Here is a 454,461-nt window from a genome sequence, read left to right as displayed (position 1 = left end):
GTGCTTGGGCAGGTCGGTCTGGGTGAGGTCGCCGGTGACCACCGCGGTGGAGCCGAAGCCCAGCCGGGTCAGGAACATCTTCATCTGCTCGATGGTGGTGTTCTGCGCCTCGTCCAGGATCACGAAGGCGTCGTTGAGGGTGCGCCCGCGCATGTAGGCCAGCGGTGCGATCTCGATGACGTTCTTCTCCAGCAGCTTGGCCACTTTCTCCACGCCGAGCATCTCGTACAGGGCGTCGTACAGCGGTCGCAGGTAGGGGTCGACCTTCTGCGTGAGGTCGCCGGGCAGGAAGCCGAGCTTCTCGCCGGCCTCCACCGCCGGGCGCACCAGCACCAGGCGCTGCACGCGCGATTCGTTCAGTGCATCCACCGCCATCGCCACGGCCAGGAAGGTCTTGCCGGTACCGGCCGGGCCGATGCCGAAGTTGATGTCGTGGGTGGCGATCTGGTGCAGGTAGCGCGCCTGGTTGCGGCCGCGGCCGCGCACGGTGCCGCGCTTCACCTTGACCGCCACGTCCTGGGCCTCGTAGGCGCGCTCGGCGACCTGTTCGACGTTGGCACGGCTCAGCAGCAGGTGGATGGCATGGCTGTCCAGGGGAGCGTCGGCGGCCTCCGCGTACAACGCCCTGAGCAGGCGCTCGGCCTCGTCGAGCGCGCGCTCGGGGCCGCTGACGCGGAACACGTTGCCGCGGTTGGCGATCTCCACGCCCAGCCGCAGTTCGACCTGGCGCAGGTTCTCGTTGAACGGGCCGGCGAGGTTGGCCAGCCGCGCGTTGTCGGCCGGTTCGAGAGTGAAGTCGTGGTGGGCGATGGCAGTCATGGAAGGAAAGGTGGTGCCGATGCGGTGGGTATCAATGCCGTGGGATGACGGGCCGGCATTGTCTCACTTCCCATGCGGGCGTCCGCGGGGCCGGCCATGGGCCGGCGCGGGACGTGGCGGTGCGGCCTGCACGTTTCCCTCATTGAAATTTAATTATCCATTGAATTAAATAAGCCGATGAAGCGACCCAACTCCAGGAAACCCACGGCCGGCCCCGGCACCACGACGAAGGCGCCGGCCGGTCCGGCGTCCCGCACGCCCCGCAGGCGCACACCGGGACGGCGCCCCGGCGCCGATGCCATCGACCTTCGCGAACGGTTGCTGGACGCCGCCCTGGCCTGCTTCGCCGCCCAGGGCATCGGCGCCACCTCGCTGCGCGACATCGCCCGCCGCGCCGGGGTGACGCCGGCGCTGGTCCACTACTACTACGGCGACAAGGGACAGCTGCAGCAGGCGGTGGTGGCCGAGCGGCTGTGGCCGGTGATGGCCCAGGTGCATGCCGGGGTGGGGGGGGCGGACAGCGACGTGGCCACCCTGGTGGCCGGTTTCGTTGCCGGGATCACGCGGGCGGTGGCGGCCCATCCGTGGTTGCCGACACTGTGGGTGCGGGAAATCCTCTGCGAGGGCGGTGCCCTGCGCAGCGTGATGATCGAACGGATCGGCCCGATGCTGCCGCACCTGCTGGTGGAGCGCTTCGCCGCCGCGCAGCGGGCCGGGCGGCTCAACCCGGACCTGGACCCGCGGTTGATGGTGGTGTCGCTGGTGGGGCTGACGATGTTCCCGCTGGCCAGCGCGCCGATCTGGCAGCAGCTGTTCGGTGCCGGGGACCTGGGAGCCGAGGCGGTGCAGCGGCACGCCCTGGCGTTGTTGACGCGTGGACTGGAGCTGGGACATGAATGACCGAGGCTGGGCCGGCGCGCTACTGCTGGCGACGCTGCTGGCGGGGTGCTCGTGGCAGGCGCCGCAGGCGCTGGGCACCCTGGAATGGGACCGGGTGACGGTGCCGGCGCCGGTATCCGAACGCATCGTGCGCATCGACGTGCGCGAAGGCCAGCAGGTCGCCGCCGGCGCGCCGTTGATGCAGCTCGAACCGGCCCAGGTGCGCTCGCAGCTGGAAGCGCTGCAGGCGCAGGAAGCGCAGCGCGACGCCGCGCTCCTGGAGCTGCGCCACGGGCCGCGTGCGGAGGACATCGCCCAGGCCCGCGCTGCGTTGGCCGCCGCGCAGGCGCAGGCGCAGGAGGCCAAGGCCTACCACGCACGGTTGCAGCCGCTGTCCGGGCAGCGGCTGGTGGCGGCCGCCGAGCTGGACCGTGCCCGGGCCGCCGCGCAGAGCGCGCAGGCGCAGGTGCGGCAGGCCACGGCGGCGCTGGACGAACTGCTGCATGGCAGCCGCAGCGAGCAGCTGGCGCAGGGCGAGGCCGCACTGGCGTCGGCCAGGGCCAGTGCGACGGTGCAGTCGGTGGTGCTGGACAAGCTGGCGCTGGTCGCACCGCGCGCCGGCCGCATCGACAGCCTTCCCTACAAACTCGGGGACCAGCCGGCCACCGGCGCGCCGCTGGCGGTCCTGCTGGTGGGCGAGGCGCCCTATGCGCGCGTCTACCTGCCGCAGGCGCTGCGCAACCGCGTGCAGGTGGGCGATGCGTTGCGGGTGCAGGTGCAGCCGGAGGGGCCGGTGTTCGACGGCCGCGTGCGGATGATCCGCAGCGAGCCGGTGTTCACCCCGTATTTCGCCTTGACCGGACAGGACGCCGAACGCCTGAGCTACCTGGCCGAGATCAGCCTCGGCAAGGAGGCGGCGACGCTGCCGGTGGGGGCGCCGGTGCAGGTGCTGGCCGATGCCGCGCACTGAGCCCGCCGCGGTGGAAGCCGACGACGTCGCGATCCGCGCGCGTGGCCTGAGCAAGCGCTTCGGCACGCTCACGGCGGTGGACGGCGTGGACCTGGAGGTGCCGCGCCGGCATGTCTATGGCTTCCTCGGCCCGAACGGCTCGGGCAAGTCCACCACCATCCGCATGCTGTGCGGCCTGCTCACCCCCAGCGCGGGGCGGATCGAGGTGCTCGGCCTGCGCATTCCCGAGCAGGCCGAGGCGCTGCGCAGCCGCATCGGCTACATGACCCAGAAGTTCTCGCTGTTCGACGACCTCAGCGTGCGCGAGAACCTGGAGTTCCTGGCCGCGGTGCACGACCTGCCCAAGGCGCAGGCGCGGCGGCGCATCGACGAGCTGGTCGAGCAATACCATTTCCAGGACCGGCAAAAGCAGCTGGCCGGCACCATGAGCGGCGGCCAGAAGCAGCGCCTGGCCCTGGCCGCGGCGGTGATCCATGAGCCCGAACTGCTGTTCCTGGACGAACCCACCAGCGCGGTGGACCCGGAATCGCGCCGCGATTTCTGGGAGAAGCTCTTCGAACTGGCCGATGCCGGCACCACGCTGCTGGTCTCCACGCACTACATGGACGAGGCCGAGCGCTGCCACCGCATCGCCATCCTCGACCGCGGCGTGCTGGTGGCCGACGGCACGCCGGCCGAACTCACCGCCCGGCTGGAGGGGCGCATGCTGGTGGTCGATGCCGACCGCCCGCGGCAGGCGGCAAGGGCGCTGTCGGCCTGTGCGGGCGTGGTCAGCGTGGCGCAGATCGGCAACAGCCTGCGCGTGCTGCTGGACGAGGGCGGGAACCCGACGTCGCTGGCCGATGCGCTGCGGGCGGCGGGCATCCCCGCGCGCATGCATCCGCAGGCGGCGAGCCTGGAGGACGTGTTCGTCGCCGCGACGCGCCGGAAGCCGGTGGCCGGCGGGGAGGGGGCATGAAGCTGCGCCGCCTGCTCGGGGTGATGGTCAAGGAGCTGCGGCAGATGCGGCGCGACCGCATCACCCTGGCGATGATCATCGGCATCCCGGTGATGCAGCTGCTGCTGTTCGGCTATGCGATCAACACCAACCTGCGCGACCTGTCCGCCGGCATCGCCGACCAGGCACGCACCTCGGCGTCGCGGGTGCTGGCGCGCGACATCGTGGCCACCGGCGTGGTCTCCCCGACGCTGGAGGCGGCCACGCCGCAGCAACTGGTGGACGCGATGCGGCGCGGCGAAATCAGCATCGGCATCGTGATCCCGCCCGACTACGAGCGGCGCCGCGCGGAGGGCCGCGAGGCGCTGCAGATCCTGGTCGACGGCAGCGACAACGCGGTGCAGAGCGCGGCGGCGCAGCTGGCGCGGATGCCGCTGGACAGTGCAGGCTCCGATCCGCTGGCAAGCGGTGCGATCACCCTGGTCAGCTTCTACAACCCGCAGCGCAGTTCGGCGACCAACATCGTGCCGGGGCTGGTGGGCGTGATCCTGACCATGACGATGGTGCTGTTCACTGCGGTGGCGATCGTGCGCGAACGCGAGCGCGGCAACATGGAGCTGCTGATCGCCACGCCGCTGAGCAGCGCCGAGCTGATGGTCGGCAAGGTCGTTCCCTACGTGGTTGTCGGCCTGGTGCAGACCGGCATGGTGCTGGCGCTGGGCGCCTGGCTGTTCCACGTGCCGCTGGGCGGCAGCCTGCTGGATGTCTTCCTCGCCGCCGGGCTGCTGATCGTCGCCAACCTGGCGCTGGGCCTGTTGGTCTCCACCGGTGCCCAGTCGCAGTTCCAGGCGATGCAGATGACGTTCTTCCTGTTCCTGCCCTCGATCCTGCTGTCCGGCTTCATGTTCCCGTTCGCCGGCATGCCGCGTGCGGTGCAGTGGCTGGCCGAGGTGCTGCCGTTGACGCATTTCCTGCGCCTGATCCGCGGGGTGATGCTGCGTGGCGCGAGCCTGTGGGAACTGTGGCCGGACGCGCTGGCGCTGCTGGCCTTCAGTGCGGTGATGATGGCCGGCGCGATCCTGCGGTTCCGCAAGCGGCTGGACTGACGGCGCGGCGCACGCTTCTCCACACCGGATGGCCGCGTGCCGGCCCTGTGCGGCCAGGCGTCCGGGGATGTGGCGGGGCTCTGTCCCAGGCCGTGCCGGCGTATCCACAGTGGCTGTGGATGACGGGTGCGCGGGCCTGTGGACAAGTCGCGGCAGCCCTTGCGCTGCAAGGCGCCGCGCCGGGTGGCCAGGAACTGGCCAGCGACGCCCCGCCGGAGCGGGCCTGGCAGGGCGCGGCTTACTCCCGCGTGGCGATGCGCCCGCGCAGCGAATTGGTCAGCGCCTCGGTGATCACCACGTCGACGAACTGGCCGATCATCCGCGGGTGCCCGGGGAAGTTCACCGAACGCATGTTCTCGGTCTTGCCGGTCAGTTCGTCCGGGTTCTTGCGCGAGGGGCCTTCGACCAGCACCGACTGCACGCTGCCCACCATCGCGCGCGAGATGCCCGCGGCATGCTCGTTGATGTGCGCCTGCAGCCGCGACAGCCGCGCGTGCTTTTCGGCCTCGCTGGTGGTGTCCTCCAGGTCGGCGGCGGGGGTGCCGGGGCGGCGCGAATAGATGAAGGAGAAGCTCTGGTCGAAACCGACATCCTCGATCAGCTTCATGGTCTTCTCGAAATCCGCCTCGGTCTCGCCGGGGAAGCCGACGATGAAGTCCGAACTGATCGCGATGTCCGGGCGCACCGCGCGCAGCTTGCGGATCTTGGCCTTGAATTCCAGCGCGGTGTAGCCGCGCTTCATCGCGCTGAGCACGCGGTCGCTGCCGGCCTGCACCGGCAGGTGCAGGTAGTTCGCCAGCTTGGGCACGTCGCGGTAGGCGTCCACCAGCGAGTCGGAGAACTCCAGCGGGTGCGAGGTGGTGAAGCGGATGCGGCCGATGCCGTCGATCTCGGCGAGGGTGCGGATCAGCAGGCCCAGGTCCGCATAGTGCTGTTCGCTCGGGTCAAGCCCCTCGCACGCACCGTCGCCATACGGGCCGCGGTAGGCGTTGACGTTCTGCCCGAGCAGGTTGATCTCGCGCACGCCCTGCGCGGCCAGCTGGGCGCATTCGACCACCACGTCCTCGAACGGGCGGCTGACCTCGGTGCCGCGGGTGTAGGGCACCACGCAGAACGAGCAGTACTTGGAACAGCCTTCCATGATCGAGACGAACGCCGAGGGGCCCTCGGCGCGCGGCTCGGGAAGGCGGTCGAACTTCTCGATCTCGGGGAAGCTGATGTCCACCTGCGGCCGGTTCTGCTCGCGGCGGGCGCGGATCAGCTCGGGCAGCCGGTGCAGGGTCTGCGGGCCGAACACCAGGTCCACGTAGGGCGCGCGCTTGACGATGGCCTCGCCCTCCTGCGAGGCGACGCAGCCGCCGACGCCGATGATGACGTCGCGGCCGCCGGCCTTGAGCGCCTTCCAGCGGCCGAGCTGGCTGAACACCTTTTCCTGCGCCTTCTCGCGGATCGAGCAGGTGTTGACCAGCACGACGTCCGCTTCGGCGGGGTCGTCGGTCAGCTCCAGGCCCTCGGCAGCCGCCAGCACGTCGGCCATCTTGGCCGAGTCGTACTCGTTCATCTGGCAACCGTGGGTCTTGATGTAGAGCTTGCCGCGGACCGCGCGGGAGCCGCCGGCGCGGTCCGGCGCCGGGTCGTGCCGGTGCGGGGCGGTGGGCAGGGCGACGAGCGGGGTCTCGCTCGTGGCGGGGGCAGGGCAGACGTCTGGCGTCCCGGTCATGGCGCTCAATCCATTCGGGTGGCGGGAGGAGGGCGGCAATTCTACCCGCACTTCCGGTGCCGTCCGCGCCGGCGGCCTGCCTGCCGGGCCGCCGGCCGGGCAGGGGCCGTGGCGGTGCCGGCTTGGCAAGCCCCGGTGAAGCTGGGACACTCGCGCCCATGAAGGGGAGACTGGGGACAATGGCGATCGTCATCGCTGCGCTGGCGGTTGCGCCGGCCAGCGCCGGCACCCTGTACAAGTGTGCCGGGGCGGACGGGGTCACCAGCTATGTCAGCAAGCGGGTGCCCGGTGCCCGCTGCAGCACCATCGCCTACAGCCGCGACGCCGGCCGGGCAGCACGGCCGGCGGTGGCGTCTGCGCCCGTGCCCGCCGTGGCGCCGGCAGCGGCGGTGCGGACCGCCGGCACCGCCGCGGCGCGGGCGGATACCCCGGCAGTGCCGCGCGCCGCCGCGCCGCGCGGCAGCAGCCGGCTGGTCAGCGGCCAGGTCTACTCCTACATGCAGGACGGGGTGCGCCACTACACCAGCGCGCGCCCGGCACAGGTCGCCAGCCTCGGCGCGGTCCGCACCATCCGCTACAGCTTCATCGAGCGCTGCTACGCCTGCGGTGCCGCCCCGGGGGTGGATTTCGGCAGCGTGCGCCTGAACACCACCGCCTTCCGCGAGGAGATCGCCGCGGCGGCGCGCGAGTTCGGCGTCGAAGAAGCGGTGGTGAGAGCGGTGATCCATGCCGAATCGGCCTACAACCCGTCCGCGCTCAGCCGTGCCGGTGCGCAGGGCCTGATGCAGCTGATGCCGCCCACCGCGGCGCGGTTCGGCGTCAGCGACGCCTACGATGCCGGGCAGAACATCCGCGGCGGCGTGCAGTACCTGTCGTGGCTGCTGCGCCGCTTCAAGGGCGACCTGACCCTGGCCGCGGCCGGGTACAACGCCGGCGAGGGCGCCGTGGACCGCCATGGCGGCGTTCCCCCCTACAGCGAAACCCGGTACTACGTGCGGCGCGTCGCGCAGCTGGCCGAGCGCTACCGCGGCGAACTGGGCTCGCGGCAGTAACGTTCCGGTCGTGCTGCGCTGTCGCGTGACAAACGTCATTGACTTGTGTTTCATCGCGTTGTGCGGCGGCTGATCGTTCAGCTAGACTCGCGAAAGTTCCATTCCGAGCGGTCGGGTTCCGCTGGCCGCAGGCAGCCGCAAGCCACCTAAACAATATCGGAGTGCCGAATGGCCAACGATGGGGTAAACGAGCCAGTCAATGCCGGGCGCCGGCGTTTCCTGACGGCGACCACGGCCGTGGTCGGAGCAGTCGGAGCAGGTTTCGCAGCGGTCCCTTTCATCAAGTCGTGGAACCCCAGCGCCCGTGCGCAGCTGGCCGGCGCGCCGGTCAATGCCGACATCAGCGCCCTGCAGGACGGGCAACGCCTGATCCTGGAGTGGCGTGGCCAGCCGATCTGGATCGTCAAGCGCTCCAAGGCCGTGCTCGACGCGCTGCCGACCCTGGACGGGCGCCTGCGCGATCCCAAGTCCGAGAACGCCGACCAGCAGCCGGACTACGTGCGCAAGGCCAACCCCGAGCTGCGCTCGATCAAGCCGGACATCTCGGTGCTGGTGGGCCTGTGCACCCACCTGGGCTGCTCGCCGGAAATGGCCGCCGAGATCAAGCCCGAGCCCTACGACACGGAATGGAAGGGCGGCTACTTCTGCCCCTGCCACAAATCGCGCTTCGACATGGCCGGCCGCGTCTTCCAGGGCGTGCCGGCGCCGACCAACCTGGTCGTGCCACCACACCACTACGCCGACGACAACACCATCGTCATCGGTGTCGATCCTGAGGGGGCGGCGTAATCATGGCTGACAACATCCTCGTGCGTGCCGCCAACGGCGTGATGGGCTGGGTCAACGACCGTGCACCGGCGCTGGTGCCGATGTACCGGAAGCACATGACCGAGTACTACGCGCCGAAGAACTTCAACATCTGGTACATCTTCGGCGTGCTGTCACTGGTGATCCTGGTCAACCAGATCGTCACCGGCATCTTCCTGACGATGCACTACAAGCCGAGCGCGGCCGAGGCCTTCGCCTCGGTCGAGTACATCATGCGCGACGTCGAGTGGGGCTGGCTGATCCGCTACATGCACAGCACCGGCGCCTCGCTGTTCTTCATCGTCGTCTACCTGCACATGTTCCGCGGTCTGATGTACGGCTCCTACCAGCGGCCGCGCGAGCTGGTGTGGATCCTGGGCATGCTGATCTACCTGGCGCTGATGGCCGAGGCTTTCATGGGCTACGTGCTGCCGTGGGGGCAGATGTCGTTCTGGGGGGCGAAGGTCATCATTTCGCTGTTTGGCGCCATCCCGGTGATCGGCGGCGGCCTCACCGAGTGGATCATGGGCGACTACCTGCCGTCCGATGCCACGCTCAACCGCTTCTTCGCGCTGCACGTGATCGCGGTGCCGCTGGTGCTGCTGCTGCTGGTGGTGCTGCACCTGGGGGCGCTGCACGAGGTCGGCTCCAACAACCCCGACGGCGTGGAGATCAAGAAGGGGCCGCGGGGCAACCGCTGGTCACCGAACGCGCCGGCCGACGGCGTTCCCTTCCACCCGTACTACACGGTCAAGGACAGTTTCTACGTGCTGGCGATGATGGTCATCGCGGCCTTCATCATCTTCTTCGTGCCGGCGCTGGGCGGCTGGTTCCTCGAGCACGACAACTTCACCGAGGCCAACCGCCTGGTCACCCCCGAGCACATCAAGCCGGTGTGGTACTACACGCCGTACTACGCGATGCTGCGGGTCGTGCCGGACAAGCTGGGCGGGGTGATGGTGATGTTCGGCGCGATCATGATCCTGTTCGCGCTGCCCTGGCTGGACCGCGCCCGGGTCAAGTCCTACCGCTACCGCGGAATGCTCTCCAAGGTGCTGCTGTTCGGCTTCGCTTTCAGCTTCGTGTACCTGGGCAAGATCGGTGCCGGTCCGGGAACCGACCCGGTGGAGACCATCGTCGGCCGGGTCCTGACCGCCTATTACTTCCTTTTCTTCCTGACCATGCCGGTGTGGACCCGCATGGACACGTCCAAGGCAGTGCCGGATCGGGTGACGACGCATGACTAAGAAATGGACCGCCGTGCTGGCGACGGCCGCTGCCGCCCTCCTGTCCGCCGCCACCGCGCTGGCCGCGTCCGGCGAGACGCTGCAGGCGGGCAACGACCTGGGCGACCAGGCCTCGCTGCAGCGGGGCGCGCAGGCCTACATGAACTACTGCTCGGGTTGCCACTCGCTGAAATACCTGCGCTATTCGCGCATGGCCGCCGACCTGGGGCTGAGCGAGGAGCAGGTGATGGAGAGCCTGAACTTCACCGGCGCCAAGATCGGCGAGCAGATCCAGGTGGCGATGACCAAGGAGCAGGGCGACAAATGGTTCGGCAAGATGCCGCCGGACCTGAGCCTGATCTCGCGGGTGCGCGGCAGCGACTGGATCTATACCTACCTCAAGTCGTTCTACATCGACCCGACGCGTCCGCTGGGCTGGAACAACAAGCTGTTCCCCAATGCCTCCATGCCCAATCCGCTGTGGGAGCTGCAGGGCCTGCAGCATGCCGAGCTGGGCGAACCCGACGTCGCCGGGGAGCGCCACCCGGAGCGCTTGAAGGTGGCCACGCCGGGGCGGGTGGCGCCGGCGGAGTTCGACCGGACGGTCCGCGACATCACCAATTTCCTGGAGTACGCCGGCGAGCCGGCGATCCTCAAGCGGCAGGCGATGGGACTGTGGGTGATGCTGTTCCTGGCGCTGCTGGCCTTCCTGGCCTACCTGCTCAAGAACGAGTACTGGAAGGACGTGGACTGACGGGGCCGGTCCCGGGCCGCTCCCGCGCCGGGAGCGGCGGGTACTTGGCATCGGCGCCGGCTGGCTGCACACTGAGAAAGGTGGCGACCGTGGGCGCTGGGCCCGCGGAGCCGTAAGGCTGGCGGATTCCAGCCGTTGGAGAGCCCTTGATGGCGGCGAGTGTGCGTATGCGAAATACCCTGACCTTGTTCTCGGCCAACGACGATGTCCTGTGTCACAGGGTACGGCTGGTCCTGGCCGCCAAGGGTGTCACCTACGATCTGGTGCCGGTCGATCCGCAGAATCCGCCGGAAGACCTGATCGACCTGAATCCCTACCACTCGGTGCCGACCCTGGTCGAGCGCGAGCTGGTGCTGTACGCCGCTTCGGTGGTCAGCGAGTACCTGGACGAGCGCTATCCGCACCCGCCGCTGATGCCGGTGGACCCGCTGTCGCGGGCGCGGTTGCGGCTGGCGATGCTGCGCATCGAGCACGACTGGGTGCCGCAGTTGCAGGCGGTCCAGCTGGGCAACAAGACCCAGGCCGAAGCCGCGCGCAAGCGCCTGAAGGAGCTGGTCGCGCAATCGGTGCCGCTGTTCAAGGCCTCCAAGTTCTTCCTCAATCCGGAAATGAGCCTGGCCGACTGCGCGATGGCGCCGATCATCTGGCGCCTGGAAGCGCTCGGCATTCCGCTGCCGAAGGACGGCAAGGCCATCGAGGATTACGGCAACCGCATCTTCCGCAATCCGGGTTTCATCCGCAGCCTCACCGACCAGGAAAAGAAGCTGCGCGACCTGCCGGTTTGAATGGACCCTGCTGTATGCAGACTTATCGATCGCCGCCCTCGGGCGGCGATCGCGCATCCCGGCCGCGTACACTTGCCGCATGAGTGAAGAATCTTTCCGGATGAGCAGCCACCGCCCGTATCTGCTGCGGGCGCTCGTGGAGTGGATCAACGACAACGGCATGACCCCGCACCTGATGGTCGATGCGGGCGTGCCGGGCGTGCAGGTGCCGGCCAGCGCGGTGAAGGACGAACGGGTGGTGTTGAACATCGCCGAGCGCGCGGTGATGCGGCTGCACATCGACAACGAGGCGGTGAGCTTCACCGCCCGTTTCTCGGGCGTGAGCTTCCCGGTGAACGTGCCGATCGCCGCGGTGCTGGCGGTCTATGCGCGGGAGACCGGGCAGGGCATGGCCCTGCCGGACGACATTCCGGGAACCGATGCGCCCGATCCGGGCAGCGACGACGATACGCCGCCACCCGATACGCCGCCGGAGCCGCCGCAGCCCACGGGCAAGCGTCCGTTCCTGCGCGTGGTGAAGTAGACCGTACCCGACCGCCGCCGCAAGGCGGCGGTCTGCGTTCGCGGTCCGGGGTTCCGGTCCGGGCGGCTAGCGGCTTTCGAGGTCTTCGGTGGCGTCGCTGCGTGGCTGCAGGTGGCTGACCCGGGCCTTGGCCGGCCCGGTGAACGCCGCCAGCTCCCTGCCGCGCAGGACGATGCGCCCGCTGTGGCGTTCGACGCCATCGTAGGAATAGTCGAAGCGGAAGGTGCGCTCGAAACCGAGCCAGCCGCTGGGGAGCCGGCACAGGCGCAGCCCGATGGCATGCACGCTCTGGTCCAGCCATTGCACGTCGGCGGCCTGGCAGGCGTTGCGGCCCAGTTCGGTGGCGCGTTCGGCAGCGGCCCGCGAGGTGTCCCACAGGACGTAGCCGATGGCGGCCAGGATCATCAGGATCAGCAGGGTAGGCATGCCCACACTCTAGGCGGCCGCGCGGTAAAGCGGAACCGGGCGAGCGGTGGTGGGCGGTGCAGGCAGGAGGCGGCCGCATGCGGCCGGGCTCAGTCCGTGCCGGTGGCCGGTTCCATGGGCGGCGACACCGGCGGCGGCTCCACCAGCTTCAGCAGGGCCGCCCAGTCCTGCCGGTTGAGGTCGCAGGCCGTTTCATTGGCCGGCGAACAGGACGGGGTCCACGGCAGGGCATCGGTGGGCGAGGCGGCGGCGGGTTCCAGCTGGCCGGTGCGGGTCAGGGGCAGCCGGCGCATGACCACGGCGTTGGCGACGTTGCCGCCGACCAGGTGCAGTGTGCGGTCGCCACCGGGGTTGGCGGCCACGACGATCTCGCAGTGCGACGTCCAGCGCTCGGCGCCGCCGCTGTCCAGGGCTTCCCGAAGGCCGGCGGGGCCGGCCGCCGCGCTGCGCCCGCGCAGGAAACAGAGCAGGTCGCCGGGTGCGGGCCTGTCCTGGAATGGATCGGCCAGCCGATACGGGCGGGCGGCGGCACCGTCGCGGTGCGCGGCGCGGATGTAGTCGATGTGGCGCGGGGAGCGGGTGAATCCGGGAATCCCGGCACGGGCCATGATCCAGGCGATGAAGGCCGCCGACCAGGGCGTATCGACCAGGAAGGCGCGGCAATCGTTATCGCCGGCACGGTCGCCGGGCGGGCGCTGGCAGCTGGTCGCGCCGGGGAGTGCTGCGACCACGGGCAGGAGGCCGCTGTCGCGCCAGTAGCCGGCCACCCGCTGCCAGGCGACGAGCCCGTCGTCGGCGAGCATGCCGGTTTCGGCCTCGGTGAGGGGCAGGTGGGCGATCCGGCCTTCGCGGTCGATGAACGCACGGTGCCACAGGCGGTGCTCGTTGCAGGTGGCGTGGACGAGGGCGCGCGCGGCCGCGCCGGTGCCATAGCGGGGAGGCAGGTCGCAGACTTCCGTGGCGGCGTCGGCCCCGGCGGGGACCAGGAGGGCGATGCAGAGCAGCAGACGACAGGCCACGGCGGGCTCCGCTGGGGGATGCCCGGAGCGTCGCAGGGGCGGGCGTGGCGGGGCCGTGAAATCAGCCCGGTGGCGGCCCCAGCTTCAACGACAGGTCGATGGCCTGCACGTGCTTGGTCAGGCCGCCGATGGAAATGCAGTCCACGCCGTCCTCGGCGATCGCGCGCAGTCCCTCCAGGGCCACGCTGCCGGAGACCTCCAGGGGAATGCGGCCGGCGGCGATGCGCACCGCTTCGCGGCGCATCGCCGGCGTGAAGTCGTCGATGAGGATGCGCTCGCAGCCGGCACCCAGGGCTTCTTCCAGCTGCGCCAGGTCCTCGACCTCGACCACCAGCGGCAGGCCGGGCTGGTGCGCGCGTGCGGCCCGCACCGCGGTCGTCATCGACCCGGCGGCGCGGATGTGGTTCTCCTTGAGCATCACCATGTCGAACAGGCCGGTACGGTGGTTGTCGCCGCCGCCGCAGCGCACCGCGTACTTCTGCGCCAGGCGCAGGCCGGGCAGGGTCTTGCGGGTGTCGAGGATGCGCGTACCGGTGCCGGCCACGGCGGCGACGTAGCGCGCGGTGGTGGTGGCGGTGGCGGACAGGGTCTGCAGGAAGTTCAGCGAGGTGCGTTCGGCGCTGACCAGGCTGCGGCTGCGGCCCTGCAGGGTGGCCAGCACGGTGCCGGCACGGACGTGCCCGCCCTCCGGTACCCGCCAGTCGATCCGCACCTGCGGGTCGAGCGCGCGATGGGTGGCGTCGAACCAGGGCCTGCCGGCGATCACCGCGTCCTGCTTGCACAGCAGGTAGGCGCTGTCGGCGGCATCGGGCAGCAGGGCTGCGGTGACGTCGCCGCTGCCGATGTCCTCGGCCAGGGCGCGGGCGACGTCGGCGTCGATCTGCGCCTGCGGCGGAGCGGACGGCGGCCGGGGCTGCATCACTTTCCCTGGAAACCGTCGATCTGCGCGGTGGCGATGGCTTCCTCGGCCAGCAGCACCGGAATGCCGTCCTCGACCCGGAATACCTGCGCGCGGTCACGGGTGACCAGCGCTTCGCGCAGCGGTTCGGCCTGGGCGACGCCGTCGGCACGGGTGATGCCGCCGGCGGCGATGGCGCGGTTCAGCGCGTCCAGCCCGGCACTGTCCAGCAGGGCCAGCGGCTGGCGGGTGTCGGGCGAAACGAGCAGGTCGAGCAGTTTGCGGTCCATCGGTTCGTGGTCTTGCGTGGAAGGCGGCTAGAATACGTCTTTGCAGCAGGTGACGGCCAATGACCCCCAATTCCTCCGCGCCGCTTGTCGGCATCGTGATGGGTTCCCGTTCCGACTGGGAGACCATGCAGCACGCCGCCCAGAAGCTCGATGCGCTGGGCGTTCCCTATGAAGTGAAGGTGGTGTCGGCGCACCGGACGCCGGACGTGCTGTTCACCTATGCCGAGGAGGCCGGTACGCGCGGACTGCGCGCGATCATCGCCGGCGCCGGGGGCGCGGCGCACCTGCCGGGCATGATCGCGGCCAAGACCGCGGTGCCGGTGCTCGGTGTCCCGGTGCAGTCCAAGGCGCTGAACGGCATGGACTCGCTGCTGTCGATCGTGCAGATGCCGGCCGGCGTGCCGGTGGCCACGTTCGCCATCGGCAATGCCGGCGCGTCCAATGCGGCACTGTTCGCCGCGGCGATGCTGGCACCGGCCGAAGCCGCCATCGGGCAGGCGCTGGACGCGTTCCGTGCGCGCCAGACCGCCGATGTGATGGCGACCGACGATCCCCGCAAATGAGCCGGGCAGTCATCGGGGCGGCGGTGTGCGGGAGCCGGCACGCATGACGACCGTCGGCATCCTGGGAGGTGGGCAGCTGGCCCGCATGATGGTGCTGGCCGGTGCCCCGCTGGGGCTGCGTTTCGTGGTGTTCGACCCGGCCGCCGACGCCTGTGCGGGGCCGCTGGCGCCGCTGCAGGTCGGCGCCTTCGACGATATGGACGCACTGGCCCGGTTCGCCGTCGGCGTGGACGTGGTCACCTTCGACTTCGAGAACGTGCCCGCCGCCAGTGCGCGCTGGCTGGCCGAGCGCCGCCCGGTGTTTCCGAACCCGGACGCGCTGGCCGTGGCCCAGGACCGGTTGAGCGAGAAGGCGCTGTTCCAGTCCCTGGACATCCCGCTGCCGCCGTTCGCCGACATCCGCAGCCGCGACGAGCTGGCGGCGAAGGCGGCCGAGTTCGGCATGCCCTGCATCCTCAAGACGCGCCGCCTGGGCTACGACGGCAAGGGCCAGTTCCGCATCCGCGACGAGGCCGACATCGATGCGGCCTGGCAGGCGCTGGGCGCGCAGGTCGAGAAGACCGGGCTGATCCTGGAAGGCTTCGTCGCCTTCGACCGCGAGCTCAGCGTGGTGGCGGTGCGAGGCCGCGATGGCGAGTTCCGCGCCTGGCCGCTGACCGGCAACTGGCATGTCGAGGGCGTGCTGTCGGCCAGCCTGGCGCCGGCCGCGGTCGCTCCGGCGCAGCAGGACGCGGCCATCGGCTACGCCCGGCGTGTCGCCGAGCGGCTCGATTATGTGGGGGTGTTCGCGCTGGAGCTGTTCTGCCGTGGCGAGGAGCTGCTGGCCAACGAGATGGCGCCGCGAGTGCACAACTCCGGGCACTGGACCGGCGACGGCGCGGAAACCTCGCAGTTCGAGAACCACCTGCGCGCGGTGCTGGGCCTGCCGCTCGGGGCGACGCATGCCCTGGGCCATGCCTGCATGCTCAACTGGATCGGCCGCATGCCCGATGCCGCCGCGGTCCTGGCCGAGCCGGCCGGCCACTGGCACGACTACGGCAAGCAGCCGCGCGAGGGTCGCAAGGTCGGGCACGCCAACCTGCGTGCGGACGACGCGCAGGCCCTGGCCGCCGCGCTGGAGCGGGTCGGGGTCGCACTGGACCGGCAGGCCCAGGTGGATCCGGTGGTGCACGCACTGCGGCGTTAAGCGGAAGCCGGCGGGCGGGCCGGGTCAGGGCCGCCCGGCCACGGGCGGCGGGGTCAGCGCAGCCGGGCGCTGACGAAATCCCAGTTCACCAGCTTCCAGAACGCCTGCAGGTAGCGCGCCCGGTCGTTCTGGTAGTCGGTGTAGTAGGCGTGTTCCCACAGGTTGCAGGCCAGCAGCGGCGTGCTGTCGCCGGTCAGCGGGGTGGCGGCGTTGCGGGTGGCGACGATGGCCAGGCGCCCGTCCGGATGCTGGACCAGCCAGGCCCAGCCGGAACCGAACACCGCCATCGCGGCGTGGTTGAACTCTTCGCGCAGCCTGGCCGTGTCGCCGAACTGCTGGGCGATGCGCTCGGCCAGCCGGCCATGGGGCTCGCCGCCGGCGCGCGGGTGCAGGCATTGCCAGTAGAACGCGTGGTTCCAGGCCTGGGCGGCGGCTTCGAACAGCGCGCCCTGGCTGTTGCGGACGATGTCCTCCAGGGGCGAGGCTTCCAGGTCGGTGCCGGTGGCGAGGGTGTTGACGGCCTCGACGCAGCGGCGCTGGTGGCCGTCATGGTGCAGGGCCACGGTCTCGGCCGAAAGGTGCGGATGCAGGGCGTCGCGGGCGTAAGGGAGGTCGGGCAGTTCTACCGGCATGGTCCGTTTCTTTTTGATCTGGGGCGCCGGGAGCCGTCTGGCTCGGCTTACAATCGGCAGCCACGGAAGAAGAGTCTATCCGACCGGGAAGGGCCGTTCTTTCGCAGCAGCAGGGAGAATTCCAATGGCGGTAATGGAGCAAATCCAGGCAGAGGTCGAACAGCACCCCCTCATCCTGTTCATGAAGGGCACGCCGCAGCACCCCATGTGCGGGTTCTCCAGCCGTGCCGTGCAGGCGCTGCTGGTGGCCGGAGCAGTCAACCTGCGCACGGTCAACGTGCTGGAGCTGCCCGAGGTGCGGGCCAATCTGCCGCGATATTCCAATTGGCCGACGTTCCCGCAGTTCTTCATGCACGGGGAGCTGATCGGCGGCTGCGACATCCTCCTCGAGCTGCTCGAGTCGGGCGAGCTCAAGCGTATCGTCGCCGAGGCCGGCCAGGCATGAGCGGGACGGGGGCCGGGCCGCGGGCCGGCGATGCGCGGTTGCAGGGCCGGGTGGTCCTGGTGGCCGGGGCGGCCGGTGGCCTCGGGGCGGCGGCCAGCCAGGCCTGTGCGGCCGCGGGCGCCACCGTGGTGCTGCTCGGGCGCAAGGTCGCCCGCTTGAACCGGATATACGACAGCGTGGCCCGGGCCGGTGCCGAACCGCTGCTCTATCCGCTGGACCTGGAAGGGGCCGCGCCGGACGACTACGCGGTCCTGGCGGAGCGGCTGGGGACGGAGGTCGGCCGGCTGGACGGCGTGCTGCACTGCGCGGCGGACTTCGCCGGGCTGACCCCGTTCGCGCTGGGGGATCCGGCGGCGTTCGCGCGTGCCCTGCACGTCAACCTCACGGCCCGTGCCTGGCTGACCCAGGCGTGCCTGCCGCTGCTGAAACAGCGCGAGGATGCCGCGGTGGTGTTCGCCCTGGACGATCCGCAACGGGTCGGGCAGGCCTACTGGGGCGGTTACGGCGTGGCCCAGTACGGGCTGCGCGGCCTGCTCGACAGCCTGCACAACGAATTGCGGAACACGCCGGTCCGGGTCAGCGGGCTGCAGCCCCGGCCGATGCGCACGGCGCTGCGGGCGCGTGCGTTCGCCCATGACATCGATCACGGCACGGTCGATCCCGGCCTGTGCGCCGACGCCTGCGTGCAGCTGCTGGCGGCCGAGGGTGCCCGTTGGCGGGGCCAGGTGAAGGTGCTGCGGGAATGACCATCCTTTCCGCCGCCCTGCTGCTGTTCCTGATCCTGGACCCGCTGGGCAACATCCCGGTATTCCTGAGTCTGCTCAAGCCGTTGCCGCCCCGCCGGCAACGGGTGGTGCTGGTGCGCGAGCTGCTGATCGCGCTGGCGGTGCTGATGGCGTTCCTGTGGGGCGGCAAGTACGCGCTGGAGCTGATGCACCTGCGCCAGGAATCGGTGGCGATCGCCGGCGGCATCGTGCTCTTCCTGATCGGCATCCGCATGATCTTCCCGCGGCCGGAGGGCCTGATGGGCGCGGTGCCCGATGGCGAGCCCTTCATCGTGCCGATGGCGATCCCGCTGGTAGCGGGGCCGTCGGGCATGGCGGCGGTCATGCTCATGGGCAGCAACGAGCCCGGCCGGCTCGGCGAGTGGAGCCTCGCGCTGCTGCTGGCCTGGGGAGGCACGGCATTGATCCTGATGTCGGCGACCCTGCTGTACAAGCTGCTGGGGAGCCGGGCACTGACCGCGCTGGAGCGCCTGATGGGCATGCTGCTGGTCGCGATTTCAGTGCAGATGCTGCTCGATGGCGTGGGGACGTATCTGGCGTCGGTAGGCTAAGTGGTTGATAAGGCTGGAGACGCCCGCGGGGACTGCAAGCGGGCTGTCTTATTGCGGTCATAAATTGTCGCTACCGTGTTAACCTTATCTTAACCGTTGCGGCCGAGGCTGCGGCGGAAGGGACCCAGATTCAAGCCGATCAGGCGCCCGGTGGCCCCGGGGCTGATGGATCGCGTTTTTCCCCAATCGCTAACTCGTCTCGAGGCTACCCATAATGAACCACCCTCGTATCCGGATGTCCAAGCTTGCCCTTGGTCTTGTCGCCGCGCTCGCGGCCGCGCCGGCATTCGCGCAGAGCACCTCCGCCGGCGTCGGCGGCCAGGTCACCAGCAACGCCGGCGCGCCGGTGGCCGGTGCCGAAGTCACCATCACCCACGTCGAGTCGGGCACGGTCAGCCGCGCCACCACCGATGCGGCGGGTCGCTACAACGCGCGCGGCCTGCGCGTAGGCGGTCCCTACTCCATCACCATCACCAAGCCGGGCGAGGGCACCAAGACCGAAGAGGGCGTGTACCTCAACCTGAACCAGGTGAACACGGTCAACGCGGCGCTCGCCGGCGACGTGACCACCCTGCAGGGCGTGGACGTGGTGGCCGCGATGGTCGGCTCGGACCTGTTCAGTGCCAACAAGATGGGCACCGGTTCGAACGTGACCCGTGAGCAGATGGACGCGCTGCCGTCGGCCAACCGCAACATCCAGGACTACATCCGCCTGGACCCGCGCATCTCGCAGGTCAGCAAGGCGGACGGCGCGATCTCGGCCGGTGGCCAGAACACCCGCTTCAACGCCATCCGCATCGACGGCATCGGCGCCGGCGACCCGTTCGGCCTGGAATCCAACAACCTGCCGACCGAGCGCCAGCCGGTGTCGATGGACGCCATCCAGGAAATCAACATCGACCTGGCCAACTACGACACCACCATCTATGGCGGTACCGGCGCGGTGATCAACGCCGTGACCAAGTCGGGCACCAATGAATTCCACGGCACCGTCTATGGCGCCTACCGCAACAAGGACGACATGGTCCGCCGCCGCTTGGAAGGCGACAAGGGCGACTTCAACGGCTTCGACGACGAGAAGACCTACGGTCTGACCTTCGGTGGCCCGATCGTCAAGGACAAGCTGTTCTTCTTCGCCAACTACGAGAAGTACGAGCGCTCGGCGCCGGGCGTGAGCGTGAGCGATTCGCCGTACGGCAAGGGCAGCATCACCGACGCCGACATCAGCGAGGTCCAGGGCATCATGTCCGGCCTCGGCTACAACATCGGCGGCCTGAATGCGCCGGCCAACAAGACCGAGATCGAGGAATACGCGGTCAAGCTGGACTGGAACATCAACGAGAACCACCGTGCCGCGCTGCGCTACAACAAGATGGAGCAGAGCGTCATGCGCTTCCCGGGCATGGGCACCGGCACGGTGTCGCTGAGCAGCCACTGGTACGCGCAGCCGAAGATCTACGAGACCTGGATGGGTGAACTGTTCTCCGACTGGTCGGACAACTTCTCCACCGAGTTCAAGGTGTCGCACAAGGACTACTCGGCCAACCGCGTGCCGAGCGTCAACCTGCCGCACATCCGCATCAACGGCTTCGGCGCCAGCAATTCCGCGCTGCTGTTCGGTACCGAGCAGAACACGCACGTCAACATCGTCGAATCCAAGGAGCTGAGCGCCTTCGGTGCCGGTACCTGGTACGTCGGCGACCACAGCGTGAAGTTCGGCTTCGACTATTCCGACAACGACCTGATGAACTTCTACGGTCGCAACCTCAACGGTGTCTACACCTTCGCCAACCTGCAGGACTTCCGCGACGGTACCCCGTCCCAGTACCAGCTGCGCGCGCCGCGGCCGGGCGGCAGCATCAACGACGTGCCCGCGTCCTTCAACCTGAAGAACACCGGCGTCTTCGTGCAGGACACCTGGGCGATCAACTACAACCTGAGCCTGATGTTCGGCGTGCGCGTGGACATGCCCGACTTCAGCGACCAGCGCCTGTACAACCCGCGCATCGAGCAGCTGTACGGCTACAACAACACCCGCCTGGTCGACGACAAGCTGGTGCAGCCGCGCGTTGGCTTTAACTACACCTTCGACAGCGATCGTCCGACCCAGCTGCGCGGCGGCATCGGCCTGTTCGGCGGCGCTGCCCCGAACGTGTGGCTGGCGGGCGCCTACCAGAACACCGGCCTGAACTACGTCGAATACGACCTGAAGGGCGGCGATGCCCCGGCGTTCGATCCGACGGTTCCGCCCTCCACCGCGGGCCTGACCCCGGGCGCCGCGCGTGCGAACGTGGACGTCATCGCGCCGGGCACCAAGCTGCCGTCGGTGTGGAAGACCAACCTGGCCTTTGACCACGAACTGCCGTGGTACGGGATCGTGGCATCCGCCGAGCTCCTGTACACCAAGGTCAATGACGCCCTGTATTTCGAGCGCCTGGACCTGATGGACCCGACCTACACGGGCACCATGGACGGCCGTGACAACTACTGGAATGCCGCGGGCCGCGACCCGGCCAATGCCGGCAAGTACGGCATGGAAGTGGGCAAGATCGGTGGCAGGACCTGCACCCCGGCCGAAACCGCGGCCGGCCAGTGCCCGGACGTGAAGGGCAACCGTCCCAGCGATATCGGTGACGTGATGCTGTTGCGCAACACCGACAAGGGCAGCAGCATGCAGGCCACCTTCGCCCTGAGCCGCCCGATGGGCGAGCACTGGGGCTGGTCGCTGGGCTACACCTACACCACCGCCAAGGAAGTCAGCCCGCTGACCAGTTCGCAGAACACCTCGAACTGGGGCAACACGCTGATCTACCAGGCCAACGAGAACGTCGACTACAACTCGCGCTATGCGATCAAGGACCGCGTGACCGGCACCCTGGAGTGGAAGCACAACTTCTTCGGTGACAACACCACCCGCGTGGGCCTGTTCTACGAAGGCCGTTCGGGCCGTCCGTACAGCTACATCTTCTACAACGACGTGAACGGCGACGGTGCCGCCACCAACGACCTGTTCTACGTGCCTTCCGGCTACGGCGACGTGCTGTGGACCGGTGGCGCGCAGATGGAGAAGGACTTCTTCGACTGGCTGGAGAAGACGCCGGAGCTGGCGGGCTACCAGGGTCAGGTGGTGCCGGCCAACGCCCACCGCGCCAAGTGGGTCAACAGCTTCGACGTGCGCATCAGCCAGGAACTGCCGGGCTTCTTCAAGGGCCACAAGACCGAGCTGGCGCTGGACATCATGAATGTCGGCAACCTGCTCAACAAGAAGTGGGGCCTGATCGACGACTACGGTTTCTACTCGACCCGCCGCGTCGCCAACTACGCGGGCATCGATCCGGCAACCGGCAAGTACATCTACAACTTCACCGGTTCCACCGACAACTCGCAGATCCAGGAGAACAACAACGACAAGGGCAACACCGCGGTGTCGCGCTGGTCGATGATGCTGAGCCTGAAGTACAAGTTCTGACGGTCTGACCGATCGGAGCTGGAAGGAGAGCGGCCGGGGCGACCCGGCCGTTTTCCTTTTCACGGGGGCGGCGCTACATTCGAGCGCCTGTGCAGACGGAAGCAACGATGGAAACGACCAAGAAACAAGGCGCGGCAAGGGCGCTGCCGGTGCAGGATGCGCGCATCTACCCGCGCGGGGGGCTGGACGTGCTGTCCCGGGCCGAGGTGGCGCGGCTTCGCGACGCCTCCACCGGCGGCATGCACGAGCTGCTGCGGCGGTGCGCGCTGGCCGTGCTCACCAGCGGCAGTGCGTCGGACGATCCGCGCGCGGCGCGCGACCTCTATCCGGATTTCGACATCCAGGTCACCCAGCAGGACCGCGGGGTGCGCATCGACCTGAGCAATGCGCCGGCGATGGCCTTCGTCGACGGCGAGATCATCCTCGGCATCGCCGAACTGCTGTTCTCGGTCGTCCGCGACCTGGCCTACATGGCCATCGAACTGGGGCCGGAATACGCCTCGGACCTGGAGTCATCGGAAGGCATCACCAACGCCGTGTTCGGCGTGCTGCGCAACGCCCGCATCCTGCAGCCCAGCGAGCCCAATCTGGTGGTGTGCTGGGGCGGCCACTCGATCTCGCGCGACGAATACCTGTACACCAAGCAGGTCGGCTACGAGCTGGGCCTGCGCGGGCTGGACATCTGCACCGGATGCGGCCCGGGGGCCATGAAGGGGCCGATGAAGGGCGCCACCATCGCCCATGCCAAACAGCGCCGGACCAGCAGCCGCTACATCGGCATCACCGAGCCGGGGATCATCGCCGCCGAATCGCCGAACCCGATCGTCAACCACCTGGTGATCATGCCGGACATCGAGAAGCGCCTGGAGGCGTTCGTGCGCATGGGCCACGGCATCATCGTGTTCCCGGGCGGGGTCGGGACGGCGGAGGAGATCCTGTACCTGCTCGGCATCCTGCTGCGCGAGGAGAACGCGGCGCTGCCGTTCCCGTTGATCCTCAGCGGTCCGGCGATCGCCGCCCCCTATTTCGAGCAGATCGACCATTTCATCCGCATGACCCTGGGCGAAGAGGCCGCCAGCCGCTACGAGATCATCATCGGCGATCCGGTGGCGGTGGCGCGGCGGATGATGCAGGGCATCAAGCGGGTCCGCGAGTACCGCCTGGCGCACAAGGATTCGTTCTTCTTCAACTGGTCGGTGGAGATCCCGCAGACCTACCAGCAGCCGTTCGTGCCGACCCACGAGGCGATGGCGGCGCTGGACCTGCACCACGGCCGGCCGGCACCGGAGCTGGCCGCCGACCTGCGCCGCGCGTTCTCGGGCATCGTCGCCGGCAACGTCAAGGAAGAGAGCATGCAGCGGATCGAACAGTCCGGGCCGTTCCGGATCCATGGCGACCCGGACATGATGCAGGCGCTGGACGCGCTGCTGCGGGCGTTCGTCGAGCAGCGCCGGATGAAGATCTCCGGCGAGTACCGGCCCTGCTACCAGGTGGTGACCTGAGGCGGCGGTGAGGCAGCCGGGGGCTCCGGCGGGGGCAGCGGCAGCCGCACGCTGACCCGGTACTGCCCCTGTACGGCCTGCGCGACCACGCTGCCACCGTGGGCCTGGACCCGTTCGCGGACGGCGCGCAGGCCCAGCCCATGGCCGCTGCGAGCGGGCGTGGCCGTGGGCACGGGCGGCAAGGCATTGCTGACGGTGACCGTCACCTCGGCCGCGGCGACCACGACGGCGATCCGCAGCAGGCAGCTGCCGGGGGTGCGCTCGACGCCGTGGTGGATGGCGTTCTCCACCAGCGGCTGGAGCGTCAGGGGCGGCATGGACAGAGCCGGAAGCGTTTCCGGAAGGTCCCATTCCAGGCGCATGCGCGCCCCGAACCGCAGTTGCTCGATCTCGGCGTAGCGGCGTGCGAGCTGCAGTTCCTCGTGCAGCCCGACAGGCCGCGGGCCGGCCAGGGCGGCCCGGAACAGTTCGGACAGGTCCAGCAGCAGCTGCTCGGCCTGCTCCGGCTGCTGGTGCACCAGGGCGGCGGCGGTGTTGAGGGTGTTGAACAGGAAGTGCGGGTGGATGCGCGCCTGCAGGGCGTCCAGTTCCGCCTGCTTGGCGGCCACCGCGAGGCGCTGCGCGCGCCAGTGGCTCTGGAAGATCAGCAGCGCCAGCAGCCCGGCCACCAGCGCCAGCGCCAGCGCCCGCGCGACGAACATGGCCCCGTCGGCAAGGCGCTGCTCGTGGCGGACGTCCAACAGCTGCCAGCAGAGCAGGGCCACGACCAGGGTGGTCAGCAGCATCAGGCCCAGGCAGGCCCAGGCCAGTGCCTGCGGCTGCAGCCGCTCCAGGGGCCGCCGCAGCACGTGCAGCACGCCGAGGGTGCCCAGCGTCACCCACTGGATGGCCAGCGACAGCAGGCCGAAGGCGACCAGCCGGTCGCCGCCGGCCTGCGGCGACAGCACCAGCAGCGCGGCGACCGCCTCGCCGACCAGCAGCGCGGCGATCAGCGCAGCGGGACGGAACAGCACGTCCAGCGGACGTTGCCGCGCGGAATCGGGCAGCGCAGGCGTGGACGCTGGCGGCAGCGTGCCGGGGTGGTTCGGCAGGGACATGCCGGGCAGGGTACGCGATCGCCGGCCGCCTGCGGGCGCGGCGGCGGTGCCTGGCCACTCCTCCCGGCAATCGCACCGTCCGTCGCCGGAGCGTGGACGCGGACCCGGCGCCTGCCTATGGTCTGATCCGGGAACCGGGGGAAGGTCATGCCTGCATCACAGCCAGCGTTCAAGCCCGCATCCGCGGAGCAGGGGTTCACCCTGGTCGAGCTGATGGTCACGATCGCGGTGCTGGCCATCATCGCCTCCATCGCCGTGCCTTCCATGCGCTCGCTGATCGCGGCCAACCGCATCAGCGCCACTGCCACCGAGCTGGTGACCGGGGTCCAGCTGGCGCGTTCGGAAGCCACCCGCCGCAACGCCCAGGTCACCCTCTGTCCCAGCGTCGACGGCCAGGCCTGTGCGAACCAGACCGACTGGAGCCGCTGGATCGTCACCGGCCGCGACAACAGCAGCGGCGAGGTCGAGGTGCTGCGCGCTTTCAGCGTGCCCGCGGGGATGCAGGTCGACGGGCCGGTCGGCGGCATCCGCTTCCGGGCGTCCGGCATGCCCGCCGCCCCCGCGTCGTTGACGGTGTGCCTGCCGGTCGAGCGTCCCGCGGACAACCAGCGTGTGATCAGCCTGCTGGCCGGCGGCGGTGTCAGTACCGAAAAACACAACGGAGCAGGAGCATGTCCATGAGTCCGCGGCCCCCCTCGGCGCCGTACGGCGCCCGCGCCCGCCAGCGAGGCGTCAGCCTGCTGGAGGTGATGATCTCCGTGCTGGTGCTGGCCATCGGCCTGCTCGGCATCGCGGCGATGCAGGCGCTCGCCCTGCGCGGCGGCCAGAGCTCGCTGGAAAGCAGCCAGGCGGTGATGCAGAGCATCTCCATCGTCGAGGCCATGCGGGCCAACCGTCCGGCGGCGGCCAGCTACGCCATCGCCATGACCTGCACGCCGGGCAGCGCCGGCAGCCTGGTGCAGAACGACCTGCGCAACTGGATCACCGACATCAAGGCCACCATGGGCGTGGCGGACGACACGACCAGCTGCGGCCAGGTGCAGGCGCTGGGCGGCGACAACTACCGCATCACCGTGCAGTGGGACGACCAGCGCGCCGGTGGCGCGAGCAACCGCCAGGTCGTGACCGAGGTGCGCCTGTGAACCGCCCGCGCCACGGTGTTCCCGGCCGCCGCGCCGGCGGCTTCACCCTGATCGAGCTGATGATCTCGCTGGCGCTGGGCCTGCTGGTGCTCGGCGCGGCCTTCGTGGTATTCCGCAGCAACCAGAACTCCTTCCGCGCCACGGAAGGGATCAACCGCATCCAGGAGAACGCCCGCGCCGCGTTCGAGCTGATCTCGCAGGACATCCGCGCGGCCGGTGGCTCGGTGTGCTCGTGGGATACCCACTATGCCGGCGACGCCGACAGCCAGGCGCTGTTGAACGGCTGGCTCAGCGGCAGCAACACCGAACTGACCATCATCTCCGGCTCCAGCAACGGTTACCGCCTGCAGGATGCGGGGTCGAGCTTCGTCGATTTCGATCCGGATTCGCTGGCCGACGCCACGACCGTGTTCAGTGCCGGCGACCGGGTGCTGCTGTGCAACCCGACCGGCAACTACGTGGTCACGGTCACAGGCGTGGGCGCCGGCCGCTTGAACTTCTCCGGGTTGCCGGCCGGCGTGGACCTCAAGGGCATCGCCGGCATCACCTCGGTGGCGGCTGCGCGCTACAGCAGCGCCCGCTGGTTCGTGGCGCGCAACCCGCGCGGTGGCAGCTCGCTGTTCGTGTCGCGTTCCGGCGGCAACAGCGAGGAGGTCGCCGAGGGCGTGGCCGGCATCACTTTCTTCTACCGCCAGAAGGACCAGGCCAGTTACGTCAATGCCCCGGCCGGCGACGTGGTGGCGATCCGTACCCAACTGCAGCTGACCGCCCAGGACGTGGACGGCCGCGCGCTGTCGCGCACGGTATCGAACGTGGTGAGCATCCGGAGGGCCGCACCATGAGCAACCGGGTTCCGTATCCGCGCCGCGTGCGCCGGGAATCCCAGCGTGGCATCACCCTGCTGGTGGTGTTGATCCTGCTGCTGGTCCTGTCGCTGCTGGGCATCGCCATCCTGCGCAGCTCGGCCATGCAGGAGCGCATGAGCGCCAACCTGCGCGACCGCAGCCTGGCATTCCAGGGCGCGGAGACCGCGCTGCTCTATGCGCAGGACCGCCTGCTCGAGGGGGGCTGGAACAACAAGGCGCCGTCCGCCGGCGACTGCAGCGCACAGGGCATCTGCCCGTCCGGTGCCGATCCTTCCTGGACATCGCTGCCGGAGGGCGGCAGCTACGATCCGCGGCTGGCGGCGCCCCCGCAGTACTGGGTGGAGTACCTGGGCAAGGTTCCCGCGGGCGCGACGTCGGGCGGGTGGGGAATGGAGGGAGGCAGCACCAATGCCGCCGCCATCGAGGCCGAGGCCGCCCTGTACCGGATCACTGCCCGCAGCCGTTCCGCAGGGCGGGCCGATGTGCAGTTGCAGGCCAACGTCATCTACAAGGTTCCGCTGCTGTGAACCAGGGCCGCGGGACGCCGTGTGGCGCTTATGACATGTCAGGACGCAGGATCATGAATACGACACACCCCCTTGGACACCGCCGTGGCCGCCCGGCCCGGCACTGGCATGCCGGGGCCCTGGGATTCCTCGCAGGCCTGCTGGCACTTCCGGTCGGCGCGGCGATCAGGCTGCCTGACGAGCCGCTGACCACGGCCAGCCGGGTGGCGCCGAACATCCTGTTCATCCTCGACGACTCGGGATCGATGGGCGACTGGAGGATGTACAACCCGCAGGTCGGCCTGTCCACCACCTATGGGCAGTACGCCTATCCGCGGAACACGCTCTGGTACAACCCGTTCAACACCTACCAGCCCTGGCTGAAGGCCGATGGCGGCCGCCTGACCGGGGGCACGTCCTACAACGCCGCGTTCATGCACCACGACGATCCCTCGTTGCCGATCGACCTGGGCAACACGAGGAGCTGCAACCGTTCCAACGACAACGGCACCAACCGCGAGGTCTGTGGCGGCGTGCAGACGTTCTACGTCCCCAAGGATCCGGACGAAAGCACCCCCGCGTACCTCGGCAGCCAGGCCAACTACTACCGTTACCAGATCATGGGCGACGGCAAGATCTACCGCAGCGAATGGCTTGGGCGCTCGGGATCGTCGCCGGCCTACAACAACGGCCCGGACCGTGTTGCAGGAGGCTGCACCACCACCGGCACCACGGTGACCTGGCGGGATTGCCGGCGGATGACGCCGACCGGCCGCAGCGAGGACGCGGAGCTGCGCAATTTCGCGACCTGGTTTTCCTATTACCGTACCCGCATGAAGGCGGCGAAGGCGGGCGCCAGCGAAGCCTTCGGCTCGCTGGACGGCAAGGTCCGCGTGGGATTCTGGACGCTGTACGCCACCGACCGCCAGGGACGGACCGGCATGAACATCCCGGTGGCCGACGGCAATGACGGACGTTTCGTGGACGTGGAGGGCAACGGTCCCAAGGCGCGCAGCGATTGGTACGCACGGCTGCAGTCGACCCAGAACTACAGTTCCACGCCGCTGCGCAGCGTACTGAACCGGGCCGGCACCTATTTCAGTAACCAGACCGCTTCCGGGCCTTATGGCCCGGAAGCGGGGGCCAACCAGTACAGCTGCCGCCAGAACTTCACGATCCTCAGCACCGATGGCGCCTGGAACGACGGTTCGCAGGGCGTCGGCGACGCCGACGGCAGCAACGGCCCGGTGATCACCGGGCCGGGCAACAAGAGTTACCAGTACATCGCCAAGGCCCCGTACCGGGATGGCTACTCCGATACGCTGGCCGACGTGGCGATGCACTACTGGAAGCGCGACCTGCGCCCGGACCTGGAGAACAACGTGCCGTCGTCGCAGGCCGACCCGGCGTTCTGGCAGCACATGGTGACCTTCGGCATCTCCATCGGCCTGAAGGGCGAGAAGGGCTGGGGCGGTGTCGGCGAGGTCCCGGCCAATGCCTCCTGGGAAAACCCGAACAACGACGCGCGCAAGATCGACGATCTCCTGCATGCGTCGCTGAACGGGCGTGGCGCGTTCTTCTCCGCGGCCGATCCGGCCGAATTCACGGCCGGGTTGAAGACCGCACTGGCCAGCATCTCCGAGCGCAGCAGCTCGTTCTCGAACGTGGCCAGCAACTCGGTCTCGCTGGATACCGGCACCCAGCTGTTCAGCGCCAGCTATGTCTCCGGCTCCTGGACCGGCAACCTGCAGTCGCGCGGGGCCACCGCGGCGACCACCTGGAGCGCGAGCCTGCCGGCCTGGGACACGCGCCGGATCTTCACCAGTAGCGCCGCGACGCCCGGCCAGGCCGGCACCTCCGGCGTGGTGTTCCCCACCAGCCAGCAGGTCGCCGCGCTGACCCGCGGGGGCGGGAGCAGCAACTACGAGGTCTCCGGCGCCGACAACGCGGCCTACCTGCGCGGAAGCGCGGCGCGGGAGGAGCGCAACGGTGTCGCGAACCTCCGCAACCGCACCTCGATGCTCGGCGATATCGTCAATTCGTCGCCGGCCTACGTGCCGGAGACCAACACGGTCTACGTCGGCGCCAACGACGGCATGCTGCATGCGTTCAATGCCGGCAACGGCAAGGAACTGTTCGCCTACGTGCCCAGTATCCTCAACTGGAACAACCTGTCCTCGTTGAGCCGCGGCGACTACGCCCACCGGTATTTCGTCGACGGACCGGTGGTGGTCAGCCGCCGCAACGTGACCCCCGGCAAGAACATCCTGGTCGGTGCGCTCGGCCGTGGCGGCAAGGGGCTCTATGCGCTGGACGTGACCAATCCGGGCTCGGTCGGCGCCGGCGGGCCCTTCAAGTGGGAGCGCAACACCGGCAACTTCATGGGCCAGGTGCTGGGCAAGCCGGTCCTGGCGAAGGTGCAGGGCGGCAATGCCGCGGTCGTCCTCGGCAATGGCGTCAACAGCACCAGCGGGCGGGCGGCGCTGATCGTGCTCAATCTGGAGACCGGCGCGGTGATCCGCGAGATCGATACCGGCGCCGGTTCGCCGGAACTGCCCAACGGGCTTTCCGCGCCGGTGGGCGTGTACGGCACCGATGGGCAGACGCTCGCGTATGTGTATGCGGGCGACCTGCAGGGCAATGTCTGGAAGTTCGACGTGTCCGCGGCGTCGCCGGGCAGCTGGAGCGCTACCCGGCTGTTCACCGCGGTCGGCCCCAACAACGAAGTGCAGCCCATCAGCGGCGGCCTGGCGGTGGCACGGCACCCGACCACCGGCAAGCGCTGGGTCCTGTTCGGCACCGGCCGCTACCTGACCGTGGAAGATGCCGACCCGTCCAACGCCGGTGTGCAGTCCATGTATGGCTTCATCGACGAAGGGCGGGTGGTCGCCAATACCGACCTGGTCCAGCGCGATTTCGATGTCACCGAGGCGTCGGTGGACGGGGTCCCGGTCCGCTCCTTCCAGTCCAAGGCGGCCCTGCCCACGGGCAAGAAGGGGTGGCGCGTGGATCTTCCCGGGCACGGCGAACGCATCGTGCAGGACGCGCAGATGGTGGCGAACATCCTGATCACCGCCAGCGCGATGCCCATCAGCACCGCCTGCGAGGCGGGTGGCACCGGCTACGTCAATGCGATCGACGCCTTCACCGGCACCAGTCCGGACACGTCGTTCTTCAACATCGGCGACGGCAAGGTGAGCGGGGGCGGCAGCAATCCCATCGGCTCGGTCAACCTCGGCAGCGGCATGCCGACCGTGCCGTCGCTGCTCGATGGCGCGATGGTGGTGGACGGCAGCAATGCGCCTTCCTATGCCCTCTGCGGTGACGAGGTCTGCGGCGACGGAACCGCCAAGACCCGGGGCGCGGCATGGGTGCGGGTATCCTGGCGGCAGATCATCGGGGATTGAGGGACATGATGAACAGCAAGCACACGCATGGCGGCTTCACCCTGATCGAACTGATGATCGTGGTGGTGATCCTGGGCGTCCTGGCGAGCATCGCCTTGCCCAGCTATTCCCGCCACGTACAGAAGACCCGGCGCGCGGCGGGCGCGGCCTGCGCGCTGGCGGTATCGCACCAGCTGGAGCGTTACTACACCACCCAGCTGAGCTACCAGGGGGCGCCGGATGCGGCGGCGCTCTCGGCGGTCTGCGACGCGGATGCCCGGCGTTTCTACACCATCGAGACGCAGGTCGCGGCGCGCAGCTACACCGTCAGCGCCAACCCCACCGGTGCACAGTCCGGCGACAGCTGCGGCACCCTGACCGTCGACCACCAGGGGGCTCGGACACCGGCTTCCGGCTGCTGGTAGGCCGGAAGCGTCGCCCCCATCGGGGCGACTGCATGCCGGGGCCGGGTGGGTGCCTGTGGAGGCGCCGCGCGGAGCCCGGTGGCGTGGAGCAGCGCGGGGCGCTGCCGCGTCCAACTGCCGTGTCCAGGTGGGTGAAGGGGGGCATTCCCGTGCATCTGCCGGCCTGCTGCATGCGGAATCGGGGGTGTGATGGCGGAACCGTTGGCCCGGTGCCTGCGGGAGGCTTGGAATGCTTGGACGGCGCCGGAAACCAAAAGGGCTTGCGATCACTCGCAAGCCCTTGGATTTTTTGCGCCCGAAGTTGGACTCGAACCAACGACCCCCTGATTAACAGTCAAGTGCTCTAACCGGCTGAGCTATTCGGGCGGGCCGCGCATTTTACGCAGCTGCCCGGAGGCGTGCAAGCCGCGGTGGCGGCTCGGGCCGGACTCATCCCGGGCAGGGCGCAGGCCTGGCCGGGCGTTCGCTGCGGGCGCGCCCGGCGTTGTTGACGATGATGCTGCCCAGCAGTTCGCCCTTGCGGTTGCAGATCGCGACCGTGAGGTTGCTGCCGGGGCTGCGGCCATCGGGGAGATAGCGTGCCTGCTTGCGGCCGGAGGAACCCACCAGCCGCAGGGGGTGGCGTGGCGGCGCATTCTCCGCGCGCACGATGTCGTCGGCCTGGTCCGGGCGGCGGTTGCCGTCGGGGTCCAGGAACAGCAGCCATCCGCCACTCCAGTCGCTGCTGTCGCCGCAGCGCACGCCATCCGTGGACGGGCACAGCACCGCGGGCGCGCCACGGGTGATGGCGGTCATGCGTGCCAGTGCGAGCCGGGTGAGCAGCATGTGGCCTGCGCTCACGGTGCGCTGGCGTTCGATCAGCGTGCCCAGGGCGGGCAGGGCGACCGCAGCGACGATCGACAGCAGCGCCAGGCAGAGCGCGGCCTCCACCAGGGTGACGCCGCCCGTGGCGGTGCGGCGGTGCATCGGGTGCGCGCAGGGAGTTCTTGGCATCGCTGCGTACCGGTTGCGGCAGGAGAGCCAGCGTCCTCCGCGCGGCGTCATCACGGAACCAGTATCCGTGCCGCCGTGCTGTAGGGAGGATGCTCAGGTAGTCGTCATCCGGCCGGTGGCTATACTGGGCGGTCGCCGTCATCCGCGCTGCCATGTCCGACCGTTTCCAGCTTGTATCGCCCTATTCGCCGGCGGGCGACCAGCCGGCCGCCATCGACAAGCTCGTCGCCAACTTCGAGGCCGGCATCGCCAAGCAGACCCTGCTGGGCGTGACCGGCTCCGGCAAGACCTACACGATCGCCAACGTCGTGCAGCAGGTCCAGCGGCCGACCCTGGTGATGGCGCCGAACAAGACCCTGGCCGCGCAGCTGTATGGGGAGTTCAAGGCCTTCTTCCCGCACAACGCGGTGGAGTACTTCGTCAGTTATTACGACTACTACCAGCCCGAGGCCTACGTGCCGGCATCGGACACCTTCATCGAGAAGGACAGCTCGATCAACGAGCACATCGAGCAGATGCGGCTGGCCGCGACCAAGACCCTGCTGTCGCGGCCCGATGCCATCGTGGTGGCGACGGTGTCGGCCATCTATGGCCTGGGGGCGCCTGAGGACTACCTGTCGCTGCGCCTGATCCTCTCCAAGGGCGAACGGATCGAGCAGCGCGACCTGATCAACCACCTGACCCAGCTGCAGTACACGCGCAACGAATACGAGCTGCAGCGCGGTACCTTCCGCGTGCGCGGCGAGGTGATCGACGTGTTCCCGGCGGAGCTGGACGGCGAGGCGGTGCGCATCGAGCTGTTCGACGGCGAGGTGGAGCAGCTGAGCATGTTCGACCCGCTCACCGGCGAAAGCCTGCGCCGCATGCAGCGCTACACGATCTATCCGAAGACCCACTACGCCACCACGCGCGAGCGGGTGCTGGTGGCCATCGAGACGATCAAGGTCGAGCTCAAGGAGCGTCTGGAGCACCTGTATGCGCAGAACAAGCTGGTGGAAGCGCAGCGCCTGGCGCAGCGTACCCAGTTCGACCTGGAGATGATGGCCGAGGTCGGCTACTGCAACGGCATCGAGAACTACTCGCGGCACCTCACCGGCAAGGCGCCCGGCGAGCCGCCCCCGACGCTGTTCGACTACCTGCCGGCCGACGCGCTGCTGGTCATCGACGAGTCGCACGTGACCATTCCGCAGATCGGTGCGATGTACAAGGGCGACCGTTCGCGGAAGGAGACCCTGGTCGAGTTCGGTTTCCGGCTGCCCTCGGCGCTCGACAATCGCCCGCTACGCTTCGAGGAGTGGGAGGCGCGCTCGCCGCGCAGCATCTATGTGTCGGCGACCCCGGGCCCCTACGAACTGCGCGAGTCCGGCGAGGAGATCACCGAGCTGGTGGTGCGCCCGACCGGCCTGATCGACCCGCAGGTGGAGATCCGTCCGGTCGGCACCCAGGTCGACGACCTGATGTCCGAGTGCAACGCGCGCATCAAGATGGGCGACCGGGTGCTGGTTACCACGCTCACCAAGCGCATGGCCGAGAACCTCACCGAGTACCTGGGCGAACACGGCATCCGCGTGCGCTACCTGCACTCGGACGTGGACACCGTCGAACGTGTCGAGATCATCCGCGATCTGCGCCTGGGCAGGTTCGACGTCCTGGTCGGCATCAACCTGCTGCGCGAGGGCCTGGACATGCCCGAGGTGTCGCTGGTGGCGATCCTCGACGCCGACAAGGAAGGCTTCCTGCGCTCCACCGGCTCGCTGATCCAGACCATCGGCCGTGCGGCCCGCAACGTGCGCGGCAAGGCCATCCTGTACGCCGACCGGATCACCCGCTCGATGCAGGCGGCGATCGAGGAGACCGACCGCCGCCGGCAGAAGCAGGTGGAGTACAACGAGGCGCACGGCATCACCCCCCGTTCGGTGGCGCGGCCCATCGTGGATATCCTGGAAGGCGCGCACGAAGAGGCGTCGAAGCCCAGCGGCAAGGGCAAGGGGCGCCGCCTGGCCGAGCCCGCGGCGGACTACCTGCCGCTCGAGCCGGCCCAGGCCGCGGCCCGGATCAAGGCGCTGGAACAGCAGATGTACCAGCATGCGCGCGACCTGGAGTTCGAGGACGCGGCCCGGGTACGCGACCAGATCCGCCAGCTCAAGGAAGCGAGCCTGGGCTGACCGGGGAGCGGATGGCGGGGGCGGGAACGGCCGCCGGCGCGGCCGGCCGCCGGGGATGAAGAATAGTCCCGCGTATCGCTTGCTCTTCCGGCATCGGGTGAACTAAGATACGCGCCCTCGCAGCGTACATGCCTGCGAACGGAACGGGCGGTTAGCTCAGCGGTAGAGCACTACCTTGACATGGTAGGGGTCACAGGTTCGAACCCTGTACCGCCCACCACTTGAAGCCTAGGCGTATCAGCGGCTTCAGTGGAATTCGCAGCGTCGGCAGCCGCATCGGCTGACCCTAGGCTGACCCCAGCGAACCAGTACGCTCGGGGGCTGGAGTCTTCAAGGCCTGTTGCACGCTTTCCCGATTCCTCGGGTGGGGTCTCATGCTGTGCCGCTCTTCCGGACGAATGGTGGGGTGTCCGGCAGATCCGCTCTCCCCGGGCAGGCATGCCGGGGTGCATGGGCCAACAGGTGTCTGACAGCGGGCGATCTTCGGTATCAAACCGGGCGATAGTGATAATCGCGCCGGGTGCGGCCCCTTGTCTGTTGGCGGTTGGATGCCCGAATTGCACTCGGGGTTGCCGTTGGAACGGACCTGAGCTGTGGTGGTGCCCATGCGGCGTGCGCGGACCAACTGCTTGTCCGTGGGTCGTGATGGCGTCGAACATTCGGGTGAGCCGGGCCCACCGGGTCAGGAACAGGGTGAAGTGGCGGCTGTCAGCCAGGGCGCTTGGGGGGGGGGCTCTGTTGTATCGGTGATGTCCTGGGCATTTTCGGCTTCTTGAATCTTCCTGGGTGCCAGGCTGATGCGATGCAGCGAGCGAGAGGCGGTGGGTGTCGTTAAGCTTGGTTCGCCTGGGCGATCAGGCCTACATGGAGAGCGGCATGAAACGATGGATCAAGGGCGCGGCTGCAGTCGCTATGTTTTCTCTGGCTTCGCTGGGGGGAATGGCCACGGCCGCACCGAACTGCACCTGGGACTGCATTGCGAAGCGTGATGCATGCATGACAAAGACCGGGGACCCGGAGGCGTGTATCGCGGCATTCAAGGCATGCATGGAGCGATGCAAGGCGCCATGACCCGCTGAGCAATACGTGTAGGGAGCCCCGCTTTGCGGGGCTTTCTTCTGGTTGCGCCTTGTGCCGGCAAGCGCTCTTCCCGGTGGAGGCCAGGGGCGTGGCCATCCCGGGGCTGGAAGGGCTCGGCAGGATGGGAATGTTTCTCGGGCGGGCGGGCGCAGTGGCCCCGGGACGGTGCGCCCGAAGCGCAGCCGCCGCGTTTGGTTTACCATCGCGGGCAGGACTTTCTTCTGGAAAAGGTGGCCCGCGGCAACGCCGGCCGAGCGTGCGACATGAGCACTACCACTTTCTGACGAGCGGATCCCGCCACGGCCCTGCAGCAGGCGCCTCCGTGGCGCTTTTTTATTGCCCACGTTCCCCCGGAAGCGCGCCATCGCGCCGCGTTCCGCGGCCCGCCATGACGGGCGGGCCCCCACCCAGGTGAAGCCATGATCAACATCACTCTCCCGGACGGCAGCGTCCGCCAGTTCGAAAACCCGGTCAGCGTCATGGACGTGGCCCAGTCCATCGGTGCCGGCCTGGCCAAGGCCACCATCGCCGGTGCGGTGGATGGCGTGCTGGTCGACGCCGGCGACCTGATCGAGCGCGACGCCGCGCTGCGCATCATCACCGCCAAGGACGAGGAGGGGGTCGAGATCATCCGCCATTCCTGCGCGCACCTGGTCGGCCATGCGGTCAAGCAGCTGTATCCGGACGTGAAGATGGTGATCGGCCCGGTCATCGCCGAGGGCTTCTACTACGACATCTACTCCGAGCGCCCGTTCACGCCGGAGGACATGGCGGCGATCGAGAAGCGCATGGGCGAGCTGATCGCGCAGGACTACGACGTCATCAAGAAGATGACGCCGCGCGCGGAGGTGGTGGAGATCTTCAGGGCGCGGGGCGAGGACTACAAGCTGCGGCTGATCGACGACATGGCCGACGACATCCAGGCCATGGGCATGTACTACCACCAGGAATACGTGGACATGTGCCGCGGCCCGCACGTGCCCAACACGCGCTTCCTCAAGGCGTTCCGGCTGACCCGCATTTCCGGTGCCTACTGGCGCGGCGATGCCAAGAACGAGCAGCTGCAGCGCATCTACGGCACCGCCTGGGCCGACAAGAAGCAGCTGGAGGCCTACATCAAGCGCATCGAGGAAGCCGAGATGCGCGACCACCGCCGGATCGGCAAGCAGCAGGAGCTGTTCCACCTCCAGGAAGAGGCGCCGGGGCTGGTCTTCTGGCATCCGAAGGGCTGGGCGCTGTGGCAGGTGGTGGAGCAGTACGTGCGCAGGGTCTACCGCCATAGCGGTTACGGCGAGGTGCGCTGCCCGCAGATCCTGGACGTGAGCCTGTGGAAGCGGTCGGGCCACTGGGACAACTACCAGGACAACATGTTCTTCACCGAGTCGGAGAAGCGTACCTACGCGGTCAAGCCGATGAACTGCCCGGGACATGTCCAGGTCTTCAACCAGGGCCTGCACAGCTACCGCGACCTGCCGATCCGCTACGGCGAGTTCGGCGCCTGCCACCGCAACGAGCCGTCGGGAGCGCTGCACGGCATCCTGCGGGTGCGCGGCTTCACCCAGGACGACGGCCACGTGTTCTGCACCGAGGAGCAGGTCGAGTCGGAGGTCCGTGCGTTCCATGCGCAGGCGCTGAAGGTGTATGGCGACTTCGGTTTCGAGGAGATCCAGATCAAGATCGCGCTGCGCCCGGAGTCGCGCCTGGGCGACGACGCCACCTGGGACAAGGCCGAGGCGGCGCTGCGCTCGGCGCTGTCCAGCTGCGGTGTGGAGTGGCAGGAGCTGCCCGGCGAGGGCGCGTTCTACGGTCCGAAGATCGAATACCACCTGAAGGACGCCATCGGCCGTACCTGGCAGCTGGGCACCATGCAGGTGGACTTCATGATGCCGGGCCGGCTGGGGGCCGAGTACGTCGACGAGAACAGCCAGAAGCGGCATCCGGTGATGCTGCACCGGGCCATCGTCGGCTCGATGGAGCGCTTCATCGGCATCCTGATCGAGCACCATGCCGGGGCGTTCCCGGTGTGGCTGGCGCCTGTCCAGGTCGTGGTGGCCAACATCACCGATGCGCAGGCTGAATACGTTCAGCAGGTTCGTCAAACCCTTGCGGAGCAAGGGTTCCGGGTCACGGCGGATTTGCGGAACGAGAAGATCGGCTATAAGATTCGTGAGCATACGCTGCAGCGTGTGCCGTACCTGCTGGTCGTCGGCGACCGCGAAAAGGACAATGGCGCGGTGGCGGTGCGCACCCGTTCGGGCGAGGATCTGGGCAGCATGTCGCTGCCGGCCTTCATCGAGCGCCTGCAGGCGGAACAGCAGCAGTAAGCAGTAAAGCATCCAGCCCCGGCCCCCCGGACCTTCCGTCGGGGCCGGTACGATTCCATCCGGAGATTGCAATATCAGTACCCCTGACACCAAGCAGAATCGCCGCAACCAGGAAATCCGCGTGCCGCGCGTCCGCGTGATCGGCAGCGACGGAGAAATGGTCGGCGTGATGACGCGCGACGAAGCGCTGTCGATGGCCGAGGACGAGGGCCTGGACCTGGTCGAGATCCAGCCGCAGGCCGACCCCCCGGTCTGCAAGATCATGGACTTCGGCAAGTTCAAGTTCGAAGCGCAGAAGAAGGCCAACGAGGCCAAGAAGAAGACCAAGCAGGTCGAGATCAAGGAAGTGAAGTTCCGTCCGGTCACGGACGAGGGCGACTACCAGATCAAGCTGCGCAAGATGCGCGGTTTCCTGGAGGATGGCGACAAGATCAAGGTCAACATCCGCTTCCGTGGCCGTGAGATGAGCCACCAGGAGCTGGGCCGCGAGATGGCCGGCCGGATCGAGGCCGATCTGGGCGAGGACATCGTGATCGAATCGCGCCCGCGGCTGGAAGGCCGCCAGATGGTCATGATGATCGCGCCGAAGAAGAAGTAGTCCGTCCGCGGCCCGCCCGCCGGTGCGAGGCGGGAGGGGCGCAGCTTCTCGCCTGTCCGCATTCATCCCGCTGCCCGCAGGGGCGGGCGGGGATTGCAAGCGCCCGCGCCGGCGCGCATAATGCGCGGCCCGGTTCTCCGGGTTGTGTTGTCTGAAACATCAGGACCTGCCTGCCTCCGTCGGGAGTACAGGCTTAGAACAGGCAAGGGCACGGATGGAAAGCGTGGCATCGGCCACCGCCCAGCCAGTAATCAAAAGAGACCATCAAGGACATAGCAATGCCCAAGATCAAGACCAACCGGGCGGCGGCCAAGCGTTTCCGCAAGACCGCGTCCGGCAAGTACAAGGCTGGCCACGCCAACCGTAGCCATATCCTCACCAAGAAGGCGACCAAGCGGAAGCGCAACCTGCGTCAGACGAACCACGTCCGCGCGGAAGACGCAGGCCGTCTGGACCGCATGCTGCCCTACCTCTGAGGAACTGAACCATGGCACGAGTCAAGCGTGGCGTGCAGGCGCGCCGCCGTCACAAGAAAATCATCAGCCAGGCGAAGGGCTACTACAACGCCCGCCGCAAGGTTTTCCGCGTCGCCAAGCAGGCGGTCATCAAGGCGCAGCAGTACGCCTACATCGGCCGCAAGCAGAAGAAGCGCAATTTCCGTTCGCTGTGGATCACCCGCATCAACGCGGCTGCCCGCATCAACGGCCTGAGCTACAGCCGTTTCATGAACGGCCTGCTCAAGGCGGGCATCAGCCTGGATCGCAAGGTGCTGGCGGACATCGCCGTGCACGACGCGGCGGGCTTTGCCGCACTGGCCGAGAAGGCCAAGGGCGCGCTGGCGGCATAAGCCCTTCATCCGCCGGCGCGGTTCACCTGCGGCGGCGGTGGATGGGACAATGCATGGGGAAGGGCGCAAGTCCTTCCCCATTTCTTTTGGGGCCGGCCCGGGCATTGCCGATGCCAGGGGCCGACCGGCGGTGTGGCGGGGGTCGGCCCGGCGCGGGCCGCATGCAGCGAACCGATCCGAGGTCCGTCGATCCATGAGTGACATCCAATCCCTGACCGCCCAGGCGCTGGCCGACGTGGCCGCGGCGCAGAGCCCGGAAGCGCTGGAGAGCCTGCGCGTGGCCCTGCTCGGCAAGAGCGGCAGCATCACCGCGCAGCTCAAGCAGCTGGGGACCCTGCCGCCGGCCGAGCGCAAGGCGGCAGGCGAGGCCATCAACCGCGCGCGCGACGACGTCTCCACCGCCCTGGGCGAGCGCAAGGCGCTGCTGGAAGCCGCGGCGCTGGACGCACGGCTGGCATCGGAGCGGATCGACGTCACCCTGCCGGGCCGCGAGGGCGAGCGCGGCGGCCTGCATCCGGTCACGCGCGCGCTGGAGCGCATCACCGGGATCTTCGCCCGCCTCGGCTACGAGCTTTCCGAGGGGCCGGAGATCGAGGACGACTGGCACAACTTCGAGGCGCTGAATTTCCCGCCGCACCACCCGGCGCGCGCCATGCACGACACCTTCTACTTCGGCGACGGCCGCCTGCTGCGCACGCACACCTCCGGGGTGCAGGTGCGCTACATGGACGGGCATGCGCCGCCGCTGCGCATGATCGCCGCCGGCAAGGTCTACCGCAGCGACAGCGATCAGACCCACTCGCCGATGTTCCACCAGGTGGAGGGGCTGCTGGTGGACGAGCATTCCACCTTCGCCGACCTCAAGGGCACGTTGTCCGAGTTCGTGCGCGCATTCTTCGAGCGCGATTTCGAGATGCGCTTCCGGCCGAGCTACTTCCCCTTCGTGGAACCCGGGGCGGAGGTGGACATCGCCTGGCAGCAGCCCGACGGCAGCACCCGCTGGCTGGAGGTGCTCGGTTGCGGCATGGTCCATCCGAACGTGCTGCGCAACTGCGGGGTGGACCCCGAGCGCTATACCGGTTTCGCGTTCGGCCTGGGGGTCGAGCGGTTCGCGATGCTGCGCTATGGCGTGAACGACCTGCGCGCGTTCTTCGACAACGACGTGCGTTTCCTGAAGCAGTTCGCCTGATCGAAGGCCGTAGTGCCGGGCCCTACCCGGCAGCCGTTGAGCGTTGACCCGCTTCAGGCGCCAGGCGCTGGGCACCCACAAGACACCGCAACGGGAGGCGCGCCTCCCTTCAAGGTAAAGACATGAAATTCTCCGAAAGCTGGCTGCGCAGCCATGTCCCGACCACCGCTTCGCGCGATGCGCTGAGTGCAGTGTTGACCGCCATCGGCCTGGAGGTCGAGGAGATCACCGCGCTGGGCGAGGGCCTGGACAACGTGGTGGTCGCGCGCATCGTCGAGGCGGTGCGCCACCCGGAGGCGGATCGCCTGCAGGTGTGCAAGGTCGATGCCGGCCAGGATGTGCTGCTGCAGATCGTCTGTGGTGCGCCGAACGCGCGCGTGGGCCTGGTCGCCCCGCTGGCGCTGGTCGGTGCGCAGATCGGCGAACTGAAGATCAAGCCGGCCAGGCTGCGTGGCGTGGAGTCCAACGGCATGCTCTGCTCGGCCAAGGAACTGGGCCTGGACAGCGATGCCTCCGGCCTGCTGGAGCTGCCGGACGGGGCGCCGGTCGGAACCCCGCTGGTCGACTACCTGGGCCTGCCGGATGCCAGCATCGAGATCAAGCTGACCCCGAACCGCGCCGACTGCTTCAGCGTGCGCGGCATCGCCTTCGACGTCGCCGCGGCCACCCGCAGCGAGGTCCAGCCCTTCGCTGCCGAGGCGGTGCCCGCGCAGGCGGGCCGCGAACTGGCGATCGCGCTGGACGCCGGTGCCGAGGCGCCGCGCTACCTGGGACGGGTGATCGAAGGCATCGATGCGGCGGCCACGACCCCGGTGTGGATGGCCGAGCGGCTGCGCCGCAGCGGCGTGCGCCCGGTCTCGCTGCTGGTGGACATCACCCAGTACGTGATGCTCGAACTGGGCCAGCCGATGCATGCCTATGACCTGGAGACGCTCAAGGGCGGCATCGGCGTGCGCCGTTCGCGTGCCGGCGAGGCGCTGAAGCTGCTCGACGGCCGCGATGCCACGCTGGACGACAGCTTCCTGGTGGTCACCGATGCCGACCGTCCGGTGGGCCTGGCCGGCCTGATGGGCGGCTTCGACACCCGTGTCACCGACGCCACCCGCAGTGTCTTCCTGGAGGCGGCACATTTCGCGCCGGCCGCGATCATGGGGCGCGGCCGCAAGCTCGGCCTGCATACCGATGCCGGCCACCGTTTCGAGCGCGGGGTGGACCCGCAGCTGCCGCGCACCGCCATCGAATACGCTACCCGGCTGGTGCTGGAGCTGGCCGGCGGCACCCCGGCGCCGGTCACCGAGGCGGTGCGTGAGGCCGACCTGCCGCAGCCGGCGACGATCGCGCTGCGTCGCGCGCGCATCACCCGGGTGCTCGGCATCACCATCGAGGATGCCGAGGTGGAGCGCATCCTGCGCGCGCTGGGCATGGCTGTGGAGGCGGCTGCCGAGGGCTGGCGGGTGACCGCACCGAGCCGCCGCTTCGACATCGCCATCGAAGAGGACCTGATCGAGGAGCTGGCGCGCATCCACGGCTACGAGCGGATCCCGACCACGCTGCCCGGTGGCGCCGCGCGCATCGCGATGCCGAGCGAGACCTGTCTCGACGACCTGAGCGTCCGCCGCCAGCTGGTGGCGCGCGACATGCTGGAAACCATCAATTACGCCTTCGTCGATGCGCAGCTGCTCGACCAGTGGGCACTGCACGATGGACGCGTGGCCCTGGCCAACCCGCTGTCGGCGGAACTGGCGGTGATGCGGCCGATGCTGCTGCCCGGACTGGTGGCGACCCTGGGGCGCAATGCCGCCCGCCAGGCGGGCCGTGTACGCCTGTTCGAGCTGGGCCGGGTGTTCGCGCAGGCGGCCGGCGGGCCCGGCCAGGCGCCGGAGGAAACCGTGCGCGTGGCCGCGGCCGTATGTGGCGATGCGGCCGCACTGCAATGGGGCGAAAAGGCCCGCAAGGTCGACTTCCACGACCTGAAGGGCGACCTGGAGTCGCTGGCCGCCGCGTCCGGCGCGCGGCTCGCCTTCCGCGCGGCCCCGCACCCGTTCGCGCATCCGGCGCGTTCGGCGGATGTCTGGCGCGATGACCGCCGTATCGGCTGGATCGGTCAACTGCATCCGCGGTTGGCGGCGGCGATGGAGATCGATGTCGACGTGGTGGCGTTCGAGCTGGACCTGGCGCCGCTGGTCCAGCGTGCGCTGCCGCGTGCCGCCAGGTTGTCGCGGTTCCCGGCGGTGCGCCGCGACCTGGCGGTGCTGGTGGCCGAGGCGGTCTCGTGGGAGGCGCTCTCGGCGAGCATCCGCGACGCGGCGGGGCCGTTGCTGCGCGAGGTCGCGCTGTTCGACCGCTATGTCGGACAGGGGGTCGAACCCGGTTTCAAGAGTCTGGCTATGGGCTTGATTTTGCAGGAGACCTCGCGCACTCTGACGGACCACGACGTGGACGCCGTGGTCACCTCCGTGGTGGCCGCCATCGAACGCGAACACGGCGCCAGGATCCGGAGTTGAGGCGGACGTAGCAGGGAACAGGCATGGCATTGACCAAGGCGGAGATGGCGGACCGGTTGTTCGACGAGGTCGGCTTGAACAAGCGCGAGGCCAAGGAGTTCGTCGACGCGTTTTTCGACGTGCTGCGCGATGCGCTGCAGCAGGGGCGGCAGGTGAAGCTGTCCGGTTTCGGCAATTTCGACCTGCGCCGCAAGAATCAGCGTCCGGGCCGCAACCCCAAGACCGGCGAAGAAATTCCGATTTCCGCCCGCACGGTGGTCACCTTCCGTCCGGGACAGAAGCTCAAGGAGCGGGTGGAGGCATATGCTGGATCCGGGCAGTAACCGCGAACTTCCGCCGATTCCGGCCAAGCGCTACTTCACCATCGGCGAGGTCAGCGAGCTGTGCGACGTCAAGCCGCACGTGCTGCGCTACTGGGAGACCGAGTTTCCCAGCCTCGAGCCGGCCAAGCGCCGTGGCAACCGCCGCTACTATCAGCGCCACGATGTGCTGATGGTGCGGCAGATCCGCGGCCTGCTGTACGAACAGGGCTACACCATCGGCGGTGCCCGGCTGCGCCTGGAAGGCGAGGGCGCCCGCCAGGAGTCCGCGCTGAGCAACCAGATCATCAAGCAGGTGCGCATGGAGCTGGAGGAAGTGCTGCAGCTGCTGCGGCGGTGAACACAAGCCGCGCAATCGCGCGTATAATCACCGGCTCGCCACCGCAGGGTGGCGACCAGCAGTCCATGATCGGGGCGTAGCGCAGCCTGGTAGCGCATCTGCCTGGGGGGCAGAGGGTCGTCGGTTCGAATCCGGCCGTCCCGACCACATACTGCTGAAGGAACAAGGGCTTGCGCTTCATGGCGCAGGCCCTTTTTCGTTGTGGTCACTACGTGTCCATTATCTGTCCGCGACCCCGGCACAGCACGACGCCGCTGGAGATGGTCTGCGAGGGTGCAGGCTGGTCGTCCTAAAGTCGGCCATGGAGCTGTCCGGGACAGGCGGGCTGCGTTGGCAGCCGTTTGGGCGGTCGGCAACCCGGCATGTCACCGTCGCGCGAGGCCGACTCCCCATACACGGGCACTTCGCGGCTCGCGGAAGCCGGGCGCCAGCATGAACGGCACGCGGGAATCGGCGGGTGCATCGGCCCTGTCCCTGCGGGGATCTTCCCCGGCCGGTGGTATGGAAGACCATGGAGTCGCCAAAGACATTCTTCCGCCGGGGGCCGCCGGCCGGGCCGTTCCCGCCCGCCGTGGGAGTGGCGACCCGAGCCGAGGGCAGGGGGACGCCGGCAGAGCCGGGCGCTGGCTGCGGTTGCCGGGTGGCCGCCGGGATATGGACTGAATAACGGATCATCGCGTCCTGCTTCTCAAGCCAGGCCTGCGCTGCCGGCGAGGAGTGGTTCCTGGAGGACGGTACATCCAGGGCCCTTGCGCGCGATGCGAGGTCGTCGCAGGCCGTGCCGGCATGACGGCGGCGGTTTCCACGGGGAATGCCGAGCGGATCCGGTCGCGCCGGCGCCGACCGTCCACGGGGGAGCACTGCGGGGCGGCGCCTGTCCGGGAAGGCGGGGAGGTCAGGTCCGTGCCAGGAGGCCGGCGATGGCCAGGGCGAGGAGCAGCAGCGACAGGGCGCCGAACAGCAGGGGCCGGGCACGCGGCACGGCGGCGGGAGGCGTTCCGCCGTCGCAGGCCGGGGTCCGTTGGATCAGGCCGGCGGGGAAGCCCTGGAGGGCCATGGCGCGGTCGCAGGCCTCCATGCAGGCGCCGCATTCGATGCAGGCGAGGTGGTCGCCGTTGCGGATGTCCAGGCCGATCGGGCAGGCGGTGGTGCAGGCCCCGCAGTCGATGCAGTCGCCCAGGTGCGCGTCGCTGAAGGAGGGGCGGGGGCCTGCGCTGGCCGGGTGTGCGGCCCGGAAGACATAGTCGCGCGCGGTCACCGGATCCAGCAGCCCGCGGTCGCGTTGCGCGACGCTGCCGCCACCGGCTGCCCGTGGGCCGCGCGGCTCGCCGCGGCGGGCAAGGTAGCGCACCGACGGCGTGCGGGCGTCGGTGAGCCACGGCCGCATGCGCCCGTAGGGGCACAGCTGGACGCAGACCTGTTCGTGCAGGAACAGGACGTTGGACCAGGTCGCCAGTGCGTAGAAGGCCACCCAGAAGGTTTCCCAGCCGCCCAGGGCGAACGGATGCAGGCGCGCGACCAGCGACGCGATCGGGGAGAAATAGCCCACGAACGTGATCCCGGTCCACAGCGCGCAGGCCGCCCACAGCAGTTGCTGCAGTGCTCCTTCCGCCGGGCTCTTGCGGGTGCGGCCGCCGGGCACCACGGAGCGCAGGGTGCGGTACAGGCGGGTGAGGACGGTCTGCGGGCAGGCATGGGCGCACCAGAGCCGCCCGTGGAGGCTGGTCACCAGGCACAGCAGGGCCAGCGCGGCCAGGGCGAGGCACAGCAATGGCAGGGCCGCGTCCATGCCCAGTGCCAGGCCGAAGAAGTGGATGCGGCGCGCCTCGATATCGAACAGCAGGACCGGCGCCTCCCGCCAGCGCAGCCAGGGGAGGCCGAAGAACAGCCCCAGCATGATCGCCGCGGCGATCCTGCGCGGCCAGGTGGGCCGCGCAGGGCCTGCGCAGGTGGACACCGCGTCCGCGGGCACTCGGCAGGCACTCATTCCAGCGACGATCCGTCGTCCGTGCCGGGCTGCAGCAACAGGGCGGTCACGGCGCAGGCGCTGAACGTGGCGAGCCAGGCCAGGAAGAAGCCGGCGCTGTAGCCGAAGGCGCGGGAGACGGCGTGGCCGGGAAAGCCGATCCGCTGCAGCGCCAGCGGATCGAACACGCTGAAGAACAGCGCCGAAACGACCATCGCGACGAAGAAGCTCGGCCACGCCACCGCGCCCAGGCGCTGCACGGCTGAGGGTCGGGAAGGCGAAGGACGGTCGGGATCGATCATGGCGGCTTCAGGGGACGGTTCCGGTGCGGGCGTACAATCGATGGCGGCCGCTTCGCCGAAGCGGCGATGGAGAGGCGCAGGCCAGCCGGTTGTCAGCCTAGGCAGACCGGTGGCGCGCAGCCTTGATCTGGATCAAGCCACGTCCGGCCGTGGCCCGCGCAACGCGGGTCCGCCGGGCGCGCATGGGAGTCTTGCAACGATGAACGAAGAACCCCTGCCGCAGCCGGCGGCGGATCTTTGCAGCGAGGAGGAGGTCGAGCGCCTGGTGCGGCACTTCTATGGCCGCGTGCGCGAGGACGCATTGCTGGGGCCGGTGTTCGAGGCGCATGTGCACGACTGGGAGGTGCACATGCAGCACCTGGTCGATTTCTGGTCGGCCCTGCTGCGCGGCACCCGCCGCTTCCGTGGTGCGCCCATGCAGAAGCACCTGGTGATCGACGAGCTGCGCGAAGCGCTGTTCGAGCGTTGGCTGCAGCTGTTCCGCCAGACCACCTCGGAGCTGGGCAACGTCCCGATGCAACGGCTGGCCGACGATGCCGCCGCGCGCATCGCCGGCAACTTCTGGCGGCGCTTCCAGATGTCGCGCTGGCCCAGCCTGCCGCTTCACCCCGGCAGCGGGTGAGGCGCCGCCGGGCGCCGGTGGATTTGATCTGGCTCAAGGCGGCTGCGCGCGGCCGCGGACATGCTGTGCGCATGGACACGCCTCCCCTCGCTTCCGACCGGCTGGGTTGGAGCTTCGACCCCGACCTCCTGCGCCGGCACGACCGGCCGGGGCCGCGCTACACCTCCTATCCCACCGCGCCGCATTTCCATGACGGCTACGGTGCCGCGCAGTTCCAGGCCGCGGTCGCACGCAGCAACGCCTCGGCGCGGCCCCTGTCGCTGTACGTGCATGTGCCCTATTGCACCAGTCCGTGCTTCTACTGCGGCTGCAACCGGGTCATCAGCCGCGATCACGGCAAGGGCGACGCCTATGTTGACCGGGTGCTGGCCGAGGCCCGGCGCGTGGCGCCGCTGTTCGCCGCCGGGCGCGAGGTGATCCAGCTGCATCTGGGCGGCGGTACGCCGAACTTCCTGTCCCCGGCGCAGCTTTCGCGGCTGGTCGACGGCCTGCGCCGGTGCTACCGCTTCAGCGAGGATGCGGCGCGCGACTTCTCCATCGAGCTCGATCCGCGCTCAGTATCGGCGGAGGACATCGCCGGGCTGGCGCGGATGGGCTTCAACCGCGCCAGCCTCGGCATACAGGATTTCGACCCGGCCGTGCAGCGGGCCATCAACCGCGTGCAGGGGGTGGAGGAGACCCTGGCGATCATCGCGGCCTGCCGGCGCAACGGCCTGCGTTCGGTCAACGTCGACCTGATCTACGGCCTCCCGAAGCAGACCCCCGAAGGCTTCGCGCGTACGCTCGAAACCGTGCTGGCGGTGCGCCCGGACCGGCTCGCGGTCTATGGCTACGCGCACCTGCCGAACCTGTTCAGGGCGCAGCGGCGGATCGCCGACGCCGACCTGCCCGACCCCGAGCGCAAGCTCGCGCTGCTGGGGCTGGCGGTGGAGCGGCTGTCGGCCGCCGGCTACCAGTACATCGGCCTGGACCATTTCGCCCTGCCGGAGGAGGACCTGTCGCGTGCACAGCGGGCCGGCGACCTGCACCGCAACTTCATGGGCTACACCACCCACGCCGACACCGACCTGCTGGGCCTGGGCGTCAGTGCGATCAGCAGGATCGACAACGGCTACAGCCAGAACCCGCGCGAGCTCAAGGACTGGGAGGCGCGGATCGATGCCGGCGACCTGCCGGTATGGCGGGGCCTGGAGCTGGATGCCGACGACCTGCTGCGCGCGGAGCTGATCCAGGAACTGATGTGCCATGGCCGTGTCGACGGCCGCGCACTGGCGGCGCGGCATGGGGTCGATTTCGAGCGCTACTTCGCCGCCGAGCTGGCCGCGCTGGCGCCCCTGCAGGCCGACGGGCTGGCGCACCGCAGCGGGAGCATGGTCGCCGCCACGCGCCGCGGAAGGCCGCTGCTGCGGCTGATCGCCATGTGCTTCGACCGCTACCTGCAGGCGCCGCAGCCGTCGATACGCTATTCAAGGGCGATCTGACGCCGGCCCGGACGTACGTGGCACGATTCACAAGCCGGCCCCGATCAGGCACCCTATCGCGATGCCCGGGTGGCGAAACTGGTAGACGCATCGGACTTAAAATCCGCCGGGGGCAACCCCATGCCGGTTCGATTCCGGCCCCGGGCACCATGATCCACGTAGCTTCGGCCGCATCTTGTTTCGAAAGGTCAGATGGCTAACCGGGTCCGACTTCACCCGGACCCGGTGAAATCCCGTATCAAGCCATCAGGGGGTCTGGCAAAGCGCCAATGCGTTCACTACCCACTGTCCGCCTACTTTCCCCGAGCTCGTTTCCTCGAATTGGGTGATCGTACCGCCCATGGTGCTGCAGGTGGCTTGAGCCCGGCTCCGGGCGTCGGCGTAGGCCGCTCCATGGGTTATTCCTACGCCGCTGACTGGGATCGGCTGAGTTGCGGCGAGAACTGCGCCGGAAGCCAGGACCGCTGCTGTTCCTACGACTCTGATCCATGTGTTGCGCATTCGGAACTCCTCACTGTTAGGTGGGGGATATGCATCAAACCACACATTCATGTCGCCGTCCCGGCGAGGGCGGCGAGGACAGCGGGATCATGTCCCTCCCACGATGAGTGTCCACGTAGTCTGACTGGCGTGTCATATCTCCTTGCAATCGGCAATCCGCTACGTCCCGCGGTCACTCCGGTCGCGCCGACATGATGCTGTGCTCCGCACCTGCAAGGCATCCTCTCGCGAGCATGAGGGTCTGGAACCAGCCATTCGTGGCTTCAGCGGAACGTCGAAGCGCGTGCAAGCCTTGATACACTGCTTCGGTGTCATGACCTGAAGGCGGACGGGGACAATGTCGGCCAGTCTCAGCCCCGGGCACCAGCATGCAACTTCGAGTGGATGGAATGAGCGCCGAGATTTCCGCAGCCAGTGCGCCGCGCATCGCCCTCATCGGCCTGGGCTATGTCGGCCTGCCGTTGGCGGTGGAGTTCGGCCGGACGCTGGATACCCTGGGCTACGACACCGACCCGGCGCGCGTGGCGGAGCTGCGCGAGGGCCACGACCGTACCCGCGAGCTGGGTGCCGACGAACTGGCCGCGGCCGGATGCCTGCGCTATGCCGGCGAGGTGGCGGAGCTGGCGCACTGCAATGTCTTCATCGTCACCGTGCCCACGCCCATCGATGCCTGGGAGCAGCCGGACCTCGAGCCGTTGCGGCGCGCCAGCCAGGCGATTGCCGGCGTGCTCAAGCGCGGTGATCTGGTGGTCTACGAATCCACGGTCTATCCGGGCACCACCGAAGAGGTCTGCGTGCCGCTGCTGGAGCAGGGGTCGGGCCTGCGCTTCAACCAGGATTTCTGGTGCGGCTACAGTCCGGAGCGGATCAATCCCGGCGACCGCCAGCGGCGCCTGCCCGACATCCGCAAGATCACCTCCGGCTCGACGCCCGCGGCGGCCGAGGTGGTGGACGCGCTGTACCGGCGGATCATCGCCGCCGGCACCTGGCGCGCACCGTCGCTGCGGGTGGCCGAGGCCGCCAAGGTGGTGGAGAACATCCAGCGCGATGTGAACATCGCGCTGGTCAACGAGCTGGCGCTGATCTTCGACCGGCTCGGCATCGATACGCTGGATGTGCTCGAGGCGGCCGGCACCAAGTGGAACTTCCTGCCGTTCCGGCCCGGCATGGTCGGCGGCCACTGCATCGGCGTGGACCCGTATTACCTGCTGCACAAGTCCGAGAGCGTGGGCTACCACCCGGACCTGATCCATACCGCGCGGCAGGTCAACAACCGCGTGGTCGCGCACGTGGCCGCGCGGGTGGAGGCGCTGCTGGCGGGCAAGGGCAAGCCGCTGCGCGGTGCGAAGGTGCTGGTGCTGGGCGTCACCTTCAAGGAGGACTGCCCCGACCTGCGCAACAGCCGTGCGCTGGACCTGGCGCAACGGCTGGCCGGGGAGGGCGCCGCGGTCGACGCGTTCGATCCGTGGGCCGATCCGGACGACGCCCGGCGCGAAGCGGGCGTGGCGCTGGTCGAGGCGCCGGTACCGGCACGCTACGACGCGGTGGTGCTGGCGGTGGCGCACCGCCAGTTCCGCAGCCTGGACGCGGCGCAGATACGCGCGCTCGGCACCGCGGACATGGTGGTCTACGACGTGAAGTCGGTGTGGCCACGCCAGGCGGTCGACGACCGCCTGTAGAATTCTTTACTCTCGGTCGCGAGGACGGCAATGCATCGTTATCTGGTCTATGTACTGGCACTGGCCCTGTTGCCGGTGTCGCTGGCGCTGGCCGAGCGCTGGCCCGCCTGGTACTGGGGCGTCGGCCTGTTCGGCGTGATGGCCCTGCTCGGCACGTGGGACGTGCTGCAGCGGCGCAGCGTGCTGCGGCGCAACTACCCGGTGCTGGCGCACTTCCGCTACGGCTTCGAGTCCATCGGTCCGGAAATCCGCCAGTACTTCGTGCAGAGCGACCTGGACGACGTGCCGTTCTCGCGCCAGCAGCGGCAGCTGATCTACCAACGTGCGCGCAACGTGATGGACGTGGTGCCGTTCGGTACCCTGCGCAGCACCTACGCGGTGGACTACGAGTGGATCAACCACTCGATGGCGCCGACCAGCATCGCCCATCATGATTTCCGCGTGGTGATCGGCCCGCATTGCGCACAGCCGTATTCGGCCAGCGTGTTCAACATCTCCGCGATGAGCTTCGGGTCGCTGTCGGCCAACGCCATCCGCGCGTTGAACCGGGGTGCGGAGATGGGGCGCTTCTACCACGACACCGGCGAAGGCTCGATCTCGCCCTACCACCGCGAACACAATGGCGACCTGGTGTGGGAGATCGGATCGGGCTATTTCGGCTGCCGCGACGAGCACGGCCGCTTCAGCGAGGAGCGTTTCATCGAGAACGCGCACCTGGAGCAGGTCAAGATGATCGAGATCAAGCTCTCGCAGGGCGCCAAGCCCGGCCACGGCGGCGTGCTGCCGGCGGCCAAGGTCAGCGCGGAGATCTCCGTCACCCGCGGCGTGCCGATGGGGGTGGACTGTGTGTCGCCGTCGCGGCACTCGGCGTTCTCCACGCCGGTGGAACTGCTGCGCTTCGTGGCGCGGCTGCGGGAGCTGTCCGGCGGCAAGCCGGTGGGCTTCAAGCTGGCCATCGGCCATCCCTGGGAATGGTTCGGGATCGCCAAGGCCATGCACGAGACCGGACTGCTGCCGGACTTCATCGTGGTCGACGGGGCCGAGGGCGGCACCGGCGCGTCGCCGGCCGAGTTCATCGACCATGTCGGCGTGCCGATGAACGAAGCGCTGATCCTGGTGCACAACACCCTGGTGGGGTTGAACCTGCGCGAGCGCATCCGCATCGGTGCGGCCGGCAAGGTGACCAGTGCATTCGACATCGCGCGCACCATCGCGCTGGGCGCCGACTGGTGCAATGCCGGACGTGGGTTCATGTTCGCGCTGGGCTGCATCCAGTCGCTGAGTTGCCACAACGACAAGTGCCCGACCGGCATCGCCACGCAGGACCCGAGCCGGTGGCGCCACCTGGACCCGACCGACAAGGCCGAGCGCGTGCGCAACTTCCACGAGAACACCCTGCGCGCGCTGCGCGACCTGCTGGGCGCAGCCGGCCTGGACGATCCGTCCGAGCTGGGACCCGAGCACATCCTGCGCCGGGTGTCGCCGAGCGAGATCCGTTCGATGGCGACGCTGTACCGCTACCTGGCACCGGGCGAGTTGCTGGACCGGGTGCCGGGCCACGCGGTGTTCCGCGAGTACTGGGCCGACGCCCGCAGCGATTCGTTCGACCCGCCGGGGCGCATCGCCGCGCTGCGTGGAAGCAAGCTGCGCTGATCCCGGCCCGCGTGCCTTCCCCTGCAGGGCGGGGCCACGTCCCGCCGGTACCTCACCGGCCGCGCCCCGCCGGGCGGTGCCCGGCGCTACGGAGCCCGGCCGTCCTGTAGGGCGGGGCCGTGCCCCGCCGGAGCGTCGCTGGCCGAGCCTTGCCCGGTGCCATGGTGTAGAGCGGGGCCATGCCCCGCTGGGACGTCGCAGGCAGCGCCATGCCGTATCCGCATCCACAGGGACGCGGTCAGCGCAGCCATTCGACCACGCCCTCGGCCGCGCGCAGCGCGCTGGCATAGCAGGCGGTGAGCAGGTAGCCGCCGGTCGGCGCTTCCCAGTCGAGCATCTCGCCGGCACAGAAGACCCCCGGCAGGGCATGCAGCATCAGCTTCGCGTCCAGGGCGTCCAGGCGCACGCCGCCCGCGGTGCTGATGGTTTCGGCCATCGGTCTTGGCCGCAGCAGGCGCAGCGGCAGGTGCTTGAGGGTACGCGCCACCGCGTCGGGGTCGTTGCCGGCGTCCTTGCCGAGAACCTCGAACACCAGCGCGGCCTTGGCAGCGTCGATGCCGGTGACGCGGCGCAGGTGTTCGCCGAAGCTGCGCCCGCGGCGCGGGCGCGACAGGTCGGCATGCAACCGCGCCGCGTCGCGGCCGGGCACCAGGTCCAGTTCCAGCAGCGCATGGCCGTCGCGGGCGATGGTCTCGCGCAGGTCGGCGGCGATGGCGTAGACCAGGCTGCCTTCGATGCCGTAGGCGCTGATCACGCACTCGCCCTGCAGGTGCCGCGGGGTGCCCTGCAGGTCGCGCCAGTGCGCGATCACCGGCTTGAGTGGGCGGCCGGCATGCTGCTGGCGCAGGTGCGCGCTCCAGTCGATGTCGAAACCGCAGTTGGCCGGCTGCAGGGGGGCGACGTCCACGCTGCGCGTGCGCAGCGTTTCCACCCACAGGCCGTCGGAACCGAGCTCCGGCCAGCTGCCGCCGCCCAGGGCCAGCACGGTGGCGTCGGCGGATACGCGGGTCTCGCCGTCGCCGGTCTGCATGCGCAGCGTGCCGTCGCCGCTCCAGCCCAGCCAGCGGTGCTGGACGTGGAAGCGCACGCCCTGTTCCTTCAGCCGCCGCACCCAGCCGCGCAGCAGCGGCGCGGCCTTGCGGTCCAGCGGGAATACACGCCCGGAGCTGCCGACATAGGTGTCCACGCCCAGGCCCCGTGCCCAGTGGCGCAGGGCATCGGCGTCGAAGCCGTCCAGCCATCCGGCCACCGTGGCTGCGCGTTCGCGGTAGCGGAGGTCGAACTGGGGACGCGGTTCGCCGTGGGTGAGGTTCAGGCCGCCCTTGCCCGCGATCAGGAACTTGCGCCCGGGCGAGCCCTTGGCCTCGTACAGGTCCACCGACAGGCCCGCCGCGCGCAGCCGCTCGGCGGCGAACAGCCCGGCGGGGCCACCGCCGACGACCGCGACACGCTTCTGTCCGGGGCCGGGTTCAGCGGGGCTGCACATCGAGCAGTTCGACATCGAACACCAGCGAGGAGCCGGCGGGGATCGGGCCGGTGCGGCGGTTGCCGTACCCGTGGTCGGGCGGGATCATCAAGGTGCGCTTGCCGCCCACCTTCATTCCGGCGACGCCCTCGTCCCAACCGCGGATGACCTGCTTCTCGCCGAGGTTGAAGCTGAACGGCTCGCCGCGGTCGAGCGAACTGTCGAATTTCCTGCCGTGCCTGTCGGTGGCACGCTCGTCGTAGAGCCAGCCGCTGTAGTGCACGGTGACCTTGCTGCCGGGAACGGCCTCGGCGCCGGTGCCGGTCACGCTGTCGATGCGCTCGAAGGTGGCGATGCTGCCTCCCGGCGGGGGGCCGGGCGGGGTGCAGCCGGCGGCGAGCAGGGACAGCAGCAGCGGGGCGAACAGGCGGCGCATGGTGGACTCCAGGTCGAGGGGCCCGCGGCGGTGCGGGCGGCAGGCGGGTAGCGGGAGCCGGCGAAGCGGAACCGCCGCGCACGAAGGGCGGCGGTCCTGCGCGGGCTCGCGCATGCGGTGCGCAAGGGTAGCGCATCGCCAGCGGGTATCATGGCGTGATGGCCAAGCTGCTGCTCAACCTGCGCAATGTCGGCGAGGACGAAAGCCGGGAGGTCGGCGAGCTGCTCGACCGCCATGGCATCGCCTGGTACCGCACCGAACCCAGTCCGTGGGGGATTTCCAGCGGCGGCCTCTGGCTGCGCGACCACGAGGAGCATCCGCGCGCGAAGGCGCTGATGGCCGACTACCAGGCCGGGCGTTCGCAGCGCATGCGCGCCGAGCGCGCGGCGGCGCTGCGCGACGGGACCGCGGAAACCTTCGGCTCGCTGCTGCGGCAGCGGCCGCTGTACGTGGTCGCGGTGCTGCTGGGCATGCTGGCGGCCGCGGCGCTGGTGCTGCTGCCTTTCATGCTGCTGCGCGGCTGAGCCGCGGCGACGGCGTAAAATGCCGGCATGATCGCCAACACCGCCGCCTACCACTTCACCCCGGTCTCCGATCCCGAGGCCTTGGCCGCGCGCCTGTATGCGCGCGCCGAAGCGCTGGCGCTGCGCGGCACGGTGCTGGTCGCGGACGAGGGCATCAACCTGTTCCTGGCCGGTGACCGCGACGGCATCGACGCCTTCTACGCCGAGCTGGAGGCGGACGCGCGCTTCGCCGGCATGCGGGTGAAGTACAGCCACAGCCGCAGGCAGCCGTTCGCGCGGCTCAAGGCCAAGGTCAAGCCGGAGATCATCAGTTTCCGCCGCGAAGCCGGCCAGCCGCTGGCGCACCCGCGGGCACCGGCGGTGGCCCCGGCCACGCTGCGGCGCTGGCTGCGTCAGGGCCATGACGACCGCGGCCGGCGCGTGGTGATGCTCGATACCCGCAACGTGCAGGAGTTCGAGCATGGCACCTTCGCCGGTGCCCTGACCCTGCCCATCGTCCGTTTCACCGATCTGCCGGCCGCGCTGGAACCGCACCGCGCGGCCCTGGCCGATGCCACCGTGGTCAGCTTCTGCACCGGGGGAATCCGTTGCGAGAAGGCCGCGCTGTGGATGCGCAACGACGGCATGGACAACGTGCTGCAGCTGGATGGCGGCATCCTGGGCTATTTCGAGGAGGTCGGCGGCGAGGGCTACGAAGGCCGCTGCTTCGTGTTCGACGAGCGGGTGGCGCTGGATCCCGAGCTGCGGCCGCTGGTGGACGACGGGGTGCCCTGAGCCGCTGCGCGGGCCGCCAGGGCGATCCTGCCGGAGCGCTGATGCAGGGGAAGGCCGGCAATGCCGCCGGGTGCCGCGTACCCGTGCTGGCGTGGCGGGAAGACCCGCCGGAAAACAGTGTCCGGCTCCTGGTGCCCGCGCCGGCATGGGAAACTGCCAGGCGTCCCCCATGTCCTGCCCATCCTCCGTTGGAAGCCGCCGCATGATTCCTCTTTCCGTCCTCGACCTCGCGCCGGTCTGCGAAGGCGCCACGCCGGGCCAGGCCTTCGCCCACATGCTCGGTCTGGCGCAGCATGCCGAGCGCTGCGGCTACCGCCGCTATTGGCTGGCCGAACACCACAACATGCCGGGCATCGCCAGCGCCGCGACCTCGGTGCTGATCGGCCATGTCGCCGGCGGCACGTCGACCATCCGGGTCGGAGCCGGCGGCATCATGCTGCCCAACCACTCGCCGCTGCAGGTGGCCGAGCAGTTCGGCACGCTGGCGTCGCTGTACCCGGGGCGGATCGACCTGGGCCTGGGACGCGCACCGGGCACGGACCAGGCCACGGCCCGCGCGCTGCGCCGCTATTTCGACAGCGCCGACCAGTTCCCGCAGGACGTGGGCGAGCTGCTGCACTACTTCGAGCCGGTGCAACCCGGGCAGGCGGTCCAGGCGGTGCCGGGCGGCGGGGTCGAGGTGCCGGTATGGCTGCTGGGCTCCAGCCTGTTCAGTGCGCGCCTGTCGGCCGCCTTGGGGCTGCCGTTCGCATTCGCATCGCACTTCGCGCCGGAGGCGATGGATGAAGCGCTGGCGCTGTACCGTCGCGATTTCCGGCCGTCCGCGCGGCTGCAGGCCCCGTGGGCGATGCTCGCGTTGAATGTCGTGGCCAGCGCATCGGAAGCCGAGTCGCGGCGCTTGTTCACCACCCAGCAGCAGAGCTTCGTCAACCTGCGGCGTGGCCGGCCGGGACGGATCCCGCCGCCGGTCGAGGACATCGAAGCGTTCTGGGAGCCGCATGAGAAAGCGGGGGTGGAACGGGCGCTGGCCTGCACCGTGCTGGGCGACCCGGCGCAGGTCGGCGAGGGCCTGGCGGCCTTCGCCGCGCGCCACCGCCCGGACGAGATGATGCTTACCGCCAACATCTTCGACCATGCCGCACGGCTGCGTTCGTTCGAGCTGGCGATGCAGGCCTGGCGGGCACGGCACTGAGGCTGTAAGCCCGCGGCAGTGCGGCCCATCCCGCCGAGCACGCGCGGGGGCCGACCCTGTAGAGCGGGGCCGTGCCCCGCTGGCGCTTCGCCGGGAATGCTTCCGCCGGGCATGGCCCGGCGCTACCGCGGGGGCCGACCCTGTAGAGCGGGGCCGTGCCCCGCTGGCGCTTTGCCGAGAATGCCTCCGCCGGGCATGGCCCGGCGCTACAGGCTGCCGCTCCAGCGCTGGAACAGGTCGACGGTGTGGCCGACCAGCTGCCCCGAGCCGACTCCGAAGAACAGCACGGCGGCGATGGCGGCAACCCAGTTGAACAGCATCAGCGCGCCGTCGCGTTCGATCAGCGCCAGGGCGAACAGCAGCAGCTGGAAGCCGAACAGGTAATTGGTGAAGGGGATCGGCAGCGACAGCAGGATGCCGACCAAGAGCAGCAGCAGGCCGGTGAAGGCGCGTGCCGGCAGTGGCGCCACCAGCAACTGCAGCCGGGGCTTGAGCATCCGGTCCAGGCGCCGCAGCGGCCGCTCGATGCGGCCCAGGAAGCGGTGCACGGTGCCGCGCTTCGGGCCGCGCCGGGCGATGAAGCCCGGCACCCAGGGGCGCGACAGGCCGGCCATCATCTGCAGGCCGATCAACAGCACCAGCGGCCCGCTGACGGCTCCGCCGATGCCGGGAATGGGGATGAACGAGGGCAGGATGGCGACGAACAGGAATACGCCGAACGCGCTTTCCTGCAGCCCCCGGAGGATCCCGCCCAGCGGCTGTTGTTCGCCCGGGTCACCCTGCTCGAACATCGCCAGCAGGGTACGGATGCCCTCGTTGCGGTAGGCGGGGGCCGCGCCGGGGACGTGCTCTCCGTCAGCCGGTGATGTCATCGGCGTCTTCTTCGGGCAGCCTGCGCAGCAGCAGCTTGTCGATGCGGGCGCCGTCCAGGTCGACGATCTCGATGCGCCAGCCGGCCCAGTCGAAATACTCGCCGGTGTGCGGAATGCGGCCGAAGAAGTGCATGCACATCCCGGCCAGGGTGTAGTAGTCGCCTTCCTCGGCGTCGGGCAGTTCCACGCCGCCCATCAATTCGCGCAGGTCGTCCACCGGCAGCGAACCGTCGATCAGCAGCGAGCCGTCCTCGCGGACCACCATCAGCGCATCCTCGTCGCTGTTCTCCGGTGCCTGCAGGCGGCCGACCACCGCGCCCATCAGGTCGCTGATCGTCACCAGGCCCTGGATCTCGCCGTACTCGTCGACCACCAGCGCCATCGACTGGTGCTCCTCGCGGAAGATCTCCAGCAGCTTCATCGCATGGGTGGACTCGGAGACGTAGAGCGTCTCGCGCAGGTTCTCGAACAGCGACCCGTCATCGCCCTCCAGGCGGCGGGTGACCAGCGACTTGACCTCGAGGATGCCGGCGATGTCCTGGTCGTTGCCGCGGTACACCGGGTAGCGCGAGAAGGCATGCTCGTGCATCGTTTCCAGGTTCTTCCCGGTGGCGGCGTTGGTGTCCAGCCAGGCGATGCGGTTGCGCGGCGTCATCAGGCTGTCGGCGGTGCGGTCGCCGAGGCGCATGACCCGGTTCATCATGTCGCGCTCGTGGATGTCGATCACCCCGGCTTCGTGGCTTTCGGCCACCAGCATGCGGATCTCCTCTTCGGTGACCGAGGCCGAATCGGTGTTGCCCAGGCCGAGCAGGCGCAGCACCAGCCGGGTGGTCCGCGAGAGCAGCCAGACGAAGGGGAAGGCCAGGGTGGCCAGCCAGCCCATCGGCACCGCGACCAGCCCGGCGATGTCCTCCGAGCGGGTCAGGGCCAGGCGCTTGGGCACCAGTTCGCCGAAGATCAGCGTGACGAAGGTGATCAGGGTCACCGCCAAGGCCTTGCCGAGCCAGTTGGCATAGGCGAAGCCGGGCATCAGCCCCTGGATCCAGGCGGCGATCGCCTCGCCCAGCGCTTCGCCGCCCAGGAAACCGGTCAGCACGCCGATCACGGTGATGCCGATCTGCACGGTGGACAGAAAGTTCTCGGGCTTCTCGGCCAGGGCCAGGGCGCGTTCGGCGCGGCTGCTCGACGCGGCCATCTGCTTGAGGCGGCTCTTGCGCGAGGTCATGACCGACATCTCGGACATGGCGAAGAAGCCGTTGAGCAGGATCAACGCGAAAACGATGAGGATCAGTTCAAACACGGGTCGCTCCCCGGGTCGGTGGCGGGGAGGGCGTGCGCTTGCGGCGGCAGCTCAGAGGCGTGCCCGGGCGCGGCGGCGGGGGATGAGGGTCGTCGTCCATAGGGTGCGCCAGCAAGGCGCCGGCGCATCTTAGCAAACTGCGGGCGGGGCCCGGCAAGCGCCCGTGCGGCGGCCGGTTCAGTGGCGCCGGCCGCGGCCGGCAGCGGCCAGGCATACCCGAGACGTCATCCAGCCGTCATAATCCGCCCCGGTGCCGTCCCTTCCGAGACGGCGAATAGGCGTTCCCATGTTTTCATTGCAGACCATTTTCGGCTCCGGCAAGCAGTTCTATACCTATCTCGACGAGGCTGCCCAGGCCGCCACCGACAGTGCCAAGGCGCTGCACGCGATGATGCGGGAAGCCGACCGGCAGCCGGCCCTGGATGCGTTCAAGCTGGCCCGTCTGCGTGAACGCGCCGCGTCGGACAAGATCAGCCAGGCACTGGTGGACAGCTTCATGACCCCGATCGAGCGCGAGGACATTGAGGCGCTGGGCTCGGCGCTGTACAAGATCCCCAAGCAGATCGAGAAGTTCGCCGACCGCTATTCGCTGGCGACCCAGCACCTGGCGCAGATCGATTTCGCCCCGCGCGCGGCGATGCTCGAGCAGGCCGCCGAGGTGGTGGTGGAGATGGTCAAGGACCTGCGGCACATGAACATCGACCGCATGACCGCGATGAACGAGAAGCTGCGCGCACTGGAGAACGAGGCCGACCGGCTGATGCTGGAGCTGTACCGGGAAATCTATTCCGGGCGCCTGGACAACCTGCAGATGTTCCTGCTCAAGGAGTTCTTCGAGATCCTGGAAAAGGCCATCGACCGCTGTCGCGAGGCGGGCGTGGTCGCCTACCAGATCGTGCTCAAGAACTCGTGATCGCCATGATGCGGATCCTCTGCGTTTCCGGCCCCCGGCGCCGCGGCCCGGCCGCCGGCCGTCCATCCCACTGCCGGGAGCTGCCGCGATGCTGACCCTGGTGCTCGTGGTAATCCTGGCGGCCCTGGTCTTCGAATTCATCAACGGCTTCCACGACACCGCCAACTCCATCGCCACCGTGGTGGCGACCAAGGTGCTCTCGCCCGGCTGGGCGGTGATGCTGGCGGCGGGCATGAACCTGCTCGGGGCACTGACCGGCACCGCGGTGGCGCTGACCATCGCCAACGGCCTGCTCAACACCGACGTGGTGGACGTCACCCCGCAGGTCATCCTGTGCGCGCTGCTGGGCGGCATCGTCTGGAACCTGATCACCTGGTGGAAGGGACTGCCGTCCTCGTCCTCGCACGCGCTCATCGGCGGCCTGTGCGGCGCCGGCCTGGCCGCCGCGCACAACGACTGGGACGCGCTGATCTGGTCCGAGCGGCTGGGCAGCTGGGCGCAGAACAAGGGCCTGCTGTGGAAGGTGTTCGTGCCGATGATCACCTCACCGATCGCCGGCTTCCTGCTCGGTATCGTGGTGATGTGCCTGCTGTGGGCGATCATCGCCGCCATGGCGCGTGCCGGCGGCGTGCTGCAGCGGCTGGCGCGCCCGCGCTGGGTCAACGCCTTCTTCGGCAAGGCGCAGATCGTGTCCGCGGCCTACATGGGCTTCGCCCACGGCCACAACGACGCGCAGAAGACCATGGGCATCATCGCCATGACCCTGATCGGCGCCGAAGCCACCGGCGCGCTGCAGGAACTGCCGGCGTGGCTGGGCTTCATGCACCCGGACGCGCATGCCGGCGACGGCATCGCGACCTGGATCGTGCTGACGTGCGCGGTGGTGATGGCCGCCGGTACCGCTTCGGGCGGCTGGAAGATCATCAAGACCCTGGGCCACAAGATGGTCAAGCTGCATCCGATCCACGGCTTCGCCGCGGAGACCAGCTCGGCCACCATCCTGACCCTGGCCGCGCACTTCGGCATGCCGGTGTCGACCACGCACAGCATCTCCACCGCGATCATGGGCGTGGGCTTCGCCAAGAACCCCAAGTCGCTGCGCATCGGCGTGATCGAGCGCATCGTCTGGGCCTGGATCCTCACCATCCCGGCCGCGGGGGGCTGCGCCTATTTCATCCTGCGGCTGTTCGAGGCCGTCGGCTGGAACTGAGCCGGGCGGCGCGCCGCCAGCGGAGGTGATACGGGCCCCGCCGGAAGCGATTCCGGCGGGGCTTTTCCATCCAGGGCCGGCGCCGCGGCGGCCGGCGCGCTTCAGTTGCGCTGGAACATCGCCTGCACGTCGCGGCGGAAGGCCGCCTGGCTGTCGGCGCGGCTGTAGAACATGTGGCCGCCCGGGTAGGAGCGCACCTGCACGCGCTGCGGATCGCTGCCCATGACCGGCATCTGGTCAACCGTCAGGATCGAGCCCATGAACGGGCAGGACAGGTCGTTCCAGCCATGCACGATCAGCACCTGCAGGTGCGGGTCGATGGCCACCGCCTGGCGCAGCTGGGTGACCGCGCCGGCGCGCAGGTCGCCGTTGCGGTCCCACAGGCGGTTCACCTCGTAGCTCAGGGCGTGGTAACGGGCGTCGACCTTCCAGCCGACCACGCGGGTGACGAAGTCGACCATCGCGGTGGTGGTCGGGGCGATGATGCTGTCCAGCAGCGGGTCGTTGGCGCGCTGCTCCGGATCGGTGGGGAAGGGGTCGAAGGCGGTGACGTTGGCGTCGTAGCGGCTGCCCAGCGTGCCCTTGTCGCGGAATACCTCGCGCAGGTAGGACTGGGTCTCCAGGCGGCCACCGGCACGGCGCACGAACTGCGGGTCCAGCCCGGTCAGCTCGGTCACCCGGCGCAGCATCGCCTCGGTCGCCTGCGGATCGCTGCGGCCCTTCATCAGCGCGGTGGCGTAGTCGCCACGGGTGTACTCGACCACCTCGCGCATCGCCGCATCGGTCAGCCGGCCCTGGCGTTCCAGGTGCGCCGCCGCGATCGAGGGCAGGGTCTGGATCCAGGCCATCGGCGAAACGTCGCTGTTGTCCTCCAGCGTCGGGCTCAGGTAGGGCGAGACCAGGATCAGCCCGTTCATCGCCACGCCCAGCCGGGTCTGCAGGTGGTGGGTGATGCGCGGGCCGCGGTAGCCGCCGTAGCTTTCCCCGGCCAGGTACTTGCGCGAGGTCATGCGCCGGTTCTTCAGCAGCCAGTCGTAGACGGCCCGCGAGAGGTACTCGATATCCGCGCCGGGCGTGAAGAAGTGCGCCTTCGCCTCCTCGTCGGGGAGGCGCGAGCGGCTGAAGCCGGTGCCTATCGGATCGATGAACACCAGGTCGGTGAAGTCCAGCCAGGTGCCGGGGTTGTCGCGCAGGGTGGCCGGTGCCGAGGCGCTGTCGCCCTCGCTGCCGAAGGCCACGACCTTCGGCCCCACCGCGCCGAGGTTCAGGTAGACCGAGGAGGCGCCGGGGCCGCCGTTGAGCGCGAAGGTGACCGGGCGGTCCTTGCCGGGCACCGTATAGGCGGTGAACACCACATCGCCGATGGCGGTGCCCCCGGCATCGCGCACCGGCAGCGAGCCGACGGTGGCGGTGTAGTCCAGGGTGCGGCCTTCCAGGCGCATGCTCTGGCGGACCGAGGCATCGGCCGGCAACGGCGCCGGCGTGGCGGGGGCGGCCCGGTCGCCGTCCGGCGACCCGGTGGCGGCCGCGGGGGCGGGCGAGGCGAACAGCAGGCCGGCGCCGAGCGCGGCCACATACAGCAGGTGTTTCATGCGGACAACCGTTGGATCAGGGGATTCCCGATCCTAGGGCGCCCGGGGGGCCGGCAAATGTGCCCAAAGCCATGCCGCGCCAGGCGGACCTGTCCGTTGCCGGGATGTCACTGCCGTCGCCACGGCAGGTGGCAATGCATCGCCGGGATCAGACTTCCAGCGACGCCAGATCGCCCTTGCGCTCCAGCCGCGCCAGGCGGGCCTGTCCGTTGCCGGAATGTCACTGCCGTCGCCACGGCAGGTGGCAATGAATCGCCAGGATCAGACTTCCAGCGACGCCAGATCGCCCTTGCGCTCCAGCCGCGCCAGGCGGGCCTGTCCGTTGCCGGAATGTCACTGCCGTCGCCACGGCAGGTGGCAATGAATCGCCGGGATCAGACTTCCAGCGACGCCAGGTCGCCCTTGCGCTCCAGCCAGCCCTTGCGATCCGGAGCCCGCTTCTTCGCCAGCAGCATGTCCATCAGCGACCGGGTCTGCTCGTCGTCGTCCACGGTCAGCTGCACCAGGCGGCGGGTGTCGGGGTGGATGGTGGATTCACGCAGCTGCTGCGGATTCATCTCGCCCAGACCCTTGAAGCGGGTGACGCTGAGCTGGCCGCGGATCTTCTCGCGCTCCACCTTTTCCAGCAGCGAGCGCCGCTCGTCTTCGTCCAGGGCATAGAACACCTGCTTGCCCACGTCCACGCGGAACAGCGGGGGCATCGCCACGAACACGTGGCCGGCGGCGACCAGGGCCGGAAAGTGCTTCAGGAACAGCGCGGCGAGCAGGGTGGCGATGTGCAGGCCGTCCGAGTCGGCGTCGGCCAGGATCACCACCTTGCCGTAGCGCAGCCCGGACAGGTCGTCCTTGCCCGGGTCGCAGCCGATGGCCACGGCCAGGTTGTGCACCTCCTCCGAGGCCAGCACGCTGCCGGAGGCCACTTCCCAGGTGTTGAGGATCTTGCCGCGCAGCGGCAGGATCGCCTGGAAGTCCTTGTCGCGGGCCTGCTTGGCGCTGCCGCCGGCGGAGTCGCCCTCCACCAGGAACAGTTCCGTGCGCGAGAGGTCCTGGCTGATGCAGTCGGCCAGCTTGCCGGGCAGCGCCGGCCCCTGGGTGACCTTCTTGCGGGTGACCAGCTTCTCGGTCTTCAGGCGCGCGCTGGCGCGCTCGATGGCCAGCTGGGCGATCCGCTCTCCCACCTCAACGTTCTGGTTGAGCACCAGGCTGAAAGCGTCGTGCGCCGCGCCCTCGACGAACCCGGCGGCCTGGCGCGAGGAAAGGCGTTCCTTGGTCTGGCCGCTGAACTGCGGGTCGGTCATCTTCAGTGACAGCACGAACGACACCCGGTCCCAGACATCCTCGGGCGCCAGCTTGACGCCGCGCGGCAGCAGGTTGCGGAAGTCGCAGAATTCGCGGAGCGCTTCGGTCAGGCCGGTGCGCAGGCCGTTGACGTGGGTGCCGTGCTGGGCGGTGGGGATCAGGTTGACGTAGCTTTCCTGCACCAGTTCGCCTTCGGGCAGCCAGGCCACGGCCCAGTCGACGATTTCCGTTTCCTTCTTCTGGCTGCCGGTGAACAGCTCGGCCGGCAGCATCTCGCGCTCGCCCAGTTCGGCCTTGAGGTAATCGCGCAGGCCATCCTCGTAGTGCCAGGTATCCACCTCGCCGCTGGCCTCGTCGGTCAGCTTGACGGTCAGGCCCGGGCACAGCACGGCCTTGGCGCGCAGCAGGTGGCGCAGTGCGCGCAGGTTGAACTTCGGCGTGTCAAAATAGGTGGGGTCCGGCCAGAAGCGCAGCCGGGTGCCGGTGTTCCGGCGGCCGACCGTACCGACCACTTCCAGCGGGCTGGCGCGGTTGCCGTCGCGGAAGGTGATGCGGTGCTCGCTGCCCTCGCGCTTGATGTGGATCTCCACCAGCGTGGACAGGGCATTGACCACCGACACGCCGACACCGTGCAGGCCGCCGGAGAAGGTGTAGTTGCGGTTGCTGAACTTGCCGCCGGCGTGCAGCCGGGTGAGGATCAGCTCCACGCCCGGGACCTGCTCTTCGGGGTGGATGTCCACCGGCATGCCGCGGCCATCGTCGGAGACCTCGCAGCTGCCGTCCCTGTACAGGGTCACCTCGACGCTGCGGGCATGGCCGGCCAGGGCCTCGTCCACCGAGTTGTCGATGACTTCCTGCGCCAGGTGGTTGGGGCGCGAGGTATCGGTATACATGCCCGGGCGGCGCTTGACCGGGTCCAGGCCGGAGAGTACTTCGATGTCGGCGGCGTTGTAGCGGGCGTTCATGTATCTCGATAAAGCGCGGTGCGACGGGCAAGTTTGCGGTCTGGCGGCGAAATTTGCACGCCGCATGTTCAGTGCGCGGAGGGGCGGCCGACGGTATCCTAGGGCGCGTCGTGGACGTACCTTGCCGTTCCCTCACGACCGGCAGAAACCGCGGAGGTTTTGAACATGAAATCGTCGAAATTGCTGATTCTGGCCCTGGTGGGCGCCGCCCTGGCGGTGCCGCTGGCGATGGCGCAGAGCGCCGCAGAAAAGGACCGGGCGGCGGCCGCCGCCCAGGCGGCCCCGGACCGGGCGTTGAGCGAGGCCGAGCAGAAGGCCAAGCGCCGCGCCGCCGCCGCCGCGCAGGAAAAGGCCAATGGCGCGCAGCCCGCGCCGCGCGAGGAGGAAGAGGAAGAAGAGGCGCGCAAGCGCCGCTGATCTCCGGCTTTCCGCCGTTCCATGGACGCCCCGGCGCTGGCCGGGGCGTCTTTTTTTGCCGTCCGTGGACCGCAGCCGCTCGTGGCAGGCCCGGCGCCGTGCGATTCCGCCGGCCGGGCGGCACGCCGCGCTTGGGTGTTCGCGCGACAACCTTTAAACTAGGGCTTTCCGGGAGGCAGTGAGCCATGACCCCCCTTATTTTCGTTACCGGCGGCGTGGTGTCCTCGCTTGGCAAGGGCATTGCCGCCGCGTCGCTGGCCTCCATCCTGGAGGCGCGTGGCCTGAAGGTCACGATGATGAAGCTGGATCCGTACATCAACGTCGATCCGGGCACCATGAGTCCCTTCCAGCACGGCGAGGTCTATGTCACCGACGACGGTGCCGAGACCGACCTGGACCTGGGCCACTACGAGCGCTTCGTCAACACCCGCCTGAGCCGCAAGAACTCGGTGACCACCGGGCGCATCTACGAGAACGTGATCCGCAAGGAGCGCCGCGGCGACTACCTGGGCGCGACCGTGCAGGTGATTCCGCACATCACCGACGAGATCCGCCGCTGCATCGATGAGGCCACCGAGGGCTTCGATGTGGCGCTGGTGGAGATCGGCGGCACCGTCGGCGACATCGAGTCGCTGCCGTTCCTGGAGGCGATCCGTCAGGTCCGTACCGAGCGCGGGCCAGAGAAGGCGCTGTTCATGCACCTGACACTGGTGCCCTTCATCGGCGCGGCCGGCGAACTGAAGACCAAGCCGACCCAGCACTCGGTCAAGGAGCTGCGCTCGATCGGCATCCAGCCGGACGTGCTGCTGTGCCGTTCCGACCAGGCGATCCCGGATTCGGAGCGTCGCAAGATCTCCCTGTTCACCAACGTGTCCGAGCGCGCGGTGATCAGCGTGCCCGACGTGGACGTGCTGTACCGGGTGCAGATGGGCCTGCACGCGCAGGGCCTGGACGACATCGTGGTCAACCAGCTCCGGCTGGCCGACAAGGCCGGCCCGGCCGACCTGTCCGAATGGGAGTCGGTGCTGGATGCGGCGCTCAATCCGCTGGACGAGGTGACCATCGCGGTGGTCGGCAAGTACGTGGACCACCAGGACGCCTACAAGTCGGTCGGCGAGGCGCTCAAGCACGGCGGCCTGCGCCAGCGCACCCGGGTCAACCTGCGCTGGCTGGAGGCGCAGGAGCTGGAGACCTCGGACCTGTCGGCACTGGACGGAGTCGATGGAATCCTGGTGCCCGGCGGTTTCGGCGACCGGGGCTTCGAGGGCAAGGTGCTGAGTTCGCGCTATGCCCGCGAGCACAAGCTGCCGTATTTCGGCATCTGCTACGGCATGCAGGCGGCGGTGGTGGACTACGCCCGCCATGTCGCCGGGCTGGAAGGCGCCAACAGCACCGAGAACGACCGCCAGACCCCCAATCCGGTGATCGGCCTGATCACCGAGTGGCGCACCGCCAGCGGCGAGATCGAGAAGCGCGACGAGAAGTCGGACCTGGGCGGCACCATGCGCCTGGGCCTGCAGGAGCAGCGCCTCAAGCCGGGCACGCTGGCCCGTGAGCTGTACGGCAAGGAAGTGGTGGCCGAGCGCCACCGCCACCGGTACGAATTCAACAACCGCTACCGCACCCAGCTGGAAGACGCCGGCCTGGTGTTCTCCGGCAAGTCGATGGACGACACGCTGGTGGAGGTGGTGGAGCTGCCGCGCGCGGTGCATCCGTGGTTCCTGGCCTGCCAGGCGCATCCGGAATTCCTGTCCACGCCGCGCGGCGGGCATCCGCTGTTCATCGGCTTCATCCGTGCCGCGCGCGAGAAGAAGGCCGGGGGAGCGCTGCTGAAGGAAGTGCGGGCCTGATGGCACGCCTTCTCCCGGGCGGGAGAAGGCGGAAGGTCTCCGCGGGCCTGGGGCCCGCGACTGCCCGGACGTCGGGTGCGCGAAGCGGGGAGGCGGTGGACGGCAGGCGGCGGGTACCGCGCCGTGATTGCCCGGGCGCCGCCGCCCCGGACCCTCATCCCAACCCTCTTTCCCCCCGGCCCCTGCGGCCGCCGGCGGGCGAGGGGATCAAAGCAAGAGGTGGTTGAATGAAGCTCTGTGGATTTGACGTAGGCCTGGACCAGCCGTTGTTCCTGATCGCCGGCCCGTGCGTGATCGAGTCGATGCAGCTGCAGCTGGATACCGCGGGAACATTGAAGGAGATCGCCGGCAGGCTGGGCATCAATTTCATCTTCAAGTCCAGCTTCGACAAGGCCAACCGCACGTCCGGCACCAGCTTCCGCGGCCCCGGCCTGGAAGAGGGCTTGAAGGTGCTGGCCGAGGTGAAGAAGCAGATCGGCGTGCCGGTGCTGACCGACGTGCATGAATACACGCCGATGGACGAGGTCGCCTCGGTCGTGGACGTGCTGCAGACCCCGGCCTTCCTGGTGCGCCAGACCGACTTCATCAAGAAGGTCTGTTCGGCCGGCAAGCCGGTGAACATCAAGAAGGGACAGTTCCTGTCGCCCTGGGACATGAAGCCGGTGGTGGAGAAGGCCCGCTCGACCGGCAACGACGCCATCATGGTCTGCGAGCGCGGCGCCAGCTTCGGGTACAACAACCTGGTCAGCGACATGCGCTCGCTGGCGGTGATGCGCGACACCGGCTGCCCGGTGGTCTTCGATGCCACCCATTCGGTGCAGCTGCCCGGCGGGCAGGGCAGCAGTTCCGGCGGCCAGCGCGAGTTCGTGCCGGTGCTGGCGCGCGCGGCGGTGGCGGCCGGCGTGGCCGGGCTGTTCGCCGAGACCCATCCCGATCCGTCCAAGGCGCTGTCCGACGGTCCCAATGCTTGGCCGCTGGGCAGGATGGAGGCGCTGCTGGAGACCCTGCTCGAGCTCGATGCGGTCACCAAGAAACACGGTTTCCCCGAAGCCACCGTTTGACCCGACACTGGCCCGCATCGCGCGGGCCAGTCTCGTTGCGGCGCCTGCGGCGCAGGCGCGGACGGCGGCGCGCCGCGACGGTCGCCGCTTCGTTTAAACTGCGGGCCGGTTTTGTTTCCCCATCGTCCAGACCCATCCAAGAGTACCCATCTGCAGACCATGACCACTATCGCCAAGATCCATGCCCGTGAAATCCTCGACAGCCGTGGCAATCCCACGCTGGAAGCCGAAGTCACCCTGGCCGACGGCTCGTTCGGTCGTGCCGCGGTGCCCTCGGGTGCCTCCACCGGCACCAAGGAAGCGGTGGAGCTGCGCGATGGCGACAAGACCCGGTACCTCGGCAAGGGCGTGCGTGATGCGGTGGCCAACGTCAACGGCGCCATCGCCAAGGCGCTGGCGGACTTCGATGCCGCCGACCAGGAGGGCCTGGACCGCCGCCTGTTCGACCTGGACGGCACCGAGAACAAGGGCCGCCTGGGCGCCAATGCGCTGCTGGGCGTGTCGATGGCCGCCGCGCATGCCGCCGCGGCCGCGAAGAAGCAGGCGTTGTGGCAGTACCTGGCCGGCAAGACCGGCGCGACGCCGTCGCTGCCGGTGCCGATGATGAACATCATCAACGGCGGTGCGCATGCCGACAACAACGTCGATTTCCAGGAGTTCATGGTGCTGCCGGTCGGCTTCGGCTCGTTCAGCGAGTCGCTGCGCGCCGGCACCGAGATCTTCCACGCGCTCAAGGCGGTGCTGAAGAGCCACGGCCTGAGCACCGCGGTCGGCGACGAGGGCGGCTTCGCGCCGGACTTCCGCAGCAACGTCGAAGCGCTGGACACCATCCTGGAAGCCATCGGCAAGGCCGGCTACACCGCCGGCGAGGACGTGCTGCTGGGCCTGGACGTGGCCTCCAGCGAGTTCTACGAGAACGGCAAGTACAACCTGGTCGGCGAGAACAAGCGCCTGACCTCCGAGCAGTTCGTCGACTTCCTGGCCGACTGGACCGCGCAGTATCCGATCATCACCATCGAGGACGGCCTGGCCGAGAACGACTGGGCCGGCTGGAAGCTGCTGACCGACCGTATCGGCGGCAAGGTGCAGCTGGTCGGCGACGACCTGTTCGTGACCAACCCGAAGATCTTCGCCGAAGGCATCGAGTCGGGCACCGCCAATGCGATCCTGATCAAGGTCAACCAGATCGGTACCCTGACCGAGACCCTGGAAGCCATCGCGATGGCCGACAAGGCGGGCTATGCGGCGGTCGTCTCGCACCGTTCGGGTGAAACCGAGGACACCACCATCGCCGACATCGCCGTGGCCACCACCGCCACCCAGATCAAGACCGGCTCGCTGTGCCGCAGCGACCGGGTGGCCAAGTACAACCAGTTGCTGCGCATCGAGGAAGCCCTCGGCGGCGACGCACGCTATGCCGGGCGCGATGCGTTCGTCTCGCTCAAGCGCTGACGGCGATGCGTGACTGGCGCTGGCTGCTGCTGGTGCTCGCGGTACTGCTGGCGCTGCTGCAGTACCGCTTCTGGTTCGGCCCGGGAAATTCGGGTGAAGTGATGATGCTCGAAGCCCAGGTCGCCAACCAGGAACGCGACAACGAGGGGCTGCAGCAGCGCAATGCTGCGCTGGCGGCCGAGGTCAAGGACCTGAAGGACGGCGAGGCCGCCATCGAAGAACGCGCGCGCAGCGAGCTGGGCATGATCAAGCCCGGCGAAAAGTTCTACCGCGTGGTGGAAAACGCGCCGGTGGCCGCCCCGGCGGCGGTCGCACCGGCCGCTGCCGGCGATTCCCCCGCCGCGGAGGCGGTGCCATGACTACCCGGGTGTGGGCGGTGGTGCCGGCGGCGGGTCGCGGTACCCGGTTCGGTGGGCCGGTGCCCAAGCAGTACCTGCTGGCTGCCGGCGAGCCCCTGCTGGCGCATACGCTGGAGGCGCTGCTGTCGCACCCCGGCGTGGCGGGGGTGATGGTGGTCATCGCCGAGAACGATGCCGACTGGCCCGGCTGGAACGCCCTTGCCGGCAAGCCGGTGGTGACCTGCAGCGGCGGCGACACCCGTGCGGCGTCGGTGCTGGCCGGCCTGCAGGCGCTGCCCGAGAGCGTGCGCGCCGACGACTTCGTGCTGGTGCACGATGCCGCGCGGCCGAACCTCCCGCCCGGCGACCTGGCGCGCCTGCTGGAGGTGGGACGGGCCGACCCGGTCGGCGCGATCTTGGCCGCACCGGTGCGCGACACGCTCAAGCGCGCCGGCGACGATGGCGGCATCGACCGCACCGAGCCGCGCGAACGGCTGTGGCGGGCCCTGACCCCGCAGCTGTTCCGGCGCCACCAGTTGACCCGCGCGCTGCTGGATGCCGCCGCGGCCGGGGTCGCGGTGACCGACGAGGCCATGGCGATGGAGCGGCAGGGCGCGCGGCCGTTGCTGGTGGAAGGCGACGAGCGCAATTTCAAGGTCACCACGCCCGCGGACCTGGCCCGTTTCGAATTCGAGCTGTCGCGGCGTGATGGCTGAATCCCTTCCGGCGACCGCAGGCCGGGTTTCTACCTGACGTATCCAATGCCATGAATGCTTCCGTTTCCTTCCCGCCTGTCCGTATCGGCCAGGGCTATGACGTCCATGCCTTCGGCGATGGCGACCACATCATGCTGGGCGGCGTGCGCGTGGCGCATGGCCGCGGCGTGCTGGCGCACAGTGACGGCGACGTGGTCCTGCACGCGCTGTGCGACGCGATGCTCGGCGCCCTGGCGCTGGGTGACATCGGCCAGCATTTCCCGCCCAGCGACGACCGCTGGAAAGGCGCGGACAGCAGCGATTTCGTACGCCACTGCAACGGCCTGCTGCGCGAGCGCGGGTGGCGGGTGGGCAATGCCGACCTCACCGTGATCTGCGAACGGCCCAAGGTCGGCCCGCATGCGGCGGCGATGCGCGGGACGGTGGCGGAACTGCTGGACACGCCGCTGGACCGCATCAGCATCAAGGCCACCACCAGCGAGAAGCTGGGCTTCATCGGCCGCGAGGAAGGCATCGCCGCGCAGGCGGTGGTGCTGCTGGTGGCGGTCTGACGGCACTCCTGGCGGCGCCATGCGCCGTCCCCGACGAACCGAATGGCGGGAAGGCGATCCGGCCGGCCCGCGGAACAACGACATGACCGACATTGCCCCCCTGCCGCGCGCCTTCGGCGACGCCGTGCTCAGCGCGTGCATGCGCCGTGCGCCGGAAGACTTCCAGGTCGACGAACTGCCGGCGTTCGAGGCCAGCGGCGAAGGCGAGCACCTGCTGCTGGACGTCCGCAAGCGCGGGCTCACCACGGTGGCCGTGGCCGGGCAACTCGCGCGCTGGGCCGGCGTGGCCGAAATGGGCGTCAGCTACGCCGGCCAGAAAGACCGGCATGCGGTGACCACCCAGCGGTACAGCGTGCACCTGCCCAAGCGGGTCGCCCCCGAGCCGGCACTGCTGGCGTCGGACGGTGTGCAGGTGCTGGCCTCGGCCTGGCACAACCGCAAGCTGCAGCGCGGCGCGCTGGCCGGCAACCGCTTCAGGCTGGTGCTGAGCGAGGTGGAGGGCGAGCGCGCGGCGATCGACGAGCGGGTACGGGCCATCGCCCTGCGCGGGCTGCCCAATTGGTTCGGGGAGCAGCGGTTCGGCCGCGATGGCGGCAACGTGGCGGCGGCGCTGGCGATGTTCGGTGGTCGCCGGATGCGCCGCGACCAGCGCTCCATGCTGCTGTCGGCGGCGCGTTCGGCACTGTTCAACCGGGTGCTGGCCGCCCGCGTGGCCGGTGGCGTGTGGGACACGGCGCTGGACGGCGAGGTGTGGATGCTCGACGGCAGCCGCTCGGTGTTCGGCCCCGAACCGATGAGCGACGCATTGGCCGAGCGCCTGGCGCGCTTCGACATCCATCCCAGTGGTCCCCTGTGGGGCGTGGGCGACCTGCGCAGCAGCGGTGCCGCCCTGGCGCTGGAGCAGGATGCGCTTGCCGACGCGCAGGCGTCGGCGCTGCGTGCCGGGCTGGAAGAGGCGGGGCTGAAGCAGGAGCGCCGCGCGCTGCGCCTGCGGCCGGCGCTGATGCAGCATGCCTGGCTGCAGGAGGACACGCTGGAGCTGACGTTCGCATTGCCGCCAGGCTGCTATGCCACCGCGGTGCTGCATGAACTCGGCACCGTGCGCGACGCGTCCCGCGACGCCTGAATCCAGCGGTACGCGAGCCTTCCGCGGCTCCGGGCCCGGGGAAGGGGCGCAGCCGCCTCCCGCGGAATACCGGCCGGCCCCGCCGAGGACTGCCGCCGCACCCGCGGCGCGGGCGGCCGCTGCAGGGCAGGGCGCCCGTCCCCCGGTACATGGATGGTGAGATGGCAGAACAGCGCCGGAGGGACCGTGGCCGCGTCCGGCAGGACGGGCCGCGGAGGGCGGAAGGGATGCCGGCTCAGCGCCGCGCCAGCAGCACCAGCACGGCGCCGGTACCGCCCTGGGCGGGCGGTGCGGAATGGAAGGCCAGCACGTCGTTGCGCTGGCGCAGCAGCCGGTCCACCAGGTTCTTCAGCACCGGTGCGCCGCCGTCGGACTGCAGCCCCTTGCCGTGGATGATGCGCACGCAGCCATGTTCGTGCGCGCGGGCATCGAGCAGGAAGTCGCGCAGCAGGCGCTCGGCCTGGAGCACGCTGGCGCCGTGCAGGTCCAGTTCGTCCTGCACCGAATACTGCCCGCGCTTGAGGCGCTGGAACAGGCGCGCGGGCAGCGTGTCGCGCCGATGGCTGGCGACGTCGCCCGCCTCCAGTGGCGTGTCCGTCCGCAGCAGCCGCGCGAATTCGCCCAGGGCCTGGGCCTCGTCCTGTTCGGCCATGCGCGCCCGCGGCCGGGGGCGCGGCCGCGCCGGGGCGGGGGCATCGACCTTGCGCAGCGGCGTCACCGCGCCGATGGCGGCGCGGAACAGGGCGCTGTCGTCTTCGTCTTCGGGAGGCGGCATGGGCATAGCGTAACGGCTGGGCGTCGGCGTGGCGCGAGGGGAAGGCCGGGGGCGCATTCCGGTATCATGCCGGATCGGGCCCTGGCGGCCGGCGCGCGCGCCGGTGGCGACAGGGCGGTGGATGGCGAGGCAGCGCGAGCGCCATCATGGATTCAGCGATTCAGGTCATCAATGCGCGTACTTGTAAGCAACGACGACGGCGTGGACGCCCCCGGCATCAAGATGCTCGCCGAGCAGCTGCGTGGTGCCGGTCACGAGGTCACGGTGGTGGCGCCGGACCGCGACCGTTCCGGCGCCAGCAACTCCCTCACCCTGGACCGTCCGGTGCGCATGCGCCGGATCGACCATTACACCTGCGCGGTGGCCGGCACGCCCACCGACTGCGTGCACCTGGCGTTGACCGGCATGCTGGAGCACGAGCCGGACATCGTGGTGTCGGGCATCAACAATGCGGCCAACCTGGGCGACGACGTGATCTATTCGGGGACGGTCTCGGCGGCGATGGAGGGCCGTTTCCTCGGCCTGCCGTCGGTGGCGGTGTCACTGGTGACCCGCCGCCACGAGGCGATGCATTTCCTCAGCGCCGCGCGCGCGGCCATCGAGATCGTCGCCCGGCTGAAGGCCGACCCGCTGCCGGCGGACACCATCCTCAACGTCAACGTGCCGGACCTGCCGTGGGAGGAGATCCGCGGCTTCGAGGTGACCCGGCTGGGCAACCGGCACCGTGCCGAGGGCTGCATCCCGGCCACCGACCCGCGCGGCAACACGGTCTACTGGATCGGCCCGGCCGGCTCCGAGCAGGATGCCGGGCCGGGGACCGACTTCCATGCGGTGCGCACCGGGCATATCTCGATCACCCCGATCCAGGTCGACCTGACCCGCTACGAGGCGCTGGAGAAGGTCGCCAGCTGGGTCGGCGGGCTGTCGGCCACGCTGGAGCGCCCGGCATGACGCCACGCCTGCGCCTTTCGCCGGAGGCGGTGGGTACCGGGATGACATCGCAGCGGGTGCGCGACCGCCTGGTCGAGCGCCTGCGCGAGGCCGGCATCGGCGACGAGCGCGTGCTCAACGCGGTGCGGGTCGTGCCCCGGCACCTGTTCATCGACGAAGCGCTGGCCTCGCGTGCCTACGAGGACACGGCGCTGCCGATCGGCCATGGCCAGACCATCTCCCAGCCGTGGGTGGTGGCGCGCATGACCGAAGCGGTGCTGCAGGTGGGCCCGAAGACGGTGCTGGAAGTGGGCACCGGCTCGGGGTACCAGGCGGCGATCCTGGCCGCGCTGGGCCTGGAGGTCTTCACGGTCGAGCGCATCGGCGACCTGTTGCGGCTGGCGCGCAAGCGCCTGCGCCAGCTGGGCATGAACGTGCGCAGCCGGCATGACGACGGGCGCATCGGCTGGGCCGAGCATGGCCCCTACGACGGCATCGTGGTCACCGCCGCCGCCCCGGCGCTGGTGGACGCATTGATCGAGCAGCTGGCGGTCGGCGGGCGGCTGGTCGCGCCGGTCGGTGGCCCGGGCGGCCAGGCGCTGCTGCAGCTGACGCGCGGCGCCGACGGCGGCATCGTGCAGGAGGAACTGGCGCCGGTCAGCTTCGTGCCGCTGTTGTCGGGCCTGCTGGATTGAGCGCACCGCACTGACCACGGGAACCCCGCGACGATGAAGATCTTCGGTCCGCTCTACGATCGCGCCCTGTACTGGGCCGGGCACGCGCGTGCGCCCACCTACCTGAGCGTGCTCAGTTTCATCGAGGCGATCATTTTCCCGATCATGCCCGAGGTGATGCTGATGCCGATGTGCGTGGCGCAGCCGCGCAGGGGCTGGTATTTCGCCACCCTCAGCCTTGCCGCCTCGATGGCCGGGGCGCTGGTGGGCTACGCGCTGGGGCACTATGCGTTCGAGGCGATCAAGCCGCTGCTCGCGGCGCTGGGCATGCTGCCGGCGATCGAGTCGGGCATCGCCACGCTGCAGGCGAAGATGGTGCAGTCCCCCTGGGCGGTGTTCACCTTCCTGGTGCTGGGCGGCTTCATGCCGATCCCGATGAAGGTCTTCACGTGGGCTTCGGGTATCGTCGGCGTGCCGCTGCCGCAGTATGTATTGAGCATGCTTGTCGGGCGCGGCAAGCGTGTCTATGTGTTGGCCGCGGTGATCCGCTTCGGTGGGGCTCGCGCCGCCGAGGCGCTGCGGCGCTGGATCGAACCGCTGGGCTGGATCGCGACCGCGCTGGTCCTCGGCCTGGTGGGCTGGCTGGTATGGAGGACGAAATTCGCATGAGTGCACAGGTGAGGTTCAAGAGTGCGTCCCGGAGCTCCGGCGGCGCGGCGGCGCTGCTGCTGGCGGCCCTGCTGGCCGGCTGCGGCACCGCCACGGTGGTCAAGCCGTCCGGCAGCGGTGCGTCCGGCGGCGGCACGACCCCGCGGACATCGGTTCCCAAGCCGGGCCAGACCGCGGTGGTGCGCCGTGGCGACACGTTGTACGCGCTGGCGCGCATCCACAACATCACCCCGGGTGACCTGGCGGCCTGGAACGGGCTGTCCAACCCGAACGCGATCTATCCCGGGCAGACGCTGCGGCTGTACCCGGGCGGCGCGACCGCCGCCACGCGGCCGGCCACCGGCGGCTCCACCGCCACGCGTCCGGCGACCCCGCCGGCGGCGGCCACTCCGCCTCCGGTCAACAGCGGCATCGGCTGGCGCTGGCCGGCCGACGGCAGCCTGGTCGGGCGCTTCGTCGCCGGCGAAACCACCAAGCAGGGGATCGACATCGCCGGCAACAGCGGCCAGGCGGTGCGCGCGGCAGGGCCGGGGGTGGTCGTGTACTCCGGTGCCGGCCTGGTCGGCTATGGCGAGCTGATCATCATCAAGCACAACGACCAGTGGCTGTCGGCCTATGGCCACAACCGCAAACGCCTGGTCAATGAAGGGCAGAGCGTGAAGACCGGTGACCAGATCGCGGAAATGGGCCGCACCGGTACGTCGCGCGACATGTTGCACTTCGAGATCCGCTACAACGGCAAGCCGGTGGACCCGCTGCAGTACCTGCCTGCGAGGTAGGTAGGCGCGGTCACGCATCGGGGTGCCGGTGCGCCGTGGAGACGCCGCCATGGGGCGTCCTGATCCAGGGCGATGCAATGATCGCCCGGGTACGGACCGGTGCCCGCTACCGGGTGCCGGGCGGGCGTCCTGGCGGGGTGCGTGCCCTCCGCGCTTTTTGCCGTCATGCGGTGGGCAGGGCCTGCCGCCGGCTGTCGACGTGCGCGGGTGGGCGGCGGTTGCCGGCAACCCGCCGCGGCCGGGGCGGCTCCCGGGGCCGATGGCGCCGGACGCCTGCACATGGGGCGGTCTTCACCGGTCCGGGCGGCCGTCCGCGGAGAGCGGAATGAATACGTGCTGCCGGTAGGCCGCCAAGGTGCGGGGTGGCCATGGGAGCGGGTGTAAGGTGCGGCGGACCCGCGCGGACCCGCCTGGCCGGATGTGCGGCCTCCGGGACGCGGGAGGGCGCCGCCGCGAACGGCCTCAGTGGCCGCCCGCGTCCACGATGAAGGCCGCGACCACGCGGCGGCTCTCGCTGGCCAGCACATTGAAGGTGCGGGCGGCCGACGCGTTGTTCATCACTTCGATGCCGATGCCGCGGGTCAGGCAGGCGGCCATGATCTCCGCCGGGGGAAACACCTGGTGCTCGCCGGTGCCCAGGAGGAAGACCGCCGGCTCCTGTTCCAGCACCCGTGCAAGGTCGCCGGCCGTGAGCTGCGCGGCGGCGGTCACGCTCCAGTCGTCCAGCAGCAGGTCCGGGGAGAGGATGAAGCTGCGGGTCAGCGTGTGCTCGTTGACCCGGGCATGCCGTCCGTCGGCCGAACGCAGGGTGTAGGCGTAGTCGGGCAGTTCGCGGCTCAGTTGCATCGTTTCTCCTCCGGGCGCTCAGGCGCGGGGCAGCACGATCTGGCGCTTTTCCTTGGCGGGGCGGTACAGCACGGCCACGTGGCCGATGCGCTGGACCAGCGCGCTGCCGCTGGCGCCGACCAGTTCGCCGACCATGGCCTCGCGGGCCTCGCGGTCCTCAGCGGCGACCTTCACCTTGATCAGCTCGTGGCGATCAAGCACCTCGTCCAGTTCCGCCAACAGGGCGGGGGTGACTCCCTTGCCTCCGATCTGCAGCAGCGCTTTCAGATCGTGCGCCATGCCGCGCAGGAATCGGTTCTGGGCGGGGGTGAGGACGATAGACATGCAGGGTTTACGGGTAGCCTAGGGGGTTCAGGGTATCATGCCCACCCCGCCCAGACCCCATTCCGATGTCCCGCAGCAAGAGCAGCCAGCGCTGGTTGAAAGAGCACTTTTCCGATCCGTTCGTGAAGAAAGCGCAGTCGGAAGGCATGCGTTCGCGCGCGGCCTACAAGCTGGAAGAACTGCTCGCGCGCGACCGCCTGCTCAAGCCCAACATGGTGGTCGTCGACCTGGGCGCGGCGCCCGGGGGGTGGTCGCAGCAGGTGCGGAGACAGCTGGGCGACAGCGGCCGGGTGCTGGCGCTGGACATCCTGGAGATGCCGCCACTGGCCGGCGTCGAGTTCCTTCACGGCGACTTCAGGGAAGAAGCCGTCCTATCCCGGTTCGAGGCCATGCTCGGGGATCGCCCGGTGGACCTTGTCCTGTCGGATATGGCCCCCAATAAGAGTGGCATGGACGCGGTGGACCAGCCGCGGATGATGCACCTGGCGGAGCTGGCGATGGAGTTCGCCGACACCCACCTCAAGCCCGGTGGGGCGTTCCTGATCAAGCTGTTCCAGGGCGTCGGCTTTGACGACTACGTGCGGGACATGCGCCGCCGGTACGACAAGGTCGTGATCCGCAAGCCTGAAGCCTCGCGCAAGCGCTCGCCCGAGGTCTATGCCCTGGGCCAGGGCAAGCGCAGCCAGATCAAGTAAGCTCGACCCCTACGAAATCGCAGCAGAAATCAGAGGAACACCGGAGCCGATGAGGATGAACGACCTGACCAAGAACCTCCTGCTATGGGTGGTTGTCGCCGTCGTGCTGATGGTGGTGTTCCAGAGCTTCGCGCCGCGTGGCGGGGCACCGGCCGCGGGCGACGCCAGCAACTACACCCAGTTCCTGCAGGATGTGGACGCCGGGCGGATCAAGTCGGTGGAGTACACCGACAAGACCACGCTCACCACCAACCACCTGCGGTTCCGGCGTGCGGACGGCTCCGATGGCGCCCTGTATGCGCCGGCCGACCCGCAGCTGCTCAACCAGCTGTACTCCAAGAACGTGGAAGTGGTGCGCCAGGAACCGGCCGGGCCGAGCTTCTGGGGCGTGATCCTGCAGTTCCTGCCGGTGCTGCTGCTGATCGGCTTCTGGATCTTCATGATGCGGCAGATGCAGAGCGGCGGCGGCGGGGCCAAGGGCGCGATGTCCTTCGGCAAGTCGCGTGCCAAGCTGCAGGGCGAGGACCAGATCAAGGTCACGTTCGCCGACGTCGCCGGCTGCGACGAGGCCAAGGAAGAAGTCGGCGAGCTGGTGGAGTTCCTGCGCGATCCGTCGCGGTTCACCAAGCTGGGCGGCAAGATCCCGCGCGGCGTGCTGATGGTCGGCCCGCCGGGCACCGGCAAGACCCTGCTGGCGCGCGCGATCGCCGGCGAGGCGAAGGTGCCGTTCTTCAGCATTTCCGGTTCCGACTTCGTGGAGATGTTCGTCGGCGTCGGCGCCAGCCGCGTGCGCGACATGTTCGAACAGGCCAAGAAGCACGCCCCCTGCATCATCTTCATCGACGAGATCGATGCCGTCGGCCGCCACCGCGGCTCGGGCATGGGTGGCGGCCACGACGAGCGCGAGCAGACCCTGAACCAGATGCTGGTGGAGATGGACGGCTTCGAGGGGGGCGAGGGCGTGATCGTGATCGCGGCCACCAACCGTCCCGACGTGCTCGACAAGGCGCTGCTGCGCCCGGGCCGCTTCGACCGCCAGGTCATGGTCGGCCTGCCCGATATCAAGGGCCGCGAGCAGATCCTGCGCGTGCACCTGCGCAAGGTGCCGGCCGCCGACGACGTGCGCCCGGAAGTGCTGGCGCGCGGTACGCCGGGCTTCTCCGGCGCCGACCTGGCCAACCTGGTCAACGAAGGCGCCCTGTTCGCCGCACGCCGCGGCAAGCAGGAAGTGGGCATGCAGGATTTCGAGGACGCCAAGGACAAGATCTACATGGGTCCGGAGCGCCGCAGCATGGTCATGCGCGAGGAGGAGCGCCGCAACACCGCCTACCACGAGTCCGGGCATGCGGTGGTCGCGATGTCGCTGCCCAAGGCCGACCCGGTGCACAAGGTCACGATCATGCCGCGCGGCTGGGCGCTGGGCCTGACCTGGCAGCTGCCCGAGCACGACCACATCAGCAAGTACAAGGACCGGATGCTGGAAGAACTGGCGATCCTGTTCGGTGGCCGGATCGCCGAGGAGATCTTCGTCGGCGAGATGTCCACGGGCGCATCCAACGACTTCGAGCGCGCGACCAAGCTGGCCCGCGGCATGGTCACCAAGTACGGCATGTCCGACGTGATGGGCACCATGGTCTATGCCGACGAGGAAGCCGGCTACGGCATGCACAGCAAGACCATTTCCGAGGCCACCCAGCAGAAGGTGGATGCGGAGATCCGCCGCATCCTGGACGAGCAGTACGCGGTCGCCTACAAGATCCTGGACCAGAAGCGCGACGTGGTCGAGGCGATGACCGCCGCGCTGCTGGAATGGGAGACCATCGACGCCGACCAGGTGAAGGACATCATGGAAGGCCGCCAGCCGTCGCCACCGGCCGGCTGGGTCGACAAGGGCAAGGGCGGTCCGTCGGACAGCGACCCGGGCGGCGACGCGCGCCCGGTGGCACCGATCAGCGATCCGGCCGGCCAGCACTGACCGGGCCGCGGACGCCGCAGACGCAACGGGCCGGGTTTTCCGGCCCGTACCGTTTCCACTCCTCCATGTTTCCCGCGCAGGGACCGTTCCGACCATGACCGAGCAGACGCCTCCCCCCAGCACCTCCACCCACCTGCCCGAGATGGTGATCGCCACCGTCGCCGGCGTGGCCTTCGGGATGAAGACCGGGCAGTACCTGGCCGGCATCTTCATCGGCATCGTGCTCGGCGTGCTGCTCAGCGCGCTGGGCAGCCGGATCCGGGCGCGGAGCCGGCGCTGATGTTCGACACTGCGCCGGTACTGGAGTGCGGCGGACGGCGGCTGCGGCTGGACCGGCCGCGGGTGATGGGCATCGTCAACGTCACCCCGGACTCGTTTTCCGATGGCGGCCTGCACCGCGACCCCGCGGCGGCCGTCGCCCACGCCCTGGCACTGGCGGCGCAGGGGGCGGACCTGCTCGATGTCGGCGGCGAATCCACCCGGCCCGGTGCCGCGCCGGTGCCGGTGCAGGAGGAGATCGACCGGGTGGTGCCGGTGATCGAAGCGCTGGTGGCCCGGCTGGAAATCCCGATCAGCGTCGATACCTGCAAGCCCGAGGTGATGCGCGCGGCGCTGGCCGCCGGGGCCGGCATGGTCAACGACGTGCAGGCCCTGCGCCAGCCGGGCGCGCTGGACGTGGTTGCCGATTCCGGGGCCGCGGTGGTGCTGATGCATGCGCTGGGCGGTCCGCACGACGCCGGCGTGGACTGGGACAGCGACGATGTCGCCGGTGACGTGCAACGCTTTCTCGCCGAGCGTCTCTTCGCCGCGGAGATGGCCGGCATCGCCCGCAACCGGCTGGTGGCCGATCCGGGGTATGGCTTCAACAAGAACAGTGCACAGAATTTCGCCCTGCTGGCGGCGCAGCCGCGGCTGCAGGCGCTGGGGGTGCCGCTGCTGGCCGGGCTGTCGCGCAAGCGCTGCATCGGCGAAGCCACCGGGCGTGACGTGGCCAGTGAACGGATGGCCGGCTCGGTGGCCGCCCACCTGCTGGCGGTGCAGCGCGGTGCGGCGATCGTGCGCGTGCACGATGTCGCCGCGACCGTGGATGCGCTCAAGGTGCTGGCCGCCCTGGACGCGGTGCCGGCGCCGCGCGCGGCCGCACCGGCGGCACCGCGCTGGCCGGACGAGGACTGAGCCCATGGCGCGGATGTTCCGGGCCGGCGGCTTCCGGCGGGCGTGTGCCGTGGGCGTGGCCTGATGCCGGCCGATACGCGGCCGCCGGCCCTGGCGTTGATGGGCCCGACGGCGTCGGGCAAGACCGCGGCGGCCATCGCGCTGGCGCTGCGGTACGGCGGCGAGATCGTCAGCGTCGATTCGGCACTGGTCTACCGCGGGCTGGAGATCGGTGCCGCCAAGCCCGACGCTGCCGAGCGCGCCGGCGTCCGCCATCACCTGCTGGACCTGCGCGACCCGTGGCAGCGCTATTCGGCTGCCGAATTCGCCGCCGATGCCGCGGCGGCCGTGCGCGGCATCCTCGCACGCGGCCGGCTGCCGATCCTGGCGGGCGGCACCGGCCTGTATTTCCGTGCCCTGCTGCAGGGCCTGTCGCCGATGCCGGAGGCCGATCCGGCGACCCGCGCGGAGATCGCCGCCGAGGCCGCGGCGGTGGGGTGGGCGGCGCTGCATGCGCAGCTGGCGCAGGTCGATCCGGCGGCGGCGCGGCGCATCCATGCCACCGATCCACAGCGCATCCAGCGGGCGCTGGAGGTCTACCGCCTCAGCGGCCGGCCGATCAGCGCGTGGCAGGCCGAGCCCGGCGTGGCGCGGCTGCCGCTGCGGGTGCTCAAGCTGGTGCTGGCCCCGGACGACCGCGCGCAGCTGCACGCACGCATCGCCCTGCGCTTCGAACGGATGCTCGAACAGGGCTTCCTCGACGAAGTGCGGCGGCTGCGCAGCCACCCGGCGATGGCCACGGTGGGCGCGCCGCTGGACCTGCCGGCGATCCGCGCGGTCGGCTACCGGCAGGCCTGGCAGTTCCTGGAGGGGCAGGGCGATGCCGCGGATTTCCGCGACCGGGCGATCTTCGCCACCCGCCAGCTGGCCAAGCGCCAGCTGACCTGGCTGCGCGGCGAACAGGACGCGCGCTGGTTCGATCCGGTGCGCGATCCGGCGCGCCTGCGCGACGCGGTTTCGCTGCATCTGGGGCGATGAAGCGGGCCCGGCCGGTGTACCATCGCTGTTCCGGGCGGGCAGGGGAAGCCGCGGATGCCCGGGCCCATAAGAACAATAACGAGGAGTTGACGATGTCCAAGGGGCAATCCTTGCAGGATCCGTTTCTGAACGCACTGCGCCGCGAGCGCGTGCCGGTCTCGGTCTACCTGGTCAACGGCATCAAGCTGCAGGGCACGATCGAGTCGTTCGACCAGTTCGTGGTGCTGCTGCGCAATACCGTCAGCCAGATGGTCTACAAGCACGCGATCTCCACCGTGGTGCCGGCGCGCAACGTGCGGGTCGGGCCGGGCGGCGGCTACGTGCAATCGTCCGAGAACAGTCAGGCAGGCGATGACGACAACGAGTAAGCAGGACGTGGCGCATGTTTGACCGCTCGAAAAAGGGCGAGCATGCGCTGTTGGTCCAGACGCACGCGGGGCGCCTGGAAGAGGATGTGCTGGAGGAGTTCACCGACCTGGCGCGCTCGGCCGGCGCCAGCATCGCGGCCACCGCCACCGCGCGCATCGACCGCCCGAACCCCTCCACCCTGATCGGCAGCGGCAAGCTGGACGAGGTCAAGGCCATGGCCGAGGCCTCCGGCGCCGATCTGGTGCTGGTCAACCATGCGCTGACGCCGATCCAGGAACGCAACCTGGAACGCTACCTGGAGCGGCGCGTGATCGACCGCACCGGGCTGATCCTGGACATCTTCGCCCAGCGTGCGCGCAGCCACGAAGGCAAGCTGCAGGTCGAGCTGGCGCAGCTGCGCCACCTGGCCACCCGGCTGGTGCGTGGCTGGACCCACCTGGAGCGCCAGCGCGGCGGCTCCATCGGGTTGCGCGGTCCGGGCGAGACCCAGCTGGAAACCGACCGGCGGCTGCTGCAGAAGCGGGTGGAGCAGTTGCAGAAGCGGCTGGAGAAGGTGGAGGTGCAGCGCACCCAGATGCGCCGCGCGCGGGTGCGCAGCGAACTGCCGCGGGTGGCGCTGGTGGGCTATACCAATGCCGGCAAGTCGACGCTGTTCAATGCGCTCACCGGCGCCGGTGCCTATGCCGCCGACCAGCTGTTCGCGACCCTGGATCCGACCGTGCGGCGCATCGCGCTGCCGGGCGGCAATGCGATGCTGGCCGATACCGTCGGTTTCGTGCGCGACCTGCCGCACGAACTGGTCGCGGCTTTCCGCTCCACCCTGAGCGAAGCGCGCGAAGCCGATCTGCTGCTGCACCTGGTCGATGCCGCCGATCCGCTGCGCGAGGAGCGGATCGCCCAGGTGGATGCGGTGCTGCACGAGGTGGGGGCGGGCGACCTGCCGCAGCTGCTGGTGTTCAACAAGATCGACCGCATCGAGGGCGCCGATATCCGCCACGATGCACAGGACGGCATTCCCGACGACGCGCGCCGTGAGCGGGTCTGGATCTCCGCCCGCGACGGCCGCGGCCTGGAGCTGCTGCAGGCGGTGCTCGGCAAGCGCCTGGGCCTGCAACATGTCATCGGGCGCGTGCGCCTGCCGCCGGAGGCCGGCCGCCTGCGCTCGCGTCTGCACCAGCTGGAAGTGGTCCGCGGCGAGCAGTCCGACGAAGACGGCTGGCTGATCGAGGTGGATATTCCCATCGCCGAGGCGGAACGCTTGGCGGCCGGTGCCGATGGCGGAGTGATCCGCGCATTGCTGCCGGAACGGACGCCGGAGTGGTGATTTCCCGCTGACGCCGATGGCGTGCGACGCAGGGCCCCATGAAGGGGGCGGTGGAGGCGTCGCGGCCGTGGTGATGGAGGCGGAGGACGGCTCCCTGGGGTCCCGGCCCAGGCACGGGGCCGCCGGAGCCGCCCGCAGGCGCGCGGGCCGCGGCCGGGCCGGATGCTGGCCTGCCTGTCTTGCCCGACCCGTTGCCGGATGCGCTCGACCCCGGCTTCCCGAATGCGGGGCACCCCCGCGGTGGGCGGCGACCGGGGCCGTTGCGCAGGGAGTGCCCGTGTCCAGTGCAGGCGCGGGAGCGGTGTGCCGGCGAGCGGTGCCTTGACGGCCCGGGGCCGTTAGAATCGCGGGCCGGGCGCCAGCCCATCGATGCGGCGACGCAGTGATGACGGGCGGCGCCTCAAGCTGGGAGGCCATGGTCATCGCCGCGTGTGTTGGAAGTCCGGATATCGTCATGAATGCCCTCCGCCCGCAGAACGCGCATCCGCCCGTTTCCCCTGTCCGGCGTTCCTCGATTCCGGGGCCGGTCCCGGGGTTGCCGGCACTCCCTGGATCCGCGGAGACCGGGAACGGAAACCTCGCGTGGCCGGGCCGACGGGGAACGCCATGACGGCCGCGGGCGGTGCCTCGCCTGTCCGCGGCGGCCTGCGCCTGGCCGGCGCGGGCCACCTGCTTCTCAGTACCGGCGTCTTCGTCATCGCCCTCTTCGGAGTGGGAGCGCTCTGGTTCCAGGCAGCCCCGCTGCTGCGTTGGCCGTTGCTGGCACTGTGGTGCGCGGCGAGCGTGGCCGGCATGCGTGCGCCATGGTCGCGCCGCGCGCGCGGCCTGGCCTGGGGGCCGTGGGTGATCGCCGTGCTGGCGTTGGCGGCCTGGTGGTCGACGCTGCGGCCTTCGCATGACCGCCTCTGGGCCGACGACGTCGCCCGGCTCCTGCAGGTGGAGAGCGATGGCCGCCACGTCGTGCTGCACAACGTGCGCAATTTCGACTGGCGCAGCGAGACCGACTACACCGCGCGCTGGGAGACCCGGGAGTACGACCTGGAGACGCTTGCCAGCGCCGACCTGATCCTCTCCTACTGGATGGGGCCGCACATCGCCCATACCCTGGTGTCGTTCGGTTTCGACGATGGCCGCCAGCTGGTGTTTTCGCTGGAGATCCGCAAGGAACGCCACGAGTCGTTCTCGGCGGTCGGCGGCTTTTTCAGGCAGTACGAAACCGTGCTGGTCGCCGCCGACGAGAACGACATCGTGCGCACCCGCACCAACGCCCGCGGCGAGGATGTCTACCTGTACCGGCTCGGTATCGGCCGGCCCGCGCTGCGGGCGATGTTCCTGGGCTACCTCGACGAAGCGGAGGCGCTGCGCGGGACGCCGCAGTTCTACAACACCCTGACCAGCAACTGCACGACCATCGTTTTCGATCTCGCGCGCACCATCGCGCCGGCGCTGCCGCTGGATTACCGGCTGCTGCTGTCCGGGCACCTGGCTGAGTACGCCGGGGAAGTGGGGGGGCTGGCGCCGGGCTACTCCTATGCCGAGCTGCAGCGCGCCGGCCGGATCACCGACCGTGCCCGGGCCTTCGAGGGCAGCGCGGACGGCTTCCCGCGGGCGATCCGCACCGGGGTGCCAGGCATCGACGGGGAGCGGACGCGATGACCGCCTGGCAACGCCTGCTGGCCGCGGCCACGCTTGCCCTGTCCCTGGGCGGCTGTGCGGTCCTGAGCCAGTTCGCGCCGGCGGTCGAGCTGGAATCGATGACGCCGGGCGAATACATCGCCCAGCAGCGTGGCGACCTGCTCACCACCGGCCGGCTCAGCGCCCTGACGCAGCAGACCATCCGCGTGGCCGGGCTGGAAACCGAGGGCTGCGCCGCGTCGCGGCTGGACTGCATCCGTGCAATGGAGGCCGCCACCGGCCTGGCCGACGAGCGCAGGCTGTCGGCCTTGTCCGAGCTGTGGCTGCAGCAGGCGATGCTGTCGGGCGAGGCCGCGACCGACGACGACGCGCGCCTGCAGGCCTGGATGGAGGCGGCCCGGCATGCCTATGCCTACCTGTTCTTCAGCGGACGGCCGCCGGAGCAGCGCGTGTTCGAGGACCGCCAGACCCAGGTCCGCGACTGGTACAACCAGGCCGTGCAGGAAGCGACCACGCTGCTGTTCGAGGGCGACCGCCCATGGGTGCCGGAGACATCGCCGGCGGAGACGGCGCCGCTCGGGCGCCTCCAGCGCGCGGGCTGGGTCTTCCGCATCGACCTGTCGAGCGTGCGCCTGCCGGAGGGCGTCACCGTGCCCGAGGAGCTGCTTTCGGCATCCTCGCTGTCGTTCAAGGGGCTGCACAACACCTGGCGGCGCAACGGCTTCGGAGCGGAGCTGGTGGCGGTGATGGGCGAGGACCCTGTCACCTCGGCAGCGCCCGCGGCGCCGGCCGGAGACGGCAAGCAGGCCAGGCACCGGCGCCCCGCCTGGAGCGAGATGCCGTCGCCCGGGATGACCGTGCTGTTCCACTTCCGCGGCCACGACCTGGCGGAGCTGCTCGCCCAGCAGGACGTCCGGGTCAGCGTGCATGACCCCTATGTACAGGACAGCATCGAGCTGCACGGCTACCGGGTGCCGCTGGCCGCCAACTTCACGGCCGGGTACGGGCTGTGGCTGGCGCGCTCGGGGTTCAACCGGCAATCGCTGCGCACCCTGTTCGGCCGTGGCCGGAGCATCGACCGCCCGCACCTGTACATGATGCAGCCGTACGATCCCGAGCGCCGGATCATCCTGATGCTGCACGGGCTGGCCAGCAGCCCGGAAGCCTGGGTCAACGTCGCCAACGAGATCCAGGGCGATGACGAACTGCGGCGCAATTTCCAGATCTGGCAGGTCTACTACCCGACCAACATGCCGGTCGTCGTCAACCATTTCGCGATCCGCCGGCTGGTCGCGCGCACGCTGGCGAACTTCGATCCCGACGGCCGCGCGCCGGCCTCCCGCGACATGGTGCTGGTCGGGCACAGCATGGGCGGCGTCATCGGCCGCCTGATGGTGTCATCGGCGGACGAACAGCTGTGGACATGGGCCGACGAGGCCTATCCGGCCGAGATGCGGCGACTGGAAAGATTCCGGCCGCGGCTGGATCCGGTGCTGCGGTTCGAGCCGATGCCGCAGATCGAACGCGCGGTGTTCATCGCCACGCCGCACCGCGGGACGGCGGTGGCCGGCAACCGGCTCGGACGCTGGATTTCGCGGCTGGTGCGGCTGCCGCTGACCCTGCTGGAGAACTTCGCGGAGATCCTGCAGGTCATGCCCGAAGCATTGGCCGAACAGGACACGACAACCTCCAGGCCGCTGCCCAACAGCATCGACAACCTCGATGCCAACGATCCGTTCGTCCGCGTGGCCGCCGATCTGCCGATGTCGCCCGCAGTGCGCTACCACTCGATCATCGCGCAGCTGGACGCCTCGCAGCCGCTGGACCGCTCCGATGACGGCCTGGTGCCGTACCGCAGCGCGCACCTGGCCGGCGCGGTGTCGGAGAAGGTGATCGTCTCGGGCCACAGCGTGCAGGAAACCGCGCCGGCGATCCTCGAACTGCGGCGGATTCTCCACCAGGACCTGGAGGCGATGGGCGGACGCGCGCCGCAAGGGGCCGACTGAGTCCGGCTGCCGCAGGCCGTGCGGCACGGGCATGGGCGGTCCGGACCGGCGGACGCGTCGCCACGCGCTGCGATGCCGCCGCGCCGGAACCCGCGTTACGTCAAGCGCGCGAGCAGCTGCCCGAGCCGCACCGGGCTTTCGGCCTTCAGTGCCGGATCGAATGCCGCCACCCCCGGCGGCAGCAGCACGATCACGGTGGAGCCGTAGTTGAAACGCGCCGCGCCGCAGCGTCGGCAGGGCGCCGTGGTGGCGGGCGCGTCGCCACGCGCCGCGATGCCGCCGCGCCGGAGCCGGCGTTACGTCAAGCGCGCGAGCAGTTGCCCGAGCCGCACGGGGCTTTCGGCCTTCAGTGCCGGATCGAATGCCGCCACCCCCGGCGGCAGCAGCACGATCACGGTGGAGCCGTAGTTGAAGCGCGCCATCTCCGCGAACCGCTCCAGCGTGATCCCCTTGCCGCGCCAGTCCTTGCGGGTGATGCGGTCGCCATAGGCGGGAATTTCCTCGCCGCTCCAGACGGTTTCCACGCCGCTGACCAGCAGTGCGCCGACCATCACCTGCACCATCGGGCCGAAGTCGGTGTCGAAGTGGCAGACCAGGCGCTCGTTGCGGGCGAACAGCCGCGGTACGTTGGCCACCGCGTCGGGGCCGACGCTGAACAGCCGTCCGGGCACGTGCACGGTCTCGCGCAGGGTGCCGGTCCAGGCCATGTGCACGCGGTGGTAGTCGCGCGGGGAGAGGTAGACCGTGGCGAACAGCCCGTTGGCGAATGCGGCGGCATCGGCGGCGTCGCCAAGCAGCTCGGCGGCGGTGAACGACTGCCCCTTGGCCTGGAAGATGCGGCCGTCCTCGATCGGTCCGAGCTGGCTGATGCGGCCGTCGGCGGGCATCAGCAGGCTGCGCGGATCGGCATCGGCACGACGGGCCCCGGGTTTCAGTGCGCGGGTGAAGAAGGCGTTGAAGCTGGGGTAGCTGCGCGGATCCGGGTCGGCCGCTTCGGCCAGGTCGACGTCGAAACGGCGGGTCACCGTGTCGATCAGCCAGCGCGAGATCCGCGGGTTGCGGGAATACGCCAGCGACCGCGCCATCGACGACAGCAGGCGGTGCGGCAGTACATGGGTGAGGGCGGTGAGCAGGCTCATGGGGCGGACGTGCCGGTCAGCTTTTCCAGGTCGAGGGCGATCTGGCGGGGGTCGAAGGGGGGACGCATCAGGCCGGCCAGGCGGACGTCGGGATCGAGCACGGCGATGCTGGCCGAGTGGTCCATGCTGTAGTCGTCCGGATTCTTGTCGAAGTTCCGGCCGGGCGCCTTCTGGAACACCAGCCCCAGCGCGGTGGCGAAGCGTTCCAGCGACGGCACGTCGGCGGTGGCCGCCAGCGTGTCCTTGTGGAAGGCATGGGCGTATTCGCCCAGCCGCACGGGGGTGTCGCGCTCCGGGTCCACGGACACGAACACCACGCGCGGGCGCAGGCTCTCGGGGATCTTTTCCCACTGCTTCTGGGCCAGGGCGAGGTCCGCCAGGGTGGTCGGGCAGACATCCGGGCAGGAGGTGAAGCCGAGGAACACCAGGGTCCAGTGGCCGCGCAGTTCGCCGGGAATCAGGCGGGTGCCGTCGGACTGGCTGAGGCTGAAGTCGGGCAGCGGGCGCGGGGTGGGGTAGCGCAGGATCGACCCGGTCGGGTGGGCATCGTCGCGGCCGGGCCCGAAGACCTTCTGCGCCAGCAACAGGCCCAGCCCGGCCGCCAGGGCGATGGCCAGGATGATGCCGGTGGTGCGGTTGAACATGGACCGTGTCTCCGTGCGGATGAGGGCGGTTCCGGGCCCTGCGGGTGCGGCGGCCTGTGGCCGGCGGGCGCCGGTTGTACTTGTGGCGGTGTCCTGCGTCGCGGCCGGCATCGGCGCGGCCGCCGCAGTTTCGGCTGCAACCGGGCAGTCAATATACCGGGTGCGCGCCTATAATCGCAGACCACCAATGCCCCTCGTATTGCCATGACAGCCCAGGCGGCCGCCGAACTCCACACGATCATCGACCTGATCCGCTACGGCGCGAGCCGTTTCAATGCCGCGGGCCTGACCTTCGGCCACAGTTACGACAACGCGCTGGACGAAGCCACCAGCCTGGTGCTGCATGCCCTGCACCTGCCGCCCGACCTGGGCCCGGCCTATGGCCAGGCGCGGGTGCTGGCGGACGAGAAGCAGCAGATCCTGGCGCTGTTCCAGCGGCGCATCGACGAGCGGGTGCCGGCGGCCTACCTGAACGGCGAAGCGTGGTTCGCGGGCCTGAACTTCAAGAGCGACGCGCGCGCCCTGGTGCCGCGTTCGCCGATCGCCGAACTGATCCTGGAAGGATTCGAGCCGTGGCTGGCCGGGCGCGAGGTCAGCCGCGCGCTGGACCTGTGCACCGGGTCGGGCTGCATCGCCATCGCGATGGGCCACTACTACCCGAACTGGCAGGTCGACGGCAGCGACATCAACGACGCGGCGCTGTCGCTGGCGGCCGAGAACAAGCAGCGCCTGCTCGCGCACAACGTCGAGCTGCTCAGGAGCGACCTGTTCGACGGCCTGCAGGGGCGGGTCTACGACCTGATCGTGACCAATCCGCCGTACGTCACCAACGCGGAGACCGACGCGCTGCCGCGCGAGTACGCGCACGAGCCGGAGCTGGCCCTGCGCGCCGGCGACGACGGCCTGGACCTGGTGCTGAAGATCCTGCGCGACGCGCCGGACCACCTGAGCGAGGCCGGGCTGCTGATCTGCGAGGTGGGCGATTCGGAGCAGCATGTCGTCCGCCTGCTGCCGGAGCTGGACCTGGCGTGGATCGAGTTCAAGGTCGGGCAGATGGGCATCTTCGCGGTGGAAGCGGCCGAGCTGCGCGCCCACCATGCCCGCATCGCCGGACTGGCGGCGCAGCGATGAGCGCCAACTCCTTCGGCAAGCTGCTGACCGTCACCACCTTCGGCGAATCGCACGGGCCGGCCATCGGCTGCGTGGTCGACGGCTGCCCGCCCGGGCTGGCGCTCGCCGCCGACGAATTCGCCCACGACCTGCAGCGCCGCGCCACCGGCAAGAGCCGGCACACGTCGGCCCGGCGCGAGGCCGACGAGGTCGAGATCCTGTCCGGGGTGTACGAAGGCCGCACCACCGGTACGCCGATCGCGCTGCTGATCCGCAACATCGACCAGCGCAGCAAGGACTACAGCGCCATCGCCGCGCAGTTCCGCCCCGGCCATGCCGACTACAGCTACTGGCAGAAGTACGGCATCCGCGACCCGCGCGGTGGCGGCCGTTCCTCGGCGCGCGAGACCACCATGCGCGTGGCCGCCGGCGTGATCGCCAAGAAGTGGCTGCGCGAGCGCCACGGCGTGAGCGTGCGCGGCTGGCTGTCGCAGCTGGGCGGGATCACCCCGCGGGGATTCGACTGGAGCGCGGTCGAGGCCAACCCGTTCTTCTGGCCCGACGCCGCGCAGGTCCCCGAGCTGGAGGCCTACATGGACGCGCTGCGCAAGTCCGGCGATTCGGTGGGCGCGCGCGTGCACGTGGTCGCCGACGGCGTGCCGCCGGGCTGGGGCGAACCGATCTACGGCAAGCTCGACGGCGAGATCGCCGCCGCGCTGATGAGCATCAATGCGGTCAAGGGCGTGGAGATCGGCGACGGCTTCGCCAGCGCCGCGCAGAAGGGCACCGAGCACCGCGACCTGATCACTCCCGACGGGTTCCAGTCCAACCACGCCGGCGGCATCCTCGGCGGCATCGCCACCGGGCAGCAGATCGTCGCCTCGATGGTGCTCAAGCCGACCTCCAGCCTGCGCCTGCCGGGGGCGACGGTGGATGTGGACGGCCAGCCGGTCGACGTCATCACCACCGGCCGCCACGACCCCTGCGTCGGCATCCGCGCCACCCCCATCGCCGAGGCGATGCTGGCGCTGGTGCTGATGGACCAGGCGCTGCGCCACCGCGCCCAGTGCGGCGACGTCGGCGACGTCGCTCCGCGCGTCCCCGGGCGCCTCGATGGCTGAACGGCGGCCCCGCGTCTGGGTGTCACAGCCGCTGTTCGACGACACCGTCGCGCAGCTGGCGGCCCATTGCGAGGTGGTGTCCACGCCTGTCGTCACCGTGCACGAGCCGGCAGCCGTGGCGGCGAACCTGGCCGGCGTCGATGCCGCGCTGGTGACGCTCAACGAACGCATCGGCGCCGCCGAGATCGCCGCCGCGACGGCGCTGAAGGTCGTCGCCAACGTCGGCGTCGGCTACAACAACCTGGACATCGCCGCGCTGAGCGCCGCCGGCATCGTCGCCACCAACACCCCCGACGTACTGACCGAGACCACCGCCGACCTGGGGTTCGCGCTGCTGATGGCGGCCGCGCGGCGGATCGTCGAATCCGACCGTTGGCTGCGCGAAGGCCACTGGGACCAGTGGTCGTTCACCACCATGCTCGGCAGCGACCTGCACGGCAGCACCCTGGGCATCCTCGGCATGGGCCGCATCGGCCAGGCCATCGCCCGCCGCGGCCACCACGGCTTCGGCATGAAGGTGCTGTACCACAACCGCTCGCGGCTGCCCGCGGCGGCCGAGCAGGCGGTCGGCGCGCACTATGCCGGCTTCGAGGCGCTGCTGGCCGGCGCCGACCACCTGGTGCTGGTGCTGCCGTACACGGCGCAGAACCACCACCTCATCGATGCCGCGGCGCTGGCCAGGATGAAGCCCACCGCCACGCTGGTGAACATCGCCCGCGGCGGCCTCGTCGACGAGCTGGCCCTGGCCGACGCGCTGGCGCAGGGCCGCCTGGCCGCGGCAGCGCTCGACGTCTACGAGAACGAACCGGACGTGCGCCCGGAACTGCGCGTGCTGCGCAACATCGTGCTGACCCCGCACATCGGCAGCGCCTCGCTGGCCACCCGCCGGGCGATGGTGCAGGTGGCGGTGGACAACCTGCTGGCCGGCCTGGGCCTGGGCCCGGATGCCGGCCGTCCGGCCAATGCGCTCAACGCCATCGACACCGGCATCCCGGCCATTGCCGGCATTGCCGGCGGCATGACCGGCATCGGGAAACGATAGGGAACCTCCGACGCTTGTCTGCGCGAGGTTCCCCGAATCCGGCCCGGCGCGTGTTCCCCTTCTCCCTCTTCCTTTCCGAGTGCATTCCATGAGCAACCCAGCCCGTCGTTTCCACGTAGCCATCGTCGGTGCCACCGGCGCCGTCGGCCAGACCATGCTGTCCATCCTCGCCGAGCGGGACTTCCCGGTCGGCACCCTGACCCTGCTGGCTTCCGAGCGCTCGGCCGGACAGGCGTTCGACTACAAGGACGGCAAGGTCACGGTCCAGGACCTGGCCACGTTCGATCCGGCCGGGGTCGAGATCGCGCTGTTCGCGGCCGGGGGCGGCATTTCCAAGGAGTACGCGCCGAAGTTCGCCGCCGCGGGCGCGGTGGTGATCGACAACTCGTCCTCCTTCCGTTACGACGACGATGTGCCGCTGGTGGTGGCCGAGGTCAATCCGGACGCGGCCAGGCAGCGCCCGCGCGGCATCATCGCCAACCCCAACTGCTCGACCATGCAGCTGATGCCGGTGCTGGCGCCGATCCACCGTGAATACGGCGTCGAGCGCGTCAACATCGCCACCTACCAGTCGGTCTCGGGAGCGGGCCAGTCGGGCATGGAGGAGCTGGGCAAGCAGACCGCGCAGCTGCTCGGCTTCCAGGAGATCGACCCGGCCAAGTTCCCGGTGCAGATCGCCTTCAACCTGATCCCGCACATCGACGAGTTCCTCGACAACGGCTTCACCAAGGAGGAGATGAAGCTGGTCTGGGAAACCCGCAAGATCCTCGGCGACGACAGCATCCAGGTGAATCCCACCGCGGTGCGGGTGCCGGTGTTCTATGGCCACTCCGAGGCGGTCAACGTCGAGACCAGGGACAAGATCAGCGTCGATCAGGCGCGCGCGCTGCTGGCCGCCGCGCCCGGCGTGGAGGTGGTCGACGAGCGCCGGGCGGGGGGATACCCGACGCCGGTCACCCACGCCTCGGGCACGGATCCCGTCTACGTGGGCCGCATCCGCGAGGACCTCTCGCATCCACGCGGGCTGAACCTGTGGGTGGTGGCCGACAACATCCGCAAGGGCGCCGCCCTGAACGCGGTACAGATCGCCGAACTGGTCGCCAACGGCGGCTGAAACCGGCCCGCCCGGATGCCGTGCCGGGTGCCGGCATCCGGGCGGCGGTATTCGGAACCCGGCTCTGCCGGTATATTTGCGGCCATGAAACCAAGGGGCGGGAGCGCCATGCGCGCGATACAAGGCGTGTTCGTCTGCGTGCTGATGCTGTGCAGCAGCGCAGCGCTGGCGTTGGGCCTGGGCAACATCCGGGTGCTGTCGCGGCCGGGTGAGCCGTTGCTGGCGGAGATCCCGGTGATCGCCAGCGACCCGGGCGAGCTGGAGGCCGCCCGGGTCGGCCTGGCGTCGGCGGAGACCTTCGAGCGGGTAGGGCTGTCGCGCCCCGAGGGGCTGGTCAGCGCGCTGCAGTTCCAGTTCGCGCAGGACGCCCAGGGGCGCGCCGTGGTGCGGGTGACCTCGGCGGCGCCGGTGCAGGCGCCGGCCCTGAGCTTCCTGATCGAGGTCGACTGGGGCCAGGGGCGCCTGGTCCGCGAGTATTCGGCGTTGATCGCCACCCCCGACACCGCCACCGCGGTCGCCGAGCCGCTGGTCGAGGCGCCGCAGGCCGCCCCGTCCGACATGATCGTGCGCGAGGCGCCGCCGGCGCCGGCCCCTGCGGGCGCGGCCCCGGTGCCGGTCAAGGAACCTGCGCAGGCCGTGGCCACCCCGGCCGCGCCGCGTCCCGGCGATGCCCGGCCGGCGTCCGCCGGCGGCGATGTGCTGGCACCGGTGCAGCGCGGGCAGGCGCTGTCGCAGATCGCGCTGGGGCTGGCGCGTGAGCGCGGTGCGACCCTGGACCAGACGATGGTGGCGCTGCTGCGCGCGAACCCGGAAGCGTTCATCCGCGGCAACGTCAACCTGCTCCGCGAAGGCGCGGTGCTGCGGGTGCCGGACAGCGATGCATTGCAGGACACCGACGCGGCGGCGGCGCGGGCGATCGTGCGCGAGCATGTGGCGCAGTGGCGCCAGGCGCGGGCGGCGGTGCCGCAGCCGGCCATCGCCGGCAACGTGGAAAAGGCGGCGGGGACGGCGCCGGCCACGGCCGGCGGCGCACGCCTGGAGATCGCGACGGCCGTCCCCGACGGCCAGCGCACGGCAGGTACGACAACCGGGCTCGATGCCGGTGGCGAGGGTGACATGGCGGCGAACGACCAACTGCGGCAGGCCAGGGAAGACCTGGCCACGCGCGATGCGGAACTGCAGGAGCTGCGCGAGCGCGTCGCCGACCTGGAAAAGCTGCAGCAACAGCAGCAATCGCTGATCGCGATGAAGGACAGCGACCTGGCGGCGGCGCAGCAGCGTCTTGCCGAGGCCGGCAAGCAGCCGTCCGCAGGTGCGCCGTGGATGTGGCTGGGCCTGGCGCTGCTGGTGCTGGCCGCCGTCGGCGGATGGTGGCTGTCGCGCCGTCGCCGGCCGTCCCCGTTGCCCCCGCTGCCGCGGATGGGCGAGCCCCGGGCGGAGGGCAGGCTTTCGCCGCTGGCCGCGGCGATGCCGGGGCTGCAGGCCGGCGAGGCCGAGGCACCGCCGGACGTTGACGGGAAGGACGCGGAGGAGGCTGCGGCCGTGGCGGCGCATGGCCTGCCGGCCGACGAGGCTTCGTCCGAGGAGGATGGGCTGGAAGCCGGCGTGGAGCCTGCGCCGTTCTGGCCGGCGTCCGACGCGGATGCCGGCCGCCCGCGGCCGCCGGAGCCGGTGCTGCTGTTCGCGGCCTCGCGCACGCCCGGCGGCGATGACGGTGCGGTGCCGATGAAGGCGTCCGCAGGGCCCGCGCAGGCGCGTTGGCCGGACGACGGTGCCGCGGGCCTGGCGCCGCTCAACCCCGCGCCGGCCGGTCGCGAGCGCCTGGAGTTGGCGATCGCCTACCTGGACCTCGGCGATGCCGAGACTGCCCGGACCCTGCTGAACGAGGTCGCGACCGGTCGCGATCCGCAGGCGCGCGCCGAAGCGCTCGAGCTGCTCGGGCGGCTGGGGTGACCGGATCGCCGCCGCCGGCGCGCGAACGGCGGATCGACTACGTGGAGTTCGCCTCGTGCGACCCGGCCGCGAGCCGGCATTTCTTCGAACGGGTGTTCGGCTGGCGGTTCGAGGCGTACGGGCCGGACTATGCCGCATTCGACGATGGCGGCCTGCAGGGCGGTTTCTTCCGCGGCGCGCCGGCGACGACCGCGAGCGGCGCACCGCTGGTCGTGTTGTACGCGGCGCAGCTGGCACCGCTGCAGGCGGCGGTGCAGGCGCACGGCGGTGTCCTGAGCCGGCCGGCGTTCGCCTTCCCGGGGGGCCGCCGCTTCCAGTTCATCGAGCCCGGTGGCAACGAACTGGCGGTGTGGTCCGAGCGCGACGCGGAGTGAACGGCCGCCGGCCGGCAGGCCGGCGGGACGGAAAGGCAGTGATACGAGAGGTCTGGACATGCGCTATGCGCTGGGCGTGGAATACGACGGCAGCGGCTTCAAGGGGTGGCAGCAGCTGGGCGAGCAGGGCGGTGCGACCGTGCAGGCGACCCTGCAGGACGCCTTGTCGTCGGTGGCCGACGCGCCAGTGAGCGTGGTCTGCGCCGGGCGCACGGATGCCGGGGTGCACGGCGAGTGCCAGGTGGTGCATTTCGACAGCGACGCCGGGCGTGCGCCGCGTGGCTGGGTGCTGGGCACGACCACCCGCCTGCCGCCTTCGGTATGCGTGCGCTGGTGCGTGCCGGTGGCCGACGACTTCCACGCGCGGTTCTCGGCGCGTGCGCGCCGCTACCGCTACCGCCTGCTCAACCGCCAGGTGCGCCCGGCCCTGTACCGGCAGACGCTGAGCTGGGAACGGCGTGCGCTGGACGCTGGCGCCATGCACCGCGCGGCCCAGGCCCTGCTGGGCGAGAACGACTTCGGTGCGTTCCGCAGCGTGCAGTGCCAGGCGCTGCACGCCCGCCGCGAACTGCAGTCCATCAGCGTGCTGCGCCAGGGCGAGGTGGTCGAGGTGCAGGTGCAGGCCAATGCCTTCCTGCACCACATGGTGCGCAACATCGTCGGCTCGCTGCTGCTGGTCGGCGCCGGGGAGAAGCCGGAGGCGTGGATGGGGGAGCTGCTGGCGCAGCGCGACCGCACCCTGGCCGGTCCGACCGCTCCCCCGCAGGGACTGGTGTTCGTCGGCCCGCTGTATCCTGCGCACTGGCAACTGCCGGCCGAGGTGACGCAATGACCCGCACGCTGTTCCGTACCCGCATCAAGTTCTGCGGCATGACCCGCGCCGGCGACATCCGCCTGGCCAGCGAGCTGGGCGTGGATGCGGTGGGTTTCGTCTTCGCCCGCGGCAGTACCCGCCGGGTGGCGCCGGCCGAAGCGCGGGCGATGCGCCAGGCGATCGCGCCGATGGTCGACGTGGTCGCCCTGTTCCGCAACAACAGCCGCGAGGAGGTGCGCGAGGTGATGCGCACGGTGCGTCCGAGCCTGCTGCAGTTCCACGGCGAAGAGGACGACACCTTCTGCCGCGCCTTCAACATGCCCTACCTGAAGGCGGTGGCCATGGGCGGCGCCGAGGCGGTCACCGCGCGCGGCCTGCAGCAGGCGCATCCGCAGGCCGTGGGTTTCCTGCTGGACAGCCATGCGCCGGGCGGCAGCGGCGGCAGCGGGGTCGCTTTCGACTGGTCGCAGGTGCCGACCGGCCTGCACCGGCCGTTCCTGCTGGCCGGCGGCATCCGCCCGGACAACGTGTTCGATGCGATCGCCGCGGTGCAGCCCTGGGGCGTGGACGTCTCCAGCGGCATCGAATCGGAGCCGGGCCTCAAGGACGGCGAGAAGATGCGCCGGTTCGTCGAGGAAGTGCGGCGTGCCGACATGCAGGACGCGTCCGCATAGCCCCGTCGCCGGGGCGGTGGCGGCAGTTGGCCGCCCGCCCGCCGCGATGCTGGCAGGGCAGTGCGGCCGGGGCTGGGCATCAGGCATCGGCCAATTGCCGGCGCAGCCAGTCCGCCAGCGCTTCGATCCGTGGATGCCGGGCGTCGCCGACGGTGCACAGGGCCCAGTGCCCATCGGTATCGACGAATCCCCAGGGCGCGACCAGGCGGCCATTGGCGAGGTCGCCGGCGACCAGCGGGTAAGGGGCGATGGCCACGCCTAGGCCGGCGACCGCGGCCTCGAGCAGGTAGTACAGGTGCGCGAACCCGGTGCCCTGGCGCAATGCCCCCGGTTCCAGGCCGTTCAGGGCGGCCCAGGTGGGCCAGGCCTGCGGCCGCGAATGCGTATGCAGCAGCGCCTGCCCGAGCAGCGCCTGCGGCGGTTGCCGCGCCAGCGGGCCGGCGCCCGGCATGGCCGGGCTGAAGACCGGGCCGATGCGTTCGCTGCCCAGGCCGTGCACGGTCCAGCCCGCCGGCCAGGGCGCCTGCCCCAGCAGCAATGCGGCATCCAGTCCGGCCAGCTGCGGGGCGAAGTCGCCCTCCTGTGCGGCCAGGTGCAGGGTCAGCCCGGGCAGGTCGTCCTGCAGCTGCTGCAGGCGCGGAATCATCCAGCGTGCCAGCACGCTGCCGGGACAGCCCAGCACCAGGACGTCGTTGCGCTGCGCGCGGCGCAGCGCCGCCACGCAGTCGCGCAGCTGCGAGAACGCGCCCGACGCCGCTTCCTGCAGGCGCCGGCCGGCGGCGTTGGGACGGATGCCGCGGCCGTCGCGCTCGAACAGCGCCACGCCCAGGGCATCCTCCAGCACCCGCAGCTGGCGGCTGACCGCTCCGTGGGTCACGTGCAGCTCGGCGGCGGCCAGGCTCACGCTGCGCAGCCGGGCGGTGGCCTCGAAGGCGCGCAGGGCGTGCAGCGGGGGCAGGGAAGGAAGCTCTTTCATGTGAGTTTTTCTAACATGTATCGGCGTATTTATCGATTTTCACATGTGCCCGTGTGCGCTACGGTAGTGGCCTGTCCCGCCCACCGTGATGCCATGACCGCCGTGCCGATCAATGATTTCCACGCCTTCCCCGATGCCCGCGGGCATTTCGGCCGCTTCGGCGGCAGTTTCGTCGCCGAGACCCTGGTCGGTCCGCTGCAGGAGCTGGCCGCCGCCTATGACCAGGCGCGGGTCGATCCGGCGTTCATCGCCGCCTACGACAAGGACCTGAAGCACTACGTCGGCCGTCCGAGCCCGATCTACCATGCCGAGCGCCTGAGCCGCGAGGTCGGTGGCGCGCAGATCCTGCTCAAGCGCGAGGACCTGAACCACACCGGTGCGCACAAGGTGAACAACACCATCGGCCAGGCGCTGCTGGCCGCGCGCATGGGCAAGCCCAGGATCATCGCCGAGACCGGCGCCGGCCAGCACGGCGTGGCCAGTGCCACGGTGGCCGCGCGGCTGGGCCTGGAGTGCGTGGTCTACATGGGCGCCACCGACATCGAGCGGCAGAAGATCAACGTGTACCGGATGAAGCTGCTCGGCGCCACGGTGGTGCCGGTGCGCAGCGGCTCGGCCACGCTCAAGGACGCACTCAACGAAGCCATGCGCGACTGGGTGACCAATGTGCGCGACACCTTCTACATCATCGGCACGGTCGCCGGCCCGGACCCGTACCCGCGGATGGTGCGCGACTTCAATGCCATCGTCGGCCGCGAGGCGCGTGCGCAGATGCTGGAGGACTACGGCCGCCTGCCGGACGCGATCACCGCCTGCGTCGGCGGCGGGTCCAACGCGATCGGCCTGTTCCACGCCTTCCTCAACGACCGCGAGGTGAAGATCTACGGTGCCGAAGCGGCCGGCGATGGCATCGACAGCGGCCGCCACGCGGCGTCGATCTCGGCCGGCAGGCCCGGCGTGCTGCACGGCAACCGCACCTATGTGCTGTGCGACGACGATGGCCTGATCACCGAGACCCATTCCATTTCCGCCGGCCTGGACTACCCGGGCGTCGGTCCGGAGCACGCCTTCCTGGCCGACAGCGGCCGCGCGCAGTACGTGGGCATCACCGACGAGGAAGCGCTGGCGGCATTCCACCGCCTGACCCGGACCGAGGGCATCCTGCCGGCCCTGGAGTCCAGCCACGCGGTGGCGCAGGCGATCAAGCTGGCGCGCGACCTGCCGAAGGATGCGCTGGTGCTGTGCAACCTGTCCGGCCGCGGCGACAAGGACGTGCATACCATCGCCGCGCGCGAAGGGCTGTCGCTGTGAGGGCCGCCGCGGATTCCAGCCGCGCCGCCCTCACCCGCGGGCGTCCGCTGGCGAACGGCCGTGGTCAGGATCGGCGCGCGCCGCGGCTGCGCTCGGCCGCACTGGCCTGCTGCATCGCATCGGCACTGGCGGCCTGCGCCCCCGCGGACCCCGGGAGCGCGCCGGCCACGCCCGCTCCGCCCGCGGTTTCCACGGCGGCGCCCGCCACCGCCTCCCCGGCGGCGGACGGCGACGGCGGCCAGGAGCCGGCGGCGCAGCTGGCCGCCGTTGGCCGCCTGCGGGTCGGCGCCGCGTTCGGCAAGGCGCCGGGTGACGAGGCCTTCAAGGCCGCCGGCATGCGCGAGGCGATGGAGGGCGACTGCGAGTACTACGACCAGGGCACGTTGCCGGACGGCCTGTCGATGATGGTGATCGCCGACCGCATCGCGCGCTTCGATGTGCGGGGCGACGGCGACCCCGGCGAGCGCCTCGATGCGCGGCCGGCCGGCGCCCCCGCGGTGCCGTTCGGCCTGTGGGTGGGCATGGACGTCGCCGCGGCGAAGCAGCGCCTGCCTGCGGGCGTCGTGGTCAGCCCGCACGCCTATGTGTCGCCCGATGGCGACTACCTGACCTGGACCGACGGGCAGGCCGGCCTGGCCCTGCGCCTGGAAACCCTCAACGGCGTGGTGACCTCGATCTACTGGGGCCAGCCGGATGCGGTCGAACTGATTGAAGGATGTGCCTGAGATGTCCGTGACCCGAATTGACGAATGCTTTGCCCGCCTGCGGGCGTCCGGCCGCAAGGCCCTGATCCCGTTCATCACCGCCGGTGATCCGGCGCTGGAGGCCACCGTTCCGGTGATGCATGCGCTGGTCGCCGCCGGCGCCGACGTGGTGGAGCTGGGGGTGCCGTTTTCCGACCCGATGGCCGACGGCCCGACCATCCAGCGCAGCTCCGAGCGCGCTCTGGCGCGTGGGGCCGGGCAGCGCTACGTCCTGGAGACGGTGGCGCGGTTCCGCGAGCAGGACACGCGGACGCCGGTGGTGCTGATGGGCTATCTCAACCCGGTGGAGATCCGGGGGGCCACGGCGTTCGCCGAGGCCGCGGTCGCCGCCGGCGTGGACGGCGTGCTGCTGGTGGACCTGCCGCCGGAAGAGGCCGAGGAGACCCGCGCGGCGTTCACCGCGGCCGGGCTGGGGCTGATCCTGCTCGCCTCGCCGACCAGCAGCGAGCAGCGGCTCGACGCGCTGTGCGAGGCGGCGCAGGGTTATCTCTATTACGTCAGTTTCACCGGCGTCACCGGTGCTTCGGAGCGGCTGGACAGCGGCGCCGCGGGCGAGCGGCTGCGCACGCTGCGGCACCGTTCGCAGGTGCCGGTGGTGGTCGGTTTCGGCATCAGCGATGCCGCCAGCGCCGCCGCCATGGCGACCGATGCCGACGGCGTGGTGGTCGGCAGCGCGCTGGTGGCGGCGATGGCCGAGGCGGCCTCGCCGGAGGATGCCGCGCGCCGCGGTGGCGCTTTCCTGGCCCCGCTGCGGCAGGCGCTGGACGCCTGAGGCGCGGGCCGGGACGGCCGGCGCGGGACGATTCCCGGCGCCGGCGGTGGCCGGCGGGGCGGGCCCGGTGGCGGCAGTACGCTACCGTCGGTTTGCCGGTGCAGGCTAGACTGTCGGCCCTGTCGCGGCCCCCGGGCCGCTCTGAACGGAACCGTCATCGCGCATGAGCTGGCTCAGCAAATTGATGCCCTCGGGCATCCGTACCGACAACACGCCCAACAAGAAGCGCAGTGTCCCCGAAGGGTTGTGGGAGAAGTGCAGCCGCTGCGGGACGCCCCTGTACCGGCCGGAACTGGAGGAGAACCTCGAGGTCTGCCCGAAGTGCGGCCACCACATGGCCATCCGCGCGCGCGCGCGCCTGGCGTCGATCTTCGACCCGGACAGCACCACCGAGATCGCGGCCCGCCTGGGGCCAGTCGACCAGCTCAAGTTCAAGGACCAGAGGCGGTACCTCGAACGCATCAAGGCCTCGCAGAAGGCCACCGGCGAATACGATGTGCTGGTGATGATGCGCGGCACCCTGAAGGGGCGCCCGCTGGTCGCCGGTTCCTTCGACTTCGCCTTCATGGGGGGCTCGATGGGGTCGGTGGTCGGTGAGCGCTTCGCGCTGGCGGCCGAGACCGCGGTGGAGATCGGCGCGCCGTTCGTGTGCTTCACCGCCAGCGGCGGCGCGCGCATGCAGGAAGGCCTGTTCTCGCTGATGCAGATGGCCAAGACCTCGGCCGCGCTGGGCAAGGTGCGCGAAGCGGGGCTGCCGTACATCTCGGTGCTCACCCACCCGACCACCGGCGGTGTCACGGCCTCGCTCGGGATGCTCGGCGACATCAACATCGCCGAGCCGCAGGCGCTGATCGGCTTCGCCGGCCCGCGCGTGATCGAGCAGACCGTGCGCGAGAAACTCCCCGAAGGCTTCCAGCGTTCGGAATTCCTCCTCGACCACGGTGCCATCGACCAGATCTGCGACCGCCGCGAAATGCGCGACCGCCTGGCCGACCTGCTGGCCCTGTTGATGCGCCAGGAGCGCCCGGCCAGCGACCCGGCAGCGGCCTGATGGCGGCCCGCAGGTATTTCGGTACCGACGGCATCCGTGGCCGGGTCGGGGAAGGGGCGATCTCCGCCGATTTCGTCCTGCGGCTGGGCAACGCCTACGGCCGCGCGCTGGTGGCGGCGGTCCAGGCGCGCAGCGCCGGCCGCAAGCCGCTGGTGATCATCGGCAAGGACACCCGGATCTCCAACTACATGTTCGAGGCCGCGCTGGAGGCCGGGCTGGTCGCCGCCGGCGTGCACGTGCAGCTGATGGGGCCGATGCCGACGCCGGCGGTGGCGCACCTGACCCGTTCGCTGCGCGCCGATGGCGGCATCGTCATCTCGGCCTCGCACAACCCGCACCACGACAACGGCATCAAGTTCTTCTCCGCGCTGGGGGAGAAGCTCGACGATGCGAGCGAGCTGGCGATCGAGGCCGCGCTCGACGAACCGTTCACCACGGTGCCGTCGGAGCGCCTGGGCAAGGCGGTGCGCACGCGCGACGCCATCGGGCGCTATGTCGAGGCCTGCAAGAATTCGGTCCCGCGCGACTTCGACCTGGAAGGGCTGCGGATCGCCGTGGACTGCGCCAACGGCGCGACCTACCAGGTCGGGCCGCTGGTGCTGCGCGAGCTGGGCGCCAGTGTCGAGGCGATCGGGGTCGAGCCCAACGGGGTGAACATCAACGACGGCGTGGGCTCGATGCACCCGGAAGCGCTGGCGGACAAGGTGCGGGAGTGCGGTGCCGACCTGGGCATCGCCTTCGACGGCGATGGCGACCGGCTGCTGTTCGTCGACGGCGACGGCGGCGTCCACGATGGCGACGACCTGCTGTACCTGCTGGCGATGGACTGGAGCGCCAGCGGCCGGCTGCACGGGCCGGTGGTCGGCACGCTGATGACCAACTACGGGTTCGAGCAGGCGCTGCGCGCGGCCGGGATCGGCTTCGTGCGCGCCGACGTCGGCGACCGCCACGTCCACCATGCGCTGCTGGCGCAGGGCGGGGTGCTGGGCGGCGAGGCGTCCGGGCACCTGCTGTGCCTGGACCGCGCGACCACCGGCGACGGCATCATCAGTGCGCTGCAGGTGCTGGAAGTGCTGCGCCGGCGCGGCTGCACCCTGCAGCAGGCGCTGGCGGGCCTGAGCCGGGTGCCGCAGCGGACGGTCAATGTGCAGGTCGGCGCGGGCGGATCGGCGCGGGCCATCGTGGCATCGTCCGCGGTGCAGGCGGCGCTGGCCGGCGCGCAGCTGGCCATCGTCGGGCGCGGGCGCGCCTTCCTGCGCCCCTCGGGTACCGAGCCGGTGGTCCGGGTGACGGTGGAGGCCGACGACGCGGCCCTGATGCAGACGACCCTGGAGCGCCTGGCGGCCGCCGTGGCCGCGGCCGCCGGCGGTTGAGCCGGCGGGCAGCGGCCCGGGCCGATCTGTCACAATGCCGGTCCCGGCGTCCGATGGCGCCGGACCGGACATACATGACAGCCAGGAACCGCCGTGAGCAAGATCCCGACCCTCGACATCACCCGCTTCGACAGTGACCGCGAGGCCTTCGTGGCCGAGCTGGGCGCCGCCTATCGCCAGTGGGGCTTCGCCGGCATCCGCAACCACGGCATCCCGCAGGCCGACATCGATGCCGCCTACGACGCCTTCAAGGCCTTCTTCGCCCTGCCGGAGGAGGTCAAGCGCAAGTACCACGTGGCCGGTGGCGGCGGCGCCCGCGGCTACACCCCGTTCGGGGTGGAGACCGCCAAGGGCTCCAAGCATTTCGACCTCAAGGAGTTCTGGCATATCGGCCGCGAGATCCCGGCCGACTCCCGGTACCGCGAGGTGATGCCGCCCAACCTGTGGCCCGAGGAAGTCCCGGCGTTCCGCGAACGCGGCTACGGCCTGTACCAGGCGCTGGACAACCTGGGGTCGCGGGTGCTGTCGGCGCTGGCCCTGCACATCGGCCTGCCGCAGGACTACTTCGCCGACAAGACCAACAACGGCAATTCGATCCTGCGCCCGATCCACTACCCGCCGATCACCACCGACGACATTCCCAACGTGCGTGCCGGCGCCCATGGCGACATCAACTTCATCACCCTGCTGGTCGGCGCCAGCGCCGCGGGGCTGGAGGTGCAGTCGCACGAGGGCCAGTGGGTGCCGTTCACCTCCGACGCGGACACCATCGTGGTCAACATCGGCGACATGCTGCAGCGCCTGACCAACCACGTGTACCCGTCCACCATCCATCGCGTGGTCAATCCCCCCGGCGAGCTGGCCCGCCAGCCGCGCTATTCGGTGCCGTTCTTCCTGCACCCGAACCCGGACTTCCTGATCGACGTGCTGCCCTCGTGCATCACCGCGGACAGGCCGAGCCGCTACCCGGAGCCGATCACCGCCCATGGCTTCCTCGAGGAGCGCCTGCGCGAGATCAAGCTGAAGTGACCCCGGGGCCGCCGCGAGGCGGCCTCCGCACACAGGTGCCGGGGCGCCCCCGCATGCCGGGGGCGGCGCCGGGGCATGGTGCCGGTGCCGATGAGCGCCGGGGTCATCCGTCCGCCGCTCCAGGCGCCCAGGAGGCCTGGCGAAGGCGGCGGCGGGCCATGTCGCGTCTTGTCCGCCGGGTGTCCTGGCGGTGTCCGTAGTGGGCTATCCTTCGCCCACTTTTCATTGGGAGTGGTTCCTGAATGCGCCGCAAGATCGTTGCTGGTAACTGGAAGCTGCACGGCAGCCGTGACTTCGCCACCGCGCTGCTGGAGCCCCTGGTCGCGGCGCTGCCGCTGCCGGGCGTGGACCTGCTGGTGCTGCCGCCGCTGCCGTACCTGGCGGAGCTGGCCGCGCGCTTTGCCGGCCGCGGGCTGGCCTTCGGCGCCCAGGACGTCGGCAGCAACGAGAAGGGCGCCTATACCGGCGAGGTCGCGGCCGCCATGCTGGCCGATGTCGGCGCCACCCATGCGCTGGTGGGGCACTCCGAGCGCCGCCAGTACCACCATGAGGACAGTGTGCTGGTCGCGCGCAAGTTCGTCGCCGCCGGCGCGGCCGGCCTGGTCCCGGTCTTGTGCGTGGGTGAGACGCTGGAGCAGCGCGAGGCCGGCGAGACCGAGCGGGTGATCGCCGCGCAGCTGGCGCCGGTGCTGGAACTGGCCGGGGTGCAGGCCTTCGCGCGGGCCGTGGTGGCCTACGAGCCGGTATGGGCCATCGGCACCGGCCTGACCGCGACCCCAGAGCAGGCGCAGGCGGTGCATGCGTTCATCCGTGGCGAAGTCGCCGGGGCCGATGCTAGAATCGCTGATTCGTTGCCGCTCCTGTATGGCGGCAGCGTGAAGCCCGACAATGCCGCAGCGCTGTTCTCGCAGCCTGACGTGGATGGTGGGCTGGTAGGCGGGGCATCGCTGGTGGCCGCCGATTTCCTGGCCATCGCGAGGGCCGCGGCTGGTCGCTAACGAATTATCCGGGCGGACTCCCAAATGTTGATGTCGATCCTCAATGTGGTCTATGTGCTGGTGGCGATCGCGATGATCGCGCTGATCCTGATGCAGCGCGGTTCCGGCGCGGCGGCGGGGTCGGGTTTCGGCGCCGGTGCCTCGGGCACGGTGTTCGGCGCCCGCGGCGCATCCAACTTCCTGTCCAAGTCCACCAAGTGGCTGGCGGTGGTGTTCTTCGGCATCAGCCTGTTCATGGCCTGGTATGCAAGCCACGGCTTCCGTCCCAGCGACGAGGGGCTCGGGGTGATGTCCCAGGTCCAGGAGCTGCCGGCCGCGCCGGCCAGCGAGGTCCCGGCCATTCCGCAGGCCGCCGAGGTGGGCGAGGTCCCCCAGGCCGCGGCCGCCCCGGCGGACAATGAAGAAAAGCCGGCCGAGGGCTCGCATAAAGACTGAAGACAGTTACAATACGCAGCGCACTTCCATGCAGGTGCGCTGACGTAGGCCCAGGTGGCGGAATTGGTAGACGCACTACCTTGAGGTGGTAGCGACGAGAGTCGTAGGGGTTCGAGTCCCCTCTTGGGCACCATGAGTTCGAATGCGGGTACGCGGGCGCGCAGGCGCCTGCCGTGGCAAGTCCCGTCAATCCCATGCGTGGGCGCCTGCGGGCGTTCGTGCAGAGGCAAGAGAGAATCGCTGTGCTGGCCGAATATTTGCCGTCCCTGCTGTTTCTGATCGTCGCCACCGGCATCGGCGTCGCCCTGATGCTGATCGGTCGCTTCCTTGGCCCCCGCAGCCCCGACGCACAGAAACTGTCGCCGTACGAGTGCGGCTTCGAGGCGTTCGAGAACGCGCGCATGAAGTTCGATGTGCGCTACTACCTCATCGCCATCCAGTTCATCGTCTTTGACCTGGAAATCATCTTCATCGTGCCCTGGACCCAGGTCTTCATGGAGCTGGGCGCGCGCTCGCTCGTCACCATGGGCCTGTTCGTGGGCATGCTGTTCCTCGGCTTTATCTACGTGTGGAAGAAGGGAGCGCTGGAATGGGAGTGATTCAGACGCTCGATGGCCTGATGAACAACCCCATCCCGGAAGGGCGGGTTGACGACATCCTGCGGCCCGAGGGCGACAATCCCCTGCTCGAGAAGGGCTATGTCACCACCAGCGTCGACGCCCTGCTGAACTGGGCCCGCACCGGCTCGATGTGGCCGATGACCTTCGGCCTGGCCTGCTGCGCGGTGGAGATGATGCATGCCGGCGCCTCGCGCCTGGATCTGGACCGCTACGGCGTGGTGTTCCGCCCGTCGCCGCGCCAGTCCGACGTGATGATCGTCGCCGGCACCCTGGTCAACAAGATGGCCCCGGCGCTGCGCAAGGTCTATGACCAGATGCCCGACCCGAAGTGGGTCATCTCGATGGGCAGCTGCGCCAACGGCGGCGGCTATTACCACTATTCGTACGCGGTCGTGCGCGGCTGCGACCGGGTGGTCCCGGTGGATGTCTACGTTCCGGGCTGTCCGCCAACCGCCGAGGCGCTGGTGTACGGCATCCTGCAGCTGCAGAAGAAGATCTGGCGCACCCAGACCATCGCACGCTGACCCCCTTTCCCGTTCAAGAGCACGCCAGCCCCCATGGCCCAGCAAGCATCTTCACTCATCGACCGACTTCGCGCGCGTTTCGCCGGTGCGCAGGTCTCCGTGGTCGAACCGCGCGGCGAAGTGACGCTGGAGGTTCCGTCGGCCGAATGGCGGGCGGTGGCGCTGGCACTGCGTGACGAGTTCGGTTTCGAGCACGCCACCGACCTGTGCGGCGTCGACTACCTCGGCTACGGCAGCGACGAATGGGACACCTCCGATGTCTCGTCGCAGGGCTTCAGCCGCGGTGTCGAGGGCAAGGGCGCCGGGCGCTTCGCCTGGGGCGAGTTCCCCAGCCACGAGGCCGCCGAGGGCGCACGCCCCGACGCGATGCCGAGGCAGCGCTTCGCCGTGGTCCTGCAGTTGCGGTCCTACCAGCACAACCAGGCGCTCCGCGTCCGCTGCTTCGTGCCGGACGAGGCGCTGCCCCTGGTGGCTTCGCTGACCGGTGTCTGGCCGGGCCTGAACTGGTTCGAGCGCGAGGCGTTCGACCTGTACGGGGTGATCTTCGAAGGCCACCCGGACCTGCGCCGGATCCTGACCGACTACGGGTTCGTCGGCCATCCGTTCCGCAAGGACTTCCCGCTGATCGGCAACGTCGAAGTGCGCTACGACGAAGAGAAGAAGCGCGTGATCTACGAGCCGGTGACGTCGGTCGAGCCGCGCGTGGGCGTGCCGCGGGTGATCCGCGACGATGCACGCTTCGCGACCGCCGAGGGCGAGCGCGCGCAGACGGAGGCAAGCAAGTGAGTGAGTACCAGCAGGCCTCCCAGGCCTTCGCCAGCAATCCTGCCGAAGCCCAGCAGGAGATCCGCAGCTACACGATGAACTTCGGCCCGCAGCACCCGGCCGCGCACGGCGTGCTGCGCCTGATCCTGGAAATGGACGGCGAGATCATCACCCGCGCCGATCCGCACATCGGCCTGCTGCACCGGGGCACCGAGAAGCTGGCCGAGTCCAAGCCGTTCAACCAGTCGATCGGCTACATGGACCGGCTCGACTACTGCTCGATGATGTGCAACGAGCACGCCTACGTGCGCGCCATCGAGAACCTGCTGGAAATCGAGGTGCCGGAGCGGGCGCTGTACATCCGCACGATGTTCGACGAGATCACCCGCATCCTGAACCACCTGATGAACATCGGCACCGGCGCGCTGGACCTGGGCGCCATGGCGGTGATGCTGTACACCTTCCGCGAGCGCGAGGAGCTGATGGACTGCTACGAAGCGGTCTCCGGCGCGCGCATGCACGCGGCGTACTACCGTCCGGGCGGCGTGTACCGCGACTTGCCGGACACGATGCCCAAGTACAAGGAGTCGCGCTGGCACAAGGGCGGCGCGCTCAAGCGCCTGAACGCGGCGCGCGAAGGCTCGCTGCTGGACTTCCTGGAGAACTTCACCGAGGAGTTCCCCAAGCGCGTCGACGAATACGAGACCCTGCTGACCGAGAACCGCATCTGGAAGCAGCGTACCGTCGGCATCGGCGTGATCAGCCCGGAACACGCGCTGGCCTGGGGCATGACCGGGGTCATGCTGCGCGGCTCGGGCGTGGAATGGGACCTGCGCAAGAAGCAGCCCTACGCCAAGTACGACGCGGTGGATTTCGACATCCCGCTGGGCACCAACGGTGACTGCTACGACCGTTACCTGGTGCGCATGGCGGAAATGCGCGAGTCCAACCGCATCGTCAAGCAATGCGTGCAGTGGCTGAAGGCCAACCCGGGCCCGGTCATGGTCCGCAACTTCAAGGTCGCCCCTCCCAAGCGTGCGGAGATGAAGGACGACATGGAAGCGCTGATCCACCACTTCAAGCTGTTCAGCGAAGGCTACTGCGTGCCGGCCGGCGAGACCTACGCTGCGGTCGAGGCGCCCAAGGGCGAGTTCGGCTGCTACCTGATGTCCGACGGCGCCAACAAGCCGTTCCGCGTGCACCTGCGCGCGCCCGGCTTCGCCCACCTGTCCTCGCTCGATTCGGTGGTGCGCGGCCACATGCTGGCCGACGTGGTGGCGATGATCGGCACCTACGACCTCGTGTTCGGCGAGGTCGACAGGTGATGGCGGGCATGCGCACAACGCCCGCCGCGCGCGCGGCCCTGCCGCCGCAGGCGGCGGTTTCCCTGGATTTGCTATTGGTTGAGGTCGGCCGATGAAGGCGACAGGTAATTTCGAGGCGGCGCGTGACGTCGACCCGATGGTGGTGCTGAGCGACAAGACCCGTGCTCACATCGATCACTGGCTGACGAAGTTCCCGCCGGAGCGCAAGCGCTCGGCCGTGCTGCAGGGCCTGCACGCGGCGCAGGAGCAGAACCAGGGCTGGTTGAGCGACGAGCTGATCGCGGCGGTGGCCAAGTACCTGGACCTGCCGTTCGTGTGGGCCTACGAAGTCGCCAGCTTCTACTCGATGTTCGAGATCGAGAAGGTCGGCCGCAACAACGTCGCCATCTGCACCAACATCAGCTGCTGGCTCAACGGCGCCGAGGACATCGTGCGCCACTGCGAGAAGAAGCTGGGCATCAAGCATGGCGATTCCACGCCCGACGGGCGCATCTTCCTCAAGCGCGAGGAAGAGTGCCTGGCCGGCTGCGCGGGCGCGCCGATGATGGTCATCAACGGTCATTACCATGAGCGCCTGACGCTGGACCAGGTCGACGCGCTGCTGGACGGGCTGGAGTAAGGCATGGCACACCACGAATCCAAGGGCCCGGTCGGTCCGGCGCCGCTTCCGCACAACGTGGTCTACACCACGCTGCACTACGACACCCCGTGGTCGTACGAGAACTACCTCAAGACCGGTGGCTACGCCGCGCTGCGCAAGATCCTGGAAGAGAAGATCGCGCCGGCTGACGTCATCGAGATGGTCAAGCAGTCCGGCCTGCGCGGCCGCGGCGGTGCAGGGTTCCCGACCGGCCTGAAGTGGTCCTTCATGCCCAAGGGCGACATGCAGAAGTACATCCTGTGCAACTCGGACGAGTCCGAGCCGGGGACCTGCAAGGACCGCGACATCCTGCGCTACAACCCGCACTCGGTGGTGGAGGGCATGGCGATCGCCTGCTACGCCACCGGCTCGACCGTGGGCTACAACTACATGCGCGGCGAGTTCCACCACGAGCCGTTCGAGCATTTCGAACAGGCCCTGGCCGATGCCTACGCGCACGGCTGGCTGGGCAAGAACGTGCTCGGCAGCGGCGTGGATATCGACCTGTACGCCGCGCTGGGCGCGGGCGCCTACATCTGCGGCGAGGAAACCGCGCTGATGGAGTCGCTGGAGGGCAAGAAGGGCCAGCCGCGCTACAAGCCGCCGTTCCCGGCGAACTTCGGCCTGTACGGCAAGCCCTCGACGATCAACAACACCGAGACCTACGGGTCGGTGCCGGCGATCATCCGCAACGGTCCGGAGTGGTTCAAGGGCCTGAGCAAGACCGCCAACGGCGGTCCCAAGTGCTTCTCGGTGTCCGGCTGCGTGCAGCGCGGCGGCAACTTCGAGGTGCCGCTGGGCACGACCTTCGACGAGCTGCTGGAAATGGCCGGCGGACTGCGCCCGGGGCGCACGCTCAAGGGCGCGATCCCGGGCGGCGTCTCCATGCCGGTGCTGACCGCGGCCGAGCTGAAGGGGCTGCCGATGGACTACGACACCATCCGTGCGCTGGGCTCGGGCCTGGGCTCGGGGGCGATCGTGGTGATCGACGACAGCGTCTGCTGCGTCAAGTTCGCCTGCCGCATCAGCCAGTTCTTCCACAAGGAGTCCTGCGGCCAGTGCACCCCGTGCCGCGAGGGCACCGGCTGGATGCACCGCGTGCTGGAGCGCATCGTCGCCGGCAAGGCCACCATGGACGACCTGCACCAGCTCAAGGCGGTCGCCGGCCAGATCGAAGGCCACACCATCTGCGCCTTCGGCGAAGCCGCCGCCTGGCCGATCCAGGGGTTCCTGCGCCAGTTCTGGGACGAATTCGAGTACTACATCGTCAACGGTCATTCGATGGTTGACGGCAAGAAGGTGGAGGCTGCTGCCGCATGAGCGCGCAACCGATGAACCCCGGCGAGGCGCCCGTGGCGCCGGAAGGGCACGTCACCATCGAGATCGATGGACGGACGCTGTTCGCGCCCAAGGGGTCGATGATCATCCAGGCCGCCGACAAGGCCGGCATCCCGATCCCGCGCTTCTGCTACCACGAGAAGCTGCCGATCGCCGCCAACTGCCGCATGTGCCTGGTCGACGTCGAGAAGTCACCCAAGCCGTCGCCGGCCTGCGCCACGCCGGTCATGGACGGCATGAAGGTCCAGACCCGCAACGAGAAGGCGCTCAAGTACCAGCGCTCGGTGATGGAGTTCCTGCTGATCAACCACCCGCTGGATTGCCCGATCTGCGACCAGGGCGGCGAGTGCGAGCTGCAGGACGTATCGCTGGGCTATGGCCGCTCGGTCAGCCGCTTCAACGAGCGCAAGCGCGTGGTGGCCGACGAGGACATGGGCCCGCTGGTCGCCACCGAGATGACCCGCTGCATCCAGTGCACCCGCTGCGTGCGCTTCACCGCGGACATCGCCGGCACCTATGAGCTGGGCGGCATGTACCGGGGCGAGGACCTGCAGATCGGCACCTACGACGGCCAGCCGCTGACCACCGAGCTGTCCGGCAACGTCGTCGACGTGTGCCCGGTCGGTGCGCTGACCAACAAGGTGTTCCAGTTCAAGGCCCGCCCGTGGGAGCTGTCCGCGCGCGAGTCGCTGGGCTACCACGACGCGATGGGCTCGAACCTGTTCCTGCACGTGCGCCGCGGCGAAGTGCTGCGCACCGTGCCGCGCGACAACGAGCTGGTCAACGAGTGCTGGCTGTCCGACCGCGACCGCTATTCGCACCAGGGCCTGTACGCCGCCGACCGCGCGGTCAAGCCGCTGCAGAAGGTCAACGGCGAGTGGGTCGAGGTGAGCTGGGCCGAAGGCCTGGCCGCGGCCCGCGAGATCCTCGACGGCAACCGTGGCGACGACCTGGGCGTGCTGGTGCACCCGTCCACCTCGAACGAGGAGGGCGCGCTGCTGGCCCGCCTGGCCGCGGCGCTGGGCTCGGGCAACATCGACCACCGGATCAACAACCGCGACTTCTCCGATGCCGCGACCGCCGAGGTGTTCGGCGCGTCGCTGGCGGAGATCGAGCAGGCCGACCGCATCGTGCTGCTGGGCAGCAACATCCGCCACGAGCTGCCGCTGCTGCATGCCCGGCTGCGCAAGGCGCAGACCCAGAAGGGCGCGCAGATCCTGGCGGTCAACCCGGTCGATTTCGATTTCGCGTTCAAGCTGGCCGGCAAGCAGATCGTCGCGCCGTCGCAGTTCGTCCAGGCGCTGCAGGATGCGGGGCTGCGCGAGGCGGTGAAGGCGGGCGGCAATGCCGTCGTCATCGTCGGCGCGATCGCCGAGAACCACCCGCAGGCCGCGGCGATCCGTGCCGCCGCGCGCGACTTCGCCGGCGCCACCGGCGCGAAGCTGTGCCGCATTCCGCAGGGCGCCAACGCCATCGGCCTGTCCCGCGCCGGCGTGCTGCCGGCCGGCAAGGACGTCAACGCGATGCTGGCGCAGCCGCGCAAGGCCTACGTGCTGTACGGCATCGAGCCGGGCCTGGACTTCGCCGACAGCCCCGCCGCGCGCAAGGCGCTGGCCGCGGCCCGCGTCGTGGCGTTCAGCCAGTACGCCTGCACCTCGACCCGGGATGTCGCCGACCTGATCCTGCCGATCGGTGCGCTGCCGGAAATCGACGGCACCCTCACCAACCTGGACGGGCGCGACCAGGCTGCCCGCGCCGGCGGCAAGCTGCCCGGCGAAGCCCGCGAGGGCTGGCGCGCACTGCGTGCCCTGGGCGGCGAGATGCAGCTGGACGGTTTCGCGTTCACCGACCTGGCAGGGCTGCGTGCCGGCCTGAAGCCGGTGCAGGTGGAGGTGGCCGCTTCCGCGCAGCCGGCGCCGGCGGGCGAGGGCCTGGAAGTGGCCTCGACCCCGGCGATCTACCGCACCGACGCGGTGGTCCGCCGTGCGCAGGCGCTGCAGGCGCATCCGCTAAACACCGTGCCGCGCATCGTGCTCAATGCCGACGATGCGGCGCGGCTGCAGCTGGCGGAGGGCCAGATGGCCAAGGTCGGCACCGATGCCGGCAAGGCGACCCTGCCGGTCGTGGTCGACGCACGCGTCGCCGCCGGTGCGGTCTGGATTGAATCGGGCCACGGCGCCACCGCGCCGCTGGGTGCCGCTCGGGTAACGGTGGTGGCTGCATGAACGAGTTGCTGTTGAACGCGGTCGACCCGCTGCACCAGTGGTTCCTGACCCTGGGCGATCTGGGCATCGTGCTGTGGACGGTGCTGAAGATCCTGACGGTGGCGATGCCGATCATCATCGCCGTCGCTTTCTACGTGGTCTGGGAGCGCAAGCTGATCGGCTGGATGCATGTGCGCCACGGGCCGATGTACGTCGGCATGGGCATCTTCCAGGCGTTCGCCGACGTCTTCAAGCTGCTGTTCAAGGAGGTCGTGCAGCCGAGCAACGCGCACAAGACGATCTACCTGCTGGCGCCGCTGGTCGTGCTGGCACCGTCGTTCGCGGCCTGGGCGGTGGTGCCGTTCGACTACCAGCTGGCGCTGTCCAACGCCAACGTCGGCCTGCTGTACCTGCTGGCGATGACCTCGCTGGGTATCTACGGCGTGATCCTGGCCGGCTGGGGTTCGAACTCCAAGTACGCCTTCCTCGGCGCGATGCGTTCGGCCGCGCAGATGGTCAGCTACGAGATCGCGATGGGCTTCGCCCTGGTCGGCGTGATGATCGCCGCCGGCAGCCTGAACCTGAGCGAGATCGTGATGGCGCAGAAGGGCAGCTCCGGTCTGTTCGACTGGTTCCTGCTGCCGCTGTTCCCGCTGTTCGTCGTGTACTGGGTGTCCGGCGTGGCCGAGACCAACCGCTCGCCGTTCGACGTGGTCGAAGGCGAGTCGGAGATCGTCGCCGGGCACATGGTCGAGTATTCCGGCGGTGCGTTCGCGCTGTTTTTCCTGGCCGAATACGCCAACATGATCCTGATCAGCTTCCTGATCGCGATCTTCTTCCTGGGCGGCTGGCTGAGCCCCATCCAGGGCTGGGTCACGGCGGACATCTCGCCGTGGGTCAACTGGATCTGGGACGGCGGCTGGCCGTGGCTGTTCGCCAAGGCGTTCTTCTTCGCCAGTTCGTACATCTGGTTCCGGGCCACGTTCCCGCGCTTCCGCTACGACCAGATCATGCGTCTGGGTTGGAAGGTGTTCATCCCGCTGACCATCGCGTGGATCGCAGTGACCGCCTTGATGGTGTTCTACGGCGTGATCCAGAGAGGCGTTTGATTCATGAAAAAGATCACCCACTATTTCAAGAGCCTGCTGCTGCTGGAGCTGATCTCCGGCATGTGGCTGACGCTGAAATACGCGTTCAAGCCGAAGTACACCGTGATGTACCCGATGGAGAAGTTCCCGCAGTCCCCGCGCTTCCGCGGCCTGCATGCGCTGCGCCGCTACCCGAACGGCGAAGAGCGCTGCATCGCCTGCAAGCTGTGCGAGGCGGTGTGCCCGGCGCTGGCCATCACCATCGACTCGGACAAGCGCGAGGACGGCACCCGCCGCACCACGCGCTACGACATCGACCTGTTCAAGTGCATCTTCTGCGGCTTCTGCGAGGAGAGCTGCCCGGTGGACTCGATCGTGGAGACCCATATCCTGGAGTACCACTTCGAGAACCGCGGCGAGAACATCGTCACCAAGCCGCAGCTGCTGGCCATCGGAGACCGGCTGGAAGCCGAGATCGCCGAACGCCGCGCCGCCGACGCCGCCTTCCGTTGAGGACCGAAAGATGGATTGGGTAAATATCGCTTTCTGGTTCTTCTCGATCGTCGCGGGCCTGTCCGCGCTGTCGGTGATCAGCGTGCGCAACCCGGTGTACGCCGTGCTGTGCCTGATCCTGACCTTCTTCTCGGTGGCCTGCGTCTGGCTGCTGGTGGGGGCCGAGTTCCTGGGCGTCACGCTGGTGCTGGTGTACGTCGGCGCGGTGATGGTGCTGTTCCTGTTCGTGGTGATGATGCTGGACGTGGAAACCGACAGCCTGCGCGAGGGCTGGGTGCGCTACCTGCCGGTCGGGCTGGTGGTGGCGGTGGTGATGCTGGTGCAGATGCTGAGCCTGATCGGCGTCAAGGCCCGCTCGGCCGCGCCGTTCCCGGCGGACAACGCCGCCGCGGTCGCCGCCGACAGCTCCAACATCACCTGGCTGGCGCGCAGCCTGTTCACCGAGTACCTGCTGCCGTTCGAGTTCGCCGCGGTGATCCTGACCGTGGCGGTGGTCGCGGCGGTGACGCTGACCCTGCGCCGCCGCAGCGGCGTGAAGACCCAGAACCCGTCCGAGCAGACCCGGGTCCGCGCCAGCGACCGCCTGCGCATCGTGAAGATGGCGGCCGAGAAGCCGGTCGTGCTGACCGATACCACGCTCAACGAAGGCGGCGAGGAGGCCAAGCCATGATTTCCCTGGGCCACATGCTCGCGCTGGGAGCGGTGATGTTCTGCATCTCCGTGGCCGGCATCTTCCTCAACCGCAAGAACATCATCGTGCTGCTGATGTCGATCGAGCTGATGCTGCTGTCGGTGAACATCAACTTCGTCGCCTTCTCGCGCGAGCTGGGCGACACCGCCGGGCAGCTGTTCGTATTCTTCATCCTGACCGTGGCCGCGGCCGAAGCCGCCATCGGCCTCGCGATCCTGGTGACCCTGTTCCGTACCCGCCACACCATCAACGTTGGCGAAGTCGATTCGTTGAAGGGCTGACGCACAGATGGAAATCACACTCTCCAAGAGTCTGTTGATCGCAGTGGTGCTGGCACCACTGCTCGGCAGCATCATCGCCGGCCTGTTCGGTCGCCAGGTGGGGCGCAAGGGTGCCCAGTACGCCACCATCCTCGGCGTCGCCGTCAGCTGCGTGCTGTCGGCGCACACGCTCTACCAGCTGCTGTGGGGCGGGGCGCAGCCGTACAACGAGAACATCTACACCTTCTTCGAGGTTGGCCAGTACTCGGCGCACGTCGGATTCATGGTGGACCGCCTGACCGCGATGATGATGCTGGTGGTGACCTTCGTGTCGCTGCTGGTGCACGTCTACTCGATCGGCTACATGGCCGAGGACGACGGTTACCAGCGCTTCTTCAGCTACATCTCGCTGTTCACCTTCTCGATGCTCACCCTGGTGATGAGCAACAACTTCCTGCAGCTGTTCTTCGGCTGGGAAGCGGTGGGCCTGGTCTCGTACCTGCTGATCGGCTTCTACTTCAAGAAGCCCACGGCGATCTTCGCCAACATGAAGGCGTTCATGGTCAACCGTGTCGGCGACTTCGGCTTCCTGCTGGGCATCGCCGCGGTGGTCTGGGTGTTCGGCACCCTGGACTACGCCACGGTGTTCGCCAACGCCGGCACCGCGCTGGGCACCGACCTGACCGGGCACGCCACGGTGCAGCTGATCGGCAACCACCAGTGGAGCATCGCCACCGTCATCTGCATCTGCCTGTTCATCGGTGCGATGGGCAAGTCGGCGCAGGTGCCGCTGCACGTGTGGCTGCCGGACTCGATGGAAGGCCCGACCCCGATCTCGGCGTTGATCCATGCCGCGACCATGGTGACCGCGGGCATCTTCATGGTCACCCGCATGTCGCCGCTGTTCGAGCTCTCGCAGGCGGCGCTGGACTTCATCCTGTTCATCGGCGCGACGACCGCGTTCTTCACCGGCCTGATCGGCATCGTGCAGAGCGACATCAAGCGCGTGGTCGCCTACTCGACGCTGTCGCAGCTGGGCTACATGACCGTGGCGCTGGGCGTGTCGGCGTACTCGGGCGCGGTGTTCCACCTGATGACCCACGCCTTCTTCAAGGCGCTGCTGTTCCTGGGCGCCGGCTCGGTCATCATCGGCATGCACCACGAACAGAACATGCTGAAGATGGGCGGCCTGCGCAAGTACATGCCGATCACCCACATCACCATGTGGATCGGTACCCTGGCGCTGGTCGGTACCCCGTTCTTCTCCGGCTTCTACTCGAAGGACACCATCATCGAGGCGGCCGAACTGCATGCACACGCATCGGACAGCTGGGTGGCCACCTACGGCTACTGGGCGGTGCTGGGCGGCGTGATCGTCACCAGCTTCTACAGCTTCCGCCTGCTGTTCCTGACCTTCTTCGGCAAGGAGCGCTTCCGTGACGTGCAGCACGACGACCATCACGGCCACGGCGCGCACGAGCCGCACGAGTCGCCCTGGGTGGTGACCCTGCCGCTGATCCTGCTGGCGATCCCGTCGATCCTGATCGGCTTCTTCACCGCCGGGCCGATGCTGTTCGGCACCGACTGGGCGGGGAACGCCGGCGGCAACGGGATTCCGGGGCAGGCGATGGCGTTCTTCACCGGCATCGTCGACTTCTACGACCCGGCCCGCGACACCATCGGCGAGCTGGGCCGGGAAGGCTGGCATGGCGCCGTGCAGTTCGCGCTGCATGCCGTGACCGCGCCGGCGTTCTGGCTGACCGTGGCCGGGTTCGCGCTGGCCTGGGTGTTCTACATCTGGAAGCCGGACCTGCCCGGGAAGTCGCGCAGGGCGCTGGCGCCGGTGGTGTCGGTGCTGGAGAACAAGTACGGCTTCGACACGTTGTGGATCAACGGGTTCGCCGGCGGCGGCATCAAGCTCGGCAAGGCCGCGCGCGCCGTGGACAGCAATGTCGTGGACGGGGTGGTGAACGGTGCGGCCCGCGTGGTCGAGCTGGCCGCCAACCTGCTGCGCCGCACCCAATCCGGTTTCCTCTACCACTACGCCTTCGTGATGATCATCGGCCTGATTGCCCTGCTGGGCCTGCTGATGCATTTCTGGCGTTGACCTGTACGGAATAAGAAGACGTGTCGAACTGGCCTCTACTCAGTATCCTCATCTGGCTGCCGATCTTCGGCGGTGCGGTGATTCTTGCCGTGCGCAACGCACAGACCGCCCGCTGGGCCTCGCTGGCGGTGGCGCTGCTCACCTTCCTGGCGAGCCTCGGCCTGCTCAGCGGCTATGACCGCGGCGCCGGGGAGGTGCTGCAGTTCGTCGAGCAGCATCCGTGGATCCCGGCGTACGGCATCGGCTACAACCTGGCCGTGGACGGCATCGCCATCGCCCTGGTGCTGCTGACCACCCTGGTCGGCGTGCTGGCCCTGATCGGGGCCTGGGGAGTGGTGGACAAGCGCGTGAACCAGTACGTGGCCGCCTTCCTGATCCTGGAAGGCGTGACGGTGGGCATTTTCGCCGCCACCGACGCGATGCTGTTCTACGTGTTCTTCGAAGCCATGCTGATCCCGATGTTCCTGATCATCGGTGTCTGGGGCGGTCCGCGCCGCATCTATGCCGCGCTGAAGTTCTTCCTCTACACCTTCCTCGGCTCGGTGCTGATGCTGGTGGCGCTGATCTACCTGTACCTCAAGGGCGGCAGCTTCCAGCTGGCCGACCTGTACCAGCTGCAGCTGTCGGCCAAGGAGCAGACCTGGGTCTTCTTCGCGTTCCTGATCGCGTTCGCGGTCAAGGTGCCGATGTTCCCGGTGCACACCTGGCTGCCGGACGCCCACGTGGAGGCGCCGACCGCCGGGTCGGTGATCCTGGCCGCGATCGCGCTGAAGATCGGCGGCTACGGCTTCCTGCGCTTCAACCTGCCGATCGTTCCGGACGCCAGCCACGAATGGGCCTGGCTGGTGATCGCGCTGTCGCTGGTCGCGGTGGTCTACGTCGGCCTGGTCGCCCTGGTGCAGGACGACATGAAGAAGCTGGTGGCCTACTCGTCGATCGCGCACATGGGCTTCGTCACCCTGGGCACCTTCGTCGCCCTGTGGCTGGTGCGCGAGGCCGGCAACCCCGACGCCGCGCGCCTGGGCCTGCAGGGTGCGATGGTGCAGATGGTCTCGCACGGCTTCGTGTCCGGCGCGATGTTCTCGTGTATCGGCGTGCTCTACGACCGCCTGCATACCCGCCGCATCGCCGACTATGGCGGCGTGGCCAACGTGATGCCCTGGTTCGCCGCCTTCGCGCTGCTGTTCTTCATGGCCAACTCGGGCCTGCCGGGCACCAGCGGTTTCGTCGGCGAGTTCATGGTCGTGCTGTCCAGCTTCCAGTGGGAGCCGCTGGTGGCCCTGGCCGCCGCGACCACGCTGATCATCGGTGCGGCCTATTCGTTGTGGCTGTACAAGCGGGTGTTCTTCGGTGAGGTCGGCAACGCCCACGTGGCCGAGATGAAGGACATCAACGGGCGTGAATGGCTGGTGCTGGGCGTGTTCGCCGTCGGTACGCTGGCACTGGGTGTGTACCCGCGCCCGCTGACCGAGCTGATGGAGCCCTCCATCGCCAAGCTGGCGATGCAGATCGCCTCGAGCAAGCTGCTGTAAGCGGCTCCGTCGAGAGTATTGATTCCAGGATTTGATGATGACAACGCCGACGCTACTGCCGTTGACCGCCGCCGACCTTCCGCCCCTGCTGCCCGAACTGGTGGTGATCGGTGGCGCCTTCGCCCTGCTGATCCTCGACCTGTTCATCAGCAGCCGCCACAAGGTCTGGACCCATTTCCTGTCGGTCGCCATCCTCGCCGTCGCCTTCGTGCTGCTGCTGGGCGGCGTGGGCGGGCAGGGCGAGGTGTTCCACGGCATGTTCATCCGCGACAACGCCGCCGACGTCATGAAGACGGTGGTGGTGCTGGTCAGCGGGATCACCCTGGTCTATGGGTGGAGCTACCTGCGCGAGCGCGACCTGTACCAGGGCGAGATCGCGGTGCTGGTGCTGTTTGCGACCTCCGGCATGATGCTGCTGGTGTCCGCCGGCAGCCTGTTGGTGACCTACCTGGGCCTGGAGCTGCTGGCGCTGTGTTCCTACGCGCTGGTGGCCAGCCATCGCGAGAGCAAGCTGGCCACCGAGGCGGGCATGAAGTACATCGTGCTCGGCTCGCTGGCGTCCGGACTGCTGCTGTACGGCATGTCGCTGGTGTACGGTGCCACCGGCTCGCTGCACCTGGACGTGATCCACGACGCCACCGCGCATTCGGACGAGCGCCTGCTGCTGCTCACCGGCGCCGTGTTCATGGTCGCCGGCATCGCCTTCAAGCTGGGCGCGGCGCCGTTCCACATGTGGCTGCCCGACGTCTACCAGGGCGCCACGGCGCCGGTCGCGCTGTTCATCAGCTCGGCACCCAAGCTGGCCGCGTTCGGGATGGCCTACCGGCTGCTGGAGGCCGGCGTGGGGCCGCTGTCGACGGAGCTGCAGTACGTCCTGGCCGGGCTGGCGGCGCTGTCGCTGGTGGTCGGCAACCTGATGGCCATCGCCCAGACCAACCTCAAGCGCATGCTGGCCTACTCGACGGTCTCGCACATCGGCTTCCTGCTGATGGGCGTGGCCGGTGGCGGTGCAGGGGGCTACTCGGCGGCGATGTTCTACGCCATCTCCTATGCGGTCATGTCCACCGCCGCGTTCGGCGTGATCATCGCGCTGTCGCGCGCCGGCTTCGAGGCCGAGAGCATCGACGACTTCAAGGGCCTGAACGCGCGTAATCCGTGGATGGCCGGACTGATGCTGTGCGTGATGTTCTCGCTGGCGGGCATTCCCCCGTTCCTGGGCTTCTGGGCCAAGCTGGCGGTGCTGGGCGCCGCGGTCGACGGCGGCCTGCTGTGGCTGGTGATCCTGGGCGTGGTCACCGCGGTGGTCGGCTGCTTCTATTACCTGCGGGTGGTCAAGGTCATGTACTTCGACGAGCCGGTGGGCGAGCCGCTGCCGCGCAACAACGACCGTGTCCTGGGGGCCGTGCTGAGCCTGAACTGCGTGGCGCTGCTGCTGCTGCCGCTGCTGCTCGGCCCGCTGCTGGACTGGATGCGCACCGCATTCGCGCATTTGTCCTGAGGGTAGATACAAAGCGGCGCGTTTCGTGTAATATGCGCGCCCTGAGTTGATGGCGCCGCCGGTTCTTCCGGCAGCGCAGGGCCGGAAAAGTGGTCCAGCTGGAATGGGAATGTTCCGGGCCTTCGTCGGCATCGCCGATACCGACGGGGCAAACAATGAAGTGAAACAGGCTTGCATTATCGGTCCAGTTACTTCATAATTCCGCTTCTGCTGCGGGGTGGAGCAGTCTGGCAGCTCGTCGGGCTCATAACCCGAAGGTCGCAGGTTCAAATCCTGCCCCCGCTACCAGTTCCAGCCTTCAACGACTTCATGTCGGCGAAGGCCGGGTCTGGGCTCGCAGGAACGCATGCTTCCGTTCCTGCAACCGGAATCCAGTCAGCGGATTCATACCGGACAAAGGGCCCAGTCGGGCCCTTTGCTGTTTCCGCCATACCGAAATTCCGACGGGGTTCCCCCGTCCTCCATTTACCGAAACAAGGCAGGCTGTGAGCGGCAAGGCTACCGAAATCGCGAATCTGCTGGGCCCCACCGTGCAAGCGCTGGGCCTGGAGCTGCTGGGCGCGGAATACCTGCCGGCGCCAGGAGGCGCGACGCTGCGCCTGTACATCGACGTGCCGCTGGACGAACAGCCCGAGCGCGTGGTCAACATCGACGACTGCGAGCGGGTGAGCCGCGAAGTGTCGGCGCAGCTGGACGTCGAGGATCCGATCAGCGGCAACTACACGCTGGAAGTGTCCTCGCCGGGCGTGGACCGCCCGCTGTTCACGCTGGCGCAGTTCGAGCGCCACCTGGGCGAATCCGCCAAGGTCGGCCTGAAGCTGCCGCAGGAAAACCGTCGTCGCCTGCAGGGCGAGATCGCCGCGGTGGACGCCGGGGCGGGCACCGTGACCTTCACTGTCGATGGCAGGCCGTTCGTGGCCGCCTTCGACAACATCGACAAGGCGCGCATCATTCCGGACTGGGCCGCGCTCGGCCTGGCTCCGACCAAACCGACCGGTCCGGCCCCCAAGCAGGGGCGTGCGGGCGACAAGAACAAATCCAATAACGAAACCGCGGCCGGCAAGCCGCGCGCGGAGTAAGCCGATGAGCAAGGAACTTCTGCTGGTAGTCGACGCGGTCGCCAATGAGAAAGGCGTGCCGCGCGAAGTGATCTTCGACGCGATCGAGGCCGCGCTCGCCTCGGCGGCGAAAAAGCGCTATGCGGACCAGGACGTCCTGGCACGCGTGTCCATCGACCAGCGCGACGGCAGCTACGAAACGTTCCGCCGCTGGGAAGTGGTGGCCGACGACGTGGTGATGGAATCCCCGGACCGCCAGATCCGCCTGATGGACGCGGTCGACGAGGCCGACGGCGTCGAGGTCGGCGACTACATCGAAGAGCAGATCGAGAATCCCGACTTCGGCCGCATCGCCGCACAGGCGGCCAAGCAGGTGATCGTGCAGCGCGTACGCGAGGCCGAGCGCCAGCAGGTCGTGGACGCATGGAAGGACCGCGTCGGCGAACTGGTGACCGGCGTGGTCAAGCGCGCCGAGCGCGGCAACATCTATGTCGACCTGGGCGGCAACGCCGAGGCCTTCATTCCCAAGGACAAGGGCATCCCGCGCGACGTGCTGCGCGCCGGCGACCGCGTGCGCGGCTACCTGGCCGAGGTGCGTTCGGAGCCGCGTGGCCCGCAGCTGTTCATCAGCCGCGCCGCGCCGGAGTTCATGATCGAGCTGTTCAAGCTGGAAGTGCCGGAAGTCGGCCAGGGCCTGGTCGAGATCAAGGCCTGCGCCCGCGACCCGGGGGACCGCGCCAAGATCGCGGTGCTGGCCCACGACAGCCGCACCGATCCGATCGGCGCCTGCATCGGCATGCGCGGTTCGCGCGTGCAGGCGGTGAGCAACGAGCTCAACGGCGAGCGCGTGGACATCGTGCTGTGGAACGAGAACCCGGCCAACTTCGTCATCAACGCGATGGCGCCGGCCGAGGTCCAGTCGATCATCGTCGACGAGGACAAGCATTCGATGGACCTGGCCGTGGCCGAGGAACGGCTGGCGCAGGCCATCGGCAAGGGCGGCCAGAATGTGCGCCTGGCCAGCCGCCTGACCGGCTGGCAGCTCAACGTGATGACCCAGGACCAGGTCACCGCCAAGTCCGAGGCCGAACAGGCCGTCGCCCGCCAGCTGTTCATGGACAAGCTGGAAGTGGACGAGGAGATCGCCGGCATCCTGGTCAGCGAGGGCTTCAGCAGCGTCGAGGAGATCGCCTACGTGCCGATCGGCGAGCTGCTGGCGGTGGAGGGCTTCGACGAGGACATCGTCGAGGAACTGCGTGCCCGTGCCCGCGACGCCCTGCTCAACGAAGCGCTGGCGGTGGAAGAGGGCGCCGGCGACGGCGTGCCGGCCGAAGACCTGCTGGCGTTGCCGGGCATGGACGAGGCCACGGCCTATGCGCTGGCCGGCAACGGCGTGCGCACCAGTGAGGATCTGTCGGACCTGGCTGCCGACGAGATCCTGGAGTTCGGCATCGAAGGCATGGACCTGGAGCGCGCCGCGGCGCTGGTCCTGGCCGCCCGCGCCGAGGAGATCGCCCGTCTGGAGCGCGGCGAATGAGCCAGCGATGAACAGTGCCCTGAGCCGTTCAGGGCGTAGACTCCGCGCTGCCTTCGTCCGTGTCGAGGGGGCGCCAACAAGATCATAGGATCCGAATGTCGCAGCAAACCACCATCCGCAAGCTCGCCCAACTGGTCAACACGCCGGTGGAGAAACTGCTGGAGCAGCTGGCCCAGGCGGGCATGAAGTTCAGCGGTCCCGACCAGGTCGTGACCAGTGCCGAGAAAGTGAAGCTGCTCGGTTTCCTTCGCCGTTCCCACGGCAAGGAAGAGCCGGCCGCCGAACTGGCCGCTTCGGCGCCGAAGAAGATCACCCTCAGCCGCCGTACGCAGCAGGAGGTGACCGTCAACGCCGGCCGCAGCAGGACCACGGTCAATGTCGAGGTGCGCCAGAAGCGCACCTACGTCAAGCCGGCGGCCGGCGCGCCGATGGATGCGGATGCCGAGCGCGCCGATATCCTGCGCAAGCTCGAGGAGTCGCGCCAGCGCAACCTCGAGGAGCAGCGCATGCTGGCCGAGAAGGACCGTGCGCGCGACGAGGAGGCGGCACGCCAGAAGGAGGCCGAGGAGGCCGAGCGCCTGCGTGCGGAAGCCGAGCGCAAGGCGGCCGAAGAGGCCGCCAAGGCGCCGGCGCCGGTCGCGCCGGCCGCCAGCGAGGAGCCTGCCGCCAAGACCGTGCGCCATGCGCCGGCTCCGAGCCGTGCGGCACCCGAGCGCAGCGGCAACGCCAAGCCGGGAAGCCGGTCGCGCAGTGGCGATGACAACAGCGGCGGCCGCTTCGGTGGCCAGCTGCACCTGTCGGCGGCCGACCGCGCACGGCGCGGCGGGGCCGGGGCCAATGCACGCGGCCGTCCGGGCGCGAGGGGCGCGCAGTCGCGCCGTGGCGCCGAGCAGTCGCGGGGCGGTGGCGGCAGCCACGGTTTCGAGCGTCCGACCGCGCCGGTGGTGCGCGAGGTCGCCATCGGCGAGACCATCACCGTGGCCGACCTGGCGCAGAAGCTCGCGCTGAAGGGCGGCGAGGTGGTCAAGGCGCTGTTCAAGATGGGCGTGATGGCCACCATCACCCAGTCCATCGACCACGATACCGCGGCGCTGGTGACCGAGGAGCTCGGCCACAAGGTGGTGCGGGCCGGCAACGACGATGCCGAGGACGCGCTGCTGGCCATCGCCGATGCCAGCCAGGGCGACATGGTGGCGCGTCCGCCGGTGGTCACCATCATGGGCCACGTCGACCACGGCAAGACCTCGCTGCTGGACTACATCCGCCGTACCCGGATCGCCAACGGCGAAGCCGGCGGCATCACCCAGCACATCGGTGCCTACCACGTGGAGACGCCGAAGGGCGTCGTCAGCTTCCTGGATACCCCGGGCCACGCCGCGTTCACCTCGATGCGTGCCCGTGGCGCGCAGCTGACCGACGTGGTGGTGGTGGTGGTGGCGGCCGACGACGGCGTCATGCCGCAGACCAAGGAAGCCATCCAGCACGCGCGCAGCGCCAATGCGCCGATCGTGGTGGCGATCAACAAGATCGACAAGTCCACCGCCGATCCGATGCGGGTCAAGAACGAGCTGCTCGCCGAGCAGGTCGTGGCCGAAGAGTTCGGCGGCGACACGCAGATGGTGGAGATCTCGGCCAAGACCGGCCAGGGCATCGACGAGCTGCTGGACGCGATTTCGCTGCAGGCCGAGGTGCTGGAGCTCAAGGCGGTGGCCGAAGGCCGCGCCAGCGGCGTGGTGATCGAGTCCTCGCTGGACAAGGGCCGCGGCCCGGTGGCGACGGTGCTGGTGCAGCAGGGGCAGCTCAAGAAGGGCGACTACCTGGTGTGCGGCATCCAGTACGGCCGCGTGCGTGCGCTGTTCGACGAGACCGGCGGGCAGGTCGCCGAGGCCGGCCCGTCGATCCCGGTGCAGGTGCTGGGCCTGTCGGGCGTGCCCGATGCCGGCGACGACTTCGTGGTCGTCGACGACGAGCGCCTGGCCAAGGAAGTGGCGCAGCAGCGCGAGACCAAGCGTCGCGAGTCGCGCCTGGTCGCCACGGCGGGCAGCCGCATGGAAGACATCATGGCGACCCTGGGCAAGGGCGAAGGCCAGCAGGTGCTGAACCTGCTGATCAAGGCCGACGTCCAGGGCTCGGTGCAGGCGCTGAGCCAGTCGCTGGTGGGCCTGTCCAACGACGAGATCCGGATCAACGTGATCCATTCGGGCGTCGGCGGCATCACCGAATCCGACGCGAACTCTGCAATGGCGTCCAAGGCGACGGTCATCGGCTTCAACGTGCGTGCGGATGCTTCGGCCCGCCGCATCATCGAATCCAATGGCGTCGACCTGCGTTACTTCTCGATCATCTATGACGTGATCGACCAGGTGAAGCAGGTGGCGTCGGGCCTGCTGGGCGTGGAGATCCGCGAGGAGATCATCGGCATCGCCGAGGTCCGCGACGTGTTCCGCAGCTCGAAGCTGGGCGCCATCGCCGGCTGCATGGTCATCGAGGGCGTGGTCAAGCGGAACAAGCCGATCCGCGTGCTGCGCGACAGCGTGGTGGTGTTCGAGGGCGAACTGGAATCGCTGCGCCGCTTCAAGGAGAACGTGGACGAGGTCCGCAACGGTACCGAGTGCGGTATCGGCGTGAAGGCCTACAACGACGTCAAGGCCGGCGACCAGATCGAATGCTTCGAGCGCATCGAAGTGCCGCGCACCCTGTAACACCGTACTGCCGGCCGGCCCGCACCACGCGGGCCGGCCGCGTTTTCCACCGCAGCAACCAGACGAGCGAGACCCCGTGCCCAAGACCTTCCACCGTACCGACCGTGTTTCCGCGCAGATCCGCCGCGATCTGGGCACCCTGGTGCATGCTGCCGTGCGCGAGCACGGGCTGCCCTCGGTCAGCGTTTCGGACGTGGAGGTCACCCGCGACATGGCCCATGCCAAGGTGTTCGTCACCGCCCTGATGCCCGAGCGCTCCGACGAGGCGGTCAAGGGCCTGCGGGCGCTGGCCAGCGAGCTGCGCACCGGCCTGGCGCGGGCGATGAAGCTGCGGCATGTGCCGGAGCTGCATTTCCACTACGACGATTCGGTGGACCGCGGCGAGCGTATCGACAACCTGCTGCGCGACCTGCCCGATACGCAGGCGGGGCAGCCCGACGCCGACGACGAGTAAGGCCCGAGGCAGCCCGAGAGGGCTGTTCTGGTATTCGAGCGGTCTTCCCGCGATTCCCCGGCCGCGGCGGTGCTCCGCCGTGGCCGGCCCGACAAGGGCTCCCATGCGTCCCCGTATCCAATTCCGCCGCCTGGACGGCATCGTCCTGCTCGACAAGCCGGCCGGCATGAGTTCCAACACCGCGCTGCAGGTGGCGCGGCGCCTGTTCAGGGCGGAGAAGGGGGGCCATACCGGCAGCCTGGATCCACTGGCCACCGGCCTGCTGCCGCTGTGCTTCGGCGAGGCCACCAAGATCGCCGGGCTGCTGCTGGGCTCGGCCAAGGCCTATGACGCCGACATTGCGCTGGGAGCGACCACCGACACCGACGATGCCGACGGTGCGGTGCTGCTGCAGCGCCCGGTGCCGGCCATCGATGCGCAGGCGCTGCAGCAGGCGCTGGCGCCGCTGACCGGCCACATCCGCCAGCGTGCCCCGATCTACTCGGCGCTGAAGCAGGGCGGCGAGCCGCTGTACGTGAAGGCGCGCCGCGGCGAGGCCATCGAGGCGCCGGAGCGGGACGTGCACGTGCAATCCATCGAGGTGCTGGCGCAGGAGCCGGAACGGCTGCGGCTGCGCGTGACCTGCGGCTCGGGCACCTATATCCGCAGCATCGCCCGCGACCTGGGCGAGCGCCTGGGCTGCGGTGCGCACATCACCGCGCTGCGCCGGCTGTGGGTGGAGCCGTTCCTGGCGCCGCGCATGATCGGCCTGGACGAACTGCGCGCCGTGGCCGAGGGGGGGGATGATGCGGCCCTGCTGGAATGGCTGCTGCCGCTGGAGGCGGGGCTGAGCCATTTCGGCCGGGTCGTGCTGGACCCGGGTCGCGCGCAGCGCTTCTGCATGGGCCAGCGGCTGCGCGAGCCTTCCTGGCCGCAGGGCCTGGTGGCGGTGTTCGCCGACGGTGGCCGGGTGCTGGGGCTGGGGCAGGTGGACGCCGCCGGAATACTGGCGCCGCAGCGTCGCTTCAACCTCTGAACCGCCCCGGTCGCCGGCCGGAAGCCGGGGCGTGCCTTGTCGCGGCAGGCGCGGATCGTTACAATTCTGCGGCCCTTTGCCGGGCACCGGTCCGCCGTCGGCGGGCCGCCTTCCTTAAACGGCGAGCTGCGCGGTGCGTCATCAGCACGTTCCTGCCGGCCACGCATCCAGAGAAAACATCATGTCGATCGACACCCAGAAAGTCATTGAAGACAACAAGCGCGGCGCCAACGACACCGGTTCGCCGGAAGTCCAGGTCGCCCTGCTGACCGCCCGCATCGAGCAGCTGGCCGAGCACTTCAAGCTCCACAAGAAGGACCACCACAGCCGTCGCGGCCTGCTGCAGCTGGTGAATCGCCGCCGCAGCCTGCTCGACTACCTGAAAAGGAAGGACGTGGAGCGGTACAAGAGCCTGATCGAAAAGCTTGGCCTGCGTCGCTAAGCAGCCATTCCCCCCGCGGCGCAGCGATGCGCCGCGGTTTTGTTTTCAACGTTCAAACGCATTCCCAGGGCCGGAACAGCCGGCCGCCCGTCGCCGACAAGGGTCGCCGACGGTCCATTCGCAGACAGCTCCCCAAGGACACCCTCCGTGGCAAAAATCACCAAAACCTTCCAGTACGGCAAGCACACCGTCACGCTTGAGACCGGCGAGATCGCGCGCCAGGCCAGCGGTGCCGTCATCGTCAAGATGGACGACACCGTGCTGCTGGTCAGCGCCGTCGCCGCCAAGAGCGCGCGCGAAGGCCAGGACTTCTTCCCGCTGACCGTCGATTACCAGGAGAAGTTCTACGCGGGTGGCCGCATTCCGGGGGGCTTCTTCAAGCGCGAAGGCCGCGCCACGGAGAAGGAGACGCTGATCTCGCGCCTGATCGACCGTCCGATCCGTCCGCTGTTCCCGGAGGACTACCGGAACGAAGTGCAGATCATCGCCACGGTGATGTCGCTGAACCCGGAAGTGGACGGCGACATTCCGGCCCTGATCGGCGCCTCGGCGGCGCTGGCGCTGGCCGGCACGCCGTTCAAGGGCCCGATCGGCGCCGCCAAGGTCGGCTACAAGGATGGCCAGTACCTGCTCAACCCGACCGTGTCCGAGCTGAAGGAGTCGCAGCTTGAGCTGGTGGTCGCGGGTACCGCGAACGCCGTGCTGATGGTCGAATCCGAAGCGGCGCTGCTGTCCGAAGAGGTCATGCTCGGCGCCGTCACCTTCGGTCATGGCGAGATGCAGAAGGTCATCACCGTCATCAACGAACTGGTCGCCGAGGCCGGTACCCGGTCGAGCGACTGGGTCGCACCGGCCAAGAACGACGCGCTGATCGCCGCGCTGAAGGACGCCGTCGGCGGCAAGCTCGCCGATGCCTTCCAGGTGCGCGACAAGCTGCAGCGCCGCGATGCCATCGCCGCGATCAAGAAGGACGTGACCGAGGCCCTTGCCGGCCGCGTCGCCGACGAGGGCTGGAGCCTGGCCGAGCTGGCCAAGGAATTCGGCGAGCTGGAATACCGCACCCTGCGCGACTCGGTGCTGGACACCAAGGTCCGCATCGACGGCCGCGCCCTGGACACCGTGCGCCCGATCACCGTGAACGCCGGTGTGCTGCCGCGTACCCACGGCTCGGCGCTGTTCACCCGCGGTGAGACCCAGGCCATCGTGGTCACCACCCTGGGCACCGCCCGCGACGGCCAGATCATCGATGCCGTTGCCGGCGAGTACAAGGAAAACTTCCTGTTCCACTACAACTTCCCGCCGTACTCGGTGGGCGAGTGTGGCCGCATGATGGGGCCGAAGCGCCGCGAGATCGGCCACGGCCGCCTGGCCAAGCGCGGCGTGCTGGCGGTGATGCCGACCATCGAGGAGTTCCCGTACACCATCCGCGTGGTGTCGGAAATCACCGAATCCAACGGCTCCTCGTCGATGGCCTCGGTGTGCGGTTCCTCGCTGGCGCTGATGGATGCCGGCGTGCCGCTGAAGGCGCCGGTGGCGGGCATTGCCATGGGCCTGGTGAAGGAAGACGACCGTTTCGTCGTGCTGAGCGACATCCTGGGTGACGAAGACCACCTGGGCGACATGGACTTCAAGGTCGCCGGTACCTCCGAAGGCGTGTCCGCGCTGCAGATGGACATCAAGATCGAAGGCATCACCGAAGAGATCATGAAGCAGGCGCTGGAGCAGGCCAAGGCCGGCCGTCTGCACATCCTCGGCGAGATGGCCAAGGCACTGACCGCCCCGCGCGAAGAGCTGAGCGACTACGCGCCGCGCCTGCTGACCATCAAGATCCACCCGGACAAGATCCGCGAGGTGATCGGCAAGGGCGGTTCGGTGATCCAGGCGATCACCAAGGAAACCGGCACCCAGATCGACATCCAGGACGACGGCACCATCACCATCGCTTCGGTGAACAACGCCGCCGCCCAGGAAGCCAAGCGCCGCATCGAGCAGATCACCTCGGACGTCGAGCCGGGCCGCATCTACGAAGGCAAGGTCGCCAAGATCATGGACTTCGGTGCGTTCGTCACCATCCTGCCGGGCAAGGACGGCCTGGTGCACGTCTCGCAGATTTCCAGCGAGCGTGTCGAGAAGGTCAGCGACAAGCTGAAGGAAGGCGACGTGGTCAAGGTCAAGGTGCTGGAAGTGGACAAGCAGGGCCGCATCCGCCTGTCGATGAAGGCTGTCGAGGAAGGTGAGGGCGTGGTGGAGTAATCCGCGGCGCAGCGCTGGACGCGAAAGGGAGCGGGCTTCGGCCCGCTCCCTTTTTTCATGCCTGCGGTATCAGGACGCATCCGTCGGGCACGCCGCGGGTGGCAGCGATCCGGGCTGCCCGTCCGTTCCTGGTGGTCGTGGTCCGGACCGGCCAGGCCATCGATCAACACCTCCAGGGCCCGCCGCGCCTGGGCACGGGCCGGCGCTGCAGCATGCGCCGGCGGCAACCGCCGGCGACAGCAGATGGCTTCCCTGGAGCCGCGCCATGCCGTGCACCCTGGCCCGGCAGGCCATGTGCCAGGTCGTGGGCATCGCCGGCACGGACGCCTCCCTGCCGCTGCCCCTGCTGCCGCATGCTGGCCAGCAGGCCGTTGAACAGTTGCCCGGCCACGGCCTGCAGGCGGGGGCGCGGCGTTGCGGGCGGCCGCGGCATCGGCCTCGGTGGGTAAGCGTGGCCGGGGCCATGCCCGGCGGACGCCGCCGGAGGGCGGGTCCAGCCAGATGAAAGCAGGGCTGGACCGGGGCTGCCTGTTTTCCTCCTTGCCTTGCAGGGCTGCCGGTTTCCCATGCCGGCCTGCGGTATTGCCCGATGGGCCGGCCAGTACGCGCCAGCGCATGCTGGCCAGGAGCTTCAACTGGGCAGGCAAGGGTGCGGAGAATCCGGTGCATCGGCTGGCGCTGGCGGCGGTCTGCGGCCCTGCCCGCATTCGGCAAGGCGGCCGCGGCGGCCTTCACCGCCGGCGCCTGTGCCGCCCTGTGGGGACCAGCGCTGCCGCCGGTCGCGCTGCGCTGGGGGCTGCTGCTGGTCGGTGCCGCGGTGTGGTGCTGCCGTGGGCGTGGCCGCTGGTGTGGTGCATTGCTGGCCGGTGCCGGCTGGGCTGCACTGCATGCGGGCCTGGCGTTGGATGCGCAGTTGCCGCCCCGGGCCGAGGGCCGCGAAGCGGTCGTCACCGGCACGGTGGTCTCCTTGCCGGAGGTCGAGACGCGCCGCACCCGTTTCCGTTTCCGGGTCGACGCCGGTGCGGCACAACCGGCGCACCTGCGTGGACGCGTGCTGCAGCTGGCGTGGTACGACGACTTCGGGGCCCGGGTGCCCGGGCCGAGGATGGCGGTGGACGCCGGTGCGCGCTGGCGCCTGGGCGTCCGCCTGCGCGCGCCCCGGGGGCTGGCCAACCCCGGCGGCTTCGATGTGGAGCGGCACGCGTTGGCGCAGCGGATCGGCGCCAGCGGCGTGGTGAGGCCGGAAACATCGGTGCAGGTGGGCGCGCCGGCGGGCCTGCAGGCATGGCGGGCGGCCGCGGCCGCCCGCATCGATGGCGCGGTACGGAGCCCTTCGGCGCGCTATGTACAGGCCCTGGCGGTGGGCGACGCGCGTGCGCTGGAAGAGGCCGACTGGCAACGGCTGCGGGCGACCGGGTTGACCCACCTGATCGCCATCTCCGGTTTCCATGTCGGCATGGTCGGGAGCTTCTTCGCGTTGCTGGCCGCCGGGCTGTGGCGCCTCCTGCCGTCGCTGGGACGCTGCCTGCCGAGGTCGCACGCCGCCGCCATCGCCGCTCTGGCCGGTGCCGCCGGCTATGCGGCGGTGGCCGGGTTCGCCCTGCCGACCGTGCGCACCGTGCTGATGGTCGGCGTGGTGGTCCTGGCGCGGCTGGGACGCCGGCCGCCACAGGTGGCCGGCGCGCTGGCGCTGGCGGCCCTGGTGGTGCTGGCATGGGATCCGCTCTCGCTGCTGATGGCCGGCTTCTGGCTGAGCTTTGCCGGAGTTGCCTGGCTGGTGTGGTGCCTGCCGGAGCGCCAGCATTGGTTGCGCGGGTTCCTGCGGGCGCAACTGGTGGCGTCGGTCGGCCTGCTGCCGCTGACCGCGGCCCTGTTCGGGCAGGCATCGCTGGCCGGGCCGCTGGCCAACCTGCTGGCGATTCCCTGGTGGAGCCTGGTGGTGGTGCCGCTGGCCTTGCTGGGCACGGGCCTGGACGCGCTGTGGCCGGGGGCGGGCACCGGTCCCTGGCGGTTGGCGGCGGCCTGCTTCGAGCTGAGCTGGGTGCCGCTGGGCTGGCTGGCGCGCAGCCGCTTCGCACTGTGGTGGTTGCCGGAACCGGCCGAACCGGCGGTGCCGCTGGCGGTCGCGGCGGCGATCTGGCTGTTGCTGCCGCGCGGGGTGCCGGGCAAGGCCCTGGCGATGCTGTTGTGGGTGCCGCTGGTGTGGCCGGCGCGGGACCTGCCGCGGCACGGGGAAGTGGAGCTGGTGCTCCTCGACGTGGGGCAGGGGCTGTCGGTGCTGGTGCGTACCGCGCACCACCGGTTGCTGTACGACGCCGGGCCGGCGGTGCGTGACGGCTTCGACGCGGGCGAGCGGGTGGTGGTGCCGGCCCTGCGTGCGCTGGGTGTGGCGCGCCTGGACCGGGTGGTCCTCAGCCATGGCGACAGCGATCATGCCGGCGGCGCGGAGGCGGTGGCGCGGGCGCTGCCGGTGGCGCAGTGGTGGGCGCCACCGCGGATGCCGGGACGCGACGCCGAGGCCTGCAGCGCCGGGCAGCGCTGGCACTGGGACGGGGTGGCGTTCGAGTTCCTGCATCCGCCGCCGGGATTTCCCTACCTGGGCAATGCGTCGAGCTGCGTGTTGAGGGTGCACTCGCGGCATGGCGCGATTCTGCTGACCGGCGACATCGGCGAGGCGGTCGAGTACGCGCTGTTCAAGCGCCAGCGCGATCGCCTGCGCGCCGAGGTGGTGGTGGCGGCCCACCACGGCAGCGGGAGCTCGTCGTGGCCGCCCTGGGTGGCCGCGACACGGGCGCGGCTGCTGCTGGTGCCGGCCGGGCACGGCAATCGCTTCGGCCATCCGCATCCGCGGGTGGTCCAGCGGTGGCGCACGGCCGGTGCCGAGGTGCTGGGCACCGCCGACAGCGGCGCGCTGCGGGTCTGGCTGGGCGAGGCGGGCCTGCAGCTGCGCGAGCGCAGGCGCTCGCGGCCGCGCCCGTGGGACGCTGCGGAGAGGGCACGGGCGGCTGCTATCCTATCGGCGATCGAACAGTCGGCCGATGCGCCGGAGGGTTGAAACGTGTGGGAACTGGTCAAGGCCGGCGGTTGGCCGATGGTGCCGCTGCTGCTGCTGGGCGTGCTGGCTTTGGCGATAGTCCTTGAACGCTTCTGGAGCCTGCGGCGCAACGAGGTGCTGCCGCCCGGGCTCGGGCAGGAGGTCCGCAACTGGGCCGCACGCGGCAAGCTCGATGCCACGCATATCGCGTCGCTGCGGGCCAATTCGCCGCTGGGCGCCCTGCTGGCCGCGGCGCTGGAGGCGCGCAACCGCCCGCGCGACCAGGTCCGCGAACGGATCGAGGACACCGGCCGGCACCTGGTGCACCGGATGGGGCGCCACCTCAACGCGCTGGGCACCATCGCCTCGGCGGGGCCGCTGCTCGGCCTGCTGGGCACCGTGATCGGCATGATCCAGATGTTCCTGGGCATCCTCGACCATGGCCTCGGCGATGTCAGCCAGCTGGCCGGCGGCATCGGCAAGGCGCTGGTGTGCACCGCCACCGGCATGATCGTGGCGATTCCGGCGCTGATGTTCCACCGCCACTTCCGCGGCCGCATTGACGGCTACGTGATCGAGATGGAACACGAGGCGGCCGCGCTGCTGGACACGCTCGACGGCCGGCCGGCGGTGATGGCCAATCCCGCGCCGCCACCGCGGCAGGCAACGACGGCCAAGGCCTGATCCCGCATGCGCATCCGCAACGACCGTGCCCAGGACGAACCGACCATCGATCTGGTGCCGCTGATCGATGTGATCCTGGTGCTGATCATCTTCTTCGTGGTCACCACCACCTTCGACGCGCGCTCGACCCTGCAGGTGCAGCTGCCGACCGCCAGCGAACAGCATGAGGCCGAGCCGCCGCGGTCGCTCAGCGTGCTGGTCAACGCCGACGGCCGCTACTTCATCAACGACCAGGAAGTGCTGCGTACCGATGCCGAATCGGTGAAGCGCACGATCCTCCAGGTCGCCGGCGACGACCGCGGCCAGACGGTGCTGCTGCGCGCCGACGCGCGCACGCCCTACCAGGCGGTGGTCACGGTGCAGGACGTGCTCGGGCAGCTGGGGTTCCGGCGCATCGCCATCGCCACGGCACCGGAGCCGCAGCCGTGAGCGCCGCGCTGTCGCCATGGCTGACCTACCGCCGGCTGCTCGGTTTCGCGCATCCGTACCGGATACTGCTGCTGGCCGCGGTGCTGGGCATGGTGATCGAGGCGGTGGCCGGCGGCGGCTTCCTGTGGCTGATGAAGCCGATCACCGACAACCTGGTGAATCCGGAGGACATCGACCCCTGGATGCCGCTGGCCATCGTCGGCCTGTTCATGGTGCGCGGCGTCGCCGGCTACCTGACCGACATCGGCATGGGGCGCGCGGCGCGCAGCATCGCCCGCGACCTGCGCGTGCACGTGCTGGCCAAGTACCTGCGGCTGCCGGGCCTGCAGTTCGATGCCGAACCGGTGCCGTCGATGCTGGTGCGGCTGGGGTCGGACAGCGACCAGGTCGCCCAGGCGGCTGTCGATGCGATGAAGGTCACGCTGCAGCAGTCGCTGCAGGTGCTGGCTTCGCTGGTGATGATGCTCTGGTACAGCTGGCAGGTGACGCTGGCGATCTTCGTGCTGGCGCCGCCGCTGGCCTGGGTGATGGACAAGGTCGCCAAGCGCTACCGCCGTATCAGCCACCGCATCCAGGAAAGCGGTGCCGAGCTGCTGCAGGCCGCCGACCAGACCCTGTCCAGCCAGCAGGAGGTCAAGATCTACGGTGCGCAGCGCAGCGAGTTGGAGCGCTACAGCGCGCTGGCCAACACCAACCTGAAGCTGGCGATGAAGGTCGAGACCACGCGCAGCCTGTCCTCGGCGATGGTGCAGCTGATCGGCGCGGTGGGGCTGGCGGCGCTGCTGCTGATCGCCGGCCACGAGGCGGCGGCGGGGCGGCTGACGGTGGGCGACTTCGTGGCGATGATGCTGGCGATGATGGCGATCATCCCGGCGCTGAAGCAGCTCACCAACGTGCAGAACATGACCCAGCGCGGCATCGCCTCGGCGCAGCGCCTGTTCACGGTGCTCGATGCCGAGGACGAGCCGGATGCCGGCACCCTCGAGCTGCAGCGCGCCGAAGGCCGGCTGGAGTTCCGCGATGTCACCGCGCGTTACCCGGGACAGCCGCGGCCGGCGATGGAAGGCATCAGCTTCGTCGCGCGTCCGGGCACGGTGACGGCGATCGTCGGGCGCTCGGGCAGCGGCAAGTCCACGCTGATCAAGCTGATCCCGCGCTTCTACGAGCCCGAGTCCGGGCAGATCCTGCTCGACGGGCACCCGGTGCAGGACTACCGGCTGGCCGACCTGCGCCGGCAGATCGCCCTGGTCGGGCAGCAGGTGGTGCTGTTCGACGGCAGCATCGCCCAGAACATCGCCTACGGTGAACTGCAGGACAGCGACAGCCAGCGGCTGCAGCAGGCCATCGCCGGCGCCAACGCGCACGAGTTCGTCGAGCAGCTGCCCCAGGGCATCGCGGCTCCGGTCGGGGCGAAGGGCGGCCGTCTGTCCGGTGGCCAGCGGCAGCGCCTGGCGATCGCGCGGGCGATGCTCAAGGATGCGCCGATCCTGATCCTGGACGAGGCCACCGCGGCGCTGGACAACGAGTCCGAACGCCTGGTCCAGGACGCGCTGCAGCGGCTGATGCCGGACCGCACCACCCTGGTCATCGCCCACCGCCTGTCCACGATCGAGCATGCCGACCAGGTGCTGGTGATGGACCAGGGGCGGATCGTCGAGCGCGGCACCCACCGCGAACTGCTGGCGCTGGGTGGCCTGTACGAACACCTGTACCGCATGCAGTTCCGGGAAGGGCAGGGCTGATGCCGGGCAAGGGCGCGAAGACGCCGGCATGGTGGTACGACGGTGCGCCGGTGCCGCTGGGCGCGCGCCTGCTGGCGCCGCTGTACGCGGCCGTGGCGCGCCTGCGCCGTGGCCTGTACCGGCGCGGCTGGCTGCGTCGCCGGCAGGTGCCGGTGCCGGTGATCGTGGTCGGCAACATCACTGCCGGCGGCACCGGCAAGACCCCCCTGACCATCGAGCTGGTGCAGCGGCTGCGCGCGGCCGGCTGGAAGCCGGGCGTGGCCAGCCGCGGTTACGGCCGCGACGATGCCGGCACCGCGCGCTGGGTCACCGCCGACCTGGCGCCCGGGCTGGGCGGCGACGAGCCGTTGCTGATCGCCTGGAAGACCGGCGTGCCGGTGCGGGTCGACCGGGACCGGGTGGCGGCCGCGCGGGCACTGCTGCAGGCCGGCTGCGACGTGGTGGTCTGCGACGACGGCCTGCAGCACTATCGGCTGGCGCGCGATATCGAGATCGAGGTGGTGGACGCGCAGCGCCGGTACGGCAATGGCCGGCCGATCCCTGCCGGCCCCCTGCGCGAGCCGGTGGCGCGCGCCCGCGACTGCGACTTCCGGGTGGTCAACCTCGGGCAGGCCGGCGATGCCGGCGAGGCCTCGGTGGCGGCCGGGTTCGGGGAGTGGACGATGCGCCTGTGCATCGACAGCGCGCGCCCGTTGCGCGGGCGGCGGGAACGGCCGCTGCAGGCGTTCGCCGGGCAGCGCGTGCATGCGGTGGCCGGCATCGCGCATCCGCAGCGTTTCTTCCAGATGCTGCGCGACCATGGCATCGGCGTGGTGCCGCATGCGTTCGCCGACCATCACCGCTTCCAGGCATCGGACCTGGCGTTCGGCAGCGAACTGCCGGTGCTGATGACCGAGAAGGACGCGGTCAAGTGCAAGGCATTCGCCACCGACTGGCATTACGCCGTGCCCCTGCAGGCCGAGTTGCCGGCGGCGTTCTGGGTGGCGCTGCTCGACCGCCTTGGCAAGCTGGCGCGGGCGTGAGTCCGCCCGGCGCGGGAGCGCCGGCCGGGCCGGAACACGGGGGCGGGGGTGTTGCCGATCGCGGCGCGCAAAGCGGGCCGGGGTGGCCGCAGGCCGGTGCCGGCGGACTGTTGACGCACACGCCGCCGCTTATCCTTTCCATGGCGTGCGCTCCCGTCCGGCCCGTGGGGCCGGGCCTGGTGGGCGTGCGCCGCAAGTGCTGCCCGGAACGGGCAAGGAGTGCAGATGAACGCGGTTCCTGAATTCGTGGTGGCGATCCCGGCGCGGTATGCGTCGACCCGGCTGCCCGGCAAGCCGCTGGCGCCGCTGGCCGGACAGCCGATGATCGTGCACGTGGCGCGGCGCGCCCTGGCCGCCGGCGCACGTGAAGTATGGGTGGCGACTGACGACGTGCGGATCGCCGATGCGCTCGACGGCCTGGACGGCATACGCGTGGCGATGACCCGCGGCGACCATGCATCCGGGACCGACCGCCTTGCCGAATGCGCGCGCCTGGCAGGGTGGGACGACGAGGCGATCGTGGTGAACCTGCAGGGCGACGAGCCGTTCGCGCCGTCCGCCGGCATCCGCGCCGTCGCCGCCGCGCTGGCGGCCGGCGACGCGCCGATGGCGACACTGGCCACGCCGGTGGAGGATGCGGCCGCGCTGTTCGATCCCAACGTGGTCAAGCTGGTGCGTACCGCGCAGGGCGATGCGCTGTACTTCAGCCGTGCGCCGATCCCGTGGCACCGCGACGGCTTCGCGCATTCGACCTCGTCGCTGCCCGCCGGACAATGGCTGCGGCACATCGGCATCTACGGGTACCGGGCCGGCTTCCTGCAGCAGGTCGCGGCGATGGCGCCGGGGACGCTGGAGCAGGCCGAGTCGCTGGAACAGCTGCGGGTGCTGGAGGCCGGGTTCCGCATCACCGTGGCGCTGTCGCCGGCGGCGTTCCCGCCGGGCATCGACACGCCCGAGGACCTGGCCCGCGCGGCCGCGCTGCTGGAGGCCGGGCAATGAAGCTGCTGGTGGTGTGCCTGGGCAACATCTGCCGCTCGCCGATGGGCGAGGGGGCGCTGCGCAGCCGGATCGCGCGCTCGCCGCTGGCGGGCAGGGTGACCGTGGACTCGGCCGGCACCGCCGGCTGGCATGAGGGCAAGGCTCCCGATCCGCGTGCGGTCGCCTGTGCGCGCCGCCACGGCGTGGATATTTCCGCCCTGCGCGCGCGGCCGCTGCAGGCGGCCGACTTCCGCGCGTTCGACCATGTCCTGTGCGCGGACCGCAGCAACCTGGAGGCGGCCCGGGACGTGGCGCCGCCCTCGCTGCGTGGGCGCGCGGTGCTGTGGCTGCCCTGGGCCGGCATCGCCGGGACGGACGACGTGCCCGATCCCTACTATGGCGACGAGGCCGGGTTCGAGCACAGCTGGGGCCTGCTGGAGGCAGCCGCCGCGGCAACGGTGGCGCGCCTGTCGGCACAGGCCGAGTCCGGCATAATCGGCCCATGACTGTCGCACGCACGATCGATCTTCCCGCTTCCGGCGTATGGCTGAATGCCGCGCCTTCTTCGCTGCAGGCGCATGCCGGGTGCCCGGTGGTGCTGGCCTTCGTCAACGCCGCGTCGGTCTGGTGCATGCAGCGCCTGGCCGAGGTGGCGCAGTGGCAGGCCCGCAACCCGGGCCGCCTGCAGCTGCTGGTGGTGCAGGTGCCGCGCTTCGATTTCGAACGCGAGCCGGAGGCGGCGCTGAAGCTGGTCCGCCGCCACGGCATCGCCGCGCCGGTGCTGCTGGACGCGCAGTGGGACGCCTGGCGCCGCTTCCAGGTCACGGCCTGGCCGACCCTGCTGCTGATCGACGCCGAGGGCGGCGAGCGCGAGCGGCTGGTGGGCGGCGCGGGCAACCTGGAGGCCAGCCTGGCCGCCCTGTGCGAGGGGGCGGGCCCGCGGGCGGCGCAGGAGATCCACCCGGAGCCGCGTTCGCCGCTGCGCTTCCCGGCCGGCCTGGTCGCCAATGCCGAACGCCTGTACGTCGCCGATACCGGCCATCACCGGATCCTGGAATGCAGCCACGACGGCCGCGTGCTGCGCCAGTTCGGCATCGGCAGCGCGGACCTGGCCAACGGTACCGCCAGCGATGCCGCATTCAACCGCCCGCATGGGCTGGCACTGGAGCGCGAAGCGCTCTACGTCGCCGATACCGGCAACCACGCCGTCCGCCGGATCCACCTGCCGAGCGGGCAGGTGGATACCCTGTGCGGGACCGGGCGCGCGGGCACGCCGAGTGCCGGCGTGCTCGCCAATCCCTGGGACAGTGCGCTGGACCATCCGCTGGACGTGGCCGTGGCCGACAACCAGCTGCACATCGCGATGGGCGGCGACAACCATGTCTGGAGCTACGACCTGGGCATCCGCTCGCTGCGCTGGCGGGCCGGGGCCGGCCCGGTGGAAGTGCGTGACGGCGGAGGCCACCTGGCCGCGTTCGCGCAGCCCTGCGGGGTGGTGGCGGTGCAGCAGGTGCTCTATGTCTGCGATGCGCTGGGGTCGGCGGTGCGCTCGCTGCAGCTGCGCGGCGACGTGGTGCAGACCCTGGTCGGGCAGGGCCCCTGGGTCTTCGGCAACACCGACGGCCCGCGCGCGCAGGCACTGCTGCAGTACCCGCAGGCCATCGCCATGGGCGGGCAGTCGCCGCTGCTGTGGATCGCCGACACCGGCAACGGCTGCCTGCGCACCCTGCGGCTGGGCGGCGGCGACCTGTCCACCGTCGACCTGCCGCGCCGCCTGCAGGGGCCGGCGGCGCTGGCGCTGGCGGCCGATGCGGTATGGATCGCGGAGACCGACGCGCATGCGGTCCTGCGCTTCGACCCGGCCAGCGGCGCACTGGACCGCGTGCCGATCGAGGAATGAACGGCGCGGCGGCAAGCGGATTCGACGGCAAGGCGTATGCGGCGGCGTTGAGCACCGCGCCGGGTGTCTACCGCATGTACGCGGCCGACGACACGCTGCTGTATGTCGGCAAGGCGCGCGCGCTGCGCAACCGCGTCGGCAGCTATTTCAGCGGCAGCCCGAAAAATGCCCGGATCATGTCGATGGTCTCGCAGATCGCGCGCATGGACGTGACCGTGACCCGCTCGGAGGCCGAGGCGCTGCTGCTGGAGAACCAGCTGATCAAGTCGCTGGCGCCGCGCTACAACGTCTCCCTGCGCGACGACAAGACCTACCCGCACGTGCTGCTGACGCGCGAGGACTGGCCGCGCATCGCGCTGCACCGCGGCCCGCGCGCGATACCCGGACGCTACTTCGGCCCATATCCGGGGGTCACCGCGGTGCGCGAGACCCTGAACCTGATGCACAAGCTGTTCAAGCTGCGCAGCTGCGAGGACAGCGTGTTCCGCAACCGTTCGCGGCCATGCCTGCAGTACCAGATCGGCCGCTGCAGCGCGCCGTGCGTAGAGTTGGTGCCGGCCCCGGACTACGCCGAATCGGTGCGTCGCGCGGTGTTGTTCCTGGAGGGCAGGAGCGACGAGTTGACCCGCGACCTGGGCGAGCAGATGCAGGCCGCCAGCGAGGCCCTGGAGTTCGAGCAGGCCGCGCGCCTGCGCGACCTGATCTCCTCGCTGCGCAGCATGCAGACCCGCCAGTACGTCGATGGCCGCGCCGCCGACCTCGATGTGCTGGCCGTGGCCATGCAGGGCTCGCAGGCCTGCGTGCTGCTGCTGGCCTTCCGCGACGGCCGCAACCTCGGCACCCGCCCGTTCTTCCCGCGCACCAATGGCGAGGAGAGTCCGGAGGAGGTGCTGGCGGCGTTCGTTTCCCAGTACTACGTCGAGTTCGAGCCGCCGCGCGAGATCCTGCTCGACCGCAGGATTCCCGACGCCGACCTCCTCGCCGCCGCACTGTCGGCCGCGGCCGAGCGCAAGGTGCAGCTGAAGTGGAGCGTGCGCGGCGAACGTGCCGGCTACGTGGAGCTGGCCGGGCGCAACGCGCAGCTGACCCTGGCCAGCGAGCTCAACAGCCGCGACGCGCAGCACGCGCGCAGCGACGCCCTGCGCGAGATGCTCGGCCTGGCCGAGCCGGTCAGGCGGGTGGAGTGCTTCGACATCAGCCATACCCTGGGCGAAGCCACCGTGGCCTCGTGCGTGGTGTTCGACGCCGCCGGTCCGGTGCGCGGCCAGTACCGCCGCTTCAACATCAGCGGCATCGAGCCCGGCGACGACTACGCGGCCATGCGCCAGGCCATCGACCGCCGCTTCCGCCGCGCGGTGGAAGCCGAAGGCGTGCTGCCGGACGTGCTGCTGATCGATGGCGGGGCGGGGCAGCTGGCGCAGGCGCAGGCCGCGCTGGCCGACCTGGGGGTGGAGGGCGTGCTGCTGGTGGGGGTGGCCAAGGGCGTGGAACGCCGCGCCGGGCATGAGGCGCTGGTGATGCCCGATGGCCGCGAGATCCGCCCGGGCGCGGCCTCGCCGGCGCTGCAGTTCATCCAGCAGGTGCGCGACGAGGCGCACCGCTTCGCGATCACCGGCCACCGCGGGCGCCGCCAGAAGGCGCGGATGACCAGCCGGCTGGAAGACATTCCCGGCATCGGTCCGCGCCGCCGGGCCAGCCTGCTCAAGCATTTCGGCGGCCTGGCCGGGCTGAAGGCCGCCGGCGAGAGCGAGATCGCACGGGTGGAAGGCATCAATGCCGCCCTCGCAACGCGCATCTACGCTAACCTTCATGGACTGCCGATCCCGGATCCGGCAGCGGAGTAGCACCGTAATGACCTTGACCGCCCCCACCTGGCTGACGCTGCTGCGGATCATGATGATCCCGGTGCTGGTGCTGGTGTTCTATCTGCCGTACACGTGGGCCAACTTCGCGGCGGCCGCGATCTTCGGCCTGGCCGCGATCACCGACTGGCTGGATGGCTGGGTCGCGCGCCGCTACCAGATGCACTCGGCATTCGGTGCCTTCCTCGACCCGGTCGCGGACAAGCTGATGGTGGCGGTCGCCTTGTTCCTGATCGTCCAGGGCCACCCCACCGCGTGGATGGCGTTCTGGGCGGCGGTGATCGTCGGGCGCGAGATCGCGGTGTCCGCGCTCCGTGAATGGATGGCCGAGATCGGCCAGCGCGCCAAGGTGGGGGTGGCGATGATCGGCAAGATCAAGACCACCGCGCAGATGGTGGCGCTGCTGTGCCTGCTGTACTCGGTGTCGCCGAACACGCCGGTGGCCGATATCTGGATGGGCAAGCCGATCTTCCATATCGGCGACTGGATGCTGGCGATCGCTGCGCTGCTCACGCTGGTGTCCGCCGCGCAGTACCTGCGGGCCGCCTGGCCGAGCCTACGCGAGGACGAGATGGCCGCGCGTTCGCACTCCGGAAAGCGCTGAACGCGCGCTGTTGACAGGCAGGCGATTGCCTGTAGAATTTCGCCTCCCAAGCGGGAATAGCTCAGTTGGTAGAGCGCAACCTTGCCAAGGTTGAGGTCGCGAGTTCGAGTCTCGTTTCCCGCTCCAGATCGCCGCGGTACCGGGTGGTCGGGGCATCGGCGCAGGCTGCTGCGTCCGGACCCCTTCCCGGTGGCCGGTCCGTCGGAGGAGGGGCTTCAAGGGCCGGAGAGGCAGGCCCGATGAAGGGATTGGCAGTACCAAGGGCTGGCGCAATGTCTACGGAACCTGTAGAATGCACGGCTCCCAAGCGGGAATAGCTCAGTTGGTAGAGCGCAACCTTGCCAAGGTTGAGGTCGCGAGTTCGAGTCTCGTTTCCCGCTCCAAGAAAAGGCCCCACCCGTGGGGTTTTTTCATATACGGAAGAAGCGCGTTATCCTTCATCGCGCCCGTGCGAATTCCGGCCTGGTAGCAGAGTGGTTATGCAGCGGATTGCAAATCCGCGTATGCCGGTTCGATTCCGGCCCAGGCCTCCAGTCAAAGCCCTGATCGCTCAGGGCTTTTTTCTTTTCCGCGGCCGTCCCCGAACACGTTCGCGATGCCGCTCGCCGCGCCTGCCGGGAACCCCGGCCTCATCCGGCCGTGGGATGCAGGCGGTGACCCTCCGCCGCCATCGGGTTTGGCGGTCTGGAGCAGCGCCATCCGCGCGGCTGCCTCCATCGGCCAGGTGTGTCCTGGAGCATGTCCGATGGCCATGCGCATTGTTCATCCGCGATCCGTGCAGTCGTACCTCCAGGGGGCGACCCCGAGCCGCTGGCCCGCAGGGCGTCAGGAACCGCCGCCGTCGGGCTCATGGAGGAACGCCTGTTCGATGCCGCGTCGGCCCCCTCTGCTCCGGGCGGCCGTCCGCTCCTCCATGCGCGGGGCCTGGGCGGGACGGTGCCGGGAGGCGGCCGGACGCCGCGGGTCATCGGAGATCGGGGAGGGCCGTGCCGCAGCAGTTTCGCCGTCCGGCGGCCGGCCTTCCATCGCCCGGCTCCAGGGGGTGACCGGACCGGGGGCGGGGAGCAGGGGCGTGCGGCGTGCTTGTTGGCCATGTGACCGGGCCGTATGCTGCCGGTCGTCACTGGGCGCGGACCGCACCCTTGGCGCGATGGATTCCACCCTTCAGCAAAAGGAGCGTTATGAACCACCATGACGTACAACGGAAAAACCTTGCTGAGACCCATGGCAAGGAGGCTGTCGAGGCGATCGAGAAGAACCTGCTTGAAGAGCTGGTGGCCCTTGGTTTCCTGACTCCCTGCAACAACAGCAGTGGCACCGGCTGCGACAGTTCGCGGTGCGGTCCCGGCCAGACCTGCAGGCCCTACCAGAACAACAACTGCTTCTGTACCAACGCTTGACCGGGAGCGGGTGCGTACCGGTCAGATCCGCCCGCGGTGTGGGCATGGGAGATACCGGTTCCCGCCGGGAGCCTCCAGGGATCGGCCGGGTGCGGGTGCGGCGCGTGTCCGCTGCCGTGGCGCCGGTCACGGTGCTCCGATGAGGAGCCGGCGCCCGGCGCGGTGCTGCAGAGGTCCGTGATCCGGTGAACCGGTGTCTGCCAGGAAGCCCCGGGGCATCCCCCCCGGGGCTTCGCTTTTGCGGGGGCGATGGGGGCGGGGGATCGCTATCGGGTCGCCCGCGTCCCGCTTGCCGTGGACGGGGCTTGGCGGGCCGACGGGCAGGCCATCGGGCCGTGGACGTGGCTCTCAGGCGGTGCGTCCCGCGTCGAACGTCAGGATCTCGTCGCCGGCGTCGTCGTGGGTGCCGGTCGGGGTCCAGCCCAGGTGCCGGTAGAAGCCGTACGAGCGTACGCCGGGGTCGCTGGAGCAGGACAGGAACAGGCGGGCATGCCCCTGTTGCCGGAGATGGTCGACGGTGCGTTCGAGCAGGGCCCTGCCGGTGCCTTGCCCCTCGTGGTCGGGCAGCAGGGCCAGGACCAGGATCTCTCCGGTATCCCGGTCGCCGAAGCAATAGCCGACGATCCTTTCGCCCTGGCAGGCCACGTAGCCCGGCGTGGCGCCCAGGCGGGTGCCCTCGCTCCAGGTGTCGACGGTGATGCCCAGTGCGCCCAGTTCCGCTTCGGAAAAGGCGTTCTCGCGGGTCTGTCCCCGCAGGGCGATGCAGGCGGCCGCATCATCGGGATGGGCACGGCGGAATGTCAGGGCGGCCATGGGGGCTCTCACGGAAGGGTGGGGACGATAGGCGCCAGCGGGCGGCGCATCGGGTCGTCCACCGCAGGGGGAAGGCGCCTGGGCAGCGGCGGCGGGCGATGCCGCCGGTTGCATTCCCCGCCGCGCAGGTGCCGCCGCTCAGCCCGCGGCACTCATCGGTGGGCGGCGGCTGCCGGTGCCGGGCCAGCGCGCCAGGATGGCGGTGCGGATGCCGGCGGCGTCGATGCCGGCCTCGGCCAGCAGGTCTTCGCGGCTGGCATGGTGCTGGAAACGGTCGGGCAGGCCCAGGTGGAGCACGGGGACGACCACGGCCTCGGCCGCGAGCAGTTCGGAGATGCCGGCGCCGGCGCCGCCGGCGACCACGTTGTCCTCGACCGTCACCAGACCCTCGTGGCTGCGTGCGACGTCAAGCAGCAGGTCCCGGTCCAGCGGCTTGACGAAGCGCATGTTGACCACCGTCAGGCCGAGGTCGCGGCCGACCTGCTCGGCGGCGGGCACGACCGCGCCGAAGGCCAGGATCGCCAGGCGGCGGCCCTCCACGCGGCGCTGCGCCTTGCCCAGCGGCAGGGGCGCAAGGTCGCTGCCGGCGGCGACGCCGGGCCCGGTGCCGCGCGGGTAGCGCACCGCCGCGGGGCCCCGGTGCTGCAGGCCGGTGCTGAGCATCTGCCGGCACTCCGCCTCGTCGGCGGGCGCCATCACCACCATGTTCGGCACGCAGCGCAGGAAGCTCAGGTCGAGGTTGCCGGCATGGGTGGCGCCGTCCGGCCCGACCACGCCGGCGCGGTCGATGGCGAACAGCACGTCCAGCTCCTGGAGGGCGACGTCGTGCACCAGCTGGTCGTAGGCGCGTTGCAGGAAGGTGGAGTAGATCGCCACCACCGGCTTGGCGCCCTGGGTGGCCATGCCCGCGGCCAGGGTCACGGCATGCTGTTCGGCGATCGCCACGTCGAAGTAGCGTTCGGGGTATTCCTTGCTGAAGCGGACCAGGCCGGAGCCTTCGCGCATCGCCGGGGTGATGGCCAGCAGTTGCGGTTCGGCGGCGGCGGCGTCGCACAGCCAGTCGCTGAAGATGTCGGTATAGGTCGGCTTCTTCGGTGCATTGCGGACCGGCAGGCCCTTGCTGGGGTCGAAGGGGCCGACGGCGTGGTAGCCGATCTGGTCGCCCTCGGCCGGCTCGTACCCCTTGCCCTTGGTGGTCATGACATGCAGCAGCTGCGGGCCCTTGACGCCTTTCAGGCGCTTGAGCGTGGACAGCAGCAGCGGCAGGTCGTGGCCATCGATCGGGCCGGTGTAGTGGAAGCCCATCTGCTCGAACGCGGTGGACGGCACGAACATGCCCTTCCACTGCTCTTCCCAGCGCTTGACGAAGCGCGCCGGCGGACTGTGGCGCTTGTCGCCGAGGATCTTCTTGCCCCCGTCGCGCAGTGCGTTGAGGGTGCGGCTGGCGGTGGCGCGGCCGAGCATCTTGGTGAGGCCGCCCACGGCCTCGGAGATCGACATGTTGTTGTCGTTGAGGATGACCAGCACGTTCGGCTCCTCGTCCATGCCGCCGGCGTGGGCCAGCGCCTCGAACGCCATGCCGGCGGTCATCGCACCGTCGCCGATGACCGCGACCGTCTTGCGCTCGTCGCCCTGGCGCTGGCGGGCGATGGCCATGCCCAGCGCCGCGGAGATCGAGGTCGAGGAGTGGCCGACACCAAAGGTGTCGTATTCGCTTTCCTCCCGCTTGGGGAACGGCGCCACGCCGTCCTTCTGCTTGACGGTGTGGATGCTGTCGCGGCGGCCGGTCAGGATCTTGTGCGGATAAGTCTGGTGGCCCACGTCCCAGACCAGCTGGTCGACGGGGGTGTCGTACAGGTAGTGCAGCGCGACGGTGAGTTCGATCACCCCCAGCCCCGCGGCGAAATGGCCGCCGCTGCGGCCCACCGACTCGATCAGGTAGTCGCGCAGCTCGCCGGCCACCGCGGGCAGCTCGGATTCATCGAGCGCGCGCAGCTCGTGCGGTGCCTGGATACGCGACAGGCGCGGGTAGCGGACGGTGTCGATCATGGTCTTCGCAGTTCAGCCGAAACGGTATTTTCGCCCCCATTCGGGGGTGGGGCAAGCAAACCGCGGGCGTTGTGAGGGCGCGATGACGGAAGAACGGCGCGAGGCTGAAGGGCGGTTCAGCTGCAGGGCGTCCCGGCCTCCGTACTGCGCTGCCGGCGCCGGCGCCGCATGGGCCGCCGCACCTTCAGGGCGGCGGCCCTGCAGGGGGACGCATCATGGACGCGTTTGCGCTCCGCCGCCGATGAACGCCCACGCATCGCACGCGGGCCGGGCCTCCGGCGGCCCGCGGGTTCATGCGCTGCGGCGCAGCGCACGCCTCGGCAGCTGTGCCTTCAGGAAGGCCATCTGGTCGGCGAGGATGTTGCGGTTGGACAGGATCAGGTGCTCGATCCAGCTGGGGCGGTAGGGCACCGCCAGCAATGGCATGCCGGCCTGTTGCGGGGTGCGGTCGCTCTTGCGCGAATTGCACTGGAAGCAGGCGCTGACCACGTTCTCCCAGGTGTCCAGGCCGCCCTTGGAGAGCGGCTGCACGTGGTCGCGGGTCAGGTGCGGGCGGCCGAAGCGCTGGCCGCAGTACAGGCAGAGATGGGCGTCGCGGGCGAACAGCGCGGCGTTGCTGAGGTTGGGCGTGGGATCAAGCGCGCGCGAGCGGGCGTGCCCGCGGGTGGCGATGATCGGGTGCAGGTCCAGCCCGCTGCGGCGTCCGCTGGCGCGGTTGATGGCGCCGTGCACGTGCTGGCAGGGGTCGCCGAGGGTCCAGGCGACCGCACCGCGGGCATAGATGCAGGCCGCATCCTGCCAGGTGATCCAGTCCAGCACGCGGCCATGCGCGTCCAGCGACAGCAGACGCACGGAACCGAGGCGGTGCAGGGGGGGCGGGAGCGAAAACGCCGCGTCCGGAGCAGGTGCGGCGACTCCGGTATCGATCAGACCACGGGGTGTAGTGTCTGTCTCCATCGGGAAAACAGCTTATACACGAAGCGTGACAGTTTGTGTAAACCGCCGCCCTCGACCCGGGCGGCGGCCGGTGGCTCATCCGCCGAAATGCTCGGCATCCATCGCCATCAGCGGTGCCGCGCCGCTCTCCATGGCGGCGGCGTGCAGCAGGGTGCGCGGCAGGATGCGCGCGTAGTAGAAACGCGCGGTCTCCCGCTTGGCCTGCTTGAAGCCGTCGGTGTGCCCGGAGGCCTGCGCCGCGGCGGCCGCGCGGGCCCACCAGTAGGCGAGGGCCACGTAGCCGCTGTAGAACAGGTAGTCCCAGCTGGTCGCGCCCAGTTCCTCCGGGTTGCCGGCGGCACGCTGCAGCACGTTGGCGGTCAGCGTGCCCCACTCCCTGGCCTTGGCGCCCAGCACCGGCAGGAACTCGGCCACGGCCGGGTTGTCGGCGCTGTCGGCGATGAACTGCTCGATCTCGGCCAGGAACAGCTTCAGGCCGGCGCCCTGCGAGACGGCGGTCTTGCGGCCGATCAGGTCCAGCGCCTGGATGCCGGTGGTGCCTTCGTAGAGCGTGGTGATGCGGGCGTCGCGCGCGTACTGCTCCATGCCGTGCTCGGCGATGTAGCCGTGGCCGCCGAACACCTGCTGGCCGTTGTAGGTGGCCTCGATGCTCCACTCGGTCAGGCAGGCCTTGACGATCGGGGTGAGGAAGCTGACCAGGGTGTCGGCGTCGGCACGGACCTGCTCGTCGCCGGCATGCTGGGCGGCGTCGAGCTGGGTGTAGGCGTGCGCGGCGAGCAGGCGGCCACCTTCGGTCAGCGCCTTGGTGGTGAGCAGCATGCGGCGCACGTCGGGCTGGGCGATGATCGGATCGGCCGGCTTGTCGGCCAGCAGCGGGCCCTTGGGCGCGCGCGACTGCAGGCGCTCACGGGCATAGGCCAGTGCGCCCTGGTAGGCGCGCTCGGACTGCGCCAGGCCCTGCACGCCGACGCCGAGGCGGGCGGAGTTCATCATCACGAACATCGCCTGCAGGCCCTTGTGCGCCTCGCCGACCAGGTAGCCCTGGGCACCGTCGAAGTTCATCACGCAGGTGGACGAGCCGTGGATGCCCATCTTGTGCTCCAGCGCGCCGCAGCGCAGCGCGTTGCGCTCGCCCTGGTTGCCGTCGCGGTCGACCTTGTACTTGGGGGTGACGAACAGCGAGATGCCCTTCGGGCCCGGAGGGGCGTCGGGCAGCTTGGCCAGCACCAGGTGCACGATGTTCTCGCTCAGGTCGTGCTCACCGGCGGTGATGAAGATCTTGGTGCCGGTGATCGAGTAGCTGCCGTCGGCATTGGCCTCGGCGCGGGTCTTGAGCAGCCCCAGGTCGGTGCCGGCGTGCGGTTCGGTCAGGCACATGGTGCCGGTCCAGCGGCCGGCCACCAGCGGCTTGAGAAAGGCCTCCTTCTGCCAGTCCTCGCCGTAGTGCTTGAGCGCCTCGACCGCGCCATGCGACAGCATCGGGAACAGGCTCCAGGCCAGGTTGGCCGAGGACACCATCTCGCTCAGCGCCATGCCCAGCGTCTCCGGCATGCCCTGGCCGCCGAACTCCGCCGCCGCGGTCAGCCCGGTCCAGCCGCCTTCCACGAACTGGGCATAGGCTTCCTTGAAGCCCGGGGCGGTGGTGACGTCGCCGGTGGCCTTGTCCAGCGTGCAGCCGGTCTGGTCGCCGACCGCGTTGAGCGGGGCCAGCACGCTGGCGCTGAAGCGCCCGGCCTCTTCCAGCACGGCGTCGATGACGTCGGCGCTGGCCTCTTCCAGGCCCATCGCGGCGAACAGGGTCTCGGCCCCGAGCACATCGTGCAGGGCGAAGCGGAGGTCGGTGACGGGGGCCGTGTAGTTGCTCATCGGTTCGGTCTCGGAAGGGGCGGGAAAGAGGTCAGCGCAGTACCCCGGGCAGGCCCGGCGCCTGGTTGAGGCTGTTGCGGGCCGTCACGTCGAAGCTGCGCTGCTTGCGCTCTTCGGGGGTGGCGGCCACGGTGCCGTCCAGTTCGTAGAACAGCGAGCGGCCGCCGGCGAGGGCGTCGGCCATCACGATCCGCGCCGGCGAGCTGGGCTGCAGGCGCACGGTGACGACATCGGCCGACTCCGGGCCGATGGAGAGTCCCGGCGCGGCGTCCAGGGCGCCGGCGACTTCGTCGCCGACCTTCATCTGCAGGGCCAGGGTGTCGAAGCGCATCGGCATGGAACTGTAGTTGCGCAGCCGCAGCTGGATTTCCCAGCTGCCGTCGCCGGCGACGGTGAGCTGCTGGATGCCGGCGGCCGGTTCGGAGACCCGTTTGACGGGGCCGCTGCCGCATGCGGCGAGAGTGAGCGCCAACAGCGCAGTCAGGACGTACTGGGGGCGGAAACGCATACTGCAGGGTCCTCGGATCCGGAGCGGCGACAGGTCAAGGATACTACGCCGTATGGCGGGATGGCGCCGTCCCCGGGGGCGGCATGGATGGCGGAACTTCGCCGCCGGCTCATCTAGACCTACCAGGAGACCTGCAAAGTCGCCGTAATCGCATATACCGGAGGGGTTCATTCATGCGTTCATTCAAGTTGTTGCCGCTGGCAAGCGCGGTCCGCGGCGGCCTCGCCGCCGTCGCGCTGAGCCTGGCCATGCCGGCGCTCGCCGCGCCGCCCACGTTCGACATCGACCGCGGTCGCATCGAGGATGTGTTGCCGGAGTTCGCCCGCCAGGCCGGGCTGCAGATCATCGCTCCGGCGGCGGGTGAGGACGGCGGGGTCGAAGTCGGCCAGCTGAAGGGCCAGATGGATGCGCGCCAGGCGCTTAGCCGCCTGCTGGACGGCACCGGGCTGACCATCGCCTCCGACGATGGCCGCACCATCACCCTGCGCGCGGCCGCACCGATGCTGGCCTCGCTGGGCGGGCTGGGCGGGCTGGCGGTGGCGCAGGCGGCCGAACCGGAGCCGGCGCCGCAGGCGGCCCCCGAGGCGCCGGAGAGCAGCGCCCCGGTGAGCACGCTGGACCAGGTCACCGTCGTCGGCAGCCAGATCAAGGGCAGCCGCTCGGCGGCGATCCTGCCGGTGGCGACCCTGCAGACCGAACAGATCGAGGCCACCGGTGCGGTGTCCGGCGACGACCTGTACCGCTCCATCCCGCAGATGGGCGATGTCTCGTTCAGCGGCACCAACGGCGGCAACAGCTCCAACTACGCGCGCGGCGACATCGCCTCGGTCAACCTGCGCGGCCTGGGCGTGGGCAACACCCTGCTGCTGATCAATGGCCGCCGCACCGTGGTGCATCCGACCAGCCAGGCCGACGGCAACCTGGTGCCGGTACTGACCTACAACGCCAACGCGGTTCCGGTCGCCAATCTGGGCCGGGTCGAGGTGCTGCTGGACGGCGCCGCGGCGATCTACGGCACCGATGCCGTGGCCGGCGTGGTCAACAACGTGCTGCGCGACGACATGGACGGCGGCACCATCAGCGTGCAGCGCGGCTTCGGCGAAGGCACCAACCTGCGCGACATCGGCGTCAACGGCATGTGGGGCAAGAACTCCGAGGACCTGCGCTCCAACATCACCGTCGCCTTCAACTACTACAACACCACCGGGCTGAACTCGCTGGACCAGAACTGGACCCGCAGCGGCGACCGGTCGGCCGACTTCGCCGGCACGCCGTACGAAGGGCTGGCGGGCGTGGACAACCGCAACACCAACAGCCCCTGGGGCAACTTCACCGTCGTCGGTGGGCCGGTCTCGAGCAACGGCACGCCGCTGACCACCGCCGCCGGCGCGTTCCACGTGCAGCCGACCACCAACAACGGCTGCCAGGCCGTCCTCGGCGACGGCGTGTGCGTGCAGTCCGGCAGCAAGGCGACGTCCGGTGACGATGCCAACCTGCGCGACAACCACCAGTCGCAGTACCCGCTGTCGATCACCCCGGACGTGCGCCGCCTGAACCTGTTCGTCACCGGCAAGCACGATTTCGAGAACGGGATTTCGTTCTTCAGCGAGGCCGGCCTGTACGAGTCGCGTGCCTACAGCCTGCAGAACGGCGTCAACACCATCACCGCGCTGCCGATGACGGTGGCGGCAAGCAATTACTGGAACCCGTTCGGCGCGATGTACCTGCCCGACGGCTCGCTCAACCCCAACCGCCTGCAGGGGCTGGACATCGGTCCGGACGGTGCGCCGGTGACGATCACCAGCTACCGCTTCGAACGCCCGACCCGCATCGAGGTCAACAACACCCAGGTGCGGGCCCTGGCGGGCCTGCGCGGCTACCACTTCGGCTTCGACTGGGAAAGCGCCGCGCTGTACTCCAAGGCCAAGGTCAAGGACACGCAGGACGCGGTGAGCATGTCGCTGTTCCAGCAGGCGCTCGCGAACCCGACCGAGTCCGCCTACAACCCGTTCTGCGGCGGCTGCAACGACTGGAGCAAGCTGGACCAGTTCTTCTACAAGGCCCGCCGCCAGAGCGAGACCGAGCTGTACCTGTGGGACGTCAAGGCATCGCGTCCGGACCTGTTCCGCACCTGGGCCGGCGACGTCGGCATGGCCGCGGGGATCGAGGTGCGCCACGAGACCCAGCGCGACGAGCGCGATGCGCGCGTCAACGGCTCGGTGACCTTCACCGACGCCATCACCGGCGTGGACTATCCCAGCGACATGTACGGCGTGAGCCCGACCCCGAACACCTATGGCTCGCGCACGGTCGCCGGCCTGTTCGCCGAGCTCTCGGTGCCGCTGGTGTCGCCGGAGATGGAGGTGCCGCTGGTGCGCTCGCTGGACCTGCAGGTCGCCGGCCGCGCCGAGCGCTACAACGACTTCGGCAGCGTCGCCAAGCCGAAGCTGGCGCTGGGCTGGCAGATCTTCGACGGGCTGACCCTGCGCTCCTCCTGGGCCAAGGGCTTCCGCGCGCCGAACCTGGAGCAGATCAACGCCACGGTGGTGAGCCGCTCCAACAACCGCACCGACTACATCCAGTGCGAGGCCGACGTGCGCACCGGCGCACAGGGCTCCATCGCCGGTTGCGGCGGCCACACCTACTCGACCACCGCACGGCGCTCGGGCAACCCCAACCTGAAGCCGGAAACCTCGACCAACACCAGCGCGGGGCTGGTGTTCCAGCCGCGCTTCATCCCGGAGGACTACGGCCGCTTCACCTTCGCCGTCGACTACTACAAGTACGAGCAGGAAGGCATCATCGGCCTGTTCGGCGAAGGCAACGCCCTGATCCTGGACTACATCCTGCGCCAGCAGGGCGGGAGCAACGATGCGGTGGTGCGTGCCGATCCCACGGCCGACGACATCGCGCGCTTCGCCGGAACCGGGCTGAGCCCGGCCGGCAAGGTGCTCTATGTCACCGACCAGTACGTCAACCTGGAACCGCAGACCCTGCGCGGCGTCGACTACAACTTCGCCTGGAACTCCCCGGAAACCCGGATCGGGCGTTTCGACGTCTCGGTCACCGGTACCCACCTGATCGAGTTCTACCGCCAGCGGTCGCCGGCGCTGCAGGCGCTGGAGGATGCCAAGGCCGGTGGCCTGGTCGATCCGTCGATCCGCATCACCGGCGGCGGCGACCTGATCGGCAACGGCGGCAATCCCGAGTGGAAGTGGTCGGGCACGCTGACCTGGCGCTACCAGCAGCTGTCGGTGGGCGCCACCGCGCGCTATGCCAGCTCGTACGTGGAGAACAGCCTGGTGCTGTCCGACGGCACGCCGTGGACGGTGAAGTCGCAGACCCTGGCCAATGCGTTCGTGAAGTACGACTTCGAGCGCGAGGGCTGGCTCGAGGGCGTGTCGCTGAAGGTCGGTGCCAACAACCTGGCCAACAAGCGTCCGCCGGTGTCCGACGATGTGTTCGGGTACTCCTCGGCGGTGTACCAGGCCTATCCTCGCTACTGGTACGTCAACGTGAGCAAGGCGTTCTGATGAAGGTGGCTGCGGTAGGGACCGGCGCCCGGCGGAGGCCGGGCGCACGCGGAGCACGGCGATGAAGGCCGAGCAGGCGAAGGCGAGGGCGGCGTGGCTGGCCGAGCACGTGCTGCCCTGCGAGCCGGCGCTGCGGGACTGGCTGCACCGGCGCCTGCCGGTGCACCAGGACGTGGACGACGTGGTGCAGGAGGCCTACGCCATCCTGGCCGCCATGGAGGACGTGTCCCACGTCCGGCAGCCGCGCGCGTACCTGTACTCGGTGGCGCAGTCGGTCGTGCTGCAGCAGCTGCGTCGCGCCCAGGTGGTGTCGATCGAGGCGGTGGCCGAGATCGAACGCGTGGCGACCAGCGGCGACGAGGCGTGCCCGGAACGGACCGCCTCGTCGCGGCAGGAGCTGGCACGCATCGGCTCGTTGATCAACGGCCTGCCGGACAAGTGCCGCGAGGCCTTCGTCCTGCGCCGGGTCGAGGGCTATTCGCAGCGCGAGATCGCGCAACGCATGCAGATCAGCGAGAACACCGTGGAGAAGCACATCTGCAAGGGAATCCGGGTGTTGATGGATTCGATGAAGCGCGACGGGGAGAACGTGCGGGAGGGCAGGGAACGGCCCACAGCAGGAGGAACGAGAAATGCGCGCAACCGATGATCTCTCTATCGACGATATCGCCGCGGCCTGGGTCGCGCGCGAGGATCGTGCCCCGCTGGGCGCGGCCGATGCCGTTGCCCGCGATGCCTGGCTGCAGGCGGACGTGCGCCATTTCGGCGCCTATGCACGGGCCCACGCGGTGCTGGTGCGCACCGACCGTGCGCGGGCGCTGTCATCCGGCGTCCCCGGGCCGCGGGACGCCCCGGTCGCGGCCGCACGCGCACCGCGCCTCGGGCGCACGCGGCGGCTGCTGCGCTGGGCGGCCGGTGCGGCCGCGGCGATCAGCCTGCTGGCGATCGGTGTGCACCGCCAGGACGACGATGCCGAGTACTACGCCACGCGCCGCGGCGAGATCCTGCGCGTCCCGCTGCAGGACGGGTCGGCGATCACCCTCGATTCGGACTCGCAGGTGCGGGTGCGCTACACCGACGACCGCCGCAACATCACCCTGCTGCAGGGCGAGGCGCTGTTCGACGTGGCCAAGAACCCGGGCCGGCCGTTCGTGGTGCGGGCGCAGGAGACCGACGTGACCGCGGTCGGCACCAGTTTCGCGGTCAGCCTGACCGAGCGCCGCAGCGGCGGCGTCGAGGTGCTGGTGCGCGAGGGCGTGGTGGACGTGGCCGACACCCAGGGCGCGGTGGCGCCGGCACGGCTGCTGGCCAACTACCGTGCGCTGGCCAACCGCAGCCATGGCATCCGCATCGAGGCGGTGGCCAACGAAGACCTGGAGCAGCAGCTGGCCTGGCGCGAAGGCATGCTCTCCTTCAATGGCGACACCCTGTCGGTGGCCGCCGCACAGTTCCTGCGCTACAGCGACACCCGCATCGTCATCGACGATCCGGTGGTCGGCAGCCGCCGCATCGTCGGCCTGTATTCGGCCAGCGATCCGCTGGGCTTCGCGCGCAGCGTCGCCGTGAGCCTCGGGCTGGTGGTCGAGCAGCAGGGGAAAGTCGTGCGCCTGAGCACGCCACAGGGCCCGTCGCACGCGGCGCGCTCGATGCAATGAACCAGGAACCAAGGCAATGAACCGACACAAGCGAGATGACCGCCGGCTGGCCCTGCTGACCGCACTGCTGCTCTCCAGCGGCCTGGCCAGCGTGGCCGCCACCGCCGCCGATACGGCGGTGCTGATCCGCGATGCGATGGTGTTCGACGGCACCGGGCGCGAGGCCTACCCGGCCAGCGTGCTGGTGACCGACGGCAGGATCGCCGCCATCGCCGCGGCCGGCGAGCGCCTGGATGCCCCCGCCGGGGCCCGTGTGGTGCAGGCGCGCGGGCAGGCGCTGCTGCCGGGGCTGTTCGACCTGCACACGCACTGGACGCCGAATGCGCGGCCGGCCGAGCTGCCGCAGATCGCCAACCTCTACATGGCCGCCGGGGTCACCACGGTCAGCGATTTCCACGAGCCGCCGGAGGCCTATGCGCCGCGGCGCGCCTGGCTGGCGGAGATCGCCGCTCCGGACGTGAAGTTCGCCGCGCGCATGAGCACGCCGCTCGGCCATGGCGCCGACTGGGGCGACGAGAACACCACCCGCTGGGTGAACTCGCCGGAAGCCGCGCGCGCCGGGGTGCGCGCGGTCGCCGCCTACAAGCCGGACTTCATCAAGGGCTTCACCGATGGCTGGCGCTATTCCAATGCCGCCGACAACAGCAGCATGGACGAGGAGACCCTCACGGCGCTGGTGGACGAAGCCCATGCGCATGGCCTGAAGGTGTTCACCCATACGGTGATGGTCAAGCGCGGCAAGACCGCCGCGCGCGCCGGCGTGGACGTGATCGCGCACAGCGTGCAGGACGTGCCGGCCGATGCCGAGCTGGTGCAGCTGATGCGCGAGCACGGCACCGCCTATGCGCCCTCGCTGGCGGTGTACCTGCCCGAGCGGGTGGACGGCAGCGGCGTGGCCGGCACGCGCCCGGAGGTGCTGGCACAGCGCCGGCGCAACTTCGCCACCGCCCTGCACAACGTGAAGCTGCTGCACGATGCCGGCATTCCGGTGGTGGTCGGTACCGATGCCGGGATGACCGGAACGCCGCACGGCGCCTCGACGCTGCGCGAGCTCGAACTGCTGGTCGATGCCGGATTGACCCCGGCCGAGGCGCTGCTGGCCGGCACCGCGAACAGCGCCGCGGCGCTGGGCGTGGCCGACCGCGGCACCATCGAGGTCGGCAAGCGCGCCGACCTGCTGCTGGTGAAGGGCCGTCCCTGGGACCGCATCGCCGATATCCGCAATACCCAGCGCGTCTATGTGGCCGGCCGCCAGGTGCACGGCAAGGGCACGCGCCTGCCGGCGGGCAACCGCGCGCTGTCGCTGCCGGCACGCCCGGTGCCGGCACGGGTGGACGATTTCGAGCGCGACGACGGGCGTACCGCACTGGACACCCTGCGCATCGACGAGGCCGACGGTGGCAACGACCGCACCGTGCAGGTCAGCACCGTGGTCGCCCGCGACGACGGCGGCAACGCCTTGTCGGTGCAGGCCAAGCTGTCCACCAAGCCGAACGCGTACGCGGCGGCGATCCTGCCGCTGACCCGCGGCTCGGTGGCGCCGGCCGACCTGCGCGGCTACCGCGGCATCCGCTTCGACGTGCGTGGCGGTGCCGGCACGCTGCGGCTGGAAGCGCGCGCGCTGGGCGACCGCCGCTTCCTGGCGCCGATCGAGGCCGGCCGCGCGTGGCGGACCGTGGAGATCCCCTTCACGGCGCTGCAGGGCCAGCCGCCCTACCGCGCGCAGGGACCGGTGGCCGAATGGAAGGGCGACGACGTCCAGCAGCTGGTGTTCTCCGGCGGCGGCGAGGCCGGCGGCACGATCTGGTTCGAAATCGACAACGTGGGCTTCTACTGAGGCATGACGGCAATGCACAAGACCCTGGCGCGTCTGCGCACCCCGCTGCTGGCGGCCCTGCTGGCCGGTTGCGGCGCTCCGGCCTGGGCGGCCGATTCCGGCGTGCTGGCCAGCCTGGACGCCTATGCGCCGCGCCAGGCGCAGGTCGCGCAGACGCTCTGGCAGCACCCGGAGCTTGGCTACCTGGAAGTGCAGTCGTCGCAGCTGCTGCAACAGGAGCTGCGCCAGGCCGGTTTCCGGATCGAGGCCGGGGTGGCCGGCATGCCGACCGCGTTCGTCGCGACCTACGGCCGCCGTGGCGACGGCCCGGTGATCGCCCTGCTCGCGGAGATGGACGCCTTGCCGGGCATGGCGCAGGCCGCCGAGCCGGTACGCACGCCGATTCCGGGGCAGGCGGCGGGCCAGGCCTGCGGCCACAACCTGTTCGGCGCGGCCTCGGTGGGCGCCGCGCGTGCCATTGCGCAGTGGCTCCAGGCCAGCGGCACAGCAGGCGAAGTGCGCCTGTACGGCACACCCGCCGAGGAAGGCGGCTCGGGCAAGGTCTACATGACCCGGGCCGGGCTGTTCGACGACGTGGACGTGGTGCTGCATTGGCACCCGGGGTCGGAGAATTCGGCCGCGCAGGGCACCAGCCTGGCCAACATCAGCGGCAAGTTCCGCTTCCACGGGCTGGCCGCGCATGCGGCCATCGCACCGGACCGCGGCCGCTCGGCGCTCGATGCGGTGGAGGCGTTCAACCACATGGCCAACCTGATGCGCGAGCACGTCCCCGACGGCACGCGCATCCATTACGTGATCAGCAACGGTGGCAGTGCGCCGAACGTGGTGCCGGACCTGGCCGAGGCCTACTACTACGTGCGCCATGTCGATCCGGCCGTGGTGCGCGATGTGTTCCAGCGCCTGCACAAGGCCGCCGAAGGTGCGGCGCTGGGCACCGGTACCAGCGTCGAATTCGAGCAGACCGGCGGGGTGTTCTCGCTGCTGCCCAACGACACCCTGGGGCAGGTGATGCAGGCGGCGCTGGAGCAGGTGGGCGGGGTGCGCTACGACGCCGCCGAACAGGCCTTCGCCGAGACCCTGCAGCAGAGCCTGGAGCGGCGCCCGCCGTTGGCGGTGGCCGCGCAGCTGCAGCCGTACCGTGCCGACCTCGCCGGCAGCGCCTCGACCGACGTGGGCGATGTCAGCTGGACGGTGCCGACCGCCGGGCTCAGCACCGCCACCTGGGTGCCGGGCACTCCCGCGCACAGCTGGCAGGCGGTGGCGGCTTCCGGCGCCACGCTCGGCGCCAAGGGCGCGTTGAATGCCTCCAAGGCGTTGGCCCTGGCCGCGGTACAGCTGTTCCAGTCGCCGGACACCGTGCGCAGGGCGGCGGACGAGTTCGCGCAGCGGCGTGGCCCGGCGTTCCACTACGACCCGTTGCTGCAGCGCGAATCGCCACCGCTGGATTACCGGCGCAAGTAGACCGGCCACCGCCGCGTGCGGCCACGCTGCACGCCGTGGGGCGTCTTGCGTCCGCCGCACCGCGCGCGCCCGGCCGTCGCCGGGCAATGCCGGGCATCGGCCGGCATCACTCCATGGTGACCACGACCCGCAATGGCGCCAGGTCGTAGCCCATGTCGGTGGCCTGGCGCTTGAGCCGTTCGAACAGGGCGCTGTCCATCGACGGCGTGCGCGACAGGATCCAGAGGTAGTCGCGCCCGGGCTCGCCGATCATCGCCCACTGGTAGTCGGGATCCAGCGCGATCACCCAGTAGTCGGCCCATACCCAGGGCAGCCATGACAGCCAGTCCGGTGCGAAGCGGACCTGCAGGCGGCCGGGGTGTCCGGCGACCTGGCGGGCGACGCCTTCGGCCTCCAGCAGGCTGCCGTCGCGCACCCGGCAGCGGTTGAGCACGCTGATGCGGCCGTCGGACCGCAGGCGGTAGCTGGCGGTGATCTCCGCGACGCAGCGCTTCTGGAACGATACCGGCAGGTGGGCGATCTCGTGCCATTGGCCGGCATAGCGATCGAGTTCGAAATGCTCGACCGGGACGACCGGCGCCTGCGCCAGTGCCTGGCCGGCGAACAGCAGCGACAGCGATGCGGACAGCAGTGGACGATGGCGCATGGACGGCCTCCAGAAGGTCGGTCGCGGGCCAGGCAAGGCTGCATGCCGCAGGGTAAATATTCCGTTCGCATGCGCCGCTCCGGCAGGGGCGCGCCCGCGATACAGGCCGGCGGCATGGCGATGCCGCAGTATTTTCCACACAACGCTTGCCGAAACCGGAAGACCTCCGTATCATGCGCCGTCTCGCCGACGGCAACGTCGCGAAAACAAAGTGGCCGAGTAGCTCAGTTGGTAGAGCAGGGGATTGAAAATCCCCGTGTCGGCGGTTCGATTCCGTCCTCGGCCACCATACAAATCAAGTGGTTATGAAGCCCGCGCACGTCGCGGGTTTTTCGTAGGTACAGTTTCGGTACACCACCGAAACGAGAGCCCCATGGCCACCATCGTCAAGACACCCTCGGGAACCTGGAAAGCGGTCATCCGCAAGCAGGGTTGGCCGACCGCATCTAAGACCTTCCGTATCAAGCGCGATGCGGAGGACTGGTCGCGACGCGCCGAAGACGAAATGGTGCGCGGCGTGTACATCGATCGGACAAGCGCCGAGCGCCTGATCTTCGGCAAGGCGCTGGATCGCTACCTGTCCGAGGTGACGCTGACCAAGAAGCCAAGCACGCAGGCAGCCGAGAAGAAAAAGGCCGAGGCCTTAAGGGACTTCTTCGGCGACTACTCGCTGGCGGCAATCAGCCCAGACCTGATAGCGAGCTACCGCGACCAACGCCGGCGACGCCTCGTACCGTCCGGAAAGGCAAGAAGCGGGTCACGAAGCCCGATGCTGGCACCCTCAGCGCCAATACCGTGCGCCTCGAGCTGGCGCTGATGAGCCATCTCTACACCACGGCCATCCGGGAATGGCAGTTGGGCCTCATCCGCAATCCGGTGGCGAACGTGCGCAAGCCATCGCCAGGGGATGGCAGGGACCGACGGCTGTCCGAGGAGGAGGAGCGCGCATTGCGCGCCAGGATCAAGGCGCATTCCAATCCGATGCTGGGCTGGATCTTCACCATCGCGATCGAGACTGGCATGCGATCGAGCGAGATCGCGGGCCTTCGTTTGAGCCAGGTGGATCTGAAACGGCGCGTGGTACGGCTGGCGATGACCAAGAACGACAGTGCCCGTACCGTGCCTCTCACGCAGGCGGCAACCAATGCGTTCGTCGAGGCTGTTGCCAATCCGACCAGGCCGGAGGATTGCAAGCTGGTGTTCTTCGGTGAGCCAGGGCGTGATGGTGAGCGCAAACCCTATACGTTCAACAAGACCTGGCACGACATCAAGACGGAGCTTGGCATCCAGGATCTACGGTTCCATGACCTCCGGCATGAGGCGGTCAGCAGGCTTGTAGAGGCTGGCTTCAGTGACCAGGAGGTATCCGCCATCAGTGGTCACAAGTCCATGCAGATGCTCAAGCGATATACGCATCTGAGGGCTGAGGATCTGGTCTCCAAGCTGGACAAGCTGCCAAGAGCTGCCACGGATGAGCCGAAGCCGGAAATTGACGGTGGAAAGAGTAGTGCTGCGAAGGAGGCCTGATATGGGAACCCACACCTACGAACAGAGTGTCAAGTACGAGATCGCGCGCGACCTGCTCAATGACCGTATTGCGACCATTACCGAACAGATTAAGAAGAAGAATCGAAGGCCAGACCGGATGCTCGGCTCATCGAGGAACTGGAGGATCTGATGGCTTCTGTCGGTGCGTCGATTTCCGAGCTGGATGTGATCACCGAAGCAGGCCTTGATGCCGTGATTGCGGCCCATTCTAAGGCAATGAATAGGTGAGGGAGCGTGCAAGTTTTGACGCATTTGGACTGTCCTTATTCAGCAAGAAAGAATCACAAAATTGCATGAAATGGCTATGCCAAATTTGATAAAAATGTCTTTATTTTCAATGTGTTGCAAATTACACTCAGGATGCGTAGCCTAGCTTTGCGCTAAGGTTAATACGACGAGTGATATTCCTGCTCGTAGGCCCTCCAAGGGCAATATGCGTCCCAAGATTCGTCGCTTCGGCGAAACAGGATACGGGCTCCAAACCAGCCCTGACGGCCAGGAACAGGCACTGGCTACAGCGCACGACCTTCCCGTCTAAAGGTGCGCACAACATGCAGAGCCCAGACACCGCGCCTGGCTATCGGGTCAGCGCGACGTTTCCGACCTCGGCTGATCAATCTCTAAGCCCTGCCCTGCTTCAACGTTACGGCCCGCTGATGACTCTGCAGCAGATCGCAGAACTGCTAGATAGGTCGCCCGCAGGCATTAGGGTCGGCTTGTACGCCGACAACGAAACATCTGCGCTGCTGACTCCAGCAAAGATCAAGATCGGACGCCGTCTCTACTTCCGCACGGCTATGGTTGGTAGCGCCATTGATGCGCTTGGAGCCCTGCCTTGAGCAGGCAGCGCGTGATCAAGGACGATTTCTGGCGATCAAACGTTACGGCCGGCCTATCGACCGAGGACCGATACACGCTGATCTACCTGCAAACCTGCCCCTCAAGCAATGTTATCGGCGTGTTTCAGATCGTCCCCTCGATTTCAGCGGCAGAAATGGGCTGGGATCCCGATCAGCTTCTGACGGTGATCCGCCGACTCACGCAGATGAGTTTGGTGGACTTCGATCCGCCTACCAATTTCGTATGGGTAAGGACCTGGTGGCAGCACAACGTCATCAACGGCGCGTTCGCTGGCAAGGTTCGGGGAAAGGCGTTGGCGGAAATCAGGGCCATGCCGGAGCGATGGATCAAGCCATATGTTGCTGATTTGATTGGGAAGGTGTCTCCAGATGCAAGCGTGCTCCAGAGCGATCTTGCAACTGAGTTCCTGACGGAGGATGCCCCTTCAATGGGGCACCCAAGCCCTATCAATGGGGCGGCCGGTACTACTACAACAGTACCCGCATCAATAAACCCTACTACTACTGATGTGGTTTCGCTCTCGCTTCCTCGATCGCTATCAGAAATAGATCGTTCAACAGCGGCAGAAATAGTGTCGAACGCGATCACTGATCACTCGACCGCTCAGCAAATACTGGATGAACTGGATGCCGTCAATGCATCGGGTCGGATCAGGGAAACATGGGGTCAGTACCTCTACGGGTTGATTGCCAAAGCTAATGCCGGAGGCTTCCACCCAGCTGCCGGTAGGACGGTAGCCAAGCAAAGAGCGCCACAGCCGTCACTTCGCGAGAAATTGAATCTTCCTCGGCCTGAAAAGATCGCGTCGAGAGAGGTTGCCGAAGCCGCAATAGCAGCAATCAGGCGAGGTCTCGCTTACGAGGAGACACGTCATGAATGACAAGTCCGTTGTCAGCCTGAGGCTCCCATCAGACTTGAAACATCAATGGGCGTTGCATTGTCGCTCGAAAGGCCAGTCGCCAAGCGAGGCGCTACGTAGCGTCATTCGTCATCTCCTCAAGAGCTTGGATGATGGGCATGAGTTCGACGTCGTTCGTCAAGAACCAGATGAGACCAGAGTCCGGGTCGAGATTCGCATGACGGCATCAGAGCGTGAAGCTGTCGATCGCATTGCTGCGCGAGCGGGAACCTCGGTAAACAAGTGGATGACGGATCTTGTTAGGGCATACATCACACATAAGCCACAGCTCGGGATGCATGAATTGCAGGTTGTTGGGGAGTCGAATAATCAGCTGCGGGCTATAGGCCGGAACCTCAATCAGATTGCGCTGGTGCTGAATCGCGGTGACCAGGCCGGGGATCTGTCAGCGACTGTTGCCAAGCTGGTAAACGAGATCAATCAACACACAGAGAGGGTGCATTTCGTCATTCGCTCTAACCTTGAGCGATGGAGGATCACATGGCGGTGATCGTCGATGGTGTCTTGCAGGAATGGGGTGAGCGGCTGTTCTACCGGACGCCCCGAAAAGGCCGCAGGTGCGTCACAGTCACTGGTACAAAAATCGTCAAGGATCAGCGTCCTGGCTCGGTAGTTCGGTCGCCTCGCGTCTTGAAGTCTGCGATCAAGGCGGTTGCCAGGAAAGCGCCGGAGGTGATGGTCAAGATCTCCGGCGCCGGCAAGGGCGTAGCGCAGCTGCGTGCACATCTTGAGTACATCTCCCGTAACGGGAAGCTGTCCCTGGAAACCGATGATGCTCAGCAGGTGGAGGGCCGATCGGCGGTTCGTGATCTAGCTGAAGAATGGAAGCACGGTCTGTTTGGCATGCCGGAGGAAGGCCGGAGACGAGAGAGCTTGAACATCGTCCTGTCGATGCCGCCCGGCACGGATCGTGATGCGGTACGAGCGGCAGCTTCGGAGTTCGCCAAGCAGCAGTTCGGTAACGATCGCCCCTATGCCTTCGTCGCTCATCACGACGAGAAGCACCCTTACGTTCATCTGTGCGTCAAGGTGCTTGGCCGGGACGGAACGCGCCTGAATCCCCGGAAGGCGGATCTACAGCTTTGGCGTGAACAGTTCGCGGAATCCTTGCGCGCAAACGGGATCGAGGCAAGCGCCACGCCCAGGATGTCACGTGGAACGCGGCGCAGGACGGTTAGCCAGGCGCGCTATCACCGCAAGGGGATCGAAGCCGGGAAAGGGCAGAAGAAAAAGGCCTACCCAAGCGAGGAATCCCAATTGGCCAGCTACGCCAAGCTCGCGAAGCAACTGGCCGCCACCGATCGGGAAGGTGCGCAACTGGCTCTGGATGTCACGCGTGTTGCCAGCCGCATGGCAGGTGTCCAAGAGCACTTGAAGAAAGAGCAGTCTCGGAACACTCCCCAAGAGCGTGCTCCCGCCAAGAGCCATGAGAAACCGGATCAAGAGCGTGGCTGACCGGTAGCCACACAACCCCAGTAAGGGGAGACAAATGAAGCGTGCAGCACTTCTGATGGCTTTCGGCATTGCCACGATGGCAGGTGGCATCGGCCAGGCGTCGGCATCTGGCATCCCGGTCATTGACGTGGCGAAGATCGTCAACGACACGCAGAACCAGGCGGTCAACGTCGCCAAGTACATCGAAATGATCAACCAGTACAAGACGCAGATCGACCAGATGAAGCAGCAGTACGACTCGCTCACTGGCAGCCGCGGCTTGGGGATGATCCTCAACAACCCGGAGCTGCGTTCGTATCTGCCGGATGAGTGGCAGCAGGTTTACAACAGCATCAATTCTGGTGGCTATTCCGGCCTAAGTGGCGCGGGACAGGCGATCCTGGATGCCAATGGGCTGCTCAATGCCTGCGAGAAGCAGGGCAACGCCAATAGGGGCTTCTGCGAACGCCAGGTGGCCAAGGCCGTCCAGGACAAGGCGTACGCCTTGCAGGCTTTCGATAGGGCGCAGGATCGCTGGGATCAGATCCAGTCCCTCATGGGGCAGATCAGTAACACCACCGACCCGAAGGCTATCGCCGAGCTGCAAGCGCGCATCAATGCCGAGCAGGCAGCTATCCAGAACGAGCAGACGAAGCTGCAGATGTTCCAGATGCTCGCGCAGGTCGAGGAGCGTCTGATCGAGCAACGGCAGCGGGAAGTGAATTCACAGGATCTTGCGCGGCGAGGCTACGTCAAGCCTGTGCCGGTGGATTTCGGGAAGTGAGAGGGAGGACGTCATGAACATGATCTACGGAATCATTCTGGTGCCGTCTGCGCTTTCGATCTATGTCGTTGCCATGTACTGGAGGTCGCTTCTTCGTATTGGCTTCGTGGGTGAGGTTGTTGGGCGAGCGCCAAACATGCTGATTCTTGACCTGATGGCGGTCTACGCAGCTCTGATGGTCGGCTATTGGGGCATCCATGCCTGGACGGGGCACGCGCTGACCGTCTTTCCATCAGCACCACAGACGGATGCCGGGACGCTGTTGGCTGCATTGGCCTGCTTTTTCGTCTTGGTTCTGATCCTTCAGTTCAATGCCAGTGACAGGTTCACGGTTCCGACTGTTGCAGGGATCAGGGAAGCGGCAATCAGGTCGTTGCTCACACTTCGCATTATCGACCGAGCCGAGGATGTGTTTCGGAGTGGAACCACGAGGAGGAATGTATGAAGAACGTCGTTGTCGCCACCCTCATGGGAATCGTGCTGGTTGCCTGCTCCGAAACAGAGCCCCGATCGGTTGAGTGGTTCTTAGAGAGCGAAGTCGACCGGAAAGCTGTTCTTGCAGAATGCGCCAAGCACGCGGTTCCTAGCTCCATCGAGTGCTTGAATGCGCAGAAGGCAAAGGATTCTCTTGACTTGAAGCGGCGTGGCTACGTCAGGTCTGAACCTGTCGGTTTCAGCAAGGAGGAATGAGCCATGCCAGATCCTGGAATCTTCCAGTTCATCGGCGAGTCCGTCGATGCGGCCTTGATCTCATTCGTGATGGCCACTGTGGCAGAGGTGATCCCGGCCATCATGCCGATCGCCACCTTGGGCGTGACGATCTACTTCGCAATCATGGGATACATGATGATCGCCGGACGCCTGCAGAATCCGGCGGGCGCTGTCATGATCCAGGGCGTCAAGTTTCTCGTCATCTCGGCATTGGCCTTGTCCGTCAGCGGATACAACACTTGGATTGTCGATGTTATCCGCGGCCTGGAGGACGGATTGGTAGCTGCCTTCTCCGGCACAGCTGGTGCAGCCCCCATGTCGGTCTATGCCACGATCGATACGACGCTTGGACAGGGGTGGGACATCGCTGCCGACCTTTGGGAGCAAGCCGGCAATCGAGGGCTCACCGAGATCCCGATGGCGATTGGAGAGTACGTCAATGCCATCGTTATTGGCATCGCTACCCTGGTCGTCGGCCTTCCTGCTGGTGCCATGATCGTCGTCGCCAAGGCGACGTTGACCCTGCTACTCGGAGTCGGGCCGTTGTTCGTCATGTGCCTGATGTTCCCAGTGACGGCCAAGTGGTTCGAGCAGTGGTTCGCCCAGGTCATGACGGCCATCATGACAATCGCCCTGGTGGCAGCCGTGGCCGCGTTCATGATGAAGATATTCGCAGCCTTTATCGGGACGGTGGACATTACTGGCGAGCAGAACACGCTGTTCACGGCCTTGTCGTTGAGTGTGCTTTCCATCGTCATCCTGCTGCTTCTGTACCGCGTGGGTGGGCTGGCGGCAGGCTTGGCCGGCGGCATGTCTGCGGCGACCATCACCTTCGGCCAGATGGCGGCCGGTGCAGCATCGGTAGCGGGAATGCCGGGACGGCTGGGGTGCGGAGCCAACGACATGTTGAATCCGGTGTCCAATCGTCTAGATCCGGAGACAGGACTTCAAACCTCATCCAGCCGGCTGGAGCATGTGGCAATGGGGCGGTCGATCTTCGTTCCGAACCCCGCCTATCGGAACGCCCTGCAGGATCGTCTGAAATCGACCCTGTCCGGCAAGAACTCGGTTAAGGAGAGGAAGTGATGGCAAAGAGCTAAGGCGTCTCCAGGAGCCGCAGAAAGGCCAGAAGCACAGAGGAGCGTGCCCATAGCTTTGGCTACCGACTTGATCCTGAGAAGGGGGTTGTGATCTGTCAGGTCGCGGAGTTGATGACAAAGGAGGGCTGGCGGGAAATCGAGGAGTTGATCCAGTTCTTCAGATGCTTTGCACCGGGCATGGACAGCTTTCATGTCGAACTGAGGCGGTAGAGTTTCAGGGGTCGCCCTTCTTTAGACCGCCCCTCGGCGCGGATTTTCTTTGCCCGTCGAGGAGGCATAGCGGTCGCACCCAGCAGATTCAGCTAGGTCGCTTTTTCTCATGAGAAAGCTTCATGAGCCGTCGGCGGCAACTAGGCGCCGTGCTCGGCAAGAACGGCCTCAATATGGGCCTCTACATCCTCGCAGCTATGGCGCACGGGATCCCGACGACCGGCATCCGTGCGTTCGGCCAAGAACGCTAGGTAGGCGGAGTCCTCATGGGTTTGCTTGAGTGTGGTCGCCGGCCACTCTGCAGTGAGAAATTTTCTCATGAGAAAGTCCTATCCGTCCGTGGGAATTTTCGCATGAGAAAACGAACTTGAGGGCATTTTTTGGGATGTCCAAAGAATAGAAAGAGGGAAGATGACTAGTGCAGGATAGGCTATCGCCGGTAGTTGTCACACAGAACTTTGTAAGTACAAAATTCGGCCCGACTCAGGATCGGGTTCCCGGCATTTGTTTTACGTTTCTTTCTCATGAGAAAGTATCCGGATGGCCGGGCACGGAACGCGATGCTGCATGCACAGGCCTGGGCATCTATGGGGATGCCCTACGGCCTGCGCCGGCCTGCATGGTTCTCATGTTCGTCATAGCCAAGCTTGTTTTGGTGTTATGGCGCTACCTACTAGTGCTTGTAGCCGTGCGGAATATCGAATCTACGAGGCGACTTCCTGCGCCGACAACTTTCGTGAGCACACGGAGCTGCTCGCGGCACGCAACGTTATCTGCCGCTGCAAGCGGGGACGTAACCCTCTGCACCGCGCCCGCCCATCGCGGCGGGGGCCGGGTCAGGGGAGGTGCTTCCGTAGCGGTTGCAACGTATGTGACTGGCGCGCAAGCGACCATGCGCCCGGATTCCCACTAAACTCAGCCCAGCGACTCAGCCGCGTCAGGTGTTGGATGAAGCGAAAGCGACTCTCTAGGCAGAAAGGGAAGAAAAGGCCGTCACCGCCAGAAAACAAGGGATTCCACGTCTTCGAGCATCCTTACAGCAAGATCGACAAGGACGTCTTGAGGGAGATCCTCCTTACCAAAGGACGGGAAAGCGGAGAACGCTTTCCGAAGCTTCTGGAATCGATCGCCGGCCGGTTCCATCGCTGGCATCCGCTGCATATCATCGCGACCATCGCGAGCTACGGCTTGCAGGTGGGCGTGACCGACAAGGGTGCTTCGTCGGATGGCATGCTGAAAGACATGCAGCAGCATCACATAGAGATGCTGCAGGCACTCGCGCTCACCCTGCCGTATGCCGAATGGGGAGACGCCCCGGCACCGCCGCAAGTGATCCAGGAAGTGATTGATGAGACGAAGGAGTTCACCGAGGCTTTCAGGAACCGGAGGCTTGTCGCGATTGAGGAGGGGCGGGACGACCAGCAACGCGTCGTGCTCGCCCTACAGGAGCGCTTGCGTGAGCACACGCAGGTTGTCAGGAACTGGGGCCACTTCTCTGCGGTGGTCAGGATATCGAAGGAGCTTTATTGCGCGCTCGACCAGGATCTGCTGGATCATTTCGGTTTCAGCGCCAGCGATCTGATCGACGTGTCGAATGCGTTGCTGACGGCCTATCAGGCCCGCGCAAACGCCAGGTTCACCCTGCTTCGAGAAATCTTCCGGGCACGTACGACGGAGACGCTGGTTCGGGATTTCTATGCCAAGTACCCGGGCGTGACGGGTGACTCGGAGGAATTCCTCGCCCACATCCCTGCCGGCGTGACCACGGAAATGGTCGGGTATCGATTGCTGGCTCACGCAGATATTGCGCTGGTCAAGCTGGGCATCGCCGACGTAGACGAACTCGCAACGCTGTCTGCGCGGCCGCCGGAGGTCGTCGAGCGCGTCCTAGCCAGACTGTCTATTGCGCCTGGAGAGCTCGACGCAACGAAAGCGGAGAGCTTTTTCCTCAGCAACCCCGTGTGGACGGCGCCCGGGCTGCATATCAGAGGGGAATATTACTTTCCGGCGCCGCAGGCGATTTTCAGCCACGTATTCTCGATCATGAACGCCTTGGCCCGTGACGCCGGTTTGAAGGACAAGCTGGAAAAGCGTCGTGCGGCCTTTCTGGAGGACAAGGTCGGCGAGATCGTTGGGGCAGCGCTGCCGGCAGCGAAGATTTCCAAGAACGTGAAGTGGAAGTCCGACGGAAACCTCTATGAAACGGATCTGCTGTGCCTGTTTGATCGGGTGGCCCTCATCGTTGAAGCCAAATCCGCGGCACTGACCCCGCAGGGGCTCCGAGGGGCGCCTGATCGGATCAAGCGCCATGTGCGCGATCTCGTCGTGGCGCCAGCAGAGCAGTCATATCGTCTGGAGCAGATCATCGCGCAGGCGAAGTCCGGAGATCCGGTATCGCGTGAAATCGTCTCCGGACTTGGCCTGGATGCAGACGACGTTGATACCGTCATTCGTATTTCAGTCACGCTGGACGACTTCTCGACTCTATGCAGTGCCGAAAAGCAACTCAAGGCGGCCAATTGGGCTCCGGCCGATCTTCGTCTGGCGCCGACCATGAACCTTGCAGACTTCGAGGTTGTCTCCGAGATACTCGATGAGCCTGCACACTTCCTCCATTACCTTACGGAACGAGAGCGGGTACAGAAGCACATCGAGATCTTTGGAGACGAGCTTGACTACTTGGGCTTCTACCTCGAAACAGGGTTCAACGTGGCCGCATTGTATGAAGGTGGCGCCGCGCTTGTGATCACGGGCATGTCGCGTTCCATCGACCACTACTATGCCAGCCTGGATGCGGGCGTCCAGGTTCCAAAGCCAGAGCCCAAGATTCATTCTCGGCTCAAGCGTATCGTTCGGGAGATCCGCCGCAGGAACGCCAAGCGCTGGACGACCATGGCGCTGGGATTGCTGAGCATGGGAAGCGTCGAGGAGCAACGTCGGATCTTCGCCGAACTCGACAAGCTTAAATGGAGTGTGTGCAAGGCCTATCGTGATCCCGAGCATCCGTGCTCGCTCGTCATCTCGCCACCGTCTCACTGCGCCGCTTACATCATCTTCTACGTCTATCCGGACGCGCTTTCCAGCCGGCGCCACGACACTGTCTCCCACTTGGCCGCAAAAGCCTTCGAGCAGCGGGCGCGAGAGCGCTGCATCGTCATCGGCAAGAAAGTCGAGGATTGGGAACGCCCGTACCAGTACGTCGGAATTGCAACTCCCCCGCAATAATGGCCGGGAGAGGAAGGGTTGAACCGCGCCGGTATTCATGAAGGCTCCAACTTTTGAGAGGATGGAGTGATGACCGTACTGCCCAGATGAGTTCAGTTGGGTCATTGCCATTGGCCGATACGAACTGGCATGTCATGCAGGCTAGGTAGGGGTTGCGTGGGCTCGCATAGCGCTCTCAGGTGACTTGGGCGACGCCAGATTGAAACCTCTTTATCGTGTGGAGTAGGATTAAATCCTATCCGCTTGGAGGGTCGAAACCATGCGTTCAACCCAACAGTTCAGCATCACCCTTCCCAATGAAATGGCCGATCTGATCAAGGCCAAGGTCGCGGCGGGTGAGTACGCGACGGAGAGTGAGGTCATCCGGGATGGCCTACGCACGCTGCTCGCCCGCGACCGGGCGATGGAGGCCTGGTTGCGGGAGCAGGTGGTGCCGGCGGCGCAGGCCTTGAAGGCCGACCCGGAGCGTGCCCTGTCGGTTGGCCAGGCCCGCGAGCATTTGGCAGAGAAGCGTCGGCGGCGTGCGTGAGCTACCGGGTCGAGTTCGCTCCAGAGGCGGTTGCTCAGCTCGTCGCGATCGAGGAATACATCATCAATGCCGGGGCGCCGGCTGCGGCCATCCGCTATGTCGATGCCGTCGTGGCCTACTGCGAAGGGCTGGTGACGTTTCCGGAGCGAGGAACAAGGCGCGATGATCTGTTCCCGGGACTTCGTGTTACCAACTATCGTGGCGCTGCAGTGATCGCGTTTCTGGTGGACTCCGAACGTGGAGTGGTGTCGATCCTCGGCGTGTTCTACGGTGGCCAGGACTACGAAGGGGCGTGGAGCGATTCCTGAGGTACACCACAGGTACAGTGCGCAGTTTTCGCGCACTTCTCCAAGCTACTCTAAGCTACTGTTTCGCAACTACTTTTGGCTTCCAGAGACTACGTTCGACTTCGCCAATAAATCAATAAGCCATTGATATTAAAGGAAATTGAAAATCCCCGTGTCGGCGGTTCGATTCCGTCCTCGGCCACCAGCAATTTCCAGGGTCTGCAGCAATGCAGGCCCTTTTTGTTTGTCTTGGATGCCTGGCCGTCGGCACGGACATGCCGGCACCGCGACGGGGAGGCGCCCGGGCGCATGGGACGCGCTGCAGACGCATCGCCGGAGGGTCGCCACAGACCCCGCTGCGGTGCAGGACGTGCTGCGCTGCCACCCGCGTGTGATGCCGATACGCAGGCGCGCTGCATGCCGGGGCCCGGGCAGCGGCGCGGAACCCGTCGCGAGCGCGACGTTGGCCGCTGCCGATGCCTCACCGGCAGGCTTCGATGAGGCTGCGGTGCGGGTCGGCAACCGCCGCTGCGGCCTGGACAGCTGGTCGGAGCGTCGGGGGAATCGTGCGGAGTCTGGAAGGGCTGGCGCACTGGAACCGTGCTCCGGGAACGTGGTGTCCCTGGGACGGCAGTGTGGAGCCGGCTGCCATGGCGGGCATGCATGCCGCGCCATACGAAGGCGGGCCATGACCGAGCCAGGAGGGCAGGCGCGCAGCGGCCGTGGCGGTTTTCCAGGGGTGTCCGGGCCGGCCGGGCGGGGCAGCGGCGTTGAGCGCCGGTCGAAGGATGCCGGAAGCACTGCCGGGGGCCGGCGTTGGGCGGTACCGGGGCATGGCTGGCCGGGCGGCGACGACGCGTCGCCCGCGCCGGATACGAAAAAGGCCGGAAGTCCCTGGTTTCAGGACTTTCCAGCCTTGGTCGCACCGTCCAGGACGGAAATTTGGTGGAGCCAGGGAGGATCGAACTCCCGACCTCGTCATTGCGAACGACGCGCTCTCCCAGCTGAGCTATGGCCCCATGGTCCACGCTGATCGCGGCGGAGCCGCGGCCAACGCATCGCGTGGTCGGGGAATTCTAGCGCGATGCCGGTGGCTGCGCCAAGAGGGGAGTGAGCAGATCCTGCAACTGCGCGCGGCGCCAGCCGTCCAGCGTCGCCGGCCAGGTGCCGCCTTCGAGCAGGGCTTCCAGATGCTTGCGCGAGGCCAGCAGGCCATCGGGGAGGTCGAGTTCGGCGCTGCGCCGGGCAACCGCCTCCTGCAGGCGCTTGAGCGTGGCCTTGTTGCCCTCGGTCGCGGCCAGCGGCTGCGGGGCGCGGTCCTCGTCGGGCAGCGCGGTCTGCAACGCCTCCCAGACCGCCTGGGCGCATTTGCGCGGCGCCTTGGGCGAGCGCTCGAACAGGCGCAGCAGCGCGTCGTAGTCGGCCGGCGGAGTGCGGGCCAGCTGGGTGGCGAGCTCGTTGTCCAGGATCCAGCTGCGGGGCTTGTCGCTCTGCCGCGCCTGCCGGTCGCGCCAGCGCAGCATGCGCAGCAGCCGCCGCTGCGCGTCCGGGTCCAGGAATTGCGAGGCGCGCATGGACAGGTGCGGCCAGGCCTCGCTCTCGTCCTGTTCGGCCGAGGCCAGCAGGCGCGCGGCGTCGTCCTGCAGCCATTCGCGGCGCCCGAGTGCCTGCAGGCGGGCGTCGATGGCATCGTGCAGGGCGAACAGGTGCCGGACGTCGGCCGCGGCGTAGTCCAGCTGCGCGGGTGACAGCGGGCGGCGCATCCAGTCCGAACGGGTCTCGCCCTTGGCCAGGGTGACGCCGGTGATCTGCGCGACCAGCTTCTGATAACCCATGCCGCCGCCGATGCCGGCCAGCGCGGCGCCGATCTGAGTGTCGAACAGCGGCCGCGGCAGCGCGCCGCAGGCGCACTTGAAGGCCACCAGGTCTTCGCTGGCGCTGTGCATGACCTTGAGGATCGCGGGGTCCTCCAGCCAGGGGCGCAGCGCATCGGTCATGCCGGGCGCCAGGGGGTCGATCAGCAGGATCTCGTCGCCCACCGCCATCTGCACCAGGGCCAGTTGCGGCCAGTAGGTGCGTTCGCGGATGAATTCGGTATCCAGGCCGATGCGTTCGGGGCGCTGCCGGAAGCGTGCTTCCAGCTCCGCGGGGTGTTCGATCCAGTGCGTCACGTGTGTTCCGTATTCCATCGACTGCAGGGTTTGCCCAAGCAGGCGAGAATAGCCTAACGTCGTCGCGCACCCGAACGCGCATGCCGAATGGGAGGACGTTTGCGTACAACCGGTCAGCTGGTCCGGGGCGCCCTGCTGGTGGCGCTGGCGGGCACCGCCTGCAGGCAGGAGGCGCCGCCGGCCGCGGTGCCGGCGGCGGTACAGCCGGTGGTGGCCGAGGCGGTGGCGCCGGTGGCCGCGGTGCGGCCCGATGCCGTGGCCCAGCCCGAGGCGGCGGGGCTGCCGGCGCCCTGGGTGCCGCCGCAGCCGGAGCTGGCCGCGGACGGGGTGCGCGATGCGCTGCGGCGCGCGGCCGCGGCGCTGGCCGAAGGGCGGCTGTACCGGAATGCGGACGATGCGGTGCCGCTGTACCTGGCGGTGCTGGCGCTGCGGCCCCAGGAGCGCGCGGCCCAGCGCGGCCTGGAGACGGCCCGCCGGCAGCTCGTGGCGTCGGTACGCGCTCTGCTGGAGCGGCCCTATGAGCAGCGGCGGGCACTGGACGAGGCCGCCGAGCAGGTCGCGGTGCTGGTCCGGCTGGCGCCGGATGGGCCGGACGCGCCGGAGCTGCACCGGCGCATCCAGGCGGCGCGGCACCTGCTGGCGCTGAACCGCTCCGCGGAGCAGGCGCTGCGCGACGGCGACCTGGACAAGGCCGCCAGCGCCTTCGCCCAGGTCGAGGTGCTGGAGGCCGGCAACAGTCGCGCCGCGCAGGGGCGGGCGGCGGTGGAGAGCGCACTGCTGCGGCGTGCCGAGGACGCGGCCGGGCATGCCGATTTCGATGCCGCCCTGGGGTGGCTGCAGCGTGCGGCCACGCTCCGCGAGCAGGCGCCGACGGTGGTCGATGCGCGGCACCGGATCGAGGCGATGCGTGCGGCCCAGCTGGTGGCGCTGCGCGACGGTGGGCTGCGCGACCTGGCGTCGGCGAAGGGCCTCAAGCCGGCGCGCGAGAAGCTCGAGCAGGCGCTGCGCATCGCCCGCCCCGGCGACGAGGCGGTGGCGACGCTGCGGCAGAAGATCGACCTGGTCGCCCACTACGGCCGCTTCCGTCCCGGGCAGGTGTTCACCGACGCGCTGGAGGACGGCGGCCGGGGGCCGCAGATGATCGTGGTGCCGCATGGCGGTTTCCAGATGGGCGCCGGCTATGCCGAACCGGGCGCCAGCGACGTCGAGCGTCCCGAGCACTATGTCCGCTTCGACCGCGGCTTCGCGATGTCCATCACCGAGGTCACCGTGGCCGAGTTCGGCCGTTTCGTCGCGGCGACCAACGCACGCACGCGCGCCACCCGGCGCGGGCATTCGGTGGTCTATGACGAGCGCAGCGGCAATTTCGTGCGCCGCAACGGGGCCGACTGGCAGGCCGGCTACAACGGCGCCAAGGCGCCACTGGACAACCCGGTCATGCATGTCAGCGTGCGCGATGCGGAGGCCTATGCGAACTGGCTGTCGACCCAGACCGGGCACTACTACCGCCTGCCCAGCGAAGCCGAGTTCGAATACGCGCTGCGGGCCGGCAGCAGCGGCCGCTATCCATGGGGCAATGCCGGTACGCCGCCGCCGCGCAGCGGCAACTTCACCGGCAGCGAGGACGTCTCGCCCAGCGGCCGGCACTGGAAGAACGCCTTCGTCGGCTATGGCGACGGTTACTGGGGGGCGGCGCCGGTCGCCAGCTTCAAGGCCAATGCCTGGGGCCTGCACGACATGGGCGGCAACCTCAGCGAATGGGTCGCCGACTGCTGGCATGCCAGCTATCGCCGGGCACCGTCCGACGGTGCGGCCTGGTACAACCCCGGCTGCCGGCAGCGCGTGGTGCGTGGCGGCAACTGGGCCAACGCGCCGGAACAGACCCGTGCCGCCTGGCGGCTGTCGCAGGATTCGGACATGACCAGCGCGCGCATCGGCTTCCGCCTGGTGCGCGGCATCTGACGCGGCACGCCGCGGACCGGTTCCGGGTTGGCCGCGGAAGGGTGGCCATTGCGTCGTCACTGTCGTAGGTCCCCTTGCATGGCCGATGGGCAATCGACAGCGGCCGGGCCGGCCTGCAGCCCGGACGTCATGATGGACCGTCCCGGGCACGCCGCTGTCGCCGGTTTCTGTCCTCCCCCGGTGGTGTTGGACGCCCTCCATCGCGAGTACAACGCTGCATGGCGGGCAAGGCGGTGGACTGGACCTGCAGGACCGGGTTTCAATCCGGTCGGTGCCGCCGCGCAATTTGGCAAGGCCTCATCAACGGAGACTCCCGATGCGACAGGATCCTCTCGGCAACCAGGGCCGCCCGCGCCGGCGCCGCGGCGGGGGTGGTGGCCTGCGCGTGCTGGTGCTGCTCGGCCTGGCGGTCTATGGCGGCTGCTACTACTTCGGCAACCGCACGGTGGATCCGTATACCGGCGAAAAGGTACTGATCGACCGCTCGCTCGATGCCGAGGACGAGAAGGCGCTGGGGCTGGAGGCCTACCGGCAGATCCTGGCGCAGGAGCGGCCGGTCGCTGCCGATGCGCAGGTGGCGCAGCAGATCCGTGGAATCGCCCAGCGCCTGATCGCCCGGGTCGACGCGGTGGAGACCGCCCTGGCCGCCGAGCACGGCCGGCCTCCCGGCCATTTCTCGCGCAGCTTCGACTGGGAGGTGACCGTGCTGCAGTCCGAGCAGGCCAATGCGTTCTGCCTGCCGGGCGGCAAGATCGCGGTCTACACCGGGCTGGTGCCGGTGGCGCGCAATGCCGACGCGATGGCGGTGGTGATGGGCCACGAGATCGCGCATGCGCTGCTGCGCCACGGTGCGCAGCGCATGGCCCAGCAGAAGCTGAGCGGTATCGGGCAGATGGTCGGCGCCGCCGGCGGCATGGATGCGCAGCAGCAAGAACTGCTGATGTCGGCCTTCGGCTACGGCTACCTGCTGCCGTATGCGCGCAGCCATGAAGTCCAGGCCGATGAGGTGGGGCTGATGCTGGCCGCCGCGGCCTGCTTCGATCCGCGGCAGGCGGTGCCGCTGTGGGAGCGCATGAGCGCGGCCAGTGGTGGCCAGGCGCCGCCGGAGTTCGCCTCGACCCACCCCAACCCGGGCACCCGCATCCAGAACCTGCAGGCGCTGATGCCCAAGGCGATGGCCTACCGGCAGCGGTTCTGCGAAAGCGCCCAGCCACGCTGAGGCTCGACGCCGCGGCACATCCGGCCACAGCGCCAGCTCTTCCCCGTAGAGCGGGGCCTCGCCCCGCTGGCACCTTCCCGGGACCACCCGCCGGGCATGGCCCGACGCTACCGGGGCCGCGGCACGCCATTTCCGTAGAGCGGGGCCTCGCCCCGCTGGCACCTTCCCGGGACCACCCGCCGGGCATGGCCCGGCGCTACCGAGGGCCGTGGCACGCCGTTTCCGTAGAGCAGGGCCACCCCCCGCTGGCGCCTTCCGCGGAACACCCGCCGGGCATGACCCGGCGCTATCGGGGGCCGTGGCACGCCGTTTCCGTAGAGCGGGGCCTCGCCCCGCTGGCGCCTTCCGGGGAACACCCGCCAGGCATGGCCCGGCGCTACCGGGGCGCGGTAGTCCGGGCCTTGATGGCACGGGGCCGGCCTGCGCCTATGGCGTCTTTTCGCCGGCGACGACCTGGACGTCCAGCACGCCGTCGCCCACGCGTGCGCGCAGCAGGTCGCCACTGCGGGCCTGTGTGGTCGAACGCACCAGCGCGCCATCGTCGGTGCGGGTGAGGATGGCGTAGCCGCGGGCGACGGTGGCCAGCGGGCTTACCGCTTCCAGCGAGCGGGCGGTGCCGCGCAGGCGCAGGGCGTCGCGCTGCAGGTGGCGGGCCATGGCGGCCTGCGCGCGTGGCGCCAGGGTGTCCAGGCGCGCGCGCAGCCGCTCCAGCCGGTGTGCGGGCTGCACGGCGCGCAGGACCGATGCGCCGTGGGCCAGGCGACTGCGGTGCTGTTCCAGTTGCCGCTGCCAACAGGCATGCAGGCGTGCGGAGAGTGCTTCCTGGCGCTGGCGCAGCAGGGCCAGCCGCGCGTGGGGCCCCTGCGCCTGCAGGCGCAGGGCGGCGCGGTCGGCGCGCTGCATCGCCTGTCCCAGCGCATGCGCCTGCAGCTGCACCAGCCGCTGCCGCAGACGGCGGATGCGCTGGTCGAGGTCGCGCTGGTCCGGCACCAGCAGCTCGGCGGCCACCGAGGGCGTCGGCGCGCGCAGGTCGGCGGCGAAATCGGAGAGGCTGAAGTCGGTCTCGTGGCCGACCGCCGAGACCACCGGCGTGGTGCAGGCGGCGATGGCGCGCGCCAGCTGCTCGTCGTTGAAGGCCCACAGGTCTTCCAGCGAACCGCCGCCGCGGGTGAGCAGCAGCGCGTCGTAGCGGCCGCTGGCGTCGGCGCGGCGCAGCAGGGCGGTGATCTGCGCGGCGGCGGTGGCGCCCTGCACGAGGGTCGGCAGAAGCTCCACCTCCAGCAGCGGGAAGCGCCGCGCCAGCACGCTGAGCACGTCGCGCACCGCCGCGCCGCTGGGCGAGGTGATCACCGCCAGCCGGCGCAGATGGGCCGGCAGCGGCCGCTTGCGCTCCGGCGCGAACAGGCCCTCGTCCTGCAGGCGTGCCTTGAGGTCCTCGAAGGCGCGGCGCAGCGCGCCTTCGCCGGCTTCCTCCATGTGGTCCAGCACCAGCTGGTACTCGCCGCGCGCCTCGTACAGGGTCAGGCGGCCACGTGCCAGCACGCGCAGGCCTTCGCGCGGCGCGAACTTCAACCACTGGCTCTTGGGCCGGAACATCGCCGCGCGCACCTGCGCCCGCGGATCCTTGAGGGTGAAGTACAGGTGCCCGGACGCGGGACGGCTGACGCTGCCGAGCTCGGCTTCCACCCACACCAGCGGGAACGCGCCCTCGAGCAGGTCGCGGGCGAGCGTGTTGAGCTGGCTGGGAGTGAGGACGTTGTCCATGCGGCGTGGAAGGGGAATGGAGGGCTATTGTTCCCGCCTGCGCAGGGGAATGCCATGCCGCCCGTCGGGAACGGCGGTGTCCTCCTGGGGGCCGGGCCGGGAAGCGCTCGCGCGGCTGGCCTGCGCCGGCGGCGGTGTCCGGGCCTGGTCGCGGTGCGTGCCGATACGCCGCGGATGCGGGGCGTCGTCGTGGCGCCGCAGCGCCCAGTGCACGTGCTCGCGCATCAGCTCGGACGGGTGTCCGCGGCGGCTTTCCAGCGCCCGCCGTGCATCGGCCGCCGGGGCGGCGTTGCCCAGTGCCACGGCGATGTTGCGCAGCCAGCGTTCATGACCGCTGCGGCGGATCGGGCTGCCTTCGGTGCGGCGCAGGAACTCGTCCTCCTCCCAGGCGAACAGGGTCGGCAGGGTGGCCGTGTCGAGGTTGTTGCGCGCGCGGAAGTCCGGTTCGTCGGTGCGCCGGGCGAACTTGTTCCAGGTGCAGACCAGCTGGCAGTCGTCGCAGCCGTAGATGCGGTTGCCCATCAGCGGGCGCATCTCCGGCGGAATGGCGCCTTCATGCTCGATCGTCAGGTAGGAGATGCAGCGGCGCGCATCGAGCCGGTAGGGGGCGATGATCGCCGCGGTCGGGCAGGCGTCGATGCAGCGCGTGCAGGTGCCGCAATGCGCGCTGGCCGGGGCATCGACCGGCAACGGCAGGTCCACGTAGATCTCGCCGAGGAAGAACCAGGAGCCGCCATCGCGGTCGATCAGGCAGGTGTGCTTGCCGATCCAGCCGAGGCCGGCATTGCGCGCCAGGGCGCGTTCCAGCACCGGCGCGGAATCCACGAACACGCGGTAGCCGAACGGGCCGACCTCGGCGGCGATGCGCGCGGCGAGCTTCTGCAGCCGGTTGCGCATCAGCTTGTGGTAGTCCCGTCCCAGCGCATAGCGCGCGACATAGGCGCGCTCGCTGTCGTCCAGGGTGGCCCAGGCGTGGAGGTCGTCCTTGTGGCCGTAGTCCAGGCCCACCGAGATCACCCGCACGGTCGGCGTCGGCGCGGGGGGCGGGCATGGCGCGAGTATAGAATCACCGCCATGAACCGACCTGCCGGATTGTTCGCCACCGACACCGCGCGCCGCATCGATGCGCAGGCCACGGCCGCACTGGGGGGCGACGGCTGGGCGCTGATGCAGCGTGCCGGACAGGCCGCCTGGCACTGCGCCCTGCAGTACTGGCCGCAGGCGCGGCGCATCGTGGTGGTCTGCGGGACGGGCAACAACGGCGGCGATGGCTATGTACTGGCGCGGCTGGCGCGCCAGTCCGGGCGGCCGGTGCGTGTGCTGCACCTGCCGGGGGCCACGCCGCGCACGCCGTCGGCGCAGCGCGCCTGTACTGAGTACCTGGCCGCGGGCGGACCGGTGGAGCTGTCCCCGGCCTGCCTGGCGGATGCCGACCTGATCGTCGATGCGCTGTTCGGCATCGGCCTGGCAGGGGCGCCGGATGCCCCGGCAGCGGCGCTGATCGCGGCGATGAACGCCGCCCCGGCCCCGGTGCTGGCGCTGGACGTGCCCAGCGGGGTGGATGCCGATACCGGCGCGGCGGCCGGCGCCGCGGTATGCGCCGAGCGGGTACTGCAGTTCATCGTCGCGCACCGGGGACTACACACCGGTGCGGCGCTGGCGCATGCCGGGCAGCGGCTGCTGGCCGGGCTGGAGGTGCCGGAGGGCGCGTTCGTCGGCACCGCGCCGGCGGCCTGGCGCTGGGAGCGCACGGCATTGCCGCGGCTGCTGCCGCGGCGGTCGCGCACGGCGCACAAGGGCGAGTCCGGGCATGTGGCGTGTGTCGGCGGCAACCACGGTACCGGTGGGGCGGTCATGCTGTGCGCGGAGGCCGCATTGCGCAGCGGAGCGGGGCTGGCCAGCGTGGCCACGCGTGCGGTGCACGTGGCGCCGCTGTTGGCGCGCTGCCCGGAGGCGATGGTGCAGGCGGTCGAGGATGCCTTCGCACTGGTCCCGCTGCTGGCGCGCGCCGATGTCGTCGCGCTGGGGCCGGGGCTGGGGCAGGACGCTTGGGCACAGCGGCTGTGGCGCGCGGCGCTGGACAGCGGCCGGCCCTTGGTGGTCGATGCCGATGCATTGAACCTGTTGGCGTCGTCGCCGCAGCCCGTGCCGGCGGCGGTGCTGACCCCGCACCCGGGCGAAGCCGCGCGGCTGCTCGGGGTGGAAACGGCGGTGGTCCAGGCCGACCGCTTCGCCGCGGCGCAGGCGCTGGCCGCGCGTTTTTCGGCGGTGGTCGTGCTCAAGGGCGCCGGCACCGTGGTCGCAGCACCGGCGCGACGCCCACGGGTGATCGCCGCGGGCAACCCGGGCATGGCCGTGGGCGGCATGGGCGACCTGCTGACGGGCGTGGTCGCGGCACTCTGGGCGCAGGGCCTGGACGCGTTCGACGCCGCCAGCGCCGGCGCGCTGCTGCATGCGCTGGCCGGCGATGCGGCGGCCGCGGACGGCGAGCGCGGGTTGCTGCCGCGCGACCTGTTGCCGCACCTGCGCACGCTGGCCAATCCCTGAGCGCCGTGCGGAGGCCGCCCGCCGGCGCGCGCCGTGCCGGGCATCTTTCGCGGCCGGCTTCAAACGCGTTCTAATGGCGGCCATGAACGAACTGTTCCTTCCCGACGAGGCGGCGACCGAGCGCCTCGGACAGGCGCTGGCGCATACCCGCCCGGTCCCGGCGATGGTCCACCTGCAGGGCGATCTGGGAGCGGGGAAGTCCACCCTGGCGCGGGCACTGTTGCGCGCGCTGGGGGTGCAGGGCGTGATCCGCAGCCCGACCTATACCCTGGTCGAGCGCTATCCGCTGGCGGATGGCGAAGCCTGGCACCTGGACCTGTACCGGATCGGCGATGCCGGTGAACTGGACTTCCTGGGGCTGGACGAGGGCGGTGCCGGCCTGTGGCTGGTGGAGTGGCCCGAGCGGGGCCGTGGCGCCCTGCCGCCGGTGGACCTGAAGGTGGCGTTGGACCTGCAAGGGGCCGGCCGTCGGGCATGCCTGGAGGCCGGGTCGGCGCGTGGCGCCGCCTGGCTGCAGCGCCTGGAACAGGATGGTCACTTGCGGGGTCTTCCTGCTGCCTGATGGAAGGAAGGCATGGCAGGTTGCGGATTATTAAGGGAAAAGGTATTGCAATTGCGCGATTCCGGTGATTGAATCCGCCCATGCTCACGCCACGCCGCCTTTTTGCCCTGTCCGTGTCCGTTGCCGGCCTCTTTCTGGCCGCGGCGTCGGCGTGGGCGGGTGAAGTGCGGGGCGTGGCGCTGCAGGCCGGCGCCACCGGCACCCGCGCGGAAATCCAGCTGGCCGGGGGCGGGAGCTACAAGACGCTTTCGCTGGCCGGGCCCAACCGGCTGGTGGTGGATTTCCCCGAAGCGACCGCCGTGCGCGGCCTGCGGCTGCCGACGGCGGCCGGCGTGGTCACCGCGGTGCGCACCGGAACGCCGACCCCGGGAACCTTCCGCATCGTGTTCGACCTGGCCGAATCGGTGGTGGCCTTCAAGCCGCAGCTGCAGGGCCAGGGAGCCGAATCGCGGCTGCTGATCGAATGGCCGGGCGAGGCGCGTGCCGCCAACGCCCCGGTCGCGGCGAGCAGTGGCGCCGCCGCGCGCGAGGAAGCCGCACGGGCCACCGCGGCCCTGACCGCGGCAGTGGTCAGCCAGGCCAGCGCGGCACCGCCGCCGGCACCGGCCGCAGCAACGCCGGGAGCGCCGTCGCCGGCGGCGATCCTCAATGGCCAGGCGACCCCGGCGGTCGCTTCGGCACCGGTCGTGGCAACCCCGCCTCCGGCTCCCGCAGCCGAACCCCCGGCGCCACGCCCGGCGATGCCCAGCGATGCCTCGCGCATCCGCATGCAGCCGGGCATGCGCACGCTGGTGGTGGCCATCGATGCCGGCCACGGCGGCCAGGACCCGGGCGCCATCGGCCCCACCGGCAAGCGCGAGAAGGACGTCACCCTGGCCGTGGCGCGCGAGCTGGCGCGCCAGGTCAACGCCACGCCGGGGCTGCGGGCCTACCTCACCCGCGACAGCGACGTGTTCATTCCGCTGCCGATGCGCGCCCAGCGCGCGCGCGCGGCCCGGGCCGACATCTTCATCTCGATCCATGCCGACGCGGCTGAGAACCGCGCCGCCACCGGGTCGTCGGTGTACGTGCTCTCGACCAAGGGCGCGTCCTCGCAGCGGGCGCGCTGGCTGGCCGACAAGGAAAACGCGGCCGACCTGATCGGCGGCGTCAGCCTGCAACGCACCGAGGGGACGCTGGCCAACGTGCTGCTGGACCTGGCGCAGAGCGGCAACATGAAGGCGTCCGAGGACGCCGCCAGCCACGTGCTCGGCGGGTTGAAGCGGATCGGCAACAACCACAAGCCCAACCTGGAACGGGCGAACTTCGCGGTGCTGCGCACCTCGGACATGCCGGCCATGCTGGTGGAGACCGCTTTCATCTCCAACCCGGACGAGGAACGGCGCCTGGTCGATCCGGCCTATCAGCGGCGCATCGCCGGTGCGGTGCTGGACGGTGTGCATACCTATTTCAGCCGGCAGCCGCCGCCGGGCACCCTGTTCGCGGCCCGCGCGCAGGCGGAGATGGAAGCGGCCGCCGCGACCGTCGGCAGCCGTTGACGGCGCAGGCTGCAGCCGGGCCTGTGCGGTCGCGGTGGAACCGCGGTTTCCGGCACGGCACCGGCCGCTGCAACGCGCGCCAAACGATGCCTGGGCTATCATCGGGCGATGCCTGATACCGACCTGTTTCCTTCGTTTTCCCCCCGTGATCCGCTGTGCCCGGCCGCCGGGGGCGGGGCATGAACAGCATCCGCGCACTCCCTGAAATCCTGGTCAACCAGATCGCTGCCGGCGAGGTGGTCGAACGGCCCTCTTCGGTGGTCAAGGAGCTGGTGGAGAACGCGCTCGATGCCGGCGCGACCCGGGTGGACATCGACCTGGAAGAGGGCGGCGTGCGCCTGATCCGCATCCGCGACAATGGTGGCGGCATCGCCGCCGAGCAGCTGCCGCTGGCGGTGTCGCGCCACGCCACCAGCAAGATCGCCAGCCTCGACGACCTGGAGGCGGTGGCCACGCTCGGCTTCCGCGGCGAGGCGCTGCCGTCCATCGCCTCGGTCAGCCGCTTCACCCTGGCCTCGCGACGGGCGCAGGACGAGCACGGTGCCGCGCTGCAGATCGAAGGCGGCAAGATCGGCGACGTGGCACCGCGCGCGCATGCGCCGGGCACCACGGTGGAGGTGCGCGAACTGTTCTACAACGTGCCGGCACGGCGCAAGTTCCTGCGCGCCGAGCGCACCGAGCTCGGGCACATCGAGGAATGGCTGCGTTCGCTGGCGCTGGCGCGGCCGGACGTGGAGCTGCGGGTGTCGCACAACGGCAAGCCGTCGCGCCGCTACAAGCCCGGCGACCTGTACTCGGACGCGCGCCTCAATGAAACCCTCGGCGAGGATTTCGCGCGCCAGGCGCTGCGCGTGGACCACAGCGCCGCCGGCCTGCGGCTGCACGGCTGGATCGCACAGCCGCACTATTCGCGTGCCAGCGCCGACCAGCAGTACCTGTACGTCAATGGCCGCCCGGTCCGCGACCGCAGCGTCGCGCATGGGGTGAAGATGGCCTATGCGGACGTGCTCTACCACGGCCGCCAGCCGGCCTATGTGCTGTTCCTGGAACTGGACCCGACCCGGGTGGACGTCAACGTGCATCCGGCCAAGCACGAGGTGCGCTTCCGCGATGCGCGGCTGGTGCACGATTTCGTCTACCGCACGCTCAAGGACGCCCTGGCGGAAACCCGGGCCGGCATGGAGCCGGCCGGTGCGGCACCGGCGCTGGCCGGTGGGCCTGCGGGCGGCGTGGCGCCCGCCGCGGGCCCGGCGGCCGTACGGATGGACGCCGGCATGGCCGGCGGCGGTGCCTGGCAGGGGCGGCAGTCGCCGCTGGGCCTGCAGGTGGCCGAGGCCCCGGCGGCCTATGCCGCGCTGTATTCGGCGCCGGCCGGTGCGGCCGCGGCCGACAGCGGCGCGGGGCTGCCACCGACCGCGGCCGACAGTGGCGTGCCGCCACTGGGCTACGCGGTCGCCCAGCTGCATGGCATCTACATCCTGTCCGAGAACGCCGAGGGCCTGATCGTGGTGGACATGCATGCCGCGCATGAACGCATCGGCTACGAGCGGCTGAAGACGGCGCACGACGGCATCGGCCTGCATGCGCAGCCGCTGCTGGTGCCGATCACCCTGGCGGTGGGCGAGCGCGATGCCGACACTGCCGAGCGCGAAGCGGCGACCCTGGCCGAGCTCGGTTTCGAGGTGACCCGCGCCGGCCCGGCGTCGTTGCATGTGCGCAGCATTCCCGCGCTGCTGGCCAATGCCGAGCCGGAAGGCCTGCTGCGCGATGTGCTCACCGACCTGCGCGAGCACGGCCAGAGCCGGCGGGTGGCGGGGGCACGCGATGAGCTGCTCTCGACCATGGCCTGCCATGGCGCGGTGCGCGCCAACCGGCGCTTGACGATCCCGGAGATGAACGGCCTGCTGCGCGACATGGAGGCCACCGAACGCTCCGGCCAGTGCAACCACGGCCGCCCGACCTGGGCGCGGTTCTCGCTGGCGGAGATCGACCGCTGGTTCCTGCGGGGGCGCTGATGAGGGCGCGATGCACGGGCCTGGCGGGCGCCATACTGGCGGGCGTGCTGGCCGGCTGCGGAGGGGGCGGTCCTGGCGGCGAGGAGCGAACGCCGCGTTTCGATGCGGCGTTCGTGGTCGCCCACGACCTGTGGCGTGAACAGCGCCAGGCCGAGCTGCTGGGCGACGATGGCTGGACCCGCCTGGTCGGCCTGCATTGGCTGACCCTCAAGGCGCATTACATCGGCAGCGGCAGCACCAGCGGCATCCGCCTGGCGGTGGGACCGCCGCGCCTGGGCCTGGTGACGCGCGAGGGCGGGCGCTACTGGTTCACGCCCGAGCCCGGCGTGGCGGTGCTGGCCGACGGGCAGCCGGTGAAGGGCCGGGTGCCGCTGCGCGCCGATGACCAGGCCGAGCCGACGCGGCTCGTGTTCGACGACGGCAAGGGAACCCTGGGCCTGATCCGGCGCGGCACCCGCCATGCGCTGCGGGTGCGCCATGCGGATGCGCCTGCGCGCGCGGGATTCGTGCCGCTGGCGTACTGGCCGGTCGATCCGTCCTGGCGCATCAGTGCCCGCTTCCTGCCGCATGCTGCCGACAAGACCCTGCCGGTGGTCGACATCACCGGCGCGGTCACCGAACAGGCCAACGCCGGAGCGGTCGAATTCGAGCGCGAGGGACGCACCTGGCAGTTGCAGGCGCTGGGTGAGCCGGGGCGGCCGTTGCTGCTGATCTTCGCCGACCGCAGCAATGGCCGTGGCAGTTATGCCGCGGGCCGCTACATCGACCTGGACGTGCCCGATGCGAAAAGCCGGGTGGTGATCGATTTCAACCGCGCCTACAACCCGCCGTGCGCGTTCACGTCCTATGCGACCTGTCCGCTCCCGCCGGCGGAGAACCGCCTGGAGTTCGCGGTCGAGGCCGGAGAACAGGCCTATCCACCGCGGGACAACGGAGACGGGACATGAGCTGGAGCTGGATCAAGCGGGGGGCGGGCCTGGTGATGGCGGCCCTGGTATCGGTGACCGCGATGGCGGCACCGCCGCCGGAGCGGCCGGCGGCCGGTGACGGACATGTACCGCCGGTACCGCTGCTGTGGAAGGTGGACGGTGCGGACGGCGCGGCGCTCTACCTGCTGGGATCGTTCCACCTGCTCAAGCCCGCGGACTACCCGCTGTCCGCCGACGTGGACACGGCCTTCGCCGCCTCGCGGCAGCTGTTGTTCGAGCTGGCGCCGGAAGAAATGGGCTCGCCGGCCCTGGCCACGCAGATGGCGCAGAGCGCGCTGCGGCAGGACGGGCGCGAGCTCAAGGACGACCTGGATGCCGAGACCTGGCAGCGGCTGCAGGCCTATGCCGCCGCCAATGGCCTGCCGCTGGAGCGGCTTGCCGGGCTCAAGCCCTGGTTCGTCGGCCTGACCATCAGCCTGGCGCAGATGGCGCGGCAGGGACTGGATGCGGCGTCGGGGCTGGACCGCCATCTGATGGCGCGCGCGGCCGATGCCGGCAAGTCGGCGTTGGGCCTGGAGAGCGCCGCGGCACAGATCGCGCTGCTGGACGGCATGGAGATCGACGAACAGCGGCAACTGCTGCGCGAGGCGCTGGAGCAGGTGGACAAGGGCGACGAGCAGAGCCGGCGGCTGCACGATGCCTGGCGCCGCGGCGACGCCGAGACGCTGTGGCACGACATGGCCGCGCAGATGAAGCGCGACTACCCGGCGCTGTACCGGCGGATCAACAGTGAGCGCAACGATGCCTGGCTGGCACCGCTGCAGACGCGCCTGCAGGCCGGGCAGGGCACCACGCTGGTGGTGGTCGGTGCACTGCACCTGCTGGGCGAGGATGGCGTGGTGGAGAAACTGCGTGCCCGCGGTTACCCGGTGCAGCGGGTGTGCACGGCGTGCGTCCCGGAGCCGGGCGCGGAGCCGACGGCGGCCGGGAAGCGGCGCCGGCGCTGACGCGGCGGAAAAAGCGGAAGCCGGCGCGGGCGCCGGCTTCCGGGAATGTCAGCGGCTGCTGCCGCCGCGGGTCTTGCCGGCGCTGCGCGGCGGCGGCTCGGCGGGCTTGGCAGCCGACGGCGCGGGAGGGCGGCCGAAGCCGGTGCCCATGCTGCGCTGGAACTCCTGCCACAGCTCCAGGTTGCGCTCGGTGAGCTGGTTCATCATCGCCCACGGCGTCTGCCCGAGCAGGTTGCCCACCTGCTGCCGGAACTGCTGCTGCTGGTCCAGGAACACCTGCATGCTGCGTTCCAGGTAGTTGCCCATGAAGCCCTGCAGCGAATCGCCGTAGAAACGGATCAGCTGGCTCAGCAGCTGGGTGGACAGCATCGGTTCGCCGTCCTGTTCCTTGTCGGCGATGATCTGCAGCAGCACCGACCGCGTCAGGTCCTCGCCGCTCTTGGCGTCGCGGACTTCGAAGTCCTCGCCGTCGAGGATCAGCTGGCGCACATCCTCGATGGTGATGTAGCTGGAGATCTCGGTGTCGTAAAGCCGCCGGTTCGGGTACTTCTTGATGATGCGGGTCGCAGCCATTAAGCAGTCACTCTTCCTTCACGGTAGATGCGCAGCATGGCGCAGTGCAACAGGCCTTGCAACCGCCGGAAGCCGGGGTGACGGGCGGTTGCCGCGGTGCGCGCTGCTGCGCAGCAGCGTCTGTCATGCTGCGCAGCATGCGGCTCACCAGCCCATGTGGTGGCCGCCGTTGATGTCCAGGTTGGAGCCGGTGATCCAGGCCGCCTCCTCGGCGACCAGGAAGGCCACGGCGTAGGCGATCTCCTCGGGCTTGCCGAGGCGGCCGGTGGGGATGTCGGCAATGATCTTGGCGCGCACCTCCTCCGGTACCGCCATCACCATGTCGGTGGCCACGTAGCCGGGCGAGATGGTGTTGACGGTGATGCCGAACCCGGCGTTCTCGCGCGCCAGTGAAATGGTGAAGCCGTGCATGCCGGCCTTGGCCGCGGCGTAGTTGGCCTGGCCGTACTGGCCCTTGAGGCCGTTGATCGAGCTGATCTGGATCACCCGCCCCCAGCCCCGCCGGCGCATGCCTTCGATGACCGGGCGGGTGACGTTGAACACCGAATTGAGATTGGTGTTGATCACCTCGTGCCACTGCTCCGGGCGCATGCGGTGGAAGGTGGTGTCGCGGGTGATGCCGGCGTTGTTGACCAGGATCTCCAGGGGGCCGAGGGCGGACTCCACCGCTTCCACCAGGGCGCGCCCGCCTTCGGGCGAGGCGACGTCGCCGGGAAGCAGGGCGATGTCGTATCCCTGTTCGCGCATGCGCTGCTGCCAGTGCTCGGCGCGCTCGGCGTTGCGGAAGTTGGTGGCGACACGATGGCCCTGGTCGGCCAGCCGCTGGCAGATGGCGGTGCCGATGCCGCCGGTGCCGCCGGTGACCAGTGCGATGCGGGATGTCGTCATGGAATGCGCTCCCTGCGCAAACGTTCGGGGACGTCCGATTCTATGTGAACCGGCCGGCGTCGCGGGAAACGGCGGTGTCGGGGAGCGTGCGCCGCAGCCGCGCGGGGTGGAACGCGGACACGGCCTGCTGCAGCAGTTCGGGAACCTGGGCCGGACCGTCCAGGGCGGCTGCTTCCTGGCCGAGCGCGGACCACAGCCAGCGCAGCGTCGGCACCGGATCGCGGGCGTCCACCGGGCGTGCCGCCAGCGACTTGGACAGCTTGTTGCCGTCCGCGTCGCGCAGCAGCGGCAGGTGCAGGTAGCGCGGGGTGGGGAGGCCGAGTGCCCGCTGCAGCAGGATCTGGCGGGGCGTGGAGTCGATCAGGTCGGCGCCGCGCACCACGTCGGTGATGCCCTGCGCGGCATCGTCCACGACCACGGCCAGCTGGTAGGCCCAGCAGCCGTCGGCACGCAGCAGGACGACGTCGCCGGCCACGCGGTCCACGCGGTGCTCGAAGCGGCCCTGGAGGGCGTCGTCGAAGCCCACCAGGGCACCGTCGGCCACGCGCAGGCGGATCGCCGGGTGGGGCCGCTGCCGGCCGCCGACGCAGCGGCGGTGGAGGCCCTGCTGGCCGGCCAGGTCGCTGCGGCTGCAGTGGCAGGGAAAGGCGCTGCCTTCGGCCAGTAGCCGGTCCAGCGCGGCGCGGTAGTGGGCGTGGCGCCGGCTCTGGTACTGCACCGGAGCATCCGGGTGCAGGCCGAAGGCCGCCAGTGTCGCCAGCTGCGCCGCGGCGGCGCCGGCGACCTCCCGTGGCGGGTCCAGGTCCTCGATGCGCACCAGCCAGTGGCCGCCGGCATGCCGCGCCAGCAGCCAGCTGCCGAAGGCGGCCAGCAGCGAGCCCAGGTGCAGCGGACCGGTCGGCGAGGGGGCGAAGCGGCCGCGGTAGCGATTGGAGGACATCTAAGCTGAATCGTCGGTCAGAAACGTGCTTGAATTCAACCTGTCGGCACCGCAGATTTGACCGACTCATCCCATGTCCAAATGGATCTTCTCCGCATGTTTACCCGTATCGGGCTGTTCCTGTTGACCAACTTCGCCGTGCTGATCCTGGCGAGCGTGGTGATGTCCCTGCTGGGCGTCAATCCCGCGCAGATGAGTGGCTTGCTGGTGATGGCCGCGCTCTTCGGCTTCGGTGGCTCGATCATTTCGCTGCTGCTGTCCAAGTTCATGGCCAAGCGTGGCACCGGCGCGGTGGTCATCAGCGAGCCGCGCAACGCGACCGAGCGCTGGCTGCTGGACACGGTGGCGCGCCAGGCGCGGGCGGCGGGCATCGGCATGCCGGAAGTGGCGGTGTACGACGGCCCGGAAATCAACGCCTTCGCCACCGGCGCCAACCGCAACAACGCGCTGGTGGCAGTGTCCACCGGCCTGCTGCACGCCATGAGCGAGGACGAAGCCGAAGCCGTGCTGGGCCACGAGATCTCGCACGTCGCCAACGGCGACATGATCACCATGGCGCTGCTCCAGGGCGTGCTGAACACCTTCGTGATCGTGCTGGCGCGCGTGGTCGGCGGCGTCATCGACAATGCGCTGTCGGGCAACCGCGACAGTGGCCGCGGTTTCGCCTACTACATCATCGTGTTCGTGCTGGAGATGGTCTTCGGCCTGTTCGCGACGATGATCGCGATGTGGTTCTCGCGTCGCCGCGAGTTCCGCGCCGATGCCGGTGGCGCCAGCCTGGCGGGCCGCCAGAAGATGATCGCCGCGCTGGAGCGGTTGAAGCTCAACCATGGCCAGAGCACCCTGCCGACGCAGATCGCGGCATTCGGCATTGCCGGCGCGGCGACCAAGAAGCTGTTCCTCAGCCATCCGCCGCTGGAAGAGCGGATCGCCGCCCTGCGCGCGTCGACGGAGGCCTGACAGGCGGCTGTCGCACGCGGCTTCCCCACCATCGGCTGCAGGAAAACGCCCGGCTCGACGCCGGGCGTTTTTCGTGGGTGCGTCGTATGCGCGCAGCCGGCGCGGCTGGAAGCGGACGCATGCGGCACCGCTGGGCGCGGTGGCGGCCGATGACGGTGCGGAATGTCGTGGACTACGCGCTCGCCGGGCTGAGGCAGTGAGCGGGAGCCCGGCAGGGGATCCCGGCATCCTGGTGGCAGGCGCGGGGGCGGTGCCGTCGTGCTAGGAAGGGCCGGGCCGGCAGGGAAGAACGGCCACGCCGCGGTGCCTTGTCCGGAGCGCGATTCGTGCCGGCCGTGCGCAGGGTCGCATGAGGGCGGCCTGGCCGGGGTCGTAGTGGTTGGGTGAGCCGGGCAGCTGCGGCAACAGGGCAGGCGGGTGCGTGGACGGCACCGGCATCTATGGCGGGCAGCGCGTGCGTGTGTCGGTCGATCGGCAAGCCGGGTGCCGCGGGCAACTGTGCCGAGCGGCGACAGAGGGGCATGCGGGGAGGGCCATCGGCCCGGACCGTTCTCCCTCCGGCGGGGAGGGAGGAAGCGCTTCGATGCGCTCGGGGACATGGCGGCCGCGCCGTGGCGGCCGCCATGCGTGCGCTCAGGCGTCGTGGGTCCGCTGTTCGTGCTCGACGGCGGGCGCGTCGCCCGGCGCTGCCGGTGCGTCGCTCTCGTCCTCGGCCTGGACCTCGGCCGTTTCCGGCGCGTCGACGGGGGCTGCCGGCGGCTGCACGGCGTCCCCTGCCGCGTGCACGGTGGGAGCGGGCGCTTCGGAGAAGAGCTGGCCGTTCTCCGGCAGTGCCGGCTCCGGCGTTGCGATCGGCGCCGGCGAGGCGACGGCCGCGGAGGACTCCACGGTGGCCGGGGCTTCCACGACCGTCGGCGCTTCCACAGCGGCGGGCGTTTCCACAACCGCCGGTGTCGCTACGGCCTCCTCGACCGGGGCCGAAGTGCGGGCGGGCGCTTCCATGGCCGGCGCCACTTCCGGCTCGGCGGCAGTGGCCGGCATGCTCTGGCCAGCCTCTCCGGCCGCGGCCTGTCGGGGCGCCACGGCGGCCTGCGGCTCGGCGGCGGCATCGGCGACCCGCGTGACGCTCGGGGCGGGCGCTTCCGCTGCCGGCACCGACTCCTGGCGGGCGTCGGTCGCGACGCCGGTATCCACCGGCGGCTTGACGGCAGGCGCCTGCGCCTTCGGGGTGCGGGGTGCGGGGGTGTCCGGCGCGGGCTGGTGCGCGGGTGCATCGCCGGTCGCCGGTTCATCGTCGAAGTCGAACTCGGGCTGTGCGGCGGCAGGGGTGGCGCTGCGCTCGACGGGTTCGCCGACGGTATCGTCGGCGTCGTCATCGCCGCTCAGCGCGTCGAGGTCGGCACCGGTGCTGCCTTCGGCGCCACCACGACGGCGGCGGCGGCCACCGCGGCGGCCACGGCGGCGGCGGCTGGCGCCCTCGCCATTGGCATCCTCGGTGCCCGCTGCGGGATGGCCGGCGTCGGCCGTGGCCGCGCTGGGCTCCACGGTCGGCTGCTCGGTGGCGGTGTCCACGGAACTGGCGTCAAGTGCGTCGTGCGGCAGCTTGACGCGGGCTTCGTCGCCGGCATCCGCGTGGCTGCCGACCACGGCTGCCGCGGTTGCGGCGGTGGCCACGGCGGCGGCCGTGGAGCGCTGCGGTTCGGCCGACGGCCGTACCGGCTTCTCGGCCACGGGCTGTGGGATCTTTTCGAGGTCCTGGCGCTTCTCGGCATCCTGCTGCGGCTTGGGCTGCCGGGGCGGCTTGGGTGCCCGGGGCGGCTGCTCGGCGTTGCGGGCGGCCTTGCCCTGCGCCGCCTGCGGCTCGTTGCGCTGCTTGGTGGGCTGCTGGCCGTTGCCGGCGTTCGCAGCGTTGCCGGCGTTCTGGCGGCGCTCGTCGCGGCGCTGCTCATCGCGGCGGCCGCCATTGGCGGCGCCGTTGCGGCCCTGGGGACCGGTGTTGCCGTTGCGTCCGTCGCGGCGCTGGCCCCGTTCACCGCGGCTGCCGCGGCCGCCGTCCTGGCGCGGCTGCGGCGGCTGTGCCGGTGCGGCGGGAGCGGCATCGCCGCCGAACACGCGCTTGAACCAGCCCACCACGCCACCGGCGGCGGCGGGAGCCGGCGCGGGGGGGGCGACGGGTGCGGGCGCCGGCGGTGGGGCTTCGCGCACCGGGGCCGGCTGGCTGTGCTTGACCTGGGTGACCGCCGGTGCCGGCGGAATGTTCAGCTGCGCCTTGGTCAGCGCATGCACCGGCAGCTTGCGCGGGGTGCCGCGCTGGTAGCTGGGCTTGCCGGACTCCTCGCCCAGCTCGTTCTCGCGCAGGCGGGTGACTTCGTAATGCGGCGTGTGCAGCTGTTCGTCGGCGACGATGATGATCGGCGCATCGTGGCGGCGCTCGATCTCGCGCAGTGCGCCGCGCTTCTCGTTGAGCAGGAAGTTGGCGATCTCCACCGGGGCCTGGACCAGCACCTGCCCGGTGTTCTCCTTCATCGCGTGCTCTTCGGCGACGCGGATGATCGACAGCGACAGCGATTCGACGCTGCGCATGCGGCCCTGGCCGTCGCAGCGCGGGCAGACCGTCTGGCTGGACTCGCCCAGGCTCGGGCGCAGCCGCTGGCGGCTCATCTCCATCAGGCCGAAGCGCGAGATGCGGCCCAGCTGCACGCGCGCGCGGTCGTACTTGAGCGCGTTCTGCAGGCGGTTCTCGACTTCGCGCTGGTGCTTGTTCGAGGACATGTCGATGAAGTCGATCACCACCAGGCCGCCCAGGTCGCGCAGGCGCAGCTGGCGGGCCACCTCCTCGGCGGCCTCCAGGTTGGTCTGGAACGCGGTGTCCTCGATGTCGCTGCCCTTGGTGGCGCGGGCCGAGTTCACGTCGACGGCGGTCAGCGCTTCGGTCTGGTCGACCACGATCGAGCCGCCGGAGGGCAGGCGCACGTTGCGTTCGTAGATCGCTTCGATCTGGGACTCGATCTGGAAGCGGTTGAACAGCGGGATGTCGTCCTTGTAGTGCTTGAGCTTGCGCAGGGTCTGCGGCATCACCTGCTGCATGAACTCGCGCGCGGTCTCGTACAGTTCTTCGGTGTCGACCAGGATCTCGCCGATGTCGGCGCGCAGGTAGTCGCGCAGGGCGCGGACGATCAGACGCGACTCCTGGTAGATCAGGAACGGCGCCGGCTTGGCCAGCGCGGCTTCGGCGATGGAGCGCCAGACCTGCAGCAGGTAGTCCAGGTCCCACTGCAGCTCTTCGGCATCGCGGCCGACGCCGGCGGTGCGGATGATCACGCCCATGTCGTCGGGGATGTTCAGCTTGTCCAGCGCGTCCTTCAGCGCGGCACGGTCCTCGCCCTCGATGCGGCGCGAGACGCCGCCGGCCGACGGCGAGTTCGGCATCAGCACCATGTAGCGGCCGGCCAGCGAGATGAAGGTGGTCAGGGCGGCGCCCTTGTTGCCGCGTTCCTCCTTGTCGACCTGGACCACGACTTCCTGGCCCTCGCGCAGCAGTTCGCGGATGCCGGCCTTGTTGTGGTCGACGCCGGCCTGGAAGTAGTCGCGGGAGATTTCCTTCAGCGGCAGGAAGCCGTGGCGCTCACCACCGTATTCGACGAACGCGGCTTCCAGGGAGGGCTCGAGCCGGGTGATGCGGCCCTTGTAGATGTTGGACTTCTTCTGTTCCTTGGACGGCTGTTCGATGTCGATGTCGTACAGGTTCTGGCCGTCCACGATGGCCACGCGCAGTTCTTCAGCCTGCGTGGCATTGATCAGCATTCGCTTCATTAGTGCGTTCCTCGCGCGCTGCTACCGCGCGGAACGCCATGGCGTTTCGCCTCTGGACACGGGTCGCCGCCCTTCGCGCAGGCGCGGGTAGGGCCGCTCGGGTTTCCAGCGCTACGACACCACGGCAGGCCGCGGGAGCGCTTGTGTTCTTGGTTTCAGGTGTTTCGGGACCGGCGACGGCTCCGGCCGGGGCTGGAGCGTCGCGCGGGACATGTGTTTCGTCGAGCACGGATGCTTTGGGCATCCGGCGATGGCCGGGAGCGCCGACGAGCCGCTAACATGGCCGCCCCGGGGGCGGTGGCCGCGCACTGTGCCGGATCCGTCGGAAGCCGGGCTTCTGGCCCTGACCAACTTCCAACGAAATCAAACCCTTATCTCGCTCGCCGAGTGTAGCAGAATAAACAGGCAGATGACTGACTCCGAACGCCGTATCCCGTCCACGGGAAAATCCAGCGTGCGCCTGATCAAGGTGCCCGAAGACCGGGCCGGGCAACGCCTGGACAATTTCCTGCTGGGCCAGCTGAAAGGAGCCCCGCGGAGCCTGGTCTACAAGCTCGTGCGCAGCGGCCAGGTGCGGGTGAACGGGGGCCGCGCGAAGGCCGAGCGCAAGCTGGAGGCCGGCGAGGAAGTGCGGGTGCCGCCGGTGAATCTCGCCGAGGCGGGAGACCGCACGCCGCCGCCCACCGGCTTCCTGCAGCGGATGGAGCAGGCCATCGTGTTCGAGGACGCGCGGCTGCTGGTCATCAACAAGCCCAGCGGGGTGGCCAGCCATGGCGGCAGCGGCATCAGCCATGGCGCGATCGAAACCATGCGGGCGCTGCGGCCGGACCAGAACCTGGAGCTGGTGCACCGCCTGGACCGCGATACCTCCGGGCTGCTGGTGATGGCCAAGAAGCGCTCGGCCCTGTCCGAGCTGCAGGCCCTGCTGCGCGAGGACCATGCCGGCAACGGCCCCGGCGGCATCCGCAAGCGCTACCTGACCCTGCTGGCCGGGCGCATGCCGACCGGCGTGATGAGCGTGGACGCGCCGCTGCATGTCGGCCTGCGCCAGGGCGGCGAACGCCATGTGCAGGTGAATGCGGGCGGCAAACCGTCGCTGAGCCACTTCAAGGTGCTGGAGCGGCGCGGCGGGCAATCCTATTGCGAGGTGCGGATCGAGACCGGGCGCACCCACCAGATCCGCGTGCATGCCCTGCATATCGGCCACCCGGTGGCCGGCGACGACAAGTACGGCGACCCGCTGGTCAACAAGCGGCTGCGCGAGCAGATCGGCCTGAAGCGGCTGTTCCTGCACGCGGCGTCGCTGGAATTCGCCCTGGACGGCGGCCGGGTGCCCTATGTGCTCAACGCACCGCTGGCACCGGAACTGGCCGAGGCACTGGATCGGCTGGGGTAGTGCCGGCCGCTGGCCGGCTGCCGCGGGGGTGTTCCGTGGTGCGAGGCTGCCGGCCTGGGGCCGGCACGTCCCTCACCACTTGAACAGCACCAGGCTGATCGCCAGGGTCGCCATGCCGGTCACCAGCCCGTACACCGTCTCGTGTCCGCGGGCATAGCGCTTCGCCGCGGGCAGCAGCTCGTCCAGGGCCAGGAACACCATGACCCCGGCGATCATTCCGAACACGATGCCGAAGGTGCTGTGCGAGAGCGAGCCGGCCAGGGCGATATAGCCCAGGGCCGCGCCGACCGGCTCGGCCAGCCCGGACAGCAGGCTGGCGCAGAACGCGTAGAACTTGTTGCCGGTGGCGAAATACACCGGGACTGCGATGGCGATGCCTTCGGGAATGTTGTGGATGGCGATGGCGAATGCCAGCGGCATGCCCACCGACGGGCTTTCCAGGGTCGCGAAGAAGGTGGCCAGGCCTTCGGGGAAGTTGTGCGCGGTGATCGCGATGGCGGTCAGCAGCCCGACCCGCCGGATGTAGCCGCGGTTGTCTTCGCGGAACAGCGGATCCTGCGCATCCAGGCTTTCGTGGGGGTTGGGGATGAGGTGGTCGATGGCGACGATCAGCACCACGCCGGCCAGGAAGGAGAGGGTGCCGTAGGTGAAGCCCAGGCGCTCGCCATGGGCCAGGGTGAACGATTCGACGGACTTGTTGAGGATCTCCGACAGCGACACGTAGACCATCGCGCCACCGGCGAAGGCCAGCCCGAACGCGAGCAGGCGCGGGTCGGGGCGTCGGGAGAACAGCACCATCAGGCTGCCGATGGCGGTGGCCAGGCCGGCGGCGAGCGTCAGCCCGAAGGCGATCCATAGGTTTTCGGTGGTGATCACGGGCATCGGGGGGGCGCTCGCGGGAGGGGAGGGTCAGCCTCCGCGCCGCATGCGTTCCTCGATGGCGAAGCATTCGTCCGGCTTCGGAGTGGGCGGGCGGAAGCTCACCGGCACCTGGATGGTGGTGGCCACCGCCTGGCCGTTGCGCGTGGCGGCCTTGAACTTCCATTCGCGCACGCGCTGGATCGCGGCGTCGTCCAGCTGGCTGTTGCCGCTGCTGGCCTGCAGGGCGACGTCGGTGGGGGCGCCTTCCGGGCCGACCACGACCTTGAGCACGCTCTGGCCGCCCACGCCGCTGCAGGCCAGCTCGACCGGGTAGTCCGGCGGCGGGGTCTGCAAGGCCGCCACCTCGGTGGGGGCGACCACCGGCGTGGCGGGGCCGGAGGGACCGCAGGCGGCGAGAGCCGCGGCAGCGGCGAGGGAACCCAGCAGGAGGTGCGCTTTCATGTCATTGCTCCACGAGTGCGGATGCCTTGGCGGCACAGATGAAATCGTTCTCGCTCAGCCCGCCCACGTCGTGGGTGGAGAAGCGCACCACCGCGCGGTCGTAGTGCACGCCGAGGTCGGGGTGGTGGTCTTCACGGTGGGCGATCCAGGCCAGCGCGTTCACGAACGCCAGGGTGCCGTGGTAATCGTCGAAACGGAACGTACGGACCAGCGCGTGGCCGTCCTCGGCTAGCGCCCAGCCGGGGACCTGCGGCAGCAGCTCGCTCCTGCGCGCCTCGCCCAGGCGGTGTTCGCTGCCCTTGCGCGGCACGCAGCGGGCCTGCGCGAGGGGAATCAGGTCGGTCATGGCGGTATCTCCGTCGACAGGGACTTAACGGCCTCGCACATGGAATCTGTATCCCATCAGCAGCAGCCAAGACACGGCTAGAATACCCTGCATGATCCAGATTTCAGATACCGCACAGCGCCATTTCCGCAAGCTGATCGAGCGCGAGGCCATCCCCGGCATGGGGGTGCGGCTGAGCGCGGTCGAGCCGGGCACGCCGCGTGCCGATGCGCGCCTGGAGTTCGCCGAGCCGGCGGAGCTGCAGGGCGATGAATGGGCCGTGGACTGCGACGGCTTCACGCTTTATGTGTCGGCCTCCAGCGTGGCATGGCTGGAAGGCGCCGAGATCGACTATGTCGCGCAGGCGGCCGGCACCCAGCAGCTGACCATCAAGGCGCCCCGGATCAAGGGCGAGGCGCCGGGCGAGGCGGCGTCCATGGTCGAGCGCGTGCACTGGGTCATCGAGAACGAGATCAACCCGCAGCTGGCCTCCCACGGCGGCCGCGTGGCGGTGCAGGAAGTCTCCGCCGACGGTGTGGTGCTGCTGCGTTTCGGCGGCGGTTGCCATGGCTGCGGAATGGCTGACGTGACCTTGAAGCAGGGGATCGAGAAGACCTTGATGGGACGGGTGCCCGGCGTGACTGCCGTGCGCGATGCGACCGACCACGCCAGTGGCCAGGCGCCCTACATCCCGCGCGACAGCGCGGGCTGAGCGACTTCCCGCGTGCCGGTGACGCGCGTTGCCGACCTGATCGCACTGCTGGCCGCGCGGGGGCAGGCCAGCATTCTGCACGATCGCCGCACCGGTTTTCCCTACAGCTGGAGCGCTTGGCTGCGTGGTTGCGCGGCCAGCGCACCCTCGGCGTTCAGCGCGGCGGACGCGGCCGCGGCGGCGCCGCGCCCGCCGGCGGTGCCTGCCGGCGGCACGCTGCTGCCGTTTCCCCGGGCGCTGCTGTACGTGCTGCGGTGGGCCGGAGGCGATCCGCCGCGGTCCGACCAGCGCCGGATCCGGGCGGTCTCGGCGCTGTGCAGCGCCGCGCTGCACCTGCTGTTCGCCCTGTTGCTGGTGTGGGTGGCGCTGGTGCGCAGCCATCCGCCGGCCGGGGAGGCGGCGGGGGAGCGGGTGCAGGTGCAGTATGTCGGCCGCGGCACGCCGCTGGACGAGGGCGGGGGGGCGCCGGCGGCCGGTGCCGCGGCACCCGCACAGGAGCGCGCGGCATCGTCTGCGCCGGCCGCGGCGGCCGCGCCGCCTGCCCAGCCGCCTGCATCCGCGTCCGCGTCCGCCGTGGCGGTGGCCGGCACCGATACGCCGGTCCCGCAGGACCCTGCGGCCGCCGAGCCGCAGGCCATGGCGGAGCAGCCGCTGCAGGTGACCGATGTGCCACGGCCGACCACCTCGTTCGTCCTGCCGCAGCCCAGCGTCGAGCCCGCGCCGTTGGCGATGCGCGAGCTGGAGGTGCGCGAGCGCCCGGTGGCGCCGGTGCTGCCGTCGCCGGTGCCCACGCGCGCCGTGCCGATGCGCGAGGTCGCGCCCCGGGCGCCGGCCATGCCGCAGGTGCAGGTACGCGAACGGCAGGTCGAGGTGCCGCAGCCGTCGCCGGTGGTGATGGCGCAGGTCCGGCCACGCGAACCGGACCTGCGGCTGACGCGCCCGCAGCCGACGGTGCGCGAGCGGCAGATCGAGACCGCGCCGCGCCAGGACGTGGCGATGGCGACGCTGCCGGAGCGGGAGGACAGCCTCCGCATCGGGGCCAAGGACATCACCGTGCGCGAGCGGACGTTGCCGGCGGTTGCCGGCAAGGCCGCGGCCCCGGCGCCGCTGGCGGGCGTGGCACAGGCGACCGACGGTCGGGGGCAGGCGGCGACGCCGGCCACCGAGGCGGCGCGGGACCCCGGCCGCAGTCCGGGGGCCGGGCCGCGCGCCCAGGACCGCAGTGGTGGATGGGCCACGCCGCAGCGCTCTGATGACTGGGGGGCCGCGGAGCGGAATGTGGCAGGTGATTCCGGTGCGGCCGCCGCGCAGGGGCCCGGCCTGTTCAACGCCGACGGCAGCGTGCGCCTGGCCGGCGAGGGCGACCGTCAGGAGGGGCCGCCGGCCACGCGCGGCGCGCCGGGCAGCGATGCCGATGGCTGGAGCCGCGAGCAGATCGACCGTGCCGGCACCTGGCTCAAGCGGCCTCCCTACGACCATGCGCCGACCTCGTTCGACAAGTACTGGGTACCCAACGAATCGCTGCTGGCCGAATGGGTGCGCAAGGGCATCAAGAGCATCGAAATCCCGATTCCGGGGACCGGCACCCGCATTTCCTGCGTGGTGTCGATCCTGCAGTTCGGGGGCGGTTGCGGCCTGAGCGACCCCAACATGCAGGAACAGAAGGCCGGCGCACGGCCGCCGCCGGACATCCCGTTCAAGAAGGAGCTGCAGGACGACAACGGCAGCCGTTGAGCGGCGCCGTGCCCGATCCACTGCATTGAAAGTGGATTTCTAGGGAGTCCTGCCGCGCCGGATGGCGCGCGCTACGGCGGGCGTCAGGAGCATCACGCAGACCAGAAGCGCGGGGGCGCCGACCACTGCGGCGGGGCCGACCCATGCCGGATCGGTCCTGGCCATGTCGGGACGAGCGTGGATGCAGAGGGAACCGGCAAAGCTCGCCCACAGCGGAACAAGCGAGGTGACCGCCAATCTCCTGAGGGATGGCGGCGGCGATGCGGCCATTGCTGCCCCAGGAAGGGGGCCGTCAATGGTGCCGGCACGGGCGTGTCGGCGCGATGCGATCACTTCAAACCGTGCAGATCGCGCAGCTGGCTCGGCCGCGCACCGAAATAGGCCGCGAGGTCGGCGATATCCTGGTCGCTGAGGTCGGCGGCCTGCGGCGTCATCAGCACCTGTTCGCGGTCGCCGCTGCGGTAGGCCTGCAGGGCATGCGCGAGGTAGTCGCCGTACTGGCCGCCGAGCTTGGGATAGCTGGGGTCGATGGGCGCGTTGCCGTCGGCGCCATGGCAGTCGATGCAGCTCTGCCCGGTGGCCTGTCCCTTGGCGTTGGCCAGGCGTTCGCCGGCGGCGATGCGTCCCTGCGGCAGGCCGGCGGAGGAGCTGCCGTGGCCGGGCTCGGCCGCGGACCGGCCGGAGGAGTCGCCTTCCGGCTGCGAGCAGGCCGCCAGTGCGCAGGCGACGGACAGGGCGATGGCGAGACGCAGGGCGTGCTTGGCTTTCGACATGGGCGGTGCCTACTTGAGGGTGGAGAGGTAGGCGGCGAGGTCGGCGATGTCCTGCGCACCGAAGCTCGTGGACTGCGCCTGCATGGTCGGGTGCTTGCGCTTGCCCTCGCGGTATTCGTTCAGGGCCTGCGTGAGGTACTGCGCCGACTGCCCGCCGATCTTCGGGACACGGTAGCTGGGGTAGGCGTTCTTGTAGCCGGTCAGGCCGTGGCAGCCCTGGCAGGTGTAGGCCAGCATGCGGCCGTTCTCGACATCGCCGGTCGTGGCGGCGGTGGATGTTTCAGACTGCGGGCTGGCTGTTGCGTACGCCACCGGAAGGGCGAAAGCCAGGGCAAGACAAGCGGCGAGCGGCTGCGGGCGCATGGTTTCCTTGTCCGTGGTGCGGGTCTGGTGGTTCCGCCGGGGGCACGGAACGGGCCGAGTATAGCCCGCGTATTCACCGGTTCGGAACTGTTCATGGTTGTGCGCCGCGGCATGCGGGCATGACCTTTGGCGCATGGTGTCCTCGTGGGGTGGTGCAATACTTTGCTATAACACCAGTCACTGCATCCTCAAGGACCCACGATGTCGCCATTCCTCCCTACGCCCTGCGGCAGCGGACGCCGCACCGCCGCTTTCCTGGTCGCCGCGGCCCTGCTGCTCGGCGGCTGCAAGGCCGGCGGCGACACGGCCGGCGCCGCGACACCGGACGCACAGAAGGGCGCCGATGCGGTACTGGTTGAAGTGGCCAAGGCGTCGCGCCGCGGGATCGCCGCCAGCTACGCCGGCACCGCGTCGCTGGAGGCGCGGGCCGAATCCCAGGTGGTCGCCAAGACGTCCGGGGTAGCGCTGGAGGTGCTGGTGGAAGAAGGCCAGCAGGTCCGTGCGGGGCAGCCGCTGGCGCGGCTGGACCCGGACCGCGCGCGCTTGAGCGTCGCGCAGAGCGAGGCGCAGATGCACAAGCTGGAGAACAGTTACCGCCGCGCCGAGAAGCTGGTGCAGCAGCAACTGGTCAGTGCCGCCGATGTCGACCAGCTGCGCTACGACCTGGAGAACGCGCGCGCCCTGCACCGCATGGCGGTCCTGGAGCTGTCCTACACCACGGTGCTGGCGCCGATCGCTGGGGTGGTCGCTTCGCGGGACATCAAGCCCGGCAACTTCGTGCAGATCAACTCGCCGATCATCCGCATCGTCGATGGCAGCCGCCTGGAGGCGACGCTCAACGTACCCGAGCGCGAGATCGCGAAACTCAAGCCCGGGCAGGCGGTGTCGCTGCAGGTGGATGCGCTGCCCGGGAAGACCTTCGCCGGCACGGTGGACCGGGTCGCGCCGGTGGTCGACACCGGCTCGGGCACTTTCCGCGTGGTGGCCGGCTTCGCCGGCGACCAGGAGCTGCAGGCGGGCATGTTCAGCCGCCTGAGCATCAATTACGACCAGCGCGCCGACGCCCTGGTGGTGCCGCGCAACGCGCTGCTGGAGGACGGCGGCAAGCCGGCGGTGTACGTGGTGCGGGAGGGCCGCGCGGTACGCACCGAGCTGGTCCTGGGCTATGACGACTCGGGCTGGGTGGAAGTGCGCGAGGGCCTGGGCGAGGGCGATGAGGTCGTGGTCGCCGGCAAGGCCGCGCTCCGCGAAGGCAGTGCGGTGCAGGTGATCGGCAAGGCATCGGAGACGGACGCGGCAGTGGCCCCGTCCGCGCCGGCGGCGGCGCGATGAGCACGCCCGTTCCGCCGGTTCCCGGCGGTGGTTTCGACCTGATCGAATTCGCCACCCGCCGCCGCGTCACCATCGCGATGATGACGCTGACCCTGGTGCTGTTCGGGCTCATCTCGCTGTCCAGCCTGAAGGTCGAGCTGCTGCCGGACCTGAGCTATCCCACGCTGACCGTGCGCACCGACTACGAGGGCGCGGCGCCGGCGGAGGTGGAAACGCTGATCTCGCAGCCGGCCGAGGAGGCGCTGGGCATCGTCAAGGGGCTGCGCAAGCTCAAGTCGATCTCACGCACCGGGCAGAGCGACGTGGTCCTGGAGTTCGCCTGGGGCACGGACATGCAGCAGGCCGGGCTGGACGTGCGCGACAAGATGGAGACGCTGCAGCTGCCGCTGGAGGCCAAGCCGCCGGTGCTGCTGCGCTTCAACCCCTCGACCCAGCCGATCATGCGGCTGGCGCTGTCGTCGCGGCAGGAGGCGGGCAACGAGGACGATGCGGTGCGCCGGCTGATGGAGCTGCGCCGCTACGCCGACGAGGACCTCAAGCGCAAGCTGGAGCCGGTCAGCGGGGTGGCCGCGGTCAAGGTGGGCGGTGGCCTGGAGGACGAAGTCCAGGTGGACATCGACCAGCGCAAGCTGGCGCAGCTGGGCCTGTCGCTGGACGACGTGATCCAGCGCCTCCAGCAGGAGAACGTGAACCTGTCCGGCGGCCGCCTGGAGGAGGGGTCGCAGCGCTACCTGGTGCGTACCGTCAACCAGTTCGCCACGGTCGAGCAGATGCGCGAGCTGCTGCTCAACACCGGCGCCGGCGCCAGTGCCTCGTCGACCGGCGAGAACCGCCAGCTGATGACCGCGATCCTGGGCAGCCGCGATCCCAACGTGATCGCCGCGCTGCGCAGCGACGGCAGCGGCGGCGGTACGTCGCCGGTACGCTTGAAGGACGTGGCCGAGGTGCGCCAGGGTTACAAGGAGCGCGAGGCGGTGATCCGTGCCGGCGGCCACGAGGCGGTGGAGCTGGCGGTCTACAAGGAGGGCGACGCCAACACCGTGGCCACCGCCGATGCGCTGGAGGCGAAGCTGGCGGCGATCCGCAAGCAGATGCCGCGCGACATCGAGATGACGGTGGTGGAGGACCAGTCGGTGTTCATCCGCCATGCGATCAAGGACGTGAAGGTGGACGCGGTGATCGGCGGGCTGCTGTCGGTCCTGATCATCTTCCTGTTCCTGCGCGATGCCTGGAGCACGTTCGTGATCTCGCTGTCGCTGCCGATCTCGATCATCGCCACGTTCTTCTTCATGGGGCAGCTGGGGCTGAGCCTGAACGTGATGTCGCTGGGTGGACTGGCGTTGGCCACCGGCCTGGTGGTGGACGATTCGATCGTGGTGCTGGAGTCGATCGCCAAGGCGCGCGAGCGCGGCATGGGCATCCTGGAAGCGGCGATCAAGGGTACCCGCGAGGTGTTCATGGCGGTGGTCGCCTCGACGCTGACCACGATCGCGGTGTTCCTGCCGCTGGTGTTCGTCGAGGGCATCGCCGGCCAGCTGTTCCGCGACCAGGCGTTGACGGTGTCGATCGCCATCGCGGTGTCGTTGGTGGTGTCGATGACCCTGATCCCGATGCTGAGCGCGTTGAAGGGCCGCCCGCCGTTGGCCTTTCCGGCCGAGCCGCCGCGCCAGCCCTGGAAGCCGGGGTCGCGCTGGCAGGCGCCGGTGGCACTGGCCGGGCGTGGGGCGGGGGCGCTGTTCCGCCATGGATTCTTCCTCCTGGCGTGGCTGGTGGTGCGCGTCTGCCGTGGCGTTGCCGCGGTGGCCGGGCCGGTGATGGGCAAGGCCAGCGACCTGGCGATGGCGCCGTATGCCCGCGCCGAGGCCGGCTACCTGCGGCTGTTGCCGGCGGCGCTGAAGCGTCCCTGGCCGGTCCTCGGCGGCGCGGCGCTGGCGTTCGCGCTGACCCTGGCGGCGCTGCCGCTGCTGGGCGTGGACCTGTTGCCGCAGCTGGCCCAGGACCGCTTCGAGATGACCGCCAAGCTGCCGCCGGGCACGCCCTTGGCGCAGACCGATGCGCTGGTGCGCGAAGTGCAGCGGCAGCATGCCGGCGAGGCCGGCGTGCGCCTGCTGTATGGCGTGTCCGGGACCGGCACGCGGCTGGATGCCAGCCCCACCGAGAGTGGCGAGAACATCGGCAAGCTGTCGGTGGTGATGAGCGATACCCGCCGTGAGCCGGCGCTCACCGAATCGCTGCGGCGGACGATGGCGGCGTGGCCGGCGGCGCAGGTGGACTTCGCGCGCCCGGAGCTGTTCGCGCTGTCGCCGCCGCTGGAGATCGAGATCGAGGGCGACAGCCTGGAGGACATCCGGGTGGCCGGCAACCGCCTGGCCGGCATGCTGCGGCAGAACCCGCACTATGCCGACGTCAAGTCCACGGTGGAGCAGGGCTTTCCCGAGATCCAGGTGGTGTTCGACCAGGACCGCGCCGCGGCGCTGGGGCTGACCACCCGGCAGATCGCCGATGCGGTGGTCAACAAGGTGCGCGGCAACGTGGCCACCCGCTACAGCTTCCGCGACCGCAAGATCGACGTGCTGGTGCGCGTGCGTGAATCCGAGCGCTCCTCGGTCGCGGACATCCGCCGCCTCATCGTCCACCCGACCGGCGGCAAGCCGGTGGAACTGGCATCGGTGGCCGAGGTGGTCGCCACCACCGGCCCGAGCGAGATCCACCGTGCCGACCTGCGGCGGGTGGCCATCGTCTCGGCCAACCTGCGCGGCATCGACCTCGGCAAGGCCATCACCGAGGTGCAGAAGATGGTCGCCGAGCATCCGCTGGGTACCGGTGTCGGCATGCACATCGGCGGCCAGGGCGAGGAGCTGGGCGAGTCGATCCGCTCGCTGCTGTTCGCCTTCGGCCTGGCGGTGTTCCTGGTCTACCTGGTGATGGCCTCGCAGTTCGAATCGCTGCTGCACCCGTTCGTCATCCTGTTCACCATCCCGCTGGCCCTGGTCGGCGCGGTCACGGCGCTGCTGCTGTCGCGGTCGCCGGTCTCGGTGGTGGTGTTCATCGGCCTGATCCTGCTGGTCGGCCTGGTGGTGAAGAACGCCATCATCCTGATCGACAAGGTCAACCAGCTGCGCGAAGAGGGCGTGGCCAAGCGCCAGGCGCTGGTGGAGGGCGCGCGTTCGCGCCTGCGCCCGATCATGATGACCACCCTGTGCGCGGTGTTCGGCTTCCTGCCGCTGGCGCTGGCGTTCGGGCAGGGCGCCGAGGTGCGCTCGCCGATGGCGATCACGGTGATCGGCGGGTTGCTGGTGTCCACCCTTCTGACCCTGCTGGTGATCCCGCTGGTATACGACCTGCTGGACCGCAGGCCGGATGCGTTCTATGCCGAGCGCGGACGCCGGGCGCGGCAGCAGGGCGCGCAGCTGGCGCAGGCGCTGGCCCGGGAGCAGGACCGGCTCGACGGCGGCGCGGCGGAGGGCTGAGCGGATGAACATCACCGAGTTGTCCATCCGTCGCCCGGTCACCACGATCATGCTGTTCGTGTCGATGGTGGTGATCGGCCTGATCGCCGCCTTGCGGCTGCCGCTGGAGTCCGAGCCGGAAGCGACGATCCCGTTCTTCTTCGTGTCGCTGCCATACCCCGGTTCGACCCCGGAGGAGGTGGAGCGCAATCTCCTCCGCCCGGTCGAGGAAGCCATCGCCACGATGCCCGGGATCAAGTCGATGAACGCGCGCGCCAACGCCGAGGGCGCGCAGATCCAGGTCGAATTCAGCGACTGGAACCGCGACATCGCCATGGCCGCCTCCGAAGCGCGCGAACGCATCGATGCGGTGCGCGACCAGCTGCCCGACGATTTCCGCCGTTACTACGTGCAGCGCTGGAGCACCAGCGACCAGGAGGCGATCAGCCTGCGCCTGAACAGCCGCGACGACCTGACCGCGCGCGCCGACCTGATCGAGCGCAGCATCAAGCAGCGCCTGGAACGGCTGCCGGGGGTGGCGCGGGTGGAAGTGGAGGGCGTCGCGCGCCAGGAAGTGCTGGTGGCGCTGGACAAGGACCGCATCAGCGCCCACGGCATCGCCCTGAACGACCTCGTGCAGAAACTGCAGGCGGCCAACTTCTCGGTGTCGGCCGGGCAGATCACCGAGGACGGGCGGCGCCTGCGGGTGCAGCCGCGGGGCGAGCTGCTGGAGCTGCGGCAGCTGCGCGAGCTGCCGGTGAACAACCGCGGCACCCGCCTGTCCGACGTGGCCGAGGTCAGCCTGCAGCCGCAGCGCATGAGCTATGTGCGGCAGATGGACGGCAAGCCCAGCGTCGGCGTGGACATCTACAAGGAGCGCTCGGCGAACCTGGTGGACCTGTCGCGCGCGGTGGGCCGGGAGATCGCCGCGCTGGGCGAAGACCCGACCATGCAGGGGATCGACATCGAGGTCGCCTACGACTCGGGCAAGGCGGTGACGAGCTCGCTGCTGGCGCTGGCCGAGGCCGGCGCCATCGGCCTGCTGCTGTCGGTGATCGTGCTGTACGCGTTCCTGCGGCATTGGCCGTCGACGCTGATGGTGTCGCTGGCCATCCCGATCTGTTTCATCATGACGCTGGGCTTCATGTACTTCACCGGCATCACCCTGAACATCATTTCGATGATGGGGCTGCTGCTGGCGGTGGGCATGCTGGTGGACAACGCGGTGGTGGTGGTGGAGAGCATCTACCAGGAACGCGAGAGCCTGGCCCGCCATCCCCTCCAGGGACTGGAGGGCCGCGACCGCTCGGCGATGGCCTCGATCATCGGTACCCGGCACGTGGCGATCGCGCTGTCGGCGGGCACGCTGTGCCACTGCGTGGTGTTCCTGCCGATGCTGTTCGGCGAGAAGAACATCATCACCATCTACCTGTCGCAGCTGGCCGTGACCATCTCGTTCTCGCTGCTGGCCTCGTGGCTGGTGGCGGTGAGCCTGATCCCGATGCTGTCGGCACGCATGCGGACGCCGCCGGCGCTGCAGTCGCCGCTGATCGGCCGGCTGCAGCAGGCCTATGCCAGGCTGCTGCGCTGGACCCTGGGCCATCGTGGCTGGACCGTGGCCGGGATCCTGGCGGTGTCGCTGGCCAGTGTGTGGCCGATGATGAATACCGCCGGCGGTGGCGACGAGAGCGACCCGGACGAGATCAACATCTTCTACCAGTGGCGCGGCGCCTACTCCAAGGAGGAGATGGGCCGGGAAGTGGCGCGGGTGGAGGCGTTCGTCAATACGCACCGCGAGCAGTTCCACGTCAAGCGCGTCTACAGCCGCTACAGCGAGCAGGGCTGGTCGCAGACCCGGCTGTTCCTGGACAGCGACGACCGCGAGCTCAGCAAGAAGATCGAGGAGGAGATACGCAAGGGCCTGCCGCAGTCGGCGCGGGCCAAGATCGGCATCGGCTGGCCCGGTGGCATGGGCAGTGACGGCAAAGGCCTGCGCTTCAGCCTGGTGGGTGATTCCACCCAGACCCTGAAGGAGCTGGCCGAGGACATCGTGCCGATGCTGGCGCGCGACCCCGGCCTGCGCGACGTGCGGGTGGATACCGGCGATGCCAACACCGAGCTGTCGGTGCGGGTCAACCGCGAGCGCGCGGCGGCCTACGGCTTCAGCGTGGACCAGGTGGCGCGCTTCATCGGCATGGCGCTGCGCGGCTCCTCGCTGCGCGACTTCCATCGCGACGAGGTCGAGATTCCGGTCAACGTGCGCTTTGCCGGCTCGGAGACGTTCGGCATCCAGGACCTGTCCTCGTTCATGCTGCGCACCGCCGGGGGCAAGGAGGTGCCGCTGCTGGCGGTGGTCGACGTCGGCGTCAATCCGGCCGCCAACACCATCCAGCGCCTGAACCGGCAGACCATGCTGCGCATCGAAGCCGGGCTGGCCAAGGACGTGCCGATGGACCAGGCGCGCAAGTCGGTGGAGGCCCTGCTGGAAGGCGTGCAGTTCCCGCCGGGCTACGGCTACACCTTCAGCGGCGCGGGATTCAACATCAACTTCGACGGCATGGAGCAGATGCAGCACGCCATCCTGATCGCACTGGTGCTGATGCTGGTGATCATGGCGGCGGTGTTCGAATCGCTGCTGTTCCCGGTGGCGATCATGTCCTGCGTGCTGTTCTCCATCTTCGGCGTGTACTGGCTGTTCTGGCTCACCGGCACCGAGATGAACATCATGGCGGTCATCGGCATCCTGGTGCTGATGGGCGTGGTGGTGAACAACGGCATCGTGATGATCGAGCACATCAACAACCTGCGCCGGCGGGGAATGCCACGCATCGATGCACTGGTGGAAGGCAGCCGTGAACGCCTGCGCCCGATCATGATGACCATGGGAACCGCGATCCTGGCGATGATCCCGATCGCGCTCAACACCCAGACCGCCGACGGGATGCCGCCGTACTACCCGATGGCGCGGGCAATCGCCGGCGGGCTGGCGTTCTCCACGGTGGTCAGCCTGCTGTTCCTGCCGACCATCTACGCGCTCCTCGACGACCTGCGCAGCGGCACGGCGCGGCTGGTGCGGCGCGCGCGCGGACTGCCGGCGCCGGAGGCGGCGACGGCCACTGCCGGGCAAGCGCAGGGAGGCTGAGCGGCATGGCTGCCGGCCACGTGCCGGCAGCCCCGCAGGACGGGACGGCCGTCCCGGCCTGCGCCGTGGTTCCGGTGCCGGGGCGGTGCCTGGGGCTTCGACGTCAGCCGGCGAGCTTGCCGTAGACGGTGAAGCCGGTCAGCCACAGCCCCAGCATGCTGCCGATGTTGGTCAGCATGAAGGTGAGTACCACCCGGGTGACGCGGTTGCGGTACCAGCCCTTGAGCGACTGTGCGTCATCGCGCAGCCGCAGGAAGTCGCTGTAGGCCGGCCGCCGCAGCCGGGTTTCCACCAGCGCCGAGAACGCGCCGGTGGGGATGCTCAGGCGGAACGGCTTGAAGGGCGCCACCACGATGGCGGTGAGGATGCTCAGCGGGTGGCTGCCGGCCAGCAGCGCGCCGATCCCGGCCAGGCCGCCGGTGTACAGCGCCCAGGTCGCGAGCATGTGCGCGCCCATGCCCATGCCGCCCTTCCAGAAACCGAGGCCGATCCCCGCCAGCACCACGGCGAGGATGGCCAGCGTGAGCCACGGGATGTTGCGTTTCTTCGGCACCGCCTCCAGCTGCTCGCGCAGCAGCGCCGGGGCCTCGGTGTCGTCCTCGAGGTGGCGCGCCAGGCCGGCGAGGTGGCCGGCGCCGACCACCGCCAGCACGTTGCGCTGGTCGTCGGCGCGGGCCTCGCGCAGGCGGGTGGCCATGTAGCGGTCGCGCTCGCCGATGATGGTCTCGTACAGCGCCGGGCTTTCACTGGCGAACTCGCCGAAGCTGGATTCGAGCATGTCGCCCTGCTTGAGCTTCTCGATCTCGTCCTCGCCGACGTCCTCGGAGGAGAACAGGCCGGCGCCGAGCCCGGCGACCAGCCGCAGCTTGCCGAAGAAGCCCAGCCGCTGCGAGGCGCGGCGGAAGGTCAGGCCGACCTCGCGGTCGATCAGGTGCACCGGCAGGCCGTGTTCCCGGGCCAGGAGCACCGCGCGCTTGAGTTCGGCGCCGGGCTCGATGCCGAGCTGCTCGGCCAGGCGGCGCTGGTAGGCGGCCAGGGCGAGGTTGGCGGCGAACAGGGCGATGCGGTTGTTGCGGATCACCTCGATCAGGTCCAGCCGCGCCAGCGCGTCCGGATCGGTCAGCGCCTGCAGGCGTTGCGGGTCGAGCTCGACCGCGACCGCATCGAAGCGGCCGCTGGCGATGGCCTGTTCCACCGCCTGTACGCTGGCGGCGGAGACATGGGCGGTACCGAGCAGGGTGTAGTGCACGCCGTCGCGTTCGACGGTGCGCAGCGGCTGGCCGGCGAGCAGGTCCTGGCCTGCGTGTTCGGAGATATCGGTCATTGCGTCACTGCAGGGAGAAGGGCGTCGCCGGCGGCGCCATGGGCGGGCCGGGCGAGGCCGGGGCAGACGAGGGCGCCCATGCCGGCGGCATGGGACGGGCGGGGGCGGCCGTGAGGGAAGCGGTCCACCGCCGCGGCGTGCGCCGGCGGCGACCGCGGCACGTCGGCAGCGCCGCCCTGGCCGGTCGTGGTGCAGGGCCGATCATGCCGGCCTGCCGGGGCGGGGCGGGTGACGCCTGCGGCGGCGCGCCGCCTAGGGGTCGCGGCGCCGGGACGCGGAGCGCGTGCGGCGGCCCGGCGGGAGCGGAGGCTGCCGCGGGCAACGCCGGGTACGGTCACGCGCGGGGGCATTCAGTCGATGTAGCGCTTGAGCAGGCCGTCATAGGCATCGATGCGACGGTCGCGCAGGAACGGCCAGATGCGGCGGACCTGCTCGCTGCGCTGCAGGTCCACTTCGCAGACCAGCAGCGTCGCTTCGGTCCCCGCCTCGGCAAGGAATTCGCCCTGCGGACCGAGCACGTGGCTGGTGCCCCAGAAATCGATCCCGGAAGCGCCCAGCGGCGAGCGCTCGTGGCCGACGCGGTTGCACGACAATACCGGCAGCCCGTTGGCCACGGCATGGCCGCGGTGGCTCAGCACCCAGGCATCGCGCTGGCGGTCCTTCTCGTCCTGCGCATCGTCCGGGTCCCAGCCGATGGCGGTGGGGTAGAGCAGCAGTTCGGCGCCGGCCAGCGCCATCAGGCGCGCGGCTTCCGGGTACCACTGGTCCCAGCACACCAGCACGCCGAGGCGGCCTACCGAGGTGTCGATGGGCGCAAAGCCGAGGTCGCCGGGCGTGAAGTAGAACTTCTCGTAGAAGCCCGGATCGTCCGGGATGTGCATCTTGCGGTACTTGCCGAGCAGGGTGCCGTCCTTCTCCAGCACCACCGCGGTGTTGTGGTACAGACCGGCCGCGCGGCGCTCGAACAGCGAGGCGACGATGACCACGCCGTGCGTCCTGGCCAGCGCCGCCAGCCGTTCGGTGCTCGGGCCGGGAATCGGCTCGGCCAGGTCGAACTCGTCCACCGATTCGTGCTGGCAGAAGTACGGGCCGTTGTGCAGTTCCTGCAGCAGCACCAGCCGCGCCCCCCGTGCGGCGGCCTCGGCCACGCGGGCCTCGATGACGGCCAGGTTGGCGGCGGCATCACCGTGGTTGCGCTCCTGGACCAGGGCGACGGTAAGGGGGCTGCGCGAGTTCATTGCGGCGATCCTGCAGTGGAAAACGCGCATGGTAACGCGGATGGGCGCCGGCGATGCGGCCAGGGCTGAACAGTGCGGCGAACGGAGGAGGGGCGGCCGCGGCGGGCATTGCCGCCGTGGCCCAACCGGCGGAGCGGCGTGGGCCATGGAGCCGTGGTCGCATCGTCCGGCATGAAGCGCAGCGTGGCTGCAGGCAACGGACGCGGGGCCAGGCACGGCTGAGCCGCTGCATGGCCGATCCGCGCCGCAGCGGGGCGGATCGATGCAACGCCGAGCGGGGGCGGCGCCGTGGCTGTGGCGGCTCAGCGTTCCAGCAGGCCGGCAGGCAACTGCATGGTGATGCAGTGCAGGCTGCCGTTCTGCCAGATCAGCGACCGGCAGGGGACCTGCACGATCTCGCGGTCCGGGAAGGCGCGGGCCAGCACCGAGCGCGCGGCCTCGTCGGCGTCATCGCCATAGGCCGGCATCAGCACCGCGCCATTGATGACCAGGAAGTTGGCGTAGGACGCGGCCAGGCGGCGCTCGCCATCGCGTACCGGGCGTGGCCAGGGCAGCGGGAACAGGCGGTAGGGCAGGCCGTCGGCGGTGCGCAGCGCGGCCAGTTCGGCACCCATGGCCTGCAGTTCGGCGTAGTGCGTGTCCTGCGGGTCGTCGCAGTCCTGGTAGACGATGCTGTCCGTCGACGCGAAGCGGGCCAGGGTATCGATGTGCGCGTCGGTGTCGTCGCCTTCCAGGTAGCCATGGTCCAGCCAGAGCACGCGCTCCTGCCGCATCCACTGCGCCATGTCGGCACCCAGCGAGGCGCGGTCGCGTGCGGGATGGCGCTCGTGCAGGCAACGCCAGGTGGTGAGCAGGGTGCCGGCGCCGTCGGTGTCGATGGCACCGCCCTCCAGCGCGAACGGCAGGCTGCGCACCTCGGTACCGGGCTTGAACAGTCCGGCGGCATGCAGCACGCCGACCAGCTGGTCGTCGCGGCTGGCCTCGAACTTGCCGCCCCAGCCGGTGAAACGGAAGTCCAGCAGCTGGAAGCCGCCGTCGTTGCGGGCGAGGGTGATCGGGCCCGAATCGCGCAGCCAGGTGTCGTCGTAGGGGGCCGGGATGAACCGCACCCGGTCCATGTCGACGCGGTTGGAGCGCAGGCGCATCTCGGCATAGGTCTCGACGTCATCGTCGGCCACGCAGATCACCACCGGCTGGAAGCGGGTGATCGCCGCGACCAGGGCGATGTAGGTCTCTTCGACCTCGGCCAGGCGCTCGGCCCAGTCGGTATCGGCGTGGGGCCAGGCGATCAGGACGCCGGACTGGGGTTCCCATTCGGCGGGGAAGCGGAGTGCGTCGGTCATTGCGGCTGCGGTGCTCGGATCAGTGGAGACGGGGCCGGGACCGGGCGGACCCCGGGCCGGGGGGCAGGTCAGCGGATCGGCGGCCGGGGGCCGGCCTCGTCGGCGCTGGCCTGGTTGGCGACCACGTCGATCACGCGTTGCTGCTCGAAATAGACGGTGAATGCCGGATAGACCCAGCGGTTGATCGTCGGCCAGCGGCGGTTCTGCCCGCCGCGTGGATCGAGGCGCTCCTGCGGGGTGCCGAAGCGTGCATGGACCTGGCCCATCGACTGGCCGCGTGCCGGCATCTCGCTGCTGGGCCGGGCCTGGGTCCGCTCCAGCAGCAGCGTGTCGGCCGACGCCAGCGGCGCCAGGAGGAGGCCGGCCGCCAGGGCCAGGCCACGGAATATCTGCGTCATGCTCGCTTCTCCCCAGAGGACAGGTGACGTTCGCAACGGGACCGTGCGGGCGCGGCGCGCTGCACGGTCATCGCCACGCCGCACCGGCGTGGGCGCACAGGGTATCCGTGGCGGCGGCCGGATACAAAAAACCGCCCGAAGGCGGCTTTCTGCAGATGCCGGAGGCCGCGCTGCCGGAGCAGGCGGCCTGCACCGGACGGCTCAGCGCTGGCGGGCCTTGAAACGCGGGTTCGACTTGCAGATCACGAAGATCTTGCCGCGACGGCGCACGACCTTGCAGTCACGGTGACGGGCCTTCGCCGATTTCAGGGAGGACAGGACTTTCATGGCATACCTCGGCGGATACGTTGGAGTTCTTCACGGGAGCGTAGCCGCGGGTAGGCAGGTTGACGCTCGTTCAAGCCCGCCATTCTACCGGGTATTTCCATGGCGCTTCAAGTGGTTGCGGAGAAGAGTCGGCCGCGGCGGCGGACGGAGGGCTAGAATGCGCCGATTCCCGCCAGCAGAAGGCCGCAGATGAGCCAGCTTCCGCCCGTCCTCACCATCGATGGTCCCTCCGGGGCCGGCAAGGGGACCGTCAGCCGCATCGTCGCCCAGCGCCTGGGCTGGCACTACCTGGACTCCGGCGCGCTCTACCGCGCGGTGGGGGTGGCCGCCAGTTGGGCGGACATCGACACCTCCGACGCTTCGGCGCTGGTGCGCTGCACCTTCGACACCCGGATCCGCTTCGTCGAGCAGGGCGAGAGCCTGCGGGTGCTGGTCAACGGGTCGGACGCGACCGACGAGCTGCGGCTGGAGACCACCGGTGCGCTGGCCTCGGCGATCGCCGCCATCCCGGAGGTGCGCGCGGCACTGAAAGAGCGGCAGCGCGCATTCAGGGTCGCCCCCGGCCTGGTCGCCGACGGGCGCGACATGGGGACGGTGATCTTCCCGGATGCGCCGTTCAAGGTGTTTTTGACCGCCAGCGCCGAGGAACGCGCCACCAGGCGGCATAAACAGTTGAAGGAAAAAGGGGTTTCGGTTAACTTTGACGACCTCCTGCGCGAGATCATGGCCCGCGACGCCCGTGATGCACAGCGCGCAGTGGCGCCCCTGAGGCCGGCCGAAGACGCCGTCCCCATCGACACCAGCGGTATGGGCATCGACCAGGTCGTTGCCACGGTGCTGGGCCTGCTTCCCTCGCAGGAAGCCTGACCCCCACCCGTTCCGCGAGAGCGCCCGGCAACGGGCGCCGTCGCACAATCGAGGTTGTAAAAGGCTCCGTCGTGCAGGGTGCACGGCGGTTTTTCCACTCCACACACGGCTGCTTGCATGGGGCCGACCAACAGGCGGGCGGTGCGCAGTCCCTGATGGACGCGGCCAGCCCATGTGTTCAACTGAGTAAATCTAATGACCGAATCTTTTGCCGAACTGTTTGAAGCCAGCCAAGCCAACCTGGCCAAACTGAAGCCGGGCGCCATCGTTGTCGGTACCGTCGTCGACGTCCGCGGCGACGTCGTGGTGATCAACGCCGGCCTGAAGTCCGAAGGCATCGTGCCGATCGAACAGTTCCGTAACGACGCGGGCGAAATCGACGTGGGCGTGGGCGACCAGGTGAAGGTCGCGCTCGACTCGATCGAGAACGGCTTCGGCGAAACCGTCCTGTCGCGCGAGAAGGCCAAGCGCGCGATGGTGTGGGACGAGCTGGAAGAAGCGTTGGAGAAGAACGAGACCATCACCGGCCGCATCAGTGGCAAGGTCAAGGGTGGTTTCACCGTGGACATCAAGGATGTCCGCGCGTTCCTGCCCGGTTCGCTGGTGGATGTGCGCCCGGTGCGCGACCCGGCCTACCTGGAAGGCAAGGAGCTGGAGTTCAAGCTCATCAAGCTCGACCGCAAGCGCAACAACGTGGTCGTTTCCCGCCGTGCGGTGGTCGAGAGCGAGCACTCGGAAGAGCGCGAGCAGCTGATGGACAAGCTGCAGGAAGGCGCGATCCTGAAGGGCGTGGTCAAGAACCTGACTGACTACGGCGCGTTCGTGGACCTGGGCGGCATCGACGGCCTGCTGCACATCACCGACATGGCCTGGAAGCGCGTGCGCCATCCGTCCGAAGTCGTGAACGTCGGCGACGAGCTGGACGTGCGCGTGCTGAAGTTCGACCGCGAGCGCAACCGCGTCTCGCTGGGCCTGAAGCAGCTGGGCGAGGATCCCTGGGACAACATCGCCCGCCGTTACCCGGCCAACAGCCGCGTGTTCGGCAAGGTCTCCAACGTCACCGATTACGGCGCGTTCGTCGAGATCGAGCCGGGCGTGGAAGGCCTGGTGCACGTGTCCGAGATGGACTGGACCAACAAGAACGTCAACCCGTCCAAGGTCGTGCAGGTCGGTGACGAGGTTGAAGTCATGGTCCTGGACGTCGACGAGGAGCGTCGCCGCATCTCGCTGGGCATGAAGCAGGTTGCCGCCAACCCGTGGGAAACCTTCGCCGCCATCCACAAGAAGGGCGACAAGGTGTCGGGCCAGATCAAGTCGATCACCGACTTCGGCATCTTCATCGGCCTGGACGGCGGTATCGACGGCCTGGTGCACCTGTCGGACATCAGCTGGAACACCACCGGCGAAGACGTGGTCCGCAACTTCAAGAAGGGCGACACCCTGGATGCCGTCGTGCTGGCGGTTGATCCGGAGCGCGAGCGCATCTCGCTGGGCGTCAAGCAGCTTGAGCAGGACCCGTTCGGCCAGTACATGGCTGCCAACCCGAAGGGTTCCAAGGTCGAGGGCGTGGTGAAGGAAGTCGACGCCAAGGGTGCGGTGATCGAGCTGGCCGACGGCATCGAAGGCTACGTCTCCGCGCGCGACATCAGCTACGAGCGCGTGGACGACGCCTCGCAGCACCTGAAGGTCGGCGACAAGGTCGAAGCCAAGTTCGTGGGCATGGACCGCAAGGGCCGTACCATGCAGCTGTCGATCAAGGCCAAGGACGAAGCCGAGACCGCCGAGGCGCTGGCCGAGTACAACAAGACCTCGATCGAAGCCGCTGCCGGTACCACCAGCCTGGGTGCGCTGCTGCGCGCGCAGCTGGGCGGCAAGTCCGAGTAATACCCCGGGCAGCGCTTCACGGCTGCCGTTGATGTACCCCAGGCGGCCCGGACGCAAGTCCGGGCCGCTTCAAGGTACGGAGCCATTGACGGGTTCGCGATGACCAAATCCGAGTTGATCGAAATCCTTGCGCGCAACCAGGCGCACTTGAAGGCCGACGATGTCGATCTGGCAGTGAAGTCGTTGCTGGAGATGATGGGCGGGGCCCTGGCCACGGGCGACCGCATCGAGATCCGCGGATTCGGCAGCTTCTCGCTGCACTACCGGCCGCCGCGGATGGGGCGCAACCCGAAGACGGGCGACTCGGTCGCGCTGCCGGGCAAGCATGTGCCGCACTTCAAGCCCGGAAAGGAGCTGCGCGAGCGCGTCAGCGAGGTCCTGCCGCTGGAAGGCGACTCGGCCTGAGTCCGTCGCGACGGCCAGCTGCGGAATCACCGCCGGCCCGGGTAAGCTAGCGTCTCTGTCGACATGGAGCAGGCTGCCGCATGAAGGCTGTCCGACTGTTGTTTCTCCTGGCCGTTCTGGTCGCGGGCCTGGTGATCGGTTCGCTCAATTCGCAACCCGTGGACGTCAGCCTGGCGTTCTGGGTGCTGAGGACGACCTCCGGGGTCGCCATCATCGTCTCGCTGCTGGCCGGCGCGCTGCTCGGCGGCGCCCTGGTGGTCGCGGGCGTGGTCATCCCCCTGTACGCGAAGCTGCGGCGCGCCAACAAGGCCGCAGCGGCGGGCCTGGAACCGCCGGCACCGCCTTCTCCTTCCCCTTTCGACGGACGCTGATCGAAGATGGCTTTTATCAGTGAGTGGTTCTGGTTCTTCCTGTTTCTCCCGATCGCCGCGCTCGGCGGCTGGGTCGTCGGCCGGCGTGGAGGGCAGCGGCACAGCGAAAAGCAGTTGAGCCGCTTGTCGAGCACCTATTTCAGGGGGCTCAACTACCTGCTCAGCGAGCAGCCGGACAAGGCCGTGGAGCTGTTCCTGCATATCGCCGAGCTGGACAAGGAAACCTTCGAGACGCAGCTTGCGCTGGGGCATCTTTTCCGCCGCCGTGGCGAGGTCGATCGCGCGATCCGGCTCCACCAGGGGCTCGCGAACCGTTCCGACCTGTCGCCGGCGCAGCGCGTGCAGGCACTGCTCGCCCTGGGCGAGGACTACATGAAGTCGGGCCTGCTGGACCGCGCCGAGACCGTCTTCACCGACCTGGCGCGGCTCGACCAGCGCGCACCGCAGGCGCTCAAGCACCTGATCGGCATCTACCAGGCCGAGCGCGACTGGGAGAAGGCGATCGAGAACGCGACCCGCTACGAGCAGGTCACCGGCGAGCCGATGGGCAAGCTGATCGGGCAGTTCGAATGCGAGCTGGCCGAGCGCTACCGCGCGGCCGGCCGGCTGGACGACGCGCGCGCGTCGATCGAGCGTGCCAACGCCGCCGATGCCATGAGCGTGCGTGCCGGCATCATCGAGGGACGCCTGGAAAGCGATTTCGGGCGCGACGATGCCGCGGTCCACGCCTTCGAGCGCGCGGCCCGCAACGATCCGGACTATCTTCCGGAAATCCTCCCGCAACTGTTGAAGAACTACCGCAACGTGGGCGACCTGGCCGGCGCGCGGGCGTTCCTTGCCGAGATGACCGAGCATTACCGCGGCATCGCCCCGGTGCTGGCCCTGTCCCAGCTGATGGAGGAGCAGGAGGGCGCCGGGCCGGCGCGGGCCTACCTGGGCCGGCAGCTGAAGGACCGGCCCTCGGTGCGCGGCGAGTCGGCGTTGATCGACCTGACGCTGGCCGAGGGCGCCGACCCGGTGGCGACCCTGCACGACCTGCGGCACATCACCGACCAGCTGCTGGTCCGCAATCCCGCCTATCGCTGCACCAAGTGCGGGTTCGGCGCGCGTACCCACCACTGGCAATGCCCGAGCTGCAAGGAGTGGGGGACGGTGAAGCCCTTGCTGAACTACGCGGTGCTGTAGCCGATGCAGGCGGCATGGATGGCGCTTGGGTTGGTTTCTGTTTTCGGGATCGCGTTCCTGGCAACGGCACTCGCACGTGCCTACGCACTGCGCCGGCGCTTGCTGGACCAGCCCGGCGAGCGGCGGAGCCACGCGGTCGCGACCGCGCGCGGGGGCGGTATCGCCATCGTCGTTTCGCAGTTGCTGGCCTACCTCGGGATCGGGATGGCGGTGCCGCAGGCGGCGCCGACGCTGGCGGTGTTCTCGGCGGGGCTGGTGCTGGTGGCGGGAATCGGCTGGTGGGATGACCACCGGCCGTTGCCGGCGTGGCCGCGGCTGGGCGTGCACGTGCTGGCCGGCGCACTGCTGGGCGCATTGGTCTGGTACTGGACGGGCGATGCGCTGAAGGCTGGTTTCATCGCGCTGCTGACCGTCGCACTGATCAACATCTGGAATTTCATGGACGGCATCGACGGCCTGGCCGCGACCCAGGCGCTCCTGGCCGCGCTCGCCTACGCGCTGTGGTTGTCGCCGCCTTTCGCATTGCCCGCGCTGCTGCTCGCGGCCGGTGTCCTCGGCTTTCTGCCGTTCAACTTTCCGCGGGCCCGGATCTTCATGGGCGATGTCGGCAGCGGGGCGCTGGGGTATCTGCTGGCGGGCCTGGTCGCGTTGGGAATCGCCGAGGGACGGGTGGCCTGGGCGCTCTGGCTGATGCCGTTGACGGCGTTCTGCATCGACGCCGGCGGCACCCTGCTGTCACGCATGTTGAACGGTGAGCGCTGGATGGAGGCGCATACCCAGCACCTGTATCAGCTGCATGTAAAACGTGGATTGAGTCACATAACACTGACCTGCAATTACGCAGTGTTCAGCATTGTCGGCATTACACTTGCGTGCGCTTTCGCCCGGCTTTCTCCCGCTTGGGGCACTGGGGCTGCTGTTGCGTGGTCAACCATGGGCCTGGGCCTGTGGTGGGTATCGCGGAGCAGCGTGCGTTGATCAAAAGGACGTCCCGGTTCGACGAGAGAGGCCCAGAGATGGTATCCAAACGGCAACAGGTGGCAGGAAGCTTCCCTCGCATCGCGGTCATGCTGCATGACCTGTTCATGGTATGGACCTGCTGGCAGGTGCTGTACATGGCCAGGTACGCCATTCTCGACAACGCACCGATCATCCACGTGTTCAGCATGGACATCGCGGTCGTGCTGGTCGTGCAGGCGCTCGCGTTCCGCTATGTCGGCCTGTACCGCGGGCTTTGGCGGTTCGCCAGCGTTGCCGACCTGCTGAACATCTTCAAGGCGAGTTTCATCGGCCTGGCCGCCATCGTCCTGGCCTTCAGCTACAAGCGCCTCGAAGGGATCCCGATGTCGGTCCTGGTGGCCTATCCCTTTGCACTGGCCGCGCTGCTGGGCGGGCCGCGCCTGCTGTACCGCGCGTGGAAGGATTACCAGGCGGTCCATTCGGACGTCCGTGCGCGCCGGGTGCTGGTGCTCGGCGCCGGGCACGCGGCCGAGGCGCTGGTCAAGGACATGCGCCGCTCGGGAGACTACGAGCCGGTGGGCCTGCTCGATGATTCGCGCCATCTGCGGGGCGCCAAGCTCCAGGGCATCCCGATCCTCGGTACCCTGGACGACGTGGCGTCGGTGGCGCGCGAGACTGCGGCCAAGCTGCTGGTGATCGCGATACCGACGCTCGATGCGGCAGGCATGCAGCGGATCGTGGCGCTGTGCGAGAGCACCGGCCTGCCGTTCCGGACGGTTCCCCGGTTGAGCGACGTGCTGGAAGGCAATTCGCTGCCGGGCCAGCTCAAGGAAGTGGCCATCGAGGACCTGCTGGGGCGCAAGCCGGTGCAGCCCGACTGGGAACTGATCCGTGGCTGGCTCAGCGGGCGCACGGTGATGGTGACCGGCGCCGGGGGGTCCATCGGCTCCGAGCTGTGCCGGCAGTGCGCGCGGCATGGCGCCAGCCGGATCGTGCTGCTGGAGATCAGCGAACTGCTGATGCTGAAGATCCAGGGCGAGCTGTGCCGGAACTTCCCGCACCTCAGGATCGAGTGCATCCTCGGCGACTGTGGCGACCCTGCGGTGGTCCGGCATGCATTGCTGGGCTACCGGCCCGACACCGTGTTCCATGCCGCGGCCTACAAGCAGGTGCCGCTGCTGGAAGGGCAGATCCGCGAAGCGGTCCGCAACAATACGCTGGCCACGGAATGCGTGGCCCGGGCCTGCCAGGAACACGGGGTGGACAATTTCGTGTTCATCTCCACCGACAAGGCGGTCGGCCCGGTGAACGCGCTGGGCGCCAGCAAGCGTTACGCGGAGATGATCTGCCAGAGCCTCAACCAGGACAACGGCACCCGCTTCGTCACGGTGCGCTTCGGCAACGTTCTCGGGTCGGCCGGCAGCGTGGTCCCGCTCTTCCGCGAGCAGATCCGCCGCGGCGGGCCGGTGACCGTCACCGATCCGGAGGTGACCCGGTATTTCATGACCATTCCCGAGGCCTGCCAGCTGATCCTGCAGGCCGCGGCATCCTCGTCGCGCGGGGCCATCTACATGCTGGACATGGGGGAGCCGGTGCTCATCCGCATGCTGGCCGAACAGATGATCCGCCTCGCGGGCAAGCAGCCGCACGTCGATATCGCGCTCGTGTATACCGGGCTGCGGCCGGGCGAGAAGCTGCACGAGAGCCTGTTCTACTCCGACGAACACAGCCGCCCCACCGCGCATCCGAAGGTGCTCGAGGCCGGCGTCCGGGAGTTCTCGGCCGAGCGCGTGCTGGGCAACCTGGGCCGCCTGCGCGAGGCGGTGGCCCGCTATGACGTCGAGGCCATGCGTTCGATACTGTTCTCGACGATTCCCGAATACGCGCTTTCGCACGATGCGGACGCGGCGTACGTGGAAACCAACGTCGTCCCATTCCCTTCAAAGGAAGCTGGTAGGAGCTGATGTCCCAACGTATTCGAAAGGCGGTTTTCCCGGTCGCGGGCCTTGGCACGCGTTTCCTCCCGGCCACCAAGACGGTGCCCAAGGAAATGCTGCCGATCATCGACCGTCCCCTGATCCAGTACGCCGTCGACGAGGCCATCGAAGCCGGCTGCGACACGCTGGTATTCGTCACCAACCGCTACAAGCATGCGGTCGCGGACTACTTCGACAAGGCGTACGAGCTGGAGCAGAAGCTCGAGCGTGCCGGCAAGCAGGAACAGCTGGAAATGGTCCGCCATGTGCTCCCCGACGGGGTGCGCGCGGTGTTCGTGACCCAAGCCGAGGCGCTGGGCCTGGGCCATGCCGTGCTCTGCGCGCGTTCGGTCATCGGTGATGAGCCGTTCGCGGTCCTGCTGCCGGACGACCTGATCTGGAACCGCGGCGACGGTGCGCTGAAGCAGATGGCCGATCTCAACCAGGCCAGTGGCGCCAGCGTGATCGCGGTGGAGGACGTGCCGCACGAGAAGACCGCGAGCTACGGCATCGTGGCGACCGACGCGTTCGACGGCCGCAAGGGGCGCATCTCGCAGATCGTGGAGAAGCCGGAGCCCGCGGAGGCGCCGAGCAATCTCGCGGTGGTGGGCCGATACGTCCTGAGCCCGCGGATCTTCGACCTGCTGGAACAGACCGGCCGCGGTGCCGGTGGCGAGATCCAGCTGACCGACGCGATCGCGCAGTTGCTGAACAGCGAAGAGGTCGATGCCTACCGTTTCGAGGGCACCCGTTTCGACTGTGGCACGCACCTGGGGCTGGTGGAGGCGACGATCCGCTTCGCGCTGGACAACCCGAAGCTGGCCGGGCCGGCGCGGGAGAAGCTGACGGCGATGTTGGCGGAATAGAGGGTTTTCAAGCATTTCGTTCGCGGCGCCTTGACTGGTACGTGACGGGCGGGATGGCTGGCCTTTGCAGGGCACGCCGTAAACCCGTCCATGGGGATCGATGGCACCATCCATGGCGCCATCGATCCCGCAAAGGCCCCGCCGCCCCGCCTGTCAGGTTTCCTGAGGGCGCGGAGGGGAAGGGCGGAATCAAAGGCAAAAGAAGCAACGAAAAAGGCAGCCATCGGCTGCCTTTTTTGTTGCCAGGTGTATCCACGCGTGGCGTGGATACACCTGCCTTTGCCCAACCCTCCGCCGCGCGGAATGTTGGGTGGCCCGGATGGGTGAGGCGGGCAGGGACTGCCAGCGGCACGGGCCAGGTACCTGGCGGGTTGGACAGGACGCCCAACCCCGGCCTTGCTGCGTGCGCACGAGTGGGCTTGCAGGCAGGCCGTTGCCGAATCGCTAGGGACGGGGCTATGGCGTATCCCGGGCAGTTCCGCCCGCCCGGGGTCCACGGCATACCGACACGTCCGCCGGCCCTTACAGCGCCTCGAAAATGCCCGCTGCGCCCATGCCGGTGCCGATGCACATCGTCACCATGCCGTACTTCTGCTGGCGACGGCGCAGGCCGTGCAGGAGGGTCGCGGTACGGATCGCGCCGGTGGCACCCAGCGGGTGGCCCAGGGCGATGGCACCGCCCAGCGGGTTGACCTTGTCCGGGTCCAGGCCGCAGTCACGGATGACGGCCAGCGACTGCGCGGCGAAGGCTTCGTTGAGCTCGATCCAGTCCAGCTGGTCCTGGCTCAGGCCGGCCTGCTTGAGCGCCTTCGGGATCGCGGCGATCGGGCCGATGCCCATCACTTCCGGGCGCACGCCGGCGACCGAGAAACTGACGAAGCGCGCCAGCGGGATCAGGCCGTAGTCCTTGATGGCCTGTTCGGAGGCCAGCAGCACTGCACCGGCACCGTCGCTCATCTGCGAGGAGTTGCCGGCGGTGACCGAACCACCGAACTGGCCGTTGCGGAACACCGGGCGCAGCCTGGCCAGGCCCTCGGCCGAGGAATCAAGGCGCGGGCCTTCGTCGGTGTCGGCGAGCTTGTCGCGGGTGATGATGCGCTTGCCGTCGGCCAGGTCGGGCTGGTGCGAAACGATCTCGTAGGGGCTGATCTCGTCCTTGAACTCGCCGTTCTGGATGGCGGCGATGGCCTTCCGGTGCGAGGCCAGGGCGAAGGCGTCCTGGTCCTCGCGCGAGACCTTCCATTCCTCGGCGACCTTCTCGGCGGTGATGCCCATGCCGTAGGCGATCGCGGTGTGGTCGTTGTCGAACACGCTCGGTGCCATCGCGATCTTGTTGCCCATCATCGGCACCATCGACATCGACTCGGTGCCGCCGGCCAGCATCAGGTCGCTGTTGCCCAGACGGATCTGGTCGGCGGCCATCGCCACGGCCTGCAGGCCGGACGAGCAGAAGCGGTTGACCGTCTGTGCGGCGATGGTGTCGGGCAGGCCGGCCAGCAGCACGCCGATGCGCGCCACGTTCATGCCCTGCTCGGCTTCGGGCATGGCGCAGCCGATGATGGCGTCGTCGATACGGTCGACGTCCACGCCCGGGGCCTGGGCGACCACGTGCTTGAGCACGTGGGCGAGCAGGTCGTCCGGACGGGTGTTGCGGAACATGCCCTTGGGCGCCTTGCCCACCGGGGTACGGGTGGCGGCGACGATGTAGGCATCCTGGATTTGCTTGGTCATTGCGGTGATCTCTTCAAAGGGTGTGAGCGTGAGGGCGGGCGAGGGCGGCGCCGGAGCGCCGCGCCTGGGCACGCTCACTCAGTTCCGCAGCGGCTTGCCGGTCTTGAGCATGTGCGCGATGCGGGCCTGGGTCTTCTCCTGCTGGGCCAGCTCGACGAAGTGCCTGCGTTCCAGCGTCAGCAGCCACTCCTCGTCCACCAGCGTGTTGCGGTCGACCTTGCCGCCGCACAGCACGGTGGCGATGCGCTCGGCGATCTCGTAGTCGTACGCGCTGATGAAGCGGCCTTCGAGCATGTTGACCAGCATCATCTTGAAGGTGGCGATGCCGACGTCGCCGGCGACGCGGATGCGGCGTGCCGGCAGCGGCGGACGGTAGCCGCCCTCGGCCAGGGCGGTGACCTCGGCCTTGGCGATGTGCAGCAGTTCGAAGCTGTTGAACACCACCTTGTCGGTGCCGCGCATCAGGCCCAGCTCCTTGGCGTTGACCGCCGAGTTGGAGACCTTGGCCATGGCCACGGTTTCGAAGGTCTTCTTCAGCTCGGCGAACACGTCGCCGTCAGGACCGGCAGCCTGCGAGGCGCGTACGGCCAGTTCCTTCAGGCCGCCGCCGGCCGGCAGCAGGCCGACGCCGGCCTCGACCAGGCCGATGTAGCTTTCCAGTGCCGCGACCGACTTGGCCGCGTGCATCTGGAATTCGCAGCCGCCGCCCAGGGCCAGGCCGCGCACCGCGGTCACCACCGGCACGGTGGCGTACTTGATGCGCTGGCTGGTGCGCTGGAAGTTGGCGACCATCGCCTCGAACTCGGCGATCTTGCCGGCCTGCAGCGCGCCCAGCGCACCGGACAGGTCGGCGCCGGCGGAGAAGGGCTCCCTGTTCTGCCAGATCACCACGCCCTTGAACTGCTTCTCGGCCAGATCGATGGCGTGCTGGATGCCGTCCAGCACCTGGTCGGACACGGTGTTCATCTTGGTCTTGAAGCTGATGACGCCGATGCCGTCGCCATCGGTCCACAGACGGATGCCATCGTTCTCGAACACGGTCTCGCCCGGCGCGAACCTCTCGCCCAGCAGTGCGTCCGGGAAGCGCTGGCGCTGGTACACCGGCAGCGCCGAGCGCGGCACCAGGGCATTCTGCGTCGGGCTGTAGCTGCCCTCGGCGGCATGTACGCCGTCACGGCCGTCCAGCACCCAGGCCGGCAGCGGCGCATCGCTCATGCTCTTGCCGGCGGCGATGTCGTCGGCGATCCATTGCGCCACCTGCTTCCAGCCGGCGGCCTGCCAGGTCTCGAACGGCCCCAGCGACCAGCCGTAGCCCCAGCGGATGGCCAGGTCGACGTCGCGCGCGGTTTCGGCGATGTCGGCCAGGTGGTAGGCGCTGTAGTGGAACAGGTCGCGGAACGTGGCCCACAGGAACTGCGCGTGCGGGTGCCGGCTTTCGCGCAGCTTGGCGAACTTCTCGGCCGGGTTCCTGATCTTCAGGATCTCGACCACGTCCGGTGCGGCCACGCGGTCGGCCAGGCGGTAGTCCTGCTTCTCGAGGTCGATGACCGTGATGTCCTTGCCGACCTTGCGGAAGATGCCGGCGCCGGTCTTCTGGCCCAGTGCGCCCTTGTCGATCAGCGCCTCCAGCCAGGCCGGCGCGTGGAAGTACTTGTGCCACGGGTCGTCCGGCAGGGTGTCGCCCATGGTCTTGATGACGTGCGCCATGGTGTCCAGGCCGACCACGTCGGAGGTGCGGTAGGTGGCCGACTTCGGGCGCCCGACCAGCGGGCCGGTCAGGCCGTCCACTTCATCGAAGCCCAGACCGAACTGCTGGGTGTGGTGGATGGTGGACAGGATCGAGAACACGCCGATGCGGTTGCCGATGAAGTTCGGGGTGTCCTTGGCATAGACCACGCCCTTGCCCAGGTGGGTGGTCAGGAAGGTTTCCAGGCCTTCCAGCACCGCCTTGCCGGTGGTCGTGGCCGGGATCAGCTCGGCCAGGTGCATGTAGCGCGGCGGGTTGAAGAAATGCACGCCGCTGAAGCGGTGGCGCAGTTCTTCCGGCAGCACGTCGGCCAGCTTGTTGATGCCCAGGCCGGAGGTGTTGGAGGCCAGCACCGCGTGTTCGTTCACGAACGGCGCGATCTTCCTGTACAGGTCCTGCTTCCAGTCCATCCGTTCGGCGATGGCTTCGATGATCAGGTCGCAGCCGCGCAGCTGTTCCAGGCCGGAGTCGTAATTGGCCGGGGTGATGGCCGCGGCCAGGGCCTTGCTCGCCAGCGGGGCCGGGCTCAGCTTGCCCAGGTTGGCGATGGCCTTGAGCACGATGCCGTCGGCCGGGCCTTCCTTGGCGGCCAGGTCGAACAGCACGGTGTCGATGCCGGCATTGGTCAGGTGGGCGGCGATCTGGGCGCCCATGACACCGGCGCCAAGGACGGCGGCGCGGCGGATCTGCAGGGAATTGGACATGGTGGTGGGCCTTTCGTTGGTACCGGGTGGAGTCACGGGGACGGGGACGGAACCGCGTCCCGGGGACGGGCGCGGAATCCGGCTTCGGCGAAATGGATCAGTTCGCGGGCCGCCTTGCTGCGGTGGGCGGCCTCGCTGATGCCGTGGGGGCGTTTGATCAGGCCGAAATCGGCCATCGCATAGGTCAGTGCGCCGGCCAGGAAGTCCAGGCGCCAGTAGAGCTCTTCCTTGTTCAGCTCGGGGACGCAGGCGGCGATGGCCTTGCCGAATTCACGCAGTACATGGCCATAGTGGTCGGAGAGGAACTTGCGCAGGTTGTCGTTCTTCTCGGCGTAGGCGCGGGCGATCACCCGCACGAAGGCACCGCCGCTCTGGCGGTCCTGGGCCATCGCGAGGGCCGGTTCGACAAAGGCGGCCAGCACCGCATGCAGGTCGCCGGGCTGCCCGGCCAGGGCCTGTTCCAGCCGGCCCAGCCGCGCGGCGGTCATCTCGTCCATGCGCCGCCGGAAGACTTCGTTGACCAGGTTTTCCTTGGAACCGAAGTGGTAGTTGACCGCCGCGATGTTGACATCGGCATGGCTGGTCACCTGGCGCAGCGAGGTGCCGGCGAAGCCGTGCTGTGCGAACAGTTCCTCGGCGGCGCCGAGGATGCGGTCCTTGGTGGAGAAGTTGGCGGGTTTGCCCATGGCAGACAAGTCAATCAAACGATTGTTTGGATCTTACGCGCCGGCGGCGCACCGGGTCATGCTGCTTTGCAGCATCATTTATCTGCCGCTGTGCAAAGCGTGCATGCTGTCGTTAGAATTACCTACCGCAATTCAGGCTAAGCCCGCGTCCTCACGCGGGTTTTTTTCATGTACCCTCGGGCCGACCGGCCCTATACCGGAGAACTTCCATGGCGCTCGAGCGCACTCTGTCCATCATCAAGCCCGACGCCGTCGCCAAGAACGTGATCGGCGAGATCTACGCCCGCTTCGAAAAGGCCGGCCTGAAGATCGTCGCGGCCAAGTACAAGCAGCTCTCGCGCCGTGAGGCCGAAGGGTTCTATGCCGTGCACCGCGAGCGCCCGTTCTTCAACGCGCTGGTCGACTTCATGATCTCCGGTCCGGTGATGATCCAGGCGCTGGAAGGCGAGAATGCGGTGCTGGCCCACCGCGACCTGCTGGGCGCCACCAATCCGAAGGACGCCGCACCGGGCACCATCCGTGCCGACTTCGCCGAGTCGATCGATGCCAATGCCGCCCACGGTTCGGATTCGGTCGAGAACGCCGCCATCGAAGTGGCCTACTTCTTCGCCGCCACCGACGTGGTTTCGCGCTGAGCAGCAAACAAGGTTGACGCCGTGAACGAGGCCGTACAGATCCCCGCCATCCAGCCGCTGCCGAAACCGGCGCCGGCCGCTGGCAAGCAGAACCTGCTCGACCTCGATCGCGCGGGCCTGGAGCAGTTCTTCGTCGAGACCCTCGGCGAGGCGAAGTTCCGTGCCCATCAGGTGATGAAGTGGATCCACCACCGCTACGTCACCGATTTCGACCAGATGACCGACCTCGGCAAGTCGCTGCGCGCCAAGCTGCAGCAGCATGCCGAGGTCGTCGTCCCGCATGTGGTGTTCGACAAGCCCTCCGCCGACGGCACCCACAAGTGGCTGCTGGCGATGGGGGTGGATGGCAAGAACGCCATCGAGACCGTCTACATCCCCGACAAGACCCGTGGCACGCTGTGCGTGTCCTCGCAGGTCGGCTGCGGCCTGAACTGCACGTTCTGTTCGACCGCCACCCAGGGCTTCAATCGCAACCTGACCACCGCCGAGATCATCGGCCAGGTGTGGGTCGCGGCGCGCCACCTGGGCAACGTGCCGCACCAGCAGCGGCGCCTCACCAACGTGGTGATGATGGGCATGGGCGAGCCGCTGATGAATTTCGACAACGTCGTGTGCGCGATGAGCATCATGCGCGACGACCTGGGCTATGGCCTGGCGAACAAGCGGGTGACCCTGTCCACCTCCGGCCTGGTGCCGCAGATCGACCGCTTGTCGATCGAGAGCGACGTTTCGCTGGCGGTGTCCCTGCATGCACCGAACGACGAGCTGCGCGAAACCCTGGTGCCGCTCAACCGCAAATATCCGATCGCCGAGCTGATGGCCTCCTGCGCGCGCTATCTGCGCGGCAACCGGAAGCGCGACTCGGTGACCTTCGAATACACCCTGATGAAGGGCATCAACGACCAGCCCGAGCATGCGCGCCAGCTGGCGCGGCTGATGCGCCAGTTCGACAATGCCGTACAGGCGCGGGATTCGGGCAAGGTCAACCTGATCCCCTTCAACCCCTTCCCGGGGACCCGCTACGAGCGCTCGGACGAAGCGCAGATCCGCGCCTTCCAGAAGATTCTGCTCGATGCGCAGGTGCTGGCCATGGTGCGTCGTACCCGCGGCGACGACATCGACGCCGCCTGTGGCCAGCTCAAGGGCCAGGTGATGGACCGCACCCGCCGCCAGGCGGAGTTCAACCGCCGCCTGCAGGCCCAGGAGGGGGATGCGCTTGCCTGAGCGCCTGCTCGCGACGCTGCTGATCGCGCTGCTGCTCGCCGCGTGCGGGTCGGGTGCTGGCAATGCCCGGGCGACCCGGGTCCGGTGGGAGGGGCAGATGCAGGACTACGCGGTGCGCGACGACCGCGGTGCGCGGACGCGCATGCGGCACCAGGAGGTGCTGCGCCTGGCGGGCGACCGTTATGCCCGTGGCGACCTGGAGGCCGCGCGCGGCTATGCGCGCTCGGCGCAGAAGCTGGCGCCCGACGATCCCGCCGCCTACACCCTGCAGGCGGCCATCGAAGGCCGGCTTGGCGACCAGGCCCGGGCGCAGGCGCTGTACCGCAAGGCCACCGAGCTGGCGCCCAGGCAGGGCGAGATCCTGAACAACTACGGGGCATGGCTGTGTGCCAATGGCTACCCCGCCGAAGCCCTGGTGTGGTTCGACCGCGCGCTGGAGGACGCCGCGTATGCGGCGCGTGCCGAAGCCTTGGCCAATGCCGGCGGCTGCGCGCTGGACGCGGGCCAGAACGAACGTGCGGGGCAGGACCTGCGGCAGGCGCTGGCGCTGACGCCGACCAATGCGTTCGCACTGGAATCCATGGCCCGGCACGCGTTTCTGTCGGGCCGGAATCTGGAGGCCCGGGCCTTCTACCAGCGGCGTCTGGCGGCTGCGCAAGCCACCGCATCCGTGTTACAACTTGCGATCCAGATTGAAGAACGGCTGGGTGACACACGTGCCGCCAGCCGATACCAGCAGCGGTTGCGCGAGGAGTTTCCTGCAGGCGCAACCCCGAATTCCCAGGGCTGATGCATTGTGAGCAATGATCCGGGTTTGAACGCTTTAGAGGGGGCGGTGGGGTGCGGGGAACAGCTACGCCAGGCGCGTGAAGCGGCCGGGCTGACGTTGTCCGATGTGGCGGCGCGCCTGCATATGCCGGTGCAGGTCGTCGGCGCGCTCGAACAGGAACAGTGGGAGCGCCTGGGCGCGCCGGTCTTCGTCCGCGGCCAGTTGCGCAGCTATGCGCGGTTGCTGGGCGTGGACCTGGACGGCCTGCTGCAGAAGGCCGGGATCGCCCCGGTCGAACCGCCGCGGCTGGTCAGCCACACGCATACCCCGCGGTTGCGGCGCATGGCCGAGAACCTCGGGCGCCGGGCGGTGTACGTGGTGATCACCGCTGCGCTGGCGGTCCCGGTCTGGTATGCGCTGGACGGCAAGTTCGGCGATGCGCCGCCGAGCACCGCGTCCCTGGACGTGGTGCCCGATCGTGTGCCGGCGGCCCCCTCCGCCGCCGCGGGCGGGGCGGGAACCGAGCCCGCGGCCCGGCCGCAGGCCGACCGCGCGCCCTATATCGCCTCGATGGCGCCCTTGGCGCGGCCGTCCGCGGCCGTGCGCGCGCCGGCACCCGACGCGGGCATGACCCTGGACTTCAGGGGGGACAGCTGGATGGAGGTCTCGGCGCCGGACGGCTCCATCGTCGAGAAGGCGCTGGTCCGGGCCGGGGAGAAACGCAGTTACACGCTCGGTCAGGTCGGCCGGATTAAGGTCGGCAACGCCACCGAGGTGGACCTCCGGCAGGACGGTGAAAGCATCGATCTGGCCGGCTATACGAGCGGTAATAATGTGGCCCGCTTTACGGTATCCTCTGACGGCTCCGTGGCGCCGGTTTCGCATTGAAGCAAGCGCAGATCAAACACCAATGCTCCCCCGCCAGGGTCGGAGCGAGAGTTACGCATGGCGATTGACGACCTGCTCGACGAGCATGAACAAGGCGAACGTGTCCGTACCTGGCTGCGCCAGAACGGTGCCGGGATCATTGGCGGGGTGGTCCTCGCCCTGGCCCTGATAGGCGGCTGGAAATGGTGGCAGAACGAGCAGCTGAACAGGCTGGCCGATGCCAACATCCGCTATGACGCGGTGTCGCGCAGCCTGCAGTCCAAGGACCTGGACGAGGCGGCCAAGGAAGTGGCGGCGCTGGAAGGCGGCAAGGCCGGCATCTATGCCGACCTGGCGGCGCTGGAGCTGGCCAAGGCGCAGGTCGAGGCGGGCCGCAACGACGATGCGATCGCGACCCTGCGCGGGTTGAAGGCCGAAGGCGAGTTCAGGACGCTGGTCGACCAGCGCATCGCCCGGCTGCTGATCGAGACCGGCAAGCCGGACGAGGCCGCGCAGCTGCTGGAAGGCAGCAGCGACAGCGCCGGCCTGGAAATCCGCGGCGATGCGCTGGTCGCGCAGGACAAGCGCGACCAGGCGCGCGACCTCTACACGCAGTCGCTGGCCCGGCTGGACGTGGCCGCGCCGCAGCGCCGTCTGCTCGAAATCAAGCTGATGGATGCAGGCGGCACCGTCGCCGACCCCGCGACGGAGACTCTCTGATGAAATTCAAGCATGTGGCGGGCATCGCGCTGGTCGCGATGGCCCTGGGTGGCTGCTCGACGATGAAGGGCTGGTTCGCCGGTAAGGACGCCGAGGCCAAGAAGGCGCTGGAACCGGCCGAGCTGGTCAAGTTCAGCCCCACCGTCAGCGTCAACCGCCTGTGGACGGCCAACGTGGGCAAGGGCGAGGGCCGGATCGGCGTCCGCCAGGCGCCGGTGGTGGTGGATGGCCGCGTCTATGCCGCGGCGGTGGAGGGCGGCGTGCACGCGCTCGACCTGCAGACCGGCCGGCGGATCTGGGAATACCGGCCCGCCAAGGTGAAGAAGCAGCCGCGCCTGCGCCTGTCCGGTGGTCCCGGCGCGGGCGAGGGACTGGTGGTGATCGGCACGCTGGACGGGCAGGTGATCGCGCTGGATGCGGCCGATGGCAGCGAGAAGTGGCGCAGCCGCGTCCCCGGCGAGGTGATCAGTGCTCCGGCGGTCGCCCAGGGGATGGTGTTCGTGCACAGCAATGACGGCCGCACCACGGCGCTGGATGCCGCCACCGGCGAACGCCGCTGGTTCAAGGCCCAGGAGCTGCCGTCGCTGACCGTCCGCGGCAATGCGCCGGTGGTGCTGGGCCCGGGCGTGCTGTTCGTCGGCAACGACGACGGCACCCTCAACGCGCTGGCGATGCAGGACGGCCGCCCGTTGTGGGAGCAGATGGTCGGGACCCCGGAAGGGCGTACCGAACTGGAGCGCATGGCCGACGTGGATGGCGCCCCGGTGCTGGAAGGCGACATCCTGTACGTGAGCAGCTTCAAGAACGAGACCATGGCCATCGAAGGGCCGAGCGGCCGTCCGTTGTGGTCGCGCGACCATGGCGGCGGCGGCGGCCTGGCGGTGTCCTCCGGGCATGTGGTGGTGACCGACGGCAAGGGCACGGTCTACGGCCTGGACAAGACCTCCGGGTCGGCGATGTGGTCGCAGCAGGCGCTGGCACGGCGCTCGGTGACCGGCCCGGCGCTGCAGGGCGACTATGTCGTGGTGGGTGACTACAAGGGGTACCTGCACTGGCTGCACATGGGCGATGGTGCCCTGGCCGCCCGCGAACGCAGCGGCCGCGATCGGGTGATCGCACAGCCGGTGGTCGCCGACGGAGTGCTGCTGGTGCAGAACGTGGATGGCAAGCTGACCGCTTGGCGGTTGGCGAACTGAGGAGTTCCAAGCGATGCTGCCTTTGGTCGCCCTGGTTGGACGGCCGAACGTCGGCAAGTCGACTATTTTCAATGCGTTGACTCGCAGTCGCGATGCGCTGGTGCATGACCAGCCGGGCGTCACCCGGGACCGCAATTATGGTGTCTGCCGGCTCGACGAGGACACGCCGTTCCTGGTCGTGGATACCGGCGGCATCGCCGAGGACGAGGCCGGGCTGGCCGGTGCCACCGCACGCCAGGCGCGTGCGGCGGCGGCCGAAGCGGACCTGATCCTGTTCGTGGTCGATGCGCGCGACGGCACGTCGGCGCTGGACGACGAGATCCTGGCCTGGCTGCGCAAGCTGTCGCGTCCGACCCTGCTGCTGATCAACAAGATCGACGGTACCGACGAGCAGGCCGTGCGTTCGGAGTTCTCGCGGTACGGGTTCGGCGAGATGCTCACGGTATCGGCCGCGCACCGCCAGGGGCTGGACGACCTGGTGGAGGAGGTCGTCGGGCGCTTGCCGGAGGAGGGCAGCGCCGAAGCCCTGGACGACGACCCGCGGCGCATCCGGATCGCCTTCGTCGGCCGCCCCAATGTCGGCAAGTCGACACTGGTCAACCGCCTGCTGGGCGAGGAAAGGATGATCGCCTCCGATGTCCCGGGGACCACCCGCGACTCGATCGCGGTGGACCTGGAGCGCGACGGCCGCCTGTACCGGCTCATCGATACCGCGGGCCTGCGCCGGCGGGCGCGGGTGGACGAGGTGGTCGAGAAGTTCTCGGTGGTCAAGACCCTGCGCTCGATCGAGCAGTGTCAGGTCGCGGTGCTGATGCTCGATGCCAGCGAAGGCGTCACCGACCAGGACGCCAGCGTGCTGGGCGCGGTGCTCGATGCCGGGCGCGCGCTGGTGATCGCGATCAACAAGTGGGATGGACTCACCGAGTACCAGCGCGAGCAGGCCGAGACCCAGCTGTCGCTGAAGCTCGGTTTCGTCCCTTGGGCGGAAGGCGTGCGGATCTCGGCCAAGCACGGGTCGGGGCTGCGCGAGCTGTTCCGCGCCGTGCACCGCGCGCACGCCTCGGCCACGCATGAATTCAGCACCAGCGAAGTCAACCGGACGCTGGAGATCGCCTACGAGAGCAACCCGCCGCCGAGCGTCCGCGGACATGCCGCCAAACTGCGCTATGTGCACCCGGGCGGCACCAATCCACCGACCTTCATCGTCCATGGCACCCGTCTGAAGGACCTGCCGGACAGCTACAAGCGCTACCTGGAGAACTTCTTCCGCAAGCGCTTCAAGCTGGTGGGAACGCCGGTGAGCTTCCTGTTCCGCGAGGGCGCCAACCCCTACGAGGGCAAGAAGAACGTGCTGAGCGACCGCCAGGTCAAGGCCAAGCGGCGCCTGATGAAGCACGTCAAGGGCAGGAAGTGACGCGCTGACGGCGCCGCTCGGCAAGATGCCGCCCATCCTGTGGCCGGCTTCCGCCGCCGCTGCCCGGCCGCAAGCGACGTTGCGGCGGCTGGGAAGGCGCCCGGCCGCCCGCCAGGCGCGGCCACCGGTCCGCAGGCCCCATAGGCCGGAGGCCAAGGGGAGGCGGGGATGGCGCACGCAACCGGCCTTGCCGCGTGACCGCCCGCCGCTGGCGCGGTACGGAATGCTGCTTTCCTGCCATGCGCGGAGGGCATGGTCGATAATCCGGCCATGAGCATCCGTGAATTGACGCCGGAACAGGCGCGCATCCAGCAGCGGACCGGCGCTGTGTTGATCGATGTGCGCCAGGCGCACGAGCGCGCCGGCGGCATGGCCGAAGGCGCACTGGGCGTGGAGAAGGAGGGCCTGCTGGCCGACCCCGCGGCCTGGCTGCCGGCCACCGACACGCAGGTCGTGCTGATCTGCCAGAGCGGCAAGCGTTCGGCCGATGCCGCCGCGGCGCTGCAGGCGGCCGGCTATGCGCGGCTGGCCTCGGTCAGCGGGGGGACGGTGGCGTGGCGGACGGCGGGCCTGCCCTTGATGCAGCCGCTGCTGGACGCCGGCGAGCGTGACTTCTACGACCGTTACTCGCGCCACCTGCTGTTGCCGCAGGTGGGCGAGGCCGGGCAACGGCGGCTGCAGCGCGCGCGGGTGCTGGTGCTGGGGGCGGGTGGCCTTGGCGCGCCCGCGCTGTTCTACCTGGCGGCGGCCGGCGTGGGGCATCTGCGGGTGGTCGACGACGACACCGTCGAGCGCAGCAACCTGCACCGGCAGGTGATCCACACCGAGGCGGCGGTCGGAACCCGCAAGGTGGACTCGGCGCGCGAGCGGCTGTCCGCGCTCAATCCTTTCATCGCGGTGGAAGCGATCGCGCAGCGCGCGACCGCGGACACCATCGACGCGCTGATGGAGGGGGTGGACGTGGTGCTGGACGGCTCGGACAACTTCCCGTTGCGGTACCTGCTCAACGATGCCTGCATCAAGCACGCGCGGCCGCTGGTGCATGCGGCGATCGAACGCTTCGACGGCCAGGTGAGCGTGTTCGACGCGGGCCGCCATCGCGGCCAGGTGCCCTGTTACCGCTGCCTGTTCCCGGAGCCGCCGCCGGCGGAGTTCGCGCCGAACTGCGCCGAGGCCGGCGTGCTCGGGGTGCTGCCGGGGCTGGCCGGGGTGATCCAGGCGACCGAGGTGCTGAAGCTGCTGCTCGATGCCGGGCAGCCCCTGGCCGGCCGGCTGCTGCGCTTCGACGCTCTGGCCATGCGCTTCCGCGAAACCCGGGTCGCGCCCGATCCGGAGTGCCCGCTGTGCGCCCCCGGCAAGGCGTTTCCCGGCTATATCGATTACGCCGCCTTCTGCGCCTCGCCGCACTGAGCGTGCCCACCCTGCGCGCGGGGTGTCCGCGCCGGGGTGCCGCGGGGCCCCGAATCGGAGACAATATCCGGCCCGGTTCAGCCCCCATGCCCATGACCCTGCCTGCCGATGCCTCCGCGGCGACTTCCCGCATCCTCGACGGCCGCCGCATCGCCGAGGCGCTGCTCGACGAACTGAAACTGCGCGTGGACGCGCGCGTGGCGAAGGGTCTGGCGCGGCCGGGTCTGGCGGTGGTGCTGGTCGGCGGCGATCCGGCTTCGGCCGTGTATGTGCGCAACAAGCGCCGCGCGGCCGAGAAGGTCGGCATCGAGGCCTTCGACCACGACCTGCCCGAGGGCACGACCGAAGCGGAGCTGCTGGCACTGATCGACCGCCTCAATGCCGATCCCCGGATCCACGGCATCCTGATCCAGCTGCCGCTGCCGGGCATTCCCGATGCCAACCGGCTGATCCAGCGCATCGATCCGCGCAAGGACGTGGACGGCTTCCATCCCGAGAACGTCGGCCATCTCGCGCTGCGCGAGTTCGGGCTGCGCCCGTGCACGCCGCGCGGCATCGTCACCCTGTTGTCGCATACCGACCAGCGGGTGCGCGGCCGCAACGCCACCATCGTCGGGGTCAGCAACCATGTCGGGCGGCCGATGGGGCTGGAGCTGCTGATCGCCGGCTGCACCGTCACCAGCTGCCACAAGTTCACCCCGCGCGAGGAACTGGAGCGGGCGGTGCGCAATGCCGACATCCTGGTGGTGGCGGTGGGCATCCCGCAGCTGGTGCCGGGGGAGTGGGTCAAGCCCGGGGCGGTGGTCATCGACGTCGGCATTAACCGGCTGGACGATGGCCGTCTGGTGGGCGACGTGGGCTTCGACGCGGCGTCCCGCCGCGCCAGCTGGATCACCCCGGTCCCCGGTGGCGTCGGCCCGATGACCGTGGCCACGCTGATGCAGAACACCCTGGAAGCGGCGGAGGCCGCGGGCGGCCCGCGCTGACGGCGCCCCGCGCCTGAATGGCGGGGCGGATGCGACACAGCATCGCAGCCACCCCCTGCCATCGGCGCGCGAACAAGGGTAAAATGACGCGCTTCCCCACATCTCGGGTATGCCGATGCTGCGCATCCAGGCTGAAGCACTGACCTACGACGACGTTTCGCTCGTCCCCGCCCATTCCACGATCCTGCCCAAGGATGTCGATCTCGGCACGCGCCTGACCCGCGGGCTGCGGCTGAAGCTGCCGATCGTCTCCGCCGCCATGGATACGGTGACCGAGTCCCGCCTGGCGATCGCCATGGCCCAGCTCGGCGGCATCGGCATCATCCACAAGAACCTGCCGCTGGAGCTGCAGGCGGCCGAGGTGGCGAAGGTCAAGAAATTCGAATCCGGGGTGATCCGCGACCCGATCACGGTCGCCCCGGAGACCACCATCCGCGACGTGCTCGCGCTCACCCGCTCGCACAACATCTCCGGCGTGCCGGTGGTGGGCAGCGACGGCCAGCTGGCGGGCATCGTGACCCACCGCGACATGCGCTTCGAGACCGAGCTGGACGATCCGGTCCGCCACATCATGACCAAGAAGGACCGGCTGGTCACGGTCAAGGAAGGCGCCGCCTCGGACGAGGTGCTGCAGCTGCTGCACCGCAACCGCATCGAGAAGGTGCTGGTGGTCAACGACGCCTTCGAGCTGCGCGGCCTGATCACGGTCAAGGACATCCAGAAGAAGAGCGACAACCCCAACGCCGCCAAGGACGTGGCCACGCGGTTGCTGGTCGGCGCGGCGGTGGGCGTCGGCGGCGACACCGAACGCCGGGTCGAGGCGCTGGTCGCCGCCGGCGTGGACGTGGTGGTGGTGGATACCGCCCACGGCCATTCGCAGGGCGTGCTCGACCGCGTGCGCTGGGTGAAGAAGACCTTCCCGGACGTGCAGGTGGTCGGCGGCAACATCTGCACCGGCGATGCCGCGCTGGCATTGCTGGACTGCGGTGCCGACGCGGTCAAGGTCGGCATCGGCCCGGGGTCGATCTGCACCACCCGCGTGGTCGCCGGCGTCGGCGTGCCGCAGGTGACCGCCATCGACCTGGTGGCCGAAGCCCTGCAGGACCGCATTCCGCTGATCGCCGACGGCGGCATCCGCTATTCCGGCGACATCGGCAAGGCGCTGGTCGCCGGCGCGTCGACGGTGATGATCGGCGGCCTGCTGGCCGGCACCGAAGAGTCGCCGGGCGAGACCGAGCTGTTCCAGGGCCGCTCCTACAAGAGCTACCGCGGCATGGGCTCGCTGGCGGCGATGGAGAAGGGGTCCAAGGACCGTTATTTCCAGGATGCGGCCACCGCCGACAAGCTGGTGCCGGAAGGCATCGAAGGCCGGGTCCCGTACCGCGGCCCGGTCGGCGGCATCGTCCACCAGCTGATCGGCGGCCTGCGCGCGACCATGGGCTATGTCGGCTGCGGCACCGTCGAAGACATGCGGACCCGGCCGATGTTCGTGAAGATCAGCGGCGCCGGCCAGCGTGAGAGCCACGTCCACGACGTCCAGATCACTAAGGAACCGCCGAACTACCGGATGGGATGAGCCGCGCGATGCGCCGCTTGTCCACGCCGGCCCTGGCCTGCAGCCTGCTTGTCGCGGGCTGCATGTCCTCCGTACCGCCGCGCCCGGGGCTTCCGGGCGCGGCGGTGTCGCAATCGGCGCCCGGGGCCGGGTTCGCCGCCTGCGGCCAGCGCCTGCGCCTGCCGCCGGGCTGGCAGGCGACGCCGCAGGAGGGCGCGCGCTGGCGGTTGCAGGCGCCGGGCGGTGCGCCGCTGGCGGCGTTCCTGCTGTGCCGGAGCCGGGGGCTGGAAGGGCCGGGCGATGTCCTGCTGGACCCGCTGCTGGGGCCGCTGGACAGCGCACGGATGAGCGCCGAATGGGTGGCCTGGGACGGGCCAGGGCCGCACCGGGCGGGGATCGCGGCCTATCGACGCCGCGTCGTCGGCGTCGAGGACGAGCTCCAGGAGGCGGGCGAGCTGCCGCGCCCACAGGGGGATCGGCAAGCCGTGCGCGCCCTGCTGGTGCTGCGCTGGAACCCGCTCGACCCCGGACATGTAGAACAACGTGCGGCCGTGATCGCCGCACTCACGCAGAGCCTAGACGCGCCGGACGCTGCGACCGGCATCACTGGAACGCACCATGACCAACATCCATAGCGACAAGATCCTCATCCTCGATTTCGGTGCGCAGTACACGCAGTTGATCGCGCGCCGCATCCGCGAGTTCGGCGTCTACTGCGAAATCTGGGCCTGGGACCACGATCCGGCGGAGATCGCCGCGTTCGGTGCGAAGGGCATCATCCTTTCCGGCGGCCCGGAGTCGACCACCGAGGCCGGTGCGCCTGCGGCGCCGCAGGCGGTGTTTGACAGCGGCCTGCCGCTGCTGGGCATCTGCTACGGCCTGCAGACCATGGCCAAGCAGCTGGGCGGCGCTACCGAGGCGGCGGGCCAGCGCGAATTCGGCCACGCCGAAGTGCGGCTGCTGGGCAGCGACGGCCTGCTCGGCGGCCTGTCCGACCATGGCGGCGACCCGCGCCTGGATGTGTGGATGAGCCACGGCGACCACGTCACCCGGGTGCCGCCGGGCTTCGCCATCACCGCGGTGACCGAGCGCATCCCCGTGGCGGCGATGGCCAACGAGGACAAGCGCTGGTACGGCGTGCAGTTCCACCCGGAAGTGACCCATACCAAGCAGGGCGCGGCACTGCTCAAGCGCTTCGTCACCGAGATCTGCGGCTGCGCCACGCTGTGGACCGCGGCCAACATCATCGACGACCAGGTGGCGCGGGTGCGCGAGCAGGTCGGCGACGACGAGGTGATCCTGGGCCTGTCCGGCGGCGTGGACTCCTCGGTCGTGGCCGCCCTGCTGCACCGGGCCATCGGCCGCCAGCTGACCTGCGTGTTCGTCGATACCGGCCTGCTGCGCTGGCAGGAAGGCGACCAGGTCATGAAGATGATGGCCGAGAACATGGGCGTCAAGGTCGTGCGGGTGAATGCCGCCGACCGCTACTTCAAGGCCCTGGAAGGGGTCACCGATCCGGAAGCCAAGCGCAAGATCATCGGCAACCTGTTCGTGGAGATCTTCGACGAGGAGTCCAACCGGCTCAGCAATGCCAAGTGGCTGGCGCAGGGCACGATCTATCCGGACGTGATTGAGTCGGCCGGCAGCAAGACCGGCAAGGCGCATGTCATCAAGAGCCACCACAACGTGGGCGGCCTGCCGGAGGACATGAAGCTCAAGCTGGTGGAGCCGCTGCGCGAGCTGTTCAAGGACGAGGTGCGCCGCCTCGGCGTCGAGCTCGGCCTGCCGCGCGCCATGGTCTACCGCCATCCGTTCCCCGGCCCGGGCCTGGGCGTGCGCATCCTCGGCGAGGTCAAGCCGGAATACGCCGAGCTGCTGGCCAAGGCCGATGCGGTATTCATCGAGGAGCTGCGCGCGGCGGATCTGTACGACAGGACCTCGCAGGCCTTCGCGGTGTTCCTGCCGATCAAGTCGGTGGGCGTGGTCGGCGACGCGCGCGCCTACGAATGGGTGATCGCGCTGCGTGCGGTGGAGACCATCGATTTCATGACCGCGCACTGGGCGCACCTGCCGTACGAATTCCTCGGCAAGGTCAGCAACCGCATCATCAACGAAGTGCCGGGCGTCTCGCGGGTGGTCTACGACATTTCCGGCAAACCGCCGGCGACGATCGAGTGGGAATGACGCGCCCGTGCCGGGTGGCCAGGCGGCTGGCCGCCTGAGCGGGGAGAGGTCCGCGGCAACCGGGCTGCTCCCCGCCTCCGTGCAGGTTCCCGGCGGGGCGGAAGCGTCGCCGCGATCGACCGCTCTGGAAACGTCATGGCGAAGAAAACACCGGAACAGAAGGCCGCGGAACAGCGGCGCTACACCGCCGCCTGCGGCGCCGCCAATGCGCGGGAACTCGCGCCGTTCCTGACGGACGCCAATCAGGCCATCCGTGCCGTGGCGGCGGGCAATCCCGACGCGGACGCGGAGATTCTCGACCGTTTTGCGGACGACCGGTTCTGGGGAGTACGCATGGAGGTCGTCCACAACGCGAACGTGGGCGAGGCCACGCTGCGCCGCTTGCTGGAGCCGAAGCCCGCCAGGCGCGGGGTGGTCCACCATGCGGCGCGCGAAAGGCTGGAGGCGCGCGGTGTGGTCTTCGGCGCCGACGGCATGCCGGTGGACGGCAGGGCCTGAGCGCAGGCGGCGGTTGCCGATGCCGGGCCCGTTGCGGAGAGGGGCGGCCGGCGCATGGGGTGGGGTCGATGCCCCGGGAGGAGTGCGGCGGCCCTGCTGGCAGCGATGTTCCGTGCCTTGCCGGGTTCCCGTCACAACGGGGCGGGGTGAGGGCAGCGGCCACGCGAGCGCGCCACTGCGCGGTGGGCCGGGTTGGCGGCCGCTCCGGTGCACCGTTGCCGGGGCGCTCAGGGAGGGCTGGTGCCGTCCAGTATCCGCAGGCAGGCGTCGGCGACCGTTTGCGCGAAGGCCGCGCCATCGGCCGGTTGCGCGGCGATGAGGTCGTCGGTGGCGCCGTGCACGCCGGAATAGATGAGCATCGCCGCGATCCGCGGCGATGCGCTCCGCCAGGCGCCGGCCTCGTTGCCGCGTTCGATGAGGTCCAGCAGCTGCTCGAGCAGGGCGTTCCGGGAGGGATTGCCGCGGGCGTGGTGGTGGTGGGTGTAGACCATGTCATGGGTTCGGTAGGTCTGCACATAGGCCTGGATGTTGGCGTGGATCCAGGCGCGCAGGCGGGTTTCCCAGGCCGCTTCCGGGCAGGCGTCCACGGCAGCCTGCAGCCGGTGCAGGAAGCGCTCGGTGTAGCGGTCGCGCAGCGCCTGCAGCAGGTCGGTCTTGGAGGGAAAGTAGTGATAGAAGGTGCCCTTGGCGACCTGTGCCCGCTCGACGATCTCGCTGACCGTGGTGGCGTCCACGCCCTTGGCCAGGAACAGCGACTCGGCGGCGGCCATCAGCTCCTCCAGGCGCACTTCGGCGGGCTTGGTGCGCGGGATCCTGGTGGCGGAGCTGTCGGTGTCGGGTGTCGTCTGTCGTGTCATGGCGTCTGGGTTCCATCGCCGGCGGGGCCCGGCGGGTGTCGGCATCGGCGCGGCCGGGAGTGGACGGTCGCGGACGGCGGTGCCGGCCCGATTGTAGTCGACACGTCGGCGGCGCTCCGGGGTCGCCGGTGGACTCAGCGCAGCGCGGAGAAATACTGGGTGGGGGAGCGGCCGAGCGCCTTGCGGAACATGGTGATGAACGCGGTCACCGAGTCGTAGCCGAGGTTGCCGGCCACCCGCTGCACGGCGTCGCCGGCGGCGAGCTGGCGCAGTGCGACCAATAGGTGCAGCTGCTGGCGCCAACGTCCGAAGGTCAGCCCGGTCTCGCGCACCACCAGCCGCGCCAGGGTGCGTTCGCTCATCGCCAACCGCTGCGCCCACTGCGCCAGGGTGGTCCGGTCGGCGGGATCGGCGATCAGCGCATCGGCGATCTGGCGCAGTTTCGCGTGCGCGGAAATGGGCAGGTGGAGTTGTTCGACAGGGGCGCTGGCCAGCTGCTCCAGCAGCACCGCGGCCACCCGCGCGGTTGCTCCCTGCGGGGGGTAGGCGGTGGGCTGTTCGGCCAGGTACTTGATGAGCTCGCGCACCAGCGGGCTGATCGCCAGGGTGCAGCAGCGCTCGGGCATCGCTGCCGCATCCGGAGCGATGAACAGGAAATAGATGCGCGCGTTGTCGGTCGCGCGGTTGCTGTGCGGCATGCCGCCGGGGATCCACACCGCATGCTGCGGCGGCACCATCCACATCGCGTTGGGCACGGTGCAGGTCACACCGCCGCTCAGCGCCAGTATCAACTGGCCCTTGCGGTGCCGGTGCACCGGTTGTTCGGCCGCGTTCTGCTCGACTTCCAGCCGCAGGGCGATCGCCGGGCGGTCGAAGCCGTCCGGATCGAAGGCGTCGAGGGAATGGGCGAGGGCGATGGGGTTTGTCATGATTTGAATATTTATTGTCACTATATCTATATTAAATGGATCCGCGCCTCACTACAGTCGATGCCCTCTCCAGACGGAAAAGGTGCGGTTGTGAGTGCTGCGATGAATCGACGGACGGCAGGCGAGGCTGCACTGCTGGTCGGGATCCTGTTGATCGCGGCCAATCTCAGGGCGCCTTTCACTGGCCTGCCGCCGGTGCTCGGGCCGATCCAGGCGGCGTTCGCGCTGGACACGCTGGCCGTCGGTGCGCTGACCACCCTGCCGCTGCTGGTGTTCGCGCTGCTCTCGCCGTTCAGTGCGCTGCTGGCGCGCGAGTACGGGCTGGAGCGGGCGTTGTTCGGCGCCATGGCCGCCATCGCCGTCGGCATCGCGCTGCGTTCGGCGGGCACGGCGTGGGCGCTGTATGCGGGCACGGCGGTCATCGGGGTGGGCATCGCGGTGGGCAACGTGCTGCTGCCGAGCCTGGTCAAGCGCGATTTTCCGCAGCGGGTCGCCTCCCTGACCGGTGCCTACGCGCTGGCGATGGGCATCGCCGCGGCGCTCGGCTCGGCGATGGTCATGCCGCTGGCCCAGGTCTGGGGATGGCGCAGCGCGCTGCTGGCCTTCCTGCTGCTGCCGCTGGCGGCGATGGCGGTCTGGACGACGCAGCTCGGGGAACGGTCGGCGCCGGTGGCCGACACCCCGACCCCGCCGCACGGCGGCAGGGTCTGGCGCTCGCCGCTGGCGTGGCAGGTGACCCTGTTCCTGGGCCTGAACTCGACGATCTACTACGTGGTGGTCGGCTGGATGCCGTCGATCCTCGCCGACGCGGGGATGTCCTCGGCCCGGGCCGGCTCGCTGCACGGCGTGCTGCAGCTGGCGACCGCGATTCCGGGCCTGCTGCTCGGCCCGATCCTCGCCCGCCTGCGCGACCAGCGGTGGGCCGCGGTCGCGGTGTGCGCCTTGTCGGCCGTGGCGTTGCTGGGCTTCGCGCTGATTCCGCAGCTGGCGCTGGTCTGGGCGGTGCTGTTCGGGGTGGGCACCGGCGCCGGCATCATCCTGGGCCTGTCGCTGATCGGGCTGCGCAGCGGCAATGCGGCGCAGGCGGCCTCGCTGTCGGGCATGTCGCAATGCGTGGGTTATCTGCTGGCATCGCTGGGGCCGGTGGCCATCGGTGGCCTCCACCAGGCCCTGGGCGGGTGGACGGCATCGCTGCTGCTGTGCGCCGGCCTGGCCGCGGTGGCGGCGGTGATGGGGGTGCTGGCCGGCCGCAGCGGCAGCCTCTGAGGGCATCCGGCGGCCGCCTGGCCGCCACGCGTCAGAAGTGACGGACGAAGGCGACCGCGTACTGCCACTGGTGGCGGTTGCCGAACTGCCGCACCAGGGGGCTGGAGGCGGCGCCGCCGAGCAGGCGCGCGTACTCGGCCATCACCGCGAACCCGGTATGGCGGCTGGTCGGCACGAACGCGGAATAGTTGGCCGACAGCTGTTGGCTGCCGGCGCCGGGTGCCCAGGCGGCGACCTGCAATTGCGCGGCCGAGGACGCGGAAAGGCCGAAGTAGCGGTTCATCGCCGTGCGGTTCATGCCGCGCCAGCCCAGCTCCAGGCCATGCTGGATGTACCCCATCGGGGGCAGCTCGTGGTCGTAGTAGGCGTCCAGGTAGGCGCCGCCGCCCTTGAGGTCATGGCCGAGCCGCGCGCCCAGCGCACCGTGTCCGCCGACGGCGTATTCGGAATAGACGCCGGCATGGATCCGCGGCGACAGCGACGGCACCTTCCCGCCGAGCACCGGCCCGAGGTCGGCGCGGCTGCGGCCCCACAGGTAGTCGCCGTAGAGGCCGATCTCCCACGGTCCTTCGTGAGGCAGGTACAGGCGCAGGCCGTCGGTGCTGGACAGTTCGCCGATGTCCGGCAGTTCGATGTTGAAGAACGGCACCGTCTGCCAGTGGCGCCCGGGGGCGCCCATCCAGCCGGGCAGGGACTGGCCGCCAAGACCGAATGCGACGCTGGCCTTCTCCGGCGCATCGGCGTCGGTGGCCCGTGCCATTGGCGGGAGCAGGGCGGCGGACAGGAGCAGGGACAGGAGCAGGAGCCTGGGGGCGGGGAGCGTCATCGGAATCGCGGCAACAGGACGGAAGGCGGGCACAGCATGCGACCTGGGGCCGTGCGCGTCCATGCCGTCCGCGGTGGCCGGCGGGCGTCCCGGGCGCCGCTTCAGCCCGGGTTCGGCTCCGGCGGCGGCGAGAAAGGGGCGCGAAAGAAACCCTGCCTAGAGTGCCCTCGTCCGGTACGTCCGGGGCGGTTTCCCGCGGGAAGCCGCCTGCGGCCGTGCGGGGCGAGGACTTGCGCGGACGACGGAGCAATGCATGCGTTGGAGCATCCTGTGCGACTTCGATGGCACGGTGAGCGTGGAGGACGTGATCGACTCGCTGTTGAGCCGGTACGGCCGCCCGGGCTGGCAGCAGCTCGAAGATGACTGGCAGGCCGGCCGCATCGGTTCGCGGCAGTGCATGCGCGGGCAGGTGGCGCTGCTGGACATGGACCGCGCCACCCTGGACGCCCATCTCGACGCGGTGCGCATCGACACCGGCTTTCCCGCATTCGTCGCCCGGGCCATGGCGGCCGGCGTGCCGCTGCGCATCGTCAGCGACGGGCTGGACTACGCCATCGAACGGATCCTCGCCCGCCATGGCCTGCAGGGCCTGCCGGTGTCGGCCAACCAGCTGCGGGCATCCGCGGCGGGCGGCTGGACACTGGCGTCGCCGTTGCAGGCCGAAGGCTGTGCCAGCGGTACCTGCAAGTGCCGCTTCGCCGCGCCCGGCCCGGCCCGCGACGGCGAGCGGGTGCTGCTGATCGGCGACGGCGCCTCGGACTTCTGCGTGGCCAACCGCGTGGACTTCGTCTTCGCCAAGCACCGGCTCATCGAGCACTGCCGCGCCGCCGGCATCCCGTACCAGCCGATCGCCGGCTTCCAGGACGCCATCGAGCTGCTGCCGAAGCTGCTCGACGGCAGTCTGCTGGCCGACCCCCTCCCGTTGCCGGCAGCCGTGCCGGCCTGATCGCACCGACCCCACCAGGCCTTCCCGATGAACGCATTCGACAAGAACGTTGCCCCGATGATCGACGATTCCCAACTGCTCGCCGACGAGGCGCGCTACAGCTCCTTCGGCGACACCGTGCACTACGTGGACCCGCCGAAGATCTTCCGCCGCTGCGAAGGCAGCTACATGTTCGACGCGCAGGGCACCCCGTTCCTGGACCTGCAGATGTGGTACTCGGCCTGCAACTTCGGCTATTCCAACAAGCGCCTGAACGATGCCCTGAAGGAGCAGATCGACCAGCTGCCGCAGGTCGCCAGCCAGTACCTGCACCCGACCCGGGTGCAGCTGGCCAAGACCATCGCGGTGGACGCCAAGCAGAAGTTCGGGCTGGACGGGCGCGTGCATTTCAACGTCGGCGGAGCGCAGGCGGTGGAGGATTCGCTGAAGATCGTGCGCAATGCGCGCGGCGGCAAGAGCCTGATGTTCGCCTTCGAGGGCGGCTACCACGGACGCACCCTGGGCGCGTCCTCGATCACGTCCAGCTACCGCTATCGCCGGCGCTACGGCCACTTCGGCGAGCGCGCGATGTTCATTCCGTTCCCGTATCCGTTCCGCCGCCCCAAGGGAATGACCCCGGACGAGTATTCCGACCACTGCGTGCACCAGTTCGAACGCCTGTTCGAAAGTGAGTACAACGGCGTCTGGGATCCCAAGGAAGGGCAGGCCGAGTACGCGGCGTTCTACATCGAGCCGATCCAGGGCACCGGTGGCTACGTGATCCCGCCGCGCAACTTCTTCCGCGACCTCAAGCGGGTGCTGGACAAGTACGGCATCCTGATGGTGGCCGACGAGGTCCAGATGGGCTTCTGGCGCACCGGCAAGCTGTGGTCGATCGAGCATTTCGGGGTGACCCCGGACGTGCTGGTGTTCGGCAAGGCGCTGACCAACGGCCTGAATCCGCTGTCCGGCCTGTGGGCGCGCGAGGAGCTGATCAATCCGACCGTGTTCCCGCCGGGTTCCACCCACTCGACCTTCAACTCCAACCCGCTGGGCACCCGCCTGGGCCTGGAGGTGCTGCGCCTGGGCAAGGAGATGGACTACGAGCGCACCGTTCCGGAGAAGGGCGCGTACTTCCTCGATGGCCTGCGCGGGCTGCAGAAGAAGCACCCGGAAATCGGCGACGTCGACGGCCTGGGCCTGGCCCTGCGCGCGGAGATCTGCGAGGCCGACGGCTTCACGCCGAACAAGGCGCTGCTCGACCGCATGGTCGACATCGGCCTGGCCGGCGACCTGCTGCACGACGGCAAGCGCATGGGCTTGGTGCTGGACGTCGGCGGCTGGTACAAGAACGTGATCACCTTCGCGCCGTCGCTGGACATCACCTACGAGGAGATCGACCTTGCGATCGCCCTGCTGGACCAGCTGATCGGCAAGGCCAGGTAACGCGCCGGTTTCCCGCCGCGTGCAGGCCGCCGGCCTGCCCGCGGCACGACCGCCATCCATTCCAACTCCAGGAGGACGCACGATGAACGCAGTGCCGGACGTGGACGCCATCCGCGCCACGATCAACGACCTCATCGTCAAGCAGATGCAGGGCAACATCGACGCCGCGGCATTGACGCCGCAGGCGACCCTGCAGGACGTGGGCGTGGCGTCGCTGGACGCCGTCGAACTGATCTTCGACATCGAGGAACACTTCGACATCACCTTCCCCGACAGCCGTGCCGATGGGCTCGGCAGCGATACGTTGCAGGACCTGGTCGATGCGGTACAGCAGGGCCTGCGCGAGAAGGCCCAGGCCACCGGTGGCTGAGATGCACCCCGACGCACGGCGGGTGGTCGTCACCGGCATGGGCGCGGTCAGCGCCTTCGGGCTGGGCGCGGATGCGCTGTGGGCCGGGCTGGGCGCGGGCCGCTGCGCGATCGCGCCGCTGCGGCACGCGCGGGCGGCGGAGATGCGGGTACGGGTGGCCGCGCAGCTGCCCGAGGACGTCCTGCCGGAACAGCACCTGAGCCGGGACGTGCTGCCGCAGCTGGACCGGGTGGCGCAGTTCGCGCTGCTGGCCGCGGACGAGGCGGTCCGCCAGGCCGGCATCGCCTTCGAACCCGGCGGCAGCGCCGAGCGCAGCGGCTGCATCGTCGGCACCGCGGTCGGCGGCGAAACCACCCAGGACGAGCAGTCGCGGCGGCTGTACGCCGAGAACGCGCAGCGCCTGCATCCGCTCACCATCATCCGCGCGATGACCAATGCCGCGGCCAGCCAGGTCAGCATGCGCTACGGCCTGCATGGGCCCAGCTTTGTCGTCGCCAGTGCCTGCGCCTCCAGCAACCACGCCATCGCCCAGGCGGTGCAGCTGATCCGTGCCGGTGCGATGGACGTGGCCCTGGCCGGCGGCAGCGAGGCCAGCCTGAGCTATGGCGCGCTGCGCGCCTGGGAGGCGATGCGGGTGCTGGCCGAGGACACCTGCCGGCCGTTCAGCGCCAACCGCCGGGGGCTGGTGCTGGGCGAGGGCGCGGGCATGTTCGTGCTGGAGTCGCTGCGGCATGCACGCGAACGCGGCGCGACGGTGCTCGGCGAGATCGCCGGCGTGGGCATGAGCTCGGACGCCGGCGACATCGTCGCCCCGGACATGGCCGGGGCGGCCGCGGCCATGCGGTTGGCCCTGGACGATGCCGGGATGGTTCCGGCGGAGGTGGACTACATCAACGCGCACGGCACCGCGACCCTGGCCAACGACCGCAACGAGGTGCGCGCCATCGCGCATGTCTTCGGCGCCGATGCGCGCCGCGTGGCGGTGTCGTCGACCAAGTCGATGCACGGCCACGCGCTGGGCGCCTCCGGTGCGCTGGAGCTGGTGGCGGTGCTGCGCGCGATGGCCGCGTCGCAGGTGCCGCCGACGGCCAACATGGATGTCCTGGACCCCCAGTGCGAGGGCGTGGACCACGTACTGGACACCGCGCGTGCCCTGCCGGTGGCCGCGGCGCTGAGCAATTCGTTCGCCTTCGGCGGCCTGAACGCGGTGCTGGCGGTCCGCCGTGGCTGACGCAGGGCGGCGGCCATGAGCTGCCGGTACGCCACCGCGCTGGAACCGGGTGCCCTGCTGCGCCAGTTCGTGGCACACCCGCCGCAGGATTTCGAGGCCGCGCTCTCGGTCTCGGAGGTGCCGGTGTTCCTGGCCGACTACGACCTCACCACGACCCTGGACGAGGCCCTGGCGCAGCGGTTGCGGAGCCTGCCGGGCTACCCGCGCTGGCGGCACTGGCTGCGCTGGACGACACGGTTCATAGGCTGCACCGCCACCGAGTACCTGCCCGTGCCGTACCAGGCCGAGCCGCAGGCGCTGGTCGAGGCACTGGTGCAGCGGCATGGCCGCGATGCGCGGCTGCTGATCGCCAAGGACCTGGCCCTGGCGTCGCCGCTGCTGGGCGTGCGCGAGAACCGCCAGGCCGCGGCCTTCGCCGAGGCCTTGGCGCAGAACGGCTTCGTGCTGCTGGAGGGCATGCCGCTGGCCTGGGTGGCGATCGATTTCGGGTCGCTGGACGAGTACCTGTCGCGGCTGTCGGCCAGCCGGCGCAAGGACATCCGCCGCAAGCTGCGCGCGCGCGACGCGCTGGAGATCCGCTGCCTGGAGACCGGCGATGCCTGGTTCGACGATGCGGCGGTGCGCGGTTGCCACGCGCTCTACCTCAACGTGCATGCGCAGAGCCAGGTGCACTTCGACCTGCTCACCGAGGCCTATCTCAAGGCCCTGCTCCAGGACCGCGACAGCAGCGGGCGCATGTTCCTCTATTTCGAGGACGACACCCTGATCGGCTGGAACCTGTGCTACCTCTTCGAGGGCAAGCTGGTGGACAAGTACGTCGGCTTCCTCTACCCGCAGGCCCGCGAGCGCAACCTGTATTTCGTCAGCTGGATGCACAACCTGCAGTACGCGCTGGACCATGGCCTCGGCCACTATGTCGCCGGCTGGACCGATTCGCGCATCAAGCGCTACCTCGGCGCCAGCTTCACGCCGACCCGGCATGCGGTGCGTGCGCGCAATCCGCTGCTGCGGGCGCTGCTGCACCGCTGCGCGCACCTGTTCCAGGGGGAGGCCGACGGTGGCGGTTGAGGATATCGCGGGCAGCGCACGGCCGCCGGTCGTGCTGGACCTGGACGGCTCGGTGCTGCCGCTGGGCGGCGAACGCGTCCTGGCCCTGGGCGAGTGGCAGGAAGAGCTGCGCTTCGCGTGTTCGCGCGCCAGCATGCGGCGCTTCTCGGCGCTGCTCGACGCGCGCCTGCCGGCCCGCCACGGGCCGGTGCTGACCGGCAGTGGCGACTTCCACCACCTGAGCTACCCGCTGCTGCGGCGGCTGCGGGCCCCGGAGCCGTACCAGTTGATCGTGCTGGACAACCACCCGGACAACATGCGCTACCCGCTGGGCATCCACTGCGGTTCCTGGGTCAGCTGGGCGGCGGCCCTGCCGCAGGTCAGCCATGTGCACGTGCTGGGCATCACGTCGCATGACATCGGCAGCCTGCATGCCTGGGAAAACCGCTGGCGGCCGCTGCTGTCCGGCAAGCTCACCTACTGGAGCATGGGCGTGCCGGTGCGCTGGGCGCGCTGGCTGGGCCTGGGGCGCGGTTTCCGCAGCTTCGATTCGCCGTCGGCACTGGTGGACGCGTTCATCGACACCCAGCGGCGGCAGCCGCAGCCGGCCTACCTGTCGATCGACAAGGACGTTTTCGCCGAGGAGGTCGCGCGCACCAACTGGGACCAGGGGCGGTTCCGGCTCGGCCATGCGCTGGCGGTGATCCATGCAGCGCACGAGGGCGGGCTGGTGGGCAGCGACATCACCGGCGAGGTCTCGCAGTACCGCTACCGCAGCCGGCTCAAGCGGCTGCTGTCGGCGCTGGACGGGCAGCCGCAGATCCCCGGCCGGACCCTGCATGCCTGGCAGGCGCAGCAGCGCGAGGTGAACCGGGTGCTGCTGTCGGCGCTGGCCGAGGTGCCGGTGCGGGAGGTGCGCTGAATGGATCCGCATGCCTGGATGCCGGTGGCCTGGCTGGCCGAGCACCTGGTCACCCCGGTGCTGCAGCGCCTGGGACGGCACGACGACCCGCACGACATCGCCCTGGCGCTGCTGCTGACCGCCGCCCAGCTGCTGCTGATCGCCGGCGTGCTGCGCCCGCTGGAAAGCCTGTGGCCGGCCGAGCGCTGGCGCGACCGGCGCCTGACCCGGGTGGACCGTACCTATACGCTGCTGATGCTGCTGGGGTTGTTCCCGTTGTTCAGCTACCTGGTGCTGGCGCCCCTGGCCAGCCTGGGCGGCGACGCCGAGGCGGTGCAGGGGCCGCATGGACTGCGGGCGTGGGTGCCGTGGTTCCAGCAGCATCCCTGGGTGCTGTTCGCGGTGTACTACCTGCTGTACGACTTCGTCTATTACTGGATGCACCGGGCCCAGCATGCGATTCCGTGGTGGTGGGCGCTGCACAGCCTGCACCACAGCCAGCGCCAGCTGAGCTGCTGGTCGAACGACCGCGGAAGCTGGCTCGACGGCATGCTGCAGTCGCTGATCCTGGCCGGGGTGGCGCTGCTGGCGGGGGTCGAGGCCGACGAGTTCGCCGCACTGATGCTGATCGGCGAGCTGGTGCAGAACTATTCGCACACCAATGTCCGCTTCGGGCTCGGCCGCTGGGGCAGCCGGCTGGTGGTCGACCCGATCTTCCACCGCCTGCACCACATGGTGGTCGACCCGCAGCGCCCGGGCCTGCACGACTGCAACTTCGGCCAGGTATTCGCCTTCTGGGACGTGCTGTTCGGCACCGCGCTGTACGGCGAGCCGATCCGTCCGACCGGCGTGGCCGACCCGGTGGTGGACGCCGACAACCAGCGCGGGGTGTTCGCCATGCAATGGCATGCGGTGCGCCGCTTCTGGGGCACGGTGCGGCGGCCGCTGGGCTGGAAGTTCGGCGAAGTGGCCTTCAGCGAGGACTGCGAGCCGGTGCCTGTCGAACACGACGACGCACAGCCCCCGCCCGCGAACCTGTAGCGCCGGGCAGCGCCCGGCGGGCCGGTCGGTACTGCCCCAGCGGGGTGTGGCCCTGCTCTACAAGAGCAGGGAGAGCTGCCTGCGCGCGGTATGTGGAATGGCGGGCCCGCGTCTACGAGGTGGGTGCGGAGTACATCGAGCAGGTTCTGGTCGAACACGACCACGCACAGCCTCCGTGCGCGGGCCTGTAGCGCCGGGCAGCGCCCGGCGGGCCGGTCGGTACTGCCCCAGCGGGGCGTGGCCCCGCTCTATAAGAGCAGGGAGAGCTGCCTGCGCGTGGCACGCGGAATGGCGGCCCCGTGTCTACGAGGTGGGTGCGGAGTACATCGAGCAGGTTCTGGCCGGGCACGACCATGCACAGCCTCCGTGCGTGGACCTGTAGCGCTGGACAGCGCCCGGCGGGCCCGGCCGGTACTGCCCCAGCGGGGCGTGGCCCCGCTCTACCATGCCGTCCATGGCGGGGAATGCAGGCATGGCCCTGCCGCTACGCGGCAAGCACGGCGCGCAGTTCCTCGACGATGGCCTCGAAGCGGGCCTCGTCCAGCCAGGGGCTGTTGCCGATGGTCAGCGTGCGTGCGGCGAAATCGCGTGCGTTGGGCATGTCCATGGCCGGCACGATGCCGCGCAGGTAGGCGTAGTCGGGCAGGGCATGGATGAACATGCGGCTCACGCCCAGCCCGCGCGTCCACAGGCGTGCCAGTGCGGCGTCGCGCCGGGCGGCGTCGGGCAGCTGCAGCATCAGGACCGGCCAGACGCCCTGCGTGTCCGGCCGGTCGTCGTGCACCTGCAGTCCGGGCAGGGCGCGCAGCCGCTCTTTCCAGTGCCGCGCGCGGACGCGGCCCTGCGCCAGGAATGCGGGCAGGCGGGCCGCGGCGCGATGGCCGATGCCGCGCCGCCAGCGGCCGACGCGATGCTGCGGGATCCGCAGCGGAAACACGTCGCCGACCGCTTCCTCCGGATCGCCGGCGGCCAGCGCGCGGCGCAGCGGCCGGCCGTAGACCAGCGGCAACAGCGAAGGCCGGTAGCAGGCGGCCAGCCCGAGCAGTTCCACGCTGCGCCGCAGTTCCCATCGCCAGTCGCTCCCGGCCTGCGTCCGCGAGGCGTGCGCCAGCGCCTCGCGCAGCTCGGAATCGCGGGTGAGCAGCAGCCCGCCTTCGAACAGGCTCAGGCCCTTGCCGGCGGCGAGGCTGAAGAGGCCGACATCGCCACGCAGGCCGACGCTGCGCCCATGGTCGAGGGCGCCCAGTGCCTGCGCGGCATCCTCGACCACGAACGCGCCGTGGCGGGCGGCGATGGCGCAGGCGCGCTCCACGTCGGCGACCCGGCCGCCGAGATGGGTCGGGACCACCGCCAGCGTGTCCGCATCGCAGAGGGCGGCCAGTGCGTCAGGGTCGAAATCGAAGTGCCCCGGCGCCAGGTCGCACAGGCGCGGCTCCAGGCCGAGGCTGTGCACGGCGATGGCCACCAGCGGGCAGGTATAGGCCGGTACGATGACCCCCCGGCGCTGCGGTTGCCGCTGCTGCAGGGCCTGCAGGGCGATGCGCAGTGCCGAGGTGCCCGAGCATTCCAGCTGCATCGGCGGGGTGTCGAACAGCCCGGCCAGCGTCCGTTCCAGGGGCGCGGGGCCGGGCAGGAAGTCCCGCCAGCGCAGCGGGAGGCCCGCGGTGGGCGGCAGCTCGCCGGGGAAGCGCCGGTTCATCCGGGGTCGCCGGCGGCCGCGGCCGGCGCGTGCGGGTCGTCCGACTCGGCCACGCCCAGGCAGACGATGCCGGCCACGATCAGCGCCGCGCCCAGCAGGTGCAGCGGTCCGACCGGCTCGTGCAGCAGCCAGGCCGAGAGCAGCAGCACGCTGACCACCTCCAGGTGCGAGGCGGCGAACGCCGGGCCGATCGGCGCATGCTTGAGCAGGCTCATCCAGGTGAAGAAGGCACCGACATAACCGAGGATGGCGCCATAGACCCAGGGCTGGGCCAGCACCCGCAGCACCCAGGCGGCATTCGCCTCCACCGGCAGCGCGCCGTCGCCGGCGAGCTTGAAGCACAGCTGCGCGAAGGTGTCGAAGGCCATCAGCAGCGGGAAACCGACCAGGTACAGGCGCCTCATCCGGCCACCCCCACCACCGCCACGCCCAGGCTCACCAGCAGCATCCCGGCCACCCGCAGGCGGGTCAGGCGTTCCTTGAACAGCAGGCGGCCGGCGATCATCAGCGCGACGATGTTGATCGAGCCGAGCAGGACGCCGCGCGACAGCGGCACCAGCGACAGGAAGGCGATCCACGCCACGAACTCGAGCACGTAGCAGGCGATGCCCAGCCCCAGCCAGGGCCGCGACAGCATGTGTTTCCAGCGGGCGATGCCTTCGCCGGCGTCCGGGTCGGCGGCCGCGGCCTTGAATGCAAGCTGCCCGCCGGTGTCCAGCAGCACGTTCAGCAGCCACAGGGTGATGACCAGCGGGGACATCAGGCGGCGTCGGCCAAGGGCTGGCCGCTGGCGATGGCATCGAAGAAGCGGGCGCTATGTTCGATCAGCAGGCGCCGCTCGCGGTCGATGGTGATCATGTGGTAGCTGTTGTCCAGGATCAGCGTCCGGGTGGGGCCGGTAACCCGCGCGGCGACCAGCCGGGCATTGCCGAGGCTGGCGATGTCGTCCTCGCGCGCATGCGCGATCAGGCAGGGGGCGACGACCTGCGGCAGGCGCGGCTTCACCCATGCCGAGAGCCGGTACATCTCGGCCAGCGCCGGCCAGGGGTTGCCGGGCAGCCCGGCGGCGGCGCTGTCGCCGGCGAGCATCGCGGCGCTGACCTGGGCACGGATGCGTTCGTCACGCAGGCCGTAGGGGGGCTCCTCCATGAACATCCGGTGCCGGCCGATGCCCAGGCGCTTGAACAGCGGCAGCAGGAATGCCAGCCGCGCCACCGCCGGGATGTTCCAGCCGTCGTAGCGGAAGGTGGCGCCGTACACCCCGACGCCGGCGACCAGTTCCGGGCGCTGGGCGGCCAGCGCCAGTGCCAGCACCGCGCCCATCGACAGGCCGCCGACGAACAGCGTGTCCACGCGCGCGCGCAGCGCTTCGGCGGCCTGCTCGACCCCGGCGTACCAGTCCTCCCAGGTGGTGGCGACCAGCGCATCGGCATCGCCGCAGTGGCCGGGGAGCTGGAGCCCGTGCACGGTGTAGCCGGCGTTGGCCAGCCCCTTGCCCAGCAGGCGCATCTCCATCGGCGTGCCGGTCAGTCCATGGATCAGCAGGACGCCCTTGCGGCCACCTTCGAAGAAAAATTCCTGGGATCCGGACATCGCGGCACATTCATCTCGTTGCAGGGTGGCCGGAAGAATCGCAGCCGGCGTTTTCGCCAGCCTTTCAGCCCGTGGCCGGCGCAGGCTGCCGTTCACCTGGCACCCGGCGCTAGGGGGGATCGGCGGGCAGCCGCGGCAGCAGGATGGAGACCTTCAGGCCCCGCGGGAGCGCGGCCTGGTAGTGCAGGCTGCCCTGGATGTGCTCGACCGCCTCGCGGGCGATCGCCAGCCCCAGCCCGGTGCCGCTGGCGGTGGCGCCGGCGACCCGGTAGAAGCGTTCGCCCAGCCGCGGCATGGCCGCGTCCGGGACCCCCGGGCCGTCGTCCTCCACGTACAGCTCCACGCGCGCATCCGCGGCCGTGCTCAGCCCCACGGTGACCGTGGCGCCGCGCCCGGCATAGCGCAGGGCATTGTCGATCAGGTTGTCCAGTGCTTCCTGCAGCGCCGGGGCGTAGCCCTGTACCCGCGCCGGTCCGGCCGGGGGCTGGTAGCCCAGGTCGACTCCGGCGCGGATCGCCTCGGGAACCCGCGCGGCCACCCACTCCGGCACCAGCACGTCCAGCGCCAGCGGTTCCACCACCGTCGGCGAGGTCTGGGCGCGGGTCAGCGCCAGCAGCTGGCCGGAGACCCGCGCGGTGCGCTGGTTGAGGCGGCGGACGTGTTCCAGCGCGTCGTTGCGGGTGGCCGCGTCGCCGGCATTCAGCGCACGGTCCACATGCAGGCTGATGCCGGCCAGCGGGCTGCGCAGCTGGTGCGCGGCATCGGCGATGAAGCGGTCCTGCAGCGCGATCATCTCCGCGAGCCGGCCGAACAGGCCGTCGATGGTCTCGATCAACGGCAGGATCTCGCGCGGCACGTCCGGGCTGGAGATCGGCGCCAGCCCATGGTTGCGCTCGGCCAGCCGCCGCGTCAGCGGCTGCAGGATGCGCAGCCCGTGGTTGACGCCGAGCCAGACCAGGGCGCCGACGCAGAGCATCAGCAGCGTCATCATCGGGATGGTGATCAGCAGGATCTCCTGCGCGCGCTGGCGGCGGTCGGCATAGGTCTCGCCGACCGTGACCACCAGCTGGTCGCCGGGTTCGCCCACGTTGGCGATGCAGACCGTGGCCAGGCGTACCTTCTGGTGGTTCAGGTGGGTGCTGTAGAGCGCCGGCGAGCTGGCCAGGCAGTGCCGCGCGCCGGGGATCGCGGTGAAGTCGGTGTTGCTGACCACGCTGCCGTGGTGGAGGCTTTCGACGTTGAAGTAGCTGTGGCCGTCCGGATCGTACTCGAGCAGGAAGCGCGCCTGCGGCGACAGCTGGTCGCTGCGCGGCATGGTCTGCAGCATGCGCGCGAACGACTGCGCGTCGTCCAGCAGGTTGCGGTCGTGCAGGTGGTTGGAATAGGCCAGCGCGATCCGGTAGGTGATCACCGCGTTGAGCAGCAGCAGCGCCAGCATCGGCAGCGCCAGGAACGCCAGCAGGCGGCCGCGCAGGCTCGGCCGGCGGGTGCTCATTCGGCGCTTTCCTCCAGCATGTAGCCGAGGCCGCGCACCGTGCGTATGCCCATGCCGCCCGGGCGCAGCTTGCGCCGCAGCCGGTGCAGGGCGATGTCCAGGCCGTTGTCGGTCAGTTCCTCGTCCCAGCTGCACAACGCCTCGACCAGCTGCGCGCGCGAACTGATGCGGTCCTGGCGCATGGCCAGCGCGGCCAGCAGGCCGAACTCGCGCGCGGTGAGCTCCAGAACGTCGGCGTTCATCCACACCCGGTGTCCGGGAAGGTCCAGGCGCAGCCGGCCGATGCGCAGTTCCGGCTGACCGTTGCTGGTGACGCGGCGCAGCTGCGCGCGGACCCGCGCTTCCAGCTCATCGACGGCGAACGGCTTGATCAGGTAGTCGTCGGCGCCCAGGTCCAGGGTCCGCACCCGCTCCTGCAGGCCGTCGCGGGCGGTGACCACCAGCACCGGCAGGCTGTCGCCCCGTTGGCGCAGGCGCTGCAGGACCTCGCTGCCCTCCAGCGACGGCAGGCCCAGGTCGAGGATCAGCATGTCGTAGGCGGTCGCGGCCAGCGCCGCATCGGCCAGGGTGCCGTCGTCGACGTGGTCGACGGCGTGCCCCTGGCGCTGCAGGGCGGCGCAGACGCCGGCGGCGATGTCGTGGTCGTCTTCGGCCACCAGGATGCGCATGGGTTCGTTCCAGCGGGAGGGCGGGCGGCAAGAGGGGCGGTGGCGGCGGTCGCCGCCGGCAGGGGCCGCTGGACGCTTGCCGTGGACGTCCTCGCGGCCCGCCTAGGGTAACGCCCGTCCCGGCCGGCGGGCGAGGAGCGGGGCGGGGCGTCGACCGGCTCAGCGTGCGGCGCGTGCGGCGCGGCGGGCGACCACGGCTTCGCGGTGGGCGATGTAGGCATTGGAGGCCAGGATGATGGCCGCGCCCAGGATCGTCCAGCGGTCCAGGGTCTCGTCGAACAGCAGCCAGCCCAGGACCACCACCAGCGGGAGCTGGGTGAAGCTGATCGGGGTCAGCGCGGACACCTCGCCGAGCCGGAGCGCCCGCGTCCACAGCAGCTGGCCGATGGTGCCCATGATCCCGGTGGCCAGCAGGTAGGCCCAGGCGATGCCGCTGGGCCATACCCAGACGAACAGCGCCGGCAGCAGCGACAGCGGCACCCAGAACACGTAGGTGTAGAACACGACCGTGTCCGGGCTGTCCACCCGCGTGAGCTGCTTGATCTGGATCGATACCAGGGCGCTGAGCATGGCGGCCATCACCGCGATCAGGCTGCCGGCCTGGAACCCGTGGGAGCCGGGACGCACGATGACCAGCACGCCGATGAAGCCGGCGATCACCGCCGCCCAGCGCCGCACCCGGACCATCTCGCCCAGCCACAGCGCGGCGGCGATGGTGACGAACAGCGGGGTCGAATAGGACAGCGAGATCGCCTGCGACAGCGGCAGGTGGCCCAGTGCCCAGAAGCCGCACAGCATCGAGGCCAGGCCGATCGCGCTGCGCAGCAGGTAGCGGGGCAGCTGTTGCGTGCGCAGCGGCGCATGCCCCGGGCGCAGCAGCATCGGCAGCAGGGCCAGCAGGCCGAAGCTGTTGCGGAAGAACGCCACTTCCTGGGTCGGGACGTAGCGGGTGGAATAGCGGATGGCGATGGCCATCAGGCCGAAGGCCATGGCGCTGCCGAACATCAGCAGGGCGGCGCGCAGCGGGGCCGGGGCGGGGGCCTCGGTCGGGAGGGCCGCGCTCACCAGCGCGCACCGATCAGGCGCGGCTCGGGCTCGATCGGCACCCCGAACGTCTCCAGCACCGAGGCGGAGATGCGGCGTGCGAAGGCCAGCAGTTCGGCGCCGCTGGCGTTGCCGTGGTTGACCAGCACCAGGGCATGCTCGGGCGACACCCCGGCATCGCCCTCGCGCCGGCCCTTCCAGCCGCAGGCCTGGATCATCCAGGCGGCCGAGAGCTTGCGGCGGCCTTCGCTGTCGCCGTCGAACACCGGCAGCTCCGGGTAGCGGTGCTGCAGCAGCTCGGCCTGCTCGCAGGGCAGCATCGGGTTCTTGAAGAAGCTGCCGGCGTTGCCCAGCCGTTCCGGGTCGGGCAGCTTGCGGCGACGGATGGCGATGACCGCGTTGGCCACGTCGGCGGCCACCGGCAGTTCCACGCCCATGGCCTGCAGCTCCTCGCGGATGCCGGCATAGTCCAGGCGCAGCTCGTTCAGCAGCGGCAGGCGGAACTGCACGGCGGTGATCAGGTAGCGGTCGGGCTCCTGCTTGAACAGGCTGTCGCGGTAGCCGAAGCGGCAGGCGTCCTGGTCCAGCTGCACCCAGGCGCCGTCACGGGTGTCCCAGGCGTCGACGAGCTGGATGAACTCGCCCACCTGGGCACCGTAGGCGCCGATGTTCTGGATCGGTGCGGCGCCGACGGTGCCGGGGATCAGGGCCAGGTTCTCCAGCCCAGACAGGCCCTCGGCCAGCGACCAGAGCACCAGTTCGTGCCAGGACACGCCGGCGCCGGCCTGGACCACGGTGTGGTCGGCACGGTGTTCGAGGATGGCGATGTCGCGGTTCTCGAAGCACAGCACGGTGTCTTCCGGGTCCGCGGCCAGCAGCACGTTGCTGCCGCTGCCGAGCACCAGCAGCGGCGCCGGCGCGACCGCGGCCAGCGCCTCCGGAAGCGCGGCCGGATCGGCGATCCGCAGCAGCCGCGGCGCGCGCGCGGCCACATGGAAGGTGTTGAGCGCCTGCAGCGGCGCGTTCTCGGTCAGTGACCAGGGGGCGGGAGCCGTCATAGCGGGGCCACGGCGCCGCGGGACGGTGCCTCGCGGCGGCGGCGGATCGCGTCCACGCATTCGCCGATCAGCGCCGGGCCGCGGAAGATCAGGCCGCTGTAGCACTGCACCAGGCTCGCACCGGCGGCCATCTTGGCGACCGCATCGGCGCCGGACTGGATGCCGCCGACGCCGACCAGCGGGATGTGCTCGGGCAGGCGCGCGCGCAGGCGCCGCAGCACCAGGGTGGACTGGCCGAGCAGCGGCGCGCCGGACAGGCCGCCGCTCTCGGCCGCATGCGCGGCCTGCTCGAGTCCCGGACGGCCGATGGTGGTGTTGGTCGCGATCACCCCGTCCACCTCCAGCTCGCCCAGTACCCGCGCGGCGGCCTCGATGTCGCGGTCGCCCAGGTCCGGGGCGACCTTGACCAGCATCGGCACGTGCCGGCGGTGGCGGCTGGAGAGCCGGCCCTGGGCCTCGCGCAGGCCGCCGACCAGGTGGCGCAGGGCCTGCTCTTCCTGCAGCTCGCGCAGGCCGGCGGTATTGGGCGAGGAGATGTTGACGGTGATGTAGTCGGCCAGCGGATACACCTTTTCCAGGCAGGCCAGGTAGTCAGACAGCGCCTGCTCGTTGGGAGTGTCCTTGTTCTTGCCGATGTTGATGCCCAGCGGGCCGGTACGGTGGCGGCTGCGTTCGACGTTGCGCACCAGCGCATCGACGCCGGCGTTGTTGAAGCCCATGCGGTTGATGATGGCCGCATGCCGCGGCAGCCGGAACAGCCGTGGCCGGGGATTGCCGGCCTGTGGCCGCGGGGTCACGGTGCCGATCTCGACGGAGCCGAAACCCAGCCCGAACAGCGCGTCGATGTGCTCGCCGTTCTTGTCCAGCCCGGCCGCCAGCCCGACCGGATTGGGAAAGTCGAGCCCGAACACGGTGCTCGGCATCGGCGCCGGCCGCGCCGCCAGCAGCGGCGTGGTGCCGGTGCGCCAGGCGGCCTCCAGCGCGGACAGCGCCAGGCCATGGGCGCGCTCGGCGTCGAAGGCGAACAGGAAGGGGCGGACAAGGGGATACATGGGGTCTCAGTCCAGCGTGCCGGCGAAGGCACGGGTTCGGTATTCGAAGGCCACGCGCCCATCGACCGCGTGGGCGTCGAACAGGGCGCGCAGGGCGGCCAGCATCGGCGCATGCCGCGGATGGCCGGGCTGCGGCGCATAGGAGGAGGACAGCAGGCGGCCGCGCAGGCCGTCGAAATCCAGGTGCTGCACGTTCGGCAGCTGGACCCTGCCGCGCAGGCCGGCGCCGAACCAGGCGCGCATCGTCGCATCGTCCTGGTAGCGCTCGGCCACCGTGCTGTAGTCGGTGCCGTAGTCCTGCAGCAGCCGTTCGTAGGCGGCCAGGAACGGCGAGACGTCGAGCAGGCGCGAGTTCCAGTACACCAGTGCGATGCCACCCGGCTGCAGGATGCGCCGCCATTCCGGGCGTACTGCGTCGGCATCGAACCAGTGGAACGCCTGGGCGGCGCTGACCAGGCCGACGCTGGCGTCGGCCAGCGTGGTCGCTTCGGCGGTGCCGGCGGCGAAGGACAGCTGCGGATGACCGGCAGCCAGCCAGCGTTCGGCGGCCTGGCGCATCGCGGCGTTGGGCTCGACCGCGACCACGCGGTGGCCGGCGTCGAGGAACAGGCGGGTGGAGATGCCGGTGCCGGCGCCGATGTCGGCGACCGTCGCGCCGGCGGCGACGCCGATATCCCGGTGCAGCCAGTCCAGCAGTGCGGGCGGGTAGCCGGGCCGGTAACGGACATAGTCGGCGACCCGGTCGCTGAAGCGCTCGGTCGGTGCGGCGGAAGGGTTCACGCGGATCTCAGGTGTTCAGCGTGGCGATCCAGGCCAGGCCTCCGAGGAACAGGAAGACCACCAGCAGCCCGATCACCCACATCGCCACCGACAGCCAGCCCAGCACCAGGCCGGTGACCGCCAGGCCGTCGCCGTCCAGGCGGCCGTTGCTGGCGCGGATCTCGCGGCGGGCCATGTGCCCGAAGATGATGCCGCCCAGGCTGCCCAGCAGCGGCAGCAGGGTCCAGCCAAGGATGCCGGCGACCAGCGCGATCACGGCGTAGCTGCTGGTCTGGCGAGGTGCGGGAATGCTCATCGGTGGACCTCCATTGCGGGTGGGTACGGCCGCGCACCGGGGACGCGCGGATCGGTCTCCCGCGCGCGCGGCCGCGGTGGGAGGCCCGGGCGGGCAGGCGTGCGTGGCCGCGCGCCGGACCGCCCAGGGCAAGGGCTCCCGCCTGCGCGGGAGCCCGTTTCCATCACAGGTCGAACTTGATGCCCTGGGCCAGCGGCAGCGAATCGGAGTAGTTGATGGTGTTGGTCTGGCGACGCATGTAGATCTTCCACGCGTCCGAGCCGGACTCGCGGCCACCGCCGGTTTCCTTCTCGCCGCCGAAGGCGCCACCGATCTCGGCGCCGGAGGTGCCGATGTTGACGTTGGCGATGCCGCAGTCGCTGCCGGCGGCCGACAGGAACTTCTCGGCCGACTTCAGGTTGGTGGTGAAGATCGACGAGGACAGGCCCTGCGGCACGCCGTTCTGCATGTCGATGGCTTCGTCCAGGGTGCTGTACTTCATCACGTACAGGATCGGGGCGAAGGTCTCGTGCTGGACGATCTCGTCGCTGTTCTTCAGGCCGGTGACGATCGCCGGCAGCACGAAGTTGCCCGGACGGTCGATGGCGGTGCCGCCGGTCTCGATGGTGCCGCCGGCGGCCTTGGCCTTGGCGATGGACGACAGGAACTCCTGCACCGCCTCGGGGCTGTTCAGCGGGCCCATCAGGTTGGCCGGATCGGTCGGATCGCCGATCTTGCCTTCGACCTGCTTGTAGGCCTTGACCAGGGTGGCCAGCACGTTGTCGTAGATGGACTCGTGCACGATCAGGCGGCGGGTGGTGGTGCAGCGCTGGCCGGCGGTGCCGACGGCGCCGAACACGATGCCCGGCACGGCCAGCTTCTGGTCGGCGGTCTCGTCCATGATGATGGCGTTGTTGCCGCCGAGCTCCAGCAGGCAGCGGCCCAGGCGGCGGGCGACGCGCTCGTTGACGGTGCGGCCGACACGGGTCGAGCCGGTGAAGGAGATCAGCGGCACGCGCTTGTCGTCCACCAGCTTCTCCGACAGTGCGGTGCCGGCATCGTTGATCAGGAAGAAGATGTCCGGGAAACCGCCTTCCTTCAGCGCCTGGTTGCAGATCTTCATCGTCGCGATGGCGGTCAGCGGGGTCTTGTTGGACGGCTTCCAGATGCACACGTCGCCGCAGATCGCGGCCAGGAACGCGTTCCAGCTCCACACCGCGACCGGGAAGTTGAAGGCGGAGATGATGCCGACCAGGCCCAGCGGCTGGTACTGCTCGTACATGCGGTGGCCGGGGCGCTCGGAATGCATGGTGTAGCCGTACAGCATGCGGCTCTGGCCCAGCGCGAAGTCGGCGATGTCGATCATCTCCTGCACTTCGCCGTCGCCTTCCGGCTTGGACTTGCCCATTTCCAGCGCGACCAGCGAGCCCAGCGCGTCCTTGTGCTTGCGCAGCGCCTCACCACACAGGCGCACGGCTTCGCCGCGACGCGGCGCCGGGGTCGTGCGCCAGGTCTTGAAGGCCTCCTGGGCGCGGGCGACCACGGTTTCGTAGTCGGCCTCGGTGCTGGCCTGGACTTCGGCGATCACCTCGCCGGTGGTCGGATTGCGCGGCGCCAGCACGCCGGCGCCGGTGGCGGTGGACCATTCACCGTTGCCCAGGTAGGTGCCAGCGTTGGAAGCGTCGAGGCCGAGCGCCTTGAGCATTTCGAAAGACATGAAATCTCCTGATTGCTTTGCGTGGGGGGTGCTGCCGCTGGCGACCGTGGGGGGCGGCATGCGGATTGGCCATTTTAGCAGAGCCGGGCGCCTTTCTCGGCACCGGACGGGTGCCGGGTGCGGTGCAGGCATGCCACAATAGCCGCCCGCAGGCCCTGTAGCTCAGCTGGATAGAGCGGTCCCCTCCTAAGGGACAGGTCGCACGTTCGAATCGTGTCGGGGCCGCCATTGTTCCGCGCGCCGTTTCCGCCGCGCATGGCCATCGTCCGGGCCCGGCGGACACGCGGGCCGCGGCGCCCGCGCCGGCGGGCTTTTCCCTGCAGGTCCGCCATGCATGCCAGCACCTCCCATCTGCGCAGCTATCCGGCCCCCACCGGGCTGGAGCGGCACGACTATGCGCAATGGGTGCTGCCGGTGCGCGGCGAGCTGCAGCTGGAGGTCGCCGGGGCCGCTGGCCACCTTGATCGCCTGCAGGGGGCGTTCGTGGCACCGGCGCAGGCGCACGACATGCAGGCCCTGGACGAGAACTGCTGCCTGATCGTCGACTGCCCGGCCGGGCTGCTCGACGACGCCACGCTCGACCACCTCTGCCGCCACCCCTGGCTGTCGCTGCCGGCCGCGCTGCGGCAGCGCTTGCAGGGCCTGCCGGAGCGCGGCGTGCACGGCGATCCGGTTCCGTACCTGCTGTACCACTTCGCGCCGGCCGGCAGCGGCGCGCGCCTGCAGGCGCTGTGCCTGGCGATCACCGCCGCGCCATGCGGGGACTGGACGGTCGCGCGCATGGCGGCGCTGGTCGGGGTCAGCGGCAGCCGCCTGCATGCGCTGTTCGCCCGCGAGTTCGGGCTCCCGCCCTTGGCCTGGGCCAGTGCCGCGCGCCTGCGCTGGGCCAAGCAGCAGCTGCTGGAAGGACGGGCGGCCATCGGCGACATCGCGTTGCGGGCCGGGTACTCCGAGCAGAGCGCGCTGACCCGCGCGCTGCGGCGCGAGACCGGGCTGACCCCGCGGCAATGGCGCGCGCGGCGGCCCCAGTAGTTCCGGTCAAGACGGCCGCCGGCGGCGGCGCCTACACTGCGCGCCCTGTCAACGGGCCGGTGGTGCGTGAGCGTGGTGCGTTCGAGCAAGATGCAGATGGGCATCGTCAATGGCGTGGCCTCCGGCGCGTTGTGGGGCGTGGTGTTCCTGGCGCCGGCGATGCTGGCCGGGTTCGCGCCGCTGCAGCTGGCGGCCGCGCGCTACCTGGTCTATGGGCTGATCGCGCTGGTGCTGCTGGTGCCGCGCTGGCCGGCGCTGCGCGCGTTCATCGGCCGCAGTGAGTGGCAGGCGCTGATCCGCCTCAGCCTGCTGGGCAACCTGCTGTACTACGTGCTGCTGTCGATCTCGGTGCAGTGGGCCGGCGGCGCGGCGGCGGCGCTGATCGTCGGCATGGTGCCGGTGCTGGCGGCGGTGTCGGCGGCGCGCACGCCCGGTGCGGTCCCGCTGGCGCGGCTGGCGCCGGCACTGGCGCTGTGCGTGGCCGGGGTGCTGTTGATGGGCTGGGCGGCGATGGCCTCCTCGCAGGTGCAGGCCGATCCCGTGCGGCGCCTGCTGGGGCTGCTGTGCGGTGTCGGTGCGCTGGTGTCCTGGACGCTGTATTCGCTGGACAACAGCCGCTGGCTGGCGCGTTGCCCGGAGGTCTCCGGTCACGACTGGTCGCTGTTGACCGGGATCGCCACCGGTGGGCTGGCGCTGTTGATGGCGCCTGTCGCGTTCGCCGGCGGCGGCGAGGGACGGGCCGCGGGTGAATGGGGCCTGTTCTGGCTGATCGCGGCCGCCGTCGCGGTGCTGGCCTCGATCCTGGGCAACGCCTGCTGGAACCGCGCCAGCCGTGCACTGCCGCTCACCCTGAGCGGGCAGATGATCGTGTTCGAGACCCTGTTCGGCCTGCTGTACGGGTTCCTGTGGCAGCAGCGCTGGCCGCGGCCGCTGGAGATGCTGGCGGCGGCCTGCCTGGTGGCCGGCGTGGTGCTGAGCGCCGCGGCGCACCGGCCACCGCGCGCCGCGCTGGCGGCCGGTTGAACGCCGCCCGTGCCGGTCCGGCACGGAATCCGCGCGCAGCCCGGGGCCGGCGTGGCGGCCGCCGCGTCGCTTGGCTCCCGTGGGCGTACCGGTCCGGGCGTGGCGGCCGGAAACGTTGGAAAATGCCGGATGCGGCGTTTTCGCCCCTGCTTGACGGTGAGATGCGCGACATTGGCTGTTGATGACAATTGCAACCGTTGCGGTCGGTTTCGCCGAAGATGGCTGCAAATGATGTTTTGCAGCGCAGCACTTGACAGCGCATTCACCGCTGGTGTCCCCTTGAGGGCATGGACCTGCCGCATTCCGCTTCCCAGCCCGCCCGCCTGCCCGACACCCGGCAAGGCCACGGCGTGCGCGCGTCCATTACCACCATCATCATTACCGTCACCACTCGCCCGGTGCGGCCCGTCGTTTTCGCGTAGTTTCCGAACACCACGGCCCCGCACCCGGATCAGGATGCGGGGGACCCCATCCTGAAGCGTGTGCCGGGGCCTCCAACCGAGGTTCCTCCGATGTCGTCAGCTGCTGTCTCACCCACCGATTCCCTTCCGGCTGCCGCCGCGCGCACGGTCGTCCACAAGTTCGGTGGCACCTCCGTGGCCGATGCCGGGCGCTACCGGCATGTGGCCCAGCTGCTGCTGGCGCGCGAGGAGGACGTGCAGGTCACCGTGGTGTCGGCGATGAAGGGCGTGACCGACGGACTGATCGAGGTGGCGCGGCTGGCCGCGGCCGCCGATCCGGCCTGGGAGACGTGCTGGCGGCAACTGCGCGAACGCCACCACGATGCCGCGGTGGCGCTGCTGGGCGAACACGCCGCGACGACGCTGGCCTGGCTGGACGCACGGTTCACCCGCCTGCACGACGTGCTGGCGGCGCTGGCGGTGATCGGCGAACTGCCGCAGGAAGTGCTGGACCGCGTGCAGGGCCTGGGCGAGGTGTTCTCCGCGCACCTGCTGGGCCACCACCTGCAGGCGCTCGGCGAAGACGCAGACGTGCTGGACGCGCGCGACGTGCTGGTGGTCAACCACGGCGAGCTCGGGGTGGACGTGGACTGGGCCGCCAGCGCGGCCAAGCTGGCGCTGTGGCGGCAGTCGCACCCGGCGCGCCGGCTGGTGGTGACCGGGTTCGTGGCCCGCGACGGCAAGGGCCACACCACCACCCTGGGACGCAACGGCAGCGACTTCTCCGGGGCGATCTTCGCGGCACTGTTCGCCGCCGACGAGCTGCATATCTGGACCGATGTCGACGGGGTGCTGTCGGCCGACCCGCGGGTGGTGCCGGAGGCGGTGCAGCTGGAGGCGCTCAGCTACGACGAGGCCTGCGAGCTGGCCTACTTCGGGGCCAAGGTGGTGCATCCGCAGACCATGTCGCCGGCGATCGAGCGCGGCCTGCCGATCATCATCCGCAATACCTTCCAGCCGCAGCACCCGGGTACCCGCATCACCGCGGTCAGCGCCGGTGCCGGCCCGATCAAGGGGCTCACGCTGAGCCCGGACCTGGCGGTGCTCAACGTCGAGGGCACCGGGCTGATCGGCGTGCCCGGTACCGCCGAGCGGGTATTCGCCGCACTGCGCACCGCGCACGTGTCGGTGGTGATGATCTCGCAGGGCTCGTCGGAGCATTCGATCTGCTGCGTGGTCCGGCACAGCGAGGCGCTGCGCGCCCGCGACGCGCTGACGCAGGCGTTCTCGCACGAGCTGGCCGCCGGCCAGGTGCAGCAGGTGCAGTTGACCGAAGGGGTCAGCGTGCTCGCCGCGGTCGGCGATGGCATGGCCGGCCAGCCGGGCGTGGCCGCGCGGCTGTTCGAGGCGCTGGGCCGGGCCCAGGTGAACATCCTGGCCATCGCCCAGGGGTCGTCGGAGCGCAACATCTCGGTGGCCATCGCCGCGCGCGACGCGACCAAGGCGCTGCGGGCCGCGCATGCCGGTTTCTGGCTTTCGCCGCAGACCTTCTCGGTCGGCGTGATCGGGCCGGGCAACGTCGGCGCGGCACTGCTCGAGCAGTTGCGTGCCGCGCAGCCGCAGCTGCTGGCGCGGGCGAGGCTGGACCTGCGGCTGCGCGCGGTCGTGGCGCGCCGCGGCATGCTGCTGGAGCCCTGCGCGGTGGCGGGCGACTGGAAGGCGGCGTTCGAGGCCGCGATGCAGCCGACCGATCTTGACCGCTTCACCGAACACCTGCTGTCCGCCCGCCTGCCGCACACGCTGATCGTCGACTGCAGCGGCAGCGCGGAGGTCGCCGACCGCTATCCGGCCTGGCTGGCCGCGGGCATCCACGTGGTCACCCCGAACAAGCAGGCCGGCTCGGGCCCGCTGGCGCGCTACCAGGCCATCCGCGACGCGGCCGCCGCCACCGGCGCGCGCTTCCGCTACGAGGCCACCGTGGGCGCCGGACTGCCGGTGATCACCACGCTGCGCGACCTGGTGGACACCGGCGACGCGGTCACCGCGATCGCCGGGATCTTCTCCGGCACGCTGGCCTGGCTGTTCAACAAGTACGACGGCAGCGTGCCGTTCTCGCAGCTGGTCACCCAGGCGCGGGCGATGGGCTACACCGAGCCGGACCCGCGCGACGACCTGTCCGGCGTGGACGTGGCGCGCAAGCTGGTGATCCTGGCGCGCGAGGCCGGCCACGACCTCAGCCTGGAGGACGTGGCCGTGGAGAGCCTGGTGCCGGCGGCCCTGCAGCAGGCCAGCGTGGAGGACTTCATGGCCCGCCTGCAGGACGTCGATGCCGGCTTCGACGAACGCCTGGCGGCCGCGAAGGCGCGCGGCAACGTGCTGCGCTATGTCGCCCGCTTCGCGCCGGGGCAGGCGCCCTCGGTGGGGCTGGTCGAACTGCCGGGCGACCACGCCTTCGCCAACCTGCGGCTGACCGACAACGTGGTGCAGTTCACCACCCGCCGCTACTGCGACAACCCGCTGGTGGTGCAGGGGCCGGGGGCCGGTCCGGAAGTCACCGCCGCCGGCGTGTTCGCCGACGTGCTGCGGGTCGCGGCGGGCGAAGGGGCACGGCTGTGAGTGCCGCTGCGCGGGCGGCCGCTTCCGGGCTGCGGCAGGCGCGGGCGTTCGCGCCGGCCTCGGTGGCCAATGTGGCGGTGGGGTTCGACCTGCTCGGCTACGCCGTGGCCGGGGTCGGCGATACGGTGACGGTGCGCCGCATCGAAGCGCCCACCGTCCGTATCGCGGCGATCCGCGGCAGCGCGGTGGCCCTGCCCACGGAGGCCGCCGGCAATACCGCCGGTGCGGCGTTGATCGCGCTGCGCGAGGCGCTGGCGTTGCCGTTCGGATTCGAGATCGAGATCGACAAGGGCATTCCGCTCAGCTCCGGCATGGGCGGTTCGGCAGCGTCCTGCGTGGCGGCGCTGGTCGCCGCCAATGCCCTGCTGGAAGCGCCGCTGGAGCGTGCGCAGCTGTACCTGCATTCGCTGGAAGGCGAGGCGGTGGCCAGCGGCAGCCGCCATGGCGACAACCTCGGGCCGATGTTCCTCGGCGGCCTGGTGCTGTCCACCCTGGAGCGGATGGTGCCGGTGCCGGTGCCGGCACAGTGGCACAGCCTGCTGGTCCATCCCGATGCGCTGCTGGAAACCCGCCGCGCGCGCGCGGCCCTGCAGGGCCACTACGCGCTCGGGGAGTTCGTGACCCAGAGCACCCATCTGGCGCTGGTGCTGTCCGGCTGCCATGCCGGCGATGCCGGCCTGGTGCGTGCGGGCCTGCGCGATGCGCTGATCGAGCCGCGGCGGGCGCCGCTGATCGTCGGTTTCGATGCGGCCAAGCAGGCGGCGCTGGACGCCGGTGCGATGGGCGCGGGTATTTCCGGTGCCGGTCCCAGCGTGTTCGCCTGGTTCGAGAGCCGCGAGGCGGCGGAGGCCGCCGCGCCGGCGGTGCGCGCCGCCTTCGCCGCCGCCGGCTTCGCCAGCCAGAGCTGGGTGACGCCGCTGGACAGCCCCGGCGCCCACCTGCTCTGAGCCTTTCCCCTTCCGCCGCAGCGCCGCGTGCCCCCGGTGTTGCGGCCGCGCCTTCTCCTCACGGACCCTTCGCCATGGACTTCATTTCCACCCGCACCACCGCACCCGCCGCCACCCTCAGCCAGGCCATCGCCGCCGGCCTGGCGCCCGATGGCGGTCTCTATGTACCGCGGCAGCTGCCGCCGGCACGCCCGCTGCAGGCCGGGACATCGCTGGCCGCGACCGCCGCGACCCTGCTGCAGCCGTTCTTCGCCGGTGATGCGCTGGAGCCGGCCCTGGCGGACATCTGTGCGGCCGCGTTCGACTTTCCCGCGCCGCTGGTGCCGCTGGCCACCGGCAACGACCACGTTCTGGAGCTGTTCCATGGGCCCACCGCGGCGTTCAAGGATTTCGGCGCACGCTTCCTGGCGGCCTGCCTGTCCCGGGTACGGGCAGGCCAGGAGCGGCCGCTGACGATCGTGGTGGCGACCTCCGGCGACACCGGTGCCGCGGTGGCGGCCGCCTTCCACAACCAGCCCAACCTGCAGGTGGTGGTGCTGTACCCGGACGGGCGGGTCTCGCCGCGCCAGGCGCACCAGCTCGGCTGCCTCGGCGGCAACATCCGCGCGCTGCGCGTGGGCGGCTCGTTCGACGACTGCCAGGCCATGGCCAAGCAGGCGCTGAACGATGCCGAGCTGCAGGCGCGGGTGCCGCTGAGTTCGGCCAACAGCATCAGCCTGGGGCGCCTGCTGCCGCAGATGAGCTACTACGCGCATGCGGCGCTGGTCCACCACGCCACCCACGGCGCGCCGTTGAACCTGGTGGTGCCCACCGGCAACCTGGGCAACGCGATGGCGGCAATCCTGGCGCGCGCGCTCGGCGTGCCGTTGGGCCGGATCGTGCTGGCGACCAATGCCAACCGGGTGCTGCCGGACTACTTCGAGGGCGGCCCGTACCAGCCGGCGGCGAGCCTGGCGACGCTGGCCAACGCGATGGACGTGGGCGCGCCGAGCAACTTCGAGCGGCTGCGCTGGCTGTACGCCGGCGACGACGCGGCACTGCGCGCGGCCTTCACCGCGCGGGCGGTGGACGACGCCGGCATCCGGGCCACCATCGCCGACCGCTACCGCCGCTTCGGCGAGGTGTTCTGCCCGCACACCGCGACCGCGGTGCAGGTGCTGGAGCAGCTGCGTGCCAGTGGCGAGGCCGCCGCGGACGCGCACTGGGCGGTGGCGGCGACCGCCCACCCGGCCAAGTTCGAGGCCGTGGTCGAACCGTTGATCGGCCGCGAGGTGCCGGTGCCGCCGGCCTTGGCCGAACTGCTGCAGCGTCCGGCGCATGCCGAGCCCTGCGCACCGGTCTACGCGGCGTTGCGCGGGGCACTGCTGGACGGCTGAACCGCGCGCCGCCCGCGCCATCGCGAGGTTGTCCACAGCGGATGTGGAGCGTGGCGAGGACAGCCTGTGGACAAGTGCCCGCCGGGCCAATGCCGGCGGGCATCGGCGTTGGTCTGGTCAAAATGCCGCCAGGCCGGGGTCGGGGCTCAGCCGGTGCGGGGGCGGTGCAGGGGCCCGGACGGGATGCGCCCGCCGCCGCGTCCGGACAGGCTGAGCAGCCAGGTCGCCACGGGCAGGGCGGCCAGCATCAGCAGCCAGCCCGCGGCGATGAAGCCGCTGGCGGCGAACACCGGCAGGCCGGCGGCGAAGGTGACGGCCGTGGCGAAGGTGAGGGTGGCCAGCGTGCAGTGGAAGCGGAGCCGGGTGCGTCCCAGCCGCAGCAGCAGCCACGCCGCGGGTGCGGCGAGCAGCAGGTTGATCGCGAAGTCCTGCAGGGTCAGCACGCCATACCAGGCGGGGCCGGACAGCCCGGCCTGCACGAGCTGCAGGGGAATCGCGTTGTGCAGGGCGATCAGCGGCCATGCGAGCAGGACCAGCAGCATGAAACCGATGCCGATGGCGATGGAGAGCAGTGCGGCGACAGTACGCGACATGAGGCCTCCCGGATCCTGCCGCCAGCGCTGGCGGCCCGGCCAGCTTGCAGGGCAGGGGGCGGGGCGTCAAATGCCGGGCCGGGGCCTCAGCGCAGGTCGTCGTTGGCCAGCTTCTGCAGCCCGGCGAAATCGAGGATCTCCACCACGTTCAGGTGCGGCAGGGCGATCAGCCCCTGCTGGCGCAGCTTGGTGAAGGTGCGGCTGACCGTCTCCATGGTCAGGCCGAGGTGGTCGGCGATGTCGCCGCGGCCCATCGGCAGCGCGACGCGGTTGCCGACCTGTCCCTGCAGCGCCTCGCGCGCGGCCAGCCGCAGCAGGAAGTCGGCGAGCCGTTCGGGCGGCTGCAGGCGCGCCAGCGCCAGCGCGTTGTCGTGCGCGGCATCCAGTTCCTGGCAGGCGCGCTGCAGCAGTTTGCGCTCCAGGTGCGGATAGCGCTGGCGCAGGTCGCGCATCTGCACGGCCGGGACGCGGCACACGCGGCTCTCGGCGATGGCTTCGATGTCGTAGCGGTGCTGGTCGCTGCCGCTCAGGCCGACGTAGTCGCCCGGCAGCACGAAACCGTTCACCTGGCGGCGCCCGTCGGCCAGGGTGCGGACCAGGCGCAGCGCGCCTTCGGTCACGGTGAACACGTGCGTGCGCGGCTCGCCGGTGCGCGCCAGGGTCGCTCCCATCGGCACCGGCAGCGAGGTGGTGATCTGCTCCAGTGCCTGCACTTCGTCGCAGGACAGCGCCGAGCACACCGCCAGGTGGCGGACCGTGCAGTGCAGGCATTCGCGCGTGCCGATCCCCGCGGAAACCGGAGCGGTGGCGCTGGAGGGCGTGGAGCCGGGCTCGGACCGGGGCATGGGTCAGCGGCAGAAAAAGGATGCGCGAATGATACTTCATGCGTCCGCGGCGGCGGGCTGCGGCTAGAATTGACGGCTGTCCACCCCACCGAGCCGCAGGAGTTCCATCCGTGATCAAGCCCCGTACCCCGCCCGGCATCATGGAGTTGCTGCCGCGCGAGCAGATTGCGTTCCAGCGCATGCTGGACGTCGTCCGCCGCAACTACGAGCGCTTCGGATTCCTGCCGGTGGAAACGCCGGTGTTCGAGCTGTCCGACGTGCTGCTGACCAAGTCCGGCGGCGAGACCGAGCGCCAGGTGTATTTCGTCCAGTCCACCGGTGCGCTGGCCAATGCGGCCGAATCCGGCGCCGGCGGCCTGCCCGAGCTGGCGCTGCGCTTCGACCTGACCGTGCCGCTGGCGCGCTACGTGGCCGAGCACGAGCATGCGCTGACCTTCCCGTTCCGCCGCTACCAGATGCAGCGCGTCTACCGCGGCGAGCGCGCCCAGCGCGGCCGCTTCCGCGAGTTCTACCAGTGCGACGTCGACGTGATCGGCAAGGACGCGCTGAGCATCCGCTACGACGCGGAGGTGCTGGCGGTGATCCACGCGGTGTTCTCGGAGCTGCGCATCGGCCGGTTCGCGGTGCAGCTGAACAACCGCAAGCTGATGCGCGGGTTCTTCGAGGCCCAGGGCGTGGCCGATGCGGAGCAGCAGGCGCTGGTGCTGCGCGAGGTCGACAAGCTCGACAAGCGCGGCGCGGACTACGTGCGCGAGACCCTGGAGGGGCCCGGGTTCGGGCTGCCGGCCGAGGCGGTGGCGCGCATCCTCGCGTTCGTCGAGGTGCGGTCGCAGTCGCATGACGATGCACTGGCGAAGATCGACGCGGTACTGGCCGAAGCCGGTGCATCGGCCAGCGAATCGCTGCGCGCCGGCGCGGCCGAGCTGCGCGAGGTGCTGGGGCTGGTCAAGGCGCTGGGCGTTCCGGAGAGCGCCTATTGCCTGAACTTCTCGATCGCCCGCGGCCTGGACTACTACACCGGCACCGTCTACGAGACCCTGCTGGTCGACCATCCGCAGATCGGCTCGATCTGCTCCGGCGGCCGCTACGAGGACCTGGCCAGCCACTACACCAAGTCCCGGCTGCCGGGCGTGGGCATCTCCATCGGCCTGACCCGCCTGTTCTGGCAGCTGCGCGAGGCCGGGCTGATCGAGGGCATCGCCGAGAGCAGCGTGCATGCCATGGTGGCGCTGATGGACGAGGCGGCGATGCCGCAGTCGCTGGACATCGCCCGCCGCCTGCGCGCCGGCGGCATCAACACCGAAGTGCAGATGGAGCCGAAGAAGGTCGGCAAGCAGTTCCAGTACGCGGCCAAGGCGGGCATCCGCTTCGTGGTGCTGGCCGGCGAGGACGAGCTGGCGCGTGGCGTGGTGGCGGTCAAGGACCTGCTGCGCGAGCAGCAGTTCGAGGTCGCCCGCGACGAGCTGGCCTCGACCCTGCAGGTGGAGCTGGAGCAGGCCCGCGCCATGGCGCGCTGAGCGCGCCGGCGGGTAGGGCGTCCTTTCGGGGACATCCCGGGGGACGCCTGCCACGCTCCCGGCCTTTCCCGGGCAGGGAAGGGCACCACGGCCGGGTCGTAAAGGGCGCGGACCAGCGGTCTGCCGGCAGCGTCGTGGCTTCGCCGTGCCGCTTCCGGCGGCTTTCCGGTTCCGGCGGTTTCGACGGCACCTGCGCATCGGCCGCGGGCCGGCCGCGCAGGGACGGGCGCAAAGAAAAGGGGCTGGATGCGCTCCAGCCCCGTTCCGGTCGATGGACCGGGTCCCGGCAGGGACCCGGCCGCTGCACCAGGGTCAGCGGTCCTGCTGCACCGTGCGCACCGTGTGCTGCTCGATGAACTGCTTGGACTGCTCGTCCAGCTTGTCGCCGAGCATGCGGCGCACGGTGACGAAGAACAGCGGGATCAGCAGCACGCCGATCACCGTGGCGAACAGCATGCCGCCGATGACGCCGGTGCCCAGCGAGTGGCGGGCGTTGGCGCCGGCGCCGGTGGAGATGGCCATCGGCAGCACGCCCAGGATGAACGCGAAGGAGGTCATCAGGATCGGGCGCAGGCGCAGGTGCGCCGCCTCGATCGCGGCCTCGCGCAGGGTCTTGCCCGCCGCGCGCTGTTCGACCGCGAACTCGACGATCAGGATCGCGTTCTTCGCCGCCAGGCCGATCACCGTGACCATGCCGATCTTGAAGTACAGGTCGTTCGGCAGCCCGCGCAGCAGCGAGAACACCACCGCACCGAGGATGCCGATTGGCACCACCAGCAGCACCGAGACCGGGATCGACCAGCTCTCGTACAGCGCGGCAAGGCACAGGAACACCACCACCACCGACAGCACCATCAGCAGCGCGGCGGCGTTGCCGGCCAGGATCTCCTGGTAGGACATGCCGCTCCAGTCGTAGCCGAAGCCGCTGGGCAGGTCGTCGTGGACCAGGTTCTCCATGGTGGTCATGGCCTGGCCGGAGCTGCCGCCCGGGGCCGGCGAGCCGACGATGTTGACCGCCGAATAGCCGTTGTAGCGGCTCAGCGCCGGCGGCGCGTAGATCCAGTCCGACTTGACCACGGTGCTGAGCGGGATCATCGCCGGCTGGCCGTCGGCATCCCGGCTCAGGGCGCTGGGCACGTAATAGCTGCGCAGCGATTCCGGTCCGGTCCGGTAGGCGGCGTCGGCCTGCATGTTCACCCGCTTGATGCGGCCACCGTAGAAGAAGTCGTTGACGTAGACCGGCGCGAGCATCATCTGGATGGCGGTATAGACGTCATTGACCGACACGCCCATGGCCTGGGCCTGCACCCGGTCCACCTGCAGCTGCAGCTGCGGCGAGTTCTCCAGGGTGTTGGGGCGCACCGCGGTCAGCGAAGCATCCTCCGCGGCCGCGCCGAGCAGGGTGTTGCGCGCCTCCATCAGTGCGTCCTGGCCGGCGCCGGCGCGGTCCTGCAGCCACATGTCGAAGCCGCCGAACTGGCCCAGGCCCTGCACGGTGGGCAGGTTGGCGAAGAACACCTGGGCGTCCTTGATGCCGCCGAACGCCTTCATGTTCATCTTCTGAATGAACTCCGGGGCGGTCTCCTTGCGCAGGCTCCAGTCCTTGAGGCGGACGAAGGCCATGCCGACGTTCTCGCCTGCGCCGATGAAGCTGAAGCCGGTGACCTGCATCATGCCTTCGAACGCGGGCTCGTCCTGCATCATCCCCAGCAGCTGGTCGAACACTGCGGTGGTGCGGCTCTTGGTCGCGCCCGGCGGCAGCTGCACGATGGCCAGCGCATAGCCCTGGTCCTCTTCGGGCAGGAAGCTGCCCGGCAGGCGGGTGAACAGGAAGCCGCACAGCAGCACCAGCAGCGCGAACACCATCATCCAGCGCGGGCTGTGGCGGATGACGCTGCCGACGGTGCCGACATAGCCCTTCTCGAGCTTGCCGTAGTACTTGTTGAAGGTGCGGTAGATCCAGTTCGGGTTGTCGTTGTGGGTGGGCTTGAGGAAGGCCGCGCACAGCGCCGGGGTGAAGCTCAGCGCCAGCAGCGCCGAGAAGCCCATCGACATGGCGATGGTCAGCGCGAACTGCTTGTAGATCTCGCCGGAGGCGCCGGGCTGCATGGCGCTGGGAATGAACACCGCGGCCAGGACCACGGTGATCGCCACCACCGCACCGGTGATCTGGCCCATGGCCTTCTGCGTGGCCGGCTTGGGGTCCAGCTTCTCCTCGCTCATGATGCGTTCGACGTTCTCGATCACCACGATCGCGTCGTCGACCACGATGCCGATCGCCAGCACCATCGCGAACAGGGTCAGCTGGTTGATGGTGAAGCCGATCGCCAGCATGCCCATGAAGGTGCCCAGCAGCGCCACCGGAATCACCAGGGTGGGGATGATCGTCGCGCGGAAGTTCTGCAGGAAGATCAGCATCACCAGGAACACCAGCACCACCGCTTCGATCAGGGTGTGGATGACCTCCTTGATCGAGATGTTGACGAAGGTGGTGCTGTCGAACGGGGTGAACCAGCTCACGCCTGGCGGGAAGCTGGGAGCGAGGTCGTCCATCTTCGCGCGCACCGCCTTGGACACGTCCAGGGCGTTGGCGCCGGGCAGCAGCTGCACCGCGAACGCCGCCACGGCCTTGCCGTTGTAGCGGGTGTCGAAGCCATAGTTGGAGGCGCCGAAGGCGACGCTGGCCACGTCCTTCAGGCGCACCACGCTGCCGTCGGCATTGGCGCGCAGGATGGTGTCCTCGAACTCCTCGGGGCTGCTGTAACGGCCTTCGGCGGCGACGGTGGCGGTGAACGCCTGGCCGTTCGGGGCCGGGTCGCCGCCCAGCGAGCCGGCGGCGAACTGCACGTTCTGGCTGCCGATGGCGTTGAACACGTCGGTGGCCGACAGGTGGTAGCCCTGCAGCTTTTCCGGATTCAGCCAGATGCGCATGGCGTACTCGGAACCGAACTGCTGGGTGCTGCCGACGCCGGGCACGCGCGAGATCTGGTCGAGCACGCGCGCGCCGACGATGTCGTTGAGCGCGTCGCGGTCCACCGAGCCGTCGTCCGAGCGCACGCCCACGGCCATCAGGAAGCCGGCGTTGGCCTTGGCTACCACGACGCCCTGCTTGGTCACCTCGGAAGGCAGCCGCGGGGTCGCCAGCGACACCTTGTTCTGCACCTGCACCTGGGCGATGTCGGCATTGGTGCCGCTGTCGAAGGTGAGGGTGATGGTGACGCGGCCGGTGGAGGACGAGGACGAGCTGAAGTACATCAGGTTGTCGATGCCGGTCAGCTGCTGCTCGATCACCTGGGTGACCGACTTCTCCGCGGTGGAGGCGCTGGCGCCGGGGTAGTTGGCGGTCACCGTGATCTGCGGCGGGGCCACGCTGGGGTAGGACTCCACGCCCAGGTTGAGGATCGCGATCACGCCTCCCAGCGAGATCAGGATGGCTACCACCCAGGCGAAGACCGGGTGTTCGATGAAGAATTTAGGCATGACGGTGTCCCGTTAGTCCTTCGTCGCCGGCGCCGCGGCCGGAGCGGCCGCGGGCTTGCCGGCCGCGGCCTGCCATGGCGAGGGCTTGGCAGGAGCGCCTTCCTTGACCTTCTGCACGCCGGAGACGATGACCTTGTCGCCGGCGGCCAGGCCCGACGCGATGCGCCAGTCGCCGCCCTGCTGGCCGTCCAGCACCACGTCCTTGCGCACGACGTTGCCGTCCGCGCCCACGACCAGCACGTAGCCGCCGCGGGTGTCGCGCTGCACCCCCTGCTGGGGAATCAGGAAGGCGTTGTTGCGCTCGCCGAGATTGGCCATGAAGCTGACGAACGAGCCCGGCAGCAGCATGCGCTCCGGGTTGGGCAGCTGCGCCCGCAGCGAGACGGTGCCGGTGGCCGGGTCGACCGTGGTCGCCGAGAAGTCCAGCGTGCCGTTATGCGCATAGGGGGTGCCGTCGGGCAGGTTGACCTGCACCGTGGTCTTGCCGCCGGCCAGGGCCACCGTGCCCTTGTCCTGGGCGGCCCGCAGCGCGCTCAGCTCGTCGGCGGTCATCGAGAAGTTCACGTACAGCGGGTCGACCTGGTCGATGGTGGTCAACAGGGTGGCCTCGCCCTGGCCGACCAGGGCGCCTTCGGTGACCTGCTGCTTGCCGGCCAGGCCGGCGATCGGCGCGGTGACGCTGGCGTAGCCCAGGTTGATGCGGGCGCTGGTCACCGCCGCCTGGGCCTGCTGGACCGCGGCCGAGGCGGTGCGCTCGGCGGCCTCGGCATTGTCCAGGTCCGAGCGCGAGACGTAGCTCTGCGGCGCCAGCGAACGGGCGCGGTCGGCGGCGGTCTTGGCGTTGACATGGCTGGCGCGGGCCGAGGCCAGCGACGCCTCGGCGGCGGCCAGCGAGGCGCGCAGGGGCGCCGGGTCGATCTGGAACAGCAGTTGGCCCTCCTTGACCGCGGCGCCCTCGTCATAGGCGCGCTTGAGCAGCACGCCGGATACGCGGGCGCGTACGTCGGCCGAGCGGAACGGTGACAGCCGCCCCACCAGTTCGCGCTGCAGCGGCAGGGCCTGCGGCCGGGCCTCCACGACACCCACGTCGGGCGGCGGCGGTGCGGCGGGTTCCTGTTGCTTCATGCAGGCGGTCAGGCCCAGGACCAGGGCGCCGGTCAGGGCGAGAGTGCGGAGCGGGGAGGTCATCGGGGAAACTCCGGAGGTTGTTTTCTAGCGGGTGCCAGGGATGCCGGCCGGGGGCGCGGGGAAGGCGCGCAGGAAGGCATCGATGGCGAATTCGGCCCACCGGCGATGCGACGTCGGGTCATCACGGTGGGGGACATGGAAACGTTGCCGTTCGAAATCCAGGCCAGCGATCATGCTTATTAGCATCTCGGCCATGAAATGCGGATCGTCATGGATGATGCGGCCCCGGGCCATCTCGGTTCGCATCCATTCAGTCAGCTGGTCGCGGAGGCCTTCGGCGCCCCCCTGGTAGAGGGTTCGGGCCTCGTCGCGGAACTCCTGGGCACCGCTGGCGATGAGCCGGGCCGCCTGGCGGCTGCGCGGGTGGTTGCGGTGCTCCAGGTAGCGCAGGGCGAAGTCGAGCAGGACCTCCCGCAGGGGGCGATCGTCGCCGGCGCCCAGGGGCGCGGCGGCGACGCTCACATGCTGGCGCATGGCCAGGCTCAGCAGGTGGCGCTTGTTGCCGTAGCGGCTGTAGAGGGTCTGTTTCGAACAGCCCACGTGGGCGGCCACCGCATCCATGCTCATGCGCATCCCCTGTGTCGCCAGCAGTTCGCGCACGGCCTCGAACACGCGCTGGTCACGGGCGTCGAGCGGCGCGGGCGGGGAGAGGAGGGGATGCACGGGTTGGACTATACCGTCCAGTTCACAAATGGTAAAGCGGCGCGGAAACCTCATGCGCCAGAGCGGTTGCAGTCGCCTCGGAGGCGTCGGGGTTTTCTTTTTAACTTCTTTGTTTACAGTAACTTGCGGGCGCTTGAGTGGCGCCCTGGACGCTCCCGATGCGGCCCTGCAGCAATGCTATTCGCAGTGCCGGGAGATACAATCGGCGTTCCCCCCGAGCCCGTCGAATGCTCAACCAATGAAATCGAAAAACAGCGCTGTAAAGCCTGCACGATCGACATCCAAACCGGCCACGGAACAGCGCGGCTCTCCCCCCAGGCAGACACTGGAACCGATACTCGCAGCGCTGCGCAAGCGCTATCCGGCCGCGGAGCGGACCCGGGCGGCCGCCTTCGCGGCCGCTTTCTACGCGCGCATGGAGGCGGATGAGTTCGAGCTGCATCCGGCCGAGGACTGGGCCGCGCTGGCGGCCGGGATGCTGGAACTGGCGCGCGTGCGCAAGCCCGGCAAGGCCACCGTCCGGGTGTTCAACCCGACCCTGGAGGCCGACGGCTGGGAATCGACCCATACCGCGGTGCAGATCGTCAACGACGACATGCCGTTCCTGGTGGACACCGTGGCCCTGGCGCTGACCGAGCAGGGCATCGGCGTGCACGTCCTGGGCCACCCGCTGATCGCGCTGCAGCGTGACAAGGCCGGCCGGCTTGCCGGCGTCGGCAAGGGCACGCCCGAGTCGGTGATGCTGCTGGAGATCGACCGCCAGCCGGGCGACGCCTTGGCGGCCGTCGCCAAGCGGGTCGCCGCGGCGCTGGAGGATGTCCGTGCGATCGTCCGCGACTGGGCGCCGATGCGCGACAAGGCGCTGGCCCTAGCCGAGGACCTCGGCCAGCGCACGCTGCCGGTGAGCGCGGAGTCGCGGCAGGAGGCGCAGGCGTTCCTGCGCTGGGCGGCGGACAACCACTTCACGTTCTTCGGCTACCGCGAATACAAGGTCGAGAAGCAGGGCCGGCAGGAAGTGCTGGCCGCGCAGAACGGCACCGGCCTGGGCCTGATGCGCGGCAAGGACACCTCGGTCGCGCGCCCGGTCAAGGGCCTGGCCGCACAGGGACTCAACACCGCCGGTGGATTGGCCGATGCGCTGATCCTGACCAAGACCAATGCCCGGTCGCGCATCCACCGCGGCGGCTACATGGACTACATCGGCGTGCTGGCGTTCGACGCCAAGGGCCGGATCGTCGGCGAGCAGCGGTTCCTGGGGCTGTTCACGTCCAGCGCGTACAACCGCCGCCCCTGGGAGATCCCGCTGGTGCGCCAGCGTTTCGAGAACGTGATGAAGCGCTCCGGCCTCGGACCCGCCAGCCACAGCGGCAAGGCGCTGCGCCACATCCTCGAATCGCTGCCCCGCGAGGAGCTGTTCCAGTCCAGCGAGGACGAGCTGCTGCGGACCTCGCTGGGCGTGCTCGGCGTGCAGGAGCGCGTGCGCAGCCGGATGTTCCTGCGCCGTGACAAGTTCAGCCGTTTCATTTCCGCGCTGGTGTTCCTGCCGCGCGAGCGTTTCAACACCGATGTGCGCCTGCGCATCGAGAACCTGCTGAAGGAAACCCTGCAGGGCGAGTATGTAGATTCCAGCGTGGTGCTGGGCGATTCGCCTCTGGCCCAGCTGCACCTGATCGTGCGGCCGAAGACGGGTCAGAGCCTTGAACTGGACATTGAAGGATTGGAGAAGCACTTGGCACACGTATTGCGTAACTGGCAGGACGACCTGCGCGAAGCCCTGGTCGGCAGCCATGGTGAAACCGAAGGCCTGAGGATCGCCGCGCGCATCGGCAAGGCGCTGCCGGCCGGCTACATCGAGGACTCCAGCGCGCAGATCGCGGCCGCTGATGTCGCCCAGCTCGATGCCCTGACCGGTCCGGACGACCTGCGGCTGAACCTGCAGTCGGTCGGCCGCGACGGCCTGCGCATGAAGCTGTACCGCCAGCTCAAGGACATCCCGCTGTCCGACGTGCTGCCGATGATGGAGAACATGGGCCTGCGCGTGATCGCCGAGCGTCCGTACCGCCTGATGGTGGACGATGCGCCGGTGTACGTGCAGGACTTCGAGGTCGAGTCGACCGTCGGCACGATCGATGCCGCCGCCGCCAGCGCCCGCTTCAGCGAAGCCTTCGCCCACGTGTGGCACGGCGAGGCCGAGAACGACGGCTTCAACCGCCTGGTGCTGGCCACCGGGCTGGACTGGCGCCAGGTGTCGATGCTGCGCGGCTACTGCAAGTACCTGCTGCAGATTGGCGTGCCGTTCTCGCAGGCCTACGTGGAAGGCACCTTCAACCGCTATCCGCTGCTGGCGCGGTTGATCGTGGAGCTGTTCGAGGCCCGCTTCGACCCGGCGCCGGCCACCGACAAGGCCACGCTGGAGGCACAGCTGGCCCAGTTCAAGGCGCTGGCCGGCGGTGACGCCGCGACCGTCAAGCTGCTCGCGGCGGTGGTCAAGGCACGCAGCGCCCGTCGCGACGCGCGCATGACGCTGGTGCACGACACCCTGGTCAAGCTGCTGGACGGCGTCTCGAGCCTGGACGAGGACCGCATCCTGCGCAGCTTCATCGGCGTGATCGAAGCGACCCTGCGGACCAGCTACTACCTGGTCCGCAAGGACGGCGTGCGTGCCGATGGTGGCCCGGCCGACTACATCAGCTTCAAGTTCGACGCCGCCCAGGTGCCGGATGCGCCCAAGCCGCGTCCGTACCGCGAGATCTGGGTCTGCGGCCCGCGGGTGGAGGGTACCCACCTGCGCTTCGGCGCCGTGGCCCGTGGCGGCCTGCGCTGGTCCGACCGCCGCGAGGACTTCCGCACCGAGGTGCTGGGCCTGGTCAAGGCACAGATGGTGAAGAACACGGTGATCGTGCCGGTCGGCTCGAAGGGCGGCTTCTTCGCCAAGCAGCTGCCGGACCCGGCGGTGGACCGTGACGCCTGGATGGCCGAGGGCGTGGACTGCTACAAGCGTTTCATCAACGGCCTGCTCGACATCACCGACAACATCGTCGACAACACGATCGTGCCGCCGGTGGGCGTGGTGCGCCACGACCAGGACGACCCGTACCTGGTGGTCGCGGCCGACAAGGGCACCGCCAGCTTCTCGGACATCGCCAACGGCATCGCCCAGGCGCACGGCTTCTGGATGGACGACGCGTTCGCCTCCGGCGGTTCGGTCGGCTACAGCCACAAGGGCATGGGCATCACCGCGCGCGGCGCCTGGGAATCGGTCAAGCGCCACTTCCGCGCCCTGGGCCGCAACTGCCAGACCCAGGACTTCACCTGCGTCGGCATCGGCGACATGTCCGGCGACGTGTTCGGCAACGGCATGCTGCTGTCCGAACACGTGCGCCTGGTGTGCGCGTTCGACCACCGCCACATCTTCCTCGATCCGGACCCGGTGGCGGCCAGCTCGTTCAAGGAGCGCCAGCGCCTGTTCGCGGTCCCGCGCTCGAGCTGGGCCGACTACAACGCCAAGCTGATCAGCAAGGGCGGCGGCATCTACGCGCGCTCGCTCAAGTCGATCGAGATCACCCCGCAGGTGCGCGAGGCGCTGGGCATCGACGCCGGCATCAAGACGATGACCCCCACCGAGCTGATCAACGCCGCGCTCAAGGCGCCGGTGGACCTGGTGTGGAACGGTGGCATCGGCACCTACATCAAGGCGGCCAGCGAGACCAACGCCGAGGTCGGCGACCGCGCCAACAGCGGCCTGCGCGTCAACGGCGGCGAGCTGCGCTGCAAGATCGTGGGCGAGGGCGGCAACCTGGGCATGACCCAGCTGGGACGCATCGAGGCGGCCCAGAACGGCGTGCTGCTCAATACCGACTTCATCGATAACTCGGCGGGCGTGGACACCTCCGACCACGAAGTCAACATCAAGATCCTGCTCAACGACGTGGTGCGCGCCAAGAAGCTCACCGCCGCGCAGCGCAACAAGCTGCTGGCGTCGATGACCGACGAGGTCGCCGGGCTGGTGCTGATGGACAACTACCGCCAGAACCAGGCCATCAGCCTGATGGAGCGGATGAGCGTCAAGCGCCTGGGGTCCAAGCAGCACTTCATCCGCACGCTGGAGCAGCAGGGGCTGCTGGACCGGCAGATCGAGTACCTGCCGTCCGACGCCGAGCTGTCCGCGCGCAAGCTGCGCGGCCAGGGGCTGACCCGTCCGGAGCTGGCGGTGATCCTGTCCTACTCCAAGATCGTCGCCTTCCAGCAGCTGCTGGATTCGGACATCCCGGAAGATCCGTACCTGTCCAAGGAGCTGCTGCGCTACTTCCCGCAGCCGCTGCAGAAGAAGTACGCCGATGCGATGGAAGGGCACCGCCTGAAGCGCGAGATCATCGCCACCGCGGTCACCAACCAGACCATCAACCGCATGGGCGCCACCTTCCTGATGCGCATGCAGGAAGACACCGGCCGCAGCGTGGCCGAGGTCGCCAAGGCCTACACCATCAGCCGCGAGACGCTGGACGCGCGCGCGCTGTGGGCGCAGATCGACGCCCTCGACGGAACCCTGCCCGAAGCGGTGCAGGTCGACGCCCTGGAGGTGATCTGGAAGCTGCAGCGTGCATTCGTGCGCTGGCTGCTGAACCGCCCGGGCCCGATGCAGGGCATCACCGCCGCGGTCGAGCGCTACCAGGGGCCGTTCAACGACATCCGCGTCGCCTCGGGCGTGCTGCCGGACTCGCAGCGCCCGGCCTACGAGGCCAGCGTCAAGCAGTGGAAGGAAAAGGGCTTGCCGGCGGCGCTGGCCAAGCAGCTGTCCGAGCTGCAGTTCCTGGAGCCGGCGTTCGACATCATCGAACTGGCGCGTACCCGCAAGCTCAAGCCGGTGGATGTCTCCAAGGTCCACTTCCGCCTGGGCGAAGCGCTGCAGATGCCGTGGCTGTTCGAGCAGATCGACGCGCTGGAGGTCAACGGCCGCTGGCACGCCGTGGCGCGTGGCGTGCTGCGTGACGAGCTGGCCGCGCACCAGCGCAACCTCGCCGGCCAGGTGCTGTCGATGAAGGGCGGCAGTGCGGAGGCCAAGGTGGCCGCCTGGCTGGGCCGCGACGACAGCAGCCTGCGCTTCACCCTGGCGATGCTGGCCGAGCTGGCCGAGCAGAAGGCCCTGGACTACCCGACCGTCTCGGTCGCCGTGCAGCGCCTGGGCCAGCTGGCGGCGCACGGGGTTTGACCCCGTGGTCGGGCCGGTTTCACCGGCCCGACCCGACAGCCTGCATCGCGGGCTGTCGGCCCTGGCCTCGGGCTTGCCTGTCCCCGCGGCTGTCGCCGCGCCCCCTTGGCAAAGGGGGCGTTGCTCCAGAAGGATGGCAGAGGGTGCCGGCCGTTGGTCGGCACCCGCCGGATGAAGCACCGCGGCCAAGGCCGCTCCCGCGAAGGCAACGGTCGTTGCGGCGGGAGCGGCCTTGGCCGCGGTGCGTTCCGGCTGCAGGAGCGGCTTCAGTCGCGAATGCTTTCCGGGCGTAGTGCAGAGGTCGCGACTGAAACGGCTCCTGCGGGACGGAGGGCGAGGACGCTCCGGCCGCGTGGCATGCCGATGTTCGGGATCGTTGCCGTGCGCTGGAGGGCCGCGGCAGCATTCGCCGTTGCGGGGTATCCTCGGCAATCCTTTCGACAACCGACGTTGGCCATGTCCCCCCGCATCGCCTTTCTCGCCAGCACCGTCGCGGCCGCGCAGCAGGCCCGCGCGCAGCTGGCCGCCCGCTACGGCGACGTGACGCCGGAAGACGCCGATGTCCTGTGCCCGCTGGGGGGCGACGGCTTCATGCTGCAGACCCTGCACCACTTCGGGAACATGGCAAAGCCGGTGTTCGGCATGAAGCTGGGCACCGTCGGCTTCCTGATGAACCATTACCGCGACGACGACCTGCTGCAGCGGCTGGCGCTGGCCGAGCCGGCCCACCTGCGGCCGCTGGAGATGGTGGCGCGCACCGAGTCGGGCACCACGGTCGGCTCACTGGCCTACAACGACGTCTCGATGCTGCGGCAGACGCGGCAGGCCGCGCATGTCGGCATCGACCTCAACGGGCAGCAGCGGGTCGAGGAGCTGATCGGCGACGGCGTGCTGGTCTGCACCCCGGCCGGCAGCACCGCCTACAACTACTCGGCGCACGGGCCGATCCTGCCGCTGGGCTCGAACAGCATCGCGCTCACGCCGCTGGCGCCCTACCGCCCGCGCCGCTGGCGCGGGGCGATCCTCAAGGCCGAGACCGAGGTGCGCTTCCGGGTGCTGGACCCCTACAAGCGGCCGGTCAGCGTGACCGCCGATTCGCACGAGACCCGCGACGTGGTCGAGGTGACCATCCGCGAATCCCGCGAGCGGCAGGTGACCCTGCTGTTCGATCCCGAACACAATCTGGAAGACCGCATCCTCAGCGAGCAGTTCGTCTTCTGAGCATGCGTGCGGCAACCCGGTGCCGGCGACGGCAAGGCTAAGGAACCAGGAACATGGGCGACAACACTCCCAGGATGCTGACGGTGGCGGTGACCTCACGGGCGCTGTTCGACCTCGAGGAAGGCCATGCGCTGTTCGAGCGCGAGGGCGTGGAGGCCTACGCCGCCTACCAGCGCGAGCACGAGGACGATGTCCTGAAGCCCGGCGTGGCGTTTCCGGTGGTGCGCAAGCTGCTGGCGCTCAACGACGGCGCACCGACCGAGGTGCCGCGGGTGGAGGTGATCCTGCTGTCGCGCAACTCCGCCGATACCGGCCTGCGGATCTTCAACTCCATCCAGCACTACGGCCTGGGCATCGTGCGCGCCACCTTCACCGCCGGCGAGCCGACCTGGCCCTACGTCAAGCCGTTCGGCACCGACCTGTTCCTTTCGGCCAATCCCGAATCGGTCAGCCGCGCGTTGCTGCACGGCATCGCCGCGGCGACCATCCTGCCGCGCGGTGCCGGCGAGCTGTCGGAGGCGGCGGCCAGCGCCGATACCGGGCGTCCGCCCGCGCAGCTGCGCATCGCCTTCGATGGCGACGCGGTGATCTTCGGCGACGAGGGCGAGCGCATCTCGCGCGAGCAGGGCGTGGAGGCGTTCGGCCGCCACGAGCGTGAGAACGCGCGCGAACCACTCAGCGGCGGCCCGTTCCGCAACTTCCTCTCGGCGCTGCACGACCTGCAGGCGGCATTCCCGCCGGGCGATGCGGCACCGATCCGCACCGCCCTGGTGACCGCGCGTTCGGCACCGGCGCACGAACGGGTGATACGCACCCTGCGCGACTGGGGCGTGCGCCTGGACGAGGCGCTGTTCCTCGGCGGGCGCCACAAGGGCCCGTTCCTGGAAGCGTTCGGCGCCGACATCTTCTTCGACGACTCCCAGCACAACATCGACAGCGCACGCCAGCACCACAGCGTGGCGGCCGGCCACGTGCCGCACGGCATCGCCAACGCCGACCGCATGGAATGAGCGCCGACGGGGGTGCCCACGTCCACCGGACCTGGCGGCACCTGGAGCTGCGGTTCGATGCCGGCGCCACCCAGACGCGGCTGTCGCGCTGGTTCCCGCACCGGCTGCATTCGGCCTATACCCGGCTCATGCTCGCGGCCCTGTGGCTGCGGCCGGGCCCGCGGCGCATCGGCATCATCGGCCTGGGGGGCGGGGCGCAGGCCGGTTTCTGCCATCGCCACCTGCAAGGCGCGCGGATCGAGGTGGCCGAGGTGGATCCGGCGGTGATCGCCCTGCGCGAAGTGTTCCGGGTACCCCCGGACGATGCGCGGTTGCGGGTCGAATGCGTCGACGGGGCGCATTGGCTGCGCCGGCAGCGGGGACGGTTCGACCTGCTGCTGCTCGATGCCTACGACGCGCACGGCATTCCCGCGGCGCTTTCAACCCGCGCGTTCTATGACGATTGCCGCGACGCGCTGGCGCCCGGCGGGGTCATGGCCGGCAACCTGTTCGATACCGACACCCGTGCCCACCTGTCCCGGCTGCGGCGCAGCTTCGACGGGCGGGTGCTGACACTGCGCGTGCGGAATGCGGGCAACCGGGTGGTCGTCGCCTGGCAGGGGACTCCCCGGCCGGGGCCGGTGGAGGCGGCGTTGGCGGACCTGCCATGGCGCGCGCGCGGCCAGCTGCGCGCGGGGTTCCGGCAGCTGGCCGCTGCCTGGGCGCGATGGGCAGAGGGCTGAACGGAGCGGGGAGGCCGTCTCCGGGGAGCACGGGCGCTGCGGAATGTCGCGGGTTGCTTCCGTCATGCGCAGCGGGCCGCCGACGGTGTCCGGCGGAGGCGTTTCCTTCCGCAGGGCCTGACGGGAAAAGCCCGGCGGGTGCCGGGCTTTTCTGTTTCCAGGGCGTCCTGCGCGCGGGGTGCGCCGCGGGAAGCCTGCTCCGGCCGGGGCCGGGTGGCGTGTGGTGGCCGGCCGGGTGGCGGGCGGGCCAGTCCGTGCCGATGCATCGGCGGTCCGGCGGTTGCCCGGGCCTGCGTTCCCGCGGGGGCGGGGAGGCGTGGCGGGAGCAGCGCGCCGTGCGCGACGCGGCGCGTCAAGCCTTTTTCGCTTGGGCCACGACGGTCTTCGCCGCGCTCTTGGCGGTGCGGCGCGCGGCGCTGGTGCTGGCGGCGGGCGGCTTGCTGCGGAACGGCGTGTTGCCGAGCACTTCGATCTCGCCGCCGGCCTTGCGGAAGGCGGCCATGTCCGCGGCGATGCGCTCGCGGGTGAGGTGCTGTGCGGTGATGCTTGAGGTCGTCCGTCTCCGGGAGGCAGCAGTGGATTTGCGGCTGGAGGTCATCTGTTTTCCTCATGGTCGTTTCGGCCCGACGGGGTGGTTGCCGTCGAGTATTCGTCGCGGATGGACCTGCAATAAGGGCCTCCCATGACGAAGGATCTGCATGCGACGGGCCGACTCGCATAGATCCGGCAATTCATCGTTCGTCCATCCAACCCCAGGCACCAGCCTTCCGGGTCGCGTGCCATGACGTGCAGGCCATGGAGCCGTGTGGTCAGGTGCGGCGGTACGTCGTCACCGCTCTCCAGGATCACCGTGAGGCGGCAGCAGACGGCATCGCAGGCGCTGCAGTGGACCGCCGCCGGGCGTCCGCACGTGCTCACGCCGCGCCGGCCGGCGGACAGGCGCGGGTGTCCGATGCGGAGCGCATGGGACGCGGACAGGGCCGGCATCCGTGCACGGAGACCGGGGTGGAAGGGGTGGAAAAACCGGGCACGAACTGCTCCCGTTGGACGGCCGCCCGCAGCGCGATGGCGCGGAAGTGGCGGGGAATAAGGTGGAACGGGCCGGGGCCCTGACGGGTGCGCGGTACGCGCGGAGCAGGTCGAACCTGTGCGGCCATCTTAACACTTTGCCGATGATGGCGGTTCCGGGCGCGGTTCAGGGAGTGGCCAAGACCACCGCGCGGCGCCGGCATCCGGCGGCGCTGCGTGCCTGCAGCCCCGCGTGCGCGCGCGGGTGCGCGTGGCCCGCGCGCAACTGGAAGGTGCCCGCGACGTGTATCCCGGGGCGCCGCGCAGGGGGCGGACCGCGCGGCGGGGAATGTTCCATACGGTTGATGTTCCACGAGCGGCGCATTAGGATGAAAACGCTTTCGCGGGTTCTTCCCGGCGGCGTTCCGCCGCATTCCGATCTGCGCCTCTGCGCCAGGTCCACCCCCGCACAGCACCCTCCCGTCGACGAATGGGGCGGGGAATCCTCCCCGGCGATGGCGCCTGCGCCCGTCCCCCTTTCGTTCGTGGCCGCCTGCCGGTGGTCTGCGGGTATTCGCGCGCCGCCTGGGACGGAACGATGTTCACCCGTGCGACGTACAACGCGCCCTTGCGCCGTGTTGCCGTGGGTCCTGCGGCAGCCGCTATACAGGAGAAAAAATCCGAATGACCATGCGTATCGCCATCCTTGGTGCCGGCCCCAGTGGCCTGGCGCAACTCCGTGCGTTCGAATCCGCCCGCAGGGCGGGGGCACAGGTGCCGGAAATCGTCTGCTACGAAAAGCAGTCCGACCTCGGGGGAATGTGGAACTACACATGGCGCACGGGACTGGATGCCTATGGCGAGCCGGTGCACGGCAGCATGTACCGCTACCTCTGGTCGAACGGGCCGAAGGAGGCGCTGGAGTTCGCCGACTACAGCTTCGAGGAGCATTTCGGCCGCCCGATCGCCTCCTATCCGCCACGGGCGGTGCTGCGCGACTACATCATGGGGCGCATCGAGAAGAGCGGCGTGCGCGACCAGATCCGCTTCAACATGGCGGTGCAGTGGGTGGACTACTCGGAGGAGACCGGGCGCTTCAGCGTCACCGTGCGCGACCTGAAGAAGGACGAGCTGGTCACCGAGGAGTTCGACCGGGTGATCGTCGCCACCGGCCATTTCTCCACCCCCAACGCGCCGTTCTTCGAGGGGCTCGAACGGTTCCCCGGGCGCGTGCTGCATGCGCACGATTTCCGCGATGCCTGCGAGTTCACCGACAAGGACCTGCTGCTGGTCGGCAGCAGCTACTCGGCCGAGGACATCGGCACGCAGTGCCACAAGTACGGCGCCAAGTCGGTGACGTTCAGCTACCGCAGCGCACCGATGGGCTACGACTGGCCGCAGGCATTCGACGAGAAGCCGTTGCTGCTGCGGGTCGAGGGCAACACCGCGCACTTCGCCGACGGCAGCCGCAAGGACGTGGACGCGATCATCCTGTGCACCGGCTACCAGCACCACTTCCCGTTCCTGCCCGATGCGCTGACCCTGCGCACCCGCAACCGCTTGTACCCGGGCGACCTGTACAAGGGCGTGTTCTGGATCGACAACCCCAAGCTGATCTACCTGGGCATGCAGGACCAGTACTACACCTTCAACATGTTCGATGCGCAGGCCTGGTATGCGCGCGACGTGATCCTGGGCACGAGGGCGCTGCCCGACGCCGATGCGATGCGTGCCGACAGCCAGGCATGGCTGGCCCGCGAGGAGGCCTGCGCGGGCGCGGAGGACGATATCGACTTCCAGACCGCCTACGTGCGCGACCTGCTCGATGCCACCGACTACCCGGACTTCAACGTGGAAGCCGTGGCGACGCTGTTCAAGCGGTGGAAGCACGACAAGAAGCAGGACATCCTCGGCTACCGCAACTGCAGCTACCGCTCCGTGCTGACCGGCACCCTGGCGCCGCCGCACCACACCCCGTGGATGGAGGCGATGGACGATTCGCTGGAGGCGTTCCTGGCCGACAGCACGCTAGAGGAAGAGCCGCAGCGGCGGATTGCCTGATCCCGGGCGCGGGGAGCGCCGGTCTCAGTCAATCCGCCGCCCTCGGCAGGTCGATGTCGGTCAGGCGCCAGCGCAGGCCTTGGCGGGTGAGCACGAAGACCACCGTGCCCCCGTCGTCCAGCGGCCGGCTGGCGGTGAAGCGCGACAGCGACTCATAGCGTCCGCGCGCGCCCTGCAGGGGCCGCGCGGGCGCGGGCGATCCCCAGGTGTCGCCATCGGCGGTGGTGCCGGTGGCGCGCTGCCACACGACATGGCCCTGCAGCAGGGCCGCGATGCCGGCGGGGGTGACCATCAGGTCCACGCCGGCGCCGCCGAGCTGCCCGGCCATGGCCAGCGCCAGGGCACCGAACCGGCTGGACTGCAGGTCGCTGCCGGCGCGCCGCACCAGTTCGTCGTCCAGGTGCGCCTTGAGGTTGAGGCGCAGCGTCGGGAAGTCGACATGGCGGGACAGGCGTGCCACGTCGCGCCGTTCGATGGCCTGGCCGATGCCGCGCATCGCCATCCACGGGCCGGCGGCCACATAGGCGACAAGCACTGCGAGCAGGGCGGCGGCGATCGCCGGAAGCGTGCGCCGGCTCATGCGTGTCCTCCAGGCAGGCACCGCGCGACCGGGCCGTCAGCGGCGGCGGGCGGCGGGGTATCGCTCCGGCGCGGAAGGTGCAGGGCGGTCATGGACGCGGCTCCGGTAGGCGGCTGCCGGCAAGGGTGCCGCAAATCCGGCGGCCCGGCGTGAAGCCGGTGCTCAGAACTCCAGGTCGAGCGCCGCGCACAGGTAGTCGACGAACGGCGCCAGCGCCGCCAGGTCGCGGGCCAGCACCTGGCGCAGGCGCGGCCCGGTCATGGTGGCGTCGTCGAGCGTTCGCCACAGCACCCAGTTGCGGTGCTTGAGATCGTCGATGAACTCGAAGTCGGCCGGAAAGCCGCGGGGTGGCCGCACCAGCTTCTCGCTGGTCTCGAACGCGTAGCGGCGGCGCGTGGCCGGTGCGTGCGCGGCCTGCTTCCAGCCGCCCGGGTTGTCGAGGATGAAGGTGCGGATGCGGCGCTGGGTTTCGGTTTCCGGGTGCCAGATGCCGGCGCCGACGAAGCTGTTTTCCGGCGCCAGGTGGATGTAGTACGACGGCGCAGGCACCTGCCGCCGGCGTTCGTGGAACAGGCGCGCACCCTGCCAGGTCTTGTAGGGGGTCTTGTCGTTGGAGAAGCGCGAGTCGCGGTGGATGCGGAACAGCGAGCCGCCGACGGTGCGCGGGTCGGCGCGGAAGTGCGTGCTGACCTGCGCCAGGTCCGGCTGCAGGTCGGCGATCAGGCGCAGGAACGGCTGGCGGACGTGCGCGTCGTAGTCCTGCTTGTGCTCGGTGAACCAGGGCTTTTCGTTGTGGAGGGCCAGCTGGCGGAGGAAGCTGAAGCTGGCGTCGCTGAAATATCGGCTCATAGCGAATCCTGCACGGTCTGGCCCCACCGCTCCAGCGCGTCGAGCAGCGCCAGCGAGGCGGGGGCGTCATGGTGTTCCTGGCGCAGGGCGAGGATCTGCGCGACGTAGTCGGGCAGCAGTTGCTCGCCGAGCCCGGGGGTGTCGAACAGGCGCTGGCGGCGGTAGCCGTCCCAGCGTGCGCGTTCGCCGGCGTCCAGGGTCTGCGGGTGGTTGCGGGCGCGGTAGCGGAACAGCAGCTCCGGCAGGCGCGGGTCACGGAACTGGTCCTGCATCTGCGCCAGCTGCGGCGGCGGGCAGGTGCGCACCCGTGCCAGCTGGGCGCGGTCGCCCTCGGCCAGGAAGCCGTCGTACAGCGCGCCGTCCGGGTCGGGCGGCGCGGCGTCCGGACGGTCGCGGGCGAATACCCGTCGCACCTTCTCGGCCAGTTCCGGGCCATGGGCGCGCAGCTGGGCGGCACGCGCCTCCACCGCCTGTGGGTCGATGCCCAGCCGTTCGAAGTCGGGCGCGCGCAGGTGGTTCCACGCCACCAGCGCCGGCACCTTGTTCAGGTGCACCTCCTTCAACGGAATGCGCGGCTGGCCTTCGGGCAGGTCGGCGGCGCGGGTGTACAGGCGCTGCGCGATCTCTTCGGCCGACAGGTCCAGCAGCGCCTGGGGATCGCCGTCCAGGTCGAACACGATCACCCGGTTGCCGATGTGCGGGTGGGTGGCCAGCGGCAGCACCGCCGCCGCGCACAGGCGGCTGGCGGGGTAGCGCATCGAGACATGCAGCGCCGGACGCATGCCGACCACGTCCAGCAGGCTGGCGGCGAAGCGCTTGTCGCGCAGCTTCAGCGCGTACTCCCACAGGCGCGGCTGTGCCTGCCGGAACTTCCGTGCCATGCCGAGGGTGGCATACACGTCGGACAGCGCTTCGTGGGCATCGCCTTGCCGCACGCCGTTGGCCAGGGCCAGGTGCTCGAGCTTGAACGAGGGGGCCCCGTCCTCGCGCGCCGGCCAGGCGATGCCGTCCGGCCGCAGGGCGTGCGCCAGGCGCAGCATGTCCAGCAGGTCCCAGCGCGAATTGCCGCTGCGCCACTCGCGCTCGTAGGGGTCGAAGAAGTTGCGGAACAGGCCGTGGCGGACGAACTCGTCGTCGAAGCGCAGGGTGTTGTAGCCCAGCGTGCAGGTCTGCGGGCGGGCCATCAGTTCGTGGATGCGGGCGAACGCCTCGGCCTCGGTCACGCCCTCGGCCAGGGCATGCTGCGGGGTGATCCCGGTGATCAGTGTGGCGATGGGCGAGGGCAGCAGGTCGTCGGCGGGCCTGACGAAGAAGCTGACCGGCTCCTCGACCGGCTGCAACCGCATATCGGTACGTACCGCGGCGAACTGCGCGATGCGGGTGCGGCGCGGATCCTGGCCGAAGGTTTCCAGGTCGTAGAAGAGAAAGCTGTCAGCCATGCAGGTCCTCCCGGGGGCCGGCCGGTGTCGTGGCGGCGGCGGGGAAAGCCGCGGGTCGCCGTCGGCGTGCCATCAGTGCGCTCCCGGCAGCACCGGCAGCTGCGCATGCACCGCCTGTTGCAGCGCCTTCCAGTCGATGTGCTCCAAGGTGGCGTGGCCGGCGGTGGCCTGGGCGAGGATACGCTGCTGCTGCCGGGTACGCTCGAGCGCCACCGCATAGGGCGTGTCCAGGAACGTGACCATGGTGTAGTGCGGCACGAACCGGGTGGGCCAGCGCCGCTGCAGCTCGCGCTCCAGCTCGCGCTGCAGCAGGAAGCCGGGATCGGCGACGTGGTCGCGCATCTCCAGGTAGTTGTCCAGCGCCATCTGCTGGATCGCCGCTGCATTGGGCTTGCGCTCGGCCTCGAACGCGGCGAAGGCCTCGGCGGTATCGGGATGCGCTTCCAGCAGGTCGGCCAGTGCCACGCAGTCCTCGAACGCGCAGTTCATGCCCTGCCCGTGGAACGGCACCATCGCATGCGCCGCGTCGCCGAGCAGCACCGCGCTGCCGCCCAGGTGCCAGCGTTCCAGGTACAGGGTGCCCAGCAGGCCGGGCGGGTGCTGCTCCCAGTCGTGGCACAGGTGCGGGATCAGCGGCAGCGCATCGGCGAACTCGCGCGCGAACAGGGCCCGGGCCTCGGCACCGCTGCGCACCGTGGCGAAACCGGGGTCGCCCTCGTTGGGCAGGAACAGGGTGACGGTGAAGGTGCCTTCGTCGTTGGGCAGGGCGATGCACATGTAGCGTCCCCGCGGCCAGATGTGCAGGGCATTGGCCTCGATCCGGAAGCGGCCGTCGGGACCGGGCGGAATCTCGAGTTCCTTGTAGGAATGGTCGAGGAATTCGGTGCGCTCGCCCAGCGGCGCGCGGCGGTTCATCGCCGCGCGCAGCGCCGACCCGGCGCCGTCGGCCCCGATCAGCGGGGTGTCGAAATGCACGTCGCGCGGCTGGTCGTCGCGGTCGTCGATGAAGCGCGCGTGGCCGGCGTCGAAATCCACGGTGTGCAGGCGGTGGTGGAAATGGAAGCGCGCGCCGGCGTCCTCGGCGAGCTGCAGCAGCGTGGTGTTGAGGTTCTTGCGGTGCACCGACCAGATGACTTCGCTGTCGTCACGGCCATAGCGCTGCAGTTGCGGCGTGCCACCGCCGCGCGGGTGCACCATGCGCCCGCGCATCATCACCGTGCGCGCCATCACCGCGTCCTCGACGCCGGCGCGGCGCAGGGCCATGCGTCCGCGCTCGGCCAGCGCCAGGTTGATCGAGCGGCCGCTCTCGTAGTCGGCCACGCGTGGATCGCCGCGCCGCTCGTAGACGGTGACACGCCAGCCGCGGCGCGAGAGCAGGGTGGCAAGCAGCGAACCGGCCAGGCCGGCGCCGATCAGGGTCAGGTGACGCGGGGGGGAAACGCTCAAGTCGGGAGTTCCGTTGCGGGATGTCCGCGTTCGATGGCGATGCCCGGCGCCGGCGGGAAAAGCCGGGCCGCCGGGGAGGAATGGGGCGGGAGCGGTGGCGCGGGCGGTCCCGGTTCAGCGGTGGGCCCAGCGCTCGACCTCGTCGACGAAGCGCTGCACATCCTGGTAGCGGTTGTACATCGGGGTCGGGGCGATGCGGATCACGTCCGGCTCCCGCCAGTCGCCGAGCACGCCGACCGACTGCAGGTAGTCGAACAGCGAGCGGCCCTGCTCGCGGCCGCCGGCCACGCGCAGGGACAGCTGGCAGCCGCGCTGCTCCGGCTCGGCCGGAGTGATGATCTGCAGCACGTTGGACAGGCGCGACTGCACCAGTGCCTCGAGATGCCCGGTCAGCCGCAGCGACTTGCGCCGCAGGGCCTCCATGCCGGCCTGCTCGAACAGTGCCAGCGAGGCGCGCAGCGGCGCCAGCCCGAGCACCGGGGGGTTGCTCAGCTGCCAGCCTTCGGCGCCGGCCTCGGGCACGAACTCCGGGGCCATTCGGAAGCGCGTGGACTGCTCATGGCCCCACCAGCCGGCGAAGCGCGGCAGCGTGGCGTCGCGGGCATGGCGCTCGTGCACGAAGCAGCCGGCGACCGCCCCGGGCCCGCTGTTGAGGTATTTGTAGTGGCACCACACCGCGAAATCGGGCGCGACGTCGTGCAGCGCCAGCGGCACATTGCCGACCGAGTGGGCCAGGTCGAAGCCGATGCGGGCGCCCTGCGCGCGCGCCAGCCGGGTGACCGCGTCCAGGTCGAAGGCCTGGCCGGTGCGGTACTGCACGCCCGGCCACAGCACCAGCGCCACGCGCTTGCCATGCTCGGCGAGCGCCTGCTCCAGGGCCTGCATCGACACGTTGCCATCGGCGCCGGGCGGCACTTCGACCAGGTCGGTGGCCGGGTCGAACCCATGGAAGCGGATCTGCGCCTCGACCGCATGGCGGTCGGTGGGGAAGGCGCCGGCCTCCATCAGGATCGCCGGGCGTTCGCGCGTGGGCCGGTAGAAGCTGACCATCATCAGGTGCAGGTTCACGCTCAGCGTGTTCATCGCCACCACTTCGAGCGGCTGCGCGCCGACCACGCCGGCCAGCGCGTCGCGCACCAGGCGGTGGTAGTTCATCCACTGCGTGGGGCCGGTGAAGTGGCCTTCCACGGCGATCCGCGCCCACAGGTCCATCACTTCCTGGACCATGGCCTGCGCGCCGCGCGGCTGCAGGCCCAGGGAGTTGCCGACGAAGTAGGCCTGGTCGCCGCCCTGGTGCCGGGGGAACAGGAACTCATCGCGCAGCGAGCGCAGCGGGTCGGCGGCATCGAGCGCGGCGGCGTGGGCCGGGGACAGGGGGTCGTTCATCGGCAGGCACACATCGGAAATGACGCCGCAGTGTAGCGCCATGCACCGGGGGTTTCCGTTGCCGGTCCGTCAACCGGCCCGCGCGGGGCGGGGCCGGACGGACGGCTCAGGGGCTGCCGGGCGGCAGCGGGTGCAGCGCACCGCAGCGCCCGCAGGTGCGGTGCGCCAGCGAGGCGTGGAAACGCTCGAACAGCCTGGGCAGGTCGGTCTCGATGTTGCCCAGGTGGAAGAATTCCTCGTGCAGCTTGTGGTTGCACTGTTCGCAATGCCAGGCCACGCCATCGAGCTCGTGCGCCAGCCGCTTGCGCTCGACCACCAGTCCGACGCTGCCGGCCGGGCGCCGCGGCGAGTGCGGCACCCGCGGCGGCAGCAGGAAGATCTCGCCGGCACGGATCGGGATGTCGCGCACCGCACCGTCCTCCTGCACCTTGAGCACCATCTCGCCCTCGAGCTGGTAGAACCACTCCGGGCCTTCGTCGTAGTGGAAGTCGGTGCGGGTGTTGGGGCCGCCCACGACCATGACGATGAAATCGCCGTTGTCGATCATCCGGTTGCCGACCGGCGGCCGGAGCAGGTGGCGGTGCTCCTCGATCCAGGCCTGCAGGTTGATGGGCGAAGCGAGCATGCTCGGCGCTCCCGGGTCAGTCGCGCCGGCCGCGGCGCGGGATGAAGGACAGCGCCTTGGCATAGGCGGGCAGCAGCTCGTCGGGGCCGCCGACGTCGATGCCCATCTCGCGCACGCGGCCGTCCTTCAGGCTGTAGACCCAGCCATGCACCATCAGCTTCTGTCCGCGCGACCATGCGTCCTGGACGATGGTCGAGCGGCAGGCGTTGGCGACCTGCTCGATCACGTTGAGCTCGCACAGCCGCGCGTGGCGCAGCGTCGGGTCGTCGATCGCCTCGAGGATCGCGGCATGCTTCTGGGCGACGTCGCCGACATGCCGCAGCCAGTTGTCGGCCAGGCCGACGCGGGTGTTGTGCAGGCAGGCATGCACGCCGCCGCAGCCGTAGTGGCCGACGATCAGGATGTGCTTGACCTTGAGCTGGTCCACCGCGTACTGGATCACGCTCAGGCAGTTGAGGTCGGTGTGCACCACCACGTTGGCGACGTTGCGGTGGACGAACACCTCGCCCGGCGCCATGCCGATGATCTGGTTGGCCGGCACCCGCGAATCGGAGCAGCCGATCCACAGGTACTCGGGGTGCTGCTGCATGGACAGGCGGTCGAAGAAGCTCGGGTCTTCCTGCTCGATGCGGTCGGCCCACTCGCGGTTGTTGGCCAGCAGTTGGTGGATGTCTTTCATGGGGGCGTGTCCCTGGAGAAGGCGGAGCGGGACGCGGCGCAGGCGCGCGCGCCATCGGGAGGAGCGGACGGCCGGGGCGCCAGCGCGGGCGGTCCGCCTGGCGGCAGCGCCGAGGCGGCCGGCGTGCGCGGGAGGGCGCGCGCGCTCAGGCGCGGCGTCCCAGTGACTGCACCATGCGGCCGCGCAGTCCGGCATCGTCGTCGGCCTGCGGCGGCCGGACCTCGTGCAGCGAGAAACCGCGGGCCAGGGCGTCGTCCTCGTCGAGGCCGTCGAAGGCGACGAATTCGGCGTCGAACAGCTGCGCGCGCGCGGTGTCCTCGCTGTCGTAGCTGAGCAGGTTGCCGTCGCTGTCCAGCACCTCGGCGGTGCCGGCCGGGCGGATCCGCAGGCGCGCCCAGATCAGGGTGGTGCCGAGGCTGGCCAGCCACCACTGGTCGGCGGGCGCGTTGACATCGTTCATTTCATCACCTGGGAGTAGAGCCAGAGCAACAGCGCCAGGCCCAGCGCCAGCCACATCACCACCAGGGCGATGCGTGCCGGGGTGGCCAGGCCGCTCAGCGAACGGTCGCCGAGGGCGCGGTAGTGCCCGCAGACCAGCCAGCGCAGGGCCTTGCCGTCGAGGAACGGGAAGGGGCCGAAGCCGGCGGTGGTGCCGGGGTGGCGGTCGCGGATGTGGATCAGGGTCAGCGGCCAGAAGATCAGCAGCGCACTGAAGCCGGCGATGGCGACGCCCACGAAGCACAGGGCCAGGAACAGGATCATGGGCGCCGGCCCGGTTGCGCCGGCGCGGACGGCAGTGCGGCCACGGACCCGCCTGCGGGCACTGGAAGGGGGGCGCACTGTCGTCTCATGCTGGGTCCTCGCCGTGTGGATCAGAATTCCGCCGAGCCGGGCGCGCGCGGGTACGGTATCGCGTCGCGGATGTTGGACAGGCCGCAGACATACACCACCAGGCGCTCGAAGCCCAGGCCGAAGCCGGCGTGCGGCACCGAGCCGTAGCGGCGGAAATCGCGGTACCACTGGTAGTGCGCCGGGTCCAGGCCGAACTGCGCCATGCGCGCGTCCAGCACGTCCAGGCGCTCCTCGCGCTGGCTGCCGCCGATGATCTCGCCGATGCCCGGGGCCAGCACGTCCATCGCCGCGACGGTCCGGCCGTCGTCGTTCAGGCGCATGTAGAACGCCTTGAAGTGCTCGGGGTAGTTGGTCACCACCACCGGGCGGCCGACATGCTCCTCGGTCAGCCAGCGCTCGTGCTCGGTCTGCAGGTCCAGGCCCCATTCGACCGGGTAGTCGAACTTCCTGCCCGACTTCTGCAGCAGGGTGATCGCGTCGGAGTACTCGATGCGCTCGAACGGCGCGTTGACGAAGGCCTCCAGGCGGGTGACGGCATCCTTCTGCACGCGCTCGGCGATGAAGGCCATGTCGTCGGCGCGCTCGTCGAGCACGGCGCGGAACAGGTACTTCAGGAATTCCTCGGCGACACGGGCGTTCTCGCTGAGGTCGGCGAAGGCGATCTCCGGCTCCACCATCCAGAATTCGGCCAGGTGGCGGGTGGTGTGGCTGTTCTCGGCGCGGAAGGTCGGGCCGAAGGTGTAGACCTTGCTCAGCGCCAGGCAGTAGGCCTCGACGTTGAGCTGGCCGGAGACGGTCAGGAAGGTTTCCTTGCCGAAGAAGTCCTGGCCGAAATCGACGCCGCCGTCCCCGCCGCGCGGCAGGTTGGCCATGTCCAGCGTGGAGACGCGGAACATCTGCCCGGCGCCCTCGGCGTCGGAGGTGGTGATGATCGGCGTGCTGATCCAGTAGAAGCCGTTCTCGTGGAAATACCGGTGCACCGCCTTGGCCAGGCAGTCGCGGATGCGGGTGACCGCGCCGAACAGGTTGGTGCGCGGGCGCAGGTGCGCCACCTCGCGCAGGAACTCCGGCGACATCGGCTTGGGCTGGATCGGGTAGGTCAGCGGGTCCTCGACCCAGCCGACGATCTCCATGCGCTCGCCCTGGATCTCGAAGCTCTGGCCCTTGCCCTGCGACTTGACCAGCTTGCCGGTGGCGATCACCGAGCAGCCCGGGGTCAGGCGCTTGATGTCCTCGAAATTGCCCAGCGCATCGGTGGCCACCACCTGGATCGGGGCGAAGCCGGAGCCGTCGCTGACGTTGACGAAGGCCAGTCCGGCCGAGCCGCGCACCGTGCGCACCCAACCGCGAACCGTGACTTCTCCGCCTTCCGGGTATTTCCCGGCCAGGGCGTGTGCAACGCTGACCACCGTCATGACTTGAATCCTCTGCCGATCGACTCGATCTGTGAATACGGAATTCTAGCGGCTGCGCGGGCCGGCAGGCGAGGATTATCGCCTCCCCCGGCGCGGGTGCCGCCGGGTTTTCCTATAATCGTCCTGCATTCCCCGGAGTCTTCGCCATGGCCATCCACCTCACTCCCGTCGCCCATGCCCGTGTCCAGCGCTTCGTCGCCCAGACCCCGGGCGCGCTCGGCCTGCGCTTCGGCGTGGAACGCACCGGATGTTCCGGATGGGGCCACGTGACCGACCTGGCGCGCGAGCAGCGCGAGGGCGACACCGTGTTCGAGCAGGAGGGGGTGCGCATCTTCGTCGATGCGGCAAGCCTGGCGCTGGTGGACGGCACCGAGATCGATTTCGGCAAGCACGGCCTGGGCGAGACCTTCACCTTCAAGAACCCCAACGCCACCGCCGAGTGCGGATGCGGCGAAAGCTTCACCACCGACGAAGACCACCGCTGAGGCCGGCTGGCCTCCGTCAGCGGCAGCAGGGCAGCGGCCGCGCCGCGCGGCGGCGCTCCAGGTGCATCGCCAGGACCCACAGCAGCAGGCCGGCGGCGGCGGTCGCCGCGCCGACATAGCCGGTGGCCGCATGGCCGAAGCCGGCGCCGATGGCCAGGCCGCCCAGCCAGGGCCCCAGGGCGTTGGCGGTGTTGAAGGCGGCATGGTTGGAGGCCGCGGCCAGGGTCTGGGCCTCGCCGGCCGCGTCCATCAAGCGGGTCTGCAGGGCGACGGCGAGCGCGCCCATGGTGCCGACCGCGATGATCGCCGGGGCCATGCTCCATGCCGAGCGGGCAGCCAGCGGGAACAGCAGCAGGACCCCGATCGACCACGCCAGCACCACGCCGGCGGCCCGGAACTGCAGCCGGTCGACCAGCCAGCCACCGCCGATGTTGCCGATGATCGCGCCGACGCCGAACAGGCCGACCGCGACCGGCATCCAGCGCTCGTCCATGCCGGTGACGTTGACCAGGGTGGGCGCAAGGTAGGTGAACACGCAGAACATGCCGGCGAAGCCGATCGCGCCGATCGCCAGCGCCAGCCACACCTGCGGGCGGTTGAACGCGCGCAGTTCGCGCAGGGGCGTGGTGCGGACCTCGTCCGGATCGTGGCGCAGGTGGCGTGCGACCATCGTCGCGGTGGCCAGCGCCAGCAGCGCGACCAGGGCGAAGGCGACGCGCCAGTCGAACTGCTGTCCCAGCCAGGTGGTCAGCGGGTTGCCCACCAGGATCGCGATGGACAGCCCCAGCAGCACCCGGGACACCGCGGCGCCGCGCTGTCCGGGCGGGCTGACCGCCGCGGCCACCAGCATCGCCACGCCGAAGTAGGCGCCGTGCGGCAGCCCGGCGACGAAGCGTGCCAGCAGGAGGGTGGCGTAGCTGGGGGCCAGTGCGCTGGCCAGGTTGCCCAGCGCGTAGAAGCCCATCAGCCCCAGCAGCAGGCGGCGGCGGCTGACGCTGGCGCCCAGGAAGGCCAGCAGCGGTGCGCCGACCACCACGCCGATGGCGTAGGCGCTGATCAGGTGCCCGACCTGGGCCTCGCTGATCGCCAGGCCACGGCTGATCTCCAGCATCAGGCCCATGCTGGCGAACTCGCTGGTGCCGATGGCGAAGCCGCCCAGCGCGAGGGCCAGCAGCAGGAGGGCGCGTTGCCGCGGGTTCAGCGGCGCGGAGGACGGGGGGAGCGGGGGCACGGCGGTTCCGGGCGGTCGGCGGACGGCCGGGCATTGTACTGCTGCGTTGCAGCAAGGGCGTGTGCAGGCCCGTCCCGCCCCGGTGGGGTACGGCACAGGAGGCGCTTGCCCGCGGCCACTCCGCGGTGGATAATGCGCGGCTCCCTGCGCCCTGCGTGCGGGGAACCCTTGCCCCACCGCGTCCACGACGGGGGGCTGTCCGGCCCGGACGGGCCACATCCGAAAGGTAAATCAAACATGAGTCGTCATTACGAAGTCGTGTTCCTGGTCCATCCGGACCAGAGCGAGCAGGTCCCAGCCATGGTCGAGCGCTACAAGGCGCTGGTCGAGAACGGCAACGGCCAGATCCACCGTCTGGAAGACTGGGGCCGCCGCCAGCTGGCCTACCCGATCCAGAACCTGGTCAAGGCCCATTACGTGCTGATGAACATCGAGGCCGACCAGTCGGTGCTCAATGAGCTGACCGAAAGCTTCCGTTTCAACGACGCCGTGCTGCGCAACCTGGTCATCAAGCGTGACGAGGCCGAGACCGAGCAGTCGCTGATCATGAAGAGCAAGGACGAGAAGGGCGACAAGCCCGAGCGGGGCGAGCGCCGTCGTCGCGACGACGAAGAAGCTGCCAGTTCCAGCAATGAAGAAGCCGGCGACTCCGCCGCCTCTGCCGAATAAGGAGTCCGCTCATGTCCAAGTTCTTCCGTCGCCGCAAGTTCTGCAAGTTCACCGCCGAAGGGGTCAAGGAGATCGATTACAAGGATCTCAACACCCTGCGCCAGTACCTGACCGAGAACGGCAAGATCGTGCCGAGCCGCGTCACCGGCACCAAGTCCAAGTACCAGCGCCAGCTGGCCACGGCGGTCAAGCGCGCGCGTTTCCTCGCGCTGATCCCGTACACGGACAACCACGACGTCTGATCCGGAGTGCCCGGGCCGGCGCGGTGCGCCGGGTCCGGGCGGTCCCGCCGGTTCCGGCCGCGTCCCGCGGCCGGCCCGGACCCCGTCCATTCGGACAGCTGACGTTGCGCTGCGGATGTTCCGCACCGCTAACGAATAACGGAGCAAGAAAATGAAGCTGATTCTGCTGCAGAAGGTCACCAACCTGGGCAACCTGGGCGACCTGGTCGACGTCAAGCCGGGCTACGGCCGCAACTTCCTGGTGCCGCAGGGCAAGGCCGTTCCGGCCACCGAGGCCAATGTCGCCGCGTTCGAGACCAAGCGTGCCGAGTACGAGGCCAAGGCCAAGGCGTTCCACGACGATGCCGAAGCCCGTGCCGCCAAGTTCGCCGACGCCAGCGTCACCATCGGTGCGCATGCCTCGGCCGAAGGCAAGCTGTACGGCTCGGTCGGCCCGCGCGACATCGCCGAGGCCTTCACCGCCGCCGGCCTGGCGCTGGAGAAGAGCGAGGTCATCCTCGGCGAAGGTGCGTTCCGCACGGTGGGCGAGTACGACGTGCTGATCAAGCTGCACGCCGACGTGGAAGCCACCGTCAAGGTCGTCGTCGAAGCCGACGCCTGATCCGGGCCGCGTAGCCAGCATCTGGACGGGCGCCGCAAGGCGCCCGTTTGCGTTTCCGCGTCCCCGGCGGGCGCGGGGTGGCCGGCGCGGTTCGACGCCGCCGCGCCCGGCCCGTACCCTTGCCGGAACCGGCGCCGTGCCCGGGACAGCCGGGCGCCGCGGGCGTCCCGGGTGCGCGGGCGGGTCCTTCTCGCCCTCCGGGGGGAGGGGCTTATACTCCCCGCGGACCGTTTTTCCAACGTCCCGACCTCCCGGAAACCCTTCACGGTGCCGCCCGACCGGCCCGGCACTGGAACCTCCCGCCCCATGCGTCTATCCACGATCAAGCTGTCCGGATTCAAGTCGTTCGTCGATCCCACGACGCTGCACCTGCCGACCAACATGACCGGGGTGGTCGGCCCCAACGGCTGCGGCAAGTCCAACATCATCGATGCGGTGCGCTGGGTGATGGGCGAGAGCTCGGCCAGCCGCCTGCGCGGCGACTCGCTGACCGACGTCATCTTCTCCGGCTCGGCCGGCCGCAAGCCGGTGTCCCAGGCCACGGTGGAGCTGATCTTCGACAACAGCGACCACACCATCGCCGGCGAGTACGCCTCGTTCAACGAGATCTCGGTCAAGCGCCTGGTCAGCCGCGACGGCAGCAGCAACTACTACCTCAACGGCACCCGCTGCCGGCGGCGCGACATCACCGACCTGTTCCTGGGCACCGGGCTGGGCCCGCGCAGCTACTCGATCATCGAGCAGGGCATGATCAGCCAGATCATCGAGGCGCGCCCGGAAGACCTGCGCGTGTACCTGGAAGAGGCCGCGGGCATTTCCAAGTACAAGGAGCGGCGCAAGGAGACCGAGACCCGCATCCGCCACACGCGCGAGAACCTGGACCGCCTGGACGACCTGCGCGAGGAGATCGGCAAGCAGCTCGAACACCTGCGGCGCCAGGCGCGCCAGGCCGAGCAGTACCAGGCGCTGCAGGAAGAGCGCCGGATCAAGGACGCGCAGTGGAAGGCCCTGGAGTACCGCGGCCTGGACACCCGGCTGGGCGGCCTGCGCGAGGCGCTGGCGGGCGAGGAGACCCGGCTGCAGCAGCTGATCGCCGAGCAGCGCGAGGCCGAGAGCCGGATCGAGACCGGCCGCGTGCGCCGCGAGGAGGCCGCCGAGGCCCTGGGCCGCGCGCAGGCCGACGTCTACCAGGTCGGCAGCACGCTGGCGCGGCTGGAGCAGCAGATCCAGCACCAGCGCGAGATGGCGCAGCGGCTGCACAAGGCGCGCGACGAGACCCGCCAGGCGTTGACCGAGCTGGGCCAGCACATCAGCGGCGACGAGACGCGCCTGGGCGTGCTGCGCGAAGCGGCGCAGGAGGCCGAGCCGCAGCTGGAACAACTGCAGGAAGAGAACGAATTCCGCCAGGACGCCCTGCGCGAGGCCGAGACCGCGCTGCACGACTGGCAGCAGCGCTGGGAAACCCACAACCGCACCGCCTCGGAGGCGACCCGGTCCGGCGAGGTGGAACGTACCCGGGTGGACTACCTGGACCGCCAGATCCTGGAGGCCGACCGGCGCCGCGAGGCACTGGCCGCCGAGCGCGCCGGCCTGGACCTGGAAGCGCTGGCCGAGGCCTTCGAGCAGCTGCAGCTGGAGCACGAAACCCAGACGGCGGCGCTGGAGGCCTTGAACGAGCAGGTCGAGCAGCGCAAGGAAGGTGCGGCGGCGTTGCAGGACCGGCAGCGTGGCAGCCAGGCCGAACTGGCCGAGGTGCGCCAGCAGGCGCAGGCCGCGCGCGGCCGGCTGTCCTCGCTGGAAACCCTGCAGCAGGCCGCGCTGGGCCAGGAGCAGGGCGCCGCGGTGGCCTGGCTGAAAGCGCAGGGGCTGGATTCGGCCGCGCGCGTCGGTGAGCGCATCACCGTGGACAGCGGCTGGGAAAACGCGGTGGAAAGCGCGCTGGGCCAGCTGATCGAAGGGGTGCTGGTCGATGCCCCCGAAGCGCTGGTCGATGCGCTGGGCGAGCTGGGCGAAGGCCGCATCGCGCTGGTGTCCGATGCCGAAGGCGGCGCCGACTTCGCGCCGACCTCGCTGGCCGCGCGCGTGCAGGGCCCGCTGGCGATCCGCCGGCTGCTGGCGCGGCTGCACGGGGCCGACGACCTGGCCGCGGCGCGCGGCCTGCAGGCCACGCTGCCGGCGGGCGATTCGGTCATCACCCGCGACGGCGAACGGCTGGGCGAGGGCTGGGTGCGGGTATCGCGCCAGGGGGCCGCCAAGCAGGGCGCATTGCTGCGCGAGCGCGAGATCGTCACGCTGCGCACGCAGATCGAGGCGCTGCAGGTCCGCGAGAGCGAGCTGGAGGGCCTGTTGGGCAGTTACCGCGAGCAGTTGCTGGCGGCCGAGCAGCAGCGCGAGGAGGCACAGCGTGCGCTGTACCAGGCGCACCGCGGCGTATCGGAGCTGGCCGGGCAGATGCAGAGCCAGCGCGGACGGCTGGAGGCGGCGCGCGGGCGCATCGAGCGCATCGAGGGCGAGCTGGCGCAGTTGCTCGAGGCGCTCGACGACAGCCGCGAGCAGGCCGGCGAGGCGCGCGTGCGGCTGGAGGATGCGGTGTCCAGCATGGGCGACCTGGAAAGCGCCCGGCAGGCGCTGGAAGAAGAGCGCCGGCAGCTGACCGATGCGCGCGACCGCGCGCGCGAAGCGGCGCGCAACGTGCGCGACAGCATGCATGCGCTGGCGCTGACCCTGGAATCGCAACGTGCCCAGATCGCCTCGCTGGGCCAGGCGCTGGAGCGCATGAGCACCCAGCGCGGGCAGTTGGACTCGCGGCTGGGCGAGCTGCATTCGCAGCTGGACCAGGGCGACACGCCGGTGCAGGCGCTGGAGGCCGAGCACCAGAATGCACTGGCCGAGCGGGTCCGGGTGGACCGGGTGCTGGGCGAGGCGCGGGCGCAGCTGGAGGGCATCGATGCCGAGCTGCGCGGGCTCGAGCAGACCCGCCAGCAGCGCGACGAGCAGGCCCTGGCCCAGCGCGAACGCATCGCCCAGCGCCGGCTGGACCAGCAGGCGCTGGTGCTCAGTGCCGAGCAGCTGCAGGCGGCGGTGGAGAAGGCCGGCTTCGTGCTGGATGCGGTGGTCGCGACCCTGCCCGAGGACGCGCGCTCCGGTGACTGGGAGCAGGGCGTCCAGCAGATCGACGCACGCATGCGCCGGCTGGAGCCGGTGAACCTGGCGGCGATCCATGAATACGGCGAGGCCTCGCAGCGCTCGGAGTACCTGGAGTCGCAGCACGTGGACCTGACCACGGCGCTGGAAACGCTGGAGGACGCGATCCGCAAGATCGACCGCGAGACCCGCGGGCGCTTCAAGGAGACCTTCGACCGCGTCAACACCGGTGTCCAGGCGCTGTACCCGCGGCTGTTCGGTGGCGGCCATGCCTACCTGGAGCTGACCGGCGAAGACCTGCTCGACACCGGGGTGACGATCATGGCGCGGCCGCCGGGCAAGCGCGTCTCCAGCATCTCGCTGCTGTCCGGCGGCGAGAAGGCGATGACCGCAGTGGCGCTGGTGTTCGCCATCTTCCAGCTGAACCCGGCCCCGTTCTGCCTGCTGGACGAGGTGGACGCGCCGCTGGACGAGGCCAACGTCGGTCGCCTGGCGGGGATGGTCAAGGAAATGAGCGAGAAAGTGCAGTTCCTGTTCGTCAGCCACAACAAGGCGACGATGGAGGCCGCGCACCAGCTTTCCGGCGTGACCATGCGCGAGCCCGGCGTCAGCCGCCTGGTCAGCGTGGATCTGGAAGAGGCCGCGCGTTTGGCGGGCGCGGCATGACGTGCCATCCTTTGCCGATCTGAACACGTTGACCGGAGAATTCACCGCATGTCCGACATGGCACTGTTGCGCATCGGCATCCTGGCGGCCGGCCTGCTGCTGATCGCGGCGATCTTCCTGTTCGGCCGGCCAAGGAAGCCGGCCCAGGGGTTGCGCCGCGACGCCGCCGAGACCGGCGACCGCCCGCGCCGCGAGCCGACCCTGGGCAGCGAGGCCGGCGACAGTGGCGCGGGGGGGGAGGCCGGCGAGGCCGCGGACGCGGATGTCACCCAGCCCGAGCTGGCGCTGCCGGAGGCGGAGGGCGCGGCGGGCAGCGAGGTGGGCCGCCGTACCAGCCAGGAATTCGACAAGATCGTCTCGCTGTACGTGGCCGCCCGCGCCGGCCTGTCGCTGCGCGGCGAGGACATCGTGGTCGCCGCGGAAAAGACCGGGCTGGTGTTCGGCTACATGAACGTGTTCCACCGGCTGGTGGAGGGGTACCCGGAACGGGGGCCGATCTTCAGCATGGCCAGCATCATGAAGCCGGGCAGTTTCGACATGGCCAACATCCGCAAGATGGAGACCCCGGCGATCGCGTTCTTCCTGACCCTGCCGGCACCGATGACCGCATTGGACGCCTGGGAAAAGATGCTGCCGACCGTGCAGCGCATGGCCGAGCTGCTCGACGGCGTGGTCCTGGACGACAGCCGCAACGCCCTGGGCCGGCAGCGCATCGCCCACATCCGCGACGAACTGCGCGCCTACGACCGCCAGCACCAGGCACCGCCGCTGACCAAGCCCCCGCGCTGGTAGGTTCCACCGCCGCCTTGTAGAGCGGGGCCGCGCCCCGCTGCGGCTTCACCGGTAACCCCCCGCCGGGCAGGGCCCGGCGCTACAGCACACCGCCGTCTTGTAGAGCGGGGCTACGCCCCGCTGCGGCTTCACCGGGAAATCCCCACCGGGCCCGGCCCGGCGCTACAGCACATCGCCGTCTTGTAGAGCGGGGCCGCGCGCCGCTGCGGCTTCACCGGCAAATCCCCGCCGGGCACGGCCCGGTGCTACAGCACATCACCGTCTTGTAGAGCGGGGCCCCACCCCGCTGCGGCTTCGCCGGCAAACCCCCGCCGGGCACGGCCCGGCGCTACAGCACATCACCATCTTGTAGAGCGGGGCCGCGCCCCGCTGCGGCTTCGCCAGGAAATCCCCGCCGGGCACGGCCCGGCGCTGCAGCTTGCGCGGCTCCGTGGAGCCGCAGCGTTACCGGCGCATTCGCCACCGCATCGCACGGTGCAGGCGTCCGCGCGGGTAAAATCCGTGCATGACTTCCGACGCCATCGCCCGTCAGCGCATCGACGCACTCCGCCAGCAGCTGGCCACGGCCGCGCAGGCCTACCACGAGCGCGACGAGCAACTGATCCCCGACGCCGAGTACGACCGCCTGATGCGCGAGCTGGAGGCGCTGGAGGCGGCGCATCCCGGCCTGGACCGCGCCGACTCGCCCAGCCACCAGGTGGGCGGGCGGCCGTCTTCGCGCTTCCCCGAGGTGGTGCATGCAATGCCGATGCTGTCGCTGGGCAATGCCTTCAGCGACGAGGAGGTGCGCGATTTCGTGCGCCGCATCGACGAGCGCCTGCAGCGCGGGCAGCTGCTGTTCTCCGCCGAGCCCAAGCTCGACGGCCTGGCGATCAGCCTGCGCTACGAGGACGGCGTGTTCGTGCAGGGGGCGACCCGCGGCGACGGCGCCACCGGCGAGGATGTCACCGCCAATCTGCGCCGGATCAAGGCGATTCCCGACCGGCTCGACGGCAACGGCTGGCCGGCGGTGCTGGAAGTGCGCGGCGAGGTCTACATGCCGCGCGCCGACTTCGAGCGCTACAACGCCCAGGCACGGCTGCACGGTGGCAAGGTGCTGGCCAACCCGCGCAATGGCGCGGCCGGGTCGCTGCGCCAGCTCGACCCCAAGGTCAGTGCGCAGCGGCCGTTGAGCTTCTATGCCTACGGGACCGGCGAGGTGGACGGCGGCGAGCTGCCGTCGACGCACTCGGCGACGCTGGCGCGGCTGGCGCAGTGGGGCTTCCCGGTCAGCGACCTGTGCCGGGTGGTCGAGGGGGCCGATGGCCTGCTCGACTACTACCGCGACATCGGTGCCCGCCGCGACGGGCTGGCCTTCGACATCGACGGCGTGGTCTACAAGCTCGACGACCGCGACGGCCAGCATGCGATGGGGTTCGTCGCGCGCGCTCCGCGCTGGGCGGTCGCGCACAAGTTCCCGGCGCAGGAGCAGACCACGACGGTGGAGGCGATCGGCATCCAGATCGGCCGCACCGGCGCGGCCACGCCGGTGGCGCGGCTGCAGCCGGTGCAGGTGGCCGGGGTGACCGTGACCAACGCCACCCTGCACAACGCCGACCAGATCGCGCGGCTGGACGTGCGGGTGGGCGACACGGTGATCGTGCGTCGTGCCGGCGACGTCATTCCCGAGGTGGTCAGCGTCATCGTCGACCGACGTCCCGACGGAAGCCGGCCCTGGGTGATGCCGCAGGCCTGCCCGGTATGCGGCGCGGAGATCGTGCGCGAGGAGGGCGCGGCGGTCTGGCGCTGCTCCGGCGAGCTGAGCTGCCCGGCGCAGCGCAAGGAGGCCATCGCCCATTTCGCGTCGCGCCGGGCGATGGACATCGACGGCCTGGGCGACCGCTACATCGAGACCCTGGTCGACGCCGGCATCGTCCGCGGCGTCGCCGACCTGTATCGCCTGCAGCGCGACACGCTGTTGCTGCTCAAGCTGGCGCTGGATGCGGCCGACCCGTCCGCGCTGGCCAGCGCGGTGGCCCCGCACCTGCCCGCCGACACCAGCGGCGCCTGGCTCAATGCGGTGCTGAAGCTGGACGCGGCGGCCGACGGCTGGCGCGCGCAGGTGCTGGCGCTGCCGGCGACGTTCGCCTGGAACCCGAAGAAGATCGCCACCCGCTGGGCCGACAACCTGATCGCCGCCATCGACGCCAGCCGCGATGCCACGCTGGAACGGCTGCTGTTCGCACTGGGCATCGAGCATGTCGGTGAAAGCACCGCCAAGGCGCTGGCGCACTGGTTCGGCGACCTGGAGCTGATCCGCCGGTTGCCGTGGCCGCTGTTCAAACGGGTGCCCGACATCGGGGGCGAGGTGGCGCGCTCGCTTGGCCACTTCTTCGAACAGGACGGCAACCAGCAGGCCATCGACGCCCTGCTGCAGGTGGGGCAGGTGCGCATCGGCGACGCCCACCCGCCGTCGTCGCGCCTGCATGAGGGGCTGGACCTGGCGCAGCTGCTGGTCGAGGCCGAGATTCCCGGCATCACCCGCCTGCGCGCCGAGAAGCTGGTGGCGGTGCTGCCGTCGGCGGCGCAGATCCTCGACGCCGAGCCCGCGTGCTTCATCGCCGCCGGCCTGCCCGAGGACACCGCCCGCGGGCTGACGGAGTGGCTGGACGGCGACGGCCACGGCCAGCTGCTGCTCAGCGGTGAAACGTGGATGCGGCGGCTGCTGGAGCGGACGCCGGCCCAGGCCGCGCAGCCGGCCGGGCCGCTGGACGGGCAGACCGTGGTGCTGACCGGCACGCTGTCGGGACTCACCCGCGACGCCGCCAAGGCGCGGCTGGAGGCGCTGGGCGCCAAGGTCGCCGGCAGCGTGTCGAAGAAGACCGCCTTCGTGGTCGCCGGCAGCGATGCCGGATCCAAACTGGACAAGGCCACCGCGCTGGGCGTGGCGGTCTGGGACGAAGCCCGCCTGCTGACCTTCCTCGCCGAACACGGACATCAGCCATGAGCCTGCGCTTTCGACTCGCCATACCCGAAGACCTGCCGCGGCTGCTGGCCATGGTCCGGGCGTTCTACGCCGAGGACCGTATCGCCTACGACCCGGCGCTGGTGGAGCCGGGGCTGCGCACGCTGCTGGCCGAGCCGGCCTGCGGGGCGGCCCTGCTGCTGGAGAGCGACGACCTGGCCGAGGCCGGCTACATCGCCCTGGGCTGGTGCTTCAGCGTGGAGCAGGGCGGCCGCTTCGTGCTGCTGGACGAGCTGTACCTGGCGCCGGCCGCGCGCGGCCGCGGCTGGGGCCGGCAGGCGCTGGCGCTGGCGCGCGACTGGGCGATCGTGGCGGGCGCCAGCGTGATGCGGCTGGAGGTCAACCACCACAATGCCCGGGCCAAGGCGCTGTACCTGTCGGCCGGCTACCGGGACGACGCGCGTGACATCCTGACCTTGCCGCTGGCCGCCACGCCGAAGGGGCTGCATCCATGAAAAAACGGCAGGACCGGCGTTTTTCGTGGCAAAACGGCCTGGGGCAGGCTCCGGCACCTGCACGGCCGGCATTCCCGCCCGTCCTGGCGGGCGGGGGTGCGCGATGATCGCGGCGCTGCAGCGGCGGGCGCGCCTGAATGCCCTGATCCGCGATTTCTTCGCCCGCCGCGACGTACTGGAAGTGGAAACGCCGATCTTGTCGGCGGCCGGCAACACCGAGCCGAACATCGAGGGTTTCCAGACCCGCTTCAGTGGCCATGTCGATGCCGGAGCGCCACTGCGCTGGCTGCGCACCTCGCCCGAGTACCCGCTCAAGCGCCTGCTCGCCGCCGGCGTCGGCGACTGCTACGAACTGGGCCGGGTATTCCGCAACGGCGAGGCCGGCGGCCGCCACAACCCCGAGTTCACCATGCTCGAGTGGTACCGGGTCGGCTGGGACCACCATCGCCTGATCGACGAGACGGTCGAGCTGGTGCGGGTGGCACTGGCGATGGCCGGCCGCGCGGCGTCGCTGCAGGTGCTGACCTACCGCGAGCTGTTCACCGGTGCCCTCGGCGTGGATCCGTTCACCGCCGACGAGGCCTCGTTGCGCGCCCCGTTGACCGGTGTCCGCATCCAGCCCGATGGGCTCACCCGCGACGACTGGCTGGACCTGCTGATGACCCACCGCATCCAGCCACTGTTCCCGGCCGACCGCATCACCGTCATCCACGACTGGCCGGCCACGCAGGCCGCCCTGGCCCGGATCCGGCCGGGCGAGCCGCCGCTGGCCGAGCGTTTCGAGCTCTACCTGGGCGCGGTGGAGCTGGCCAACGGCTACCACGAGCTCACCGACGCGGACGAGCAGCGCGGCCGCTTCCAGCGCGACCTCGCGGTGCGCGCCGCGCGCGGCGACGTGCAACCGCCGCTGGACGAGGCGTTCCTGGCAGCGCTGCCGGCGCTGCCGGCCTGCGCCGGGGTGGCGGTGGGCGTGGACCGGCTGCTGATGGCGCTGGACGGCACCGCGCGCATCGCCGACGTGCTGGCGTTCGACTTCGCCCATGCCTGACGGCGGCGCACCGGCAGCCTGCGGCCCGCTGCTCCGCCGGCTTGCCTGCATGGCCGGGATGATGCTCTGATCACACAGGCGGGCGCAGTATCGGCGCCTGCGCGTTCGCTCGGGTTGCGCTGTGGGAGGGTCGGATGAAGGGTGTGTACGGCCTGCTGCTGGGGATGCTCCCGATGCTGGCACTGGCCGGGCGCGGCGATGCGCCGCCGGCGGAGGCGCGCTGGGTACGCTGCGGTGCCGACGGCAACGGGCGCGCGCACTGCGCGCTGGACGTGTCCAGCGGCGTGCAGCTGGTGCGCCAGCTGTCCACCCAGAGCTGCATCCGCGAGACCAGCTGGGGCGTGGAGGAGGGCGGCATCTGGGTCAGCCGCGGCTGCGAGGCCGAGTTCGCCAGCGAGCGCCCGCCGGCCCGGCGCCAGGCCCGGCGGATGGTGCGTTGCGAGTCCAAGGGACGCCTGGTCACCTGCCCGGTGCTGCTGCGTGGCGCCGCGGTGCGGCTGATCCGCCAGCAGTCGCTGCTGCCGTGCCGGGAGGGGCGGACCTGGGGCTACGGGCGCAACGAGATCTGGGTGAGCCGCGGCTGCCAGGGGCAGTTCGAGGTCGCCGCCGAGGATGGCTCCGGCTTCGTCGACATTCCGCGCCAGGTGGTCTGTGAATCCAAGGGCGAGATGCGCCGTGAATGCGGGGTCAGCGTCGAACGCCGGGTCACCCTGGCCAGGCAGCTGTCCAACGCCGCCTGCGAAGAGGGCCGCAGTTGGGGGTGGGACCGTACCGGCATCTGGGTGGACAAGGGGTGCCGCGCCGAGTTCTCCGCCGACTGAGCGCCGCGCCGATACAATGGCGCGATGAACGCAGATCCCACCCTCGATTACGCCCGTTACGACCATATCCGCCCGATCCGCTGGACCGGCGACGCGCTTGAGCTGCTGGACCAGCGCCGGCTGCCGTTCGTCGTCGAGCAGGTGCTGTGCACCGACAGCGATGCCGTCGCCGAGGCCATCCATGCGCTGACGGTGCGCGGTGCACCGGCCATCGGCATCGCCGCCGCCTGGGGCGCGGTGCTGGCCGCGCGTGACGTCCAGGCCGACGATGGCGCGGCCGCGCTGCGGGCGCTGGAACCGGCGCTGGCGCGGCTGAATGCCGCGCGCCCGACCGCCGTGAACCTGGCCTGGGCGCTGGCGCGCATGCGCGCGGTGCTCGCCGCCGCCGGCGGCGACTGGCGGCAGGTGCTGGCGCGCGAGGCCCAGGCCATCGCCGACGAGGACCTGGCCGCCAACCGCCGCATGGGCACGCTGGGCGCCGGCCTGATCGCGCCCGGCAGCGGCGTACTGACCCATTGCAACACCGGTTCGCTGGCCACCGCCGGCTTCGGCACCGCGCTGGGGGTGATCCGCGCGGGCCGGGCGCAGGGGCGCATCGCGCAGGTCTACGCCGGCGAGACCCGGCCCTGGCTGCAGGGCGCGCGCCTGACCGTGTGGGAGCTGCAGCAGGACGGCATCGACGCCACCCTGATCGCCGACTCGGCCGCCGCGCACCTGATGAAGACCGGCGCGGTGCAGTGGGTGATCGTCGGCGCCGACCGCATCTGCGCCAATGGCGACACCGCCAACAAGATCGGCACTTACCAGCTGGCCATCGCGGCCCGCCATCACGGTGTGAAGGTCATGGTCGTGGCGCCGTCCTCGACGGTGGACATGGCGACCGCCGACGGCGGCCTGATCGAGATCGAGCAGCGCGACCCGGGCGAGCTGTTCGGGGTCGGCGGCACCCGCACCGTGGCCGAGGGCATCGCTGCCTGGAACCCGGTGTTCGACGTCACGCCGGGGACGCTGATCGACGCCATCGTCACCGAGCGCGGGGTGATCGCCGCGCCGGACCGGGCATCGATGCAGGCCGCGTTCGGTGGCTGAATGGGCGCTGCTCCACGGTCCCGCAGGGGCAGCCCCCCGCGCGCTCCGGAGGCGGCCGTCGACGCCCCCTCCGGATGGCCTAAGTAGCTGATTTGCTCGGTTAAAAATCCCGCTCCCGGAAGCGGGAAAGGGCGCCGTGTGGTAAACTCCCGCACTTGATCGGGCCTGTGCCATGGCCGCACCGAAAGGCGGCTGGCACCGCTCCGGACCGCTACCAGAATACGGAATCCGAATGGCAGAAACCGCCAAGGAAATCATCCAGGTCAACCTGGAAGACGAGATGCGCAAGAGCTACCTCGATTACGCCATGAGCGTGATCGTGGGACGTGCGCTCCCAGACGCCCGTGACGGCCTCAAGCCGGTCCACCGCCGCGTGCTCTACGCGATGCAGGAGCTGGGCGCGCACGCCAACAAGCCGTACTACAAGTCGGCGCGCATCGTCGGCGACGTCATCGGCAAGTACCACCCGCACGGCGACAGCGCGGTCTACGACACGCTGGTGCGCATGGCGCAGCCGTTCTCGCTGCGCTACATGCAGATCGACGGCCAGGGCAACTTCGGTTCGGTCGACGGCGACAGCCCGGCGGCCATGCGCTACACCGAGTCGCGCCTGTCGCGGATCAGCCACGAGATGCTGGCCGACATCGACAAGGAAACCGTCGACTTCCAGCCCAACTACGACGAGAAGGAACTGGAGCCGACGGTCCTGCCGACGCGCTTCCCGAACCTGCTGGTCAACGGCTCGGCCGGCATCGCGGTGGGCATGGCGACGAACATCCCGCCGCACAACCTCACCGAGTCGATCAACGCCTGCATCGCGCTGATCGATGACCCGTCGATCGACGTCGACGGGCTGATGGAATACATCCCCGGTCCGGACTTCCCGACCGCGGGCATCATCAACGGCACCGCCGGCATCATCGCCGGCTACCGCACCGGCCGCGGCCGCGTGCGCATCCGCGCCAAGGCCGAGGTCGAGGTGGCCGACAACGGCCGCGAATCGATCATCGTCACCGAGATCCCCTACCAGGTGAACAAGGCGCGGCTGATCGAGAAGATCGCCGAGCTGGTCAAGGAAAAGAAGCTCGAGGGCATCAGCGAGCTGCGCGACGAGTCCGACAAGGACGGCATGCGCATCTACATCGAGGTCAAGCGCGGCGAGTCGGCCGAGGTCGTGCTCAACAACCTCTACCAGCAGACCCAGATGGAGTCGGTGTTCGGCATCAACATGGTGGCGCTGGTCGACGGCCGCCCCAGGCTGATGAACCTCAAGGAGATGCTGGAGGCGTTCGTCCGCCATCGCCGCGAGGTCGTCACCCGCCGCACCATCTTCGAACTGCGCAAGGCGCGCGCGCGCGCGCACGTGCTCGAAGGCCTGACCGTCGCGCTGGCCAACATCGACGAGATGATCGAGCTGATCAAGACCTCGGCCAACCCGGTCGAGGCCAGGGAGCGGATGCTGGCCAAGGTCTGGCAGCCGGGCCTGGTCGGCGCGCTGCTGGGCGCGGCCGGGGCCGAGGCCTCGCGCCCCGAGGACCTGCCGCGCGGCGTGGGCCTGGTCGACGGCAGCTACCAGCTGTCCGAGGTGCAGGCCACGCAGATCCTGGAGATGCGCCTGCATCGCCTCACCGGCCTGGAGCAGGACAAGCTCACCGAGGAATACCGGCAGCTGCTGGAAACCATCGCCGGGCTGATCCGCATCCTGGAGAACCCGGACGTGCTGCTGCAGGTGATCCGCGAGGAGCTGGAGAGCGTGCGCGCCGAATACGGCGACGAACGCCGCACCGAGATCCGCCACAGCGAGGAGGACCTGGACATCCTCGACCTGATCGCGCCGGAAGAGGTGGTGGTGACGCTGTCGCGCGCCGGTTACGTCAAGCGCCAGCCGGTGTCCGCCTACCGCGCGCAGCGGCGCGGCGGGCGCGGGCGCAGTGCGGCGGCGACCAAGGACGAGGATTCGATCGAGCAGCTGTGGCTGGTCAACACCCATGACACGCTGCTGACCTTCACCAGCTCCGGCAAGGTGTTCTGGCTGCCGGTGTACCAGCTGCCGGAAGCCGGTTCCAATGCCCGCGGCCGGCCGATCATCAACTGGATCGCGCTGGAGAGCGGCGAGCGCGTGCAGGCGGTGCTGCCGGTGCGCGACTACGACGGCGGGAACTTCGTGTTCTTCGCCACCCGCCACGGCACCGTCAAGAAGACCCCGTTGAGCGAGTTCGCCTACCGCCTGGCGCGCGGCAAGATCGCCATCAACCTCGACGAGGGCGACGCCCTGGTCGGCGTCGGCCTGACCGACGGCCAGCGCGACGTGCTGCTGTTCGCCTCCGATGGCAAGACGGTACGCTTCGGCGAGGAGCGGGTGCGCTCGATGGGCCGCACCGCGACCGGCGTGCGCGGCATCCGCCTGGGCGAGGGCGAAGAGGTGGTCAGCCTGATCGTGGCCGAGAGCGCCGGCGGGGTCGAGGACGACAGCGACGACGACCACGGCATCGAGGAGCAGGCGGGCGAGTCCGTCGAGTCCGCCGATGCCGAGGCGGGCGACGAGGCCGGCGCGCACTACATCCTCACCGCGACCGAGAACGGCTACGGCAAGCGCACGCCGCTGGCGGACTATCCGCGCAAGGGCCGTGGCACCCGCGGGGTGATCGGCATCCAGACCAGCGAGCGCAACGGCAAGCTGGTCAGTGCGGTGCTGCTGGGCATGGGGGATGAGGTGCTGCTGATTTCCGATGGCGGCACCCTGGTGCGCACCCGCGGTTCGGAAATCTCGCGGGTGGGCCGCAACACCCAGGGCGTGACCCTGATCCGCCTGTCCAAGGGCGAGAAGCTGCAGGCCGTCGAGCGCCTGGATGCTTCGCTGCAGTCCGCCGACGAGGCGGATGAGGACGGGCAGGGCATCGGCACCGCCGAGGGCCTGGAGGCGGCTCCGGACGCTTGAGGCACCAGCCCCTGCCGACAGGCAACGATAAAGGCGCCGGCGTGAGCCGGCGCCTTTTTTGTGGATCGCGCGCAGGCCGGGCGGGGGTGGTGGCCGGTCTCGCGTACCCGGGTTCCCGCGGCTGGCGGCGCTGTGCTCCAGGCAAAAAAAAGCAGCAGGCAAAGCCTGCTGCTCGATGCAATGGCGCGCCCGGAGAGATTCGAACTCCCGACCGCCTGGTTCGTAGCCAGGTACTCTATCCAACTGAGCTACGGGCGCGTGTTGCCTGATTGTTCTGACGGGGAACACCGCAGATGCGGTGGTTCCAAACTGGCGCGCCCGGAGAGATTCGAACTCCCGACCGCCTGGTTCGTAGCCAGGTACTCTATCCAACTGAGCTACGGGCGCGTCGTCAGGAGCGGAATTATGCGCATAAGCGGCACAAGCGTCAACGCCTTTGTGAAATTATCCTGCGGATCTCATCGAACCAGGCTGTCCGCCACCACGCCGGGTGTCTTCATCCACGCAAAATGGTCCGCGCGCGTGCCGAGCTCGCTGCTGGACAGGACCCGCGTCCGCGCCTGCGCCGCGGGCAGCTTCGACAGCAGGTGGCGCAGCGAGCCGGCCGGGGCCAGCCAGTCGGCCTCGAACAGCACCGCCTCCACCGGCAGCACCGCGCGGCGCATCGCCGCCTCCAGGTCCACGTCCAGCCCGGCGGCGGCGTACCGGCCGCTCAGGCCGACGCCGGCCCAGTCGCGGATCAATCCGCGGGCTTCGCTTCCGCCGAAGCCGAGCCGGCGCCCGGGCAACGCGCCGCAGCGCCGGGCCAGCCAGGGCAGGAAGCGATAGGCCGGCGGCAACAGCCAGCGCCGCGGCGCGGGAAATCCGCGCCACCAGGGGCTGCCGCTGGCGACCAGCCAGAGGCCATCGAACGCGTCGGGATGCAGGCCGGCCAGGCAGCACGCCAGCTGGCCGCCCAGGCTGTGGCCGCCAAGCTGCAGCGGCAGGCCATCGCTGGCTGCACGGACGGCGGCCTCGGCTGCGGGAAGGTCGTGCCGCAGCAGTTCGCGGTAGCCCCAGTCGCAGTCATGGCCGGCGCGCTGGCCGCTGCTGCCGAGGCCGCGCCATTCATGGATGAACACGGCGATCCCGCGCGCGGCCAGTGCATCGGCCAGGGGCAGATAATGGCGGGCGGCGACGCCCAGCGCCGGCAGCCACAGCACGGCGGCGCGTGCGTGCGCCGGATGCCGCGCGAGCAGTTCGAAACGGTGCCCGTCGGCCGCGGTGACGGCGAGGGCGCGCGGCGCGTTCATGCCGGTGCGGCAGCGCCGAAGTGGTCGAGCACCATCACGTCGCTGCGCCCGGGCAGGTAGCCGCCGCGCAGCCCGCGGGCGACGTAGTCGATGGCGGCGGCGCAGGCATCGGGCATCGCCAGGCCGCGGCACAGTTGCGCGGCGATCGCCGAGGCCAGCGTGCAGCCGGTGCCGTGTGCGTCCACCGGCAGGCGGACGTGGCTGAAGGCGTCGCTGGCGATGCCGTCGCTGTAGCGGTCGATGACGCGTTCGCCTTCGGTCAGGTGCCCGCCCTTGAGCAGCACCGCGCGCGGGCCCAGCTGCAGGAGGTCGGCGATGGCGCGCTCGGCGCCGGCGGCATCGGTGATGCGCCGGCCGAGCAGCAGCTCGGCTTCGGGAGTGTTGGGGGTGAGCAGGGTGGCCAGCGGCAGCAGCCGCTCGCGCAGGGCGCGCAGGGCGTCGTCCTGCAGCAGCTTGGCGCCGCTGGTGGCGACCATCACCGGGTCCAGCACCACCTGCGCCGGGCGGCGTCCTTCCAGCACGTCGGCGACCCGCTCGATGACGTCGGCATTGGCGAGCATGCCGAGCTTGACCGCATGGATGTCGAAGTCGTCGAAGCAGGCATCCAGCTGCGCCTGCAGGAACGCCATCGGCGGCACATGGACGGCGCTGACGCCGCGGGTGTTCTGCGCGGTCAGCGCGGCGATGGCCGACAGGCCGTGGACGCGATGGGCGGCGAAGGCCTTGAGGTCGGCCTGGATGCCGGCACCGCCGCCGGAGTCGGAGCCGGCGATGGTGAGGACGGAAACGGGCGTGGAGACGGTCATGGCCCTATTGTGCCCGGTTTCCGGCGCCGGCCGTGGCCGTCAGCGGCGGTAGAGATGGAGGTGGAGCACGTAGCCGATGCCGGTCAGGCCGGTGAGGATGGCCGGTGCCAGCAGGGCGTCGTAGCCGCTGCGCTGGAACAGCCAGGCGCCGATCACGCCGCCCACCAGGAAGCCGGTGATGATCAGGCCACTGAGCATCAGCCGCCGCACCTGCAGCGGCAGCCCGCGCAGCAGGTGACCCAGACCGATGCCCAGGTCGGTGAACATTCCGCTCAGGTGGGTGGTGCGCACCACCGCGCCGCTGAAGGTGGTGACCATGGCGTTCTGCAGCCCGCAGGCCATGGCCGCGGCCAGTGCGCCCCACAGCTGTTGCTGCCTGAACAACGGGATGGCCACGAACAGCAGCAGCGATTCCAGGGTCAGCACCACGCCGTAGCGGCGCCCGAGCACGAGCGCGCCGTCCTGCACGATCAGCCCGCTCAGCACCGCGCCCAGCGAGAACGCGATCAGCACCGCCCACAGGTGGCCGACGCTGCGCCAGTCGCCCTGCGCCAGGGCCATGCCCAGCTGGCTCGTGGCACCGGTGAGGTGGCTGACCGCCTGGTGCTCGAACCCGAGAAAGCCGACCACGTTGACCATGCCGGCGATGCAGGACAGCGCGATCGCGCCGATCCATACCCACCGTGGAAGCTGTATGCCCATGTACTGAACGGTATCACTGAGGGAGGGGACGCCTGCACGCACGTCCGGGCCGGACGCCCGGCAATACGCGCGGGCGCGCGGCGGGTTTCAGAAGCCGCCGTTGCGGGCGATGTCCGAGAACGTGCCGCTCTGCGGGTCGTAGACCGCGCCCCAGAAGCCATCGCCGCCGTCGCAGACGCGGATCGCCTCGCGGGCCGGGTTGATCCGCTCATGGTCGGGCAGGGTGAAGGCGTTGATGTAGATCAGCTGCCGGCCCTGGGCGATGAAGCCCACGTACTGGCGGCCGGAACGCGCCGGCTCGGCGATGGCCGGCTGCAGCTGCGCCAGCCGGCTTTCCAGCGCATCGATCTGCGCGCGGCCGGGCGCCCAGTAGCCGCTGACGCCGTCGGCCTGCCGGGCCGGGCTGTCGCGCGAGCAGGTGTCGAGCACCTGCGCGGCGACCAGCGGGCGCGTGACCACCCACGACTGCCCGGCCTTGAGCGCCGTCGGCACGCTGCCGGGGCGGGTGTTGGCGGGCGTGCACGCGGCCAGCGCGACCAGGCACAGGGCGAGCAGCGGAGCGGAACGGCGGGCGGTCATGGGAACTCCAGGCGCGGAACGAGGGGCGACCCTGCGATGGTAACCAGCCATCGCAGGCCGCGGTAGCGCGGTCCCGGGCCGCGACCCGGGGCCCGGGAAGGGACGCAGGCGGGTCCGGCCGTCAGAGTACTTCCGAGGCGTAGTCGGCCAGGCGCGAGCGTTCACCGCGGCGCAGGGTGATGTGCGCGCTGTGCGGCCAGTTCTTGAACCGGTCCACGGCATAGGTCAGGCCCGAGGTGGTCTCGGTCAGGTAGGGCGTGTCGATCTGCTCGACGTTGCCCAGGCAGACGATCTTGGTGCCGGGGCCGGCACGGGTGATCAGGGTCTTCATCTGCTTCGGGGTGAGGTTCTGGGCCTCGTCCAGGATCAGGTAGCGCGACAGGAAGGTGCGTCCACGCATGAAGTTCAGCGAACGGATCTTGATGCGCGAGGCGAGCAGGTCGTTGGTCGCCGCGCGTCCCCAGGCGCCGCCCTCCTGGTTGTGGGTCAGCACTTCCAGGTTGTCGGTCAGTGCGCCCATCCACGGCGTCATCTTCTCTTCCTCGGTGCCGGGCAGGAAGCCGATGTCCTCGCCGACGCTGACCGTGGCGCGGGTCATGATGATCTCGCGGTAGCGCTGGGTATCCATGGTCTGGGCCAGGCCGGCGGCCAGCGCCAGCAGGGTCTTGCCGGTGCCGGCGGTGCCGAGCAGGGTGACGAAGTCGATTTCCGGGTCCATCAGCGCGTTGAGCGCGAAGTTCTGCTCGCGGTTGCGCGCGGTGATGCCCCATACCGAGTGGCCGCCATGGCGGAAGTCGTCCACCAGGGCGAGGGTGACGCGCCCGTCGTCTTCCACGCCGGCGACCCGGAGTTCGACATCGTCCTCGCCGGGCAGGTAGGCGTACTGGTTGGGAAACCACTGCTCGTCGTCGCCAGCCTGGACCTCGTAGCAGGTGCGGCCCTTGTCGCTCCAGCTGCGCAGGTCGCCGGAATGCTTCTTCCAGAAGTCCTCCGGCAGCGCGGTGGCGCCGGTGTAGAGCAGGCTGAAGTCGTCCAGCGCGCGGTCGTTCTCGTAGTCCTCCGAATCGATCCCGGCGATGGCCGCCTTGATGCGCAGGTTGATGTCCTTGGAGACGAACACCACCGGCACGTCGGGAGACTGCTCCTTGAGCGCCAGGATCGCACCGAGGATGGCGTTGTCCGGGATCACCGCGCCGAAGCTCTTGCCGGCCTCGAAATGGCTGGTCTGGAAGTGGAGCTGCCCGACGCTCTGCGCACCGCGCAGCTGCAGCCCCTGCGGACGCTGCAGCGGCACGCCCTTGGCGATGCCGCCGATGCCGGAGGCCTCGATCAGCTCGTTGAGGAAGCGGCTCACCTGGCGGGCGTTGCGGCTGGCCTCGGAGGTGCCCTTCTTGCCGTTGTCCAGTTCCTCGATCACCTGCATCGGCAGGTAGACATCGTGTTCCTCGAACTTGAACAGCGCGGTCGGATCGTGCATCAGCACGTTGGTATCCAGCACGTAGATGCGCTTGCCTCGGGTCATCGTCGATTCCTGGTGGCGGGACAGGGTCACGCCATCGCGCCTGCGGGGCAGGGCGATGGCGCGGGTTGGAACGGGAGGCGGGTCACGTGGCGCGGGCGGCCTTCAGGGCGTCCAGCACGGCGTCGGCATGGCCGGCGACCTTGACCTTGCGCCATTCCTGCACGAGCGTGCCGTCGGGCGAGATCAGGAAGGTGCTGCGCTCGATGCCGCGCACCTGCCGGCCATACATGTTCTTCATCTTGACCACGTCGAAGGCGCTGCACAGCGCTTCGTCGGCGTCGCTGACCAGCGGGAACGCGAATCCCTGCTTGGCGCAGAAGTTGTCGTGCGAGCGGACCGAGTCGCGGGACACCCCGAACACCCGCGCGCCGGCACGCTTGAAGGCCGGCAGCAGGGCGTTGAAGTCCAGTCCTTCGGTGGTGCAGCCCGGGGTGCTGTCCTTCGGGTAGAAGTACAGCACCAGCCAGTGGCCGGCCTGGTCGGCCAGGGTGGTGGTGGTGCCGCCCGACAGGGCCAGCGGCAGTTCGAGGGTGGTGCGGTCCAGGGGGTCGCCGATGTTCATCCGATCCTTTCCAGAGCCTGGGGTGCTTGGGTTGCAAGCACATGAAATGCCGTGCACCCGTGACGGGCGCGCGAAATTCAGAACTTCATCGGATCCATGATCGCGTCCAGGTTGAGGTGGTCGCAGAATTCAAGGAAATCATCGCGCAGCGCGGCGATGTGCATGTCGGCGGGGACGCCGATGGTGATCTGTGCCGAGAACATCTCCGCGCCGGTCTGCATGGCCTGGTAGCGGGTGCTCTGCAGATTCTCGATGGTGATGCCCTGGCGGTCGAAGAAGTCGGCTAGCTGGAATAGGATGCCGGGCTTGTCGGCGGCGATGACCTCGACGATGTACGGCAGCAGGTTGGACTGCACCTGCTTGGCGGCGGTGCGGTACCAGACCAGCTTCAGGTTCTCCTCGCGCTCGAGCCGGGCCAGCATCGCCTCCAGCTTCGCCACCGCGTCCCACGAGCCGGTGGCCAGGGTGGTGACCGAGACGTCGCGGCCCACGGTGGAGAGGCGGGCGTCGACCAGGTTGCAGCCGCTGTCGGCGATGCGGCGGGTGACCGACAGCAGAGGTGATCCCGGATGCGTCGTGTAGGCGTTGATCAGGAGGTGGTTTTCGGTCGGCTGCGGCCGCGGAGAGCTGTTGGTCAAGATGGTTCCGGAATGCGCTGTGAGTCTGAACGGTATAGGCGCTGGCGCGTAAACTGGAGCCCAGCATACTTGCCCGTGCTTTCTACCGGCAAGTAACATGCGCCCGGTCACGAGCCTGCCGGCGGCAGGCGTCCCCGCCCCCGAGAACAATGGCGTTTCCCTTGTCCCTTCCCGGCCCCACCACCGCCCAGGCGACGGCCCCGGATGCCGGCGCGCGGCGGCCGTCATGGCCCGGCCCGGACGCGCGCAGGGCGGGCCCGGCGGTGCGGCCCGCGTACTTGCGGCGCTCCGCGGTTTTGTCCACTCTCGCGGTCGTCCCGGCCGGGGACCGGGCGCTGGCTGCGCCGGTTCGGCCGCTTCTTCCACCTTTCCGTCCGACGGCGATCGCCACGGTGGCGTCGGAACACTCATCCAGCCGCTGATCCTGCAGCGGCCTGAACCCGGAGATCCACCATGCGTCATTCCCGTTCCGCTGTACGCGCGCTTTCGCTGGCGCTGCTGGCCATCGCCGTCACCGCCACCGCCACCGGCTGCTTCAAGCGCGGCGCGCGCGGCGACTACGCGCTGGCGCCCGAAATGCGCCCGCTCGAGGTGCCGCCGGATCTGAACCTGCCCAATACCGCCGGGGCGTCCCAGGTGCCCGCGTTGGCCTCGGCCGCGCGTCCGGCCCAGGCCGGGGCGGGGCAGTCGGCACAGGGCGGCTTTACCGTGCAGGGCAGCCGCGACGACGTTTTCGGCCAGGTCGGCGAGGCGCTGGCCGGCATCGACGGGGTGACCATCGCCAGCCGCGCGCAGCTGCTGGGCTCCTACGACGTGGCCTACGAGGGCAGCGACTTCCTGGTGCGGGTGGTCGCGGTGGAAGCCGGCGCCTATGTGTCCGCGGTCGATCCGCGCGGCATGCCGGCCACCGACGCCGCGCCGGTCAAGCTGCTCGCGGCGCTGAAGGCCGCACTGGCGGACTGACGGCCGGGCCGGCGCCGGCTCCGGCCGGCGCGCGGACGGAAGGGAAAAAGGGCGCCGATGGCGCCCTTTTCCGTGTACTGCGCAGCTGCGCGCGGCTCAGCGTTCCAGCAGCTTGAGCTTGTCCGGCTTGCCGTCCCATTCGGCGGCGTCGGCGGGCGGGTCCTTGCGGACGGTCAGGACCGGCCAGGCCTTGGCCAGTTCGGCATTCAGGGCGACGAAGCCTTCCTGCCCGGCGGGGACGTCGTCCTCCGGGTAGATGGCGCTGACCGGGCATTCCGGTTCACACAGCGTGCAGTCGATGCACTCGTCCGGATCGATCACCAGGAAGTTCGGGCCTTCATGGAAACAGTCCACGGGGCAGACTTCGACGCAATCGGTGTGCTTGCACTTGATGCAGTTTTCGGTAACGACAAATGGCATGGCGGGGCCCGGCTTTGAACCCCGTAATTCTAGTGCAGTAAGCGCGGAGGATGGGCGCGGCTCCTGCGTGGCGGCAGCCGCGGCGGCGTCGCGGCGGACGGGGCCATGGAGCGGCGGCGCATGCCGGGGTGCGGGGCAGGGGCCCGGGCACAACGCAAGAAGCCCCGCAGGGCGGGGCTTCTGGACGTCTCAGGCGCGGTGTGGCGCTCCCTAGGGGACTCGAACCCCTGTTTTAGCCTTGAGAGGGCCACGTCCTAACCACTAGACGAAGGGAGCGTTTGGTCGCGTGAGGCGAGCGCGCTAGTATATGCACCTGTTCGCCGTCAGGCAACCTGCCGCTCCCAATCGGAATCGCCACCATCATTTCCAACGCTACTTCGCCGTTCCCCCTGCGCGTGATTCCACGCGACCAGCACACTCTTTCGCGCAAGGACATCAGTGCCAACGCGTTGCGGGTGCTGTACCGCCTGCGCGAGGCCGGGTTCGGGGCCTATCTCGTCGGTGGCGCGGTCCGCGACCTGCTGGTGGGCGGACGCCCCAAGGATTTCGACGTGGCCACCGACGCCACCCCGGAGCAGGTCCGCCAGTTGTTCCGCAACTGCAGGCTCATCGGCCGCCGCTTCCGCCTGGCGCACGTGGTGTTCGGCCGCGAGATCATCGAGGTCGCCACCTTCCGCGCCAACAGCGACGACGGCAGCGGCGACCGCGAAATGGAAAACGGCATGCTCGTGCGCGACAACGTGTACGGCACCATCGAGGACGATGCCGTCCGCCGCGACTTCACCTGCAACGCCTTGTATTACGCCATCGAGGATTTCTCGGTCCGCGACTACGTCGGCGGCTTCGACGACGTGCTGGCGCGGCGCATGAAGCTGATCGGCGACCCCGAGCAGCGCTACCGGGAAGACCCGGTGCGCATGCTGCGCGCGGTGCGCTTGGCGGCCAAGCTCGATTTCGACATCGAGCCGGCGACCGCGGCGCCGATTCCGCGGCTGGCGGGCCTGCTGGACGAGGCGGCGCCGGCGCGGCTGTTCGAGGAGGTCCTCAAGCTGTTCCTTTCCGGGCACGGCGTGGCCAGTTTCGAAGGGCTGGAGCGCCATGGCCTGCTGCCGGCGCTGTTCCCGGAGAGCGCGGCCGCGCTGAAGAGCAACCGCAGCGGTGCACTGCGCCGGTTCGTGATCGAGGGCGTGCGCAGTACCGATGCGCGGGTCGCCAACGACGAACCGGTGTCGCCGGCATTCCTGTTCGCGGTGCTGTTGTGGCCGGCCTTCTGCCGCACGCTGATCGCGCTTCAGCGCCAGGGCGTGGCGCCGGAGGAGGCGCAGCGCCGGGCGGCCGACCGGGTCACCCTGCACCAGTTGAACACGGTCGCGCTGCCGCGCCGCTTCTCGCTGCCGATGCAGGAGATCTGGCTGCTGCAGGCGCGTTTCGCCTCGCGCCAGCGCAAGCGGGTGTTCCGTACCCTGGCGCACCCGCGTTTCCGCGCCGCCTTCGACTTCCTGGTGCTGCGGCAGACCGCTTCCAGCGACCATGCGGCCGACGTGGCGTTCTGGCAGGAGATGCAGGGCGAGATGGGAGCCGGCCAGGAGGACGACGTGCTCCTGGAAGGTGGCGGCGAGGAGGCCGCACCCCGCCGTCGCCGCCGTCGGCGACGCAGCAGTACCGCCGCGGGGGAGTGACCGGCATGGTGGTGGCCGGCGTCGGCGTCGGTGCGAACCTCGGCGACGCCCCGGCGACCGTGCGTGCCGCGCTGCGCGCGCTGGCGGAGCTGCCCGGCTGCCGCCTGCGCGCCGCGTCGCGGCTGTACCGCACTCCGGCGTGGGGCGACCCGGACCAGCCGGACTTCATCAATGCCGCCGCCGCATTGGAGACCGCCTCGAGCGCGCCGGCGCTGCTGGAGCAGCTGCTGGCGGTGGAGCAGGCCTTCGGCCGCGTTCGCCTGCCTGGCGAGCGCTGGCGGCCGCGGACGCTGGACCTGGACCTGCTGCTGTACGGGGACCAGGTGGTCGACCTGCCGCAGCTGAAAGTGCCGCATCCGTTCCTGCACCAGCGCGCGTTCGCGCTGATGCCGCTGTCCGAAGTGCTGCCCGGCGCGGTCATTCCGGGGCGTGGAACCCTGGCCGACGCATTGGCGGCGGTGGAAACCTGCGGTATCGCGCCAATAGGGGGATAATGGGCGGCTCATCTCCGACCGTTATCGCCCATGAGCACGCACGCAGACAGCAAGCCCTGGACCGTCCCGACCCTGGCCGAGGCCAAGCGCGACGGCCGCAAGCTGGTGATGTTGACCGCCTATGACGCGGGGTTCGCCCGCACGTTCGACGCCAACGGCGTCGACCTGATCCTGATCGGCGATTCGCTGGGCATGGTGGTCCAGGGCCACGATTCGACCCTGCCGGTCACCGTGGCCGACATCGTCTACCACACCACCACGGTGGCCCGGGTGCTGCAGCGCGCGCTGCTGGTGGCGGACCTGCCGTTCGGTGCCGACGCCACGCCCGAGCGTGCGCTGGAGGCCTCGCTGCAGCTGCTGCGGGCGGGCGCGGAGATGGTCAAGATCGAAGGCGCGGGGTTCAAGCTGGACGTGATCCGCTACCTGGTCGAGCGCGAGATCCCGGTGTGTTCGCACCTGGGGCTGACGCCGCAGTCGGTGCTGCGCTTCGGTGGCTACAAGGTGCAGGGGCGGGGCGAGGCCGGGGACCGGCTGCGTGCCGAGGCCCGTGCGGTGGTCGAGGCCGGTGCCTCGCTGCTGGTGCTGGAGTGCCTGCCGTCGCCGCTGGCCGCGCAGATCACCGCCGAGCTGCCGATCCCGACCATCGGCATCGGCGCCGGCGCCGGCTGCGACGGCCAGGTGCTGGTGATGCACGATTTCCTGGGCCTGGACAGCGGCCACCGCCGTCCCAAGTTCGTCAAGGACTTCCTGGCCGAGGGCGGCTCGGTGGCCGGTGCTGTCCGCGCCTATGCCGACGCGGTGCGTGCCGGCACCTTCCCCGACGCGGAGCATGCGTACGCCTCATGATCCAGACCGTCACCGATCTTTCCGGCCTGCGCGCCATCGTCAATGGCTGGAAGCGCGACGGGCTGCGGGTGGGCTTCGTGCCGACCATGGGCAACCTGCATGCCGGTCACTACTCGCTGGTGGAGCTTGCCTGCCGGCAGGCCGACCGGGTGGTGTCCAGCGTGTTCGTGAACCCGACCCAGTTCGGTCCCAACGAGGACTTCACCCGGTACCCGCGGACTCCCGAGGCCGACACCAGCGGGCTGGAGCGGGCCGGCTGCGACGTGCTGTGGCTGCCCACGGTCGAATCGATGTATCCGTTCGGCGTCGAACTGGCGGCCAAGGTGCATGTGCCGGGCGTGAGCGCGCTGCTGGAGGGCGCGCACCGGCCGGGCCACTTCGACGGGGTGTGCACGGTGGTCTCGCGGCTGTTCAACCAGGTGCAGCCGGACATGGCCGCGTTCGGACGCAAGGACTACCAGCAACTGGCGGTGATCCAGCAGATGGTGGCCGACCTGGCGTTTCCGATCGAGATCGTCGGCGGCGCCATCGTGCGCGAGGACGATGGCCTGGCGATGAGTTCGCGCAACCAGTACCTGACCGCCGAGACCCGGCCGCAGGCGGCGACCATCCACCGGGTGCTGCAGGCGATGCGCGATGCCAGCCTGGCCGGCGCGCCGCGCGACCAGGTCGAGGCCACGGGCGTGGCGCAGCTGCAGGCGGCCGGGTTCCAGGTCGACTATGCGGTGGTGCGGCGGCCGGACCTCAGCGAGCCGCGCGCGGAGGATGGAGGCCCCCGCGTGGCCCTGGTGGCGGCGACGCTGGGTACGACCCGGCTGATCGACAACGTCGAGTTCTGAACAGGCACGGTCCGGGACTTCCGCTGTCCCAGATGCGGTGCTGCAAGGTCCTGGAATGGCGCCCTCGTGGCGCCATTTTCGTGTCTGGCGAGCGGGGCGCGGGCGCCCATGTTGCAGTGCGGGCAAGGCGCTTCGCCGATGCTAGACTGGCCGCCTTTCCCGCTGTGTTCCCGGCAACGCCATGCACCTTTCCCTGCTCAAGACCAAGATCCACCGCGCCACCGTCACCCATTCGGAACTGAACTACGAGGGTTCCATCGCCATCGACGGCGACCTGCTCGATGCGACCGGCATCCGCGAGTTCGAGCAGGTGCACATCTGGGACGTGACCAACGGCGCGCGCTTCTCGACCTACGCCATCCGCGCCGAGGCCGGCAGTGGCGTGATCTCGCTCAACGGCGGCGCCGCCCGCCACGTGCAGGTCGGTGACCTCATCATCGTGGCCGCCTTCGCCAGCATGAGCGAGGCCGAGGCCGACGCCTTCAAGCCCACGCTGGTCTATGTCGACGGCGACAACCGCATCACCCACACCAACCACTCCATTCCCACACAGGCCGCATGACCAAGAACAACGGATTGACCGCATTGCACGTCCACGCCCAGCGTCTGCAGGGCACCGACATTCCCTCGCTGTTGGCCGCCGAGCCGGACCGGGTTGCGACCCTGGGGCTCAGGGTCGGTCCGTTGTATGTCAATTTCGCGCGGCAGAAATACGACCGCGCCGCGCTGCAGGCGCTGCTGGCGCTGGCGGCCGAGCGCGATGTCGCCGGCGGCTTCGCGCGGCTGTTCGGGGGCGAGCGCATCAACGTCACCGAGGACCGTGCGGTGCTGCACAGCGCGCTGCGCGGGGAGGCCAGCGATGCACCGGCGGCGAAGGCCGCGCGCGCCGAGGCGGTCGCCGTGCTCGAGCGCATGGACGCCCTGGTGCGGTCGCTGGAGGCCGGCTCCGTCACCGACATCGTCAGTGTCGGCATCGGCGGTTCCGACCTCGGCCCGCGGCTGGTGGCCGATGCGCTGCGTCCGGCCAGCGGGGCGCGCTTCCGGGTGCACTTCGTGTCCAACGTCGACGGCGCGGCGATGCAGCGCACGCTGGCCTCGCTGGATCCGGCGACCACCGCCGGCATCCTCATCTCCAAGACCTTCGGCACCCAGGAAACGCTGCTCAACGGCGCGATCCTGCGCGACTGGCTGGGCGGCAGTGAGCGGTTGTACGCGGTCAGCGCCAACCCGGAGCGCGCCGCGAAGGCCTTCGACATCGCCGCCGAGCGGGTGCTGCCGATGTGGGACTGGGTCGGCGGGCGCTATTCGCTGTGGTCGGCGGTCGGGTTCCCGATCGCCCTGGCGATCGGCAGCGAGCGCTTCGCCCAGCTGCTCGCCGGCGCGGCGGACATGGACGCGCATGCGGCGAGCGCGCCGCTGGAGCGCAACCTGCCGGTGCTGCACGCGCTGACCGACATCTGGAACCGCAACGTGCTCGGCTTCACCACCCACGCGGTGATGACCTACGACCAGCGCCTGGCGCTGCTGCCGGCCTACCTGCAGCAACTGGTGATGGAAAGCCTGGGCAAGCGTGTCCAGGTGGATGGCAGCCCGGTCCAGGCCGACACCGTGCCGGTGTGGTGGGGCGGGGCGGGTACCGACGTCCAGCACAGTTTTTTCCAGGCGCTGCACCAGGGCACCAGCATCGTGCCGGCCGACTTCATCGGCTGCGTGCGCAGCGACCATCCCCATGTGCTCAACCACCAGGCGCTGCTGGCCAACCTGCTGGCGCAGACCGAGGCGCTGGCCAACGGCCAGGACAGCCAGGACCCGCACCGGCGCTACCCGGGCGGGCGGCCGAGCACCCTGATCCTGCTCGACGCCCTGACCCCGCAGGCGCTGGGCGCGCTGATCGCGATGTACGAGCATGCGGTCTACGTGCAGTCGCTGGTGTGGGGGATCAATGCCTTCGACCAGTTCGGCGTGGAGCTGGGCAAGCAGCTGGCCAACCAGCTGCTGCCGGCGTTGCAGGGGCAGACGGTGGACGTCGCCGATCCGGTGACGCGCGAGCTGCTGGCGCGACTGCGCGGCTGAGCCGCGCCGTCCGGCGCAGCGCGTCGACGCGAAAAGAACGGCCCCACGGAACGCCGCGCAGTGATGCGCGGCGTTTTTCCGTCCCGCCCCGCACGGCCGGGTAGAACGGGGCCTTGCAGGACGCGGCGTTCTCCGCCGGGTGGAGCGCGGCCTCAGCCGCCGGCGCGCCGCACCTGGCTGGGTGCCTGTCCCGTCCAGCGCTTGAACGCGCGCCGGAACTCGCGCGCGTCGTTGAAGCCCAGGTGCCCGCCGATCGCCAGGATCGTCAGCGACGGGTCGCGCAGCAGCTCCATGGCGTGCTGGGTGCGGACATGGTCGTGGACCGCGCTGAACGAGGTGCCTTCCTCGGCCAGCTGCCGGCGCAGGGTGCGTTCGCTCAAGTGCAGGATGGCGGCCATCTCCGCCATCTGCGGGTTCTCGCGCAGGCGCGGCCGCAGCTGGCTCTCCAGCGCCGCGGTGGTTTCCCCCCGTGGCCGCTGGGCGTCCAGCTGCATGCGGCACAGGGTCATGACCTGGTTGGAGGTCAGCGGGTTGTAGCTGGCGAACGGCAGCGCCAGCCAGCGCCGTTCGATCACCATCGCATGCCGGGGCTGGTCGAAGCGCACCTGGCAACCGAACAGGTCGCGGTAACGCTGGGCATAGCCGGGCGCCGGGTACCCCAGGTCCAGGCGCAGCGGGCGGAAATCGGTGCCGATCAGCTCGCGCACCAGTTTCATCACGCTGGAGAACAGCTCCTCGCACAGGAACGGCAGCAGGTCGCTGGCCTCCTCCGGGGCGCTGGCGATGGCTGCCACGCAACCGTCTTCCTGGTCGGCCAGGGCAAGGTCCATCAGCGCACCGCTGTTGCGCTGGTAGGCGATGCCGATGCGCACCGCCTCGCCGAAGTCCGGTGCGGTCTTCATGGCCAGCCCGAGCAGGCCGAAGTTGCCCAGGTTCTGCCGTTCGCCCAGGGCCAGCCCGAGGCCCTCGATGGGCAGCGCATGCAGTGCGCGGCGGACCACGGTGCTGGCCTGCCGGTAGGAAATGCGGGTCTGCGGATTGCTGATGTCCTCGGGCGCCAGCGGGGTTCCCGCCAGCCAGGTACTGCCGTCCACGCCGTGCTCGGCGGCCAGCTGCATCAGCCCGCACAGGACGTTGGTGGGTCGGTCGGCGACGGACAGGCGATCGCCGACGGCGGTGGTAGGACGCATCCCAAATCCTCCCTCTTGTCCGTTCTGCCCCCCGTAGTATGCCGTTTCTGCCCTTCGCACAAGGGTCCCGGGCGGACCAGACTGGGGTCCTACCATGCGAGCACACGGGGGAAGGGGATCATGCGCAGCAGCATTGTCGGAGGTACGTTCGGCGTCCTGGCGCTCCTGGCGGCCGGTTGCCAGAAGCAGGCGGCCGATGCCCAGGCGCCGGCGGGGGGCGGCGATGGATTCGCCCGGACCCTGCAGACGCAGTTGCTCGATGCCAAGCCCGGCGACGTCATCGAAGTGCCCGAAGGGGTCTTCCATTTCGACCGCAGCCTGAGCCTGCGGGTGGACGGCGTCACCCTGCGTGGCCAGGGCATGGACAAGTCGGTACTCAGCTTCAAGGGCCAGAAGGTCGGTGCCGAGGGATTGCTGGTGAATGCCGACGGCTTCACCCTGGAGAACCTGGCGATCGAGGACAGCAAGGGCGACGGCTTCAAGATCAGCCAGTGCGAGAACGTCACCGTCCGCGGCGTGCGCGTGGAATGGACCGGGGGGCCCAAGACCAGCAACGGCGGCTATGGCCTGTACCCGGTGCTGTGCCGGAACGTGCTGATCGAGGACTCGGTGGCGATCGGCGCGTCCGACGCGGGCATCTACGTGGGGCAGTCGCGCGAGGTGGTGGTGCGCAACAACCGCGCCGAGCGCAACGTGGCCGGCATCGAGATCGAGAACACGGTCAACGCCGACGTGTACGACAACGTGGCCACTGGCAACACCGGCGGCATCCTGGTGTTCAACATGCCCGCGCTGACCCAGCAGGGCGACGCGATCCGGGTGTTCAAGAACCGGGTGACGGCGAACAACCACGACAATTTTGGCGCCAAGGGAACGCCGGTGGCCAGCGTGCCGGCCGGCAGCGGCGTGGTGATCAACTCCAACGACAACATCGAGATCTTCGACAACGACATCGCCGACCACCGCACCGCCAACATCATCGTCTCCAGCGTGTATTCCACCGGCTACAAGGACGACAAGGCATCCGGCGAGTTCGACCCGTATCCGGAGCGCATCCACGTGCACGGCAACCGCCTGTCCGGCGGTGGCGACGCGCCCGACCGGATGGACTTCAAGGCGCTCAAGGTGGCCATGTATGGCCTGCGCGGCCATTTCCCGGACGTGCTGTTCGACGGCTACGTCAACCCGCAGCGCGCGGAAGGCCCGCAGATCTGCCTGCGCGACGTGTCCGGCGTACTCAATGCCGACGGCCCCGGGGGCTACAAGAACCCCAGCAAGGACACCGCGCCCTACGACTGCACGCTGCCGTCGCTGCCGGCCGTCGACCTGAAGCGCGGTTGAGGGTGGGCCGCATGACCCTGTTCCGGCATGCGCCGTGGCTGGCCGTCGTGCTGCTGCTGGCCGCCTGTGGCGGCCGGCAGGCACCGCAGCCGGTGCGGTTCTTCGCCGAAGGCATGCCGGAGCGGCTCTCCGACTGGAACGTGGTCTACCTCGCCGAAGGGCGGCTGCGGCTCAATGCGCGGGTCGAGCCCTACGACCTGGACACGGCCTTGTTCACCGACTACTCGCACAAGCTGCGCACGGTGTGGATGCCGGAGGACGAGGCCGCCCGCTACCAGCCCGATGGCACGCTGGACTTCCCGGTCGGCACCATCCTCAGCAAGACCTTCTATTACCCGCGGGGGCCGGGCGGCACGGTGCAGCGCAGCGACGACGACGGCCCGGACGCCGATGGCGGCCTGACGCTGGCGCGGACCCGGCTGGTGGAGACCCGCCTGCTGGTGCACCGGGCGGCGGGCTGGGTCGCGTTGCCGTACGTATGGAATGCCGAGCAGACCGAGGCGCGGCTGGCGCGTACCGGCGACCTGGTGGCGATGACCCTGTCCCGTGCCGATGGCGGCCAGCAGGCGCTGGAGTACATGGTCCCGGACGAGAACCAGTGCGCCGGCTGCCACAGCACCGACCTGACCTCGCGCAAGGTGTTCCCGATCGGCCCCAAGGCGCGGCACCTGAACCATGTGTTCGCCCATGCCGACGGTGCCGCCAACCAGCTGCGGCACTGGCAGGAGATCGGCTACCTGACCGGCGTGCCGCAGGGCGAACTGCCCAGGAACGCCGACTGGAAGGACCCGGCCGAGCCGCTGGACGCGCGCGCCCGCGCGTACCTGGACATCAACTGCGGCCATTGCCACAGCGAGAAGGGCGCAGCCCGCACGTCGGGCATGTGGCTGGACGCGGGCACCCGCGACCCGCTGCGGCTGGGGCGCTGCAAGCTGCCCATCGCCGCCGGCCAGGGCACCGGCAACCGGCCGCACGACATCGTGCCCGGGGCACCGGACGAATCGATCCTGACCTACCGCATGGAAAGCGACGACCCGGGCGTGATGATGCCCGAGCTCGGCCGCAGCCTGGTCCACGAAGAGGGCGTGGCGCTGATCCGCGAGTGGATCGCGGCCATGGACGCGGAGGAGTGCGGCACGTAGCGCAGAGCCGGCGCCGCACCGCCCGCGGACAGCGCCACGCCATATCACTGCAGAAGGGGAATGCCATGGGAAAGGGGAACTCGATGACGTACAACTCTCTGGCGCGCGGGGTCCGTTTCGCCCTGGCGACATCGCTGCTGGCCGTGCCCGCGCTGTCGGCCCGGGCCCAGGCGCCCTCGCCGGCGGCCCATGAGGCGGTGGAGCTGGACCGTATCGTGGTCACCGCGCAGAGCCGGGAGCAGGAGCTCAAGGACGTGCCGATCGCACTGCAGGTGGTCGGCGAGGAGGTCATCGAGCAGACCATGGCCGAGACCCTGGGGGACCTGGATGTCTTCGTTCCCGGGCTCTCCATCGACGACAACCAGCCGACCCAGGCCGGCTTCAAGCTGCGCGGGCTCAGTACCGGCGATTTCGGCATCGGGACCGATCCGACCGTGGGCGTGTACGTGGACGGCGTCTATGCCGGCCGCGGCGGCGGCACCCTCCTGCCGTTCCTGGATGTCGAACGCATCGAGGTGCTGAAGGGCCCGCAGGGGACCCTGTTCGGGCGCAACACCGCCGCCGGGGCGGTCTCGATCGTGACCAAGCGGCCGACAAGCGCGTGGGAAGGCCGTGCGCGCGTGCGCGTCGGCAATCACGGCAAACGCTACGTGGACGGCATGCTCAACCTGCCGGTGGGCGACACGGTGGCCCTGCGCATCAATGCGCTGGACAGCCGCAGCGACGGCTGGATGCGCGATGCGGACACCGGCAAGGCGCTGGACGACGGCAGGAACTGGGCCACGCGCGCGGCCCTGGACTGGGACATCGGCGACAACACCCAACTGCTGCTGAGCTGGGACCACGAGGACCTGGACCAGCGCTCGCGCCCGGCCATCGGCCTGGTCCCGCTGCCGCCGGCGCCGGGCGTGCCGGCGGTGCCGGCCGATCCCGCGCAGTACCGCAACCCGATCGGCCGCGCCGCGGTCACCGATGTCGTCGACAACAACGAGACCCGCACTTTCGACGGCGCCACCCTGATCCTCGACCATGCGTTCGACTGGGGGCACCTGAGCGCGATGACCGCCTGGCGCGATTTCGACACCTACAACCGTGCCGAGGAGGACGGCAGCAACCGCCGCGACCTCTACCTGGACACGATCAACGTCGAGGACAACACCACCTGGTACCAGGAGTTCAAGTTCAGCGGCAACAGCGAGCGGCTGGACTGGGTCGCCGGCACCAGCTGGTTCAAGGAGAAGGCGCGCCAGTCCAGCGTGGTCGACCTGACCAGCGACAGCATCAACACCGCCGCGGCGGGGCTGTACGGCCTGCCGCTGTTCAGCCTGCTGCAGGGGGCGGCGGACCTGTACGGCCTGCCGGTGCAGCTGTTCGGCAACCCGTGGCGCGAGTCGTACGAGAACACCGTCGATGCCACCGCCTACGCGGCGTTCGGCGATGTGATCTGGCACGCCACCGACAAGCTCAACCTGACCTTCGGCCTGCGCTACACGCGCGACCGGAAGAAGTTCACCTGGCGCAACGACGCGCATCGCGCCGACGCGCTCAATGACGCGCTGCAGGCCCTGGAGCAGTACGGCGTGCTGCCGCAGCCGGTGCCGTGCGACGCGATGGGGCTGTGCCACCTGGATGCCGACGGCGACGGCCTGATCCCGATCGATGCGGCGTTCCTGGCCGGCTTCGACCTGGCTTTCAGCGACCCGATCTCGATGGCCAACAAGGGGGTCACCAGCCGCGCGAAGAACCGCTGGAGCGACTGGAGCCCCCGCTTCGTCATCGATTACCACCCCTCCGAGGACACCATGCTGTTCGCCTCGGTGGCCAAGGGCTACAAGGCCGGCGGCTACAACGTGTTCTCGCCGGGGGCCAGCTTCGAGAACGAGAGCGTGTGGAACGTCGAGGCCGGCATCAAGCGCGACCTGCGCGACCTGCGCATCCAGTACGAGGCCTCCGCGTTCTACTACGTGTACGACAACCGCCAGGCGATCCGCCTGGACACCACCTCGGAGGTGCCGCGCTACGTGGTCAGTTCCAGCGACCTGAGCGCCATGGGAGTGGACTTCAGCGCCCGCTGGCAGGCCAGCGACCGCCTGAGCGTGGATGTGGCGACCGAATGGATCGACTCGACCTACAAGAAGTTCGTCACTCCGGAGGGCGTGGACCTGCGGGGCGCGCCGACCGGCGAGGCGAGCTGGTCGTTCGCCGCCGGAGCGGCCTACACGCTGCCGCTGGGCGGCTACGGCGACCTGACGCTCTCCGCACGCCACGCCTATGGCGGCGCCAGCCGCTGCAACGCGGGCTCCTCCAGCCAGGGCAACTGCGGACGCTACCTGGCCTTCACCATCGGCGAGGAGCGCAACCGCACCGACCTGTCCCTGCGCTGGCGCTCGCCGTCCCTGCAGTGGAGCATGGCGGCCTACGTCAACAACGCGTTCGACAACCGCTACGTCACCGGCCTGTACAGCTACGGCACCACGGTGGTCGGCACCACCGCCGCCGGTGTCACCGAGCCGCGCTTCTACGGCATGGAGCTGGCCTACCGGTTCTGACCGGACGCTGTCCGGCAACGCCCGGCCGGCGGAACCCGGCTGGGCGTTGCCGCCGCCACGCTGGACGCGGCCACGCGTGCCGTTCCATCCTCCCGATGCACTGCCGGACCGTCGGCTTCCACAGGCTCCAACGCATGGACACTCCCGTCACCACGCCCGTTTCCGCCCTGCAACCGACCCTGGCGCGCCTGCGCGGCGCCTGGCAGGCGCGCAGGCCCGACCATGCGCAGCGCCGCGCGGACCTGCTGCGGCTGCGCGAGGCCCTGAAAGGGCGGCTTGACGAGATGGCGCAGACCATCGCGGCCGACTTCGGGCACCGTTCGCCGCATGAGTCGCGCATTGCCGACGGCATGACGGTGCTCAACGAGATCGACCACCTGTGCCGGCACCTGCGCCGCTGGATGACGCCGCGCCGGGTCGGCGTCGGCTGGCGGTTCTGGCCGGCACGGGCGGAGATACGTCCGGAGCCGCTGGGCGTGGTCGGCGTCATCGCGCCGTGGAACTACCCGGTCAACCTGGCGCTGATTCCATTGGCGACCGCGATCGCGGCGGGCAACCATGTGTTCCTGAAGCCGTCCGAACATACGCCGCGCACCAGTGCGTTCCTGCGCACGCTGCTGGCCGAGGTGTTCCCGGAGGACCGGGTCGCGGTGGCCGAGGGCGGTGCGGAGGTGGCGGCGGCGTTCTCGGCGCTGCCCTTCGACCACCTGGTGTTCACCGGCTCGACCGCGGTGGGCCGGCGGGTCATGGCCGCCGCCGCCGCGAACCTGACGCCGCTGACGCTGGAGCTGGGCGGCAAGTCGCCGGCCATCGTCTGCGACGACTATCCGCTGCAGCGCGCGGCCGCGCGGCTGGCGACCGGCAAGTGGTTCAACGGCGGGCAGACCTGCATCGCCCCGGACTACGTACTGGTCGGGGCCGGGCGCCGCGACGCGCTGGTGCAGGCGCTGCGCGACCAGGTACGCGCGCGCTACGGGGAGGACCTGGCGGCCAGCGGCGACTACAGCCGCATCATCAACGACGCGCAGTACGCACGGTTGCAGGGGCATGTGGACGATGCGCGGGCGCGGGGCCTGGAGGTGGTCGTGCTCGGTGCCGCCGACCCGGCGCAGCGCCTGTTCCCGCCGACCTTGATCCTGGAGCCGGGCGAGGACGCCACGGTGATGCAGGAAGAGATCTTCGGGCCGGTCTTCCCGATCCTCAGCGTCGGCTCGCTGGACCAGGCCATCGCCTACGTCAATGCCCGCGACCGGCCGCTGGCGCTGTACCCGTTCAGCCACGAGCGCGCCCGGGTGGAGCGGATACTGCGGGAAACCCTGGCCGGGGGGGTATCGGTGAACGACACCCTGTTCCATTTCGCCATCAGCAGCCTGCCGTTCGGAGGCGTGGGTCCCAGCGGCATGGGGGCCTACCACAGCCGTACCGGCTTCGATGCCATGAGCAAGCAGTTGCCGATCCTGTGGCAGGCGCGCCGCACCGGTGGCGACCTGCTCCGGCCGCCGTACCGCAAGGCGCAGTGGCTGATCGACCTGATCGTGCGCTGACGGCAGCGGCCGGCCGGGGACGGCGCGGCGGCAAGCGCCCCGCCGGCACTCAGCCGGTGGGACGCGGGGGAGGGCACCGTCGCAGTGGACTCAGTGCCCGCTGCCCGTCGAACCCGAGGACGGCGGGGCGGACGTGGCCGTGGCCTGTTCCAGGCGCTGGCTCAGCGCATCCAGGCGCGCATTGAGCGCTTCGATGTCCGAGCGGCTGGGGATCTCCATCCGCCGCAGCACGCGGTGCACGCGCTCCTCGAAGGAACGTTCCATGCGGTCCCAGGTGCCGGCCGCGCGCTCGCGTGCCTGGCCGAGCGTGTTCTCCACCGAGTCGCGCAGGCTTTCGCCTCGCGGGGAGTCGTTGCGGCTGCGGTTCTCCATCGACTCGCCTTCCCGGACCAGGGATTCGAACAGGCGGCTGCCCTCGGCCTGTGCGCGCGACAATGCGCCCAGGCCGGCCAGCCATACCTGCTGCGCCGATTCAGTGAACGTGCGGCTGCCGCGCGTGCCCGGGTCGTGGCCGGCGCTGCCCTGGGCGTGGCCGGCGGAATCATGAGCGTGAGGGTCTTTCATGGCGGTGGTTCCTGTTTCTGGCTACCCGGCGCCACGGTAGCGAGGCCCATGATTGCGCCGCGTGATGGCGGCGCCCGCAGGCAGGCGGGGTTCAGCCGAGCTTCTCGGCGAGCACCCGCTGGATCTCCGATTCGACCATGCCTTTCATCGCCGACAGCAGGAAGCCCAGTTCGGCCGTCACCCGCACCGCGCCGGGCAGCAGCTCGATCGCGCCGGTGACGCCGGTGCGGGTGAAGTGCAGGGTGCCGTCCTGCCAGCGGGTGCTCACATCGAAGCGCTCCTGCAGCTTGAGCGCGACGTCGGCGATGGCCGCGCGCGCGCGCGCCTCAGGCAGGGCGTGGGCATGGTGGATGTCGATGCTGGACATGGTGTCTCCTGGCAGCCGGCGTGGCGGGTGGCGATGAAGAAGGAGCGGCATTGTGCGGACCCGGGGCGCGCAGTCCAAGCCCCGTGCGCGGCACGGGCGCGCCGGACGCGGGCGGGAACCATGGCGTGGCGGGCGTTGCGGCCGTGTCCGGCGCTCTTCCTGCCGGCCCGGGCAACCTGCTAGTCTGCCGCCAGTGCGCACCCTGCAAGTCCATTTCGGCCATCGCCCGCAACCCGACCAGCCGCTCGCGCCCGGGATGCAGCGCATCGTCCGGGACGCCAATGGCCAGGTGCGGCTGGGCGACGACAGCGTCGGCCCGCTGCTGCTCGCGCGCATCTGCAGCGATGAGCGCGGCCTCTGGCTGCAGGTCGCCGACGGCATCCACGGCATCCACGTCAACGGCCGTCCGGTACGGCACATGGCGCAGCTGCGCGCCGGCGACGCGATCTACATCGACGGCATCGAGATGCTGCTGCGCGGCCCGTACGAGGCGGCCACGGTGCTGCCGCCGGGCGAGGGCGAGGAGGTCGAGGACCTGTTCGTGCTGCTGCGGGGAATCGCCGGCCGGCACCACGGCCGCTGCTACGCACTGGACCGCCCGCGCACGATCGGCCGCGACCGCGCCGCGGACGTGGTGATCGACGATCCGGCGTTTCCCGAGCGGCATGCGCGCCTGGAGCGGCATGGCGGGCGCGTGCTGCTGCGCGACCTGGACTCGCCCGAGGGCTGCCTGGTCAATGGCCACCGCGTCCGCCACTGCTGGCTGCGCGGCGGCGACCAGGTGGTGTTCGATGGCAACCAGCGATTCGTGCTGGAAGAGCCGCTGCATGCTGTCGCCGTGGCCGCGCCGGCACCGCCGGCGGTGGCTGAGGAGCCCGGCGACACGCCCGGGCAGGGGCCGCGACGGCGTCCGCGGCGCTGGCCATGGCTGCTGCTGAGTGCGTTGCTGCTGGGCGCGGCGATCAGCCTGCTGCTGCTGTTCGGCGCGCGTTGAACGGTGTGTGCCCGCGACCGGCGGCGGGCTGCCGCGGCCGTCACCCCCGCATCGCGGTTGGGTGCAGATGCAACTTTTCCCGTGCCCCCAAGCCTGTTGCGCTGCGGCATACTTGCGGTTCCCTTTGGACAGGTGTGACATGACGCGCGCGTTCAATTTCAGTGCCGGCCCCGCGACCCTGCCGGAATCGGTCCTGCGCCAGGCGCAGGCGGAGATGTTGGACTGGAACGGGGTGGGCGCGTCCATCGTCGAGATCAGCCACCGCAGCGCCGAGTTCATCGCGGTGGCGGCCCAGGCCGAGGCCGACCTGCGGCAGCTGGTCGGCATTCCCGACGACTATGCGGTGCTGTTCCTCGCCGGCGGCGCGACCACCCAGCAGGCGCTGCTGCCGTTGAACCTGGCCGGCGCCGGGCAGCCCGTGGACTACGTGGTCACCGGGCACTGGGGCAAGACCGCGGTCAAGCAGGCGCGTCCCTACGCGGCGGTGAACCTGGCCGCCGACGGCGAGGCAGGTGGCTTCACCGACATCCCGGCGGCGTCGCAGTGGCGACTCACGCGCGAGGCCGCCTATGTACACCTGACCGCCAACGAGACCATCCACGGCATCGAGTTCCGCGAGGTGCCGGAGGTCGGCGCGGTGCCGCTGGTGGCGGACTTCAGTTCGTCGATCGCCTCCGAGCCGATCGACGTCTCGCGCTACGGGGTGATCTACGCCGGGGCGCAGAAGAACCTCGGTCCGGTGGGCATCTCCGTGGTGATCATCCGCCGCGACCTGCTCGAACGCGCCGGCCAGGCGCGTGCGGACATCTTCGACTACCGCGCCCACGCCGCGCGCGACTCCATGCTCAACACCCCGCCGACCTGGAACTGGTACCTGCTCGGGCTGACCGTGAAGTGGATGCTGGCGCAGGGCGGGGTGGCCGAGTTCGCGCGCCGCAATGCGGCCAAGGCGGCGCTGCTCTACGCGGCCATCGACGGTTCCGGCGGTTTCTACCGCAACAGCGTGGCGCCGGCGGTGCGGTCGCGGATGAACGTGCCGTTCTTCCTGCCGAGCACCGAGATGGATGCGCGCTTCGTCGCCGAGGCCGGCAAGGCCGGGCTGATCGCGCTCAAGGGCCACAAGGCGGTCGGCGGCATCCGCGCGTCGCTGTACAACGCCATGCCGCTGGAAGGCGTGCAGGCGCTGGTGGCATTCATGCACGACTTCCAGCAGCGCAACGGCTGATCCGTACAACCCGCCGCGCGCACCGCGCCGGCCCGCAACAGGTGAACCAGATCATGGCATCCAAGCCACCCAAGACCGCCGCGAAAAGCTCCCCCGCCGCCGCGAAGAAGGCCGCCTCCGGCAAGCGTCCGGCGGCCGCCGTGGCCAAGCCGCTGCTGGCCGACGTGCGCGCCAAGATCGACCAGATCGACCGCGGCATCCAGGCGCTGATCGCCGAACGCGCGCAGTTCGCCCACCAGGTCGGCAAGGCCAAGGGCAAGCTGGCGGCGGCGGTCGACTACTACCGTCCCGAACGCGAAGCGCAGGTGCTGCGCATGGTCGTGGACCGCAACGAGGGCCCGCTGTCGGACGAAGTGCTGGTGCACGTGTTCCGCGAGATCATGTCCGCGTGCCTGGCGCAGCAGGAGCCGCTGAAGATCGGCTACCTCGGTCCGGAGGGCACCTTCAGCCAGCAGGCGGTGCTCAAGCACTTCGGGCGCTCGGCGCTCGGGCTGCCGATGGCCAGCATCGAGGAGGTGTTCCAGGAAGTGGAGGCGGGCAACGCCGACTTCGGCGTGGTGCCGGTGGAGAACTCGGGGCAGGGCACCATCCAGATCACCCTGGACATGTTCCTGACCTCCAACCTCAAGATCTGCGGCGAGGTGGAGCTGCGCGTGCAGCAGTTCCTGATGTCGCGCAGCGGCCGGCTGGAGGACATCGAGCGGGTCTATGCCCATCCGCAGTCGTTCATGCAGACCTCGTCCTGGCTGCGCGCCAACCTGCCCAAGGCCGAGAAGGTGCCGGTGTCGAGCAATGCCGAAGGCGCACGCCGCGCCCGCAACGCCGACGATGCGGCGGCCATCGGCGGCGAGAGCGCCGGCCAGGTCTACGGGCTGAAGAAGGTGGTCACCAAGCCGATCCAGAACGATGCCGACAACACCACCCGCTTCCTGGTGATCGGGCGGCAGTTCTTCCCGTCCTCCGGGCACGACCGCACCTCGGTGCTGGTGTTCATCCACGACAAGCCGGGCGCGTTGTTCGACGTGCTCAGCCCGTTCGCGCGCCACGGCATCAGCATGAACCGGATCGAGTCGCGTCCCTCGCACCAGGCGCGCTGGGAGTACGGGTTCTTCATCGACCTTGCCGGCCACATCGAGGACGCCTCGATGCAGGCCGCGCTGGCCGAACTGAAAGCGCATTCGGCCGAGATCAAGGTGCTCGGCTCCTATCCGGTCGCCGTTCCATGAGCGACCCGCAGGCCAGGGCCGGCGTGCGGCGCGGAGCGTCCGCCGCCGCACCGTGACCCGCACGGCGCGCATCGCCAGGCATCCGCTGGTCACGGGGTGCGGCGCCGGTTCGCCCGCAACCCGCCGGCGCGGGGCGACGCCCTCCATGTGACAGCCGCCGCAGGCCTCCTGCGGCATCCCTCATCCGCCCTCCGGGGCCCTTCTCCCGACGCGGGAAGGCACCCACAGCTACGAGAGTCCGCACGATGTCCCAGCCTTACTGGATCGCACGCAAAGGTTCCGCCCTGCAGGGCACGCTCGCCATTCCCGGTGACAAGTCGGTGTCGCATCGCGCGGTGATGTTCGCCGCGCTGGCCGACGGCGTCTCGCGCATCGAGGGCTTCCTGGAGGGCGAGGACACCCGGGCCACGGCACGGATCTTCGCGCAGATGGGGGTGCGGTTCGAGACCCCGTCGCCGTCGCAGCGGATCGTGCACGGTGTCGGCGTGGACGGGCTGACGGCCCCGCACGAGGCACTGGACTGCGGCAATGCCGGGACCGGCATGCGGCTGCTGGCCGGGCTGCTGGCGGCACAGCCGTTCGCTACCGTGCTGGTCGGCGACGCGTCGCTGTCGCGGCGGCCGATGCGGCGGATCACCGACCCTCTGGCGCGGATGGGTGCGCGCATCGACACCGAGGCGGACGGCACCCCGCCGCTGCGCATCCACGGCGGCCAGCCGCTGCAGGGCATCCACTACGAGCTGCCGGTGGCCAGCGCGCAGGTGAAATCGGCCGTGCTGCTGGCCGGCCTGCATGCCCAGGGCGAGACCACCGTGGTCGAGCCGCACCCGACCCGCGACTACACCGAGCGCATGCTGCGCGCGTTCGGCGTGGACATCGACTTCCAGCCGGGAACGGCGCGGCTGCGCGGTGGCCAGCGCCTGCGTGCGACCGACATCGTGGTGCCGGCGGACTTTTCCTCGGCGGCATTCTTCATCGTCGCCGCCAGCGTGATTCCCGGTTCGCAGGTGCGGCTGCGCTCGGTGGGCCTGAACCCGCGGCGCACCGGCCTGCTGGCCGCGCTGCGGCTGATGGGCGCGGACATCGTCGAGGAGAACCCGGCCGAACATGGCGGCGAACCGGTCGCCGACCTGGTGGTGCGCCATGCGCCGCTGCACGGCGTGGAGATCCCGGTGGCGCTGGTGCCGGACATGATCGACGAGTTCCCGGCGCTGTTCGTGGCCGCGGCCGCGGCGCAGGGGCCGACCGTGGTGCGGGGGGCCGCCGAGCTGCGGGTGAAGGAATCCGACCGGCTGGCCGCGATGGCCACCGGCCTGCGCACCCTGGGCCTGCGCGTGGACGAGACCGACGATGGGGCGACCCTCCATCCGGGGCCGCTGGGCAGCGGCACCATCGAAAGCCATGACGACCACCGCATCGCGATGGCCTTCGCGATCGCCGGCCAGCTGAGCACGGGCGAGGTGCGGATCAACGACGTCGCCAACGTGGCGACCTCGTTCCCGGGGTTCGACCGGCTGGCGCGCGAGGCTGGCTTCGGGCTCGCCGGCAGCTGAGCGGCCTCAGCGGCCGGTACTGAAGTCGACCGGGACGCGGACCACGCTGTCCACCGCGTGGCCGTCGCGCATGGCCGGTTCGAAGTGCCAGCCGCGCACGGTCTCCAGCACCGCCTGGTCGAGTGCGCGATGGGGCGGACCGTCGTGCCAGTCGATGCGCGCGGCGCTGACCGTGCCGTCCGCATCGACCGACAGGCGTGCGATCACCCGCCCCTGGACACCGTCGCGCAGGGCGTCGGGCGGATAGGGCGGTGCGGGATTGCCGGCCAGCGGACGGGGCTGGCGGTCGTCGACGGCGGGGGCCGGCAACGCCGCCGGCGGAGTGTCCACCGCCACCGGGGACGGGCGTTCGTCGACGCTGGCCACGCTGGTGCCGGGGGCCGCATGCCAGCGCAGCGCCGCCAGCACCAGCGCGGCCAGGAACAGTGCCGCAGCGGTCCCCGCCACGCGGGCCGACGCGGCGTGGACGCGCCGCGGAGCGGTCGTTTCATCGGCCCTGAAAACGCGCACAGTGGACTCCTGATGCCGGGGGAGGCATCGACAGTCTGGACCGCATCCCGGCCGGGGATGTCAGCGCGGGATAAACCGCGGCGTCGCGCGTTCGCGGCAGTTCAGGGTGTGCCGCAGCGGTCGTTCAGCTCACTGCGCGGGCTGGAAGTCGAAGGGGATTTCCAGGCTGCCGACCATCGGCTGGCCGTTGCTGCGTGCCGGTTCGAAGCGCCAGCCGCGCACGGCGGCGAGGGCGGCCCGGTCGAGTTCGCGCGAGCCGCTGCGCTGGATGATCCGGGCATCCAGGGGCCTGCCGCCGGCATCGACGTCCACCCGCACCACCACGGTGCCGCTTTCGCCACGGCGCAGCGCGGCCGGGGGATAAGTGGGAGGCGGGCTGTGCCCGGGCAATGGGACCGGGCGGTCGCTGGCCGCCTGCGCGGTCGGCGCGGGCGCCGGCGGCGGTGCGGCGGGCGCTTCGGCCAGGGGCTGCGGCGGCGGGGGCGTGGTGTCCACGGCCTCCGGGGCGGCGGCGGGCGCCTGCTCCGCACGCGCGTCGGGCATCTCGCTGGCGCCGCTGGCGGCGGGCAAGGGCTCGGGCAGCGGGGCCGGCGGGCCGGCCTCGGCCTGTTGCGGCAGTGCCGGGTCGGGTGCCGGCGCCTCGTCGTGGCGGCGGGCGTTCAACCAGACGACCAGGAACAGCAGCAGGCCGGCGCAGAACGCCAGCCCGGCGATCTTCAGGCTGTGGGGGGGCAACGGCGAAGGCGCGGGGGCATCGGAGCGGGAGGCGGACATGGCAGCGCTGCTGGAAACGGGCCGGGGAATGCCTCCCGATTCTGGCACATGCGGCCGGCCGGGCGCGGCAGCGCGCCGTGCTTCGGGCGATAATCGCATTCCGTATCCGTTTACACAGTGCCGCCCAATGCTCGATCCAGCCCTTCTCCGACAGCAGCCCGCCGACCTGGCGCACCGCCTGCGCGAAACGCGCGGGTACGACCTCGACGTGGACGCGCTCGCGTCCCTGGAGGCCGACCGCAAGCGCATCCAGGTGCGCACCCAGGAACTGCAGAACCTGCGCAACAGCCGTTCCAAGGCGATCGGCCAGGCCAAGGCGAAGGGCGAGGACGTGTCGGCGATCATGGCCGAGGTCGCGGCGTTCGCCGATGAGCTGAAAGCCTCGGAAACGGCGCTGGAGGCACTGCGCGGGAAGATCGATGCGATTTCCATGAGCCTGCCCAACCTGCCGGCCGAGGGCGTGCCGACCGGCGCCGACGAGAACGACAACGTCGAGCAGGCCCGCTGGGGGACGCCGCGCGACTTCGACTTCCCGGTGCTGGACCATGTCGAGCTGGGCGCGCGCAACGGGGGCCTGGACGCAGAGACCGCGGCCAAGCTGTCCGGCTCGCGGTTCACCGTGCTGCGCGGCGAGGTGGCGCGCCTGCACCGGGCCCTGGCGCAGTTCATGCTGGACCTGCACAGCGGTGCGCATGGCTACCAGGAGACCAATGTCCCGGTCATCGTCAACGCCGACAGCCTGTACGGCACCGGGCAGCTGCCCAAGTTCGAAGAGGACATGTTCATCACCCGCCTGGGCGAGCAGAAGCGCTACCTGATCTCGACCTCGGAGATCTCGCTGACCAACATGGTCCGCGACGAGATCGTCGACGCCGAGCGCCTGCCGCTGCGCATGACCGCGCACTCGCTGTGCTTCCGTTCCGAGGCCGGCAGCGGCGGCCGCGACATGCGCGGCATGATCCGCCAGCACCAGTTCGAGAAGGTGGAGCTGGTCTCGGTGTGCCGGCCGGAGCAGAGCGAGGCCGAGCACGAGCGCATGACCGAATGCGCCGAAACCGTGCTGCGCACGCTCGGCCTGCCTTACCGGCGCATGCTGCTGTGCACCGGCGACATGGGCTTCTCGGCCGTCAAGACCTACGACCTGGAAGTCTGGCTGCCCTCGCAGCAGACCTACCGCGAAATCTCCTCGTGCTCGAACTGCGGCGATTTCCAGGCGCGGCGGATGCAGGCGCGCTGGCGCAATCCGGCCACCGGCAAGCCGGAACTGCTGCACACCCTCAACGGTTCGGGCGTGGCGGTCGGCCGGGCCATGATCGCGGTGATGGAGAACTACCAGAACGCGGACGGCTCGATCACCGTTCCCGACGCCCTGCGCCCCTACATGGGCGGCGCCGAACGGATCGGTTGAGGCGGACCCGGCAGGCCTGCCGGGGCAGAGGCGTCCCCGCAGCGGAGTGGGGCGCCGGCCCTGTGGCGTGATCCCGGCCGCTGCGGTCCGGTCCGGCGGAAGTCCCACGTCGGCCGGGCGGCCTGGGGCCGCCTCCCGGCCCGGCCCGGCGGGTCGCGGTGCGCCGACATACCGGACCGTTCGCGGCCTGATTTGTAAAATCAGGACAAAGGTGGTTGAATTCCACGATTCGTTCCAGTTGTGGGATCAATCCATGCAGGACCTCAACGATCTCTACTATTTCGCGATGGTCGTGGACCATGGTGGGTTCGCCGCCGCCGAGCGGGCGCTGGGGATTCCCAAGTCGCGCCTGAGCCGGCGCATCAGCCAGCTGGAGAACGATCTCGGCGTGCGCCTGCTGCAGCGTTCGACCCGCCGCTTCGCGGTGACCGACGTCGGCATGAGCGTGCACCGCCACGCCCAGACCATGCTGGCCGAAGCCCAGGCCGCGCGCGAGGTGGTGGACCGCCTCAGCGCCGAACCGCGTGGGCTGGTGCGGGCCAGCGTGCCGGTATCGCTGGCGCAGATGCAGCTGCCCAAGCTGCTGCCGACCTTCCTGCAGCAGTACCCGAAGGTGCGCCTGCAGCTGAACATCAGCAACCGCCGCGTGGACATCATCAACGAAGGCTACGACGTGGCCCTGCGGGTGCGTTCGCGGCTGGACGACGACGGCAGCCTGGTGATGCGCAGCTTCGGCCAGGTGCAGGAGCTGCTGGTCGCCAGCCCCGGCTACCTGGACCGCGCCGGCCGACCGAAGACGCCCGAGGACCTGGCCGGGCACGTCACCCTGAGCATCAGCGAGGACGAAGCGCGGCAGCGCTGGGAACTGCACGGGCCCGGCGGGGAGGTCAAGCGCGTCGACCTGCAGCCGCGGGTGGCCGGCTTCGACTTCCCGCTGCTGCAGAGCATGGTCAAGGACGGCTTCGGCATCACCATGCTGCCGGAGACGGTCTGCGCCGAGGCGGTACGCAACGGTGAGCTGGAGGTGGTGCTGCCGGAGTGGTCGTTGCCGCAGGGCATCTGCCACGCGGTGTTCGCTTCACGCCGTGGCCTGCTGCCGGCGGTGCGGGTGTTCATCGACTTCCTCGCCGAGCACCTGCCGGCCGAGCTGGAAGCCTCCCGGCTGGACTGCGGCGGCGCCTGCGAGCGTGCCAAGGAGAAGATCCGCGCGTCCGCCCTGGGCGCCCTGGCGATCGAGGCCGGGTGAGCAAAAACCCCGGCGGCGTGCGAAAATGCGTGCCCCCGGCCGATGCGTGGCATCGGCACGCAGCAGTCACGGGCAGATGGCCGAGCGGTTGAAGGCACCGGTCTTGAAAACCGGCGAAGGGTCAAACCTTCCGTGGGTTCGAATCCCACTCTGCCCGCCACCCCGGCTGCGCCGATGCGCCGCCGGGGCCGCACTGGAACCCCGAACCATGCCGACATTGCGCCCCTCGCGCCCGCAAGATGCCGAGCGCGTCATCGACCTCTGGCGCCGCGCCGTCGATGCCACGCACGGGTTCCTCGACGCCGGCGACCGCCAGGCCATCGAGGCCGACGTCCGCGCGTGCCTCCCGCAGGCGCCGCTGGTGCTGGCGGTGGATGCGCAGGACGTGCCCCTGGCGTTCATGTGGATCGCCGAGGGCCACCTGGAGGCGCTGTTCGTCGATCCCGACCACCATGGCCGGGGCCTGGGGCGGCGGCTGCTGAAGCACGCCCTGCGCGGACACCCGCGGCTGAGCACCGACGTCAATGCGCAGAATCCGCAGGCGCGGGCGTTCTACGCGCGGATGGGATTCGAAGAGACCGGGCGTTCGCCGGTCGATGGCCAGGGGCGGCCGTACCCGCTGGTGCACCTGCGGCATGCGCCGGCGCCGCGGGCGGACGCGGCGGGCGATGGCGCCGGCGACGATGGCCGCCGCGAGGCCGATGTCCGCTGGATGCGCCATGCGCTGGCGCTGGCCGAGCGCGCGCAGCGCGAGTTCGACGAGATTCCGGTGGGCGCGGTGCTGGTCGCCGCCGACGGCCAGGTGCTCGGCGAGGGCTGGAACCTCAACATCGCCCAGCACGATCCCAGCGCCCATGCCGAGATCGTGGCCCTGCGTGAGGCCGGTGCGCGGCGCGGCAACCACCGGCTGTCCGGCTGCACCCTGTACGTGACCCTGGAGCCCTGCGCGATGTGCGCGATGGCGCTGGTGCACGCGCGCGTGGCGCGCGTCGTGTATGCCGCCAGCGATCCCAAGACCGGGGCCTGTGGCAGCGTCTTCGACCTGCTCGGCGATCCGCGCCACAACCATCGCGTCGCGATCGACGGGGGGCTGCTGGCGCAGGAGGCGGGGCTGCGCCTGCGCAATTATTTCCGTGCCAAGCGCGGCCGGCCGTTGCTGCCCGACGGCGCCTGAGCGGCATGCGCCGCCGCAGGACGGCTCATCGCGCGCTCACCGCCGCGGCGTATCATGGCAGCCGGTTTTCCCCGCCGGACGCCTGCCGCCGGCCCTGCACGAGGCGATAGATGAGCGACCCCCACAACGGCGATGACCGCCTGATCTGGATCGACCTGGAAATGACCGGGCTGGATACCGACAACGATTCGATCATCGAGATCGCCACCGTGGTCACCGACGCCGAGCTCAACGTGCTGGCCGAGGGCCCGGAGTTCGCCATCGCCCACCGCCTGGAAACGCTGGAGGCGATGGACGAGTGGAACCGCAACCAGCACCGCCGCTCGGGCCTGTGGCAGCGGGTGCTCGACAGTGAGGTCGCGGTGGGCCAGGCGGAGGCGCGCACCATCGCGTTCCTGCAGGACTGGGTCCGCGCAGGCGCGTCGCCGATGTGCGGCAACTCCATCTGCCAGGACCGCCGGTTCCTGCACCGGCAGATGCCGCGCCTGGAACGCTACTTCCACTACCGCAACCTGGACGTGTCCACGCTCAAGGAACTGGCCCGGCGCTGGGCGCCGGCGGTGGCCGCGGGCCTGTCCAAGAGCTCCAGCCATACCGCGCTGAGCGACGTCCATGACTCGATCGCCGAACTGCGCTACTACCGCCAGTACATGGGTGCGCTGTCCGGACGGCCGGAGGCGGCCTGAGCGCGATGGGCGAGCTGGCGCTGCCGCTGCAGGAGTGCCCGCAGGACATGGCCGACCTGCGCCGCGCGGTCGCGCTGCTGGAGGCGCCGACGCTCAGCGCGCGGATGGCCAACCTGATCGGCACACCGCTGGAGTTCGCCGTGCGCAGGCTGCCGGCAGGCGTCTCGCGCGGCATCCAGGGAGTGGCCGAGGCCGCGCTCCACAAGGCCGCGCAGGCCGCGCTGTGGAGCATGGACCGCCGCCAGCCGGGCAAGCCGGCCTCGCCCCGCCTGCACAAGCTCGCGGCCGCGGCGACCGGTGCCCTGGGCGGCGTCGGCGGGCTGGCGACGCTGGCGATCGAACTGCCGTTGTCCACCACCATCATCATGCGCGCGGTGGCCGACGTCGCCCGCAGCGAAGGGTTCGACCTGGAGGACCTGGCCACCCGCCAGGCCTGTCTGGAGGTGTTCGCCCTGGGCGGCAACTCCAGCGGCGACGACGCCAGCGAGACCGGCTACTACCTGGCGCGCGGGTTCACCGCCGAGCTGGTGCGGCACCTGTCCGCCGAGCTGGCGGGCACCAGTGTGAGCGGCAGCCCGGGGCTGCTGCTGGGGCTGGGGCCGAAGGAAGCCGGCAAGTGGCTGGCGCGGGTGGTGGAGAAGGTCGCCGCGCGGTTCGGCGTGGTGGTGTCGGAGAAGGTCGCCGCGCAGGCGCTGCCGGTGATCGGCGCGGTTGCCGGTGCAACCTTGAACACCATGTTCACGGCCTACTACCAGGACATGGCCCGCGGCCACTTCATCGTCCGGCGGCTCGAGCGCAAGCACGGCTTCGAACCCGTGCGCCTGGCCTATGGGGCCATCAGCGGCCGCATGCGCGCCTGAGCCGCGGCGGCTGCGTTACCCTGCGTGGAACGAAGCTCGGGCGGGGCAGGGCATGGACACTTTCGAACTGCGGCTGGAAACCGAACGCTTGCTGCTGCGGCCGCCGACGGCCGCGGATTTCGGCGCGTTCGCGGACTTCTGCGCCGATCCGCTGGCGATGCGGCATCTGGGCGGCGTGCAGCCGCCGCCGGTGGCCTGGCGCAGCCTGGCGATGCTGACCGGCAGCTGGCAGTTGCTGGGTTACTCGATGTTCTCGGTGATCGAGAAGGACAGCGGACGCTGGGTGGGCCGGGTCGGGCCCTGGCAGCCGCACGGCTGGCCGGGGCCGGAGGTCGGCTGGAGCATCGTGCCGGACCGCTGGGGGCGGGGCTATGCGCCGGAAGCGGCGCGCGCGGCGATCGACTGGGCGTTCGATACGCTGGGGTGGCAGGAGGTGATCCACACCATCGCTCCGGACAACCATGGCTCGCAGGCGGTCGCGCGCAAGCTCGGTTCGCGGGTGCTGCGCGCGGCGCGGTTGCCGGCGCCGCTCGACGAGGATGTCGAGGTCTGGGGGCAGTCGCGGCAGGCCTGGCGCGCGGCCTCCTGAGTTCCCCGCAGGCAACCAGTCCAGCGGTGGAGACCCTGCCGTGCGGCAGGATACGCGCTGCGCAGGCGCTGCTCCCGACGGTTCCGGCAGTCGCCTGACGGCGGCGGTGGATGCGCCTTGCGCGTTTTGCTGCGGTCGCAGCTTTACCAAACCGCCCCGGTTCCGGTCATATGGTGGGATCGCCCGCCCATCGGCGGTCCAGGGAACCGTGTTGTTGAACCATCCAGCTGCTGTCGCGACGGTGCATGGCGTGCCCAGTCCGGGCAATCGCCAGGAGGCCCGCCCGTTGCCGGTACCGCTGGAGCGACGCGGTTGCCGCAGCGCGGCGCCCGCCGTCCGCCTGCCGCGTCGCCGCCGCGCCGCACCTCCCGTCATGCCTTCGCCGGCCGTGCCTGTTCCGGGCACGGCGCGCGGCGGCGTGTCCCGTTTCATTGTTGGACCCTGATCCACCTTCCCCCTCAACCTGTCTGCACCGTGGAGTCCGTCTGATGTTTGCCCCCGTCCCCACCCCCATTCCGGCCCGCATGAAGGGCCTGAACCGCGCCGAGATCTGCGACAAGAACTTCATCGAATTCGTGAAGGGCTTGGGGCAGGGGGCGACCGGAACGCCGCAGGACGGCGCGCCGGTGCTGCCGGGCAGTGCCCTGGACGCGAGGGGCTTCCGCGAACTGTTCGAGTCGCAGTTGATCAGCCGCCACCTGGACCTGATGGCGCGCGTGCTGCGTGTCCAGAACAAGGTCTTCTACACCATCGGTTCGTCCGGCCATGAAGGCAACGCGATGGTCGCCAGGGCCGCCCGGCATACCGATCCGGCATTCCTGCACTACCGCTCGGGCGGCTTCATGGCCGAGCGCTTCCGCAAGCTGCCGGGCATGGACCCGATCATGGATTCGGCGCTGTCCTTCGCCGCCAGTGCCGAGGATCCGGCCAGCGGCGGGCGCCACAAGGTGTGGGGCAGCAAGCCGTTGTGGGTGCTGCCGCAGACCTCGACCATCGCCTCGCACCTGCCCAAGGCGCTGGGCACGGCGATGGCCATCGAGGCCGGCAAGCGGCTGGGGCTGGAGCTGCCGGTACCCGAGGACAGCATCGCCATCTGCTCCTTCGGCGATGCCTCGGCCAACCATGCCACCGCCCAGACCGCGTTCAACGCCGCCTCCTGGACCGCCTACCAGAAGCTGCCGGCGCCGGTGCTGTACGTGTGCGAGGACAACGGCATCGGCATCTCGGTCAAGACCCCGACCGGCTGGATCGGCGAGAGCTTCCGCAACCGCCCGGACCTGGACTACTTCTTCGCCGACGGCCTGGACCTGGCCGCGGGCTATGCCGATGTGCAGCGCGCGGTCGAGCATTGCCGCCGCACCCGCCGGCCGACCTTCCTGCACCTGCGCACCACGCGCATCATGGGCCACGCCGGCACCGACTTCGAGATCGAGTGGCGCGCGCTGGAGGAACTGTGCGCGGTGGAGGCCAGCGACCCGCTGCTGCGGTCGGCACAGATCGCCGTCGAATCCGGCGTGCTCAGCGCCGAGGACGTGCTGGCGCTGTATGAAAGCACGCGCGCGCGCTGCTTCGAGGCGGCCGAAGCGGCCGACAAGCGGCCGCGCCTGACCACCCTGGAGGACGTCGTCGCGCCGCTGGCGCCCTATACCCCCGAGGCGGTGCGTGCCGAGGCCGGGCGCGCCGACTACGGCGAGCGGCGCCTGCAGCTGTTCGGCAGCGAGGCGGCGCTGCCGGAGAACCTGCCGCCGCGGCACCTGGCGATCCAGATCAACCAGGGCCTGCACGAGCTGTTCTGCAAGTACCCGGAGACGCTGCTGTTCGGCGAGGACGTGGCGCAGAAGGGCGGCGTCTATACCGTGACCAAGGGCCTGCACAAGGCGTTCGGCCCGCGCCGGGTGTTCAACACCCTGCTGGACGAGACCATGATCCTGGGCATGGCCCAGGGCTTCGCCAACATGGGCATGCTGCCGGTGCCGGAGATCCAGTACCTGGCCTACCTGCACAATGCCATCGACCAGGTGCGCGGCGAAGCCTGCTCGCTGCAGTTCTTCTCCAACGACCAGTACCGCAACCCGATGCTGATCCGCATCGCCGGGCTGGGCTACCAGAAGGGCTTCGGCGGCCACTTCCACAACGACAACTCGATCGCCGCGATCCGCGACATTCCCGGCCTGGTGGTCGGCTGCCCGTCGCGCGGCGACGACGCGGCGATGATGCTGCGCACCCTGGCCGCCCTGGCCAAGGTCGACGGCCGTGTCTGCGTGTTCCTGGAACCGATCGCGCTGTACATGACCAAGGACCTGCACGAGGCCGGCGACGGCCAGTGGCTGTTCCCGTACCCGGCCCCGGACCAGGCCCTGGAGCTGGGACAGGGCCGGGTCTACGGCGAGGGCAACGACGACCTGGTGATCTTCACCTACGGCAACGGCGTGCCGATGAGCCTGCGCGCGGCCCGGGCCATCGAGGCCGAGCAGGGCTGGAAGGTGCGGATCGTGGACCTGCGCTGGCTGGTGCCGCTCAACGATGCCTACATCGCCGAGCAGGCGCGCGGCGCCAAGCGCATCATCGTGCTCGACGAGGGCCGCCACAGCGCCGGGGTCGGCGAGGGCGTCATCACCGCGCTGGCCGAGGCCGGTTTCGGCGCGGTGCCGCTGCGCCGGGTGACCGGCTGCGACACCTACACCCCGCTGGCCGGTGCCGCATTGCTGGTGCTTCCGGGTGACAATGACGTGGTGAGCGCCGCAGCCGAGCTGGCGCGTGGATAACGAGCCCTATGTGTGGACTGGCGGGAATCCTGCAATCGCAGGCGCGGTTGCAGGCGCCGGAGCTGGCGGCGCTGGCCGGGGCCATGGGCGATGCCCTGGCCCATCGCGGCCCGGATGACCGTGGCGTCTGGAGCGACGCCGCCGCCGGTGTGGCGCTTGCGCACCGGCGGCTGAGCATCCTCGACCTGTCGCCGCTCGGCCATCAGCCGATGGCTTCCGGCGACGGCCGCTACTGGCTGGCCTACAACGGCGAGATCTACAACTTCGCGCCCTTGCGTGCCGAGCTGGAGACGCTCGGCCATGCCTTTGGCGGCCACTCGGACACCGAGGTGCTGCTGGCGGCGATCGTGCAGTGGGGCCTGGAGCCGGCGCTGGCGCGCTGCAACGGCATGTTCGCCATCGCCCTGTGGGACCGGCACGAGCAGCGGCTGTCGCTGGCCCGCGACCGGGTCGGCAAGAAGCCGTTGTACTACGGCTGGGCCGGCGACACCCTGGTCTTCGGTTCGGAGCTGAAGGCGTTGTGGCGGCACCCGGCGTTCGACAACGGCATCGACCGCGATGCCCTGGCCCTGCTGCTGCGGCTGGACTACATCCCGGCGCCGTACTGCATCCATGAGCGCGCCTTCAAGCTGATGCCGGGCCGCGTGCTGCACCTGGACGCGGCGATGGTGGCCGCCGGCGCCGGCGCGCACCGGCCCGAACAGGCGCAGGTGGCGTACTGGGACGCGCGCGAGCGCATGGCCGCCTGTCTGGCCGCGCGGTTCACCGGCAGCGAGGCCGAGGCCACCGATGCGCTGGACCGGCAGCTGCGCCAGGCCGTGGCGCTGCGCATGGTGGCCGATGTGCCGGTGGGCGTGTTCCTGTCCGGCGGTACCGACTCGGCGCTGGTCGCGTCGATGATGCAGGCGCAGAGCAGCACCCCGGTGCGCAGCTTCAGCATCGGTTTCCAGGACTCCGGCCATGACGAGGCGCCGCTGGCCAAGGCGGTGGCCGGCCACCTGGGCTGCGACCACACCGAGCTGTACGTCAGTGGCGCCGACGCGCTGGCGGTGGTGCCGCAGCTGCCGGCGATGTTCGACGAACCCTTCGCCGATGCCTCCCAGGTGCCGACCGCACTGGTGGCGCGGCTGGCGCGCGGCGGGGTCACCGTGGCCCTGTCCGGCGATGGCGGCGACGAGCTGTTCTTCGGCTACACCCGGTACCAGCGCGCGCTGCGCAACTGGCGCGCGCTGCGGCACGTGCCGGCGCCGCTGCGGCACTGGCTGGGGCGGCGCTCCGCGGCGCGGGGCGAGGACTCGCGCGCCGGGGGCCTGGCGGCGCTGCTGGCGGAGGCCGGTGCCGACGGCATCGGCGACGTGTACCGCAACCGCATCTCGCGCTGGCGCGACCCGGCCGCGGCGGTGCGTGGCGCACGCGAGCCGGCCACCTTCTACAGCCTGCCCGATCCGCTGCAGGGGCGGGGGGAACCGGCCGACGCGATGATGCTCGCCGATTTCACCACCTACTTGGCCGATGACCTGCTCTGCAAGGTGGACCGCACCAGCATGGCGGCCAGCCTGGAGGCGCGCGCGCCGCTGCTGGACTGGAACGTGGCGGAGTTCGCCTGGTCGCTGCCGCAGGACCTGAAACTGCGCGGCGGCACCACCAAGTACCTGCCCAAGCAGGTGCTGCGCCGCTACCTGCCCGACGCCATGGTGTTCCGCGGCAAGCGCGGCTTCGGCGCGCCGGTGACGCAATGGCTGCGCGGCGACCTGCACGGCTGGGCCGGCGACCTGCTCGACCCGCGGCGGCTGCGCCAGGACGGGGTGTTCGAGGAGGCCGCGGTCTCGACGGTGTGGCAGCGTTTCCGGCAGGGCGAGCGCAAGTGGCATACCCACCTGTGGAACGTGCTGATGTTCCAGGCCTGGCAGGCGCATTGGCAGGCGCAGCGGGCCCGGGCCGGGGCACCATGACGGCCCCGGTGTTCACCGCCGGGCGGCGTGCGCCGGGCTAGACTCGGGCCTTCCGTCCACACCGAGGTCGCCATGGAACCGTTCCGCATCGCCGTACTGGTCGGCAGCCTGCGCAGGGAGTCCCACAACCGCCGGCTGGCGTTGGCGCTGGAGAAACTGGCCGGCGAGCGTGCGCGGTTCGACTACCTGCGGATCGACGACATTCCGCTGTACAACCAGGACCGCGACAGCGATTTCCCCGAGCAGGGCACGCGCCTGAAGGACGGGATCCGCGGCGCCGATGCGGTGCTGTTCGTCACCGCCGAGTACAACCGCTCCATCCCGGGGGTGCTCAAGAACGCCATCGATACCGCCTCGCGTCCGTATGGCGATGGCGCCTTCGACGGCAAGCCGGCGGCGCTGATCGGCACCTCGCCGGGCGCGGCCGGCACGGCGATGGCGCAGCAGCACCTGCGCAACGTGCTGGTGTTCGTCAACCTGTCGGTCATGGCCCAGCCGGAGGCGTTCCTGCGCCACCGCGAGGGGGCGATCGATGCCGAGGGCGGCATCAGCGACGAAGGGACCCGGCGCTTCCTGCAGGGCTACGTCGACCGCTTCCTGGCCTGGATCGCGGCGCACCCGCGGCCGCACTGAGCCTGGCCGGGCGGTCCTGCCCGCCGGTCGCCGCCGCCGTGGGCGGAGGCCGGGGCCGGGCGCCATCCACGGGGCACGGACAGCTTGTCCACCGAGTTATCCCCACACTGAGGGGCCACATCGGCCTACCATGGACGGGTCGTTTCCCTGCTATCCCCAAGGTTTCCATGTCCGCCCGTCCCGGTTTCCGTTCCGATCGTCCGCACCGTGCCGAGCACGGCGAACAGCGCATCGACACCCTGCGCGTGCCGCCGCATTCGGTCGAGGCCGAGCAGGCGGTGCTGGGGGGGCTCATGCTCGCCCCGGAGGCCTTCGACCGGGTCAACGAAGCGCTGACCGAAAAGGACTTCTACCGCCGCGACCACCAGTTGATCTACCGCGCGATCCGCGAGCTGTCCGAGCGCGACCGGCCGTTCGACGCGGTGACCCTGGGCGAGTGGTTCGAATCGCAGGGCAAGCTGGAGCAGGTCGGCGACGGCGCCTACCTGATCGAACTGGCGAGCACCACGCCGTCGGCGGCTAACATCGGCGCCTACGCCGAGATCGTGCGCGACAAGGCGGTGCTGCGGCAGCTGATCCAGGTCGGCACCGACATCGTCAACGACGGCTTCCAGCCGGAGGGCCGCGACAGCACCGAGCTGCTGGCCTCGGCGGAGAAGTCGGTGTTCGCCATCGCCGAGCAGGGCGCGCGCGGGCGCAGCGATTTCGTGGCCATGCCCGGCGCGCTGAAGGACGCCTTCGAGGAGCTGCGCAACCGCTTCGAGAACGGCGGCAACATCACCGGCCTGCCGACCGGCTACAACGATTTCGATGCGATGACCGCGGGTCTGCAGCCGACCGACCTGATCATCCTGGCCGCGCGTCCGGCCATGGGCAAGACCACCTTCGCGCTGAACATCGCCGAGTACGCGGCGATCAAGTCCAAGAAGGGCGTGGCGGTGTTCTCCATGGAAATGTCGGCGTCGCAGCTGGCGATGCGCCTGATTTCCTCCAACGGGCGCATCAATGCCCAGCGCCTGCGCACCGGCCAGCTGGAGGACGAGGACTGGAGCCGGGTGACCAGCGCCATCCGCATGCTCAAGGAGACCAAGATCTTCATCGACGACACGCCCGGCGTGTCGCCGGAGGTGCTGCGTTCCAAGTGCCGCCGGCTCAAGCGCGAGCACGACCTGGGCCTGGTGGTGATCGACTACCTGCAGCTGATGAGCGTGCCCGGCAACAGCGAGAACCGCGCCACCGAGATCTCCGAGATCAGCCGCTCGCTCAAGGGCCTGGCCAAGGAGCTGAACGTACCGGTGATCGCCCTGTCCCAGCTCAACCGCTCGCTGGAAACGCGTACCGACAAGCGTCCGGTGATGGCCGACCTGCGCGAGTCAGGCGCCATCGAGCAGGACGCGGACATGATCGTGTTCATCTACCGCGACGAGTACTACAACAAGGAAAATTCGCCGGACAAGGGCCTGGCCGAAATCATCATCGGCAAGCACCGCGGCGGCCCGACCGGCGCCTGCAAGCTCAAGTTCTTCGGCGAATACACCCGCTTCGACAACCTCAGCCACGACAGCGTCGGCGCCTTCGAGTAAGCGGCGCCCGCGCTTCCGGCCGACACCCGGGCGGCCCTCTGCAGCGCCGGGCCGCGCCCATCGGGAGGATGCCCGGGCAGGGGCGGTTGCCGGTGATGCCCACCAGGCGGGACAGGGCCCTGCAAACGGGCTGACGCATCCCTGCAGCGCCGGGCCATGCCCGGCAGGGCGTGGCCGATGATGCCCGGGCGGGGCATGGCCCCGCATCGCACACTGGCCTGGAACAACCTCCCGCAGCGCCGGGCAGTGCCCGGCGGGGGGATGTCAGGCGGCCTTCTTCGCCGCCAGCTGGCGCAGGACGTACTGCAGCAGGCCGCCGTTGCGGAAGTATTCGACTTCCTTCGGGGTCAGCAGCAGCACCGCGGCCTGGAAGCGCTTGACCTGTCCATCGGTACCGGTGGCGGTGACCGTGGCGCGCTTGGCCTTGCCGTCCTCCAGGCCGGTGATGTCGAAGGTCTCCGAGCCGTCCAGTCCCAGCGAATGCGCGCTCTCGCCGGGCAGGAATTGCAGCGGGAGGACGCCCATGCCGACCAGGTTGGAGCGGTGGATGCGCTCGAAGCTCTCGGCGATCACCGCCTTGACCCCCAGCAGGTTGGTGCCCTTGGCGGCCCAGTCGCGGGACGAGCCGGTGCCGTACTCCTTGCCGGCCACCACCACCAGCGGCACGCCGTCGGTGCGGTACTTCATGGCGGCGTCGTAGATGGACATCTTTTCCGGCGGGGTGCTGCCGAAATACAGGGTGTTGCCGCCTTCCTCGCCGCCGAACATCAGGTTCTTGATGCGGATGTTGGCGAAGGTGCCGCGCACCATCACGTCGTCGTTGCCGCGGCGGCTGCCGTAGCTGTTGAAGTCGGCCGGCTGCACGCCGCGCGACTGCAGGAAGCGGCCGGCGGGCGAGTCCTTCTTGATGTTGCCGGCCGGGGAGATGTGGTCGGTGGTGATGGAGTCGCCGAACAGGCCCAGCACCCGCGCGCCGTGGACGTCGGCGATGCTGCCGACCTGCATGGTCATGCCGTCGAAGTAGGGCGGGTTCTTGATGTAGGTCGAGTCGGCGTTCCAGCGGTAGGCCTGGCCTTCGGGCGACTCGATCTGCGCCCAGCGGTTGTCGCCCTTGAACACGTCGGCGTAGTTCTGCTTGAACATCTCCGGGCCGATGGTGGCGGCGATGACGTCGCCGATCTCCTTGTTGCTCGGCCAGATGTCGCGCAGGTAGACCGGGTTGCCGTCCGGATCGCTGCCCAGCGGATCGCGGGTCAGGTCGATGTCGACGGTGCCGGCCAGGGCGTAGGCGACCACCAGCGGCGGCGATGCCAGGTAGTTGGCCTTCACCTCCGGATGCACGCGGCCTTCGAAGTTGCGGTTGCCCGACAGCACCGAGGCTACCACCAGGTCGCCGGCGGCGATGCCGGCGCTGACCTCGGTGGGCAGCGGGCCGGAGTTGCCGATGCAGGTGGTGCAGCCGTAGCCGACCACGTAGAAGCCGAGCTTCTCCAGCTCCTTGAGCACGCCGGCCTTTTCCAGGTAGTCGGTGACCACGCGCGAGCCCGGCCCGAGCGAGGTCTTGACCCACGGCTGGCGGGTGAGCCCGCGCGCGGCGGCGTTGCGGGCCAGCAGGCCGGCGCCGATCATCACCGCGGGGTTGGAGGTGTTGGTGCACGAGGTGATCGCCGCGATCACCACCGCGCCGTCCTTCAGGCGCAGGGTGCGGCCGTCGATCTCGACGTCGGCATGGCCCTTGGCCAGCTGTTCGTTGCCGACCGCGGCGCCGCCGCCTTCGCTGATGAAGTCGGCGATCTCGCCGTTGCGGCGGTCGCGGTTGGTGGTCAGGCCGGTCAGGGCCTCGGCGAAGTTGCGGCCGACGTCCTGCAGGAGCACGCGGTCCTGCGGACGCTTGGGGCCGGCCATGGAGGGCTTGACCTCGCCCATGTCCAGTTCCAGCGTCGCGCTGTAGCGGGCCGGCGCGCTGCCGGGCTCGTGCCACAGCCCCTGGGCCTTGGCATAGGCCTCCACCAGCGCGATCTGCGCGTCGCTGCGGCCGGACAGGCGCAGGTAGTTCAGCGATTCGGCATCGATCGGGAAGATGCCGCAGGTGGCGCCGTATTCGGGGGCCATGTTGGCGATCGTGGCGCGGTCGGCCAGCGGCAGGTGCTGCAGGCCGTCGCCGTAGAACTCGACGAACTTGCCGACCACGCCCAGCGTGCGCAGCATCTGGGTCACGGTGAGCACCAGGTCGGTGGCGGTGGTGCCCTCGGGCAGCTTGCCGGTGAGCTTGAAGCCGACCACCTGCGGGATCAGCATGGACGATGGCTGGCCGAGCATGGCCGCCTCGGCCTCGATGCCGCCCACGCCCCAGCCGAGCACGCCGATGCCGTTGATCATGGTGGTGTGCGAGTCGGTACCGAAGACGGTGTCCGGGAACGCCCAGCGCTGGCCGTCGACCTCGCGTTCCATCACCACCCGGGCGAGGTTCTCCAGGTTCACCTGGTGGACGATGCCGGTGTTCGGCGGCACCACCTTGAAGTTCTCGAAGGCCTTCTGGCCCCAGCGCAGGAAGCTGTAGCGCTCGCGGTTGCGTTCGAACTCGATCTTCCCGTTGAGGTCCAGGGCATCGGCGCGCCCGAACACGTCCACCTGCACCGAGTGGTCGATGACCAGTTCGGAGGGGATCAGCGGGTTGATCTGCTCGGCGTCGCCACCCAGCCGGGCGACCGCATCGCGCATCGCCGCCAGGTCGACCACGCAGGGCACGCCGGTGAAGTCCTGCAGCACCACGCGTGCCGGCATGAAGGCGATTTCCGTCGCCGGCTCGGCCTGCGGATCCCAGGTGGCCACCGCTTCGATGTGCTCGGCGGACACGGTCTGGCCGCCGTCCTCGTGCCGGAGCAGGTTCTCCAGCAGGATCTTCATCGAATAGGGCAGGTGGGAGAGGTCGAACCGCTCGCCCAGCTTGGGCAGGCTGCAGTAGGCATAGCGCTGGCCGGCGACGGTGAGCTCGCTGCGGGTGGAGAATGAATCGCTCATGCGGGTGACTCCTGTTGCGGATGGCGTGCAATGGCGCGGATGGCCGCGCCAGCTGGCTGGGGCGGGGCGCCCCTGTTCAGTGATCGACCGTCCGAGTATGGACGATCTTCCCGTGCCGAGCGCCCGGCAAGGGCTTCAGGATACGCACCGGAATGTTGCAGCGGTGTCACGAGATGCCGGCAACGCCTTGCGGCACAAGCCCTCACGGCGGAGCGCGCGACGGCCGGCGGTTTGGGTATGCGGGGCGAAGTATGTATAATTCATCCATACTTTGAAGCGAGGCCGCCCATGGAAGCCACCGTTGCCGAGCGCGGACAGATCACCCTGCCCAAGGCCGTGCGCGATGCCCTCGGATTGACCAAGGGGACGCTGCTGAAGGTCGAGCTGGAAGGCAGCCGCATCATTCTCCGCAAGAGCGTGGACGACGCGATCTCGCGTGCCCGCGGCAAGTTCGCGCTGGACGGCTTCGAGTCGGCCGAGCAGGCCGTGCGGACCGTGCGCGACGAGGCCGGCGAGGCGTGATCGCGGTCGACTCCCCGGTCCTGATCGAGCTGCTCAGCGACGGTGCCCGTGCCGATGCGGTCGAGGCCTGCCTGCGGCAGGCGCTGGTCGGCGGCCGGGTCGTGGTCTGCGGCACCACCCTGGCCGAGATCTGCGCGGCCCTGCGCGGCGGCGCGCAGGTGCAGGAGGCGCTGGAGGAGATGGGCATCCATTTCAGTCCGCTGGAGGCCAAGTCGGCGCTGCGTGCCGGCGAGATGCATCGCCGCCAGCGGCAGCGCGATGGCGGCGGCCGCAGCCTGGACGACTTCCTGGTGGGCGCGCACGCCCTGTTGCAGTGCGATGGCCTGATCACCTGGAACGACCGTTTTTTCCGCGACTACTTCAAGGGCCTGAAGCTGATCGTGCCGCACGCCTGAGCCCATACGAACACCCTGAAAACCACACTGCATTACCCGGGAGTTGCCATGTTGGAAGCCTATCGCCACCACGTCGCCGAGCGCGCTGCGCTCGGCATCCCGCCGCTGCCGCTGAGCGCGCAGCAGACGGCCGATGTCATCGAACTGCTGAAGAACCCGCCGGCCGGCGAGGCCGAGTTCCTGCTGGACCTGATCACCCACCGGGTGCCGGCCGGCGTCGACGATGCCGCCAAGGTCAAGGCGTCCTACCTGGCCGCCATCGCCCTGGGCAGCGAGCGCAGCGCGCTGATCGACCGCGCGCGCGCCACCGAGCTGCTGGGCACCATGCTGGGCGGCTACAACGTCGCACCGTTGATCCAGCTGCTGGACGACGCCGAGGTGGGGGCCCTGGCCGCCGACGGCCTGAAGCACACCCTGCTGGTGTTCGATGCCTTCCACGACGTGCAGGACAAGGCCCGGGCCGGCAATGCCCATGCCCAGGCGGTGCTGCGCAGCTGGGCCGATGCCGAGTGGTTCACCAGCAAGCCGGAAGTACCGGAAAGCCTGACCATCACCGTGTTCAAGGTGCCCGGCGAGACCAACACCGACGACCTGTCGCCGGCGCCTGACGCCACCACCCGCCCGGACATCCCGATGCACGCCCTGGCGATGCTGAAGAACAAGCGCGACGACGCGCCGTTCACCCCGGAAGAGGACGGCAAGCGCGGCCCGATCCAGCAGATCCTGTCGCTCAAGGAAAAGGGCCACCTGGTCGCCTACGTCGGCGACGTGGTCGGTACCGGCTCCTCGCGCAAGTCGGCCACCAACAGCGTGCTGTGGTGGACCGGTGACGACATCCCGTTCATCCCGAACAAGCGCGCCGGCGGCGTCTGCCTGGGTGGCAAGATCGCGCCGATCTTCTACAACACCATGGAAGATGCCGGCGCGCTGCCGATCGAGCTGGACGTGACGGAGATGGCGCACGGCGATGTCGTCGAGCTGCGCCCCTACGAAGGCAAGGCGCTGAAGGACGGCAAGGTGATCGCCGAGTTCCAGGTCAAGTCGGAGGTGCTGTTCGACGAGGTGCGTGCCGGTGGCCGCATTCCGCTGATCGTCGGCCGCGGCCTGACCGCGAAGGCACGCGAGGCGCTGGGCCTGCCGGTCACCGAACTGTTCCGCCTGCCGGTGCAGCCGGCCGACACCGGCAAGGGCTTCTCGCTGGCGCAGAAGATGGTCGGCCGCGCCTGCGGCCTGCCGGAAGGCCAGGGCATGCGCCCGGGCACCTACTGCGAGCCGAAGATGACCTCGGTGGGGTCGCAGGACACCACCGGGCCGATGACCCGCGACGAGCTGAAGGACCTGGCCTGCCTGGGCTTCTCGGCCGACCTGGTGATGCAGTCGTTCTGCCACACCGCGGCCTATCCGAAGCCGGTGGACGTCAAGACCCACCACACCCTGCCGGAGTTCATCTCCACCCGTGGCGGCATCTCGCTGCGTCCCGGCGACGGTGTGATCCACAGCTGGCTCAACCGCATGCTGCTGCCGGACACCGTCGGTACCGGCGGCGACAGCCACACCCGCTTCCCGATCGGCATTTCGTTCCCGGCCGGCTCCGGCCTGGTCGCCTTCGCCGCCGCCACCGGGGTGATGCCGCTGGACATGCCCGAGTCGGTGCTGGTGCGCTTCAAGGGCCAGCTGCAGCCGGGCGTGACCCTGCGCGACCTGGTCAACGCCATCCCGCTGTACGCGATCAAGCAGGGCCTGCTGACCGTGGCCAAGGCCGGCAAGAAGAACATCTTCTCCGGTCGCATCCTCGAGATCGAGGGCCTGCCGGACCTGAAGGTGGAGCAGGCGTTCGAGCTGTCCGACGCCTCGGCCGAGCGCTCGGCCGCCGGCTGCAGCGTGCGCCTGAACAAGGAGCCGATCATCGAGTACCTCAACAGCAACATCGTGCTGCTGAAGAACATGATCGCCGAGGGCTATGCCGATGCCCGTTCGCTGGCGCGCCGCATCGAGAAGATGGAAGCATGGCTGGCCGACCCGCAGCTGCTGGAGCCGGACGCCGACGCCGAGTACGCAGCGGTCATCGAGATCGACCTGGCCGACGTGCATGAACCCATCGTGGCCTGCCCGAACGACCCGGACGACGTGAAGACCCTGTCCGACGTGGCCGGCGCGCAGATCGACGAAGTGTTCATCGGTTCGTGCATGACCAACATCGGCCACTTCCGCGCCGCCGCCAAGCTGCTGGAAGGCAAGCGCGACCTGCCCACGCGCCTGTGGATCGCGCCGCCCACCAAGATGGACGCCAGCGAGCTGACCAAGGAAGGCCACTACGGCACCTTCGGCAACGCCGGCGCACGCACCGAGATGCCGGGCTGCTCGCTGTGCATGGGCAACCAGGCGCAGATCCGCGAAGGCTCCACCGCGATGTCGACCTCGACCCGCAACTTCCCGAACCGCCTGGGCCGCAACACCAACGTGTACCTGGGGTCGGCGGAGCTGGCCGCGATCTGCGCGCGCCTGGGCCGGATCCCGACCCGCGAGGAGTACATGGCGGACGTCGGCGTGATCAACGCCAACGGCGATGCGATCTACCGCTACATGAACTTCGACCAGATCGCGGAGTACAAGGACGTGGCCGACACCGTCGCGGCGTAAGCCTGGCCCGCATGTGGAACGCCCGGCGTCGGCCGGGCGTTCCATTTTTCGGGGTCACCCGCAGGGCGCGCCGGATTGCAGTGTCCGCCCTCCGTTCCTTCCGGGATCGGCAAGGGGCGCCGCGTTGGAGAAGAAGCTGCACGGGCGATTTGGGTCGCCCCGCCGCGGGGCGCTCGTTGTCGTGCCGATGCTGATCGGGATGCCTGGCGCCGCGCCGGCCGTGCGCTGCGAAGAGGGGCAGCTTGGGACGCCTTCCACCGCGCGCCTCGATGAAACGTAGCTGCGTGCCCATCCCCCCGCCTCTCCGTTCGTGGTGAAGAGAGACGGCGTTGAAGGGAATGTGACGATCCGGGCGGGCGTGGGCAGCGTGGGGCGGTCAGCTGCCTGCAGGTGGTGAGGGTCGGCCTGAACCGGGATGCCACCCGCGCGGCGCCGCAGGCCGTGCTCGGCTGGCGGATCGTCCGCGCCAACCATGACGGGGATGCGGCTGGCGGGGGTGTCGGGGTCGCCGTGCCGTTCCGTATCGAAGACGGCATGCCTTCGCCGCGATACAGGCGGGGCGATGCGGATTCATTCGGCCTTTGCGACGTCCTGCTGCATGCGGAGCAGCGGGCATGCCGGAGCGGCGGGCTTGTCGTGGGGATGACGGACGCGGGAGCGGGCCGGTTCTGTCGCCGCTGCGCCGATAGAACGCCATAGCATGGGGCGATGCCCCGTCTCCCGGGGGCTCCGCGGAACGTCCCGCGCAGTTCAGGAGGAGGATGAAAGGGGGGACGGCGAACACCGCTCTTGAATGCCGGAGCGGAAGGACCGCGCCGGCGGCGGCGAGTGCCGGAGGGAGCTCTCTCGGGGGCGGGCACGCCTGGACACCCCAGGGGCCAACGCCGTCCTCAACGGTTCGGGTCGCGTTCCGGGCTGGGCCGTTTCTGCAGTTTGCGCTGCAGCGAGCGGCGGTGCATGCCGAGCAGGCGCGCGGCCGCGGAGACGTTGCCACCGGTCTCGTGCAGGGCCTGCTGGATGTGTTCCCACTGCAGGCGGCTGATCGGGGTCATGGCATCGGGCGGCTCCACGTCCTCCGGTTCCTCGTGGCCGTCGTCGGTCTCGCCCAGTGCCCGCAGGATCATCGGCACGGTGGCCGGCTTGGGCAGGTAGTCGTCGGCGCCGAGCTTGATCGCTTCCACCGCGGTGGCGATGGAGGCATAGCCGGTGACCAGCAGGATGCGCATGTCCGCGCGCAGCTCGCGCAGCGGCTGGATCAGCGCCAGCCCCGATTCGCTGCCGAGCTTGAGGTCGATCAGCGCGAAGGCCGGAGGCGAGCGCGTGGCCTGCTCCAGCGCGCCGGCCAGGTCGTGGGCGGTGTCGGTCTGGATCTCGCGGCGGGCCAGGCTGCGCTGCAGGGTGCGCAGGTACAGGGGGTCGTCGTCGACCAGCAGGCCGCATAGGGAGGGAGCGGTCATCGGGGGGCTTCCAGGTTGGCAAGGGGCAGACGGAAGCCGACGCGTGCGCCGCGGCCTTCGGCCGGGCGCATCCACAGCTCTCCGTGCAGCCGTTCGATGGTGGCGTGCGACAGCGCCAGGCCCACGCCCATGCCGTCGGTCTTGCCGCTGTTGAACAGGGTACCGGGCAGGGCGGCCTGGCTGGCGCTGAAGCCGGGCCCATAATCGCGCACTTCGCCATGCAGGTGGCCTTCGGCGACCCGCAGGTCCAGGTCGACCCGGGCATTGCCCAGGGCCTCGCCGGCATCGGCGGCGTTGTTCAGCAGCACCTGCAGCAGGTGGCCGACGCCCGGATCAAGGGCGAGCCGCAGCGGAACGTCGGGGTTGCGGCGCAGCTGCACCGTCGGGCGCACCAGCCGCCATTGCTCGAGGATGTCGCCGATCGACACCCGCGCCCGGCTGCGCGCGCCCTCGGCCGGCGCGGCCAGCGCCAGCACCCGTTCCCGGCACTGCACCAGCAGCTCGCGCAGGGTGTCCAGGTCCTCCTGGATCTCCGGGTTGCCCGGTTGCTGCTCGGCGATGTCGTCGGCCAGCAGGGTCATGGTCGCCAGCGGGGTGTTCAGCTCGTGCGCCACCGAGGCCGCGTGCGTGGCCAGGGCGACGATGCCCTCGTTGCGCACGAAGCGCTCGCGCAGCAGCGCCAGCTGGTTCTCGCGCTCGCGCAGGGCCGCCGCCAGGCGCGTGGAGAACACCAGCACGACCACGCTGGACAGCAGGAAGTTGGCCGCCGCCCCCCACAGGTGCAGGCTCATCGAATCGAAGTAGCCGCCCTGCAGCGGCCGCCCGAACACCGCGCTCGTCGCATAGCCGGCCACGCAGGCGGCGGCCACCGCATGGGTCCAGCGCAGGGGCAGGGCGAGCGCGGCCAGCGCGATCAGGATCAGGAACAGCGAGCCGAACGGATTGGCGATGCCGCCGCTCCAGCCGACCATCCAGGTCAGCACCGCGACATCGACCAGGATGTGCCCGAAGGCGGTGACCGGCGCCGGGTCGGTGGCGTGCACGTGCAGCTGCACGGACAGGTTGAACAGCGCCAGCACGCATACGCCGCTCCACAACGGCACCAGCGGCAGGTCCAGCCCCAGCAGCCAGGTGGCGACCAGGATGGCGGTGGCCTGGCCGGCGGTGGCCAGCCAGCGCAGGCTGCACAGGGTGCGCTGGAACGAGGTGTCCGGGAAGTCCATGTGCGCATCGTAGGCGTTCGCGCGCAGTGCCGCTCGCCCGGGATTCATGCGGTACGCGAAGCCGGCGCGTTAAGATGCGCGCCATGCACGACGCCGTCACCCGCCCGACTCCCCCCGCCGACGCCACCGCCTGGCCCCGACGCATCACCCGAGCCGTGGACATCGGCGGGGTGAAGGTCGGCGGCGGCCATCCCGTGGTCGTCCAGTCGATGACCAACACCGACACCGCCGACATCGCCGCCAGCGTCCGGCAGGTGGCCGAGCTCTGGCGCGCCGGGTCGGAAATGGTGCGGCTGACGGTCAACAACGCCGAGTCGGCCGCGGCCATCCCGCGCATCGTCGAGAAACTGCGGATGATGGGGGTCGAGGTGCCGTTGATCGGCGACTTCCACTACAACGGCCATCAGCTGCTGGCCGGCGAGCCGGCCTGCGCCGAGGCGCTGGCGAAGTACCGCATCAACCCGGGCAACGTCGGCTTCGGCAAGAAGAAGGACACCCAGTTCGCGCAGCTGATCGAGTTCGCCATCCAGTACGACAAGCCGGTGCGCATCGGCGCCAACTGGGGGTCGCTGGACCAGGCCCTGGCGGCCCGGCTGATGGACGAGAACAGCCAGCGCGAGCAGCCGTGGGATGCCGGCCGGGTGCTGCGCGAGGCGTTGATCCGCTCGGCGCTGGATTCGGCCGAGACCGCGGTCGAGCTGGGCCTGCCGCGCGAGCGCATCGTGCTGTCGGCCAAGGTCAGTGGGGTGCAGGAGCTGATCGCGGTCTACCGCGACCTGGCGCAGCGCTCCGATTTCGCCCTGCACCTGGGCCTCACCGAGGCGGGCATCGGCAGCAAGGGCATCGTCGCGTCCGCCGCGGCGCTGGCGGTGCTGCTGCAGGAAGGCATCGGCGACACCATCCGCATCTCGCTCACGCCGGAGCCGGGGCAGCCGCGGACCCAGGAAGTGATCGTCGCCCAGGAACTGCTGCAGACCACCGGGCAGCGCGCGTTCACGCCGATGGTCACGGCCTGCCCGGGCTGCGGGCGCACCACGTCGGAGTTCTTCCAGGAGCTGGCCCGGGTGGTGCAGGACCACGTGCGCGAGAAGATGCCGCTCTGGCGTGTCAGCCACCCGGGGGCGGAGAGCATGACCCTGGCGGTGATGGGCTGCATCGTGAACGGCCCGGGCGAATCGCGCCACGCCGACATCGGCATCTCCCTGCCGGGCACCGGCGAGGCACCGGCCGCGCCGGTGTTCGTGGACGGCCAGAAGAAGGTCACCTTGCGGGGCGAGAACATCGCGCAGGAGTTCGTGGCGCTGATCGACGACTACGTCGAGACCCGCTATGCGCGCGGCGCCGGCTGAGGCCCGCCGCGAGGCGGCCCGGATCCGCAGCTGGCTGGTGCACAACGGCTGGCGCATCGCCGTGCTGTTCGTCTGCCTGCTGCTGCCGCTGGCCGGGTTCGTGACCCTGGCCGACGAGATCCATGGCGCCGAGTCGCTGCACTTCGACGCCGCGCTGCTGTGGCGCATGCACGGGCTGTCGTCGCCACGGCTGGACGCCCTGTCCGTACTGGTCTCGCGCCTGGGCTACCAGTGGGGCGTGATTCCGCTGGACCTGCTGCTGCTGGCGGTGCTGGCCCTTTGCCGGCGCTGGCGCGAGGCGCTGTTCGCGGCCACCGCGGTGGCCGGTTCGGCGCTGCTGAACCTGGGCAGCAAGCAGCTGTTCCAGCGGGCCCGTCCCGGCCTGTGGGAGTCGGTCGCCCCGGAGAGCACGTTCAGCTTTCCCAGCGGCCATGCCATGGGCTCGATGACGCTGGCGGCCACCCTGGTATTCCTGGCCTGGGGCACGCGCTGGCGCTGGCCGGTGCTGGCCGCCGCGGTGCTGGCGGTGCCCAGCGTCGGCCTGTCGCGGGTATACCTGGGCGTGCACTATCCCTCCGACATCCTCGCCGGCTGGTGCGCGGCGCTGGCCTGGGTGGCCGGGGTGCATGCGCTGATGTACCGCCACCGTTGGTCGCCCCCGGCCGTCGCGGTGGCTGCGGGGAACTCCTAGCCAGGCATGCGCATTGGACTGATGTGATCCGATACAGTGCCGCGGCAAGGTGGGGGCGATGGTCGTGAAGGGGCGCTTCCGGGACAACCACCGGGAGTGCACGGCCGTCCGCGCAGAATGTCCGCTTCTGAACGATAATGGGCGTTACCGTCGCCATGGTGTGGATCGAGGAGTTGTCCGCCGGTAGGGGCCGGGCCACGGCTGGCGGGCATTGTCATCGGGATATCCGGGGAGGGAATGTGTCGTGACGATCAGAGTGTTTCTCGTGGACGATCATGTGCTGGTGCGAACCGGCATCCAGATGATCCTCCTGGGCGAGCCCACCATCGAGGTGGTGGGCGAGGCCGACAGCGGCGAGGCGGCGCTGCCGCAGATCCGCCGGCTGAAGCCCGACGTGGTGCTGTGCGACCTCTACCTGCCGGGGCTGAGCGGGCTGGAGATCACCGAGCGGATTGTCCGGGGCGACCACGGCACCCGGGTCATCATCGTCTCGGTGCTGGAGGACGGGCCCATGCCCAAGCGCCTGCTGGAGGCGGGGGCCTCGGGGTATGTCGGCAAGGGCGGGGATGCCCGGGAACTGGTGCGCGCCATCCACGATGTCGCCTCCGGCCGCCGCTACCTGGCCAGCGCCATCGCGCAGAACCTGGCGCTGTCCAAGCTGGAGCGTGGCGACTCCCCGTTCGACGAGCTGTCGCCACGGGAGATGGAGGTGGCCCTGCTGCTGATGCAGGGACGACGCCAGGAAGAGATCGCGCGGCGGCTGAGCCTGAGCGCCAAGACGGTCAACACCCACAAGTCGCGCCTGTTCCAGAAGACCGGGGTGCAGGACAACATCGCGCTGGCGCGGCTGGCCACGCAGTACGGCGTCGTGGAGCCGTCCAGGGAGATCTGAGCGCGGGGGGCGGCGTTTCGGGGATGGGGCGCCGGTGCCGGCGCTGCCGGGTGCGCAGCGGCCCGGCAGCCCGGCATGTCGATGCATCAGGGGCCTCAGGCCGGCGAGGGCGCCCGCGCCGGCTTGCCGTGGCCGAGTGGGGGCCGAGGCGTCGCGGCGTCAGAACCGCGGGTCGAACTCGGCCGCATAGCCGCTGTTGACGATCAGCTTCTGCAGCGCCTCGCATACCTTCAGGCTGCCGGCGATCACCTGCTGGGTTTCCGGGCCCTTGTCGTCCATGCGTGCCAATGGCGCGCCGCGGTAGTTGCAGACCTTGCCGCCGGACTCGCGCACCAGCAGCACGCCGGCGGCGATGTCCCAGGCCTTCACGCCGGCCTCGAAATAGGCGTCGGTGCGGCCACAGGCGACGTAGGCCAGGTCCAGCGCGGCCGAGCCGGTGCGGCGGATGTCCTCGGCCTGGTCGAGCAGGGTGTCGATGGTCCGCAACTGGCTGCCGGCGCGGGCGCGCTCGCGCGGCGCGAAGCCGGTATGGACCATGGCGCCTTCCAGGTCCTTGCGGTCGGAGACGCGGATGCGGCGGTCGTTGAGCACCGCGCCGGCGCCCTTCGAGGCGGTGAACAGCTCGTTGCGCAGGGGATCGAAGATCACCGCGTCGGTGGGCTCGCCGCTCTCGACCAGGGCGATGGACACGCAGTAGTGGGGAAAGCCGTGCAGGTAGTTGCTGGTGCCGTCCAGCGGGTCGATGACCCACATCTGCCGGCCGTTGCCCTGCAGTCCGCCTTCCTCGCCGTAGATGCCGTAGTCCGGATAGGCGCGCTTGAGCTCCTTGATGATGACCTTCTCCGCATCGCCATCGACTTCGCTGGCGTAGTCCATGCGGCCCTTCTGCACCACGTTCAGCGCTTCAAGCCGGTTGATGTTGCGCAACAGGACGTTGCCGGCGAGGCGGGCGGCCTTGACCATGACGTTGACGGCGGGTTTCTGCATGGCGGAGGGCTCCCGTGAAGGCGAAGTGGACCGGATTGGCGAGGGGAAAGAGCGGTGCCGGCGCACAGGCCGGCCGCGCAGTTTACCATCTGCGGCTGTCCCGCTCCCGACTTTTTCACCATGCACGCTACTGCCCGCATCCGTTTCGTCCTCGTCGGCACCCAGCACCCCGGCAACATCGGCGCGGCGGCGCGGGCGATGAAGACCATGGGGTTGTCGCGGCTGGTGCTGGTGGCGCCGGAGAAAGCGCCGGACGATGCCGCCTACCGCCGCTCGGCCGGCGCCGAGGACGTCCTCGGCGACGCCCGGCAGTTCGCCACCCTGGCCGAGGCGGTCGCCGACTGCCGGCTGGTGCTGGGCTGCACGGCGCGTTCGCGGCGCGTGCAACTGGACGAGCTGCTGCCCGAAGCGGCCGGCAAGCGGGCCGTGGAGCGCGCCGCCGAGCCGGCGGAGGTGGCGTTCGTGTTCGGGCGCGAGCGCACCGGGCTGAGCAACGACGAGCTGCAGCTGTGCCATGCCGCGGTCCATATTCCCTCCGATCCGGAATTCAGTTCGCTGAACCTGGCGGCGGCGGTGCAGGTGCTGGCCTATTCGGTGCGCATGGCCGGCCTGCAGGGGCAGGCCGCGGCGGCGGCCGAGCCGGGCCATGGCGATGCGCCGGCCAGCCACGCGCAGCTGGAAGGCCTGTTCGGGCAACTGGGCGACACCCTGGAGCAGATCGATTTCCACAAGGGGCGCGCGCCGCAGTCGGCGATGCGCAAGCTGCGGCGTCTGTTCATGAAGGCCGATCTTTCCGAGCAGGAGGTGCGCCTGCTGCGCGGCATCCTGTCCGATGCCCAGCGCATGGCCCGGCTGGCCGGCGAGGATCGACATTGAGGCGTCCGTACGCGGCCGTTTATCGGATAGTCTGTGGCGGATATTCCTTTGGGGACGCCGGTGTGCGTGTTTCACGATGGCTCTGGGCCGCCGTGCTGGTGGTGGCCGCCGTGTTGCCGGCATCCGTCGGGGCGACCGACCGCTCGGTGCTGGTCCTGGGGCGGCTCAGCGATGACCCCAAGTCGCACTACGAGCAGCTGAAACCGCTGCTGGACTACGTGGTGCCGCGGATGCGCGGGGTGGGCATCCTCGAGGGGCACATCCTGATGGCCAAGGACATGCAGCAGATGGCCAGCTACCTGCGCCGCGGCCGCGTGGACTGGGTGACGGAAACCTCCGGCACCGCCATGGCGCTGCGCCAGCGCAGCGGCGCCGAACCGCTGCTGCTGACCGAGCGCGGCGGCGTGGCCGCCTACCACAGCGTGTTCTTCGTGCGCCGCGACAGCCCCATCACCACCCTGCAGGAGTTGAAGGGGCATACCCTGGCGATGCAGAGTGTCTGGTCCACCAGTGCCTACCTGGTGCCGGTGATGGAACTGCTCGGCCACGGCATCCGCCCGGAGATCCTGCTGACGCCCCAGGACACGCCCACCGCCGATACGGTGGGCTACGTGTTCGCGCGGTCCGAGCTGAACATCTCCACCTTCGTGCACAAGCGGGTGGTCGACGCGGGCGCGATCAGCAGCATCGACTGGGCCGACGAGCAGCGCATGCCGGCGGTGTTCCGGCGCGACATGCGCGTGCTGTACGAGAGCGAGGACGTCCCGCGCGCGGTGGAGATGGTGCGTCCCGGGCTGGACCCGGCGGTGCGCGCGCGCCTGCAGGAGGTGCTGCTGGAGGCCAGCGGCGATCCGGCCGCGGGTCCGGCGCTGCGCAAGTTCTTCGGAACCACGGCCTTCCGGCGGCTGGATCCGGACAGCGAACGGGCCCTGGAGCGGCTGCGCGCGGGTCTCGCGCGGGTCCGCATGGACGTCGAATGAAACGGCCGCATTTCGGACTGCAGGCACGGTTCCTGTGCGCGGCGGGGGGCGCGGTCCTGGTGGTGATCGCGATCGTGGTGGTGCTGCTGGCCAGGCAGGCCGCGGCCCAGCGCGAGCTGCTGCAGGCCAGTGGCAGCGTGGTCAGCCAGGTGTTCGACCACAGTGTCCGCGAGCAGGGGCGCTCGCTGGCCGAATCGCTGGCCGACGCCCTGGTCAACCCGCTGTACTACTCCGACCTGGACGCGATCGGGGTGCTGGTGCGCAGCACCGCCAGCCAGAAGTCGGTCAGCTACGTGCTGGTGCATGACGCGGAGGGGCGCCTGATCCACGACGGTTCGGTCGAGGTGGCCGGTTACGGCCGGCGGATGCGCGATCCGCTGGCGGCCGGGGCGATCGGTGCCGAGGCGCTGCGGGTGCAGGAGTCGCCGATGGTGCTGGAGATGGACCTGCCAGTGCGGGTCGGCGACCAGCGCATCGGCGGACTGCGGCTGGGCATGGACCTGGCCCAGCTGCGCGCGCAGGAGGCCGAGGCGATGTCCGCGCTTGCCCAGCGCATGGGCGAGGCCAGCCGCCGGCAACTGGGCTGGGCGGCCCTGATGCTGATGGTGCTGGTCGGGTTCGCGTGCCTGATGGCGCTGTACGTACAGCGCACGCTGGTCCGGCCGATCCGCTGGCTCGGTGCCGCCGCACGGCGCATCGAGGCCGGCGACTACCACCTGGAACAGCAGGATACCGGCCGCGGCGACGAGGTCGGCGAGCTGCTGCATGCCTTCGGCCGGATGAGCCAGAGCATCGCCCGCCACGACCGCGAAGTACGGCGGATGGCCTATACCGATTCGCTGACCGGGCTGACCAACCGGCTGGCGTTCCGCGAGGCGCTGGACCACCGCCTGCTGGCCGCACGTGCCCATGGCCAGGGGCTGGCGCTGCTGTTCATCGACATCGACGAGTTCAAGCGGGTCAACGACACCCTCGGCCACGAGGCCGGCGACGATGCCCTGCTGCAGTTCGCCCAGCGCATCGCGCTGGCGGTCGAACAGGACGGGGGCGAGGAGGCGATGCTGGCCCGGTTCGGCGGCGACGAGTTCGTGATCCTGATCGGCAACGACGCCGGCAGGGTGGAGACCATGGCCACCGCGCTGGCCAAGCGGCTGGTCGCCGACCTGGAGCATCCGCTGGAGGTGCAGGGGCGGGAGATCTTCCTCGGCAGTTCGATCGGCATCAGCCTGTTCCCGGAGGATGCGGCCGACGCCTCGGAGCTGCTGAAGAACGGCGACATCGCCATGTACCAGGCCAAGCTCGCCGGTAAGCACTGCTTCCACTACTACAGCCGCGCCCTGGACCATGCCGTGGGCCGGCGCCTGCACCTGGAGCAGGAACTGCGCGGCGCCTGGGAGCGCAACGAACTGCAGTTGGTCTACCAGCCCATCTTCCGGACCCTGGACCGCATGCCGGTCGGCGGCGAGGCCCTGCTGCGCTGGCAGCACCCGGTGCTGGGGCTGGTGCCGCCGTCGATCTTCATCGACATCGCCGAGCAGAGCGGGCTGATCCAGAGCCTGGGCCCCAAGGTCCTGCGTGCGGCCTGTATGCAGGCCGCGAAGTGGCCCCGCAATGCCGCCGGCGAGGCGCTGTTCGTCTCGGTCAACGTGTCGCCGCGGCAGCTGCACAGCGGCGAGCTGGTCGCCGCGGTCGAGCAGGGGCTGAAAGCATCGGGGCTGGACGCGTCGCGGCTGCACCTGGAGCTGACCGAAACCGCGGTGATCGGCGACGAGATGCTCGCCGCGACCCTGCTGGAAAAATTGCACCGTACCGGCGTCAAGGTCTGGCTGGACGATTTCGGCACCGGGTTCTCGGGCCTGAGCCATCTGCGCCAGGTGCCGGTGGACGGGGTCAAGATCGACAAGAGCTTCGTCGCCGACCTGCAGCGCGATCCCGACGACCTGGCGCTGACCACCGCGATCATCTCGATGGCCCACGCGCTGGGCATCACCGCGGTCGCCGAGGGCATCGAGCAGCCGGCCCAGCTGGAGCTGCTCAGCGAGCGCGGCTGCGACCTGGTGCAGGGCTACTGGCTGGCCAGTCCGCTGGATCCGGAGGCGCTGGTGTGCCTGCTGCAGTCGCCGTCCGCCGCCGGTTGAACGGCGGCGCGGGCGGCTACAGGCGCCGCTTGCCGGTGTCGCCGGCGATCTCGCGCACCAGCCGCGGCACCAGGTAGCCGGACAGGCGGGCGGTGAGCGCGGCGTGCAGCGCGCGCGCGCGCGCATCGTCGACCTCGAAGTGGGCCGCGCCCTGGACCCGGTCCAGCTGGTGCAGGTAGTAGGGCAGTACCCCGGCCGCGAAGCCGCGCTCGCTCAGCGCGGCCAGTGCCTCGACGTCGTCGTTGACCCCCCGCAGCAGCACGGCCTGGTTGAGCAGCTGCGCACCGGCCGTGCGCAGGCGCGCCAGCGCACGGTCCACGGAGGCGTCGAATTCGTTGGCATGGTTGGCGTGCAGGACCAGCGCCACCGGCCAGGGCAGGGCCCGCAGCCAGTCCAGCAGCTCATCGTCCACCCGCTCCGGCAGCACCACCGGCAACCGGCTGTGGATGCGCAGCCGGCGCAGGTGCGGAACCGCGGCCAGGGCATCGGTCAGCTCGGCCAGCTTGTGGGTCGCCAGCGACAGCGGATCGCCGCCGGACAGGATCACCTCCTCCACCGTGGGGTCCGCGGCGATGCCCGCCACCGCGTCGGCCCAGCCGCCCCTGGCGGCGTTCTCGCCGGCATAGTCGAAATGGCGGCGGAAGCAGTAGCGGCAGTTGATCGCGCAGCTGCCGGTGGCCACCAGCAGCGCACGGCCGCGGTACTTCTGGATCACGCCGCTGGCGGTGCGGGCGGCGCCGTCGCCCACCGCGTCGAAGCTGAATCCGGGGGTGGGACGCATCTCGGCATCGATCGGCAGCACCTGCCGCAGCAGCGGGTCGGCGGGGTCGCCGGACCGCATGCGCGCGGCGAATCCGCGCGGCACGCGCAGCGCGAACTGCGCCAGCGCCGCCTGGGAGACTCCCAGGTCGGCGGCCTCCAGGCCGAGCCCTTCCAGCAGTTCCAGGGGGTCGCGGATGGCGCGGCGCCAGAGCGCCTGCCAGCTGGTGCCGGCGGAGGACGGCGCGCGAACGCGCGCTAGAGCGGGGGCGGGGGCTGCGGTTATCATTGGCGACCAGATAAACAGATGCCCGCCTTCGACGGCGGGGGTTCCATTCTAATCCGGCCGGCCGCGGGCTGCGGCCGGTCCTGCCTTTTCGAAGGAGTTGCACGATGGCCAGCTATGGCATGAACGACGTCAAGAACGGGATGAAGATCCTGGTCAACAATGAACCGGCGGTCATCACCGAAACCGATTACGTCAAGCCGGGCAAGGGCCAGGCCTTCACCCGCGTGCGCTATCGCCTGATCAAGAGCGGCCGCGTGCAGGAAGTGACCATGAAGTCGACCGATTCGGTCGATGCCGCCGACGTCGTCGACACCGACATGAACTACATGTACAGCGACGGCGAGTACTGGCACTTCATGGACCCGGAAACCTTCGAGCAGGTCCAGGCCGGCAAGGCCGGGATGAACGGTGCCGAGAAGTGGCTCAAGGGCGAGGAGTCCTGCGTGGTCACGCTGTGGAACGGCGAGCCGATCGACGTCACCCCGCCGAATTTCGTGGAGCTGAAGATCGTGCAGACCGATCCGGGCGTGCGCGGCGATACTTCCGGCGGCGGCGGCAAGCCGGCGACCCTGGAAACCGGTGCGGTGGTGCGCGTGCCGCTGTTCGTCAACCAGGACGAGATCATCAAGGTCGACACCCGTTCGGGCGAATACTCCGCGCGCGTGAAGTGAGGAAGTGATCCGGCGCTGCCGGATCCTCGTGGAGCCGGGCCATGCCCGGTTGCCCGGACCCGCCGGCACCGCGCCGGGCGTCCCTGCCAACGGAACCGACCGCCCCGGGCCGATCCCGGGTCCGGCGCCGCCGGACAGGCCGGTTTCCCCCAACCCGTGAGTCCGCATGAGCGATAGCACGCATACGCCCGAGGCCTGCGACCTCCTGATCGAAGCCGGCTACGTGGTGCCGGTCGAGCCGCATGCCGTGGTGCTGGAAGACCACGCGGTGGCGGTGGACGGTGGCCGCATCGTGGCGGTCCTGCCGCGCGGCGAGGCGCGGGCGCGGTTCGCGCCACGGCAGTCGGTGTCGCGGCCGCAGGCGGCGCTGATCCCGGGGCTGGTCAATGCCCACACCCACAACCCGATGACGCTGCTGCGCGGGATCGCCGACGACCTGCCGCTGATGACCTGGCTGCGCGAGCACATCTGGCCGGTGGAAGCGGCGGTGATCGGCCCGGAGTTCGTCGCCGACGGCACCACCCTGGGCATCGCCGAGATGCTGCGCGGCGGCACCACCTGCGCCAACGAGAACTACTTCTTCGCCGACGTGCAGGCCGCGGTGTACAAGCAGCACGGCTTCCGCGCGCGGGTGGGTTCGGTGATCATCGATTTCCCCAGCGCCTGGGCCAAGAGCGACGACGAGTATTTCGCCCGCGCCGGCGAGCTGCACGACCAGTGGCGGGGCGATCCGCTGATCGGCACCGCGTTCGCGCCGCATGCGCCGTACACGGTCAGCGACGCCAACTTCGAACGCGTGCGCATGCTGTCCGACCAGCTCGAGGTCCCGGTACACCTGCACACCCACGAGACCGCGCAGGAAATCAGCGATTCGCTCAAGCTGCACGGCCAGCGGCCGCTGGCGCGGCTGGAGCGTCTCGGCCTGGTCAACGACCGGCTGATCGCGGTGCACATGACCCAGCTCACCGAGGGCGAGATCCAGCTGTGCGCCGAGCGCGGCGTGCACGTGGTGCACTGTCCCGAATCGAACCTGAAGCTGGCCTCGGGATTCTGCCCGGCCTGCGCGCTGGTGCGCGCCGGCGTCAACCTGGCCATCGGCACCGACGGCTGCGCCAGCAACAACGACCTGGACATGTTCAGCGAGAGCCGTACCGCGGCGATCCTCGCCAAGGCGGTGGCCCAGGACGCCACCGCGCTGGACGCGGCGACCACGCTGCGTGCGGCCACCCTGGGCGGCGCGCGCGCGCTGGGCTTCGGCGAGGAGGTCGGTTCGATCGAACCCGGCAAGCAGGCCGACCTGGCCTGCGTGGACCTGTCGGCGCTGGAAACCCAGCCCCTGCACCACGTGCTGTCGCAACTGGTCTACGCGGCCGGACGCCACCAGGTCAGCGATGTCTGGATCGCCGGCCAGCCCAAGCTGGTGCAGCGCGAACTGGTCGGCATGGACGAGGCGGCGATCGTCGCCAATGCCCGCCAGTGGCGCGACCGCATCCGTTCCAGCCGCGCCTGAGCGCGGCGGTTTGACGAGGACACCCCCATGAGCACAGCTTCGACATCCAGCAACTTCGATCAGGCCGAGCTGGACAAATTCGCCGCCCTGGCCAACCGCTGGTGGGATGCGGACGGCCCGCAGAAGCCCTTGCACGCCCTCAACCCGGTGCGGTTGCAGTACGTGGCCGAGCGCGCCGTGCTGCGCGGCGCGAAGGTGCTGGACATCGGCTGTGGCGGCGGACTGCTGAGCGAGGCGCTGGCCAAGGAGGGGGCGCAGGTCACCGCCATCGACCTGGCGCCGGAACTGGTCAAGGTCGCGCGCCTGCACGGACTGGAGTCGGGCGTGCAGGTCGATTACCGCGTCCAGGCCGCCGAGGACCTGGCCGCCGAGCAGGCCGGCACCTTCGACGTGGTGACCTGCATGGAGATGCTCGAGCACGTGCCGGATCCCGGCGCGATCATCGCCGCCTGCCAGCGCCTGCTGCGTCCCGGCGGCGCACTGTTCCTGTCCACGATCAACCGCACTCCGGCCGCATTCGCGGTGGCGGTGGTCGGCGCCGAGTACATCGCCCGGCTGCTGCCCAGGGGGACCCACCATTACCAGGAATTCATCAAGCCGGCCGAGCTGGGGGCCTGGCTGCGGCAGTCCGGGCTGCAGCTCCAGGACGTCAGCGGCATGGCCTATGAGCCCTGGCGCAACCGCGCGCGGCTGAGCCGCCGCACCGACATCAACTACCTGGCCTTCGCGCGCAAGCCGGAACAGGCATGAGCCCGCGGCCGTTCCCGCCGGTGGTGCTGTTCGACCTGGACGGCACCTTGCTGGACAGCGCGCCGGACTTCGTCGCCACCACGCAGGCCATGCGCCAGGCGCGCGGCCTGCCGCCGCTGCCGCCGGAACAGCTGCGGCCGGTGGTGTCCAAGGGCTCGCGGGCGATGCTGGCGACCGCCTTCCCGGCGCTGGCCGACGATGAGCGGCTGGCGCTGGTGCCGGAGTTCCTGGCGCACTACCGGTCGCTGATCGGACGCCATGCGCGCCTGTTCGACGGCGTCGCCGCGGTGCTGCGGGCGCTGGAGCATGCCGGCAGCCGCTGGGGCATCGTCACCAACAAGCCCGAGCAGCTCGCACGGCTGATCCTGCCGCAGCAGGGCTGGGAAACGCGCTGCGCGGTGCTGATCGGTGGCGACACCCTGGCCGAGCGCAAGCCGCACCCGCTGCCGCTGCAGGTGGCCGCGCAGCGGATCGGGGTGAGCCCGGAACAGTGTGTCTATGTCGGCGACGACGAGCGCGACATCCTGTCCGCCCGCGCGGCCGGGATGCCCTCGGTGGCCGCGCTCTGGGGATACCGCCTGGAAGCGGACGACCCGCGGTCGTGGCGGGCCGACACGATGGCGGCGACACCGGCCGCACTGCTGGAGCCTGCCGCCTGGCCGGGAGCGCAGGACGCGCGCTGAGGCCGGGCGCTCAGTCCCCGCAGCGGCGGTACTCGAACGGTATCCGCAGCGGCGCCCCGGCGTCCCCGGGTCCGGAAATGGCGGCATGCAGCAGCGCGCCATCACGCCGGTACTCGATGCGGTCGGGAAAGTCGTGCGCTGCCTGCGCGAACACCACCCAGCCGTCGCCGTGGCCGGCGATGGCGAACGTCGTCGGCGGCGCGCCGTCGGGCTGGACATGCAGGCCGGCGTCCTCCCCTGAGGCGACCAGGCGCATGAATTCGAACGACGCCAGGGTGTCGCCGCCGAGCGTGCGCGACATGCCCAGCAGGGTGCCGCCGGCGGCCGGCAGCCAGACCTCTTCGATCGTCCGCTCCGCGCTGCCGCCGCACCAGTGGCCGGCCAGCCAGTCGAAGCCATCCGCGGCCGCCGTGGCCGTCCCCGCAGCCAGGGCCAGGCCCGCCCCCAGTACGATTCCCGTGTCCCGCATGGTCCGCCTCCTCGGTGGTGTGGCCGCAGGCTAGCCGGCTGGCCGCGGCGGCGCTTGTAAAAACGCGCAGCGCGCGGTTCGATGGCGCATGGAGTACACCGAGCATCCGCCGCCGCCGGCGCTGCGGCGCCATGTCCAGTGCCTGTGGGTGCTGCGCGACGACGCGCCCGGCGACGAGGTCCAGGTCATCTACCCCGACGGCTGCTGCGAGCTGCTGGCCGAGCTGGGCGTTCCGCTGCGCTTCCGGGGGGCGGACGGGGAGGTCCGTTCCGACCAGCCGGTCTGCTTCGCCGCCCAGCAGCGCGGCCCGATCCGCCTGCAGGCGGCAGGCGCGGTGCACTGCATCGGGGTGCGGCTGCGGCCGGCAAGCAGCGCCCTGGTGGCCGGCACGCGGCTGCCCGGGCTGCGCGACCAGGCCCCCGACCTGTACACGCTGGATCCGGTGTTCGCCGCCGCGTTCAGCGCCGCGGCACGCAACTGTGTGGGCAAACCGTCGCCGGAGCCGCTGTGGGGACTGCTGCAGGCGCGTTGTGCCGGCTTCGCGCCGGACCTGCTGGCTGAGCGCGCGGTGGCGATGCTCGACGCCGTCGATGGCGGCCTGCGCATCGCCGGGCTGGCGCGGCAGCTGGGCGTGGCGCCGCGCACGCTGCAGACGCGCTTCCTCGCCGCGGTCGGACTGACGCCCAAGGAGTATGCGCGCGTACGCCGTCTGCAGGCGCTGCTGCGCACACTGGACCGCGAGGCCGCGGCCATTGTCGATGCGGCCATGCGCCACGGCTACAGCGACCAGGCGCATGCCACGCACGAGCTGCTGGACTGGACCGGATGGACGCCGGCCAGGCTGGCCCGCGCGTTGCGCGGTGACCGGGGCGGTGAGGAGGCGGTGCGACTGGCGGCAGCCTTCGTGCGCGGTTCCCATGCCGGTACCGCCGCGGCGGAAGGCGAGTCTGGGCAGGCGGTGGCGGAACCGCACGGTGCCCGCCGCTGAAGCACGACGTTCCGGCTGCCGGTTGCCGCGCCCGGGGCGGGTTGGTGTCCCGGTACGGGAGACGTCGTGCCGGCGGCTTCATACAATGGGCGGATGACTGGATTTGATTCGCTGGAAGGGTTCCTGGACAAGTGGCGCGAGCGCTGGCCCGAGTGGCCGATGGTCGAGCGGTTCCTGGCACCGGAGACGCAGCGCCGCACGCTGGCCTGGTTCGCGCTGCTGCAGGAATTCGACGACATGCTCAATGTCAGCGGCGACCCGTTGCCGGCCAATGCCAAGCTCGGGTGGTGGAGCGAGGAGCTGCGCGGCTGGGACGGGCAGCGTTCGCGGCATCCGCTGGGCCGGCTGCTCGAGCCGGTGCGGGCACCGTGGCAGGCCCTGGCCGCGGCGCTGCCGGACCTCGTCGAAGCCCGCGACACCGCGGCCGACGCGGGCCAGGCGCGGGCGGCACTGGCGGGATTCGCCGAGGCCGTCGCCGCCATCGAAGCGGTGCTGTTCGAGAGCGGTGCGGACCCTCGGGCCGGACAGGCGGTGGTGGACCAGTTGCTGGCGCAGCGGGCACTGGCGCTGGGCGCCGCCGCGGTGCCGTCCGCGCTCGGGAGCGAACAGGCCTGGTTGCGGGTCTTGCTGTCGCAGTGGCCGGCGAGGGTGGCTGGCCCGCGGCCGCGCCGGCTCTATGCGGCGCTGGCCCGCGGCCGCCTGCAGGCGCGCCTGCGTGGCGGGACCTACCAGCCCAGCCCGGCCGGCCTGCTGTGGCGTGGCTGGTGGGCGGCGCGCGGCTGATCCGGAGCTTCCGCACGCGGCCCGGTCCACGCAGGGCGGCCGCCCACGCATGCCGGGGCGCTGCCGGGACCCTGGGCCGGGACGCCGCAGGTGCGTCCGGCCGAGGCCAGAGAGCCCCCGGATTTCGTGCACGCCCGCCGTCATCGGCGATACCCGTCGGCATGGATGCGGCTGTCGCGGCGGTGCCGGACAGACGCGCGGAGAGGGCAGACGACGGACGTTGCCGGCCGCACTGCAGAGGCCGCCGGGAACCGCCACGGGACGCGTGCCACGCCTCATGCTGCGCACGCGGATGAGCGGTCAGCGACCGCGTTCCAGCACCAGCAAGGGGTCGATCCGGGTGGTGAACCAGTTCATTCCCCAATGCAGGTGCGGCCCGGTCGCACGTCCGGTCGCGCCCACCGCGGCAATGGCCTGGCCCTGTTCGACGCGGTCGCCGACCTTCACGTCGATCCGCGACAGGTGCAGGAAGTTGGAGCTGATGCCGAAGCCGTGGTCCAGCACCAGCGTGCCGCCGGTCAGGTAGAGGTCGGGATCGGCGAAGGTGACGACCCCCGCGGCAGGGGCCTTGACGGGGGTACCGGTCGGCACGGCGATGTCCATCCCCGAATGGCCGGCGCCGGGTTGCCCGTTGTAGACCCGGGCGTTGCCGAAGCGGCCGCTGATGCGGCCCTCGACCGGCCAGATGAAGCTCTGGGTGAAGTCGGTGCGGTCGTCGTCGCGCTGCCGTGCCTCGCCGACCCGGGCCTGTTCGCGGGCGATGCGCGCGGCGATGGCCGGCGGCGGATTGACCGTCCTGGGCGGCACGCCGTTGACGTGCTCGGTCGGCCAGTCGCGTGGCGTCACCGCGAGAGTCGCGGTCTCGCTGCCGCCATCCGGGCGCTGCACCTGTATGCGCAGCGGCCCCTTCTCGTCACGGCCGATGCCGAACACCACGCTGCCGTAGCCGCTGACCCGCAGCTGTCGGCCGGCGTACTGCACGCGGCTGCCGGCCGGCACCTTGCCGATCACCAAGGCGCCCTGCGAGGCGGTGGACGGAAACACGACGCGGTTGTCGACCAGCTCACCGATGCCGTCCTGCGCCTGCGCGGGCGGCATTGGGGGCAGGGGCGCCGCCAGCAGCAACGCCCCGAGCAGCAGGGACGGGCGCATCAGCGGTCGTAGGTCATGCGCCGGCCGGCGGGTTCGCCGACCAGCGTGCTGCCGTCCCACACCTGCTGGCCGTTGACCCAAGTGGAGGCGATGCGCGAGCGGAAGGTGGTGCCTTCGAACGGCGACCAGCCGCACTTGGACAGCACGTCCTCGCGCTTGACGGTGAACGGCACGTCCTCGACCAGGACCAGGTCGGCGAAATAGCCTTCGCGCAGGTAGCCGCGCTCTTCCACGTCGAACAGCTGCGCCGGCGCGTGGGCGAACTTCTGCACCACCTGCTCGCGGGTCAGCTTGCCCTCGTGCACGCGCTCGAGCGCGGCGACCAGCGCGTACTGCACCAGCGGCAGGCCGGACGGTGCCTGCGCATAGGATTTCTGCTTCTCTTCCCAGGTGTGCGGCGCGTGGTCGGTGGCCAGCACGTCGAGCACGTCGTCGGCCAGGGCGGCGGTGATCGCCTCGCGGTCGGACACGTCCTTGATCGCCGGGTTGCACTTGATCAGGTTGCCCTTGGCCGCATAGTCCGGACGCGCGAAGTGCAGGAAGTGCACGCAGGTCTCGGCAGTGATCTGCTTGCGGCTGCCGTCGGCGCGGATCAGTGGACCCTTCTCGAACAGCGCCAGCTCGTCGGCGGTGGAGATGTGCAGCACATGCAGGCGGGTGCCGTGCTTGCGTGCCAGCGACATGGCCAGCCGGGTCGACTTGATGCAGGCCTCGCGCGAGCGGATGTCCGGGTGCATGTCCGGGGTCAGCGCATCGCCGTACTTCTCCTGGAACGCCTTCTGGTTGGCATCGATCATCGGCGTGTCTTCGCAGTGCGTGATGATCGGGGTCGGGCAGTCGCGGAAGATCGCGTCCAGCGTGTCCGGGTCGTCGACCAGCATGTTGCCGGTGGAGGCGCCCATGAACACCTTCACGCCGGGGGCCTTCTTCGGATCGAGCGCACGGATGGCCTCCAGGTTGTCGTTGCTGGCGCCATGGTAGAAGCCGTAGTTGGCCCAGGCGCGGCCCTTGGCCAGTTCGTACTTGGCTTCGAGGATGGTCGAGTCCAGCGTCGGCGGGCTGGTGTTGGGCATGTCCATGAAGCTGGTCAGGCCGCCGGCCACGGCCGCCGCCGATTCGCTGGCGATATCGCCCTTGTGGGTCAGCCCGGGCTCGCGGAAATGCACCTGGTCATCGATCATGCCCGGCAGCAGCCAGCGCCCGGCCGCATCCACCACCTGCTCGCCGCTGCGTGCGGCCAGGCCGCTGCCGATCTGCGCGATGCGGTCGTTCTCGATACGCAGGTCGCCGTCGAAGATGCGGCCTTCGTTGACCATGCGGGCATTGGTGATGAGCGTGGAGGGCATGTCAGTGTTTTCCTGTGCAGCGGCAAGAAGAGGGGGAGGCCACGTCCGGAACCGGATCTATGCCGCCGGGATGGAACGGATGGCAACGGCCGAGACGTCGCAGCGTAAGCCAGCTCCCCCGCAAGGGACCGTGCAGACGGATCGCGTCCATGGCGTATTCGGAGCAGCTGGGGACGAAACGGCAGCGCGGGCCCAGCAGCGGGCTGATGAAACGCTTGTAGAAGCGCAGCAGGGCGATGAGGAGTCGGCCGATCACCCCCGAATGATATGCCAGCTGGCATTGCCCATGGATTTGTCGCACGATGCCGGTCAGGCGGCAGGCCTGCGCGAGACGCCCGCCCGCCACCGGGGACGCCCGTCGGACCCGGTCACGTTCCGAACCGCGCGGATTGGGCCGGTGCTGCCTTCGGGCCAACGCGGCGCGGATCGGGCATCCGTTCATGTAGGGTGGGCCGGTGCGGTTGCCGCTACGGGTCCGGTGGGCTATAAAGGCCCGCTTTCCCGGGCCCCGGGGGAAACAAGGAAGAGCGTTTCGTGGCTGCTAAAAAACCTGCAAAGAAGGCCGTCAAGGCCGCCAAGAAAACCGCCAAGCCTGCAGTCAAGAAGGCGGCATCCAAGCCAGTAGCGAAGGCGCCTGCCGCGAAGACCGCCAAACCGACCGCCAAGAAGGCCGCCGCCGTCAAGAAAACCGCTGTCAAGAAGGTGGCGGCCAAGAAGGTCGTTGCCAAGAAGGTTGCCGCCAAGAAGCCGGTTGCGAAGGCACCGGCCTCCAAGCCGGCGGCTCCGGCCCGCAAGGCCGCGTCAAAGGCGGCGCCGGCCACGGCAAAGAAGCGTGCCACCGTCAGCAAGGTTGCGGCCAGCAAGACCGCAGCGACCAAGACCACGGCCAGCAAGCGCGCCACACCCGCCACCCAGGCGGTGAAGGCCAGCAAGCCGGCCACCCCGAAGACGGTCGCCAGGACCGCGGCCAAGGCCGCCCGTTCCCCGGCCGAGAAGCCCGTCGTCAAGTCCACACCGAAGCCGGCTCCCAAGCCGGCCCCGGCCAAGTCTGTCCCGGCCAATGTCGCCAAGAAGGTCCCAGCCCCGGCCACCGTGCGGGCGGCCAGGGGATCGGCTTCGGCGGCCAAGGCCCCGCAATCCAAGAATCCCGTGCCTGTTTCGAAATCCTCAGCAAAAACCCCCATCAAATCCGCAGCGCCCGTCGCCGTCCGTCCGGTCGGCAAGGTCGCCGTCGCCGTCACCGCGCGCTCCAATGCGCCGGTGCCGCGCAGCAAGTACAAGGTGGTCGACTACAAGACCGACGAAGCCACCGGTCGTCCGATCCTTCCGGCCGGCTACAAGCCCGGCGCGGACGAGGAGTACATGAGTCCGCTGCAGCAGGAGTACTTCCGCCAGCGCCTGCAGGACTGGCGCGCCGACCTGGTCGAAGAGTCCAAGCAGACCATCGAGAACCTGCGCGAGGAAGTGCGTGATATCGGCGACGAGGCCGAGCGTGCGACGCGCGAGACCGAGAACTCGCTGGAGCTGCGCACCCGCGACCGCTACCGCAAGCTGATCGGCAAGATCGACAGCACGCTCAAGCGCCTGGAGTCGGGTGACTACGGTTACTGCGTGGATACCGGCGAGGAGATCGGCCTGGAGCGGCTGGAGGCCCGGCTCACCGCCGAGCGCACCATCGATGCCCAGGAGCGTTGGGAGCACCTGCAGAAGCAGCAGGGCGACTGACCGCATCCGCAGCGGGGCCGGCGCGGTCGCCGGGCCGTACTGCAGGCCGGCTGCCGTCCCGTGCCGCATGGCGAATGCCGCGATCTTCCGGGTCGCGGCATTCGTGTTTCCGGACGCGGCGCCGGGTGTCGTGGGCAGGGCGGGACAGGTGCCTGCGCGTGTCGATAGCCGCGATGGGTACGGGCGCGGTCGGTATCCAGAAAGTGGGCCATGGCAGGCCGCGCTTCAAGGTCGCGCCCGCATCCGGGCGAGCGGGAGCGGGTCGTTCCAGCGGAGCGGCATGGCAGGTGCGCCGATCCGCGTGGCGGCCCGGAGTTCGAATGCGTGATGCCGGATGGTGGTGCCGCAGGCACGTCGGTGGCCGCGTAAAAAAAGCAGGCCGGACGTATCCGCCCGGCCTGCTCTCTGCAAACGTTGTCCTGGTGCCGAAGGTGGGACTCGAACCCACACGCTTTTAAGGGCGGCGGATTTTGAATCCGCTGCGTCTACCGATTCCGCCACTTCGGCCTGCAAGCTGCGAAGTATAGCGAGCGCCGGATGGATTGGACAGCATCCGGCCGGTGTTTTCTGCAAAGTGCGCACCTTCCGCGCTGGCTATACTCGCGCCATCTGGAACCGGGAAGATTCGATGGATCGGCTGCGTTCGATGCGGGTGATGATCGTGGAGAACGACGATCTGAACGCGACATTGCTCCAGCTCCAGCTGGAGCGCGAAGGGCTGCGGATCGTCGGGATCGCCGCGACGGTGGAGGCCGCCCTGCAGCTGCTCGAGGCGCAGTCGCCGCAGTTGGCGTTCCTGGACTTCCGGCTGGCCGATGGCCAGGACAGCGCGCCGGTGGCGGTTGCGCTGCGTACGCGCGGAATTCCCTTTCTGGTCGCCACCGGGATGGATGTGGCGCGGTTGCCGGAGGTGTTCGCCGAGGCGGTGAAGCTCTCCAAGCCCTATACCGGAAGCGAGCTGCGCGCCGCCCTGCTTGCGCTGCTCTAGCGGGGGAGTGGGCAGGGGCGTGCGGGCATCAAAAAAGCCCTGCCGGAGCAGAGCTTGATCGAGTGGCGTCCCCACGGGGATTCGAACCCCGGTCGCCACCGTGAAAGGGTGATGTCCTAGGCCTCTAGACGATGGGGACGCAGCTGTTTCTTCGAGTTGTACAACCTCCGGACGGCCTGATGTCCGGATCGATATGGTGGAGCCAAGCGGGATCGAACCGCTGACCTCCTGCATGCCATGCAGGCGCTCTCCCAGCTGAGCTATGGCCCCTTGAACGGTGCGGCCCGGGATCCCCGGACTGCGTGCTGGAAGGGGAGAGGTTCAGGCTCTCCGGCAACCCATGGGAAGGGCGGCTTTCCAACAAAACGGGCCCGGTGACGGCTGGGCCCTGTTGTTCGATGAATGGCGTCCCCACGGGGATTCGAACCCCGGTCGCCACCGTGAAAGGGTGATGTCCTAGGCCTCTAGACGATGGGGACGCAGCTGTTTCATCAATTTTTACGGCACTCCGGACGGCCTAATGTCCGAAGGTGGTGGAGCCAAGCGGGATCGAACCGCTGACCTCCTGCATGCCATGCAGGCGCTCTCCCAGCTGAGCTATGGCCCCGATGTTGCCGAGACGGAAATGATAGCGGGGCTTTCAAATGCCCGCAAGCCATTGGTGAGAAATATTTACGGTTCCGTGCATCGGGCCGCCTGCGGCACGGTTGGCCTCCGGCCGAGTGCCCGCGTCCGGGGGCGTGGAGGGCACGCCTGGTCGCCACCTTACGCGCTGCCGCGAGGGCGAAGGGGCGTGTTGACCTGGATGGGGTGCGGCGCGGCCGGACTGTGTGCAGAGAGGCGGCCGCCGGGGGGCCGGACGTCGTCCCGAAGCAGGTGCGCGGCCGCTGGAGGGCGGACAAGGAAAAGCCGCCCCGGAGGGCGGCTTTTCCAGTACGGACCCGCGGTGCTTACTTGCGGCGGACCAGCAGGCGGTAGCTGCCGGTGGCCGAGGAATCGTAGCTGTGGGCCATCAGCACGTAGCGGCCGGCCTCGAGCTCGATTTCCAGCAGCGGATCCAGGCTGGAGGGGCTGTCGTCCTGCGAGGCGACCTCGTGGCCGTCGCGCATCAGGGTGATCATGCCGTCCAGGCCGTTGTTGCCGTTCATGCTGATCACGTACTGGCCCTTGCGCGGGATCTCTAGGGTGTAGAGGTTGCGCACGCCCGACACCAGCTGGCCGGTCACTTCGCGGCCGATGGTGAGGACCGGGCGGGCCGGGCCGTCCGGCGCCGGCGCGGTGCTGGTGACCAGCTGGAACAGGCCGCCGCGGTTGTTCATCGAGCGCACCGAGACGTTGTACTCGCCCGGATCGAGCACCTGCGACAGGCGCGAGTTGAGGCCGCTGCCGCCGTCGTCGTCGGTGAGCGTGAAATCGGCGCCCTGCACGGTCAGGAAGGTGTCCAGGTCGCGGCTGCTGGCATCGAACTGCACCCGGCGGCGGTCGGGCAGCGAGAACACGAAGCTGCGGGTCTCGCCGGTGCCGATGATGCTGTTGACGGTGCCGTCCAGCGGCAGGCTGCTGCCGTCCTCGAACACCACGCCGTCCGGGAACTCGGTCTGCTCCACGCCCAGGTAGAAGGCGCCGGTGCCCTGCGAGAACGCACGCGCAGTGAGCGTGTAGGTGCCGGGCTGCAGCGGGGTCAGCAGGCGTGAATTGGTGCGGCTGCCGCCGTCGTCGTCTTCCAGCTCCAGGCCGTTCCCGCTCAGTTCCAGCACGGTGTCGAACGCGTCCGATTCCAGGTTCACGGTGTACAGGCCGGGCTTGTCGACCTGCAGGGTGTAGGTCTTGCGCTGGTCGATCAGCCAGTCGGTGATGCGGCCGCCGGCGGTCAGCGGCTTGCCGTCATAGGCCACGATCGGCGTGGCGTTGAGCTGGAAGGGGCCGTACGAGGACGCCTCCGAGCCGCTGACCGCGACCAGGTACTCGCCGCCCTTGTCGGCGCGGATGCTGAGCTGGGTGCCGCTGCTGTCGCAACCGCATTCGGCGCGGCCGACCAGCAACCCGCGGTGGAACACCGACAGGCTGCCCTTGAGCGGGCCGTCGAGCTTCAGCGACACGGCCTGGCCGGCGTTGAGCTGCAGGCTGAACAGCTGGCTGCGGCTGCCGTCGTTGTAGTTCAGGGCGGTGGCCGAGGTGATCTCGCCGGCGACGTCGCCATTGGTGGCGAGCGCGCGCGCGGCCGGTGCGGCGTGGGCCGAAGTGTTCAGGCCGGTGGCAATGGCCAGGGTCAGCAATCCTGCTGCAAGTCGCTTCACTAGGTTGGTCCTTGATTGGGGCGGGGGATGCCGTGGGTCACGGCAGGGGGGAAAGGGGGGGGCGGCTGGCAGCGTGCCTGCCGGCGTGCTGTCTCAGTCCGCCGCGGCGGCAGCGGCAGCGGCATCGGCGGCGGCCGCGGCAGCCGCGGCGTCGAGCGCATCGTCCTTGCGGTTGCTGTCGCCCTGCGCGGCGCTGTCGCCGCCCAGGTCGGTGGTCTGCAGCTCGAACACGCCCTGGCGGTTGCCGAAGCTGGAGACCATCACGTTGTAGCGGCCCGGTCCCATGCGCAGGCGCAGGCGGGCGTTGGTGCCGTTGCCGCCGTCGTCGTCCTCGGCGTCCACGCCCGGTCCGGTGATGTGCAGCACGGAGTCGATGTTGTCGGCCAGCGCGTCGAACTGGAGGTGGCGGGCCCGGTCCAGGGTGAGCGTGAAGCTGCGGTGGCCGCGGGAGTCGACCATGCCGTGCACGCTCTGGCCGACGGTCAGGCTGGCCCCGTCGCGGATCACCATGTCCTTGTCGAGCTGGGTCATGGCGACACCGAGCTTGAACGAACCGGTGCCGTCGTTCACCGACGAGGCGGCGATCGTGTAGTCGCCGGCCTCCAGGTAGGCGCGGATGCGGGCGTTGAGGCGGTCGCCGCCGTCATCGTCCTCGATATCGACGTTGCGCCCGGTCAGGTGCAGGTAGGCGTCCAGCACGCTGGATTCCATGTCGATGGTGTAGAGGCCGGCGGTCTCCACCTTGAGCGCGTATTCCTGCTTCCCGCCCATCAGCCAGTCGACGGCTTCGCTGCCGGCGGCCAGCGGCTTGCCGTCGTAGGGGACGATGGTGCTGCTCTTCAGCTGGTAGGGGCCGAACGCGTCCGATCCGGCGCTGTTGACCGCCACCAGGAAGGTGCCGTCCTTGGGCGCCTTGAACGCCAGGTTGAGGGCGCTTGCGCCGCGCTCGCCTTCATACCCGGACGAGGTGGCGCTGGCCAGCAGCTTCTGGCCGTCGAAGATGGACAGCTGGCCGTTGAGTGATCCGTTCAGTTCCAGTGCGACGGCTTCGCCGTTCTTCAGGGAGAGCCGGTAGGCCTGGTGGCGGCTGCCATCGTTGTAGTTCAGCGGGCTGGACGAGGTGATCTCGCCGGAGACGGTGTCGCCCACGGACAGGGCGGCGCCCGCGTCGCGGCTTCCGGCTTCCGGTTTCTGGCAGGCAACCAGCGCCGCGGTGAGGGAAAGGGTCGCCAGCAGGCGGAAGGGGGGTGTGTTCAAGCGGGCATCCTGGGTGGTTGGGGAAAGCGCCGGGGGCCCGGCTCGGGCGGATTTTACTCGCATGCGCGGGCTTCCATAAGAACCCGGCGGAGGCCCGTCGATGTTAGAATTTCATGCTTTCCCGTCCCCGCGTGAACCGACCATGATGGAACTGAATCCCGTCCGCCAGCGAATCGCCGATCTGACCGATCGCGTGGTCTCGCTCAGGGGGTATCTTTGACTACGACGTCCGCAAGGAGCGTCTTGAAGAAGTAACCCGCGAGCTGGAAAACCCGGATATCTGGAACAACCCCGAATACGCCCAGAACCTCGGGCGCGAACGCTCGAGCCTGGAGAAGACCGTGCTGGGCATCGCCGAGGTGCTCGACGGCATGGACGAATGCACCGAGCTGCTGGAGCTGGCCGAGAGCGAGAACGACGAGGACACCGCACAGGCGGTGGTCGCCGACCTGGACAAGCACCAGGTCCGGATCGAGAAGCTGGAGTTCCAGCGCATGTTCTCCGGGCAGATGGATGCGGCCAACGCTTTCGTCGACATCCAGGCCGGCGCCGGCGGCACCGAGGCCCAGGACTGGGCCGAGATCCTGCTGCGCATGTACCTGCGCTGGGCCGAGAGCCGCGGCTGGAAGGCCGAGCTGATGGAGGTCTCCGGCGGCGACGTGGCCGGCATCAAGTCCGCGACGTTCCGCGTGGAGGGCGACTTCGCCTATGGCTGGCTGAAGACCGAGATCGGCGTGCACCGTCTGGTGCGCAAGTCGCCGTTCGATTCGGACAACCGCCGCCACACCAGCTTCACCTCGGTGTTCGTGTCGCCGGAAGTGGACGACAACATCGACGTCCAGATCAATCCGGCGGACCTGCGGACCGACGTGTACCGGTCTTCCGGCGCCGGCGGCCAGCACGTCAACAAGACCGAGTCGGCGGTGCGCATCACCCATGTGCCCACCGGGGTGGTGGTGGCCTGCCAGACCGAGCGCAGCCAGCACGCCAACCGCGACCGTGCGATGAAGATGCTGGCGGCCAAGCTGTACGAGCTGGAGATCCAGAAGCGCAATGCCGAGAAGGACGCGGTGGAAGCCACCAAGTCCGATATCGGCTGGGGCAGCCAGATCCGCAACTACGTGCTCGACCAGAGCCGCATCAAGGACCTGCGCACCGGCATCGAGCGCAGCGACACCCAGAACGTGCTCGACGGCGACCTGGACGAGTTCATCGAGGCCAGCCTCAAGTCCGGCCTGGAAGCCGGTTCCAAACGCAGCGACGCCTGAGGCCGGGGCCGCCGCCGCGCGGCCCGGCTGTCCCGCGGCCGCCGCCGGGCGCGCCGTCCCATTCCCTTTACGCCACGACCAAGCCAACGCCATGAACGACCGTACCCCCGCGCCGCCGCCCCCCGCCGACGAGAACAGCCTCATCGCCGAGCGCCGCGCGAAACTCGCGGCGTTGCGTGCGCAGGGCGGCGCCTACCCGAACGACTTCCGCCGTGCGCACTTCGCCGCCGGGCTGCAGGAAGAGTTCGCCGACGCCGCTACCTGGACCGCCGAGGCGCTGGAAGCCTCCGGCCGCTGCGTGAAGATGGCCGGCCGGCTGATGGCCAAGCGGGTGATGGGCAAGGCCAGCTTCGCCCAGATCCAGGACGAATCCGGGCGCATCCAGCTGTTCCTGCAGGCCACGGCGCTGGACGAGGCCTATGCCGCGTTCAAGGGCTGGGACGTGGGCGACATCATCGCCGTCGAGGGCGGGCTGACCCGCACCCGGACCGGCGAGCTGTCGGTCAAGGCGACCTCCATCCGGCTGTTGACCAAGTCGCTGCGTCCGTTGCCGGACAAGTGGCATGGCCTGGCCGACGTCGAGCAGCGCTACCGCCAGCGCTACGTGGACCTGATCGTGACCCCGGAGTCGCGCGCGGTGTTCGTCAAGCGCTCGCGGATCATCCGCGCCATGCGCGCCTGGCTGGACGCACGCGACTTCCTGGAAGTCGAAACGCCGATGATGCACTACATCCCCGGCGGCGCCACGGCCAAGCCGTTCACCACCCACCACAATGCGCTGGACCTGGACCTGTACCTGCGGGTGGCGCCGGAGCTGTATCTCAAGCGGCTGGTGGTCGGTGGCCTGGAACGGGTGTACGAGATCAACCGCAATTTCCGCAACGAAGGCGTCAGCACCCGCCACAACCCGGAATTCACCATGATGGAGCTGTACGAGGCCTACGCCACGTACACCGAGGTGATGGACCTGACCGAGGGCGTGATCCGCGACGTCGCCCGCGAGGTGCTGGGCACCACCGTGGTGGAGTGGGACGGGGCGACGATCGATCTCGGGCCGCGCTTCCGGCGCTGGCGCATGGACGAGGCGGTGTGCCACCACAACCCGGAGATCAGCGCCGCCGACTGCACCGACCGCGAGGCGCTGCTGGGCCACTGCGAGCGGCTGAAGATCCGCGTCAAGCCGGGCTGGGGCTGGGGCAAGCTGCTGCTGGAGATCTTCGAGGCCACGGTCGAACACACGCTGGTGCAGCCGACCTTCATCACCGACCACCCGGTGGAGGTGTCGCCGCTGGCCCGCGCCAGCGACGACGCGCCGGGCTACACCGACCGCTTCGAGCTGTTCGTCAACGGCAAGGAGCTGGCCAACGGCTTCTCCGAGTTGAACGACCCGGAGGACCAGGCCGCACGCTTCCAGGCCCAGGTGGCGGCCAAGGACGGCGGCGACGACGAGGCCATGCACTACGACGCCGACTACATCCGCGCCCTGGAGTACGGCATGGCCCCGACCGGCGGCCTGGGAATCGGCATCGACCGGCTGGTCATGCTGCTTACCGGCAGCAGCTCGATCCGCGATGTGCTGCTGTTCCCGTACATGCGCCCGGAGGCCTGACCGCCGCACCTGCGGTGAAGGCTTCGTGACGGCCCGGCATCGCGAAGTGTGCGCCGGTGTGTTGCAGGGCCGCCGCCCGGCGGTTGATGATGCGGTGTCCGCCGGACCCTGCCCGTCGCGGTCCGGTGGCGGCACGCGGCGCCCATGCCGCGCATGCTCGTTCCGGCAACGGCGTTTCATCGGACAGACAGTCACATGCGCTTGGAAATCGTCATCGTCGATGACCAGACATCGGCCCGCAGCATGGTGCGGCATGTGCTGGAGGACATCTCGCCGGAGCTGGGGGTGCACGACTTCGCCGACCCGCGCGAGGCGCTGGCCTGGTGCCAGGCGCACGAGACCGACCTGCTGCTGCTCGACTACCGCATGCCCAACATGGACGGGCTGGAGTTCGCGCAGCGTTTCCGGCGGCTGCCGGGCAACCGCGACGTCCCGATCGTGCTGATCACCGTGGTCGGCGATGAGCCGCTGCGGCAGAGCGCGCTGGAAGCGGGGATCATCGACTTCCTGGTCAAGCCGATCCGGCCGCGCGAGCTGCGGGCGCGCTGCAACAACCTGCTGCAGCTGCGCCGCCACAGCCAGAGCGCGCGGCAGCGGGCGTTGTCCCTGGAGCAGCGGCTGCTGGCGAGCATGCACGAGGTCGAGGAGCGCGAACGCGAGACCCTGTCGCGGCTGGCGCGTGCGATCGAGTACCGCGACGCCGGTACCAGCGCCTACCTGGAGCGGATGGCGCACGTCGCCGGCCTGATTGCCGACGAACTGGGCCTGCCGCCGGAGGAGGTGCGCACCATCGAGATGGCCGCGCCGCTGCACGACATCGGCAAGATCGCCATTCCCGACGCCATCCTGCTCAAGCCGGGCAAGCTGGACGAGGCGGAAATGGCGGTCATGCGCAGCCACCCGCGCATCGGCCACGAGCTGCTCAGCGGCAGCAACAACCGCTTCATCCAGCTGGGCGCCACCATCGCCCTGCGCCACCACGAGCGCTTCGACGGCAGTGGCTACCCCGGTGGACTGGCCGGCGAGGCGATTCCGCTGGAGGCGCGGATCGTCGCGGTGGCCGACGTGTTCGACGCGCTGCTGTCGCCGCGGCCCTACAAGGAGGCCTGGACGATGGATGCGGCGCTGGCCTATCTGTACGTGCAGCGCGGCCGGCTGTTCTGCCCGCGCTGCGTGGATGCGCTGCTGCAGGCCCGGGAGCGCCTGGAGCAGGTGTGCGCCCGCTACTCGGCCGGCTTCCCGCGGCCGGAGGCCTGAGGTGGCGAGCGTCGTGGCCCGGCTCCGGCAGCGCCTGCGGCAACGCGGGGACAGCGAGCATGCGCAGGCGTTCGTGCGCATCGTGATGATCGCGTTGATCCTGTGCTACGTGCTGTTGTCGGCCGGGCGCTGGGACCTGCCGCCGGCGCAGCTGCGGCTGGTGATCACCCTGATCCTGATCGCGCAGGGGCTGTCACTGGCGTTGATGGGCTGGTTGCTGTGGAAGCCCGGGCGCTCGGACCTGCGCCGCATCCTGGGGATGGTCGACGATTACGCGCTGATGGCCGCGGCGATGAGCACCATCGGCGAACCGATGGCCTGCATCTACGTGGTGGTGATGTGGGTGACGGTCGGCAACGGCATGCGCTTCGGCAACCGCTACCTGATGCTGGCGGTGGCTATGGCGACGCTCAGCTTCGGCGTCACCCTGGCGTTGAGCGACTACTGGCAGCGCAACCTGGGCCTGGGCATCGGCCTGCTGGTCGGGCTGGCCGCGATCCCGCTGTATTTCTCCAGCCTGCTGCGGCAGCTGACCCGGGCGATGGCCGAGGCGCGCCGCGCCAGCGATGCCAAGAGCCGCTTCCTGGCCAACATGAGCCACGAGTTCCGCACGCCCTTGAACGGCCTGTCGGGCATGACCGAGCTGCTGGCCACCACCCGCCTGGACGAGGAGCAGCGCGAATGCCTCGGCACCATCCAGGCGTCGGCGCGCACCCTGCTGGCGCTGGTGGAGGAGGTGCTGGACATCTCCGCCATCGAGGCCGGCAAGCTGCGGGTCACGGCGCAGGACTTCTCGCTGGCCGAGCTGATCCAGTCGATCGGCCAGATCCTGGCGCCGCAGGCGCGCGCCAAGCAGCTGGACTACCAGGTGTTCGTCGAGGCCGGGGTGCCCGATGCGCTGCAGGGCGATGTCGGCCACCTGCGCCACATCCTGCTCAACCTGGCCGGCAATGCGGTCAAGTTCACCGACCACGGCGGGGTGGAGATCCGGGTGGCGGCCGGCCCGGCGGCCGCGGATGCACCGCTGCCGGTGCGCTTCGAGATCCTCGACACCGGCATCGGCGTGGCGCCCTCGCTGCGGCCGCGGCTGTTCGAGGCCTTCGAGCAGGCCGATGCATCGATGGCCCGGCGTCACGAGGGCACCGGCCTGGGCACCACGATCGCCCGCAGCCTGGCACAGGCGATGGGCGGCGAGATCGGCTACCGCGAGAACCTGCCGGCCGGCAGCTGCTTCTGGGTCGAGCTGCCGCTGGGACGGGCGGTCGGCTGCCCGGGTCAGGCGCAGGAGGGGGCGGCCGGGGAGGGGGGTACCCTGGAGGAGGCCGGCAACGTCATCGCCTTTGCCGACCCGTTCCGGCGCCACCGCGCGCGGGTGCGCAGCCTGGAGGTGCTGGTGGCCGACGACCACGAGGCCAACCGCATGGTGCTGCAGCGGCTGTTGCAGAAGGCCGGCCACCGGGTGGTGTGCGTGCAGGGCGCCGAGGACGCGCTGGATGCATTGGCCGCACGCGACTTCGACGTGGCGATCACCGACCTGCACATGCCGGGCATGAGCGGACTGGACCTGCTCAAGCAGCTGCGGGTGATGCAGGCCGGTGGCGGCCCGCGCACGCCGGTGGTGATCCTCAGCGCCGACGTCACGCCCGAGGCGATCCAGCGCTGCGACCAGGCCGGGGCCTATGCGTTCATGGCCAAGCCGGTGGTGGCGGCGCGGCTGCTGGAGACCATGGCGGACATCGCCGGCGGCGTTCCGGTGGCAGCTGGCGACATGGCCACGGTGATCGCCGCGGTACCGGCCGGTGATGCCGTGCTCGATACCGGTGTGCTGGACGAGCTGGCCGCGCTGGGCATGGGCCAGGGCTTCGAACGCGAATTCGTGCGCCAGTGCCTGGACGACCTGGACGCGGGGATCGGCGCGTTGCCCGATGACGCGCAGCATGCGCGCTGGAGCCTGTTGCGCGAGCACGCCCATGCGGTCAAGGGCGTGGCGGCCAACCTGGGCTTGTTGACGGTCGCCCGCCAGGCCGGCGAGCTGATGCACAGGGCCGACTGGCAGCTCAAGGAGGACTGGGCGGTCCTGCATGCGCGGCTCCAGGCCGCGTTGCAGGACGGCCACCGAGCGCTGGCGGCGCGCGCCCAGGGGCGCACGCCGTCGCACGACGACGTGACCGGCTGAGCCGCACCGCCGCGCCCGCATTCCTCAAGCGCGCACCTGGCCGCTGCGCCGGGTCTGGGCCTTGACCAGGCGGTCCATGGTGCGCAGCGACTTCTCGTCCAGCGCCAGCGCGGCATCGACCCACACCCGGGTGATGTCCAACAGTTCCTGGTAGTCGACCCGGTGCGAGATGCCGCGCACCGCGTTCATCGCCAGGTACGACTGCGGGATGCGCTGCTGCTGGCGGATCAGGTCGTTCACCGCCTGCTCGCCCTGGCCGCGCGGCACCAGGAGGTCGACGACCCCCAGGGCATGCATCTCCTCGGCCGAATGCACCCTGCCTTCCAGGATGATGCGCTCGGCCAGCCGCGGCGAGACCCGGCGGCTCAGGAAGTTGTAGGCGCCCATGCCCGGGAACAGGCCGAACAGCACTTCCGGCAGCCCCATGCCCACGCCTTCCTCGGCGACGATGGTGTGGCAGGACAGCGCCATTTCCAGGCCGCCGCCGAGCGCATCGCCCTGCAGCAGCGCGATGGTGCGGAAGCTGCCGTCGAGCCCGGCATGGAAGCGGTACACGCCGTCGATGCAGCTGCGCGCGTAGCGCAGCAGGCCGTCGCCGTCGCGGGCGCGGATCAGCGCGGAGAACACATCCAGGTCGCCGCCCAGGTTGAAGGCGTCGGCGGCCGAGGCCAGCACAAGGTGGCGCAGGCGGGTGGGCCGGGCGCGGCAGTCGCCGGTGATGCCGTCCAGGTAGGCGTGCATCTCGGTCATCAACGGCTTGCGGAAGCAGGGCCGGATGCCCGGGGCGGTGTCGGCGTGCATGTGCAGCCAGTGCACATCGGCGGCGGCATCGTCGTGGACGCGGATGGTGGCGTAGGGGGAAGCGGGGGTGCGGACAGGCCGCAGTTCGATCGCACTCATGGACGGGATCCTGGCAGAAGGCCCGCAGAGTCGGAGGCGTGGGCGGCGGGCCGGTCGCTGGCACTCCGCGATCCTACACGCGGCACCGGTACCGTGAATGCGCGAAGGCCCCGCCGTCGCCGGCGGGGCCTTCATTGTGTGCCGCAGGCCTCGCGCGGGCGGCGGCCGGGGTCAGTCCGGGGCGGGGGCGTCGCGCAGTTCGCGGCGCAGGATCTTGCCGACGTTGCTCTTGGGCAGCTCCTTGCGGAACTCGACGATGCGCGGGTGCTTGTAGCCGGTGAGGTTGGCGCGCGCGAACTCCTTGACCTGCTCCTCGGTCAGGCCTGGATCCTTGCGGACGATCACCACCTTGACCACTTCGCCGGACTTCTCGCTGGGAACGCCCACCGCGGCCACCTCCAGGACGCCGGGCATCATCGCGATCACGTCCTCGACCTCGTTCGGATACACGTTGAAACCGGACACCAGGATCATGTCCTTCTTGCGGTCGACGATGTAGAAGAAGCCCTTCTCGTCCATCCGCGCCATGTCGCCGGTATGCAGCCAGCCCTCGGCGTCCATCGCCTTGGCGCTCTCGTCGGGACGGTGCCAGTAGCCCTTCATCACCTGCGGGCCGCGGATGCACAGCTCGCCGACCTCGCCGACCGCGACGATGTTGCCGTCGTCGTCCTTCACGCAGGCGTCGGTAGAGGGGATCGGCAGGCCGATGGCGCCGTTGTATTCGGCCAGGTCCAGCGGATTGATGCAGGCCGCCGGCGAGGTCTCGGTCAGCCCGTAGGCCTCCACCAGGGTGGTGCCGGTCACCTTCTTCCAGCGCTCGGCAACCGCCCGCTGTACCGCCATGCCGCCGCCCAGGGTGACCTTGAGCGCCGAGAAGTCGACGTCCTCGAACCCGGGCGTGTTGAGCAGGCCGTTGAACAGCGTATTGACGCCGGTGATGGCGGTGAAGCGGGTGCCCTTGAGCTCCTTGACGAAGCCCTTCATGTCGCGCGGATTGGTGACCAGGTGGTTCAGGCCGCCCAGTTTCATGAAGACCAGGCCGTTCGCCGTCAACGCGAAGATGTGGTACAGCGGCAGTGCGGTGATGATCACCTCCTCGCCGGGCTTGACCCCGGACGCGGCGATCCACGCCGAGGCCTGCTGCATGTTGGCCACCAGGTTGCGGTGGGTGAGCATCGCGCCCTTGGCGACCCCGGTGGTGCCGCCGGTGTACTGCAGGAAGGCGATGTCGTCGTGGTTCACCTCCACCGCCGGCAGCGGGTGCCGGGCGCCCAGCCGCAGCGTCTCGCGGAAGCGCACCGCGCCCTTGATGCGGTAGTCGGGCACCATCTTCTTGATGTAGCGGAGCACGAAGTTGACGATCGGCCCCTTGGGGAAACCGAGCAGGTCGCCCAGGCCGGTGGTGATCACCTGCCGGACCGGGGTGTCGGCGATGACCTGCTGCACGGTGTCGCCGAAGTTGTCCACCACCACCAGTACCGAGACCCCGGCGTCCACCAGCTGGTGCTTCAGCTCGCGCGCGGTGTAGAGAGGGTTGACGTTGACCACGGTCAGGCCGGCACGGAGGATGCCGAAGGTGACGATGGGATACTGCAGGCAGTTGGGCATCATCACCGCCACGCGGTCGCCCTTCTTCAGCTGCAGTTCGCCCAGCAGGTAGGCGGCGAACCGCGAGACCAGCGCATCGGCTTCACCGTAGGTCAGCACCTTGCCGAAATTGGAGTAGGCGGGACGGTTGCGGAACTTGGCCACGGACGCATCGAACACCGCCGCCACGGAGCGGAATTCTTCGACGTCGATCTCGGCCGGCACGCCGGCGGGATAACTCTGCAGCCAGGGACGCTCCTGATTCATCTTCCCCTCCAGGAATTGGATGTGGTCTAGTGGATGGCACCGGACGTCCGGCGACGACGCCCCTCGTCCGCAGCATACCGTCCAGAATGGAAAAGGCGAAGGGAGAGATGATCCGATCGATGCGGGCGTTGGCAGGGCTGGTGCTGCTTGTCCTGGCGCTGGGCGGCTGTGCCCGGCAGCCGCCGGAACAGCGCCTGCGCGAGACGATCGCGCAGATGCAGGCGGCGGTGGAACAGGGCCGGCCCAAGGTGTTCATGGCGGCCGTGGCCGGCGACTTCATCGGCAACGACGGCCTCGACCATGACGGGCTGGGGCGGTTGCTGCGCGGGCAGTTGCTGCTCAATGCCCGCGTGGGCGCGCGGACCGGGCCATTGACGGTGGAGATGGGGGAGGGCGCGACCGCGACGGTCCGCTTCACGGTCCTGCTGACCGGTGGCGATGGCGGCCTGTTGCCCGAGCGCGGACGCCTGCAGCGGGTGGTCAGCCACTGGCGCGAGAACGAAGGCCGCTGGCAGCTCTACAGCGCCACCTGGAGTGACGGGTAGCGGCTGCACCTCGCCGCAGGGGGAGGGCGGCCGTCCTGCTGTCCGGTGGCAAGGCCTCGTCCAGGCCGTGGACGGCACTGGACGCTCCAGCGCCTTTTCGCCGCCTTGCATCGGATCCTCCCTCGTTCCTGCAGCGCAGTGCCTCGCCCCGCCGCGCATGAAACGGCATGCCGGCCGCGGGCCGCTGCCGTACCGGGGAGCCCTCCGCCCGACGCGGTACCTGCACGGCGCCGGCCGGGCATTCCATGATTCCTCTTGGTGGGAGGAGGCCGTCCCGCCGGGCACGGTGCGGATTCAGGCCATTCCAGGTGACCTCCCGCACGGCCTGTCTGCCGGCGGGTGGCGCCTGCGCGGGCCCTACGCCGCGGGCCGTGGGGCGCGGCTGCGATGAACGCCTGGACAGATAGATGAATGGAGACCCTCGCGACGGCCGCGTCGTCATCCGCCAATCGCGCCGGGCTGTTTATGCTGCGGGCGTGATCCACGCTGGCACGCGCATCCCTAGAAGGAGATTCCCGATGAGTACCCGTACCGTTGTCCGCAACCTTTCCATCGGCCTGGTCGCCGCCGCCGTGTTGTCGGCCTGCGCCAGCGGCGGCTCCTATGTGCAGAGCGACCCCTACGGCAATCCGACCCAGCAGCAGAACCGCACCGGCAAGGGAGCCCTGATCGGCACCGCCATCGGTGTTGCCGCCGGCCTGCTCAGCGGCGACAGCGCCACCGAGCGGCGCCAGCGCGCGATGGTCGGCGCCGGCATCGGCGCACTCAGCGGCGCCGCGGTCGGCAACTACCAGGACCGCCAGGAGCGCGCCCTGCGCGAGCGCACCGCCAATACCGGCATCGACGTGCAGCGCCAGGGCGACAACATCACCCTGAACCTGCCCGATGGCATCACGTTCGATTTCAACAAGACCACCCTCAAGCCGCAGTTCTACGGCGCCCTCAATGGCGTGGCCTCGACCCTGTCCGAGTACAACCAGACCATGATCGAGGTGGTGGGCCATACCGACAGCATCGGCACCGACGCGGTGAACAACCGCATCTCCAAGGAGCGTGCGGACGCGGTGGCGGCCTACCTCAGCGCCCAGGGCGTGCAGCGTGAGCGCATCGAGACCCTCGGCGCTGGCAAGAACTACCCGGTCGCCGACAACAGCACCGATTACGGCCGCGCGCAGAACCGCCGCGTCGAGATCCGGGTGATCCCGCTGCGCTCGTGACCCGACCGTAGTTCCTGTCTGGAAGGAGCCGCGCAAGCGGCTCTTTCCTTTTGCGGAGTTCCCCAGGGAGCCCGGCCCCGGCGCGGATGATGATCCGTGATCGCCAGACAGGTCCACATAAAGCGGGACTCGGGCTGCCCGGGCGTGCGCTGTCCTGCCGTGCCGGCCGGCGAGGCCCCGCTCTACACGTGAGGAGAGCGGCCGCACTGTAGCGCCGGGCCGCGCCCGGCGGGGCCTGGTCGGCAATGCCCAAGCGGGGCGGGGCCCCGCTCTACAAGAGAGGCGGGTAGCTGTTCTGTAGCGGCGGGGCCTGGCCGGTAATGCGGCCGCCAGCTATGCGGGGAGTCTTGGGGGAAAGCCGGCGCTGCTCCGTGACCGGGGCTGATCGGTGTCTCCGCCGGCTGCCCAGGAGTGCTCCGGGGCGGCCGCCGTGCGGCTCAGGCCAGGTCGTCGGCGACCACCACGCTGTTGCGGCCGCTGCCCTTGGCCAGGTAGAGCGCGGCATCGGCGCGCGAGAACCAGTCCTGCCAGTACTTCTCCCCGGCATACATGGCCGCGCCCAGGGAGATGGTGATGCCGCCGCCGGGGCCGTGCAGCGACTGCTGGACCGACTGGCGCAGGCGCTCGGTGAAGCGAGCCAGCGCATCGCGGTTGCCGGCCTCGGCCAGCACCACGAATTCCTCGCCGCCGAAGCGGAACACCTTGTCCTGTTCGCGCAGCTCGCTCCGCAGGATCGCCGCCAGTTCGATCAGGGCGTTGTCGCCGGCGGTGTGCCCGTAGCGGTCGTTGACGTCCTTGAAATGGTCGATGTCCAGGATCACCAGCGCATGCCGGAAACGTCCCTGGCGGGTGCTGACGATCTGCTGTGTCAGGGTCTTCTCCAGTGCGCGGCGATTGGGCAGCCCGGTGAGTTCGTCCAACGAGGCCAGCAGCTCCAGTCGCGTGCGGTCGCCGTGCATGCGCCGCGAGAACCGGAAGCCGAAGCCGAGGATCAGGCCGATCACCGCCAGCGCCTGCAGGTCCGGCGCCGGGGAGCGCAGCACGCCGGGCAGGGCCAGCAGGCCGGCGACCATCGCCAGGTTGGCGGGTGTCGCGATGCGGTTGGGGACCAGGAAGAAATTGACCATCAGCACCAGCAGCGACCAGGGCAGGGCGCTGGCCCCCAGGATGGCGGCGGACAACAGGCAGCCGGCGACATGGGCCAGGCACAGCAGCAGGCCGGCGCGCGAAAGCCGTACGGCGCGGCGATGGGACAGCCACGTCGCGGCCGCGGCGGGTGCGGCACAGGCCAGTGCCGCCAGTGCCCAGCCCGTTCGCCCATGCCAGGCCAGCCAGCCGGCGAAGACCAGCAATGCCAGCGTGGCCACCGGCGCAATGGTGCGCAGCGGCACGCTGCGCAGCTCGCGGGGCAGCGAAGGGATCGTCGGGGGGCCGGCAGGGGGTTTCATGGCAGGCCACCATAGTAAGCCGGCTTGGTCCGCTCGGCTGCGCAGCCGGCTGGCCAAGCCGCGACCGTGGGGCAGGACAGCTGCAGACCCCTGGCTTCCGGCCCATCCGTCGGCGCTGCCGCGGTGCTAGATTCGCCCGAGGTCGGCGAGGGTGCCGGCCACTTTCTACCCAGGATGAGGGGAAACCATGACCGTCCGATGCGCCACCTTGTCCACGGCGCTTGCCGTGACCGCCACCGTCCTGCTGGGCAGCGCCCCCGCCCGCGCCGAGTATGCGCGGCCACCGGCGGAGCTGCAGCGCGTGTTGACCGCGCCGCCGCCGCCGATGCCCAGCGTCGATCCCACCGGCAGGCGCCTGCTGCTGACCACCAGCCAGACCTATCCGTCCATCGCCCGCGTCGCCCGGCCCTACCTCAAGCTGGCCGGCCTGCGCCTGGAGCCGCAGAACCGCAGCCGCCACGACACCCAGGGCGGCTACGGCATTCCCGCATGCATGGTTGACTTCACCCTGGTGGACATCGCCAGCGGCGCGCAAACCCGCGTGCCGCTGCCTGCGGATGCCTGCGCCGGCAGCGCCCTGTGGTCACCGGACGGCCAGCGCTTCGCCTTCCAGAACGTCACCGCCGATTCGGTGCAGCTGTGGGTGGGCGAGGCCGCCAGCGGCCAGGTCCGCCAGGTCGCCGGCGCACGCCTGAACCCCATGTTCGGCAGCACCGTGCAGTGGCTGGACGGCGGCAGCCGGCTGCTGGTCAAGCTGGTACCTGAGGGACAGGGCCCGGCGCCGGCCGGCGACGACGTGTATGGCCCGGACGTGCAGGAGTCCCTCGGTGCCAAGGGCGAGAGCAGCACCTACGAAACCCGCGATACCCTGGCCAGCGAGCATGACGAACGCCTGTTCGCCTACTACGGCCAGTCGCAGCTGGCGGTGGTCGAGGCGGTATCCGGCAAGGTCAGCCCGGTCGGTGCGCCGCGACTGTACAACGACGTCAACGGCGCGCCCGACGGCGTGCACGTGCTGACCGAGACCCTCAAGCCGCCGTTCTCGCATGCGGTCACCTACCCGCGCTTCGCCTACGACGTGGACGTGCTCGATGTGGCCACCGGCAAGAGCGTACGCATCGCCTCGCTGCCGCTGGCCGAGCGCGTGCCGGTGCACGGCGTGCCGGAGGGCCCGCGCGATTTCGACTGGCGCGCCACCGACCCGGCCACGCTGGTGTGGGCCGAGGCACTGGACAAGGGCGACTGGAATGTCGACGTGCCGCAGCGCGACAGGCTGATGCTGCAGTCCGCGCCGTTCACCGCCGCGCCGCGCGAGATCGGCCGCACCACCCAGCGCTATGCCGGCTTCGACTGGACGGCGCAGCCGCAGCGCAGCTTCCTCAGCGAATACGACGAGAACCGCCACTGGCGCCAGACCCGCATCGTCGACATCGACAATCCGACGCGGGAAGCGCGCCTGCTGTGGGACCTGTCCAGCGACGAGCTGTACGGTGATCCCGGCAACTTCGTCTACCGGCGCCTGCCCAGCGGCGCCTACGTGGTACGCGAGGAGGACGGCAAGGTGTTCCTGCGTGGGCAGGGCAGCTCGCCGCAGGGCGACCGTCCGTTCCTCGACCGCCTGGACCTGGCCACGCTCACCAGTGAGCGCCTGTTCCGCAGTGCCACCGACGCCTACGACCAGTTCCTCGGTTTCACCGCCGAACCGGGCCGCTACCTCACCTGGCACCAGTCGGTGATCGACCCGCCCAATGCCTGGCTGCGCGAACTGGGTGCGCGCGACGCCACGGCCCGTGAGGGCGAAGCGCAATACGCCGCCGAAGGCCGCGCGCTGACCCGCCTCGTCGACCCGACCCCGGAAGTGCGGCAGATCCAGAAGCGGCTGGTCACCTACAAGCGCGCCGACGGCATCGACCTGTCCTTCACCCTGTATACCCCGCCGGGCTACCGGGAAGGCCAGCGCCTGCCGGCGATTCTGTATGCCTATCCCGCGGATTTCGCCAGCAGCGCACAGGCCGGGCAGGTGTCCGGCTCGCAGCAGACCTTCACCCGCCTGGCACCGTACCGGCTGATGCTGCTGGCCGGCTACGCGATCATCGACAACGCCTCGTTCCCCATCGTCGGCGATCCCAGAAGCGCCTACGACACCTACCTGGAACAGCTCACCGCCGACGCCAGGGCCGCGGTGGACAAGGCGGTGGAACTGGGCGTGGTGGACCGCAACCGCATCGGCGTCACCGGCCACAGCCACGGTGGCCTGATGACCGCCAACCTGATCGCCCACACCGACCTGTTCAAGGCCGGCGTGGCCACCAGCGGCTCGTACAACAAGACCTTCACCCCGTTCGGCTTCCAGAACGAGCGCCGCTCGGTCTGGCAGGCGCAGGACGTGTACCTGAAGGCCTCGCCGTACTTCTACGCCGACAGGATCAAGCTGCCGCTGCTGCTGGTGCATGGCGAGGACGATGCCAACCCCGGCACCGAACCGTTCCAGTCGCGCAAGCTCTACCAGGCCATCCGCGGCAACGGCGGCACCACCCGGCTGGTGATGCTGCCGCACGAACCGCACTGGTACACCGCGCTGGAGTCCAACGAACAGCTGGTGGCCGAGATGCTGGCCTGGTTCGACCGCTACGTGAAGAACGCGCCGGCGCAGGCCAAGTGAGCTGGTGATGCGTTGACTCGGCAACACGAAGAAGCCCGCGCGAGCGGGCTTCTTGTTTCCGTGGATGCCCTCCGAAATGACCGGCCGCCCGCCCATCCTGTGCGTTCGCGGGGCAGTGGAAGGAAATCACGGACATCGACTATTCCAGCGTGATCGGTGCTGGCGACATCGCAAGCACTACCCGGGACTTGAATGTGCCGATCGCCAGCCTGTTCCAGCACAGGCTCCTGCGCAAGGAAACCCTGGCGCAGATGACGTCGGCCGTGGGGTGCGGCTGGGCAGGGGGCTGGCGGAGTTCACGTACGGGGAGAGCCGTTTCCTGGGCCATGCTGGCGATGCGCCGGGCTCCCATTCGCGCGTCATCTACAACCCAGAGGATCGGGGGGCGATCGCGTATTCGACCACTGACGATCGCATCCCGACGAATGCCTTCCTGGAAACCCTCGTGGGCATCGTCTACGGCGGCGGCTTCACGTTGTCAGGTAGCCGCCTGTTGTCCGCACGCCACTTCACGACGCGGTTCGACGCCGCTGTGGTGAGCATGGGGATCGTCGCTGTCTGACCTGCAAGGACGCCCGCAAAGAACATGGCCTTCCCGGGGGAAGGCCATGCCGGGGTGACGCGAGGAGGTTCCTCCGGGATGGGAACCGGGGGCGATCAGCCGAGGATGCCCGGCAGGTCCAGCCCCTTCTCCTTCGCACATTCGATGGCGATGTCGTAGCCGGCGTCGGCGTGACGCATGACGCCGGTGCCGGGGTCGTTCCACAGCACGCGGGCGATGCGCTGGTCGGCGGCCTCGCTGCCGTCGCAGACGATGACCACGCCGGAGTGCTGGCTGTAGCCCATGCCGACGCCGCCGCCGTGGTGAAGGCTCACCCACGTCGCGCCGCCGGCGACGTTGAGCAGGGCGTTGAGCAGCGGCCAGTCGGATACGGCGTCGCTGCCGTCCTTCATCGCTTCGGTCTCGCGGTTGGGCGAGGCGACGCTGCCGCTGTCCAGATGGTCGCGGCCGATCACGATGGGCGCGCTCAGTTCGCCGTTGCGGACCATTTCGTTGAACGCGAGGCCGAGCTTGTGGCGCAGGCCCAGGCCGACCCAGCAGATGCGCGCGGGCAGGCCCTGGAAGCTGATACGCTCGCGCGCCATGTCCAGCCAGCGGTGCAGGTGCGGGTCGTCGGCGATGAGTTCCTTGACCTTGGCGTCGGTCTTGTAGATGTCCTCCGGGTCGCCGGACAGTGCCACCCAGCGGAACGGGCCGATGCCGCGGCAGAACAGCGGGCGCACGTAGGCCGGCACGAAGCCGGGGAAGTCGAAGGCGTTCTCCAGGCCCTCGTCGAAGGCCATCTGGCGGATGTTGTTGCCGTAGTCCACGGTCGGGATGCCGGCCGCATGGAAGGCGAGCATGGCGTCCACGTGCACGCGCATGGCGGCCTTGGCGGCGTCGCGCACCTTCTCCGGGTTGGCCTTCTGTTCGGCGAGCCACTGCTCCACCGTCCAGCCGATCGGCAGGTAGCCGTGCACCGGGTCATGCGCGCTGGTCTGGTCGGTGACGCAGTCCGGGCGCACGCCGCGGCGCATCAGTTCGGGCAGGACCTCGGCGGCGTTGCCTAGCAGCGCGATCGACTTCGCCTCGCCGGCGGCGGTGTACCTGGCGATGCGCGCCAGCGCGTCGTCGATGTCGCTGGCCTGTTCGTCCACGTAGCGGGTGCGCAGGCGGAAGTCGATGCTGCTCTGGCGGCATTCGATGGTCAGGCTGCTGGCGCCGGCCAGCGAGGCGGCCAGCGGTTGCGCGCCGCCCATGCCGCCGAGGCCGGCGGTGAGGATCCACTTGCCGGCCAGGCTGCCGTTGTAGTGCTGGCGGCCCATCTCGACGAAGGTCTCGTAGGTGCCCTGCACGATGCCCTGCGAGCCGATGTAGATCCACGAGCCGGCGGTCATCTGGCCGTACATCATCAGGCCCTTCTTATCGAGCTCGTTGAAGTGCTCCCAGTGGGCCCAGTGCGGTACCAGGTTGGAATTGGCGATCAGTACGCGCGGCGCGTCGGGATGGGTGGGGAACACGCCGACCGGCTTGCCCGACTGCACCAGCAGGGTCTGGTTGTCGTCCAGGCGCCTGAGGGTTTCCAGGATCCTGTTGTAGCTTTCCCAGTCGCGCGCGGCGCGGCCGATGCCACCGTAGACCACCAGCGATGCCGGGTCCTCGGCGACGTCGGCGTCGAGGTTGTTCTGCAGCATGCGGAATGGCGCTTCGGTCTGCCAGGACCTGCAGTTGAGCGTGGCGCCGCGCGGCGCGCGCGGGTGGCGGGACGGGTCGTGACGGGTGTTCATGCTTCTGCTCCTGGTGAAGCGCCCGTACCTGGCTGTGCGGGCTTTTGCGGGGGATTCGCACGCATGGCGAAATCGAGGCAGGCGCTGAGCACCTGCCGCAAGGTGTTGCGCACCGGGGCCGCGTGCTGGGGATCGTAGGGCGTGGGCCAATGCTGCTCGTCCACCTCGGCCGGCGTCGGTTCGTGCATGTAGCCGCGGCAGGCCAGCTCCATCTGCAGGGTGTGCACGCCGCCGGGAATATCGCTGTAGTGGCGGGTGATCCAGCCGCCCTTGAAGCGGCCGTTGCGCACATGGGTCAAGCCGCTCAGGGCGCAGAGGTTCTCGACCACGTCGGTCAGCGCGTTGTCGCAGGCGGTGTCCGGCTCGCCGGTGGGGCCGGCGCTGCCGATGTTGAACTGCGGTAGTTCGCCGTCGAACAGGTGCGGGATACGCGAGCGGATCGAGTGCGCGTCGTAGACCACCACGACCGGGTGCCGCCGGCGCAGGCGGACGATCTGCGCGGCGAGCGCGGCGTGGTAGGGCGCGAAATAGGTGTCGCGCCGGCGCGCGGTCTCGGCCGCGTCCGGTTCGTGGCCGGTGCGGTACAGCGGCTGGTTGTCGAAGGTGGTGGTCGGGCACAGGCCGGTGGTGTTCTGGCCGGGATACAGCGAGACGCCGGACGGATCGCGGTTGACGTCGATCACCGAGCGCGAGAGCGCGGTGCGCACGGTGCTGGCGCCGAGGTCGCGGGCGAAGGCGTACAGCTCGTGCACCCACCAGTCGGCATCGCGCCGCGCCAGCCAGGGCGAGACGAAGCTGTCGGCGATCCCGGCGGGCAGTTCGGTGCCGGTATGCGGGAAGCTGACGATCAGCGGGGCGTCGCCTTCATGGATCTGGAGCCAGTCGGGAAGGGTGTTCATCTGCGTATCTCCGCAGCGTGTGGAAAGGTGGACCGGGACCGGCGGGGCGGGTCCCGGGGAAGCACGGCCTGGGACTAGCGGGTTTCCACCTGCGGCAAGACGCTGCCCAGCCCGCGGGCGAGGGCGCCGTCGCGCACCAGCGTGGTGGCGGCGACCATGTCCGGGTGGAAGTAGCGGTCGTCCTGCAGCGTCGGTACCTGCGCGCGCACGGTGGCACGCACCTGCTCCAGCGCGTCGCTGGAGCGCAGTGGAGCGTGGAAGTCACAGCCCTGTGCGGCGGCCAGCAATTCGATGCCGATGATGTTCGCCGCGTTCTCGGCCATCGCCAGCAGGCGGCGCGCGCCGTGCGCGGCCATCGACACGTGGTCCTCCTGGTTGGCCGAGGTCGGGATCGAGTCGACGCTGGCAGGGTAGGCGCGCTGCTTGTTCTCCGACACCAGCGCCGCGGCGGTGACCTGCGGGATCATGAAGCCGGAGTTCAGGCCCGGCTTCGGGGTGAGGAAGGCGGGCAGGCCGGACAGCGCCGGATCGACCAGCATCGCCGTGCGCCGTTCGCTGATCGAGCCGATCTCGCAGACCGCCATGGCCAGCATGTCGGCGGCGAAGGCCACCGGCTCGGCATGGAAGTTGCCGCCGCTCAGCGCCTCGCCGGTATCGGTGAACACCAGCGGGTTGTCGGACACGCCGTTGGCCTCGATTTCCAGCGTGGTCGCGGCCTGGCGGATGACGTCGAACGCCGCGCCCATCACCTGGGGTTGGCAGCGCAGGCAGTACGGGTCCTGCACGCGCACGTCGTTGTCGCGGTGCGATTCGCGGATCGCCGAGCCGGTCATCAGGGTGCGCAGTGCGGCCGCGGTGGCGATCTGTCCGGGCTGGCCGCGGATGCTGTGGATGCGTGGGTCGAACGGGGTATCCGAGCCCTTGGCCGCCTCCACCGACAGCGCGCCGGTGACCAGCGCGGCCTGGAACACGGTCTCGATCTCGAACAGCCCGGCCAGCGCATAGGCGGTGGAGTACTGGGTACCGTTGAGCAGCGCCAGGCCTTCCTTCGCGCCGAGCACCAGCGGTTCCAGCCCGGCCTGGCCGAGCGCCTGCCCGGCGGGCAGGCGCACGCCGCCGGCGAAGGCCTCGCCGACGCCGATCATCACGCTGGCCAGGTGCGACAGCGGGGCGAGGTCGCCGGAGGCGCCGACCGAGCCCTGGCTGGGCACCACGGGCACCACGTCCTTCTGCAGCATGGCCTCGAGCAGCGCCAGCGTCTGCGGGCGGATGCCCGATGCGCCCTGCGCCAGGCTGGTGAGCTTGAGCGCCATCATCAGCCGCACCACGCTGGCCGGCATCGGCTCGCCGACGCCGGCGGCATGCGAGAGCACGATGTTGCGCTGCAGGGTTTCCAGGTCCTCGCGCTCGATGCGCACACTGGCGAGCTTGCCGAAGCCGGTATTGATGCCGTACACCGGCGCGCCCTTGGCGACGATGGCTTCGACCACCTGCGCGCTGCGCAGCACGGCGGCCTGCGCCGATTCGTCCAGGCGCACACCGGCGCCGCGGTAGACCTGGCGCCATTGGGCCAGCGGAACGTGGCCGGGACGAAGCACGAGGGGGGAATTCATCGGGTTACTCCAGTGATGGATTGACGTGGCAAGAAAGCGGTTTCCGGCGACCGACAGGGGCGGGGCGCCGGTGGAGAGCAGCGCTGCGGGCCGTCGCCTTCAGGACGGAGAGGGCCGCAGCAGGCGCGCCGGGGCCGGCGCCACCGGGCCCACCGGGCCGCGCCGGCGCTGTCGTCCCGGCGGACACAGCGCGTCCGGTGCCGCTGTGCGGGAGGGCAGGGGCGTACCGCGGGTCATGCCGGCTCGCCGCGGAACACGCGCGCATGCAGCGGGTTGAAGCCCATGCGGTAGACCAGGTCGGCCGGAGCATCGATGTCCCAGATCGCCAGATCGCAGTCCAGGCCGGCGGCGAGCCGGCCGATGCGTCCATGGCGGCCGAGCGCGCGTGCCGCTTCGCGGGTGAAGCCGGCAATGCATTCGTCCACGGTCAGGCGGAACAGGGTGGCGCCCATGTTCATCGCCAGCAGCGGGCTGGTCAGCGGCGAGGTGCCGGGGTTGCTGTCGGTGGCCAGGGCCAGCGGCACACCGGCCGCACGCAGCTGCCGGATCGGCGGCACGGTGGTGTCGCGGGTGAAGTAGAACGCGGCCGGCAGCAGCACGGCGACGGTGCCGGCCGCGCGCATCGCGGCGATGCCGGCGGCGTCCAGGTGCTCGATATGGTCGGCCGACAGCGCGCCGTGCTGCGCGGCCAGTTCAGCGCCATGCTGGTTGCTCAGCTGTTCGGCGTGGATCTTCACCGCCAGCCCGTGACGGCGCGCGGCCTCGAAGACCTGTGCGGCCTGCGCGCGCGAGAAGGCGATGTTCTCGCAGAACACGTCCACCGCCTCGGCCAGCCCTTCGACGGCGATGGCCGGGATCATGGTGTCGCAGACCTCGTCGATGTACTCCTGCGCCTGTCGCCCCGGCGGCACCGCATGCGCGCCCAGGAAGGTGGGGACCACCTCGACCCGGCGCAGCTGCGCCAGGTGTCGGGCCACGCGCAGCTGCTTGCGTTCGTCCTCCAGGCCCAGGCCGTAGCCGGACTTGATCTCCAGCGTGGTGACGCCCTCGGCCAGCATGGCGTCCAGGCGGGGCAGGGTGGCGGCGGTCAGGGTGTCGTCATCGGCGGCGCGGGTGGCCTGCACGGTGGAAACGATGCCGCCGCCGGCCCGGGCGATGTCGGCATAGCTGACGCCCTGCAGGCGCTGCTCGAACTCGTTGGCGCGGTTGCCGGCATAGACCAGGTGGGTGTGGCAGTCGACCAGACCGGGGCCGATCCAGCGGCCGCCGCAGTCGATCCGCCGGGCGGCCTCCAGGGCCGGTGCGGAGGCGGCGGGGCCGGCATGGAGGATGCGTCCGTCGCGGGCGGCGACGATGCCGTCGCGCACGGTGCCCAGGCCGCCGTCGGCAGCGTCGAGGGTCATCAGGTGGGCGTTGTGCCAGACCGTATCGCAGTGCATGTGCACCCTTCCGCGTTTATTTGTATATACAATAATCACCCCCAGCGGAGAGTGTCCAGTGATGGCGAACCCGGTTTCCAGGCCGGCCTGCTTCCAGGCCGCACAGGCCCTGCTGCCGCAGGGGTGGGCGCGCGACGTGCGCATCGAGTGCGCCGACGGCCGCATCGTGGCGGTGACCGCCGGTGCGGCGGCCGTTGCCGGCGCGCAGCCGCTGGGCACGGTGGTGCCGGGGCTGGGCAACCTGCACAGCCACGCCTTCCAGCGCGCGATGGCCGGGCTGACCGAGGTGGGCGGACGTTCGGGCGACAGCTTCTGGAGCTGGCGCGAGCTGATGTACCGCTTCCTGGACCGGATGGATCCGGACGATGTCCAGGCCGTGGCCGAGCAGGCCTACATGGAGATGCTGGAGTCGGGCTTCACCCGCGTGGGTGAATTCCACTACCTGCACCACGCGCCGGACGGGCGCCGCTACGCCGACCATGCGGCGATGGCTGGCCGGATCGCCGCGGCCGCGGAGGCCACCGGGCTGGGCCTGACGCTGTTGCCGGTGTTCTATGCGCACAGCGATTTCGGCGGTGCCGCGCCGCTGCCGGCGCAGCGCCGTTTCCTGCACGACATCGACGGCTTCGCCGCGCTGCTGGACGGCTGCCGGCAGGCGCTGAGCGGCCAGCCGGACGCGGTGCTGGGCCTGGCGCCGCACAGCCTGCGCGCGTGCACGCCGGAGGAGCTGCAGGCGCTGGTGGCACTGGCGCCGGGGCCGATCCACATCCACATCGCCGAGCAGCTGCGCGAGGTCGAGGCCTGCCTGGCCTGGAGCGGCCAGCGCCCGGTGCAGTGGCTGCTGGAGCATGCGCCGGTGGATGCGCGCTGGTGCCTGGTGCATGCCACCCACCTGCAGGACGCGGAGGTGCAGGGTATCGCCGCCAGCGGCGCGGTCGCCGGGCTGTGCCCGGTCACCGAGGCCAACCTCGGCGATGGCCTGTTTCCGATGCGTGCGTTCGTGCAGCATGGCGGCCGCTTCGGCGTCGGTTCCGATTCCAATGTGCTGATCGATGCGGCCGAGGAGCTGCGGCTGCTCGAGTACGGCCAGCGGCTGGCGCTGCGCGGCCGCAACGTGCTCTCGCCCGACGGGCTGTCCAGTGGCCGCTGGCTGTACCAGCAGGCGCAGGAGGGGGGCGCACAGGCACTGGGCGTTCCGGCCGGCCTGGCGGTCGGCGCACCGGCCGACCTGGTCGAGCTGGAGACCGGGCATCCGTCGCTGCAGGGCCGCGCCGACGATGCGCTGCTGGACAGCTGGGTGTTCGCCGCGCGCGGCGGTGCGGTGCGCGCGGTGTGGCGCAACGGCCGCCAATGGGTGGACGGAGGCCGCCATGTACACCGGGAGGCGGTGAGCGCGCGCTACCGCGCCACGCTGCAGCGGGTGCTGGGCTGAACGCATCGCCCGGTGCGGTGCCATGGCCACGCCGCCGGGGAACCGGGTGTACGGGGGCGGGCGGCTACAATGCCCCGGCATCGCTCCGCACCTGGTGCGCCTGCAGGGCTGCCTTCCAGGCCGCAGGCGCTGGCCCACGACGGACCGTGGACATGGTTCCCGGCCTTGGCAGGACACCCGATTGAAGAACAAGAAGGCGCCCAGTCTCAACCAGCGCATCCGTGGCGACATCGAGGGCCGCATCCTCAGTGGCGAGTGGGCGCCGGGGTTCCGCATCCCCTACGAGCACGAACTGATGGCGCAGTACGGCTGCTCGCGGATGACCGTGAACAAGGTGCTCACCGCACTGGCCGAGAGCGGCATGATCGAGCGCCGGCGCCGGGCCGGCTCGTTCGTCGCACGGCAGTCGCCACACCTGGAGCAGGTGGCGCTGGAGATTCCCGACATCGCCCTGGCGGTGGGCGAGCGCGGTCACCGCTACGGGTTCCGGTTGCTCGAGCGGCAGCAGCGCCGCGCCAACGCGGCGCTGCCCGAGGAGGTGCGGCTGGTCGACAGCGGCGAACTGCTGGCGCTGCGCTGCCTGCACCTGGCCGACGACCGCCCGCTGGCGCTGGAGCGGCGGCTGATCAATCCGCAGGCCGTTCCGGACACGCTGGCGGTGGATTTTTCGACCCATCCGCCCGGCAGCTGGCTGCTGCAGAACGTCTCCTGGACCCGGGGGCAGCACCGCATCAGCGCGGTGGCGGCCGATGCGGCCGAAGCGGCCCTGCTGCAGGTGCCGCTGGGCACCGCCTGCCTGGTGATCGACCGCGAGACCTGGCTCGGCGAGCAGCCCATCACCTGGGTCCGGCAGAAATTCCTTGGCGACGCCTACGACCTGATTGCTCGCTTCGCGCCCGGCGGGCGCTGAGCATTCGTCGCCGGAACCGCGCGGTTCCCGGCTCGCGGGGCGTGCTGGATGGGGCCGCGCCGGTGACGGCGGCGCAGCCGGTGCGGGGCCTCAGAGGGTGCGGCACTGGCGCCAGCGCACCGGCTCGCCGCTGCCCGGGCGCGGGTTGAGCTGGATGCGCGCGGTGCGCAGCGCCGGGTAGTGCTCGACTTCGCGACAGATCAGCGGCCAGGCGGTGGCATCGTCCACGCTGCGCTCCACCGACAGGGTCGAACGGGTCAGCCAGATGCCGCTGATGATGCCGGGGGTGCGTGCGAGCGCGCGCGAGACGGCCTGCTGGTAGCGCAGGAGGGTGGCGGGATCCGGGTCTTCCTCGAGGTGCTCGGCCGGCGTCGGCACCGGGGCATCGGCGGGGCGGGAGTGGGCCGCCGAGGGCACCGGTGCGGCGGCGCGGGAGGCGGCGGGTGCAGGAGCGCCCGGCACCACGGCCGCCGGCGTGGATGGACGGACCTGCTGGAACGCCCGCCAGGCGACACCGGCGACCAGGCCGACGGCGAGCGCGGCCAGGGCGGCGATCAGGGTCTGGCGCAGGGCCTGGCGACGGGCGATGCCGACCACCCGGGCACGGACGTCGTCGGCGACGCAGGGCGCGAGCAGTGGCCACAGCACCCGTCCATCCAGGACCTCGATGGCTTCCTCCGCGGCAGCCGCCAGACCGTCGCGCTCCACCCGGCCCTCGGTGATGAGGATGCCGCCGGTGGCACCGGTCAGGCGCAGCGCGGCGCCCAGGTCGCGGATCGCCGGCGCACCGATGCGGTAGGCGCGGCCATGCTTGCACGACAGCAGCCAGCGCCGGCCCTCGCGCTCCATCAGGAAGTCGCTGCTGGTGCCGCGGTCGCCGCGCTCGTGGCTGGCCGGCTCCGCCAGGCCGCGCTGTTCGACCATGGCGCGGCGCACGATCTGCGAGAACTCGCGCCAGCGCATGCCGGCAAGCGCGGCCAGGCCGTGGTGGGCTTCGGTCCGCCTGCGCTTGAACAGCCACAGCCAGGCGCAGGCCGGCGTCCAGACGAGCAGGGCGAGCAGCAGGATGACGATCCAGGAGGGCATGGGGACGACCGGGGCAGGCGCGGGGATGGAAAGGCGCCGTCCGTGGCCGCCAAGGATGCAAGCGTACGCCGGCGGCTCAGCCCGTGCCGGTGGGCCAGTAATGGCTGTCCGGTGTCGCCCGCGCGCCGAAGATGGCCTGGCCGACGCGGACCACCGTGGCGCCCTCCTCGATGGCGATCTCGAAGTCGCCGGACATGCCCATCGACAGGTCCTCCAGGCCGATGCCGTCCGGCGCCTCCTGGCGCAGCCGGTCGCGCAGCCCGCGCAGGCGCACGAAGCAGGCGCGCACCCGCTCGGCGTCCTCGGAGAACAGCGCCAGCGTCATCAGCCCGCGCACGCGCAGCGCACCGAAGCGCGGCAGCTCGCGCACGAAGGCCGGCACGTCGGCCGGCGCCAGGCCGTACTTGCTGTCTTCTTCGGAGGTGTTGACCTGCACGAACACGTCCAGGCTGCGCCCTTCCAGCTGCAGGCGGCGGTCCAGGGTCTCGGCCAGGCGCAGGCTGTCCAGCGCCTGGAACTCGCTGGCGAAGCGTGCCACCAGCTTGGCCTTGTTGGTCTGCAGGTGGCCGATCACCGACCACTGCAGGTCGTCCAGGTCCTGCATCGCCTCCCACTTGTGGTGCGCTTCCTGCACCTTGTTCTCACCGAGGAAGTGGCAGCCGGCGGCATGCGCCTGGCGGATGCGGGCTTCGTCGATGGTCTTGCTCACCGGCAGCAGGCGCACGCCGGCCGGGTCGCGGCCGGCACGCCGGCAGGCGGCGGCGATGCGCGCCTGGACCGCGGCAAGGTTGTGGCGGAAGTCGTCCACGGTCTCGGCGCGGGGATAGCGTCCATGCTGCTCGTGGCGGGTCGGGGTGTCCTGGGCCGGGGAGGGCATGGACGGTCTCCTGGAAACTGCAACGGGGGGCCGCCCATTATCGCGCCGGAAGCGCGGGGGCGGTGGACGCAGGCGCGCCCTGCGCCGGCGGCGCGCGGATCAGGCGCCGCGCAGGCGGCGGGTGATCGCCTCGACCATGGCCTTGCGCGAGAACAGGAAGTCCAGGTAGCTGCCCCCGAGCTGGCGCCACAGCACCGCCGAGCGCACGGCGGCCAGTAGCAGGGCGCGGATCTCGGCCACGACGCCGGTCTGGCCGAGGTAGTGCGGGTTGCCCTGGACCATGATCCGCGGCTTGAGCTGGCTGATGGTGTCGGCGTACAGCGTCCCCATCGCCGCCAGCACGTCCGGGTGCGCGGCGTCGCCGAGCTCGCGGGCCTGTCCGGCCGCCTGCAGGACGCCGGCCTGGACCTTGGCCACGGTGGCGCCTTCGCGCACGAAGCGGCGTTCCAGCTGCATCACCGACAGCGCCAGCCGCGGCAGCAGTTCGTCCTTGCCCTGGTTGCCGAAGTAATCGCGCACCAGGCGCAGGCCGGGCTCGACCTGGCGGCTGTCGCCGTAGACGGCCGCGGGCGAGGCAGCATCGATGCGCATCACGCTGTCCATGGCGGTGCGTACCACGGCGGTATCGGAATGGCCGGTCTCGGCAATGCGCCGCACCTGCTGCAGGGCCTGGGCGATGCCGGCCAGTGCCAGTACGCGGTCGTCGAAGGAAAAACTCATGCTTGCCTCTCAAGGGAAACGGGGCCGCGCGCGCGGACTTCGAGCGGCGCGTCGGTGGCGGCGATCACCGCGCCGCCCAGGCACTCGGGGCCGTCGTACAGCACCAGCGACTGGCCGGGCGTGACCGCCCGCTGCGGGGTGTCGAAATCGACCTGCACGGTACCGTCCCCGTGCACGGTCACGCTGCAGGGTTCGTCCGCCTGCCGGTACCGGGTCTGCGCGCTGCAGCGGAAACGCTGGGCCGGCGCAGCGCCGCCGATCCAGTGCATGGCCTCGGACTGCAGCCGGCGCGACTGCAGCCAGGGGCTGTCGTGGCCCTGGTCCACATACAGGATGTTGGCGGCCACGTCCTTGCCGACCACGTACCAGGGAGCGGCCGGCCGGCCACGCACGCCGCCGATGTTCAGCCCCTCGCGCTGGCCCAGGGTGAAGTAGAAGACGCCGGGGTGGCGGCCGATGACGTGGCCGTCCGGGTCGCGGATCTCGCCCTCGCGGGCGGGCAGGTACTGGCCCAGGAACGCGCGGAAGTCGCGCTCGCCGATGAAGCAGATGCCGGTCGAATCCTTCTTGGCGTGGGTCGGCAGGCCGGCCTCCAGGGCGACGCGGCGCAGCTGGGGCTTTTCCAGGTGGCCGATCGGGAACAGGGTGGCGGCGAGCTGCTCCTGCCCGAGCTGGTGCAGGAAGTAGCTCTGGTCCTTGCCGCGGTCGGCACCGCGCAGCAGGCGCCAGCGGCCGCCGGACCGTTCCACCCGGGCGTAATGGCCGGTGGCGATGCGCTCGGCGCCCAGCGCGCGCGCAGCGTCGAGGAAGTGCTTGAACTTGACCTCGCGGTTGCACAGCACGTCCGGGTTCGGCGTGCGCCCGGCCGCGTATTCGGACAGGAAGTGCGTGAACACGCCCTGCCAGTACTCGGCGGAAAAGTCGCGGAAGTGGAACGGGATGCCGAGCCGTCCGCAGACCGCCACCGCATCGCGGCGGTCCTCCTCGGCGCGGCAATGGCCGCTGCCGGCTTCCGGAGGGCCGCCTGCGGCGCTCGGGGCTGCGTCGGGGGCGTCGCCATCCTCGGACCAGTTCTGCATGAACAGGCCGGCCACGTCGCGGCCCTGCTGTACCAGCAGCAGCGCGGCCACCGAGGAGTCCACACCGCCGGAAACGCCGACCATCACCTCCGGGTGGTTCATGGCAGCCGCCTCAGCAGCGACAGCGGATAGCGCTGTCCGGCCAGCCAGTCCGACACGGTCTGCCAGACCAGCGGGCTGCGCAGCCGCGCCATGTCGGCCTGCAGCGCGGCGGGTGCCAGCCACAGCGCCTGCACGATGCCGTGGTCCAGCGCCCGTTCCGGGTGGTGCGCCACCGGCTCGGCGGCGAAGGCGAAGCGCAGGAACGGGGTGCCATCGGCCGCGTTCCACTGGTAGGCGCCGATGAACGCAGTCGGGCGGACCTCCCAGGCGGTCTCCTCCAGGGTTTCGCGCACGGCCGCCTCGACCAGGCTTTCGCCGGGTTCGAGGTGGCCGGCGGGCTGGTTCAGTACCCGGCGGCCCTGCTTCTCTTCTTCCACCAGCAGCAGCTGCCCGGCCCGGGCCACGACCGTGGCCACGGTGACGCGCGGCGCCCAGCGTCCGGCCTCCGGTGGAGACCCGGCGGAGGCATGCGGTTCGGACGGGATGGAGGGGCCGGCCGCACTCACTGTCAGAAGTCGTCCTTGGACGTCAGTTCCAGTTCCATGGCGTCGGCGCTCTTGATCGCCGCATCGATGGCATCGCTGAGGACCTCGGCACTGGCATCGGCATCGATCTTGACCACGAACATCGCGGTTTCGCCCTGCTTGACCCAGCCGCCGAGCTTGGCGTCCTGCGAGGCTTCCAGCAGCCGGTTGGCGATCAGCGCCGGGAACTGCGGGCCGGACGAGCGGTAGGCCGGCGACCAGATCTCGCGGACATGGTGGGAGCCGTAGGTCTGCACCGACGAGCGCACGAACACCAGCTGGCTGCGGTCGTCCTTGACGTCGAACACCATGCGGTAGTCGCCGTCGTCATCGACCTCGTACTTGAAGTCCAGCGAATCGAGCTGGCGTCCGATCGCCCGGTCGGGCTCGTCGCCGTGGGCGGTTCCCGCCAGGCCGGCCATCAGGGCGGCGGTTGCCATGGCCAATACGATCTTCTTCATGCGGTCACTACGCGGCTGTGGAGTCGGCTGAATTGTAGCGGTGGCGGTGGCGGACGGGCGACCGCCGGCCGCAGCCGGGCGGGGCGAGCCGGTATAATCGGCCCATGTCGCGCAAGCTCCAACACGAGAACGACCATGGCCTGCTGGTGGAAACCGGCAAGCCCGAAGTCGCCCCGCCGCCGCTCTACCAGGTGATGCTGCTGAACGACGACTACACCCCGATGGATTTCGTGGTGACCGTCCTGCAGAACTTCTTCGCCATGGACCTGGACAAGGCCACCCAGGTGATGCTGCATGTCCATACCCGCGGCCGCGGCGTGTGCGGGGTGTTTTCCCGCGAGGTGGCCGAGACCAAGGTCGCCCAGGTCAACGAATTCGCACGCATGAACCAGCATCCGCTGCTGTGCACGATGGAGAAGGCCTGAGGTCGGCCTCCCGGCGGCTGGACCTGCCGCCGGACAGTACGCCTCAGCCGCCGTCCACTGCCGCCAGGGCCATGCCGGCGACCGCCTGGTTGATGTCCGTCGCCCGGCGGTCGGCACGCGGCCAGGCTGCCGACAGGCCGGCACTGGCGGCGATCCAGCGGAGAAGGTGGTCGTGGCCCAGCCCAGCGCGCATGCAGGCCGGGTGCAGGCGGGCGTGGAAGCGCTCGGGGCGGGCCGCCGCGTGGATGCCGGGGCCGCACAGGTCGGGAGTGAGGAACAGCGGCGTGTAGTCGAAGGCGCGCTCGCCCGGCAGCCCCTTGGGGTCGATCGCCAGCCAGCCGCGGCCCTCGAAGGCCAGCACGTTGTCATGGTGCAGGTCGCCGTGCAGCGGGATCGCAGGCCGTTCGGCCGCGAGCAGGCGGGCGGCCAGCGAACCGCAGTGTTCCAGCCATGGCGGCAGTGCGCTCCGGGGGCGCGGCAGGTCGGCGAACCAGGCCTGCGCGGCCGCTGCAGCCGCTGCAGGATCTGGCACAGCTGCGCGGTGCAGGCATCGTCCTCGCCGTCGATGGCGCGCTGGCGCAGCGATGGGCCGTCGGCCCGTGCGATCAGGATCGCCATACCCTGCCGGTCCAGCGGCCGGACCGCACCGCCACCCTCCCACCACGCCAGCAGGGGAGCGGCGCGGTCTTTTCCGGCCACGGTGGCGATTCTTCAGCATCGCTGCGGCGCCGCCGGCCGTGCGCACCGGCCACAGCCGGGCGCGGGGCGCGTGGAACGGCGGGCCGTCGGCGCGCGGCTGCCAGTGGCCGAAACAGGCGCGGTGCATGGAGTATTCCCGGCAGGAAGAAAGAGGGACCCGGCGCACGGCTAACGCCGTCTGAACACCGGCATCCGGTAGGGTGATGGAAAACCCGCGGCCAGTCCGCATATTGTCTCCAACCGTAGTCGGAGTTCCCCATGTTCAGCAAAGACCTCGAACAGACGATTGGACAGTGCTACAAGCGCGCACGCGAGTCGCGGCATGAGTTCATGACGGTCGAGCACCTGTTGCTCGCCCTGCTGGAGAACCCTTCGGCGCAGGCCGTGCTCAAGGCGTGCGGTGCCGATCTGGACCGCCTGCGGCAGGACCTGGAGCAGGCGGTCGAGAGCTCGGTCTCGCGTCTGGCCGACGACGATGGCCGCGACACCCAGCCGACCCTGGGGTTCCAGCGGGTGCTGCAGCGGGCCGTCTACCACGTGCAGTCCTCGGGCAAGAAGGAGGTCGCCGGCGCCAACGTGCTGGTGGCGATCTTCGGCGAGAAGGACTCGCATGCGGTGTACTACCTCAACCAGCAGGACGTGACCCGGCTGGACATCGTCAACTACCTGTCCCACGGCATCGCCAAGTCCGGCGAGGACGGGGATGCGCCGCCGTCGATCGACGGCGAGGGGCGTGCCGAGGGCGGCGAGGGCGAGGCGAAGGGCGACGCTCTGGCCGACTACGCGGCCAACCTCAACGAGCAGGCACGCGCCGGCCGCATCGATCCGCTGGTGGGCCGTGGCGAGGAGATCGAGCGCACCATCCAGGTGCTGTGCCGCCGGCGCAAGAACAACCCGCTGTACGTGGGCGAGGCCGGCGTGGGCAAGACCGCGATCGCCGAGGGCCTGGCCAAGCGCATCGTCGATGGTGACGTGCCCGAGGTGCTGGCCGATGCGGTGATCTATTCCCTGGACCTCGGCGCGCTGGTCGCCGGCACCAAGTACCGCGGCGATTTCGAGAAGCGCCTGAAGGGCGTGATCACCGCGTTGAAGAAGGTTCCCGGCGCGGTGCTGTTCATCGATGAGATCCACACCATCATCGGTGCCGGTTCGGCGTCCGGCGGCACCATGGACGCCAGCAACCTGATCAAGCCGGCGCTGGCGTCGGGCGAGCTGCGCTGCATCGGCTCGACCACCTTCCAGGAATACCGCGGCATCTTCGAGAAGGACCGGGCGCTGGCGCGCCGCTTCCAGAAGATCGACATCGTCGAACCCACCGTCGGCGAGGCCTACGAGATCCTCAAGGGCCTGCGTCCGAAGTACGAGGCGCACCACAGCGTGACCTATGCCGACGATGCGCTGCAGGCCGCGGTCGACCTGTCGGTCAAGCACATCGGCGACCGCCTGCTGCCGGACAAGGCCATCGACGTGATCGACGAGGCCGGCGCGCGCCAGCGGCTGTTGCCGGAGGCCGAGCGCAAGCAGCTGATCGATACCGAGGAGATCGAGAACATCGTCGCGCGGATGGCGCGGATCCCGGCCAAGCAGGTCACCGCGACCGACAAGGACGTGCTGCAGCACCTGGACCGGAACCTGAAGATGGTGATCTTCGGGCAGGACCCGGCGATCGAATCGCTGACCTCGGCGATCAAGCTGGCCCGCTCGGGCCTGGGCAATCCGGAAAAGCCGATCGGCAACTTCCTGTTCGCCGGCCCCACCGGCGTCGGCAAGACCGAGGTCACCCGGCAGCTGGCGCTGCAGCTGGGCATCGAGCTGGTGCGCTTCGACATGAGCGAATACATGGAGCCGCATTCGGTGAGCCGCCTGATCGGCGCGCCCCCGGGCTATGTCGGTTTCGACCAGGGAGGGTTGTTGACCGAGAAGATCGTCAAGACGCCGCACTGCGTGCTGCTGCTGGACGAGGTCGAGAAGGCGCACCCGGACATCTTCAACATCCTGCTGCAGGTCATGGACCGCGGCACCCTCACCGATACCAATGGCCGCGAGGCCAACTTCAAGAACGTGATCCTGGTGATGACCACCAATGCCGGCGCCGCACAGGCGGCGCGGCGTTCGATCGGGTTCACCCGCCAGGACCATGCCACCGACGCGATGGAGGTGATCCGCAAGAGCTTCACCCCGGAGTTCCGCAACCGCCTGGATGCGGTGGTGCAGTTCCAGGCGCTGGGCTTCGACCACATCCTGCGGGTGGTGGACAAGTTCCTGATCGAGCTGGAGATGCTGCTGCAGGACAAGCACGTCTCGCTGTCGGCCAGTGCGGCCGCGCGCGAATGGCTGGCCCGGCACGGGTTCGATCCGCAGATGGGCGCCCGGCCGATGGCGCGGGTCATCCAGGACAGGGTCAAGCGTCCGCTGGCCGACGAGCTGCTGTTCGGCAAGCTGGTCGGTGGCGGCCGGGTCAGCATCGACGTGCGCGACGGCGAGCTGGTGGTGGAAAGCGAATCCGAGCCGGAGCACCTGCTGCCGGCCACGGTGGACTAAGGGCGGTGCGGGCGGCTCCGCACCGCGGAGAGCGGGTGCGGGGCGCCTGTCCGGCGTTCGGGATGCCGGGCGATGCGGGTCCGGTGCGACCTGCGGGCAGCGCCCGCAGCGGGACCTGTGCAGGCCAGGCCGTGGCGGGGGATGATTCCCCCGGCGGAGAATCACGCCGCCAGGCGGGCCGGCGCGCATCAGCGCAGCGGCTGCATCCGGGCACGCGGAAAAGCCAGCGCTAGGGCCGGCTTTCTGGAAACGCCCGGGTTACCGCATTACTTCATGCGGTAGGTGATGCGCCCCTTGGTCAGGTCGTACGGCGTCATTTCAACCTTGACGCGGTCGCCGGTAAGGATGCGGATGTAGTTCTTGCGCATGCGGCCGGAAATGTGGGCGATGATCTCATGCCCGTTTTCCAGCCGGACGCGGAAAGTGGTGTTCGGCAGCGTCTCGCTGACGGTGCCCTCGAACTCGATGGAGTCGTCTTTCGACATGTAATCCTGTGCGGTTCTGCGGATGGCCTTTGCAGGCCCGGAAGCCGCGCATTTTACCCCGCGTTGCCGATTTGTGCAAAGTTTGCGTTAAGCCCCGGCGGAGGCCGCCAGCCGCGAGGCCGGCCAGCGGCCGAAGCGCCCATGCCAGCTTCCGGGCGCCGTGCCGGGGGCGCTCCGTACCAGCCCGCGGACCTGCGCGAGGAATGCGCTGCGGGGCAGGGAGATCGCGCCCATGCGCAGCAGGTGGGGGTTCTCCACCTGGGCGTCGATCAGCGGCCAGCCCCAGCCTTCCAGGGTGTGCGCCAGCGCGGCCAGCGCGACCTTGGAGCCGCCGCTGCGGCCGCTGAACATGCTTTCGCCGAAGAACATGCGGCCGATGGCCACGCCGTAGATGCCCCCCACCAGGTGGGCGCCATCGAACACCTCCACCGAATGCGCATGGCCGAGCCGGTGCAGTGCCAGGTAGGCGTGCTGCATGTCGCCGGTGATCCAGGTGCCGTCCTGGCCGCGGCGGGGCGCGTCGGCGCAGGCGCGCACCACCTCGGCGAATGCGCTGTCGGCGGTGACCATCCAGCCACTCGAGCGCAGCCCGCGGCGGAAGCGCGAGGAAAGGCGCACGCCTCCGGTATGAAACACCATGCGCGGGTCCGGGGACCACCACAGGATCGGCTGGCCTTCGGAAAACCAGGGGAAGATGCCGCCGGCATAGGCGTTGAGCAGCCGCGCCGGCGACAGGTCGCCCCCGACCGCCAGCAGCCCGTCGGGGGTGCGCAGCGCCGATTCCGCCGGCGGGAACGGGGCGTCGCTTTCAATGCCGAGCAGGTGCGGACGAAGCGGTTTCATGGCGCGTCCGGCGGGGCCTTGAACGGCGAGTGGCGTGCCAGCGCCCGGAGGTAGCCGGCGACGTCCGCGCGTTCCCGTGCGCACCAGGTCGCCAGGACCGGTTGGAACCCCGGATGCGCGATCCAGTGCCGGCTGTGCACTTCGGTGGGCAGGAACCCCCGTGCCAGCTTGTGCTCGCCCTGGGCGCCGGGCTCGAAGCGCTGCAGGCCTTCACGCAGGCAATAGTCGATGCCCTGGTAGTAGCAGGTCTCGAAGTGCAGGCCGGGCAGGGAGGCGCCACCCCAGTAGCGGCCGTACAGCGTGTCGCTGCTGCGCAGGCACAGTGCCCCGGCGATGGGTTCCTCGTCCTGCAGGGCGAGGAACAGCACCAGCTGCCGTGGCAGGTGGGTCGCCAGGTGGTGCAGGAACGGCAGGGTCAGTGCCGGCGCGTTGCCGTACTCGGCGAAGGTCTGCAGGTAGAAACCATGCATCGCACGCAATTCGTCGGCGCTGGCCTCGTCGCCATGGCGCACCACGAAGCGCACGCCGGCGCGTGCGACCTTGGCGCGTTCCTGGCGGATGTTCTTGCGGTGCTTGTGGTCCATCGCGGCGAGGAAGTCGTCGAAGTCCCGCCACCGCGGCTGTCGCCGCCACTGGAACTGCACGTCGCTGCGCGGCAGCCAGCCGGCGTCGAAGTACGTGGCCTCCTCGGGCAGGTGGAAATTGAGGTGCGCGGAGGACAGGTCGCCGGCGTGCACGTGCGCCACGATGGTGGCCAGCAGGGCCTGCCGGTCCTCGTCGCCGCGGGCCAGCAGGCGCGGCCCGGTGACCGGCGAGTACGGTACGCCGCCCAGCCACTTGGGGAAGTACGCCAGGCCGTTGCGGGCGTAGGCGGCGGCCCAGGCGTGGTCGAACACGAACTCGCCGTGCGAGTTGTGCTTGCGGTAGCCGGGCACGGCAGCGACCAGGGCGTCCCCGCGCCACAGCGTCAGGTGCTCGGGCTGCCAGCCCCATTCCGGACGCAGGCAGCCATGGTCTTCGAGGCCGCGGAGGAAGGCGTGGCTGACGAACGGGTGGCTGCTGTCGTGCAGGGCATCCCAGGCGGCGGCATCGGTGCCGGCGAGGGAGGACAGCACCCGTACTTCCAGGCTCATGGTGGCAGGCAGGGCATGCCGGCGCCCCTGGAGCCGTGCGGCGGCCGCAGGGGCCTGCCGGTGCGGTCGCGCTGGGGGAGCGGGCCGCGCAGCCGGGGGCTGCGGGCCGGGCCGGCCACCCCGGGGGGCGCCGGCCGGCCGGCGCGGCACGGCGGTCGCGCGGTCGCTCCGTGGTCCATGACGGCGGTCGCCACAGCCTGCCGTCAGGGGGTCTGTGCGTCCAGGAACCGCTCGGCGTCGAGTGCGGCCATGCAGCCGAAACCGGCCGAGGTGATGGCCTGGCGGTAGTGCTGGTCGGTCACGTCGCCGGCGGCGAACACGCCTTCGACCGTGGTCTGGGTGGCGTTGCCGCCCAGGCCGGAGCGGATCTTCAGGTAGCCGTTGTCCATGCCCAGCTGGCCTTCGAACAGGCCGGTGTTGGGATGGTGGCCGATGGCGACGAAGAAGCCGTGGGCTTCCAGGTCGCGGGTGCTCCCGTCCAGGGTGGACTTCACCCGCACGCCGGTCACGCCCATGTCGTTGCCCAGCACTTCGTCGACCTCGTGGTGCCAGACCGTCTCGATCTTGCCGGCGGCGACCTTGGCGAACAGCTTGTCCTGCATGATCTTCTCCGCGCGCAGGGTATCGCGGCGGTGCACCAGGTAGACCTTGCGGGCGATGTTGGACAGGTACAGCGCCTCTTCCACCGCGGTGTTGCCGCCGCCGACCACGACCACGTCCTGGTCCTTGTAGAAGAAGCCGTCGCAGGTGGCGCAGGCCGATACGCCGCGGCCCTTGAACGCCTCTTCGGAGGGGATGCCCAGGTACTTGGCGGTGGCGCCGGTGGCGATGATCAGCGCGTCGCAGGTGTAGTCGGCGCTGTCGCCGCTGAGCGTGAACGGACGCTTGGACAGGTCGGCGGAATGGATGTGGTCGAACACCACTTCGGTATCGAAGCGCTCGGCATGCGCCTGCATGCGCGCCATCAGGTCCGGCCCCATCAGGCCGTGGGCGTCGCCGGGCCAGTTGTCCACTTCGGTGGTGGTCATCAGCTGACCGCCCTGCTGCAGGCCGGTGATCACCACCGGCTTGAGGTTGGCGCGGGCGGCGTAGACCGCCGCGGTCCAGCCGGCGGGGCCGGAGCCGAGGATGACCAGTTTGTGGTGGCGGGAGGGCGGGGACGGAGGGCTGGAAGTGCTCATGTATACTCGCGGAAGTCGGGATTGGCGGCACGATCGCGGCACATCGCGACCGTCCGGGCAGGTCATAGAGTGGCGACCGGGATGCGGTGAATCAAGGCGCAGGAATGGAACTGCGTGGCGCACCGGCCCGGTGCCGCCCGCGGTCGGCCGGTGCGCCGCCGCCCGCGCATCGCCGTCGGCCTGCGCGGGACAGGGCCCGGGCGCCCCGCGGCGGCCCGATGCGGGCCGACGGTGACCGGCGCGCCTGCGCTGGCGGATGAAACGTCGCCACCTGTCGTTTAATATCAATCACTAACCATGCATTTCTAAGGTCTGGCCCAAGGTGGCGAAACAGCTCCCGGAACGTGACAAGAACGCTGGCGGCGGCACGGGCGCGCGCAAGCGTGCGGCCGCATCGGACGCGCCCCGGCGCAACCGGCTCTGGCGCGACCTGGCGGTCATCGCCATCGCTCCCGCGCTGCTGTACCTGCTGGCCAGCCTGTTCACCTATTCGCCGTCCGACCCGGGCTGGTCGCAGGCGGGGTCGGTGGTCGCGCCGGTCCACAACATGGGCGGGCGGGTAGGGGCCTGGATCGCCGACGTGCTGCGCCAGTTGTTCGGCTATGTCGCCTACCTGGTCCCGCTGATGCTCGCCGCGGTCGCCTGGATCGCGATGTTCGGGCTGAAGAAGAACGAAGAGCGCGGGCAGGACGACCTGGGTCCGGCGCTGCGCCTGGTCGGCATCGTCGGCTTCCTGATCGGCGCCACCGGCTTCCTCTACCTGCGCCTGCCGGCCGGGGACGTGGCCCGCGCTGGCGGCGGCCTCGGGGTGCTGGTCGGCAAGTCGCTGCACGGCGGGTTCGGCCCGGTGGGCAGCAACCTGTTCGTGCTGGTGCTGCTGCTGACCTCCATCACCCTGGCCACGGGGCTGTCCTGGTTCCTGGTGATGGAGCGCATCGGCAAGTGGGTGCTGGCGCTGGGCCCGCTGCTGGACAAGAAGAAGGAACAGGCCAGCGAGTGGCAGCAGACCCGTGCCCTGCGCGAGGAGCGCGAGGAGGTACGCAAGGTCGATGCCGAAGTGCGCGCCAAGCGCGAACCGGTGCGGATCGAGCCGCGCCCGGTGCCGGTGATCGAGAAGAGCGAGCGCGCCAAGCGCGAGACCCAGATCCCGATGTTCCAGGGCGTCAACGGCGACGGTTCGGACGTGCCGCCGCTGGCCCTGCTGGACGATCCCAAGCCGCAGCCCAAGGGCTACGACGAGGAGACCCTGGAAACGCTGTCGCGGCAGATCGAGTTCAAGCTCAAGGACTTCCGCATCGACGCGCAGGTAGTGGGGGCCTACCCGGGCCCGGTCATCACCCGCTTCGAAATCGAGCCGGCGCCGGGCATCAAGGTCAGCCAGATCAGTTCGCTGGACAAGGACATCGCCCGCGGGCTGTCGGTCAAGTCGGTCCGCGTGGTGGACGTGATCCCGGGCAAGTCGGTGATCGGCCTGGAGATTCCCAACGTCACCCGCGAGATGATCTTCCTGTCCGAGCTGCTGCGCTCGAAGGAATACGACAAGTCGGCCAGCGTGCTGACCCTGGCGCTGGGCAAGGACATCGCCGGCCGGCCGACCGTGGCCGACCTGGCGCGCATGCCGCACCTGCTGGTCGCCGGCACCACCGGGTCGGGCAAGTCGGTGGCGGTCAACGCCATGGTCCTGAGCCTGCTGTACAAGGCCAGCCCGAAAGACCTGCGCATGCTGATGATCGACCCGAAGATGCTGGAGCTCAGCGTCTACCAGGGCATTCCGCACCTGCTGGCGCCGGTGGTCACCGACATGAAGGAGGCCGCCAACGGCCTGCGCTGGTGCGTGGCCGAGATGGAGCGCCGCTACAAGCTGATGAGCGCGGTGGGCGTGCGCAACCTGGCCGGTTTCAACAAGAAGATCCGCGAAGCCATCGACAGCGGGCAGCCGCTGATGGACCCGCTGTTCAAGCCGAACCCGGAAATGGGCGAGGCGCCGCGGCCGCTGGAGCCGCTGCCGTTCATCGTCATCTTCATCGACGAATTCGCCGACATGATGATGATCGTCGGCAAGAAGGTCGAAGAGCTGATCGCGCGCCTGGCGCAGAAGGCGCGCGCGGCCGGCATCCACCTGATCCTGGCGACCCAGCGGCCGTCGGTGGACGTGATCACCGGCCTGATCAAGGCCAACATCCCCACCCGCATCGCCTTCCAGGTCAGTTCCAAGATCGATTCGCGCACCATCCTGGACCAGTCCGGCGCCGAGGCGCTGCTGGGCAACGGCGACATGCTCTACCTGCCGCCGGGTACGGCCATGCCCGACCGCGTGCACGGCGCCTTCGTCTCCGACGAGGAAGTGCACCGGGTGGTGGAACACCTGCAGGCCAGTGGCCCGGCGGACTACATCGAGGGCGTGCTGGACGAGGTGCAGACCCTGGGCGACGGCGTGGTCGTCGGCGCCACCGGCCTGCCGGAAACCAGCAGCAGCGGCGACGAATCCGACCCGCTGTACGACGAAGCGCTGCGCATCGTCACCGAGACGCGGCGCGCCTCGATCTCCGGCGTCCAGCGCCGGCTGAAGATCGGCTACAACCGGGCGGCGCGGCTGATCGAGGCCATGGAGGCGGCCGGCGTGGTCAGCGCACCGGAGCACAATGGCGACCGCAGCGTGCTGGCGCCGCCGCCGCCCAAATAGCGGGCGGCACGTGCAGGGCGCGATTGCCGCCCATTCAGTTCCATCCCGGCAGACTCTGTTCCTCCTTCCGACCGTTGGTGAAAGCCGCCATGACCGTCTTCCTGCGTCCCACGCTGATCGCCATCGCCCTGGCCGCCACCGGTCTTGCCAGCGGCGCCCACGCCGCCGCGCGTGCCGACCTCGATGCCTTCACCCGTGGCCTGCGGGGGCTGGACGGGCAGTTCAGCCAGCAGGTGTTCGACGCCCGCGGCAAGCTCAAGGAATCCTCCAGCGGCCGTGTCGCCCTGTCCGCACCGCGGCAGTTCCGCTGGGAATACACCCGTCCCTATCCGCAGCTGATCGTGGCCGATGGCGACAGGGTGTGGGTCTACGAGCCGGACCTGGAGCAGGCCACGGTGCGCAGCCAGGGCGAGGAAGAGCAGAACAGCCCGCTGACCGCGCTGATCGACCCGGCGCAGCTGGAGCGTCAGTACGACGTCAGTGAGGAAGCGGCCCCGCGCGACGGGCTGCAATGGCTGTCGCTGAGCCCTAAGCGCGAGACCGAGGCCAGCTTCCAGTACGCGGCCCTGGGCTTCGGCCAGGCAGGCCTGGCCCGCATGGAGGTCGTCGACGCGGTGGGGCAGCGCACGGTGATCGACTTCAGCGGCTGGACGAAGAATCCGGCCTTTGCCGCCGGCACCTTCCGCTTCACGCCGCCGAAGGACGTGGACGTCATCGGCGAACCCTGATCCCGGCCTCCGGCCGCGCTCGGCGTCCTCATGGATCCGGAGGGCGGCCACGTTAGAATGGCGCCGTGGCCAGATCCAGAAACCTGTTCGCCGATCCCCCTGCCGACCTGCTGAGCGCGGACCGGGAAGGCATGCGCCCGCTTGCCGAGCGCATGCGCCCGCGGACGCTCGACGAGATGGTCGGGCAGAAGCGCCTGCTGGCGCCGGATACCGCGTTGCGGCGTGCGATCGAATCCGGCCGGGTGCATTCCATGGTGCTGTGGGGGCCGCCGGGCTGCGGCAAGACCACCCTGGCGCTGTTGCTTGCCCGCTATGCCGATGCCGAGTTCCGGGCGATCTCAGCGGTACTGTCGGGCCTGCCGGAGGTGCGCCAGGTGCTGGCCGAGGCCGCGCAGCGCTTCGCCGAAGGGCGGCGCACGGTCCTGTTCGTGGACGAGGTGCACCGTTTCAACAAGTCGCAGCAGGATGCCTTCCTGCCGCATATCGAACGCGGCACCATCCTGTTCGTCGGCGCCACCACCGAAAACCCCTCCTTCGAACTGAATTCGGCGTTGCTGTCGCGCTGCCGCGTGCATGTGCTCGAGGCGGTGTCGCCGGAGGACGTGGCCGAGGCCCTGCAGCGTGCGCTGGAAGACAAGGAGCGCGGGCTGGGCGGCGAGGAGATCCACGTCGCCCCCGAATCGCTGCTGGAGATCGCCCGTGCCGCGGACGGCGACGTGCGCCGGGCCCTGACCCTGCTGGAGATCGCCGCGGAGCTGGCGGCGGGGGAGGGAGGGCGGATCACTCCCGAGACCCTGCTGCAGGTGCTGGCCGACCGCACCCGCCGCTTCGACAAGGGCGGCGAGCAGTTCTACGACCAGATTTCGGCGCTGCACAAGTCCGTGCGCAGTTCCAACCCGGACGGTGCGATCTACTGGTTGGCGCGCATGCTCGACGGCGGCTGCGACCCGTCCTACCTGCTGCGGCGGCTGACCATCATGGCCGTGGAGGATGTCGGACTGGCCGACCCGCGTGCCCTGGAGATGGCGATCAATGTCTGGAACGCCTATGACCGGATCGGCGCACCGGAAGGCAACATCGCCCTGTCCAACCTGGTCATCTACCTCGCCAGCACCGCCAAGTCCAACGCCAGCTACAAGGCACTGGCCGAGGCGCAGGCCGAGGTGGCCGCGTCGGGGTCGCAGCCGGTGCCGATGCACCTGCGCAACGCACCGACCCGGCTGCTCAAGACCCTCGGCTACGGCAAGGGCTACCAGTACGACCATGATGTCGAGGGCGGCATCGCCCTGGAACAGACCGCGTTTCCCGACGGCATGGACGAACAGGTCTACTACCGGCCGGTCGAGCGTGGGCTGGAGATCAAGCTCAAGGAAAAGCTCGACCGCCTGCGGGCGGCGCGGGCGCAGGCCCGGGCGGAACAGGGCCGGACGCCGGATTGACGGCAGGGTGCATCCCGCTCCCGTACGGTCCGCGGGGCGCTTCATGGTGGTGGCAGGAGACAGCAGGCGATGTGGCTTTCCTTTGTGGCGATCGGTGTGGGGGCGGCGCTCGGCGCCTGGCTGCGCTTCGGTCTGAGCGTGTGGCTGAACCCGATCCACCCGACCGTGCCGCTGGGCACCCTGGCGGCCAACCTGCTCGGCGGCTATGCGATCGGCCTGGCGCTGGCCTGCTTCGCGACGCGCCCGGACCTGGCGCCGCAGTGGCGGCTGTTCATCGTGACCGGACTGCTGGGAGGGCTGACCACCTTCTCGACCTTCTCGGCCGAGGTGGTGCAGCTGCTGCAGCGGCAGCAGCTGGGCTGGGCGCTGGCCACGATGGGCATGCACCTTGCGGGGTCCCTGTCGATGACCGCGCTGGGCTGGACCAGTTGGCGGCTGCTGCGCCCCTTGGCGTGAGCGGCCTTTCCAACGCATGATTCGGCTACCTTTTGGAACGATTGAAAGACGATATGCCGGTAGATGCAGGCGCAAAGAACGGATCGGTGGCGACGACCGCCATCATCGGGGCGGATGTGGGGGGCACCTACGCCCGGCTGGGCTGGACCACGCTGCAGCGGGGCGAGCCGATCCAGGTCAAGGGGTTCCGCCGTTACGCCTGCGCCGGGCACCCGAGCCTGGCGGCGATCCTGCGCGACTACGCCGCCGGCCTGCGCGACGACCCGGGCATTCCCCCGGTCGCCGGTGCGGTGGTGGCCATCGCCGGGCTGCTGGACGGCGACCGCCTGCTCAACACCAACCTGGCCTGGCCGGTCTCGCTGTCCGGGACCCGGCGCGAGGCGGGGCTTGAGCGGCTGGAACTGATCAACGACTTCGTCGCCGTGGCCCAGGCCATCGCGCATGTGGCGCCGTCCGCGCTGCATTCCCTGGCAGGCAATGCCGACGCGCGGCCCGCGGGCCCGGCACTGGTGCTGGGGCCGGGAACCGGGCTGGGCGTGGCGTTGCGGCTGGAGGACAGCCGGCCTCCGGTCCTGGCCAGCGAGGGCGGGCATGCCGCGCTGACCGCGGGCAATCCATTGGAGCTGGACGTGCTGCGCATGCTCCTGCAGCGCCACGGCCATGTCGACAGCGAGCGCATCCTGTCCGGTCCCGGGCTGATGACGCTCTATGGCTGCCTGTGCGAGCGGAAGAGCCTCGCACCGCGCTGGGAGACGCCGGCCGCGCTGGTGCAGGCCGCGCGCGCCGGCGACGATCCGCTGGCACTGGACTGCGCCCGCGCGTTCTGTGCATGGCTGGGCAGCGTGGCCGGCGACCTGGCACTTACCTTCGGCGCCAGGTCGGTCTATCTCACCGGCGGCATCACCGGCCACGTCGCCGATTGGCTGCACGAAGGCGGCTTCCAGCAGCGCTTCCTGGCCAAGGGCGCACTGGCGCCGGCGTTGCGCCAGGTACCGGTGTGGCGCATCGACGATGGCGAACTGGGCGTGCTCGGTGCGCTGGCATGGCATGCCGACGACAGCGCCTATGCCGTCCCCGATTCCTCCGGAGGTGTCCCCTCATGACCAGCCGTCGCGATTTCCTGCAGGCTTCCCTGCTGCTGGCCGGGGCGGGCAGCGCCCCCCGGCTGCTGGCCACGCCGGCGGCCGGCGGCGCGCGCGTGGTGTCCACCTGGGACTTCGGGGTGGGTGCCAACCAGGCCGCCTGGCAGGTGCTCGACGCCGGCGGGACCGCGCTGGATGCGGTGGAGGCGGGCGCCCGCTGGGCGGAAAGCGACCTGTGCAATCCCACCGTCGGGCGCTGCGGCAACCCGGACCGTGACGGCGTGCTGACCCTGGACGCCAGCATCATGCAGGGCGACGGCCGCTGCGGTGCAGTGGCGGCCTTGCGCGACATCCTGCACCCGGTCTCGGTGGCGCGGCGGGTGATGGAAAGGACCCCGCACGTGATGCTGGTGGGCGAGGGGGCCCGCCAGTTCGCGGTGGAGCAGGGGTTCGAGCCGCGCCGGCTGCTGACCCCGGCGGCCGAACAGGCCTGGCGGGAATGGCGGGAGACCGAACGCTATGCCCCGCAGATCAACGCCGAACGGCGCGGGCGGCCAGGCGACAAGGACAACCACGATACGCTGGGCCTGCTCGCCATCGATGCGCAAGGCCGCATGGCCGGAGCCTGCACCACCAGCGGCATGGCCTGGAAGATGCACGGGCGGGTGGGCGACAGCCCGATCATCGGTGCCGGCCTGTATGTGGACGACGAAGTCGGTGCGGCCACCGCATCGGGCATGGGCGAGGAAATGATGCGCAACGCGGCCGCCTTCCTGGTGGTGGAGCTCATGCGCCAGGGGCGTTCGCCGGCACAGGCCTGCCGCGAAGCCACCGAACGGGTGGTGCGCAAGCGTCCTGAGGCCAGCCGCACCCTGCAGGTCTGCTTCCTGGCGATGGACCGGACCGGCGAGGTCGGCGCGTACGCGCTGCATCGCGGGTTCGTCTATGCGGTCTGCGACGCGGCGCAGCGCGACACGCTCCTGGAGTCCGCGTCGGTCTACACGAGCGAGCAGGCATGAGCACAGCACGGCCGGTGCTGGAGATCGCCTGCAACTCGGTGGCCTCGGCACTGGCCGCGCAGGCGGGCGGCGCGGACCGGGTCGAGCTGTTCGACAACCTGGAGCAGGGCGGCACCACGCCCTCGCACGGCAGCATCGCCGTGGCCCGGGAACGGCTGCGGATTCCGTTGTTCGTGCTGATCCGCGCGCGGGCAGGGGATTTCCACTACGACGCGCAGGAGGCCGAGATCATGCTGCGCGACATCCAGGCCTGCAGGGCGCTGGGGTGCGATGGCGTGGTGATAGGGGCATTGACCGCCGATGCCGGGGTCGATGTCGCACTGTGCCGCGAACTGGCCGCCGCCGCGGGTCCGATGGGGCTGACGTTCCATCGAGCCTTCGATGCGGCACGCGATCTCGATGACGCGTTGGAGCAGGTGATCGGGCTGGGCTGCCAGCGCGTGCTCAGCTCCGGCGCACAGGCGAGCGCCGAGGCGGGCCGGGCGACGCTGGCGCGGCTGGTGCAGCGGGCAGGCACGCGGATAGCGGTGATGGCGGGTGCCGGGCTCGACGCCGGGAACATATGCCAGGTGGCACGCGCCAGCGGCTGCCGCGAACTGCATGCGTCGGCGAAGAAGCCACGGCTCTCCCGCATGCGGCACCGCAATCCGGCGCTGCTGGGCCTGGGGAGTGACTGGATGCAGAGCGACGTGGAGCAGGTGCGCGCATTGCGCAGTGCGCTGGAGGGTATTTAGGCGCCTGGCGCACGGCCAGGGCGGTGGGCACCGTGACGATCCGCCCATTCGCACGGCCGCGCCGCATGGACAATCATCCACAGCCACCTGTGACTGTGAGGAAGGATTCCATGTTCAAGCAGATCTGCATGTGTTCGTTGCTGTGCGCGGCGTTCTCGGCCAGCCCGGCCACGGCCGCCGAGACTGCCTGCCCGGACCGCTCAAACTACGCGCCGGCGCGGGAGATCATCGCCGACCTTGGCCGCATCAGTGCACCCGAAGGCCTGCAGGAGGCGTATGCCGTCCCGTTGGGCGGCGTCGAACAATGGGTCAACGTCCGCGGCCAGGACCGCGCGAATCCCATGCTGCTGTTCGTGCACGGCGGGCCGGCGTCGCCGGTGATCCCGACCCTGTGGCAGTTCCAGCGGCCCCTGGAAGAGTATTTCACCGTGGTCAACTACGACCAGCGCGGGGCGGGCAGGAGCCTGCTGCTGAACGACGAGGATGCCGTGGCCGGCAGCCTGACGATCCAGCGCTACATCGACGATGCCATTGAACTGGCCGAGCACCTGCGCGCACGGTACGGCAAGCGCAAGCTCGTGCTGATGGGGCACAGCTGGGGAACCGTCGTGGCGTTGCAGGCCGCGCTGCAGCGCCCGGAACTGTTCCATGCCTATGTCGGTGTCGGCCAGGTGATCAACGTCCGTACCAACGAGAAGCTCAGCTTCGACTACGGACTGCGCAAGGCCCGCGAGCACGGCAATGCCGAGGCCATCGCCGAGATGGCGTCCATCGCGCCTTATCCGGGCGACCAGCCGATCACCCGCGAGCGCATCGTCATCGCGCGCAAGTGGCCGCAGTTCTATGGCGGCCTCAGCGCCTTCCGCGATACCTCGGACTATTTCTTCCAGGGCCCGCGGTTGTCGCCGGAGTACGACGATGCGGCGCGCTGCGCGATCAATGCCGGCAGCGTCTTCACGCTGTCGCGGCTGCTGGACGAATTCCTGGACGTCGACTTCACTGGCATCACGCGGTTCCCGATACCGGTGGTGATGTTCATGGGACGGCACGACTACACCACGCCGTCCGAGCCGACCGCCGAATGGCTGGACCGGGTGCAGGCGCCGCGGAAACAGGGCGTCTGGTTCGAGCGCTCCGCCCACATGATGCCGTGGGAGGAACCGGGAAAAACTCTTGAAAGCCTGCTGCGGTACGTGCGGCCGCTGGCCGTATCCGGCGATGGTGACAGTACGTCGGCCAAGGTTGAGGAGGTGCCTGACCGGCGCGAACATGCGCGCGCGGCGTCATCGGGGCAATAGAGCAGCGCCGGCAAGGCCACGCCAGGATCTGCTGCATTGATGTTTTACATAATATACATTATGCGAAATGGTGGATAAGTGCACCAGCAGGCCCCGCCTTTGGCAGTCATCCATGACAGACCAGGCCACCCGCCACCGGGAACTCTTCCGTCATGCGCCGTGTTCCTGGCGGATACGCACCGGGCTGGTTGCCCTGCCCTGTGCGTCTGCCGGATCCGGAATCAGCCCTTCCGGGAGTGTCTGAGGCGCGGGAGATCGGCGCGCGAGCGGTAACGCTCCATCCACTCGACGGTGTGCGCTATGCCGCCGAATGGAAAGAAATGCAAGCCGACCTTTCCATGGGCGCCGGTCAGTCCGCTGGCCAGCCGGTCGACAAAAAGATCGGGGCCCGCCGTGCCCAGGAGCCTGCCGACCGAAAGGCCGTACTTGGACCACACCGATGCACATGTGCGGACGCCGCACAGTGCCGCATAGCGGGCCAGGGCCGCAACACCGCTCGGGCCGGCCACGCCTATGCGCACGGGATGCGGGACGCCCCGTTCGCGCAGCGCTTCCAGCCAGGCCAGCACGGCGTCGGCGTCAAACGCGAACTGGGTGACGATCAGGGGAGCCATGCCGCGGCTTTCGATGCTGCGGCACTTGTGCTCAAGCGCCTGCCAGCATTCTGCGGGGTTCATCGCGGCGTGGCCTTCGGGATGGCCGGCGACGCCGACAACCCGGATCCCCCGGCGTTCGAGAATGCCCGTTTCGATCAGCGATGCGCTGTCGGAAAACAGCCCCTGGGGGATGGACGGGTCGCCTGCGACTACCAGGCACTGCGTCACGCCCGCCTCTGCGCTGGCCCGTGCGAGGAAGGTGTCGAGCGCTGCGGGCGAGGCGATGCGCCGTGCGGAAAGGTGGGGCACGGGCTCGAAACCGAGCCTGCGGACAGCCGATGCCGCGGCCAGTCGTGCATCGTCGTCTTCGTTCGGAAGATAAGGAATGTAGACGGCCGACGCGGGAACCACCGAGGCCGCCGCGGTGGTCAGTGCGGGAATGACGCGGGCGCCCGCTTCCAGGGAATAGCCGTCGATCAATGCGCTGGCCGGCGGCGTGGGCGGAGGGAGGGGCATCAAGGGGCGAGCCATATTGGGGCGTACTGGGGGCTCCGAAGCCTGCAGGCCGGACACGGGGAACGGGTGCGCAATGTACCGCCCCATGCGGCGCCTGCCGCGGAGGGGGTCTTCGCCCGGACCCCGCTACGGTAGCACCCGGCGGGCCGCTGTCGGCCGCTTTCCGGTCGGCCCGGGGTACAGGTGTCGATCTCCGCTTCTCCCCTCCTCCACCGCTACCGGAGGCTGCGTGGAGGCGGAGCTCGGGATGTCCCCGTCGCGTGGGCTGGTCGGAGAAGCAGCGGGAAGAGTTCCTGGTGTCTAGTGAATGGCTTTCATGGATGGGTGAAGAAAGACCATTTTACCTCATCCAAACCCGACGCTAGCATCAGCCCCCAGTTTGCTGAATGCAGGCTCGGGCCGATCACATCCAATGAAGGAAAAAATGACCTCTCCACTTCGTGTCGTCGCCGTTTCCGGCGGAATGCAGCGTCCTTCCCGGGCCACCGCACTGGCGGAGCACCTGCTGGACCTGATGGCCGAACAGGTGCCGTGCGAACGTCGCCTGATCGAACTGGGGCAGCTGGCCCCGCAGTTCGTCGGCGCGGCCTGGCGTTCCCAGCTGCCCGAAGCCGTGGAGCTGGAGCTCGCGGCGATCGAGCGGGCCGACGTCCTAGTGGTGGCGACACCGGTGTACCGCGGCTCCTACACCGGGCTGTTCAAGCATTTCTTCGATTTCATCGGCCAGGATGCCCTGGTCGACGTTCCGGTCCTGCTGGCTGCCACCGGTGGCAGCGATCGGCATGCGCTGATGATCGACCACCAGCTGCGGCCTCTGTTCAGTTTCTTCCAGGCGCGCACCTTGCCGCTGGGCGTCTATGCGACCGACAAGGATTTCGTGGCGTACCAACTGCACGCCGAAGACCTGCTGCAGCGGGCCCGGCTGGCGGTGCAGCGGGCATTGCCGCTGCTCGAACTGACGCGGCAGGCCTTGCCGAAGGTTGCCGGGACCACCGCCGCGGCATGACAGGCACCCCCATCCCGCCGAACCAGCAAGACGCTGGCTCGTCCCCCATCCGCAAGAACCACGGTAACCGTTCCCCATGAACGAAGCATTTGAATTCAGCATCAAGAGCATCCGCTTCGACGAGCACTATGAGCCGTCGGACAGCACGCGCCTGACGACCAACTTCGCCAATCTCGCCCGCGGACAGAACCGGGCGGAGAACCTCCGCAATACCCTGAGGATGATCGACAACCGCTTCAACAACCTGGCGCACTGGGACAACCCCGGGGCGGACCGCTACTCGGTCGAGCTGGAGATCATATCCGCCGAGATGAAGGTGGCGGCGGATGGACGCGGCGAGGCGTTCCCGCTGATCGAGATACTCAAGACGACCATTGTCGACCGCAAGGCCGGTGCCCGCATCGAGGGCATCGTCGGGAACAACTTCTCCTCCTACGTGCGCGATTACGACTTCAGCGTGCTGCTGCCGGCATACAACGCCGACCGGGCCACCTTCGCCGCGCCGGACGATTTCGGCGACCTGCATGGCAAGCTGTTCAAGCACTTCCTGGGCTCGCGCGCTTACAGGGAGCGCTTCCCCAAGCTGCCGGTGATCTGCATCAGCGCGTCGAGCAGCAAGGTCTATCAGCGCACCGGGAACGTGCACCCGGTGCTGGGCGTGGAGTACCTGCAGGACGCGTTCTCCTCGACCGACCAGTATTTCCAGAAGATGGGGATGCAGGTGCGCTTCTTCATGCCGCCGAACAGCGCCGCACCGCTGGCGTTCTATTTCTGCGGCGATCTGCTGGCCGATTACACCGACCTGGAGCTGGTCGGCACCATCAGCACGATGGAGACCTTCCAGAAGATCTATCGGCCGGAGATCTACAACGCCAACTCCGCCGCGGGCGCTGTCTACCAGCCCAGCCTGAAGCACCAGGACTATTCGCTGACCAAGATCGTCTACGACCGGGAAGAGCGCAGCCAGCTTGCCGTCAAGCAGGGCAAGTTCACCGAAGAACATTTCATCAAGCCCTACAGGGCCGTACTCGAACAGTGGGCCGCAAGCCGCGCTGCCTGACCCCTCCGGATACCCGTGGACAACCTGCCATGAAGAAACTACTGCCCACCTCGACCGCCGGCAGCCTGCCCAAGCCCTCCTGGCTTGCCGAGCCGGAAACGCTCTGGTCACCCTGGAAGCTGCAGGACGAGGAGCTCGTCGAAGGCAAGCGGGACGCCCTGCGCCTAGCGCTGCACGAACAGCAGTTGGCCGGCATCGATATCGTCAGCGATGGCGAGCAGACCCGCCAGCATTTCGTCACGACGTTCATCGAGCACCTCGACGGGGTCGATTTTGAGAAACGCGAGACGGTCAGGATTCGGGATCGCTATGACGCGAGCGTTCCGACAGTCGTCGCCGCCGTGTCTCGTCAGAAGCCGGTCTTCGTTGAGGATGCCAAGTTCCTGCGTAAGCAGACGAAACAGCCGATCAAATGGGCCCTGCCGGGCCCGATGACCATGATCGACACCCTCTTTGATGCCCACTATAAAAGCCGGGAGAAGCTGGCCTGGGAATTCGCCAGGATCCTCAATGAGGAGGCGAAGGAACTCGAGGCGGCCGGCGTCGACATCATCCAGTTCGACGAGCCGGCCTTCAACGTGTTCTTCGACGAAGTGAATGACTGGGGCGTTGCCGCCCTGGAGCGGGCCATCGAGGGGCTGGCCTGCGAAACCGCCGTGCATATCTGCTACGGCTACGGTATCAAGGCCAATACCGACTGGAAGAAGACGCTGGGGTCGGAGTGGCGCCAGTACGAGGAGTCCTTCCCGAAGCTGGCGCGCTCGAACATCGACATCATCTCGCTGGAGTGCCAGAACTCCCATGTCCCGATCGACCTGATCGAGCTCGTCCGCGGCAAGAAGGTGATGGTGGGTGCGATCGACGTGACCCGTGACACCATCGAAACCCCGGAGGAAGTCGCCGACACGCTGCGCAGGGCGCTGCAGTTCGTCGACGCCGACAAGCTGTATCCGTCCACCAACTGCGGCATGGCGCCACTCTCGCGCCGGGTGGCGCGGGGCAAGCTCAATGCGCTGAGCGCCGGCGCGGAGCTGATCCGGCGCGAGCTTCTGGAGTAACGCCGGGCCGGCACCGGCCAAGGCACGGTGCCGGGATTCGAATCTGGCCGAGCGATTGCCGCGCCGCGCGGCATCCTCGGGACGGTGGTGCCGACCGGCTGCCTGTGGATGCGGCCGGTTTCAACGGCCAGGCGTCCCGTCCCGCGGCCTGAGGTCCGCGGGCCAGGCGTCCGTAGGGCCCTGCCCTGCGGTCCGCCGGTTGAACGGGCGGAATGCAGGCCCCGCGTGGTCCCGGGCAGGCAGGGGCCACGCTGACCGCAGCAGGTCATCGTCGCCATGGCCGACTGGGTGGCCGGCCGACCGCGCGTGGTGCCGAGACCGTGAGTGGGCGATGGCAGGTGCCCATCGCTGCACGGTGGCGTGGTGCCTGATGGCGGCTCCCGCCTACAGCGCCCCGGTCACCGGATCCGATCCGGGCCGCCTCTTCCCCTCTCCCTTCTTCCACTGCGTGGGGCATCCTGGCCAGCGGCGCCGTGGCCGGCATCGCTCCGGCACGGAGACGGGCAATCGCCGCAGGCTTGCTTATGGAGTCCGCTGGGAACGGCGGTGGGTGCCCGGCGCCCGCTGGCCTCCAGGTGGGCCGGTGCCTGTCCCCTGCCCGGCCACCCTCGCCTGCGGTGTTGCCCTGCGCGCTCCCATGGGCTGCATGCGCCTGCACCGCGGAATGAACGACGGCGCGGGCCGGGTTCAGGCTCCAGTTGCCGTCGGTGCTAGGATCGGTACACGTTGAGCGTTCATTGCTGCACGATGGGTGCAGTTTCTCAGGTTGTTTCCACTCCGACTCCCTCCGCGCGCTGGACGCCCAGATGCGTGGGCGGGCATTCGACTGGGGGGACGCATGCCCGGTTACCAGACACGCAACAAGTCGATCGTCATTGGCGGCCGGACCTACCAGCTGCGCGTTCTCAGCGACAAGCTGCAGTTCAGCGACCCGGACGGTCATGGCGCACGGCTGGGGATTTCCTCGGCGCAGTGGAGCCTGTTCGGGCAGCTGTGGCCGGCCGGCCGGCTGCTCGCGCAGGCCATGTGCCGGTTCGATATCGCCGGGAAACGCATCCTCGAGCTGGGCTGCGGCATCGGCCTGGCCAGCCTGGTGCTGGTGCAGCGCGGCGGCAATGTCGTGGCCTCCGACATCCACCCGCTGGCCGAACCCTTCCTTGCCTACAACGCGGCCTTGAACGCGCTGCCGGCGGTGCACTACCGGCAACTGCACTGGGACCGGGCGCTGCCGACGCTGGGGCGGTTCGACCTGATCATCGCCAGCGACGTGCTGTACGAGCGGAACCATGCCGCGCTGATGGCCGAGGTCGTGCGCCGCCATGCGAATCCGCGGGCCGAGGTGGTGTTCACCGATCCCGGGCGCGGCCAGAGCGCACGCTTCAGCCGGATGCTGGGGCTGCAGGGGTTCGATGCGACGATGACCCGCTGCCGGATGGAGGATGCCGACGTGGAGCCTTTCCGTGGGCGGCTGCTGCACTACTCGCGTGATGCCCTGCCGGCGTCATGAATCCGGGCGGCGGGCAGCCTTCGCCCCTGCCGCGTCCCGCCGTTCGCCCGCCGCACCTGCAGGCGGGCCCTACTCATTGGTGGCAGGCATCCCATGAGGGCATGCCCGGCGATTAGCGGGGAGTGCCTAGGCGGGCGGCGGACAGGCACAGCATCGCAGCGGCCAGGGCGCACAGGGCGATGGCCAGCGGCAACAGGGCCGGCCCCTGTGCGGTGAGGCTGGCGACATAGCCGATGACCGCCGACAGCAGGTAATGCAGCGTCCCCATCAGCGCGGAGGCGACGCCCGCCTGGCGGCCGGCGCTGGCCATGGTCAGCGCCGTCAGGTTGCCGAACACCAGGCCGAGCGCGGCGATGGCGAGCGCCAGCAGGGCGACGTAGGTCCACAGTCCGGCCGTCCCGGTCGCGACCGCCACGAACAGTGCGAGTCCCGCCAGGCCGTGCAGTGCGATGCCGAGGAACATCGTGCGTTGCGGGCGCACGCCGCGCTTGAGCAGCTGGTTGCCGAGCTGGCCGCCGAGTACCAGCCCCACGGAATTCGCCGCGAACAGGTAACTGAACTGCGCCGGCGTCAGCGTGAAGTACCGGGTGAAGACGAAGGCCGAGCCGCTGATGTAGAGGAACAGCGAGCCGAGGATGAAGCCGCCGGCAAGCGTATAGGCGAGGAACACCGGGCTGGCCATCTGCCGGGTGTAGGCCCGCAGGACATTGCCGGGACTGATCGGTACGCGCCGTTCGACCGGCAGGGAATCGGGAAGCGACAGCAGGCACCATCCCAGGCCGAGCACGCCCAGTCCGGCGAGGGTCCAGAAGATGAAGCGCCATCCACCATGGCCGAGCAGATAGCCGCCGATGAGCGGCGCCAGGATCGGGGCGATCATCATCACCTGCATCAACAGCGAGAAGATGCGCGAGGACTCGCTCATGCTGCAGCGGTCGGCGACGATGGCGCGCGGGGTGACCAGGCCGCCGGCGGCGCCCAGGGCCTGGAGCAGGCGCGCGGCCAGCAGCGACTCGATCGAGCCGGCCATCGCCGCGAGGATCGAACCGAGCACGAACAGCACCAGGCCGGCCAGCAGCGGCAGGCGGCGGCCGTAACGGTCCAGCAACGGGCCGTACAGGGCCTGCCCGATCGCCAGCCCTGCCAGGAAGATCGACAGCGTCTGCTGGATGCGGCCGGCACCGGCGTCGAACTCGCCGGCGATCGTCGGCATTGCCGGCAGGTACATGTCGATCGCCATCGCATCCAGGGCGGTCAGCAGCGCCAGCAGCAGGATGAGCCCGGCGCTGATGGAGGCAGCGGGGCCCGTTCGGGAGGTATCCGGTTTTATGGTCATGGTCCGAGAGTGCGTTGAAGGGAATCGGCGAGCAGTCGCTGCATGGCCTTGAGCCGCCCGCTGACCTGCCGGCCGTTGGTGTAGACGAGCTTGACGTGCAGGCTGTCGACGATGGCCAGGTAGGCCTGCCCATAGAGCCGCCGGTCGCCGGCGGCAAGCCGTCCGGCGGTTTCCGGCGCCTGCTCGATCCGCTGTACGAAGCTCTCCAGCAGCGCCGCCAGGTAGCGTTCGTAGCCGAGGTCGATCTGCGCGACCAGGGCCTGCGGCGGCACGTAGGCGGTGCGCAGCAGAAAGCCGAGATGCGCGGACTCGGCATAGCGCCTGGACAGTCGCCTGCAGTAGCCGCTGCCCGGCTGCGCGCCGGCGCGCTCGTCGGCGAAGCAGCGCCGCGCGAATGCGGTCTCGATGTCGAGGGCCTCGTCGAACACGTCCAGGAACAGGGCATCCTTGCCGGCGAAGTGCGCGTAGAGCGAGGCCTTGCGGATGCCCACGGCTTCGGCGATGTCGTTGAGCGAGGAGCCGTCATAGCCACGCTCGGCGAAGTGGGCCACCGCGGCGGCACAGATGCGGTCGATGGTGGGCGAGCGTACGGTCATGCGGGCTCCTCGTGGGCGGTGCGGTTGCCGGCAGTGGCGGTGGTGCTTCGGGTGCCTGGCCGGGGTCGAACCCTAGCCTACCGGCCGGTAGGTAGCAACACGGTGCGGTTCAGGCCTGCGTGACCATGCGGCACCCGGACAGGTGCGCACTCGGCAGGCCTGGCCTCCGGCGGAGCGAGGCGCCGCGCCAGCGGCATGCGCTGTCGCAGGACCGGGGCCGGAGGGCCGTCCCTGCCGTCGGCCGCGTTCACATGCCGCGGTACCGCCGTCCGCGATAGTGGCAGCCGTCCCCCCGCCGTCGAGCCTGCATGCACGATGTCCGCACGCGCCTACCGAGCAGGCCCCGACGCGGGCGGAGCGTGCTGTTCGTGCTTGCCGTGGTCTACGGTCTCTACCTGCTGGCTGGCAACGTTTTCCTGAACACGCCGCTGTTCGCGCGGGCCACCAACCGCATGCCGCACAAGTTCGTCATGACCACCGGGCCCGCGATCACCCTGCTGCCAGGGCATGTCACCGCCTGGAACGTGCGCCTGCGCGGACACGCCAACCACACCGTCTACGTGCTGCGGGCCGAGCGCGCCAGTGCGCGCATGGCGCTGCTGCCGCTGTTGCGGCGGGAGCTCAGGGTGCCGCAGGTACGGGCGACCGGCGTGGTCGCGGACATCGAGCGGGTCGCGCAGGCGGTACCGCCGCCCCCGCGCGGCGACCGTGGCTGGACATTGCGCTTCGATGCGATCCGCAGCCACAGCCTGCGCCAGGTCCGCTTCGGCGATCTCCAGCTCTCGGGGCGGGGACGTGCCGAGGTCGGGTTCCTCAAACAGCTGCGTGGCGGCCCGTCGGAGCTGTTCGAGTCGCGGATGGGGTTCTCCGCGGCCGCCGTGACCTACCAGGGGCGCGAGGTGCTGCACGACATGGCGTTGACCGCCCGCGCGCACTATCCGCGGCATTACCGCGAGCAGGCGCCGGGGCTGGCCAAACTGGGGCTGCTGCACGCGGAGCTGGAGGTCGCCGCGCGCAGCGGTGGACTGCGGCTGGCCGGCGATGGCGCACCGCCCGGCATCGGCGATGCGCGCATCCCCGGGCAGCTGCAGGTATCGGCGGTGCTGGACCGCGGTGCAGTGCAGCCGGGCAGTCGCGTGGCATGGCGGCTGCCCCTGCAGCTGGATGCGGATGACGACGGTCCGGCCTGGCTGGCGCTGCGGCTGGATGCCGGGCAGGACGGGCTCACGGTGCAGGCGCGGCTGCCCCCACGCGATGACCGCAAGGCCCGGCTTGAGGCGGACCTGCAGGTGGCCGGCCGCACCCTTCCCTTCCAGGATCCCGGCGCGCTGTTGCCGCGGCTCTCCGGCACGGTCCGTGGCGAATGGCAGCTGGCGTCGCTGGACTGGATTCCGGCGCTGTTCGTGCGCCGCCCATGGCTGCAGTTGAACAGTGGCGGCCTGCTGCAGGCGGACCTGCGGCTGCACGAGGGCGCGCTGGCACCGGGCAGCACCGTGGACATTCCCGCCGCCGAAGCCGTCGCCGAGGTCGCCGGCGTGCGCATGGCCGGGACCGCCAGCGCGCATGGCCGGATCGAGGAAGGAACGCCGGCGCATGTGCGGCTGGCGGTGCAGCTGCCCCGCTTCGAGGCGCGCGCCAGCGGCGCACAGCGTGCGCTGCTGTTCGACGGGCGGGACCTGTCGCTGCTGCTCACCGGCGACGGCCGCCTGCAGGAACTGCGCAAGGGCGTGCGTGCGCAGCTGCGCTTCGCCGATGCGGCCATCCCCGACCTGGCGGCCTACGACGGCTATCTCGGCGGTACGGCCGTCCGCCTGTTGGGCGGCCGTGGCGTTCTCAGCGGCGACGTGGTCCTGAACACCGATGGCCGCGTCGGCCATGGTCGGATGCAGCTGCGCGGCCATGGCGCCCGTGTGCGGGTGGCCGGGCTGGACTTGGCAGGAACGGCTCGGGTGGATGCCACCCTGCGCCGGGGAGATTTCAGCCAGCGTCACTTCGACCTGTCGGGAACGACGCTGGAACTGCGCGACGTGCAGGTCGATGGCCAGCGGCGCAAGGCGCCCTGGCAGGGGCGCCTCAGCCTTGACCGCGGCCGGATCGACGCGCAGTCGCCGTTCCGGGTCGATGCCCGCGCGACGCTGGGATTGAGCGATGCGGGGCCGTTGCTGGCGGTGTTCGCCGCACAGGGCGACTATCCGCGCTGGGCACTCTCCCTGCTCGACTCCGGCCGTGTGGAGGCCACCACGGCACTGCGCTGGCAGCCGGGCCACCTGCTGCTGGAGGGGCTGGAGGCGGAGAACGCCCGGCTTTCGCTGAAGGCCCGCCTGGAGCTGTTGAAGCAGCACAAGCGTGGCGACCTGTACCTGCGCTGGGGCGTGCTCGGGGCCGCGGTCGAGCTGGACGGCACGCAGCGCCACTGGCATCTGCTCAAGGCCCGCGAGTGGTTCCAGTCGCGTCCGCCGCTGCTGGACGGTGTCGCGCCGCCGCCGGCCGCGGACGGCGCACGCCAGTAGCTGCGTGGCGCCGTCCGGCCGGCGCACGCGGGCCGGCGCAGGCCTATTCCTGCGCGCTCCCGGGCGTGTCGTCGACGCCGTAGAACTTTTCGCCGAAACGGATCTTGTCGCGGCCCTGGTCGCGGCGATGGCGGTTGCTGTCGCGCAGCGAGTAGACGCAGCCGCAGTACTCCTGCTGGTAGAAGTTCTCGCGCTTGCTGATCTCGATCATCCGCGAGCTTCCGCCGCCCTTGCGCCAGTTGTAGTCCCAGTAGCTCAGGCCGCCATAGGGCGCGGCGGCACGGTGCCCGCAATCGTTGATCTGGGCCATGTTCTTCCAGCGGGAGATGCCCAGCGAGCTGGTCATCACCGGGAAACCGTGCTCGTGCGCGTACAGCGCGGTGCGCTCGAAGCGCATGTCGAAGCACATCGTGCAGCGGATCCCGCGCTCGGGCTCGTTCTCCATGCCCTTGGCACGCGCGAACCAGTTGTCGGTGTCATAGTCGGCGTCGATGAAGGCGACGCCGTGCTTCTGCGCGAAGCGGATGTTCTCCTGCTTGCGCAGCTCGTATTCCTTCAACGGATGGATGTTGGGGTTGTAGAAGAAGATCGTGTAGTCGATCCCCGACTCCACGAAGGCTTCCATCAGCTCGCCGGAACAGGGCGCGCAGCACGAATGCAGCAGCAGTCGGCTGCCACCGTCGGGAAGCGTCAGTTTTTCACGGGTACCGTTCATGCGTGTTTGGACACCAGTTTCACCACACTCGAAAAATCCAGTCCGCCATTGCCCAGCTGGCTGTTCATGGCATAGAGGTTGCGGGCCAGCTCGCCCAGCGGCACCGGGGTGCCGGCGGCGACGGCCGCTTCGGCGGCCAGGCCCAGGTCCTTGAGCATCAGGTCGTTGCCGAAGCCGCCCTGGTAGCCGCGCGCGGCGGGGGCGTTCTCCAGCACGCCGGGCCAGGGGTTGCAGACTTCCGTGGCCCAGCTGCGGCCGGTGCTGACCGCCATCATGCGCGATAGCGCGCCGGCGTCCAAGCCCTGCGCGACGCCCAGCGCGATGGCTTCGGCGGTGGCGGCCATGATCACGCCCAGGGCCATGTTGTTGCACAGCTTGGCGACCTGCCCGGCACCGGCCTGTCCCATGTGGAAGATGTTGCGGCCCATGGCGGCCAGGACCGGCCGGGCACGCTCCAGGGCATCGTCCGCGCCGCCGACGATGAAGGTCAGCGTGCCCGCGGCGGCGCCGGCGGTGCCGCCCGACACCGGCGCATCGATCATCGCCAGCCCGCGCGCGTCGGCGGCCGCGGCGACCCGGCGTGCCGAATCCGGGGCGATGGTGCTGCAGTCGATGACCAGGGCTCCGTCGGCGATCCGCGGCAACAGGCCCTCCTCGCCCAGGTACAGCTGCTCGACGTGGCGGCTGGCCGGCAGCATGGAGATCACGATCTCGGCCCCGACCACTGCCGCGGCGGCGCTGCCGGTCGCGGTGGCGCCGGCGGCCACCGCGGTGGCGATGGCGTCCGTGGAGAGGTCGAAGACCTGCAGGGTGTGGCCGTGCTGCAGCAGGTTGGCGGCCATCGGCGCGCCCATGTTGCCAAGTCCGATGAAGGCGATGCGGGACATGCGGTGGTTTCCGTCAGCGGCCGAGATCGGCCAGGGGATGGGCGCTGGCTTGCCAGGGAGCGTGGAAGAACGCCCGGGCCCAGTCGGCGGTGGCCGCGGCCAGCGTCGCCGGTTGCCAGTGCGGGGTGCGGTCCTTGTCGACCAGCAGGGCGCGGATGCCCTCGGCGAAGTCGCCATGCGCCGCGCAATGCAGGGCGACCGTGTATTCCAGGCGGAACACCTCGGCCAGCGGCAGTGTCGCCGCCTGCCGCTGCAGTTCGTAGCCGAGCCGGGCCGAGCCGGGCGCCCCCGCGGCCAGGGTGGCCTGGGCCTTGCCGAGCCAGGCGTCGCCGGTCTGCAGCGCGGCGATCGCCGCCACATTGGCCTCCAGCGTGTCATGCGCGCAGGCCGCGGCGATCGCACCGGCGTGGTGCTGCAGCGGTCCCGGCGGAGCGGGCTGCGCGAAACCGGCGAGCAGGCCATCCAGGCGGGCATGCGCCTCCGGGCCGCTCCAGTCCTCGGCAAGCAGGGCATCGAACACCTCGCCGCGGCAGGCATCCGGCAGCAGCAGGTCGGCCAGCCCGGCATGGAGCGCATCGCCGGCGTTCAGCGGAGCGCCGGTGAGCGCCAGGAACAGGCCGGCACGGTCCGGTACCCGCTGCAGCAGCCAGCTGCCGCCGACGTCCGGGAACAGCCCGATGCTGATTTCCGGGAAGGCCAGCCTGGAGCGCTCGCCGACCACGCGGTGGCTGGCGCCGGACATCAGCCCGATGCCGCCGCCCATGACGATGCCATGGCCCCAGCAGAGGATCGGTTTGGCATAGGTGTGGATGCGGTGGTCGAGCCGGTACTCGGTCTCGAAGAAGGCTTCCGCGTGCGGATTGCCGCGCGGGTCGGCGATCACTGCCGCAGGCTCGCGGCCCTGCTGCCGGTGCGCGCTCATGCCGCGGTAGAGGCCATGCAGGTCGCCGCCGGCGCAGAACGCCTTGTCGCCTGCACCCTGCAGGACCACCAGCCCGACCCCGTCGTCGTCGGCCCATTGAATGAACTGCGCATCCAGCAGGCGCGCCATCTCCAGCGACAGGCCATTGAGGGTCGCCGGCGCGTTCAGCGTCGCGATGCCGATCCGGGTGCCGCCGGCAGCCAGGCGCTCCTCGAACAGCACTGGAGCGTCGGTCCTCATGCGTTGGTCCACTGCGGAGGGCGCTTTTCCAGGAACGCGGCGACGCCTTCGGCCTGGTCGGCGCTGTCGAACAGGTCCACGAAGCATTCGCGTTCGGCGACCAGCGCGCTGTCGTGGCTCCCGGTGCGCGTCGCCTGTACCAGGCGCTTGCAGGCGGCGACGCTGGTCGGGCTCTGGCGCGCGGCCTGGCGGGCCCAGGCCAGGGCCTCCTCGCGTGCCGTGCCGGTGGCGACCACCGCCTCCACCAGGCCGATGCGGGCCGCGGTCTGCGCATCGACGCGCTCGCCGAGCAGGATCATCCGCTTGGCCCAGCCTTCGCCGACCAGCCGTGGCAGGTTCTGGGTGCCGCCCGCGCAGGGCAGCAGGCCGACACTGGCCTCCGGCAGCGCCAGCGTGGCCTGGGTCTCGGCGATGCGCAGGTCGCAGGCCAGCGCGCATTCCAGGCCGCCGCCCATGGCATAGCCGTTGATCGCGGCGATCGATACGCCGCGGAACCGGCTCAAGGCCTCGAAGGCCTCGCCGAAGCGGCGCGCGGCTTCGCGCGCCAGGGCCTTGTCGCCGTCGGCGAACTGCTTGAGGTCGGCGCCCGCCGAGAAGAACTTGCCGCCTTGCCCGGTGATGACCAGCGCATAGATGCCGCGGTCGCCGTTGAGCGCGCCCACCAGGTCGCGCAAGGCGGCCAGGCTGCGTACGGTCCAGGTGTTGGCCGGCGGGTTGTCCAGGGTGACGAGGGCGGTGGTGCCGTCGATCTCCAGCGTCAGTCCGGGCCAGGCCCGTGCACGGTAGTCGCTCATCGCAGTTCCTCTTCAGTGGTGAGCAGGTGGCGCGCGACGATGACGCGCATGATCTCGTTGGTGCCTTCCAGGATCCGGTGCACGCGGCAGTCGCGCAGCAGACGCTCGATGGGGTACTCGCGGGTGTAACCATAGCCGCCGTGCAGCTGCAGTGCGTCGTCGCAGACCGCGAACCCGGTATCGGTGGCGAAGCGCTTGGCCATCGCGCACCAGGGCGTGGCATCGGCACTGCCGGCATCCAGCTTGCGCGCGGCGGTGTGCACCATCTGTCGGGCGGCGACCAGTTGCGTGGCCATGTCGGCCAGCTTGAACTGCAGGGCCTGGAACTCCGCCAGCGGCCGCCCGAACTGGCGGCGCTCGCCCAGGTAGCGGCGGGCGGCGTCGAGTGCGCCCTGCCCGGCTCCCACCGAGCAGGCGGCGATGTTGACGCGGCCGCCGTCCAGCCCCTTCATGGCGATGCGGAAGCCCTCGCCTTCGGTCCCCAGCAGGTGGGACTCGGGCACCTGCACGTTGTCGAAACTGATGCCGCGGGTGGACTGGCTGTTCCAGCCGAGCTTCTCCTCGTTGCGTCCATAGCTGATCCCCGTGCTGTCGGCCGGTACGGCGAAGGCGCTGATGCCGCGTGGGCCGGCGTCGCCGGTGCGTGCCATCACCACCAGCAGGTCGGTGTCGCCGGCCCCGGAGATGAAGGCCTTGCTGCCGCTGATCCGGTAACCGTCGCCGTCGCGCACGGCGTGGGTGGCGAGCGAGCCTGCGTCGGAGCCGGCGCCGGGTTCGGTCAGGCAGTACGAGGCCAGCTTCGCGCCGCTGGCCAGCGCCGCCGCCCAGTGGGCATGCAGCGCGGGGCGAGCGTGGCGCGCCACCATCCAGGTGGCCATGTTGTGGATGCTGATGAAGGCCGCGGTGGAAGGATCGACCACCGCCAGCTCCTCGAACACGATGGCCGCCTCCAGCCGCGACAGGCCGCTGCCCCCGGCATCGGTGTCCACGTACAGGCCGCAGAATCCCAGCTCGCCGGCCTTGGCGATGGCCTGCCGCGGGAAGATCTTGTGGGCATCCCAGTGCGCGGCATGCGGCGCCAGCTCGGCATGCGCGAAGCCGCGGGCAGCCTCGCGATAGGCGGCCTGCTCCTCGCTCAGGGCGGCGCCCACGCCGGGGTCCACGAGATTGGCCATGCCCTGCCCTCCGTTCATTTCAGGCTGATGGTGGTGTTGACGCCGTGGCCGGCATCGTCGTCGTCGAACCAGCGGGCGGTCACGGTCTTGGTCTGGGTGTAGAACAGCACCACCTGCTTGCCGTATGGCCCCAGGTCGCCGAGCTTGGACGCGCGCGACCCGGTGAAGGAGAACAGCGGCACCGGCACCGGGATCGGCAGGTTGATCCCGACCTGGCCGACATCGATCTCTTCCTGGAAGCGGCGCGCGGCCGCGCCGTTCTGGGTGAAGACCGCGGTGCCGTTGCCGTTGGGGTTGGCGTTGACCAGGGCGATGGCCTCGTCGAGGGTGTCCGCCTCCAGGATCACCAGCACCGGGCCGAAGATCTCCTCGTCGTAGATGCGCATGCCGGGCCGTACCCCGGAGAAGATCGTCGGCCCTACGAAGTTGCCCGCCTCGAAGCCCTCGACCCGCGGGTTGCGGCCGTCCAGCTCCAGGGTCGCGCCCTGCGCCACGCCGGCAGCGATCAGCCCTTCCACGCGCAGCCGTGCATCGCGGGAAATGAGCGGGCCGACATCGGTGCCGGCGACGCGGCCGGCGCCGACCTTCAGTGCCCGCGCGCGCGTCACCAGGTCCGGAATCCACGCCCGCGCGCCGCCCACCAGCACCAGGGTGGAGGCGGCCATGCAACGCTGGCCGGCGGCACCGAACGCGGCGCCGACCAGGGCGTCCAGGGTCGGCGCCTTGCAGGCGTCCGGCAGGACCACGGCGTGGTTCTTGGCGCCCATCATGCACTGCACGCGCTTGCCGGCCAGCGTGGCGCGGTGGTGGACGTGGGTGCCGACCCGGGTCGATCCGACGAACGAGATGGCCTTGATGTCGGGATGGTCGCAGAGCGCGTTGACCACCTCCTCGCCGCCGTGGACGACATTGAGCACGCCCGGAGGCACGCCGGCCTCCAGTGCGAGTTCGGCCAGGCGCATGGTGACCATCGGGTCCTGCTCGGACGGCTTGAGCACGAAGGTGTTGCCGGTGGCGATGGCCATCGGGAACATCCACAGCGGGATCATCGCCGGGAAGTTGAACGGGGTGATGCCGGCGCAGACGCCCAGCGGCTGCAGCAGCGTGTAGGTGTCCACGCCGTTGGCGACGTTGTTGGCCAGCTCGCCCAGCTGCAGGTTGCCGATCGCCGCGGCGTGCTCGACCACCTCCAGCCCGCGGAACACATCGCCCTCGGCATCGGGCAGGGTCTTGCCCTGCTCGGCGCTGAGCAGCGCGGCCAGCTCGTCCATGTGGTCACGGATCAGCTGTTGGTACTTCAGGAAGATGCGCGCGCGGGTGCCGATGGGCGTCCTGCGCCAGCCGGCAAAGGCCCGCTGCGCGGCGGCGACCGCGGCCCCGACCTCGTCGGCGGTGGCGAACGGTACCCGCGCCAGCACCTGCTGCGTCGCCGGGTCGACCACCTCGCGCCACTGCGTGCTGCGCGACGCTACGAACGCGCCGTCGATCAGCAGCTTCACCGTCGCGACATCGGCCGCGACACCCTGGGTCTCCATCATTGGTCCTGTCTCCGTAACGCTTACCCGCGGAAGAAGGCGGGATGGATGGCAGGACAAGTCGAGAAGCGCGCACGGCGGCTCCATCAGCTCGCCGAGTCGCCCACCGCAACGCCCGAGACGGATGCCCGGGGGCATCCCGCACAGGCCGGTCTCCGGGCTCGCGAGCGATGCGCATGCATCCATCCGGATCCTTCCCGCGCTGCGCGCGGCGGTCTTGCCTCGGACGTGTCTCGCCTACCGTTGCGGGGGGCAGCGCCGGCGTCGGACCGGCTTCCCGTTTCGCCCTGCGACCGGGAGGACGGCAGGACACCTGTGATGGGCCGAGTCTAGAATTTGGTAACAATTGAAATCAAGCTGCATCGCGCCATGGCGTCCATGGCCGCCGCGAGGCGTCAGGACGGCGCCTGGGCGCCGGTGCCGCCGCGCGCAAGCGCGATGAAGGCCTGCACGTAGTCGGTGGCCAGGTCCACCTCGCGTACGCCCAGGTGGATCTGCTTGGCGATGCCGGCCTGCCCCAGCCGCAACGGCACGATCGCCATCTTCGCCGCGTATTCCTCGGCCAGCCAGCGCGGCAGGGCGGCCACCCCACGATGGCTGGCGACCATCTGCATCATGATGTCGGTGGTCTCGATGGTCTTGTGCTTGCGCGGCAGGATGCCCGCCGGCTGCAGGAACTGGCTGTAGACGTCCAGGCGGTCGACCGCCACCGGATAGGTGATCAGTACTTCGTCGAGCAGCTGCTGCGGGCGTACCGAGCGCTGTCCTGCCAGCCGGTGGCCGGTACCCACCACCAGCACCTGTTCGTAGTCGAACACCGGTTCGTAGTGCAGGCCGGGCCGGTACAGCGGGTCCGGCGTCACCAGCAGGTCGATCTCGTGCCCGAACAGGGCGCCGATGCCGCCGAACTGGAACTTCTGCTTCACGTCCACGTCCACGCTCGGCCAGGCGTCCAGGTAGGGCGAGACGATCTTCAACAACCATTGGTAGCAGGGATGGCACTCCATGCCGATGCGCAGGGTGCCGCGCTCGCCGGCGGCGAACTGGCGCATCCGTTCCTCGGCCATTTCCAGCTGCGGCAACAGGCGGTTGGCCACCGCCAGCAGGTACTCGCCGGCCTGGGTGAACTGCAGCGAGCGTCCCTGGCGCAGCCAGATCTCGGTACCGAGCTGCTGCTCCAGCTTGCGCATGGCGTGGCTGAGTGCCGACTGGGTCAGGCACAGCACGTCGGCGGCCGCGGTCAGCGAACCCTGCCGCTCGACTTCGCGGAGGATGGCCAGGTGGTGGCGCTCAAGCATGGATGATCAGAAAGGCCTGTCTGCGATCAGCCACTCTACTTCATGTGCCGCGGTTCCCGGCGAGGCTACCCGCGGACGCAGCGTGCCGGCGGCACCACGGGCAGGCGCCCCGGCCCCCGCGTCGCGTCGGCCTCCCCCGCCGGAGTGAGGGTGAAAGAAGACGCGCGGCCGCCGACGATCGGAGGAAGCCGCTGCGGAGTGGCGTCCCGGCCGGACCGTGCGCCGGCGAGGACACCCCGCGGGCAGCCGGGCGCCACGTGTGCGGGACCTCGCGGGGCATGCGCCGGATGCCAGGGCCTGCGCGCCGTCATGGGCGTCCCCCGGGCCGTCCATGGCCGCGATGGCGCGGGCGGGCAACGAACAGGTTGCCCGCCCCGCCCCGTGCCGGGTGCGGGGCCAGGACGGCCAGGGTTGGTGTGGCCCCGGCGCGTCGACGATCGCCGGGCCCGGGGCATGCCCGGGACCCGGGAGGCTGCTCAGAAGTCCATCGTCGCCGAGAGCTGGAACGTGCGCGGTGCGCCCAGCGCCAGGCTGGACAGCAGCGGCATGCCCCAATAGGCCTTGTTGGTCAGGTTGGCGATGCCGCTGCGCAGGGTCAGGCGGTGCCCGCCGACGTCGGTGGCGTAGCGCGCGCCGACGTCGTACAGGGTGCGCCCGGCCACCGACAGCGTGTTGTCCGCGCTGATGTACTGGCGTGACAGTGCGGTCGCGCCGGCGGTCAGGGTCAAGCCCGGCAGCCAGGACAGGTCCCATTCGCCGCCGAGCTTGGCCTGCCGCTTGGGCACGCCGGTGGCCAGGCGGCCCTGGTTGACGCCGCCGGCAGTGCGGGTCAGCACCGGGTCGACGTAGCTCACGCCGCCCATGAGGCGCACGTTCTCCACCGGCGCGCCGGCGAACCCCCACTCCACGCCGCGGTTGCGCTGCTCGCCGCCGAAGGAGAAGACGTTGCTCACCGGGTCGGTGTAGCTGCTGGGACGGGTGATCTCGAACAGGCCGACACTGTGGGTGAAGGTGCCCAGGTCCAGCTTGAAACCGGCTTCCCGCTGGCGGGTCGTGAAGGGAGCGAACACTTCGCCGGCGTTGACCGCGGTCATCGGCGCGGTGGCCCCCTGGCTCAGGCCTTCCATGTAGTTGCCGTAGAACGAGAGCCGGTCGCCGGCCTTGACCAGCAGCGCCGCGGCCGGCGTGGTCGCGCTTTCGTCGTAGCGCGAGGTCCGCGCGCCGCTGGCCACGTCGTAGCTGTCGCTGACCACCGTCTGCCGGCGTACCCCGACCGTCAGCTGGATCCGGTCCTCGGCGAAGGACAGGGTGTCGGCGATGCCCAGGCTCTGCAGGCGCAGCTTGGTATGCGCGATGTGCGGCGTGACCAGCGGAACCGACGGGCTCCAGACCGGGTGGTAGAGGTTGGTGACCCAGTCGGCGCCGGGCACGCTGCGGCGGCCGTAGTCGTTCTGTTCGTGGTCGTAGTGGGTCAGGTTCAGCGCCCAGCGGTGGCCGACCGTACCGGTGCGGGCCTGGCCGCGCATGCCGATGTCGGCGGAACGTTTCTCGACGTCGAAGGCCAGCTGGCCGATGACGGTGTTGAAGGTCCCCGCCGGGTCGAGGATCTGCGCGGTGATCGAGCCGTTGTACTTGTAGTCGGTGCGGCTGCCGCCGAACGCGGCATAGGCCAGTGTCCGTTCGCCGAGGTCCAGTTCGCCGCGGACCATGGCGCCCTTGTCACGGGTCTGCACGAAGCCCCAGTCCGGGTTGATCTGGGTGCCGGCCTTGGGGGCCTTGGGCACGGCCAGCCCCGGTGCCAGGCTGACGCCGCGCGCGGGACCGTCGATGTGGTCGTCGGCATGGTAGAGGTCGGCGGAGAGGCGTGCGCGGTGACCGCGCCAGTCCACTGCCAGCGCTCCCATCTGCAGCTTCTTGTCCTGGTGGTCCACGGCCGTGGACCCGTCGCGGTAGACACCGTTGAAGCGGATGCCGACCTGCTGGTCGCGGCCGATCCGCCGGCCGAGGTCGAGGTGCGCGCCGAACTGCGCGTCGGAGGTGTGGTTGAGCGTCACCCGGGTCAGCGGGACGTCGCCGGCACGCTTGGTCACCAGGTTCACGGTACCGCCGACGGAACCGCCTGGCGGCATGCCGTTGAGCAGCGCCGAGGGGCCTTTCAGGACCTCGATGCGGTCGAACATCTCCGGCGACGTCCGGTAGAACGGGGCCATGCCGGCCAGGCCGTTGATGGTCATGTCGGTGGTGCCCGAGGCGAAACCGCGGATGGCGTAGTTCTCGCTCCAGGCACCGCTGACGCCGTTGCTGAACACGGTCGGGTCGGTGGCGGCGATGACATCGGTGATGTCCTTGGCCTGGCGGTCCTGGATGTAGTCGTCGGTGTAGCTGATGATGCTGAAGGGCGTCTCCATGAAGTCGCGGGCGCCGAGCAGCCCGACCTGCCCGCCCGCCGCGACCTGGCCGCCGGCGTAGGGGGCGGTGGTGGTCCCGCGCTTCTGCTCCACCTTCACCGAC

395 protein-coding genes, 21 tRNA genes, 5 pseudogenes and 1 riboswitch (2 of these 422 only partly in view) are annotated in these 454,461 nt (G+C 69.8%); of the genes and pseudogenes, 275 read left to right on the top strand and 146 right to left on the bottom strand.

The genetic code is table 11. From position 1 onward, the window contains the following. Positions 1–819, bottom strand: partial view of a PhoH family protein gene (locus K5L01_RS06130; protein ID WP_250062871.1) — the 5' portion only. Its footprint begins 165 nt before the window's first position; only the first 819 of its 984 coding nucleotides appear in the window; its start codon is at positions 817–819; the stop codon falls past the left edge of the window. Between the two features lie 177 nt (positions 820–996). Between K5L01_RS06130 and K5L01_RS06125 the strand changes: the two genes are divergently transcribed. Genes K5L01_RS06125 through K5L01_RS06110 form a run of 4 tightly spaced genes read left to right on the top strand, consistent with a single transcriptional unit; the run spans position 997 to position 4,711 of the window. Next, positions 997–1,719, top strand: coding sequence for a TetR/AcrR family transcriptional regulator (locus tag K5L01_RS06125; RefSeq protein WP_250062869.1), 723 nt, complete (start codon positions 997–999; stop codon positions 1,717–1,719). Further along, positions 1,712–2,668 carry an HlyD family secretion protein gene (locus K5L01_RS06120; RefSeq protein WP_250062866.1) on the top strand — a complete coding sequence of 319 codons (957 nt, stop codon included), beginning with the start codon at positions 1,712–1,714 and terminating at the stop codon, positions 2,666–2,668. Before K5L01_RS06125 ends, K5L01_RS06120 begins: the two co-directional genes overlap by 8 nt. Positions 2,669–2,699: 31 nt before the next feature. Continuing rightward, positions 2,700–3,626 carry an ABC transporter ATP-binding protein gene (locus tag K5L01_RS06115; protein ID WP_250063498.1) on the top strand — a complete coding sequence of 309 codons (927 nt, stop codon included), beginning with the start codon at positions 2,700–2,702 and terminating at the stop codon, positions 3,624–3,626. Continuing rightward, positions 3,623–4,711, top strand: a complete 1,089-nt coding sequence (locus tag K5L01_RS06110) for an ABC transporter permease (RefSeq protein ID WP_250062864.1) — start codon at positions 3,623–3,625, stop codon at positions 4,709–4,711. Before K5L01_RS06115 ends, K5L01_RS06110 begins: the two co-directional genes overlap by 4 nt. 238 nt (positions 4,712–4,949) lie before the next feature. Here K5L01_RS06110 and miaB read toward each other — a convergent pair whose 3' ends face one another. Next, positions 4,950–6,431: a tRNA (N6-isopentenyl adenosine(37)-C2)-methylthiotransferase MiaB gene (gene miaB / locus K5L01_RS06105; protein WP_250062862.1), complete on the bottom strand. Its 1,482-nt coding sequence runs from the start codon at positions 6,429–6,431 to the stop codon at positions 4,950–4,952. 158 nt (positions 6,432–6,589) lie between these two features. Here miaB and K5L01_RS06100 point away from each other — a divergent pair, with 158 nt between their 5' ends. The 6 genes from K5L01_RS06100 to K5L01_RS06075 all read left to right on the top strand — a co-directional run bounded on the left by K5L01_RS06100 (position 6,590) and on the right by K5L01_RS06075 (position 11,578). Next, the gene (locus tag K5L01_RS06100; RefSeq protein ID WP_250062860.1) at positions 6,590–7,483 is read left to right on the top strand and encodes a lytic transglycosylase domain-containing protein; all 894 of its coding nucleotides are present in this window, start codon (positions 6,590–6,592) and stop codon (positions 7,481–7,483) included. 168 nt (positions 7,484–7,651) lie between these two features. After that, complete coding sequence (petA, locus tag K5L01_RS06095) at positions 7,652–8,272, top strand: ubiquinol-cytochrome c reductase iron-sulfur subunit (RefSeq protein WP_250062858.1); 621 nt, start codon at positions 7,652–7,654, stop codon at positions 8,270–8,272. A gap of 2 nt (positions 8,273–8,274) precedes the next feature. Beyond that, positions 8,275–9,537: a cytochrome b gene (locus tag K5L01_RS06090; protein WP_250062856.1), complete on the top strand. Its 1,263-nt coding sequence runs from the start codon at positions 8,275–8,277 to the stop codon at positions 9,535–9,537. Further along, the gene (locus tag K5L01_RS06085; protein ID WP_250062854.1) at positions 9,530–10,270 is read left to right on the top strand and encodes a cytochrome c1; all 741 of its coding nucleotides are present in this window, start codon (positions 9,530–9,532) and stop codon (positions 10,268–10,270) included. Before K5L01_RS06090 ends, K5L01_RS06085 begins: the two co-directional genes overlap by 8 nt. Positions 10,271–10,419: 149 nt before the next feature. Next, positions 10,420–11,055, top strand: coding sequence for a glutathione S-transferase N-terminal domain-containing protein (locus K5L01_RS06080; protein WP_250062851.1), 636 nt, complete (start codon positions 10,420–10,422; stop codon positions 11,053–11,055). Positions 11,056–11,134: 79 nt separating this feature from the next. Further along, the gene (locus tag K5L01_RS06075) at positions 11,135–11,578 is read left to right on the top strand and encodes a ClpXP protease specificity-enhancing factor (RefSeq protein ID WP_250062849.1); all 444 of its coding nucleotides are present in this window, start codon (positions 11,135–11,137) and stop codon (positions 11,576–11,578) included. 66 nt (positions 11,579–11,644) lie between these two features. On the opposite strand, the gene K5L01_RS06070 is transcribed toward K5L01_RS06075, so the two are convergent. The 4 genes from K5L01_RS06070 to K5L01_RS06055 all read right to left on the bottom strand — a co-directional run bounded on the left by K5L01_RS06070 (position 11,645) and on the right by K5L01_RS06055 (position 14,211). Further along, entirely contained in the window at positions 11,645–12,004 is a 360-nt protein-coding gene (locus tag K5L01_RS06070) for a DUF3301 domain-containing protein (protein WP_250062847.1), read from the bottom strand. 89 nt (positions 12,005–12,093) lie between these two features. Then, entirely contained in the window at positions 12,094–13,023 is a 930-nt protein-coding gene (locus tag K5L01_RS06065) for a DUF2272 domain-containing protein (protein WP_250062846.1), read from the bottom strand. Between the two features lie 61 nt (positions 13,024–13,084). After that, the gene (gene nadC, locus K5L01_RS06060; RefSeq protein WP_250062845.1) at positions 13,085–13,942 is read right to left on the bottom strand and encodes a carboxylating nicotinate-nucleotide diphosphorylase; all 858 of its coding nucleotides are present in this window, start codon (positions 13,940–13,942) and stop codon (positions 13,085–13,087) included. Then, complete coding sequence (locus K5L01_RS06055) at positions 13,942–14,211, bottom strand: Trm112 family protein (protein ID WP_250062844.1); 270 nt, start codon at positions 14,209–14,211, stop codon at positions 13,942–13,944. Before K5L01_RS06055 ends, nadC begins: the two co-directional genes overlap by 1 nt. Positions 14,212–14,270: 59 nt before the next feature. Between K5L01_RS06055 and purE the strand changes: the two genes are divergently transcribed. Both purE and K5L01_RS06045 read left to right on the top strand, forming a co-directional pair. After that, positions 14,271–14,774, top strand: a complete 504-nt coding sequence (purE, locus tag K5L01_RS06050) for a 5-(carboxyamino)imidazole ribonucleotide mutase (protein ID WP_250062843.1) — start codon at positions 14,271–14,273, stop codon at positions 14,772–14,774. Between the two features lie 43 nt (positions 14,775–14,817). Continuing rightward, entirely contained in the window at positions 14,818–15,960 is a 1,143-nt protein-coding gene (locus tag K5L01_RS06045) for a 5-(carboxyamino)imidazole ribonucleotide synthase (RefSeq protein ID WP_250062842.1), read from the top strand. A 53-nt stretch (positions 15,961–16,013) separates the two neighbouring features. Here K5L01_RS06045 and K5L01_RS06040 read toward each other — a convergent pair whose 3' ends face one another. Continuing rightward, the gene (locus K5L01_RS06040; RefSeq protein ID WP_250062841.1) at positions 16,014–16,592 is read right to left on the bottom strand and encodes a superoxide dismutase; all 579 of its coding nucleotides are present in this window, start codon (positions 16,590–16,592) and stop codon (positions 16,014–16,016) included. Between the two features lie 124 nt (positions 16,593–16,716). Here K5L01_RS06040 and grxD point away from each other — a divergent pair, with 124 nt between their 5' ends. From grxD to ppnN, 5 genes are all read left to right on the top strand, one after another. Then, entirely contained in the window at positions 16,717–17,037 is a 321-nt protein-coding gene (grxD, locus tag K5L01_RS06035) for a Grx4 family monothiol glutaredoxin (RefSeq protein WP_250062839.1), read from the top strand. Beyond that, complete coding sequence (locus K5L01_RS06030; RefSeq protein ID WP_250062836.1) at positions 17,034–17,783, top strand: SDR family NAD(P)-dependent oxidoreductase; 750 nt, start codon at positions 17,034–17,036, stop codon at positions 17,781–17,783. Before grxD ends, K5L01_RS06030 begins: the two co-directional genes overlap by 4 nt. Beyond that, complete coding sequence (locus K5L01_RS06025; protein WP_250062835.1) at positions 17,780–18,373, top strand: YhgN family NAAT transporter; 594 nt, start codon at positions 17,780–17,782, stop codon at positions 18,371–18,373. Before K5L01_RS06030 ends, K5L01_RS06025 begins: the two co-directional genes overlap by 4 nt. Positions 18,374–18,587: 214 nt before the next feature. Beyond that, the gene (locus K5L01_RS06020; protein ID WP_250062833.1) at positions 18,588–21,842 is read left to right on the top strand and encodes a TonB-dependent receptor; all 3,255 of its coding nucleotides are present in this window, start codon (positions 18,588–18,590) and stop codon (positions 21,840–21,842) included. 107 nt (positions 21,843–21,949) lie between these two features. Continuing rightward, positions 21,950–23,344 carry a nucleotide 5'-monophosphate nucleosidase PpnN gene (ppnN, locus tag K5L01_RS06015; RefSeq protein WP_250062830.1) on the top strand — a complete coding sequence of 465 codons (1,395 nt, stop codon included), beginning with the start codon at positions 21,950–21,952 and terminating at the stop codon, positions 23,342–23,344. Here ppnN and K5L01_RS06010 read toward each other — a convergent pair. Next, positions 23,326–24,441 (bottom strand): sensor histidine kinase, encoded by a 1,116-nt coding sequence (locus K5L01_RS06010; protein WP_250062828.1) that lies wholly within the window; start codon positions 24,439–24,441, stop codon positions 23,326–23,328. The genes ppnN and K5L01_RS06010 overlap by 19 nt on opposite strands. Positions 24,442–24,588: 147 nt before the next feature. Between K5L01_RS06010 and K5L01_RS06005 the strand changes: the two genes are divergently transcribed. The 6 genes from K5L01_RS06005 to K5L01_RS14885 are packed head-to-tail and all read left to right on the top strand — an operon-like array spanning position 24,589 to position 30,766. Further along, the gene (locus tag K5L01_RS06005) at positions 24,589–25,122 is read left to right on the top strand and encodes a GspH/FimT family pseudopilin (protein WP_250062826.1); all 534 of its coding nucleotides are present in this window, start codon (positions 24,589–24,591) and stop codon (positions 25,120–25,122) included. Further along, positions 25,119–25,583 (top strand): type IV pilus modification protein PilV, encoded by a 465-nt coding sequence (gene pilV, locus K5L01_RS06000; RefSeq protein ID WP_250062824.1) that lies wholly within the window; start codon positions 25,119–25,121, stop codon positions 25,581–25,583. The genes K5L01_RS06005 and pilV overlap by 4 nt, the downstream gene beginning before the upstream one ends. After that, positions 25,580–26,425: a PilW family protein gene (locus tag K5L01_RS05995; protein WP_250062822.1), complete on the top strand. Its 846-nt coding sequence runs from the start codon at positions 25,580–25,582 to the stop codon at positions 26,423–26,425. The genes pilV and K5L01_RS05995 overlap by 4 nt, the downstream gene beginning before the upstream one ends. Further along, a complete protein-coding gene (locus K5L01_RS05990) occupies positions 26,422–26,976 on the top strand; it encodes a pilus assembly PilX family protein (RefSeq protein WP_250062820.1) in 555 nt (184 codons plus the stop codon). The genes K5L01_RS05995 and K5L01_RS05990 overlap by 4 nt, the downstream gene beginning before the upstream one ends. A 53-nt stretch (positions 26,977–27,029) precedes the next feature. Then, complete coding sequence (locus tag K5L01_RS05985) at positions 27,030–30,362, top strand: pilus assembly protein (protein ID WP_250062818.1); 3,333 nt, start codon at positions 27,030–27,032, stop codon at positions 30,360–30,362. Between the two features lie 8 nt (positions 30,363–30,370). Continuing rightward, a complete protein-coding gene (locus K5L01_RS14885; protein ID WP_272494046.1) occupies positions 30,371–30,766 on the top strand; it encodes a type IV pilin protein in 396 nt (131 codons plus the stop codon). Positions 30,767–31,058: 292 nt separating this feature from the next. On the opposite strand, the gene K5L01_RS05970 is transcribed toward K5L01_RS14885, so the two are convergent. Both K5L01_RS05970 and K5L01_RS05965 read right to left on the bottom strand, forming a co-directional pair. Next, positions 31,059–31,132 (bottom strand) — tRNA-Asn (locus tag K5L01_RS05970). Positions 31,133–31,195: 63 nt separating this feature from the next. Further along, positions 31,196–31,759 (bottom strand): GspH/FimT family pseudopilin, encoded by a 564-nt coding sequence (locus K5L01_RS05965; RefSeq protein WP_250062816.1) that lies wholly within the window; start codon positions 31,757–31,759, stop codon positions 31,196–31,198. A gap of 152 nt (positions 31,760–31,911) precedes the next feature. Between K5L01_RS05965 and uvrB the strand changes: the two genes are divergently transcribed. The 11 genes from uvrB (at position 31,912) to K5L01_RS05910 (ending at position 43,273) form a co-directional block, all read left to right on the top strand. After that, entirely contained in the window at positions 31,912–33,924 is a 2,013-nt protein-coding gene (gene uvrB / locus K5L01_RS05960) for an excinuclease ABC subunit UvrB (protein WP_250062815.1), read from the top strand. Between the two features lie 145 nt (positions 33,925–34,069). Then, positions 34,070–34,144 (top strand) — tRNA-Val (locus tag K5L01_RS05955). Between the two features lie 1,279 nt (positions 34,145–35,423). Further along, on the top strand, positions 35,424–37,328 hold the full coding sequence (gene thrS, locus K5L01_RS05950) for a threonine--tRNA ligase (RefSeq protein WP_250062812.1): 1,905 nt from the start codon (positions 35,424–35,426) through the stop codon (positions 37,326–37,328). Between the two features lie 73 nt (positions 37,329–37,401). After that, complete coding sequence (infC, locus tag K5L01_RS05945) at positions 37,402–37,926, top strand: translation initiation factor IF-3 (RefSeq protein WP_250063494.1); 525 nt, start codon at positions 37,402–37,404, stop codon at positions 37,924–37,926. Between the two features lie 278 nt (positions 37,927–38,204). After that, a complete protein-coding gene (rpmI, locus tag K5L01_RS05940; protein WP_010342861.1) occupies positions 38,205–38,402 on the top strand; it encodes a 50S ribosomal protein L35 in 198 nt (65 codons plus the stop codon). Positions 38,403–38,413: 11 nt separating this feature from the next. Next, positions 38,414–38,773, top strand: a complete 360-nt coding sequence (gene rplT, locus K5L01_RS05935) for a 50S ribosomal protein L20 (protein ID WP_250062810.1) — start codon at positions 38,414–38,416, stop codon at positions 38,771–38,773. Positions 38,774–38,966: 193 nt separating this feature from the next. Next, a complete protein-coding gene (locus K5L01_RS05930) occupies positions 38,967–39,962 on the top strand; it encodes a phenylalanine--tRNA ligase subunit alpha (protein ID WP_250062808.1) in 996 nt (331 codons plus the stop codon). Positions 39,963–40,084: 122 nt separating this feature from the next. Beyond that, positions 40,085–42,466 (top strand): phenylalanine--tRNA ligase subunit beta, encoded by a 2,382-nt coding sequence (gene pheT, locus K5L01_RS05925; protein ID WP_250062806.1) that lies wholly within the window; start codon positions 40,085–40,087, stop codon positions 42,464–42,466. 23 nt (positions 42,467–42,489) lie between these two features. Continuing rightward, the gene (locus K5L01_RS05920) at positions 42,490–42,789 is read left to right on the top strand and encodes an integration host factor subunit alpha (RefSeq protein WP_232147785.1); all 300 of its coding nucleotides are present in this window, start codon (positions 42,490–42,492) and stop codon (positions 42,787–42,789) included. Next, complete coding sequence (locus tag K5L01_RS05915; RefSeq protein WP_055769947.1) at positions 42,770–43,126, top strand: MerR family transcriptional regulator; 357 nt, start codon at positions 42,770–42,772, stop codon at positions 43,124–43,126. The genes K5L01_RS05920 and K5L01_RS05915 overlap by 20 nt, the downstream gene beginning before the upstream one ends. Positions 43,127–43,196: 70 nt before the next feature. Beyond that, positions 43,197–43,273: transfer RNA gene (locus K5L01_RS05910), tRNA-Pro, on the top strand. Between the two features lie 748 nt (positions 43,274–44,021). Here K5L01_RS05910 and K5L01_RS05905 read toward each other — a convergent pair. Next, positions 44,022–45,113, bottom strand: coding sequence for a 4Fe-4S dicluster domain-containing protein (locus K5L01_RS05905; RefSeq protein ID WP_250062804.1), 1,092 nt, complete (start codon positions 45,111–45,113; stop codon positions 44,022–44,024). After that, positions 45,110–45,394 (bottom strand): hypothetical protein, encoded by a 285-nt coding sequence (locus K5L01_RS05900; RefSeq protein WP_250062802.1) that lies wholly within the window; start codon positions 45,392–45,394, stop codon positions 45,110–45,112. Before K5L01_RS05900 ends, K5L01_RS05905 begins: the two co-directional genes overlap by 4 nt. 199 nt (positions 45,395–45,593) lie before the next feature. Between K5L01_RS05900 and K5L01_RS05895 the strand changes: the two genes are divergently transcribed. The 5 genes from K5L01_RS05895 to K5L01_RS05875 all read left to right on the top strand — a co-directional run bounded on the left by K5L01_RS05895 (position 45,594) and on the right by K5L01_RS05875 (position 51,330). Then, positions 45,594–46,016 (top strand): group III truncated hemoglobin, encoded by a 423-nt coding sequence (locus K5L01_RS05895; protein WP_250062801.1) that lies wholly within the window; start codon positions 45,594–45,596, stop codon positions 46,014–46,016. A 71-nt stretch (positions 46,017–46,087) separates the two neighbouring features. Next, positions 46,088–47,497: an oxygen-independent coproporphyrinogen III oxidase gene (hemN, locus tag K5L01_RS05890; RefSeq protein ID WP_250062799.1), complete on the top strand. Its 1,410-nt coding sequence runs from the start codon at positions 46,088–46,090 to the stop codon at positions 47,495–47,497. Positions 47,498–47,560: 63 nt separating this feature from the next. Continuing rightward, positions 47,561–47,647: transfer RNA gene (locus K5L01_RS05885), tRNA-Leu, on the top strand. Positions 47,648–48,387: 740 nt separating this feature from the next. Then, the gene (locus tag K5L01_RS05880; RefSeq protein ID WP_250062796.1) at positions 48,388–49,677 is read left to right on the top strand and encodes a nucleotide sugar dehydrogenase; all 1,290 of its coding nucleotides are present in this window, start codon (positions 48,388–48,390) and stop codon (positions 49,675–49,677) included. Between the two features lie 30 nt (positions 49,678–49,707). Then, on the top strand, positions 49,708–51,330 hold the full coding sequence (locus K5L01_RS05875; RefSeq protein ID WP_250062794.1) for an FMN-binding glutamate synthase family protein: 1,623 nt from the start codon (positions 49,708–49,710) through the stop codon (positions 51,328–51,330). Positions 51,331–51,568: 238 nt separating this feature from the next. Here the strand turns inward: K5L01_RS05875 and K5L01_RS05870 are convergent, their stop codons facing one another. Both K5L01_RS05870 and K5L01_RS05865 read right to left on the bottom strand, forming a co-directional pair. Next, positions 51,569–52,816, bottom strand: coding sequence for a TIGR03862 family flavoprotein (locus K5L01_RS05870; RefSeq protein WP_425603833.1), 1,248 nt, complete (start codon positions 52,814–52,816; stop codon positions 51,569–51,571). Continuing rightward, positions 52,800–53,231 (bottom strand): FKBP-type peptidyl-prolyl cis-trans isomerase, encoded by a 432-nt coding sequence (locus tag K5L01_RS05865; protein WP_250062792.1) that lies wholly within the window; start codon positions 53,229–53,231, stop codon positions 52,800–52,802. Before K5L01_RS05865 ends, K5L01_RS05870 begins: the two co-directional genes overlap by 17 nt. 158 nt (positions 53,232–53,389) lie before the next feature. Here K5L01_RS05865 and K5L01_RS05860 point away from each other — a divergent pair, with 158 nt between their 5' ends. The 3 genes from K5L01_RS05860 to K5L01_RS05850 all read left to right on the top strand — a co-directional run bounded on the left by K5L01_RS05860 (position 53,390) and on the right by K5L01_RS05850 (position 55,721). Further along, the gene (locus K5L01_RS05860) at positions 53,390–53,755 is read left to right on the top strand and encodes a DUF6164 family protein (RefSeq protein WP_250062791.1); all 366 of its coding nucleotides are present in this window, start codon (positions 53,390–53,392) and stop codon (positions 53,753–53,755) included. Between the two features lie 27 nt (positions 53,756–53,782). Continuing rightward, positions 53,783–54,529 (top strand): sulfurtransferase, encoded by a 747-nt coding sequence (locus K5L01_RS05855; protein ID WP_250062790.1) that lies wholly within the window; start codon positions 53,783–53,785, stop codon positions 54,527–54,529. 202 nt (positions 54,530–54,731) lie between these two features. After that, positions 54,732–55,721 (top strand): LLM class flavin-dependent oxidoreductase, encoded by a 990-nt coding sequence (locus K5L01_RS05850; RefSeq protein WP_250062789.1) that lies wholly within the window; start codon positions 54,732–54,734, stop codon positions 55,719–55,721. A gap of 206 nt (positions 55,722–55,927) precedes the next feature. Here the strand turns inward: K5L01_RS05850 and K5L01_RS05845 are convergent, their stop codons facing one another. Next, a complete protein-coding gene (locus tag K5L01_RS05845) occupies positions 55,928–56,593 on the bottom strand; it encodes an exopolysaccharide biosynthesis protein (protein ID WP_250062788.1) in 666 nt (221 codons plus the stop codon). Further along, positions 56,577–57,893: a hemolysin family protein gene (locus K5L01_RS05840; protein WP_336254080.1), complete on the bottom strand. Its 1,317-nt coding sequence runs from the start codon at positions 57,891–57,893 to the stop codon at positions 56,577–56,579. Before K5L01_RS05840 ends, K5L01_RS05845 begins: the two co-directional genes overlap by 17 nt. A gap of 286 nt (positions 57,894–58,179) precedes the next feature. Here K5L01_RS05840 and K5L01_RS05835 point away from each other — a divergent pair, with 286 nt between their 5' ends. Both K5L01_RS05835 and K5L01_RS05830 read left to right on the top strand, forming a co-directional pair. After that, positions 58,180–58,806: a DUF47 domain-containing protein gene (locus tag K5L01_RS05835; protein WP_250062786.1), complete on the top strand. Its 627-nt coding sequence runs from the start codon at positions 58,180–58,182 to the stop codon at positions 58,804–58,806. An 88-nt stretch (positions 58,807–58,894) separates the two neighbouring features. Next, positions 58,895–60,016, top strand: coding sequence for an inorganic phosphate transporter (locus K5L01_RS05830; RefSeq protein ID WP_250062784.1), 1,122 nt, complete (start codon positions 58,895–58,897; stop codon positions 60,014–60,016). A 101-nt stretch (positions 60,017–60,117) separates the two neighbouring features. Here K5L01_RS05830 and K5L01_RS05825 read toward each other — a convergent pair whose 3' ends face one another. Together K5L01_RS05825 and parE are read right to left on the bottom strand one after the other, a co-directional pair. Then, a complete protein-coding gene (locus K5L01_RS05825; RefSeq protein ID WP_250062782.1) occupies positions 60,118–61,608 on the bottom strand; it encodes a S10 family peptidase in 1,491 nt (496 codons plus the stop codon). Positions 61,609–61,982: 374 nt separating this feature from the next. Continuing rightward, on the bottom strand, positions 61,983–63,872 hold the full coding sequence (gene parE / locus K5L01_RS05820; protein ID WP_250062780.1) for a DNA topoisomerase IV subunit B: 1,890 nt from the start codon (positions 63,870–63,872) through the stop codon (positions 61,983–61,985). Between the two features lie 165 nt (positions 63,873–64,037). Between parE and K5L01_RS05815 the strand changes: the two genes are divergently transcribed. The 8 genes from K5L01_RS05815 to truD all read left to right on the top strand — a co-directional run bounded on the left by K5L01_RS05815 (position 64,038) and on the right by truD (position 71,383). Then, positions 64,038–64,289 carry a hypothetical protein gene (locus tag K5L01_RS05815; RefSeq protein ID WP_250062756.1) on the top strand — a complete coding sequence of 84 codons (252 nt, stop codon included), beginning with the start codon at positions 64,038–64,040 and terminating at the stop codon, positions 64,287–64,289. A 185-nt stretch (positions 64,290–64,474) separates the two neighbouring features. Further along, positions 64,475–66,139: a CTP synthase gene (gene pyrG / locus K5L01_RS05810; RefSeq protein WP_250062754.1), complete on the top strand. Its 1,665-nt coding sequence runs from the start codon at positions 64,475–64,477 to the stop codon at positions 66,137–66,139. A gap of 227 nt (positions 66,140–66,366) precedes the next feature. Further along, positions 66,367–67,200, top strand: a complete 834-nt coding sequence (gene kdsA, locus K5L01_RS05805; protein WP_250062752.1) for a 3-deoxy-8-phosphooctulonate synthase — start codon at positions 66,367–66,369, stop codon at positions 67,198–67,200. Between the two features lie 159 nt (positions 67,201–67,359). Further along, positions 67,360–68,652 (top strand): phosphopyruvate hydratase, encoded by a 1,293-nt coding sequence (gene eno / locus K5L01_RS05800; RefSeq protein WP_250062751.1) that lies wholly within the window; start codon positions 67,360–67,362, stop codon positions 68,650–68,652. Positions 68,653–68,657: 5 nt separating this feature from the next. Beyond that, positions 68,658–69,011, top strand: a complete 354-nt coding sequence (gene ftsB / locus K5L01_RS05795) for a cell division protein FtsB (RefSeq protein WP_250062750.1) — start codon at positions 68,658–68,660, stop codon at positions 69,009–69,011. Further along, on the top strand, positions 69,008–69,706 hold the full coding sequence (gene ispD / locus K5L01_RS05790; RefSeq protein WP_250062749.1) for a 2-C-methyl-D-erythritol 4-phosphate cytidylyltransferase: 699 nt from the start codon (positions 69,008–69,010) through the stop codon (positions 69,704–69,706). The genes ftsB and ispD overlap by 4 nt, the downstream gene beginning before the upstream one ends. A 50-nt stretch (positions 69,707–69,756) precedes the next feature. Beyond that, entirely contained in the window at positions 69,757–70,257 is a 501-nt protein-coding gene (gene ispF, locus K5L01_RS05785; protein ID WP_250062748.1) for a 2-C-methyl-D-erythritol 2,4-cyclodiphosphate synthase, read from the top strand. Between the two features lie 82 nt (positions 70,258–70,339). Further along, positions 70,340–71,383, top strand: a complete 1,044-nt coding sequence (gene truD, locus K5L01_RS05780) for a tRNA pseudouridine(13) synthase TruD (RefSeq protein WP_250062747.1) — start codon at positions 70,340–70,342, stop codon at positions 71,381–71,383. Positions 71,384–71,618: 235 nt separating this feature from the next. Here truD and K5L01_RS05775 read toward each other — a convergent pair whose 3' ends face one another. Beyond that, positions 71,619–72,158 (bottom strand): Smr/MutS family protein, encoded by a 540-nt coding sequence (locus tag K5L01_RS05775; protein WP_250062745.1) that lies wholly within the window; start codon positions 72,156–72,158, stop codon positions 71,619–71,621. A 171-nt stretch (positions 72,159–72,329) separates the two neighbouring features. Between K5L01_RS05775 and surE the strand changes: the two genes are divergently transcribed. The 4 genes from surE to K5L01_RS05755 are packed head-to-tail and all read left to right on the top strand — an operon-like array spanning position 72,330 to position 75,210. Further along, the gene (gene surE, locus K5L01_RS05770; protein WP_250062743.1) at positions 72,330–73,109 is read left to right on the top strand and encodes a 5'/3'-nucleotidase SurE; all 780 of its coding nucleotides are present in this window, start codon (positions 72,330–72,332) and stop codon (positions 73,107–73,109) included. After that, positions 73,106–73,783, top strand: coding sequence for a protein-L-isoaspartate(D-aspartate) O-methyltransferase (locus K5L01_RS05765; protein ID WP_250062741.1), 678 nt, complete (start codon positions 73,106–73,108; stop codon positions 73,781–73,783). Before surE ends, K5L01_RS05765 begins: the two co-directional genes overlap by 4 nt. Positions 73,784–73,816: 33 nt before the next feature. Then, positions 73,817–74,431 carry a YqaA family protein gene (locus tag K5L01_RS05760; RefSeq protein WP_250062738.1) on the top strand — a complete coding sequence of 205 codons (615 nt, stop codon included), beginning with the start codon at positions 73,817–73,819 and terminating at the stop codon, positions 74,429–74,431. Beyond that, positions 74,410–75,210: a peptidoglycan DD-metalloendopeptidase family protein gene (locus K5L01_RS05755; RefSeq protein ID WP_250062736.1), complete on the top strand. Its 801-nt coding sequence runs from the start codon at positions 74,410–74,412 to the stop codon at positions 75,208–75,210. The genes K5L01_RS05760 and K5L01_RS05755 overlap by 22 nt, the downstream gene beginning before the upstream one ends. Before the next feature lie 462 nt (positions 75,211–75,672). On the opposite strand, the gene K5L01_RS05750 is transcribed toward K5L01_RS05755, so the two are convergent. Beyond that, positions 75,673–76,056, bottom strand: coding sequence for an Mth938-like domain-containing protein (locus tag K5L01_RS05750; protein ID WP_250062734.1), 384 nt, complete (start codon positions 76,054–76,056; stop codon positions 75,673–75,675). A gap of 18 nt (positions 76,057–76,074) precedes the next feature. Continuing rightward, a complete protein-coding gene (yhbY, locus tag K5L01_RS05745; protein ID WP_250062732.1) occupies positions 76,075–76,380 on the bottom strand; it encodes a ribosome assembly RNA-binding protein YhbY in 306 nt (101 codons plus the stop codon). A gap of 65 nt (positions 76,381–76,445) precedes the next feature. On the opposite strand from yhbY, the gene rlmE reads away from it, so the two are divergent. From rlmE to K5L01_RS05700, 9 genes are all read left to right on the top strand, one after another. Then, a complete protein-coding gene (gene rlmE / locus K5L01_RS05740; RefSeq protein WP_272494045.1) occupies positions 76,446–77,075 on the top strand; it encodes a 23S rRNA (uridine(2552)-2'-O)-methyltransferase RlmE in 630 nt (209 codons plus the stop codon). Between the two features lie 55 nt (positions 77,076–77,130). Beyond that, positions 77,131–79,050, top strand: a complete 1,920-nt coding sequence (gene ftsH, locus K5L01_RS05735) for an ATP-dependent zinc metalloprotease FtsH (RefSeq protein WP_250062729.1) — start codon at positions 77,131–77,133, stop codon at positions 79,048–79,050. Between the two features lie 94 nt (positions 79,051–79,144). Then, positions 79,145–79,330 carry a hypothetical protein gene (locus K5L01_RS05730; protein WP_250062727.1) on the top strand — a complete coding sequence of 62 codons (186 nt, stop codon included), beginning with the start codon at positions 79,145–79,147 and terminating at the stop codon, positions 79,328–79,330. Further along, positions 79,330–80,226, top strand: a complete 897-nt coding sequence (gene folP / locus K5L01_RS05725) for a dihydropteroate synthase (protein WP_250062725.1) — start codon at positions 79,330–79,332, stop codon at positions 80,224–80,226. Before K5L01_RS05730 ends, folP begins: the two co-directional genes overlap by 1 nt. A gap of 63 nt (positions 80,227–80,289) precedes the next feature. Further along, the gene (gene miaA / locus K5L01_RS05720; protein WP_250062723.1) at positions 80,290–81,243 is read left to right on the top strand and encodes a tRNA (adenosine(37)-N6)-dimethylallyltransferase MiaA; all 954 of its coding nucleotides are present in this window, start codon (positions 80,290–80,292) and stop codon (positions 81,241–81,243) included. A 92-nt stretch (positions 81,244–81,335) separates the two neighbouring features. After that, the gene (gene hfq / locus K5L01_RS05715) at positions 81,336–81,611 is read left to right on the top strand and encodes an RNA chaperone Hfq (protein WP_250062721.1); all 276 of its coding nucleotides are present in this window, start codon (positions 81,336–81,338) and stop codon (positions 81,609–81,611) included. A gap of 14 nt (positions 81,612–81,625) precedes the next feature. After that, positions 81,626–82,936 (top strand): ribosome rescue GTPase HflX, encoded by a 1,311-nt coding sequence (gene hflX / locus K5L01_RS05710; RefSeq protein WP_250062718.1) that lies wholly within the window; start codon positions 81,626–81,628, stop codon positions 82,934–82,936. Between the two features lie 606 nt (positions 82,937–83,542). Further along, positions 83,543–84,592, top strand: coding sequence for an Lnb N-terminal periplasmic domain-containing protein (locus K5L01_RS05705; RefSeq protein ID WP_250062716.1), 1,050 nt, complete (start codon positions 83,543–83,545; stop codon positions 84,590–84,592). After that, a complete protein-coding gene (locus K5L01_RS05700) occupies positions 84,589–86,577 on the top strand; it encodes an esterase/lipase family protein (protein ID WP_250062714.1) in 1,989 nt (662 codons plus the stop codon). The genes K5L01_RS05705 and K5L01_RS05700 overlap by 4 nt, the downstream gene beginning before the upstream one ends. 95 nt (positions 86,578–86,672) lie before the next feature. On the opposite strand, the pseudogene K5L01_RS05695 reads toward K5L01_RS05700, so the two are convergent. From K5L01_RS05695 to K5L01_RS05685, 3 genes and pseudogenes are all read right to left on the bottom strand, one after another. After that, positions 86,673–86,795: pseudogene (locus K5L01_RS05695) on the bottom strand (phosphatidylserine decarboxylase); the annotation flags it as partial. A 78-nt stretch (positions 86,796–86,873) separates the two neighbouring features. Further along, on the bottom strand, positions 86,874–87,716 hold the full coding sequence (gene asd, locus K5L01_RS05690) for an archaetidylserine decarboxylase (protein WP_250062712.1): 843 nt from the start codon (positions 87,714–87,716) through the stop codon (positions 86,874–86,876). Then, on the bottom strand, positions 87,713–88,360 hold the full coding sequence (locus K5L01_RS05685; RefSeq protein ID WP_250062710.1) for an SCO family protein: 648 nt from the start codon (positions 88,358–88,360) through the stop codon (positions 87,713–87,715). Before K5L01_RS05685 ends, asd begins: the two co-directional genes overlap by 4 nt. Positions 88,361–88,564: 204 nt before the next feature. Between K5L01_RS05685 and prmB the strand changes: the two genes are divergently transcribed. From prmB to K5L01_RS05645, 8 genes are all read left to right on the top strand, one after another. Beyond that, entirely contained in the window at positions 88,565–89,491 is a 927-nt protein-coding gene (gene prmB / locus K5L01_RS05680) for a 50S ribosomal protein L3 N(5)-glutamine methyltransferase (RefSeq protein ID WP_250062708.1), read from the top strand. Then, the gene (aroC, locus tag K5L01_RS05675) at positions 89,488–90,591 is read left to right on the top strand and encodes a chorismate synthase (protein WP_250062706.1); all 1,104 of its coding nucleotides are present in this window, start codon (positions 89,488–89,490) and stop codon (positions 90,589–90,591) included. Before prmB ends, aroC begins: the two co-directional genes overlap by 4 nt. Then, on the top strand, positions 90,584–91,633 hold the full coding sequence (locus K5L01_RS05670; protein WP_250062704.1) for a 2-hydroxyacid dehydrogenase: 1,050 nt from the start codon (positions 90,584–90,586) through the stop codon (positions 91,631–91,633). The genes aroC and K5L01_RS05670 overlap by 8 nt, the downstream gene beginning before the upstream one ends. Before the next feature lie 88 nt (positions 91,634–91,721). Next, positions 91,722–92,747 carry an aspartate-semialdehyde dehydrogenase gene (locus tag K5L01_RS05665; protein ID WP_250062702.1) on the top strand — a complete coding sequence of 342 codons (1,026 nt, stop codon included), beginning with the start codon at positions 91,722–91,724 and terminating at the stop codon, positions 92,745–92,747. A gap of 108 nt (positions 92,748–92,855) precedes the next feature. Beyond that, complete coding sequence (locus tag K5L01_RS05660; RefSeq protein ID WP_250062700.1) at positions 92,856–94,700, top strand: type IV pilus assembly protein FimV; 1,845 nt, start codon at positions 92,856–92,858, stop codon at positions 94,698–94,700. Further along, a complete protein-coding gene (locus tag K5L01_RS05655; RefSeq protein ID WP_250062698.1) occupies positions 94,697–95,074 on the top strand; it encodes a VOC family protein in 378 nt (125 codons plus the stop codon). The genes K5L01_RS05660 and K5L01_RS05655 overlap by 4 nt, the downstream gene beginning before the upstream one ends. A gap of 58 nt (positions 95,075–95,132) precedes the next feature. Then, on the top strand, positions 95,133–95,906 hold the full coding sequence (gene truA, locus K5L01_RS05650) for a tRNA pseudouridine(38-40) synthase TruA (protein WP_250062696.1): 774 nt from the start codon (positions 95,133–95,135) through the stop codon (positions 95,904–95,906). Further along, positions 95,903–96,562 carry a phosphoribosylanthranilate isomerase gene (locus K5L01_RS05645; protein ID WP_250062694.1) on the top strand — a complete coding sequence of 220 codons (660 nt, stop codon included), beginning with the start codon at positions 95,903–95,905 and terminating at the stop codon, positions 96,560–96,562. The genes truA and K5L01_RS05645 overlap by 4 nt, the downstream gene beginning before the upstream one ends. Positions 96,563–96,641: 79 nt before the next feature. Here the strand turns inward: K5L01_RS05645 and K5L01_RS05640 are convergent, their stop codons facing one another. Then, positions 96,642–97,538: a LysR family transcriptional regulator gene (locus K5L01_RS05640; RefSeq protein WP_250062692.1), complete on the bottom strand. Its 897-nt coding sequence runs from the start codon at positions 97,536–97,538 to the stop codon at positions 96,642–96,644. Between the two features lie 93 nt (positions 97,539–97,631). On the opposite strand from K5L01_RS05640, the gene trpB reads away from it, so the two are divergent. From trpB to K5L01_RS05415, 45 genes and pseudogenes are all read left to right on the top strand, one after another. Beyond that, positions 97,632–98,849, top strand: a complete 1,218-nt coding sequence (gene trpB / locus K5L01_RS05635; RefSeq protein ID WP_250062690.1) for a tryptophan synthase subunit beta — start codon at positions 97,632–97,634, stop codon at positions 98,847–98,849. After that, positions 98,846–99,574, top strand: a complete 729-nt coding sequence (locus K5L01_RS05630) for a hypothetical protein (protein WP_250062688.1) — start codon at positions 98,846–98,848, stop codon at positions 99,572–99,574. The genes trpB and K5L01_RS05630 overlap by 4 nt, the downstream gene beginning before the upstream one ends. A 7-nt stretch (positions 99,575–99,581) precedes the next feature. Next, positions 99,582–100,385, top strand: coding sequence for a tryptophan synthase subunit alpha (trpA, locus tag K5L01_RS05625; protein ID WP_250063488.1), 804 nt, complete (start codon positions 99,582–99,584; stop codon positions 100,383–100,385). Positions 100,386–100,548: 163 nt separating this feature from the next. Next, positions 100,549–101,436 carry an acetyl-CoA carboxylase, carboxyltransferase subunit beta gene (gene accD / locus K5L01_RS05620; protein WP_250062686.1) on the top strand — a complete coding sequence of 296 codons (888 nt, stop codon included), beginning with the start codon at positions 100,549–100,551 and terminating at the stop codon, positions 101,434–101,436. Beyond that, entirely contained in the window at positions 101,436–102,809 is a 1,374-nt protein-coding gene (gene glmM / locus K5L01_RS05615) for a phosphoglucosamine mutase (RefSeq protein WP_250062684.1), read from the top strand. Before accD ends, glmM begins: the two co-directional genes overlap by 1 nt. Before the next feature lie 93 nt (positions 102,810–102,902). Then, positions 102,903–103,838: an isopenicillin N synthase family dioxygenase gene (locus tag K5L01_RS05610; RefSeq protein WP_250062682.1), complete on the top strand. Its 936-nt coding sequence runs from the start codon at positions 102,903–102,905 to the stop codon at positions 103,836–103,838. A 242-nt stretch (positions 103,839–104,080) separates the two neighbouring features. After that, positions 104,081–104,836 (top strand): triose-phosphate isomerase, encoded by a 756-nt coding sequence (tpiA, locus tag K5L01_RS05605; protein ID WP_250062681.1) that lies wholly within the window; start codon positions 104,081–104,083, stop codon positions 104,834–104,836. A gap of 24 nt (positions 104,837–104,860) precedes the next feature. Beyond that, positions 104,861–105,271, top strand: coding sequence for a preprotein translocase subunit SecG (secG, locus tag K5L01_RS05600; protein WP_250062678.1), 411 nt, complete (start codon positions 104,861–104,863; stop codon positions 105,269–105,271). A gap of 48 nt (positions 105,272–105,319) precedes the next feature. After that, a tRNA-Leu gene (locus K5L01_RS05595) sits at positions 105,320–105,404 on the top strand. A 109-nt stretch (positions 105,405–105,513) separates the two neighbouring features. Next, a complete protein-coding gene (locus K5L01_RS05590; protein WP_250062676.1) occupies positions 105,514–105,870 on the top strand; it encodes an NADH-quinone oxidoreductase subunit A in 357 nt (118 codons plus the stop codon). Further along, positions 105,861–106,415: a NuoB/complex I 20 kDa subunit family protein gene (locus K5L01_RS05585; RefSeq protein WP_054664850.1), complete on the top strand. Its 555-nt coding sequence runs from the start codon at positions 105,861–105,863 to the stop codon at positions 106,413–106,415. Before K5L01_RS05590 ends, K5L01_RS05585 begins: the two co-directional genes overlap by 10 nt. 33 nt (positions 106,416–106,448) lie before the next feature. Further along, positions 106,449–107,201 carry an NADH-quinone oxidoreductase subunit C gene (locus K5L01_RS05580; RefSeq protein ID WP_250062674.1) on the top strand — a complete coding sequence of 251 codons (753 nt, stop codon included), beginning with the start codon at positions 106,449–106,451 and terminating at the stop codon, positions 107,199–107,201. Continuing rightward, positions 107,198–108,505, top strand: coding sequence for an NADH-quinone oxidoreductase subunit D (locus tag K5L01_RS05575; protein WP_250062672.1), 1,308 nt, complete (start codon positions 107,198–107,200; stop codon positions 108,503–108,505). The genes K5L01_RS05580 and K5L01_RS05575 overlap by 4 nt, the downstream gene beginning before the upstream one ends. A 91-nt stretch (positions 108,506–108,596) precedes the next feature. After that, complete coding sequence (gene nuoE / locus K5L01_RS05570; protein ID WP_250062670.1) at positions 108,597–109,124, top strand: NADH-quinone oxidoreductase subunit NuoE; 528 nt, start codon at positions 108,597–108,599, stop codon at positions 109,122–109,124. Between the two features lie 3 nt (positions 109,125–109,127). Further along, the gene (nuoF, locus tag K5L01_RS05565) at positions 109,128–110,465 is read left to right on the top strand and encodes an NADH-quinone oxidoreductase subunit NuoF (RefSeq protein ID WP_250062668.1); all 1,338 of its coding nucleotides are present in this window, start codon (positions 109,128–109,130) and stop codon (positions 110,463–110,465) included. Further along, positions 110,462–112,708: an NADH-quinone oxidoreductase subunit NuoG gene (gene nuoG / locus K5L01_RS05560; protein WP_250062666.1), complete on the top strand. Its 2,247-nt coding sequence runs from the start codon at positions 110,462–110,464 to the stop codon at positions 112,706–112,708. The genes nuoF and nuoG overlap by 4 nt, the downstream gene beginning before the upstream one ends. Further along, entirely contained in the window at positions 112,705–113,796 is a 1,092-nt protein-coding gene (nuoH, locus tag K5L01_RS05555; RefSeq protein ID WP_250062664.1) for an NADH-quinone oxidoreductase subunit NuoH, read from the top strand. The genes nuoG and nuoH overlap by 4 nt, the downstream gene beginning before the upstream one ends. Positions 113,797–113,799: 3 nt before the next feature. Continuing rightward, entirely contained in the window at positions 113,800–114,288 is a 489-nt protein-coding gene (nuoI, locus tag K5L01_RS05550) for an NADH-quinone oxidoreductase subunit NuoI (RefSeq protein ID WP_250062662.1), read from the top strand. Positions 114,289–114,298: 10 nt separating this feature from the next. Further along, on the top strand, positions 114,299–114,958 hold the full coding sequence (locus K5L01_RS05545) for an NADH-quinone oxidoreductase subunit J (protein ID WP_250062660.1): 660 nt from the start codon (positions 114,299–114,301) through the stop codon (positions 114,956–114,958). Then, a complete protein-coding gene (nuoK, locus tag K5L01_RS05540; RefSeq protein WP_057640727.1) occupies positions 114,955–115,260 on the top strand; it encodes an NADH-quinone oxidoreductase subunit NuoK in 306 nt (101 codons plus the stop codon). The genes K5L01_RS05545 and nuoK overlap by 4 nt, the downstream gene beginning before the upstream one ends. Positions 115,261–115,267: 7 nt before the next feature. Next, positions 115,268–117,346 carry an NADH-quinone oxidoreductase subunit L gene (gene nuoL, locus K5L01_RS05535; protein WP_250062658.1) on the top strand — a complete coding sequence of 693 codons (2,079 nt, stop codon included), beginning with the start codon at positions 115,268–115,270 and terminating at the stop codon, positions 117,344–117,346. A 20-nt stretch (positions 117,347–117,366) separates the two neighbouring features. Next, on the top strand, positions 117,367–118,878 hold the full coding sequence (locus K5L01_RS05530) for an NADH-quinone oxidoreductase subunit M (protein WP_250062656.1): 1,512 nt from the start codon (positions 117,367–117,369) through the stop codon (positions 118,876–118,878). A 37-nt stretch (positions 118,879–118,915) separates the two neighbouring features. After that, positions 118,916–120,376 carry an NADH-quinone oxidoreductase subunit NuoN gene (nuoN, locus tag K5L01_RS05525; protein ID WP_250062654.1) on the top strand — a complete coding sequence of 487 codons (1,461 nt, stop codon included), beginning with the start codon at positions 118,916–118,918 and terminating at the stop codon, positions 120,374–120,376. Positions 120,377–120,587: 211 nt separating this feature from the next. Continuing rightward, a tRNA-Met gene (locus tag K5L01_RS05520) sits at positions 120,588–120,664 on the top strand. Between the two features lie 197 nt (positions 120,665–120,861). After that, on the top strand, positions 120,862–121,455 hold the full coding sequence (gene rimP, locus K5L01_RS05515; protein WP_250062653.1) for a ribosome maturation factor RimP: 594 nt from the start codon (positions 120,862–120,864) through the stop codon (positions 121,453–121,455). Between the two features lie 4 nt (positions 121,456–121,459). Continuing rightward, a complete protein-coding gene (nusA, locus tag K5L01_RS05510) occupies positions 121,460–122,971 on the top strand; it encodes a transcription termination factor NusA (RefSeq protein ID WP_250062652.1) in 1,512 nt (503 codons plus the stop codon). Between the two features lie 95 nt (positions 122,972–123,066). Continuing rightward, positions 123,067–125,673 carry a translation initiation factor IF-2 gene (gene infB / locus K5L01_RS05505; protein ID WP_250062651.1) on the top strand — a complete coding sequence of 869 codons (2,607 nt, stop codon included), beginning with the start codon at positions 123,067–123,069 and terminating at the stop codon, positions 125,671–125,673. A 76-nt stretch (positions 125,674–125,749) separates the two neighbouring features. Next, positions 125,750–126,127, top strand: coding sequence for a 30S ribosome-binding factor RbfA (rbfA, locus tag K5L01_RS05500; protein ID WP_250062649.1), 378 nt, complete (start codon positions 125,750–125,752; stop codon positions 126,125–126,127). Between the two features lie 103 nt (positions 126,128–126,230). Continuing rightward, on the top strand, positions 126,231–127,142 hold the full coding sequence (truB, locus tag K5L01_RS05495; RefSeq protein ID WP_250062647.1) for a tRNA pseudouridine(55) synthase TruB: 912 nt from the start codon (positions 126,231–126,233) through the stop codon (positions 127,140–127,142). A gap of 181 nt (positions 127,143–127,323) precedes the next feature. Then, positions 127,324–127,584, top strand: a complete 261-nt coding sequence (rpsO, locus tag K5L01_RS05490; protein ID WP_250062645.1) for a 30S ribosomal protein S15 — start codon at positions 127,324–127,326, stop codon at positions 127,582–127,584. A 147-nt stretch (positions 127,585–127,731) separates the two neighbouring features. Next, complete coding sequence (gene pnp, locus K5L01_RS05485) at positions 127,732–129,837, top strand: polyribonucleotide nucleotidyltransferase (protein ID WP_250062642.1); 2,106 nt, start codon at positions 127,732–127,734, stop codon at positions 129,835–129,837. Between the two features lie 697 nt (positions 129,838–130,534). After that, positions 130,535–132,978: pseudogene (locus tag K5L01_RS05480) on the top strand (DNA internalization-related competence protein ComEC/Rec2). Continuing rightward, positions 132,896–133,555: a MotA/TolQ/ExbB proton channel family protein gene (locus K5L01_RS05475; protein ID WP_250062640.1), complete on the top strand. Its 660-nt coding sequence runs from the start codon at positions 132,896–132,898 to the stop codon at positions 133,553–133,555. The pseudogene K5L01_RS05480 and the gene K5L01_RS05475 overlap by 83 nt, the downstream one beginning before the upstream one ends. A 6-nt stretch (positions 133,556–133,561) precedes the next feature. Next, positions 133,562–133,984, top strand: a complete 423-nt coding sequence (locus K5L01_RS05470) for an ExbD/TolR family protein (protein WP_250062638.1) — start codon at positions 133,562–133,564, stop codon at positions 133,982–133,984. Next, a complete protein-coding gene (msbA, locus tag K5L01_RS05465) occupies positions 133,981–135,726 on the top strand; it encodes a lipid A export permease/ATP-binding protein MsbA (RefSeq protein WP_250062636.1) in 1,746 nt (581 codons plus the stop codon). The genes K5L01_RS05470 and msbA overlap by 4 nt, the downstream gene beginning before the upstream one ends. Then, entirely contained in the window at positions 135,726–136,748 is a 1,023-nt protein-coding gene (gene lpxK, locus K5L01_RS05460; RefSeq protein ID WP_250062634.1) for a tetraacyldisaccharide 4'-kinase, read from the top strand. The genes msbA and lpxK overlap by 1 nt, the downstream gene beginning before the upstream one ends. Before the next feature lie 225 nt (positions 136,749–136,973). Further along, positions 136,974–137,747: a 3-deoxy-manno-octulosonate cytidylyltransferase gene (kdsB, locus tag K5L01_RS05455; RefSeq protein ID WP_250062632.1), complete on the top strand. Its 774-nt coding sequence runs from the start codon at positions 136,974–136,976 to the stop codon at positions 137,745–137,747. Further along, the gene (locus K5L01_RS05450; protein ID WP_250062630.1) at positions 137,744–138,232 is read left to right on the top strand and encodes a low molecular weight protein-tyrosine-phosphatase; all 489 of its coding nucleotides are present in this window, start codon (positions 137,744–137,746) and stop codon (positions 138,230–138,232) included. Before kdsB ends, K5L01_RS05450 begins: the two co-directional genes overlap by 4 nt. After that, the gene (locus tag K5L01_RS05445) at positions 138,229–139,626 is read left to right on the top strand and encodes a hypothetical protein (RefSeq protein WP_250062627.1); all 1,398 of its coding nucleotides are present in this window, start codon (positions 138,229–138,231) and stop codon (positions 139,624–139,626) included. The genes K5L01_RS05450 and K5L01_RS05445 overlap by 4 nt, the downstream gene beginning before the upstream one ends. Beyond that, complete coding sequence (uvrC, locus tag K5L01_RS05440) at positions 139,623–141,470, top strand: excinuclease ABC subunit UvrC (RefSeq protein WP_250062625.1); 1,848 nt, start codon at positions 139,623–139,625, stop codon at positions 141,468–141,470. Before K5L01_RS05445 ends, uvrC begins: the two co-directional genes overlap by 4 nt. A 7-nt stretch (positions 141,471–141,477) precedes the next feature. Then, complete coding sequence (gene pgsA / locus K5L01_RS05435) at positions 141,478–142,092, top strand: CDP-diacylglycerol--glycerol-3-phosphate 3-phosphatidyltransferase (protein ID WP_250062623.1); 615 nt, start codon at positions 141,478–141,480, stop codon at positions 142,090–142,092. A gap of 50 nt (positions 142,093–142,142) precedes the next feature. Then, positions 142,143–142,218: transfer RNA gene (locus tag K5L01_RS05430), tRNA-Gly, on the top strand. A 181-nt stretch (positions 142,219–142,399) separates the two neighbouring features. Next, positions 142,400–142,475: transfer RNA gene (locus K5L01_RS05425), tRNA-Gly, on the top strand. 76 nt (positions 142,476–142,551) lie between these two features. Further along, positions 142,552–142,625: transfer RNA gene (locus tag K5L01_RS05420), tRNA-Cys, on the top strand. 648 nt (positions 142,626–143,273) lie between these two features. Continuing rightward, the gene (locus K5L01_RS05415; protein WP_250062621.1) at positions 143,274–143,492 is read left to right on the top strand and encodes a hypothetical protein; all 219 of its coding nucleotides are present in this window, start codon (positions 143,274–143,276) and stop codon (positions 143,490–143,492) included. Between the two features lie 348 nt (positions 143,493–143,840). Here K5L01_RS05415 and K5L01_RS05410 read toward each other — a convergent pair whose 3' ends face one another. The 5 genes from K5L01_RS05410 to K5L01_RS05390 form a co-directional block, all read right to left on the bottom strand. Next, positions 143,841–144,305, bottom strand: coding sequence for a GNAT family N-acetyltransferase (locus tag K5L01_RS05410; protein WP_250062619.1), 465 nt, complete (start codon positions 144,303–144,305; stop codon positions 143,841–143,843). 138 nt (positions 144,306–144,443) lie between these two features. Beyond that, a complete protein-coding gene (gene dxs, locus K5L01_RS05405; protein WP_250062617.1) occupies positions 144,444–146,354 on the bottom strand; it encodes a 1-deoxy-D-xylulose-5-phosphate synthase in 1,911 nt (636 codons plus the stop codon). Positions 146,355–146,645: 291 nt separating this feature from the next. Then, the gene (locus K5L01_RS05400) at positions 146,646–147,311 is read right to left on the bottom strand and encodes an HNH endonuclease (protein ID WP_250062615.1); all 666 of its coding nucleotides are present in this window, start codon (positions 147,309–147,311) and stop codon (positions 146,646–146,648) included. A gap of 75 nt (positions 147,312–147,386) precedes the next feature. Further along, positions 147,387–149,177, bottom strand: coding sequence for an acyl-CoA dehydrogenase C-terminal domain-containing protein (locus K5L01_RS05395; RefSeq protein WP_250062613.1), 1,791 nt, complete (start codon positions 149,175–149,177; stop codon positions 147,387–147,389). A gap of 31 nt (positions 149,178–149,208) precedes the next feature. Further along, positions 149,209–149,685 (bottom strand): LEA/WHy family protein, encoded by a 477-nt coding sequence (locus K5L01_RS05390; RefSeq protein ID WP_250062610.1) that lies wholly within the window; start codon positions 149,683–149,685, stop codon positions 149,209–149,211. A 173-nt stretch (positions 149,686–149,858) separates the two neighbouring features. Between K5L01_RS05390 and K5L01_RS05385 the strand changes: the two genes are divergently transcribed. The 5 genes from K5L01_RS05385 (at position 149,859) to K5L01_RS05365 (ending at position 158,171) form a co-directional block, all read left to right on the top strand. Then, a complete protein-coding gene (locus tag K5L01_RS05385; RefSeq protein WP_250062608.1) occupies positions 149,859–153,218 on the top strand; it encodes a TonB-dependent receptor in 3,360 nt (1,119 codons plus the stop codon). A gap of 61 nt (positions 153,219–153,279) precedes the next feature. Then, on the top strand, positions 153,280–153,867 hold the full coding sequence (locus K5L01_RS05380) for an RNA polymerase sigma factor (protein ID WP_250062606.1): 588 nt from the start codon (positions 153,280–153,282) through the stop codon (positions 153,865–153,867). After that, positions 153,851–154,873, top strand: a complete 1,023-nt coding sequence (locus K5L01_RS05375) for a FecR family protein (protein WP_250062604.1) — start codon at positions 153,851–153,853, stop codon at positions 154,871–154,873. Before K5L01_RS05380 ends, K5L01_RS05375 begins: the two co-directional genes overlap by 17 nt. A 16-nt stretch (positions 154,874–154,889) precedes the next feature. Continuing rightward, positions 154,890–156,710: an amidohydrolase family protein gene (locus K5L01_RS05370; protein ID WP_250062602.1), complete on the top strand. Its 1,821-nt coding sequence runs from the start codon at positions 154,890–154,892 to the stop codon at positions 156,708–156,710. 12 nt (positions 156,711–156,722) lie between these two features. Further along, positions 156,723–158,171 (top strand): amidohydrolase, encoded by a 1,449-nt coding sequence (locus K5L01_RS05365; protein WP_250062599.1) that lies wholly within the window; start codon positions 156,723–156,725, stop codon positions 158,169–158,171. Positions 158,172–158,277: 106 nt separating this feature from the next. Here K5L01_RS05365 and K5L01_RS05360 read toward each other — a convergent pair whose 3' ends face one another. Continuing rightward, positions 158,278–158,817 (bottom strand): lipocalin family protein, encoded by a 540-nt coding sequence (locus K5L01_RS05360; RefSeq protein WP_250062597.1) that lies wholly within the window; start codon positions 158,815–158,817, stop codon positions 158,278–158,280. 213 nt (positions 158,818–159,030) lie between these two features. Here K5L01_RS05360 and K5L01_RS05355 point away from each other — a divergent pair. From K5L01_RS05355 to K5L01_RS05285, 15 genes are all read left to right on the top strand, one after another. Beyond that, positions 159,031–159,106: transfer RNA gene (locus K5L01_RS05355), tRNA-Phe, on the top strand. A gap of 84 nt (positions 159,107–159,190) precedes the next feature. Beyond that, positions 159,191–159,634: a hypothetical protein gene (locus tag K5L01_RS05350; protein WP_250062595.1), complete on the top strand. Its 444-nt coding sequence runs from the start codon at positions 159,191–159,193 to the stop codon at positions 159,632–159,634. Continuing rightward, entirely contained in the window at positions 159,634–160,344 is a 711-nt protein-coding gene (locus K5L01_RS05345; RefSeq protein ID WP_250062593.1) for a site-specific integrase, read from the top strand. Before K5L01_RS05350 ends, K5L01_RS05345 begins: the two co-directional genes overlap by 1 nt. Position 160,345: 1 nt before the next feature. Continuing rightward, positions 160,346–160,495 carry a hypothetical protein gene (locus tag K5L01_RS05340; RefSeq protein ID WP_250062591.1) on the top strand — a complete coding sequence of 50 codons (150 nt, stop codon included), beginning with the start codon at positions 160,346–160,348 and terminating at the stop codon, positions 160,493–160,495. Positions 160,496–160,916: 421 nt separating this feature from the next. Continuing rightward, positions 160,917–161,204, top strand: coding sequence for a hypothetical protein (locus K5L01_RS14940; RefSeq protein WP_336254079.1), 288 nt, complete (start codon positions 160,917–160,919; stop codon positions 161,202–161,204). Positions 161,205–161,215: 11 nt separating this feature from the next. Then, complete coding sequence (locus tag K5L01_RS05330; protein WP_250062589.1) at positions 161,216–162,106, top strand: hypothetical protein; 891 nt, start codon at positions 161,216–161,218, stop codon at positions 162,104–162,106. Next, on the top strand, positions 162,099–162,635 hold the full coding sequence (locus K5L01_RS05325; RefSeq protein ID WP_250062587.1) for a MobC family plasmid mobilization relaxosome protein: 537 nt from the start codon (positions 162,099–162,101) through the stop codon (positions 162,633–162,635). The genes K5L01_RS05330 and K5L01_RS05325 overlap by 8 nt, the downstream gene beginning before the upstream one ends. After that, positions 162,626–163,600 carry a relaxase/mobilization nuclease domain-containing protein gene (locus tag K5L01_RS05320; protein WP_250062585.1) on the top strand — a complete coding sequence of 325 codons (975 nt, stop codon included), beginning with the start codon at positions 162,626–162,628 and terminating at the stop codon, positions 163,598–163,600. The genes K5L01_RS05325 and K5L01_RS05320 overlap by 10 nt, the downstream gene beginning before the upstream one ends. Before the next feature lie 34 nt (positions 163,601–163,634). After that, complete coding sequence (gene virB5, locus K5L01_RS05315) at positions 163,635–164,363, top strand: P-type DNA transfer protein VirB5 (protein ID WP_250062583.1); 729 nt, start codon at positions 163,635–163,637, stop codon at positions 164,361–164,363. 13 nt (positions 164,364–164,376) lie between these two features. Beyond that, the gene (locus tag K5L01_RS05310) at positions 164,377–164,808 is read left to right on the top strand and encodes a hypothetical protein (RefSeq protein WP_250062581.1); all 432 of its coding nucleotides are present in this window, start codon (positions 164,377–164,379) and stop codon (positions 164,806–164,808) included. Continuing rightward, entirely contained in the window at positions 164,805–165,053 is a 249-nt protein-coding gene (locus K5L01_RS05305) for an EexN family lipoprotein (RefSeq protein WP_250062579.1), read from the top strand. The genes K5L01_RS05310 and K5L01_RS05305 overlap by 4 nt, the downstream gene beginning before the upstream one ends. 3 nt (positions 165,054–165,056) lie before the next feature. Next, a complete protein-coding gene (locus K5L01_RS05300) occupies positions 165,057–166,160 on the top strand; it encodes a TrbL/VirB6 family protein (protein ID WP_250062576.1) in 1,104 nt (367 codons plus the stop codon). A 1,172-nt stretch (positions 166,161–167,332) separates the two neighbouring features. Next, entirely contained in the window at positions 167,333–169,609 is a 2,277-nt protein-coding gene (locus K5L01_RS05295; protein WP_250062574.1) for a hypothetical protein, read from the top strand. Between the two features lie 259 nt (positions 169,610–169,868). After that, positions 169,869–170,138, top strand: a complete 270-nt coding sequence (locus tag K5L01_RS05290; RefSeq protein ID WP_250062572.1) for a ribbon-helix-helix domain-containing protein — start codon at positions 169,869–169,871, stop codon at positions 170,136–170,138. Continuing rightward, positions 170,135–170,446: a type II toxin-antitoxin system RelE/ParE family toxin gene (locus K5L01_RS05285; protein WP_250062570.1), complete on the top strand. Its 312-nt coding sequence runs from the start codon at positions 170,135–170,137 to the stop codon at positions 170,444–170,446. The genes K5L01_RS05290 and K5L01_RS05285 overlap by 4 nt, the downstream gene beginning before the upstream one ends. Before the next feature lie 922 nt (positions 170,447–171,368). On the opposite strand, the gene K5L01_RS05280 is transcribed toward K5L01_RS05285, so the two are convergent. Together K5L01_RS05280 and rnd are read right to left on the bottom strand one after the other, a co-directional pair. Then, a tRNA-Ala gene (locus tag K5L01_RS05280) sits at positions 171,369–171,444 on the bottom strand. A gap of 57 nt (positions 171,445–171,501) precedes the next feature. Continuing rightward, entirely contained in the window at positions 171,502–172,596 is a 1,095-nt protein-coding gene (gene rnd, locus K5L01_RS05275) for a ribonuclease D (RefSeq protein ID WP_250062568.1), read from the bottom strand. A 99-nt stretch (positions 172,597–172,695) separates the two neighbouring features. Here rnd and K5L01_RS05270 point away from each other — a divergent pair, with 99 nt between their 5' ends. Continuing rightward, positions 172,696–174,558, top strand: coding sequence for a formylglycine-generating enzyme family protein (locus K5L01_RS05270; protein ID WP_250062566.1), 1,863 nt, complete (start codon positions 172,696–172,698; stop codon positions 174,556–174,558). 316 nt (positions 174,559–174,874) lie between these two features. Then, positions 174,875–175,777 carry a M48 family metallopeptidase gene (locus K5L01_RS05265; RefSeq protein WP_250062564.1) on the top strand — a complete coding sequence of 301 codons (903 nt, stop codon included), beginning with the start codon at positions 174,875–174,877 and terminating at the stop codon, positions 175,775–175,777. 426 nt (positions 175,778–176,203) lie between these two features. Here K5L01_RS05265 and xseA read toward each other — a convergent pair whose 3' ends face one another. Both xseA and queG read right to left on the bottom strand, forming a co-directional pair. Beyond that, on the bottom strand, positions 176,204–177,541 hold the full coding sequence (gene xseA / locus K5L01_RS05260) for an exodeoxyribonuclease VII large subunit (protein ID WP_250062562.1): 1,338 nt from the start codon (positions 177,539–177,541) through the stop codon (positions 176,204–176,206). A gap of 189 nt (positions 177,542–177,730) precedes the next feature. Then, positions 177,731–178,567, bottom strand: a pseudogene (queG, locus tag K5L01_RS05255) (tRNA epoxyqueuosine(34) reductase QueG); the annotation flags it as partial. Positions 178,568–178,615: 48 nt separating this feature from the next. Between queG and K5L01_RS05250 the strand changes: the two are divergent. The 6 genes from K5L01_RS05250 to K5L01_RS05225 all read left to right on the top strand — a co-directional run bounded on the left by K5L01_RS05250 (position 178,616) and on the right by K5L01_RS05225 (position 186,139). Continuing rightward, the gene (locus tag K5L01_RS05250) at positions 178,616–180,088 is read left to right on the top strand and encodes an NAD(P)H-hydrate dehydratase (RefSeq protein WP_250062560.1); all 1,473 of its coding nucleotides are present in this window, start codon (positions 178,616–178,618) and stop codon (positions 180,086–180,088) included. 82 nt (positions 180,089–180,170) lie between these two features. Then, positions 180,171–180,650 (top strand): tRNA (adenosine(37)-N6)-threonylcarbamoyltransferase complex ATPase subunit type 1 TsaE, encoded by a 480-nt coding sequence (gene tsaE / locus K5L01_RS05245; RefSeq protein WP_250062558.1) that lies wholly within the window; start codon positions 180,171–180,173, stop codon positions 180,648–180,650. Positions 180,651–180,730: 80 nt separating this feature from the next. After that, positions 180,731–182,188 carry an N-acetylmuramoyl-L-alanine amidase gene (locus K5L01_RS05240; protein ID WP_250062556.1) on the top strand — a complete coding sequence of 486 codons (1,458 nt, stop codon included), beginning with the start codon at positions 180,731–180,733 and terminating at the stop codon, positions 182,186–182,188. Between the two features lie 179 nt (positions 182,189–182,367). Next, positions 182,368–184,203: a DNA mismatch repair endonuclease MutL gene (mutL, locus tag K5L01_RS05235; protein ID WP_250062554.1), complete on the top strand. Its 1,836-nt coding sequence runs from the start codon at positions 182,368–182,370 to the stop codon at positions 184,201–184,203. After that, a complete protein-coding gene (locus K5L01_RS05230) occupies positions 184,203–185,150 on the top strand; it encodes a DUF1684 domain-containing protein (RefSeq protein WP_250062552.1) in 948 nt (315 codons plus the stop codon). The genes mutL and K5L01_RS05230 overlap by 1 nt, the downstream gene beginning before the upstream one ends. Then, positions 185,147–186,139, top strand: a complete 993-nt coding sequence (locus K5L01_RS05225) for a TraB/GumN family protein (RefSeq protein WP_250062550.1) — start codon at positions 185,147–185,149, stop codon at positions 186,137–186,139. Before K5L01_RS05230 ends, K5L01_RS05225 begins: the two co-directional genes overlap by 4 nt. A gap of 48 nt (positions 186,140–186,187) precedes the next feature. Here the strand turns inward: K5L01_RS05225 and phaR are convergent, their stop codons facing one another. From phaR to gluQRS, 3 genes are all read right to left on the bottom strand, one after another. Further along, a complete protein-coding gene (phaR, locus tag K5L01_RS05220) occupies positions 186,188–186,712 on the bottom strand; it encodes a polyhydroxyalkanoate synthesis repressor PhaR (RefSeq protein WP_250062547.1) in 525 nt (174 codons plus the stop codon). 144 nt (positions 186,713–186,856) lie between these two features. Then, the gene (gene phbB / locus K5L01_RS05215) at positions 186,857–187,600 is read right to left on the bottom strand and encodes a beta-ketoacyl-ACP reductase (protein ID WP_250062545.1); all 744 of its coding nucleotides are present in this window, start codon (positions 187,598–187,600) and stop codon (positions 186,857–186,859) included. Between the two features lie 40 nt (positions 187,601–187,640). Then, positions 187,641–188,540: a tRNA glutamyl-Q(34) synthetase GluQRS gene (gluQRS, locus tag K5L01_RS05210; RefSeq protein ID WP_250062543.1), complete on the bottom strand. Its 900-nt coding sequence runs from the start codon at positions 188,538–188,540 to the stop codon at positions 187,641–187,643. A gap of 96 nt (positions 188,541–188,636) precedes the next feature. Here gluQRS and htpX point away from each other — a divergent pair, with 96 nt between their 5' ends. Next, on the top strand, positions 188,637–189,500 hold the full coding sequence (htpX, locus tag K5L01_RS05205; protein WP_250062541.1) for a protease HtpX: 864 nt from the start codon (positions 188,637–188,639) through the stop codon (positions 189,498–189,500). Between the two features lie 633 nt (positions 189,501–190,133). Here the strand turns inward: htpX and K5L01_RS05200 are convergent. Beyond that, on the bottom strand, positions 190,134–193,313 hold the full coding sequence (locus K5L01_RS05200; RefSeq protein WP_250062539.1) for an Rne/Rng family ribonuclease: 3,180 nt from the start codon (positions 193,311–193,313) through the stop codon (positions 190,134–190,136). A 409-nt stretch (positions 193,314–193,722) separates the two neighbouring features. On the opposite strand from K5L01_RS05200, the gene K5L01_RS05195 reads away from it, so the two are divergent. Beyond that, the gene (locus K5L01_RS05195; RefSeq protein ID WP_250062537.1) at positions 193,723–194,709 is read left to right on the top strand and encodes an RluA family pseudouridine synthase; all 987 of its coding nucleotides are present in this window, start codon (positions 193,723–193,725) and stop codon (positions 194,707–194,709) included. 72 nt (positions 194,710–194,781) lie between these two features. Here the strand turns inward: K5L01_RS05195 and zupT are convergent, their stop codons facing one another. The 3 genes from zupT to K5L01_RS05180 are packed head-to-tail and all read right to left on the bottom strand — an operon-like array spanning position 194,782 to position 196,378. Next, complete coding sequence (gene zupT / locus K5L01_RS05190; RefSeq protein ID WP_250062535.1) at positions 194,782–195,591, bottom strand: zinc transporter ZupT; 810 nt, start codon at positions 195,589–195,591, stop codon at positions 194,782–194,784. A gap of 27 nt (positions 195,592–195,618) precedes the next feature. Beyond that, a complete protein-coding gene (locus K5L01_RS05185; protein WP_250062533.1) occupies positions 195,619–196,032 on the bottom strand; it encodes an energy transducer TonB in 414 nt (137 codons plus the stop codon). Position 196,033: 1 nt separating this feature from the next. Beyond that, positions 196,034–196,378 carry a 4a-hydroxytetrahydrobiopterin dehydratase gene (locus K5L01_RS05180; RefSeq protein WP_250062531.1) on the bottom strand — a complete coding sequence of 115 codons (345 nt, stop codon included), beginning with the start codon at positions 196,376–196,378 and terminating at the stop codon, positions 196,034–196,036. 91 nt (positions 196,379–196,469) lie between these two features. Between K5L01_RS05180 and K5L01_RS05175 the strand changes: the two genes are divergently transcribed. Continuing rightward, positions 196,470–197,069 carry an NfuA family Fe-S biogenesis protein gene (locus K5L01_RS05175; protein WP_250062529.1) on the top strand — a complete coding sequence of 200 codons (600 nt, stop codon included), beginning with the start codon at positions 196,470–196,472 and terminating at the stop codon, positions 197,067–197,069. Positions 197,070–197,087: 18 nt separating this feature from the next. Further along, complete coding sequence (locus K5L01_RS05170) at positions 197,088–198,803, top strand: hypothetical protein (protein ID WP_250062527.1); 1,716 nt, start codon at positions 197,088–197,090, stop codon at positions 198,801–198,803. A 329-nt stretch (positions 198,804–199,132) separates the two neighbouring features. Here the strand turns inward: K5L01_RS05170 and K5L01_RS05165 are convergent, their stop codons facing one another. Together K5L01_RS05165 and K5L01_RS05160 are read right to left on the bottom strand one after the other, a co-directional pair. Beyond that, a complete protein-coding gene (locus tag K5L01_RS05165; RefSeq protein ID WP_250062525.1) occupies positions 199,133–199,576 on the bottom strand; it encodes a c-type cytochrome in 444 nt (147 codons plus the stop codon). 9 nt (positions 199,577–199,585) lie between these two features. Then, positions 199,586–199,939 carry a c-type cytochrome gene (locus K5L01_RS05160; protein WP_250062523.1) on the bottom strand — a complete coding sequence of 118 codons (354 nt, stop codon included), beginning with the start codon at positions 199,937–199,939 and terminating at the stop codon, positions 199,586–199,588. A 201-nt stretch (positions 199,940–200,140) separates the two neighbouring features. On the opposite strand from K5L01_RS05160, the gene K5L01_RS05155 reads away from it, so the two are divergent. The 4 genes and pseudogenes from K5L01_RS05155 (at position 200,141) to K5L01_RS05145 (ending at position 207,862) form a co-directional block, all read left to right on the top strand. Beyond that, positions 200,141–201,271 carry an efflux RND transporter periplasmic adaptor subunit gene (locus tag K5L01_RS05155; protein ID WP_250062521.1) on the top strand — a complete coding sequence of 377 codons (1,131 nt, stop codon included), beginning with the start codon at positions 200,141–200,143 and terminating at the stop codon, positions 201,269–201,271. Next, positions 201,268–202,935: pseudogene (locus K5L01_RS14970) on the top strand (efflux RND transporter permease subunit); the annotation flags it as partial. The gene K5L01_RS05155 and the pseudogene K5L01_RS14970, both read left to right, overlap by 4 nt. Before the next feature lie 150 nt (positions 202,936–203,085). Then, positions 203,086–204,741, top strand: a complete 1,656-nt coding sequence (locus K5L01_RS14965) for an efflux RND transporter permease subunit (protein ID WP_425603855.1) — start codon at positions 203,086–203,088, stop codon at positions 204,739–204,741. A gap of 4 nt (positions 204,742–204,745) precedes the next feature. Then, positions 204,746–207,862 (top strand): efflux RND transporter permease subunit, encoded by a 3,117-nt coding sequence (locus K5L01_RS05145; protein WP_250062517.1) that lies wholly within the window; start codon positions 204,746–204,748, stop codon positions 207,860–207,862. Between the two features lie 103 nt (positions 207,863–207,965). Here K5L01_RS05145 and K5L01_RS05140 read toward each other — a convergent pair whose 3' ends face one another. The 5 genes from K5L01_RS05140 to ykgO all read right to left on the bottom strand — a co-directional run bounded on the left by K5L01_RS05140 (position 207,966) and on the right by ykgO (position 212,492). Beyond that, positions 207,966–209,186, bottom strand: coding sequence for a TraB/GumN family protein (locus K5L01_RS05140; protein WP_250062516.1), 1,221 nt, complete (start codon positions 209,184–209,186; stop codon positions 207,966–207,968). A gap of 350 nt (positions 209,187–209,536) precedes the next feature. Further along, positions 209,537–210,424 carry a carbon-nitrogen hydrolase gene (locus K5L01_RS05135; protein WP_250062515.1) on the bottom strand — a complete coding sequence of 296 codons (888 nt, stop codon included), beginning with the start codon at positions 210,422–210,424 and terminating at the stop codon, positions 209,537–209,539. A 302-nt stretch (positions 210,425–210,726) separates the two neighbouring features. Next, positions 210,727–211,767: an agmatine deiminase family protein gene (locus K5L01_RS05130; RefSeq protein WP_250062514.1), complete on the bottom strand. Its 1,041-nt coding sequence runs from the start codon at positions 211,765–211,767 to the stop codon at positions 210,727–210,729. 68 nt (positions 211,768–211,835) lie between these two features. Then, the gene (locus K5L01_RS05125) at positions 211,836–212,165 is read right to left on the bottom strand and encodes a hypothetical protein (RefSeq protein ID WP_250062513.1); all 330 of its coding nucleotides are present in this window, start codon (positions 212,163–212,165) and stop codon (positions 211,836–211,838) included. A gap of 201 nt (positions 212,166–212,366) precedes the next feature. Then, positions 212,367–212,492 (bottom strand): type B 50S ribosomal protein L36, encoded by a 126-nt coding sequence (gene ykgO / locus K5L01_RS05120; protein WP_005409283.1) that lies wholly within the window; start codon positions 212,490–212,492, stop codon positions 212,367–212,369. A gap of 189 nt (positions 212,493–212,681) precedes the next feature. Between ykgO and cmk the strand changes: the two genes are divergently transcribed. The 8 genes from cmk (at position 212,682) to galU (ending at position 221,006) form a co-directional block, all read left to right on the top strand. Beyond that, complete coding sequence (gene cmk, locus K5L01_RS05115; protein ID WP_250062512.1) at positions 212,682–213,359, top strand: (d)CMP kinase; 678 nt, start codon at positions 212,682–212,684, stop codon at positions 213,357–213,359. A gap of 195 nt (positions 213,360–213,554) precedes the next feature. After that, positions 213,555–215,243: a 30S ribosomal protein S1 gene (gene rpsA / locus K5L01_RS05110; RefSeq protein ID WP_250062511.1), complete on the top strand. Its 1,689-nt coding sequence runs from the start codon at positions 213,555–213,557 to the stop codon at positions 215,241–215,243. Positions 215,244–215,342: 99 nt separating this feature from the next. Beyond that, a complete protein-coding gene (locus K5L01_RS05105; RefSeq protein ID WP_250062510.1) occupies positions 215,343–215,648 on the top strand; it encodes an integration host factor subunit beta in 306 nt (101 codons plus the stop codon). Between the two features lie 80 nt (positions 215,649–215,728). Continuing rightward, entirely contained in the window at positions 215,729–216,019 is a 291-nt protein-coding gene (locus K5L01_RS05100) for a lipopolysaccharide assembly protein LapA domain-containing protein (protein WP_250062508.1), read from the top strand. Positions 216,020–216,025: 6 nt separating this feature from the next. Beyond that, on the top strand, positions 216,026–217,204 hold the full coding sequence (gene lapB, locus K5L01_RS05095; RefSeq protein WP_250062506.1) for a lipopolysaccharide assembly protein LapB: 1,179 nt from the start codon (positions 216,026–216,028) through the stop codon (positions 217,202–217,204). 3 nt (positions 217,205–217,207) lie between these two features. Continuing rightward, positions 217,208–218,182, top strand: coding sequence for an MraY family glycosyltransferase (locus tag K5L01_RS05090; RefSeq protein WP_425603829.1), 975 nt, complete (start codon positions 217,208–217,210; stop codon positions 218,180–218,182). A 38-nt stretch (positions 218,183–218,220) separates the two neighbouring features. Beyond that, complete coding sequence (locus K5L01_RS05085) at positions 218,221–220,128, top strand: polysaccharide biosynthesis protein (RefSeq protein ID WP_250062501.1); 1,908 nt, start codon at positions 218,221–218,223, stop codon at positions 220,126–220,128. After that, positions 220,128–221,006: a UTP--glucose-1-phosphate uridylyltransferase GalU gene (galU, locus tag K5L01_RS05080; protein WP_250062499.1), complete on the top strand. Its 879-nt coding sequence runs from the start codon at positions 220,128–220,130 to the stop codon at positions 221,004–221,006. Before K5L01_RS05085 ends, galU begins: the two co-directional genes overlap by 1 nt. A 522-nt stretch (positions 221,007–221,528) precedes the next feature. On the opposite strand, the gene K5L01_RS05075 is transcribed toward galU, so the two are convergent. The 3 genes from K5L01_RS05075 to K5L01_RS05065 form a co-directional block, all read right to left on the bottom strand. Next, positions 221,529–222,737: an acetyl-CoA C-acyltransferase gene (locus tag K5L01_RS05075; protein ID WP_250062497.1), complete on the bottom strand. Its 1,209-nt coding sequence runs from the start codon at positions 222,735–222,737 to the stop codon at positions 221,529–221,531. Positions 222,738–222,815: 78 nt separating this feature from the next. Continuing rightward, positions 222,816–225,188, bottom strand: coding sequence for a 3-hydroxyacyl-CoA dehydrogenase/enoyl-CoA hydratase family protein (locus tag K5L01_RS05070; protein WP_250062495.1), 2,373 nt, complete (start codon positions 225,186–225,188; stop codon positions 222,816–222,818). Positions 225,189–225,220: 32 nt separating this feature from the next. Further along, complete coding sequence (locus tag K5L01_RS05065; RefSeq protein ID WP_250062493.1) at positions 225,221–225,874, bottom strand: TetR/AcrR family transcriptional regulator; 654 nt, start codon at positions 225,872–225,874, stop codon at positions 225,221–225,223. Between the two features lie 209 nt (positions 225,875–226,083). Here K5L01_RS05065 and ndk point away from each other — a divergent pair, with 209 nt between their 5' ends. The 13 genes from ndk to K5L01_RS05000 all read left to right on the top strand — a co-directional run bounded on the left by ndk (position 226,084) and on the right by K5L01_RS05000 (position 239,332). Next, positions 226,084–226,509: a nucleoside-diphosphate kinase gene (ndk, locus tag K5L01_RS05060; protein WP_250062491.1), complete on the top strand. Its 426-nt coding sequence runs from the start codon at positions 226,084–226,086 to the stop codon at positions 226,507–226,509. 21 nt (positions 226,510–226,530) lie between these two features. Further along, a complete protein-coding gene (gene rlmN, locus K5L01_RS05055) occupies positions 226,531–227,733 on the top strand; it encodes a dual-specificity RNA methyltransferase RlmN (RefSeq protein WP_250062489.1) in 1,203 nt (400 codons plus the stop codon). After that, positions 227,720–228,523, top strand: coding sequence for a tetratricopeptide repeat protein (locus K5L01_RS05050; RefSeq protein ID WP_250062487.1), 804 nt, complete (start codon positions 227,720–227,722; stop codon positions 228,521–228,523). The genes rlmN and K5L01_RS05050 overlap by 14 nt, the downstream gene beginning before the upstream one ends. A 6-nt stretch (positions 228,524–228,529) precedes the next feature. Then, on the top strand, positions 228,530–229,390 hold the full coding sequence (locus tag K5L01_RS05045) for a helix-turn-helix domain-containing protein (RefSeq protein ID WP_250062485.1): 861 nt from the start codon (positions 228,530–228,532) through the stop codon (positions 229,388–229,390). A gap of 57 nt (positions 229,391–229,447) precedes the next feature. Beyond that, positions 229,448–230,089, top strand: a complete 642-nt coding sequence (locus K5L01_RS05040; protein WP_250062483.1) for a YfgM family protein — start codon at positions 229,448–229,450, stop codon at positions 230,087–230,089. Next, the gene (gene bamB / locus K5L01_RS05035) at positions 230,089–231,285 is read left to right on the top strand and encodes an outer membrane protein assembly factor BamB (RefSeq protein WP_250062481.1); all 1,197 of its coding nucleotides are present in this window, start codon (positions 230,089–230,091) and stop codon (positions 231,283–231,285) included. Before K5L01_RS05040 ends, bamB begins: the two co-directional genes overlap by 1 nt. 13 nt (positions 231,286–231,298) lie before the next feature. Beyond that, on the top strand, positions 231,299–232,699 hold the full coding sequence (gene der, locus K5L01_RS05030) for a ribosome biogenesis GTPase Der (RefSeq protein ID WP_250062479.1): 1,401 nt from the start codon (positions 231,299–231,301) through the stop codon (positions 232,697–232,699). Between the two features lie 270 nt (positions 232,700–232,969). Beyond that, the gene (gene moeB / locus K5L01_RS05025; protein ID WP_250062477.1) at positions 232,970–234,109 is read left to right on the top strand and encodes a molybdopterin-synthase adenylyltransferase MoeB; all 1,140 of its coding nucleotides are present in this window, start codon (positions 232,970–232,972) and stop codon (positions 234,107–234,109) included. Positions 234,110–234,201: 92 nt separating this feature from the next. Continuing rightward, complete coding sequence (gene folD, locus K5L01_RS05020) at positions 234,202–235,095, top strand: bifunctional methylenetetrahydrofolate dehydrogenase/methenyltetrahydrofolate cyclohydrolase FolD (protein WP_250063482.1); 894 nt, start codon at positions 234,202–234,204, stop codon at positions 235,093–235,095. Positions 235,096–235,210: 115 nt separating this feature from the next. Further along, complete coding sequence (gene guaB / locus K5L01_RS05015) at positions 235,211–236,671, top strand: IMP dehydrogenase (RefSeq protein ID WP_250062475.1); 1,461 nt, start codon at positions 235,211–235,213, stop codon at positions 236,669–236,671. A gap of 8 nt (positions 236,672–236,679) precedes the next feature. Continuing rightward, complete coding sequence (locus K5L01_RS05010) at positions 236,680–237,285, top strand: hypothetical protein (RefSeq protein ID WP_250062473.1); 606 nt, start codon at positions 236,680–236,682, stop codon at positions 237,283–237,285. Then, positions 237,269–238,834: a glutamine-hydrolyzing GMP synthase gene (guaA, locus tag K5L01_RS05005; protein ID WP_250062471.1), complete on the top strand. Its 1,566-nt coding sequence runs from the start codon at positions 237,269–237,271 to the stop codon at positions 238,832–238,834. Before K5L01_RS05010 ends, guaA begins: the two co-directional genes overlap by 17 nt. Positions 238,835–238,969: 135 nt before the next feature. Continuing rightward, positions 238,970–239,332, top strand: coding sequence for a hypothetical protein (locus tag K5L01_RS05000; RefSeq protein ID WP_250062469.1), 363 nt, complete (start codon positions 238,970–238,972; stop codon positions 239,330–239,332). A 227-nt stretch (positions 239,333–239,559) separates the two neighbouring features. Here the strand turns inward: K5L01_RS05000 and K5L01_RS04995 are convergent, their stop codons facing one another. Both K5L01_RS04995 and K5L01_RS04990 read right to left on the bottom strand, forming a co-directional pair. Next, a complete protein-coding gene (locus K5L01_RS04995; protein WP_250062467.1) occupies positions 239,560–240,189 on the bottom strand; it encodes a TetR/AcrR family transcriptional regulator in 630 nt (209 codons plus the stop codon). A 134-nt stretch (positions 240,190–240,323) separates the two neighbouring features. Then, positions 240,324–241,118 carry an AraC family transcriptional regulator gene (locus K5L01_RS04990; RefSeq protein ID WP_250062465.1) on the bottom strand — a complete coding sequence of 265 codons (795 nt, stop codon included), beginning with the start codon at positions 241,116–241,118 and terminating at the stop codon, positions 240,324–240,326. 102 nt (positions 241,119–241,220) lie between these two features. On the opposite strand from K5L01_RS04990, the gene K5L01_RS04985 reads away from it, so the two are divergent. Next, positions 241,221–242,384 (top strand): MFS transporter, encoded by a 1,164-nt coding sequence (locus tag K5L01_RS04985; RefSeq protein ID WP_250062463.1) that lies wholly within the window; start codon positions 241,221–241,223, stop codon positions 242,382–242,384. Positions 242,385–242,415: 31 nt separating this feature from the next. On the opposite strand, the gene K5L01_RS04980 is transcribed toward K5L01_RS04985, so the two are convergent. Then, positions 242,416–243,144 (bottom strand): MipA/OmpV family protein, encoded by a 729-nt coding sequence (locus K5L01_RS04980; RefSeq protein WP_250062461.1) that lies wholly within the window; start codon positions 243,142–243,144, stop codon positions 242,416–242,418. A gap of 319 nt (positions 243,145–243,463) precedes the next feature. Between K5L01_RS04980 and K5L01_RS04975 the strand changes: the two genes are divergently transcribed. The 7 genes from K5L01_RS04975 to K5L01_RS04945 all read left to right on the top strand — a co-directional run bounded on the left by K5L01_RS04975 (position 243,464) and on the right by K5L01_RS04945 (position 250,171). Continuing rightward, entirely contained in the window at positions 243,464–244,156 is a 693-nt protein-coding gene (locus K5L01_RS04975) for an MtnX-like HAD-IB family phosphatase (protein ID WP_250062459.1), read from the top strand. A gap of 27 nt (positions 244,157–244,183) precedes the next feature. Then, on the top strand, positions 244,184–245,581 hold the full coding sequence (locus K5L01_RS04970) for an aspartate aminotransferase family protein (RefSeq protein WP_250062457.1): 1,398 nt from the start codon (positions 244,184–244,186) through the stop codon (positions 245,579–245,581). Between the two features lie 82 nt (positions 245,582–245,663). Then, positions 245,664–245,951 carry a phosphopantetheine-binding protein gene (locus tag K5L01_RS04965; protein WP_250062455.1) on the top strand — a complete coding sequence of 96 codons (288 nt, stop codon included), beginning with the start codon at positions 245,664–245,666 and terminating at the stop codon, positions 245,949–245,951. Position 245,952: 1 nt separating this feature from the next. Further along, on the top strand, positions 245,953–247,182 hold the full coding sequence (locus tag K5L01_RS04960; protein WP_250062453.1) for a beta-ketoacyl-[acyl-carrier-protein] synthase family protein: 1,230 nt from the start codon (positions 245,953–245,955) through the stop codon (positions 247,180–247,182). A 15-nt stretch (positions 247,183–247,197) separates the two neighbouring features. After that, entirely contained in the window at positions 247,198–248,250 is a 1,053-nt protein-coding gene (locus tag K5L01_RS04955; RefSeq protein WP_250062451.1) for a GNAT family N-acetyltransferase, read from the top strand. Further along, positions 248,240–249,151, top strand: coding sequence for a hypothetical protein (locus tag K5L01_RS04950; protein ID WP_250062449.1), 912 nt, complete (start codon positions 248,240–248,242; stop codon positions 249,149–249,151). The genes K5L01_RS04955 and K5L01_RS04950 overlap by 11 nt, the downstream gene beginning before the upstream one ends. Next, complete coding sequence (locus K5L01_RS04945; RefSeq protein WP_250062447.1) at positions 249,152–250,171, top strand: sterol desaturase family protein; 1,020 nt, start codon at positions 249,152–249,154, stop codon at positions 250,169–250,171. Between the two features lie 484 nt (positions 250,172–250,655). On the opposite strand, the gene K5L01_RS04940 is transcribed toward K5L01_RS04945, so the two are convergent. The 12 genes from K5L01_RS04940 to amaB form a co-directional block, all read right to left on the bottom strand. Next, entirely contained in the window at positions 250,656–251,870 is a 1,215-nt protein-coding gene (locus K5L01_RS04940) for a DegT/DnrJ/EryC1/StrS family aminotransferase (protein WP_250062445.1), read from the bottom strand. Continuing rightward, positions 251,867–252,274, bottom strand: coding sequence for a DMT family transporter (locus K5L01_RS04935; protein WP_250062443.1), 408 nt, complete (start codon positions 252,272–252,274; stop codon positions 251,867–251,869). Before K5L01_RS04935 ends, K5L01_RS04940 begins: the two co-directional genes overlap by 4 nt. Continuing rightward, a complete protein-coding gene (locus K5L01_RS04930; protein ID WP_250062441.1) occupies positions 252,271–252,630 on the bottom strand; it encodes an EamA family transporter in 360 nt (119 codons plus the stop codon). Before K5L01_RS04930 ends, K5L01_RS04935 begins: the two co-directional genes overlap by 4 nt. Continuing rightward, positions 252,630–253,463, bottom strand: coding sequence for an alpha/beta hydrolase (locus tag K5L01_RS04925; protein ID WP_250062439.1), 834 nt, complete (start codon positions 253,461–253,463; stop codon positions 252,630–252,632). The genes K5L01_RS04930 and K5L01_RS04925 overlap by 1 nt, the downstream gene beginning before the upstream one ends. A 109-nt stretch (positions 253,464–253,572) precedes the next feature. Next, positions 253,573–254,958 carry a sensor histidine kinase gene (locus K5L01_RS04920; RefSeq protein WP_250062437.1) on the bottom strand — a complete coding sequence of 462 codons (1,386 nt, stop codon included), beginning with the start codon at positions 254,956–254,958 and terminating at the stop codon, positions 253,573–253,575. Then, a complete protein-coding gene (locus K5L01_RS04915; RefSeq protein ID WP_250062435.1) occupies positions 254,955–255,626 on the bottom strand; it encodes a response regulator in 672 nt (223 codons plus the stop codon). Before K5L01_RS04915 ends, K5L01_RS04920 begins: the two co-directional genes overlap by 4 nt. A 159-nt stretch (positions 255,627–255,785) precedes the next feature. Further along, positions 255,786–256,649 (bottom strand): DMT family transporter, encoded by an 864-nt coding sequence (locus tag K5L01_RS04910; protein ID WP_272494109.1) that lies wholly within the window; start codon positions 256,647–256,649, stop codon positions 255,786–255,788. A gap of 38 nt (positions 256,650–256,687) precedes the next feature. Continuing rightward, positions 256,688–257,728 (bottom strand): UDP-N-acetylmuramate dehydrogenase, encoded by a 1,041-nt coding sequence (gene murB / locus K5L01_RS04905; protein ID WP_250062433.1) that lies wholly within the window; start codon positions 257,726–257,728, stop codon positions 256,688–256,690. Beyond that, positions 257,725–258,780, bottom strand: a complete 1,056-nt coding sequence (locus tag K5L01_RS04900) for a quinone-dependent dihydroorotate dehydrogenase (RefSeq protein ID WP_250062431.1) — start codon at positions 258,778–258,780, stop codon at positions 257,725–257,727. The genes murB and K5L01_RS04900 overlap by 4 nt, the downstream gene beginning before the upstream one ends. Before the next feature lie 6 nt (positions 258,781–258,786). Then, entirely contained in the window at positions 258,787–259,560 is a 774-nt protein-coding gene (locus K5L01_RS04895) for a class I SAM-dependent methyltransferase (RefSeq protein ID WP_250062429.1), read from the bottom strand. A gap of 7 nt (positions 259,561–259,567) precedes the next feature. Next, complete coding sequence (locus K5L01_RS04890) at positions 259,568–259,855, bottom strand: DUF4190 domain-containing protein (protein ID WP_250062426.1); 288 nt, start codon at positions 259,853–259,855, stop codon at positions 259,568–259,570. Between the two features lie 163 nt (positions 259,856–260,018). Continuing rightward, entirely contained in the window at positions 260,019–261,551 is a 1,533-nt protein-coding gene (gene amaB, locus K5L01_RS04885; RefSeq protein ID WP_250062424.1) for an L-piperidine-6-carboxylate dehydrogenase, read from the bottom strand. A gap of 151 nt (positions 261,552–261,702) precedes the next feature. On the opposite strand from amaB, the gene K5L01_RS04880 reads away from it, so the two are divergent. The 6 genes from K5L01_RS04880 to thrC all read left to right on the top strand — a co-directional run bounded on the left by K5L01_RS04880 (position 261,703) and on the right by thrC (position 268,946). Beyond that, a tRNA-Arg gene (locus tag K5L01_RS04880) sits at positions 261,703–261,779 on the top strand. 102 nt (positions 261,780–261,881) lie between these two features. After that, a complete protein-coding gene (locus K5L01_RS04875) occupies positions 261,882–262,583 on the top strand; it encodes a helix-turn-helix transcriptional regulator (RefSeq protein WP_250062422.1) in 702 nt (233 codons plus the stop codon). A gap of 90 nt (positions 262,584–262,673) precedes the next feature. Next, positions 262,674–263,606, top strand: coding sequence for a DMT family transporter (locus K5L01_RS04870; protein WP_250063478.1), 933 nt, complete (start codon positions 262,674–262,676; stop codon positions 263,604–263,606). Between the two features lie 512 nt (positions 263,607–264,118). Further along, positions 264,119–266,623, top strand: a complete 2,505-nt coding sequence (gene thrA, locus K5L01_RS04865) for a bifunctional aspartate kinase/homoserine dehydrogenase I (protein WP_250062420.1) — start codon at positions 264,119–264,121, stop codon at positions 266,621–266,623. Beyond that, positions 266,620–267,570, top strand: a complete 951-nt coding sequence (locus K5L01_RS04860; RefSeq protein ID WP_250062418.1) for a homoserine kinase — start codon at positions 266,620–266,622, stop codon at positions 267,568–267,570. The genes thrA and K5L01_RS04860 overlap by 4 nt, the downstream gene beginning before the upstream one ends. A gap of 74 nt (positions 267,571–267,644) precedes the next feature. Then, the gene (thrC, locus tag K5L01_RS04855; RefSeq protein WP_250062416.1) at positions 267,645–268,946 is read left to right on the top strand and encodes a threonine synthase; all 1,302 of its coding nucleotides are present in this window, start codon (positions 267,645–267,647) and stop codon (positions 268,944–268,946) included. A 146-nt stretch (positions 268,947–269,092) separates the two neighbouring features. On the opposite strand, the gene K5L01_RS04850 is transcribed toward thrC, so the two are convergent. Together K5L01_RS04850 and K5L01_RS04845 are read right to left on the bottom strand one after the other, a co-directional pair. Continuing rightward, the gene (locus K5L01_RS04850) at positions 269,093–269,539 is read right to left on the bottom strand and encodes a hypothetical protein (protein WP_250062414.1); all 447 of its coding nucleotides are present in this window, start codon (positions 269,537–269,539) and stop codon (positions 269,093–269,095) included. Positions 269,540–269,625: 86 nt separating this feature from the next. After that, on the bottom strand, positions 269,626–270,384 hold the full coding sequence (locus tag K5L01_RS04845) for a Crp/Fnr family transcriptional regulator (RefSeq protein WP_250062412.1): 759 nt from the start codon (positions 270,382–270,384) through the stop codon (positions 269,626–269,628). Positions 270,385–270,494: 110 nt separating this feature from the next. Here K5L01_RS04845 and hisS point away from each other — a divergent pair, with 110 nt between their 5' ends. Further along, positions 270,495–271,901 carry a histidine--tRNA ligase gene (hisS, locus tag K5L01_RS04840; protein ID WP_250062410.1) on the top strand — a complete coding sequence of 469 codons (1,407 nt, stop codon included), beginning with the start codon at positions 270,495–270,497 and terminating at the stop codon, positions 271,899–271,901. Positions 271,902–272,213: 312 nt separating this feature from the next. Here hisS and K5L01_RS04835 read toward each other — a convergent pair whose 3' ends face one another. The 3 genes from K5L01_RS04835 to K5L01_RS04825 are packed head-to-tail and all read right to left on the bottom strand — an operon-like array spanning position 272,214 to position 277,232. After that, positions 272,214–275,381, bottom strand: coding sequence for a multidrug efflux RND transporter permease subunit (locus K5L01_RS04835; protein ID WP_250062408.1), 3,168 nt, complete (start codon positions 275,379–275,381; stop codon positions 272,214–272,216). A gap of 12 nt (positions 275,382–275,393) precedes the next feature. Continuing rightward, positions 275,394–276,569, bottom strand: coding sequence for an efflux RND transporter periplasmic adaptor subunit (locus K5L01_RS04830; RefSeq protein WP_250062406.1), 1,176 nt, complete (start codon positions 276,567–276,569; stop codon positions 275,394–275,396). A 24-nt stretch (positions 276,570–276,593) separates the two neighbouring features. Then, the gene (locus K5L01_RS04825; protein WP_336254078.1) at positions 276,594–277,232 is read right to left on the bottom strand and encodes a TetR/AcrR family transcriptional regulator; all 639 of its coding nucleotides are present in this window, start codon (positions 277,230–277,232) and stop codon (positions 276,594–276,596) included. Positions 277,233–277,470: 238 nt separating this feature from the next. On the opposite strand from K5L01_RS04825, the gene K5L01_RS04820 reads away from it, so the two are divergent. From K5L01_RS04820 to K5L01_RS04805, 4 genes are all read left to right on the top strand, one after another. Beyond that, positions 277,471–282,441, top strand: coding sequence for an NAD-glutamate dehydrogenase (locus K5L01_RS04820; RefSeq protein ID WP_250062404.1), 4,971 nt, complete (start codon positions 277,471–277,473; stop codon positions 282,439–282,441). Between the two features lie 450 nt (positions 282,442–282,891). Further along, entirely contained in the window at positions 282,892–283,662 is a 771-nt protein-coding gene (locus K5L01_RS04815; protein ID WP_250062402.1) for an NAD kinase, read from the top strand. Positions 283,663–283,715: 53 nt separating this feature from the next. Next, positions 283,716–284,672, top strand: a complete 957-nt coding sequence (locus K5L01_RS04810; protein WP_250062400.1) for a 5'-nucleotidase — start codon at positions 283,716–283,718, stop codon at positions 284,670–284,672. Continuing rightward, positions 284,669–285,394 (top strand): fused MFS/spermidine synthase, encoded by a 726-nt coding sequence (locus K5L01_RS04805; protein WP_250062398.1) that lies wholly within the window; start codon positions 284,669–284,671, stop codon positions 285,392–285,394. The genes K5L01_RS04810 and K5L01_RS04805 overlap by 4 nt, the downstream gene beginning before the upstream one ends. Positions 285,395–285,746: 352 nt before the next feature. On the opposite strand, the gene K5L01_RS04800 is transcribed toward K5L01_RS04805, so the two are convergent. Both K5L01_RS04800 and K5L01_RS04795 read right to left on the bottom strand, forming a co-directional pair. After that, on the bottom strand, positions 285,747–285,992 hold the full coding sequence (locus tag K5L01_RS04800; protein ID WP_250062396.1) for a hypothetical protein: 246 nt from the start codon (positions 285,990–285,992) through the stop codon (positions 285,747–285,749). After that, positions 285,989–286,312 (bottom strand): YkgJ family cysteine cluster protein, encoded by a 324-nt coding sequence (locus K5L01_RS04795; protein ID WP_250063473.1) that lies wholly within the window; start codon positions 286,310–286,312, stop codon positions 285,989–285,991. Before K5L01_RS04795 ends, K5L01_RS04800 begins: the two co-directional genes overlap by 4 nt. Before the next feature lie 774 nt (positions 286,313–287,086). Between K5L01_RS04795 and K5L01_RS04790 the strand changes: the two genes are divergently transcribed. Next, positions 287,087–288,463 (top strand): NAD(P)-binding domain-containing protein, encoded by a 1,377-nt coding sequence (locus K5L01_RS04790; RefSeq protein ID WP_250062395.1) that lies wholly within the window; start codon positions 287,087–287,089, stop codon positions 288,461–288,463. Between the two features lie 28 nt (positions 288,464–288,491). Here K5L01_RS04790 and K5L01_RS04785 read toward each other — a convergent pair whose 3' ends face one another. The 10 genes from K5L01_RS04785 to asnS form a co-directional block, all read right to left on the bottom strand. Further along, positions 288,492–289,043 carry a DUF2939 domain-containing protein gene (locus K5L01_RS04785; protein WP_250062392.1) on the bottom strand — a complete coding sequence of 184 codons (552 nt, stop codon included), beginning with the start codon at positions 289,041–289,043 and terminating at the stop codon, positions 288,492–288,494. Positions 289,044–289,205: 162 nt separating this feature from the next. Beyond that, positions 289,206–289,892, bottom strand: coding sequence for a DUF2461 domain-containing protein (locus tag K5L01_RS04780; RefSeq protein WP_250062390.1), 687 nt, complete (start codon positions 289,890–289,892; stop codon positions 289,206–289,208). Next, positions 289,889–291,331 (bottom strand): exodeoxyribonuclease I, encoded by a 1,443-nt coding sequence (gene sbcB, locus K5L01_RS04775; protein WP_250062388.1) that lies wholly within the window; start codon positions 291,329–291,331, stop codon positions 289,889–289,891. The genes K5L01_RS04780 and sbcB overlap by 4 nt, the downstream gene beginning before the upstream one ends. Before the next feature lie 72 nt (positions 291,332–291,403). Next, a complete protein-coding gene (locus tag K5L01_RS04770) occupies positions 291,404–292,777 on the bottom strand; it encodes an FAD-dependent oxidoreductase (protein ID WP_250062386.1) in 1,374 nt (457 codons plus the stop codon). A 114-nt stretch (positions 292,778–292,891) separates the two neighbouring features. Then, positions 292,892–294,163, bottom strand: a complete 1,272-nt coding sequence (kynU, locus tag K5L01_RS04765) for a kynureninase (RefSeq protein ID WP_250062384.1) — start codon at positions 294,161–294,163, stop codon at positions 292,892–292,894. 106 nt (positions 294,164–294,269) lie between these two features. Then, positions 294,270–294,788: a 3-hydroxyanthranilate 3,4-dioxygenase gene (locus K5L01_RS04760; RefSeq protein ID WP_250062382.1), complete on the bottom strand. Its 519-nt coding sequence runs from the start codon at positions 294,786–294,788 to the stop codon at positions 294,270–294,272. Between the two features lie 16 nt (positions 294,789–294,804). Continuing rightward, positions 294,805–295,467, bottom strand: a complete 663-nt coding sequence (gene can, locus K5L01_RS04755) for a carbonate dehydratase (protein WP_250062379.1) — start codon at positions 295,465–295,467, stop codon at positions 294,805–294,807. A 145-nt stretch (positions 295,468–295,612) separates the two neighbouring features. Further along, positions 295,613–295,927 carry a hypothetical protein gene (locus K5L01_RS04750; RefSeq protein WP_250062377.1) on the bottom strand — a complete coding sequence of 105 codons (315 nt, stop codon included), beginning with the start codon at positions 295,925–295,927 and terminating at the stop codon, positions 295,613–295,615. Continuing rightward, entirely contained in the window at positions 295,924–296,229 is a 306-nt protein-coding gene (locus K5L01_RS04745) for a hypothetical protein (RefSeq protein WP_250062375.1), read from the bottom strand. Before K5L01_RS04745 ends, K5L01_RS04750 begins: the two co-directional genes overlap by 4 nt. Positions 296,230–296,339: 110 nt before the next feature. Next, positions 296,340–297,734, bottom strand: a complete 1,395-nt coding sequence (asnS, locus tag K5L01_RS04740) for an asparagine--tRNA ligase (protein ID WP_250062373.1) — start codon at positions 297,732–297,734, stop codon at positions 296,340–296,342. Between the two features lie 146 nt (positions 297,735–297,880). On the opposite strand from asnS, the gene K5L01_RS04735 reads away from it, so the two are divergent. Continuing rightward, entirely contained in the window at positions 297,881–298,219 is a 339-nt protein-coding gene (locus tag K5L01_RS04735; RefSeq protein WP_250062371.1) for a HesB/IscA family protein, read from the top strand. Between the two features lie 16 nt (positions 298,220–298,235). On the opposite strand, the gene K5L01_RS04730 is transcribed toward K5L01_RS04735, so the two are convergent. Then, positions 298,236–299,450 carry an MFS transporter gene (locus K5L01_RS04730; protein WP_336254076.1) on the bottom strand — a complete coding sequence of 405 codons (1,215 nt, stop codon included), beginning with the start codon at positions 299,448–299,450 and terminating at the stop codon, positions 298,236–298,238. A gap of 237 nt (positions 299,451–299,687) precedes the next feature. On the opposite strand from K5L01_RS04730, the gene rpsF reads away from it, so the two are divergent. The 11 genes from rpsF to gyrA all read left to right on the top strand — a co-directional run bounded on the left by rpsF (position 299,688) and on the right by gyrA (position 314,919). Continuing rightward, a complete protein-coding gene (gene rpsF / locus K5L01_RS04725) occupies positions 299,688–300,119 on the top strand; it encodes a 30S ribosomal protein S6 (RefSeq protein ID WP_250062369.1) in 432 nt (143 codons plus the stop codon). Between the two features lie 11 nt (positions 300,120–300,130). Further along, positions 300,131–300,361 carry a 30S ribosomal protein S18 gene (gene rpsR / locus K5L01_RS04720; protein WP_002804494.1) on the top strand — a complete coding sequence of 77 codons (231 nt, stop codon included), beginning with the start codon at positions 300,131–300,133 and terminating at the stop codon, positions 300,359–300,361. A 151-nt stretch (positions 300,362–300,512) separates the two neighbouring features. Beyond that, on the top strand, positions 300,513–300,962 hold the full coding sequence (gene rplI / locus K5L01_RS04715; protein ID WP_250062367.1) for a 50S ribosomal protein L9: 450 nt from the start codon (positions 300,513–300,515) through the stop codon (positions 300,960–300,962). A 306-nt stretch (positions 300,963–301,268) separates the two neighbouring features. Beyond that, positions 301,269–304,772, top strand: coding sequence for a chromosome segregation protein SMC (gene smc, locus K5L01_RS04710; RefSeq protein WP_250062365.1), 3,504 nt, complete (start codon positions 301,269–301,271; stop codon positions 304,770–304,772). A 48-nt stretch (positions 304,773–304,820) separates the two neighbouring features. Further along, on the top strand, positions 304,821–305,564 hold the full coding sequence (gene zipA / locus K5L01_RS04705; RefSeq protein ID WP_250062363.1) for a cell division protein ZipA: 744 nt from the start codon (positions 304,821–304,823) through the stop codon (positions 305,562–305,564). Positions 305,565–306,069: 505 nt separating this feature from the next. Continuing rightward, a complete protein-coding gene (gene ligA, locus K5L01_RS04700) occupies positions 306,070–308,550 on the top strand; it encodes an NAD-dependent DNA ligase LigA (RefSeq protein WP_250062361.1) in 2,481 nt (826 codons plus the stop codon). Further along, positions 308,547–309,023, top strand: a complete 477-nt coding sequence (locus K5L01_RS04695; RefSeq protein WP_250062359.1) for a GNAT family N-acetyltransferase — start codon at positions 308,547–308,549, stop codon at positions 309,021–309,023. Before ligA ends, K5L01_RS04695 begins: the two co-directional genes overlap by 4 nt. Before the next feature lie 103 nt (positions 309,024–309,126). Then, positions 309,127–310,071 carry an EF-P lysine aminoacylase EpmA gene (gene epmA / locus K5L01_RS04690; RefSeq protein ID WP_250062357.1) on the top strand — a complete coding sequence of 315 codons (945 nt, stop codon included), beginning with the start codon at positions 309,127–309,129 and terminating at the stop codon, positions 310,069–310,071. Between the two features lie 134 nt (positions 310,072–310,205). After that, entirely contained in the window at positions 310,206–310,892 is a 687-nt protein-coding gene (locus tag K5L01_RS04685; protein WP_250062355.1) for a DUF3011 domain-containing protein, read from the top strand. Positions 310,893–310,916: 24 nt separating this feature from the next. Continuing rightward, on the top strand, positions 310,917–311,981 hold the full coding sequence (gene mtnA, locus K5L01_RS04680; protein ID WP_250062353.1) for an S-methyl-5-thioribose-1-phosphate isomerase: 1,065 nt from the start codon (positions 310,917–310,919) through the stop codon (positions 311,979–311,981). Positions 311,982–312,213: 232 nt separating this feature from the next. Further along, positions 312,214–314,919, top strand: a complete 2,706-nt coding sequence (gene gyrA / locus K5L01_RS04675) for a DNA gyrase subunit A (protein WP_425603828.1) — start codon at positions 312,214–312,216, stop codon at positions 314,917–314,919. 181 nt (positions 314,920–315,100) lie between these two features. Here the strand turns inward: gyrA and K5L01_RS04670 are convergent. From K5L01_RS04670 to K5L01_RS04630, 9 genes are all read right to left on the bottom strand, one after another. Continuing rightward, positions 315,101–315,177, bottom strand: a tRNA-Arg gene (locus K5L01_RS04670). Between the two features lie 52 nt (positions 315,178–315,229). Then, positions 315,230–315,306: transfer RNA gene (locus K5L01_RS04665), tRNA-Arg, on the bottom strand. A 71-nt stretch (positions 315,307–315,377) separates the two neighbouring features. Beyond that, positions 315,378–316,211, bottom strand: a complete 834-nt coding sequence (locus K5L01_RS04660; RefSeq protein WP_250062351.1) for an alpha/beta hydrolase family protein — start codon at positions 316,209–316,211, stop codon at positions 315,378–315,380. Then, positions 316,208–317,017, bottom strand: coding sequence for a bifunctional hydroxymethylpyrimidine kinase/phosphomethylpyrimidine kinase (thiD, locus tag K5L01_RS04655; protein ID WP_250062349.1), 810 nt, complete (start codon positions 317,015–317,017; stop codon positions 316,208–316,210). The genes K5L01_RS04660 and thiD overlap by 4 nt, the downstream gene beginning before the upstream one ends. Before the next feature lie 39 nt (positions 317,018–317,056). After that, on the bottom strand, positions 317,057–317,719 hold the full coding sequence (locus K5L01_RS04650) for a YoaK family protein (RefSeq protein WP_250062347.1): 663 nt from the start codon (positions 317,717–317,719) through the stop codon (positions 317,057–317,059). 87 nt (positions 317,720–317,806) lie between these two features. Beyond that, positions 317,807–318,298 (bottom strand): hypothetical protein, encoded by a 492-nt coding sequence (locus K5L01_RS04645; RefSeq protein WP_250062346.1) that lies wholly within the window; start codon positions 318,296–318,298, stop codon positions 317,807–317,809. Between the two features lie 121 nt (positions 318,299–318,419). Further along, positions 318,420–319,820: a PhoH family protein gene (locus tag K5L01_RS04640; protein WP_250062343.1), complete on the bottom strand. Its 1,401-nt coding sequence runs from the start codon at positions 319,818–319,820 to the stop codon at positions 318,420–318,422. An 82-nt stretch (positions 319,821–319,902) separates the two neighbouring features. Further along, positions 319,903–320,382 carry a peroxiredoxin gene (locus tag K5L01_RS04635; RefSeq protein WP_250062341.1) on the bottom strand — a complete coding sequence of 160 codons (480 nt, stop codon included), beginning with the start codon at positions 320,380–320,382 and terminating at the stop codon, positions 319,903–319,905. A 77-nt stretch (positions 320,383–320,459) separates the two neighbouring features. Beyond that, the gene (locus K5L01_RS04630) at positions 320,460–321,020 is read right to left on the bottom strand and encodes a glycine cleavage system transcriptional repressor (RefSeq protein ID WP_250062340.1); all 561 of its coding nucleotides are present in this window, start codon (positions 321,018–321,020) and stop codon (positions 320,460–320,462) included. A gap of 453 nt (positions 321,021–321,473) precedes the next feature. On the opposite strand from K5L01_RS04630, the gene K5L01_RS04625 reads away from it, so the two are divergent. Beyond that, positions 321,474–321,983, top strand: coding sequence for a hypothetical protein (locus K5L01_RS04625; RefSeq protein WP_250062338.1), 510 nt, complete (start codon positions 321,474–321,476; stop codon positions 321,981–321,983). A gap of 96 nt (positions 321,984–322,079) precedes the next feature. Here the strand turns inward: K5L01_RS04625 and fdxA are convergent, their stop codons facing one another. Both fdxA and K5L01_RS04615 read right to left on the bottom strand, forming a co-directional pair. Next, a complete protein-coding gene (gene fdxA / locus K5L01_RS04620) occupies positions 322,080–322,403 on the bottom strand; it encodes a ferredoxin FdxA (protein ID WP_250062336.1) in 324 nt (107 codons plus the stop codon). Positions 322,404–322,604: 201 nt separating this feature from the next. Beyond that, positions 322,605–322,679 (bottom strand) — tRNA-Glu (locus K5L01_RS04615). Positions 322,680–322,735: 56 nt separating this feature from the next. Here K5L01_RS04615 and pcnB point away from each other — a divergent pair. The 6 genes from pcnB (at position 322,736) to pgi (ending at position 328,334) form a co-directional block, all read left to right on the top strand. Next, positions 322,736–324,082, top strand: a complete 1,347-nt coding sequence (gene pcnB / locus K5L01_RS04610) for a polynucleotide adenylyltransferase PcnB (RefSeq protein ID WP_250063469.1) — start codon at positions 322,736–322,738, stop codon at positions 324,080–324,082. Between the two features lie 5 nt (positions 324,083–324,087). After that, positions 324,088–324,576: a 2-amino-4-hydroxy-6-hydroxymethyldihydropteridine diphosphokinase gene (gene folK, locus K5L01_RS04605; RefSeq protein ID WP_250062333.1), complete on the top strand. Its 489-nt coding sequence runs from the start codon at positions 324,088–324,090 to the stop codon at positions 324,574–324,576. 30 nt (positions 324,577–324,606) lie between these two features. Continuing rightward, positions 324,607–325,422: a 3-methyl-2-oxobutanoate hydroxymethyltransferase gene (gene panB / locus K5L01_RS04600; protein ID WP_250062332.1), complete on the top strand. Its 816-nt coding sequence runs from the start codon at positions 324,607–324,609 to the stop codon at positions 325,420–325,422. After that, entirely contained in the window at positions 325,419–326,261 is an 843-nt protein-coding gene (gene panC, locus K5L01_RS04595) for a pantoate--beta-alanine ligase (RefSeq protein ID WP_250062331.1), read from the top strand. Before panB ends, panC begins: the two co-directional genes overlap by 4 nt. Positions 326,262–326,442: 181 nt before the next feature. Then, positions 326,443–326,823: an aspartate 1-decarboxylase gene (gene panD, locus K5L01_RS04590; RefSeq protein WP_250062330.1), complete on the top strand. Its 381-nt coding sequence runs from the start codon at positions 326,443–326,445 to the stop codon at positions 326,821–326,823. Beyond that, entirely contained in the window at positions 326,820–328,334 is a 1,515-nt protein-coding gene (gene pgi, locus K5L01_RS04585; protein WP_250062329.1) for a glucose-6-phosphate isomerase, read from the top strand. The genes panD and pgi overlap by 4 nt, the downstream gene beginning before the upstream one ends. 152 nt (positions 328,335–328,486) lie before the next feature. On the opposite strand, the gene K5L01_RS04580 is transcribed toward pgi, so the two are convergent. Next, a complete protein-coding gene (locus K5L01_RS04580; RefSeq protein ID WP_250062328.1) occupies positions 328,487–329,524 on the bottom strand; it encodes an AraC family transcriptional regulator in 1,038 nt (345 codons plus the stop codon). Between the two features lie 120 nt (positions 329,525–329,644). Between K5L01_RS04580 and K5L01_RS04575 the strand changes: the two genes are divergently transcribed. The 4 genes from K5L01_RS04575 (at position 329,645) to K5L01_RS04560 (ending at position 336,100) form a co-directional block, all read left to right on the top strand. Continuing rightward, the gene (locus K5L01_RS04575) at positions 329,645–330,865 is read left to right on the top strand and encodes a parallel beta-helix domain-containing protein (protein WP_250062327.1); all 1,221 of its coding nucleotides are present in this window, start codon (positions 329,645–329,647) and stop codon (positions 330,863–330,865) included. An 11-nt stretch (positions 330,866–330,876) separates the two neighbouring features. Further along, on the top strand, positions 330,877–332,007 hold the full coding sequence (locus K5L01_RS04570; RefSeq protein WP_250062326.1) for an SO2930 family diheme c-type cytochrome: 1,131 nt from the start codon (positions 330,877–330,879) through the stop codon (positions 332,005–332,007). An 83-nt stretch (positions 332,008–332,090) separates the two neighbouring features. Then, a complete protein-coding gene (locus K5L01_RS04565) occupies positions 332,091–334,556 on the top strand; it encodes a TonB-dependent receptor (RefSeq protein ID WP_250062324.1) in 2,466 nt (821 codons plus the stop codon). A gap of 134 nt (positions 334,557–334,690) precedes the next feature. Further along, positions 334,691–336,100, top strand: a complete 1,410-nt coding sequence (locus K5L01_RS04560) for a coniferyl aldehyde dehydrogenase (RefSeq protein ID WP_250062322.1) — start codon at positions 334,691–334,693, stop codon at positions 336,098–336,100. Between the two features lie 90 nt (positions 336,101–336,190). Here the strand turns inward: K5L01_RS04560 and K5L01_RS04555 are convergent, their stop codons facing one another. After that, entirely contained in the window at positions 336,191–336,664 is a 474-nt protein-coding gene (locus K5L01_RS04555) for a phasin family protein (protein ID WP_250062320.1), read from the bottom strand. Positions 336,665–336,755: 91 nt separating this feature from the next. Further along, positions 336,756–337,031: a polyhydroxyalkanoic acid system family protein gene (locus tag K5L01_RS04550; RefSeq protein WP_250062318.1), complete on the bottom strand. Its 276-nt coding sequence runs from the start codon at positions 337,029–337,031 to the stop codon at positions 336,756–336,758. 193 nt (positions 337,032–337,224) lie between these two features. On the opposite strand from K5L01_RS04550, the gene K5L01_RS04545 reads away from it, so the two are divergent. From K5L01_RS04545 to aroA, 4 genes are all read left to right on the top strand, one after another. After that, positions 337,225–338,025, top strand: a complete 801-nt coding sequence (locus K5L01_RS04545; protein WP_250062316.1) for an FHA domain-containing protein — start codon at positions 337,225–337,227, stop codon at positions 338,023–338,025. Between the two features lie 139 nt (positions 338,026–338,164). Beyond that, positions 338,165–339,250, top strand: a complete 1,086-nt coding sequence (serC, locus tag K5L01_RS04540; RefSeq protein ID WP_250062314.1) for a phosphoserine transaminase — start codon at positions 338,165–338,167, stop codon at positions 339,248–339,250. Positions 339,251–339,303: 53 nt separating this feature from the next. Then, positions 339,304–340,476 carry a prephenate dehydratase gene (gene pheA, locus K5L01_RS04535; protein WP_250062312.1) on the top strand — a complete coding sequence of 391 codons (1,173 nt, stop codon included), beginning with the start codon at positions 339,304–339,306 and terminating at the stop codon, positions 340,474–340,476. Positions 340,477–340,721: 245 nt separating this feature from the next. Further along, complete coding sequence (gene aroA / locus K5L01_RS04530; protein WP_250062310.1) at positions 340,722–342,029, top strand: 3-phosphoshikimate 1-carboxyvinyltransferase; 1,308 nt, start codon at positions 340,722–340,724, stop codon at positions 342,027–342,029. Positions 342,030–342,035: 6 nt separating this feature from the next. On the opposite strand, the gene K5L01_RS14935 is transcribed toward aroA, so the two are convergent. Next, positions 342,036–342,539, bottom strand: a complete 504-nt coding sequence (locus K5L01_RS14935; RefSeq protein WP_250062308.1) for an energy transducer TonB — start codon at positions 342,537–342,539, stop codon at positions 342,036–342,038. Between the two features lie 129 nt (positions 342,540–342,668). After that, positions 342,669–343,313 carry an energy transducer TonB gene (locus K5L01_RS04520; protein ID WP_250062306.1) on the bottom strand — a complete coding sequence of 215 codons (645 nt, stop codon included), beginning with the start codon at positions 343,311–343,313 and terminating at the stop codon, positions 342,669–342,671. Positions 343,314–343,440: 127 nt separating this feature from the next. Between K5L01_RS04520 and serS the strand changes: the two genes are divergently transcribed. The 11 genes from serS to K5L01_RS04465 all read left to right on the top strand — a co-directional run bounded on the left by serS (position 343,441) and on the right by K5L01_RS04465 (position 356,209). Continuing rightward, positions 343,441–344,721, top strand: a complete 1,281-nt coding sequence (serS, locus tag K5L01_RS04515; protein WP_250062304.1) for a serine--tRNA ligase — start codon at positions 343,441–343,443, stop codon at positions 344,719–344,721. Between the two features lie 253 nt (positions 344,722–344,974). After that, a complete protein-coding gene (locus K5L01_RS04510) occupies positions 344,975–345,967 on the top strand; it encodes a LysR family transcriptional regulator (protein ID WP_425603854.1) in 993 nt (330 codons plus the stop codon). A 70-nt stretch (positions 345,968–346,037) separates the two neighbouring features. Further along, positions 346,038–346,127 (top strand) — tRNA-Ser (locus tag K5L01_RS04505). A gap of 48 nt (positions 346,128–346,175) precedes the next feature. Continuing rightward, positions 346,176–347,141, top strand: coding sequence for an acetyltransferase (locus K5L01_RS04500; RefSeq protein WP_250062302.1), 966 nt, complete (start codon positions 346,176–346,178; stop codon positions 347,139–347,141). A 110-nt stretch (positions 347,142–347,251) separates the two neighbouring features. After that, positions 347,252–347,827: an oligoribonuclease gene (orn, locus tag K5L01_RS04495; RefSeq protein WP_250062300.1), complete on the top strand. Its 576-nt coding sequence runs from the start codon at positions 347,252–347,254 to the stop codon at positions 347,825–347,827. A gap of 5 nt (positions 347,828–347,832) precedes the next feature. Further along, positions 347,833–348,687 (top strand): EcsC family protein, encoded by an 855-nt coding sequence (locus K5L01_RS04490; protein WP_250062298.1) that lies wholly within the window; start codon positions 347,833–347,835, stop codon positions 348,685–348,687. Between the two features lie 52 nt (positions 348,688–348,739). Continuing rightward, positions 348,740–349,276: a GNAT family N-acetyltransferase gene (locus K5L01_RS04485; protein WP_250062296.1), complete on the top strand. Its 537-nt coding sequence runs from the start codon at positions 348,740–348,742 to the stop codon at positions 349,274–349,276. Positions 349,277–349,764: 488 nt separating this feature from the next. Further along, complete coding sequence (locus K5L01_RS04480) at positions 349,765–352,041, top strand: thiamine pyrophosphate-dependent enzyme (protein ID WP_250062294.1); 2,277 nt, start codon at positions 349,765–349,767, stop codon at positions 352,039–352,041. Positions 352,042–352,049: 8 nt separating this feature from the next. Then, complete coding sequence (asnB, locus tag K5L01_RS04475) at positions 352,050–353,993, top strand: asparagine synthase (glutamine-hydrolyzing) (RefSeq protein WP_250062292.1); 1,944 nt, start codon at positions 352,050–352,052, stop codon at positions 353,991–353,993. Positions 353,994–354,065: 72 nt separating this feature from the next. After that, on the top strand, positions 354,066–354,626 hold the full coding sequence (locus tag K5L01_RS04470; protein ID WP_250062290.1) for an NADPH-dependent FMN reductase: 561 nt from the start codon (positions 354,066–354,068) through the stop codon (positions 354,624–354,626). 167 nt (positions 354,627–354,793) lie between these two features. Then, positions 354,794–356,209: a replicative DNA helicase gene (locus K5L01_RS04465; RefSeq protein WP_250062289.1), complete on the top strand. Its 1,416-nt coding sequence runs from the start codon at positions 354,794–354,796 to the stop codon at positions 356,207–356,209. Between the two features lie 264 nt (positions 356,210–356,473). On the opposite strand, the gene acnA is transcribed toward K5L01_RS04465, so the two are convergent. Then, positions 356,474–359,230, bottom strand: coding sequence for an aconitate hydratase AcnA (gene acnA / locus K5L01_RS04460; RefSeq protein WP_250062288.1), 2,757 nt, complete (start codon positions 359,228–359,230; stop codon positions 356,474–356,476). 288 nt (positions 359,231–359,518) lie between these two features. On the opposite strand from acnA, the gene K5L01_RS04455 reads away from it, so the two are divergent. From K5L01_RS04455 to acnB, 3 genes are read left to right on the top strand one after another with little or no spacing between them, the layout of a single operon-like run. Next, positions 359,519–359,752, top strand: coding sequence for an AbrB/MazE/SpoVT family DNA-binding domain-containing protein (locus tag K5L01_RS04455; protein WP_250062287.1), 234 nt, complete (start codon positions 359,519–359,521; stop codon positions 359,750–359,752). Beyond that, on the top strand, positions 359,749–360,147 hold the full coding sequence (locus K5L01_RS04450) for a type II toxin-antitoxin system VapC family toxin (protein ID WP_250062286.1): 399 nt from the start codon (positions 359,749–359,751) through the stop codon (positions 360,145–360,147). The genes K5L01_RS04455 and K5L01_RS04450 overlap by 4 nt, the downstream gene beginning before the upstream one ends. A gap of 48 nt (positions 360,148–360,195) precedes the next feature. Further along, positions 360,196–362,787 (top strand): bifunctional aconitate hydratase 2/2-methylisocitrate dehydratase, encoded by a 2,592-nt coding sequence (gene acnB, locus K5L01_RS04445; RefSeq protein WP_250062285.1) that lies wholly within the window; start codon positions 360,196–360,198, stop codon positions 362,785–362,787. 890 nt (positions 362,788–363,677) lie between these two features. On the opposite strand, the gene K5L01_RS04440 is transcribed toward acnB, so the two are convergent. Beyond that, complete coding sequence (locus tag K5L01_RS04440; RefSeq protein WP_250062284.1) at positions 363,678–364,244, bottom strand: response regulator transcription factor; 567 nt, start codon at positions 364,242–364,244, stop codon at positions 363,678–363,680. Continuing rightward, the gene (locus K5L01_RS04435) at positions 364,241–365,467 is read right to left on the bottom strand and encodes an ATP-binding protein (RefSeq protein ID WP_250063465.1); all 1,227 of its coding nucleotides are present in this window, start codon (positions 365,465–365,467) and stop codon (positions 364,241–364,243) included. The genes K5L01_RS04440 and K5L01_RS04435 overlap by 4 nt, the downstream gene beginning before the upstream one ends. A gap of 83 nt (positions 365,468–365,550) precedes the next feature. On the opposite strand from K5L01_RS04435, the gene ispG reads away from it, so the two are divergent. From ispG to K5L01_RS04420, 3 genes are all read left to right on the top strand, one after another. Then, entirely contained in the window at positions 365,551–366,816 is a 1,266-nt protein-coding gene (gene ispG / locus K5L01_RS04430) for a flavodoxin-dependent (E)-4-hydroxy-3-methylbut-2-enyl-diphosphate synthase (RefSeq protein ID WP_250062282.1), read from the top strand. Beyond that, positions 366,797–367,507: a phosphatase PAP2 family protein gene (locus tag K5L01_RS04425; protein WP_250062280.1), complete on the top strand. Its 711-nt coding sequence runs from the start codon at positions 366,797–366,799 to the stop codon at positions 367,505–367,507. Before ispG ends, K5L01_RS04425 begins: the two co-directional genes overlap by 20 nt. A 244-nt stretch (positions 367,508–367,751) precedes the next feature. After that, positions 367,752–368,399, top strand: a complete 648-nt coding sequence (locus K5L01_RS04420) for a response regulator (RefSeq protein ID WP_250062278.1) — start codon at positions 367,752–367,754, stop codon at positions 368,397–368,399. Between the two features lie 159 nt (positions 368,400–368,558). On the opposite strand, the gene K5L01_RS04415 is transcribed toward K5L01_RS04420, so the two are convergent. Beyond that, a complete protein-coding gene (locus K5L01_RS04415) occupies positions 368,559–369,386 on the bottom strand; it encodes an inositol monophosphatase family protein (protein WP_250062276.1) in 828 nt (275 codons plus the stop codon). 120 nt (positions 369,387–369,506) lie between these two features. Between K5L01_RS04415 and K5L01_RS04410 the strand changes: the two genes are divergently transcribed. The 3 genes from K5L01_RS04410 (at position 369,507) to K5L01_RS04400 (ending at position 373,380) form a co-directional block, all read left to right on the top strand. Then, positions 369,507–370,262, top strand: coding sequence for an RNA methyltransferase (locus K5L01_RS04410; protein ID WP_250062274.1), 756 nt, complete (start codon positions 369,507–369,509; stop codon positions 370,260–370,262). A gap of 62 nt (positions 370,263–370,324) precedes the next feature. Further along, positions 370,325–371,242 carry a phosphate/phosphite/phosphonate ABC transporter substrate-binding protein gene (locus K5L01_RS04405; protein WP_250062272.1) on the top strand — a complete coding sequence of 306 codons (918 nt, stop codon included), beginning with the start codon at positions 370,325–370,327 and terminating at the stop codon, positions 371,240–371,242. Continuing rightward, a complete protein-coding gene (locus K5L01_RS04400; RefSeq protein WP_250062270.1) occupies positions 371,239–373,380 on the top strand; it encodes a putative bifunctional diguanylate cyclase/phosphodiesterase in 2,142 nt (713 codons plus the stop codon). Before K5L01_RS04405 ends, K5L01_RS04400 begins: the two co-directional genes overlap by 4 nt. A 16-nt stretch (positions 373,381–373,396) precedes the next feature. On the opposite strand, the gene epmB is transcribed toward K5L01_RS04400, so the two are convergent. After that, positions 373,397–374,428 (bottom strand): EF-P beta-lysylation protein EpmB, encoded by a 1,032-nt coding sequence (gene epmB / locus K5L01_RS04395; RefSeq protein ID WP_250062268.1) that lies wholly within the window; start codon positions 374,426–374,428, stop codon positions 373,397–373,399. 104 nt (positions 374,429–374,532) lie between these two features. Between epmB and efp the strand changes: the two genes are divergently transcribed. The 4 genes from efp (at position 374,533) to K5L01_RS04375 (ending at position 378,042) form a co-directional block, all read left to right on the top strand. Next, entirely contained in the window at positions 374,533–375,099 is a 567-nt protein-coding gene (gene efp, locus K5L01_RS04390; RefSeq protein WP_250062266.1) for an elongation factor P, read from the top strand. Positions 375,100–375,265: 166 nt separating this feature from the next. Next, on the top strand, positions 375,266–376,609 hold the full coding sequence (locus K5L01_RS04385) for a TRZ/ATZ family hydrolase (RefSeq protein ID WP_250062264.1): 1,344 nt from the start codon (positions 375,266–375,268) through the stop codon (positions 376,607–376,609). Positions 376,610–376,636: 27 nt separating this feature from the next. Continuing rightward, complete coding sequence (ubiG, locus tag K5L01_RS04380) at positions 376,637–377,359, top strand: bifunctional 2-polyprenyl-6-hydroxyphenol methylase/3-demethylubiquinol 3-O-methyltransferase UbiG (protein ID WP_250062262.1); 723 nt, start codon at positions 376,637–376,639, stop codon at positions 377,357–377,359. Next, a complete protein-coding gene (locus K5L01_RS04375; protein ID WP_250062260.1) occupies positions 377,356–378,042 on the top strand; it encodes a phosphoglycolate phosphatase in 687 nt (228 codons plus the stop codon). The genes ubiG and K5L01_RS04375 overlap by 4 nt, the downstream gene beginning before the upstream one ends. Positions 378,043–378,052: 10 nt before the next feature. On the opposite strand, the gene K5L01_RS04370 is transcribed toward K5L01_RS04375, so the two are convergent. Further along, complete coding sequence (locus K5L01_RS04370; protein ID WP_250062258.1) at positions 378,053–378,511, bottom strand: DUF6265 family protein; 459 nt, start codon at positions 378,509–378,511, stop codon at positions 378,053–378,055. A gap of 88 nt (positions 378,512–378,599) precedes the next feature. On the opposite strand from K5L01_RS04370, the gene K5L01_RS04365 reads away from it, so the two are divergent. Both K5L01_RS04365 and K5L01_RS04360 read left to right on the top strand, forming a co-directional pair. Then, complete coding sequence (locus tag K5L01_RS04365) at positions 378,600–379,499, top strand: helix-turn-helix transcriptional regulator (RefSeq protein ID WP_250062256.1); 900 nt, start codon at positions 378,600–378,602, stop codon at positions 379,497–379,499. Between the two features lie 93 nt (positions 379,500–379,592). Next, the gene (locus K5L01_RS04360) at positions 379,593–380,282 is read left to right on the top strand and encodes a squalene/phytoene synthase family protein (RefSeq protein ID WP_250062254.1); all 690 of its coding nucleotides are present in this window, start codon (positions 379,593–379,595) and stop codon (positions 380,280–380,282) included. Positions 380,283–380,582: 300 nt separating this feature from the next. Here the strand turns inward: K5L01_RS04360 and K5L01_RS04355 are convergent, their stop codons facing one another. Genes K5L01_RS04355 through yidD form a run of 3 tightly spaced genes read right to left on the bottom strand, consistent with a single transcriptional unit; the run spans position 380,583 to position 383,054 of the window. Then, positions 380,583–381,434, bottom strand: coding sequence for a M23 family metallopeptidase (locus K5L01_RS04355; RefSeq protein ID WP_250062252.1), 852 nt, complete (start codon positions 381,432–381,434; stop codon positions 380,583–380,585). After that, positions 381,434–382,780, bottom strand: a complete 1,347-nt coding sequence (locus tag K5L01_RS04350) for a dihydroorotase (RefSeq protein ID WP_250062251.1) — start codon at positions 382,778–382,780, stop codon at positions 381,434–381,436. The genes K5L01_RS04355 and K5L01_RS04350 overlap by 1 nt, the downstream gene beginning before the upstream one ends. Before the next feature lies 1 nt (position 382,781). Next, positions 382,782–383,054: a membrane protein insertion efficiency factor YidD gene (yidD, locus tag K5L01_RS04345; protein ID WP_250063463.1), complete on the bottom strand. Its 273-nt coding sequence runs from the start codon at positions 383,052–383,054 to the stop codon at positions 382,782–382,784. A 260-nt stretch (positions 383,055–383,314) separates the two neighbouring features. Between yidD and dksA the strand changes: the two genes are divergently transcribed. Beyond that, on the top strand, positions 383,315–384,505 hold the full coding sequence (dksA, locus tag K5L01_RS14930) for an RNA polymerase-binding protein DksA (protein WP_250062250.1): 1,191 nt from the start codon (positions 383,315–383,317) through the stop codon (positions 384,503–384,505). A 420-nt stretch (positions 384,506–384,925) separates the two neighbouring features. Here dksA and K5L01_RS04335 read toward each other — a convergent pair. Further along, positions 384,926–385,012, bottom strand: a tRNA-Leu gene (locus K5L01_RS04335). A gap of 121 nt (positions 385,013–385,133) precedes the next feature. Here K5L01_RS04335 and K5L01_RS04330 point away from each other — a divergent pair. Continuing rightward, on the top strand, positions 385,134–385,493 hold the full coding sequence (locus tag K5L01_RS04330) for a response regulator (RefSeq protein ID WP_250062249.1): 360 nt from the start codon (positions 385,134–385,136) through the stop codon (positions 385,491–385,493). Between the two features lie 63 nt (positions 385,494–385,556). Here K5L01_RS04330 and K5L01_RS04325 read toward each other — a convergent pair. From K5L01_RS04325 to K5L01_RS04300, 6 genes are all read right to left on the bottom strand, one after another. Continuing rightward, positions 385,557–385,632: transfer RNA gene (locus K5L01_RS04325), tRNA-Glu, on the bottom strand. A gap of 55 nt (positions 385,633–385,687) precedes the next feature. After that, positions 385,688–385,763: transfer RNA gene (locus tag K5L01_RS04320), tRNA-Ala, on the bottom strand. A gap of 133 nt (positions 385,764–385,896) precedes the next feature. Beyond that, positions 385,897–385,972, bottom strand: a tRNA-Glu gene (locus tag K5L01_RS04315). A gap of 52 nt (positions 385,973–386,024) precedes the next feature. After that, a tRNA-Ala gene (locus K5L01_RS04310) sits at positions 386,025–386,100 on the bottom strand. Positions 386,101–386,443: 343 nt separating this feature from the next. Then, the gene (locus K5L01_RS04305) at positions 386,444–387,790 is read right to left on the bottom strand and encodes a collagen binding domain-containing protein (protein WP_250062248.1); all 1,347 of its coding nucleotides are present in this window, start codon (positions 387,788–387,790) and stop codon (positions 386,444–386,446) included. A gap of 93 nt (positions 387,791–387,883) precedes the next feature. Further along, positions 387,884–389,047 carry an ABC transporter substrate-binding protein gene (locus K5L01_RS04300; protein WP_250062247.1) on the bottom strand — a complete coding sequence of 388 codons (1,164 nt, stop codon included), beginning with the start codon at positions 389,045–389,047 and terminating at the stop codon, positions 387,884–387,886. Between the two features lie 142 nt (positions 389,048–389,189). Between K5L01_RS04300 and prfB the strand changes: the two genes are divergently transcribed. The 4 genes from prfB to K5L01_RS04280 all read left to right on the top strand — a co-directional run bounded on the left by prfB (position 389,190) and on the right by K5L01_RS04280 (position 395,357). After that, positions 389,190–390,315, top strand: a protein-coding gene (gene prfB, locus K5L01_RS04295; protein ID WP_250062246.1) for a peptide chain release factor 2 whose coding sequence is annotated in 2 segments (ribosomal slippage) — positions 389,190–389,264 and positions 389,266–390,315 — 1,125 coding nt in all. Because the reading frame shifts where the segments join, the coding sequence is not laid out codon by codon here. Between the two features lie 91 nt (positions 390,316–390,406). Beyond that, complete coding sequence (gene lysS, locus K5L01_RS04290) at positions 390,407–391,924, top strand: lysine--tRNA ligase (protein ID WP_250062245.1); 1,518 nt, start codon at positions 390,407–390,409, stop codon at positions 391,922–391,924. A gap of 195 nt (positions 391,925–392,119) precedes the next feature. Further along, positions 392,120–393,181, top strand: a complete 1,062-nt coding sequence (locus K5L01_RS04285) for a response regulator (protein ID WP_250062244.1) — start codon at positions 392,120–392,122, stop codon at positions 393,179–393,181. 1 nt (position 393,182) lies between these two features. Further along, positions 393,183–395,357, top strand: coding sequence for a response regulator (locus K5L01_RS04280; RefSeq protein ID WP_250062242.1), 2,175 nt, complete (start codon positions 393,183–393,185; stop codon positions 395,355–395,357). A gap of 24 nt (positions 395,358–395,381) precedes the next feature. Here the strand turns inward: K5L01_RS04280 and K5L01_RS04275 are convergent, their stop codons facing one another. Beyond that, positions 395,382–396,257 (bottom strand): crotonase/enoyl-CoA hydratase family protein, encoded by an 876-nt coding sequence (locus K5L01_RS04275; protein WP_250062240.1) that lies wholly within the window; start codon positions 396,255–396,257, stop codon positions 395,382–395,384. A 171-nt stretch (positions 396,258–396,428) separates the two neighbouring features. Continuing rightward, a complete protein-coding gene (locus K5L01_RS04270) occupies positions 396,429–398,111 on the bottom strand; it encodes a long-chain fatty acid--CoA ligase (RefSeq protein ID WP_250062238.1) in 1,683 nt (560 codons plus the stop codon). Between the two features lie 107 nt (positions 398,112–398,218). Between K5L01_RS04270 and K5L01_RS04265 the strand changes: the two genes are divergently transcribed. Next, positions 398,219–398,656, top strand: a complete 438-nt coding sequence (locus K5L01_RS04265) for a nuclear transport factor 2 family protein (RefSeq protein WP_250062236.1) — start codon at positions 398,219–398,221, stop codon at positions 398,654–398,656. Positions 398,657–399,174: 518 nt separating this feature from the next. After that, the gene (locus K5L01_RS04260; protein ID WP_250062233.1) at positions 399,175–399,873 is read left to right on the top strand and encodes a YiaD family glycine zipper/OmpA-like lipoprotein; all 699 of its coding nucleotides are present in this window, start codon (positions 399,175–399,177) and stop codon (positions 399,871–399,873) included. Positions 399,874–400,310: 437 nt separating this feature from the next. On the opposite strand, the gene K5L01_RS04255 is transcribed toward K5L01_RS04260, so the two are convergent. Next, complete coding sequence (locus K5L01_RS04255; RefSeq protein WP_250062231.1) at positions 400,311–401,321, bottom strand: GGDEF domain-containing protein; 1,011 nt, start codon at positions 401,319–401,321, stop codon at positions 400,311–400,313. A 187-nt stretch (positions 401,322–401,508) separates the two neighbouring features. Here K5L01_RS04255 and K5L01_RS04250 point away from each other — a divergent pair, with 187 nt between their 5' ends. After that, positions 401,509–403,983 carry a S9 family peptidase gene (locus K5L01_RS04250; protein ID WP_250062229.1) on the top strand — a complete coding sequence of 825 codons (2,475 nt, stop codon included), beginning with the start codon at positions 401,509–401,511 and terminating at the stop codon, positions 403,981–403,983. A gap of 76 nt (positions 403,984–404,059) precedes the next feature. Then, positions 404,060–404,545, top strand: a complete 486-nt coding sequence (locus K5L01_RS04245; protein ID WP_250062227.1) for a hypothetical protein — start codon at positions 404,060–404,062, stop codon at positions 404,543–404,545. A gap of 95 nt (positions 404,546–404,640) precedes the next feature. On the opposite strand, the gene hutU is transcribed toward K5L01_RS04245, so the two are convergent. The 4 genes from hutU to hutI all read right to left on the bottom strand — a co-directional run bounded on the left by hutU (position 404,641) and on the right by hutI (position 410,262). Continuing rightward, positions 404,641–406,311, bottom strand: a complete 1,671-nt coding sequence (hutU, locus tag K5L01_RS04240; RefSeq protein WP_250062225.1) for a urocanate hydratase — start codon at positions 406,309–406,311, stop codon at positions 404,641–404,643. Then, the gene (hutG, locus tag K5L01_RS04235; protein WP_250062223.1) at positions 406,308–407,210 is read right to left on the bottom strand and encodes an N-formylglutamate deformylase; all 903 of its coding nucleotides are present in this window, start codon (positions 407,208–407,210) and stop codon (positions 406,308–406,310) included. The genes hutU and hutG overlap by 4 nt, the downstream gene beginning before the upstream one ends. Before the next feature lie 74 nt (positions 407,211–407,284). Next, positions 407,285–408,823 carry a histidine ammonia-lyase gene (gene hutH / locus K5L01_RS04230; protein ID WP_250062221.1) on the bottom strand — a complete coding sequence of 513 codons (1,539 nt, stop codon included), beginning with the start codon at positions 408,821–408,823 and terminating at the stop codon, positions 407,285–407,287. A gap of 233 nt (positions 408,824–409,056) precedes the next feature. Beyond that, complete coding sequence (gene hutI, locus K5L01_RS04225; protein WP_250062219.1) at positions 409,057–410,262, bottom strand: imidazolonepropionase; 1,206 nt, start codon at positions 410,260–410,262, stop codon at positions 409,057–409,059. Between the two features lie 61 nt (positions 410,263–410,323). Here hutI and K5L01_RS04220 point away from each other — a divergent pair, with 61 nt between their 5' ends. Both K5L01_RS04220 and hutC read left to right on the top strand, forming a co-directional pair. Continuing rightward, the gene (locus K5L01_RS04220; protein ID WP_250062217.1) at positions 410,324–411,694 is read left to right on the top strand and encodes a formimidoylglutamate deiminase; all 1,371 of its coding nucleotides are present in this window, start codon (positions 410,324–410,326) and stop codon (positions 411,692–411,694) included. 181 nt (positions 411,695–411,875) lie between these two features. After that, positions 411,876–412,604, top strand: a complete 729-nt coding sequence (hutC, locus tag K5L01_RS04215) for a histidine utilization transcriptional repressor HutC (RefSeq protein WP_250062215.1) — start codon at positions 411,876–411,878, stop codon at positions 412,602–412,604. Positions 412,605–412,694: 90 nt separating this feature from the next. On the opposite strand, the gene K5L01_RS04210 is transcribed toward hutC, so the two are convergent. The 6 genes from K5L01_RS04210 to K5L01_RS04185 form a co-directional block, all read right to left on the bottom strand. Next, positions 412,695–413,690, bottom strand: coding sequence for a restriction endonuclease (locus K5L01_RS04210; protein WP_250062213.1), 996 nt, complete (start codon positions 413,688–413,690; stop codon positions 412,695–412,697). 76 nt (positions 413,691–413,766) lie between these two features. Further along, positions 413,767–414,567 carry a YggS family pyridoxal phosphate-dependent enzyme gene (locus K5L01_RS04205; protein ID WP_250062211.1) on the bottom strand — a complete coding sequence of 267 codons (801 nt, stop codon included), beginning with the start codon at positions 414,565–414,567 and terminating at the stop codon, positions 413,767–413,769. Positions 414,568–414,666: 99 nt separating this feature from the next. Then, complete coding sequence (gene hflD / locus K5L01_RS04200) at positions 414,667–415,287, bottom strand: high frequency lysogenization protein HflD (protein WP_250062209.1); 621 nt, start codon at positions 415,285–415,287, stop codon at positions 414,667–414,669. Beyond that, complete coding sequence (gene mnmA / locus K5L01_RS04195; RefSeq protein WP_250062207.1) at positions 415,284–416,468, bottom strand: tRNA 2-thiouridine(34) synthase MnmA; 1,185 nt, start codon at positions 416,466–416,468, stop codon at positions 415,284–415,286. Before mnmA ends, hflD begins: the two co-directional genes overlap by 4 nt. Beyond that, complete coding sequence (locus tag K5L01_RS04190) at positions 416,465–416,884, bottom strand: NUDIX hydrolase (RefSeq protein WP_250062205.1); 420 nt, start codon at positions 416,882–416,884, stop codon at positions 416,465–416,467. Before K5L01_RS04190 ends, mnmA begins: the two co-directional genes overlap by 4 nt. A gap of 92 nt (positions 416,885–416,976) precedes the next feature. Further along, the gene (locus tag K5L01_RS04185) at positions 416,977–417,453 is read right to left on the bottom strand and encodes a hypothetical protein (protein WP_250062203.1); all 477 of its coding nucleotides are present in this window, start codon (positions 417,451–417,453) and stop codon (positions 416,977–416,979) included. 104 nt (positions 417,454–417,557) lie between these two features. On the opposite strand from K5L01_RS04185, the gene clpS reads away from it, so the two are divergent. Further along, a complete protein-coding gene (gene clpS / locus K5L01_RS04180) occupies positions 417,558–417,878 on the top strand; it encodes an ATP-dependent Clp protease adapter ClpS (protein WP_250062201.1) in 321 nt (106 codons plus the stop codon). A gap of 43 nt (positions 417,879–417,921) precedes the next feature. Here clpS and K5L01_RS04175 read toward each other — a convergent pair. Continuing rightward, positions 417,922–418,704: pseudogene (locus K5L01_RS04175) on the bottom strand (aminoglycoside phosphotransferase family protein). A gap of 131 nt (positions 418,705–418,835) precedes the next feature. Between K5L01_RS04175 and clpA the strand changes: the two are divergent. Further along, positions 418,836–421,118: an ATP-dependent Clp protease ATP-binding subunit ClpA gene (clpA, locus tag K5L01_RS04170; protein WP_250062199.1), complete on the top strand. Its 2,283-nt coding sequence runs from the start codon at positions 418,836–418,838 to the stop codon at positions 421,116–421,118. Positions 421,119–421,384: 266 nt separating this feature from the next. On the opposite strand, the gene infA is transcribed toward clpA, so the two are convergent. From infA to trxB, 4 genes are all read right to left on the bottom strand, one after another. Continuing rightward, positions 421,385–421,603 carry a translation initiation factor IF-1 gene (infA, locus tag K5L01_RS04165; RefSeq protein ID WP_005409596.1) on the bottom strand — a complete coding sequence of 73 codons (219 nt, stop codon included), beginning with the start codon at positions 421,601–421,603 and terminating at the stop codon, positions 421,385–421,387. 87 nt (positions 421,604–421,690) lie between these two features. Continuing rightward, entirely contained in the window at positions 421,691–422,446 is a 756-nt protein-coding gene (gene aat / locus K5L01_RS04160; RefSeq protein ID WP_250062197.1) for a leucyl/phenylalanyl-tRNA--protein transferase, read from the bottom strand. Further along, positions 422,443–423,579 carry a GNAT family N-acetyltransferase gene (locus tag K5L01_RS04155; protein WP_250062195.1) on the bottom strand — a complete coding sequence of 379 codons (1,137 nt, stop codon included), beginning with the start codon at positions 423,577–423,579 and terminating at the stop codon, positions 422,443–422,445. The genes aat and K5L01_RS04155 overlap by 4 nt, the downstream gene beginning before the upstream one ends. A gap of 203 nt (positions 423,580–423,782) precedes the next feature. Further along, on the bottom strand, positions 423,783–424,760 hold the full coding sequence (gene trxB / locus K5L01_RS04150; protein ID WP_250062193.1) for a thioredoxin-disulfide reductase: 978 nt from the start codon (positions 424,758–424,760) through the stop codon (positions 423,783–423,785). A gap of 322 nt (positions 424,761–425,082) precedes the next feature. Between trxB and K5L01_RS04145 the strand changes: the two genes are divergently transcribed. The 8 genes from K5L01_RS04145 to K5L01_RS04110 all read left to right on the top strand — a co-directional run bounded on the left by K5L01_RS04145 (position 425,083) and on the right by K5L01_RS04110 (position 434,199). Then, on the top strand, positions 425,083–427,443 hold the full coding sequence (locus tag K5L01_RS04145; protein WP_250062191.1) for a DNA translocase FtsK: 2,361 nt from the start codon (positions 425,083–425,085) through the stop codon (positions 427,441–427,443). An 89-nt stretch (positions 427,444–427,532) separates the two neighbouring features. Continuing rightward, on the top strand, positions 427,533–428,171 hold the full coding sequence (gene lolA / locus K5L01_RS04140; RefSeq protein WP_250062188.1) for an outer membrane lipoprotein periplasmic chaperone LolA: 639 nt from the start codon (positions 427,533–427,535) through the stop codon (positions 428,169–428,171). Between the two features lie 131 nt (positions 428,172–428,302). After that, positions 428,303–429,610 carry a replication-associated recombination protein A gene (locus K5L01_RS04135; RefSeq protein WP_272494098.1) on the top strand — a complete coding sequence of 436 codons (1,308 nt, stop codon included), beginning with the start codon at positions 428,303–428,305 and terminating at the stop codon, positions 429,608–429,610. Positions 429,611–429,679: 69 nt separating this feature from the next. Beyond that, positions 429,680–430,066: a fluoride efflux transporter CrcB gene (crcB, locus tag K5L01_RS04130; RefSeq protein WP_250062185.1), complete on the top strand. Its 387-nt coding sequence runs from the start codon at positions 429,680–429,682 to the stop codon at positions 430,064–430,066. A gap of 53 nt (positions 430,067–430,119) precedes the next feature. Next, entirely contained in the window at positions 430,120–431,169 is a 1,050-nt protein-coding gene (locus tag K5L01_RS04125; RefSeq protein ID WP_272494040.1) for a glucokinase, read from the top strand. Beyond that, positions 431,166–432,167, top strand: a complete 1,002-nt coding sequence (locus K5L01_RS04120) for a glycosylasparaginase (protein WP_250062182.1) — start codon at positions 431,166–431,168, stop codon at positions 432,165–432,167. The genes K5L01_RS04125 and K5L01_RS04120 overlap by 4 nt, the downstream gene beginning before the upstream one ends. Continuing rightward, entirely contained in the window at positions 432,164–432,901 is a 738-nt protein-coding gene (locus K5L01_RS04115) for a copper homeostasis protein CutC (RefSeq protein WP_250062180.1), read from the top strand. Before K5L01_RS04120 ends, K5L01_RS04115 begins: the two co-directional genes overlap by 4 nt. A gap of 110 nt (positions 432,902–433,011) precedes the next feature. Further along, positions 433,012–434,199 carry an alpha/beta fold hydrolase gene (locus tag K5L01_RS04110; protein WP_250062178.1) on the top strand — a complete coding sequence of 396 codons (1,188 nt, stop codon included), beginning with the start codon at positions 433,012–433,014 and terminating at the stop codon, positions 434,197–434,199. 221 nt (positions 434,200–434,420) lie between these two features. On the opposite strand, the gene K5L01_RS04105 is transcribed toward K5L01_RS04110, so the two are convergent. Further along, complete coding sequence (locus K5L01_RS04105) at positions 434,421–435,326, bottom strand: methylenetetrahydrofolate reductase (RefSeq protein WP_250062176.1); 906 nt, start codon at positions 435,324–435,326, stop codon at positions 434,421–434,423. 409 nt (positions 435,327–435,735) lie between these two features. Here K5L01_RS04105 and msuE point away from each other — a divergent pair, with 409 nt between their 5' ends. From msuE to K5L01_RS04085, 4 genes are all read left to right on the top strand, one after another. Beyond that, on the top strand, positions 435,736–436,317 hold the full coding sequence (gene msuE, locus K5L01_RS04100) for an FMN reductase (protein WP_250062174.1): 582 nt from the start codon (positions 435,736–435,738) through the stop codon (positions 436,315–436,317). 76 nt (positions 436,318–436,393) lie between these two features. Continuing rightward, positions 436,394–437,377, top strand: coding sequence for a DUF1852 domain-containing protein (locus K5L01_RS04095; protein WP_250062172.1), 984 nt, complete (start codon positions 436,394–436,396; stop codon positions 437,375–437,377). A 29-nt stretch (positions 437,378–437,406) separates the two neighbouring features. Continuing rightward, positions 437,407–438,435 (top strand): methionine synthase, encoded by a 1,029-nt coding sequence (locus tag K5L01_RS04090; protein WP_250062170.1) that lies wholly within the window; start codon positions 437,407–437,409, stop codon positions 438,433–438,435. An 838-nt stretch (positions 438,436–439,273) separates the two neighbouring features. Beyond that, on the top strand, positions 439,274–439,942 hold the full coding sequence (locus tag K5L01_RS04085) for a class I SAM-dependent methyltransferase (RefSeq protein WP_250062168.1): 669 nt from the start codon (positions 439,274–439,276) through the stop codon (positions 439,940–439,942). 112 nt (positions 439,943–440,054) lie between these two features. Here the strand turns inward: K5L01_RS04085 and K5L01_RS04080 are convergent, their stop codons facing one another. Further along, positions 440,055–441,278: a multidrug effflux MFS transporter gene (locus K5L01_RS04080; RefSeq protein ID WP_250062166.1), complete on the bottom strand. Its 1,224-nt coding sequence runs from the start codon at positions 441,276–441,278 to the stop codon at positions 440,055–440,057. Beyond that, entirely contained in the window at positions 441,275–441,874 is a 600-nt protein-coding gene (locus K5L01_RS04075; RefSeq protein ID WP_250062164.1) for a TetR/AcrR family transcriptional regulator, read from the bottom strand. The genes K5L01_RS04080 and K5L01_RS04075 overlap by 4 nt, the downstream gene beginning before the upstream one ends. 308 nt (positions 441,875–442,182) lie before the next feature. Here K5L01_RS04075 and K5L01_RS04070 point away from each other — a divergent pair, with 308 nt between their 5' ends. Continuing rightward, a complete protein-coding gene (locus K5L01_RS04070; RefSeq protein ID WP_250062162.1) occupies positions 442,183–444,384 on the top strand; it encodes a thioesterase domain-containing protein in 2,202 nt (733 codons plus the stop codon). Between the two features lie 43 nt (positions 444,385–444,427). Here the strand turns inward: K5L01_RS04070 and K5L01_RS04065 are convergent, their stop codons facing one another. From K5L01_RS04065 to K5L01_RS04030, 8 genes are all read right to left on the bottom strand, one after another. Then, entirely contained in the window at positions 444,428–445,099 is a 672-nt protein-coding gene (locus K5L01_RS04065; RefSeq protein WP_250062160.1) for an epoxyqueuosine reductase QueH, read from the bottom strand. Beyond that, positions 445,096–445,986 carry a 3-hydroxyisobutyrate dehydrogenase gene (gene mmsB / locus K5L01_RS04060; RefSeq protein ID WP_250062158.1) on the bottom strand — a complete coding sequence of 297 codons (891 nt, stop codon included), beginning with the start codon at positions 445,984–445,986 and terminating at the stop codon, positions 445,096–445,098. Before mmsB ends, K5L01_RS04065 begins: the two co-directional genes overlap by 4 nt. Before the next feature lie 13 nt (positions 445,987–445,999). Continuing rightward, positions 446,000–447,148: an enoyl-CoA hydratase/isomerase family protein gene (locus K5L01_RS04055; RefSeq protein ID WP_250062155.1), complete on the bottom strand. Its 1,149-nt coding sequence runs from the start codon at positions 447,146–447,148 to the stop codon at positions 446,000–446,002. Further along, positions 447,145–447,942: an enoyl-CoA hydratase gene (locus K5L01_RS04050; protein ID WP_250062153.1), complete on the bottom strand. Its 798-nt coding sequence runs from the start codon at positions 447,940–447,942 to the stop codon at positions 447,145–447,147. The genes K5L01_RS04055 and K5L01_RS04050 overlap by 4 nt, the downstream gene beginning before the upstream one ends. After that, on the bottom strand, positions 447,939–449,117 hold the full coding sequence (locus K5L01_RS04045) for an acyl-CoA dehydrogenase family protein (RefSeq protein WP_250062151.1): 1,179 nt from the start codon (positions 449,115–449,117) through the stop codon (positions 447,939–447,941). The genes K5L01_RS04050 and K5L01_RS04045 overlap by 4 nt, the downstream gene beginning before the upstream one ends. Positions 449,118–449,131: 14 nt before the next feature. Next, positions 449,132–450,652, bottom strand: coding sequence for a CoA-acylating methylmalonate-semialdehyde dehydrogenase (locus K5L01_RS04040; protein ID WP_250062149.1), 1,521 nt, complete (start codon positions 450,650–450,652; stop codon positions 449,132–449,134). A gap of 129 nt (positions 450,653–450,781) precedes the next feature. Next, positions 450,782–450,984: riboswitch (cobalamin riboswitch) on the bottom strand. Between the two features lie 63 nt (positions 450,985–451,047). Beyond that, complete coding sequence (locus tag K5L01_RS04035) at positions 451,048–451,950, bottom strand: LysR family transcriptional regulator (RefSeq protein ID WP_250062148.1); 903 nt, start codon at positions 451,948–451,950, stop codon at positions 451,048–451,050. A gap of 476 nt (positions 451,951–452,426) precedes the next feature. Further along, positions 452,427–454,461 carry the 3' portion of a TonB-dependent receptor gene (locus tag K5L01_RS04030; protein ID WP_250062147.1) on the bottom strand. The gene runs 191 nt beyond the window's last position, so only the last 2,035 of its 2,226 coding nucleotides appear in the window; its start codon lies beyond the right edge, outside the window; it ends in the stop codon at positions 452,427–452,429.

The sequence above is a fragment of the Stenotrophomonas mori genome, assembly GCF_023556335.1.
Taxonomy (GTDB): Bacteria; Pseudomonadota; Gammaproteobacteria; order Xanthomonadales; family Xanthomonadaceae; genus Stenotrophomonas; species Stenotrophomonas mori.
Note: the sequence above shows the minus strand (reverse complement) of the source record. Positions and strands in the feature narration are given on the sequence as shown.

Coding starts and splice junctions, on each gene's coding strand:
- K5L01_RS06125 (WP_250062869.1), top strand. CDS start 997: ATGAAGCGACCCAACTCCAGGAAACCCACGGCCGGCCCCGGCACCACG.
- K5L01_RS06120 (WP_250062866.1), top strand. CDS start 1,712: ATGAATGACCGAGGCTGGGCCGGCGCGCTACTGCTGGCGACGCTGCTG.
- K5L01_RS06110 (WP_250062864.1), top strand. CDS start 3,623: ATGAAGCTGCGCCGCCTGCTCGGGGTGATGGTCAAGGAGCTGCGGCAG.
- miaB (WP_250062862.1), bottom strand. CDS start 6,431: ATGACCGGGACGCCAGACGTCTGCCCTGCCCCCGCCACGAGCGAGACC.
- K5L01_RS06100 (WP_250062860.1), top strand. CDS start 6,590: ATGAAGGGGAGACTGGGGACAATGGCGATCGTCATCGCTGCGCTGGCG.
- petA (WP_250062858.1), top strand. CDS start 7,652: ATGGCCAACGATGGGGTAAACGAGCCAGTCAATGCCGGGCGCCGGCGT.
- K5L01_RS06090 (WP_250062856.1), top strand. CDS start 8,275: ATGGCTGACAACATCCTCGTGCGTGCCGCCAACGGCGTGATGGGCTGG.
- K5L01_RS06085 (WP_250062854.1), top strand. CDS start 9,530: ATGACTAAGAAATGGACCGCCGTGCTGGCGACGGCCGCTGCCGCCCTC.
- K5L01_RS06080 (WP_250062851.1), top strand. CDS start 10,420: ATGGCGGCGAGTGTGCGTATGCGAAATACCCTGACCTTGTTCTCGGCC.
- K5L01_RS06075 (WP_250062849.1), top strand. CDS start 11,135: ATGAGTGAAGAATCTTTCCGGATGAGCAGCCACCGCCCGTATCTGCTG.
- K5L01_RS06070 (WP_250062847.1), bottom strand. CDS start 12,004: ATGCCTACCCTGCTGATCCTGATGATCCTGGCCGCCATCGGCTACGTC.
- nadC (WP_250062845.1), bottom strand. CDS start 13,942: ATGCAGCCCCGGCCGCCGTCCGCTCCGCCGCAGGCGCAGATCGACGCC.
- K5L01_RS06055 (WP_250062844.1), bottom strand. CDS start 14,211: ATGGACCGCAAACTGCTCGACCTGCTCGTTTCGCCCGACACCCGCCAG.
- purE (WP_250062843.1), top strand. CDS start 14,271: ATGACCCCCAATTCCTCCGCGCCGCTTGTCGGCATCGTGATGGGTTCC.
- K5L01_RS06045 (WP_250062842.1), top strand. CDS start 14,818: ATGACGACCGTCGGCATCCTGGGAGGTGGGCAGCTGGCCCGCATGATG.
- K5L01_RS06040 (WP_250062841.1), bottom strand. CDS start 16,592: ATGCCGGTAGAACTGCCCGACCTCCCTTACGCCCGCGACGCCCTGCAT.
- grxD (WP_250062839.1), top strand. CDS start 16,717: ATGGCGGTAATGGAGCAAATCCAGGCAGAGGTCGAACAGCACCCCCTC.
- K5L01_RS06030 (WP_250062836.1), top strand. CDS start 17,034: ATGAGCGGGACGGGGGCCGGGCCGCGGGCCGGCGATGCGCGGTTGCAG.
- K5L01_RS06025 (WP_250062835.1), top strand. CDS start 17,780: ATGACCATCCTTTCCGCCGCCCTGCTGCTGTTCCTGATCCTGGACCCG.
- K5L01_RS06020 (WP_250062833.1), top strand. CDS start 18,588: ATGAACCACCCTCGTATCCGGATGTCCAAGCTTGCCCTTGGTCTTGTC.
- ppnN (WP_250062830.1), top strand. CDS start 21,950: ATGGAAACGACCAAGAAACAAGGCGCGGCAAGGGCGCTGCCGGTGCAG.
- K5L01_RS06010 (WP_250062828.1), bottom strand. CDS start 24,441: ATGTCCCTGCCGAACCACCCCGGCACGCTGCCGCCAGCGTCCACGCCT.
- K5L01_RS06005 (WP_250062826.1), top strand. CDS start 24,589: ATGCCTGCATCACAGCCAGCGTTCAAGCCCGCATCCGCGGAGCAGGGG.
- pilV (WP_250062824.1), top strand. CDS start 25,119: ATGAGTCCGCGGCCCCCCTCGGCGCCGTACGGCGCCCGCGCCCGCCAG.
- K5L01_RS05990 (WP_250062820.1), top strand. CDS start 26,422: ATGAGCAACCGGGTTCCGTATCCGCGCCGCGTGCGCCGGGAATCCCAG.
- K5L01_RS05985 (WP_250062818.1), top strand. CDS start 27,030: ATGAATACGACACACCCCCTTGGACACCGCCGTGGCCGCCCGGCCCGG.
- K5L01_RS14885 (WP_272494046.1), top strand. CDS start 30,371: ATGAACAGCAAGCACACGCATGGCGGCTTCACCCTGATCGAACTGATG.
- K5L01_RS05965 (WP_250062816.1), bottom strand. CDS start 31,759: ATGCCAAGAACTCCCTGCGCGCACCCGATGCACCGCCGCACCGCCACG.
- uvrB (WP_250062815.1), top strand. CDS start 31,912: ATGTCCGACCGTTTCCAGCTTGTATCGCCCTATTCGCCGGCGGGCGAC.
- thrS (WP_250062812.1), top strand. CDS start 35,424: ATGATCAACATCACTCTCCCGGACGGCAGCGTCCGCCAGTTCGAAAAC.
- rpmI (WP_010342861.1), top strand. CDS start 38,205: ATGCCCAAGATCAAGACCAACCGGGCGGCGGCCAAGCGTTTCCGCAAG.
- rplT (WP_250062810.1), top strand. CDS start 38,414: ATGGCACGAGTCAAGCGTGGCGTGCAGGCGCGCCGCCGTCACAAGAAA.
- K5L01_RS05930 (WP_250062808.1), top strand. CDS start 38,967: ATGAGTGACATCCAATCCCTGACCGCCCAGGCGCTGGCCGACGTGGCC.
- pheT (WP_250062806.1), top strand. CDS start 40,085: ATGAAATTCTCCGAAAGCTGGCTGCGCAGCCATGTCCCGACCACCGCT.
- K5L01_RS05920 (WP_232147785.1), top strand. CDS start 42,490: ATGGCATTGACCAAGGCGGAGATGGCGGACCGGTTGTTCGACGAGGTC.
- K5L01_RS05915 (WP_055769947.1), top strand. CDS start 42,770: ATGCTGGATCCGGGCAGTAACCGCGAACTTCCGCCGATTCCGGCCAAG.
- K5L01_RS05905 (WP_250062804.1), bottom strand. CDS start 45,113: ATGAGTGCCTGCCGAGTGCCCGCGGACGCGGTGTCCACCTGCGCAGGC.
- K5L01_RS05900 (WP_250062802.1), bottom strand. CDS start 45,394: ATGATCGATCCCGACCGTCCTTCGCCTTCCCGACCCTCAGCCGTGCAG.
- K5L01_RS05895 (WP_250062801.1), top strand. CDS start 45,594: ATGAACGAAGAACCCCTGCCGCAGCCGGCGGCGGATCTTTGCAGCGAG.
- hemN (WP_250062799.1), top strand. CDS start 46,088: ATGGACACGCCTCCCCTCGCTTCCGACCGGCTGGGTTGGAGCTTCGAC.
- K5L01_RS05880 (WP_250062796.1), top strand. CDS start 48,388: ATGAGCGCCGAGATTTCCGCAGCCAGTGCGCCGCGCATCGCCCTCATC.
- K5L01_RS05875 (WP_250062794.1), top strand. CDS start 49,708: ATGCATCGTTATCTGGTCTATGTACTGGCACTGGCCCTGTTGCCGGTG.
- K5L01_RS05870 (WP_425603833.1), bottom strand. CDS start 52,816: ATGTGCAGCCCCGCTGAACCCGGCCCCGGACAGAAGCGTGTCGCGGTC.
- K5L01_RS05865 (WP_250062792.1), bottom strand. CDS start 53,231: ATGCGCCGCCTGTTCGCCCCGCTGCTGCTGTCCCTGCTCGCCGCCGGC.
- K5L01_RS05860 (WP_250062791.1), top strand. CDS start 53,390: ATGGCCAAGCTGCTGCTCAACCTGCGCAATGTCGGCGAGGACGAAAGC.
- K5L01_RS05855 (WP_250062790.1), top strand. CDS start 53,783: ATGATCGCCAACACCGCCGCCTACCACTTCACCCCGGTCTCCGATCCC.
- K5L01_RS05850 (WP_250062789.1), top strand. CDS start 54,732: ATGATTCCTCTTTCCGTCCTCGACCTCGCGCCGGTCTGCGAAGGCGCC.
- K5L01_RS05845 (WP_250062788.1), bottom strand. CDS start 56,593: ATGACATCACCGGCTGACGGAGAGCACGTCCCCGGCGCGGCCCCCGCC.
- K5L01_RS05835 (WP_250062786.1), top strand. CDS start 58,180: ATGTTTTCATTGCAGACCATTTTCGGCTCCGGCAAGCAGTTCTATACC.
- K5L01_RS05830 (WP_250062784.1), top strand. CDS start 58,895: ATGCTGACCCTGGTGCTCGTGGTAATCCTGGCGGCCCTGGTCTTCGAA.
- K5L01_RS05825 (WP_250062782.1), bottom strand. CDS start 61,608: ATGAAACACCTGCTGTATGTGGCCGCGCTCGGCGCCGGCCTGCTGTTC.
- parE (WP_250062780.1), bottom strand. CDS start 63,872: ATGAACGCCCGCTACAACGCCGCCGACATCGAAGTACTCTCCGGCCTG.
- K5L01_RS05815 (WP_250062756.1), top strand. CDS start 64,038: ATGAAATCGTCGAAATTGCTGATTCTGGCCCTGGTGGGCGCCGCCCTG.
- pyrG (WP_250062754.1), top strand. CDS start 64,475: ATGACCCCCCTTATTTTCGTTACCGGCGGCGTGGTGTCCTCGCTTGGC.
- kdsA (WP_250062752.1), top strand. CDS start 66,367: ATGAAGCTCTGTGGATTTGACGTAGGCCTGGACCAGCCGTTGTTCCTG.
- eno (WP_250062751.1), top strand. CDS start 67,360: ATGACCACTATCGCCAAGATCCATGCCCGTGAAATCCTCGACAGCCGT.
- ftsB (WP_250062750.1), top strand. CDS start 68,658: ATGCGTGACTGGCGCTGGCTGCTGCTGGTGCTCGCGGTACTGCTGGCG.
- ispD (WP_250062749.1), top strand. CDS start 69,008: ATGACTACCCGGGTGTGGGCGGTGGTGCCGGCGGCGGGTCGCGGTACC.
- ispF (WP_250062748.1), top strand. CDS start 69,757: ATGAATGCTTCCGTTTCCTTCCCGCCTGTCCGTATCGGCCAGGGCTAT.
- truD (WP_250062747.1), top strand. CDS start 70,340: ATGACCGACATTGCCCCCCTGCCGCGCGCCTTCGGCGACGCCGTGCTC.
- K5L01_RS05775 (WP_250062745.1), bottom strand. CDS start 72,158: ATGCCGCCTCCCGAAGACGAAGACGACAGCGCCCTGTTCCGCGCCGCC.
- surE (WP_250062743.1), top strand. CDS start 72,330: ATGCGCGTACTTGTAAGCAACGACGACGGCGTGGACGCCCCCGGCATC.
- K5L01_RS05765 (WP_250062741.1), top strand. CDS start 73,106: ATGACGCCACGCCTGCGCCTTTCGCCGGAGGCGGTGGGTACCGGGATG.
- K5L01_RS05760 (WP_250062738.1), top strand. CDS start 73,817: ATGAAGATCTTCGGTCCGCTCTACGATCGCGCCCTGTACTGGGCCGGG.
- K5L01_RS05755 (WP_250062736.1), top strand. CDS start 74,410: ATGGAGGACGAAATTCGCATGAGTGCACAGGTGAGGTTCAAGAGTGCG.
- K5L01_RS05750 (WP_250062734.1), bottom strand. CDS start 76,056: ATGCAACTGAGCCGCGAACTGCCCGACTACGCCTACACCCTGCGTTCG.
- yhbY (WP_250062732.1), bottom strand. CDS start 76,380: ATGTCTATCGTCCTCACCCCCGCCCAGAACCGATTCCTGCGCGGCATG.
- rlmE (WP_272494045.1), top strand. CDS start 76,446: ATGTCCCGCAGCAAGAGCAGCCAGCGCTGGTTGAAAGAGCACTTTTCC.
- ftsH (WP_250062729.1), top strand. CDS start 77,131: ATGAACGACCTGACCAAGAACCTCCTGCTATGGGTGGTTGTCGCCGTC.
- K5L01_RS05730 (WP_250062727.1), top strand. CDS start 79,145: ATGACCGAGCAGACGCCTCCCCCCAGCACCTCCACCCACCTGCCCGAG.
- folP (WP_250062725.1), top strand. CDS start 79,330: ATGTTCGACACTGCGCCGGTACTGGAGTGCGGCGGACGGCGGCTGCGG.
- miaA (WP_250062723.1), top strand. CDS start 80,290: ATGCCGGCCGATACGCGGCCGCCGGCCCTGGCGTTGATGGGCCCGACG.
- hfq (WP_250062721.1), top strand. CDS start 81,336: ATGTCCAAGGGGCAATCCTTGCAGGATCCGTTTCTGAACGCACTGCGC.
- hflX (WP_250062718.1), top strand. CDS start 81,626: ATGTTTGACCGCTCGAAAAAGGGCGAGCATGCGCTGTTGGTCCAGACG.
- K5L01_RS05705 (WP_250062716.1), top strand. CDS start 83,543: ATGACGGCCGCGGGCGGTGCCTCGCCTGTCCGCGGCGGCCTGCGCCTG.
- K5L01_RS05700 (WP_250062714.1), top strand. CDS start 84,589: ATGACCGCCTGGCAACGCCTGCTGGCCGCGGCCACGCTTGCCCTGTCC.
- asd (WP_250062712.1), bottom strand. CDS start 87,716: ATGAGCCTGCTCACCGCCCTCACCCATGTACTGCCGCACCGCCTGCTG.
- K5L01_RS05685 (WP_250062710.1), bottom strand. CDS start 88,360: ATGTTCAACCGCACCACCGGCATCATCCTGGCCATCGCCCTGGCGGCC.
- prmB (WP_250062708.1), top strand. CDS start 88,565: ATGACAGCCCAGGCGGCCGCCGAACTCCACACGATCATCGACCTGATC.
- aroC (WP_250062706.1), top strand. CDS start 89,488: ATGAGCGCCAACTCCTTCGGCAAGCTGCTGACCGTCACCACCTTCGGC.
- K5L01_RS05670 (WP_250062704.1), top strand. CDS start 90,584: ATGGCTGAACGGCGGCCCCGCGTCTGGGTGTCACAGCCGCTGTTCGAC.
- K5L01_RS05665 (WP_250062702.1), top strand. CDS start 91,722: ATGAGCAACCCAGCCCGTCGTTTCCACGTAGCCATCGTCGGTGCCACC.
- K5L01_RS05660 (WP_250062700.1), top strand. CDS start 92,856: ATGCGCGCGATACAAGGCGTGTTCGTCTGCGTGCTGATGCTGTGCAGC.
- truA (WP_250062696.1), top strand. CDS start 95,133: ATGCGCTATGCGCTGGGCGTGGAATACGACGGCAGCGGCTTCAAGGGG.
- K5L01_RS05645 (WP_250062694.1), top strand. CDS start 95,903: ATGACCCGCACGCTGTTCCGTACCCGCATCAAGTTCTGCGGCATGACC.
- K5L01_RS05640 (WP_250062692.1), bottom strand. CDS start 97,538: ATGAAAGAGCTTCCTTCCCTGCCCCCGCTGCACGCCCTGCGCGCCTTC.
- trpB (WP_250062690.1), top strand. CDS start 97,632: ATGACCGCCGTGCCGATCAATGATTTCCACGCCTTCCCCGATGCCCGC.
- accD (WP_250062686.1), top strand. CDS start 100,549: ATGAGCTGGCTCAGCAAATTGATGCCCTCGGGCATCCGTACCGACAAC.
- glmM (WP_250062684.1), top strand. CDS start 101,436: ATGGCGGCCCGCAGGTATTTCGGTACCGACGGCATCCGTGGCCGGGTC.
- tpiA (WP_250062681.1), top strand. CDS start 104,081: ATGCGCCGCAAGATCGTTGCTGGTAACTGGAAGCTGCACGGCAGCCGT.
- secG (WP_250062678.1), top strand. CDS start 104,861: ATGTTGATGTCGATCCTCAATGTGGTCTATGTGCTGGTGGCGATCGCG.
- K5L01_RS05585 (WP_054664850.1), top strand. CDS start 105,861: ATGGGAGTGATTCAGACGCTCGATGGCCTGATGAACAACCCCATCCCG.
- K5L01_RS05580 (WP_250062674.1), top strand. CDS start 106,449: ATGGCCCAGCAAGCATCTTCACTCATCGACCGACTTCGCGCGCGTTTC.
- nuoE (WP_250062670.1), top strand. CDS start 108,597: ATGAAGGCGACAGGTAATTTCGAGGCGGCGCGTGACGTCGACCCGATG.
- nuoF (WP_250062668.1), top strand. CDS start 109,128: ATGGCACACCACGAATCCAAGGGCCCGGTCGGTCCGGCGCCGCTTCCG.
- nuoG (WP_250062666.1), top strand. CDS start 110,462: ATGAGCGCGCAACCGATGAACCCCGGCGAGGCGCCCGTGGCGCCGGAA.
- nuoH (WP_250062664.1), top strand. CDS start 112,705: ATGAACGAGTTGCTGTTGAACGCGGTCGACCCGCTGCACCAGTGGTTC.
- nuoI (WP_250062662.1), top strand. CDS start 113,800: ATGAAAAAGATCACCCACTATTTCAAGAGCCTGCTGCTGCTGGAGCTG.
- K5L01_RS05545 (WP_250062660.1), top strand. CDS start 114,299: ATGGATTGGGTAAATATCGCTTTCTGGTTCTTCTCGATCGTCGCGGGC.
- nuoK (WP_057640727.1), top strand. CDS start 114,955: ATGATTTCCCTGGGCCACATGCTCGCGCTGGGAGCGGTGATGTTCTGC.
- nuoL (WP_250062658.1), top strand. CDS start 115,268: ATGGAAATCACACTCTCCAAGAGTCTGTTGATCGCAGTGGTGCTGGCA.
- nuoN (WP_250062654.1), top strand. CDS start 118,916: ATGACAACGCCGACGCTACTGCCGTTGACCGCCGCCGACCTTCCGCCC.
- nusA (WP_250062652.1), top strand. CDS start 121,460: ATGAGCAAGGAACTTCTGCTGGTAGTCGACGCGGTCGCCAATGAGAAA.
- infB (WP_250062651.1), top strand. CDS start 123,067: ATGTCGCAGCAAACCACCATCCGCAAGCTCGCCCAACTGGTCAACACG.
- truB (WP_250062647.1), top strand. CDS start 126,231: ATGCGTCCCCGTATCCAATTCCGCCGCCTGGACGGCATCGTCCTGCTC.
- rpsO (WP_250062645.1), top strand. CDS start 127,324: ATGTCGATCGACACCCAGAAAGTCATTGAAGACAACAAGCGCGGCGCC.
- K5L01_RS05470 (WP_250062638.1), top strand. CDS start 133,562: ATGCGCATCCGCAACGACCGTGCCCAGGACGAACCGACCATCGATCTG.
- lpxK (WP_250062634.1), top strand. CDS start 135,726: ATGCCGGGCAAGGGCGCGAAGACGCCGGCATGGTGGTACGACGGTGCG.
- kdsB (WP_250062632.1), top strand. CDS start 136,974: ATGAACGCGGTTCCTGAATTCGTGGTGGCGATCCCGGCGCGGTATGCG.
- K5L01_RS05450 (WP_250062630.1), top strand. CDS start 137,744: ATGAAGCTGCTGGTGGTGTGCCTGGGCAACATCTGCCGCTCGCCGATG.
- K5L01_RS05445 (WP_250062627.1), top strand. CDS start 138,229: ATGACTGTCGCACGCACGATCGATCTTCCCGCTTCCGGCGTATGGCTG.
- uvrC (WP_250062625.1), top strand. CDS start 139,623: ATGAACGGCGCGGCGGCAAGCGGATTCGACGGCAAGGCGTATGCGGCG.
- pgsA (WP_250062623.1), top strand. CDS start 141,478: ATGACCTTGACCGCCCCCACCTGGCTGACGCTGCTGCGGATCATGATG.
- K5L01_RS05415 (WP_250062621.1), top strand. CDS start 143,274: ATGAACCACCATGACGTACAACGGAAAAACCTTGCTGAGACCCATGGC.
- K5L01_RS05410 (WP_250062619.1), bottom strand. CDS start 144,305: ATGGCCGCCCTGACATTCCGCCGTGCCCATCCCGATGATGCGGCCGCC.
- dxs (WP_250062617.1), bottom strand. CDS start 146,354: ATGATCGACACCGTCCGCTACCCGCGCCTGTCGCGTATCCAGGCACCG.
- K5L01_RS05400 (WP_250062615.1), bottom strand. CDS start 147,311: ATGGAGACAGACACTACACCCCGTGGTCTGATCGATACCGGAGTCGCC.
- K5L01_RS05395 (WP_250062613.1), bottom strand. CDS start 149,177: ATGAGCAACTACACGGCCCCCGTCACCGACCTCCGCTTCGCCCTGCAC.
- K5L01_RS05390 (WP_250062610.1), bottom strand. CDS start 149,685: ATGCGTTTCCGCCCCCAGTACGTCCTGACTGCGCTGTTGGCGCTCACT.
- K5L01_RS05385 (WP_250062608.1), top strand. CDS start 149,859: ATGCGTTCATTCAAGTTGTTGCCGCTGGCAAGCGCGGTCCGCGGCGGC.
- K5L01_RS05380 (WP_250062606.1), top strand. CDS start 153,280: ATGAAGGCCGAGCAGGCGAAGGCGAGGGCGGCGTGGCTGGCCGAGCAC.
- K5L01_RS05375 (WP_250062604.1), top strand. CDS start 153,851: ATGCGCGCAACCGATGATCTCTCTATCGACGATATCGCCGCGGCCTGG.
- K5L01_RS05370 (WP_250062602.1), top strand. CDS start 154,890: ATGAACCGACACAAGCGAGATGACCGCCGGCTGGCCCTGCTGACCGCA.
- K5L01_RS05365 (WP_250062599.1), top strand. CDS start 156,723: ATGCACAAGACCCTGGCGCGTCTGCGCACCCCGCTGCTGGCGGCCCTG.
- K5L01_RS05360 (WP_250062597.1), bottom strand. CDS start 158,817: ATGCGCCATCGTCCACTGCTGTCCGCATCGCTGTCGCTGCTGTTCGCC.
- K5L01_RS05350 (WP_250062595.1), top strand. CDS start 159,191: ATGGCCACCATCGTCAAGACACCCTCGGGAACCTGGAAAGCGGTCATC.
- K5L01_RS05345 (WP_250062593.1), top strand. CDS start 159,634: ATGAGCCATCTCTACACCACGGCCATCCGGGAATGGCAGTTGGGCCTC.
- K5L01_RS05340 (WP_250062591.1), top strand. CDS start 160,346: ATGGGAACCCACACCTACGAACAGAGTGTCAAGTACGAGATCGCGCGC.
- K5L01_RS14940 (WP_336254079.1), top strand. CDS start 160,917: ATGCAGAGCCCAGACACCGCGCCTGGCTATCGGGTCAGCGCGACGTTT.
- K5L01_RS05325 (WP_250062587.1), top strand. CDS start 162,099: ATGAATGACAAGTCCGTTGTCAGCCTGAGGCTCCCATCAGACTTGAAA.
- K5L01_RS05320 (WP_250062585.1), top strand. CDS start 162,626: ATGGCGGTGATCGTCGATGGTGTCTTGCAGGAATGGGGTGAGCGGCTG.
- virB5 (WP_250062583.1), top strand. CDS start 163,635: ATGAAGCGTGCAGCACTTCTGATGGCTTTCGGCATTGCCACGATGGCA.
- K5L01_RS05310 (WP_250062581.1), top strand. CDS start 164,377: ATGAACATGATCTACGGAATCATTCTGGTGCCGTCTGCGCTTTCGATC.
- K5L01_RS05305 (WP_250062579.1), top strand. CDS start 164,805: ATGAAGAACGTCGTTGTCGCCACCCTCATGGGAATCGTGCTGGTTGCC.
- K5L01_RS05300 (WP_250062576.1), top strand. CDS start 165,057: ATGCCAGATCCTGGAATCTTCCAGTTCATCGGCGAGTCCGTCGATGCG.
- K5L01_RS05295 (WP_250062574.1), top strand. CDS start 167,333: ATGAAGCGAAAGCGACTCTCTAGGCAGAAAGGGAAGAAAAGGCCGTCA.
- K5L01_RS05290 (WP_250062572.1), top strand. CDS start 169,869: ATGCGTTCAACCCAACAGTTCAGCATCACCCTTCCCAATGAAATGGCC.
- K5L01_RS05265 (WP_250062564.1), top strand. CDS start 174,875: ATGCGACAGGATCCTCTCGGCAACCAGGGCCGCCCGCGCCGGCGCCGC.
- xseA (WP_250062562.1), bottom strand. CDS start 177,541: ATGGACAACGTCCTCACTCCCAGCCAGCTCAACACGCTCGCCCGCGAC.
- K5L01_RS05250 (WP_250062560.1), top strand. CDS start 178,616: ATGAACCGACCTGCCGGATTGTTCGCCACCGACACCGCGCGCCGCATC.
- tsaE (WP_250062558.1), top strand. CDS start 180,171: ATGAACGAACTGTTCCTTCCCGACGAGGCGGCGACCGAGCGCCTCGGA.
- K5L01_RS05240 (WP_250062556.1), top strand. CDS start 180,731: ATGCTCACGCCACGCCGCCTTTTTGCCCTGTCCGTGTCCGTTGCCGGC.
- mutL (WP_250062554.1), top strand. CDS start 182,368: ATGAACAGCATCCGCGCACTCCCTGAAATCCTGGTCAACCAGATCGCT.
- K5L01_RS05230 (WP_250062552.1), top strand. CDS start 184,203: ATGAGGGCGCGATGCACGGGCCTGGCGGGCGCCATACTGGCGGGCGTG.
- K5L01_RS05225 (WP_250062550.1), top strand. CDS start 185,147: ATGAGCTGGAGCTGGATCAAGCGGGGGGCGGGCCTGGTGATGGCGGCC.
- phaR (WP_250062547.1), bottom strand. CDS start 186,712: ATGGCTGCGACCCGCATCATCAAGAAGTACCCGAACCGGCGGCTTTAC.
- phbB (WP_250062545.1), bottom strand. CDS start 187,600: ATGACGACATCCCGCATCGCACTGGTCACCGGCGGCACCGGCGGCATC.
- gluQRS (WP_250062543.1), bottom strand. CDS start 188,540: ATGTCCTCCAATCGCTACCGCGGCCGCTTCGCCCCCTCGCCGACCGGT.
- htpX (WP_250062541.1), top strand. CDS start 188,637: ATGTTTACCCGTATCGGGCTGTTCCTGTTGACCAACTTCGCCGTGCTG.
- K5L01_RS05200 (WP_250062539.1), bottom strand. CDS start 193,313: ATGAAGCGAATGCTGATCAATGCCACGCAGGCTGAAGAACTGCGCGTG.
- K5L01_RS05195 (WP_250062537.1), top strand. CDS start 193,723: ATGACTGACTCCGAACGCCGTATCCCGTCCACGGGAAAATCCAGCGTG.
- zupT (WP_250062535.1), bottom strand. CDS start 195,591: ATGCCCGTGATCACCACCGAAAACCTATGGATCGCCTTCGGGCTGACG.
- K5L01_RS05185 (WP_250062533.1), bottom strand. CDS start 196,032: ATGAAAGCGCACCTCCTGCTGGGTTCCCTCGCCGCTGCCGCGGCTCTC.
- K5L01_RS05180 (WP_250062531.1), bottom strand. CDS start 196,378: ATGACCGACCTGATTCCCCTCGCGCAGGCCCGCTGCGTGCCGCGCAAG.
- K5L01_RS05175 (WP_250062529.1), top strand. CDS start 196,470: ATGATCCAGATTTCAGATACCGCACAGCGCCATTTCCGCAAGCTGATC.
- K5L01_RS05165 (WP_250062525.1), bottom strand. CDS start 199,576: ATGTCGAAAGCCAAGCACGCCCTGCGTCTCGCCATCGCCCTGTCCGTC.
- K5L01_RS05160 (WP_250062523.1), bottom strand. CDS start 199,939: ATGCGCCCGCAGCCGCTCGCCGCTTGTCTTGCCCTGGCTTTCGCCCTT.
- K5L01_RS05155 (WP_250062521.1), top strand. CDS start 200,141: ATGTCGCCATTCCTCCCTACGCCCTGCGGCAGCGGACGCCGCACCGCC.
- K5L01_RS14965 (WP_425603855.1), top strand. CDS start 203,086: ATGGGCAAGGCCAGCGACCTGGCGATGGCGCCGTATGCCCGCGCCGAG.
- K5L01_RS05145 (WP_250062517.1), top strand. CDS start 204,746: ATGAACATCACCGAGTTGTCCATCCGTCGCCCGGTCACCACGATCATG.
- K5L01_RS05140 (WP_250062516.1), bottom strand. CDS start 209,186: ATGACCGATATCTCCGAACACGCAGGCCAGGACCTGCTCGCCGGCCAG.
- K5L01_RS05135 (WP_250062515.1), bottom strand. CDS start 210,424: ATGAACTCGCGCAGCCCCCTTACCGTCGCCCTGGTCCAGGAGCGCAAC.
- K5L01_RS05130 (WP_250062514.1), bottom strand. CDS start 211,767: ATGACCGACGCACTCCGCTTCCCCGCCGAATGGGAACCCCAGTCCGGC.
- K5L01_RS05125 (WP_250062513.1), bottom strand. CDS start 212,165: ATGACGCAGATATTCCGTGGCCTGGCCCTGGCGGCCGGCCTCCTCCTG.
- ykgO (WP_005409283.1), bottom strand. CDS start 212,492: ATGAAAGTCCTGTCCTCCCTGAAATCGGCGAAGGCCCGTCACCGTGAC.
- cmk (WP_250062512.1), top strand. CDS start 212,682: ATGAGCCAGCTTCCGCCCGTCCTCACCATCGATGGTCCCTCCGGGGCC.
- rpsA (WP_250062511.1), top strand. CDS start 213,555: ATGACCGAATCTTTTGCCGAACTGTTTGAAGCCAGCCAAGCCAACCTG.
- K5L01_RS05105 (WP_250062510.1), top strand. CDS start 215,343: ATGACCAAATCCGAGTTGATCGAAATCCTTGCGCGCAACCAGGCGCAC.
- K5L01_RS05100 (WP_250062508.1), top strand. CDS start 215,729: ATGAAGGCTGTCCGACTGTTGTTTCTCCTGGCCGTTCTGGTCGCGGGC.
- lapB (WP_250062506.1), top strand. CDS start 216,026: ATGGCTTTTATCAGTGAGTGGTTCTGGTTCTTCCTGTTTCTCCCGATC.
- K5L01_RS05090 (WP_425603829.1), top strand. CDS start 217,208: ATGCAGGCGGCATGGATGGCGCTTGGGTTGGTTTCTGTTTTCGGGATC.
- K5L01_RS05085 (WP_250062501.1), top strand. CDS start 218,221: ATGGTATCCAAACGGCAACAGGTGGCAGGAAGCTTCCCTCGCATCGCG.
- galU (WP_250062499.1), top strand. CDS start 220,128: ATGTCCCAACGTATTCGAAAGGCGGTTTTCCCGGTCGCGGGCCTTGGC.
- K5L01_RS05075 (WP_250062497.1), bottom strand. CDS start 222,737: ATGACCAAGCAAATCCAGGATGCCTACATCGTCGCCGCCACCCGTACC.
- K5L01_RS05070 (WP_250062495.1), bottom strand. CDS start 225,188: ATGTCCAATTCCCTGCAGATCCGCCGCGCCGCCGTCCTTGGCGCCGGT.
- K5L01_RS05065 (WP_250062493.1), bottom strand. CDS start 225,874: ATGGGCAAACCCGCCAACTTCTCCACCAAGGACCGCATCCTCGGCGCC.
- ndk (WP_250062491.1), top strand. CDS start 226,084: ATGGCGCTCGAGCGCACTCTGTCCATCATCAAGCCCGACGCCGTCGCC.
- K5L01_RS05050 (WP_250062487.1), top strand. CDS start 227,720: ATGCGCTTGCCTGAGCGCCTGCTCGCGACGCTGCTGATCGCGCTGCTG.
- K5L01_RS05040 (WP_250062483.1), top strand. CDS start 229,448: ATGGCGATTGACGACCTGCTCGACGAGCATGAACAAGGCGAACGTGTC.
- bamB (WP_250062481.1), top strand. CDS start 230,089: ATGAAATTCAAGCATGTGGCGGGCATCGCGCTGGTCGCGATGGCCCTG.
- der (WP_250062479.1), top strand. CDS start 231,299: ATGCTGCCTTTGGTCGCCCTGGTTGGACGGCCGAACGTCGGCAAGTCG.
- moeB (WP_250062477.1), top strand. CDS start 232,970: ATGAGCATCCGTGAATTGACGCCGGAACAGGCGCGCATCCAGCAGCGG.
- folD (WP_250063482.1), top strand. CDS start 234,202: ATGACCCTGCCTGCCGATGCCTCCGCGGCGACTTCCCGCATCCTCGAC.
- guaB (WP_250062475.1), top strand. CDS start 235,211: ATGCTGCGCATCCAGGCTGAAGCACTGACCTACGACGACGTTTCGCTC.
- K5L01_RS05010 (WP_250062473.1), top strand. CDS start 236,680: ATGCGCCGCTTGTCCACGCCGGCCCTGGCCTGCAGCCTGCTTGTCGCG.
- guaA (WP_250062471.1), top strand. CDS start 237,269: ATGACCAACATCCATAGCGACAAGATCCTCATCCTCGATTTCGGTGCG.
- K5L01_RS05000 (WP_250062469.1), top strand. CDS start 238,970: ATGGCGAAGAAAACACCGGAACAGAAGGCCGCGGAACAGCGGCGCTAC.
- K5L01_RS04995 (WP_250062467.1), bottom strand. CDS start 240,189: ATGACACGACAGACGACACCCGACACCGACAGCTCCGCCACCAGGATC.
- K5L01_RS04990 (WP_250062465.1), bottom strand. CDS start 241,118: ATGACAAACCCCATCGCCCTCGCCCATTCCCTCGACGCCTTCGATCCG.
- K5L01_RS04985 (WP_250062463.1), top strand. CDS start 241,221: ATGAATCGACGGACGGCAGGCGAGGCTGCACTGCTGGTCGGGATCCTG.
- K5L01_RS04980 (WP_250062461.1), bottom strand. CDS start 243,144: ATGGCACGGGCCACCGACGCCGATGCGCCGGAGAAGGCCAGCGTCGCA.
- K5L01_RS04975 (WP_250062459.1), top strand. CDS start 243,464: ATGCGTTGGAGCATCCTGTGCGACTTCGATGGCACGGTGAGCGTGGAG.
- K5L01_RS04970 (WP_250062457.1), top strand. CDS start 244,184: ATGAACGCATTCGACAAGAACGTTGCCCCGATGATCGACGATTCCCAA.
- K5L01_RS04965 (WP_250062455.1), top strand. CDS start 245,664: ATGAACGCAGTGCCGGACGTGGACGCCATCCGCGCCACGATCAACGAC.
- K5L01_RS04960 (WP_250062453.1), top strand. CDS start 245,953: ATGCACCCCGACGCACGGCGGGTGGTCGTCACCGGCATGGGCGCGGTC.
- K5L01_RS04955 (WP_250062451.1), top strand. CDS start 247,198: ATGAGCTGCCGGTACGCCACCGCGCTGGAACCGGGTGCCCTGCTGCGC.
- K5L01_RS04945 (WP_250062447.1), top strand. CDS start 249,152: ATGGATCCGCATGCCTGGATGCCGGTGGCCTGGCTGGCCGAGCACCTG.
- K5L01_RS04940 (WP_250062445.1), bottom strand. CDS start 251,870: ATGAACCGGCGCTTCCCCGGCGAGCTGCCGCCCACCGCGGGCCTCCCG.
- K5L01_RS04935 (WP_250062443.1), bottom strand. CDS start 252,274: ATGAGGCGCCTGTACCTGGTCGGTTTCCCGCTGCTGATGGCCTTCGAC.
- K5L01_RS04930 (WP_250062441.1), bottom strand. CDS start 252,630: ATGTCCCCGCTGGTCATCACCCTGTGGCTGCTGAACGTGCTGCTGGAC.
- K5L01_RS04925 (WP_250062439.1), bottom strand. CDS start 253,463: ATGTCCGGATCCCAGGAATTTTTCTTCGAAGGTGGCCGCAAGGGCGTC.
- K5L01_RS04920 (WP_250062437.1), bottom strand. CDS start 254,958: ATGAGCACCCGCCGGCCGAGCCTGCGCGGCCGCCTGCTGGCGTTCCTG.
- K5L01_RS04915 (WP_250062435.1), bottom strand. CDS start 255,626: ATGCGCATCCTGGTGGCCGAAGACGACCACGACATCGCCGCCGGCGTC.
- murB (WP_250062433.1), bottom strand. CDS start 257,728: ATGACGGCTCCCGCCCCCTGGTCACTGACCGAGAACGCGCCGCTGCAG.
- K5L01_RS04900 (WP_250062431.1), bottom strand. CDS start 258,780: ATGTATCCCCTTGTCCGCCCCTTCCTGTTCGCCTTCGACGCCGAGCGC.
- K5L01_RS04890 (WP_250062426.1), bottom strand. CDS start 259,855: ATGAGCATTCCCGCACCTCGCCAGACCAGCAGCTACGCCGTGATCGCG.
- amaB (WP_250062424.1), bottom strand. CDS start 261,551: ATGTCTTTCGAAATGCTCAAGGCGCTCGGCCTCGACGCTTCCAACGCT.
- K5L01_RS04875 (WP_250062422.1), top strand. CDS start 261,882: ATGCATGCCAGCACCTCCCATCTGCGCAGCTATCCGGCCCCCACCGGG.
- K5L01_RS04870 (WP_250063478.1), top strand. CDS start 262,674: ATGCAGATGGGCATCGTCAATGGCGTGGCCTCCGGCGCGTTGTGGGGC.
- thrA (WP_250062420.1), top strand. CDS start 264,119: ATGTCGTCAGCTGCTGTCTCACCCACCGATTCCCTTCCGGCTGCCGCC.
- thrC (WP_250062416.1), top strand. CDS start 267,645: ATGGACTTCATTTCCACCCGCACCACCGCACCCGCCGCCACCCTCAGC.
- K5L01_RS04850 (WP_250062414.1), bottom strand. CDS start 269,539: ATGTCGCGTACTGTCGCCGCACTGCTCTCCATCGCCATCGGCATCGGT.
- K5L01_RS04845 (WP_250062412.1), bottom strand. CDS start 270,384: ATGCCCCGGTCCGAGCCCGGCTCCACGCCCTCCAGCGCCACCGCTCCG.
- K5L01_RS04835 (WP_250062408.1), bottom strand. CDS start 275,381: ATGCCTAAATTCTTCATCGAACACCCGGTCTTCGCCTGGGTGGTAGCC.
- K5L01_RS04830 (WP_250062406.1), bottom strand. CDS start 276,569: ATGACCTCCCCGCTCCGCACTCTCGCCCTGACCGGCGCCCTGGTCCTG.
- K5L01_RS04820 (WP_250062404.1), top strand. CDS start 277,471: ATGAAATCGAAAAACAGCGCTGTAAAGCCTGCACGATCGACATCCAAA.
- K5L01_RS04810 (WP_250062400.1), top strand. CDS start 283,716: ATGGGCGACAACACTCCCAGGATGCTGACGGTGGCGGTGACCTCACGG.
- K5L01_RS04805 (WP_250062398.1), top strand. CDS start 284,669: ATGAGCGCCGACGGGGGTGCCCACGTCCACCGGACCTGGCGGCACCTG.
- K5L01_RS04800 (WP_250062396.1), bottom strand. CDS start 285,992: ATGACCTCCAGCCGCAAATCCACTGCTGCCTCCCGGAGACGGACGACC.
- K5L01_RS04790 (WP_250062395.1), top strand. CDS start 287,087: ATGACCATGCGTATCGCCATCCTTGGTGCCGGCCCCAGTGGCCTGGCG.
- K5L01_RS04785 (WP_250062392.1), bottom strand. CDS start 289,043: ATGAGCCGGCGCACGCTTCCGGCGATCGCCGCCGCCCTGCTCGCAGTG.
- K5L01_RS04780 (WP_250062390.1), bottom strand. CDS start 289,892: ATGAGCCGATATTTCAGCGACGCCAGCTTCAGCTTCCTCCGCCAGCTG.
- sbcB (WP_250062388.1), bottom strand. CDS start 291,331: ATGGCTGACAGCTTTCTCTTCTACGACCTGGAAACCTTCGGCCAGGAT.
- kynU (WP_250062384.1), bottom strand. CDS start 294,163: ATGAACGACCCCCTGTCCCCGGCCCACGCCGCCGCGCTCGATGCCGCC.
- K5L01_RS04760 (WP_250062382.1), bottom strand. CDS start 294,788: ATGCTCGCTTCGCCCATCAACCTGCAGGCCTGGATCGAGGAGCACCGC.
- can (WP_250062379.1), bottom strand. CDS start 295,467: ATGAAAGACATCCACCAACTGCTGGCCAACAACCGCGAGTGGGCCGAC.
- K5L01_RS04750 (WP_250062377.1), bottom strand. CDS start 295,927: ATGAACGATGTCAACGCGCCCGCCGACCAGTGGTGGCTGGCCAGCCTC.
- K5L01_RS04745 (WP_250062375.1), bottom strand. CDS start 296,229: ATGATCCTGTTCCTGGCCCTGTGCTTCGTGGGCGTCGCCATCGCCGGC.
- asnS (WP_250062373.1), bottom strand. CDS start 297,734: ATGACGGTGGTCAGCGTTGCACACGCCCTGGCCGGGAAATACCCGGAA.
- K5L01_RS04735 (WP_250062371.1), top strand. CDS start 297,881: ATGGCCATCCACCTCACTCCCGTCGCCCATGCCCGTGTCCAGCGCTTC.
- rpsF (WP_250062369.1), top strand. CDS start 299,688: ATGAGTCGTCATTACGAAGTCGTGTTCCTGGTCCATCCGGACCAGAGC.
- rpsR (WP_002804494.1), top strand. CDS start 300,131: ATGTCCAAGTTCTTCCGTCGCCGCAAGTTCTGCAAGTTCACCGCCGAA.
- rplI (WP_250062367.1), top strand. CDS start 300,513: ATGAAGCTGATTCTGCTGCAGAAGGTCACCAACCTGGGCAACCTGGGC.
- smc (WP_250062365.1), top strand. CDS start 301,269: ATGCGTCTATCCACGATCAAGCTGTCCGGATTCAAGTCGTTCGTCGAT.
- zipA (WP_250062363.1), top strand. CDS start 304,821: ATGTCCGACATGGCACTGTTGCGCATCGGCATCCTGGCGGCCGGCCTG.
- ligA (WP_250062361.1), top strand. CDS start 306,070: ATGACTTCCGACGCCATCGCCCGTCAGCGCATCGACGCACTCCGCCAG.
- K5L01_RS04695 (WP_250062359.1), top strand. CDS start 308,547: ATGAGCCTGCGCTTTCGACTCGCCATACCCGAAGACCTGCCGCGGCTG.
- epmA (WP_250062357.1), top strand. CDS start 309,127: ATGATCGCGGCGCTGCAGCGGCGGGCGCGCCTGAATGCCCTGATCCGC.
- K5L01_RS04685 (WP_250062355.1), top strand. CDS start 310,206: ATGAAGGGTGTGTACGGCCTGCTGCTGGGGATGCTCCCGATGCTGGCA.
- mtnA (WP_250062353.1), top strand. CDS start 310,917: ATGAACGCAGATCCCACCCTCGATTACGCCCGTTACGACCATATCCGC.
- gyrA (WP_425603828.1), top strand. CDS start 312,214: ATGGCAGAAACCGCCAAGGAAATCATCCAGGTCAACCTGGAAGACGAG.
- K5L01_RS04660 (WP_250062351.1), bottom strand. CDS start 316,211: ATGAACGCGCCGCGCGCCCTCGCCGTCACCGCGGCCGACGGGCACCGT.
- thiD (WP_250062349.1), bottom strand. CDS start 317,017: ATGACCGTCTCCACGCCCGTTTCCGTCCTCACCATCGCCGGCTCCGAC.
- K5L01_RS04650 (WP_250062347.1), bottom strand. CDS start 317,719: ATGGGCATACAGCTTCCACGGTGGGTATGGATCGGCGCGATCGCGCTG.
- K5L01_RS04645 (WP_250062346.1), bottom strand. CDS start 318,298: ATGACCGCCCGCCGTTCCGCTCCGCTGCTCGCCCTGTGCCTGGTCGCG.
- K5L01_RS04640 (WP_250062343.1), bottom strand. CDS start 319,820: ATGACCCGAGGCAAGCGCATCTACGTGCTGGATACCAACGTGCTGATG.
- K5L01_RS04635 (WP_250062341.1), bottom strand. CDS start 320,382: ATGAACATCGGCGACCCCCTGGACCGCACCACCCTCGAACTGCCGCTG.
- K5L01_RS04625 (WP_250062338.1), top strand. CDS start 321,474: ATGCGTCATTCCCGTTCCGCTGTACGCGCGCTTTCGCTGGCGCTGCTG.
- fdxA (WP_250062336.1), bottom strand. CDS start 322,403: ATGCCATTTGTCGTTACCGAAAACTGCATCAAGTGCAAGCACACCGAT.
- folK (WP_250062333.1), top strand. CDS start 324,088: ATGGTGGTGGCCGGCGTCGGCGTCGGTGCGAACCTCGGCGACGCCCCG.
- panB (WP_250062332.1), top strand. CDS start 324,607: ATGAGCACGCACGCAGACAGCAAGCCCTGGACCGTCCCGACCCTGGCC.
- panC (WP_250062331.1), top strand. CDS start 325,419: ATGATCCAGACCGTCACCGATCTTTCCGGCCTGCGCGCCATCGTCAAT.
- panD (WP_250062330.1), top strand. CDS start 326,443: ATGCACCTTTCCCTGCTCAAGACCAAGATCCACCGCGCCACCGTCACC.
- pgi (WP_250062329.1), top strand. CDS start 326,820: ATGACCAAGAACAACGGATTGACCGCATTGCACGTCCACGCCCAGCGT.
- K5L01_RS04580 (WP_250062328.1), bottom strand. CDS start 329,524: ATGCGTCCTACCACCGCCGTCGGCGATCGCCTGTCCGTCGCCGACCGA.
- K5L01_RS04575 (WP_250062327.1), top strand. CDS start 329,645: ATGCGCAGCAGCATTGTCGGAGGTACGTTCGGCGTCCTGGCGCTCCTG.
- K5L01_RS04570 (WP_250062326.1), top strand. CDS start 330,877: ATGACCCTGTTCCGGCATGCGCCGTGGCTGGCCGTCGTGCTGCTGCTG.
- K5L01_RS04565 (WP_250062324.1), top strand. CDS start 332,091: ATGACGTACAACTCTCTGGCGCGCGGGGTCCGTTTCGCCCTGGCGACA.
- K5L01_RS04560 (WP_250062322.1), top strand. CDS start 334,691: ATGGACACTCCCGTCACCACGCCCGTTTCCGCCCTGCAACCGACCCTG.
- K5L01_RS04555 (WP_250062320.1), bottom strand. CDS start 336,664: ATGAAAGACCCTCACGCTCATGATTCCGCCGGCCACGCCCAGGGCAGC.
- K5L01_RS04550 (WP_250062318.1), bottom strand. CDS start 337,031: ATGTCCAGCATCGACATCCACCATGCCCACGCCCTGCCTGAGGCGCGC.
- serC (WP_250062314.1), top strand. CDS start 338,165: ATGACGCGCGCGTTCAATTTCAGTGCCGGCCCCGCGACCCTGCCGGAA.
- pheA (WP_250062312.1), top strand. CDS start 339,304: ATGGCATCCAAGCCACCCAAGACCGCCGCGAAAAGCTCCCCCGCCGCC.
- aroA (WP_250062310.1), top strand. CDS start 340,722: ATGTCCCAGCCTTACTGGATCGCACGCAAAGGTTCCGCCCTGCAGGGC.
- K5L01_RS04520 (WP_250062306.1), bottom strand. CDS start 343,313: ATGTCCGCCTCCCGCTCCGATGCCCCCGCGCCTTCGCCGTTGCCCCCC.
- serS (WP_250062304.1), top strand. CDS start 343,441: ATGCTCGATCCAGCCCTTCTCCGACAGCAGCCCGCCGACCTGGCGCAC.
- K5L01_RS04510 (WP_425603854.1), top strand. CDS start 344,975: ATGCAGGACCTCAACGATCTCTACTATTTCGCGATGGTCGTGGACCAT.
- K5L01_RS04500 (WP_250062302.1), top strand. CDS start 346,176: ATGCCGACATTGCGCCCCTCGCGCCCGCAAGATGCCGAGCGCGTCATC.
- orn (WP_250062300.1), top strand. CDS start 347,252: ATGAGCGACCCCCACAACGGCGATGACCGCCTGATCTGGATCGACCTG.
- K5L01_RS04490 (WP_250062298.1), top strand. CDS start 347,833: ATGGGCGAGCTGGCGCTGCCGCTGCAGGAGTGCCCGCAGGACATGGCC.
- K5L01_RS04485 (WP_250062296.1), top strand. CDS start 348,740: ATGGACACTTTCGAACTGCGGCTGGAAACCGAACGCTTGCTGCTGCGG.
- K5L01_RS04480 (WP_250062294.1), top strand. CDS start 349,765: ATGTTTGCCCCCGTCCCCACCCCCATTCCGGCCCGCATGAAGGGCCTG.
- asnB (WP_250062292.1), top strand. CDS start 352,050: ATGTGTGGACTGGCGGGAATCCTGCAATCGCAGGCGCGGTTGCAGGCG.
- K5L01_RS04470 (WP_250062290.1), top strand. CDS start 354,066: ATGGAACCGTTCCGCATCGCCGTACTGGTCGGCAGCCTGCGCAGGGAG.
- K5L01_RS04465 (WP_250062289.1), top strand. CDS start 354,794: ATGTCCGCCCGTCCCGGTTTCCGTTCCGATCGTCCGCACCGTGCCGAG.
- acnA (WP_250062288.1), bottom strand. CDS start 359,230: ATGAGCGATTCATTCTCCACCCGCAGCGAGCTCACCGTCGCCGGCCAG.
- K5L01_RS04455 (WP_250062287.1), top strand. CDS start 359,519: ATGGAAGCCACCGTTGCCGAGCGCGGACAGATCACCCTGCCCAAGGCC.
- acnB (WP_250062285.1), top strand. CDS start 360,196: ATGTTGGAAGCCTATCGCCACCACGTCGCCGAGCGCGCTGCGCTCGGC.
- K5L01_RS04440 (WP_250062284.1), bottom strand. CDS start 364,244: ATGACCGCTCCCTCCCTATGCGGCCTGCTGGTCGACGACGACCCCCTG.
- K5L01_RS04435 (WP_250063465.1), bottom strand. CDS start 365,467: ATGGACTTCCCGGACACCTCGTTCCAGCGCACCCTGTGCAGCCTGCGC.
- ispG (WP_250062282.1), top strand. CDS start 365,551: ATGCACGACGCCGTCACCCGCCCGACTCCCCCCGCCGACGCCACCGCC.
- K5L01_RS04425 (WP_250062280.1), top strand. CDS start 366,797: ATGCGCGCGGCGCCGGCTGAGGCCCGCCGCGAGGCGGCCCGGATCCGC.
- K5L01_RS04415 (WP_250062276.1), bottom strand. CDS start 369,386: ATGCAGAAACCCGCCGTCAACGTCATGGTCAAGGCCGCCCGCCTCGCC.
- K5L01_RS04410 (WP_250062274.1), top strand. CDS start 369,507: ATGCACGCTACTGCCCGCATCCGTTTCGTCCTCGTCGGCACCCAGCAC.
- K5L01_RS04400 (WP_250062270.1), top strand. CDS start 371,239: ATGAAACGGCCGCATTTCGGACTGCAGGCACGGTTCCTGTGCGCGGCG.
- epmB (WP_250062268.1), bottom strand. CDS start 374,428: ATGATAACCGCAGCCCCCGCCCCCGCTCTAGCGCGCGTTCGCGCGCCG.
- efp (WP_250062266.1), top strand. CDS start 374,533: ATGGCCAGCTATGGCATGAACGACGTCAAGAACGGGATGAAGATCCTG.
- K5L01_RS04385 (WP_250062264.1), top strand. CDS start 375,266: ATGAGCGATAGCACGCATACGCCCGAGGCCTGCGACCTCCTGATCGAA.
- ubiG (WP_250062262.1), top strand. CDS start 376,637: ATGAGCACAGCTTCGACATCCAGCAACTTCGATCAGGCCGAGCTGGAC.
- K5L01_RS04375 (WP_250062260.1), top strand. CDS start 377,356: ATGAGCCCGCGGCCGTTCCCGCCGGTGGTGCTGTTCGACCTGGACGGC.
- K5L01_RS04370 (WP_250062258.1), bottom strand. CDS start 378,511: ATGCGGGACACGGGAATCGTACTGGGGGCGGGCCTGGCCCTGGCTGCG.
- K5L01_RS04365 (WP_250062256.1), top strand. CDS start 378,600: ATGGAGTACACCGAGCATCCGCCGCCGCCGGCGCTGCGGCGCCATGTC.
- K5L01_RS04360 (WP_250062254.1), top strand. CDS start 379,593: ATGACTGGATTTGATTCGCTGGAAGGGTTCCTGGACAAGTGGCGCGAG.
- K5L01_RS04355 (WP_250062252.1), bottom strand. CDS start 381,434: ATGCGCCCGTCCCTGCTGCTCGGGGCGTTGCTGCTGGCGGCGCCCCTG.
- K5L01_RS04350 (WP_250062251.1), bottom strand. CDS start 382,780: ATGCCCTCCACGCTCATCACCAATGCCCGCATGGTCAACGAAGGCCGC.
- K5L01_RS04330 (WP_250062249.1), top strand. CDS start 385,134: ATGGATCGGCTGCGTTCGATGCGGGTGATGATCGTGGAGAACGACGAT.
- lysS (WP_250062245.1), top strand. CDS start 390,407: ATGAACGACCGTACCCCCGCGCCGCCGCCCCCCGCCGACGAGAACAGC.
- K5L01_RS04285 (WP_250062244.1), top strand. CDS start 392,120: ATGCGCTTGGAAATCGTCATCGTCGATGACCAGACATCGGCCCGCAGC.
- K5L01_RS04275 (WP_250062240.1), bottom strand. CDS start 396,257: ATGAGTGCGATCGAACTGCGGCCTGTCCGCACCCCCGCTTCCCCCTAC.
- K5L01_RS04270 (WP_250062238.1), bottom strand. CDS start 398,111: ATGAATCAGGAGCGTCCCTGGCTGCAGAGTTATCCCGCCGGCGTGCCG.
- K5L01_RS04265 (WP_250062236.1), top strand. CDS start 398,219: ATGATCCGATCGATGCGGGCGTTGGCAGGGCTGGTGCTGCTTGTCCTG.
- K5L01_RS04260 (WP_250062233.1), top strand. CDS start 399,175: ATGAGTACCCGTACCGTTGTCCGCAACCTTTCCATCGGCCTGGTCGCC.
- K5L01_RS04255 (WP_250062231.1), bottom strand. CDS start 401,321: ATGAAACCCCCTGCCGGCCCCCCGACGATCCCTTCGCTGCCCCGCGAG.
- K5L01_RS04250 (WP_250062229.1), top strand. CDS start 401,509: ATGACCGTCCGATGCGCCACCTTGTCCACGGCGCTTGCCGTGACCGCC.
- K5L01_RS04245 (WP_250062227.1), top strand. CDS start 404,060: ATGACCGGCCGCCCGCCCATCCTGTGCGTTCGCGGGGCAGTGGAAGGA.
- hutU (WP_250062225.1), bottom strand. CDS start 406,311: ATGAACACCCGTCACGACCCGTCCCGCCACCCGCGCGCGCCGCGCGGC.
- hutG (WP_250062223.1), bottom strand. CDS start 407,210: ATGAACACCCTTCCCGACTGGCTCCAGATCCATGAAGGCGACGCCCCG.
- hutH (WP_250062221.1), bottom strand. CDS start 408,823: ATGAATTCCCCCCTCGTGCTTCGTCCCGGCCACGTTCCGCTGGCCCAA.
- hutI (WP_250062219.1), bottom strand. CDS start 410,262: ATGCACTGCGATACGGTCTGGCACAACGCCCACCTGATGACCCTCGAC.
- K5L01_RS04220 (WP_250062217.1), top strand. CDS start 410,324: ATGGCGAACCCGGTTTCCAGGCCGGCCTGCTTCCAGGCCGCACAGGCC.
- K5L01_RS04210 (WP_250062213.1), bottom strand. CDS start 413,690: ATGCCCTCCTGGATCGTCATCCTGCTGCTCGCCCTGCTCGTCTGGACG.
- K5L01_RS04205 (WP_250062211.1), bottom strand. CDS start 414,567: ATGCCCTCCCCGGCCCAGGACACCCCGACCCGCCACGAGCAGCATGGA.
- hflD (WP_250062209.1), bottom strand. CDS start 415,287: ATGAGTTTTTCCTTCGACGACCGCGTACTGGCACTGGCCGGCATCGCC.
- mnmA (WP_250062207.1), bottom strand. CDS start 416,468: ATGAACCACCCGGAGGTGATGGTCGGCGTTTCCGGCGGTGTGGACTCC.
- K5L01_RS04185 (WP_250062203.1), bottom strand. CDS start 417,453: ATGAAGAAGATCGTATTGGCCATGGCAACCGCCGCCCTGATGGCCGGC.
- clpS (WP_250062201.1), top strand. CDS start 417,558: ATGTCGCGCAAGCTCCAACACGAGAACGACCATGGCCTGCTGGTGGAA.
- clpA (WP_250062199.1), top strand. CDS start 418,836: ATGTTCAGCAAAGACCTCGAACAGACGATTGGACAGTGCTACAAGCGC.
- infA (WP_005409596.1), bottom strand. CDS start 421,603: ATGTCGAAAGACGACTCCATCGAGTTCGAGGGCACCGTCAGCGAGACG.
- aat (WP_250062197.1), bottom strand. CDS start 422,446: ATGAAACCGCTTCGTCCGCACCTGCTCGGCATTGAAAGCGACGCCCCG.
- K5L01_RS04155 (WP_250062195.1), bottom strand. CDS start 423,579: ATGAGCCTGGAAGTACGGGTGCTGTCCTCCCTCGCCGGCACCGATGCC.
- trxB (WP_250062193.1), bottom strand. CDS start 424,760: ATGAGCACTTCCAGCCCTCCGTCCCCGCCCTCCCGCCACCACAAACTG.
- lolA (WP_250062188.1), top strand. CDS start 427,533: ATGACCGTCTTCCTGCGTCCCACGCTGATCGCCATCGCCCTGGCCGCC.
- K5L01_RS04135 (WP_272494098.1), top strand. CDS start 428,303: ATGCGCCCGCTTGCCGAGCGCATGCGCCCGCGGACGCTCGACGAGATG.
- crcB (WP_250062185.1), top strand. CDS start 429,680: ATGTGGCTTTCCTTTGTGGCGATCGGTGTGGGGGCGGCGCTCGGCGCC.
- K5L01_RS04125 (WP_272494040.1), top strand. CDS start 430,120: ATGCCGGTAGATGCAGGCGCAAAGAACGGATCGGTGGCGACGACCGCC.
- K5L01_RS04120 (WP_250062182.1), top strand. CDS start 431,166: ATGACCAGCCGTCGCGATTTCCTGCAGGCTTCCCTGCTGCTGGCCGGG.
- K5L01_RS04115 (WP_250062180.1), top strand. CDS start 432,164: ATGAGCACAGCACGGCCGGTGCTGGAGATCGCCTGCAACTCGGTGGCC.
- K5L01_RS04110 (WP_250062178.1), top strand. CDS start 433,012: ATGTTCAAGCAGATCTGCATGTGTTCGTTGCTGTGCGCGGCGTTCTCG.
- K5L01_RS04105 (WP_250062176.1), bottom strand. CDS start 435,326: ATGGCTCGCCCCTTGATGCCCCTCCCTCCGCCCACGCCGCCGGCCAGC.
- msuE (WP_250062174.1), top strand. CDS start 435,736: ATGACCTCTCCACTTCGTGTCGTCGCCGTTTCCGGCGGAATGCAGCGT.
- K5L01_RS04095 (WP_250062172.1), top strand. CDS start 436,394: ATGAACGAAGCATTTGAATTCAGCATCAAGAGCATCCGCTTCGACGAG.
- K5L01_RS04090 (WP_250062170.1), top strand. CDS start 437,407: ATGAAGAAACTACTGCCCACCTCGACCGCCGGCAGCCTGCCCAAGCCC.
- K5L01_RS04085 (WP_250062168.1), top strand. CDS start 439,274: ATGCCCGGTTACCAGACACGCAACAAGTCGATCGTCATTGGCGGCCGG.
- K5L01_RS04080 (WP_250062166.1), bottom strand. CDS start 441,278: ATGACCATAAAACCGGATACCTCCCGAACGGGCCCCGCTGCCTCCATC.
- K5L01_RS04075 (WP_250062164.1), bottom strand. CDS start 441,874: ATGACCGTACGCTCGCCCACCATCGACCGCATCTGTGCCGCCGCGGTG.
- K5L01_RS04070 (WP_250062162.1), top strand. CDS start 442,183: ATGCACGATGTCCGCACGCGCCTACCGAGCAGGCCCCGACGCGGGCGG.
- K5L01_RS04065 (WP_250062160.1), bottom strand. CDS start 445,099: ATGAACGGTACCCGTGAAAAACTGACGCTTCCCGACGGTGGCAGCCGA.
- mmsB (WP_250062158.1), bottom strand. CDS start 445,986: ATGTCCCGCATCGCCTTCATCGGACTTGGCAACATGGGCGCGCCGATG.
- K5L01_RS04055 (WP_250062155.1), bottom strand. CDS start 447,148: ATGAGGACCGACGCTCCAGTGCTGTTCGAGGAGCGCCTGGCTGCCGGC.
- K5L01_RS04050 (WP_250062153.1), bottom strand. CDS start 447,942: ATGAGCGACTACCGTGCACGGGCCTGGCCCGGACTGACGCTGGAGATC.
- K5L01_RS04045 (WP_250062151.1), bottom strand. CDS start 449,117: ATGGCCAATCTCGTGGACCCCGGCGTGGGCGCCGCCCTGAGCGAGGAG.
- K5L01_RS04040 (WP_250062149.1), bottom strand. CDS start 450,652: ATGGAGACCCAGGGTGTCGCGGCCGATGTCGCGACGGTGAAGCTGCTG.
- K5L01_RS04035 (WP_250062148.1), bottom strand. CDS start 451,950: ATGCTTGAGCGCCACCACCTGGCCATCCTCCGCGAAGTCGAGCGGCAG.